The sequence below is a fragment of the Hydrogenophaga sp. genome (assembly GCF_011390835.1).
Classification (GTDB): Bacteria; Pseudomonadota; Gammaproteobacteria; order Burkholderiales; family Burkholderiaceae_C; genus Hydrogenophaga.
Genome location: NZ_JAABRQ010000001.1, coordinates 1 through 408,347 on the forward strand (window position 1 = coordinate 1; position 408,347 = coordinate 408,347).

Annotated in this window: 384 protein-coding genes, 3 tRNA genes, 1 other RNA gene and 1 pseudogene; 150 read left to right on the forward strand and 239 right to left on the reverse strand. The window is 64.3% G+C overall.

Annotated features, from left to right (window positions below):
* Positions 1-115: 115 nt before the first annotated feature.
* The 5 genes from GPT34_RS00005 to GPT34_RS00025 all read right to left on the reverse strand — a co-directional run bounded on the left by GPT34_RS00005 (position 116) and on the right by GPT34_RS00025 (position 4,942).
* Positions 116-562, reverse strand: a complete 447-nt coding sequence (locus tag GPT34_RS00005) for a DUF2894 domain-containing protein (RefSeq protein ID WP_291007955.1) — start codon at positions 560-562, stop codon at positions 116-118.
* The gene (locus GPT34_RS00010; RefSeq protein WP_291007958.1) at positions 559-1,284 is read right to left on the reverse strand and encodes an OmpA family protein; all 726 of its coding nucleotides are present in this window, start codon (positions 1,282-1,284) and stop codon (positions 559-561) included. The genes GPT34_RS00005 and GPT34_RS00010 overlap by 4 nt, the downstream gene beginning before the upstream one ends.
* On the reverse strand, positions 1,281-3,569 hold the full coding sequence (locus GPT34_RS00015; RefSeq protein WP_291007960.1) for a hypothetical protein: 2,289 nt from the start codon (positions 3,567-3,569) through the stop codon (positions 1,281-1,283). The genes GPT34_RS00010 and GPT34_RS00015 overlap by 4 nt, the downstream gene beginning before the upstream one ends.
* Positions 3,566-4,420 carry a DUF3348 family protein gene (locus GPT34_RS00020; protein WP_363355760.1) on the reverse strand — a complete coding sequence of 285 codons (855 nt, stop codon included), beginning with the start codon at positions 4,418-4,420 and terminating at the stop codon, positions 3,566-3,568. The genes GPT34_RS00015 and GPT34_RS00020 overlap by 4 nt, the downstream gene beginning before the upstream one ends.
* A gap of 90 nt (positions 4,421-4,510) precedes the next feature.
* Positions 4,511-4,942, reverse strand: a complete 432-nt coding sequence (locus GPT34_RS00025) for a Cd(II)/Pb(II)-responsive transcriptional regulator (RefSeq protein WP_291007963.1) — start codon at positions 4,940-4,942, stop codon at positions 4,511-4,513.
* A gap of 73 nt (positions 4,943-5,015) precedes the next feature.
* Between GPT34_RS00025 and GPT34_RS00030 the strand changes: the two genes are divergently transcribed.
* Positions 5,016-5,666: a cation transporter gene (locus GPT34_RS00030; RefSeq protein WP_291007966.1), complete on the forward strand. Its 651-nt coding sequence runs from the start codon at positions 5,016-5,018 to the stop codon at positions 5,664-5,666.
* A gap of 197 nt (positions 5,667-5,863) precedes the next feature.
* On the forward strand, positions 5,864-6,427 hold the full coding sequence (locus GPT34_RS00035) for a cytochrome b/b6 domain-containing protein (protein WP_291007969.1): 564 nt from the start codon (positions 5,864-5,866) through the stop codon (positions 6,425-6,427).
* Positions 6,428-6,461: 34 nt separating this feature from the next.
* On the opposite strand, the gene GPT34_RS00040 is transcribed toward GPT34_RS00035, so the two are convergent.
* The 4 genes from GPT34_RS00040 to gcl form a co-directional block, all read right to left on the reverse strand.
* Positions 6,462-7,775, reverse strand: coding sequence for a glycerate kinase (locus GPT34_RS00040; protein WP_291007972.1), 1,314 nt, complete (start codon positions 7,773-7,775; stop codon positions 6,462-6,464).
* Positions 7,776-7,872: 97 nt separating this feature from the next.
* Entirely contained in the window at positions 7,873-8,781 is a 909-nt protein-coding gene (glxR, locus tag GPT34_RS00045; protein WP_291007976.1) for a 2-hydroxy-3-oxopropionate reductase, read from the reverse strand.
* 27 nt (positions 8,782-8,808) lie between these two features.
* Positions 8,809-9,606, reverse strand: a complete 798-nt coding sequence (gene hyi / locus GPT34_RS00050) for a hydroxypyruvate isomerase (RefSeq protein ID WP_291007979.1) — start codon at positions 9,604-9,606, stop codon at positions 8,809-8,811.
* Between the two features lie 143 nt (positions 9,607-9,749).
* Positions 9,750-11,540: a glyoxylate carboligase gene (gene gcl / locus GPT34_RS00055; RefSeq protein WP_291007982.1), complete on the reverse strand. Its 1,791-nt coding sequence runs from the start codon at positions 11,538-11,540 to the stop codon at positions 9,750-9,752.
* A gap of 124 nt (positions 11,541-11,664) precedes the next feature.
* Here gcl and GPT34_RS00060 point away from each other — a divergent pair, with 124 nt between their 5' ends.
* Positions 11,665-12,570 (forward strand): LysR family transcriptional regulator, encoded by a 906-nt coding sequence (locus GPT34_RS00060; protein ID WP_291007985.1) that lies wholly within the window; start codon positions 11,665-11,667, stop codon positions 12,568-12,570.
* Between the two features lie 81 nt (positions 12,571-12,651).
* Complete coding sequence (locus GPT34_RS00065; protein WP_291007988.1) at positions 12,652-14,106, forward strand: 8-oxoguanine deaminase; 1,455 nt, start codon at positions 12,652-12,654, stop codon at positions 14,104-14,106.
* 18 nt (positions 14,107-14,124) lie between these two features.
* Here the strand turns inward: GPT34_RS00065 and GPT34_RS00070 are convergent, their stop codons facing one another.
* The 3 genes from GPT34_RS00070 to GPT34_RS00080 form a co-directional block, all read right to left on the reverse strand.
* Positions 14,125-14,877 carry an SDR family NAD(P)-dependent oxidoreductase gene (locus GPT34_RS00070; protein WP_291007991.1) on the reverse strand — a complete coding sequence of 251 codons (753 nt, stop codon included), beginning with the start codon at positions 14,875-14,877 and terminating at the stop codon, positions 14,125-14,127.
* 226 nt (positions 14,878-15,103) lie between these two features.
* Positions 15,104-15,454 carry a Rieske 2Fe-2S domain-containing protein gene (locus GPT34_RS00075; protein ID WP_291007993.1) on the reverse strand — a complete coding sequence of 117 codons (351 nt, stop codon included), beginning with the start codon at positions 15,452-15,454 and terminating at the stop codon, positions 15,104-15,106.
* Positions 15,455-15,511: 57 nt separating this feature from the next.
* Entirely contained in the window at positions 15,512-16,213 is a 702-nt protein-coding gene (locus GPT34_RS00080; RefSeq protein ID WP_291007996.1) for a dienelactone hydrolase family protein, read from the reverse strand.
* Between the two features lie 58 nt (positions 16,214-16,271).
* Between GPT34_RS00080 and GPT34_RS00085 the strand changes: the two genes are divergently transcribed.
* Both GPT34_RS00085 and GPT34_RS00090 read left to right on the forward strand, forming a co-directional pair.
* Positions 16,272-17,072: a hydratase gene (locus tag GPT34_RS00085; protein WP_291007999.1), complete on the forward strand. Its 801-nt coding sequence runs from the start codon at positions 16,272-16,274 to the stop codon at positions 17,070-17,072.
* A 93-nt stretch (positions 17,073-17,165) separates the two neighbouring features.
* Positions 17,166-18,857, forward strand: coding sequence for an AMP-binding protein (locus GPT34_RS00090; RefSeq protein WP_291008002.1), 1,692 nt, complete (start codon positions 17,166-17,168; stop codon positions 18,855-18,857).
* A 174-nt stretch (positions 18,858-19,031) separates the two neighbouring features.
* On the opposite strand, the gene GPT34_RS00095 is transcribed toward GPT34_RS00090, so the two are convergent.
* Together GPT34_RS00095 and GPT34_RS00100 are read right to left on the reverse strand one after the other, a co-directional pair.
* Entirely contained in the window at positions 19,032-19,337 is a 306-nt protein-coding gene (locus tag GPT34_RS00095; protein ID WP_291008005.1) for an H-NS histone family protein, read from the reverse strand.
* A 68-nt stretch (positions 19,338-19,405) separates the two neighbouring features.
* On the reverse strand, positions 19,406-20,422 hold the full coding sequence (locus tag GPT34_RS00100) for an RluA family pseudouridine synthase (protein ID WP_291008008.1): 1,017 nt from the start codon (positions 20,420-20,422) through the stop codon (positions 19,406-19,408).
* Between the two features lie 596 nt (positions 20,423-21,018).
* Here GPT34_RS00100 and GPT34_RS00105 point away from each other — a divergent pair.
* Positions 21,019-23,985 (forward strand): Rne/Rng family ribonuclease, encoded by a 2,967-nt coding sequence (locus GPT34_RS00105; protein WP_291008010.1) that lies wholly within the window; start codon positions 21,019-21,021, stop codon positions 23,983-23,985.
* 196 nt (positions 23,986-24,181) lie between these two features.
* Here the strand turns inward: GPT34_RS00105 and GPT34_RS00110 are convergent, their stop codons facing one another.
* The 4 genes from GPT34_RS00110 to hemC form a co-directional block, all read right to left on the reverse strand.
* Positions 24,182-25,465: a heme biosynthesis HemY N-terminal domain-containing protein gene (locus GPT34_RS00110; protein WP_291008982.1), complete on the reverse strand. Its 1,284-nt coding sequence runs from the start codon at positions 25,463-25,465 to the stop codon at positions 24,182-24,184.
* Positions 25,466-25,491: 26 nt separating this feature from the next.
* Complete coding sequence (locus tag GPT34_RS00115) at positions 25,492-26,616, reverse strand: uroporphyrinogen-III C-methyltransferase (protein ID WP_291008013.1); 1,125 nt, start codon at positions 26,614-26,616, stop codon at positions 25,492-25,494.
* Between the two features lie 205 nt (positions 26,617-26,821).
* The gene (locus GPT34_RS00120; RefSeq protein WP_291008016.1) at positions 26,822-27,691 is read right to left on the reverse strand and encodes a uroporphyrinogen-III synthase; all 870 of its coding nucleotides are present in this window, start codon (positions 27,689-27,691) and stop codon (positions 26,822-26,824) included.
* A 4-nt stretch (positions 27,692-27,695) separates the two neighbouring features.
* Positions 27,696-28,661, reverse strand: a complete 966-nt coding sequence (gene hemC, locus GPT34_RS00125; protein WP_291008985.1) for a hydroxymethylbilane synthase — start codon at positions 28,659-28,661, stop codon at positions 27,696-27,698.
* 121 nt (positions 28,662-28,782) lie between these two features.
* On the opposite strand from hemC, the gene GPT34_RS00130 reads away from it, so the two are divergent.
* The 7 genes from GPT34_RS00130 (at position 28,783) to GPT34_RS00160 (ending at position 37,150) form a co-directional block, all read left to right on the forward strand.
* Positions 28,783-31,713, forward strand: a complete 2,931-nt coding sequence (locus GPT34_RS00130; protein WP_291008019.1) for a phosphoenolpyruvate carboxylase — start codon at positions 28,783-28,785, stop codon at positions 31,711-31,713.
* 165 nt (positions 31,714-31,878) lie between these two features.
* The gene (locus GPT34_RS00135; protein ID WP_291008022.1) at positions 31,879-32,733 is read left to right on the forward strand and encodes a 3',5'-nucleoside bisphosphate phosphatase; all 855 of its coding nucleotides are present in this window, start codon (positions 31,879-31,881) and stop codon (positions 32,731-32,733) included.
* Positions 32,734-32,737: 4 nt separating this feature from the next.
* Positions 32,738-33,646: a DMT family transporter gene (locus GPT34_RS00140; RefSeq protein WP_291008025.1), complete on the forward strand. Its 909-nt coding sequence runs from the start codon at positions 32,738-32,740 to the stop codon at positions 33,644-33,646.
* Positions 33,647-33,674: 28 nt separating this feature from the next.
* Positions 33,675-34,310: an L-threonylcarbamoyladenylate synthase gene (locus tag GPT34_RS00145; protein WP_291008027.1), complete on the forward strand. Its 636-nt coding sequence runs from the start codon at positions 33,675-33,677 to the stop codon at positions 34,308-34,310.
* A gap of 75 nt (positions 34,311-34,385) precedes the next feature.
* Positions 34,386-35,054 (forward strand): site-2 protease family protein, encoded by a 669-nt coding sequence (locus tag GPT34_RS00150; protein WP_291008030.1) that lies wholly within the window; start codon positions 34,386-34,388, stop codon positions 35,052-35,054.
* A gap of 15 nt (positions 35,055-35,069) precedes the next feature.
* Complete coding sequence (locus tag GPT34_RS00155) at positions 35,070-36,377, forward strand: tryptophan--tRNA ligase (RefSeq protein ID WP_291008033.1); 1,308 nt, start codon at positions 35,070-35,072, stop codon at positions 36,375-36,377.
* Between the two features lie 179 nt (positions 36,378-36,556).
* Positions 36,557-37,150, forward strand: a complete 594-nt coding sequence (locus GPT34_RS00160) for a response regulator transcription factor (protein WP_291008036.1) — start codon at positions 36,557-36,559, stop codon at positions 37,148-37,150.
* Between the two features lie 19 nt (positions 37,151-37,169).
* Here GPT34_RS00160 and GPT34_RS00165 read toward each other — a convergent pair whose 3' ends face one another.
* Positions 37,170-38,600 (reverse strand): HAMP domain-containing sensor histidine kinase, encoded by a 1,431-nt coding sequence (locus GPT34_RS00165; protein WP_291008039.1) that lies wholly within the window; start codon positions 38,598-38,600, stop codon positions 37,170-37,172.
* 104 nt (positions 38,601-38,704) lie between these two features.
* On the opposite strand from GPT34_RS00165, the gene GPT34_RS00170 reads away from it, so the two are divergent.
* A tRNA-Ser gene (locus GPT34_RS00170) sits at positions 38,705-38,796 on the forward strand.
* Positions 38,797-38,855: 59 nt separating this feature from the next.
* Here GPT34_RS00170 and serS read toward each other — a convergent pair.
* Genes serS through GPT34_RS00185 form a run of 3 tightly spaced genes read right to left on the reverse strand, consistent with a single transcriptional unit; the run spans position 38,856 to position 41,634 of the window.
* On the reverse strand, positions 38,856-40,166 hold the full coding sequence (gene serS, locus GPT34_RS00175; RefSeq protein WP_291008042.1) for a serine--tRNA ligase: 1,311 nt from the start codon (positions 40,164-40,166) through the stop codon (positions 38,856-38,858).
* Between the two features lie 50 nt (positions 40,167-40,216).
* Positions 40,217-41,188 carry a 4-hydroxy-3-methylbut-2-enyl diphosphate reductase gene (ispH, locus tag GPT34_RS00180; RefSeq protein WP_291008045.1) on the reverse strand — a complete coding sequence of 324 codons (972 nt, stop codon included), beginning with the start codon at positions 41,186-41,188 and terminating at the stop codon, positions 40,217-40,219.
* Positions 41,188-41,634: an FKBP-type peptidyl-prolyl cis-trans isomerase gene (locus GPT34_RS00185; protein ID WP_291008049.1), complete on the reverse strand. Its 447-nt coding sequence runs from the start codon at positions 41,632-41,634 to the stop codon at positions 41,188-41,190. The genes ispH and GPT34_RS00185 overlap by 1 nt, the downstream gene beginning before the upstream one ends.
* Positions 41,635-41,754: 120 nt before the next feature.
* Here GPT34_RS00185 and radC point away from each other — a divergent pair.
* Positions 41,755-42,446: pseudogene (radC, locus tag GPT34_RS00190) on the forward strand (DNA repair protein RadC).
* Between the two features lie 197 nt (positions 42,447-42,643).
* Positions 42,644-43,279, forward strand: coding sequence for a Smr/MutS family protein (locus tag GPT34_RS00195; protein ID WP_291008052.1), 636 nt, complete (start codon positions 42,644-42,646; stop codon positions 43,277-43,279).
* Positions 43,280-43,281: 2 nt separating this feature from the next.
* Here the strand turns inward: GPT34_RS00195 and GPT34_RS00200 are convergent, their stop codons facing one another.
* The 10 genes from GPT34_RS00200 to GPT34_RS00245 form a co-directional block, all read right to left on the reverse strand.
* Entirely contained in the window at positions 43,282-43,695 is a 414-nt protein-coding gene (locus tag GPT34_RS00200) for a group II truncated hemoglobin (RefSeq protein WP_291008055.1), read from the reverse strand.
* A 164-nt stretch (positions 43,696-43,859) separates the two neighbouring features.
* A complete protein-coding gene (locus GPT34_RS00205; protein WP_291008058.1) occupies positions 43,860-46,391 on the reverse strand; it encodes an FtsX-like permease family protein in 2,532 nt (843 codons plus the stop codon).
* Positions 46,392-46,578: 187 nt separating this feature from the next.
* The gene (gene upp, locus GPT34_RS00210; protein ID WP_291008061.1) at positions 46,579-47,211 is read right to left on the reverse strand and encodes a uracil phosphoribosyltransferase; all 633 of its coding nucleotides are present in this window, start codon (positions 47,209-47,211) and stop codon (positions 46,579-46,581) included.
* 110 nt (positions 47,212-47,321) lie between these two features.
* On the reverse strand, positions 47,322-48,260 hold the full coding sequence (locus GPT34_RS00215) for a formate dehydrogenase accessory sulfurtransferase FdhD (RefSeq protein WP_291008064.1): 939 nt from the start codon (positions 48,258-48,260) through the stop codon (positions 47,322-47,324).
* Positions 48,261-48,409: 149 nt separating this feature from the next.
* Positions 48,410-48,712, reverse strand: a complete 303-nt coding sequence (locus GPT34_RS00220; protein ID WP_291008067.1) for a hypothetical protein — start codon at positions 48,710-48,712, stop codon at positions 48,410-48,412.
* A 36-nt stretch (positions 48,713-48,748) separates the two neighbouring features.
* Positions 48,749-49,954 carry a formate dehydrogenase subunit gamma gene (locus tag GPT34_RS00225; protein WP_291008070.1) on the reverse strand — a complete coding sequence of 402 codons (1,206 nt, stop codon included), beginning with the start codon at positions 49,952-49,954 and terminating at the stop codon, positions 48,749-48,751.
* A gap of 10 nt (positions 49,955-49,964) precedes the next feature.
* Entirely contained in the window at positions 49,965-50,222 is a 258-nt protein-coding gene (locus tag GPT34_RS00230) for a hypothetical protein (RefSeq protein ID WP_291008074.1), read from the reverse strand.
* A complete protein-coding gene (gene fdh3B / locus GPT34_RS00235; protein WP_291008077.1) occupies positions 50,219-50,821 on the reverse strand; it encodes a formate dehydrogenase FDH3 subunit beta in 603 nt (200 codons plus the stop codon). Before fdh3B ends, GPT34_RS00230 begins: the two co-directional genes overlap by 4 nt.
* 10 nt (positions 50,822-50,831) lie before the next feature.
* Positions 50,832-53,792 (reverse strand): formate dehydrogenase subunit alpha, encoded by a 2,961-nt coding sequence (locus tag GPT34_RS00240; RefSeq protein WP_291008080.1) that lies wholly within the window; start codon positions 53,790-53,792, stop codon positions 50,832-50,834.
* 19 nt (positions 53,793-53,811) lie between these two features.
* Positions 53,812-54,042, reverse strand: coding sequence for a formate dehydrogenase (locus GPT34_RS00245; protein WP_291008083.1), 231 nt, complete (start codon positions 54,040-54,042; stop codon positions 53,812-53,814).
* A 486-nt stretch (positions 54,043-54,528) separates the two neighbouring features.
* On the opposite strand from GPT34_RS00245, the gene GPT34_RS00250 reads away from it, so the two are divergent.
* Together GPT34_RS00250 and GPT34_RS00255 are read left to right on the forward strand one after the other, a co-directional pair.
* Positions 54,529-55,923 (forward strand): sigma-54 dependent transcriptional regulator, encoded by a 1,395-nt coding sequence (locus tag GPT34_RS00250; protein ID WP_291008087.1) that lies wholly within the window; start codon positions 54,529-54,531, stop codon positions 55,921-55,923.
* Positions 55,923-58,022 (forward strand): cache domain-containing protein, encoded by a 2,100-nt coding sequence (locus tag GPT34_RS00255; protein WP_291008089.1) that lies wholly within the window; start codon positions 55,923-55,925, stop codon positions 58,020-58,022. The genes GPT34_RS00250 and GPT34_RS00255 overlap by 1 nt, the downstream gene beginning before the upstream one ends.
* Before the next feature lie 37 nt (positions 58,023-58,059).
* Here the strand turns inward: GPT34_RS00255 and GPT34_RS00260 are convergent, their stop codons facing one another.
* The 6 genes from GPT34_RS00260 to apbC all read right to left on the reverse strand — a co-directional run bounded on the left by GPT34_RS00260 (position 58,060) and on the right by apbC (position 64,193).
* On the reverse strand, positions 58,060-58,677 hold the full coding sequence (locus tag GPT34_RS00260; protein WP_291008092.1) for a molecular chaperone TorD family protein: 618 nt from the start codon (positions 58,675-58,677) through the stop codon (positions 58,060-58,062).
* A 139-nt stretch (positions 58,678-58,816) separates the two neighbouring features.
* Complete coding sequence (locus tag GPT34_RS00265; protein ID WP_291008988.1) at positions 58,817-60,892, reverse strand: 4Fe-4S binding protein; 2,076 nt, start codon at positions 60,890-60,892, stop codon at positions 58,817-58,819.
* Positions 60,852-61,520: a DUF3306 domain-containing protein gene (locus GPT34_RS00270; protein ID WP_291008095.1), complete on the reverse strand. Its 669-nt coding sequence runs from the start codon at positions 61,518-61,520 to the stop codon at positions 60,852-60,854. Before GPT34_RS00270 ends, GPT34_RS00265 begins: the two co-directional genes overlap by 41 nt.
* Position 61,521: 1 nt before the next feature.
* A complete protein-coding gene (locus tag GPT34_RS00275; RefSeq protein ID WP_291008098.1) occupies positions 61,522-62,349 on the reverse strand; it encodes a gamma-glutamyl-gamma-aminobutyrate hydrolase family protein in 828 nt (275 codons plus the stop codon).
* Entirely contained in the window at positions 62,346-62,987 is a 642-nt protein-coding gene (locus GPT34_RS00280; protein WP_291008101.1) for a DUF3305 domain-containing protein, read from the reverse strand. Before GPT34_RS00280 ends, GPT34_RS00275 begins: the two co-directional genes overlap by 4 nt.
* Positions 62,988-63,101: 114 nt before the next feature.
* Entirely contained in the window at positions 63,102-64,193 is a 1,092-nt protein-coding gene (gene apbC, locus GPT34_RS00285) for an iron-sulfur cluster carrier protein ApbC (protein WP_291008103.1), read from the reverse strand.
* Positions 64,194-64,405: 212 nt separating this feature from the next.
* Here apbC and metG point away from each other — a divergent pair, with 212 nt between their 5' ends.
* Together metG and GPT34_RS00295 are read left to right on the forward strand one after the other, a co-directional pair.
* Positions 64,406-66,487: a methionine--tRNA ligase gene (gene metG, locus GPT34_RS00290; RefSeq protein ID WP_291008106.1), complete on the forward strand. Its 2,082-nt coding sequence runs from the start codon at positions 64,406-64,408 to the stop codon at positions 66,485-66,487.
* A 14-nt stretch (positions 66,488-66,501) separates the two neighbouring features.
* Positions 66,502-67,242, forward strand: a complete 741-nt coding sequence (locus tag GPT34_RS00295) for a YoaK family protein (protein ID WP_291008109.1) — start codon at positions 66,502-66,504, stop codon at positions 67,240-67,242.
* A 5-nt stretch (positions 67,243-67,247) separates the two neighbouring features.
* Here GPT34_RS00295 and bamE read toward each other — a convergent pair whose 3' ends face one another.
* Positions 67,248-67,721, reverse strand: coding sequence for an outer membrane protein assembly factor BamE (bamE, locus tag GPT34_RS00300; protein WP_291008113.1), 474 nt, complete (start codon positions 67,719-67,721; stop codon positions 67,248-67,250).
* Positions 67,722-67,871: 150 nt separating this feature from the next.
* On the opposite strand from bamE, the gene GPT34_RS00305 reads away from it, so the two are divergent.
* The 6 genes from GPT34_RS00305 to ald all read left to right on the forward strand — a co-directional run bounded on the left by GPT34_RS00305 (position 67,872) and on the right by ald (position 74,691).
* Positions 67,872-69,512, forward strand: coding sequence for a SulP family inorganic anion transporter (locus GPT34_RS00305; protein ID WP_291008116.1), 1,641 nt, complete (start codon positions 67,872-67,874; stop codon positions 69,510-69,512).
* Positions 69,513-69,524: 12 nt separating this feature from the next.
* Complete coding sequence (locus GPT34_RS00310) at positions 69,525-70,601, forward strand: hypothetical protein (RefSeq protein ID WP_291008119.1); 1,077 nt, start codon at positions 69,525-69,527, stop codon at positions 70,599-70,601.
* 111 nt (positions 70,602-70,712) lie between these two features.
* Entirely contained in the window at positions 70,713-70,925 is a 213-nt protein-coding gene (locus GPT34_RS00315) for a DUF3460 family protein (protein WP_291008122.1), read from the forward strand.
* A gap of 33 nt (positions 70,926-70,958) precedes the next feature.
* Entirely contained in the window at positions 70,959-71,810 is an 852-nt protein-coding gene (locus tag GPT34_RS00320) for a ScpA family protein (RefSeq protein WP_291008125.1), read from the forward strand.
* A gap of 72 nt (positions 71,811-71,882) precedes the next feature.
* Positions 71,883-73,487 carry an L-aspartate oxidase gene (gene nadB / locus GPT34_RS00325; RefSeq protein WP_291008128.1) on the forward strand — a complete coding sequence of 535 codons (1,605 nt, stop codon included), beginning with the start codon at positions 71,883-71,885 and terminating at the stop codon, positions 73,485-73,487.
* Between the two features lie 91 nt (positions 73,488-73,578).
* Entirely contained in the window at positions 73,579-74,691 is a 1,113-nt protein-coding gene (ald, locus tag GPT34_RS00330) for an alanine dehydrogenase (protein ID WP_291008131.1), read from the forward strand.
* 27 nt (positions 74,692-74,718) lie between these two features.
* On the opposite strand, the gene nadA is transcribed toward ald, so the two are convergent.
* Entirely contained in the window at positions 74,719-75,834 is a 1,116-nt protein-coding gene (gene nadA, locus GPT34_RS00335; protein WP_291008133.1) for a quinolinate synthase NadA, read from the reverse strand.
* A gap of 24 nt (positions 75,835-75,858) precedes the next feature.
* Entirely contained in the window at positions 75,859-76,722 is an 864-nt protein-coding gene (gene nadC / locus GPT34_RS00340; RefSeq protein ID WP_291008135.1) for a carboxylating nicotinate-nucleotide diphosphorylase, read from the reverse strand.
* A gap of 68 nt (positions 76,723-76,790) precedes the next feature.
* Here nadC and panB point away from each other — a divergent pair, with 68 nt between their 5' ends.
* Together panB and panC are read left to right on the forward strand one after the other, a co-directional pair.
* On the forward strand, positions 76,791-77,678 hold the full coding sequence (gene panB, locus GPT34_RS00345) for a 3-methyl-2-oxobutanoate hydroxymethyltransferase (protein WP_291008137.1): 888 nt from the start codon (positions 76,791-76,793) through the stop codon (positions 77,676-77,678).
* 46 nt (positions 77,679-77,724) lie between these two features.
* Positions 77,725-78,591, forward strand: a complete 867-nt coding sequence (panC, locus tag GPT34_RS00350) for a pantoate--beta-alanine ligase (RefSeq protein WP_291008139.1) — start codon at positions 77,725-77,727, stop codon at positions 78,589-78,591.
* Positions 78,592-78,719: 128 nt separating this feature from the next.
* Here panC and GPT34_RS00355 read toward each other — a convergent pair whose 3' ends face one another.
* The 4 genes from GPT34_RS00355 to GPT34_RS00370 all read right to left on the reverse strand — a co-directional run bounded on the left by GPT34_RS00355 (position 78,720) and on the right by GPT34_RS00370 (position 81,045).
* Entirely contained in the window at positions 78,720-79,730 is a 1,011-nt protein-coding gene (locus GPT34_RS00355) for an NAD(P)H-dependent glycerol-3-phosphate dehydrogenase (protein ID WP_291008141.1), read from the reverse strand.
* Positions 79,731-79,757: 27 nt separating this feature from the next.
* Positions 79,758-80,219, reverse strand: a complete 462-nt coding sequence (secB, locus tag GPT34_RS00360) for a protein-export chaperone SecB (protein WP_291008143.1) — start codon at positions 80,217-80,219, stop codon at positions 79,758-79,760.
* Between the two features lie 136 nt (positions 80,220-80,355).
* Positions 80,356-80,613 (reverse strand): glutaredoxin 3, encoded by a 258-nt coding sequence (gene grxC / locus GPT34_RS00365; RefSeq protein WP_291008145.1) that lies wholly within the window; start codon positions 80,611-80,613, stop codon positions 80,356-80,358.
* A gap of 21 nt (positions 80,614-80,634) precedes the next feature.
* Positions 80,635-81,045, reverse strand: coding sequence for a rhodanese-like domain-containing protein (locus GPT34_RS00370; protein ID WP_291008147.1), 411 nt, complete (start codon positions 81,043-81,045; stop codon positions 80,635-80,637).
* A gap of 132 nt (positions 81,046-81,177) precedes the next feature.
* Between GPT34_RS00370 and gpmA the strand changes: the two genes are divergently transcribed.
* The 3 genes from gpmA (at position 81,178) to GPT34_RS00385 (ending at position 84,362) form a co-directional block, all read left to right on the forward strand.
* Positions 81,178-81,921, forward strand: a complete 744-nt coding sequence (gene gpmA, locus GPT34_RS00375; protein WP_291008149.1) for a 2,3-diphosphoglycerate-dependent phosphoglycerate mutase — start codon at positions 81,178-81,180, stop codon at positions 81,919-81,921.
* Between the two features lie 154 nt (positions 81,922-82,075).
* Entirely contained in the window at positions 82,076-83,557 is a 1,482-nt protein-coding gene (locus GPT34_RS00380; protein WP_291008991.1) for a S41 family peptidase, read from the forward strand.
* Positions 83,558-83,588: 31 nt separating this feature from the next.
* Positions 83,589-84,362, forward strand: coding sequence for a HesA/MoeB/ThiF family protein (locus GPT34_RS00385; protein WP_291008151.1), 774 nt, complete (start codon positions 83,589-83,591; stop codon positions 84,360-84,362).
* Here the strand turns inward: GPT34_RS00385 and GPT34_RS00390 are convergent.
* The 19 genes from GPT34_RS00390 to GPT34_RS00480 form a co-directional block, all read right to left on the reverse strand.
* Positions 84,359-84,868 carry a thermonuclease family protein gene (locus tag GPT34_RS00390; RefSeq protein WP_291008153.1) on the reverse strand — a complete coding sequence of 170 codons (510 nt, stop codon included), beginning with the start codon at positions 84,866-84,868 and terminating at the stop codon, positions 84,359-84,361. The genes GPT34_RS00385 and GPT34_RS00390 overlap by 4 nt on opposite strands.
* A complete protein-coding gene (locus GPT34_RS00395) occupies positions 84,865-85,422 on the reverse strand; it encodes an N-acetyltransferase (RefSeq protein ID WP_291008155.1) in 558 nt (185 codons plus the stop codon). Before GPT34_RS00395 ends, GPT34_RS00390 begins: the two co-directional genes overlap by 4 nt.
* A gap of 181 nt (positions 85,423-85,603) precedes the next feature.
* A complete protein-coding gene (locus GPT34_RS00400; protein ID WP_291008157.1) occupies positions 85,604-86,086 on the reverse strand; it encodes a 6,7-dimethyl-8-ribityllumazine synthase in 483 nt (160 codons plus the stop codon).
* Between the two features lie 76 nt (positions 86,087-86,162).
* The gene (locus GPT34_RS00405; protein ID WP_291008159.1) at positions 86,163-87,017 is read right to left on the reverse strand and encodes a DUF429 domain-containing protein; all 855 of its coding nucleotides are present in this window, start codon (positions 87,015-87,017) and stop codon (positions 86,163-86,165) included.
* On the reverse strand, positions 87,014-87,895 hold the full coding sequence (locus GPT34_RS00410; protein ID WP_291008161.1) for an EamA family transporter: 882 nt from the start codon (positions 87,893-87,895) through the stop codon (positions 87,014-87,016). The genes GPT34_RS00405 and GPT34_RS00410 overlap by 4 nt, the downstream gene beginning before the upstream one ends.
* Before the next feature lie 74 nt (positions 87,896-87,969).
* On the reverse strand, positions 87,970-88,395 hold the full coding sequence (locus GPT34_RS00415) for a BLUF domain-containing protein (RefSeq protein ID WP_291008163.1): 426 nt from the start codon (positions 88,393-88,395) through the stop codon (positions 87,970-87,972).
* A 25-nt stretch (positions 88,396-88,420) separates the two neighbouring features.
* Positions 88,421-89,155: a GTP cyclohydrolase I gene (gene folE, locus GPT34_RS00420; protein ID WP_291008165.1), complete on the reverse strand. Its 735-nt coding sequence runs from the start codon at positions 89,153-89,155 to the stop codon at positions 88,421-88,423.
* Positions 89,156-89,224: 69 nt separating this feature from the next.
* Positions 89,225-90,496 carry a cardiolipin synthase ClsB gene (gene clsB / locus GPT34_RS00425; protein WP_291008994.1) on the reverse strand — a complete coding sequence of 424 codons (1,272 nt, stop codon included), beginning with the start codon at positions 90,494-90,496 and terminating at the stop codon, positions 89,225-89,227.
* 50 nt (positions 90,497-90,546) lie between these two features.
* The gene (locus GPT34_RS00430; protein WP_291008167.1) at positions 90,547-91,275 is read right to left on the reverse strand and encodes an endonuclease/exonuclease/phosphatase family protein; all 729 of its coding nucleotides are present in this window, start codon (positions 91,273-91,275) and stop codon (positions 90,547-90,549) included.
* Between the two features lie 35 nt (positions 91,276-91,310).
* Positions 91,311-91,802, reverse strand: coding sequence for a dihydroneopterin triphosphate diphosphatase (gene nudB / locus GPT34_RS00435; RefSeq protein ID WP_291008169.1), 492 nt, complete (start codon positions 91,800-91,802; stop codon positions 91,311-91,313).
* Positions 91,803-91,851: 49 nt separating this feature from the next.
* Positions 91,852-93,654 (reverse strand): aspartate--tRNA ligase, encoded by a 1,803-nt coding sequence (gene aspS / locus GPT34_RS00440; protein WP_291008171.1) that lies wholly within the window; start codon positions 93,652-93,654, stop codon positions 91,852-91,854.
* Positions 93,655-93,705: 51 nt separating this feature from the next.
* The gene (locus GPT34_RS00445; RefSeq protein ID WP_291008173.1) at positions 93,706-94,392 is read right to left on the reverse strand and encodes a DUF502 domain-containing protein; all 687 of its coding nucleotides are present in this window, start codon (positions 94,390-94,392) and stop codon (positions 93,706-93,708) included.
* A gap of 11 nt (positions 94,393-94,403) precedes the next feature.
* On the reverse strand, positions 94,404-94,775 hold the full coding sequence (locus GPT34_RS00450) for an FmdB family zinc ribbon protein (protein ID WP_291008175.1): 372 nt from the start codon (positions 94,773-94,775) through the stop codon (positions 94,404-94,406).
* A gap of 148 nt (positions 94,776-94,923) precedes the next feature.
* A complete protein-coding gene (ubiB, locus tag GPT34_RS00455; protein WP_291008178.1) occupies positions 94,924-96,489 on the reverse strand; it encodes a ubiquinone biosynthesis regulatory protein kinase UbiB in 1,566 nt (521 codons plus the stop codon).
* A complete protein-coding gene (locus GPT34_RS00460) occupies positions 96,486-97,109 on the reverse strand; it encodes a hypothetical protein (protein ID WP_291008181.1) in 624 nt (207 codons plus the stop codon). The genes ubiB and GPT34_RS00460 overlap by 4 nt, the downstream gene beginning before the upstream one ends.
* 68 nt (positions 97,110-97,177) lie before the next feature.
* Positions 97,178-98,140 carry a Tim44-like domain-containing protein gene (locus GPT34_RS00465; protein ID WP_291008184.1) on the reverse strand — a complete coding sequence of 321 codons (963 nt, stop codon included), beginning with the start codon at positions 98,138-98,140 and terminating at the stop codon, positions 97,178-97,180.
* A 37-nt stretch (positions 98,141-98,177) separates the two neighbouring features.
* Positions 98,178-98,909: a bifunctional demethylmenaquinone methyltransferase/2-methoxy-6-polyprenyl-1,4-benzoquinol methylase UbiE gene (gene ubiE / locus GPT34_RS00470; RefSeq protein WP_291008187.1), complete on the reverse strand. Its 732-nt coding sequence runs from the start codon at positions 98,907-98,909 to the stop codon at positions 98,178-98,180.
* Positions 98,910-98,926: 17 nt separating this feature from the next.
* A complete protein-coding gene (locus GPT34_RS00475) occupies positions 98,927-99,340 on the reverse strand; it encodes a DUF971 domain-containing protein (RefSeq protein ID WP_291008191.1) in 414 nt (137 codons plus the stop codon).
* A gap of 147 nt (positions 99,341-99,487) precedes the next feature.
* Positions 99,488-103,375, reverse strand: coding sequence for an FAD/FMN-binding oxidoreductase (locus tag GPT34_RS00480; protein ID WP_291008194.1), 3,888 nt, complete (start codon positions 103,373-103,375; stop codon positions 99,488-99,490).
* 177 nt (positions 103,376-103,552) lie between these two features.
* Between GPT34_RS00480 and ugpB the strand changes: the two genes are divergently transcribed.
* From ugpB to ugpQ, 5 genes are all read left to right on the forward strand, one after another.
* The gene (ugpB, locus tag GPT34_RS00485) at positions 103,553-104,869 is read left to right on the forward strand and encodes a sn-glycerol-3-phosphate ABC transporter substrate-binding protein UgpB (RefSeq protein WP_291008197.1); all 1,317 of its coding nucleotides are present in this window, start codon (positions 103,553-103,555) and stop codon (positions 104,867-104,869) included.
* Positions 104,870-104,963: 94 nt separating this feature from the next.
* Positions 104,964-105,845 carry a sn-glycerol-3-phosphate ABC transporter permease UgpA gene (ugpA, locus tag GPT34_RS00490; protein ID WP_291008200.1) on the forward strand — a complete coding sequence of 294 codons (882 nt, stop codon included), beginning with the start codon at positions 104,964-104,966 and terminating at the stop codon, positions 105,843-105,845.
* A gap of 2 nt (positions 105,846-105,847) precedes the next feature.
* The gene (ugpE, locus tag GPT34_RS00495) at positions 105,848-106,702 is read left to right on the forward strand and encodes a sn-glycerol-3-phosphate ABC transporter permease UgpE (protein WP_291008203.1); all 855 of its coding nucleotides are present in this window, start codon (positions 105,848-105,850) and stop codon (positions 106,700-106,702) included.
* 39 nt (positions 106,703-106,741) lie between these two features.
* Positions 106,742-107,746: a sn-glycerol-3-phosphate ABC transporter ATP-binding protein UgpC gene (ugpC, locus tag GPT34_RS00500; RefSeq protein WP_291008206.1), complete on the forward strand. Its 1,005-nt coding sequence runs from the start codon at positions 106,742-106,744 to the stop codon at positions 107,744-107,746.
* Positions 107,743-108,501 carry a glycerophosphodiester phosphodiesterase gene (gene ugpQ / locus GPT34_RS00505; RefSeq protein ID WP_291008209.1) on the forward strand — a complete coding sequence of 253 codons (759 nt, stop codon included), beginning with the start codon at positions 107,743-107,745 and terminating at the stop codon, positions 108,499-108,501. The genes ugpC and ugpQ overlap by 4 nt, the downstream gene beginning before the upstream one ends.
* A gap of 15 nt (positions 108,502-108,516) precedes the next feature.
* Here ugpQ and GPT34_RS00510 read toward each other — a convergent pair whose 3' ends face one another.
* Positions 108,517-108,786 carry a hypothetical protein gene (locus GPT34_RS00510; protein ID WP_291008212.1) on the reverse strand — a complete coding sequence of 90 codons (270 nt, stop codon included), beginning with the start codon at positions 108,784-108,786 and terminating at the stop codon, positions 108,517-108,519.
* A gap of 48 nt (positions 108,787-108,834) precedes the next feature.
* Between GPT34_RS00510 and hemA the strand changes: the two genes are divergently transcribed.
* The 5 genes from hemA to GPT34_RS00535 all read left to right on the forward strand — a co-directional run bounded on the left by hemA (position 108,835) and on the right by GPT34_RS00535 (position 113,718).
* Positions 108,835-110,106: a glutamyl-tRNA reductase gene (gene hemA, locus GPT34_RS00515; protein WP_291008214.1), complete on the forward strand. Its 1,272-nt coding sequence runs from the start codon at positions 108,835-108,837 to the stop codon at positions 110,104-110,106.
* A gap of 87 nt (positions 110,107-110,193) precedes the next feature.
* Entirely contained in the window at positions 110,194-111,282 is a 1,089-nt protein-coding gene (gene prfA / locus GPT34_RS00520) for a peptide chain release factor 1 (RefSeq protein ID WP_291008216.1), read from the forward strand.
* Positions 111,279-112,142, forward strand: coding sequence for a peptide chain release factor N(5)-glutamine methyltransferase (prmC, locus tag GPT34_RS00525; protein WP_291008218.1), 864 nt, complete (start codon positions 111,279-111,281; stop codon positions 112,140-112,142). Before prfA ends, prmC begins: the two co-directional genes overlap by 4 nt.
* A gap of 54 nt (positions 112,143-112,196) precedes the next feature.
* Positions 112,197-112,520 carry a Grx4 family monothiol glutaredoxin gene (gene grxD, locus GPT34_RS00530; RefSeq protein WP_291008221.1) on the forward strand — a complete coding sequence of 108 codons (324 nt, stop codon included), beginning with the start codon at positions 112,197-112,199 and terminating at the stop codon, positions 112,518-112,520.
* Between the two features lie 193 nt (positions 112,521-112,713).
* Positions 112,714-113,718, forward strand: coding sequence for an AAA family ATPase (locus GPT34_RS00535; protein WP_291008225.1), 1,005 nt, complete (start codon positions 112,714-112,716; stop codon positions 113,716-113,718).
* Positions 113,719-113,741: 23 nt separating this feature from the next.
* On the opposite strand, the gene GPT34_RS00540 is transcribed toward GPT34_RS00535, so the two are convergent.
* On the reverse strand, positions 113,742-114,395 hold the full coding sequence (locus GPT34_RS00540) for a lytic transglycosylase domain-containing protein (protein WP_291008228.1): 654 nt from the start codon (positions 114,393-114,395) through the stop codon (positions 113,742-113,744).
* Complete coding sequence (locus GPT34_RS00545) at positions 114,392-116,137, reverse strand: proline--tRNA ligase (protein WP_291008231.1); 1,746 nt, start codon at positions 116,135-116,137, stop codon at positions 114,392-114,394. Before GPT34_RS00545 ends, GPT34_RS00540 begins: the two co-directional genes overlap by 4 nt.
* Positions 116,138-116,321: 184 nt before the next feature.
* Here GPT34_RS00545 and GPT34_RS00550 point away from each other — a divergent pair, with 184 nt between their 5' ends.
* Positions 116,322-116,975: an RNA pyrophosphohydrolase gene (locus GPT34_RS00550; protein WP_291008234.1), complete on the forward strand. Its 654-nt coding sequence runs from the start codon at positions 116,322-116,324 to the stop codon at positions 116,973-116,975.
* Positions 116,976-116,989: 14 nt separating this feature from the next.
* On the opposite strand, the gene proB is transcribed toward GPT34_RS00550, so the two are convergent.
* The 4 genes from proB to rplU all read right to left on the reverse strand — a co-directional run bounded on the left by proB (position 116,990) and on the right by rplU (position 119,956).
* Positions 116,990-118,153 (reverse strand): glutamate 5-kinase, encoded by a 1,164-nt coding sequence (proB, locus tag GPT34_RS00555; RefSeq protein ID WP_291008237.1) that lies wholly within the window; start codon positions 118,151-118,153, stop codon positions 116,990-116,992.
* Positions 118,154-118,189: 36 nt separating this feature from the next.
* Complete coding sequence (obgE, locus tag GPT34_RS00560; protein ID WP_291008240.1) at positions 118,190-119,263, reverse strand: GTPase ObgE; 1,074 nt, start codon at positions 119,261-119,263, stop codon at positions 118,190-118,192.
* Positions 119,264-119,371: 108 nt separating this feature from the next.
* Positions 119,372-119,629, reverse strand: a complete 258-nt coding sequence (gene rpmA, locus GPT34_RS00565; protein ID WP_291008243.1) for a 50S ribosomal protein L27 — start codon at positions 119,627-119,629, stop codon at positions 119,372-119,374.
* A gap of 15 nt (positions 119,630-119,644) precedes the next feature.
* Complete coding sequence (gene rplU, locus GPT34_RS00570) at positions 119,645-119,956, reverse strand: 50S ribosomal protein L21 (RefSeq protein WP_291008246.1); 312 nt, start codon at positions 119,954-119,956, stop codon at positions 119,645-119,647.
* Positions 119,957-120,188: 232 nt separating this feature from the next.
* Between rplU and GPT34_RS00575 the strand changes: the two genes are divergently transcribed.
* From GPT34_RS00575 to GPT34_RS00610, 8 genes are all read left to right on the forward strand, one after another.
* Positions 120,189-121,169, forward strand: a complete 981-nt coding sequence (locus GPT34_RS00575) for a polyprenyl synthetase family protein (protein ID WP_291008997.1) — start codon at positions 120,189-120,191, stop codon at positions 121,167-121,169.
* Positions 121,170-121,221: 52 nt separating this feature from the next.
* Positions 121,222-121,298 (forward strand) — tRNA-Pro (locus GPT34_RS00580).
* A gap of 167 nt (positions 121,299-121,465) precedes the next feature.
* Positions 121,466-123,199 carry a type IV-A pilus assembly ATPase PilB gene (pilB, locus tag GPT34_RS00585; RefSeq protein WP_291008249.1) on the forward strand — a complete coding sequence of 578 codons (1,734 nt, stop codon included), beginning with the start codon at positions 121,466-121,468 and terminating at the stop codon, positions 123,197-123,199.
* A 31-nt stretch (positions 123,200-123,230) separates the two neighbouring features.
* Complete coding sequence (locus tag GPT34_RS00590) at positions 123,231-124,448, forward strand: type II secretion system F family protein (RefSeq protein ID WP_291008252.1); 1,218 nt, start codon at positions 123,231-123,233, stop codon at positions 124,446-124,448.
* A complete protein-coding gene (locus tag GPT34_RS00595; protein ID WP_291008254.1) occupies positions 124,448-125,305 on the forward strand; it encodes an A24 family peptidase in 858 nt (285 codons plus the stop codon). The genes GPT34_RS00590 and GPT34_RS00595 overlap by 1 nt, the downstream gene beginning before the upstream one ends.
* A gap of 26 nt (positions 125,306-125,331) precedes the next feature.
* On the forward strand, positions 125,332-125,919 hold the full coding sequence (coaE, locus tag GPT34_RS00600; protein WP_291008257.1) for a dephospho-CoA kinase: 588 nt from the start codon (positions 125,332-125,334) through the stop codon (positions 125,917-125,919).
* Between the two features lie 51 nt (positions 125,920-125,970).
* A complete protein-coding gene (gene zapD, locus GPT34_RS00605; protein WP_291008260.1) occupies positions 125,971-126,726 on the forward strand; it encodes a cell division protein ZapD in 756 nt (251 codons plus the stop codon).
* 7 nt (positions 126,727-126,733) lie between these two features.
* The gene (locus tag GPT34_RS00610; protein ID WP_291008263.1) at positions 126,734-126,940 is read left to right on the forward strand and encodes a DNA gyrase inhibitor YacG; all 207 of its coding nucleotides are present in this window, start codon (positions 126,734-126,736) and stop codon (positions 126,938-126,940) included.
* Here the strand turns inward: GPT34_RS00610 and GPT34_RS00615 are convergent.
* The 5 genes from GPT34_RS00615 to GPT34_RS00635 form a co-directional block, all read right to left on the reverse strand.
* Positions 126,937-127,386 carry an NUDIX domain-containing protein gene (locus GPT34_RS00615; RefSeq protein WP_291008265.1) on the reverse strand — a complete coding sequence of 150 codons (450 nt, stop codon included), beginning with the start codon at positions 127,384-127,386 and terminating at the stop codon, positions 126,937-126,939. The two genes, GPT34_RS00610 and GPT34_RS00615, sit on opposite strands and share 4 nt — an antisense overlap.
* Positions 127,387-128,265, reverse strand: coding sequence for an ATP-binding protein (locus tag GPT34_RS00620; protein ID WP_291008268.1), 879 nt, complete (start codon positions 128,263-128,265; stop codon positions 127,387-127,389). It lies immediately after the preceding gene.
* On the reverse strand, positions 128,262-129,509 hold the full coding sequence (argJ, locus tag GPT34_RS00625; RefSeq protein ID WP_291008271.1) for a bifunctional glutamate N-acetyltransferase/amino-acid acetyltransferase ArgJ: 1,248 nt from the start codon (positions 129,507-129,509) through the stop codon (positions 128,262-128,264). The genes GPT34_RS00620 and argJ overlap by 4 nt, the downstream gene beginning before the upstream one ends.
* Before the next feature lie 40 nt (positions 129,510-129,549).
* Positions 129,550-132,294, reverse strand: a complete 2,745-nt coding sequence (gene secA, locus GPT34_RS00630; protein ID WP_291008274.1) for a preprotein translocase subunit SecA — start codon at positions 132,292-132,294, stop codon at positions 129,550-129,552.
* Between the two features lie 181 nt (positions 132,295-132,475).
* On the reverse strand, positions 132,476-133,420 hold the full coding sequence (locus GPT34_RS00635; protein WP_291008277.1) for a M23 family metallopeptidase: 945 nt from the start codon (positions 133,418-133,420) through the stop codon (positions 132,476-132,478).
* A gap of 74 nt (positions 133,421-133,494) precedes the next feature.
* On the opposite strand from GPT34_RS00635, the gene GPT34_RS00640 reads away from it, so the two are divergent.
* Complete coding sequence (locus GPT34_RS00640; protein WP_291008281.1) at positions 133,495-133,785, forward strand: hypothetical protein; 291 nt, start codon at positions 133,495-133,497, stop codon at positions 133,783-133,785.
* A 53-nt stretch (positions 133,786-133,838) separates the two neighbouring features.
* Here GPT34_RS00640 and GPT34_RS00645 read toward each other — a convergent pair.
* The 6 genes from GPT34_RS00645 to petA all read right to left on the reverse strand — a co-directional run bounded on the left by GPT34_RS00645 (position 133,839) and on the right by petA (position 138,092).
* A tRNA-Thr gene (locus GPT34_RS00645) sits at positions 133,839-133,914 on the reverse strand.
* 17 nt (positions 133,915-133,931) lie between these two features.
* A complete protein-coding gene (locus GPT34_RS00650; RefSeq protein ID WP_291008284.1) occupies positions 133,932-134,462 on the reverse strand; it encodes a ClpXP protease specificity-enhancing factor in 531 nt (176 codons plus the stop codon).
* Between the two features lie 52 nt (positions 134,463-134,514).
* Positions 134,515-135,126, reverse strand: coding sequence for a glutathione S-transferase N-terminal domain-containing protein (locus GPT34_RS00655; protein WP_291008287.1), 612 nt, complete (start codon positions 135,124-135,126; stop codon positions 134,515-134,517).
* Between the two features lie 120 nt (positions 135,127-135,246).
* Positions 135,247-136,005, reverse strand: a complete 759-nt coding sequence (locus tag GPT34_RS00660; RefSeq protein WP_291008290.1) for a cytochrome c1 — start codon at positions 136,003-136,005, stop codon at positions 135,247-135,249.
* Between the two features lie 33 nt (positions 136,006-136,038).
* A complete protein-coding gene (locus tag GPT34_RS00665) occupies positions 136,039-137,460 on the reverse strand; it encodes a cytochrome bc complex cytochrome b subunit (protein ID WP_291008293.1) in 1,422 nt (473 codons plus the stop codon).
* 26 nt (positions 137,461-137,486) lie between these two features.
* On the reverse strand, positions 137,487-138,092 hold the full coding sequence (gene petA, locus GPT34_RS00670) for a ubiquinol-cytochrome c reductase iron-sulfur subunit (protein ID WP_291008296.1): 606 nt from the start codon (positions 138,090-138,092) through the stop codon (positions 137,487-137,489).
* 279 nt (positions 138,093-138,371) lie between these two features.
* Here petA and mscL point away from each other — a divergent pair, with 279 nt between their 5' ends.
* The gene (mscL, locus tag GPT34_RS00675) at positions 138,372-138,794 is read left to right on the forward strand and encodes a large conductance mechanosensitive channel protein MscL (protein WP_291008299.1); all 423 of its coding nucleotides are present in this window, start codon (positions 138,372-138,374) and stop codon (positions 138,792-138,794) included.
* A gap of 56 nt (positions 138,795-138,850) precedes the next feature.
* Here mscL and pdxA read toward each other — a convergent pair whose 3' ends face one another.
* The 3 genes from pdxA to GPT34_RS00690 all read right to left on the reverse strand — a co-directional run bounded on the left by pdxA (position 138,851) and on the right by GPT34_RS00690 (position 140,987).
* Positions 138,851-139,885, reverse strand: coding sequence for a 4-hydroxythreonine-4-phosphate dehydrogenase PdxA (pdxA, locus tag GPT34_RS00680; RefSeq protein WP_291009000.1), 1,035 nt, complete (start codon positions 139,883-139,885; stop codon positions 138,851-138,853).
* A 43-nt stretch (positions 139,886-139,928) separates the two neighbouring features.
* Positions 139,929-140,726, reverse strand: a complete 798-nt coding sequence (locus GPT34_RS00685) for a Nif3-like dinuclear metal center hexameric protein (RefSeq protein ID WP_291008302.1) — start codon at positions 140,724-140,726, stop codon at positions 139,929-139,931.
* A 120-nt stretch (positions 140,727-140,846) separates the two neighbouring features.
* On the reverse strand, positions 140,847-140,987 hold the full coding sequence (locus GPT34_RS00690) for a DUF3149 domain-containing protein (protein WP_291008304.1): 141 nt from the start codon (positions 140,985-140,987) through the stop codon (positions 140,847-140,849).
* 170 nt (positions 140,988-141,157) lie between these two features.
* Here GPT34_RS00690 and GPT34_RS00695 point away from each other — a divergent pair, with 170 nt between their 5' ends.
* Positions 141,158-142,312: a trypsin-like peptidase domain-containing protein gene (locus GPT34_RS00695; protein WP_291008307.1), complete on the forward strand. Its 1,155-nt coding sequence runs from the start codon at positions 141,158-141,160 to the stop codon at positions 142,310-142,312.
* A 21-nt stretch (positions 142,313-142,333) separates the two neighbouring features.
* Here GPT34_RS00695 and tatC read toward each other — a convergent pair whose 3' ends face one another.
* From tatC to hisI, 7 genes are all read right to left on the reverse strand, one after another.
* Complete coding sequence (gene tatC / locus GPT34_RS00700; protein ID WP_291008310.1) at positions 142,334-143,116, reverse strand: twin-arginine translocase subunit TatC; 783 nt, start codon at positions 143,114-143,116, stop codon at positions 142,334-142,336.
* A complete protein-coding gene (gene tatB, locus GPT34_RS00705; RefSeq protein ID WP_291008313.1) occupies positions 143,116-143,607 on the reverse strand; it encodes a Sec-independent protein translocase protein TatB in 492 nt (163 codons plus the stop codon). The genes tatC and tatB overlap by 1 nt, the downstream gene beginning before the upstream one ends.
* A gap of 88 nt (positions 143,608-143,695) precedes the next feature.
* Positions 143,696-143,950: a Sec-independent protein translocase subunit TatA gene (gene tatA, locus GPT34_RS00710; protein WP_291008315.1), complete on the reverse strand. Its 255-nt coding sequence runs from the start codon at positions 143,948-143,950 to the stop codon at positions 143,696-143,698.
* Positions 143,951-144,102: 152 nt separating this feature from the next.
* Complete coding sequence (locus GPT34_RS00715; protein ID WP_291008318.1) at positions 144,103-144,465, reverse strand: histidine triad nucleotide-binding protein; 363 nt, start codon at positions 144,463-144,465, stop codon at positions 144,103-144,105.
* A gap of 19 nt (positions 144,466-144,484) precedes the next feature.
* Positions 144,485-144,874 carry a hypothetical protein gene (locus GPT34_RS00720; protein ID WP_291008321.1) on the reverse strand — a complete coding sequence of 130 codons (390 nt, stop codon included), beginning with the start codon at positions 144,872-144,874 and terminating at the stop codon, positions 144,485-144,487.
* A gap of 26 nt (positions 144,875-144,900) precedes the next feature.
* Positions 144,901-145,278, reverse strand: a complete 378-nt coding sequence (locus GPT34_RS00725; protein ID WP_291008324.1) for a phosphoribosyl-ATP diphosphatase — start codon at positions 145,276-145,278, stop codon at positions 144,901-144,903.
* On the reverse strand, positions 145,275-145,673 hold the full coding sequence (hisI, locus tag GPT34_RS00730) for a phosphoribosyl-AMP cyclohydrolase (protein ID WP_291009003.1): 399 nt from the start codon (positions 145,671-145,673) through the stop codon (positions 145,275-145,277). The genes GPT34_RS00725 and hisI overlap by 4 nt, the downstream gene beginning before the upstream one ends.
* Positions 145,674-145,782: 109 nt before the next feature.
* Between hisI and GPT34_RS00735 the strand changes: the two genes are divergently transcribed.
* Positions 145,783-146,277: a lipopolysaccharide assembly protein LapA domain-containing protein gene (locus tag GPT34_RS00735; protein WP_291008327.1), complete on the forward strand. Its 495-nt coding sequence runs from the start codon at positions 145,783-145,785 to the stop codon at positions 146,275-146,277.
* A gap of 41 nt (positions 146,278-146,318) precedes the next feature.
* Here the strand turns inward: GPT34_RS00735 and hisF are convergent, their stop codons facing one another.
* The 30 genes from hisF to GPT34_RS00885 all read right to left on the reverse strand — a co-directional run bounded on the left by hisF (position 146,319) and on the right by GPT34_RS00885 (position 178,288).
* Complete coding sequence (gene hisF / locus GPT34_RS00740) at positions 146,319-147,098, reverse strand: imidazole glycerol phosphate synthase subunit HisF (protein ID WP_291008330.1); 780 nt, start codon at positions 147,096-147,098, stop codon at positions 146,319-146,321.
* 126 nt (positions 147,099-147,224) lie between these two features.
* A complete protein-coding gene (hisA, locus tag GPT34_RS00745) occupies positions 147,225-147,965 on the reverse strand; it encodes a 1-(5-phosphoribosyl)-5-[(5-phosphoribosylamino)methylideneamino]imidazole-4-carboxamide isomerase (RefSeq protein WP_291008333.1) in 741 nt (246 codons plus the stop codon).
* 48 nt (positions 147,966-148,013) lie between these two features.
* Positions 148,014-148,676 (reverse strand): imidazole glycerol phosphate synthase subunit HisH, encoded by a 663-nt coding sequence (hisH, locus tag GPT34_RS00750; protein ID WP_291008336.1) that lies wholly within the window; start codon positions 148,674-148,676, stop codon positions 148,014-148,016.
* Between the two features lie 13 nt (positions 148,677-148,689).
* Positions 148,690-149,304 (reverse strand): imidazoleglycerol-phosphate dehydratase HisB, encoded by a 615-nt coding sequence (gene hisB / locus GPT34_RS00755; RefSeq protein ID WP_291008338.1) that lies wholly within the window; start codon positions 149,302-149,304, stop codon positions 148,690-148,692.
* Positions 149,301-150,386, reverse strand: a complete 1,086-nt coding sequence (hisC, locus tag GPT34_RS00760) for a histidinol-phosphate transaminase (RefSeq protein ID WP_291008341.1) — start codon at positions 150,384-150,386, stop codon at positions 149,301-149,303. The genes hisB and hisC overlap by 4 nt, the downstream gene beginning before the upstream one ends.
* The gene (gene hisD, locus GPT34_RS00765) at positions 150,383-151,726 is read right to left on the reverse strand and encodes a histidinol dehydrogenase (protein ID WP_291008343.1); all 1,344 of its coding nucleotides are present in this window, start codon (positions 151,724-151,726) and stop codon (positions 150,383-150,385) included. Before hisD ends, hisC begins: the two co-directional genes overlap by 4 nt.
* A complete protein-coding gene (hisG, locus tag GPT34_RS00770; RefSeq protein ID WP_291008346.1) occupies positions 151,723-152,379 on the reverse strand; it encodes an ATP phosphoribosyltransferase in 657 nt (218 codons plus the stop codon). The genes hisD and hisG overlap by 4 nt, the downstream gene beginning before the upstream one ends.
* 13 nt (positions 152,380-152,392) lie before the next feature.
* Positions 152,393-153,673, reverse strand: coding sequence for a UDP-N-acetylglucosamine 1-carboxyvinyltransferase (murA, locus tag GPT34_RS00775; protein ID WP_291008349.1), 1,281 nt, complete (start codon positions 153,671-153,673; stop codon positions 152,393-152,395).
* Between the two features lie 135 nt (positions 153,674-153,808).
* Complete coding sequence (locus tag GPT34_RS00780; protein ID WP_291008352.1) at positions 153,809-154,045, reverse strand: BolA family protein; 237 nt, start codon at positions 154,043-154,045, stop codon at positions 153,809-153,811.
* A gap of 11 nt (positions 154,046-154,056) precedes the next feature.
* Positions 154,057-154,812 carry an ABC transporter permease gene (locus tag GPT34_RS00785; RefSeq protein WP_291008355.1) on the reverse strand — a complete coding sequence of 252 codons (756 nt, stop codon included), beginning with the start codon at positions 154,810-154,812 and terminating at the stop codon, positions 154,057-154,059.
* Positions 154,809-155,747 carry an ABC transporter ATP-binding protein gene (locus GPT34_RS00790; RefSeq protein ID WP_291008358.1) on the reverse strand — a complete coding sequence of 313 codons (939 nt, stop codon included), beginning with the start codon at positions 155,745-155,747 and terminating at the stop codon, positions 154,809-154,811. The genes GPT34_RS00785 and GPT34_RS00790 overlap by 4 nt, the downstream gene beginning before the upstream one ends.
* A 124-nt stretch (positions 155,748-155,871) precedes the next feature.
* Positions 155,872-156,156, reverse strand: a complete 285-nt coding sequence (locus GPT34_RS00795; RefSeq protein ID WP_291008361.1) for an STAS domain-containing protein — start codon at positions 156,154-156,156, stop codon at positions 155,872-155,874.
* Positions 156,157-156,166: 10 nt separating this feature from the next.
* Positions 156,167-156,796, reverse strand: a complete 630-nt coding sequence (locus tag GPT34_RS00800; RefSeq protein WP_291008364.1) for an ABC transporter substrate-binding protein — start codon at positions 156,794-156,796, stop codon at positions 156,167-156,169.
* A gap of 123 nt (positions 156,797-156,919) precedes the next feature.
* On the reverse strand, positions 156,920-157,663 hold the full coding sequence (locus GPT34_RS00805; protein WP_291008367.1) for a VacJ family lipoprotein: 744 nt from the start codon (positions 157,661-157,663) through the stop codon (positions 156,920-156,922).
* A 97-nt stretch (positions 157,664-157,760) separates the two neighbouring features.
* The gene (gene mlaD, locus GPT34_RS00810; protein ID WP_291008370.1) at positions 157,761-158,240 is read right to left on the reverse strand and encodes an outer membrane lipid asymmetry maintenance protein MlaD; all 480 of its coding nucleotides are present in this window, start codon (positions 158,238-158,240) and stop codon (positions 157,761-157,763) included.
* Positions 158,241-158,258: 18 nt separating this feature from the next.
* Entirely contained in the window at positions 158,259-159,038 is a 780-nt protein-coding gene (gene mlaE, locus GPT34_RS00815) for a lipid asymmetry maintenance ABC transporter permease subunit MlaE (protein WP_291008373.1), read from the reverse strand.
* Complete coding sequence (locus GPT34_RS00820; protein WP_291008376.1) at positions 159,035-159,850, reverse strand: ATP-binding cassette domain-containing protein; 816 nt, start codon at positions 159,848-159,850, stop codon at positions 159,035-159,037. The genes mlaE and GPT34_RS00820 overlap by 4 nt, the downstream gene beginning before the upstream one ends.
* A 259-nt stretch (positions 159,851-160,109) precedes the next feature.
* The gene (locus GPT34_RS00825; RefSeq protein ID WP_291008379.1) at positions 160,110-161,576 is read right to left on the reverse strand and encodes a glutamate synthase subunit beta; all 1,467 of its coding nucleotides are present in this window, start codon (positions 161,574-161,576) and stop codon (positions 160,110-160,112) included.
* A gap of 41 nt (positions 161,577-161,617) precedes the next feature.
* The gene (locus GPT34_RS00830; protein ID WP_291008382.1) at positions 161,618-166,348 is read right to left on the reverse strand and encodes a glutamate synthase-related protein; all 4,731 of its coding nucleotides are present in this window, start codon (positions 166,346-166,348) and stop codon (positions 161,618-161,620) included.
* 183 nt (positions 166,349-166,531) lie between these two features.
* Complete coding sequence (locus GPT34_RS00835) at positions 166,532-167,230, reverse strand: transposase (RefSeq protein ID WP_291008385.1); 699 nt, start codon at positions 167,228-167,230, stop codon at positions 166,532-166,534.
* Positions 167,231-167,916: 686 nt separating this feature from the next.
* The gene (locus tag GPT34_RS00840; protein WP_291008388.1) at positions 167,917-168,654 is read right to left on the reverse strand and encodes a sulfite exporter TauE/SafE family protein; all 738 of its coding nucleotides are present in this window, start codon (positions 168,652-168,654) and stop codon (positions 167,917-167,919) included.
* A 235-nt stretch (positions 168,655-168,889) separates the two neighbouring features.
* The gene (locus GPT34_RS00845) at positions 168,890-170,134 is read right to left on the reverse strand and encodes an MFS transporter (protein ID WP_291008391.1); all 1,245 of its coding nucleotides are present in this window, start codon (positions 170,132-170,134) and stop codon (positions 168,890-168,892) included.
* A gap of 5 nt (positions 170,135-170,139) precedes the next feature.
* Positions 170,140-171,342: a deoxyguanosinetriphosphate triphosphohydrolase gene (locus GPT34_RS00850; protein WP_291008394.1), complete on the reverse strand. Its 1,203-nt coding sequence runs from the start codon at positions 171,340-171,342 to the stop codon at positions 170,140-170,142.
* Positions 171,339-172,475 carry a 3-dehydroquinate synthase gene (aroB, locus tag GPT34_RS00855; protein WP_291008397.1) on the reverse strand — a complete coding sequence of 379 codons (1,137 nt, stop codon included), beginning with the start codon at positions 172,473-172,475 and terminating at the stop codon, positions 171,339-171,341. The genes GPT34_RS00850 and aroB overlap by 4 nt, the downstream gene beginning before the upstream one ends.
* A 165-nt stretch (positions 172,476-172,640) precedes the next feature.
* Positions 172,641-173,192: a shikimate kinase gene (locus tag GPT34_RS00860; RefSeq protein WP_291008400.1), complete on the reverse strand. Its 552-nt coding sequence runs from the start codon at positions 173,190-173,192 to the stop codon at positions 172,641-172,643.
* A gap of 39 nt (positions 173,193-173,231) precedes the next feature.
* Complete coding sequence (locus tag GPT34_RS00865; RefSeq protein ID WP_291009006.1) at positions 173,232-175,307, reverse strand: type IV pilus secretin PilQ; 2,076 nt, start codon at positions 175,305-175,307, stop codon at positions 173,232-173,234.
* A 32-nt stretch (positions 175,308-175,339) separates the two neighbouring features.
* Positions 175,340-175,894 (reverse strand): pilus assembly protein PilP, encoded by a 555-nt coding sequence (locus tag GPT34_RS00870; RefSeq protein WP_291008403.1) that lies wholly within the window; start codon positions 175,892-175,894, stop codon positions 175,340-175,342.
* Positions 175,891-176,568, reverse strand: coding sequence for a type 4a pilus biogenesis protein PilO (locus GPT34_RS00875; protein ID WP_291008406.1), 678 nt, complete (start codon positions 176,566-176,568; stop codon positions 175,891-175,893). The genes GPT34_RS00870 and GPT34_RS00875 overlap by 4 nt, the downstream gene beginning before the upstream one ends.
* Before the next feature lie 17 nt (positions 176,569-176,585).
* Entirely contained in the window at positions 176,586-177,212 is a 627-nt protein-coding gene (locus tag GPT34_RS00880; RefSeq protein WP_291008408.1) for a PilN domain-containing protein, read from the reverse strand.
* The gene (locus tag GPT34_RS00885; RefSeq protein WP_291008411.1) at positions 177,209-178,288 is read right to left on the reverse strand and encodes a pilus assembly protein PilM; all 1,080 of its coding nucleotides are present in this window, start codon (positions 178,286-178,288) and stop codon (positions 177,209-177,211) included. The genes GPT34_RS00880 and GPT34_RS00885 overlap by 4 nt, the downstream gene beginning before the upstream one ends.
* A 271-nt stretch (positions 178,289-178,559) precedes the next feature.
* On the opposite strand from GPT34_RS00885, the gene GPT34_RS00890 reads away from it, so the two are divergent.
* Positions 178,560-180,980 carry a penicillin-binding protein 1A gene (locus GPT34_RS00890; RefSeq protein WP_291008414.1) on the forward strand — a complete coding sequence of 807 codons (2,421 nt, stop codon included), beginning with the start codon at positions 178,560-178,562 and terminating at the stop codon, positions 180,978-180,980.
* Here GPT34_RS00890 and cyaY read toward each other — a convergent pair.
* On the reverse strand, positions 180,970-181,299 hold the full coding sequence (gene cyaY / locus GPT34_RS00895) for an iron donor protein CyaY (protein ID WP_291008417.1): 330 nt from the start codon (positions 181,297-181,299) through the stop codon (positions 180,970-180,972). The two genes, GPT34_RS00890 and cyaY, sit on opposite strands and share 11 nt — an antisense overlap.
* Before the next feature lie 12 nt (positions 181,300-181,311).
* Between cyaY and GPT34_RS17725 the strand changes: the two genes are divergently transcribed.
* Positions 181,312-181,536 (forward strand): lipoprotein, encoded by a 225-nt coding sequence (locus GPT34_RS17725; RefSeq protein WP_363355842.1) that lies wholly within the window; start codon positions 181,312-181,314, stop codon positions 181,534-181,536.
* A gap of 54 nt (positions 181,537-181,590) precedes the next feature.
* Positions 181,591-182,871 carry a diaminopimelate decarboxylase gene (lysA, locus tag GPT34_RS00900; protein ID WP_291008420.1) on the forward strand — a complete coding sequence of 427 codons (1,281 nt, stop codon included), beginning with the start codon at positions 181,591-181,593 and terminating at the stop codon, positions 182,869-182,871.
* Here the strand turns inward: lysA and GPT34_RS00905 are convergent.
* The 5 genes from GPT34_RS00905 to GPT34_RS00925 form a co-directional block, all read right to left on the reverse strand.
* Positions 182,841-183,458: a protein-methionine-sulfoxide reductase heme-binding subunit MsrQ gene (locus GPT34_RS00905; protein ID WP_291009009.1), complete on the reverse strand. Its 618-nt coding sequence runs from the start codon at positions 183,456-183,458 to the stop codon at positions 182,841-182,843. The two genes, lysA and GPT34_RS00905, sit on opposite strands and share 31 nt — an antisense overlap.
* Positions 183,459-183,522: 64 nt before the next feature.
* A complete protein-coding gene (gene msrP / locus GPT34_RS00910; RefSeq protein ID WP_291008423.1) occupies positions 183,523-184,527 on the reverse strand; it encodes a protein-methionine-sulfoxide reductase catalytic subunit MsrP in 1,005 nt (334 codons plus the stop codon).
* A gap of 86 nt (positions 184,528-184,613) precedes the next feature.
* Positions 184,614-185,975, reverse strand: coding sequence for a c-type cytochrome biogenesis protein CcsB (gene ccsB / locus GPT34_RS00915; RefSeq protein WP_291008426.1), 1,362 nt, complete (start codon positions 185,973-185,975; stop codon positions 184,614-184,616).
* Entirely contained in the window at positions 185,972-188,113 is a 2,142-nt protein-coding gene (locus GPT34_RS00920; RefSeq protein WP_291008429.1) for a cytochrome c biogenesis protein ResB, read from the reverse strand. Before GPT34_RS00920 ends, ccsB begins: the two co-directional genes overlap by 4 nt.
* A 182-nt stretch (positions 188,114-188,295) precedes the next feature.
* Complete coding sequence (locus GPT34_RS00925; protein WP_291008432.1) at positions 188,296-188,910, reverse strand: c-type cytochrome; 615 nt, start codon at positions 188,908-188,910, stop codon at positions 188,296-188,298.
* A gap of 111 nt (positions 188,911-189,021) precedes the next feature.
* Here GPT34_RS00925 and yihA point away from each other — a divergent pair, with 111 nt between their 5' ends.
* A complete protein-coding gene (gene yihA, locus GPT34_RS00930) occupies positions 189,022-189,774 on the forward strand; it encodes a ribosome biogenesis GTP-binding protein YihA/YsxC (protein ID WP_291008436.1) in 753 nt (250 codons plus the stop codon).
* A gap of 12 nt (positions 189,775-189,786) precedes the next feature.
* On the opposite strand, the gene GPT34_RS00935 is transcribed toward yihA, so the two are convergent.
* Together GPT34_RS00935 and GPT34_RS00940 are read right to left on the reverse strand one after the other, a co-directional pair.
* Positions 189,787-190,668, reverse strand: coding sequence for a lipid A biosynthesis acyltransferase (locus GPT34_RS00935; RefSeq protein ID WP_363355849.1), 882 nt, complete (start codon positions 190,666-190,668; stop codon positions 189,787-189,789).
* A 73-nt stretch (positions 190,669-190,741) separates the two neighbouring features.
* Entirely contained in the window at positions 190,742-191,599 is an 858-nt protein-coding gene (locus GPT34_RS00940) for a lysophospholipid acyltransferase family protein (RefSeq protein WP_291009015.1), read from the reverse strand.
* A 214-nt stretch (positions 191,600-191,813) separates the two neighbouring features.
* Here GPT34_RS00940 and metK point away from each other — a divergent pair, with 214 nt between their 5' ends.
* The 7 genes from metK to GPT34_RS00975 all read left to right on the forward strand — a co-directional run bounded on the left by metK (position 191,814) and on the right by GPT34_RS00975 (position 202,008).
* Complete coding sequence (gene metK, locus GPT34_RS00945; protein ID WP_291008439.1) at positions 191,814-192,995, forward strand: methionine adenosyltransferase; 1,182 nt, start codon at positions 191,814-191,816, stop codon at positions 192,993-192,995.
* Between the two features lie 202 nt (positions 192,996-193,197).
* A complete protein-coding gene (locus tag GPT34_RS00950) occupies positions 193,198-195,273 on the forward strand; it encodes a PAS domain S-box protein (protein ID WP_291008442.1) in 2,076 nt (691 codons plus the stop codon).
* Between the two features lie 47 nt (positions 195,274-195,320).
* The gene (locus GPT34_RS00955; RefSeq protein ID WP_291008445.1) at positions 195,321-196,121 is read left to right on the forward strand and encodes an SDR family oxidoreductase; all 801 of its coding nucleotides are present in this window, start codon (positions 195,321-195,323) and stop codon (positions 196,119-196,121) included.
* Between the two features lie 1,305 nt (positions 196,122-197,426).
* Positions 197,427-197,717 (forward strand): co-chaperone GroES, encoded by a 291-nt coding sequence (locus tag GPT34_RS00960; protein WP_291008447.1) that lies wholly within the window; start codon positions 197,427-197,429, stop codon positions 197,715-197,717.
* 121 nt (positions 197,718-197,838) lie between these two features.
* Entirely contained in the window at positions 197,839-199,488 is a 1,650-nt protein-coding gene (gene groL, locus GPT34_RS00965) for a chaperonin GroEL (RefSeq protein WP_291008450.1), read from the forward strand.
* 239 nt (positions 199,489-199,727) lie between these two features.
* Positions 199,728-201,170 (forward strand): aminotransferase class III-fold pyridoxal phosphate-dependent enzyme, encoded by a 1,443-nt coding sequence (locus GPT34_RS00970; RefSeq protein WP_291008453.1) that lies wholly within the window; start codon positions 199,728-199,730, stop codon positions 201,168-201,170.
* A 34-nt stretch (positions 201,171-201,204) separates the two neighbouring features.
* Positions 201,205-202,008 carry a nuclear transport factor 2 family protein gene (locus GPT34_RS00975; protein ID WP_291008456.1) on the forward strand — a complete coding sequence of 268 codons (804 nt, stop codon included), beginning with the start codon at positions 201,205-201,207 and terminating at the stop codon, positions 202,006-202,008.
* 161 nt (positions 202,009-202,169) lie between these two features.
* Here the strand turns inward: GPT34_RS00975 and tal are convergent, their stop codons facing one another.
* Positions 202,170-203,111, reverse strand: coding sequence for a transaldolase (gene tal / locus GPT34_RS00980; protein ID WP_291008459.1), 942 nt, complete (start codon positions 203,109-203,111; stop codon positions 202,170-202,172).
* A 67-nt stretch (positions 203,112-203,178) separates the two neighbouring features.
* Between tal and GPT34_RS00985 the strand changes: the two genes are divergently transcribed.
* The gene (locus GPT34_RS00985; protein ID WP_291008462.1) at positions 203,179-204,027 is read left to right on the forward strand and encodes an SIS domain-containing protein; all 849 of its coding nucleotides are present in this window, start codon (positions 203,179-203,181) and stop codon (positions 204,025-204,027) included.
* A gap of 20 nt (positions 204,028-204,047) precedes the next feature.
* On the opposite strand, the gene GPT34_RS00990 is transcribed toward GPT34_RS00985, so the two are convergent.
* The 9 genes from GPT34_RS00990 to GPT34_RS01030 form a co-directional block, all read right to left on the reverse strand.
* The gene (locus GPT34_RS00990) at positions 204,048-204,683 is read right to left on the reverse strand and encodes a hypothetical protein (RefSeq protein ID WP_291008465.1); all 636 of its coding nucleotides are present in this window, start codon (positions 204,681-204,683) and stop codon (positions 204,048-204,050) included.
* Positions 204,684-204,804: 121 nt separating this feature from the next.
* On the reverse strand, positions 204,805-205,836 hold the full coding sequence (locus GPT34_RS00995; protein ID WP_291008468.1) for an oligopeptide/dipeptide ABC transporter ATP-binding protein: 1,032 nt from the start codon (positions 205,834-205,836) through the stop codon (positions 204,805-204,807).
* 154 nt (positions 205,837-205,990) lie between these two features.
* Positions 205,991-206,980 carry an ABC transporter ATP-binding protein gene (locus GPT34_RS01000; RefSeq protein ID WP_291008471.1) on the reverse strand — a complete coding sequence of 330 codons (990 nt, stop codon included), beginning with the start codon at positions 206,978-206,980 and terminating at the stop codon, positions 205,991-205,993.
* Positions 206,977-207,888: an ABC transporter permease gene (locus GPT34_RS01005; protein ID WP_291008474.1), complete on the reverse strand. Its 912-nt coding sequence runs from the start codon at positions 207,886-207,888 to the stop codon at positions 206,977-206,979. The genes GPT34_RS01000 and GPT34_RS01005 overlap by 4 nt, the downstream gene beginning before the upstream one ends.
* Before the next feature lie 189 nt (positions 207,889-208,077).
* Complete coding sequence (locus GPT34_RS01010; protein WP_291008477.1) at positions 208,078-209,649, reverse strand: ABC transporter substrate-binding protein; 1,572 nt, start codon at positions 209,647-209,649, stop codon at positions 208,078-208,080.
* A 56-nt stretch (positions 209,650-209,705) separates the two neighbouring features.
* The gene (locus GPT34_RS01015) at positions 209,706-210,923 is read right to left on the reverse strand and encodes a M20 aminoacylase family protein (protein ID WP_291008480.1); all 1,218 of its coding nucleotides are present in this window, start codon (positions 210,921-210,923) and stop codon (positions 209,706-209,708) included.
* A gap of 2 nt (positions 210,924-210,925) precedes the next feature.
* Positions 210,926-211,906: an ABC transporter permease gene (locus tag GPT34_RS01020; protein ID WP_291008482.1), complete on the reverse strand. Its 981-nt coding sequence runs from the start codon at positions 211,904-211,906 to the stop codon at positions 210,926-210,928.
* A 66-nt stretch (positions 211,907-211,972) separates the two neighbouring features.
* Positions 211,973-213,544: an ABC transporter substrate-binding protein gene (locus tag GPT34_RS01025; RefSeq protein ID WP_291008485.1), complete on the reverse strand. Its 1,572-nt coding sequence runs from the start codon at positions 213,542-213,544 to the stop codon at positions 211,973-211,975.
* 133 nt (positions 213,545-213,677) lie between these two features.
* Positions 213,678-214,496, reverse strand: a complete 819-nt coding sequence (locus tag GPT34_RS01030; RefSeq protein ID WP_291008488.1) for a DUF3047 domain-containing protein — start codon at positions 214,494-214,496, stop codon at positions 213,678-213,680.
* 166 nt (positions 214,497-214,662) lie between these two features.
* Here GPT34_RS01030 and GPT34_RS01035 point away from each other — a divergent pair, with 166 nt between their 5' ends.
* A complete protein-coding gene (locus GPT34_RS01035; protein WP_291008491.1) occupies positions 214,663-215,010 on the forward strand; it encodes a helix-hairpin-helix domain-containing protein in 348 nt (115 codons plus the stop codon).
* A gap of 78 nt (positions 215,011-215,088) precedes the next feature.
* Here GPT34_RS01035 and GPT34_RS01040 read toward each other — a convergent pair whose 3' ends face one another.
* Positions 215,089-216,057 (reverse strand): porin, encoded by a 969-nt coding sequence (locus tag GPT34_RS01040; RefSeq protein WP_291008494.1) that lies wholly within the window; start codon positions 216,055-216,057, stop codon positions 215,089-215,091.
* A 265-nt stretch (positions 216,058-216,322) separates the two neighbouring features.
* Positions 216,323-217,351, reverse strand: coding sequence for a porin (locus GPT34_RS01045; RefSeq protein ID WP_291008498.1), 1,029 nt, complete (start codon positions 217,349-217,351; stop codon positions 216,323-216,325).
* Between the two features lie 283 nt (positions 217,352-217,634).
* Here GPT34_RS01045 and coq7 point away from each other — a divergent pair, with 283 nt between their 5' ends.
* A complete protein-coding gene (coq7, locus tag GPT34_RS01050; protein WP_291008501.1) occupies positions 217,635-218,273 on the forward strand; it encodes a 2-polyprenyl-3-methyl-6-methoxy-1,4-benzoquinone monooxygenase in 639 nt (212 codons plus the stop codon).
* A gap of 130 nt (positions 218,274-218,403) precedes the next feature.
* On the opposite strand, the gene GPT34_RS01055 is transcribed toward coq7, so the two are convergent.
* On the reverse strand, positions 218,404-218,853 hold the full coding sequence (locus GPT34_RS01055; protein WP_291008504.1) for an OsmC family protein: 450 nt from the start codon (positions 218,851-218,853) through the stop codon (positions 218,404-218,406).
* A gap of 235 nt (positions 218,854-219,088) precedes the next feature.
* On the opposite strand from GPT34_RS01055, the gene ilvA reads away from it, so the two are divergent.
* Positions 219,089-220,711 carry a threonine ammonia-lyase, biosynthetic gene (gene ilvA, locus GPT34_RS01060; RefSeq protein WP_291008507.1) on the forward strand — a complete coding sequence of 541 codons (1,623 nt, stop codon included), beginning with the start codon at positions 219,089-219,091 and terminating at the stop codon, positions 220,709-220,711.
* A 14-nt stretch (positions 220,712-220,725) separates the two neighbouring features.
* Entirely contained in the window at positions 220,726-221,823 is a 1,098-nt protein-coding gene (locus GPT34_RS01065; RefSeq protein ID WP_291008510.1) for a nicotinate-nucleotide--dimethylbenzimidazole phosphoribosyltransferase, read from the forward strand.
* A gap of 61 nt (positions 221,824-221,884) precedes the next feature.
* Here the strand turns inward: GPT34_RS01065 and GPT34_RS01070 are convergent, their stop codons facing one another.
* On the reverse strand, positions 221,885-222,388 hold the full coding sequence (locus GPT34_RS01070; RefSeq protein WP_291008513.1) for a general secretion pathway protein C: 504 nt from the start codon (positions 222,386-222,388) through the stop codon (positions 221,885-221,887).
* A 147-nt stretch (positions 222,389-222,535) separates the two neighbouring features.
* On the opposite strand from GPT34_RS01070, the gene gspG reads away from it, so the two are divergent.
* The 14 genes from gspG to fumC all read left to right on the forward strand — a co-directional run bounded on the left by gspG (position 222,536) and on the right by fumC (position 238,054).
* Positions 222,536-222,943: a type II secretion system major pseudopilin GspG gene (gene gspG, locus GPT34_RS01075; protein ID WP_291009018.1), complete on the forward strand. Its 408-nt coding sequence runs from the start codon at positions 222,536-222,538 to the stop codon at positions 222,941-222,943.
* 109 nt (positions 222,944-223,052) lie between these two features.
* Positions 223,053-223,502 (forward strand): prepilin-type N-terminal cleavage/methylation domain-containing protein, encoded by a 450-nt coding sequence (locus tag GPT34_RS01080; protein WP_291008516.1) that lies wholly within the window; start codon positions 223,053-223,055, stop codon positions 223,500-223,502.
* Entirely contained in the window at positions 223,499-223,903 is a 405-nt protein-coding gene (gene gspI, locus GPT34_RS01085; protein ID WP_291008519.1) for a type II secretion system minor pseudopilin GspI, read from the forward strand. The genes GPT34_RS01080 and gspI overlap by 4 nt, the downstream gene beginning before the upstream one ends.
* Positions 223,903-224,685 (forward strand): prepilin-type N-terminal cleavage/methylation domain-containing protein, encoded by a 783-nt coding sequence (locus tag GPT34_RS01090; protein ID WP_291008522.1) that lies wholly within the window; start codon positions 223,903-223,905, stop codon positions 224,683-224,685. The genes gspI and GPT34_RS01090 overlap by 1 nt, the downstream gene beginning before the upstream one ends.
* Positions 224,682-225,692 carry a type II secretion system minor pseudopilin GspK gene (gene gspK, locus GPT34_RS01095; RefSeq protein WP_291008525.1) on the forward strand — a complete coding sequence of 337 codons (1,011 nt, stop codon included), beginning with the start codon at positions 224,682-224,684 and terminating at the stop codon, positions 225,690-225,692. The genes GPT34_RS01090 and gspK overlap by 4 nt, the downstream gene beginning before the upstream one ends.
* 118 nt (positions 225,693-225,810) lie before the next feature.
* Entirely contained in the window at positions 225,811-227,112 is a 1,302-nt protein-coding gene (gspL, locus tag GPT34_RS01100; RefSeq protein WP_291008531.1) for a type II secretion system protein GspL, read from the forward strand.
* Positions 227,113-227,170: 58 nt separating this feature from the next.
* Positions 227,171-227,710, forward strand: coding sequence for a type II secretion system protein GspM (gspM, locus tag GPT34_RS01105; protein WP_291008535.1), 540 nt, complete (start codon positions 227,171-227,173; stop codon positions 227,708-227,710).
* A 26-nt stretch (positions 227,711-227,736) separates the two neighbouring features.
* Positions 227,737-228,507 (forward strand): type II secretion system protein N, encoded by a 771-nt coding sequence (gene gspN / locus GPT34_RS01110; RefSeq protein ID WP_291008539.1) that lies wholly within the window; start codon positions 227,737-227,739, stop codon positions 228,505-228,507.
* 109 nt (positions 228,508-228,616) lie between these two features.
* Positions 228,617-230,752, forward strand: coding sequence for a type II secretion system secretin GspD (gene gspD / locus GPT34_RS01115; RefSeq protein WP_291008542.1), 2,136 nt, complete (start codon positions 228,617-228,619; stop codon positions 230,750-230,752).
* Between the two features lie 22 nt (positions 230,753-230,774).
* A complete protein-coding gene (gspE, locus tag GPT34_RS01120; RefSeq protein WP_291008545.1) occupies positions 230,775-232,217 on the forward strand; it encodes a type II secretion system ATPase GspE in 1,443 nt (480 codons plus the stop codon).
* 157 nt (positions 232,218-232,374) lie between these two features.
* Entirely contained in the window at positions 232,375-233,604 is a 1,230-nt protein-coding gene (gene gspF, locus GPT34_RS01125) for a type II secretion system inner membrane protein GspF (protein WP_291008548.1), read from the forward strand.
* Between the two features lie 141 nt (positions 233,605-233,745).
* Complete coding sequence (locus GPT34_RS01130) at positions 233,746-234,642, forward strand: 5'-nucleotidase (protein WP_291008551.1); 897 nt, start codon at positions 233,746-233,748, stop codon at positions 234,640-234,642.
* 141 nt (positions 234,643-234,783) lie between these two features.
* A complete protein-coding gene (locus GPT34_RS01135) occupies positions 234,784-236,562 on the forward strand; it encodes an ABC transporter ATP-binding protein/permease (protein WP_291008554.1) in 1,779 nt (592 codons plus the stop codon).
* Positions 236,563-236,641: 79 nt separating this feature from the next.
* Positions 236,642-238,054: a class II fumarate hydratase gene (fumC, locus tag GPT34_RS01140; RefSeq protein ID WP_291008557.1), complete on the forward strand. Its 1,413-nt coding sequence runs from the start codon at positions 236,642-236,644 to the stop codon at positions 238,052-238,054.
* A gap of 73 nt (positions 238,055-238,127) precedes the next feature.
* Here fumC and queC read toward each other — a convergent pair whose 3' ends face one another.
* From queC to flgB, 16 genes are all read right to left on the reverse strand, one after another.
* Positions 238,128-238,886 (reverse strand): 7-cyano-7-deazaguanine synthase QueC, encoded by a 759-nt coding sequence (gene queC / locus GPT34_RS01145; RefSeq protein WP_291008560.1) that lies wholly within the window; start codon positions 238,884-238,886, stop codon positions 238,128-238,130.
* 42 nt (positions 238,887-238,928) lie between these two features.
* Positions 238,929-239,999 carry a DMT family transporter gene (locus tag GPT34_RS01150; RefSeq protein ID WP_291008563.1) on the reverse strand — a complete coding sequence of 357 codons (1,071 nt, stop codon included), beginning with the start codon at positions 239,997-239,999 and terminating at the stop codon, positions 238,929-238,931.
* 125 nt (positions 240,000-240,124) lie between these two features.
* Positions 240,125-240,370 (reverse strand): hypothetical protein, encoded by a 246-nt coding sequence (locus GPT34_RS01155; RefSeq protein ID WP_291008566.1) that lies wholly within the window; start codon positions 240,368-240,370, stop codon positions 240,125-240,127.
* Positions 240,371-240,605: 235 nt separating this feature from the next.
* Positions 240,606-241,829, reverse strand: coding sequence for an HDOD domain-containing protein (locus GPT34_RS01160; RefSeq protein WP_291008569.1), 1,224 nt, complete (start codon positions 241,827-241,829; stop codon positions 240,606-240,608).
* 13 nt (positions 241,830-241,842) lie between these two features.
* On the reverse strand, positions 241,843-243,066 hold the full coding sequence (gene flgL / locus GPT34_RS01165) for a flagellar hook-associated protein FlgL (RefSeq protein WP_291008572.1): 1,224 nt from the start codon (positions 243,064-243,066) through the stop codon (positions 241,843-241,845).
* An 18-nt stretch (positions 243,067-243,084) separates the two neighbouring features.
* Positions 243,085-245,001, reverse strand: a complete 1,917-nt coding sequence (gene flgK / locus GPT34_RS01170; RefSeq protein ID WP_291008574.1) for a flagellar hook-associated protein FlgK — start codon at positions 244,999-245,001, stop codon at positions 243,085-243,087.
* Position 245,002: 1 nt separating this feature from the next.
* Complete coding sequence (gene flgJ / locus GPT34_RS01175) at positions 245,003-245,893, reverse strand: flagellar assembly peptidoglycan hydrolase FlgJ (RefSeq protein WP_291008577.1); 891 nt, start codon at positions 245,891-245,893, stop codon at positions 245,003-245,005.
* Positions 245,884-246,090, reverse strand: a complete 207-nt coding sequence (locus GPT34_RS01180; protein WP_291008579.1) for a hypothetical protein — start codon at positions 246,088-246,090, stop codon at positions 245,884-245,886. Before GPT34_RS01180 ends, flgJ begins: the two co-directional genes overlap by 10 nt.
* On the reverse strand, positions 246,087-247,178 hold the full coding sequence (locus tag GPT34_RS01185) for a flagellar basal body P-ring protein FlgI (protein ID WP_291009021.1): 1,092 nt from the start codon (positions 247,176-247,178) through the stop codon (positions 246,087-246,089). Before GPT34_RS01185 ends, GPT34_RS01180 begins: the two co-directional genes overlap by 4 nt.
* A gap of 122 nt (positions 247,179-247,300) precedes the next feature.
* Complete coding sequence (locus GPT34_RS01190) at positions 247,301-247,984, reverse strand: flagellar basal body L-ring protein FlgH (RefSeq protein WP_291008582.1); 684 nt, start codon at positions 247,982-247,984, stop codon at positions 247,301-247,303.
* A gap of 137 nt (positions 247,985-248,121) precedes the next feature.
* Positions 248,122-248,904 (reverse strand): flagellar basal-body rod protein FlgG, encoded by a 783-nt coding sequence (gene flgG / locus GPT34_RS01195; RefSeq protein WP_291008585.1) that lies wholly within the window; start codon positions 248,902-248,904, stop codon positions 248,122-248,124.
* A gap of 28 nt (positions 248,905-248,932) precedes the next feature.
* Entirely contained in the window at positions 248,933-249,670 is a 738-nt protein-coding gene (flgF, locus tag GPT34_RS01200; protein ID WP_291008587.1) for a flagellar basal-body rod protein FlgF, read from the reverse strand.
* Between the two features lie 157 nt (positions 249,671-249,827).
* Positions 249,828-251,042 (reverse strand): flagellar hook protein FlgE, encoded by a 1,215-nt coding sequence (gene flgE / locus GPT34_RS01205; RefSeq protein WP_291008590.1) that lies wholly within the window; start codon positions 251,040-251,042, stop codon positions 249,828-249,830.
* 51 nt (positions 251,043-251,093) lie between these two features.
* Entirely contained in the window at positions 251,094-251,759 is a 666-nt protein-coding gene (locus tag GPT34_RS01210; protein WP_291008592.1) for a flagellar hook capping FlgD N-terminal domain-containing protein, read from the reverse strand.
* Positions 251,760-251,772: 13 nt separating this feature from the next.
* A complete protein-coding gene (gene flgC / locus GPT34_RS01215) occupies positions 251,773-252,177 on the reverse strand; it encodes a flagellar basal body rod protein FlgC (RefSeq protein ID WP_291008595.1) in 405 nt (134 codons plus the stop codon).
* 143 nt (positions 252,178-252,320) lie between these two features.
* Complete coding sequence (gene flgB / locus GPT34_RS01220; protein WP_291008597.1) at positions 252,321-252,722, reverse strand: flagellar basal body rod protein FlgB; 402 nt, start codon at positions 252,720-252,722, stop codon at positions 252,321-252,323.
* 272 nt (positions 252,723-252,994) lie between these two features.
* Here flgB and flgA point away from each other — a divergent pair, with 272 nt between their 5' ends.
* From flgA to GPT34_RS01245, 5 genes are all read left to right on the forward strand, one after another.
* Positions 252,995-253,762 (forward strand): flagellar basal body P-ring formation chaperone FlgA, encoded by a 768-nt coding sequence (gene flgA, locus GPT34_RS01225; RefSeq protein ID WP_291008600.1) that lies wholly within the window; start codon positions 252,995-252,997, stop codon positions 253,760-253,762.
* 133 nt (positions 253,763-253,895) lie between these two features.
* Positions 253,896-254,237: a flagellar biosynthesis anti-sigma factor FlgM gene (gene flgM / locus GPT34_RS01230; protein WP_291008603.1), complete on the forward strand. Its 342-nt coding sequence runs from the start codon at positions 253,896-253,898 to the stop codon at positions 254,235-254,237.
* A 25-nt stretch (positions 254,238-254,262) separates the two neighbouring features.
* On the forward strand, positions 254,263-254,634 hold the full coding sequence (locus tag GPT34_RS01235) for a hypothetical protein (RefSeq protein ID WP_291008606.1): 372 nt from the start codon (positions 254,263-254,265) through the stop codon (positions 254,632-254,634).
* A gap of 798 nt (positions 254,635-255,432) precedes the next feature.
* Entirely contained in the window at positions 255,433-255,852 is a 420-nt protein-coding gene (locus tag GPT34_RS01240; protein ID WP_291008609.1) for a hypothetical protein, read from the forward strand.
* 76 nt (positions 255,853-255,928) lie between these two features.
* Entirely contained in the window at positions 255,929-256,531 is a 603-nt protein-coding gene (locus GPT34_RS01245; RefSeq protein WP_291008612.1) for a TlpA disulfide reductase family protein, read from the forward strand.
* A 367-nt stretch (positions 256,532-256,898) separates the two neighbouring features.
* On the opposite strand, the gene GPT34_RS01250 is transcribed toward GPT34_RS01245, so the two are convergent.
* The 12 genes from GPT34_RS01250 to flhD form a co-directional block, all read right to left on the reverse strand.
* Positions 256,899-257,662, reverse strand: a protein-coding gene (locus GPT34_RS01250) for an IS5 family transposase (protein WP_291008614.1) whose coding sequence is annotated in 2 segments (ribosomal slippage) — positions 256,899-257,341 and positions 257,341-257,662 — 765 coding nt in all. Because the reading frame shifts where the segments join, the coding sequence is not laid out codon by codon here.
* Between the two features lie 149 nt (positions 257,663-257,811).
* On the reverse strand, positions 257,812-258,528 hold the full coding sequence (locus GPT34_RS01255) for an RNA polymerase sigma factor FliA (protein WP_291008617.1): 717 nt from the start codon (positions 258,526-258,528) through the stop codon (positions 257,812-257,814).
* Positions 258,529-258,533: 5 nt separating this feature from the next.
* Positions 258,534-259,304, reverse strand: a complete 771-nt coding sequence (locus tag GPT34_RS01260; RefSeq protein WP_291008620.1) for a hypothetical protein — start codon at positions 259,302-259,304, stop codon at positions 258,534-258,536.
* Positions 259,297-260,802, reverse strand: coding sequence for a flagellar biosynthesis protein FlhF (gene flhF, locus GPT34_RS01265; protein WP_291008622.1), 1,506 nt, complete (start codon positions 260,800-260,802; stop codon positions 259,297-259,299). Before flhF ends, GPT34_RS01260 begins: the two co-directional genes overlap by 8 nt.
* Positions 260,799-262,877, reverse strand: coding sequence for a flagellar biosynthesis protein FlhA (gene flhA / locus GPT34_RS01270; RefSeq protein WP_291008625.1), 2,079 nt, complete (start codon positions 262,875-262,877; stop codon positions 260,799-260,801). The genes flhF and flhA overlap by 4 nt, the downstream gene beginning before the upstream one ends.
* Positions 262,874-264,019 (reverse strand): EscU/YscU/HrcU family type III secretion system export apparatus switch protein, encoded by a 1,146-nt coding sequence (locus GPT34_RS01275; RefSeq protein WP_291008628.1) that lies wholly within the window; start codon positions 264,017-264,019, stop codon positions 262,874-262,876. The genes flhA and GPT34_RS01275 overlap by 4 nt, the downstream gene beginning before the upstream one ends.
* Positions 264,020-264,175: 156 nt before the next feature.
* A complete protein-coding gene (locus GPT34_RS01280; RefSeq protein WP_291008631.1) occupies positions 264,176-264,787 on the reverse strand; it encodes a protein phosphatase CheZ in 612 nt (203 codons plus the stop codon).
* A gap of 24 nt (positions 264,788-264,811) precedes the next feature.
* On the reverse strand, positions 264,812-265,198 hold the full coding sequence (gene cheY, locus GPT34_RS01285) for a chemotaxis response regulator CheY (RefSeq protein ID WP_291008634.1): 387 nt from the start codon (positions 265,196-265,198) through the stop codon (positions 264,812-264,814).
* Positions 265,199-265,249: 51 nt separating this feature from the next.
* Positions 265,250-266,284 (reverse strand): flagellar motor protein MotB, encoded by a 1,035-nt coding sequence (gene motB / locus GPT34_RS01290; protein ID WP_291008637.1) that lies wholly within the window; start codon positions 266,282-266,284, stop codon positions 265,250-265,252.
* A gap of 231 nt (positions 266,285-266,515) precedes the next feature.
* Positions 266,516-267,376, reverse strand: coding sequence for a flagellar motor stator protein MotA (gene motA, locus GPT34_RS01295; RefSeq protein ID WP_291008640.1), 861 nt, complete (start codon positions 267,374-267,376; stop codon positions 266,516-266,518).
* Between the two features lie 153 nt (positions 267,377-267,529).
* A complete protein-coding gene (gene flhC / locus GPT34_RS01300; protein ID WP_291008643.1) occupies positions 267,530-268,066 on the reverse strand; it encodes a flagellar transcriptional regulator FlhC in 537 nt (178 codons plus the stop codon).
* Positions 268,067-268,159: 93 nt separating this feature from the next.
* Positions 268,160-268,498, reverse strand: a complete 339-nt coding sequence (flhD, locus tag GPT34_RS01305) for a flagellar transcriptional regulator FlhD (protein WP_291008646.1) — start codon at positions 268,496-268,498, stop codon at positions 268,160-268,162.
* 732 nt (positions 268,499-269,230) lie between these two features.
* On the opposite strand from flhD, the gene GPT34_RS01310 reads away from it, so the two are divergent.
* The 4 genes from GPT34_RS01310 (at position 269,231) to GPT34_RS01325 (ending at position 272,892) form a co-directional block, all read left to right on the forward strand.
* Entirely contained in the window at positions 269,231-270,418 is a 1,188-nt protein-coding gene (locus GPT34_RS01310) for a flagellin (protein WP_291008649.1), read from the forward strand.
* 163 nt (positions 270,419-270,581) lie between these two features.
* On the forward strand, positions 270,582-271,967 hold the full coding sequence (fliD, locus tag GPT34_RS01315; protein WP_291008652.1) for a flagellar filament capping protein FliD: 1,386 nt from the start codon (positions 270,582-270,584) through the stop codon (positions 271,965-271,967).
* A 185-nt stretch (positions 271,968-272,152) separates the two neighbouring features.
* Positions 272,153-272,587, forward strand: coding sequence for a flagellar export chaperone FliS (gene fliS, locus GPT34_RS01320; protein ID WP_291008655.1), 435 nt, complete (start codon positions 272,153-272,155; stop codon positions 272,585-272,587).
* Between the two features lie 2 nt (positions 272,588-272,589).
* Positions 272,590-272,892, forward strand: a complete 303-nt coding sequence (locus GPT34_RS01325) for a flagellar protein FliT (protein ID WP_291008658.1) — start codon at positions 272,590-272,592, stop codon at positions 272,890-272,892.
* A gap of 101 nt (positions 272,893-272,993) precedes the next feature.
* Here the strand turns inward: GPT34_RS01325 and fliE are convergent, their stop codons facing one another.
* Positions 272,994-273,308 carry a flagellar hook-basal body complex protein FliE gene (gene fliE, locus GPT34_RS01330; protein WP_291008661.1) on the reverse strand — a complete coding sequence of 105 codons (315 nt, stop codon included), beginning with the start codon at positions 273,306-273,308 and terminating at the stop codon, positions 272,994-272,996.
* Between the two features lie 206 nt (positions 273,309-273,514).
* Here fliE and fliF point away from each other — a divergent pair, with 206 nt between their 5' ends.
* The 13 genes from fliF to fliR all read left to right on the forward strand — a co-directional run bounded on the left by fliF (position 273,515) and on the right by fliR (position 284,853).
* Positions 273,515-275,188 (forward strand): flagellar basal-body MS-ring/collar protein FliF, encoded by a 1,674-nt coding sequence (gene fliF / locus GPT34_RS01335; protein ID WP_291009024.1) that lies wholly within the window; start codon positions 273,515-273,517, stop codon positions 275,186-275,188.
* Positions 275,189-275,218: 30 nt separating this feature from the next.
* A complete protein-coding gene (fliG, locus tag GPT34_RS01340; protein WP_291008664.1) occupies positions 275,219-276,214 on the forward strand; it encodes a flagellar motor switch protein FliG in 996 nt (331 codons plus the stop codon).
* Positions 276,198-276,911 (forward strand): FliH/SctL family protein, encoded by a 714-nt coding sequence (locus tag GPT34_RS01345; protein WP_291008666.1) that lies wholly within the window; start codon positions 276,198-276,200, stop codon positions 276,909-276,911. The genes fliG and GPT34_RS01345 overlap by 17 nt, the downstream gene beginning before the upstream one ends.
* A gap of 25 nt (positions 276,912-276,936) precedes the next feature.
* Positions 276,937-278,373, forward strand: coding sequence for a flagellar protein export ATPase FliI (gene fliI, locus GPT34_RS01350; RefSeq protein ID WP_291009027.1), 1,437 nt, complete (start codon positions 276,937-276,939; stop codon positions 278,371-278,373).
* The gene (gene fliJ, locus GPT34_RS01355; RefSeq protein WP_291008669.1) at positions 278,373-278,843 is read left to right on the forward strand and encodes a flagellar export protein FliJ; all 471 of its coding nucleotides are present in this window, start codon (positions 278,373-278,375) and stop codon (positions 278,841-278,843) included. The genes fliI and fliJ overlap by 1 nt, the downstream gene beginning before the upstream one ends.
* Before the next feature lie 2 nt (positions 278,844-278,845).
* Positions 278,846-280,234 carry a flagellar hook-length control protein FliK gene (locus GPT34_RS01360; RefSeq protein WP_291008672.1) on the forward strand — a complete coding sequence of 463 codons (1,389 nt, stop codon included), beginning with the start codon at positions 278,846-278,848 and terminating at the stop codon, positions 280,232-280,234.
* 170 nt (positions 280,235-280,404) lie between these two features.
* Positions 280,405-280,971 (forward strand): flagellar basal body-associated FliL family protein, encoded by a 567-nt coding sequence (locus GPT34_RS01365; RefSeq protein ID WP_291008675.1) that lies wholly within the window; start codon positions 280,405-280,407, stop codon positions 280,969-280,971.
* Between the two features lie 18 nt (positions 280,972-280,989).
* A complete protein-coding gene (fliM, locus tag GPT34_RS01370; RefSeq protein WP_291008678.1) occupies positions 280,990-281,994 on the forward strand; it encodes a flagellar motor switch protein FliM in 1,005 nt (334 codons plus the stop codon).
* Positions 281,984-282,412, forward strand: a complete 429-nt coding sequence (gene fliN, locus GPT34_RS01375) for a flagellar motor switch protein FliN (protein ID WP_291008681.1) — start codon at positions 281,984-281,986, stop codon at positions 282,410-282,412. The genes fliM and fliN overlap by 11 nt, the downstream gene beginning before the upstream one ends.
* An 84-nt stretch (positions 282,413-282,496) precedes the next feature.
* Complete coding sequence (locus GPT34_RS01380) at positions 282,497-282,871, forward strand: flagellar biosynthetic protein FliO (RefSeq protein WP_291008684.1); 375 nt, start codon at positions 282,497-282,499, stop codon at positions 282,869-282,871.
* 70 nt (positions 282,872-282,941) lie between these two features.
* Entirely contained in the window at positions 282,942-283,652 is a 711-nt protein-coding gene (fliP, locus tag GPT34_RS01385) for a flagellar type III secretion system pore protein FliP (RefSeq protein ID WP_291009030.1), read from the forward strand.
* Positions 283,653-283,661: 9 nt separating this feature from the next.
* A complete protein-coding gene (fliQ, locus tag GPT34_RS01390) occupies positions 283,662-283,931 on the forward strand; it encodes a flagellar biosynthesis protein FliQ (protein WP_291008687.1) in 270 nt (89 codons plus the stop codon).
* A gap of 157 nt (positions 283,932-284,088) precedes the next feature.
* Positions 284,089-284,853 carry a flagellar biosynthetic protein FliR gene (gene fliR, locus GPT34_RS01395; protein ID WP_291008690.1) on the forward strand — a complete coding sequence of 255 codons (765 nt, stop codon included), beginning with the start codon at positions 284,089-284,091 and terminating at the stop codon, positions 284,851-284,853.
* A gap of 23 nt (positions 284,854-284,876) precedes the next feature.
* On the opposite strand, the gene GPT34_RS01400 is transcribed toward fliR, so the two are convergent.
* From GPT34_RS01400 to GPT34_RS01415, 4 genes are all read right to left on the reverse strand, one after another.
* Positions 284,877-285,314: a hypothetical protein gene (locus tag GPT34_RS01400; RefSeq protein WP_291008693.1), complete on the reverse strand. Its 438-nt coding sequence runs from the start codon at positions 285,312-285,314 to the stop codon at positions 284,877-284,879.
* 71 nt (positions 285,315-285,385) lie between these two features.
* Positions 285,386-285,667 (reverse strand): hypothetical protein, encoded by a 282-nt coding sequence (locus GPT34_RS01405; RefSeq protein WP_291008696.1) that lies wholly within the window; start codon positions 285,665-285,667, stop codon positions 285,386-285,388.
* A gap of 219 nt (positions 285,668-285,886) precedes the next feature.
* Positions 285,887-286,516 (reverse strand): response regulator transcription factor, encoded by a 630-nt coding sequence (locus tag GPT34_RS01410; protein WP_291008698.1) that lies wholly within the window; start codon positions 286,514-286,516, stop codon positions 285,887-285,889.
* The gene (locus GPT34_RS01415) at positions 286,494-287,645 is read right to left on the reverse strand and encodes a response regulator (protein ID WP_291008700.1); all 1,152 of its coding nucleotides are present in this window, start codon (positions 287,643-287,645) and stop codon (positions 286,494-286,496) included. The genes GPT34_RS01410 and GPT34_RS01415 overlap by 23 nt, the downstream gene beginning before the upstream one ends.
* Before the next feature lie 168 nt (positions 287,646-287,813).
* Here GPT34_RS01415 and GPT34_RS01420 point away from each other — a divergent pair, with 168 nt between their 5' ends.
* The 7 genes from GPT34_RS01420 to GPT34_RS01450 all read left to right on the forward strand — a co-directional run bounded on the left by GPT34_RS01420 (position 287,814) and on the right by GPT34_RS01450 (position 294,132).
* Entirely contained in the window at positions 287,814-288,248 is a 435-nt protein-coding gene (locus GPT34_RS01420) for a hypothetical protein (protein WP_291008703.1), read from the forward strand.
* Positions 288,249-288,310: 62 nt separating this feature from the next.
* Positions 288,311-288,673: a response regulator gene (locus GPT34_RS01425; protein WP_291008706.1), complete on the forward strand. Its 363-nt coding sequence runs from the start codon at positions 288,311-288,313 to the stop codon at positions 288,671-288,673.
* Between the two features lie 49 nt (positions 288,674-288,722).
* Entirely contained in the window at positions 288,723-290,870 is a 2,148-nt protein-coding gene (locus tag GPT34_RS01430) for a chemotaxis protein CheW (protein WP_291008709.1), read from the forward strand.
* A 50-nt stretch (positions 290,871-290,920) separates the two neighbouring features.
* A complete protein-coding gene (locus tag GPT34_RS01435; protein WP_291009033.1) occupies positions 290,921-291,790 on the forward strand; it encodes a CheR family methyltransferase in 870 nt (289 codons plus the stop codon).
* 61 nt (positions 291,791-291,851) lie between these two features.
* Positions 291,852-292,481 (forward strand): chemoreceptor glutamine deamidase CheD, encoded by a 630-nt coding sequence (cheD, locus tag GPT34_RS01440; RefSeq protein WP_291009035.1) that lies wholly within the window; start codon positions 291,852-291,854, stop codon positions 292,479-292,481.
* Between the two features lie 167 nt (positions 292,482-292,648).
* Positions 292,649-293,740 (forward strand): chemotaxis response regulator protein-glutamate methylesterase, encoded by a 1,092-nt coding sequence (locus GPT34_RS01445; protein WP_291008711.1) that lies wholly within the window; start codon positions 292,649-292,651, stop codon positions 293,738-293,740.
* Positions 293,740-294,132, forward strand: coding sequence for an Hpt domain-containing protein (locus tag GPT34_RS01450; RefSeq protein ID WP_291008714.1), 393 nt, complete (start codon positions 293,740-293,742; stop codon positions 294,130-294,132). Before GPT34_RS01445 ends, GPT34_RS01450 begins: the two co-directional genes overlap by 1 nt.
* 25 nt (positions 294,133-294,157) lie before the next feature.
* Here GPT34_RS01450 and GPT34_RS01455 read toward each other — a convergent pair whose 3' ends face one another.
* Positions 294,158-294,856, reverse strand: coding sequence for a response regulator (locus GPT34_RS01455; RefSeq protein ID WP_291008717.1), 699 nt, complete (start codon positions 294,854-294,856; stop codon positions 294,158-294,160).
* A 139-nt stretch (positions 294,857-294,995) separates the two neighbouring features.
* Here GPT34_RS01455 and GPT34_RS01460 point away from each other — a divergent pair, with 139 nt between their 5' ends.
* Entirely contained in the window at positions 294,996-295,196 is a 201-nt protein-coding gene (locus tag GPT34_RS01460; protein ID WP_291008720.1) for an Hpt domain-containing protein, read from the forward strand.
* Between the two features lie 107 nt (positions 295,197-295,303).
* Here the strand turns inward: GPT34_RS01460 and GPT34_RS01465 are convergent, their stop codons facing one another.
* From GPT34_RS01465 to rodA, 10 genes are all read right to left on the reverse strand, one after another.
* Entirely contained in the window at positions 295,304-295,942 is a 639-nt protein-coding gene (locus tag GPT34_RS01465; RefSeq protein WP_291008723.1) for a hypothetical protein, read from the reverse strand.
* A 165-nt stretch (positions 295,943-296,107) separates the two neighbouring features.
* A complete protein-coding gene (locus tag GPT34_RS01470; RefSeq protein WP_291008726.1) occupies positions 296,108-296,647 on the reverse strand; it encodes a VOC family protein in 540 nt (179 codons plus the stop codon).
* Between the two features lie 103 nt (positions 296,648-296,750).
* Positions 296,751-296,978, reverse strand: coding sequence for a DUF2783 domain-containing protein (locus GPT34_RS01475; protein WP_291008729.1), 228 nt, complete (start codon positions 296,976-296,978; stop codon positions 296,751-296,753).
* A gap of 14 nt (positions 296,979-296,992) precedes the next feature.
* Positions 296,993-298,714, reverse strand: coding sequence for an FAD-dependent oxidoreductase (locus tag GPT34_RS01480; protein ID WP_291009037.1), 1,722 nt, complete (start codon positions 298,712-298,714; stop codon positions 296,993-296,995).
* Positions 298,715-298,936: 222 nt separating this feature from the next.
* Positions 298,937-299,386 (reverse strand): universal stress protein, encoded by a 450-nt coding sequence (locus tag GPT34_RS01485; protein WP_291008732.1) that lies wholly within the window; start codon positions 299,384-299,386, stop codon positions 298,937-298,939.
* A gap of 15 nt (positions 299,387-299,401) precedes the next feature.
* Positions 299,402-299,833, reverse strand: a complete 432-nt coding sequence (locus GPT34_RS01490; protein WP_291008735.1) for a response regulator — start codon at positions 299,831-299,833, stop codon at positions 299,402-299,404.
* Entirely contained in the window at positions 299,830-304,374 is a 4,545-nt protein-coding gene (locus GPT34_RS01495; protein ID WP_291008738.1) for a PAS domain-containing protein, read from the reverse strand. Before GPT34_RS01495 ends, GPT34_RS01490 begins: the two co-directional genes overlap by 4 nt.
* Positions 304,371-305,477 (reverse strand): ABC transporter substrate-binding protein, encoded by a 1,107-nt coding sequence (locus GPT34_RS01500; protein WP_363355906.1) that lies wholly within the window; start codon positions 305,475-305,477, stop codon positions 304,371-304,373. The genes GPT34_RS01495 and GPT34_RS01500 overlap by 4 nt, the downstream gene beginning before the upstream one ends.
* Positions 305,478-305,628: 151 nt before the next feature.
* Positions 305,629-306,519, reverse strand: a complete 891-nt coding sequence (locus GPT34_RS01505; protein WP_291008741.1) for an NAD(P)-dependent oxidoreductase — start codon at positions 306,517-306,519, stop codon at positions 305,629-305,631.
* Positions 306,516-307,670 (reverse strand): rod shape-determining protein RodA, encoded by a 1,155-nt coding sequence (rodA, locus tag GPT34_RS01510; protein ID WP_291008744.1) that lies wholly within the window; start codon positions 307,668-307,670, stop codon positions 306,516-306,518. Before rodA ends, GPT34_RS01505 begins: the two co-directional genes overlap by 4 nt.
* Before the next feature lie 19 nt (positions 307,671-307,689).
* On the opposite strand from rodA, the gene GPT34_RS01515 reads away from it, so the two are divergent.
* The 7 genes from GPT34_RS01515 (at position 307,690) to ruvC (ending at position 314,397) form a co-directional block, all read left to right on the forward strand.
* Complete coding sequence (locus GPT34_RS01515; RefSeq protein ID WP_291008747.1) at positions 307,690-308,328, forward strand: YqiA/YcfP family alpha/beta fold hydrolase; 639 nt, start codon at positions 307,690-307,692, stop codon at positions 308,326-308,328.
* A 39-nt stretch (positions 308,329-308,367) separates the two neighbouring features.
* Positions 308,368-310,437, forward strand: coding sequence for an RNB domain-containing ribonuclease (locus GPT34_RS01520; RefSeq protein ID WP_291008751.1), 2,070 nt, complete (start codon positions 308,368-308,370; stop codon positions 310,435-310,437).
* A 22-nt stretch (positions 310,438-310,459) separates the two neighbouring features.
* On the forward strand, positions 310,460-311,326 hold the full coding sequence (locus GPT34_RS01525; protein WP_291008754.1) for a TonB family protein: 867 nt from the start codon (positions 310,460-310,462) through the stop codon (positions 311,324-311,326).
* Complete coding sequence (locus GPT34_RS01530) at positions 311,323-312,108, forward strand: transglycosylase domain-containing protein (RefSeq protein ID WP_291008757.1); 786 nt, start codon at positions 311,323-311,325, stop codon at positions 312,106-312,108. The genes GPT34_RS01525 and GPT34_RS01530 overlap by 4 nt, the downstream gene beginning before the upstream one ends.
* The gene (locus GPT34_RS01535; RefSeq protein WP_291008760.1) at positions 312,105-312,722 is read left to right on the forward strand and encodes a lysophospholipid acyltransferase family protein; all 618 of its coding nucleotides are present in this window, start codon (positions 312,105-312,107) and stop codon (positions 312,720-312,722) included. The genes GPT34_RS01530 and GPT34_RS01535 overlap by 4 nt, the downstream gene beginning before the upstream one ends.
* A 140-nt stretch (positions 312,723-312,862) precedes the next feature.
* Positions 312,863-313,852: a phosphatidate cytidylyltransferase gene (locus tag GPT34_RS01540; RefSeq protein WP_291008763.1), complete on the forward strand. Its 990-nt coding sequence runs from the start codon at positions 312,863-312,865 to the stop codon at positions 313,850-313,852.
* Positions 313,849-314,397, forward strand: coding sequence for a crossover junction endodeoxyribonuclease RuvC (gene ruvC / locus GPT34_RS01545; protein ID WP_291008766.1), 549 nt, complete (start codon positions 313,849-313,851; stop codon positions 314,395-314,397). The genes GPT34_RS01540 and ruvC overlap by 4 nt, the downstream gene beginning before the upstream one ends.
* 29 nt (positions 314,398-314,426) lie before the next feature.
* Here the strand turns inward: ruvC and GPT34_RS01550 are convergent, their stop codons facing one another.
* The 26 genes from GPT34_RS01550 to dapF form a co-directional block, all read right to left on the reverse strand.
* A complete protein-coding gene (locus GPT34_RS01550; RefSeq protein ID WP_291008769.1) occupies positions 314,427-317,231 on the reverse strand; it encodes an IPT/TIG domain-containing protein in 2,805 nt (934 codons plus the stop codon).
* 272 nt (positions 317,232-317,503) lie between these two features.
* Complete coding sequence (locus GPT34_RS01555) at positions 317,504-317,680, reverse strand: hypothetical protein (protein WP_291008772.1); 177 nt, start codon at positions 317,678-317,680, stop codon at positions 317,504-317,506.
* Between the two features lie 9 nt (positions 317,681-317,689).
* Positions 317,690-318,613, reverse strand: a complete 924-nt coding sequence (gene lpxC, locus GPT34_RS01560) for a UDP-3-O-acyl-N-acetylglucosamine deacetylase (protein ID WP_291008775.1) — start codon at positions 318,611-318,613, stop codon at positions 317,690-317,692.
* Positions 318,614-318,811: 198 nt separating this feature from the next.
* The gene (ftsZ, locus tag GPT34_RS01565) at positions 318,812-320,035 is read right to left on the reverse strand and encodes a cell division protein FtsZ (protein WP_291008778.1); all 1,224 of its coding nucleotides are present in this window, start codon (positions 320,033-320,035) and stop codon (positions 318,812-318,814) included.
* Between the two features lie 268 nt (positions 320,036-320,303).
* Positions 320,304-321,533: a cell division protein FtsA gene (ftsA, locus tag GPT34_RS01570; protein ID WP_291008781.1), complete on the reverse strand. Its 1,230-nt coding sequence runs from the start codon at positions 321,531-321,533 to the stop codon at positions 320,304-320,306.
* A gap of 13 nt (positions 321,534-321,546) precedes the next feature.
* Positions 321,547-322,341: a cell division protein FtsQ/DivIB gene (locus tag GPT34_RS01575; protein ID WP_291008784.1), complete on the reverse strand. Its 795-nt coding sequence runs from the start codon at positions 322,339-322,341 to the stop codon at positions 321,547-321,549.
* 8 nt (positions 322,342-322,349) lie between these two features.
* Positions 322,350-323,288, reverse strand: a complete 939-nt coding sequence (locus tag GPT34_RS01580; protein WP_291009044.1) for a D-alanine--D-alanine ligase — start codon at positions 323,286-323,288, stop codon at positions 322,350-322,352.
* 38 nt (positions 323,289-323,326) lie between these two features.
* On the reverse strand, positions 323,327-324,736 hold the full coding sequence (gene murC, locus GPT34_RS01585) for a UDP-N-acetylmuramate--L-alanine ligase (protein WP_291008787.1): 1,410 nt from the start codon (positions 324,734-324,736) through the stop codon (positions 323,327-323,329).
* A complete protein-coding gene (gene murG, locus GPT34_RS01590) occupies positions 324,733-325,824 on the reverse strand; it encodes an undecaprenyldiphospho-muramoylpentapeptide beta-N-acetylglucosaminyltransferase (RefSeq protein WP_291008790.1) in 1,092 nt (363 codons plus the stop codon). The genes murC and murG overlap by 4 nt, the downstream gene beginning before the upstream one ends.
* The gene (gene ftsW / locus GPT34_RS01595) at positions 325,824-327,080 is read right to left on the reverse strand and encodes a putative lipid II flippase FtsW (protein WP_291008793.1); all 1,257 of its coding nucleotides are present in this window, start codon (positions 327,078-327,080) and stop codon (positions 325,824-325,826) included. Before ftsW ends, murG begins: the two co-directional genes overlap by 1 nt.
* On the reverse strand, positions 327,077-328,891 hold the full coding sequence (gene murD, locus GPT34_RS01600) for a UDP-N-acetylmuramoyl-L-alanine--D-glutamate ligase (RefSeq protein WP_291008796.1): 1,815 nt from the start codon (positions 328,889-328,891) through the stop codon (positions 327,077-327,079). Before murD ends, ftsW begins: the two co-directional genes overlap by 4 nt.
* Entirely contained in the window at positions 328,888-330,066 is a 1,179-nt protein-coding gene (mraY, locus tag GPT34_RS01605) for a phospho-N-acetylmuramoyl-pentapeptide-transferase (RefSeq protein ID WP_291008799.1), read from the reverse strand. Before mraY ends, murD begins: the two co-directional genes overlap by 4 nt.
* Positions 330,056-331,495, reverse strand: coding sequence for a UDP-N-acetylmuramoyl-tripeptide--D-alanyl-D-alanine ligase (gene murF / locus GPT34_RS01610; RefSeq protein ID WP_291008802.1), 1,440 nt, complete (start codon positions 331,493-331,495; stop codon positions 330,056-330,058). The genes mraY and murF overlap by 11 nt, the downstream gene beginning before the upstream one ends.
* A complete protein-coding gene (locus tag GPT34_RS01615) occupies positions 331,492-333,030 on the reverse strand; it encodes a UDP-N-acetylmuramoyl-L-alanyl-D-glutamate--2,6-diaminopimelate ligase (protein WP_291008805.1) in 1,539 nt (512 codons plus the stop codon). The genes murF and GPT34_RS01615 overlap by 4 nt, the downstream gene beginning before the upstream one ends.
* Positions 333,030-334,787 (reverse strand): penicillin-binding protein 2, encoded by a 1,758-nt coding sequence (locus GPT34_RS01620; RefSeq protein WP_291008807.1) that lies wholly within the window; start codon positions 334,785-334,787, stop codon positions 333,030-333,032. Before GPT34_RS01620 ends, GPT34_RS01615 begins: the two co-directional genes overlap by 1 nt.
* Positions 334,784-335,074, reverse strand: coding sequence for a cell division protein FtsL (gene ftsL, locus GPT34_RS01625; RefSeq protein ID WP_291008810.1), 291 nt, complete (start codon positions 335,072-335,074; stop codon positions 334,784-334,786). Before ftsL ends, GPT34_RS01620 begins: the two co-directional genes overlap by 4 nt.
* Positions 335,071-336,006 (reverse strand): 16S rRNA (cytosine(1402)-N(4))-methyltransferase RsmH, encoded by a 936-nt coding sequence (rsmH, locus tag GPT34_RS01630; RefSeq protein WP_291008813.1) that lies wholly within the window; start codon positions 336,004-336,006, stop codon positions 335,071-335,073. The genes ftsL and rsmH overlap by 4 nt, the downstream gene beginning before the upstream one ends.
* A gap of 9 nt (positions 336,007-336,015) precedes the next feature.
* Positions 336,016-336,441, reverse strand: coding sequence for a division/cell wall cluster transcriptional repressor MraZ (mraZ, locus tag GPT34_RS01635; RefSeq protein ID WP_291008816.1), 426 nt, complete (start codon positions 336,439-336,441; stop codon positions 336,016-336,018).
* A 348-nt stretch (positions 336,442-336,789) separates the two neighbouring features.
* On the reverse strand, positions 336,790-338,127 hold the full coding sequence (gene hslU, locus GPT34_RS01640) for an ATP-dependent protease ATPase subunit HslU (protein ID WP_291008819.1): 1,338 nt from the start codon (positions 338,125-338,127) through the stop codon (positions 336,790-336,792).
* 92 nt (positions 338,128-338,219) lie between these two features.
* Positions 338,220-338,765 carry an ATP-dependent protease subunit HslV gene (hslV, locus tag GPT34_RS01645; protein ID WP_291008822.1) on the reverse strand — a complete coding sequence of 182 codons (546 nt, stop codon included), beginning with the start codon at positions 338,763-338,765 and terminating at the stop codon, positions 338,220-338,222.
* A 23-nt stretch (positions 338,766-338,788) separates the two neighbouring features.
* Positions 338,789-340,627 (reverse strand): STAS domain-containing protein, encoded by a 1,839-nt coding sequence (locus tag GPT34_RS01650; protein ID WP_291008825.1) that lies wholly within the window; start codon positions 340,625-340,627, stop codon positions 338,789-338,791.
* A 48-nt stretch (positions 340,628-340,675) separates the two neighbouring features.
* Positions 340,676-341,686: an RNA polymerase-binding protein DksA gene (gene dksA, locus GPT34_RS01655; RefSeq protein ID WP_291008828.1), complete on the reverse strand. Its 1,011-nt coding sequence runs from the start codon at positions 341,684-341,686 to the stop codon at positions 340,676-340,678.
* A 304-nt stretch (positions 341,687-341,990) separates the two neighbouring features.
* Positions 341,991-343,055 carry a GTP-binding protein gene (locus tag GPT34_RS01660; RefSeq protein WP_291008831.1) on the reverse strand — a complete coding sequence of 355 codons (1,065 nt, stop codon included), beginning with the start codon at positions 343,053-343,055 and terminating at the stop codon, positions 341,991-341,993.
* Positions 343,056-343,152: 97 nt separating this feature from the next.
* A complete protein-coding gene (locus tag GPT34_RS01665; protein ID WP_291009047.1) occupies positions 343,153-344,175 on the reverse strand; it encodes a tyrosine recombinase XerC in 1,023 nt (340 codons plus the stop codon).
* Positions 344,176-344,200: 25 nt separating this feature from the next.
* Positions 344,201-344,899 (reverse strand): DUF484 family protein, encoded by a 699-nt coding sequence (locus tag GPT34_RS01670; RefSeq protein WP_291008834.1) that lies wholly within the window; start codon positions 344,897-344,899, stop codon positions 344,201-344,203.
* A gap of 37 nt (positions 344,900-344,936) precedes the next feature.
* Positions 344,937-345,812, reverse strand: coding sequence for a diaminopimelate epimerase (gene dapF / locus GPT34_RS01675; RefSeq protein WP_291008837.1), 876 nt, complete (start codon positions 345,810-345,812; stop codon positions 344,937-344,939).
* A 204-nt stretch (positions 345,813-346,016) separates the two neighbouring features.
* Here dapF and ltnD point away from each other — a divergent pair, with 204 nt between their 5' ends.
* The 6 genes from ltnD to GPT34_RS01705 all read left to right on the forward strand — a co-directional run bounded on the left by ltnD (position 346,017) and on the right by GPT34_RS01705 (position 352,519).
* Entirely contained in the window at positions 346,017-346,940 is a 924-nt protein-coding gene (gene ltnD / locus GPT34_RS01680; RefSeq protein WP_291008840.1) for an L-threonate dehydrogenase, read from the forward strand.
* Positions 346,937-348,205 carry a 3-oxo-tetronate kinase gene (otnK, locus tag GPT34_RS01685; protein WP_291008843.1) on the forward strand — a complete coding sequence of 423 codons (1,269 nt, stop codon included), beginning with the start codon at positions 346,937-346,939 and terminating at the stop codon, positions 348,203-348,205. The genes ltnD and otnK overlap by 4 nt, the downstream gene beginning before the upstream one ends.
* On the forward strand, positions 348,202-348,879 hold the full coding sequence (locus GPT34_RS01690; RefSeq protein ID WP_291008845.1) for an aldolase: 678 nt from the start codon (positions 348,202-348,204) through the stop codon (positions 348,877-348,879). The genes otnK and GPT34_RS01690 overlap by 4 nt, the downstream gene beginning before the upstream one ends.
* Before the next feature lie 28 nt (positions 348,880-348,907).
* On the forward strand, positions 348,908-349,705 hold the full coding sequence (otnI, locus tag GPT34_RS01695) for a 2-oxo-tetronate isomerase (RefSeq protein WP_291008848.1): 798 nt from the start codon (positions 348,908-348,910) through the stop codon (positions 349,703-349,705).
* Positions 349,702-350,730, forward strand: a complete 1,029-nt coding sequence (gene denD, locus GPT34_RS01700; RefSeq protein WP_291008850.1) for a D-erythronate dehydrogenase — start codon at positions 349,702-349,704, stop codon at positions 350,728-350,730. The genes otnI and denD overlap by 4 nt, the downstream gene beginning before the upstream one ends.
* Before the next feature lie 85 nt (positions 350,731-350,815).
* Entirely contained in the window at positions 350,816-352,519 is a 1,704-nt protein-coding gene (locus tag GPT34_RS01705; RefSeq protein WP_291008853.1) for an MBL fold metallo-hydrolase, read from the forward strand.
* A gap of 38 nt (positions 352,520-352,557) precedes the next feature.
* Here the strand turns inward: GPT34_RS01705 and rnpB are convergent.
* Positions 352,558-352,907: RNase P RNA component class A (gene rnpB, locus GPT34_RS01710), an RNA gene on the reverse strand.
* 57 nt (positions 352,908-352,964) lie between these two features.
* Here rnpB and GPT34_RS01715 point away from each other — a divergent pair.
* Both GPT34_RS01715 and GPT34_RS01720 read left to right on the forward strand, forming a co-directional pair.
* Entirely contained in the window at positions 352,965-354,800 is a 1,836-nt protein-coding gene (locus GPT34_RS01715) for an FAD-dependent protein (protein WP_291008856.1), read from the forward strand.
* Between the two features lie 133 nt (positions 354,801-354,933).
* Positions 354,934-355,668 carry a glycine zipper 2TM domain-containing protein gene (locus GPT34_RS01720; RefSeq protein ID WP_291009050.1) on the forward strand — a complete coding sequence of 245 codons (735 nt, stop codon included), beginning with the start codon at positions 354,934-354,936 and terminating at the stop codon, positions 355,666-355,668.
* A 69-nt stretch (positions 355,669-355,737) separates the two neighbouring features.
* Here the strand turns inward: GPT34_RS01720 and htpX are convergent, their stop codons facing one another.
* From htpX to GPT34_RS01745, 5 genes are all read right to left on the reverse strand, one after another.
* Complete coding sequence (htpX, locus tag GPT34_RS01725; RefSeq protein WP_291008859.1) at positions 355,738-356,607, reverse strand: protease HtpX; 870 nt, start codon at positions 356,605-356,607, stop codon at positions 355,738-355,740.
* 178 nt (positions 356,608-356,785) lie between these two features.
* On the reverse strand, positions 356,786-357,547 hold the full coding sequence (locus GPT34_RS01730) for a DUF3025 domain-containing protein (protein ID WP_291008861.1): 762 nt from the start codon (positions 357,545-357,547) through the stop codon (positions 356,786-356,788).
* Positions 357,544-358,296: an NYN domain-containing protein gene (locus GPT34_RS01735; protein WP_291009053.1), complete on the reverse strand. Its 753-nt coding sequence runs from the start codon at positions 358,294-358,296 to the stop codon at positions 357,544-357,546. The genes GPT34_RS01730 and GPT34_RS01735 overlap by 4 nt, the downstream gene beginning before the upstream one ends.
* A 14-nt stretch (positions 358,297-358,310) precedes the next feature.
* Positions 358,311-359,357: a dihydroorotase gene (gene pyrC, locus GPT34_RS01740; RefSeq protein ID WP_291008864.1), complete on the reverse strand. Its 1,047-nt coding sequence runs from the start codon at positions 359,355-359,357 to the stop codon at positions 358,311-358,313.
* Between the two features lie 40 nt (positions 359,358-359,397).
* Entirely contained in the window at positions 359,398-360,324 is a 927-nt protein-coding gene (locus GPT34_RS01745; protein ID WP_291009056.1) for a LysR family transcriptional regulator, read from the reverse strand.
* Between the two features lie 129 nt (positions 360,325-360,453).
* Between GPT34_RS01745 and GPT34_RS01750 the strand changes: the two genes are divergently transcribed.
* Positions 360,454-360,819 carry a hypothetical protein gene (locus tag GPT34_RS01750; protein WP_291008867.1) on the forward strand — a complete coding sequence of 122 codons (366 nt, stop codon included), beginning with the start codon at positions 360,454-360,456 and terminating at the stop codon, positions 360,817-360,819.
* Positions 360,820-360,826: 7 nt separating this feature from the next.
* Here GPT34_RS01750 and GPT34_RS01755 read toward each other — a convergent pair whose 3' ends face one another.
* The gene (locus GPT34_RS01755; protein ID WP_291008870.1) at positions 360,827-362,713 is read right to left on the reverse strand and encodes an ABC transporter ATP-binding protein/permease; all 1,887 of its coding nucleotides are present in this window, start codon (positions 362,711-362,713) and stop codon (positions 360,827-360,829) included.
* 35 nt (positions 362,714-362,748) lie between these two features.
* Between GPT34_RS01755 and GPT34_RS01760 the strand changes: the two genes are divergently transcribed.
* Positions 362,749-363,183 (forward strand): acyl-CoA thioesterase, encoded by a 435-nt coding sequence (locus tag GPT34_RS01760; RefSeq protein WP_291008873.1) that lies wholly within the window; start codon positions 362,749-362,751, stop codon positions 363,181-363,183.
* Positions 363,184-363,324: 141 nt separating this feature from the next.
* On the opposite strand, the gene GPT34_RS01765 is transcribed toward GPT34_RS01760, so the two are convergent.
* From GPT34_RS01765 to GPT34_RS01780, 4 genes are all read right to left on the reverse strand, one after another.
* Complete coding sequence (locus GPT34_RS01765) at positions 363,325-363,540, reverse strand: BON domain-containing protein (protein ID WP_291008876.1); 216 nt, start codon at positions 363,538-363,540, stop codon at positions 363,325-363,327.
* Between the two features lie 199 nt (positions 363,541-363,739).
* The gene (locus GPT34_RS01770) at positions 363,740-364,534 is read right to left on the reverse strand and encodes a crotonase/enoyl-CoA hydratase family protein (protein ID WP_291008879.1); all 795 of its coding nucleotides are present in this window, start codon (positions 364,532-364,534) and stop codon (positions 363,740-363,742) included.
* A complete protein-coding gene (locus tag GPT34_RS01775; RefSeq protein WP_291008882.1) occupies positions 364,531-364,908 on the reverse strand; it encodes a hypothetical protein in 378 nt (125 codons plus the stop codon). Before GPT34_RS01775 ends, GPT34_RS01770 begins: the two co-directional genes overlap by 4 nt.
* Positions 364,905-366,320, reverse strand: a complete 1,416-nt coding sequence (locus tag GPT34_RS01780; RefSeq protein WP_291008885.1) for an acyclic terpene utilization AtuA family protein — start codon at positions 366,318-366,320, stop codon at positions 364,905-364,907. Before GPT34_RS01780 ends, GPT34_RS01775 begins: the two co-directional genes overlap by 4 nt.
* Positions 366,321-366,479: 159 nt before the next feature.
* Between GPT34_RS01780 and GPT34_RS01785 the strand changes: the two genes are divergently transcribed.
* From GPT34_RS01785 to GPT34_RS01820, 8 genes are all read left to right on the forward strand, one after another.
* On the forward strand, positions 366,480-367,355 hold the full coding sequence (locus GPT34_RS01785; protein WP_291008888.1) for a branched-chain amino acid ABC transporter permease: 876 nt from the start codon (positions 366,480-366,482) through the stop codon (positions 367,353-367,355).
* Between the two features lie 173 nt (positions 367,356-367,528).
* Entirely contained in the window at positions 367,529-368,605 is a 1,077-nt protein-coding gene (locus tag GPT34_RS01790) for a branched-chain amino acid ABC transporter permease (protein ID WP_291008891.1), read from the forward strand.
* Complete coding sequence (locus GPT34_RS01795; RefSeq protein ID WP_291008894.1) at positions 368,602-369,429, forward strand: ABC transporter ATP-binding protein; 828 nt, start codon at positions 368,602-368,604, stop codon at positions 369,427-369,429. The genes GPT34_RS01790 and GPT34_RS01795 overlap by 4 nt, the downstream gene beginning before the upstream one ends.
* Before the next feature lie 79 nt (positions 369,430-369,508).
* Positions 369,509-370,297: an ABC transporter ATP-binding protein gene (locus GPT34_RS01800; protein ID WP_291008897.1), complete on the forward strand. Its 789-nt coding sequence runs from the start codon at positions 369,509-369,511 to the stop codon at positions 370,295-370,297.
* 135 nt (positions 370,298-370,432) lie between these two features.
* Positions 370,433-372,289 (forward strand): long-chain fatty acid--CoA ligase, encoded by a 1,857-nt coding sequence (locus GPT34_RS01805; RefSeq protein WP_291008899.1) that lies wholly within the window; start codon positions 370,433-370,435, stop codon positions 372,287-372,289.
* Positions 372,290-372,333: 44 nt separating this feature from the next.
* A complete protein-coding gene (locus GPT34_RS01810; RefSeq protein ID WP_291008902.1) occupies positions 372,334-373,503 on the forward strand; it encodes an ABC transporter substrate-binding protein in 1,170 nt (389 codons plus the stop codon).
* Between the two features lie 101 nt (positions 373,504-373,604).
* The gene (locus GPT34_RS01815) at positions 373,605-373,997 is read left to right on the forward strand and encodes a DUF2784 domain-containing protein (protein ID WP_291008905.1); all 393 of its coding nucleotides are present in this window, start codon (positions 373,605-373,607) and stop codon (positions 373,995-373,997) included.
* A 327-nt stretch (positions 373,998-374,324) separates the two neighbouring features.
* Positions 374,325-374,696 (forward strand): hypothetical protein, encoded by a 372-nt coding sequence (locus GPT34_RS01820; protein WP_291008908.1) that lies wholly within the window; start codon positions 374,325-374,327, stop codon positions 374,694-374,696.
* 427 nt (positions 374,697-375,123) lie between these two features.
* Here GPT34_RS01820 and GPT34_RS01825 read toward each other — a convergent pair whose 3' ends face one another.
* The 9 genes from GPT34_RS01825 to GPT34_RS01865 form a co-directional block, all read right to left on the reverse strand.
* Positions 375,124-375,555: a signal peptide prediction gene (locus GPT34_RS01825; protein ID WP_291008911.1), complete on the reverse strand. Its 432-nt coding sequence runs from the start codon at positions 375,553-375,555 to the stop codon at positions 375,124-375,126.
* A gap of 8 nt (positions 375,556-375,563) precedes the next feature.
* A complete protein-coding gene (locus GPT34_RS01830) occupies positions 375,564-376,058 on the reverse strand; it encodes a thioesterase family protein (RefSeq protein WP_291008914.1) in 495 nt (164 codons plus the stop codon).
* Positions 376,055-377,221, reverse strand: a complete 1,167-nt coding sequence (locus tag GPT34_RS01835) for an acyl-CoA dehydrogenase family protein (protein ID WP_291008917.1) — start codon at positions 377,219-377,221, stop codon at positions 376,055-376,057. The genes GPT34_RS01830 and GPT34_RS01835 overlap by 4 nt, the downstream gene beginning before the upstream one ends.
* A gap of 9 nt (positions 377,222-377,230) precedes the next feature.
* Positions 377,231-379,258 (reverse strand): biotin carboxylase N-terminal domain-containing protein, encoded by a 2,028-nt coding sequence (locus GPT34_RS01840; RefSeq protein WP_291008920.1) that lies wholly within the window; start codon positions 379,256-379,258, stop codon positions 377,231-377,233.
* Complete coding sequence (locus tag GPT34_RS01845) at positions 379,255-380,052, reverse strand: enoyl-CoA hydratase-related protein (RefSeq protein WP_291008923.1); 798 nt, start codon at positions 380,050-380,052, stop codon at positions 379,255-379,257. The genes GPT34_RS01840 and GPT34_RS01845 overlap by 4 nt, the downstream gene beginning before the upstream one ends.
* A gap of 110 nt (positions 380,053-380,162) precedes the next feature.
* Positions 380,163-381,338, reverse strand: coding sequence for an acyl-CoA dehydrogenase family protein (locus GPT34_RS01850; protein WP_291008926.1), 1,176 nt, complete (start codon positions 381,336-381,338; stop codon positions 380,163-380,165).
* 21 nt (positions 381,339-381,359) lie between these two features.
* The gene (locus tag GPT34_RS01855) at positions 381,360-382,970 is read right to left on the reverse strand and encodes a carboxyl transferase domain-containing protein (RefSeq protein WP_291008929.1); all 1,611 of its coding nucleotides are present in this window, start codon (positions 382,968-382,970) and stop codon (positions 381,360-381,362) included.
* Entirely contained in the window at positions 382,967-383,872 is a 906-nt protein-coding gene (locus tag GPT34_RS01860; RefSeq protein WP_291008932.1) for an SDR family oxidoreductase, read from the reverse strand. The genes GPT34_RS01855 and GPT34_RS01860 overlap by 4 nt, the downstream gene beginning before the upstream one ends.
* The gene (locus tag GPT34_RS01865) at positions 383,872-384,555 is read right to left on the reverse strand and encodes a TetR/AcrR family transcriptional regulator (protein ID WP_291008935.1); all 684 of its coding nucleotides are present in this window, start codon (positions 384,553-384,555) and stop codon (positions 383,872-383,874) included. The genes GPT34_RS01860 and GPT34_RS01865 overlap by 1 nt, the downstream gene beginning before the upstream one ends.
* A 145-nt stretch (positions 384,556-384,700) precedes the next feature.
* Here GPT34_RS01865 and GPT34_RS01870 point away from each other — a divergent pair, with 145 nt between their 5' ends.
* Entirely contained in the window at positions 384,701-385,927 is a 1,227-nt protein-coding gene (locus GPT34_RS01870; protein WP_291008938.1) for a saccharopine dehydrogenase NADP-binding domain-containing protein, read from the forward strand.
* 37 nt (positions 385,928-385,964) lie between these two features.
* Here the strand turns inward: GPT34_RS01870 and GPT34_RS01875 are convergent, their stop codons facing one another.
* Positions 385,965-387,437: an RNB domain-containing ribonuclease gene (locus GPT34_RS01875; protein ID WP_363355946.1), complete on the reverse strand. Its 1,473-nt coding sequence runs from the start codon at positions 387,435-387,437 to the stop codon at positions 385,965-385,967.
* Positions 387,438-387,612: 175 nt separating this feature from the next.
* Here GPT34_RS01875 and GPT34_RS01880 point away from each other — a divergent pair, with 175 nt between their 5' ends.
* The 8 genes from GPT34_RS01880 to GPT34_RS01915 all read left to right on the forward strand — a co-directional run bounded on the left by GPT34_RS01880 (position 387,613) and on the right by GPT34_RS01915 (position 400,208).
* Complete coding sequence (locus GPT34_RS01880) at positions 387,613-388,326, forward strand: YebC/PmpR family DNA-binding transcriptional regulator (RefSeq protein WP_291008941.1); 714 nt, start codon at positions 387,613-387,615, stop codon at positions 388,324-388,326.
* A 180-nt stretch (positions 388,327-388,506) separates the two neighbouring features.
* Positions 388,507-391,251, forward strand: a complete 2,745-nt coding sequence (locus GPT34_RS01885) for a cation-transporting P-type ATPase (protein ID WP_291008944.1) — start codon at positions 388,507-388,509, stop codon at positions 391,249-391,251.
* Between the two features lie 7 nt (positions 391,252-391,258).
* Positions 391,259-392,932: a cation:proton antiporter family protein gene (locus GPT34_RS01890; protein WP_291008947.1), complete on the forward strand. Its 1,674-nt coding sequence runs from the start codon at positions 391,259-391,261 to the stop codon at positions 392,930-392,932.
* Complete coding sequence (locus tag GPT34_RS01895) at positions 392,929-393,816, forward strand: universal stress protein (RefSeq protein ID WP_291008950.1); 888 nt, start codon at positions 392,929-392,931, stop codon at positions 393,814-393,816. The genes GPT34_RS01890 and GPT34_RS01895 overlap by 4 nt, the downstream gene beginning before the upstream one ends.
* A gap of 202 nt (positions 393,817-394,018) precedes the next feature.
* Positions 394,019-395,389, forward strand: coding sequence for a DASS family sodium-coupled anion symporter (locus GPT34_RS01900; protein ID WP_291008953.1), 1,371 nt, complete (start codon positions 394,019-394,021; stop codon positions 395,387-395,389).
* A complete protein-coding gene (locus GPT34_RS01905) occupies positions 395,386-397,086 on the forward strand; it encodes a Na/Pi symporter (protein ID WP_291008956.1) in 1,701 nt (566 codons plus the stop codon). Before GPT34_RS01900 ends, GPT34_RS01905 begins: the two co-directional genes overlap by 4 nt.
* A gap of 275 nt (positions 397,087-397,361) precedes the next feature.
* Positions 397,362-397,898 carry an N-acetyltransferase gene (locus GPT34_RS01910; RefSeq protein WP_291008959.1) on the forward strand — a complete coding sequence of 179 codons (537 nt, stop codon included), beginning with the start codon at positions 397,362-397,364 and terminating at the stop codon, positions 397,896-397,898.
* A gap of 2,070 nt (positions 397,899-399,968) precedes the next feature.
* Positions 399,969-400,208, forward strand: a complete 240-nt coding sequence (locus GPT34_RS01915; protein ID WP_291008963.1) for a DUF2934 domain-containing protein — start codon at positions 399,969-399,971, stop codon at positions 400,206-400,208.
* 28 nt (positions 400,209-400,236) lie between these two features.
* On the opposite strand, the gene GPT34_RS01920 is transcribed toward GPT34_RS01915, so the two are convergent.
* From GPT34_RS01920 to GPT34_RS01930, 3 genes are read right to left on the reverse strand one after another with little or no spacing between them, the layout of a single operon-like run.
* Positions 400,237-400,653, reverse strand: coding sequence for a hypothetical protein (locus tag GPT34_RS01920; RefSeq protein ID WP_291008966.1), 417 nt, complete (start codon positions 400,651-400,653; stop codon positions 400,237-400,239).
* Positions 400,650-402,797 (reverse strand): hypothetical protein, encoded by a 2,148-nt coding sequence (locus GPT34_RS01925; RefSeq protein WP_291008969.1) that lies wholly within the window; start codon positions 402,795-402,797, stop codon positions 400,650-400,652. Before GPT34_RS01925 ends, GPT34_RS01920 begins: the two co-directional genes overlap by 4 nt.
* 5 nt (positions 402,798-402,802) lie before the next feature.
* Positions 402,803-405,769, reverse strand: a complete 2,967-nt coding sequence (locus GPT34_RS01930; protein WP_291008971.1) for a cation-transporting P-type ATPase — start codon at positions 405,767-405,769, stop codon at positions 402,803-402,805.
* A 272-nt stretch (positions 405,770-406,041) separates the two neighbouring features.
* Here GPT34_RS01930 and GPT34_RS01935 point away from each other — a divergent pair, with 272 nt between their 5' ends.
* Entirely contained in the window at positions 406,042-406,965 is a 924-nt protein-coding gene (locus GPT34_RS01935; RefSeq protein ID WP_291008974.1) for a magnesium transporter, read from the forward strand.
* Positions 406,966-407,924: 959 nt separating this feature from the next.
* Here the strand turns inward: GPT34_RS01935 and GPT34_RS01940 are convergent.
* The coding region (locus GPT34_RS01940; protein ID WP_291008977.1) for an IS5 family transposase at positions 407,925-408,347 on the reverse strand (423 nt) is incomplete at its 5' end.

Sequence of the window (408,347 nt, forward strand, 5' to 3'; positions counted from 1 at the left end):
GGCCTCATGAACACCTCATGAAGCAAGGGATCGGCAATACTGGCGTGCCCGTGGCGTTTCCACACAGCCTCGGCCGGAAGTAGCCACCTACGTGGCAGCCGCTCCTCGCAGACCCTCACGTCTTCTGGCGCATCCCCTTCGCGGCCGAAGTTAACTTGCCCTTGCCCGCCGGCACCTTGAGCTGCCCCTGCACCTGCTCCAGCCACAGCAGCGTTTGTGCATGCGCCAGGAACCGGCGCAGGTAGTGCGGCGAAAGCTCGCCCATGCGGGCGAGGGTGTCGATCATCAGGCGCTGGGGGTTGAGCGGGCCGGCGTTCGACGGCGCGCGGGCCTGGGCTTGCTGCACTTGCACCTCAGCGCCCAGGCGCTCCCAGGTCTGGCGAAAGCGCTGGGCGCTGCGCAGCTCGGGCCAGGGGCCATGGCTGAGACCAACGCCGACACCTCCGCCGGTTGCGTTCGCGCCCTCCTCAGCCGCCTCGCTGGCGGCACGTGCCGCCTGGGCGATGTGGGCGTTGAGAGTGGCCAGCGGTGAAGCGGCTGGCTGGGGCGCCTGGGGTTTCATGGCTTGTGGTTGGTGGCGGGCCCGGGCTGGCTGCTGGGGAGGGTAGCTTCGCTGGCGCCCGCATTCGCATGGGCCCGGGGCACGGGCGCCATTTCCACACGGCGGTTAAGCGCGCGGCCTTGTTCATCGGCGTTGCTGGCCACGGGCTGCTCGGCGCCGAAGGCAGCGCTGAACACGCGAGCACGCGGCATGCCCTGGTTGATCAGGGTACGGGTGACGGTGAGCGCGCGCTGCGCCGAGAGTTCCAGGTTGTCCTGGTATTTGGTGTTGCTGGACCCAATGGGTTTGTCGTCGGTGAAGCCGCTGACCATGAGCATTTCGTCGCGCTCGCCCAGGTACACCTGCAGCGGCGGTACCAGGGCTTGCAGCAGCAGCTCGCCCTCGGGGCGCAGCTGGTCGGAGTTGAAGTCAAACAATACGCTGCCGCTGATGCCGATGCGGCCGTTGTTGAGCGTGACGCGGCCGCTGGCCAGCGGAATCGCGAGCGCCTTTTCCAGCGCGATGCGGCGCGCTTCTTCTTGCTGGCGCTTGGCCACTTCGACCTGCAAGGTGTTCACCAGGTCCACCTGCGTCAGCAGCACGCCAATGAACACGAGCACAAACGCACCCACCAGGCCGGCCATGAGGTCGCCAAAGACGGCCCAGACGGGCGAGGAGACTTCGTCGCCGCCGGCGTCGTCCACGCCATCGTCAGCGTGGCGGTCGAAAAACGCGCCCATCATGCGGCGCTCGCGGTGGCTTTGGCCGACACGCGCGGACCACGCAGCTGACGCAGGTCTTCCACGATGCCTTGCTGCGCGCTGATGCTGAGGTCAATCACCTCGCGCGCCTGGGCCACGTAATAGGCCAGCTGCTCGTCGCTGCGCGCCAGCGACTGACCGATGGCGCCTTCCACGCTCTGCAGGCTGCGCACCAGCTGCTCGTGGCTGGTGGCGAGCTGCTGCGTGCCTTGCTGGAAGGCTTCGCCCAGGGCGGCCAGCTGCGCCGCGCTGGTGGCGGCCTGCTCGGCCATGGCCTCGGCGCGACCCGCCTGCGCACCCACGGTGTCGGCAAACTGCTTACCCACGCGGTCGAGCACGCCGGTGGCCGAACCCACCAGGTTTTCAATGGCGGCGCGCTGCTCGCCGGTGGTCTGCTGAACCTGCTGCAACAGCGTGCCGATCTGGCCCACAAGGTCGGCGCGCTCGGCGAGCGTGGCGTTGTCGCGCTCGGCCAGGCGGCTCATCTGTTCGCGCAGCTGGGCGATCACCTCGGCCGCGGCCTTGGGCGCTTCTGAAGCGGTGTGCATCAGCCGGGCCATGGGCGCTTCGAGTGCGGTGCCCAGCGTGGACAGCTGGGAAGCGAGCTGGGTGGACAGCGCGGTGGTCAGGCCACCTAGGCGCTGCACCGCGGCTTCGCCCCGCGCGGCCTCTTCTTCGCGCAGCGACTGCAATTGCTGGGTGAGGGCTGCAAAGGTCCGTTCCTGCTGCTCGGTCTGGGCTTGCTGGCGCGTGGCTTCGGCCTCGCGCAGGGTGGCCAGCTGCTTGGCTGCTCCGTCCTGCAGGGCGGCGAGCTGCTGCGCCACACCGGTCTGCAAGTCGGTGGCCCGTTGCGCAGCCGCCTGCTGGCGCACCGCTTCTTCGCTGCGCAGGGCGGCGAGCTCACTGCGCCAGAGGCTGGCGAGCGCGTCCATGCGCTGGCCATGCTCCTGCGTCCACGCCGATTCGGCTTGCGCGCGGGCCTGCACCAGCGCTTCGGTCTGGCCGATGAGGCGGGCCATACCGTCCAGGCTGCGGCGGGCCTGCTCGCGGCTCTGCTCGGCGATGGCGGTGGCACTTTGCTCCAGCGCCTGCAACACGGCTTGTTGCTGCGCCTGCGCCTGCGCGCCAGCCTGCTGCCATTCGCCTTGCAGCGACTGCGCGAGCGACTGCAGCGAGGCGGTCCAGGCGGCTTGCTGCTGCTGATCAGCCAGGGCGCGCTCGGCCAGTGCGCGCGTCCAGCCGCTGGCCACCGCTTGTGTGGTGTGGCCAAACTGGTCTGACAGCCCAGCCAGCTGGGTCTGCACGGCAGCGCTCACGCCTTCATGCAAGCGGGAAGACTCGGCGGCGATGCCGGCCATGGCCTGCTGCACCACGGGCTGCAGGCTTTCGGTGGCGGCGCGGGCGCTGGCGGCCAGGCTTTCGCGCAACGATCGCTCGACCGACTCGGCCAGGCCCGTGTAGGCGCTGGCAGCCTGGCTTTGAAACTCGGCCTGGCGGGCCAGCAGCTGCTCATCGAGCTGCTGGCTGCGGCGCTCCATCTGCTCGACGAGCGTTTGCAGGTGCAAGGCGGCGGCGGGCATGGCCTCGGCCTGGCGCTGCAGCGCCTCAAAGCTTTGCTGGCGCTGGTGGGCGGCGGAGAAGGGGCGCAGGGCCGTGCTGCCCAACGCATCGAGCGCGCGAATGGCCTGGCTGCGCTCGCGGCGTGCCAGCGTAGCCATGAGGCCGAGCATGGCCGAAGTGGCGACGCCGGCCACCGAGGTGCCAAACGACAGGCCCAGCCCTTTGATGGGCGCGGCCAGTGCGGAGCGGATGGCGGTGAGGTCGGCCGAGCCTTCGAGCGCAAACACCGCGCCCTTAAAGGTGACCACCATGCCGAGGAAGGTGCCCAGCATGCCGAGCATGACCAGCAGACCGATCAGGTACGGCGTGAGTGCAAGGCCGGGGAAGGCACTGCGCTCGCCCTCGATATGCTGGCGCACGGCGTGTTGCAGCGAAGCGGGCACGCGGGGCAACCAGTCGGCGAGCCGGTCCAGCGCAGGCGGCACGCTGCCCAAGGCGGCGTTGAGCCCGGTGGTGGTCTGCCCGAAGCGGCGCAGCTCCCAGACGCCGCCCAGGTAAACGGCGCCAATCAGCAGCGTCATGCCCAGCGCGAAGGCGCTGGTGCCGACAAAGCCGCTGGCCACCCAAGCCACCACACCCAGACCCACGAACAGGGCGAACCAGGACAGTGCGCGGAAGGAAGCAGAAGAGGAGGTATCGGGGGTCATGCTGGTATTGATTCGATGAGGCCAATGACCGGCTGCAGGCGCAGGTCGAGCTCGGCGAGCAGGGTTTGCTCGAATTCGTTGGCAAAGGTCTGAAGCCAGTGCAGATCGTCGGGCGCTGTGTCGGACGGGTCAGCGACCTGCTGGCGCAAGGCGACAAAACGCGCTTTCAAAAACGCTGGCAAGCTGCCCAGCAGGCGCTGCTCGCGCCCGGCCAGCAGCGGCTCCATGGCGGCGTCCAGCGCGGCCAGCTGTGCCAGCTCGGGAGTGGACTGGCCCAGCGCCTGGCGCACATGGCCGCGCAGCGCTTCCACGCTGAGCTCCATGCGGCGCTGTTGGTCGTTGAGGCGCTGGTGGAACAGCGCCCATTCGATGTCCAGTTCGTTGGGGTCGGATCGGTGCGAGGCGTCGCGCGCGGTGATGGACTGGATGAGCACCGCGCGCACGCGCTGCAGTTCCCGCTGCAGCGCGGTGTGCAGCGCCTGCTGATCCACTGGCGGCGTGGCGCGGCGGGCGGCGGCTGTGCCAGCAGCCGCCACTGAGGCCTGTGTGGTGCGCAAGGCAATGGCCTCGTTCACATTCAGCCACTGGCCCAGGCGCTCGGCCACGTCTTGGCGGGGCGCGCTCACCCCTTCGGGCAACCAGCCGGCGAGCTGGCGCACCAAAGCGGAGGAAGCGTGAGAACCCTTGAAACTGAGGAGCAAAACCAAAGCCTGGGGGCACAGCGTGCCCCCTCCATGTGTTGAAGAGGCGGTGAAAGCGATCTGGCCTGGAGTAGCCCCAAACCGGCGCCGGAACACCGCCAGGGCGCCTCGGCGATCGTCGGGCGGCGGGAGCGAGGTCTGTGAACCCACCCCCCCACCTTTCCCGAAAGCGATTGAGCGCTCCCTGAGGATTATTCACATTGGCGAACTGCCTAAAAAACAGGCATACCGCCCAACGTGTTAAGGAATCGAGCCGTGGCAGGCGCAGGCTTCGCCGTGGGCTGCGGCGACCAGTTCGTCCAGGATGCCGCAGTGCCCGCCATCGTGCTGACCATCACAGCGAGATTTCAGCTGAACCAGCTGCTTCTCCAGCGCCTGCATGCTTTTCAGCCGCGCACGCACCCGGCTCAGCTGCTCGGCCACCAGGGCGTCCACGTCCGTGGAGTCGCCGCTGGTGTCGTCCAGCACGCCGAGCAGCAGCGCCACCGAGGCCAGCGGCATGTCGAGCGCGCGGCAGTGCCGGATGAACGCCAGGCGCTCCAGATGGCTGGCGTCGTAGTCTCGGTAGCCGTTGTCCCGCTTGGGCGGCACGGGTAACAAACCCTGCTTTTCGTAGTAGCGGATGGTCTCCACCTCCACACCGGTGGCCTGAGACAGTTGTTTGATTCGCATGAACACCTCCGAAACGCGTGGTTGACACTGTAGTGGCTACAGGGTTTTAAATGAAGCCATCGAAAGGAAAACCATGTCTGCCCATTGTTGTGACCACGACACCCCCAAGCCCGACCAAGTCGCCAACCTGGGGCGCTACCGCCGCATCTTGTGGGTGGCACTGGTGGTCAACGCCGCCATGTTCGCTGTGGAAATCGTTGCCGGCGTTCAAGCCGGCTCGCTGGCCTTGCTGGCAGACGCCATCGATTTCGCGGGCGATGCGGTGAACTACGGCGTGTCGCTCGCGGTGCTCGCCTCGGCACTGGCCTGGCGCGCGCGAGCCGCCCTGCTCAAGGCGGTCAGCATGATGGGCTTTGGCGTGTTCATCCTGGGTCAGGCGGTATGGAGCCTGTGGCACGGCGAGGTGCCGGCGGCCCTCACCATGGGCGCGGTCGCCCTGCTCGCGCTGGCCGCCAACGTGGGCGTGGCCGCCCTGCTCTACGCGTTTCGCGAGGGCGACGCCAACATGCGCAGCGTGTGGCTGTGCTCGCGCAACGACGCCATTGGCAACGTCGCGGTGATGCTGGCCGCGCTGGGCGTGTTCGGCACCGGCAGCGCCTGGCCGGATCTGCTGGTGGCCAGCCTCATGGCCAGCCTGGCGCTGCACGGCGGCTGGAGCGTATGGCAGCAGGCATGGACAGAGTTGCGCACGGGAGAGTTGATGACGGAGGAACACCGCCACTGATCTCTGCGTTCGACTTGGCTGAGGTTGACCGGCGCAGCGACCCGACATCGCTCGACAGGCGGATCCAAGGGATGCCTCGTCTTTGCAGCCTTAATCTGGCGATCAGGCTGGTGCTTCACAGTCGCACGGTCTGCCAACGGCCAGTTTTGACGCGCCCTGTCGCCCAGCAGCATCTGATTGACGAAAGAATCGACGCCATGAACAACCATTCGCCGAGCCGGCACGATGCTTTCACGCAAGGTCTGCACTGGGCCACCGCCGTTTTGGTGGTGGCGGCTTTCATCTACGGACTCGGCGGCTCAGAGGCACGCGTGTACCTGCCAGCGCGCGATTTTGAGCGCAGCCTGCACGAGACGCTGGGCATGGGCGTGTTTGCCCTGACGCTGTTGCGCTTGCTATGGCGGGGCTTCGCCACCCGACCCGCCGAAGAGGCTGGGACGGAGTGGATGCGCAGGGGCGCGGGCGCCGTTCAAATCGCGTTGTATGGGCTGCTACTGGCCGTGCCAGCGACGGCGGTAGCGGGCGCCTGGCTGCAGGGGCACACGGTGCTGCTTCTGGGTGGGACGGAGATTGCGTCCCTGGTCGCGCCATCGTATGACGTGGGCAACACAGTGGCCGAGATACACACCTGGCTGGGCGACGCGATCGTGTGGATTGCAGGGGCTCACGCGGTGGCGGCGATTGCCCACCATGTCCTGCTCAAAGACGGCGTTCTGTTGTCGATCTTGCCGAGCTGGCTGCCCTTGAAGCGACGGCCTTGAGGGTCACCGAAGTTCAGCCTGTCGGCCTCAGACATCACAGCACCAGCACCGCCCGGAAGTCGTTGACGTTGGTGTGCGTGGGGCCGGTGACCACCAGATCGCCCAGCGGCTCGAAGTAGCCATAGGCATCGTTGCGAGCCAGGTGGTCGCTGACGGTGAGGCCCAGCGCCAGGGCGCGGACCAGGGTGTCGGGCGCGACCAGGGCGCCGGCGTTGTCTTCCACGCCGTCGATGCCATCGGTGTCGGCCGCCAGCGCCCACACACCCGGCTGGCCACCCAGCGCGTGGGCCAGCCCCAAACAGAACTCGCCTGCCCGCCCGCCCCGGCCCTTGGCATGGCCCTCGGCGCGCGGGCGCACCGTGACCGTGGTTTCGCCGCCGCTCAAGATCACGCACGGTTTCTCGAAGCTGCTGCGCCCTTGAGCAGTCGAACGCGCCAGCGCGGCGTGCACCTTGCCCACTTCGCGCGACTCGCCTTCGATCTCGTCGCTGAGGATGTAGGCCTTGAGACCCATCGCGCGCGCCGCATCAGCCGCGGCTTCCAGGCTTTGCTGCGGCGTGGCGATCAGATGGGTCTGGTGACCGGCCAAGCCCACTTCGCCCGGCTTGGGCGTTTCGAGTGCGCCGCTCTCCAGCTGCGCACGCACCGCGGGCGGCACGTCGATGGTGTATCGCCGCAGGATGTCCAGTGCTTCGGCACAGGTGGACGCGTCGGCCACCGTGGGACCGCTGGCGATCACGCTCACATCATCCCCCGGCACATCGCTGATGGTGAGCGTGACCACCTGCGCTGGCGCGCAAGCCGCTGCCAGTCGCCCGCCTTTGATGCGCGAGAGGTGCTTGCGCACCGTGTTCATCTCCAGGATGTTGGCGCCACTCTCCAGCAGCTGGCGGTTGATGCGCTGCTTGTCTTCCAGCGTCAGGCCCTCACACGGCAGGGTGAGCAGCGACGAGCCGCCACCCGAAATCAGGCACAGCACCAGGTCGTCTTTCGTCATTCCGTCGACCATTTCCAGAATGCGCTGCGCCGCGGCCAGCCCCGCCGCGTCGGGCACCGGGTGCGATGCCTCCACCACCTCGATGCGCTCGGCCAGTCCCTCGGGGCGCGGCGGCGTGTGGTGGTAGCGCGTGACGACCAGCCCCGAGAGCGACGCCTCGGCCGGCCACAGCGCTTCCACCGCCTGCGCCATCGCGCCACCGGCCTTGCCGGCACCGATCACCACTGTTTTTCCTTTGGGGGGTGGGGGCAGGTGGGCGGCAGTGTTGTGCAAGGGCAGCGCTCGTTGCACAGCGGTGTCGAAAAGGTGACGCAGGAAGACGCGTGGGTTGTCTAGGTATTGCTGATTCATGGCGCTGCCAGGTGGATGAGCTTTGACGATGCCGATCGGTCATTGTGGCTGGCCGGGTATCGCCCCGGCCAGCAACGACAACACAAAGACAAAGCGATCAACCGACAGGATCCGGCGCAATCACATGATTGGCCATCAACTCCAGAGAACGACACAGCGCCGAGTGATCCAGCCCCGCCATGCCATTCGCGGCACACGCCTGCATCAGCTGCGCCGCACTTGCCGTGTTGGGCAGGCTCACCCCGAGTTCCTTCGCGCCCTGCAGCGCCAGGTTCAGATCTTTCTGGTGCAGCTCGATGCGAAAGCCGGGACTGAAGGTGCGCTTGACCATGCGCTCGCCATGCACCTCCAGAATGCGGCTGGCCGCAAAGCCGCCCATCAGTGCCTCGCGCACCTTGGCCGGGTCGGCACCGGCCTTGCTGGCGAACAGCAGGGCTTCGGAGACGGCTTCGATGTTGAGCGCCACGATGATCTGGTTCGCCACCTTGGTGGTCTGGCCGTCGCCGTTGCCACCCACCAACGTGATGTTTTTGCCCATGACTTCAAACAAGGGCTTCATGCGGTCAAACGCGGCCTGCGGACCACCCACCATGATGGTGAGGCTGGCCGCCTTGGCGCCCACTTCGCCGCCGCTGACCGGCGCGTCCAGATAGTCGCAACCCAGGTCGTTGATCTGCCTGGCGAACTGCTTGGTGGCCATGGGGCTGATGGAGCTCATGTCGACCACCAGCTTGCCCTTGCTCAGACCCTTGGCAACACCCGTCTCGCCAAACAGCACCTCCTCCACATGCGGTGTGTCGGGCACCATGGTGATGATGATGTCGGCCCGCTTGGCCACTTCCATCGCGCTGGTGCAGACGGTTGCGCCCTGCTCGGCAAAGGCCTCGGGCACCTTGCTGCGTGTGCTCACAAACAGCGTGTGGCCAGCGTTGAGCAGGTTGAGGGCCATGGGTGTGCCCATGATGCCCAGGCCGATGAAGCCGACGTTGAGTCCGCTCTTGGTCATGTCAGATGTCTCCTGTGGTTTTGAAATTCAGAGTTGTTGGCCGTGTGCCCGGACCCAGCCCAGGCCGGCATCGGTGCCGCCTGGACCGGTGTCCCTGGGCTTGTATTCGCAGCCGATGTGGCCCGCGTAGCCTATCGCATCCAGGTGGTCGAACAGGAACCGGTAATGGATTTCGCCTGTGCCGGGTTCATTGCGCGAGGGGTTGTCCGCCAGCTGGATGTGGCCGATGCGCGCCAGCTGCTGCCTCAGGGTGGCCGCTAGCTCGCCTTCCATGCGCTGCGCGTGGTAGATGTCGTGCTGCAGGTAGAGATTGCTGGAGGCCACTTCGTCCATGATGGCGAGCGCCTGCGCGGTGCGGTTGACGAAGAAGCCGGGAATGTCAAAGATGTTGATCGGCTCCATCAGCAGCTGGATGCCGTTCTCGCCGAGCTGGTCGGCGGCGAACTTCAGATTGCTCACCAGGGTGTTTCGTGCGTCGGCCTCCCTCACACCAACGGGTGCGATGCCCGCCAGTGCATTCAACCGCGGCGGGTTCAACACCTTGGCGTATTCCAGTGCCCTGTGCACCCCTTCGCGAAACTCACCCACGCGGTCCGGGTGGCAAGCAATGCCGCGCTCACCCGCCGCCCAGTTGCCGGCTGGCAGGTTGTGCAGCACGAGCTGCAGGCCATGGTCTTGCAGGCGCTGCGCAATCTCCTCAGCGGCGAAGTCGTATGGAAACAAAAACTCGACCGCCTTGAAACCTGACTTGGCGGCAGCGCCGAAGCGATCCAGAAACGGCAGCTCGTTGTAGAGCATCGTGAGGTTGGCAGCGAAGCGAGGCATGTGGATATTCTTTCAGAGTGGGGTGGTGCTGGAGCGCAGACCATGGCGGAAGAGGCCGCACGAACAAGGGCACCGCCGGGCCGGCTTTGCCAGGCGGCCAGTGCCGCCCTTTGAGGGGGGGCGCGCGAAGCTCCGTGCAAGGGTCACTCCAGCAGTCCGGCGGCAATCAAACCTTCGCGGCCTTCAGGGTGCAGACACTCGATGTCTTCAAACTCGTTGATGGCGTTGATCTCAGTGCCCATGGCGATGTTGGTCACCTTCTCCAGGATCACCTCCACCACCACCGGTACGCTGAACTCGCGCGCCATGGTTTGCGCCTCGCGCAGGGCCGTCTGGATCTTGGCCGGGTCGGTCACCCGCAAGGACTTGCAACCGAGCCCCGTCACCACCGCCTGGTGATCCACACCGTAGCCCTTGAGTGTGGGATCGTCCACGTTCTGGTTGTCGAACGCGAGCTGCACGCAGTAGTCCATCTCAAAGCCGCGCTGGCTTTGGCGGATCAGGCCGAGGTAGCTGTTGTTCACCAGCACCTGCACATAGGGAATCCGGAACTGTGCACCCACGGCGAGCTCCTCCACCAAGAACTGGAAGTCGTAGTCGCCCGACAAACCCACCACCGTCTTGTTGGGTTCGGCCGCAGCCACGCCGATCGCTGCGGGAATCGTCCAGCCCAACGGCCCCGCCTGGCCGCAATTGATCCACTGACGCGGACCGAAAACGCGCAGGAACTGCGCACCCGCAATCTGGCTCAGACCGATGGTGGACACGTACACCGTGTCGCGACCGAACGCCGCATTCATCTCTTCGTACACGCGCTGCGGCTTGATCGGCACGTTGTCGTAATGCGTCTTGCGCTGCATGAGCTTCTTGCGCTCTGCGCAGCGGGCCGCCCAGGTGCCGTAGTCCTTGAGCCTGCCCGCAGCCTTGCGTTCGCGCGCGACCTGCACAAAGAGTTCTAGCGCAATCCTGGCGTCGGACACAATGCCCAGGTCCGGGTTGAACACGCGGCCGATCTGCGTCGGCTCGATGTCCACGTGCACAAACGTACGCCCCTGCGTGTAGACCTCGATCGAACCCGTGTGGCGATTCGCCCAACGGTTGCCGATACCGAGCACAAAGTCGCTCGCCAGCATGGTGGCGTTGCCATAGCGGTGGCTGGTCTGCAGGCCGACCATACCGGCCATCAGCGGGTGGTCGTCGGGGATGCTGCCCCAGGCCATGAGGGTGGGGATGACGGGCACGCCAGTGAGCTCGGCCAGCTCCACCAGCAGATCGGACGCATCGGCGTTGATGATGCCGCCACCGGCCACGATGAGCGGCTTGTTCGACGCCATCAGCATGTCCAGCGCCTTCTCCACCTGCTTGCGCGTGGCCGCGGGTTTGTAGACCGGCAGCGGCTCGTAGGTGTCGATGTCGAACTCGATCTCGGCCATCTGCACATCGATCGGCAGGTCGATCAGCACCGGGCCGGGACGGCCCGAACGCATCAGGTGAAACGCCTGCTGGAACACACGCGGCACCAGCGCCGGCTCACGCACCGTCACTGCCCACTTGGTGACCGGCTTGGCGATGCTTTCGATGTCGACCGCCTGGAAATCTTCCTTGTAGAGCCGAGCCCGCGACGCCTGACCGGTGATGCAGAGAATGGGAATGCTGTCGGCGCTGGCGGAATACAGACCGGTGATCATGTCGGTGCCGGCCGGGCCGCTGGTGCCGATGCACACGCCGATATTGCCAGCCCGAGCCCGCGTATAGCCTTCGGCCATGTGAGACGCGCCTTCGACGTGACGCGCCAGCACATGGGCGATGGTCTGGCGCTCGCGCAGCTGGGCATACAGCGGGTTGATGGCGGCGCCGGGCACACCAAAGGCCTGGGAAATGCCTTCCTTTTCCATCACCAGCACAGCGGCCATGGCGGCTTTCATCTTGGGCATGGGTTTGTCTCCTGGGGTGTAGGGCTCGCGGTGTGGAACCCAATGCCGTCATGCTATTGAAAACAACTGGTGCTGTGAATGGCATCATCTGTACTTTGATTCGATACCTGAGGTATGCAATCGCATGGACCGGTTCAAAGAGATTGAGGCCTTTGTGTTGGCCATGGAGCACGGCAGCCTGGCCGCAGCGGCGCTGCACGCTGGCATCACGCCAGTGATGATGGGCCGGCGCATCGACGCGCTGGAGAAGCGCCTGGGCTCGCAGCTCATCCACCGCTCCACCCGCCGCCTCGCGCTGACCGAAGCCGGCGCCAGCTTTCTGGATGAGTGCCGCGCGCTGCTCGCGCAATGGGCTGCGGCAGAGGCCACCGTCTCTGCGCAGCGCCACAGCGCCAGCGGCCACCTGGTGGTCTCGGCCCCGGCCGCGTTCGGTCGCTTGCACGTGGCGCCCCACGCCAGCAGCTTTCTCAAGGCCAACCCGCTGGTCAAGCTGTCGTTCAACCTGACGGACCGGGTGGTGGATCTGGTGCGCGACGGCTACGACCTGGGCCTTCGCATCGGTGGCGTGATCGATCCCAACTTCGTCGCGATCAAGCTCGCCACGAACCAGCGCGTGGTCTGTGGCACACCGGCCTACTTCCGCAAGCACGGCAAGCCCAAAACGCTGGATGATCTGAAGCAGCACAACTGCCTGGCGTTCAACCTGCAAGGCGGCCAGCAGCGGGGCTGGTATTTCCAGCAGAGCGGCAAACCGGTCACCGTCCGAGCCGACGGCAACCTCGACTGCAACGACGGCGAGCTGCTGCACCGCTGGGTGAGCGAGGGCATGGGCCTGGGCTGGCGCAGCACCTGGGAAATCCAGGCGCAGCTCCAGCGCGGTGAACTGGTGACTGTGCTCGACGAGTTCGCTCTGCCGGCCTACGACATCCTGGCGGTGTACCCGCAGCAGCGGCATTTGCCTGCCAAGGTGCGGTTTTTTATCGATCATCTGAAGAAAATCTATGCCAAACCCGGCTACTGGATGAAATAGGGCTCATCCCCGCGCCAGTTCCGCGGTGCCCTGGCCAGGGAAACCCCGGCACTCCACCCTCCACCCTGTCCGACTCAACCTATGACCACCCTGCTGATTCACAACGCGACCTGTGTCGCCACCTTCGATCACCCTGAGCCGTCACGGGGCCGGGAGCTCAAGGACGCGAACGTTTTCGTGCGCGACCACCGCATCGAATGGATCGGACCTGCTGCGGAGCTGCCGCCTGCCCTGCGCGAAGAGGCCGACGAGGTGATCGACGCGCGAGGCCATCTGGTCACGCCCGGGCTGGTGAACACCCACCACCACATGTACCAGTCGCTGACCAGGGCGATCCCTGGCACCCAGAACGCCGAGCTCTTCGGATGGCTGCAGGGGCTCTACCCGATCTGGGCCGGGCTCACGCCGGAGATGGTGCAGGTGTCTACCCAGATCGCGATGGCGGAATTGCTGCTGAGCGGCTGCACCACCAGCAGCGACCACCTGTACCTCTACCCCAACGGCGTTCGGCTGGAGGACAGCATCGAAGCCGCCCAGGCGATTGGCATGCGCTTCACCGCCACGCGCGGCAGCATGAGCGTGGGCCGGAGCGCGGGCGGCCTGCCACCCGATTCGGTGGTGGAAAACGAAGCTGGCATCCTGAAAGACAGCCAGCGCCTGATCGAGATTTGGCACGACACGACCCACGGCGCCATGCTGCAGATCGCGCTGGCACCCTGCTCGCCGTTTTCGGTCAGCCCCGAACTGATGAAGCAGAGCGCGGCGCTCGCGCGCAGCTTCAAGGGCCAGGGGGTTCGCCTGCACACGCACCTGGCCGAGAACGACCACGACATCGCTTACAGCCGCGAAAAATTCAACCAGACGCCGGCGCAGTACGCACAGGAACTGGGCTGGCTGGGCGACGACGTGTGGCACGCCCACTGCGTGAAGCTGGATGACGAAGGCATCAGCCTGTTTGCGGCCAGCCGCACCGGCGTGGCGCACTGCCCCTGCAGCAACATGCGCCTGGCCTCGGGCATCGCGCCAATCCGGCGCATGGTGAATGCGGGTGTGCCTGTGGGCCTGGGCGTGGACGGCTGCGCCAGCAACGATGCGGCGCACATGGTCAACGAAGCGCGTCAGGCGCTGCTGCTGGCGCGCGTGGGCCGTTCACTGCAGCCGCCCGAGACCCGAGGTGGCAAAACCTTCTTCGGCTGCGACCTCGGCCCGGCCGAGATGACGGTGCGCGACGCGCTGTACCTGGCCACACGCGGTGGTGCTCAGGTGCTGGGCCGGACCGACATTGGCCACCTGGCCGTGGGCATGTGTGCCGATCTGGCGCTGTTTGATCTGCGCACGCTGGGCATGGCCGGTGGCGCGGTGCACGACCCGGTGGCCAGCCTGCTGCTGTGCGCCAGCCCGCAGGCTGCCTTTACGTTGGTGAACGGCAAGATCGTGGTGCGAGAAGGGCAACTGACCACCATCGAACAGGGGCCGCTGGTGGAGCGGCACAACCGGCTGGCGCTGGCGCTGGCTGCCGCGGTCCGAACCGCCTGAACTGTCTGAACTGCAGGATCAGGACTTGCCCGCGGTGAAGCCGCCATCCACCATCAAGGTGGTACCGGTCACAAAACTCGCCTCGTCGCTCATCAGGAAAAGCGCCGCGTTGGCCACTTCCTCTGGCCGCCCCAAGCGGCCTAGCGGGTGCAGTTGAATCAGTGCATGACGTGTGGCGTCGTCTAGCAGTGACAACAAAGGCGTGTCGATGTATCCAGGGCCAATCGCGTTCACCCGCACCCCTTTGCCCGCAGCCTCGATCGCCAGCGTGCGGGTGAGGTTCACCACGCCGCCCTTCGCCGCCGAGTAGGCAGCCGTCCCGCTTTGACCCATCACGCCGAGGATGGAAGCGCAGTTGACCAGGCTGCCACTGCCCTGCTGGTACATCTGGTGCAAAGCTGCGCGCGCAACGCGGAACACACCCATCAGGTTGATGTCGATCACACGCAGAAATTCGGCATCGGGATAGGTGTCCGCCGGCGCGATGCCACCGATGCCGGCGTTGTTGAACACACCATCGAGCGAGCCCAAGGTTTTGACGGTCTCGGAGATCATGCGATCGACCTCGTCAGTGGAGGTCACATCGGCCGGTATGAAATGGCAACGGCCGCCATGGGCCTTGGCGAGTGACGCGGATACATGGGCGCCGGCCGAGCTGGACAGGTCGGTCACCACCACGTGAGCACCCTCTTGCAGGCACCGCTCAGCGGTGGACAGGCCGATGCCACTGGCGCCTCCGGTGATCAGCACATGTTGGTCTTTGAGTCGCATGGGACCTCCTAGATGAGATGAAAATTCCGACCAGCGATCAGGAAACACCATAGCATCTCCCTCTCGCGTCGCCAATCAACAGGCAGTGCCACTCAACAGAGCCTGCTGGTTCATCTTTGCGCAAACGCTGGCGACAGGCGTTGACCTTGATCAAGACGGGGGATCAGACGGCTGACCGCCAATTGGCCCCAATGAACGAGGGCCGGACGGGCTCAGCGGACAAGCATCACGCCACGCGCACCTGCACCTCACCCTTTTTGACCTGAACCGGAAAGGTCTTCAAGGCTTTCTCGCCGCGCACAAAGTTCAGCAGCTGAATGCCTGGAGGGAAGTTCGCCCAGTCGATCACTTCGCCGGTCTTGATGTCAAAGCGCGCGCGGTGCAAAGGGCATTGCACCTTGCAGCCGTCGATGATCTTGCCGCGCCCCAGCGGCGCGAAGGTGTGGGTGCATTGGGACTGGGTGGCAAAAAAACCCTCAGCCAGGTGATACACGACCACCTTGGTGTCGCCCGCGCTGTGGGCTGCCATCTTGCCCAGTGGCAGGTCATCGGCCTTGCAGACGGTGTGCCATTTCATCGAGTTCTCCTAGAGTAGGTGCAGATTCAGTCTAGCATCGCGCCCCCACTGCAGCAGCTAACGCTGCGCGCCGAGCACGCGCAGCAGCCAGGCGTTGAGGTCGGTCACCTGCGGTGGGCACACGCTGTGGGCCATCGGATAGCTGTGCCACTCCACCTCGTGCCCCAGCGCCTGCAGCAGGTCGCGTGAGGCCAGACCGCGCTCGATGGCCACTACATCGTCTTGCTCCCCATGGGCCAGGGTGATCGGGATGCCCTGGTTGGCCGCGCTGCGCTCCTGCGCCGTGGTGCTGGCCAGCGGAAGGTAGCCCGACCAGCCGACCAAACCCGCCAGCCGCTGCGGCGCTCGCAGGCCTGCCATGAGCGCCATTGCACAGCCCTGAGAGAAACCCATGAGCACCGTGCGCTCAGAAGGCACACCACGCTTGGCCTCGCGGTCCAGCAGCTGCTGGATCAGCGCCTGGCTCTCGCGCAATCCCGCCTCGTCCTCAGTACGCTCGCCTGCTGGGTCAGGCGGATAAATGTCGTACCAGGCCCGCATCTCGTAACCTCCGTTGATGCTGACCGGCCGCACTGGCGCGCTGGGAAAGACGAAGCGCACAGGGCCGATCGCACTCAGGTCGAGTTGCTGCGCAATCGGCACAAAGTCGTTGCCATCGGCACCCAGGCCGTGCAGCACGATGATGCTGGCCACGGGCGGCGTGGATGCGTCACCGCCAAGAATGCCTTCGATGATGTCCAGGGAGTCAGGTGAATTCATGCCACACAGCATAAGGGCTCAGAATGCTTGCCTGCCAGCACCACGCTCCACACACACCATGCATGCCCAAGAACTGCTTCTACACCAGGACCTCGGCCAACCCTGGCCTGCGCCCCTGAGCCGAGACCCCGGCTTCAGCCTGGACCAGGCCTATCCGCTCGCGCTGGAGGTGCGGGCACTGCGCGCGCAACGCGGCGAGCAGCCGCGCGGATTCAAAATCGGCTTCACCAACCGCACCATCTGGCCGCGCTACAACGTCTACGCGCCGATCTGGGGCACGGTGTGGGACAGTACTTTGAGCTTCGTTGAGGGTCAAGGCAAGGTTTCGTTGGCCCACACCTGCCAACCGAGACTGGAGCCGGAAATCGTCTTCGGCCTGAAAGCCAGTCCGGCATCCGACGCGACGCTGGAGGACCTGTTCGACGCGCTGGACTGGATCGCGCCCGGCTTCGAAGTGGTGCAGTGCCACCTGCCGGACTGGACATTCGAGGCGGCCGACACCGTGGCCGACAGCGGGCTGCACGCCCGGCTGCTGGTGGGCGCTCGCCACCCGGTGAGCGCGCTGGCCAACGAAGCCGCCCACCTGGACCAGTGGCTCGCACAAGGCCAGGTGACACTAAAACAGGACGGCCGGCTAGTGGACCAGGGTCAGGGCGTCAACGTGCTGGACAGTCCGCTGCAGGCCTTGCACCATTTCATCGGCGAACTGCGACGCTGTCCGGGCGCGCCCGACCTGGTCGCAGGCGACCTGGTGACCACGGGCACCTGGACAGATGCCTGGCCCATCCAAGCCGGCGAGCAATGGACCGCCGAATGGTCGATGCCCGGGTTCTCGCTGGGCTTGAACACCACCGCTTGAAGACCCTGCCGAACCCGAGCAGGAGGTTAAACCCTCTAAACACAAGGCCATCGGTTGGTTAAATTCGGCAGTTCACTTTCTCAGGAGACAACAATGAGCATCATCGCAGCTGAATTCCTCGCCCTTCAGCGCCTTTACCACTGGGAAAAGACCGAGCCCAACCGGGTTGCCCTCACCCAGCCCATGGGTGGCGGTGTGGTGCAGGACCTGACCTGGGCCCAGGTGGCTGACCAGGTGCGGCGCATGGCGGCTCACCTCAAGGCGCAAGGCTGGGAGCCGGGCTCCAAGGTCGCCATCCTGTCCAAGAACTGCTCGTGGTGGATGATGAGCGATCTGGCGATCTGGATGGCCGGCTACGTGTCAGTGCCGCTGTATCCGACCTTGGCGCCCGAGACCATCCGCCAGATTCTGACCCACAGCGAATCCAAGGCCTGTTTCATTGGCAAGCTCGACGGCTGGGACCACATGAAGCCTGGCGTGCCCGCCGACCTGCCTTGCATGAGCTACCCGCTGTCGCCACCCGACGCCATCCGCACCTATGAGGGTTGGGACACGATCTGTGCGCGCACCGAACCCCTCAAGGGCAACCCGGTCCGGGCCGAAGACGAGCTGGCCACGCTGATCTACACCTCGGGCACGACCGGCATGCCCAAGGGCGTGATGCACACTTTCGGCAGCTTCGCCTGGGCCCTGGACAAAGGCATTCAACGCATTCCCATGACAGGCAATGACCGCATGCTGTCGTACCTGCCACTGGCCCACGTGGTCGAGCGCATGCTGGTCGAACACGGCTGGCTTCGCACTGGCATGCACGTGTTCTTCGCCGAGTCGCTCGACACCTTCGCCGCCGACCTGCAGCGCTCACGCCCCACGATCTTCTTCTCGGTGCCGCGGCTGTGGGTCAAGTTCCAGCAAGGCATCCACCACAAGATGCCACCCGCCAAGCTCAACCGCTTGCTCGGCATTCCCCTGATTGGCGGCCTGGTGCGCAAGAAGGTCATGAAAGCCTTGGGCCTGGACCAGTGCAAGTTCGCTGCCGGTGGTGCCGCGCCGATGCCGGTGGCCTTGCTCGACTGGTACGACAAGCTCGGGCTGAAGATCAACGAGGGCTACGGCATGACCGAAAACCTCGCGCTCTCGCACATCACCGAACCCGGCAAGAACCAGAAGGGCACGGTAGGCCCGGTCTACAACGGCGTGGAGCACCGCATCGATCCCGACACTGGCGAAGTTCAGATGCGCAGCCCCGCGATGATGATGGGCTACTACAAGGAGCCGGAAAAGACCAAAGAGGCTTTCACCGCCGACGGCTGGCTCAAGACCGGCGACAAGGGCGCCATCGACGGCCAAGGCCTGCTGCGCATCACGGGTCGTGTGAAAGACCTGTTCAAGACCGGCAAGGGCAAGTACGTGGCCCCGGCGCCGATCGAGGACAAGTTGGTCATGCACGACTCGGTGGAAGCCTGCGTGGTGACCGGAGCCAACCTGGGCCAGCCGCTGGGCATCGTGATGCTCAATGCAGAGGCGGTGGCCACGGTGAGCGATGTCGGCGCTCGCAGTGAACTGGAAAGCTCGCTGACCGGTCACCTCAAGAGCATCAACGCCACGCTCGACCCGCACGAGCGCCTGCAGTGCGTGGTGGTGGTGACCACCGCCTGGACGGTGGACAACGACATCATCACGCCCACCTTCAAGGTCAAGCGCAACCGCATCGAAGACCTGTACGCCAAGAACTACGAGGCTTGGGAAGCCTCGGGCAAGAAGGTGGTCTGGCAGGACGGATGATTCGAGCCGCGTAATGGCTTGTCCCTGACCCAGGCCCCTGAGTTCACCAAGAGCTCGGGGGAGGTGTTCCGAGGTGCCGCCAGCTGCTGGCGTCCACCCAACAAAAAGCCCGCATCAAGCGGGCTTTTTGTTGGGTGATTTCACCCGAAGGTCGAGCCGACCCACGTGACGGGTTTAGATGCGGAAGTCTTCGATGCTCTTGCCAGAAGCCAGCACGGTGCGCACCCATTCGGGTTTGCGGCCAGGGCCACCGGCCCAGAGCTCGCCATTGGGCCCCTTGTACTTGGGCGGCGCACTGGATTTGGATTTGCCCTTTTTGCCACCCGATGCGCTGCCGCCCAGATCGGCGGTGGAGATGCCGAATTGCTTCATCTTGGCTTTGATGTCGGCGATCACGGACGCAAGTTCGTTCTTGCGTGCCTGTTCGGCCTGTGCCATCAGGGCCTGAGCCTGTGCCATGAGTTCGGAATAGCCTGCCATTGATTGTCCTTGTCTTGATTGAATATCAGTTGCTTAATTATCTGCACCCCAACGATGCGGATGCAATTCTAATCCTGAATGACAGCATCCGTCCACGATTGCAGCTCCGGTGGCAATTCAGAATGTAACTCGATGGTTTGACCTGACACCGGGTGTGTGAATTGCAATCGCCATGCATGGAGAAACATGCGTTTGTGTCCCAGTCGCGCCAATTGGCGATTGAGTTCGAAGTCGCCGTATTTCTCGTCGCCGACAATCGGATGCCCGGCATGGGCTAAGTGCACCCGGATCTGGTGCGTGCGCCCGGTCTTGATAGTTACCTCCAGCAGGGTGAAGCGGGCCGGCGCGGCCTGATTTAGCCCCGGTGGCCGACCAATCGGCTGGCGCACGCGCACCAGACTCACTGCATGCATTCCATCGGCATCCTGCCGGTCGGTCACCCGCACCCGCCGTTCCCCGTCGGGCAGCAGGTATTTGTGCAAGGGCTGATCCAGCACCTTCAGCTTGGCTGGCCAATCACCGTTGACCAGCGCGAGGTAAGTCTTGCCGGTCTCACGGGCCCGGAATTGCTCCTGAAGCGCCTTGAGCGAGCTCTTTTTTTTGGCAACCAGGAGCAGGCCACTGGTTTCACGGTCCAGCCGGTGCACCAACTCCAGCAGACGCGCTTCAGGACGCGCCCGCCTCAATTGCTCGATCACGCCAAAGCTCACCCCACTGCCGCCATGCACCGCCACGCCAGCGGGCTTGTCGATAGCCAGCAAGACTTCGTCTTCGTAAACCACAGGGAATTCGCGCGCGGGCGCTGGGTGGGCCAGCTTCTCCTCGGCCCGCTCGGACAATCGGATCGGCGGGATTCGCAGCAGGTCGCCCGCCTCGACCCGATCCTGCGCGGACACGCGGCCCTTGTTCCGCCGCACCTCGCCGGAGCGGATGATTCGGTAAATGTGCGTCTTGGGAACACCCTTGAGGTGGCGGATCAGAAAATTGTCCAGCCGCTGCCCGGCCGATTCGGCGTCAACCGTGAGGTGGCTGACCGCCGCGGGCGACGACACCGAGGGGGCTACGGGGGTGGGGGCTGAGGGCATGAAAATGAAGTCCCCGCGCTCGGCGCGGTCTGCTTATAATGCGACACACCTACCGCGCGCCGTAAGTGATTGATTTGCCTTGAGTTTAAGGCAGTCACTGCAGGCGGATCCTCTCACCATGAGGAAAAAGAGCCCGGCAGGTGCAGGTTGCCATTCGCAGCACCCGAGCCAGACGCCCGTCCCCTGATGTCTTCCCCATGGAATCCAGGCTGGGCCTCGAACCCGGTCGACGCTGTGAACGAACCCGCCCCAGTGATTGCGAACCCGAATACGGAATACCCCCATCGAGCAGCTGCCCTCCGAAGCTGCTCGAGGACAACGAGAACTTTGTGAGACACCGGCCAGCGCCCTGCTGTTGACAGCCCGCTGCCCGCCCAGCTCCGCTCCACGTCCATGCGCCCACGCCCTGACCCGGCGGTTCGAGGCTGCCTCCTGCTTGAGGCCGCACCGTCGAACGACAACCGAGCTCTCGGGTCAACGGCTCTCCGGCAATTCCTCCCTGCGTTCGCGTCTCCGGCTGGTTCACGGCAGGTTGGCGCTCCAGACCCGTCGGGGGTTGGGGCGTCCTTGTGTGTTTGAACAAAGGACAACGCATCATGAAACGCATGCTGATCAACGCCACGCAGGCTGAAGAACGCCGCCTGGCGATCGTGGACGGGCAAAAACTGCTCGACTACGAAATCGAGATTGAAGGGCGCGAACAGCGCAAGGGCAATATCTACAAGGCCGTGGTCACGCGCGTCGAGCCCTCGCTCGAAGCATGCTTCGTCGACTACGGCGAAGACCGCCACGGCTTCCTGCCCTTCAAAGAGATTTCGCGCAACTACTTCCAGGGCAACACCGCGCCTTCCCAGGCCCGCATCAACGATGTGATCAAGGAAGGCCAGGAGCTGCTGGTCCAGGTCGAGAAGGAAGAGCGCGGCAACAAAGGCGCTGCACTCACCACGTTTGTGAGCCTGGCGGGCCGCTACGTGGTGCTGATGCCCAACAACCCGCGCGGCGGTGGCGTGAGCCGCCGCATTGAGGGCGAAGACCGCCAGGAACTCAAGGCCGCGCTGGATCAGCTCGAATACCCCAACGGCATGAGCATCATCGCGCGCACCGCTGGTATCGGCCGCGATGCCGCCGAACTGCAATGGGACCTGAACTACCTGCTCAAACTGTGGAACGCCATCGATGGCGCGACCCAGGGCGGCAAAGGCGCGTATCTGATTTACCAGGAATCGAGCCTGGTGATTCGCGCCATCCGCGACTACTTCAACAGCGACATCGGTGAGATCCTGATCGACACCGACGACATCTTTGAGCAGGCGCACCAGTTCATGGCGCATGTCATGCCAGAGCACGAACACCGCGTAAAGCGCTACCGCGATGACGCGCCGCTGTTCTCCCGCTTCCAGATCGAACACCAGATCGAAACCGCCTACAGCCGCACCGTGACGCTGCCCAGCGGCGGCGCCATCGTGATCGACCAGACCGAAGCCCTGGTGGCTGTGGACGTGAACTCGGCGCGCGCCATCAAAGGCGGCGACATCGAAGAGACCGCAACCCGCACCAACCTGGAGGCCGCCGACGAAGTGGCGCGCCAGGCGCGACTGCGCGACCTGGGTGGCCTGATCGTGATCGACTTCATCGACATGGATGAGTCGAAAAATCGCCGCGAGGTGGAAAACCGCCTGCGCGATGCGCTGCGCCAGGACCGTGCACGCGTGCAGTTCGGCGCCATCAGCAAATTTGGCCTGCTGGAGATGAGCCGTCAGCGCTTGAAGCCCATGCTCAGCGAAGGCGCGTCCATCCCCTGCCCGCGCTGCGGTGGCTCGGGCCACATCCGCGACACCGAGAGCTCGGCGCTGCAGATCCTGCGTATCATCCAGGAAGAGTCGCTGAAGGACAGCACGGCCGCCGTGCTGGTGCAGGTGCCGGTCGAAGTGGCCAGCTTCCTGCTCAACGAAAAACGCACGGAGATCACCAAGATCGAGCTCAAGCAGCGCATCAACGTGCTGATGGTGCCCAACAAGTCACTCGACACACCGAACTACAAGCTCGAGCGCCTCAAGCACGACGACCCGCGCCTGGACAGCCTGGACGTGAGCTACAAGATGGCCGATGTGCCCGACGACGTGACCAGCTTCACCCGTCGCAGCCAGGAACGCACCAACAAGCAAGAGCCACTGATCAAAGGCGTGTTGCCCGACGGTCCGGCGCCGGTCGCGATGCCCAAGCCCGAGGCTCCGGTGGCCGCTGCGCCTGCGGCAGCCGCTGCACCGATGGCCCCGCGCCAGGCACCCGCGCCAGCTGAGAAGGGCTTCTTTGGATGGATCAAAGGCCTGCTGGGGGTGAGCGATGTCGCCGCGCCAGCACCCGTGGCGCAGCCAGCAGCAGCCAGCCCAAAGGCACCGGCCGAGGGCCGTGGTGGAGAGGCACGCCGCGATGGACGCGGCGGCCGCGGTGGTCGAGGTGGTTCGGAAGGTCGAAGCGAAGGCCGCGGCGGTCGACGCGGTGAGCCACGCGGTGAAGGCCGCGGCGGTGAGCGAGTAGAGGGTCGCGGGGAACCTCGTGGCGAGGGCCGCAACGGTGAGCGCCGCTCCGAAGGTCGCGCAGAGGGCCGTGTCGAGGGACGAGGTGAAGGTCGCGGGGACGGTCGGGGTGAGGGTCGGGGTGAGGGTCGCCAGGGCGGCCGACGCGACAACCGACGCGAAGCGCTTGCCACGGAAGGGCACAACGCCGGTGCTGCCCCTGCGGTGACCGACAACGCCAATGACAGCGGTGACAACCAGCGGCGCGAACGCCGCGGCCGCAACGACGGGCGCCGTCGCTCAGGTGGTGCCGAGGTGGCCGAGGGCCAGGCCCAGCCACAGCTGGACAGCACCCAGGCACAGCCCGCCGGCGATGACGCACAGACCAATCCAACGACGGACGCACCTGCCAGCGAAGAATCGGGCGAAGGCCGTGCGCCGCGCGAGCGCCGCGGCCGCGACCGCGACCGTTACGGTCGCGATCGCCGCGAGCGCGCGCCACGCGACGAGGCCGCTCCGGCCGAGCAGGCCGCTGCGTTCGAGGACACCGCCCCCCAAGGTGAGGCCACGAGCGAACAGGCACCGGCCCGCAGCAGCTACTTCACGCTGCCAGTCGAGGCGTCGGCACCCGCACCTGTGTCTGCACCGGTGGCCAACGAGCCCGTGACCGCCGCCGAAACGCCGGTTGAACCACGACCAGTGGCGCTGCGTCCGGTCGCCCAGGCCCCCGTGGCACGCCCAGCCCCTGTCGCTGCCGCGCCTGTTGCCGCACCTGCGCCCCAGGGCTTGCCCAAGGTGCAAACGTTTGCTCTGCCGGTGGACGAGATGCAGCAGGTGGCGCAGGCCAGCGGCCTGGAATGGATCAATTCCAACGCCGCCAAGGTGGCTGAGGTGCAAGCCGCGATTGCCGCCGAGCCGCGCGCCATCCACGTGCCACGCGAAATCCCGCCATCGGTGGTGGTCGACGAAGGCCCGTTGGTGCTGGTGGAGACGCGCAAGGACTTGCGCAACACCACGCTGCCGTTCGAGAACACTCAGAACAGCTGAGCGCGGATGCGGAGCCCTCGGGCTCCTGAATGAAAAAAGCCGGCATGCTCTGCCGGCTTTTTTCATGGATGGCGTGTCGGGAGCACAGCGACCACACCAGCCGGGCATTTCCCGGCAAAAGACCACGCGCGTGGCTGACCTGGCTCCCGACTCGCATCCCCAGGCTCGCCTTGCTGGCGAATGGGGATCGGCTGCATCAGCCGATCAAAGCCGCCTTCTTCCAGTTCGCCTGGGCTTCGACTTCGTCTCCCCGTTCTTCCGCCAGATGAGCCAGGCTGCACCAGGCTCTGCGCAGCAGATCGGGTTCGCTCAGGCTGTTCGAGGCCTGCCCCAGCAGCTGGGCCGCTTTGCCCCACAGCTGGCGCTGCATGCAGGCCTGACCCGCCAGGTACTGCAGGTAGGCGTTGGAGGGCTGTTCCCGCTGGCTTTGCTCCAGCTGAGCCAAGCCCGCTGCATCCAGCACCCCCAGCCCAGGCTCCAGCGCCACCACAAACTGCTTTTGTTGCCGAGCATCGAGCTGCTTGAATCCGGCCCAGATCGGTGCCAGCCACTGGCGCACCTGGCCAGCGGCCAAGGCGCGTTCGTCCTCGGTCACCGCAGGTCCGGACACCAGCTGATTGGCACGCTGACACGCGGCCAGCGCTACCTCGGGCATGTGGCGCTCGTCCGCATCCAGTCGACGCCAGATGGCGTCCAGCTGCGACAAATCATGGGCCTGGCGCAGGCTGTCGAGTGCCAGACCGCGCACGATGCTGGCCGAGGCCTGCGTTGAAAACGCCCCGTGCTTGGCCAGCAGGCGCGCGGTCTCCAGCGCTTCGGCGGTGGCGCCGCCCAGACGCGCGATGCGTAGCTTCAGGCGCAGGGCCTGGATACGACGAGCAGCGCCTTGCGGGAGTTCGGCCAGCCGGCTGCGGGCCGTCTCGGCGTCTTGATCATCCACCGCCCAGCGCACCGCCCGCAACAAGGCGCCTGCATGGGCTTCGGGTGCGCTCTTGGCGAGTTTGGGATGAAGCGCCGACAACAAATGATCGTCGCGCGTTTCGCGGTTTTGCAGTGAGTGCGCACTCTCGGCCACCAGCAGGTGTGACAGGAGCTGCAGCTGGTGGCGACGCGACCACTGGGCCGACGGCAAGCCATTGAGGCTCTCCAGAGCAGAACGGCCAGCCGCCTGCGCTCTCACGAAACGCCCGGCGAGCTGGTGCGACAAGGCATCCAGCAGCGCGCCCACAGCCGCCCGTTCCACCTGCTGTGCGCGCCAGCGTTGCGCTTGCCGCGGCAATTCCCGCAGCAGGCTCAGGCCTTGCAAGGCCAGGTACACCAGCACAAATGCCGCCACCACGCAGAAGGCGACGAAGTTGAGCGACAGATCAAACCGGTAAGGCGACCAGAACAGCGTCACCGTGGCCTGGTTGTTGCCGACCAGCAAAGCCAGCGCCACCGCCATTGCGGCCAAGGCCAGCAGCCAGAACACGCCCCGCATTGCGCCGGCCTGGCGGCGGCGATCCATCAGCGGCCTCCCGCAGCCGTGGCCAAGGCTGCCAGGCTCTCGTCAGGTCGCGGCAGCTCCACGATCAGCAATTCTTCACGCAACTTGGCGAGCTGGGCCTGTGCTGCGGCTACCGTCGGCGCCTGGGTGTCGAAGTAGCGCGTGAGCGCTGCGTCGACCGCCGTCAGGTCAGCCTGAGCCGATGCAGCCTGCCGCGCCAGCAGGCCCAGACGCGCGTTGAGCAACTTGAGTTTGAGGTTTTCTCGCAGGAAAAACGCCTGTTCGGTGGCCAGCAGGGCGGCCTCGGGCTGGTCGATGCGGCTCACCCGCACCAAGTCGCGAGTGGCCCTGACCACATCGGTCCAGGCCTGATCCCACACGCGGCGCCAGTTCGCGAGCCAGCCCGTGGTGGTCGCGGGGGCCAGCTCGGCAGCGGGCACGGGATCGGTCAACGCGGTGGGAGACTCGCTCGCAGCTGGCGAGACTTCAGCGGCCAGCGTCGGCGTGCCCGCGGTTTCGGGCACGGCATTGCTGGTAGCCGAGACGGTCACCGTCGCAGAGGCGGCGGTGGCCACGCTGGCTTGCAGACTTGGGCCCACCTGGTTCGCGACCGGCCAATCGTCCACCTGGCGGGCCAGTTCGTCCAGTCGCAGCACCACCGACGGCACATCGGCCACGGCGACGCCTTTGACCCGATCGATGTCGCGGGCGATGGCTCGCTGCACCGGGTTCAGGCGCGGCTGGGCAGAGCGCCCGATGCGCTGATCGGCCGCCTGCAGGGCCGACAGCAGGGGCGCCACGCTGCCGGTGAGCTGGGCCTGCTGCTGCGCCAGGCGCAGGGCAGACTCGATGTCTTGCACCAGGTTGTCGTCGCGCGAGCGCGACAAGGTGAGCATCAGCTCTTCCAGCTGGCTGCGCTGCAGGCTCACTTCGGACAGCCGCACCTCGGCCACCGTCAGGCGGGCTTGCAGCTCTTTGGTCAAGGCCTCGGCCTGGACGCTGATCTGGCGCGCCTGATCGGCCAGCGACACGCTTTCCTGACTGCGACGGGCCAGCTCGCGCTGGGTGGCGTCCAACCTCTGCCACAGCAGCCCCCCCACCACCAGCGCCAGCGCAGCGATAACCAGCGCCAGGCCTGCCAGCACGCCAGGCCAGCGTGCACGCGCTCGGCGACCAGCCGGCTGTGAAGCGGACGGACCTCGTGCTGGTGCTGGTGCTGGTGCTGGTGCTGGTGCTGGTGCTGGTGCTGGTGCTGGTGCTGGTGCTGGTGCTGGCGTGCCCTGCGTCGGCGCGGCTGCTGACGGTACCTCAGACGGACCGTCCTGGGGATGGGGAAGGGTGGGTTGGTTTTCACTCATGGCGCGACCCCGATTCTAGGCTGCGCAGCACATCCGCCAGCGCAGGCCGACTCTCGGTCACGGTACCGAAACCCGCGGCACGCGCCGCCTCGGCAATGCGGGGGTGCGTGGCGAGCGCGGCGGCACCTGCCCACACGGCGGAACTCATCAACTGCAGCAGGTGGTTCACCGCCTCAGAACTGCTGAACAACCAGAGGTGTCCAGGTGCAGCGGCCGCCTGCGCAGTGGCGTATTCGGCCGTCGACCACACCGGCGCACGGCGCTCATAAGCCACACAGGTCTGCACCACCGCACCCGCCGCTTCGCAGCGCCGGATCAGCCAGTCGCGACCCGTACCCGCCACCGCCGCCTCGGGCGGCGCGTCATCCTGGCCAGCCGAGTGGCCACGAACGATCAGCACCCGGGCACCGGGCACAAGTTGAGGGGCAATCACCGGCCAGAGGTGCTCGGAATCAAACTGCGGCGAATCGGGGCGCGGCGAGTCGATGCGATCGTCACCCACCCCCAGCGCATGCAAGGCCTCCGTCAGCGCCCGCGCCGTGCCGGGGCCAGGCGCCCAGAACCGCGTGCGCCACTCACCGCCCGGAGGCCTTGCCACGCCAGCAGCAAAAAAGTGTTGGACCGCCGCCGCGCTGACAAACATCACCGCGTCGGTCTGCCAGCAGGCGCAGCGCTGCTGGTCCAGCCAGGCCAGGGCCTGTGGGTCGGTGGGTTCGCCGATCTCGATCAGGGGCAAGACGGTCACTGACCAACCTTGAGCCTGCAAGGCCTGCGCCCAGTTGTGCGCCTCCCGTGCAGGCCGGGTGATAACCACGCGGCTCACCCGGACGGAGTCGGGACGCGACAGGGCGCCCGCCGCCAAGGCTTCAGGCCTCCGCAGCAGGCGGATGCGCGCCGGCGGCGCGCAAAGCGTCCGCCACGCGCTGCCCCAGCACCTCCGCCTGCGCCAGGGTTTGCACCGACCCGCGCTCGCTGACCCTCACCACCGGCTGATGACCCTCGGGATCGCCCCATGCAGCGTCCAGCTGCAAAGCGCCATCAGCAGCCCAGTGCGCGTAGGCCGCCAGCGGCATGGAGCAGCTGCCGCCCATGGCACGCGACACGGTGCGCTCGGCGGCGACCCGCTGCCAGGTGGGCATGTGCACCAGCGGCGCCAAGGCCTGCACCAGATCAGCGCGGTCTGCGCGCACCTCGATGCCCAGCGCACCCTGACCCGCAGCGGGCAAGGATTCGGCTGGCTCGAAACTGTGGCGGATGCGGCTGTCCAGCCCCAAGCGCTTCAGGCCGGCCGCGGCGAGCACGATGGCGTGGTACTGACCTTCGTCGAGCTTGCGCAGCCGCGTGTCCAGGTTGCCTCGCAGCGGCTCGATGCGCACATCCTGGCGGCCCAGCGCGTCCAGCGCCTCGCGCAGCAGCACCAGCCGGCGCAGGCTGGAGGTGCCCACGATCGCATTCGGGGGCAGCTCAGCCAGTGACGCACAGACCGGCGACACCCAGGCGTCGCGCGGGTCTTCGCGCTCCATCACGCAAGCCAGGACAAAGCCCTCGGGCAGGTCCATCGGCACGTCCTTGAGCGAATGCACCGCGACGTCGGCGCGACCCTCTTCGAGCGCCACTTCCAGCTCTTTCACGAACAAGCCCTTGCCGCCGACCTTGGACAGGCTCCGGTCTAGGATCTGGTCGCCTTTGGTCGTCATGCCGAGCAGGGACACGCGGTGGCCCATGCCGGTGAGCAGCGTCTGCACATACTCGGCCTGCCAGAGCGCGAGACGGCTTTCGCGGGTGGCGATGGTGATGGACAGCGCATCCAGGGGCTTTGAAAACGACACGATGGAGAACCCAAAAAATGACCCGGACGGCGCGGGCAGTTTCGTACCGGGTTGGTAACGGGACAAATGTTTTTGGATGCTAGCATGGCCCTTCCCCTCCCTCAGTACTCCCGAGCGCCGCCGCATGAGCCGACCCACTGCACGACCTTCCGCCGCCGTCCGCCGTGGCCGCGCCGCACACCCAGCTCAGGAAAACGACAAAGACCAGCCGCTGATCGATGACATCCGGCTGCTTGGCCGCATCCTCGGCGATGTGATCCGCGAACAAGAGGGCGCACCCGCTTTCGAGCTGATCGAGCGTATCCGCCAGCTCTCGGTCGCGTTTCGGCGTCACGACGATCAAGACGCCGACCGCGCGCTGAAAAAGCTGCTCAAAGGCCTGAGCGGGGACCAGACGGTGAGCGTGATCCGCGCCTTCACCTACTTCAGCCACCTGGCCAACCTGGCCGAAGACCGCCACCACATCCGCCGCCGCAACGTGCACGAACGTGCCGGCGACCTCCAGGAAGGCAGTCTGGCGCTGGCGCTGCAGCGGCTCAAGGCCGCCGGCATCACGCCCGCCACCGTGCTGGGCATGTTGGAGCACAGCCACATCTCACCCGTACTCACCGCCCACCCTACCGAGGTGCAGCGCAAGAGCATCCTGGACGCCGAGCGCGCCATCGCCCGCTTGCTCACCGAACGCGACAACCGCCTGCCGCGCGAGCTAGCGGACATTGAGGAACAGATCCGTGCCCGTGTCACCCAACTCTGGCAGACGCGCCTGCTGCGCTTCACCAAGCTCACTGTGGCCGACGAAATCGAAAACGCGCTGAGCTACTACGAAGCCACCTTCCTGACGCAGATTCCGCGCCTCTACCAGGACCTGGAAACCGGCCTCGGCACGGCGGATCAAGGCGTGCCCGATATCCCGCCGTTCCTGCGCATGGGCCAGTGGATTGGGGGTGACCGCGACGGCAACCCGTTCGTGACTGTCGACACCCTGCAACTGGCCCTTCACAGCCAAGCCGAGATGGCGCTGCGCCACCACCTCACGCAGGTGCACCTGATGGGCAGCGAGCTGTCGATGTCGGCCATCCTCACCCCAGTCAGCCCCGCCATGCAGGTGCTGGCCGAACGTTCCCCCGACACCAATGCGCACCGCCAGGACGAGCCTTACCGCCGCGCCCTGACCGGCATCTACGCGCGCCTCGCCGCCACGCTCACCGAGCTCACCGGCAAGGAAGCCGCGCGCCACGCGGTGGCGCCACAAGACCCCTACCTGAGCGCGGCCGACTTTCTGGCCGACCTGCGCACCATCGAAGCATCGTTGATGACCAACCACGGCGTGGCCCTGGCCCGTGCACGGCTGCGCCCGCTGATCCGTGCGGTGCAGGTGTTTGGCTTCCACCTCGCCACCATCGACCTGCGCCAAAGCTCGGACAAACACGAAGCCGTGGTAGCGGAATTGCTGAGCGCGGCGCGCATCGCCCCCGATTATTCCGGGCTGGACGAGGCGTCCAAGTGCGCTTTGCTGGTGCAACAGCTCAACGATGCGCGCCCCATGCGCGTGCTGGGTATCGAGTATTCGGAACACGCCCGCAGCGAGCTGGCCATCTTCGAAGCCGCACGCCAGGGCCGTAAGCGCTTCGGCGCGCAGGCCATCCGGCACTGCATCATCAGCCACACCGAAACCGTGAGCGACCTGCTCGAGGTGCTGGTGCTGCAGAAGGAGACCGGGCTGATGCGGGGTCTGCTGTCAGAGGACGCAACTTGCGACCTGATCGTGGTGCCGCTGTTTGAAACCATCGAAGACCTGCGCAATGCGGCGCCCATCATGCGCGACTACTACGCACTGCCGGGCGTGCGCGCCATGGTGCTGCGCGGCCAGCCCGGGGGCTACCACGAGCAAGACATCATGCTCGGCTACTCCGACAGCAACAAGGACGGCGGCATCTTCACCAGCAACTGGGAGCTGTACCGCGCTGAGCTCGCGCTGGTCGACCTGTTCAACACACTGAACCAGGAAGAAGACCGCCCGTTGCAACACGCAGTGGCCACCAAGACCCGCGCCGGCAAGGCCGCTGCGGTTTTGCCTGGTGTCGGCGCGCAGCGTATCCAGCTGCGCATGTTCCACGGGCGCGGCGGCACGGTGGGGCGCGGTGGTGGCCCGAGCTACCAGGCCATCCTGGCGCAGCCACCGGGCACGGTGCGCGGCCAGATCCGCCTGACCGAACAAGGCGAGGTGATCGGCTCCAAGTACGCCAACCCCGAAATTGGGCGTCGCAACCTGGAAACCCTGATCGCGGCCACGCTGGAGGCGACGCTGCTGCCCAGCACACGCAACGCGCCCAACGCCTTCCTGCAAGCGGCCGCCGAGCTCTCCAGCCTGAGCATGGCGGCCTACCGCGCCCTGGTTTACGACACCCCGAGGTTTGCTGAGTACTTCTTTTCTGCTACGCCGATCCGCGAGATCGCAGAGCTAAACATCGGCTCACGCCCGGCCTCGCGCAAGGCCACGCAGAAAATCGAAGACTTGCGTGCCATCCCCTGGGGCTTCAGCTGGGGGCAGTGCCGCCTCACGCTGCCGGGCTGGTACGGATTCGGGACCGCGGTGCAGACCTTCTTGCAGGTGAACGGAGCCCAAGGTGTGCCAGCCCAGACCGCCTTGCTGAAGAAGATGGTCAAACAATGGCCGTTCTTCAGCACCCTGCTCTCCAACATGGACATGGTGCTGGCCAAGAGCGATCTGGCACTGGCCTCGCGCTACGCTGAACTGGTGGACGACAAGCGGCTGCGCAAGCAGGTGTTCAACGCCATCGAGGCCGAGTGGCACCGCACGGTGCGCGCGCTGTCGCTCATCACCGGCGAAGAGCAGCGGCTGGTGAACAACTCGGCACTGCAGCGCTCCATCACGCACCGATTCCCCTACATCGATCCGCTGCACCATGTCCAGGTCGAGCTGATCCGACGCTACCGTGCCGGCGCCCAGGACCCGGAGCGCGATGGCAAGGTCCGACGCGGCATCCACATTTCGATCAACGGGATTGCAGCGGGGCTGCGGAACACTGGATGAGCCCGGAACCGGCTGACCCGCGCGCCGCAGCGCGCACCTCTTTCAGGGAGCAGCACCTGCGGCCTTGCAAGCCAGTTCCGCGGTGTTCTGAGCAGCGCCCCTGCTCACATCGTGCTTCTTTGGTCGTTTGAGCGCCAAAGCACGGCGCTCCGTAAAATGAAGCGGATGACCCACTTGATCAACGCCGACTTGCACTGCCACTCCACCGTATCCGACGGCACGCTGGAACCTGAGGCGCTGGCGCTGCGCGCCAAGGCCAATGGTGTGGACTTGTGGGCGCTCACCGATCACGACGAACTGGGTGGGCAAGCGCGTGCGATGCAGGCCGCCCACGAGGCCGGCATCGACTACTTGACAGGCGTCGAAGTGTCGGTCACTTTTTTGCACGTGACCGTGCACATCGTCGGCCTGGGCATAGACCCCACCAACAAGGACTTGCTCGAAGGCCTGCGCGCCACCAGGGGCGGTCGCGAGGAGCGCGCCCGGGAGATGGCGGCGGGATTGGCCAAGGTGGGCATCGAGGGGGTGTTTGAAGGCGCACTGAAATACGTGGGCAACCCCGAGTTGATCTCCCGCTCCCATTTCGCGCGCTACCTCGTGGAAGCCGGCGTGTGCAGCGACATCAGCGCCGTGTTCCGCAAGTACCTGACCGAAGGCAAACCGGGCTTCGTACCCCACCGCTGGGCCGCGCTCGGTGACGCAGTGCGCTGGATCACCCAGGCCGGCGGTATGGCGGTGATCGCCCATCCGGCGCGCTACGATTTCACACCGACTCAGGAATACGCGCTGTTCACCGAATTCAAGGCCCACGGCGGCCAGGGCGTCGAAGTGCTGACGGGCGCCCACAGCCCGGCCGATGCGCTGAAGTACGCCGGCATGTGCGAGGAATTCGGCTTGCTGGCTTCCCGGGGCAGCGACTTCCACAGCCCTGGAGAAAGCCGTATCGACCTGGGCCAGCTGCCCGATCTGCCGGGCAATCTGACGCCGGTCTGGGAACTCCTGCAAAACCGCATCCATTGAAGCCATGACCCACGACCGTGCCCTCGCGGCACCTGGTGCATTGGCTGGCATTGCTTTCCTGGTAAGTGCCGTGGCCTGCTTTGCAGTGCTCGACACCACGGTGAAATACGTCGGCGCCACGGTTTCGGTGGTGGTGTCGGTCTGGTTCCGCTACGCATTCCAGGCGGTGGCAATGGCTGCGGTCATGCTCCCCCGCAACGGCTGGGCTCTGCCGCGCACCGAACACCCCCGCTTTCAGCTGCTGCGTGGCCTACTGCTGACCGGCATCAGCGCGCTGGCCTTCCTCAGCCTGCAGTACATGCCGGTGGGCGCGTTCACCGCGATCATCATGACGGCGCCCCTGCTGGTCACGCTGCTCGCTGCGGTATGGCTCAAGGAGCGGGTCAGCGCCTTGCGCTGGTTACTGGTGGCTGGAGGCTTCGCTGGCACGCTGCTGATCGTGCGACCCGGTGGTGCGATCGTGGGCTGGGCCAGTCTGCTACCGCTCACCCTGGTGCTGATGTACGCCTGGTTCCAGATCCTCACCAGCCAGATGGCGCGCACCGAAAACCCGCTGACCATGCACTTCTACACCGGCTGGGTCGGCGCGGTGCTGTCCTCGCTGGTACTGCCGCTGTTTTGGACCATGCTGCCCGACGCGAAGCCCCTGGCGCTGTTGATTCTGATCGGGCTCATGGGCACGGTCGGTCACTTTCTGCTGATCCTCGCGTTCGCGCGCACACCAGCCTCTACCCTCACACCGTTTCTCTACAGCCAGGTCGGGTTCGCCATGTTGGGCGGCTGGCTGGTGTTTGGCCACATCCCGGGCGCCTGGGAGCTGGGTGGCATCGCGATGATCGTGCTGTGTGGCGCCACCGCCAGCTGGATCACCGCTCGCGAGAAGCGCCTGCCGGTGGAGGTGCCGGAGCCATGAGGCGTCTGCGTCTGCGAAAATTGGCTCCATGTCCCAGTTCTTCGAAGTCCATCCCGACAACCCGCAGCCCCGGCTGCTCAAGCAGGCCGTGGCCCTGCTCGCGCGTGGCGGCGTGCTGGCTGTGCCGACCGACTCCAGCTACGCCCTAGTCTGCCACCTCGACGACAAGGCCGCGGCCGACCAGCTGCGCCGCATCCGGCAGGTGGACGACAAGCACCACCTCACCCTGCTCTGTCGCGACCTGAGCGAGCTCGCCAGCTACGCCAGGGTGGACAACCGCCAGTACCGGTTGCTCAAGCTGGCTACACCGGGGCCTTACACCTTCATCCTCGAAGCCAGCAAAGAGGTGCCTAGGCGGGTGAGTCACCCCTCGCGCAAGACCATCGGACTGCGCGTGCCAGACCACAACGCCTTGCTCGCGTTGCTCGATCTGCACAACGGCGCGCTGCTGGCCACTACGCTGATTGCACCCGGCGAGACCGAGCCGCTCAACGACGCGCACGCCATCCGAGACCGGTTTGAACACGAGCTGGCCGGCGTGGTGGACGCTGGCGCCTGCGCACTGGAGGCCACCACTGTGGTCGACCTCACACCCATGAGCGCAGGTGGCGAGCCCGAAGTGGTGCGGGTGGGCCGTGGCCCCCTGGCACCCCTAGGGCTCTGAGCCGGGCCATCGCGCGCCGGGTCCAGGGCGTCGGGGCCCATGGGAGACAATAGCGGTTTGCCATTTGGTCTCCCCATGGATTTCGCCCAGATCATTCAAAGCATTGCGGTGAATGCCATTCCGCTGCTGTTTGCCATCACCTTGCACGAAGCGGCGCACGGCTACGCCGCACGTCGCTTCGGTGACAACACGGCCTACCTCATGGGCCGGATCACGATGAACCCCCTCAAGCACATCGACCCAGTGGGCACGATAGGCATGCCGATCCTGCTGTATTTCGCCACGGCTGGTGCCTTTTTGTTCGGCTATGCCAAGCCTGTGCCGGTGAATTTCGGCCGTTTGCGCAACCCCAAGCGCGACATGATCTGGGTGGCGCTGGCTGGCCCCGGCTCCAACCTGGTGCAAGCGGTGTTGTGGGCCGTGCTCGGCTATTTGCTGGCGGGCGTTGGCGTTGAAGAAAAGTTCTTTTTCCTGGTGGTCGAAGCGGGCATCAAGTGGAACCTGATCTTGCTCATCTTCAATCTGCTGCCCCTGCCGCCTCTGGACGGTGGCCGCATCCTGGTGGGCTTGTTGCCTCCGGGGCCATCGCTGGCGGTCGCGAAAATCGAGCCTTACGGCTTCTTTGTGCTGCTCGCACTGGTGTTCACCGGCCTGGTCCAGAGCTACTGGTTGCAACCGCTGTACGTGCTATTCAGTCAAATCATCGCATTGCTGCTGACCCCCTTGCGCATGCTCGTTCTTTGAGCCCACTGTCTGCTCATGAAAACTCAACGCGTCCTCACCGGCATCACCACCTCGGGCACCCCCCACCTGGGCAACTACGTGGGTGCCATCCGGCCCACGGTGCGCGCCAGCCGGCTGGCCGAGGTTGAGAGCTTTTATTTCCTGGCCGATTACCACGCCCTCATCAAGGTCGGCGACCCGGCCCGCGTGCAGCGCTCCACGCTGGAAATTGCCGCCACCTGGCTGGCCTGCGGCCTCGACCCCGAAAAGGTCACCTTCTACCGCCAGTCGGACATCCCCGAAATCCCCGAACTCACCTGGCTGCTCACCTGTGTGACCGGCAAGGGCATGCTCAATCGGGCACACGCCTACAAGGCCTCGGTGGACAAGAACACCGCCGCCGGGGAAGACCCGGACGCGGGCGTGACCGCTGGCCTGTTCATGTACCCGGTGCTGATGGCCGCTGACATCCTGATGTTCAACGCCCACACGGTTCCCGTGGGGCGTGACCAGGTGCAGCACATCGAGATGGCCCGCGACATCGCGGCCAGCTACAACCACCTTTACGGCGCTCATTTCACACTGCCCGAAGCGGCCATCGAGGACAACGTGGCCCTGTTGCCAGGGCTGGATGGCCGCAAGATGAGCAAGAGCTACGACAACACCATTCCGCTGTTTGTCCCCCGGGATCAGCTCAGAAAGCTCATCATGGGCATCCTGACCGACTCGAAAGCACCTGGTGAGCCCAAAGCGGTGGCCGGTTCGGCGGTATACCAGCTGTTTCAGGCCTTTGCCAGCCCCAAGGAAAGCGACGAGTTTGCCCAGGCGTTTGCCCAAGGCATCGCCTGGGGCGACGCCAAACAGCGGCTGTTTGAACGCCTAGACCAGGAAATTTCGCCCCTGCGCACGGTCTACGAAGAACTGATCCAGGACCCGGCACGCATCGAGCAGACGCTGCAGCAGGGTGCCGCCAAGGCGCGCGCCATCGCCACCCCGTTCACCGCACGCCTGCGCCAGGCCGTGGGGTTGCGGTCGCTGGACTCTGGTCAGACCCCCGTGGTCGCGACCAAGCCCGGCAAAGTGGCGCTGCCAAGCTTCAAACAGTACCGGGAAGCGGATCAGCGCTTTTATTTCAAGCTGGTCGATGCCCAGGGACAATTGCTGCTGCAAAGCGCGGGCTTCGACTCACCCAAGGCCGCGGCGCAATCGATGGCACGCATCCGCCAGGAGGGCCTGGCCTGTCTGGGCGAGTTGTCGGCTGAACTGAGCTTTCAGGCGGCGCCCGAGGCCCTGGAGGGCGCGCTGTCGCAGCTGCTCGCAACCGACTCCAAATCTCCTGAATGAGTTCGCCTGAGTCGATGCACGGTACCGGTGCGCAGGAACGAACGAGCGCAGGCAGGCATCCGATCAGCACACCATCGCTAGAACTGGGGTATTCATCGGCTGCTTTGGCCTATCGCCAAATGCTACCTTTGCCGATATGCTCTATCCTGAGATAACAATTCCTAATACGTCGGGTTTCCATGAGTATTTTTGTCATTGATGACCATCCGCTGATGCGGGAAGCCGTCGTCATGCTGTTGCGCCGCCTGCGCACCTCTACCCAGGTTGTCGAGCTGGAGCGGCTGGCCTCGGTGAGCAAGGCCATCGCCGAGCATGGTGACCCCGAGCTGGTGTGCCTCGATCTCAAGCTGCCAGACACCAACGGCGTCTCGGGTGTACGCGAAGTGCGCCAGATGCTGCCCGACACCTCGCTCATCGTGCTGTCCGCATCGCCTGCCTCTGACTACGAAGACCTCGCGCGCGAAGCCGGAGCCGATGCCTACGTGGAAAAGTCCGCTGGCGCTGCGCAGATCGCCAAGGTCTTGCGCGAGTTCCTGACCGAAGAGGTCGAAGATGAAAACGCGCCCACCGTGCCCGACAAGCTCTCCAAGCGCCAGAAGCAGTTACTGGTGATGCTGGACCGTGGGCTGTCCAACCGGGACATCGCGGAGCAACTGCAGATCAGCGAACACACGGTGAAGGTGCACCTGTGGCGCCTGTTCCGCCGCCTCAATGTCAAGAGCCGTTCGCAAGCCAGCCACTTGGCGCGCACGGCCGGTCTGCTGGACCTCTGAGTTCGCGCCTACTGCCGGCTTAGCCAGCGACCCGCACCAGGGTGGCCTCGGGCGCCTCGTCGGTCTGGGTCTGGGTGAAAGCCGGTAGCATCACCCGGAACACACTGCCTCGTCCCTCGACCGAGTTCAGCGCCAGCTGATAGCCCATCAGCATCGACAGCTTGGAGACGATGGTCAGGCCCAGGCCCAGACTGTCCTCGGTGCCGTGGTGCTGTGAGACCCGGAAGAACTCCTGGAAAATGGCCTGCTGGTGTTCTCGCGCAATGCCCACGCCCGTGTCCCAGACCTCAAACATCAGCATGTCTTCGCGGTATCGCAGGGCGAGCAGCACGCCACCCGCCTGGGTGTGGCGCAAAGCGTTGGACACGAGGTTGCCCAGCATGCGCCGCAGCACCACCGGATCGGCCCAGATCGTGGTGGGCCGGGTGTGGGTGCGCAGCTTCAGCGCCTTGGAGCGGGCCACCGGCTCAAACTGCATCGCCACATCGGCAAAAAGCTGCTGCACGTCCACATGCTGCAGTCGCACCTTGTAGTTGCCGGCGTCGATGCGGGTGAGGTCGAACAGCGAATCGAAGAGCTCGTTGATGGCGCGAGTGGACTGCAAGATGCGCGGGGCAATGTCCCTCGCCATCTCTGGCTCGCTGGAAAGCCAGTCGGCGTACAGACTGAGCGCGTGCACCGGCTGGCGCAGGTCGTGGGCGGCTGATGCCAGAAACCGGTTCTTGGTGGCCACGGCGCGAAGGGCCGCCCGGGTCTGCTGGGTCAAAGAGTCGATCAGCTCCTGATTGGAGAACTGCAGCTCGAAGCTGGCCCGGTGAACCTGGTGCAGGCGTTCGCCGGCGGTGCGCAGCAGCCACCAGAAAATCAGCATCAGCAAAACGATCACTGCCACGAGCTGGCGATTGGTTTCCTGCACCACACCCAGCAGATCGGGCAGCACCAGGCCAGCCAGCGCAGCGCCAATCAGTGTGTTGGTGTATTGCCGCAGCAGCGGCAGATAGGGCGCAAAAGACGTCAGCGAGATCATGCCGTGGCCGAGGATGACCAAACCAACGATGAACTGCGTCTGCACGCTGGCCTGCTGGAAGGTGATGGCGACCGACAGGCCCCACAACAGACCCACCGCGCCCCAGGTCCATCCATAGCGATCGACGAACGTCATTCGCATCGGGCCTTCCACGCTGTCGTAGCGCAGCCGGTACTGCCCGATCATGCGAAAGCGATAGATCAGCACCGCGCCCAGCGTGCCCGCCCACACCGCCAGCACGGAGGGGTGCACTTCGCCCAGCATCAGGTACACCATGATGGGCAAGGCACCGCTGGCCGCCAGCAGCGCCGGCATGGCGCCGTCCATGACCACGCCGATCAGTTGAGAGTTGACCCACTCCTCGCGCACCTCGGGTGAGGCCGGCAGGTGCTGATGGGTGGCCGGCTGGGTATCAACAAGCATGGACGGTGGGGTGGCGCACGGTGATCCATTGTCGCACCGCACCGCTGCGGGACGGTCGCCGGAAAAGCAGGGCTCCGCACTGCTAGAATCTCTAGCTTCGACGCGGAGAGGTGGCAGAGTGGTCGAATGCACCGGATTCGAAATCCGGCGTACAGTTTAGACTGTACCGAGGGTTCGAATCCCTCCTTCTCCGCCAAAAGCGACCCATGAAAAGCCCGGCATCCCCGGGCTTTTTGCTTTCCGAGCCCGACGCTTCTAGCCGCTCAGCCGCTCCAGCCCACCCAGATAGGGCCGCAGCACCTCGGGCACCTGCACGCTGCCATCGGCCTGCTGGAAGTTCTCCAGCACGGCCACAAGTGCCCGGCCCACAGCCAGGCCGGAGCCGTTGAGCGTGTGCACCAGTTCGTTCTTGCCCTGGGCGTTCTTGAAGCGCGCCTGCAGCCGGCGCGCCTGGAACGCTTCGCAGTTCGAGATGGAGCTGATCTCGCGGTAGGTACCCTGCGCCGGCACCCAGACTTCGAGGTCGTAGGTCTTGCTGGCGCCAAAACCCATGTCGCCGGTGCACAGGCTCATGACCCGGTACGGCAGGCCCAGTTTCTGCAGGATGGCCTCGGCGTGGCCGGTCATGGCTTCCAGCGCGTCGTAGCTCCGCTCGGGATGCACGATCTGAACCATCTCGACCTTGTCGAACTGGTGCTGGCGGATCATGCCGCGCGTGTCGCGGCCCGCGCTGCCGGCCTCGGAGCGGAAACAGGGGGTGTGAGCCGTGAGGCAGATCGGCAGATCGGTCTCCGCCAGCACGGTGTCGCGCACCACATTGGTCAGTGTGACTTCACTGGTGGGAATCAGGTACAGCTGCTGGCTGTCCTCACCGCCCTCCTGTCCGCCCTTGTTGACGGCAAAGAGATCGGCCTCGAACTTCGGCAACTGCCCGGTGCCTCGCAGCGTCTCCGCATTGACGATGTATGGCGTGTAGCACTCGGTGTAGCCGTGCTCCTGCGTCTGCACGTCGAGCATGAACTGGGCCAGTGCCCGATGCAGCCGCGCGATGGGGCCACGCATGAAGGTGAAGCGGGCTCCGGCGAGCTTGGCGCCGGTCTCGAAGTCCAACCCCAGAGCGGCGCCAATGTCCACATGGTCGCGCACCGGAAAGTTGAACACCCGGGGTGTGCCCCAGCGCCGAGCTTCCACGTTGCCGTGTTCGTCGCTGCCCAACGGCACGCTGTCGTGCGGCAGGTTGGGCACCGCCAGCAACAGGGCCTGCAGCTCGGACTGGATCAGATCCAGCCGCTGGGCTGAGCGCTCCAGCTCGCTCTTGAGCTCACCCACCTGCGCCATGGCCGCATCGGCCTCGGCGTGCTGGCCCTTGCCCTTGAGCATGCCGATCTGCTTGGACAGGCTGTTGCGCTGGCTTTGCAGCTCCTCGGTGCGGGTCTGCAGCGTCTTGCGCTCGGTCTCCAGCCCCTGGTAGGCCACCACGTCGAGATAGGGCTGGGGCGACTTGCGCGTCTGGAGGCGCGCGACCACGGCGTCGAGGTCTTTTCGGAGATGAACGAGATCTAGCATACGACGATTGTAGTTTTGCGCCGCTGGTCATCCGGGGGCGCCTGTTCCGTTCAGCGCAGGTGATCGAGCGGCTCAGAGTCTTCGCCAGCGATCTTCAGTCCCTTGGGCAAGGGGAACTTGATGGTCTCGGTGAGGCCGTCCATGGTGCGCACGGAGATGGCGCCCAAGGCCTTGATGCGGTCGACCACCTGGCGCACCAGGATTTCTGGCGCCGAAGCACCCGCTGTCAGGCCCACGCGCGCCTTGCCTTCGAACCACTGTGCCTTCAGCTCATCTGCGCTGTCCACCAGATAGCTTTCTGTCCCCAGCTTCCAGGCCACTTCCCGCAGACGGTTGCTGTTGGAACTGGTCGGGCTGCCCACGACGATGACCACATCCACCTGCGGGCTGAGCAGCTTGACCGCATCCTGCCGGTTCTGGGTGGCGTAGCAGATGTCCTGCTGTTTGGGTTCGCGCACCAGCGGGAAACGCGCTTTCACGGCCGTGAGAATTTCCGCGGCGTCGTCCACCGACAGCGTGGTCTGCGTCACCACTGCGAGCCTGGACTCCTGGGCGGGCGCGACCGTGGCCACGTCGGCCACGTCTTCCACCAGATGGATGCCACTGTCGAGCTGGCCCATGGTGCCCTCCACCTCTGGGTGACCCTTGTGGCCAATCATGATGAATTCGTAGCCTTCGCGGTGCAGCTTGGCCACCTCGACATGCACTTTGGTCACGAGCGGGCAGGTGGCGTCAAAGATGGTGAAGCCGCGCCTGCGTGCTTCGTCCTGCACCGCCTTGCTCACGCCGTGGGCGGAAAACACCAGCGTGGCGCCCGGAGGCACGTCGCTCAGGTCTTCGATGAAGATCGCACCCTTGTCCTTCAGGTCGTTGACCACGTAGGTGTTGTGCACGATTTCATGCCGCACATAAATCGGCCGGCCAAACTTGGCCAGGGCGCGCTCGACGATTTCGATCGCACGGTCCACCCCGGCGCAAAAGCCCCGAGGCTCGGCCAACACGATTTCCTGAGCCTGACTCATCACAACACCCCGATCAACTGAACTTCAAAGTGCACCGGTTGACCGGCCAGTGGGTGGTTGAAGTCAAACAACACCGCACCGTCTTCGCGAACCTGCACCGCCGCACCCGCATAACTGCCCAGACCATCGGGCGTGGGGAACTGCACCACGTCACCCACAGAAAATTTTTCGTGAGGGTCACCCAGCTCGCTCAGCAGCTTGCGCGCCACCCATTGGATCATCTCTGGCTGGCGCTCGCCAAACGCCTCGCCCGCGGCCAGCTCGATCACCGAGCGCGTGCCTTCCTCAAGGCCCAGCAAACGCTGCTCGATGGCGGGAGAGAGCTCCCCGGTGCCCAGACTGAGCGTGGCGGGCTGGCCGCCGAAGGTATCGATGATGACCTGACCCTGGGGGCCCGACATGCGGTAGTGCAGCGTGAGGAAAGAGCCTTCTTGGACCTGGGACATGGACAGATTGGGGAGGTTGGAGGGGTGAATGAAAGCCAATGTGCCTGATCATCTCGCGAGGCGCTCAGGCGCGCCAAACCGCCTATTGTAAAAAGCGGCACCTCACCGGGAGCACACGCCATGGATGGCCTTGTCACGACCGGGCTGAAACGCCTGCCGCAAGACGCACGCCCGCGCGAAAAACTGCTGGCACGAGGCCCCGCGGCGCTCAGCGACGCCGAGTTGCTGGCCTTGCTGCTGCGGACCGGACTGCCGGGCAAACACGTGTCCAGCTCGCGCAGGAGCTGCTGGATCGTTTTGGTGGCTTGGCAGGCCTGCTGCACGCCAGCACCGACGCGCTCAAGGCCATCAAGGGCCTGGAGCCAGCCAAGCGTGCCGAGGTGGCAGCAGTGCTGGAGCTCGCGAGGCGAGCGCTCGCGCAGGAACTGCGACAGCAGGCACTGCTCGACAGCCCGAAAGCAGTGCGCGACTACCTGCAGCTGCAGCTGGGCGCCCGCCAGCACGAGGTGTTTGCGGTGATGTCTCTGGATGGCCAGAACACGCTGCTCGCGCTCGAGGAGCTGTTTCGCGGCACGCTGACGCAGACCAGCGTGTACCCGTGCGAGGTGGTGCTGCGCGCCCTGCACCACCATGCTGCCGCCGTGGTGCTGGCCCACAACCACCCCAGCGGCACCGCCCAGCCTTCACGCGCCGACGAGGCATTGACCCAGTCGCTCAAGGCCGCATTGGCGCTGGTGGATGTGCGTGTGCTGGACCACTTCATCGTGACTCGGAATCAGGCGACCTCCATGGCCGAACTGGGCATGATCTAGATTGAGACTCCCCCTGAGCAGCTTCCCACCTGAGGGTGCCCCCAACTGCGACCCGGCGGAGTCGGTTCCACAGTGCGCGCGGGGCTTGAGGCACGCGTGCCGGGCAATGTTCAATTTCTGACGAACAAGTCAAGAGCGACTTTCTCGGGCAAGGCCATGGATACGCAGTGATCGCGCCTGCGACACAATGAACCACCATGAAACTGCGTTCGCTGTCAGAACTCAAGCCGCTGCAGCAGGCCATCGCCCGGCGGGCGGCGGCCGAGCTGGCGGCGCTGGAGGCTGAACGGTTGCAGCGAGAGCGGCAGGACCGAGAACAGCGACTGTTCGAGCTGGCAGTAGGCCCAGTGCTGCCGCTGCGCGCGACGCATCGCGTTCAGCACAGGCGGTTGCCCGCGTTGCCTGAGCCCCGTCAGCGCCAGCGCGACGAGGCCAATGTCATGCGCGAAGCGCTGTCGGACGAGTTCGATGTCGAGACCTTGCTCCACACCGACGATCTGCTGAGCTACCGCGTGCCCAGGCTGGGGCCGGACGTGGTGCGCAAGCTGCGCGAAGGCCGCTGGAGCATCCAGCGCCAGATCGACCTGCATGGCCTTCGCACCGACGAAGCCCGCGAGGCCCTCGGCCGCTTCATCCGCGAAGCGCACCAGAGCGGGTTGCGCTGCGTGCGCGTGGTGCACGGCAAAGGCCTGGGTTCACCGGGGCGCGTTCCCGTGCTCAAAAGCCGTGTGCACCGCTGGCTGGTGCAAAAACACGAGGTGATGGCGTTTGTGCAGGCACGGCCTGCCGATGGCGGCGCGGGTGCGCTGGTGGTGTTGCTGCGCCCGAGCTAGGGTCAGTGCGCACCTGGCTGGTTGCGCATCCAGTCGGCGGTCTGGAAAAAGCTCTGGTTCAGACGCTCGCGCAATGCCGGGGCCAGCCCGGTCTCTTGCATCGCTTGGTCCATGCAAGCCAGCCACTGATCCCGTTCTTGAACCCCAATCGCAAACGGCATGTGGCGTGCGCGCAGGCGCGGGTGGCCAAAGCGCTCGGTGTAGTGCTGGGGTCCACCCAGCCAGCCACAGAGGAACCAGTGCAGCTTGTCTCGTGCCTCGACAAGCGTGTTGCCGTGCGCGGCGCGCAGCTCGGCGTAGCCAGGCTCAATGTCCATCAGGTCGTAGAAGCGGTCCACCAGCGCGCGCACCGCCGCTTCACCACCGGCCCATTCAAACGGGGTCTGGGGAACGGGATGGGCGGTGTTCTCGGTCATGTCAGGTCGGCGGTGTCTTGGTTCAGGGATCCCACGGAACCGGCTTCGCCGGGCCGCAGGGGTGGCAAGAGGGGGAGTTCCCCAAGGGCGCCGCCGATCTGGATTTGCCAGTCGGCCAGTGCCGCCCCCTTGAGGGGGTGGCGCCGAAGGCGACGCGGGGGTGGTCAGGATGTGGCTCTGCGCAGTGTCTCCACCACCGGAGTTCGCAATACGCTGCGAAGGCCCCACCATCCAGCGGCGAGCGCCAGCAAAGCGCCAGCGGCGCTGCCCGCCAGCGGCACCAGGGGCGAAGCGGTCCAGGCAAATTCAAACGCATAGCGCGCCAGCGCCCAGCCCACGGCCACCGCCACTACCGAGGCCAGAAAGCCCGCCAGCAGCCCCACCCCAAGCAGCTCGATGCGCTGCACCTGGCGCAGCAGCCCAGAACTCGCCCCCACCGCGCGCAGGATGGCGAATTCGCGTTCGCGCTCTCCGCGCGTGGCGGTGATCGCCGCCAGCAGCACCACCAAGCCAGCCGCCAGCGTGAAGGCGAACAGGAATTCGATTGCGCTGATCACCTGGCCCAGCACCCGCTGCACCTGAGCGATGGTCTGGCTCATGTCGACGTTGGTGATATTGGGAAACGCGCGCACCAGGCTGTTGTCGAACTGCACATTGCCTTCGGGCGCTCTGAACGCGCTGATGTAACTCACTGGCACGTTGGGCAGCTCGGCCACCGGAAAGACCACGAAGAAGTTGACCCGCATCGAGCCCCAGTCCACCTTGCGCAAGCTCGTGATACGGCCTTCGGTGACTTGTCCAGCGATGTCGAATCCCAGGCGGTCACCGAGCTTCAGCCCCAGTTCTTCGGCCAGCCCTTCTTCCACGCTCAGCGCATCGGCTTCGTTCTCCGTCCAGCTGCCAGCGATCACCGGGTTGTGGGGCGGCAGCGTTGCAGTGTTGGACAGGTTGAATTCACGGTCGACCAGGCGTTGGGCGCGGTCGCTGGTGAAGTCGTCGGGCACCACCGTTTTGCCATTGATGCTCACCAGCCGGCCCCTGATCATAGGGAACCAGTCGAAGCGGTCCACACCCGAGTCGCGCAGTTGCTGCTGGAACGCATCACCCTGCTCGGGCTGCACGTTGATCACGAACCGGTTGGGCGCATCGGGTGGCGTGGCGTTGCGCCAGCTCGCAATGAGATCGGTGCGCAGCAGCACCAGCAGCACCAGCGCCATCAAGCCCACCGCCAGCGCGCTGATCTGGACCACCGCATAGGCCGGGCGAGCGCTGAGCTGGCGCGTGGCCATGATAAGCGCGCGCGGTGCGGTGGTTTCATTCACACTCGCGCGCAGCAGGCGCACCGCTGCGTAGCTGACCGCCGCAAACAGCAGCACCGCCGCCGCAAAGCCACCGACCGCGATCGCGCCCAGCAGCAAGTCTCGGCTGGCCGCCAGCAACAGCGCACCAAAACCGGCCACGCCCAGGCCCAGCACAGCCAAGGTGGCAGGCTTGAGCTGGCCCACGTCGCGCCGTATCACACGCAACGGAGGTACCTGGGCCAGTTGCAACACCGGCGGCAGGCCAAAGGCGAGCATCAGGGTCAGGCCCATGCCCAGGCCCAGCGCCACTGGTGCCAGACTGGGCGCAGGCAGACTGGCCTCCACCAGGCCGGCGAGCAGGACCACAAAGGCGTGATGCACTGCATAGCCCAGCGCCACGCCGAGCGCACTGGCAAACAAGCCGACCAGCGCAAACTCCAGCGTGTAGGCACGTGCCATCGACGCTTGCGACAAACCGAGAACGCGGAGCATCGCGCAGTCGTCCAGATGCCGCTGGGCGAAGCCTCGCGCCGCAATCGCAACCGCCACCGCGCACAAAAGCGCCGCCAGTAAAGCCACCAGATTCAGAAACTTTTCCGCCCGCGCCAGGGTTTGCTGCATCTCGGGCCGACCGCCCTGCAGCGATTCCAGCCGCATGCCGCGTACGCCAGGCTGTTCGATCTGCGCCTCAGCCCAGCGGGTGAACTCCGCCACCGGACCATCGTCCCCTGCCACGGCCAGCCGGTAGTTGAGCCGGCTCGCGGGCTGCACGAGGCCAGTGGCTGGCAGGTCGGCGGCGTTGATCATCACCCGCGGCGCAAAGCTCATGAAGCCAGCACCCCGGTCGGGCTCGACCACGATGACGCGGCTGAGTGTGAACGCAGCGTCGCCCAGCAACACCGGCTGCCCCACCTTCAGATCCAGCGCCACCAGCAAGGCCGCGTCGACCCAGGCCGTGCCCGGCGCGGGAATCTCGCGAGTCGCAATATCGACACCCTCAGGCGCCTCTGCCACGCGCACGCTGCCGCGCAGCGGATAGCCCTCACCTACCGACTTCAAGGCCACCAGGCGAGCTGCGCCACCCAGGTCGTCCGGTGCCCGCCCCATGGTGGGGAACCCCAGTGTTTGCGCAGTTTGCAAGCCCAGCGACTTGGCTTGGGCTTCAAACGCGGGCGGCGGCAGGTTGTCGCTGCTGAGCACCGCATCGCCGCCGATCAGCGCCCGCGCGTCGCGCGCCAGCCCGTTTTGTAGCCGGTCAGCAAAAAAGCCCACAGCCGTCAATGCCGCCACCGCCAGCGTCACCGCCAGCACCAGCAGCCTTAACTCACCCGCCCGCCAGTCGCGCCAGAGCGAGCGCCAGCCCAGTTGCCAAAAAGAAGGGGGTCGGTGTTCCATGGCGTGACCTTATCGCATCCGCCCCAGCCACGCCGGAAGCGGCCTTTTCAGCGCCAACTCAGGACAAGAGAGCCGCGACGACCCAAACGCCACGCAGGAAAGGGAATTCACACTCGAACGCAGCAAATCCGGCTCCGGTGGTCGGTCAGTTGCCCCTTGAGAGTCGGAGCGAACGACGGGGGTGGACCTACTTCGTCCCGAAAATCCGGTCCCCGGCATCGCCCAGGCCGGGCACGATGTAACCGTGTTCGTTCAGGCCCCGGTCGATGACAGGGGTGTAGATCGGCACATCCGGGTGGTGATCGTGGAAGGTGCGGATGCCCTCAGGGCAGGACACGAGGCAGACGAATCGGATCGAGCGGGGCCCGGTGGCCTTCAGCCGCGTCACTGCGGCCACCGCCGAATTGCCGGTGGCCAGCATGGGATCGAGCACGATCACGTCGCGCTCGCCCATGTCTTGTGGCATCTTGAAGTAGTACTCAACCGCCTTAAGCGTGGCTGGGTCGCGGTAGAGACCGATGTGACCCACTCGCGCGGCCGGTAATACCTGCAACATGCCATCCAGAAACCCGTTGCCGGCGCGCAGGATGGAAGCCAGCACCACCTTCTTGCCATCGATGATGCGCGAGGTCATGGTCTCCAGCGGAGTCTCGATCTGAATCTCCTGCATCGGCATGTCGCGTGTGAGCTCGTAAGCCAGCAGGATGCTGATCTCGTGCGCCAGCTCGCGAAAACTCTTGGTGCTGGTGTCCTTGCGGCGCATCAGCGTGAGCTTGTGCTGGACCAGGGGGTGGTTGATGACGTGAACGTCTCGGCTCATGAGGGGAGTCTCTGGTGAGGCTGCGCCGACTCGCGGCGATCACCCGCGGCGGTGAGCGGGCACCGGCTGTGGGCATGAACCACCCAAGTGTAGGACCGGCAGGTCCGGTTTCAGACGTCGCTGGAGATCCGTTCGCCTGCCACAAGGACCGAAGGCTCGGCGGGCATCGCATCCATGATCAGGCGCTGTGCATTCGCGTAGCAGAGGAAACGCTTGTTGGTGGCCCGCCCGATGGCGCACAAACCCACCTGCTGCGCCACATCCAGCCCCATCTGGGTGATGCCGCTGCGCGACACCACCACCGCCACACCCATCTGGGCCGACTTGATCACCATCTCGCTGGTCAGGCGACCTGTGGTGTAAAAGACCTTCTGCCCTCGCACGGCGCCCTCATCATCCTGTGAAGAGAGCTGGTTCAGGGCCATCCAGCCGGCAATGGTGTCCACCGCGTTGTGGCGCCCCACGTCCTCGACAAACAGCTGCAGCGAATCGTCCAGAAACAGCGCGCAAGCGTGCACCGAGCCCGCCGACTTGTAGGTGCTTTCCTTCAGGCGGATGGCATTGACGATGCCATAGAGCTGCGACTGGCGAAGCACCACGTCGTCAGGCAGGCGAATGCTGTCGATCTCGTCCATCAGATTGCCAAAGACGCTGCCCTGGCCGCAGCCTGTGGTGACCACCCGTTTGGCCGTGCGCTCTTCGATGCGGTCGATACCGTGGCGCGTTTTCACCGAAGCGGCGTTCACTTCCCAGTCGACCGTGATCGACTCGATCTCGTCTACAGAGCCCACGAGCCGCTGGTTGAGCAAGTACCCCAGCACCAGCCATTCCGGGTGGGCGCCAAGGGTCATCAAGGTCACCAGCTCCCGCTTGTCCACATACACCGTGAGATCGCGCTCGGCCGGGATGGACACGGTGCTGTGCTGCCCAAACTCGTTGACCACCGCCACCGCCTGGGTCAACGGCGCTCGGACCTGGGTCAAGGACGGCAGACGCACGCTGGTTGCGGCATCGGTCGGCTCAAGGGATGGGGTGGCAGTGGTGGACATGTCGTGGGAGAACAGCGCTGGTCGATCAGTATGAGGTCAGCTGCAAAAAGCCCGCTGGCATGAGGGCCACAAGGGCATAGCCAGTTTGGCAAGAAAAAAGGCCCGAAGGCCTATTTTCTGTGCACCGAAGCGATCGTCTGGCCGATGCTTCAGGACTTGGGCGCAGCCGGTGCCGCCGTTGGCCACACGAAGGGGCCCGGGTCATCGCAAGGTGCCGTGGCCACAGCGGGCTTGACGGTCTTGCCCGCGGTGGAAGCGTTCTTGAAATAGACGCTGGCGACCTTATCCTGCCACTGACAGAGCTTGTAGGCACCTACCTTGTTGCCGTGGGCGGCCTTGGCTTTGGTCTCAGCCGCTTTTGCCTTGGCAGCATCGTCCATGACCGGTGCAGGCAGCTTGGCCTGGACCGACACGGAGAACAACAAGGCGGACGCAAAAAGCAGGTGTTTCATGACAATGTTCCTGGGCTGTTTATTGAACCAAAGCGATCAGGCTTTGGCGGGCTCGCCGGTGGGGCCTTCCTGGCCTGGTGTGCGATGGGCAGGGATCTTGCCAGCCTTGATGTCGTCGTACCAGAGCTCGTGGTGCTCCTTGGCCCATGTCTCGTCAACATAGCCGGTCTTCATTGCCTTGTAAGCACCTTGCATGCCCACCGTACCCATGTAGATGTGGCCGATGAACATCGCCATCATCAAGACCGAGGCAACGGCATGGACCATGTTTGCAACTTGCATGTTGCCGCGGGTGTACTCAAAAACCGGTGCCAGATGGTTGAGGAAAAGGCCTGAGCCCACCACCACAAGTCCCAGCACGAAAACGCCGCCCCAGAACAGCACCTTTTCGCCTGCGTTGAAGCGGTGCGAGGGCACCTCTTGGTCGCCTAGCAGGCCACCGCCTTTGAGCAACCACGTGAGGTCGCCTTTGGATGGCAGGTTGTCGCGCACGAAGGTGAGGATCACGACCACCAGTGACACGGCAAACAGTGGTCCGGCAAAATTGTGCGCATTCTTCAGCGCGTAGGTCAACCAACCGAACAGGGTGCTGCCCATCACTGGCAGCAGGAAAAACTTGCCGAAGGCCATGACGATGCCGGAGACCGCCAGCACCACAAAAGCGATAGCATTCACCCAGTGCGCTGCGCGCTCTACGTAAGTGAAACGCTCAATCAGGCGACCGGTTTCCTGCCCATGAAGCGGAATCGTGCCTTTGCGCAGGTAAAACAGGCCAACCGCCACAAGGGCTATGACGATCAGCGAACCGCCATAAGGAATGATCCAGTTGTTGCGCACTTGGCGCCATGCCTCACCGGCGGTGGTGTAGCGCGATCCTGGGTACTGCACAAAACCCTGGATCATGTTGCCTGCTTCAAGATACGGGAGGCTGGTGACCCCCGTCACGCCCTTGCCCACATCCCGCCACATCGGCGCGTTGTTGCCGGGCTGGACCTGGCCTCGCTCGCCATTGGTTTGGTTGGCGTAGTTGGGGTCGGTGTCCGCACCCGGAGCGATCTCGAAAATGTTGGCGCTCTGGATGCCACCCGTCTGCGCCGCTGGCTTTGATGCCGCAGCGGCTGGTGGTGGATCGTCCTGAGCGGGTTCGACCTTGAGCGCCTGGGCCTGAGCCCAGCCGACACTCAGTCCCAGCAACGCAGCCGCTGCCAGTGAGCGCCAGCGGGTATTCGGTTGGAATGGCATGGGTGAAGCCTCAGGGTTGCTGCGCGCCGATGCGCTGGTAATCGTTCTGGCCATACTGGGCACGCGACTTGAGTTGCTGTTCCCAGCTACCCTTGTCGCCCGCCGTCCAGCCGCCCTGCGCATACTGACTCTGGCCCACGCCGGTGTAGGGAGCGCCGTCGCTCTTGATGGCTTGGCCAGTGGCATTTTCCTGAGCTTGTTGGCCACAGGCTGTGAGACCGAGCAACCCGGCAAAAGCTAGGGCGATGAGTGAAAAACGTCGCATCATGATTTCTGTCCTTGAGCCGTGCCGTAGGCGGTACCCCAGCCCCACACTTCGGCACCTTTGCCGCGCGTGACGACCCTGTTGCGGAAGATGTCGGCGACCACGTCACCGTCGCCGGCCAGAAGCGCCTTGGTCGAGCACATCTCGGCGCAGGCCGGCAACTTGCCTTCGGCCAGACGGTTGCGACCGTATTTGTCGAACTCATCCTGGCTGCCATGTGCCTCGGGGCCACCGGCGCAGAAGGTGCACTTGTCCATCTTCCCACGCACCCCGAAGGTTCCAGCGGAGGGGAACTGCGGCGCGCCAAACGGGCACGCGTATGAGCAGTAGCCACAACCAATGCAGACGTCTTTGTCATGCAGCACCACACCTTCGTCGGTGCGGTAGAAGCAGTTGACCGGGCAGACTGCCATGCAGGGTGCATCGCTGCAGTGCATACAGGCCACCGAGATCGACTTTTCGCCGGGCACACCGTCATTGAGGGTGACCACGCGGCGGCGGTTCACTCCCCATGGCACCTCGTGCTCGTTCTTGCAGGCAGTAACGCAGCCGTTGCACTCAATGCAGCGCTCGGCGTCGCAGATAAATTTCATTCGTGCCATCGTGGTCTCCTCAAGCTTTTTCGACGTTGCAAACGGTGGACTTGGTCTCTTGCATCATGGTCACGATGTCGTAACCATAGGTAGTGGCGGTGTTGACCGCCTCACCGCGAACCACAGGCATCGCGCCATCCGGGTAGTAGGGCTTCATGTCAACGCCCTGCCAGTGACCCGAGAAGTGGAACGGCAGGAACACCGTATCGGCGCTGACGCGCTCGGTCACAAGGGCCTGCACGTTGATGCGCGCGCCGGTCGGGCTGGTCACCCAGACACGTTCACCGTTGCGGATACCGCGCGCCGAAGCCGTGGCCGGGTTGAGCTCGACAAACATCTCCTGCTGCAGTTCGGCCAGCCAAGGATTGGAGCGCGTCTCTTCGCCACCACCCTCGTACTCGACCAGACGACCAGAGGTCATGATCAGCGGGAATTTCTCGTGCACCTTGTCGTCGATGTTTTTCTGCTGCAGCGACTTGTACAGGATGGGCAGACGCCAGCGTGTCTTCTGGTCGTCGTGGCTGGGGTACTTGGCCACGAGGTCCGGGCGGATTCCGTAGAGCGCCTCGCGGTGCTGAGGAATCGCATCGGGGAAGTTCCAGACCACGGCGCGCGCCTTGGCGTTACCAAACGGATGGCAGCCGTGAGCCATGCAGACACGCTGGATGCCGCCAGAGAGGTCGGTCTTCCAGTTCTTGCCGTCGGCTGCCGTCTTCTCGGCGTCGGTCAGGTCATCCCACCAGCCCAGCTTCTTGAGCAAGACGTGGTCGAACTCGGGATAGCCGGTGGTGATTTCAGCACCCAGCGAGTGCGAACCGTCCTCTGCCAGCAGGCTCACACCATCGCGCTCAACGCCGAAGTTGGCGCGGAAGTTGCCGCCACCCTCCATAACGTGCTTGGAGGTGTCGTACAGGTTGGGCGAACCTGGGTGCTTGATGGCAGCGGTACCGAAACAGGGCCACGGCAGACCGAAATAGTCACCGCTCATGTCGTAGCCGGTCTCCTTGTCAACCACCGTGCCCTTGCACTTGAGCGATTTCACGTCGAACGCACCCATGTTGCGCATGTGAGCCTTCAGACGCTCGGGAGTCTGGCCTGTGTAGCCAATGGTCCAGACCGAAGCGTTGATCTCACGCAGGATGTCCTCGACCACGGGCTCGTCCATACCCTTGACCTGTTTCATCTTGAAGTTCTTGGACAGCTCAGCACCAAAGCCGAGCTTTTCGGCGAACTGGTGCATGATCATGTGATCGCTGCGGCTCTCCCACAGCGGCTCAATGACCTGTTCGCGCCACTGGATCGAGCGGTTGGACGCGGTGCACGAACCGCTGGTCTCGAACTGGGTGGCCGCTGGCAGCAGGTACACCGCGCGGTTCGGGTTCAGGTCTTCCGGTTTGCCGGGCATGGCCGCCATCGACGCGGTGGCCGACGGGTACGGATCGACCACCACCAGCAGGTCCAGCTTGTCCATCGCGCGCTTCATCTCCAGACCGCGAGTCTGCGAGTTGGGCGCGTGGCCCCAGAAGAACACACCGCGCAAGTTAGCGTCCTGGTCGATCAGCTCGTTGTTCTCCAGCACACCGTCGATCCAGCGAGACACCGTGATGCCGGGCTTGGTCATCATGCCTTCGGCGTACTGGGATTTGATCCAGTCGAATTCGACACCCCACACTTTGGCGTAGTGCTTCCAGGAACCCTCGGCCAGGCCGTAGTAGCCGGGCAACGAATCGGGGTTGGGACCTACGTCGGTGGCGCCCTGCACGTTGTCGTGACCGCGGAAGATATTGGTGCCGCCGCCGCTCTTGCCGATATTGCCCAGGGCCAGTTGCAAGATGCAGGATGCGCGCACCATCGCGTTGCCAATGGTGTGCTGCGTCTGGCCCATGCACCAGACAATGGTGCCGGGCGAGTTGTCCTTGAGCATCTTGGCGACCTTCAGCACCTGTGCCTCAGGCACGCCGCAGGCCTCTTCCACCTTGTCCGGCGTCCACTTGGCCATGACGTCGGCCTTGACCGCCTCCATGCCGTAGACCCGGTCATTGATGTACTGCTTGTCCTCCCAGCCGTTCTTGAAGATGTGGTGCAACACACCAAAGAGGAACGGAATGTCCGAGCCCGAGCGGATGCGAACAAACTCGTCGGCCTTGGCCGCGGTGCGGGTGAAGCGCGGATCAACCACGATCATCTTGCAGCCGATTTCCTTGGCATGCAGCATGTGCAGCATGGACACAGGGTGGGCTTCAGCGGCGTTCGAGCCAATGTACAGGGCAACCTTGCTGTTCTGCATGTCGTTGTACGAGTTGGTCATCGCGCCGTAGCCCCAGGTGTTGGCGACACCGGCCACCGTGGTGGAGTGACAAATGCGCGCTTGGTGGTCACAGTTGTTCGTACCCCAGAAGCTCACGAATTTGCGCAGCAGGTAGGCCTGCTCGTTGTTGTGCTTGGAAGAGCCAACAAAGTAAACCGAGTCGGGGCCGCTGGCCGTGCGCAGCTCTTTCATCTTCGCGCTGATCTCTTCCAGCGCAGTGTCCCAGCTGATGCGCTGGTACTTGCCGTTGACCAGCTTCATCGGATAGCGCAGGCGGTACTCGCCGTGGCCGTGCTCGCGCAGGGCTGCACCCTTCGCGCAATGTGCACCGAGGTTGATGGGCGAATCGAACACCGGTTCCTGCCGGGTCCAGACGCCGTTTTCAACGATGGCATCGGTCGCGCAGCCCACCGAGCAGTGCGAACACACGGTGCGCTTGACCTCAATCTTGCCGGTGCCGTCAGCGGACTTCGCGCCGGCAGCGTCGGCCTTCTTCACCAGCGCGAGCTGCGAGGCAGCCAGTCCGACACCAACGCCCAGACCGGAGCGGCGCAGGAAGCCACGACGGTCCATGGTGGGCAGGGCGGCCGAGAGGCCGCGCTGAAGGCTGTGCACGAGCGAGGTGTGCGAGCGGGCGCCGTGGGCACCGGGGGATTTTTTGGTCAGCATCATGTCGAATCTCCTCTGCGGCTCAGATCATCGTGGTCTTGTAATACTGCTTGACGTGTTCGGTCAGGCTGTAGCCGCCGCCACGCTCGGGGGCGGGCTTGCTTGCCACGCTCGGTGCTGCTCTGTCCACCGCCTTGGGCAACACGGTGGCGACTGCCGCCAGCGCTCCCACGGTAGACGCTCCGGCAAACAGAGTGCGACGGTTAAGTTTGGGGGGGGTTTGGCGTGGCGCAGGGGTCTTAGGCTGGCTCATGCAGGTCTCCTGGTTGAACACAACCCCGGCGATGCGATCACAACGCTTGCGGGGTTTTTGCATATGCGAATCTAGCCTGCCGTCTGTCCCCGCGCAAGCCAGACAAACCCCCTGTGCGGAGCTGATGCGTGCTTCCAACGCGATAGCACCCGATGCTGCAGCGCACCACCGGCCGGCACGATGTGCATTGCAGCGAATTCCGTGCCATAAGCACCGGCTTATGCCCTTGCCTCCTGCTGCCACATGATGTGCGTCAACGGTGAAGGAGTGTCACTGTGGGGTCGATGCGTTAAGCATCGAGGCAACGCCGGCTGATCAATCGAGTGCACAGACGACGCGCGCCCACACCGTCAGCCTGTCGCTGCGTGTTGCGACAATTTGTCGCATCAAGGAGCCCGATTGAGCAGCGAAATAAACCTTGTCGCCGGCACACCCACCGGCAATACCCAAGTGATTTGATCGACTTCATCCGTAGAATCCGGCCCGGTGGAACACCTCAACATCCCCGCATCGCCCGAAAAATCGCTGGAAGGCTGGCCCGACTGGTCGATCCTCATCGTCGACGACGAGCAGGGCATGCTCAATTTTCTGGTCAAGACCCTGGCGCCGCGCTGCCATTTCGTCATGAGCGCGTCGAGCGCTGAAGAAGGCATGGACTGGCTGCGGGGACATCATGTGGACTTGGTGATCCTGGATATTTCATTGCCCGGCAAGAGCGGCGTCGCCTGGCTCAAGGAACTGCGCGAGCAAGGCTTCACCGGCGAGGTGATCCTGATCACCGCCTTCGCCGATCTGGAGACCGCCATCGAAGCGCTTCGCGCCGGCGCGTCGGACTTTGTGCTCAAACCGTTTCGCGTGCCGCAGATCCTCAACTCGGTGAAACACTGTCACGAGCGCTCGCGCCTGCGGCGCGAAAACTTCGTGCTGCGGCGGGCCCTCACTTCGCCTCGCGCTGGCGGCCCCAGCCTGGTCGGCAGCTCCGAGCCTATGAACGCGTTGCGAGAGTCCATCGCACGTGTGGCGCCCATGCCGAGCACCGTGCTTCTGCAGGGCGAGTCCGGCACCGGCAAAGAACTGGTGGCCCGCGAACTGCATGCCCAGAGCCCGCGCGCGGCCCACCCCTTTGTGCCCGTGAACTGCGCGGCGGTCTCGCCAGATCTGATCGAAAGCGAGCTCTTCGGTCATGCACGCGGCGCCTTCACCGGCGCGACTCGGGCGCGAGAAGGCCTGTTCCACTATGCACAGGGCGGCACCCTCTTTCTGGATGAGGTGGCCGAGCTGCCAGTGGCCATCCAGGCCACGCTGCTGCGCGCGATCGAAGACCTGAAAATCCGGCCGGTGGGCAGCGAACAGCTGATGTCGGTGAACCTGCGCGTCATCGCTGCCACCAACCGCCGTCTGAGCGACGCAGTCGCAGCGGGGCGCTTCCGGCAAGACCTTTTCTTCCGCCTGCAAGTGGTGGACCTGACGCTGCCACCACTGCGCAGTCACAAGACCGATATCCCCGCGCTGGTGGCCCATTTCATGGACCAGCTCGCGCCGGCGCTGGGCGTGCCGCCACTGCAGATCACCGACACCGAGATGGTCTTTCTTCAGCAGTACCACTGGCCGGGCAATGTGCGCGAGCTGCGCAACCTGATCGAGCGCTCGCTGATCCTGGGCAGCCTCAACGTCTCGGCGCTCTACCCCGGCGAATCGCCGCGCCCCGCCGACGCGGGTGCACCCACCGACCTTCACACGCTGGAGAAGCGGCACATCCTGTCGGTGCTGGAATCGGTGCAGGGCGACAAGACGCAGGCCGCGCAGCTGCTGGGCGTCTCGCGCCGCACGCTGGAGCGACGCGTACTGGAATGGGGCCTGCCGCCCGGCAGCGGCCGCTGATGGCCCGGCATACCGCGCGTTGGCTCACCGGCTCGGTACGCAACAAGCTGCTGGCGATCGCGCTGCTGCCGTTGCTGGTGGTGTTTCCGCTCATGCTGCTGGCGCTGGCACTGTGGGGCAATGCGGCCTACGACCGCCTGCTGATCACCAAGGTGCGCAGCGACCTCGCGGTGGCCCGCGGCTACTTCGATCAGGTGCTAACCGAAGTCGGCTCGGGCACGCAAGGCGTGGCGGATTCGCGCGCCCTGTTCGATGCCTGGCAGGCGCTGCACAACGCACCCGGCTCGGCCAAGGCCGCACCCACCAGCGCCTTGGCACAGCAGCTGAGCGCCGCGCGCGCGCGGCTGGGGCTGGACCTGCTGGTGCTGTACGACGCGCAAGGTCACGCCATCGCTCGCGACCAGATCGACGCAACGACCGATCTGCCGCCCATGCCCACCGCCCTAGCGCTGGCATCGCAAGGCACGCGTGCACGGCCTCAGGCGCGTTTACTGCTGCTCGGGCCGGAGGCGCTGGCCGCGCTGGCGCCGCAGCTGCGGCCCCGCGTGATGGTGCCGCTGGTGCCGACCCGCAACGCCGCGCCCACCGACCGCAGCGCCGAAGACCGGGCCATGGTGGCGCTCACCAGTGTGCCGGTGCGAGACGGCGCTGGCCAAACGGTGGCCATGGTGGTCGGCGGGCTGCTGCTCAACCAGAACCTCGATTTCATCGACCACATCAACCGCATCGTCTACCCCGACGGCTCGCTGCCTTTTGGCAGTCAGGGCACGGCAACGCTGTTTCTCGACGACGTGCGCATCACCACCAACGTGCGCCTGTTCCAGGACCAGCGCGCCATCGGCACACGTGTCTCTCAGACGGTGCGCGACCGGGTGCTGGGCCAGGGCCAGACCTGGCTGGCGCGCGCTTTTGTGGTGAACGACTGGTACGTCTCGGCCTACGAGCCGCTGCTCGACGCCGCTGGCCAGCGCATCGGCATGCTTTACGTGGGTTTTCTGGAGCAACCGTTTCGCCTGGTGCGCTATGCCCTGCTCGCGGTCACCGGCCTGATCTTCCTGCTGGCCATGGCAGTGTCAGCCTGGTTCTCGCTGCGCTGGGCGCGCAGCATTTTCCGGCCGGTGGAGCAGATGAACCGCACCATGCAGCGGGTGGAAGACGGTGAGGCTCATGCCCGCGTCGGCGGTTTGCCGGTGCACGACGAACTGGGTGCGCTGGCGGGTCACCTGGACCAGCTGCTCGACGTGATCGACGACAAGACCCGTGCCCTGCAACGCTGGGGCGACGAGCTCGATCTCAAGGTAGCCGAGAGAACCCAAGCGCTGGAGGCCAGCAACGCGTCGCTGCAGCTAGCTCAACAGCAACTGGTCAAGAGCGAAAAGCTGGCGGCCATCGGCCAGCTCACCGCCAGCATCGCCCACGAGGTCAACAACCCGATAGCGGTGATGCAGGGCAACCTGGATCTGATGCGCGAGACCCTGGGCGCGCAGGGCGTGACGGTGCGCGACGAGTTGCGCCTGATGGACGAGCAGATCGAGCGCATGCGCCTCATCGTCACCCAGTTGCTGCAGTACGCGCGCCCCACCGAATATGCGGGCTATACCGAAGCGCTGGATGTCAACCAGCTGGTCGACGACTGCCTGGTGCTGGTGCAGCACCTGCTCGCCAAGACCGGCATCGAGGTGCAGCGCGACCTGCGCGCCATACACACGGCCGGCGTCAACCGACAGGAGCTGCAGCAGATCGTGATCAACCTGCTGATCAACGCCATCCAGGCCATGCCAGAGGGCGGCGTGTTGCGGCTGAGCACACATGACCTGCCGGACGGCGTGGCGCTCACGGTGCAGGACTCTGGCCCCGGTCTTTCCCCCGCGGTGATGGAGCGGCTGTTCCGCCCGTTCTTCACCACCAAGAACGACGGCAACGGCCTGGGACTGTGGATCAGCGTGGGGCTGGTTGAGCGCTATGGCGGCAGCCTGGCGGCCAGCAACCGCAGCGATGGTTTGACTGGCGCGATCTTCACGCTCAACCTGCTCAGCGAACCTCAGGCACCGGCTGCGGCCAGCACCCAGGACGGGCACCCGGGTCCGCAGTCAGGCTAGGGCCTGTTCACACCATTTTTCTATGCGGAAACAGGTCCTAGGCCAGCAGGTCGAAGCCCTGGGTCTCCACGCTCACAAAGGCCCGGGTGAAGCCAGCCAAGGCGGCGTAGAAGCGCGCTTTGGGATGGGCGGCGATGGCATCGGTCATGTCGTTCACCCACGGCTGCACATGCGTGGTGAAAAATTTCTGTTGCTGCGACAGATTGGAAACCGACACATCGTCACCGGCGATCAGGAAGCGCATCACCTCGCACAGATACGCGATGTGGTCCTCGGTTTCGGGCATGCGCTCGTCGCGCGCCAGCCCCAGTGCCGCGAGATCGCCGCGCAGCTGGGCAAGCGGCTTTTCGTTCAGAAACCCGCTCAGGAAGTGCGAACCAAACAGGTAGAGCTCGGGCTTGCCCACGCCACCGAACAAATCGTCGTACTCATTCACCACCGATGCATCGTCCTGTACACGGGCCGCAGCGACCAGCTCGCGCCAGGGCTCTTCCAGAAAACCACCGGCCGCCGGTGCTTCGGTCACCGCCACGCGCAACTGCGCCATCAGCTCGGCAGATGGCGGGGCGTAGTACAGGGCAGCCAGCAGGCCATAGACCTCGGCGCGTGCGGTCTCTTCGTCGAGCGCGGAGGAGACAGGGATCGGATCGTTCATCGGTTTTTCCGTTTTCGGTTGAAGCATCACCACACAGCCACGCAGGCCAAGGTGCTATGCAGAACACGCCGTGGAACCGGCTTCGCCGGGCCAAAGGCGTGGTCCCCCTGCGGCAAAAATGCGCAGCGGCGCAGGGGTTTCACAAGTCTGTGATCTTGGGCTGGTTCGGGTTGGAATAGATATCGACCACGCGGCAGTCGCCACACATCTTCAGCCGCTCCAGCGCCTCGCCCTGGAACATCGCGTGGCCCGAGAGCTTGGCCAGCATGACCTCGACACCCTTGAGCGTGCCGAACGGTTTGCGGCAACGGATGCACTCGTAGGGTTGGGCTTCGTTGAGCACGCGCGGCTGCTTGCGCTGGTCGGCCAGCCACAGGCGGGGTTGCAGCTTGATGGCATCTTCCGGGCAGGTGGTGACGCACAGACCGCATTGCACGCAGTTCTTTTCGATGAAGCGCAGCTGCGGTCGATCGGGGTTGTCCTGCAGCGCGCTGGCCGGGCACGCGCTGACGCAGCTCAGACACAGGGTGCAAGTATCGCGGTTCACCTCAATCGTGCCCAGCGGGGAAGCCGCCGGCAACGCAATCGCCTCAGGGCGCGGTGTGAAGCGCACGCTGTCTTGCAGCAGGTGATCGAGCGCCAGCTCCAGCGTGGCGCGCTTTTCGGCCTGCACGGCAAAGCTGGCGCGCCGTGCCACGCCTTGGGCGGGCGGCGCAGCCAGGGTCGCGTCCAGGGCCGGCAGCTCGCGCGCATCGCGCACCTCGATCACGCGGAAATGTTCGCCGCTGTAACCCAGCCCGCTGACGATGGCCTGGGCCACCGCCATCTGCTCGCGCACCGCATCGCGGTACTGCGGCGCTTCTTCGCCCGTCATCAGCACCCAGACCTGCGACGCACCGTAGGCAAACGCGGTCAGCCAGAGATCCACGCCCACCGAGGCGGTGTGCCACAACGGCAGCGGGATCACCCGCGCCGGCACGCCGCGCACCGCTTTGTCGAGCACGGCCATGCGGCCCAGGTCGTTCACCAGATCCGACCCTGCTTCCTGGCTGTGCAGCAGCAGCGCCGCATCCTGGCCACCAGCCTTCTGGTAGGTGGCCAGCAGGGTGCGCAGCTTCACGCCTTGTTCGCTGGCACGCGGGTAGGCATAAGTGAGTGCGCCGGTGGGGCAGACGGTGGTGCAGGCGCCGCAGCCGACGCACAGATTGGGGTTGACGACGATCTGGTTCTTCTTGAGGTCGCTGGTGATGGCCGACGCAGAACAGATGTCGACGCAGGCGTTGCAGCCCACCTGCTCGTTGCGGCCATGGGCGCAGATCTTCTGCTTGTAGTTGAAGAAGCGCGGCTTCTCGAATTCGCCCACCAGGTCGCGCAGCTTGATCAGAGCGCCGAGCGCCGGCGCACTGTCGAGCCCGGCGGGCAGATGGAAATAGCCCTGGGGCACCGCGTGCTGGCTGAAGGCGGGGGTTTCCCGCAGGTCGAGCACGAGATCAAAACTGTCTTCGTGGGACTGGGGATCGCGACCAAACTGGATCGCGCCCACCGCCTCGCACGCGGTGACACAGGCGCGGTGCGAGCGGCAGCGGTTCATGTCGATCTGGTAGTCCAGACCAATGGCGCCTTCCGGGCAGGCGGCCACGCAGGCGTTGCAGCGCGTGCAGAGATCAAGGTCGATCGGGTTGCTGGTGCTGCGCACCAGGGTGAATGCGCCCAGCCAGCCACGCAGACTGGTGACCTCGCCGGCCAGCACCGGGTAGCGCCGTGCCTGCGAGCCCGAGCCGCCGGTGGCCAGCAGCGTCACATCCAGCACGTCGCTTACCTGGGCGGCTGCGCGCTCGGCAGCCTCCAGCGGGCCGATGATGAGCAGACGCCCGGCGCTCTCGTAGCCCACCGTGCCAACCGGCTCGGCGTCGGGCAGCCGCGCCAGCGCCAGCAGCGCCGCCATCTTGGGCGTAGCCTTGGCCGCATCGCGACTCCAGCCCCCGGTCTCGCGGATGTTGACAAAACGGATCGGGCGCACGTCCAGCGACACCGCGCCTTCGGTCTCGCCTGCCAGTTCGGTGAAAAGCCGGCTTTCCTGGGTGCAGGCGACCACCAGATCGTCGGGGTTGCGCGCGGCCTTCTGAAAGGCGGGCGCGTCGCGCCGGCACAGCGTGGTGTGCAGCGTCAGGTCTTCATCCAGTGCTTCGCCCAGCGCCTTCGCGTTCAGGGGCATGGTCTGGTTGCAATTGCAGATCAACGTGGTCATTGGGTGGGGTCTGTGGTGATTCGCTCGCGGCGGCGACGGTGTCAGCTGGCGGCTCCGTCGATTCGGCGGTGGGGGAAAGTTCGCGTGTCTCGGGCGTTGCGGCCACTTGCGCCGCGTCTGACGCAGGCGAAGCAATGGCAGGCGCTACCTTCACTTCGTTCGGATCGTCGACCAACTTGAGGAACTGGGCACCCACCATCTTGGCCATCATGGCGGCCGACAGCGGGCTGGGCTGGGAATAATCGTCAATGTAGATGTCCAGGCCATCCATCACGTTGTAGTGGGGGTCGGTAAACAGCTTTCTCACCGCGGCGTTACGCACCTCGGGCGACACGCTGCGTCCCACGAAGCGCTTGAAGTCGGACTGTGGTGTGAGCTCGGCCACGTCTTCCAGCGTGGGTGGCGGGGGAGCTGGCTGCTCAGCCTCCGCAGGCGACTCGACGGGCACCGCGGCCTGCACGCCTGAAGGAGCGACAGGCGGTGCCACGCGCGGGACCGGCGGCGCCGGCTCGGCAGGCAGCGGATCGCCGCTGCGCACCTGCACCTTGCGCCGCGACCAGCGGCTGAAAAAGTTGTCGTCGTCTTCGATCACCATATCAGTGGGATGTCGTGTGAGCCGGCATTGTCTTGGTGCGGTGGCGATCGGCTCGGCCGCGGGCCGCTTGCAGGAAGGCGCTCATCATCGGGCCGCTGTCAAGCAGGCCCTGCGTTTCTTCGCCTGGAGTGAGGTGGAACTCCGGGTGCCATTGCACGCCGAGCACGAATGACGGGCCTCGGTGGCGGATGGCCTCCACGATCCCATCCACCGGCGAGCGCGCCTCCACGTCCAGACCGTCACCCAGCCGGTCCACACACTGATGATGGATGCTGGTGACCTGGTGCGGGCGATCATCGCCATACAGCTGCGCCAGCGACGACCCGGCAACAAACTGCACCTCGTGCATCAGGCGGTCGTATCGCTGGGTGTCCTGGTGCACCAGGGCACCAGCGCGCATGCTGGGGATGTCCTGCACCAGCGTGCCGCCGAAGCACACATTGATGAGCTGTGCGCCCCGACAGATGCCGAGTACGGGCTTGCCAGCTTCGATGAAGGCGCGCAGCAAGGCCAGTTCGTACCGGTCGCGAATGGCGTCGCCAGCCCAGGCCGGGTCGGCCAACGTGCCGCCGTAGCTTTCGGGACAGATATCGATACCGCCCTGCAGCACCAGGCCATCGAGCAGGTCCACGATGTCGGAGACCGGCGCGCGGTTCACAGACAGCGGACTTTCTTCGTCGATGAAGGGCACCATAAGCGCGATCGCCCGGTGCGCCATGATCCAGTGCGCCATCGAGCTCTCCAGAAACTGCAGCCGCTTTTGCGGCAGACCCAGACCCGGGGGTGGGTCGTGCAACAGGCGTGCGCTGATGCCGATGCGCAGCGTCATGCACCGCTCCCGGGCGGGCGAGGCCCATGCACCTTCTCGGTGGAAATGCGAACCGGCTGGCCAAAGCGATCTGTCAGCGGTTTGAAACTGTCGGGCCGCTTTCGGCGTTTGGGCTCGGCCTGGTAATGCTCGGCCACAAAACCGCGCAGCCAGTCCACCACGGGAGCCGGCGCGGCTACCTGATCGACCCGCTCCTGGGCATCGAGCCAGCGGCCTGCATCGTGGTAGCTCAGCGTGACGACCTGGGGTACGGCCACCGGCTCACCATCGATCAGGCGGGCTTCGTCGAGGCGCCAGAAGACCCAGAAACACGGCTTGGGGCTGGAGAGATTGAGGAAGTAGCCTTCGGCGTCATCGCGAAACAGCGTGACGCGCCGCCCGGGGTACAGCCAGTACGACGCACCGGCCACCGCCGCAGTGCCTTCCAGCGGCGACACCTCACGCGTCTCGGCAGGTGGCGCCTCGGCGTCGGCGCCCGACCAAGCGGGCTCGCCGGTCAGCAGCACATCGCTCAGCACCCAGCGCCAGGGTTGCCAGCGCGCCATCGGACCGACCACGGGCTCACGCCGCATGACCACATCGACGTCCAGTACGGGTCGTCCGGATCGCAACGTAGAAGGGGAGGGATCAATATCCATGTAAACACTCACTGTACGCCAAGCACTCACGGCGCAAAGTCCGTATCAGCCCTAAGCCAGCACAGCGCGTGAGGTGATGCCGGCTACCTGAGACCTGAGACGATCTCTAAGCCCTCAGGTGTCCTTGGACACCTTGATGCTGGGGAACTTGCTGGAGAAGTCCTTGGACTTGGCTGCGATCTTGATCGCGAGCTGGCGCGCCACTGTCTTGTAGATGCCGGCGATTTCGCCATCGGGATCGGCCACCACGCTGGGCATGCCGCTGTCGGCCTGGACACGGATGCTCATGTTCAGCGGCAGGGCGCCCAGGTAGTCCATGCCGTACTCGGCAGCCATGTTCTTGCCGCCATCGGCGCCGAAGATGTGCTCGGTGTGGCCACACTTCTCGCACACGTGCACCGCCATGTTTTCGACGATGCCCAGGATGGGCACGCCCACCTTCTCGAACATCTTGATGCCCTTGCGCGCGTCGAGCAGGGCGATGTCCTGCGGCGTGGTCACGATCACCGCGCCGGTCAGCGGCACGCGCTGCGACAGGGTGAGCTGGATGTCGCCAGTGCCGGGGGGCATATCGACAATCAGGTAGTCGAGGTCTTTCCAGTTGGTCTGGCGCAGCAGCTGCTCCAGTGCCTGGGTGGCCATGGGGCCGCGCCAGATCATGGCTTCGTCGCGGTCGATCAGGAAGCCGATCGAGATCACCTGCACCCCGTAGTTCTCCAGCGGCTCCATGCTCTGGCCGTCGCTGCTTTCGGGCCGGCCCTCCAAGCCCATCATCATGGGCTGACTGGGGCCATATATGTCGGCGTCCAGGATGCCGACCTTGGCGCCTTCGGCGGCCAGCGCCAGCGCGAGGTTGACGGCGGTGGTGCTCTTTCCCACGCCGCCCTTGCCCGAGGCCACGGCGACGATGTTTTTCACCTGCGGCAGCAACTGCACGCCGCGCTGCACCGCATGCGCGGCGATCTTCACCACCAGGTTGGTCGAGACGTTGTCCACGCCCGGCACCGCCTTGGCAGCTGAGATCAGGGCCCGGCGCAGCGCCGGGATCTGGCTCTTGGCGGGGTAGCCCAGCTCGACGTCGAAAGCCACATCGCCCTCGGTGATTTGCAGGTTCTTGACCGCCTTAGTGCTCACGAAGTCGCGGCCGGTGTTGGGGTCGGTTACGGCCTGCAGGGCGTTCAGCAGCGCTTGTTGGTCTACGGCCATAGGGGCTTGTCTCCTGTGCGGAAAATCGGGATCGGTGGCGGGGTGCCGCGGTAGGGCAACCGAGAAGTCTACCCGCCCGCCCGCCGCCTCGCATAAACCCGGCCGGCATGTGGGCATGGGGGCCGCCACGGGGCCGTCCGCGCTCCGGTCAAGGGGCGGTGCGCTGGCCCGCGCCCTAAAATGAACGGTTCCCCCGCACGAGAGCCACCCCCATGAGTCAGCCGCGACGCCTGTTCGTCACCACCGCCCTGCCCTACGCCAACGGCCATTTCCACATCGGCCACATCATGGAATACATCCAGGCTGACATCTGGGTGCGGTTCCAGCGCATGCAGGGGCACCAGGTGCACTTCGTCTGCGCAGACGACGCCCATGGCGCGCCGATCATGATCGCAGCCGACAAGGCGGGCAAGACGCCGCAGCAATTCGTGGCCGACATCGCGGCCGGGCGCAAGCCCTACCTGGACGGTTTTCACATTGCCTTCGACAACTGGCACAGCACCGACGCGCCCGAGAACCACGACCTGGCGCAAGACATCTACCGCGCGCTCAAGGCCAACGACCTGATCGAGACCCGCAGTATCGAACAGTTTTTCGACCCCGAGAAGAACATGTTCCTGCCCGACCGCTTCATCAAGGGGGAGTGCCCGAACTGCCACGCCAAGGACCAGTACGGCGACAACTGCGAGGTCTGCGGCAAGGTCTACAGCCCCACCGATCTGATCAACCCCTACTCGGCCCTCTCGGGCGCCAAGCCGATCCTGCGGACTTCGGAGCACTTTTTCTTCAAGCTGTCCGACCCGCGCTGCCTGGCCTTCCTGGACCAGTGGACGCAAAGCGGCGCGGTGCAGCCCGAGGTACTCAACAAGATTGCGGAGTGGATCGAGCCGGGCCCGGACGGCAAGCCCAAGATGGGCGACTGGGACATCAGCCGCGACGCGCCTTACTTCGGCATCGAGATCCCTGACGCGCCGGGGAAGTATTTCTATGTGTGGCTGGACGCGCCCATTGGCTATCTGGCTTCGCTGAAAAACTATTTCGACAAGGGCGGCGCCAAGGCAGCCTGTGGCGAAACGCGGTCCTACGAGGAATTCATGGCCGATCCGGCCACCGAGCAGTACCACTTCATCGGCAAGGACATCATCACCTTCCACACCCTGTTCTGGCCTGCCACGCTGCACTTCAGCGGGCGCAAGGTGCCCAACGCCGTGTTCGTACACGGCTTTCTCACCATCAACAACGGCGAGAAGATGAGCAAGAGCCGGGGCACCGGGCTGGACCCGCTGAAGTACCTGAGCCTGGGCATGAACCCCGAGTGGCTGCGCTACTACCTCGCGGCCAAGCTCACGGCGAAGAACGAAGACGTGGATTTCAACGCCGAAGACTTCATGTTGCGCGTCAACGCCGATCTGGTGGGCAAGTACATCAACATCGCTTCGCGCGCAGCGGGCTTCATCGCCAAGCGGTTTGGTGGCCAGCTCGGCGCCGTTTCGGCCGACGGTGATGCCTTGCTCGACCATCTGCAAAGCGCCGCGCCGCAGATCGCCGAGCTGTACGCCGAGCGCGAATACGCCAAGGCGCTGCGCGAGGTGATGGCCCTGGCCGACCGGGTGAACGCCTACGTGGACCAAAACAAGCCCTGGGAGCTTGCCAAGCAGGCCGGCATGGACGGCCGGCTGCAAGACGTGTGCAGTGCCTGCATTGAAGCGTTCCGCCTGCTCTCGCTCTACCTGAAGCCGGTGCTACCAGCGCTGGCCTCACAGGTTGAGGCCTTCTTGAAGGTGGAGCCGCTGAGCTTCGCCGACGCGGGTCGCTTACTGGGCGCGGGGCACAGCATTGGCGCATATCAGCACCTCATACAGCGCGTCGACGTGAAGCAGCTCGACGCACTGTTCGAGCCTCCACCGGCAGCCGACGAGCCCAAGGCCTTGCCCGGTGGCGAAGCCATCGCCGAGACCATCAGCATCGACGACTTCGCCAAGATCGACCTACGCATCGCGCAGATCGTCAACTGCGAAGCAGTCGAGGGTTCGACCAAGTTGCTGCGCCTCACGCTGGACGTGGGTGAAGGCCAGACGCGCAATGTGTTCAGTGGCATCGCCAGCGCCTACCAGCCGCAAGATCTGGTCGGCAAGCTCACGGTGATGGTGGCCAACCTCGCGCCGCGCAAGATGAAGTTTGGACTGAGCGAAGGCATGGTGCTCGCCGCCAGCCATGGCGACGAGAAGGCCGAGCCTGGCATCTACATCCTCAACCCCTGGCCAGGCGCCCAACCGGGCATGCGGGTGCGCTGAGGCCTGCGCGCCCGATGTTCGCACCCATCCGTGGCTTCACTGGCCTCCGGCGCACGCCTCAGACCGACCTGAAGCTCGGCTCGGTGCTCGCCTTCGTGGCTGGTGCGATCAACGCGGGGGGGTTCCTGGCGGTGGGGCAGTACACCTCGCACATGACCGGCATCGTGTCGACCGTGGCAGACCACCTGGTGCTCGGTCAGTTTGTGCTGGCTTTTTCCGGTCTGGTGGCGCTGCTGGCATTTTTGCTGGGCGCCATGTGCACCGCCTGGCTGGTGAACTGGGGCATGCGACTGCAGCTGCTCAGCGCCTACGGCCTGCCACTCGTGGTGGAAGCGGCGCTGCTGCTGGTGTTTGGCCTGTTCGGTGCCGCGATCGGCCTGGTGCACGCGGTGTTCCTGCCGCTGACCGTGCTGCTGTTGTGCTTCATCATGGGCCTGCAAAACGCGGTCATCACCAAAATTTCGCATGCACGCATCCGCACCACGCACGTCACCGGTCTGGTCACCGATCTGGGCATCGAGCTGGGAAAACTGCTGTATGTGAACCGCAACGCTGGCATGCAGCCGGTGCGCGCAAACCGGCAACGCCTGAGGGTCCACCTGCAGCTCATCGGCTGCTTTCTTGGTGGCGGCGTGATGGGTGCGCTGGGCTTCAAGTACCTGGGCTACCTGAGCACCGTGCCGCTGGCGGCCCTGTTGCTACTGCTGGTGCTGCGCCCCCTGCTGGACGACTGGCAGCGCCTGCGGCGAGCCTGAATCACTCAGTTGGGCTGCAGGTCAGGGTCGATCACCGACCCGGTCGACAGCACCTTGAAGTCGCGGTCGAACACCACCGTGAAGATTCTGGAGTCGCTGGTGTTCGGACCATCGAGGTAGCGCCAGTCGTAATGCGTTTCGCGCTTGAGCTCATACGGCGTGATCTTCATCGGCTTGCCCAGCATCTGGCGCACCGCCTCCATCGGCATACCGACCTCGATGCGCGCGAAGTTCTCGGGCCTGAGCACCTGGCGCAACGCCGCCATCTTGCCGTCGGCACCGATGGTGATCATGTAGTTGACGTGGCCAGCGGGCTGGCGGTTGTACTCATAGATCTGCGCGCCGTCCGGTCCGTCCCATATCGCCTCGGGTGTGCCGAATCTCTCACGCACATCGGCCTCGGTGGACACACCCTCCTCCAACTCGCTGATGGCCTGCGGATCGCAGGCCGCCAGCGTGAAGGCGGCCAGCAGAGCCATGGCCCATCGAAGAAGGGCGGGTGGGCACGGGGAATTGAGAGCGGTCATGGCGTTGGAGGATGGACCCGGGAAACTCAGTGTAAACCCCGACTCCGCGAGTACCGGCGCGTCAGCCAACGCGAGCGTTGCCATCGGTAACATCGCAGCACCATGCTCCAGCTACCTGCCCTGGCCTCCTTCCGCCCACGCCTGATGCACGACCTGAAAGGGTACGACCGTGATCGGCTGTTCAAGGATGTGGGTGCCGGCGCCACCGTGGGTATCGTGGCGCTGCCGCTGGCCATGGCGTTTGCGATTGCCAGCGGACTCAAGCCCGAAGCCGGCCTGTGGACGGCGATCATCGCCGGCTTCATCATCTCGGCACTGGGCGGCACCTCGGTGCAGATCGGCGGCCCGGCTGGCGCCTTCATCGTCATCGTCTACGGCATCGTCGAGCGCTACGGCGTGGCCAACCTGCTGATCTCCACCGCCAGCGCCGGGGTGCTGCTGTTCCTGCTCGGCCTGTTCCGCCTGGGCACGCTGGTGCGTTATGTGCCAGTGAGTGTGGTGATCGGCTTCACCAACGGCATCGCGGTGCTGATCGCGCTGTCGCAGGTACGCGACCTGCTGGGACTGGAGATCGCCAAGATGCCAGCCGATTTCTTCGCGCAGATTGGCACCCTCGCCGGCCACCTCCAGAGCTTCAATCCCTATGCCTTGGGGCTCGGGGTGGTGTGCATCGTGGGCCTGTTCGCCTGGCCCCGCCTGTGGGCGGTGGACTCCCAGTTTCGCCGACAGCTGGACCAGATCCAGACTGTGAGTGCGCTCAGAGCCACCTCTCGGCTACCCGCCCCCGTGGTGGCGCTGATCACGCTGTCGCTGCTGGCCTGGAGCCTGCAGATGCCGGTGGAAACCATCGGCACCCGCTTCGGTGGCATTCCGCAGAACCTGCCAGCGTTCGCGCTGCCCGAATTCTCCTGGGAAACGGCCAAGCTGCTGGTCACGCCCACCCTCACCATCGCCCTGCTCGGCGCCATCGAATCCCTGCTCTGCGCGCGGGTGGCCGACCAGCTCAGCGACACGCCCAAGCACGACCCCAACCAGGAACTGATGGCCCAGGGCATTGCCAATGCGGTGGTGCCCTTTTTTGGTGGCATGCCTGCTACCGGCACCATCGCCCGCACCGTGACCAACATCCGCGCCGGTGCCACCTCGCCCGTGGCCGGCATGGTGCACGCGGCTTCCCTGGCAGTGGTGGTGCTGCTGGCCGCGCCGCTGGCCCAGCACATCCCGCTGGCGGTGCTCGCGGGGGTGCTCATGTTCGTGGCCTGGAACATGGGAGAGTGGCGCGAGTTCAACCGCATGAGGCAGTTCAGCAACCACTACCGGCTGATGATGGTCGCGACCTTTCTGGTCACCATCGTGTTCGACCTCACGGTGGCAGTGGAACTCGGGCTGGTGATGGCGGTGGTGTTGTTCGTTCGGCGCCAGAGTGAAATCTTCCGCGCCGACGTCGTCGCCGAGGCCGATCAACAGATCACCTTCCAGCTCTATGGCTCGCTGTTCTTCGGTGCAGTGGCCAAGATCGACCCCATCGTGTCGCAGGTCGAGCAGGCGAGCGGGCCGGTGAACGTGGTGCTCGACGCCACCCGCCTGATTTCGCTAGATACCAGTGGCCTCGACGCGCTGGAGAGTCTTCACAAAGCGATCACGAAACGCGGGGGTCGCCTCGAATTTGTGGGCCTGAACGAGCAGCCGCGCTCGCTAATGGAGCGTTCCGGTTTTGCCGAGCGCCTGCGCGAACCCGCCTGATCGAGCTACCTCATGCCCCACAGCCCTGCGCCACTGAACAGCCCGATCAACGAACGCATCGACTGGCTGTTTGACCTCGCTCGGCGCCACGCCCTGGAGTACGCCAGCCCCGAGGCCTGGCTGGCTCGCCAGCACCACCTGGCCCGCCACCCCACCGCCATCCTGGTGATGAAGTGCATGGATGGCCGCATCAACATCCCGATCGCGACCCAGACGCCCAAGGGCATCATCCAGCCTTTTCGCAACCTGGGCGGCATTTTCAACCTGGGCTGGCCGCACCTGGGCGAGACATTGACCGCCGCCATGGAGAAGATCGTGCGCAGCGGGCGCCAGGCGCTGGTGATGACCACCTACCACTACTCCCGCGGCGACGAGCGGCGTGGCTGCGCCGGCTTCCACTTCCGCACCGATGATGCACGGGCCCACACCTTCGAAATCCGGCGCGAAATCGCCACCGTGTTCGGCGCCGGCCACGGCACGGTGTATCCGCTGGTGTGCGGCTTCGAGACCGACGAAGAAGCCCTGGTCGTGCACGGCCAGCAGGGCCGCAGCCTGAACATGGCCGACCTGAGCGAAGCCGATGTGGCCGGCCTGCCGGCGCGGCTGCTGGACCTGCTGCCCGACATGCCGACCCAGATCCGCGCCGACCTGCTGCCGCTGCTGCTGGGCAACCTGCGCCACATCGCCGCCCTGCGACAGACCGAGCGCGCGCTGGACATCGAGCACCGCGAATGGATGCTGTGCGTGGGCCGCGGGTTCGACTGGCTGCACCTGCCCAACCTGGCGCTGATCATCGGCCCCTACAGCCCGGACCTGGCCGACCCCATCCGCCAGGCGGCGCGCATCATCCGCTCCAACATGCAGGCCGGGCGCATTCCCGACGACGGTTTCCTGCTTCTGTCATCGGTGCCATATGAAGACATTGGCGTGGACCGGGCCAGGGCCACGCTGAAATCCAACTTCCTGGCCGATTTTGCCGCCGAGGTGCTGCAGCGAGAGTTTGCCGACCTGGCGCCGCTGATGCAGGTGCGCAAGACGGTGCTCAACTGGCACAGCCGCACTGTGGAGCCACTGGCCCCGCCGGCTTGAGGCGCGTCCAGACGATTCCTGGAGGTGGGGCCAAGGCGCCGGGGACCCCAGGCGCGCGCTTCACCCACCCGCCTCGCTAAAATGGGGGTCTTTCCCCCAGCCGATTGCACCATGTCCATCTTCGCCCGCCCCCACTACACCTCCGACGCGACCGACTTCATCGCGAAGCTCAAGGCCGACAAGCCCACGCTGGAGCAGGAGCAGCGCCAGGGCCGCGCCCTGCTGTGGGACAAGCAGATCGACCGCAACTTCCAGGCTGGCGCCCAGTCGGCCCAAGTGGCCCAGAAGCCCTACGTCTACCAGACCGGCACCCAGCCGAGCTGATCACCCTCCACGGGTGTGCAGGCGATCTGAACCATGAGCAACGACGCCACCACGCTGGAGCAGGCGCCCGACGGCCTCGATGCGATGCTGCCCGGGGTGGTCGATCAGGTGGCGCTGGCGCGGCTATACGGGGAGCCGCTGTTCGCGATGCCGCGCGACCTGTACATCCCCCCCGATGCTCTGCAGGTGTTTCTGGAAGCCTTCGAAGGCCCGCTGGACCTGCTGCTCTACCTGATCCGCAAGCAGAACTTCAACATCCTCGACATCCCGATGGCGGCGGTGACGCGGCAGTACCTGAGCTATGTCGACGAGATCCGCGCCAGCAACCTGGAACTGGCCGCCGAGTACCTGCTCATGGCCGCGATGCTGATCGAGATCAAATCGCGCATGCTGCTGCCGCCCAAGAAAACGGCCGAAGGCGAAGAAGCCGAAGACCCGCGCGCCGAGCTGGTGCGCCGCCTGCTGGAATACGAGCAGATGAAGCTAGCAGCCCACCGTCTGGGCGACCTGCCGCAGTACGGCCGCGATTTCCTGCGCGCTCAGGTCTATGTGGAGCAGGCGCTGGCACCCCGCTTTCCAGACGTCCACGCGGTGGACCTGCAAAGCGCCTGGCGCGACATCCTCAAGCGGGCCAAGCTGGTGCAGCACCACAAGATCAGCCGAGAACAGTTGTCGGTGCGTGAACACATGAGCATCGTGCTGCGCAAGCTGCAGGGTCGCCGCTTCGTGGAGTTCGGCGAGCTGTTCGACCCGTCGCGGGGCTCGCAGGTGCTGGTGGTGACCTTCATCGCCATGCTGGAGCTGGCGAAAGAAACGCTGATCGAGCTGACCCAGGCCGAGGCATTTGCGCCGATCTACGTGCGCCTGGCCTACACCCCCAACTGAAGCCCTGCGCTGGCAGACACCCCGCGGATGTGATGTCATGCGGGTAAGCCGCTTCACCACTTTCTTGCCGACATGACCGCCATCCATTCGTTCGACGTCCTCATCATTGGCAGCGGCCTGGCCGGACTCACCGCGGCCCTCAAGCTCGCGCCCACCCACCGCGTGGCGGTGGTCACCAAACGCGGTATCTCCGACGGATCGAGCAACTGGGCGCAGGGCGGCATTGCAGCCGTGCTGGCCGAAGGCGACAGCTATGCCTCGCATGTGGATGACACGCTGGTGGCCGGCGCTGGCCTGTGTGACCTCGAAGCCACCCGGTTCACGGTGGAAAACGCCCCGGCAGCCATCGCCTGGCTGCAGGAGCTGGGCGTACCTTTCTCTCAGGAAAACGGCGCGCTGCACCTCACACGCGAAGGCGGCCACAGCCACCGCCGCATCGTGCACGCCACCGACGCCACGGGCGCTGCGGTGCAAAAGACTTTGAGCGAGCGCGCCCGGGCCACGCCCAACATCCACTTTTTCGAAAACCACATGCTGGTGGACCTGATCACCGATGCCAAGCTCTCTGGCCAGCAGACCGCCCACGGTGCCGGACACTGCCACGGCGCCTACGTCCTCGATGTGGACCAGGACGTGATCGAGACCTTCCAGGCGCCACACACCATCCTCGCCACGGGCGGCGCAGGCAAGGTATACCTCTACACCACCAACCCCGACACCGCCACCGGCGACGGCATTGCCGCCGCCTGGCGCGCTGGCTGCCGGGTGGGCAACATGGAGTTCATCCAGTTCCATCCCACCTGCCTGTATCACCCGCACGCCAAGAGCTTTCTCATCACCGAAGCGGTGCGCGGCGAAGGTGGACAATTGAAACTGCCGGCTCGGCTGGACAGTCACCGCTTCATGCCCGACCACGATGCGCGCGCCGAGCTGGCACCGCGCGACGTGGTGGCCCGCGCCATTGACTTCGAAATGAAGAAACACGGTCTGGACTGCGTGTACCTCGACATCTCGCACCAGCCGGCCGAGTTCATTCAAGAGCACTTCCCCAACATCCTGGCGCGCTGCGCCGAACTCGGCATCGACATCACGAAAGAGCCGATCCCGGTGGTACCCGCCGCCCACTACACCTGCGGCGGCGTGGTGACCGATCTGGCCGGCCGCACCGATCTGGCAGGCCTGTACGCCGTGGGTGAGACCACCTGCACCGGCCTGCACGGCGCCAACCGGCTCGCCAGCAACTCGCTGGTGGAATGCATGGTATTTGCGCAGGCCGCTGTGAAGGCGATTGCCGAAGCACCGGTGGACACGGCGCCCGCGCTGCCGCTGTGGGACGACAGCCGCGTGACCGACGCCGACGAGATGGTGGTGATATCGCACAACTGGGACGAGCTACGCCGCTTTATGTGGGACTACGTGGGTATCGTGCGCACCGACAAGCGCCTGGAACGCGCAGCCCACCGCATCACGCTGCTGCAGCGGGAGATCCAGGAGTTCTACGCCCAGTTCCACGTGACACGCGACCTGCTGGAGCTCCGCAATCTGGTGCAGGTGGCCGATCTGATCGTGATGTCGGCCATGATGCGCCACGAGAGCCGGGGCCTGCATTTCAGCCGCGATCATCCCGGCCTGCTGCCCGAAGCCAAACCGACCATTCTGGTTCCCCCAGCGCGCTGAATACGCGCCGGGCCAGCGTTCACACCGCGACCGGTTGACCTTTGGCGAACCGCCATGCCATGCTGAGGGCATCACGACTCAGGAGTGCAGCATGCGCATTGGCGTACCCCGGGAAATCAAGAGCCATGAATACCGCGTCGGTCTGACACCGGCCAGTGTGCAAGAGCTGGTGGCGCACGGCCACGAAGTGCTGGTGCAGTCCGGCGCTGGCGAGGGCGCCGCTCAGGACGATGCGGCCTACCAGGCAGTCGGCGCCACGCTGCTGCCCGATGCCGCGGCGGTCTTTGCGCAGGCCGATCTGATCGTCAAGGTCAAGGAACCCCAGCCGCCGGAAATCACCCTGCTGCGCGCCGGCCAGGTGCTGTTCACCTTTCTGCATCTGGCGCCCGACGCGGCACTCACCGGCGGACTTCTGCGTGCCGGCGTGGTGGGCATCGCCTACGAAACCGTCACTGGCCCGGGTGGTAGCCTCCCGCTGCTGGCGCCTATGAGCGAGGTGGCGGGCCGTATGTCGGTTCAAGTGGGTGCACATCTGCTGGAGAAATCGCAGGGCGGCATGGGTCTGCTGCTCGGTGGCGTGCCCGGTGTGGCGCCGGCCCATGTGGTGGTATTGGGCGCCGGTACCGTCGGCGCCAGCGCTATCCGCATCGCGGTCGGCATGGGTGCCCGGGTCACGGTGCTTGACCGCAACCTCGACCGACTGCGTGCGCTCGACGCGCTGTACGGCAACCGCCTCGTCACGCTCTGCGCAACGAAATACCAGATCGAGTCGGCGGTGCTCAGCGCCGACCTGGTGATCGGCGCTGTGCTGGTGCCGGGTGCGTCAGCGCCGAGGCTGGTGCCGCGCGAACTGGTGTCGCGCATGAGGACTGCAGCGGCGGTGGTGGACGTGGCGATCGACCAGGGTGGCTGCTTCGAAACCTCGCGCCCAACGACACACGAACAGCCCACCTTTGTGGTCGACGGCGTTGTCCACTACGGCGTCACCAACATGCCCGGCAATGTGCCGCGAAGCTCAAGCTTCGCCCTGAACAACGCAACCCTTCCCTATGTGGTGTCGCTGGCGGACAAAGGATGGCAGCAGGCGATGCGCGACGACCCTGGCCTGCGCAATGGCCTGAATGTGGCGGCGGGCCAGGTGTGCCACGAAGCGGTCGCCCGGGCCCACGGCCTGCCGTTCGTGGCGGTCGACTCCGTATTGTGAGCACGCGGACCGAGCCGGTTCCCGGGCTCAGGCCGCGCCGATGTTAGGCACCAGGGCACCTGCGTCCTGCCCCCCGCGCTGCGCGGCGGTGAAGGCCAGCATGCGGTCGATGGGCAAGCGGGCGCGCTCGATCAGGGCCGCGTCAACCTCGATGCGGTTGAGGCCTTTTTCCAGTACCTGGGCCACGCCGGCCAGGCCGTTCATCGCCATCCAGGGACAGTGCGCGCAGCTCTTGCAGGTGGCGCTGTTGCCCGCGGTAGGGGCTTCGATGAACCGCTTGCCGGGGTTCTGCTGGCGCAGCATGTGCATCATGCCGTTGTCGGTGGCGACGATGAACTCGGGTGCGTCCATCTCGCGCGCGGCTTTCAGGATGGCCGAGGTGGAGCCCACCGCGTCGGCCAGCGCGATCACATCGGCCGGGCTCTCCGGGTGCACCAGCACCTTGGCCTGAGGGTGTTCTTTCTTCAGCGCCTCGAGCTCGAAGGCCTTGAACTCGTCGTGCACGATGCAGGAGCCAGTCCACATCAGCATGTCGGCGCCAGTTTCACGCTGGATGTAGCCACCCAGGTGCTTGTCGGGTGCCCACAGAATCTTGTGGCCCTTGTCTTTCAGCGTGCGCACGATGTCGAGAGCGCAGCTGCTCGTCACCAGCCAATCCGAGCGAGCCTTGACCGCCGCGCTGGTGTTAGCGTAAACCACCACGGTGCGGTCGGGGTTTGCATCGCAAAAGGCGCTGAACGCTTCGATGGGGCAGCCCAAGTCCAGCGAGCAGTTGGCGTCCAGATCGGGCATGAGCACCGTCTTCTCCGGGCTCAGGATTTTGGCCGTCTCGCCCATGAAGCGCACGCCTGAGACCACCAGCGTCTGCGCGGCGTGGTCTCGGCCAAAGCGCGCCATTTCCAGCGAGTCGCTGACGATGCCACCGGTCTCGATTGCCAGGTCCTGCAGGTCGGGGTGCACGTAGTAGTGCGACACCATCACCGCATTGCGTTCCTTGAGCAGTTGGCGGATGCGCTCCTTGAGCTCGGCGCGTTGTTTGGGCCCCGGCTCCACCGGCACACGCGCCCAGGCGTGTTTCGTGGGGCAGGCGGGCTGCTCGTATTCGACGTCAATGACGGCGCTGTCGGTGGTGGCGATGTTCATGCTCAGGGGCCTTTCAGCGGTCTATCAGAACGCGTCGAATCTCATCGAAAAGTCGATCGCCTTCACGTCTTTGGTGAGGGCACCAATTGAAATGCGGTCGACCCCGGTGTCTGCCAGGGCGCGTACCGTCTCCAGGCTCACTCCACCAGAAATCTCGAGCACGGCGCGACCGGCGTTGCGGCGCACCGCTTCCTGCAGCGTGTGGATGTCCATGTTGTCCAGCAGGACCATCGTCGCGCCGCTGGCCAGCGCTTCGTCGAGCTGTACCAGGGTCTCCACTTCAATTTCGACGAAGCGCGCCTGAGGCGCGGTTTCAGCGACGCGCCGCAGCACGGCAGGCACACCACCGGCCGCGGCAATATGGTTTTCCTTGATCAGCACCGCGTCATACAAGCCGATGCGGTGGTTCACCCCGCCGCCGGTCTTGACCGCGTGTTTCTGCGCCAGCCGCAGGCCAGGCAATGTCTTGCGCGTGTCCACGATCTGCGCTCGCGTGCCGGTCACTGCGGCCACGAAAGTGGCGGTCTTGGTGGCTACCGCCGACAGCAGCTGCAGAAAATTGAGCGCGGTGCGCTCGGCGGTCAGCAGCGCCTGGGCGTTGCCTTCGATTTCCAGCACCACCTGCTCGGCCTCGCAGCGCTGGCCCTCCAGCACGTGCCAGGTCAGCTTCGCCTGGGCATCGCAGGCCGCCAACGCGGCCTCGACCCAGGGCACGCCACAGATCACTGCAGACTCACGCGCCACGATGCGGGCTTTGGCGCGGCGGGTGGGAGCGACCAGCGCGGCGGTGAGGTCACCCGCGCCCACATCTTCCGCCAGTGCGCGCGCCACATCGGCCTGCGCCAGTTCAGCAAGATCGGCTGCGGAGAATTCCGAGAGGTGTTTCATGGAGAGCAAGCATAGCGCTATCGAATATAGTGCCCTGCATCAGAAGTCCATGCCCGAGGAGACGTGACATGAACCCAGCATCGCCCACCCCACCCACCGGCACGCCCTACGGCACCCTGCCCTCGGCCTCACCGCTGCCGCAGCGAAAACCCGTGAGCATGCCGCGGCTGCAGGAGATGCGCGAGCGCGGCGAAAAGATCACCATGCTCACCGCCTACGACGCCACGTTCGCGGCAGTGGCAGACGCCGCGGGCGTCGAGTGCATCCTGGTCGGCGATTCGCTGGGCATGGTGTGCCAGGGACTCTCCAGTACCGTGGGCGTCTCCTTGGATACCATGCGTTACCACACCGCCAGTGTGGCGCGGGGCCTGCAGCGCGTGCAAGGCACCGCGTGGCTCATCGGTGACCTGCCCTTTGGCAGTTACCACGAAAGCAAAGAACAAGCCCTGCGCAGTGCCAGCGAGCTCATGCAGGCGGGCGCCCACATGGTCAAGCTGGAAGGAGGTGGCTGGACCACCGAGACGGTGCGCTTCCTGGTCGAACGCGGCATCCCGGTCTGCGCCCACCTCGGCCTCACGCCACAGACAGTGCACGCACTGGGCGGCTACCGCGTCCAGGGACGCGGTGATGCCGCTGCACTTCAGCTGCGCCGCCAGGCGATCGAACTGCAGGACGCTGGCGCCTCCATGCTGGTGCTGGAGATGGTGCCTGCTGTGCTGTCGGCCGAGATCACCATCGAGCTCAAGACCTGCCACACCATCGGCATCGGCGCTGGTCGGGGCACGGCTGGCCAGGTGCTGGTGATGCACGACATGCTGGGCATCAATCTGGGCAAGAACCCCAAGTTTGTGCGCAACTTCATGGAAGGAGCCGCCAGCGTGCGCGAAGCCATGGCCGCCTATGTGGCCGCTGTGAAGGATGGCAGCTTTCCGGATGACGGCCTGCATGCCTGGTAGCGGGCCCTCCCCCCCGCCGCGCCCCTTGACAAGACACCTCTAGCCTATGCAACTCGTCCACACCATTGAAGACCTGCGCACAGCGCTGCGCCCCTTCAATTCCCCGGCCTTTGTACCGACCATGGGCAATCTGCACGACGGGCACCTGAACCTGGTGCGCAGCGCCAAGCCGCTGGGCGATGTGGTGGTGTCCAGCATCTTCGTGAACCGCTTACAGTTCGCGCCCAATGAGGACTTCGACTCCTACCCGCGCACCCTGAAGGCCGATTGCGAGCGGCTGGAGCAGGCCGGTTGCGACGTGGTGTTTGCGCCGCTGGAGAAGGAGCTGTACCCGGTGCCGCAGCAGTTCAAGGTTCACCCGCCCGGGGAACTGGCCGACATCCTGGAAGGTCACTTCCGACCAGGCTTTTTCATTGGCGTAAGCACGGTGGTGATGAAGCTTTTTCAGTGCGTGTTCTCCGAGGCCAAGGGCCCGCGCTACGCCCTGTTCGGCAAGAAGGACTACCAGCAGCAGATGGTGATCAAGCGCATGGTGCAGCAGTACGCCATGCCCATCACGGTGATCGCCGGTGAGACCCAGCGAGCATCCGATGGCCTGGCTCTGAGCTCGCGCAATGGCTACCTAAACGAGCGTGAGCGAGCCGAAGCCATTCAACTCTCGCTGGCGCTGCGCACGCTGGCCCGCGAGGCACTGGCCACTGCCGAGGCCATGCCCCAGCAACTGCCCGCCTTGGAATCCCGCGCCATGCATGCCCTGGCCGCGCGCGGCTGGCAGCCCGACTACCTGACGGTGCGTCGACGCTCCGATCTGCTGACACCCAGAACCCGCGACGCAACCACGCCGGGGTCGCTGGTGGTGCTGGGTGCGGCTCGCCTGGGCAGCACGCGGCTGATCGACAATTTCGAAGTGTAGAGAACGCCCCCGCCGCGCTGCGCGCGCGCCCCTCAACGGGGCAATGACTGTGGCATGGCAAAGCCAGTTCCTCGGCATTTCTGGTATGGGGCATTACACGCCGGAGAGCGGTGTGGCGACTACCTCAATCAGCTGTGTTCGTCTTTGGCGTCTCGCCCCATCAAGGCGGCCACAGCCTGTGCCGGCAACATCTGGCCTTCCAGGAGCGCCACCACGCCTTCGCTGATCGGCATATCCACACCAAGCGCCTTGGCGCGTTGCACGACGGTGCGGGCGCTGTAGACACCTTCGGCCACATGGCCGAGCGAATCCACTGCCTGCTGCAGGGTCATGCCGCTGGCCAGCAGCTGCCCCACCTTGCGGTTGCGGGACAGGTCGCCGGTGGCGGTGAGCACCAGATCGCCCAGGCCCGAGAGCCCCATGAAGGTTTCGGCCTTGGCGCCTAGCGCCAGGCCTAGGCGCGTCATTTCGGCCAGGCCACGGGTGACCAGGGCGGCTCGGGCATTGAGGCCCAGGTTCAGGCCATCGCACAGGCCGGTGGCGATGGCCAGCACGTTTTTCACCGCGCCGCCCACCTCCACGCCCACGATGTCATCGTTGGCGTACACGCGAAGCGACGGGCTGTGAAAAGCCGCCACCAGCGCTTCGCGCACGTGGGCATGTTCACTGGCCGCGACCAGCGCTGTGGGCTGAGCGAGGGCCACCTCTTGCGCAAAACTGGGGCCACTGAGCACGCCGGAAGACATCGCAGGCGCCACCTGGGCGCGAATTTCATGGCCCAGCAGACCTGGCACCTGCGCATCGAGAGACGCTTCAAAACCCTTGCACAGCCAGGCGACGGGCATGCGCAGGCCGCTCAAAGTGGTCAGCAGACCGCGCAAAGCGGCCATCGGCGCGGCGATGACCACCAGATCGGCGTCGGTCAGCCACGCAGCGCCTGCATGCAGCGGACCATGAACCAGCTGCAAAGGCTCAGGCAGTGCCACACCGGGCAGATAGCGGCCGTTCTCGCGCGCGGCCTGCATCTGGGCGATCTGCTGGGGGTCACGGGCCCACAAGGTGACCCGATGCCCACACTTGGCGGCGCTGATCGCCAGTGCGGTACCCCAGGCGCCAGCGCCCAGCATGGCGATGTTCATGACGCCTTTCGCCAGCAACCTGCGTGTTTACTGGGTGACGATGCGTGGCTTGTCGTCGTCGGCTTGCGCCTGCGCCTGCTGCTGCTCGTACATGGCCTGGAAATTGATCTCGGCCAGGTGTACCGGCGGGAAGCCGCCTCGCTGGATGATGTCGGCCACGTTGCCGCGCAGGTAAGGGTAGACGATCTGCGGGCACGCGATGCCCATGATCGGGCCCATCTGGTCTTCGGGCAGGTTGCGGATCTCGAAGATGCCGGCCTGTTTGGCTTCCACCAGGAACACCGTCTTGTCCTTGATCTTGGTCTGGACCGTGGCGGTCACGCATATCTCGTACACGCCTTCGGCCACGGGATTGGCTTCCACGCCCAACTGGATGTCAACCGAAGGCTGCTCCTGCTCAAGCAGGATGGCCGGCGAATTCGGCTGCTCCAGCGAAGCCTCCTTGAGGTAGATGCGCTGGATCTGGAAGGTGGGGTCTTGATCGGCCATGAAGTGCTTTCGTTGGATCGTGAAAAGAAACGCTTGCGGGCGCAGGCGCCGCAGAGCGAGCAATATGTCAAATTATCTCAGGCGGCCCTTGAAGGGCCTGCTGGCGCCAGCGCCAGTGCGTCGCCGCCGGCTGGGCTCAGGGCTGCAGCAATGGCGTGAGGCCGCCGCGGCCGTCCAGCGCGTGCAAATCGTCGCACCCGCCAATGTGGGCGTCGTCGATGAAAATCTGCGGCACGCTGGTGCGACCGGTAATCTGGGTCATTTTGGCCCGCAGAGCCGGCTCGCCGTCCACCACGATCTCTTCGAGGTTGGTGACGCCGCGTTGCAGCAGCAGCGCCTTGGCGCGGCTGCAGAAAGGGCAGTAATTGCTCGTGTACATCTTCACAGCGGCCATGGGTATCGTCTCCAGTTCGTTTCAGGCTTTGTCGACCGGCAGGCTGGCCGAGCGCCAGGCTCCCATGCCGCCCGAGAGCGATCGCACGTTCTCGTATCCAAGCTTCTTGGCCACAGCGAGCGCCCGCTTGGAGCGCATGCCCGAGGCACACACCAGCACCACGGGGGTCGCCTTGTTCTTCACCACACCGGTCAGCTTGGCTTCGAGCTGCTCCAGGGGCACGTTTTTCGCGCCCACCACGTGGCCAGCGGCGAATTCGTCAGCGCCGCAGACATCCACGACAACCGCCTTGTCGCGGTTCATCAGCTGCACCACTTCATTGGGGTTGAGGCTGTCGGCACCACCGCCGGAAGACAGCACGGGCCATAGCAGCATGCCGCCAGAGGTCAGCGCCACGGACAGCAGCACCCAGTTTTCAATCACAAAGCTCACGGAGACACCTTTTTTGAGTCAAGCCCGTGATTTTAGAATGTATGGCTGACCTGCGCTGAATACCGGTCCCCTCAGCACGGTGCAAGCCTCTTTCTCGCCTCTTTGTCTCACCCCAGCCCCAACCCCTCTGCCATGCACAAACTTGTCCTGATTCGCCACGGCGAGTCCACCTGGAACCTGGAAAACCGATTCACCGGCTGGACCGATGTTGACCTGACCCCCACCGGCGTCTCGCAGGCCATCTCGGCCGGCAAGCTGCTGCGCGACGAGGGCTGGGACTTCGATATCACCTACACCAGCGTACTCAAGCGCGCCATCCACACGCTGTGGCACACGCTGGACCAGATGGACCGCACCTGGCTGCCAGTGGTCAAGACCTGGCGGCTGAATGAGCGTCACTACGGTGCCCTGCAGGGCCTGAACAAAGGCGACATGGCCAAGCAGTACGGCGACGAGCAGGTGCTGGTCTGGCGACGCAGCTACGACACGCCTCCGCCAGCGCTGGAAGCCAGCGACCCGCGCAGCGAACGCAGCGATCGGCGCTATGCCGGGCTGCCACTCGACGCGGTGCCGCTCACCGAATGCCTCAAGGACACGGTGGCGCGCGTCATGCCGTTTTGGAACGAGGCCCTGGCGCCGGCCATCCACAGCGGCCAGCGCGTGCTGGTGTCGGCCCACGGCAATTCGATCCGGGCCATGGTCAAGTACCTGGACAACATCTCAGAGCAGGACATCGTGGGCTTGAACATCCCGAATGGCATTCCGCTGGTGTACGAGCTCGATGCCGATCTGAAGCCGCTGAAACGCTACTACCTGGGCGATGCCGAGGCAGCCGCCAAGGCAGCGGCAGCGGTCGCCGCACAAGGCAAGAGCTGATTGGTAGCCGGTGGCCGCTGTATCCACTGTGTGAGCCGCTAGGGTACTTGCGGAACCGAATGCCGTCGCGATGCTCCAAGGTGTATATTGACTCGCCAGCGGGGCGTTTGAGTCCTGCTGGCTTTTTTGTTGGGGTATCGCGATGGGTAAAGAAGTGGGTCGTAAATTGAAGATTGCGGGCTGGTTGGCCGTGGGTGCCGTGGCCGGTGCCTTGACCACAGTGCAGTTCCAGGCCGTGGCGCGCGGCACTCTGGCCCCGTTGCCGCTGGAAGAGCTGCAACAACTCGCAGCCGTCTTCGGCATGGTCAAGACCGACTATGTGGAGCCGGTAGACGAGAAAAAACTCATTTCCGAGGCCATTTCGGGCATGGTCGCCAGCCTCGACCCGCATTCCCAGTACTTCGATAAGAAAGATTTCAAAGCCTTTCGTGAGGGCACCAGCGGCCGCTTTGTGGGTGTGGGCATCGAAATCAGCATGGAAGACGGCCTGGTGAAGGTGGTGTCCCCGATTGAAGATTCGCCAGCGTTCCGGGCTGGCCTGAAGTCGGGCGACCTGATCACCAAGATCGACGACACCATGGTCAAGGGCCTGACCATCAACGACGCGGTCAAGCTCATGCGCGGCGAGCCACGCACCAAGGTGCTGCTCACCATTTTCCGCAAGGACGAAAACCGCAGCTTCCCGGTGACCATCACCCGTGAGGAGATCAAGACCCAGAGCGTGAAGTCTCGGGTGGTTGAGCCGGGCTATGCATGGGTGCGCGTGTCGCAGTTCCAGGAACGCACCATCGAAGATTTTTCGCGCAAGGTCGAAGAAATCTACAAAACCAACCCCAACCTCAAAGGCATGGTGCTGGACCTGCGCAACGATCCGGGCGGCCTGCTGGACGCTGCGGTGGCGCTCTCCGCTGCTTTCCTGCCAGAGGGCACCACGGTGGTCTCCACCAACGGCCAGCTGGAAGACAGCAAGTTCGTCTACAAGGCCATTCCGCAGCACTACCTGCGCCGCGGCGGCAGCGACCCTATCAAGCGCCTGACTGACGCCACCAACGGCGCCCTGCGCAAAGTCCCGCTGGTGGTACTGGTCAACGAAGGCTCGGCCTCGGCCAGCGAGATCGTGGCCGGCGCCCTGCAGGACCACAAGCGCGCCACCATCATGGGTAGCCAGACCTTTGGCAAGGGCTCGGTACAGACGGTGCGCCCGCTGGGACCCGACACCGGCCTGAAGCTCACCACGGCGCGTTACTACACGCCTTCGGGCAACTCGATCCAGGCCAAGGGCATCGTGCCCGAGGTGATGGTCGACGAAACGCTGGAGGGCAACGTATTTGCCGCGCTGCGCACCCGTGAAGCTGACCTGCAAAAGCACCTCGAAGGTACGGACGAGGCCAAACGCAACGGCGTGCCCATGACCGACGCGCAGCGCGCCGCCGAGCAGCAACGCGACTTGGACCGCGAAGAGGCCCGCAAGCGGCTGGAAGAAGAAGCTCGCAAGAACCCGGGCCAACGGTTGGTCCCCGAGTTCGGCAGCGAAAAAGACTTCCAGCTCCAGCAGGCGCTGAACCACCTCAAAGGCAAGCCTGTGCTGGTGAGCAAGACCCTGACCGCGCGCACCGAAGAAAAGAAAGAACAGTGACCCTCGCCTGGCCCAGCGCCAGGCCTCTGCTGTGAACGACGCCCAGCTGCTGCGCTATTCGCGCCACATTCTGCTCAACGAGCTCGGCATCGAAGGCCAGGAAAGGTTGCTCGCCGCACATGCGCTGGTGATCGGCGCGGGCGGGCTGGGTTCACCGGTCTGCCTCTACCTGGGTAGCGCGGGCGTCGGCCGTATCACGGTGGTGGACCACGACGTGGTCGACGAGACCAACCTGCAGCGCCAGATCGCCCACACGCTGGCCCGAGTCGGCACGCCCAAGGCCGAATCGGTAGCGGAGGCGATCGCCGCCATCAACCCCGACCCGCAGGTCACGCCCATCGTGATCCGCGCCGATGCCGCCCTGCTCGACACCCTGGTGGCCCAGGCTGACGTGGTGCTCGACTGCACCGACAACTTCACCACCCGACACGAGATCAACCGTGCCTGCGTCGCGCACAGCAAACCCCTGGTGTCTGGCGCGGCGATCCGCATGGACGGCCAGCTCAGCGTGTTCGATCTGCGCACCCCCGGCAATCCCTGCTACGCCTGCGTGTTCCCGGAAGACTCGGGCGTGGAGGAAACCCGCTGCGCCACGATGGGTGTGTTCGCGCCGCTGGTTGGCATCGTGGGCACCATGCAGGCGGCCGAGGCGCTCAAGCTGCTCAGTGGCATTGGCTCACGTCTCACCGGACAGTTGCTGATGATCGATGGCCGCGACATGGCTTTCAACGCGATCCAGCTACCAGTCAACCCGCAGTGCCCGGTTTGCGGACACGTCCACCCGCCGACCCAGGCGCCTGGCTAAGGGAACACGCAGGGGCCGCGGCGCTGCCGGAACCTGCGCGGCAGCTCGGCCTGGGGGTCGGCGAACAGCCCAAGACCAGCCACACGGGCCCGCGCTTCCTCGCGCTGATAGGGGCCCACGCTTTTGCGCCAGCGGTACGACCAGGCATGACCAATGCCGACCAGCCAGCCACCGACGTCTTCGCCCTGGTGCTGAAGCCGCGCCAGACCGCGGCCACAGTCGTCGATGGCGCGCTCGCTCACCCGGACCACCTGCCGCAACACGCGCTGCGCCAGCGCATCGCGCGCCGCTTCGCCACCCGTCTGGCAGATCTCGGGCGCATCCAACCCGTCCAACCTCAGCTTGCGGTAGCGCCCCTCGGGCAGCGGCTGTACCCACACCGTGTCGCCGTCGAACACGCGGGTGACCCGGGCTTCGTAGGCCCGCTCGGCCGCCAGCAATGGCATCGCTAGCGCGACGAGCATCCCCGCGGCGATCAGCCGCCGGACCGTGCTTGCGCGGCTCAAGGAAACGTCCAGTCGGTCGGTTCGAGCAGGTCGAACGCGGGATGCAGGGTGACCTCGCCCATCGGAACGATGGGGGCGAACGGCCGCACCAGAAAGCAGCCTGCCGGCGCACCGTGCAGGGTGAGCGCGGGCGTCGAGCGAAAACCGAACCGACCGTAATAAGCGGGCTCACCCAGGACCACGCAGCCCGCCGCCCCCAGCTGCCGCATGGCGCGCAAACCCTGCGAAACCAACGTACTGCCCACCCCCACCCCCTGCCATGCGGGCACGACCGATAAGGGCCCCAGACCGTACCAGCTCGGCGCATCGCCGCTGATGGCCACCGGGGAAAATGTGATCTGGCCCACCAGGCTTCCGGGAGAGGCAGGGGCGCCCGCCCGCGCCACCAGCGACAGGGTGAGCGCACCGGCATCCCGCAATCGGCGGATGATCTCGCCCTCGGTCTGGCGGCTGTGGGGTTGCTGCTCGAACGCAGCGTGCGTCAGGGCATCCACCGCCGTCACATCGGCCGGGGTTTCGGCATGCAGGAAAAACGCCGGGCGTTGGGCCGTCACAACCGCCCCGCAGCGCATAACGCACGATCGCAGGCGGTCGATCGGTCGCATCGACCGCCCGACACCAGAAGCAAACGGATCACCATGGCGCTGATTTTGACCCGGTTTTTCGCTACCAGCGCCGCCCAGCAGCCACAGGGACAGACTGGCCGTTGTGCGCAGTGCACACCCGCCGCATGGGTCAGGCCAGAACGCGAAGCCCTGCAACCGTCTTGAGACAGGCCTCGGCCGCCTCCGAGCCCTTCACCGCAAAGTGGCGCAGGAAGTACTTGCGGTGCTCCACATGCTCGTGGAAATGGTGCGGCGTGAGCACCGCACAGATCACCGGCACCCCAGTGTCGAGCTGCACGTCCATCAAGGCGCGCACCACAGTGGTGGAAATGATGTCGTGGCGGTAGATGCCATCGTCGGCCACCAGTGCGCTGCCGACAATGGCCGCGTACCGGCCCGAGCGCGCCAGTCGCTGGGCGTGCAGCGGGATCTCGAAAGCGCCTGCCACATCAAACACGTCGATGCGATCCGCGGCCACCCCAGCCCCTGCCATGGCTTCAAAAAATGCGTCGCGCGCCTGATGCACGATGTCGGCATGCCAGGAGGCCTCGACAAACGCAAATCGCAGATCGGCGGGCAGCGTGGGGTCGATGGGGTTCGGGGTCGGACTCATGGAGGCTCCAGCAATCGGGCGTTGACGTTGTTGGGAATTGTGGCAGCGGTGCCGGGCACCGCTTGTCACCAGGCCATCAGGCGGTGACGATCCAGCCTTCCAGGGGGTCGAAGGCAGGCAGACCCCATTGCGGATGGCCGCCGGCGCGCTGGCTCAGCGCCCAAGCCGCCTGAAGCAGGCACAGGACGGCGTCGAGCGCGTCGCCCCGTGGATCGTCGGCCAGGGCATCGCGCTGGGCATGGCTGAGTTTCAGGCGCAGCCCTGCGGCTTGCAGCAGCGGCACCAGCCCATTCTCCAGCGCGTTTACCAGGGTCTTGCGGGCAATCAGGCGATCAGCCGTCTGCTTGGCCTTGTCGTCGCTCTTGTATGAGGTGTTGCCGAGCACGCTGCGCGCCAGCAAGCCGGGGTAGGCCTCCAGCGCCACGCGCTGTGGGTCGCCCAGACACAACCCTGGCAAACTCACGCCCGCGTCCACCAGCCGAGGCACGCCGGCATGCAGCATGTAGGCCACCGGCGGATTGACCCACTTCATGCTCGGGCTGGAGCCAGCCGGGCCATCGGTGGCGCGATGCGCAAACTTGCCGCCCGCGGGTCGAGCGTCGCAAAAGCCGGAAAACGCGGCGCGGATCTGCTCGCGGCTCAGACTGGCGTAATGCCGCAGACAGGGCAGCCACTCGGTGGGCCAGCCCAATGCGGTGACCAGCTCTCGCGGCAAACCAAACGGCAGATCGAAGCCGCCCACCCAGGGCGAGACATCGGGTCGCGCCAGGTGCTCGGCCCAGGCGTCCAGGCTGTCAAAAGACAACACGTTTTCCAGCAACACGCGGCCACGATCGATGCGTCCGACCGCCAGCGTGATGGGCTTGCGGCGGGTGGGCGCGCTGGTGAAATCACAGCCCAGCAGCACGGTGTGCTCAGCGTTGTCGCTCATCCCAGCCCCAGCGCCACGACGCCGCCGGCAATGCACGCAGCACCGAGCACCCGCAAACCGCGGTCACCCTCGCCCAGCAAGTGGCCACCAATCAGCGCGGCGAACAACATGGAGACCTCACGCGCTGGCGCCACATGCGACAGCGGTGCCTCTTTCATCGCATACAGCACCAGCACGTAGGCCACGGGACTGAACAGCGCCACGGCCAGCGCCGGCCGCCATTGATGGCGCCAGAGTGCCCAGGCGGCAGGGCGGTCGCGCATGGCATTGGGCGCGAGCAAGGCCACCCGAACGAAGTTGCCCATGTAATCCACCAGAATGGGTGACATCAGCAGCCACTTCACCGCGTAGCCGTCCACCACGGTGTAGGCCGCGATGAACGCACCAGTGAGCAGCCCATAGGCCACCCCGGTGTGCACCCGCTGCCGCGCCACCGGATCGCGCGCTGCACGCAGCAGGCGCGGGCCACCCGCGATCAGGAAAACACCGCTGACCACGCCGGCAATGCCGGCCGCTGCCAGGGCAGACACCTGCTCGCCCAGGAACACGATGGCCACCATCGACGACAGCAGCGGGCCGAAACCCCGCGCCAGCGGATAGACCACGGTCAGATCGGACTTGCGGTAGCCGCGCAGCAGCACCACAAAATAAACCACGTGCAGCAAGCCACTGGCCAGCACAAAACCCCATTCTGTCAGGCCCCAGCGGGGCACCTCGGCACGCCCCAGCCACCAGCCCAGCGGCGCCCAGATGAGCATGGCGAGTACCGAGATGAAAAACGCAAAGCGCGCATCGCCACCAGCCTGCTTGGCCACGATGTTCCAGCCAGCATGAATCAGGCCGGCGAGCACGATCAAGGCGAAGGCGGTGGGTGACATGAAGACGGAAACAAAAAACCGCAGCCCTCATCAGAGAGGCTGCGGTCTGCAGTGCGGCGAGGAGCAAAAGCCGATCAGGCTCGTCCGATGATGCTGGCGGTGGCCATCAGCTCTTCGAGCAGGGCCAGCGACACGCGGCCCGACACGCTGTACGGATCAAACTCCGGCTTCTCCGAGTACTTCAGCACGATCGAGGTGTTGAGTTTGGACAGGTTGACTTGGCCCATGGTCCAGCCCCCGAACCGGCGCTCGGCGATCTCTTCGTAATGCAGCAACACCACGTCGGTGTGACGCTCGTCGGCTGCGATGTGGTTGTACAAGGCGTTCACCGCGGTGCGGCCGCCTTCGATGGCCTGCAGGAACACACCCCCGCCGTAGCACAGCACCCCTGTGATGCCGTTGCCCAGGTTGTGCGAGCGGGATGAATCTAGGATGGATTCGATGACTTGGGCGCTGTCTTTGCTGACGGCGCGACTGACATAGAGCAGACGGACAAGCATGGGTGACTCGGGTTGGTGATCGGATTCAGTTCTTGCGAGGAATCAGCGAGAGGAATTCACGCCGCAGGTTGGGGTCCTTGAGGAACACGCCGCGCATGACCGAATTGATCATCTTGCTGTCCATGTCCTTCACGCCGCGCCAGGCCATGCAGTAGTGGCTGGCCTCCATCACGATGGCCAGGCCATCGGGCTGGGTCTTTTCCTGGATCAGGTCCGCCAGCTGCACCACGGCCTCTTCCTGAATCTGCGGCCGGCCCATGATCCATTCGGCCAGGCGAGCGTACTTCGAGAGTCCGATCACATTGGTGTGCTCATTGGGCATGACGCCAATCCAGATCTTGCCGATGACCGGGCAGAAATGGTGGCTGCAGGCACTGCGCACCGTGATCGGGCCGACGATGAGCAGCTCGTTCAGGTGCTCGGCGTTGGGGAACTCCGTCACCGCCGGGCCCTTGACGTAACGGCCGTTGAACACCTCGCGGATGTACATCTTGGCGACCCGGCGCGCGGTATCGCCGGTGTTGTGGTCGTTTTCCAGGTCTATTACCAGGCTGTCAAGCACGCCCTGCATCTTCCCCGTGACCTCATCCAGCAGCAGGTCGAGTTCGCCGGGACGGATGAATTCCGCGATGTTGTCATTGGAATGGAAGCGCTGGCGAGATGCCTTGATGCGCTCGCGGATCTTGACCGAAACGGGCACGCCCACGTCGTCATCCGGGGAGGTCTCAGGTGTCATGGCGGGTTCGTTCTTCATGAGCATGGCGCATGCTAACACCGGGCTGCAGCGCCCTGAATACCGGGCCACGCACAGGGGTCTTGAGCGCGATCGCTAGTACCGGTACCCGGTCAGGAACAGCGTGGTGCGCATCACCGCAAAGGCCAGGCGATCCAGCGCGCGCTGCTGCCAGGGGCGGCGGCGCAACTGCTCGATCTCGATCTGGTTGGATCCATGCTGCAAGATGGCATCCAGACAATCGTGCAGCAGCGAGGCAAAGCGCCGGTCGGTCGTGCTCACGTTGGCCTCGCGCGCCAAAAGCAGCGACAGCGGATCGAGGTTGGTCGACCCGACCGTGGCCCAGCGCCGGTCCACCACCGCCACCTTGGCATGCAGGGCGCTCGGCCCGTATTCGTGGATCTCGATGCCGGCGTCCAGCAGTGTCTGGTACACCGGCCGCGCGGCGCGGTACTGCATGAAGTGTTCGTACTTGCCCTGCAACAGCAGGCGCACGCGCACGCCACGCTGTGCCGCCAGCGTCAGCGCGCGGCGCAGTTTGCGTCCAGGGACGAAATAGGCGTTGGCGATCACGATGTCCTGGCGCGACGCGCCGATGGCCTTCAGGTATGCGCGCTCAATGTCGTGACGGTGGCTGACGTTGTCGCGCAACTGCAGCTCGGCCCGCGCATCGTCCACACCCAGTGGGCCATCGGTGAAGGCGTCCTCGGCGCCACCTTCGGCGTCCGCGTTGACCCGGCCCAGGCCGGTGCGCGCTTCCAGCTTGCCAAGCAGGCGCGAGAAGTCCCCTACCGGACTGGTCTCACGCAAGGCCTCCCAGGCAGCCCGAAACTCACGCTGGCGTGCCTTGCGCACCGCCTGCAGGCGCCACCAGAGCTGCTCCATGGTCTCAGTCATGTCGGCCACCAGCGGCCCGGCCACGCGCAGCGAAAAATCAAGCCGCGGCGCACTGAGCCGGCCCAACGCCACATCGTCCTGGTCATCGATGATGTTGATGCCGCCGCAAAATCCCACCGTGCCGTCGATCACACACAGCTTTCGGTGCAGCCGGCGCCAGCGGCTGGGGATCAGCAGACCGAGACGCCCGAGCGGTGCATAGACCCGCCAGCGCACCCCGGCGGCGGCAAATCGCCGCTGCCACTCCACCGGTATGTGGGGTGTACCCACGCCATCCACCACCAGCCGCACACGCACGCCGCGCTGTGCCGCCCGCTCCAGCGCCTGCGCCACGCTCAGCGCCGAGCCAGCGAACTCAAAAATGTAGGTCTCCAGATGTACCACCGAGCGCGCCGCGTCCATCGCCTCGACCAGCGCCGGGAAAAATGCCGCACCATTCTCAAGCAGCAACAGCTGGTGGCCGCTGCGCAGCTGGCCCCGCCGGACGCGAGGCGTGTCCTCGGGCTGAGGTCGGGTGGGCACTACAGCTCGAGCTCCGCAATCAGGGGCAGGTGGTCCGACATGCGTGTCCAGGCCTTGCCATGCGGCACATGGGCCATGACCGGGCGCAGGCCCCGCACGTAGATGCGGTCCAGGTGGAGCAGCGGCAGGCGCGAGGGGTAGGTGGGCAGGCGCAGACTGTCGAAGGTGCGCAGGTCCAGATCGGCCATGGGCTTGTGCAGCTTCGCACCCCAGTCGTTGAAGTCGCCGGCCACGATCAGCGGCGCGGTCTCGGGCAACTCGCGCCGGATGTATTCACCCAGCCGCTGCACCTGGCGCTCGCGGCTGGCGTGGATCAGGCCAAAGTGCACCACCACCACGTGCACATCCAGGCCTTCGACCAACAGCTGCGCATGCAGCAGGCCACGCTGCTCGAAGCGGTGGTCCGACACATCGGAGTGTTTGCTGTCGAGCACTGGCCAGCGCGAGAGCAAGGCGTTGCCGTGCTCGCCGTGGCGGGTGATGGCGTTGGTGCGGTACACCGCCTCGTAGCCATCCGGCGTGAGGTAGTTGGCCTGATCCAGATCGGGCCAGCGGGTGAACTGCTTTTCCAGCTTGCGGTGGTGGCGCCGCACCTCTTGCAGGCAGATGATGTCGGCGTCGAACTGCTCCACCGCGTGCACCAGGTTGTGGATCTCCAGCCGCCGCGACGGGCCCATGCCCTGTACGCCCTTGTGGATGTTGTAGGTGGCGACACGCAGAATGCTCATGGGCAAATCATGCCACCAACGGGGCGGCCTTCCCTTCAATGCCCTGCGGTACCGTCAAGGGAGCGGGAGGCCAGCGCGCCCAGCCTGGGCAGCCAGGCGATCGCCTCGGCGTTGGACGGTGAAAAACAGCGATCTGCCGCCTGCGCCCAAGGCAGCCAAATCTGGCTGCGGTGTTCACGCGCGCTCAAACGCACCGGCATGGCGCGCGGAATGCACAGGCCAAACACATGTTCGGTGTTGTGGGTGATGCCAGGACCATAACGAGGCAACCACTGCGGGTAGATCTCGTAGACGTTCTCCAGGCCCCAGTCGCTCAGCACATGACCATAGCCACGAGCGTCCAGCCCGGTTTCTTCGCTCACCTCACGCACCGCCGTCTCCACAAACGACTCGTGCTCCGCGTCTTTGGATCCAGTCACCGACTGCCAGAAGCCAGGCGCATCGGCACGTTCAATCAGCAACACGTCGAGGGCTGGGGTGTGGATCACCACCAGCACAGACTGAGGAATTTTGAACGAAGTGGTCATGAAAAAAGGGCGCTGAACCAGCGCCCTTTTATTCTGCCGCAAGCGCCAATCAGGCTGGCTTGACCAGGTCCGCATTGCGCAGCCGGATGTGCAGCTCGCGCAGCTGCTTTTCGTCCACCAGGCTGGGTGCCTGGGTCAGCAGACACTGGGCGCGCTGGGTCTTGGGGAAGGCGATCACGTCGCGGATCGACTCGGCGCCGGCCATGAGCGTCACGATGCGGTCCAGACCAAAGGCCAGGCCACCGTGGGGCGGCGCGCCGTACTGCAGCGCATCCAGCAGGAAGCCGAACTTGACCTGAGCCTCTTCTGGCGTGATCTTGAGGGCGTCGAAGACCTTTTGCTGAACGGCAGCGGTGTGGATACGCACCGAGCCGCCACCGATTTCCCAGCCGTTCAACACCATGTCGTAGCCCTTGGCGATGCATTTCTCGGGAGCGGTGACCATCCAGTCTTCGTGGCCATCCTTGGGCGCGGTGAAGGGGTGGTGCACGGCGGTCCAGCGGTCGGCTTCTTCGTCGTGTTCAAACATGGGGAAGTCCACCACCCACATCGGTGCCCAGCGGTCTTCGAACAGGCCGTTTTTCTTACCCAGCGGGCTGTGGCCGATCTTCAGGCGCAGCGCGCCGATGGCGTCGTTCACCACCTTGGCCTTGTCGGCACCGAAGAAGATGATGTCGCCGTCCTGGGCTGCCGTGCGCTGCAGGATCTCCGCGATGGCGACATCGTGGATGTTCTTCACGATGGGCGACTGCAAGCCATCGCGGCCCTTGGCCACTTCGTTGACCTTGATCCAGGCCAGGCCCTTGGCACCGTAGATCTTGACGAACTCGGTGTAAGCGTCGATCTCACTGCGTGGCATTTCGGCACCGCCGCGCACACACAGGGCCACCACACGGCCACCCTTCATCTGAGCCGGTGCGCTGAACACCTTGAAGTCCACGTCACCCATGACGTTGGTGAGCTCGGTCAACTCCATCTTCACGCGCAGATCGGGCTTGTCGGAACCAAAGCGGTGCATGGCTTCGGCGTAGGGCATCACCGGGAAGTCGCCCAGGTCGACACCCAGGGTGTTTTGGAACACCGTTTTGATCATGCCCTGGAACATATCCCGGATTTCTTCTTCGCCGAGGAAAGAGGTCTCGATATCGATCTGGGTGAACTCGGGCTGGCGATCTGCGCGCAGGTCTTCGTCGCGGAAGCACTTGGTGATCTGGTAGTAGCGATCAAAGCCGGCCACCATGAGCAGCTGCTTGAACAGCTGGGGTGACTGCGGCAAAGCGAAAAAATGGCCATCGTGCACGCGGCTGGGCACCAGATAGTCGCGAGCGCCCTCGGGCGTGCTCTTGGTGAGCATCGGAGTTTCGATGTCGATGAAACCGTTGGCGTCCAGAAATTTGCGTACTTCCATGGCCACGCGGTAGCGCAGCATGAGATTGTTCTGCATGTAGGGGCGGCGCAGGTCGAGCACGCGGTGGGTCAGGCGCGTGGTCTCGGAGAGGTTCTCGTCATCGAGCTGAAACGGCGGCGTGACCGAAGCGTTGAGCACCTTGAGTTCGTGGCAAAGCACCTCGATCTGGCCACTTTTGAGCTTGTCGTTGGTGGTGCCAGCCGGGCGGGAGCGCACCAGGCCAGTAACCTGCACACAGTACTCATTGCGTACGTCTTCGGCGGTGGCGAACATCTCGGCGCGATCGGGGTCACAGACCACCTGCACGTACCCTTCGCGGTCGCGCAGGTCGACGAAAATCACGCCGCCGTGGTCGCGGCGGCGGTTCACCCAGCCGCACAGGGAAACGGTTTCGCCCAGATGGGCTTCGGTCACAAGACCGCAGTAGGTGGAGCGCATGGCCATGTCAATTCTTCTTTCAACGGTTTCGCAGCCGTAGGGCTGCGCAGGAATACTTCAGTTTGGCGAGTCCGCAGCTGGCTGCCGGGCTAGCACCGTTTCGACGGCCGCGTTGCGCGGGCCACCGGGCACGATCACGCCCATGGAAATGATGTAGGTGAGTGCTTCGTCCACGCTCATCTTCAGCTCCACACAATGGGTCTTGCGAACCATTACGAAATAGCCACCCGTGGGGTTGGGTGTGGTGGGCACAAACACGCTGTAGAACTCATCGTCCTCGCGGGCAAAGGTGCTGGTGGACTGCAAGCGCTGCAGCACTTCGCCGCCCGGCGAGCCGGTGAGGAAGGCGATGGTCCACATGCCATCGTGTGGCCACTGCACCAGCAGCGCCTTGCGAAAGGCATTGCCTTTCTCCGAAAACAGCGTGTCCGACACCTGCTTGACGCCGGAATAGATCGAGCGAACCACCGGGATGCGGTGCAGCAGCGCGTGCCACCAGTGAACCAGCCGGTTGCCGATGATGTTGGATGCCAGCGCCCCGATGGAGAGCACGACGAGAAACGCAAACGCCACGCCCAGGCCAGGAATGTGCACGCCGAACAGCTGGTCCGGCTGCCAGCGCACCGGCAGGATGTTCAGGGTCTGGTCCAGCGTGGACACCACCCAATCGAGTACCCAGAGGGTGATGATGAGCGGCACCAGCACCAGCAGGCCGGACAGCAACCATTTGCGCACAGACACCATGGGAAGGAGGCTCAGTCTGCTTTGCGAGGGCTGGGCGCGGACGATACGGCGGCCGGCGCCGGCGCCGGCGCCGACGCAGCGGGCGCGGGTGCAACCGCCGGCGCGGCGGTCGGCGCCGGTGCGGCGGGAGCAGCATCACCCGATTTCGGGGCTGTATCGCCGCTGGCCTTGGCGTTGGCGGGCGCCGAGGCCGCGGTCTGGCCGTTGCGGAAATCGGTCACGTACCAGCCCGAGCCTTTGAGCTGGAAGCCGGCGGCGGTGAGCTGCTTCTGGAAATGGGCCTCGCCGCATGCGGGGCACACGGTCAAAGGCGCATCGGACACTTTCTGCAAAGCATCTTTGGCATGACCGCAGGACGTGCACTTGTAGGCGTAGATCGGCATGGTGAAACCCGTGGAGGAATGAGGAGGCTCGGCGCTTGGGCACAGCCGGCCCGCAGGCTCCCGGAGGGAGCGAAACCCGCCATTATAAATTGGGGGTGCCGCCAGCGGTTGCCGATCGGGCCCCTTGGCGCCAATCGGCAGCGGCGCCCTACCAGAGGCGAAGGCGCATGAACACCTGCATCAGCATCAGGCCGAGCAAAAACCCCACTCCGCCCCAGATCACCGCCTGCAGCAGGCGGTTGGTGCGTCGTTGCTCGGCCAGCAGGCTATCGAGCTCGCGCCGCAGCTCATGCGGCTTGTGCTGCAGGAAGTCGTGCAGCAGGCGAGGCAACGCTGGCAGCAGTTTGGCGTATTGCGGCGCCTCGGACTTGAGCTGCTGCAGTAGCTTCTGGGGTCCGACCTGCTCCAGCATCCATTTCTCCAAAAATGGCTTGGCAGTGTTCCAGAGGTCGAGATCGGGATCCAGCTCGCGGCCCAAGCCTTCGATGTTGAGCAGGGTTTTCTGCAGCAGTACCAGCTGAGGCTGGATTTCCACCTGGAAGCGGCGCGAGGTCTGGAACAGGCGCATCAGCACCATGCCGAGCGAAATTTCCTTGAGTGGGCGGTCGAAATAAGGCTCGCAGACGGCGCGAATGGCGCCTTCCAACTCATCGATGCGGGTCTCGGCCGGCACCCAGCCGCTCTCCACGTGCAGCTCGGCCACGCGTTTGTAGTCGCGCCGAAAAAAGGCTGTGAAGTTCTGCGCCAGGTACTCTTTGTCGAACTCAGTGAGCGTGCCCACAATGCCGAAGTCCAGCGAGATGTAGCGCCCGAACGTGGCCGGATCCACGCTGACCTGGATGTTGCCCGGGTGCATGTCGGCATGGAAGAAGCCGTCGCGAAACACCTGGGTGAAAAAAATCGTCACTCCGTCGCGCGCCAACCTCGGGATGTCCACACCACGTCGGCGCAGCTCGGCCACCTTGTTGATCGGCAGCCCGTGCATGCGCTCCATCACCATCACCTCGGTGTGGCAGTAGTCCCAGAACATCTCGGGAATGAGCACCAAGTCCAGCCCCGCCATGTTGCGGCGCAGCTGGGCGGCGTTGGACGCCTCGCGCAGCAGGTCCAGCTCTTCGTGCAGGTACTTGTCGAACTCGCCGACCACCTCGCGCGGCTTCAAGCGTTTGCCATCAGCCGACAGCTTTTCCACCCAGCCAGCCATCATGCGCATCAGGCTCAGGTCTTTCTCGATCGCCGGCAGCATGTTGGGCCGCAGCACCTTGACCGCCACCTCGCGACCGCGATGGCGACCCGTCCTGAGGGTGGCGAAATGCACCTGCGCGATCGAGGCACTGGCCACCGGCACCTGGTCGAACTGGGTGAACACGGCATCCAGCGGTTTGCCAAACGCCCGCTCGATGGTGGCCACTGCCACCTCGCTCGGGAACGGCGGCACGCGGTCTTGCAGCAGCGCCAGCTCGTCGGCGATATCGGGTGGCAGCAGGTCGCGCCGGGTGGAGAGCACCTGGCCAAACTTGACGAAAATCGGGCCCAGTCGCTCCAGCGCCTGGCGCAGGCGCACGCCGCGCGGCGCATCCAACTTTCGACCGAAGCGAACAATGCGGGTGAGCCGGCGCAGCCACGGATGCTGGAAGCTGGAGAGCACCAGCTCGTCCAGCCCGTAACGCAACACCACCCAGATGATGAAGGCGCCGCGGTAGAAACGCGTCATGCCGGGTTTCCGCCGCCAGCGCCTGGGTCAGGCGCCTGACCCGGTGCCTCAGTCGGCTGGGCAAACGGTGGCTTGGGCACCCGGTCCACGAAGCGGCGCACCGCCTGCGTGGCACTGCGGGCAAACTGGCCGATGCGGTGGGCGGTGGCGTCACCGACCACGCGCGAGAGGTCTTCCTCCACATCCCACCGCACGTTGTCGACCAGCCAGGCCACCTCGGACGCCAGCTGCACGTCACCCTTCACATCCACCTCGGGTTTGTCACCCAGCAGCGCCGTTTGAGCCAGCGCCAGGGGCGAGGTCTGGGTCAGTGTCATGGTCAGCTCGGGGGTGGGCACGCCCACCGGGCGCTCCAGCAGACCGGCCGCGGTAGCGGCCAGCGTGAGGTGAAAATCGCCCCATTGCACGCGCACCGGCTTGCCCTGCTGGCGCCTGAGGCGCTCCTGTGCCTGCGGTTCCTGCATCAGCACGTGGTTGAGCAGGATGACAAGGCGGTTTTGCAGCTCATCGACCACCCAGCCGGGTGGCTGCAGTTTGCTCAGCAGCGACTGCAGAAAGTCGCGTGGTGAACGAGGGTCGGCGTTGGCGCCGGATGAGGACTCGGGGGCATCGGTGTTCATGACCGTCGATTTTGACGGATAAACCGTCGGCCTCGCGGCCCGCAGGGCATGGGTCCCCGCAGATTCGCCTATTGCAGGGCCTGAACGCCCGCCACCAGCCAGCCGCCCGGCCCTGACCGAGGCCGGGTGATGCTCCAGACCTCGCGAAACGGGTTGGGACCCGAGGACACATCCTCGCGGATCAAGCCGGAGAACTCCACGCTGGCCATGTAGCCTTCGGGGAACTCCTCGATGCCCAGCAGCCGGGCTTCGAGCATGACCACGTCGGTGCGGTTCACCGAGCCGCCCTGCGCCTGTTCGCGCTCGGCCAGCTGCACCTTGATCTGGTCCAGCATGCCGTCGGTCATCATGGCGCGCAAGGCGGGAATGTCGGACCGGTCCCAGGCTTCCTGAAGGCTCACGAAATTGGCCTTGGAGGCCTTGAGAAAGCCCGCGCTGTCGAAGCCTTCGGGCACCCCCCAGGACGGGTCGTCGCTCACGGTGGAGTCGAAGCCGGCGCTCGCGTCTGCGGCCCCGTCTTGGTGCTCCCATGGCCGGGCAGAGGCATCGTTGCCGACGTTCTTGGCGTTATAGCCGCGCGGCGTGGCTGGATCGAACTGCGAACTGCCAGCCGCACCGCCAGCCGCTTGGTAGGCCAAGCCGGGCGGCGCAGTCGCAGCGCGGCGGCGCCAGAACAGGCCCAGCGCCGCCAGCACCACCACCGCCACCAAGGCCAGCAGCAACAACTGACCAAATATCTCTCCGAAACCCAACGCCGTCGCCAGCCAGGCCAGGCCCAGGCCTGCCGCCAGTCCACCCAGCAGGCCACCCCCGGTTCGCGGTGGGGCTGCCGCCGGCGCAGACGAGGTGGAACGCTGGACCGACTGGGCCACCCCCGGCGCTGCGGGTGCGGCCGCCACGCGCTGGATCCCAACCGGCGAGACCTGGCCGACCGACAGCCCGTTGCCGAGTGGCATGGCCCAGGAAGCTTGCGCGCCCAGGCTCAGCGCGCAGGCCAGCACCATGGACCCCATCAGCTTGCTGCTCGTCACCACGTCATGCCTTCCTTCGTCTGTGCACCCGGCCCGCTCAGCACTTGATGCCCATGTGAAGCGCCACCACCCCGCCGCTGAGGTTGTGAACATCCACATGTCCAAAACCGGCGACCTTCATCATCTGGCGCAGGGTCTCCTGGTCGGGATGCATGCGAATCGATTCAGCCAGGTAGCGGTAGCTCTCGGCATCACCGGCGACCCACTGCCCCAGGCGCGGCAGGATGTTGAACGAGTACCAGTCGTAGGCTTTGGTCAGCGGCTGGGCCACGTGTGAGAACTCAAGCACCAGCAGCTTGCCGCCCGGCTTGAGCACGCGGCACATCTCGGCCAGTGCCAACTCTTTGTGGGTCATGTTGCGCAGGCCAAAGGCCACGCAGACAAAGTGGAAGCTGTCGCTGGCAAACGGCAGTTTTTCAGCGTCGCAGACGCTGGTGGGCAGGACCACACCCAGATCAAGCAGGCGATTACGCCCTTCGCGAAGCATGGCCTCGTTGATGTCGGTATGCACCACGCGGCCCGTCGGGCCGACCTTGCGGGCAAAGGCCAGGGCCAGGTCGCCCGTGCCACCGGCGATGTCGAGCACCTGATCGCCCGGCTGGGGGTTGGCCACCGTGAGGGTGTAGCGCTTCCAGACGCGGTGCAGGCCCACCGACATCAGGTCGTTCATGACGTCGTATTTGGGCGCCACCGAATCAAACACGCTGCGCACGCGCTTCGCCTTTTCGCGTTCGTCTACTGTCTTGAATCCGAAGTGTGTCGAGCCCATACCGCCGATGTTAGGCGCTAGTGGCTACCGCAGGACGATCCCGCCTTCTCCGGCATGGACGCATCGCGCTCCATGCCCGCTGCAAGCAGGCGGGCGTTGTAATCAGCCCACAATTCGGTCTGCTGGCTGCCCAGGAAATACAGGTAGTCCCAGGAAAAGATGCCGCTGCTGTGACCGTCGCTGAAGGTCGGCTGCACCGCGTAGTTGCCCACTGGCTCCAGCGCCACAATGCCGACCTCGCGCTTGCCCGTCTGCAGCACCTCCTGACCCGGGCCATGGCCCTGCACCTCGGCCGAAGGCGAATACACCCGCATCAGTTCGAACGGCAGGCGAAACGTCTGGCCGTCAGAAAAACCGATTTCCAGCACACGCGACTGGCTGTGCAGGGTGATGTCTTGCGGGGTGGGGGTGGTTTTGTTCAAGCCTGCCATTTTGAGTTTGCTCAGAGAAAAACTGTCGAAGGAACTGCTTGCGGTCAGCAAGAAAGCGCGCCGCCAGCAGACACCGTCAAGCCGACTTGCCGGACGGCTGGTGTCGCCCCCTCGAGGGGGTGACGCTGCAGGCGGCGCGGAGGTGCTTCAAACCAGCACGCGTTCAATACCGCCCTGGTTGGCCAGCGCCACGTACTCAGGCAACCAATCTTTGCCCAGAATCTGGTTGGCCATTTCCACCACGATGTAGTCGGCTTCGAGCAGGCCGTTGTTCAGGTCGTCGCCATAGCGGGTCAAGCCCTGCAGGCAGCTGGGGCAGGAGGTCAGGATCTTGATGTTGTCCTGTTGACCCACCGCGCCCGAGGCGCGCAACGCGGCTTCGCCCTTCTGGATTTCTTCTTCCTTTCGAAAGCGCACCTGAGTCGAAATATCGGGCCGGGTCACGCCCAGGGTGCCGGACTCGCCGCAGCAACGCTCGGACTTCATCACCTGATCGCCCACCAGGGCCTTCACCGTCTTCATTGAGTCCCCCAGCTTCATGGGGTTGTGACAAGGTTCGTGGTACAGATAGCCAGGCTGGCCCGCGGGCAGGGTGATGCCTTTTTCCAGCAGGTATTCGTGGATGTCGATGATGCGGCAGCCAGGGAAAATCTGGTCGAATTCGTAACCCTGCAGCTGGTCGTAACAAGTGCCGCAACTCACCACCACCGTCTTGATGTCGAGGTAGTTCAGCGTGTTGGCCACGCGGTGAAACAGCACCCGGTTGTCGGTGATGATTTTTTCCGCCTTGTCGAACTGCCCCGAGCCGCGCTGCGGGTAGCCGCAGCACAGGTAGCCTGGCGGCAGCACCGTCTGCACGCCTGCGTGCCAGAGCATGGCCTGGGTGGCCAAGCCGACCTGGCTGAACAGACGCTCAGAGCCACAACCCGGGAAATAGAACACCGCCTCGGTCTCGGCCGTGGTGGCCACCGGGTTGCGGATGATGGGCACGTAGTCCTTGTCTTCTATGTCCAGCAAGGCGCGCGCGGTTTTCTTGGGCAGTCCTCCCGGCATCTTCTTGTTGATGAAGTGGATCACCTGCTCTTTGATCGGCGCTGAGCCGAGCGTGGCCGGGGGGGCGTCGGTCTGCTTGCGCGCCAAGCGTTGCAGCAGCTTGTTGGCAATGCGTTGAGCCTTGAAGCCGATGTCGACCATGCCGCTGCGCATGAGCTTGATGGTCTGTGGGTTGGTCGCGTTGAGGAAAAACATGGCCGCGGCGTTGCCCGGTCGGAAGCTCTTCTGCCCCATCTTGCGCAACAGGTTGCGCATGTTCATGGTCACATCGCCGAAGTCGATATTCACCGGGCAAGGGCTCAGGCACTTGTGGCAGACCGTGCAGTGGTCGGCCACATCCTCGAACTCCTCCCAATGTTTGATGCTGACACCGCGGCGCGTCTGCTCTTCGTACAGAAACGCCTCGACTAGCAGCGAGGTGGCCAGGATTTTGTTGCGCGGGCTGTATAGCAGGTTGGCGCGCGGCACATGGGTGGCGCACACCGGCTTGCATTTGCCACAGCGCAGGCAGTCTTTCACGCTGTCGGCGATGGCGCCGATGTCACTCTGCTGCATGATGAGCGACTCGTGGCCCATCAGGCCAAAGCTGGGCGTGTAGGCATGAGACAGGTCGGCAGCGCGCACGTCTGCATCACCCTGCCCAGCTTTCGGTGCCCGCAACAGCTTGCCTTTGTTGAAACGACCCTCCGGATCCACCTTGGCCTTGTAGTCCGCAAACGGCTGCAGCTCGGCGTCGGTCAGGAACTCCAGCTTGGTGATGCCAATGCCATGTTCGCCCGAGATCACGCCGTCCAGGCTGCGCGCCAACACCATGATGCGGGCCACGGCTTCGTGCGCCGTCTGCAGCATCTCGTAATCGTCGCTGTTGACCGGCAGGTTGGTGTGCACGTTGCCGTCGCCCGCGTGCATGTGCAGTGCCGCCCAGACACGCCCCTTGAGCACCCGCTGGTGAATCGCCTGGCACTCGACCAGCAGCGGCGCAAAAGCACCTCCGTTGAAGATTTGCTGCAAGGGCGCGCGAAGCTGCAACTTCCAGCTGGCACGCAAGGTGTGGTCCTGCAGTTGCGGAAACAGCGTCTCGATGTCGCGCAGCCACAGGGCCCATTGGGCCTTGACCTCGCGCACCACGGCCAGCGCCTGCTGCACCCGGTCCCCCAGCAGCTCGGCGCTGGGGATGTCGCTGGCGTCATCTGTCTTGCCTAGCGGCAGGTTGCCGCGGGTCAGAAATTCTTCCAGCGCGACGCACAGCTTCAGTTTGTTGCGCAGCGAGAGCTCGATGTTGATGCGCTCGATGCCCTCGGTGTACTCGCCCATACGCGGCAACGGGATGACCACGTCTTCGTTGATCTTGAAGGCGTTGGTGTGCTTGCTGATGGCGGCGGTACGTTTGCGGTCGAGCCAGAATTTTTTTCGCGCTTCCGGGCTGATGGCGGTAAAGCCCTCACCGCTTCGCGAATTGGCGATGCGAATCACCTCGCTGGTGGCGCGTGCCACCGCGTCGGCATCGTCGCCCACGATATCCCCCACCAGCACCATTTTGGGCAGGCCGCCATTGCCCTTTTTGCTCTTGGTGGTGTAGCCCACCGCCTTCAAATAGCGGTCGTCAAGGTGTTCCAGGCCAGCAAGCAGCACCCCAGAGCGCTTTTGCTCAGCGAACATGAAGTCCTTGATTTCGACAATGCTGGGCACGCCGTCCTTCGGATTGCCGAAGAACTCCAGGCAAACGGTGCGCACATGCGCCGGCATGCGATGAACCACCCAGCGTGCGCTTGTGATCAGGCCGTCGCAGCCTTCTTTCTGAATGCCCGGCAGGCCGCTCAGGAACTTGTCGGTCACGTCCTTGCCCAAGCCTTCCTTGCGGAAGCTCTTGCCCGGGATCGCGAGCTGCTCGGTGCGTACCACCGTTTTGCCATCGGCCTCAAACGTCTTGAGCTCGAAGGTGGCGACCTCAGCGTCGTGGATCTTGCCCAGGTTGTGGTCCAGCCGCGTGACTTCCAGCCACTGCGCCTGCGGCGTCACCATGCGCCAGCTCACCAGGTTGTCCAGCGCCGTGCCCCAGAGCACGGCCTTCTTGCCGCCCGCATTCATCGCGATGTTGCCGCCGATGCAAGAGGCTTCTGCGCTGGTCGGGTCGACCGCAAACACATGGCCGGCGCGCTCGGCCGCATCGGCCACACGCTGGGTGACGACACCCGCTTCGGTCCAGACGGTGGGCAGCTTCTGGTCGTGGCCAGGCACCTGGACCCACTCCACTTCGGTCATGGCTTCGAGCTTTTCGGTGTTGATCACCGCGCTTTTCCAGGTCAGCGGAATGGCGCCGCCCGTGTAGCCGGTGCCGCCACCGCGCGGAATGATGGTCAAATCCAGCTCAACACAACCCTGCACCAGGCCCGCCATCTCGACCTCGGTGTCGGGCGTGAGCACCACAAACGGGTATTCCACGCGCCAGTCAGTCGCGTCGGTCACGTGCGACACGCGCGAGAGGCCGTCGAACTTGATGTTGTCTTTGGCGGTCAGACGCTTGAGCAGCTTCTGGGCCCGCTGGCGCAGGGCCGCCATCTGGTCGAAGGAGCGGGCGAAGGCATCCACCGACTGACTGGCCGCAGCCAGCAGCTCGACCACGAGCGCATCGCGCTCGGCGTCATCTTGCGGCGTGCGCCGCTTCTGCACCTCGCCCAGGCGGTGGTGCAAGGCATCGACCAGGGCACTGCGTCGCTTGGGGTTGTCGAGCAGGTCGTCTTGCAGGTAGGGGTTGCGTTGCACCACCCAGACATCGCCCAACACCTCGTACAGCATGCGTGCCGAGCGCCCGGTGCGCCGCTCACCCCGCAACACCTCCAGCAGCGACCACGCCCGCTCGCCCAACAAGCGCAGCACAATTTCACGATCTGAAAACGACGTGTAGTTGTAGGGGATTTCGCGCAGGCGCGGCGTGTCGGTGGTGGCGGTTTCGAGCAGCAAAAGCGGCGTGGGAGCGTTCATGGGGACAGCCTAGGGCATCAGAAGATGCTGAGCCTGAGGATGGTACCGCAGCGCACCATACACACACCCTGCTCATGGAAACCCCTGTTGTCATCTTTTCGAAACGCCCGTGCAATGCAACCGTCACATGACAAGCCTAAGCTTTCGACTCGTTCACACCCCAAGGAGACTTCATCCATGATCCCGCGCATCCATCCCGCCGCCGCCGCCCTGGCGCTGGCCGCCCTGGCCAGCAGCCCCGTTCACGCACAGACCGAAGTGCAGTGGTGGCACTCCATGGGTGGTGCCCTGGGCGAGTGGGTCAATGATCTGGCCAAGGAATTCAACGCCAGTCAGACACAGTACAAGGTCGTGCCTACCTTCAAAGGCAGCTACGACGAGTCCATGACCGCCGCCATCGCCGCCTTCCGTTCCGGCAATGCGCCTCACGTGCTGCAGGTGTTCGAAGTCGGCACCGCCACGATGATGGCCAGCAAGGGCGCGATCGTGCCCGTGGGCAAGGTCATGGCCGACGCCGGCGAAAAATTCGACCCCGCGGCCTATGTGCCTGCGGTGGCCGGTTACTACACCGCGCCCAGCGGTCAGATGTTGAGCATGCCGTTCAACAGCTCCACGCCGGTGTTCCACTACAGCAAAGACGCCTTCAAGGCCGCGGGCATGGACCCCGAGAAGCCACCGACCACCTGGCCTGAAGTGGCGCTGGCCGCCGGCAAGCTCAAGGCGGCCGGCCACAAGTGCCCCTTCACCACCAGCTGGATCAGCTGGACGCAGCTGGAGAGTTTCTCGGCCTGGCACAACACCGAGTTCGCCACCAAGGGCAACGGCATGCGCGGCATGGACGCACGCCTGAACTTCAACTCCCCCCTGCATGTGCGGCACATCGAAAACCTGGCCAACATGGCCAAGACTGGTTTGTTCGTCTACAAAGGCCGCGGCAATGCGGCAGATGCGACCTTCGTCTCGGGCGAGTGCGCCATGATCACTGGGTCATCAGGCCTGTACGGCAACGTCAAGCGCAACGCCAAGTTTGCCGCTGGCACCTCCACCCTGCCCTACTACCCCGATGTGCCCGGCGCGCCGCAAAACACCGTGATTGGTGGCGCCAGCCTATGGGTGATGTCGGGCAAAAAAGCCGACGAGTACAAGGGGGTGGCCAAGTTCTTCAGCTACCTCGGCCGGCCCGATGTGGCGGCAGCCAGTCACCAGCGCACCGGCTACCTGCCGGTCACCCTGGCCTCGTTCAAGATGACCGATGACAGCGGCTACTACAAGAAAAACCCGGGCACCGATGTGGCCGTGAATCAGATGATCCGCAAGACCACCGACAAGTCGCGCGGCATCCGACTGGGCAACTTCGTGCAGATCCGCACCATCATCGACGAGGAGCTCGAAGGCGTGTGGTCGGGCAAAAAGGCCCCAAAAGAAGCGCTCGACACCGCGGTGAAGCGAGGCAATGACCAGCTGGAACGCTTCGAGAAAGCCAACAAGCGCTGATATCGTATGAGCGAATCACCCGCCCCGGGCTAGCTAGTGCCCGGGGCGGGTTTTTCGTTGCTGCTGCCCATTCATTTCCGTTTCTAGAGCTTTCATGGAAAAACGCGTTCGCTTCCAATCGGCCTGGCTGCCCTGGCTTCTGATCGCGCCTCAAATGGTGATCGTGCTGGTGTTCTTTTTCTGGCCGGCAGGCCAGGCGATCTACCAGAGCCTGCTGACCCAGGATCCGTTCGGCCTGTCAACCCAGTTCGTGGGAATGGAGAACTTTGAGCGTCTGTGGAATGACGGCAGCTACCTTGCCTCGTTCAAGACCACGGCAGTGTTCTCGGTGCTGGTGGCGGTGATCGGTCTGGCCATCGCCCTGCTGTTGGCAGTGATGGCGGATCGCGTACTCAAGGGCGCGTCGGTTTACAAGACCTTGCTGATTTGGCCGTATGCCGTAGCGCCAGTTGTAGCTGGCGTGCTGTGGCTGTTCATGTTCGCCTCGCCGATGGGGGTAGTCGCCTACTACCTGCGTTCCGTCGGTATCGAATGGAACCACCTGCTGGACTCCAACCACGCCATGACGCTGATCGTGGCAGCGGCAGTCTGGAAGCAAATTTCGTACAACTTCCTGTTTTTCCTCGCCGGCCTGCAATCCATCCCCAAGTCGCTGATCGAGGCAGCTGCCATTGATGGCGCCAGTCCCTGGCACCGGTTCTGGACCATCGTCTTTCCGCTGCTCTCGCCCACCACGTTTTTCCTGCTGGTGATCAACATCGTCTACGCCTTCTTTGACACCTTCGGTATCGTGGACGCGACCACGCAGGGCGGCCCTGGCAAAGACACCGCCATCCTGGTCTACAAGGTGTATTACGACGGCTTCAAGGCACTGGACATGGGCGGCTCGGCCGCGCAGTCGGTGGTGCTCATGGTGGTGGTGATCACGCTCACGGTGATCCAGTTCCGCTTTGTCGAAAAGAAAGTGAACTACTGACCATGATCGAAAAACGCCCGGGCCTCACGGTCCTGTCCCATGTGGTCTTGCTGCTAGGTGTGCTCATCGTCGGCTTTCCGCTCTACATCACCCTGGTGGGCTCCACCCAGACGGCCGAGCAGATTGCACAATCGTTTCCGATGACGCTGCTGCCCGGTACCAACGCCTTGGAGACCTACCGCACCGCGCTGTTCGGTGGCTTCACCAGCGCCGGTAGCACGATTCCGGCGGCGGCACCCATGATGTGGGTCAGCCTGGTGAGCGCGCTGATCATCACCGTGGGCAAGATAGCCATCTCGCTGCTGTCCGCATTTGCCATCGTGTATTTCCGCTTTCCGATGCGCAACCTGGTGTTCTGGATGATCTTCGTCACCCTGATGCTGCCGGTGGAAGTCCGTATCGGCCCCACCTACGAGGTGGTAGCGAACCTGGGCATGCTCAACACCTATGCCGGCCTGACTGTGCCGCTCATTGCCAGCGCAACCGCTACCTTTTTGTTCCGGCAATTTTTCCTGACCGTGCCCGACGAGTTGGTGGAGGCCGCACGCATGGATGGCGCCGGACCGATGCGCTTCTTCAAAGACGTGCTTCTGCCGCTGTCGCGCACCTCGATCGCCGCGCTGTTCGTGATCCAGTTCATCTATGGCTGGAATCAATACCTGTGGCCGCTGCTGGTGACCACCGACGAATCCATGTATCCGGTGGTCATGGGCATCAAGCGGCTGATTTCCGGTGAGTCGTACACAGAGTGGAATGTGGTGATGGCCACCGCCATACTCGCCATGCTACCGCCTGCCCTGGTGGTGATGCTGATGCAGCGCTGGTTTGTCAAGGGCCTGGTGGACACTGAAAAGTAAGCGCCGACCTGCCCGATTTCCCCGATCAAAAGAAGCACCATGTCCTCCATTTCTCTCCGCAACATCGTCAAGCGCTACCGCACTGGTAAAACTGAACTGCAAGTCATCCACGGCGTCAACGCCGAGATCGCCCAGGGCGAATTCATCGTTATCGTCGGTCCCTCTGGCTGCGGCAAGTCCACCCTGCTGCGCATGGTCGCCGGGCTGGAAGACATCAGCGGTGGCGAGATCGCCATCGGTCCGCGCGTGGTCAACACATTGGAGCCAGCAGAGCGCGACATCGCGATGGTGTTTCAGAACTACGCTCTGTATCCGCACATGAGCGTGTTCGACAACATGGCCTATGGCCTGAAGATCAAGAAGATGCCTGTCGACGAGATCCGCCAGCGGGTAGACAAGGCAGCGGCCATCTTGGAGCTGGGTCATTTGCTGCAGCGCAAGCCACGAGAGCTCTCGGGTGGCCAGCGACAGCGCGTCGCCATGGGCCGCGCCATCGTCCGCCAGCCGCAGGTATTCCTGTTCGACGAGCCATTGTCCAACCTCGACGCCAAACTGCGCGCGCAGACCCGGCTGGAGATCCAGAAGCTACACCGCGAGCTGGGCATCACCTCGATGTTTGTCACCCACGACCAAGTGGAAGCCATGACGCTGGCGCAGCGCATGATCGTGATGAACGCCGGCAAGATGGAGCAGTTTGGTACCCCTGAAGAGGTCTACTCCCGCCCGGCCACCACCTTCGTCGCCAGCTTCATGGGCTCGCCACCAATGAACCTGATGAAAAACGCACCAGGTGGCAAGCCAGGCAGCATCCTCGGCATTCGCCCCGAACACCTGGACATCGGTGACACCGGATGGGCGCTGCAAGTGGAAACGGTGGAGCTGCTAGGCGCCGAGCGCCTGGTGCACGCCCGGCTGGGCGACGAAGGTCTCATCATCCGAACCAACGAAGACCAGCCCGCGCCTGCCGTGGGCAGCACCATCCGCGCCCAACCCCGAGAAGACCGGATGCACTGGTTTAGCGCGGACACCGGACAGCGGCAATGAGCAACGCGTTCAACGACCGTTGGAATTACCCGCGGTGGATCGCGCACCGCGGCGCTGGCAAGCTCGCGCCGGAAAATACCCTGGCTGCTTTTCGCCTTGGCGCCTCATATGGATACCGCATGTTCGAGTGCGACGCAAAGCTGAGCGCTGACGGCGTGCTCTTCTTGCTGCACGACGACACGCTGGAGCGCACCAGCAACGGCCAAGGCATCGCCGGCGAACAGCCGTGGGCCGTGATCAGCCAGCTCGATGCCGGCAGCTGGCATTCAAGAGCGTGGGCGGGCGAGCCGCTGCCCACGCTGGCTAACATGATCGGCTTTTGCGAGGCCAATGCCTACTTGATCAATATCGAAATCAAACCCACGCCGGGCCTGGAACATACCACCGGCCTCGCGGTCGCTCGCGAAGCGCGCCGCCTCTGGCCAGCAAACGCGGCGGGAGCTGCGCCGCTGCTCACCTCGTTCCAGCCCGAATCCCTGGCTGGAGCCCGCGAAGGTGCCGACGACTTGCCGCGCGGACTGCTGCTCGACAGCTTGTGGACGGGTTGGCTGGAAGCTGCAGTGTCGCTGGGTTGCTGCGCCATCGTCTGCCACCACCGGTTGTTGGACGCCACCACCGTGGCAGCCGTCCAAGGCGCGGGCCTGCGAACCCTGTCCTACACCGTCAACGATGAAGCTACCGCGCAGCGGCTACTGACCCTGGGGGTTGACGGCATCATCACCGACGCTGTAGACCGTTTCGCGCCGGGCGCGTGACCTTGACCGGGGAGCTCAGCGACCTCGCAGGCGCCAAGCCAGCGTGCCCTGCACGAACACCAGGCCAGCGTAAGTGGCCATCTTGCCGTCGCGGCCGAAATACACCAGTCCAGCCAGCAAGACCGCTACACCCGCAACAAACAGCCAAGCCAGCTCACGCCCGGGCCTACCGCCCGATTTGCGCTGCCCCCGTCGCAGCAGCAGGGCCAGCCAGAGCAACACCGCCACCCCCATCGCAGGCGCCAGAAACCCGGCGAGGTGAAGCAGCGGGTCGAAAAATGTCATATTGCAGTGCAAGGTACGGACGTAACCGCACAATTTTATAATCTAGCTATGTCTGTCTGGGCACTCGGTATCAACCATCAAACGGCTCCGCTCGATCTGCGGGGCCGTTTTGCGTTTGCGCTCGACCAGATCCAGCCGACTTTGAACGGTTACCGCCAGAGCCTGCCGCGCCAGCCCGAGGCCACGCTGCTGTCCACCTGCAACCGCACCGAGCTCTACGCCGCCGGTGACCAAGCGGCGGTGGAGCCCACGCTGGACTGGTTGGCCCAGACCGGTGGCGTGAGTACCCACGTGCTGCGTGACCACGCCTACATCCTGCGCGAGAACGATGCCGCGCGCCACGCTTTCCGGGTCGCCAGTGGGCTGGACAGCATGGTGCTGGGCGAGGCGCAAATCCTCGGTCAGATGAAGGATGCGGTGCGCGCCGCCGAAGAAGCCGGCGCCCTGGGCACAACTCTGCACCAGCTGTTCCAGCGCTCTTTCGCGGTGGCCAAGCAAGTGCGCAGCTCCACCGAAATCGGGGCTCACTCCATCAGCATGACGGCCGCCGCAGTACGCCTGGCAACGCAGCTGTTCGAAGACATCAAGGACATCCGGGTGCTGTTCGTCGGCGCCGGCGACATGATCGAGCTGGCGGCCACGCACTTCGCGGCCAAGACGCCCAAGAGCATGTCGATTGCCAACCGCACGCTGGAGCGTGGCGAAAAGCTGGCCGGACGTTTCGGCGCCGAAGTCATGCGCCTTGCCGAAATCCCCGATCGCCTGCACGAGTTTGACGCTGTGATCAGCTGCACTGCCAGCACCCTGCCCATCATCGGCCTGGGTGCAGTCGAGCGAGCGCTGAAGAAGCGCCGCCACCGCCCGATGTTCATGGTCGATCTCGCGGTGCCGCGCGACATCGAGGCCGAGGTCAAGGCACTGGACGACGTCTACCTTTACACCGTCGACGACCTGGCCAGCGTGGTGCAAACCGGCAAGGACAACCGGCAAGCCGCCGTAGCCCAGGCCGAGGTCATCATCGACGCGGGCGTGCTCAGCTTCATGCACTGGCTGCAGCAGCGCGACCCCGCCACCGGCATGGTGCCGCTGATCCAGCAAATCCACGCCCAGGCCGACGAGTGGCGCAGCGCCGAACTGGTGCGAGCCCGCAAACTGCTCGCCAAGGGCGAACCGGTTGAAGCGGTGCTCGAAGCCCTGTCCAAGGGACTGACACAAAAAATGCTACACGGCACCCTCGCCGAGCTGCGGTCTACCGACGCCGATAGCCGCGCCGCCACGGCGCACACCGTCTCCCGCCTGTTTCTGCGCGACAAGTCCTAGCGACTGTCGACCAACCAGCAGGCGCGCGCCCGGTTGGCGCGCGGGTCTGCCGTTCCGCCGATCGCTCCCATCTCACTTCCCCACCGCATGAAACCGTTTGTCCGTGACACCCTGCTGCGCCAGCGCGCCCGCCTGCACGAGCTGGACGCCTTGCTCGCGGCGCCCGACGTGGTTGACGACTTGCAGCGTTTTCGCAACCTGAGCCGCGAACACGCCGAGGCCGGCGCGGTGGTCGAGGTGTTCAACCGCTTTCTGCAGCGCGAAGCCGACCGCGCTGCGGCCCAAGACATGCTGCAAGACCCGGAAATGGCCGAGATGGCGCAGGAAGAGCTGGACAGCGCCGACACCGAGCTGGCCGCGCTGGACACCGAGCTGCAGCATCTGCTTCTGCCCAAAGACCCGGAAGACGAGCGCAATGCCTTCGTGGAAATCCGCGCCGGCACTGGCGGCGACGAGTCGGCCCTGTTTGCCGGCGACCTGGCCCGCATGATCACGCGCTACGCCGAGAGCCAGCGCTGGGTGGTAGAGGTGGTGAGTGAGTCGCCAGGAGAGCTGGGCGGCTACAAGGAGCTTGTGCTGCGCATCGTAGGCGCGGGCGCCTATGGCAAACTGCGGTTCGAATCGGGTGGGCACCGCGTGCAACGCGTGCCGGCTACCGAAACCCAAGGCCGTATCCACACCAGCGCTGCCACCGTGGCCGTGATGCCCGAGCCGGACGAAACCGAGGCGGTCAAGCTCAACCCGAGCGAACTGCGCATCGACACCTACCGCGCCAGCGGGGCCGGCGGGCAACACATCAACAAGACCGACTCGGCGGTGCGTGTCACCCACTTGCCCACCGGAATCACCGCTGAGTGTCAGGATGGCCGCAGCCAGCACAGCAACAAGGCCAAGGCCTTGCAGGTGCTCACTGCGCGCCTGCAGGAAAAAGACCGCAGCGAGCGCGCCGCCAAGGAGGCCGCCACCCGCAAGGACCTGATCGGCAGCGGCGACCGCAGCGACCGCATCCGCACCTACAACTTCCCGCAGGGCCGCCTGACCGACCACCGGATCAACCTCACCCTGTACAAGCTGCTGCAGGTGATGGAGGGCGATCTGGGCGATGTGATCCACGCGCTGCAGGTAGCCCGGGGCGCCGAGCTGATGGCCGAGCTCGAACACCGCCACGCGCCATGAAGGCCGCGCCTGCTACCACGCTGAGCGACGCCCTGCGCAACGCCCAGACCCAGGGTGTGGCGAGGCTGGACGCGCAAATGCTGTTGCTGAAGGCGCTGTCGTACGACCCGCATGACCGCGCCTGGCTGCTGGCCCACGACGGCGACCTTTTGCCGCCAGAGGTTGCCTCGCGCTTCAGCACCGCGGTGCAAGAGCGCCTGAGCGGCATGCCGATGGCTTACCTCACCGGCGAGCAGGCGTTTTTTGGTCTAACGCTGCGGGTGGACCGGCGGGTGCTGGTGCCCCGGCCCGACACCGAAACCCTGGTCGAGTGGGCACTGACGCTCTTGGCCGATTGGCCAGCCCCAGTCCCAGCCCCAGCGCAGGTGCTGGACCTGGGCACGGGTAGTGGGGCTGTGGCGCTGGCACTGAAATCTCAACAACCGACGCTCCATGTCTGCGCCACTGACGTGAGCGAGAACGCACTGGCGGTCGCGCGAGCCAACGCCCAGCGTCTCCGACTCACCATCGATTTCGCTACAGGCAGCTGGCTGGACGCCGTGCCCGGCCAGCACTTCCACCTCATCGTCAGTAACCCACCGTACATCGCCGAAGGCGACGCCCACCTGGCGGCGCTGACTCACGAGCCCCTGGGCGCGCTCACGGCAGGCGCGGATGGGCTGGACGACATCCGGTCGTTGATCATCGGCGCTCCCGCGGCCCTGCACCCCGGCGGCTGGCTGTTGCTGGAACACGGCTACGACCAGGCCAACCGGGTCAATGCCCTCTTGATCGAACGGGGCTTCGAAGCGGTCACCAGCCGCACCGACCTTGCGGGCATTGCGCGCTGCACTGGCGGGCGCTGGCCGGGCCAGCGATAATTGACCAATCTTGCGGGTCATTTCCGCTTCAACGCCCTTGAGAAAGCCTGAACCATGAGCGACGCCCACACCCAGATCGACCAGCTGGTCAAATCCAACGACATCGTGCTCTTCATGAAGGGCAACGCGAGTTTCCCCATGTGCGGCTTCTCCGGCCGCGCGATCCAGATTCTGAAGGCCTGTGGCGTTGACCCCAAGAGCGTCAAGACGGTGAACGTGCTGGAAGACGACGTCGTGCGCCAGGGCATAAAGGACTACAGCAAGTGGCCCACCATTCCCCAGCTGTATGTCAAAGGCGAATTTGTCGGCGGCTCCGACATCATGATGGAGATGTACGAGTCGGGCGAACTGCAGCAGGTCATCAACGGGCAGACCTGAACCAACCTGCCTGCTCAATTAGCCGCCTGCGGGCGGCTTTTTTGCGTCTGATCGCTGGATCCGGTCGCGCTTTTTTTCACGCCAGCGGCGATTGCCTCAAATGGCGAGCTTTGATCGGTCTTTTTCTGCCTTGAGATCAGGCATGGCCTGTGCTTGAATGAAGTTGTTGATGAACCCCCCTCAGGAGAACCGCATGAGCTCACACAGCCTGGTCGCTTCACCCTCTCTGGGACTGCCCATCGCCCAGATGCGCAGCGTGTTCAGCGCCGACGATGTCGAGCGCAAGCTGGCCAGGCTGCAATCCAGCGGCAACGAGCGCGAGCATGAGGTGTTGCGCAACACATGGCAACGGATGCTGGAACGGGGACCCGAGCGCTTCGCGGTCAAGCCCTCGGGTGTGCCCGACATGGCACCACTGTACGATTTGCTGCCCAATTTTGGTGAGGTGCTAGACGACGTGAAGCGCCACGTGGCGCTCAGCCAGGACAGCCGCGACAGCCTCGAAGTCACGCCCATCCTGCTGCTGGGGCCGCCGGGCGTCGGCAAAACGCATTTCGCGCGCCAGATTGCCGACCTGCTGGGCACCAGCATGAGCCTGGTGTCAATGAGTTCCATGACCGCTGGCTGGCTGCTCTCTGGCTCGTCTTCCCAGTGGAAAGGATCCAAACCGGGCAAGGTGTTCGAAGCCCTGGTAGACGGCCAGTACGCCAACCCCGTCATCGTGATTGACGAGATCGACAAGGCCGCAGCTGAGGCGCAATACGACCCTCTGGGCTCACTCTACAGCTTATTGGAACACGACACCGCACAAAGCTTCGTAGACGAATTCGCCGAAGTGCCGATCGACGCCAGCCAGGTCATCTGGGTCACAACGGCCAACGACGAGCGCGCGATTCCGGATCCGATCCGCAACCGCATGAACGTGTTCGAGATCGCGCCGCCGTCGCCCGATGCAGCGCGAAAGATCGCGGCCCACCTGTACCGTGGCATTCGCGGTGAGCACGACTGGGGACAGCGCTTCGAGCCCGAACCCGCCAACGATGTGCTGGACCTGCTGGCCACGCAGGCGCCGCGTGAAATGCGCCGGGCTCTGGTCACCGCCTTCGGCAATGCCAGGCTGGATAACCGCTACCGCATCGAGCCCGACGACTTGCCGCGCAACGGGCCGGGTAAGACCCGCATCGGTTTCCTTCAGTGACAGCGCTCTAATCAGGTCCCGGGTCAAGCGTCGGCATGAGCCCAGTTCTTCGCTGCGCGGTAGACCGCGTTGGGGTAAGTGTCGCGCCCCCGACTGCCGTTGTATCGCCCGAGCGCCATGAAAGTATCGCCGCGCTCGCGGTCCAAGTAGTGCCGCAGGATCACGCAGCCATATCGCAGGTTGATCCGCATCTTGAAGAGCTTGCCCGCATCGCCGTCGCCGATCACTCGGGTCCAGAACGGCATGATCTGCATGTAGCCGCGCGCGCCCACACTTGAGATGGCGAATCTGCGGAACGCACTCTCCACCTGGATCAGACCCATGACCAGGGTGGTATCCAGTCCGGCGCGCTTGGACTCGTACCATACGGTCGTCAAGAACTCTGTACGCTCCTGAAAATTCGATTTGCGCCTTCTCAATCGATCGCTCATCGCAGTTTTCCAGCGTAAGTGCGCCAGCATGTCTTTAGTCTCTCTAAACACTGGCTCTGGAGGTTCATCGCTAGCAATTGCTGCTCTGAGAGCTAACCGAACAGAGTCGGCGAGCGGCTCTTCCAACTGTCCGCCCGCGATTACTGAGCTTGGCCACGCCAGCAGCGACCACGCACCCGCCCCGGTCGCCGCCAGGCAGGCACGGCGGCTCAGCAGCCCCTCGGGGAACAGCGCTGCCGTGGTCATGCGGCGAGACGGCCTTTCACGAAGGCCAGCGCCTCGACCAGCGCGACCTTGGTCGCTGCCGCATCTCGCCGATGCTGGTACTCCACCTGCCCATCCTTCAACCCCTTGTCGCCAATCGTCACGCGGTGCGGTATGCCAATGAGCTCCCAGTCGGCGAACATGGCGCCAGGCCGTTCGCCGCGGTCGTCGAGCAGCACGTCGACACCAGCGGCCAGCAGTTGTTCGTACAGCTGTTCGGCCGCGGTCTTCACGTCGGCGCTGCGGTCCATGCCGATCGGGCAGATCACCACGGTGAACGGCGCGATCGCATCGGGCCAGATGATGCCGCGCTCATCGTGGTTTTGTTCGATCGCGGCGGCAGGCAGGCGGGTGATGCCGATGCCGTAGCAGCCCATCTCGAATGGCGCGGGTTTGCCGTCCTCGGCCAGGAACGTGGCGTTCATCGCCCGGCTGTATTTGGTGCCGAGGTAGAACACATGGCCCACCTCAATGCCGCGCTCGATGGCGAGCGGGCCCTTGCCATCGGGCGAGGCGTCGCCTTCCACCACATTGCGGATGTCAGCCACCAGATCGGGCTCGGGCAAGTCACGACCCCAGTTCACGCCGGTGAAGTGGAAGTCGACCTCGTTGGCCCCGCAGATCCAGTCGGCCATTGCCGCCACCTCGCGGTCAGCCACCAGCTTCACCGGTCGCTTCATGCCAATGGGGCCGAGGTAACCTGGCTTGCTGCCAAAGTGCGCTTCGATCTCGGGTACGGTGGCGAAACGGAAGCTCGCATCCAAACCGGGCACCTTGCTGACCTTGACTTCATTCATGTCGTGATCACCGCGCAGCAGCAGCAGCCAGACCTGGCTCCTCACAACTTCGCCCGCTTCGTTCAGCTCGTCGGTGGCCAGCACCAGCGACTTCACCGTGGTGGCCAGCGGCACCCCCAGCAGCTCGGCCACATCGGCGCAGGTGCTCTTACCCGGCGTAGGTGTCTTGACCATGAGGTTGGCCGGTGCGGGTCGGCTTCCCGAAGGGGCCAGCGCTTCGGCCTTCTCTATGTTGGCCGCGTAGTCGCTGTCCGGGCAGTAGACGATGGCGTCTTCGCCGGTGGCCGCGATCACCTGGAACTCTTCGCTCAGGTCGCCGCCAATGGCGCCGCTGTCCGCGGCCACGGCGCGGTAGCGCAGACCAAAGCGGTCAAAGATGCGGCGATACGCCGCGGCCATCACCTGGTAGCTGGCTTTGGCGGCGGCCTCATCACGGTCGAAGCTGTAGGCATCCTTCATGATGAACTCACGTCCACGCATCAATCCGAAGCGAGGCCGGCGCTCATCGCGAAATTTGGTCTGGATCTGGTAAAAATTCTTCGGCAATTGCTTGTAGCTGCGCAGTTCCTGGCGCGCGATGTCGGTCACGACCTCTTCGCTGGTGGGCTGAACGATGAAGTCGCGCCCGTGCCGGTCCTGGATGCGCAGCAGCTCCGGGCCCATCTTGTCGAAGCGACCGGTTTCCTGCCAGTATTCCGCCGGTTGCACCACGGGCATGGTGAGCTCCACCGCACCTGAACGGTTCATTTCCTCGCGTACGATGCGCTCCACCTTCTGGATCACCCGAAGGCCCATGGGCATGTAGGTGTAGATGCCTGCGCCCAACTTCTTGATCATGCCGGCGCGTGTCATAAGCCGGTGGCTGACCACCTCGGCGTCGGCGGGGGCTTCCTTGAGGGTAGAGATGAAGAACTGAGAGGCTTTCATGAAGGCGCGGGGCGGTCAGCCCGATCAAAGGGTGGTGAAAACGGGCGGGGGTGGACCGCGCCAAGCCAGGGTGGCGCCGCCAATCGGTGTTTACCCGGCGTTGGTCCCGATCCGGGTGGGCAAAACCTCGCAATCTGTCATGCTCGATGCATAATCCAGACAGTTCAAAAATTTGAGGTTGATTATGCTTGACAGGGAAGGCTTCAGGCCCAATGTCGGCATCATTCTGCTCAACCAGCGAAACCAGGTGTTCTGGGGTAAGCGCATTCGCTCCCATTCCTGGCAGTTTCCGCAAGGTGGTATCGACCGAGGCGAAACGCCCGAGCAGGCGATGTACCGAGAGCTGCACGAGGAAGTGGGTCTCATGCCCGAACACGTGAACATCGTGGCCCGTACGAGGGACTGGTTGCGCTATGAAGTGCCCGACCGCTACATCCGACGCGACGCACGTGGACACTACAAGGGTCAGAAGCAGATCTGGTACCTGTTGCGCTTGGTTGCGCAAGACTGGAACCTGAATCTGCGCGCCTCCACCCATCCCGAGTTCGATGCTTGGCGCTGGCACGACTACTGGGTGCCGCTGGACGTAGTGGTGGAGTTCAAACGTGGCGTGTACGAACTCGCGCTGACCGAGCTGGCCCGCTACCTTCCGCGCAACGATCACCGCAACCGCTACCTGCGCGGCAACACCCGCACGCGTGCCTGGGACGATGGTGAAATGCCTTCGCATGTTGGCCAGCACCAGATGGAGTTGCCGCCCGGCGCCACCTTCGACCCGCATCCCCAAGGATCCCCACCGTTCGCCGAGCCCCAGACGAGCTTCAACAAGTTGGCGTGAAGGGTCCGGGCGGGTCACCCGCGCGTTAGCACCAGGTTGTCGCGGTGAATCATCTCAGGCTCGGCCATGTAACCCAGCAGCCGCTCGAAATCGGCTGAGGACTTGCGACACAACATGCGCGCCTCGGAACTGGCGTAGTTGGCCAACCCTCGAGCCACTTCCTTGCCGGCCGAACTGCGCACCGCGATCACATCCCCACGGGAAAAATCGCCTTCGACCGCGGTCATGCCGATCGGCAGCAGGCTCTTGCCCTCGCCCACGATCTTGCCGATGGCGCCGTCGTCGACCACCACCGCGCCACGCAACTGCAGGTGATCAGCCATCCAGCGCTTGCGGGCCTGGCTTTTGGGTGTGTTGGCCAGCAGGCTGGTGCCAATGGCTTCGCCTTCACACAGTCGCTGCAACACCCGCGGTTCACGCCCCCAGGCAATGACCGTTGACGCGCCCGAACCCGCCGCGCGTTTGGCCGCGAGAATCTTGGTGAGCATACCGCCGCGGCCAATGCTTGACCCCACGCCACCCGCCATCGTTTCAAGTTGAGGGTCGCCGGCCCGCGCCTGGTGCACGAATTCGGCGGCAGGATCATGGCGCGGGTCAGCGGTGTACAGCCCCTTCTGGTCAGTCAGGATGACCAGCACATCGGCCTCGACCAAGTTGGCCACTAGCGCACCCAGGGTGTCGTTGTCGCCAAACTTGATCTCGTCGTTGACCACGGTGTCGTTTTCGTTGATGACCGGCACCACGCGGAGGTGAAGCAGGGTCATCAGCGTCGAGCGAGCGTTGAGGTAGCGCTCGCGGTCGGCCAAGTCGGCGTGGGTGAGCAGCACCTGGGCACTGCCGACGCCACAAGCGCGCAGCTTGCTCTCGTACATCTGCACCAGGCCCATTTGCCCCACCGCGGCGGCGGCCTGCAACTCGTTGATCTCTTTGGGCCGCACCGCCCACCCCAGGCGCTTCATGCCTTCGGCCACCGCGCCGCTGCTCACCATGATCAGCTCGCGCCCTTGCTTGACGAGCGCGGCCAACTCCTCGCTCCACTGACCAATGGCTTGTTCATCCAGGCCCCGACCTTCGTTGGTGACCAAACTGGAGCCCACTTTGACCACAATGCGCTTGGCGCTCTTCAAGACGCTGTGGTGGCCTGAAGGGGCCGCGGAACCGGTCAACATGTCGCTCATGCGGGGACGATCACAAAAGGTGAGAACGGCGATGAATCAGAGGCCGCGGGGGTCGGCGTCGAAGCGCGGGTCAATTTCTGTCTCGGGCTGGGTCGAGCGAAACTCCTTGGCCAGGAATTCATAAACCGATTGCACCAGTCGCTCACAGCCTTCCCGGGTAAGCGCGGAGATCTCGAATACCGGCCCTTTGAAGCGCAGCCGCTTGACGATGTCTTTGACGCGCGCTTCGCGCTCATCCAGCGGCACCATGTCCAACTTGTTGAGCACCAGCCAGCGGGGTTTGTCGTACAAGGCCTGATCAAACTTCTTAAGCTCAGCCACGATGGCCTTTGCCTGCGCCACCGGGTCGACATCCGCGTCGAACGGCGCGGCGTCCACCATGTGCAACAACACGCGGGTTCGCTGCAAATGCCGCAGGAACTGATGCCCGAGGCCTGCGCCCTCCGAAGCGCCCTCGATCAGCCCCGGCACATCGGCCACCACAAAACTCTTTTCCGGCGCCACCCGCACGACACCCAGATTGGGGTGCAGCGTGGTGAACGGGTAGTCTGCAATTTTGGGGCGCGCATTCGACACCGCCGCAATCAGGGTGGACTTTCCTGCATTCGGCATGCCCAGCAGGCCTACATCGGCCAGCACCTTGAGCTCCAGCTTGAGCGTATGGCGTTCGCCAGCCCAGCCAGGCGTCTTCTGTCTAGGCGAGCGGTTGGTCGAACTCTTGTAGTGCATGTTGCCGAAGCCACCGTCGCCACCCTTAGCGAGCGTGATCTGCTCACCAGGCACCAGCAGTTCGTGCAGCACCTCGCCCGTCTCTGCATCGGCAATGATGGTGCCTACCGGCATTTTGAGCACGATGTCGTCGCCCTTGACGCCGAACATGTCCGAGCCTTTGCCGTGCTCACCGCGGTGCGCTTCAAAGCGACGTGTGAAGCGGAAGTCCACCAAGGTGTTGAGGCTGGCATCGGCCACCGCCAACACGTGGCCTCCGCGCCCGCCGTCGCCGCCATCTGGGCCTCCAAATTCTTTGTACTTTTCGTGCCGGAACGAGGCGCAGCCGTTCCCGCCGTCGCCCGCGGCGACGTCGATGGTGGCTTCGTCCACAAATTTCATGTCATTGCTTCCGGGAAATACCCATACGAAAAAGGCCCGCTTGCGCGGGCCCTCAGCTGCATCCTGCCCTCACCGGGCAAAGCCCGGCGCGCGACAGCACCGCGTCGCTCAGACGGGAGTGATGCTCACCACGTGGCGATTCAGCGCGCCCTTGACGGCGAAGCTCACGTGACCGTCTGCCGTGGCAAACAGGGTGTGATCTTTCCCCAGGCCGACGTTGCTGCCGGGGTGAAACTTGGTGCCACGCTGACGCACGATGATGGCGCCCGCGCTCACGAGTTCACCACCAAAGGCCTTCACGCCGAGCATCTTGGGCTTGGAATCGCGCCCGTTTCGCGTAGAGCCGCCGCCTTTTTTCTGTGCCATTTTCTCTTACTCCTCTCAGCCTGCGATCGACGCAATCTGCAGTTCGGTGAAATTCTGCCGGTGACCCTGGCGCTTCTGGTAGTGCTTGCGACGGCGCATCTTGAAGATGTGCACCTTGTCGTGCCTGCCATGGGCCAACACCGTGACCGTGACCGTTGCGCCGGAAACCAAGGGAGTGCCAACCTTGAGCTCGCTGCCGTTGCCGACAGCCAGAACCTGGTCAATCACGATCTCTTGGCCCACATCCGCAGCAATCTGTTCTACTTTAATTTTTTCGCCAGCAGCAACACGATACTGTTTGCCACCGGTTTTTATGACCGCGTACATATGAACCTCTTGAAAATATCCACGAATGGATGTTCGACGGACGAAGTTCCGCCGAACCTGCGATTTTAGCACGCAAGAGTTTTGTTCTCAAGTACGTAGGCGCACAGGGCACGCAGGCACGAAAACATGGCGCTCAGTGACCGCCCTGTCGATCGGCACCTGCCCTCTTCCTATAATTCCTGTTTACAGGCTGGCGATCCCCGGCCTCTTCTCCCGACGGACCCCCATCTTGATCCCCCTTCCCTCCCAGGCGTCTCATCCGCTGGACCTGATCGCCCAGGACATGCAGCGGGTGGACCAGGTGATCCACGAGCGATTGACCACCGATGTGCCGCTGGTCCGGGATGTCGCGCAGTACATCATCCGGGCTGGCGGCAAGCGCCTGAGGCCTGCCTTGCTGCTACTGATGAGCGGCGCTATCGGCTCAATGCACCCTCACCGCCACACCCTGGCGGCTGTGATCGAGTTCATTCACACAGCCACCCTGCTGCACGACGACGTGGTGGACGAGTCCACGCTGCGCCGTGGCCGGCCGACCGCTAACGAGCAGTTTGGCAACGCAGCCAGTGTGCTGGTGGGCGACTTCCTGTACTCGCGGGCGTTTCAGATGATGGTTGATGTGAACCAGATGCGGGTGATGCAGGTGCTCTCTGACGCCACCAACGTGATCGCCGAAGGCGAAGTTTTGCAGTTGATGAACATGCATGACGCCACGGTGAACGAGGCGACCTACCTTCGGGTGATCCGGTCGAAAACCGCCAAGCTATTTGAAGCCAGCGCCCGTCTTGCCCCCATCCTGGCCGGCGCGGATGCGGCGACCGAAGCACTGTGCGCCACCTACGGCCAGGCGGTGGGTACCGCATTTCAGGTCATTGACGACGTGCTGGACTACGAAGGCAGTCCTGAGGACTTGGGCAAGAACCTCGGCGATGACCTGCGCGAGGGCAAGGTCACCCTGCCCATCATCTGCGCGCTTCAACGCGCCACGCCCGCTGAACAGATTTTGATCCGGGCAGCCATCGAGCAAGGCGATCTGACCCATTTGCCTGAAATTCTGCGCGTCATCTCCGACTCGGGCGCACTCGAAGCAGCACGGGCCAGCGCCATGGCCGAAGCCCAGCGCGCCGTGGATGCCGCCCGGGCCTTGCCGGCCAATGCGCACAGCAACGCCTTGCTACAATTGGCTGCTGACTTGCTGGAGCGCCGCTCCTAGGGTCTGAACGACACCAGCTCGCCTTGGTCCGACAGGCAAATGGTGCTGTTTTCGGGGTGTAGCTTAGCCAGGTAGAGCGCTACGTTCGGGACGTAGAGGCCGGAGGTTCGAATCCTCTCACCCCGACCATACCTCCCGATTTGCTAGAGCTGAGCGTCCAGCGCGCGATTTGCGTGCTTTTGGTCCCGCTTTTCGAGACCTTCTCGCAACGCCAAGAGCGCGACAATCCGCAAATTCAACACAAGTCGCCTCAATTGTGACGGCCAAGTCGTTGATTTACGGTAGATTACGAGCTTATGGCGTCCGTCGATACAGTGATTCAGGATAGTGCTTCCATGGCCTTGCCAGGCTTGGGCCGCGCCTTGGTGTCCGCTGGCAAGCTGGGCCAGAAAGCAGCTGAGGACTTGTACAAAAAGGCCCAGGTCGGCCGAACAAGCTTCATCGCTGAGCTGACCAGTTCGGGCGCTGTGTCGGCCTATGACATGGCGCACACCATGGCAGCCGCCTACGCCGCCCCCCTGCTGGACCTGGACGCGATCGACGTCGAGCGGCTGCCCAAGGGCTTACTCGATAGCAAGATCTGCTCGGACTACCGCATCGTGGTTCTGAGCAAGCGAAATAACCGCTTGATGGTGGCCACCGCCGATCCGGCGGACCAGCAGGCTGCAGAAAAAATCAAGTTCGCCACCCAGATGGGCGTGGACTGGGTGATCACCGAGTTCGACAAGCTCAACAAGCTGGTTGACCTCCAGAACACCAGCGCCAACGAGACGATGGACAACATCATCGGCGGCGACTTCGAGTTTGACGAACTGGCCACTGAAGCGATCACCACCGATGCGCCGGACAAGTCCTCGGAAGTTGACGACGCGCCAGTGGTCAAGTTCCTGCACAAGATGCTGATTGACGCCTTCAACATGCGCGCGTCCGACCTGCATTTTGAGCCGTACGAACACACCTACCGCGTGCGCTTTCGCATCGATGGCGAGCTGCGCGAAATCGCTTCACCACCGATCGCCATCAAGGACAAGCTGGCCTCGCGCATCAAAGTGATCTCGCGCATGGACATCTCGGAGAAGCGCATCCCCCAGGACGGGCGCATGAAGCTCAAGGTGGGGCCTGACCGGGTGATCGATTTCCGGGTCAGCTCGTTACCCACATTGTTTGGCGAAAAGATCGTGATCCGGATCCTGGATCCGAGCAGTGCCAAGGTGGGCATCGATGCGCTCGGCTATGAGCCGGAGGAAAAAGAGCGCTTGCTGGAGGCCATTTCCCGGCCCTATGGCATGGTGCTGGTCACCGGCCCGACAGGCTCGGGCAAGACGGTGTCGCTCTACACCTGCCTCAACATCCTGAACAAGCCAGGCATCAACATCTCCACCGCCGAAGACCCGTCGGAGATCAATTTGCCTGGCGTGAACCAGGTTAACGTGAACGAAAAGGCGGGTTTGACCTTTGCCGCGGCGCTCAAGGCTTTCTTGCGCCAGGATCCGGACATCATCATGGTGGGTGAGATTCGCGACCTGGAGACGGCCGATATCTCGATCAAGGCGGCGCAAACGGGACACATGGTGCTGTCAACCCTGCACACGAACGACGCCCCGACCACGCTGACCCGCATGATGAATATGGGTGTTCCCACGTTCAACATTGCCTCCAGTGTCATCCTGATCACCGCTCAGCGGCTGGCCCGTCGACTTTGTGCGACTTGCAAGTCACCATTAGATGTGCCGCGAAAAGCGCTGCTGGATGCTGGCTACAAGGCCGAGGACCTGGATGGCAGCTGGACGCCCTACAAGCCGGTCGGCTGCTCTGCATGCAACAACGGCTACAAGGGCCGCGTCGGCATTTACCAGGTCATGCCGATCTCAGAGGAGATCCAGCGCATCATCTTGCGGGGTGGCAGCGCGCTCGATATTGCCCAGCAGGCCAGCGCCGAAGGGGTGAGGAGCTTGCGCGAGTCGGGCCTGATCAAGGTACGGCAGGGCATGACGTCATTGGAAGAGGTGCTCAGCGTCACCAACGAGTGACCTGAAGCAAAGTTACGAATTCGGGGAAACCATGGCCACTGCAGCATCCAAAAGCGTCAAGGACTTTGTCTTCGAGTGGGAAGGCAAGGACCGCAGCGGCAAACAGGTCAGGGGAGAGACTCGGGCGGTAGGCGAGAACCAGGTGCTGGCGGCCCTGCGCCGCCAGGGCATCATCCCGGGCAAGGTGAAGAAGCGCCGCATGTCTTCGGGCAAGCGAATCAAGCCGAAAGACATTGCCATCTTCACACGCCAGCTCGCAACCATGATGAAGGCAGGCGTGCCCCTGCTTCAGGCGTTCGACATCGTGGGCCGCGGCAACCCAAATCCCAGCGTGTCCAAATTGCTCAACGACATCCGGGCAGACGTTGAAACCGGCACCTCACTCAGTGCGGCTTTTCGCAAAAATCCGCTGTACTTCGATAGCCTGTACTGCAACCTGGTCGAGGCAGGTGAGGCTGCCGGTATCTTGGAAGAGTTGTTGGACCGGCTGGCGGTCTACATGGAAAAAACCGAGGCGATCAAGTCCAAGATCAAGTCGGCCTTGATGTATCCCATATCGGTGATCATCGTCGCCTTCGTGGTGGTGGCCGTGATCATGATTTTTGTGATCCCCTCTTTCAAGGAAGTGTTCACCTCCTTCGGTGCCGATCTGCCAGGGCCCACGCTGTTCGTGATCGCCATGAGCGAGTTCTTTACCGAGTACTGGTATCTGATCTTCGGCGGCATCGGTGGTGGCCTGTACTTTTTTCTGCAGGCCTGGAGGCGCAACGAAAAGGTGCAGCGCTTCATGGACAGGTTGATGCTCAAGATGCCGATTTTCGGTACCTTGGTGGAGAAGTCGGTGATCGCCCGCTGGACGCGCACCTTGGCTACCATGTTTGCGGCAGGTGTGCCTTTGGTGGAAGCGCTGGACTCTGTGGGGGGTGCTTCCGGTAACTCGGTCTATGCGATTGCCACCGAAAAGATTCAGCAGGAAGTGTCCACTGGCACCAGCCTGACCAATGCGATGACCAACGCCAATATTTTCCCGTCGATGGTGCTGCAGATGTGCGCCATCGGCGAAGAATCGGGCTCCATCGATCACATGCTGGGCAAAGCTGCGGATTTCTACGAAGCCGAGGTCGATGACATGGTGGCTGGCATCTCGAGCCTGATGGAGCCCATCATCATCGTTATCCTGGGCACCATCATCGGTGGCATCGTGGTCTCGATGTACCTGCCTATCTTCAAACTGGGTCAGGTCGTCTGATGCCCTCACCTGAGGTGGTGGACGCAGCGTTGCTGGGTCTGCTGGGACTACTGGTGGGCAGTTTTCTCAATGTCGTGATTCACCGGCTACCCAAGATGATGGAGCAACGCTGGGCTGCCGAATGTGCCGAGTTCAGCCGTGCTGGCGATGCCCCTGCGCCGGAGGTACCCGCTGAGCGCTTCAACCTGCTGGTGCCGCGTTCTCGTTGCCCCCACTGCGGCCACCAGATTCGATGGTTCGAAAACATCCCTGCAATCAGCTATGCAGTACTCCGCGGGCGTTGCCACGGTTGTGCCGCGCCCATCAGCCTGCGATACCCAGCGGTGGAACTGATCTGCGCCGCGCTGTTTGCCTGGTGCGGATGGCACTGGGGACTGGACTGGGAGGCGCTGATTTGGAGCGGATTCGCCGCCGCCCTGCTGACGCTGGCCTGCATCGACTGGGACACCACCCTGCTACCAGATGACATCACGCTGCCCCTGCTCTGGGCCGGCTTGTGCGCAGCTGGCCTCGGGCTGATCGATACGCTGCTCACCAGCTCGCTTTGGGGTGCTGTGGCCGGCTACCTCTCGCTCTGGCTCGTGTACTGGGCCTTCAAGCTGGTGACCGGCAAGGAAGGCATGGGCTATGGTGACTTCAAACTGTTTGCGGCCCTGGGCGCTTGGCTGGGTTGGCAGGCCCTGATTCCGGTGATCCTCATGGCATCGGTCATCGGGGCCGTGGTCGGTATTGCCATCAAGGTTTTCGGCAGTCTGCGCGAGGGTGGCTACGTGCCTTTCGGCCCGTTCCTGGCCTTGGCAGGCCTTACCGCCATGGTTTTTGGCGCCTCCTCGATCCTGGCGGTCATCGGCCTGTGAGTCCCTCGCCGGCCCGCTGTCACAAGATGCGGCTCGGTCTCACCGGCGGCATCGGCAGCGGCAAGAGTACCGTCGCCCGCATGCTGCAGGATCTGGGCACTGCCCTCATTGATGCCGACGCCATCGCGCGCGCCTGCACTGAACCCGGCGGCACGGGCCTTGCGGCGATTGCACAGCGCTTCGGGCCGGATGCCCTGGCGCCTGACGGCGCCCTGGACCGCGAACGCATGCGCTCGCGCATCTTCGAGCAACCCGAACTCAGACAGGCGCTGGAGTCCATCGTGCATCCGCTGGTGGCCGAGGAGATTCGCCGGCAGGCTGCCGCTGCGGTTGCTCCCTGCATCGTGTTCGACATCCCGCTGCTCGTCGAATCGCCCCGATGGCGGATTCAACTCGACCGAGTGGTGGTGGTCGACTGCCTGCCTGCCACCCAAATCGCCCGCGTGCAGACCCGCAGCGGCTGGGCCATCGAGACGGTCGAAGCGGCTATGCGCAGCCAGTGCTCACGCGAGCGACGGCTGGCCGCGGCCGACGCATTCATCTTCAACGATGGCGTGAGCCTGGATCAGCTGCAACGGCTCGTGACCCAGATGGCGCGCAGGTTCGGGCTATGATGAAAGTCTTGCCTGTTGCTTTGTCCCCCTACCGTTAGTCCACGCCGCCCTGTGATCCTTTACGAATACCCGTTCAACGAGCGCATACGCACCTACCTCCGACTCGAGCAGTTGTTTCGACGGCTGGGTGAACTGGTTCCGCGTAACCATCCGCTCGATCACCACTACGCTATCCAGACTATCTTTGAGATCATGGACGTAGCCTCACGCGCCGACATGAAGTCCGACGTGCTCAAGGACATCGACCGCCAGAAGGCCCAGCTCAACAGCTACCGCGGCAACCCAGCCATTTCCGAGCAGGCTCTGGACGAGATCATTGCCCAGCTGGACGACTGCTTCTCGCAGCTCAACCAGCTCAACGGCAAGACCGGTCAGTCGCTGACCGAAAACGACTGGCTCATGAGCATCCGCAGCCGCATTGGCATTCCGGGCGGCACCTGCGAATTCGATCTCCCGGCGTACTTCGACTGGCAGCACCACCAGGTCGAACAGCGTCAAGCCGATCTGGAGCGCTGGATTGCCCCTTTGTCACCGCTGGCCGAGTCCATCGTGCTCCTGCTCAAGATGCTGCGCGACTCCGGATCGCCGCAAAAAGTGGTGGCACCCGCCGGCCAGTACCAGCAGAACCTGCCGCAGGGCCGTACGTTTCAGTTGCTGCGCCTGCGCATCGATCCGCAGGCCGGCTGGATCCCCGAGATCAGTGGCAACCGCCTGATGATGTCAGTGCGCCTGATGCGCCACGGCGAAGACGACCGCCTGCATCCAGCACAGGAAGACGCCGCGTTTGAGCTGACGCTCTGCGCCTGAGGTCTGCGTGCCTGACCAGAAGCCTGGCTCTGTACCTGCAAGGACGGTTCGTTGCCCGGCCTGCGGCGGCCCCAGCCGTTACGCACCCGACAACCCCTACCGGCCGTTCTGCGGCGAACGATGCAAGCAGCACGATCTGGGTGCCTGGGCTAGCGAACGCTTTGCCTTGCCCGAGCAGACGCCCGACACCGATCCGGAACTCGAGCGGACTTAAACCGCTTCTTCAGCGAGCCAGGCCAGCACGGGCACAGTCCCCGGCAATACCGGTTCACATTGCACCGGCAGACACTCCCAGCGGAAGGCCTGCCCCTCCCGCATCTGCAGCTCGCCCTGCCAGTCCAGAACTTTGCAAAAATGCAGGCGCACCAGCGCATGTGGATAGTCCACCAGCTCGTCGCGCCAAGGGTGAACAGGTCCGATGGTCACACCGATTTCTTCCTGCAGCTCCCGGCGCAAGGCCTGCTCCACATTTTCGCCAGCCTCCAACTTGCCGCCGGGGAACTCCCAGTAGCCCGCGTAGACCTTGCCAGGCGGGCGAGAGGTCAGCAGAAACGAGCCATCTCTGGCGATCAACACACCGACGGCCACATCGACCACCGGGCGGTCTTGCGGGGACTGCCGCGCTTGGTCGGCATCGACCACCAGCACTGGGCTGTTCATTCAAGCGCGGATGGCGTGGGTGCCCGCGTAGTCGCGTGCAAACTGATAAGCCACACGCCCGCTGCGTGAGCCGCGCTCCAGCGCCCACACCAGCGCCTGCGGTCTTGCGCGCTCGATGTCAGCGGCTGGCATCGCGAACGACTCCAGCCACTTCGCCACGATCGCCAGGTACTCGTCCTGGCTGAAGGGGTAAAAGCTGACCCACAAGCCGAAGCGCTCGGACAGCGAAATTTTCTCCTCCACCACCTCACCAGGATGCACCTCGCCATCGGCGGTGTGGGTATAGCTGAGGTTTTCCTTCATGTACTCGGGCAGCAAGTGGCGCCGGTTGCTGGTAGCACAAATCAGCACGTTGTGCCCGGCGGCCGAAACCGATCCATCGAGCACCGACTTCAGCGCCTTGTAGCCCGATTCACCGTCTTCGAAACTCAAGTCGTCACAAAAGACTATGAAACGCTCGGGCCGATCAGCCACCACATCGACGATGTCAGGCAGGTCCACCAAGTCGGCCTTGTCGACCTCGATCAGCCGCAGACCAAGGGCGCTGTACTCGTGCAGGCAGGCCTTGATCAAAGACGATTTGCCAGTGCCTCGCGCGCCGGTCAGCAGCACGTTGTTGGCCGGCAGGCCTTGCACAAATTGCTGCGTGTTGCGCTGAATCTTTTCCTTCTGGCCATCGATTTCCTGCAGGTCGATGAGCCGCATTGGCGCCACATGGCGCACCGGCTCCAGCACGCCGTGACCGCTGCTGCGCTTGCGGTAGCGAAACGCCACCGAGGCCGACCAGTCGGGCGCACCCAGCGCCTGAGGCAGCACGGCTTCAATGCGATCGATCAGTTGCTCAGCACGAGCCAGCAATCGCTCCAGCGCAGCACTCATGATCGGTAGTCTGCGTTGATGGTCACGTAATCGTGGCTGAAATCGCAGGTCCAAACGGTCTCGACCGCCTTGCCGCGGCCCAGGCCGATGCACACCAGGATCTCGGCTTGCTTCATCACGCGTTGGCCGTCTTCTTCGCGGTAGTCAGGGTGACGTCCACCGCGGGTGACCACATGCACATCGCCCAGGTGCAAGTCAATCCCGTTCACATCCAGATCGGTGATGCCGGCGTAGCCGACCGCCGCCAGAATGCGCCCCAGGTTCGGATCGCTGGCGAAGAAGGCCGTTTTGACCAGCGGCGACTGCGCCACTGCATAAGCCGCCAACAGACACTCGGCGCTGTCACGCCCGCCTTCCACACGAACGGTGATGAACTTGGTGGCGCCCTCACCGTCACGCACGATGGCATGCGCCAGCCGCTGGGCCACCGGCGCCAGCGCATTCAGCAAGGCCCGTCCCACAGCGCTGTCGAGATCAGTCACAGTCGGATGGCCAGCGCGGCCTGTGGCAATGACCACGAAGCAGTCGTTGGTGCTGGTGTCACCATCGACCGTCACGCGGTTGAACGACACATCGGCCAGGCGGCGCGCAAGTGTGCTCATCAGTTCAGGTGCGACGCAGGCGTCGGTCGCCAGAAAGCCGAGCATGGTGGCCATGTTGGGCCGAATCATGCCAGCGCCTTTGGCGATGCCCGTGGCGTGCACGGTGCGCCCGCCAATCTCGAACGAATGGCTCACCGCTTTGGGCACCGTGTCGGTCGTCATGATGCCGGTGGCGGCATCCAGCCAGCGTTCACCTGTGGCCATCGGGCCTTGTGCAGCCGAGGTCACTGCCGCGGGCAAGCCGGCAATCAGCCGGTCCACCGGCAGGGGCTCCATGATCACGCCGGTGGAGAACGGCAACACCTGCTCATGAGCCAGATTCAGGGCGCGGGCCAAGGCGCTGCAAGTCTTCTGCGCATCCGCCAGTCCTGGCTCACCGGTACCGGCGTTAGCGTTGCCGGTGTTGATGACCAGAGCCCGGATGCCCAGCTTCGAGGTCAGGTGCTGGCGGCAGACTTGCACCGGCGCGGCGGCGTAGCGATTCTGCGTAAACACGGCGCCGACCGCACTGCCCTCGTCGAGTAGAAAAACCGTGAGATCCTTGCGATTGGCTTTTCGAATGCCAGCTTCAGTCACACCGATGCGAACACCGGCGATGGCATGCAGATCGGAGGCCTGGGGCATCGGTAACGATACGGGCATGTTGAACTTCCGGAAAAATTGGCCCGACTCGGGGCTTAACTCAATCGAGCTTGCCGTGGCAGTGCTTGTATTTCTTGCCACTGCCACAAGGACAGGGGTCGTTGCGGCCGACTCGCGGCACTTCGACCACCGCGGCACCACCCTCGCGCACCAACTCTGCGTCGCCGGTCTCATTGGGTGCGGAGTAGGTCACGTTAGCGATTTTCTCCGCCCGGTCCTCCAGCTGCTGAGCGGCCTCGCTCACCTGCTCGGGAGACTGCACGCGCACATTCATCAGAATGCGCGTCACGTCGTTTTTGACGCTGTCGAGCAACTGACCAAACAGCACAAAGGCTTCGCGCTTGTACTCCTGCTTGGGCTGCTTCTGCGCATAGCCGCGAAGGTGAATACCCTGGCGCAGGTAATCGAGCGCAGACAGGTGCTCACGCCACTGGCCGTCGATGGTCTGCAACAGCACGACGCGCTCGAAGTTAGTAAAGTTGTCTTCGCCCACTTGGGCGACCTTCGCATCGAAGACCACCTTGGCCGCTGCGATCACGCGCTCGGCGATCTCTTCGGCGTCGATGGACTCGGCATCGGACACCCAGGAGGCCACCGGCACGTCGACCGCCCACTCTTCGCGCAGCACCTTTTCAAGCCCAGGCAGATCCCATTGCTCTTCCACACTGCCCTCTGGCACAAACTGGTGCACAAGGTCTAAAAAGCAGCCTTCGCGCAGCGCATCGATCTGCGCCCGCAGGCTTTGCGCGTCCAGAATGTCGTTGCGCTGCTGGTAGATCACCTTGCGCTGATCGTTCGACACATCGTCGTACTCCAGCAGCTGTTTGCGCACATCAAAATTGCGGGCCTCCACCTTGCGCTGGGCACTTTCGATGCTGCGCGTGACGATGCCTGCCTCGATGGCCTCGCCCTCGGGCATCTTCAGCCGCTCCATGATGGCGCGCACTTTGTCGCCCGCGAAGATGCGCATCAGCGAGTCGTCCAGGCTCAGATAAAAGCGAGAGGAGCCAGGGTCACCCTGGCGCCCTGAGCGACCTCGCAGCTGGTTGTCGATGCGCCGACTTTCGTGGCGCTCGGTCGCGATGATGCGCAGGCCACCCAGGGCCTTGACCTTGTCGTGATCCTGCTGCCACTGGTGGCGCAACTCATCGGCGCGCCGGGCACGGGTGACGTCGTCGATCGACACGTCACTCTCAATCGCAGCCAGCATCTTTTCCAGGTTGCCACCCAGTACGATGTCGGTGCCGCGACCCGCCATGTTGGTCGCGATGGTGATGGCTCCAGGTCGGCCAGCCTGCACGATGATGTCGGCCTCGCGCGCATGCTGCTTCGCGTTGAGCACCTCATGCGGCAACTTCTCGGCTGTCAGTAGCTCGGCAATGATTTCGGAGTTTTCGATCGACGAGGTACCCACCAGCACGGGTTGACCGCGCTCCTGGCATTCTCGGATGTCCTCGATGGCCGCGGCGTATTTTTCTTTGGTGGTCTTGTAGACGCGATCGAGCTGGTCGGTGCGCTTGCTCGGTCGGTTGGGCGGGATCACCACCGTCTGCAGACCGTAGATTTCCTGGAACTCGTAGGCCTCGGTATCGGCCGTGCCGGTCATGCCCGAGAGCTTCTTATAAAGGCGGAAGTAGTTCTGGAACGTGATGGAAGCCAGCGTCTGGTTCTCGGGCTGGATCGCCACACCTTCCTTGGCTTCGACGGCCTGATGCAGGCCATCGCTCCAGCGGCGACCCGTCATCAGGCGCCCGGTAAATTCGTCAACGATCACGATCTCGCCACCCTGATTCACATAGTGCTGGTCTCGATGGTAGAGGTGGTGCGCCTTGAGCGAGGTCACGAGGTGGTGCATCAGCGCGATATTGGCCGGGTCGTAGAGCGACGCGCCTTCGGGCAGCAGCCCTGCCTGTGCAAGCAGCGCCTCCGCCTTTTCATGGCCTTGTTCGGTCATGTGAATGGTGTGCGCCTTCTCGTCCACCGTGAAATCGCCTGCTTTGATCACGCCCTCGCCAGTGCGCGGGTCAGCCTCGCCTTCCTGCCGCACCAGATTGGGAATCAAGGCCTTGATCGCCATGTAGACCTGTGTCTGGTCTTCGGCCTGCCCGCTGATGATGAGCGGCGTGCGCGCTTCATCGATCAGGATCGAGTCGACTTCGTCGACGATGGCGAAGTTCAGTCCGCGCTGCACCCGGTCGCCTGCCTCGTAAACCATGTTGTCGCGCAGGTAGTCGAAGCCGTATTCGTTGTTGGTGCCGTAGGTGATGTCGGCTTGGTAAGCAGCTTGTTTTTCCTCGCGGGGGGCCTGTGGCAGGTTGATGCCGACAGTGAGACCCAAAAAGTTGTAAAGCCGGCCCATCCACTGCGCGTCTCGGCTGGCAAGGTAGTCGTTGACTGTCACCACATGCACACCCTGACCCGTCAGCGCATTAAGGTAGACCGGCAGCGTCGCTGTGAGCGTCTTGCCCTCGCCAGTGCGCATTTCGGCCACTTTGCCGTTGTGCAACGCCAGACCACCTACGAGCTGCACGTCGAAGTGGCGCATTTTCATCACGCGCTTGCTGCCTTCGCGCACCACCGCAAAAGCTTCTGGCAGCAAAGCATCGAGCGTCTCGCCGTCGGCGATGCGGCGTTTGAATGCCTCAGTCTGCCCTCTCAGCTCGTCATCGCTGAGCATCTCAAACTTGGCTTCAAGGGAATTGATGCGCTCGACGGTCTTGCGGTAGGTTTTGAGCAAACGATCGTTGCTGCTACCGAAAATCTTGGTGAGTATGTTTGTGGCCATGCGGTCGGGCCTGAGCCGGGCGCAACAAGCGTCGGACAGACAGATAAGGTGGAGTGCGCCAGCGCACGAAACAAACCCGCTAGCAGGCGGTCAGCCGGCACGTGCGGACGTTTGCTCAGCACTCAAGAGCAAAGCCGACATTTTACCCGCCGGGCAACGTCCAAATTCGAGCCGCGTCAGCTCAGCGCTTGCGAGTGACCGCGGCGGCCGTCAGCGCTTCGCCCGCGGCGAGGAAAGGTCGCGGATCTTGCGGCACGCCGGAGACCAACACCTCGAAGTGCAGGTGGGGGCCGGTGGATCTCCCAGTAGAGCCAACTTTGGCGATTTTCTGCCCCCGCTTGACAATGTCGCCGGTCTTGACCAGCACCTCCGACGCATGGGCATACCGGGTGATTAGGTCGTTGCCGTGGTCGACTTCGACCAGGTTGCCATAGGCATGGTGGTACTCCTGAATGACCACGACGCCCCCTGCAGCGGCCAAGATAGGGGTCCCGGTATCGGCCGGAAAGTCCAGCCCGGTGTGCAGAGCCGAGCGGCCGGTGATGGGATCGATGCGAAAGCCGAATGGCGAGCCGATGCGCCCTCCCTGCACCGGCTCCTCAGTGGGCACCAGGCTGCTGCGGATTTTTTGGTCAAACAGGCGTGACTCTACGGCGGTTAGCCAGTCCACGCGGGAGTGGGTGCTCAGGTCCAGTGCATCCATCTCACCCTGCAGTTCAGCCATGCTGAGGGTTCGGTCCCCCACCAGCACACCGCCAGATCCGGGCGCCTCGGGAGCCTTCATCTGCTCTGGCTTCAAACCGGCGAGGCCACCGACCCGCTCTCCGAGCGAATCGATCTGCATCATGCGCGCCTGCATCTCACCCAGTTTGCGCGCCATGGCATCCAGGTTCTCCCGCATGTAGAGCTCTTTGGAGTCCACATCCCCCTGAGTGACAATGCGCGCCACCGAGCTGAAGCCAGGCCAGCCCTGTCGCACACCTTCGAGAAACACCCAGTGGTAGGTCGCCACCGAGCCGAACATCAGCAACACCGAGCCCAACAAGCCGGCGCCGATCAGCTTCCACCCGTTGAGGTGCAGCGCCTGGCTTCGTGCGAGCCAAGCATCCGTGATAATAATGTGCACGATTGACCTTTCCTGTTGGCCCGGCTTGTCGGCCGAGCACTGCATTCATGAGCACAGCATCCCGCCCACCCCTCATGCTCAGCCTGGAGCAGGCGGTGGATGCGGCGCCGTCGCTGGCTGCCTTGCAGCAGCGCATTCGAGATTCCCAGCGCTATCTGGATCTGGTCAAGCATCTGCTACCGGTTTCAATGCGCCCACACGTCCACGCGGGCCCGGTACATGACACCGAATGGTGCCTGCTGGTGGCCAGCGCAGCAGCGTCGACCAAGCTGCGGCAGCTTGTTCCCAGCTTGCAGCAGGTTTTGACCCAAAACGGAGCGCAGGTTAGCTCAATTCGGATCAAAGTCCAAGCCAAAGGGCGATGAGCGGACGCCTCAGGAGATGCCCGGAAACAGGCCAAATGCTCATCAAAAGCCCTTGGTGCCGCTTATCTGACTCGAACAGATGACCTATCGCTTACAAGGCGATTGCTCTACCAACTGAGCTAAAGCGGCGCGCTTCGACCCAAATTTTACTTGACCCGCCTCAGCTGAGGCCGACGACCACCGCGCGGCGGCCCCCCTGGGGGCGGTGGCTCATCGGGGTTGTGGGGCGGAGCCTCGGATGTGGGGTCGTTGGGTACTGCGTGCAGGCCACCGCGCTCGGGGGCCTCGGTGGATGAGGCGTCAGGAGCTGTAGGCGCCGCATCGACGACAGGTGCTGTCGCGCCGGTCGCAGCGGGCGCCGGGAACGCCATGCCCTGACCATTCTCACGAGCGTAGATCGCGATCACATGATCGATCGGGACCACGATGTCGCGCGACACCCCACCAAAACGGGCCTTGAATTCGATGAAGTCGTTGCCCAAGCGCAGCGAGGTGGTGGCATCGAAACTCACGTTGAGCACGATTTCACCGTTCTTGACGAACTCCATTGGCACCTGTACCGAGCTGTCCACCTGCACGGCGATGTAGGGCGAAAAGCCGTTATCCGAACACCACTCGTGCAGAGCCCTCACCAGATAAGGGCGGGTGGAGGGAGCGTCTTGCATCGCTGGGGTCATGGTCGAACAAGCTCTGAACACGAGGCCCAGCATTCGGTGCCGGGCCGGGACCTCACTTGCGCATCACCTTTTCCGAGGGTGTGAGCGCTTCGATGTAGGCCGGACGAGAGAAGATGCGCTCGGCGTACTTGAGCAGAGGAGCTGCGTTCTTGCTGAGCTCAATGCCGTAGAAGTCCAGGCGCCAGAGCAAGGGGGCGATCGCCACGTCCAGCATGGAGAAGTTGTCGCCCAGCATGAACTTGTTCTTCAGGAACACCGGGGCGAGCTGGGTCAGGCGGTCGCGGATGTGCGAACGGGCCTTCTCCAACGCCTTCTCATTGCCCTTGGCGCTCCGCGCCTCCAGCAGCGAGACGTGGGCAAACAGCTCTTTTTCGAAATTGAGCAGAAACAGCCGCACGCGAGCCCGATCCACCGGGTCACCGGGCATCAGCTGCGGATGCGGGAAACGCTCGTCGATGTACTCGTTGATGATGTTGGACTCATACAGGATCAGATCGCGCTCAACCAGGATCGGCACCTGGCCGTAGGGATTCATCACGCTGATGTCCTCGGGCTTGTTGTAGAGGTCCACATCGCGGATTTCAAAATCCATGCCTTTTTCAAACAGCACGAAGCGGCAGCGATGCGAATATGGGCAGGTGGTACCCGAGTACAAAACCATCATGAAAGGGTCTCCTTGAATGCAAAAACAGTGGATGACTGTCACACCGGGTCGGTGCTGCCATCCACTGTGGAATCGACGGCCGTTAGCCGGGGGCCATGTTCCCCGGCCGACGCCAGTCGGTTACTTGATGTCTTTCCAGAACGCAGCGTTCAGGCGCCAGGCGACCAAGGTGAACGCGGCCAGAAAGAGCATGACCCAGACGCCAAGGCGCACCCGACTGTTCTGCGCAGGCTCGCTCATCCACTGCATGAAGGCGACAAGATCGCCCACGTTCTGGTCGTACTGGGCAGGTGTCATGGTACCCGGCTTCACTTGCTCCCAGCCCCGCAAAACCTCAACCTCGTGCCCATGGCTCTCCACCTTGTTGTACAGCGGGCGCTGCTCGCCCTGCAGTTCCCACAGCGGGTTGGGCATGGCCGTCAGCGGGAAGGCCTTGTTGTTCCAGCCAGTGGGGGTGGTCGCATCGCGGTAGTAGGTGCGCAGGAAGGTGTAGAGGTAGTCAGGTCCCGAATGGCTGCCAATGGCGGCGCGGGAACGCGCCACCAGGGTCAGGTCAGGTGGGTTCTTGCCGAAGTAGGCCTTGGCGTCGGTCGGGCTCATGGCCACCTTCATCGTGTCGCCAATCTTGTCGGTGGTGAAGGTGAGGTTCTCGGCGATCTGCTTGTCGGTCAGGCCGATGTCGCGCAGGCGGTTGAAGCGCATGAACGACGCCGAGTGGCAATTCAGACAGTAATTCACGAACAGCTTGGCACCGTTTTGCAGCGCCGACATGTCGTTCGTGCGCTGCGGCGCCTTGTCCATGGGAATGCTGGCGCCCGCTGCCCAGGCCGTGCCCGACAGGCCAAAGGCCAGCGCGAGGCCCAAAATCATTTTTTTCATTGCGATGACTCTCTCGGATTGGCTCTGGCGCGCTCAGTGCGGCTGGAAGGTGACGCGGGTGGGCACAGTCTTGAATTCGCCCAGACGGCTCCACCACGGCATCAACAGGAAGAACCCGAAATAGAACAGGGTACCGACCTGCGAAACCCGCTCGCCAATCGGCGACGGCGGCAGCACGCCCAGGTAGCCCAGGATCAGGAAGTTGATAACAAACAGCGCATAAAGCCATTTGTTCCAGCTCGGGCGGTAGCGGATCGACTTCACCGGGCTGTTGTCAAGCCAAGGCAGGAAGAACAGGATGACCACACCACCACCCATGGCCACCACACCCCAGAATTTGGGATCGATGCTCAGCATCATGGCCACCAGCGCCAGCGCACCGCCCACCACCGCGCCCTTCATCAAGGCACTCAGCTGGGTTTTGATCACGCCCAGGAACGCGGCCAATACCACGCAGGCAATCAGCGCATACATCATCTCGCCAGTGACCGCACGCAGAATCGAATAGAACGGCGTGAAGTACCAGACCGGTGCGATGTGCAGCGGCGTGACCAGCGGATCGGCCGGGATGAAGTTGTTGTATTCGAGGAAGAAACCGCCGAACTCGGGCGCAAAGAACACGATCGCCGAGAACACCATCAGGAACACAGAAACCCCGAGGATGTCGTGCACGCTGTAATAGGGGTGAAACGGGATGCCGTCAAGCGGAATGCCCTTGTCGTCCTTGAGCGCCTTGATTTCCACGCCATCGGGGTTGTTGGAGCCCACTTCGTGCAGGGCGATGATGTGGGCCACCACCAGACCCAGCAGCACCAGCGGCACGGCTATCACATGGAAGCTGAAAAAGCGGTTGAGCGTTGCATCACCCACCACGAAGTCGCCTCGGATCAGCAGAGCCAGATCCGGGCCCACGAAGGGAATCGCTGAAAACAGGTTCACGATCACCTGCGCACCCCAATAAGACATCTGGCCCCACGGCAACAGATATCCCATAAAGGCTTCGGCCATCAACACCAGGAAAATGGCGCAACCAAAGACCCAGACCAGCTCACGCGGCTTGCGGTAGGACCCGTAGATCAGGCCCCGGAACATATGCAGGTAGACCACCACGAAGAACGCGGAAGCACCGGTGGAGTGCATGTAACGGATCAACCAGCCCCAGGGCACATCGCGCATGATGTACTCGACAGACGCAAACGCCACCGGCACGCCAGCAGCGTTGAGGTTGGCGTCAGGCTTGTAGTGCATGACCAGGAAAATGCCGGTCACAATCTGGATCACCAGCACCAGAAGGGCCAACGAACCGAAAAAATACCAGAAGTTGAAGTTCTTGGGGGCGTAGTACTCAGCCAGGTGTTCGTTGTAGAGCTTGGAGAGCGGGAACCGATTGTCGATCCAGTTCAGCGCTTTCTCTGCCACGGGCGCGTCGGGCGAAACTTCTTTGAATTGAGCCATGGGAGGGATGCCTCGGGTCGGAATGATCAGGCCTTGTCTTCGCCCACCAGCAAGGTGGTGTCAGACAGGTACACATGTGGGGGCACTTCAAGGTTGTCAGGCGCCGGCTTGTTCTTAAAAACGCGGCCTGCCAGATCAAACGTGGAGCCGTGACAGGCGCAAAGGAAACCACCTGGCCAGTCATCTGGCAACGACGGCTGGGCACCGGGGGTGAACTTGTCGCCAGGAGAGCAGCCCAGATGGGTGCAAATACCCACAGCCACCAACACGTCGGGCTTGATCGAACGGTGTGTGTTCTTGGCGTATGCGGGCGTCGGATAGGCGGTGCGGTCGGACTTAGGGTCGGCAAGTTCCGCGTCGTGCTTGGGCAACTCGGCCAGTTGCTCGGGCGTGCGGCGCATGATCCACACAGGCTTGCCGCGCCATTCCACCACGCGTTTTTCACCGGGCTGCAGGGTTGAAATATCCACCTCAACCGCAGCACCTGCGGCCTTGGCCTTTTCGGAGGGCTGGAAACTGCTCACGAACGGCACGGCCACCGCAGCGGCGCCGACGCCGCCCATGGCGGCAGAGGTGATCAGCCAGGTGCGACGGCTGCTGTCGACCTTGCTATCGACGGTTGCTTCACTCATGGGGGAACTTTCAGAAACGGATCATTACTTGGGGCAACCCTGAATTCTACCGGAGGGTGCAAGGCTCACATGCGCTTGACGGAGCAATCGACTGGGCTTTTGGGATATGCGAGCGCGCTCACGACAACCCGCGGGCAAAGCCGCACCTTCACCACCGCGTGTCAGGCTCCTGTAATACTTTAGAACCGTGTGACAATCCTCGCCAGCGCTTAGGTGCGCCGAATCTGCCCGCCACCATCCAGCGCCGACTGTCCATCCCAAAACACCCGGAGGCCTCCCATGGGAATGATGCAAGAGTTCAAGGAATTTGCCGTCAAAGGCAATGTGATCGACCTGGCGGTCGGTGTGATCATCGGTGGCGCCTTTGGCAAGATCGTGGGCTCCCTCGTCGAGGATGTCATCATGCCCATCGCTGGAGCCATCTTCGGTAGCCTGGATTTCTCTAGCCTGTACGTGACCCTGGGGAGCGTGCCCGAGGGCACGGCGCCCACGCTCGCTGCGCTGAAGGAAGCAGGTGTGCCTACACTAGCGTATGGCAACTTCATCACCGTGGCCATCAATTTCATCATACTGGCCTTCATCATCTTCATGATGGTCAAACAGGTGAACCGGCTCAAGCGCGAGACCCCACCCGCCGCGCCCGCCGCGCCACCGGAAGACGTGGTACTGCTGCGCGAGATTCGCGACAGCCTGCGCAAGTAAGCCACGCGGCCATCGGGCGAGGCAACCGCTGCACCGTCACCGGGCAGCGGCTTTTTTCATTGTGCCGTGCTGAGGCTCCGGTCCGCCATCTGGATCGCGGCATCGATCGCGGCAAGCAGGCTTTCCTCGCCCGCCCGCCCAGTCCCGGCTAGATCGAAGGCCGTGCCGTGGTCGGGGCTGGTGCGGATCAGCGGCAATCCCAGTGTGGTGTTCACGCCGTGCTCCAGGCCCAGCAGCTTGACCGGGATCAGGCCCTGGTCGTGGTACATCGCCACCACCACGTCAAACGCGCCCTGCCGCGCCCGCATAAACACCGTGTCGGGGGCGTGCGGGCCGCTGGCCATCAGCCCCTCGGCCTGCGCCAGCGCGACAGCCGGTGCAATGGCATCGATTTCTTCATATCCAAATAACCCGCCCTCCCCCGCATGGGGATTGAGGCCAGCCACAGCAATGCGGGCCTGAGGCAGGCCGCAGCGCTCGAAATGCCGTGCGGTGATGCGGATGGTTTCCAGCACGCGCTCGGTGGTGACAGCCTCGATTGCATCGCGCAGGGCCACATGGATGCTCACCAGCACCGTGTGCAGCCTCGGTGCGCTGAGCATCATGCGCACCGGCATGTGGGCGACCGGCAAGCCCTGAAACTCGGCGGCCAGCGCTTGCAGCATTTCGGTATGCCCCGGATGAGGCACACCAGCTGCAGCCAGGGATTCCTTGTGAATGGGCGCGGTCACCAGGGCGGCAGCCTGCCCGGACAAAACCGCGCGGGCGCCCAATTGAATGCAGTCGGCCGCCGCCTGCCCGGCCAGCGCGCTTACCTGGCCCAGTGGCGCTGGCTCCAGCATGGTGCTGCACGGCACCACAGTCACCCTGCCAGGCAGGGCGTTGGCCAGCGCCTGCGCCAAGCCGCCCCCGGCGATGGGGACGAGCAACGACGGATCCAGCCCGACCCAACCCGCCGCACGCCTCAGGGTTGCCAGATCGCCCACCACCACCAGGCGCTTCAGCAACTCCGGACGGGTTTGCAAAGCCCGCAGCACGATCTCGGGACCAATGCCTGCTGGATCCCCCATGGTCACGACCAGCGGGAGCATGTCCTGCGCTGGCGGTGCTCGTGTGATCTCGAACACCTTCACCTCAAGCCGGGTTGGGGATGTCGATAAACTGGTGCTCTAGGCCCAGCCGGCCCGCCACCAGAGTCCCCACGGCCGGTGCGCCATAACGCTCCGACGCATGGTGGCCGCAGGCGATATAGGCCACGCCGCTCTCGCGGGCGTAGTGGGCCTGGGGCTCCGAGATTTCGCCTGTGATGAACACGTCGGCCCCGGCGGCGATGGCGGCCTCAAAGTAGCTCTGTGCGCCCCCGGTGCAAAGGGCAATGCGCTGCACCGACCGGCCTGGCTCGGCCACCAGGGTGACGTTCCGACCCAGCGCTGCTTGCACCCGGTCGGCCAGCGCCTGGGCGGTAGATGCGGTACGGTGCCCAAGAAAACCCAGTAACTGGTCGCCAAACCGTCCTTGGTCGGGCGGTAGCAAATCAATATCGAGTACCCGGGCCAGCTGGGCGTTGTTGCCCAGCGTCGGGTGCGCATCCAGCGGCAGGTGGTAAGCAAACAAGTTGATCTCATGCGAAAGCAGGCGCGAGAGGCGCTGCTTCATCCAGCCGGTCACCCTTCCATCCTGGCCGCGCCAGAAGAGGCCGTGGTGCACCAGAATGGCGTCGGCACCGGCGTCGATGGCCGCGTCGATCAACGCCAAGCTGGCGGTGACCCCGGTTACGAGCTTGCGGACCTCAGGTCGTCCTTCCACCTGCAGACCATTGGGCCCGTAGTCCTTGAAGCCTGCGGGCTGCAGCAGGTCATCCAGCGCGCCCAATACGGCTTCACGCGAAACTTTGGGCGCGGTCGAAAGAGGCGAGATGGTGGGAGACGTCATGGCGGCGGCGTGAACTAATCCAGTTCCGCACACTGCGAAACTCAGCAACCTGCCATTCTGACAGCGAGCACAACCAGAAGCGGCGGGTCATCAGACCCATATCCACCGCGTTTCAGCAACTCAGCCCTGATTGCGCTGCGACTCGTCCATCTTGCGGGTGAAGAAGCGGTAGAACCACACTACCATGCCCAGCATGAATGCGATCACGCCGATGCTGAACAAACCGTAATCGGTCGAGAAGAGATCCACAACGGCTTTCATGGCCTACTCCATTGTTGTCGTCTGTTTGCGAGACTCTCATTGGACCGCAACCAAGGCTTGAGTGCCTTGACATGCATCAAGCGCCTTGAACCCCCGCCTACCGCGACCATATGCAGGACAATGGGGATTTGGCATAGCGTCAGCCCTGCCCGACACGACATCAAACGATCATGAAACGACTCTGGCTGGTATTTGCGCAAACCGTGACTGTGCTGCTTGCGGCTTTTTTTGTGGTCGCTACGCTCAAGCCCGAGTGGCTCAACCGCAAGCCGGTGGTGGCTTCGGTGGTACCGGTGCTGGAATCCAACGGACCTGCCATTCCGTTCACTGGCAATGGCCTGCAAAGCTTCAGCGCGGCCGCCAGGCTGGCTTCGCCCGCGGTGGTCAGCATCAACACCAGCAAGGCGGCGGTCAACAACCCGGCCGCGGCAGACCCCTGGTTCCGGTTCTTTTTTGGCGAGCAAGGTCCATCGCAGCAGCAGGCCGGTCTGGGCTCGGGCGTGATCGTGAGCCCGGCGGGCTACATCCTGACCAACAACCACGTGATTGAAGAGGCCGACGAGATTGAGGTGATCCTCAACGACGGCCGCAAAGGCGTGGCCAAGGTGATCGGCACCGATCCGGAAACTGACCTGGCCATCTTGAAGGTGGAGTTGGGTGACCTGCCGGTGATCACCCTGGGCGATTCGGACAGCCTGGCGATTGGAGACCTGGTGCTGGCCATCGGCAACCCGTTTGGCGTCGGGCAGACCGTCACCAGCGGCATCGTGAGTGCGCTCGGCCGCACCCAGCTGGGTATCAACACGTTTGAGAACTTCATCCAGACCGACGCCGCTATCAACCCCGGCAACTCGGGTGGTGCCCTGGTGGACATCCAGGGCCGGCTGATGGGCATCAACACCGCGATCTACTCGCGCTCGGGCGGCTCCATGGGCATCGGTTTTGCCATCCCCACCTCCACCGCGCGCAGCGTGCTGGAAGCCATCGTGCGCGACGGCCAGGTCACCCGCGGCTGGATCGGGGTGGAGCCGCAAGACCTCACACCGGAACTGGCCGAGAGTTTTGGCATTGCCAACGGTCAGGGCGTGATCATCACAGGGGTGTTGCAGAACGGGCCAGCCGCCCAGGCCGGCATCCGTCCGGGCGACGTGATTACGCAGGTGGCGGGGCGCCAGGTGGCCAATGTGGCCCAGTTGCTTACCGCGGTAGCGGCCCTGAAACCCGGTGAGGCAGCCAGCCTGGCCATCACGCGCCGTGATGGCAACACGGTGCTGGACGTGATCCCGGGTCGGCGCACCCTACCGAATCAGACTCAAGCCCGCTGAACCACGCCGGGGCTATTTGGGCTACTCGTCGGTATCAGCCGGGGGTGCGGCGGTGTTTTTCACGAACCACTGCGCGCCCCAGATGCCCACTTCATAGAGCAGGCACATCGGCACGGCTAGCGCAAGCTGCGAAATAACGTCGGGCGGCGTGACGATGGCAGCAATCACAAACGCGACCACAATGAAGTAGCCTCGGAATTCCTTCAGCTGCTTGACCGACACCATGTTCATTTTCACCAGCAGTACCACCACAATGGGCACCTGAAACGCTAGGCCAAAGGCCAGATAGAGCGACAGAATAGCTTCCACGTACGAGGCGATGTCGGGCGTCGCCGCCACGCTGGCCGGGGTGAACTTCTGGATGAAGCCAAACATCTTGTCCAGCACGAAGAACTGCACAAAGGCTATGCCCACATAAGCTAGCAGGCTGCCCAGCGTGATCAGAGGGATAGCGAACTTTTTTTCGTGGCTATAGAGGCCTGGCGCCACAAAGGCCCAGACCTGGTACATCCACCAAGGCAGCGAAAGCAACAACGCCGCCATGGCCAGCACCTTGATGGGTACAAAAAAGGGCGAAAATACGCCCACTGCGATCAGCTTGGCGTCCGGTGGCATGTGGGCCCGGATCGGCACAGCGATAAGGTCGATCAAACCACTCGGGCCTGGCCAGAAAGCCAGGGCAGCCATGCAGATGGCCAGACCGATGACGCCATATAGAAGCCGGTCGCGCAGCTCCATCAGGTGCTGCACAAAAGGCTGCTCGCTACCGGCGAGTTCGTCGGTCGATTCTTTGGGGTCGGACATCAGCGAGGGGCGGAAGAGGAACGGGGCCGGAAGCGCGCCACCCGGGCCGCTCCCGATTGGGTACGGGTGCGCACGCCGGCACGCGCCTTGAACCACTGAGGCATGGCCTTTTGCTTGATGCGCCAGTTTTTCTTGGGATGCTTGTAGACCGGGTGGGCGTCGCTGCCGATGCTGTTCATCGCGTCGGCGCCGTATTCGTTGCCTTCCAGGCCCGCAGTAGCCTCGGACCACGATTTCTCGAAATCGTTGGCGCTGCTCTGCATTGAACCTTGCACATCGCGTGCGGCAGACTCCACCGAGTCCTTCATTTTCTTGAGCTCTTCGAGCTCCATCGAGCGGTTGACCTCGGCCTTCACATCCGACACGTAACGCTGCGCCTTGCCCAGCAAAGCGCCCACGGTGCGCGCCACCCGCGGCAGCTTTTCGGGACCGATGACGATGAGCGCCACCGCCCCAATGAGGGCGAGCTTGGAGATGCCCAGATCAATCATGTGTCGGCCATTCGAAAATCAGACAGTACAGGGCTGAGCAACGGGCCATACCCGAAGCGCGGGAGGGCCCCGGAGACCGGCTCGCTGGTCAACTCTTCTGTTTGGCCTCGACGTCGATGGTGTTCTTGTCGACGCCATTTTCATGCGCCACCTTTGCAGAGGCGCTGGGTGCAGGAGTTTCCGCACCCGATTCAGCCGACTGCCCGCCTTCTTTGATACCGTCTTTGAAACCCTTGACTGCACCGCCCAGGTCCGAGCCGATGTTCTTGAGCTTCTTGGTGCCAAAGACCATCACCACAATCAGCAGCACGATGAGCCAGTGCCAAATCGAAAAAGAACCCATGATTTACTCCAGAGGTAGGTAAGAAGCGCTTGGCGCCTTGCATTCGATTCTAAGCCCGGAGCGGAGTTCACCGTCTCGGGCAAGGTCGGCAAAAACCCGCACCGATCAAAGGTTGGGTCCGAGCGAGGCCCACAGATGCAGTCGATGCGGCCTCAGCCGCGTTGCCAGGGCCTCGGACCACCCATGATGTGCACGTGCAGGTGGTGCACTTCCTGCCCGCCTTCCATGCCGGTGTTGCACACCATGCGGAAGCCACCCTCAGGATACGGATTGCAGCCCGCCTCAGCGGCCAGTTGAGGCACCAGCACCATCATGCGCCCCATAAGACCTGCATCTTGCGGGGTGAGCTGCGCCATCGACGCGATGTGGCGTTTGGGCACAAGGAGAAAGTGGACCGGCGCCCATGGGTGGATGTCGTGAAAGGCGAACAGTTCGTCGTCTTCGTACACTTTCTGCGACGGGATCTGGCCCGCGATGATCTTGCAGAAAAGGCAGTTGGGATCGTGATCGCTCATGTTTCTCATGCGGGAGAGGTCAGGTCGGCAGCGACTGGCTGGCGTTCATGCGCACCATGCCTTTGACGATGCGGTAAAGGAACCAGATAGAGATGATGGCCCAGGCGATCGCGCCGGGCAGATAGAGCAGGAAGTACAACGGCACCGTCACCACATAAAAGAAGCCGGCCCACAACACCGTGCGGATGCGCCAGGAAAAATGGCTGGCCTGCCAGGTCCCCTCGGCATCGGACTTTTTCACCAGATCAATGATCAAGGCCACCACGAGCAGGCCCGCACCGACCTGAGCGCCCGGGATCACCGCAGCCACCGCCACGATCAGGTGCAGCAAGTAGCTGATCCAGCCCACCGTCTTGAGCGACTGGGCCTTTTCGCTGTCTATCGAGGGCACGTCAATAATGTCGTTCATGGTGTTTTCCTGTTGTTCGCTTGGGCTCATGCGCCCGATTCACGCTCCACGGCCTTGCGCAAGGCCTTCTCTTCGAGTCCGCTCAGACCTTCGCGCCGCACCAGTTCGGCCACCACATCAGCGGGCTCCTTGCCGTAATGAGCCAGCGCGATCATGCAGTGGAACCAGAGATCGGCCACTTCGTTGACCAGCTTTTGGGCATCCCCATCTCGGTCACAATCCTTGGCGGCCATGACCACTTCGGTGGCCTCTTCACCGATCTTCTTGAGAAACGCGTCCGGTCCCTTGTGCAACAAGCGAGCCACGTAACTCTTTTCCGGATCTCCGCCGCGCGCTGGCTTGCGGCTTTCGATCACCTCGGCAAGGCGGGCAAGATCATCTTGGGAGAGGGGCGACGCTGTCATTTGTAGATCGATTCTGGGTCTTTGAGCACCGGCTCCACAGCACGCCACTGCCCATTGTCATGTTGTTGGTAGAAGCAGCTGTGGCGACCGGTGTGGCAGGCGATACCGGGCTCATGTCCCTGCTGGGTGACCTTGAGCAAGACCACATCGTTGTCGCAATCCAGGCGGATTTCGTGCACCGTCTGCACGTGGCCAGACTCTTCACCCTTGAACCAAAGCTTACCGCGCGAGCGGCTGAAATAGACCGCACGACCGAGCTCGGCAGTTTTGCCCAGCGCCTCGCGGTTCATCCAGGCGAACATGAGCACGTCGCCGCTGGACGCCTCCTGCGCGATCACGGGTACCAAGCCCTGCGCATCCCACTTCACCGCGTCAAGCCAATTCATATCGGGAATCTAACATGGCCTTTGATCGTGCCGGGGAGCGGGTTGGAAACGCGGTTAGCATCGCATCATCGTCGGCCAGCTTTCTTCGAGCCAGAGCCACATGCACCGAGGAGAAAACATGAGTCTGCGCACCCTGCTGCTGGTTGCCCTGATCTTGCTGATCGCGGGCTTTGTCGCACTCAACTTCGAGGCCATCGTGCAACCCACCAGCCTCAACCTGGGTTTCTCGGAAATCCAGGCGCCGCTGGGCCTGGTGATGCTGGGCATGGTGGTGGCGGTGCTGGTGGTGTTTTTGTTGGCCCTGGTGTATTTCCAGACCAGCCACCTCATGGAGGTGCGCCGCATCACCCGCGAAGCCAGCGAGCAACGCCAGCTGGCCGACAAGGCCGAGGCATCGCGCTTCACCGAGTTGCGTGAATTCCTGCGCACCGAGATGCAGGCCACCGCCACGCGTGACGCCGAGCAGTCGAATCAGCTGATGCAGAAAATAGATGCGGTGCGCGCGGGTCTGGCCGAGACCATCGAACTCACCGGCAACGGGCTGGGCGCCAGCTTGGGCGAACTGGAAGACCGTTTCGTGCGCCAGTTCCCCCCTTCCTCCGACCGAAGCTGATGCGCTGAGGGGCGGTGTAGCGCCCTTCCCCTCGGATAGTTTCAGCGTCGTACTGGAATGCCGCGCTCGGCCATGCGCTGCTTGGCTTGAGCCACGGTGTACTCACCGTAATGAAAGATGCTGGCGGCCAGCACAGCATCTGCCCTGCCCAGCTGCACCCCATCGGCTAGGTGGTCGAGATTACCCACGCCACCCGAGGCGATCACCGGCACGCTCACCGCATCGGCTACGGTGCGGGTGAGCTCCAGATCAAAACCGGCCTTGGTGCCGTCGCGATCCATGCTGGTGAGCAGGATTTCGCCAGCCCCGTGCTCAGCCATCTGCCGGGCCCAGGCCACCGCGTCCAGGCCCGTGTTCTGGCGGCCGCCATGGCTGTAGACGTCCCAGCCTTCACCACGGTCCAGCATGTCGTTGCCGAAGCGGCGCTTGGCGTCGATGGCAACCACGATGCATTGCGAACCATACTTATCGGACACTTCACGGATGACACCCGGGTTGGCGATCGCTGCCGAGTTGAAACTGGTCTTGTCGGCACCCGCGTTGAGCAGGCGTCGCACATCCTCCACCGTGCGCACCCCGCCGCCCACCGTGAGCGGGATGAACACCTGGGAAGCAACCGCTTCAATGATGTGCAGGATGAGGTCGCGCCCGTCGCTGGTAGCGGTGATGTCGAGGAAAGTCAGCTCGTCGGCGCCCTGCTCGTTGTAGCGCGCCGCGATCTCTACAGGGTCACCCGCGTCACGCAGCTCAACAAAGTTGACGCCCTTCACGACACGGCCACCGGTCACGTCGAGGCAGGGGATGATGCGTTTGGCGAGCACAGAAAAATGTCCTAATCGAGCGGTTGCGAGGCGTGAGAGGCATCAAACCAGGTCAGCAAGGATCTGGCTCTACCAGTCCGCGGCTGAACGTCCTTTTGGGGAGTGACACCGCAGGGGGAAGCTCATTCATCCGTTGAGTTCGTCGGCCAACTGCTGGGCGGCTTCGAAATCGAGGTCGCCGCTATAGATGGAGCGGCCGCAGATCACGCCCTCGACCCCCTCCTCTTCCACCTCACAGAGGCGGCGGATGTCGTCCAGGTTCGACAGGCCGCCTGAGGCGATCACAGGGATGGTCAATGCCTGGGCCAGCTTCACCGTGGCCTCAATGTTGATGCCGCTGAGCATGCCATCGCGGCCGATGTCGGTGTAGATGATGCCTTCGACGCCGTAGTCTTCAAATTTTTTGCCCAGGTCGATCACCTCGTGACCAGTCAACTTGCTCCAGCCATCGGTAGCGACCTTGCCGTCCTTGGCGTCCAAGCCGACGATGATGTGGCCGCCAAAGGCGGTGCAGGCGTCTTGAAGGAAGCCCGGGTTCTTCACCGCCGCGGTGCCGATGATCACGTAGCGCAGGCCGGCGTCCAGGTAACGCTCGATGGTGTCCATGTCGCGGATGCCGCCGCCGAGCTGCACATCCACCTCAGCACCGATTTCCTTCAGGATGGCGCGAATCGCCTGCTCATTCTTGGGCTTGCCAGCAAAGGCGCCATTGAGGTCCACCAGGTGCACCCGGCGCGCACCCTTGTCGACCCAGCTGCGCGCCATGGCGGCCGGGTCTTCACCGAACACGGTGGATTGGTCCATGTCGCCCTGTTTGAGGCGCACGCACTGGCCGTCTTTGAGATCGATGGCAGGGATCAGCAGCATGATGGTGTGGTGGTTGAACGGAAGGCGTACAAAACGAGCCTGGTGGGCTCAGGGGTTCCAGGTCAGAAAGTTGCGGTACAGCGCCAGGCCCTGGTCGGCGCTTTTTTCGGGATGGAACTGGGTGGCGAAAATGTTATCGCGTGCCACGGCCGCTGCAAAGCGCCCACCATAGTCTGCTTCGCCCACGTTGTGCTGGGCGCTGACGGGCTGGGCGTAGTAGCTGTGCACGAAATAAAAATAGGCGCCGTCATCAATGCCATCCCACAGCGCGTGCGCAGGGCCTCGGCCGAGGTCGTGGAACACCTGGTTCCAGCCCATTTGCGGCACCTTGAACCGGCTGCCATCGGCCTGCAGCCGCCCTTGCAGGCGAAACTGCCGCACCTCGCCCGGGATTAGGCCCAGGCCGGGGGTGTCGCCCTCCTCGCTGTGATCAAGCAGCATCTGCATGCCGACGCAGACCCCAAACAGAGGCTTGTTGGCGGTGGCGTGCAAGACCGCGTCCAGCAAGCCGGACGTCGCCAGGCCACGGGTACAGTCCGCCATGTGGCCTTGGCCAGGCAGCACGATGCGCTCCGCATCCAGCACTGCCCGGGGGTCGGATGTGACGGTCACCTCCAGCCCGCTGCCGGCCGCGACATGGGCCACAGCCTGCGACACTGAGCGCAAATTGCCGCTGCCGTAATCAACTACTGCCACTGTCTTGCGTGTCATGAGACGGCAGGGTTTACAACGAACCTTTGGTGGAGGGGATCATCTGGCCCATGCGCGGGTCCCGCTCCAGCGCCATGCGCAGCGCACGGGCGAAGGCCTTGAACACCGTTTCAGCCTGGTGGTGGGCGTTTTCACCGTGCAGGTTGTCGATGTGAAGGGTGACGCTGGCATGGTTCACAAAACCCTGGAAAAACTCGAAGGCGAGCTGGGTGTCAAAACCACCGACCATGCCGCTCTTGAATGGCACGCGCATGTGCAGCCCTGGACGGCCCGAAAAATCGATCACCACGCGCGACAGCGCTTCGTCCAGCGGCACGTAGGCGTGACCATAGCGGCGGATGCCTTTTTTGTCGCCCACCGCCTGGGCAAAGGCCTGGCCAAGCGTGATGCCCACATCTTCCACCGTGTGGTGGCCGTCAATGTGCAGGTCGCCTTGGGCCTGGATGTCCAGATCGATCAGCCCGTGGCGTGCGATCTGGTCGAGCATATGGTCAAAAAAACCGATGCCCGTGGACAGCTTGGCCGTGCCGGTACCGTCGAGGTTGACGCGCACACGGATCTGCGTCTCGCTGGTGTCGCGCTGGACGTCGGCGATGCGGTCGGTGGCGGCGGGGGTGGGGGTGGTCATAAACAGTCTGGCAAGGCGCTGATGAGCGAGGCGTTTTCGGCTGGGGTACCGACCGTCAGACGCAGACACTGGCCCAGCAATGGGTGCATTTTAGAAACATTCTTCACCAGCAAGCCACGCGCCTTCAGACCATCGAAGCAGCGTTGCGCATCGGGCACACGCGCCAGCACCATGTTGGCGTCGCTGGGGAACGGCGTCACACCGGGCATGGCCGCCAGCGCGTTGATCAGGACTTCGCGCTGCTCGCAAATCTGGCGCGCCTGAGCGGCGAAAACCTCAGCATGCTCCAGCGCAAACAGGGCGCACTCGGCATTGAGCACGCTCACGTTGTAGGGCGGTCGCAGCTTGTCCACCTCGTCCACCAGCGCCTTGGGGCCGAGCAGGTAGCCCAGGCGCACGCCAGCGAGGCCCAACTTGGACAGTGTGCGCATCAGCAACACGTTGGCATTTGCCCCTGGCTGGGAGCGCATCTCGGTCAGCCAGCTGCGGCTGGAAAACGGCTGGTAGGCCTCATCCATCACCACCAGACCGCCGAAGGTCGCGACCTCTGCAATCAGGCTGCGGATCACCGCGGCATCCCACAGGTTGGCGGTGGGGTTGTTCGGGTAGGCCAGGTAAGTGATGGCTGGCTGGTGCTGCCGGAGTGCCTCCACCATGGCGGACTCATCCAGCTCGAAGTCGGCGGTGAGGGGCACACCGTGAAAGGCCAGCCCCTGCAGCTGCGCACTCATGGCATACATCACGAAGCCGGGTAGCGGCGCCAGGATGGAGGCGCCCGGGGTGTCGCAGGCCATGGCGAGCAGCGAGATCAGCTCATCGGACCCGTTGCCCACCATCAGGGCATGACCTGGCGGCAGGTCCACATAGGCACACAGGGCGCGCCTCAGATCGTCCACGCGGGCGCCGGGGTAGCGGTTGATGGCCACCGCCCCCAGCCGCTCGCCCAATTGCTTTTGGAGCTCGGCTGGCAGGGAGAACGGGTTTTCCATCGCATCGAGCTTGACCATGCCCGCCGCATCCTGGACAGCGTAGGCGTGCATGGACTGGACGTCCTGACGGATGAAGCGCAAGTGGCTTGTCATGTGGCCTTTCGCATCGGAGGTACGTCCGTCAGCCGCAATTCGGCTGCCCGCGCGTGCGCCTGCAGGCCTTCGCCGTAGGCCAGTTCGGCGGCGATGACGCCCAGCGCCTGCGCGCCCGCAGCGCTGACCTCGATCAGGCTGCTGCGCTTCTGGAAGTCGTACACACCCAGAGGCGACGAAAACCGCGCTGTGCCGCTGGTGGGCAGCACGTGGTTGGGACCAGCGCAGTAGTCGCCCAGGCTTTCGCTGGTGTACGCGCCGAGGAAGATCGCGCCCGCGTGCTTGAGCAATGGCTCCCAGCGGTGCGGGTCGGTGCTGGACACCTCCAGGTGCTCGGGCGCGATACGGTTGCTGATGGCGCAGGCCTCTTCCATGCTGCGGGTGTGGATCAGCGCGCCGCGGTCGCTCAGACTTTTGGCGATGATGGCTGCTCGCGGCATGGTCGGCAGCAGGCGGTCAATCTCGGCCTGCACCAAGTCGATATAGGCCGCATCGGGGCACAGCAGAATGCTTTGCGCCAATTCATCGTGCTCGGCCTGGCTGAACAGGTCCATGGCAATCCACTCGGCGGGCGTGCTACCGTCGGCCAGCACCAGGATTTCGCTCGGTCCGGCGATCATGTCGATGCCCACGGTGCCGAACACGCGCTTCTTGGCACTGGCCACGTAGGCGTTGCCCGGGCCTGTGATCTTGTCCACCTTGGGCACGGTCGCGGTACCGTAGGCCAGCGCCGCCACGGCTTGCGCGCCACCGATGGTGAAGGCGCGGGTAACACCGGCCACATAAGCGGCCGCCAGCACCAGGGCGTTTTTCTCGCCGCGCGGCGTCGGTACGACCATGACGATTTCGGCTACGCCCGCCACATGCGCCGGAATGGCGTTCATCAAAACGCTCGACGGGTAGGCCGCCTTGCCACCCGGCACGTAAATGCCCACACGGTCCAGCGGCGTGACCTTCTGGCCCAGCAAGGTGCCGTCGTCGTCACGGTAGCTCCAGCTTTCGCCGCTGGCCTTCTTCTGGGCCACGTGGTACTGGCGCACGCGGTGTGCAGCGGCCTCCAGGGCGGCTCGCTGGGCCGTGGGCAGGCGGTCGAATGCAATCTTGAGCTCGGCCTGGGTCAGCTCCAGCTCGTGCACGCTGGAACGCTCCAGACCGTCAAAGCGCGCGGTGTATTCCAGGACCGCCGCATCGCCGCGCAGTTGCACATCGGCCAGGATATCGGCCACGCGATGCTCGATCGCGCCGTCGGTTTCGGCGGACCAGTGCAGGCGGGCGGCGAACCGGGTTTCAAAATCGGCGTCGGCCGTGGACAGGCGGACGGGTTGGGCAGCAAGGCTCATGGTGTCGGATCGGCGGTCTTGGCGATGGCCTGGGCGAAAGCGTCGATGATGGGGCGGATGCTGGCCTGCTTGAGCTTGAGCGCGGCCTGGTTGACCACAAGCCGCGAGCTGATGTCCATGATGTGCTCGACCTCGACCAGCTGGTTGGCCTGCAGGGTCTTGCCAGTGGACACCAGGTCGACAATGGCATCGGCCAAGCCGGTGAGCGGCGCGAGCTCCATGCTGCCGTAGAGCTTGATCAGGTCCACGTGCACACCTTTGCCCGCGAAAAACTCGCGCGCTATTGCTGTGTATTTGGTGGCCACGCGCAGGCGAGAACCCTGACGCACAGCAGAGGCGTAGTCAAAGTGCGCCGGCACAGCCACGCTCATGCGGCATTGGGCGATCTTCAGGTCCAGCGGCTGATACAGGCCCTGGCCGCCATGCTCGATCAGCGTGTCCTTGCCGGTCACCCCCAGGTCGGCGCCGCCGTACTCCACATAGGTCGGCACGTCCGAGGCGCGCACCAGCACCACGCGCACATCGGCATGGCTGGTCGGCAGGATAAGCTTGCGAGAGGTTTCTGGGTCTTCGAGCACCTGAATGCCGGCGGCGGCCAGCAGCGGCAGCGTCTCGTCGAAGATGCGGCCTTTGGAAAGAGCGAGGGTGATCATTGGCGTCTGTGCTTCACTTGAAACGGACAATATCCGCACCGATGCCACGCAGCTTTTCTTCCATCTGGTCGTAGCCCCGATCCAGGTGGTAGATGCGGTCGACCACGGTCTGTCCCTCGGCCACCAGCCCAGCGATCACCAAGCTGGCCGAGGCGCGCAGGTCGGTGGCCATGACGGTGGCGCCCGAGAGCCGCTCGATACCCTCGACCACGGCCACCTTGCCATCGGTCTGGATGCGTGCGCCCAGGCGCACCAGCTCGTTGACGTGCATGAAGCGGTTTTCGAAGATCGTCTCGGTCACCTTGGCTGTGCCCTCGGCGATGCAATTGAGCGCCATAAACTGCGCCTGCATGTCCGTGGGAAAGCCTGGGTACTCGGTGGTGCGGAAGCTTTGTGCCTTGAGCCGGCCGGTCGACCGGATGCGGATGAAAACGCCCGCCGCCTCCTCGCCCGCTTCGATCTCGGCCCCTGCTTCCAGCAATTTGTCGATGACCGCGTCCATGTGGTGTGCGCGCGCGTGGCGCAGCACCACATCGCCGCCAGTGGCTGCCACCGCGCAGAGGAAGGTGCCGGCCTCAATGCGGTCGGCCACCACCTGGTGGGTGCAGCCGTGCAACCGCTCCACGCCCTGGATATGGATGCGACTGGTGCCGTGGCCTTCGATCTTGGCGCCCATGGCGATGAGCATCTCGCACAGGTCGGGAATCTCCGGCTCCTGAGCGGCGTTCTCCAGCAGCGTTTCGCCCTCCGCCAGCGCGGCCGCCATGAGGAAGTTCTCGGTACCGGTCACGGTCACCATGTCGGTGGCAATGCGCGCGCCATGCAACCGGCTGCGCCCCTGCGGCAGGCGCGCCACCATGTAGCCATGTTCGACCACGATCTCGGCGCCCATGGCCTGCAAGCCCTTGATGTGCTGGTCCACCGGACGGGAACCAATCGCGCATCCGCCAGGCAGCGACACCTTGGCATGGCCAAAACGCGCCAGCAGCGGACCCAGCGCCAGCACCGAGGCGCGCATGGTCTTGACCAGCTCGTAAGGCGCCTCGGGCTGGATCGGGTCGGCCGCGTGGAATGACATGCCGCCGCGATCGCCATGGGTCTCGGTCTTCACACCCATGTTGTCGAGCAGCCGGCGCATGGTGGCCACATCGTGCAGGCGAGGCATATTGAGCAGACGTACCGGCTCATCGGTCAGCAGCGCTGCGCACATTTCAGGCAGCGCCGCGTTCTTGGCGCCCGAAATCGTGACTTCGCCTTTGAGGGCACGGCCACCGGTGATTCGCAATTTGTCCATAAAGCTCTTGTGTTGAAGTGTCCTGTTCAGCAGCCGGCGCGCGGTGTCTCTAAGCAGCGCCCACCGCAGAACCGGCTTGGCCGGGCTGCAGGTGGGGTCCCCCGTGGGGGGAAGGCGCGCAGCGGCGCAGGGGGGTCATCGTGCTTTCCATTCGGCAGGCGTGTGCGTCTTCATCGACAAGGCGTGCACCTCGTCGTTCTGGATGCGCGCACCCAGCGTGTCGTAGACCCGTTTGTGGCGCGCAATCAGGCGCAGGCCTTCGAAGGCCGATGAAACGATCACGGCCGACCAGTGGCGGCCATCACCCGACACCTCGATGTGCTCGCAGGGCAGTCCGGCGGTGATCAGTTGTTGCAATTGTTCAGCTGTCATGTTGAATGGTGTCAGTGACGGATCTTGTAACCGATGCGCAGCAGGTGCAGCGCCAGCGCGCTCACCCCCAGCAAAGCCCCTCCCACCAGCAACAGGCTAAGCCAGGGAGAGGTGTCGCTGACGCCAAAAAAGCCATAGCGGAAGCCATCGATCATGTAGAAAAACGGGTTGAGGTGACTCACCTGTCGCCAGAATTCGGGCAGGGAATGGATGGAGTAGAACACGCCCGAAAGAAAGGTCATGGGCATGATGATGAAGTTCTGGAAAACCGCCATCTGGTCAAACTTCTCGGCCCACAGACCAGCGATCAGGCCGAGTGCGCCCAGCAGCGCAGCACCCAGGATGGCGAACGCCAGCACCCACAGCGGCGCGACCAGAGAGGGCTGGGCAAACCACCACGTGGCCAGCAGCACCCCAGCACCCACCGCCAAGCCTCGCACCACCGATGAGCCCACGTAGGCAAAAAACCAGGCGCGGTGGGACAGAGGCGTGAGCATGAGAAACACGAGATTGCCCATGACCTTGCTTTGCACCATCGAGCTGCTGCTGTTGGCAAACGCGTTCTGCAACACGCTCATCATCACCAGGCCAGGCAGAAGAAACGCCGTGTAGCTGACCGAGTCGTACACCTGCACCCGGTCTTCCATCACGTGGCCAAAGATCACGAGGTAAAGGATGGCGGTGATGACGGGGGCGGCCACCGTCTGAAAACCAACCTTCCAGAAGCGCAGGATTTCCTTGTAGAACAGGGCTTGCCAGCCTCTCATGGCAGCACCTCGGCAGACTTGGCCGGGCGCGGGGTGGCGCTGGTGAGGTCGAGGAACACATCTTCCAGGTCGGCCTTGCGGATCTCGATGTCCTCGGGCGCCACGCCCGCCTCACGCAAGCGCGCGAGGGTGTGCTCGACCGCCAGCGCATCGATGGCCGGCAGCTGCACCACGCGGCCGGTCACACGGGCCTGCGCAGCCAGATCGGCGGGTAAGGTCGCGTCGGTCTTGAAGCGCAGCACGTTGGACGCGGCGCGCGCAAGCAGTGCCGAGGTTTTCTCCAGCGCCACGACCCTGCCCTGCTTGAGCATCGCAATGCGCCCGCACAGCGCCTCAGCCTCTTCCAGATAGTGGGTGGTCAGCAGCACCGTGCTGCCCAGGCGCTTGTTGAGATCGGAGATGAAGTGCCACAGCGTCTGGCGCAGCTCCACATCCACGCCGGCAGTGGGTTCATCAAGCACGATGACAGGCGGCTTGTGCACCAGCGCCTGCGCAATCAGCACGCGGCGCTTCATGCCGCCCGAGAGCTGGCGCATGTTGGCGCCCGCTTTGTCGGCCAGTCCGAGGCCGTCGAGCAGCTCATTGATCCAGGCGTCGTTGTGACGGATGCCGAAGTAGCCCGACTGAAAACGCAGCGCCTCGCGCACATTGAAGAAGGGGTCGAACACCAGTTCCTGCGGCACCACGCCGAGCTGACGGCGTGCAGCCTGGTAGTCGGACTGCACATCGTGGCCGTGTACCCGGACTTGGCCGCTGGTGGCGCGGGACAGACCGGCGAGGATGCTGATCAGCGTGGTCTTGCCCGCGCCATTGGGCCCGAGCAGGCCAAAGAACTCGCCAGGCTCAATGTCGAACGACACATCCTGCAACGCGTGCAGGTCGCCGCGGGGAGACGAGTAGATCTTGGAGACGTGCTGAAAAGAAACGGCGGGCATGGCGGCGGGGAGAGACCCCAGGGATGGCGGCGGCGCACGGGACATCCGCGCCCCTCAGGCCAGCCTTCCATTTTAAGCGCCATGCCCGTCAGGTGCTGAGCCGCGCTGGAATTACCGACGGCGCTCAGGTCGGCAGCAGCTCGCTCACACCGTAGAGTGCCATCAGGTCGCTCAGTCGCTGAGGCGGGTTGCTCAAGGCCAGGGAGCGGCCCTGCTGCTGGAGTTCGCGGCGCAATTCCAGCAGCACCGCCACCGCCGAGCTGTCCAGGACCTGCAGGCCTTGGGCGTCGAGTGTCACCGCCGGCCCGGCCTGCTGAGCCAGGCTTTGCCGAAGCTGCAGCAGCGCCTGAGCTGCGCCTTGCATGGTCAGCTGCTCAGGCAGGGTAAAGCGGGTGGAGTCAGCGACCATGGTGATCGGCTCAACTCGCCTTGGCGCTGCTGTTGCTCTTGTTGCGCTGGCTAAGGGTTTCGATCAGCCCGTCCAAACCTTTGGAGCTTATCTCCTGCGCGAACTGGGTGCGGTAGGTCTCGACCAGCCAGATACCCAACACATTCAGGTCGTAGATCTTCCAGCCGTCTGGCGTCTTCTCCAGGCGGTAGTCGAGCTGGATCGGCTCACCTCGGCCACGCACCTCGGAGCGCACCACCACCTCGGTGTCTTCAGCACGGGCCCGGAAGGGCTTGAAGCTCACCGTCTGGTCCTTGACCTCGCCCAGCGCGCCAGAGTAGGTGCGCACGAGCAGGGTTTTGAACTCATCCTGGAGCTGCTTTTGCTGGGCCGGCGTGGCCTGGCGCCAGTAGCGGCCAACAGCCGATGAGGTCATGCGCGAAAAATTCACGTTGGGCATGATCTTGCCGTCCACCAGCGTCACGATGCGGTTGATGTCGCCGGCCTGGATGGCGGGGTCTGCCTTCACGGCGGCCATGACATCGCCCGAAATGCGTTTGATCAGCGCGTCCGGTGCTTCTTCAGCCGCCTGGGCCACCCAAGGTGCCAGGCTCAGGGCAGACAGCGCCAGTGCGCCCAGCCAGTTGCGTCGATTGAACACTTGATTGCCTTTCCGGACCTCGTGGGTCCTGTCGCTGCGTATGACCCGCAGCTTAACGTTTTGGAGGGCCCCCACCGAGCCCGGTTCCCATCTTCACCGGAACTTCACGTGAACACCCGGTGTTCAATTGCTGGATTCTGTATCTTGCGTGCCATAGCGCACGCCGATGCCCAGCTCTCGGATCGAGTCGATCTGGTTCTGGCGGCGCTGTAGGTAGATGTCTCGCGTGAAGCTGTATTTGTCCAGCGCGGCGCCTTCCAGCATGGAGGTGGCCCGCAGCAGGTTGGCCCGCGTCTCCACCGCGCGCAAGGCGGTCAGGCTGTTGCGGGTTGCCACGTCGCTCACATTGTTCACCAGATCACCGCGGGTTTCGATGCCGAACCCCGCCGCATCGCGGATCGAAGAGGGCCCAAAGATCGGCAGCACCAGGTAAGCACCAGGTGGCACGCCCCAGCGGCCCAATGTCTGGCCGAAATCGAGTTGGGTGCGGTCGATGCCCATTTCCGATGCGATATCGAGCAGACCGCCCAAACCCAACAGGGTGTTCACACCAAAACGCAGGAAATTTTCGGTGGCCTCGCGCGGGCGCAGCTGCAGCGTGGCGTTGGCACCTGACCAGACATCGCGAAGGTTGCCGAAAAAATTGCTCACACCGGTGCGCACCAAGTCGGGCGTCACGTCGCGGTACACCGTGGCCACGGGTTTGAGCACCGCGCCGTCCACGACATCGTTGAACTCCGAGACGCCGCGGTTGAATGGCTCCAACGGGTCGCGCGGGCTGGCGTTGGGCCCGGAGGCACAGCCGGCCAGGACCGCACCAAGGAGCACCGCACTACCCCTTTTGCAGATCAAAGACCAAATCGACATGAACACTCCCGGAAATGGTGGCGTCGCCATTCTGACTGCGTTACGCACCCACTGCCCGTGCGGCTGGCAGTAGACCCCTCAAGCGAGGGGTAGACGCTCACTGCGCGGCGCCCGATCCGCTATCGGCAGCGCGGTTGAAGAGGAACTGGCCGATCAGGTTTTCCAGCACGACAGCCGATTGCGTCTGAGTGATCACGTCACCGGCGGCCAGGTTCTGCTCGGAGCCGCCCGGCACTAGGCCGATGTACTGGTCGCCAAGCAGACCGGCGGTCAGAATCTTGGCCGAAGAATCCTTGGGAAAGGCCACGTCGGCGCTGAGCTCCATGCTGACCACGCCTTGGAACGTGGTGCGATCGAGCGAGATGCCAGTGATGCGGCCCACGTTGACCCCGGCCGAGCGCACCGGCGCGCGAGCCTTGAGGCCGCCGATGTTGTCAAACCGAGCCTGTACCGAGTAGGTCTGCCCGGTGCCGGTGAAGCTGGTGAGGTTGGCGGCCTTGAGGGCCAGGAACAGCAGGGCCAGCGCGCCCATCGCGACAAACAGACCAACCAGAATTTCTATGCTTTTTTTGTTCATGTGCACTCCTACGGAGAATCAGGGGGTCGAAAACATCAGGGCAGTCAGGATGAAGTCCATGGCCAGCACGCCCAGCGACGCCGTCACCACGGTGCGCGTGGTGGCGTAGGCCACACCCTCGGGCGTGGCCTCGGTTTCATATCCCTGGTACAGCGCCACCGCGGTGCAAATGACGCCGAACACCATGCTCTTGACCACACCATTGCCCACGTCGCGCCACACATCCACGCCGCTTTGCTGGATGGACCAGAAATTGCCGGCATCGATGCCGATCAGCAGCACCGCCACCACGTAAGCACCCAGGATGCCGATGGCCGAAAACAGCGCAGCCAGAATCGGCATGGAAATGATGCCCGCGAGAAAACGCGGGGCCAGCACGCGGGCACGGGGGTCGATAGCCATGAGTTCCATCGCCGCGATCTGTTCGCCCGCTTTCATGAGGCCGATTTCGGCCGTGAGCGAGGTACCGGCACGACCGGCAAACAGCAAGGCCGCGACCACCGGGCCCAGTTCACGCACCAGGGCTAGGTTGACGATGAGACCCAGCGACTCGGCCGCACCATAGGTAGTGAGCGCGTAGTACATCTGAAGCGCCAAAACAAAGCCCACCGACAGGCCCGAGGCGAGAATAATCACCAGCGAGCGGTTGCCGATGGCGTGAATCTGCTGCACCACCAGACCGAAGCGGCGCAACGACGCCGGCACAGCCTGCAGCAATTCCAGGAAAAAGATCGCGCCATGGCCCCAGCGCTCCAGCAGATTCAAGGCGATCTGGCCCAGTCGTTGCAGCGCGTTCATGCCGAGGGCCTCACACCAAAGTCTTCGGCCACCGGGGGCGCGGGGTAGTGGAACTTGATCGGTCCGTCGGGTTCTCCGCGCACAAACTGCCGCACCTCGGCGTCGGTGCTGTCCATGAGTTCCTTCGGCGTGCCCTGGGCCACGATCCGGCCACCGGTGGCCATGAGCACCACCCAGTCGCTGATGGCCATGCACTGGGGCACGTCGTGCGAAATCAGCAAGGCGGTGGCGCCGGTAACGTCGGTCAGCGTGCGGATCAGCTTGCCGGCCACGCCCATGGACACCAGATCCAGGCCAGCAAATGGCTCGTCGTACATGATGAGTTCGGGGTCCAGCGCAATCGCGCGCGCCAGCGCGATGCGTCGCGCCATGCCGCCCGACACTTCGCTGATGCGCAGCCCGGCGGCGCCGCGCAAACCCACCGCGTTGAGCTTCATCAACACGATATCGCGGATCAGCACCTCGGGCAGATCGGTCATCTCGCGCAGCGGGAAAGCGACGTTATCGAACGCCGACAAGTCGGTGAACAGGGCACCGAACTGGAACAGCATGCCGAGACGGCGGCGTAGGCGGAACAACTGTGCTTTGTCGCGTGTGTCGACCACCTCACCGTCGAACACCACGCGCCCGCTGTTGGCCGCGTGCACGCCGCCGATGAGGCGCAAGAGCGTGGTCTTGCCACAACCAGAACCGCCCAGCACGGCCGTGATCTTGCCGCGCGCGAACTTCAGCGAGATGTCGTTGAGGATGGTGCGACGGCTGTCATAGCCGAAGGTCACACGATCGATTTCGATGAAAGGGGCGTCGCTCATGGGGCCAGAAAAAACTTTTGGCATTGTCGCATGAGGGTAAATCCTAGGTGGTCAGCGGATACTCGCGCACAGGACAGTGCCGAGCCAAGCTCGGCTCGGCGATCAAGCGACCTCTCCTATCTAGGGCGAGCACCGCAGGGCCATGGTGAGACGGCTTGGGCGCGAGGCGCGAACCCTGGAGGCGGTGGAACCGGCTCCGCCGGGCCACTCGTATCGCCCCCTCGGGGGGTCGCGCGCAGCGCGGCGGGAGGGGGCCGATCTACCGCGGCAGGTCGGAGAAGCCCATGAGAAACTCGTCCACCGAGCGAGCAGCCTGGCGGCCTTCTCGGATCGCCCACACAACCAGGCTCTGGCCGCGGCGCATGTCGCCTGCGGCGAACACTTTGGGCAGGCTGGTCGCATAGCCACCGCTGAACTCTGTGGTGGCCTTCGCGTTGCCGCGAGCGTCTTTGTCGACGCCAAAACTGTCGAGCACGCTCGACACCGGGTTCACGAAGCCCATGGCCAACAACACAAGGTCAGCCTGGTAGGTCTTCTCGGTGCCCGGGATTTCGACCAGCTTGCCGTCCTTGAACTCAACGTGCACCGTCTGCAGGCCCGTGACCTGGCCCTTTTCACCCAGAAACGCCTTGGTCGAAATCGCGAACTCGCGCACGCACCCTTCTTCGTGGCTGGAACTGGTGCGCAGCTTGAGCGGCCAGTAGGGCCACACCAGCGGCTTGTTCTCCTCTTCGGGCGGCTGCGGCATCACTTCAAACTGCGTCACGCTGGCCGCGCCGTGGCGGTTGCTCGTGCCCACGCAGTCGCTGCCGGTGTCGCCGCCACCGATAACGATCACGTGCTTACCTGTGGCCATGATCTGGCCTTTGAGCTTGTCGCCTGCATTGACCTTGTTCTGCTGGGGCAGAAACTCCATGGCGAAATGGATGCCTTTGAGTTCACGGCCGGGCACCGGCAAGTCGCGGCTTTGCTCCGAGCCACCGGTGAGTACCACGGCGTCGAAATCCTTCTGCAGCTCGGCAGGCGAAATCGATGACTTGGCCCAGTTGGTGACCTTGCTGTCCTTGGGCCAATCGCCTACCACGACGCCGGTGCGGAATACCACACCTTCAGCCTCCATCTGCGCCACGCGGCGGTCGATATGGCTCTTCTCCATCTTGAAATCGGGGATGCCGTAGCGAAGCAGGCCGCCCACGCGGTCGTTCTTCTCGAACACCGTCACATCGTGGCCCACTCGGGCTAGCTGCTGGGCGGCTGCCATGCCGGCCGGGCCGGAGCCGACCACGGCCACCTTCTTGCCGGTCTTGTGCTGGGGCGGCTGGGGCTTGACCCATCCTTCAGCCCAGGCACGGTCGATGATGGCGTGCTCAATGCTTTTGATGCCGACCGCGTCGTCGTTCACGTTGAGCGTGCAGGCGGCCTCGCAAGGCGCGGGACAGATGCGCCCGGTGAACTCGGGGAAATTGTTGGTGCTGTGCAGCACCGTGATGGCGTTGTGCCAGTCGCCCTGGAAGACCAGGTCGTTGAAGTCGGGAATGATGTTGTTGACCGGGCAACCGCTGTTGCAGAACGGTGTGCCGCAGTCCATGCAGCGCGCTGCCTGAACCTTGGCCTGCCCATCATCGAGACCGATCACGAATTCCTTGTAGTTTTTCAATCGCTCGGGCACAGGCTTGTAGCCTTCTTCCAGACGCTCGTATTCCATGAAGCCGGTGACTTTTCCCATGATGCTTGCCTTGTTCGTGTGTGGTTGCAGACCGTCGGTGCTTACTTGCCAGTGGCCAAGGCCTGCTTGGCCGAGCCTTTGGCTTTGTGGGTCGCCTCAGCCGCCGACTTGCGGGCATGGATTTCGCCCAGCGCGCGCCGGTATTCGTTCGGGAACACCTTCACGAACTTGCTGCGCGCTTCACTCCAGTTGTCCAGCAGTTCGCGGGCACGGCGGCTGCCGGTCCAGCGGTTGTGGTCTTCGAGCAACTTGCGCAACTGCGCTTCATCGTTCTGACCTCGGTGCCAGATGGCGGGCTCCATAGTGGCGGTCTGCTCGGTGGCGGTCAGCACCTTGTCCAGGCTCACCATCGCGGTGTTGCAACGCTGGGCGAACTGGCCGTCTTCGTCGTAGACATAGGCCACGCCACCGCTCATGCCGGCGGCAAAGTTGCGCCCGGTCTTGCCCAGCACGGCCACGGTGCCGCCCGTCATGTACTCGCAACCATGGTCGCCCGTACCCTCCACCACTGCGGTGGCACCCGAAAGTCGCACCGCGAATCGCTCACCCGCCACACCATTGAAGAAGGCTTCGCCGGTGGTGGCGCCGTACATCACGGTGTTACCCACGATGATGTTCTTGACGGGGTCGCCGCGGAAATCCACGCTGGGGCGCACGACCACACGGCCGCCCGAAAGGCCTTTTCCGGTGTAGTCGTTGGCGTCGCCGATCAGGTAGAGCGTGATGCCATTGGTGAGGAAAGCGCCGAATGACTGCCCGCCCGTGCCTTCCAACTGGATGTGGATGGTGTCGTCGGGCAACCCTTCAGGGTGCACTTGCGTGACTGCGCCCGACAGCATGGCGCCCACCGAGCGGTTGACGTTGCGCGCCACTTCCATGAATTTGACCTTCTCGCCCTTGTCGATAGCGGCACGCGATTTGGCAATGAGCTTCTGATCCAGGGCCTTTTCCAGGCCGTGCTCCTGCCCTTCGGTGTGCAGGCGTGGCACATCGGCCGGCACATCGGGCATGGCGAGCAAGCGGGTGAAGTCCAGGCCACGGGCTTTCCAGTGATCCAGGCCCTGCTTCATGTCGAGCAAGTCGGCGCGGCCGATCAGATCGTCAAACTTGCGAATACCCAGCTGCGCCATGATCTGGCGAGCCTCCTCGGCGATGAAGAAGAAATAGTTCACCACGTGCTCGGGCTTGCCCGAGAACTTCTTGCGCAGGACCGGGTCCTGCGTGGCCACGCCCACCGGGCAGGTGTTGAGGTGGCATTTGCGCATCATGATGCAGCCTTCGACCACCAGCGGTGCGGTGGCGAAGCCGAACTCGTCTGCACCAAGCAGGCCGCCAATGACCACGTCGCGCCCGGTCTTCATCTGGCCGTCGGCCTGCACGCGTATGCGGCTGCGCAGGCGGTTGAGCACCAGGGTCTGCTGGGTTTCGGCCAGCCCGATTTCCCAGGGGCTGCCGGCGTGCTTGATGGACGACCAGGGCGAAGCGCCCGTGCCACCGTCGTGTCCGGCGATCACCAGGTGGTCGGCCTTGCACTTGGCCACACCGGTGGCGATGGTGCCGACACCGATTTCCGACACCAGCTTGACGCTGATCGAGCTGTGGGGTGCCACGTTTTTCAGATCGTGAATCAGCTGCGCCAGGTCTTCGATGGAGTAGATATCGTGGTGTGGCGGCGGGCTGATGAGGCCCACGCCGGGCACGCTGTGGCGCAGCTTGCCGATGTAGTCCGACACCTTTCCGCCGGGCAGCTGGCCGCCCTCACCGGGCTTGGCGCCCTGGGCCATCTTGATCTGGATCTGGTCGGCGCTGTTGAGGTACTCGGCGGTGACACCGAAACGGCCCGAAGCCACCTGCTTGATCTTCGAGCGCATCGAGTCGCCATCCTGCAGCGTGTAGTCGACTTCGAACACGTCCTTGCCCAGCAGGTCAGACATGGTCTGGCCCTGCTTGATCGGGATGCCCTTGAGTTCGTTGCGGTAGCGCAGCGCGTCTTCACCGCCTTCGCCCGTGTTGCTCTTGCCGCCAATGCGGTTCATCGCCACTGCCAGGGTAGCGTGAGCCTCCGTGGAAATCGAGCCCAGTGACATGGCGCCGGTGGCGAAGCGCTTGACGATCTCGCTGGCCGGTTCCACTTCGTCGAGCGCAATGGCCTTGGCCGGATCCAGCTTGAATTCGAACAGGCCGCGCAGCGTCATGTGGCGGCGGCTCTGGTCGTTGATGATCTCGGCGTATTCCTTGTAGGTGTTCCAGTTGTTGGCGCGCGTGCTGTGCTGAAGCTTGGCGATGGCATCAGGCGTCCACATGTGCTCCTCGCCACGCACGCGCCAAGCGTATTCACCGCCGGCGTCGAGCAAGGTGGCGAGCACCGGGTCCTCGCCAAATGCGGCCTTGTGCATGCGGATGGCTTCTTCGGCGATTTCAAACACGCCAATGCCTTCGACCCGGCTGGAGGTGCCGGTGAAGTACTTCTTGATGGTGTCGCTGCTCAGGCCAATCGCCTCGAAGAGCTGGGCACCGCAGTAGCTCATGTAGGTGCTGACACCCATCTTGGACATGATCTTCGACAGGCCTTTGCCAATCGCCTTCACATAGTTGGCAATGGCCTTTTCGGGACTGAGATCGCCGGGCAAGTCCTTGTGCAGGGTTGCCAGCGCTTCCATGGCCAGGTAGGGATGAACGGCTTCGGCGCCGTAGCCCGCGAGAACAGCAAAGTGGTGCACTTCGCGCGCGGTGCCGGTTTCCACCACCAGACCGGCGGTGGTGCGCAGGCCTTCGCGCACCAGATGCTGGTGGATGGCCGAGAGGGCCAGCAGCGCGGGGATGGCGATTTGCGTGGCGCTGACAGCACGATCGCTGACGATCAGGATGTTCTTGCCACCCTTGATCGCGTCCACCGCCGAAGCACACAATGAAGCCAGTTTGGCCTCTACCCCTTCATGGCCCCAGGCCGCGGGGTAGGTGATGTCGAGCACGTGGCTGCGGAACTTGCCTTGGGTGAAGGCGTCGATGTTGCGCAGCTTGGCCATGTCGGCGAAGTCAAGCACCGGCTGGCTGACCTCCAGCCGCATGGGCGGGTTGATCTGGTTGATGTCCAGCAGGTTGGGCTTGGGACCGATGAACGACACCAACGACATCACGATGGCCTCGCGTATCGGGTCGATGGGCGGATTAGTCACCTGCGCAAACAACTGTTTGAAGTAGTTGTAGAGGGGTTTGTTTTTGCTGGAGAGCACGGCCAGCGGGCTGTCGTTGCCCATGGAGCCAATCGCCTCTTCACCCGCGCGGGCCATCGGCGCGAGCAGGAATTTCACGTCTTCCTGGGTGGTACCAAAGGCCTGCTGGCGGTCGAGGAGCGAGACATCACTGGGCAGTGGCTCGGCGGTGGCGGGGCCTTCCACGTCATCGAGCTTGATGCGAAGGTTTTCGATCCACTGCTTGTAGGGCTTGGTGTTAGCGAGGTTTGACTTGAGCTCCTCGTCGTCGATCATGCGGCCCTGCTCTAGATCGATCAGGAACATCTTGCCGGGCTGCAGGCGCCACTTGCGCACGATCTTGTTTTCCGGCACCGGCAACACACCGGATTCGGAGCCCATGATCACGAAGTCATCGTCGGTGATGCAGTAGCGCGAGGGGCGCAGGCCGTTACGGTCCAGCGTGGCGCCAATCTGGCGTCCGTCGGTGAACACAATGGAGGCCGGGCCGTCCCAGGGCTCCATCATGGCGGCGTGGTACTCGTAAAAGGCCTTGCGGCGCGGGTCCATGCTGGTGTGCTGTTCCCAAGGTTCAGGAATCATCATCATGACAGCCTGCGCCAGTGGGTAGCCGGCCATGGTCATGAGTTCGAGCACGTTGTCAAACGTGGCGGTGTCGGACTGGCTGGGAAAGCTAATGGGGTAGAGCTTCTTCAGGTCGTCGCCCAGCACCGGCGAGCTCATCACCCCTTCACGCGCCTTCATCCAGTTGTAGTTGCCCTTGACGGTGTTGATCTCGCCGTTGTGCGCTACGTAGCGGTAGGGGTGGGCCAGCGGCCACTCGGGGAAGGTGTTGGTGGAGAAACGCTGGTGCACCAGACCCAGGGCCGAGACGCAGCGCGGGTCTCGAAGGTCATTGAAATAGGTGCCCACCTGGTCGGCCAGCAACAGGCCCTTATAGACCACGGTGCGGCTGCTCATGCTCACCACGTAATACTCTTTGCTGTGCGTGAGCTTCAGGCGCTGGATGTTGCCGCTACAGGTCTTGCGAATCACATACAACTTGCGCTCCAGCGCGTCCTGCACGATCACGTCCGTCCCGCGGCCAATGAACACTTGGCGCATCACCGGCTCTTTCGCCCGCACCGTGGGCGACATGGGCATGTCGCGATTGACTGGCACATCGCGCCAGCCCAGCAGCACCTGGCCTTCAGCAGCAATGGCGCGCTCCATTTCCTGCTCGCAGGCCATGCGCGAAGCGTGCTCCTTGGGCAAAAACAACATGCCCACGCCGTATTCGCCGGGCGGCGGCAGCGTGATGCCCTGGGACGCGAACTCTTCGCGGTAAAGGGCGTCAGGCAACTGGATCAGCAGACCAGCACCGTCGCCCATGAGCTTGTCGGCACCCACCGCACCCCGATGGTCCAGATTTTCCAGAATCTTGAGGGCCTGGCCCACGATGGCATGACTTTTCTCGCCCCGGATGTGTGCCACAAAGCCCACGCCACAGGCGTCATGCTCATGTGCCGGGTCGTACAGACCGTGTTGCTGGAGGTATTGCTGCTCGGCTGCCGTGGTCATGGCGCATCCTTCTGGGTTGGGTGTGTGTCGCAAAAAATTTGCAAGCAGGGGAGGATAGTGCAACGCAACAAAAATGCCAACCTCAATAATTGGGGTCAGATTCCAATTACTTTGGGATCACAGCATGAAGCATTTAATTGGGGACATATTAAAGGTTCGGCGTTGCCCGGGGGGGGGCGAGGCTCAGGCTTCGCGCGGCACCGAGAACGGGCGCCCCGCCTTCAAGCGTGTCGCACGGCGCTCGGTGCGGCGCTGAAGATCAGCCAGAAAGTCAGCACTTCCTAACGCCCAGCCCTTGAGCGTGGCGTCGGTCAAGGCCTGCTGGTCGGCAGCGCTCAGGCCGCCCTGCACCAGTTCTGCATAGGCCGCCTCGCGGGCAAACGGCGTGTTGCCCAGCACCCAGAACAAGGGGTGCGGCGTGATGAGTTTGTCGTGCTGCAAGCCAATGTTGTGCCCGTGGCTGGACCACGGGTAGTCCCGCGCCTGCGCCACCAGGCCAGCGCGCACCGGGTTGAGGTCGATGTAGGCCATGCAGGCCAGCAGGTAGCGGTCGGGTTCGATCAGTGTGGAACGGTAGCGCCCCTCCCACAGCGTGCCGCTGCGACCATGCGCGTCGTTGAAATGGCGCACATAGCGCCGCCCCACCGCCTGCATCATCTGCGGCAAGCTGCTGTCGGTCCCCGGTGTGACCAACAGATGAAAGTGGTTGCTCATGAGCACATAGGCATGCACTGCCACCTGGAACTTCTCTGCGTACTCGGCCCAGAGCGCGAGCAGTGCGTGCCGGTCTGCATCGCTGGCGAAAATGGCCTGGCGGTTATTGCCCCGCTGAATCACATGGTGCGGGTAACCCGGAATGATGAGGCGGGGAAGACGGGCCATGGGTGGATGGGTGTTTGGCGTTCAGGGTAGTCAGCACATGATAATTGGAATCTGACCCTTATTTTCTCTAAATACTTCCGGTGCATGAACCACCTTATCAATCACCATTCTGCAAAACTTTTGCAAAAAGCGCCCATCCAATTAGAGTGAATACGCAAACCACAAAAATCCAATAGATTGCCTTTTCAAACCGAGACATCCGATCCCAAGTCTCTTTATTTGGCCCTCCGGGTGCTACCATATTTTGATGACCTTTAAGAATGTAATAGATTATGGCAGATTGATATCGAATTCCGACCGCCCCATCCTTAACTTCAAATAAACAGAAACCAGAATAAACACTATCGAAAATGAACTCACCCCAGCCAAAAAGCAATCTTGCATCATTATGCTAGCCAAAGGCCTTGGAGCAAAAGGGAAAAGTAGAGCAGAGATAACCAAGAGCGCCAAAGAAAGCACATGTGTACGCTGGTTGTGAATCGCGATACCGAGATGACTCAACGAACCGGCAATACCGCCAATAATATTGATGTACCCGTGCTAATTTTGCGCCATCGCTGACACTCTTTGGTTGACGAGTCGGGCAAATCTGACAGTCGATTCATTGTCGATCGAGGCTATTGGTGGGACTATTGAGCACGAAACTTTGAACTGGGTTCTGACGCCACTCATGCGTACTGGCCCTGTCAGCCCGTAGCCATCAGTACCAAACCCAAAACCGCAAACGATGCCAGAAAAAGGCGTTTGAACAGGGCTTCAGACAACCTTTTCTGAATCAGGGTGCCCAGCACCAGGCCCAAGGCCACCGGCACACACGCAGCCAGTGATGCCTGGCTCAGCGCCATGGTGGTCTTGCCCATCAACCAGAGCGAGCCCAGCATGCCAACGGCAGACAGCAAATAGAGCATGCCCATGGCACCGAGCAAGTCTGCCTTGGACAGTCCGACAGCGCGCAAATACATCACGCCCGGTACCGAAAAACAGCCTGTCATTCCTGTGAGCACCGCGTTCAGCGAGCCGGCCACGAACGCGACGGTCGGGTTCTGCGCCCAGGGGAAAACCCGGTCTTTGCCCCACAGTGTCCACACGCTGTAAATCAAGATGATGAGGCCCAACAAGCGCTGGTAAGGCATTGCAGGCACATAGACAATGGCAGCTACACCCAGTGGGATCAACCACACCGCCGCCAACATGAATACCCAGAGCCGGCGGGCGATGCGACGCCAATCACCATTGACCCACATCTGCCACACGTTGGTCGCGATGGTCGGAAGGGCAATGAGCAGCATAGCCGTTGGGATGTCCACCACCAGTGCACCCAAGCCAATGCCAATGGTCGGCAGCCCGAACCCGACGGTACCTTTGACCAGCCCCCCCAGCAGGAAAATCAGCGCAAGCAGCATCAAGCTGTGGGTGGTCAACATGTTTCAGGGCACTCCGCACGGGATGGCGGCAGTATGCATGAGAGTCTGCACAGACGCCTGTCTCGCATCCCAAATCAAAATTATTGGGGCGCTAGAGGGTACTGGCTGCCCTGGGCCATGGAGCCCTCACCCTGGGGCCATACGCGAGCAAGGGGAGAGGCTGCGTGTGGGTACGCCCCGGTATGAACCTTCTGGCCGAACTCAGGGCAATATCGCACCAGTGGCTTCGCAACCCTCAGACAGCAGGCGACTTCCCAGGCCTTCCATGCCCCGCCCACACCCGCTGCAATTGAAGGGCCACCCCCACCCCCAACAACGAACACGCGCCCGTGGCCATCCAAGTCCAGTGCCAGCCGCCCACCTGCACCGCCAGCCAGGCCACGGTTGGTGGGCCCACGAACTGGCCCAGGGCGGAGAGTTGCTGCATCCAGCCCACGGTTGTGGAGACGGTGTCGGCATCGGGCGCGAGGTGCACGGCGACGCCAAACAGGGTGCCAGGAATGAGGCCGCCGACGGCAGAGAACACCAGCACGGCCAAGTATTGCAACCACAACGGACCCACGTCGCCGAAGGCCATTGCCGCACCCAGCGCCATGCTGATGTAGGCCGCCTGCAGCACCCGGCCCGGTCGGGCACCACTGGCTAGCAGGCGGCCGGCAGCCACATTGCCCAGCATGTTGACGCCGGCGGCCAGTGCGGTGAGCGCACCCAGGACAGCCCCGCTGTATCCCGCCTGGTGGTAAAGCGTAGGCAGGAAACCGATCACCGCCAGCCACTGGCCAGAGTAGAGAAAAAACGCCAAGCCAACCAACCAGGGACCTGGTGAATGCAGCGTGCGCTGCAGTCGCGGGCCAAGCGCGGCCACACCACCCGACGCAGCCAGCGCCGCAGGCGGCGACACCCGCCAGCTGAACACCGCGCAAGCCAGCAAGGCCAGCGCGCTCAGGATCAGCCAGGTGCCACGCCATCCGACACCACCGATAAGCGCCGCGCCGAGCAAGAGCGCCAGCGCGGTACCGAGCGGCATGTAGGCGCCCCACCAGCCCAGCGCGCGCGCCAAGGTGGGCGCGTGCATCACGCGTTGGCGCAGCAGTCCAGGGGCGGGCAGCACCGCCAGCAAGAAGCCCAGACCCTCAACCACCCGCGAGGCCAGCAACCAGCCTACGCCGGGCGCCAGCGCACCCAGCGCGCTGCCCGCCGCCAGCAGCAACAGGCCCACCTGCATGACGCGCCGCGGCCCGACCCGATCGGCCAGCAGGCCGACGAACAGGCCCAGCGTCATACCCGCGAGTTGAACCAGCGAGAGCAAAAAACCGGCCTGAATCAGGCTCAGGTCCAGCGCGATCTGGAGCACTGGGATGGCCACCGGCAGCTTGCCGATGTGCAGCGCGGCGGTGACGCCCACGCCAAACACCAGCCAGGCCAGGCGCTGCGCTGAGCGTGCTGACGCGTCCGGTGGAGCCTGAAGCTCGGCAGCCAAGGGTTTCAGGGAAACAGCACGCGACCGAACAAACGCTCATGCTCGCGGATGGCGAACCGGTCGGTCATGCCGGCGATGTAGTCGGCCACGGCACGCGCGCGTTGTCGCGGCGAGGCGTGGGGCAACACGTGGGAATCGGGCATCTCCTCAGGCGCGTCGAGATAACGCGTGAACAGATCGCTCACCACGCGGCGTGCGCGGTCCGTGGTTTCCATGACCTGCGGATGCCGGTACAAGTTGCGCAAGAGGAAGGACTTGAGTACCTGGCTCTCGGCGCGCATGGCAGGCGAAAACGCCACCAGCGGCGGCGCTCGGCGTACCGCGTCGGCGTCGGGGAGGTTGAGCACATCGATGGCCGCTTGGGTGGTGCGGATCACGTCGTAGACCTGCTCGCTGAGCATCAGGCGGATGGACTCAAACAGCAGGCGGCGACCTTCCAGCTTTGGGTGATCGGTTAGGGCCTGCGCGCGGAAACGCTCGAACAGCGGCACCTCGGCGAGCTGCTCCAGAGACAACAGGCCGGAGCGCACACCGTCGTCTATGTCGTGCGCGTTGTAGGCAATCTCGTCAGCCAGGTTGCAGAGCTGGGCTTCGATAGATGGCGAGCCGCCGTTCAGAAAACGAGCGGCCACGCCACCCGGCTCTTGCACCTCCAGGCGCTGCGCGTTGGCGCGCGAGCAGTGTTTGAGAATGCCTTCCCGGGTTTCAAAGCAGAGGTTGAGTCCATCGAAGCTGGGGTAGCGCTCTTCTAGCTGATCGACTACGCGCAGGCTTTGCAGGTTGTGTTCAAACCCCCAGCCGAGTGCATCACCGTCTGAATCGGGGTCGGCCAGCGCTTGCAGGCTGGCGTGCAGGGCGTCTTGGCCCGCGTGACCGAAGGGTGTGTGGCCCAGATCGTGCGCCAGCGCGATGGCCTCCACCAGGTCTTCGTTGAGCCGCAGTGAGCGCGCGATGCTGCGAGCGAGCTGAGCCACTTCCAGCGAGTGGGTGAGGCGGGTGCGAAACAAATCGCCCTCATGATTCAGGAACACCTGGGTCTTGTAGACCAAGCGACGAAACGCGGTGGAATGGATGACGCGATCGCGATCGCGCTGATACGCTGTTCGCGTGGGCGCCTCGGGCTGAGGGAAACGACGGCCGCGGCTGCGGGCGGAGTCGCTGGCGTAAGGGGCGAGGCCTGTCAAGCCGGCCTCACTTGCAGCGCTCATGCCGGGATGCAGCTGGCGTCGATCACCTTCGCCACCAAAGCGTCGGGCGCGCTGCGCACCGTGGCCAGACCCGGCCCGTCGATCAGCACAAACTTGATCTCGCCGGCCTCGGCCTTTTTGTCCACGCGCATCAACGACAAGTAGCGGTTGGAGTTGTCAGCCGCATCAAGCACCGGCGCCACCACCGGCAAACCCGCGCGGCGCACCAGCGACGTCAACCGCTCGACAAAAGCCGCGTCGACCAGTCCCAGGGCCTCTGACAGGCGCGCGGCCATGACCAGACCGCAACCCACTGCTTCGCCATGCAGCCACTGGCCGTAGCCCAGGCCAGCCTCGATGGCATGACCGAAGGTGTGGCCAAAATTGAGGATGGCGCGCAAGCCGGACTCCCGTTCGTCCTGGCCCACCACCCAGGCCTTGATCTCGCAGCTTCGGCGCACCGCGTAGGCCATCGCATGGGACTCTTGCATGAGCAGTTCGTCCAGATGCGATTCGATCCACTCGAAGAACGCCATGTCAGCGATGGGGCCGTACTTGATCACCTCGGCCAAACCGGCGCTCAGTTCACGCGCTGGCAAGGTCTTGAGCGTATCCAGATCGCAGATGACGCGCAGCGGCTGATAAAAGGCGCCGATCATGTTCTTGCCCAGCGGGTGGTTGATGGCTGTTTTGCCACCCACGGAAGAATCCACCTGAGCCAGCAATGTGGTCGGCACCTGCACAAACGGCACGCCGCGCATGTAGCTAGAGGCTGCAAATCCAGTCATGTCGCCGACGACACCGCCACCGAGCGCGAACAGCACCGTCTTGCGGTCACAGGCGTGAGAGAGCAGCTCGTCAAAAATCCGGTTGAGAGTCTCCCAGGTCTTGAAGCTCTCTCCATCGGGCAGTTCGACCGTGTGCACCCGTTCGTACCGGCCAGCCAGCGCGGCTTGCAGACGCTGCGCATACAGCGGAGCGACGGTGGTGTTGGTCACGATCAGCGCGGTGGCAGCCCTCGGCAGGCCGGCGTAGCTGGTGTTGGCATCCAGCAGACCGGTTCCAATCAGGATGGGATAGCTGCGGTCGGCCAAATCGATGTCGACCTGTTGCGGACCGGTGGTCGCTCCGGCGGGAATGGATTGAGGCGTCATCCCTCCGAGTTTAGGGCAGGCCCATGCGACAGGCACTGCTGCGGCGCGTGGTACTGCTCCGTGACCCGCACGCAAGGCAACTCCTGGCCAGACGTAGCAAGCAGATGGCCCGATCCAGGCAACATGAATTCGGCGGCACGCCGGGCTCAAAGCCCAAGCGTGAAATCAGGTTTTCGGCGTTACCGCCGGCTGAGAGGGAGCAACAAGCCCGGCCATTTCGAGCTGCATCAAGATCATGTTGACCAAGGTCGCCACCGAAGGCCGCCCCGTTTCGATCACGAAGTGCGCGGTTTCGCGATACAAAGGATCGCGCTCTTCGTACAGATCGCGCAGCCGTTGCAAGGGGTCCTCTACCTGCAGCAGCGGACGCTTTCGGTCGTGGCGCAACCGGCGGAACAACTCTTCTGGAGTGGATCGAAGATAGACCACCTGCCCCCGTTCGCGCAGGCGCTGCCGGTTCATGGGGCGCAAAACCGAGCCACCACCCGTTGAGATGACTGCAGGCTCTCCCCGGCTGATTTCATCCAGCACACTGGACTCGATCTCGCGAAAGCGCTCTTCTCCCGCGTGTTCGAAATACTCACGGATTGAGCAGCCTAGTCTCTGCTCGATCACATGATCCGAGTCCAGGAAGGGCAGCTGCAAACGCCGCGATAGCTGCCTTCCAACGGTGGATTTGCCGGAACCCGGCAGACCCACGAGAACCAGTCTCTTCACGAAGGAACTATTCCGCCGCGACCGACCTGGTCAACAAGTTCAACGCGACACACCGCGATCCGAAATCACACGGGGTGTGAGGAAGATCAGCAGCTCTGAGCGGTTGGTTGTGCGATTCCTGTTCTTGAACAGGTTGCCGACATATGGAAGATCGCCCAATACAGGCACCTTGGATGTATCTTCCGACTCCAGCAACTCAAAGATGCCGCCGATGACCACAGTGCCGCCATTTTCAACCAGCACTTGGGTTTGAACCCGTTTGGTGTTGATAGCGATACCTTGCGCAGTGGTTTCGCCACGGCTATCTTTGGTGACATCCACGTCCAGAATGATGTTGCCTTCTGGCGTGATCTGCGGAGTCACTTCCAGCTTCAAATTGGCCTTGCGGAAGGCAACCGCAGTGGCGCCACTCGAAGTCGCGGTCTGGTAAGGAAACTCTGTACCTTGCTCGATCAGCGCCTTGACTTGGTCAGCCGTCACCACCCGTGGGCTGGAAACGATCTTTCCACGCCCGTCTGCTTCCAGCGCAGAGATCTCCAAATTCAGGAAACGGCTCGTATTCAGAGAGTCAAACAATGACACCGCGAACGTGGCTGGTGAAAAACCGCCAGCTCCGCTTGAGGGAAGGTTCACGAAGGTGCCGTTGCCCACACCGGGAGCCGTAGCGCTGTAGCTACTGCCAAAACCCACTTGGTTGCGACCGCCGCCGAGCGCTCCGAGGTTGCTGCCGCCAAGACGCACGCCGAGTGATTTACCGAAGCGATCATCAGCCTCAACTATGCGCGCTTCTATCAGCACCTGACGGATGGGGATATCCAACTTTGCGATCAGGTCTTGCACCTGCTCAAGTTTGGACGGAATGTCGGTCACGAAAAGCTGGTTGGTGCGGGGCTCGGAGATCACGCTGCCGCGACTCGACAGGATACGCGCATTGGCTCCACCGGAACCCGATCCAGTAGAACCCGACGTCAACTGTGTCGCGATATCTGCCGCCTTGGCGTAGTTCATCTGGAAGCCTTGTGTCCTCACAGATTCCAGGTTTTCAATAGATACCCTGGATTCCAGCTCCTGCTTCTCACGCGCCGAAATTTCATCTTTCGGTGCGATCCAGAGCACGTTTCCGCTCTTACGGACACCCAAGCCTTTGGCCTGCAAAATGATATCCAGCGCCTGATCCCAAGGAACGTCCTTCAGCCGAAGAGTGACAGCACCGGTGACCGAGTCGGAGGTCACCACGTTGAAATTGGTGAAGTCGGCGATCACCTGAAGCAACGAGCGCACTTCGATATTTTGGAAGTTCAACGAGAGCTTCTCACCGGTGAAGCCCACCCCTTGAGACAGCTTGTTGGGGTCGATCACGCGCTCACGAACCTCCAGCACAAACTGGTTGTCACTTTGATAGGCGGAGTGCTCCCAATTGCCTTTGGGTGTGACCAACATGCGCACCCGGTCTCCACTTTGGGAAGTCTCAATGGTTTGCACGGGTGTGCCGAAATCGGTGACGTCCAGACGACGGCGCAAGCCTTCTGGCAGCGAAGTCTTGAGGAAATCAACCACCAAGCTCTGGCCCTGCTGCCGGATATCGACGCCCACTTGATTGTTCGCAAGCTCCACCACAACACGGCCGGTATTGCCGGAGCCCATGCGGAAATCGATGTCACGGAGCGCAGCCACGTCACGGTTGCGGCTTTCAGCAAACGCGGGCGGTGTCGACTGGGTCTGTGCGACTGCTTCGGTACGATCCAGCACCACGATCAGGGCCTTGCCCTCGGTTCTTGCCTGGTAAGACGCCGCCTGCTTGAGGTTGATCACCACGCGGGTTCGGTCTCCCGCTTGCACCACATTGGCCGAACGGAGATTGCCTTGATTGATCTCGACGGCGCTTCGTCCGACGTTATTCACGACGCCAGGGAAGTCGAGCGCGATGCGAGCTGGCGACTGGATGGTGAACCCGGTGGGCACAGCAAGCAGAGGTTCAGATGTCTCGATGCGAATAACTTCCACGCCACCCTGCAAACCACCGGTCACGGACTGGATTGCATTTTGGGCCTGAGCCCACACTGACGACAAAAGCAGTCCGGATAAGAGCAAAGATTGCCCAATGATGCGCAGCATGGAATCCGAGCCCTTGGCCTTTTTATGTTTGATCATTTCGAAGCGTCCTCTTGTAGCTGCAGCGCAGCCGGCCTTTCGGTCCATTCCCCCGATGGGTCTTGCACGATTTCTCGCAAGGTGATGTCGGTCTCGGTGATCCGGTTCACCCGACCATAGTTTTGTCCAAGGTAGCTCCCAGTACGCACCTGATACAGCAGGCGGTCTACCTTGACCAAAGCCACTAACTGACCGTCCCGCGTCAAGCTGCCTACCATGCGCATGATGTCCAGCGGGTAAGCTTCAAGCGGTTGCTTGCGCCGGTTGAGTTCGGGCTCCAGCAGGGCCGAGTTGATGACCGTCGCAGCCAGACTGCCACGCATGACGCTGGCAAGTTTTTCACTGCTGAATGGCTCGGTGATTCGCTCGCTCAGGTAGGCCTGGGGTTCAAACTTGCTGGGCTCAGGGATGGCTGTGATTTGTGGCCTGATGCCATTACGCTCTTCCTGCATCCATTGCTGCAATTCGTCTTCTCCGGACGCCGTGCAGCCAGCGATTGTTGCCAATCCCGTCAAAACCAACCCGAGGGCAAAACTTTGGCGCTGCATCATGGCTTGGCTCCAGCCGGTTTCGCTTTCTGCTGCGCCGCCACCTCGTCCAGATCTAGGTAACGGAAGGTCTTAGCTGTTCCATCCATGGTGAGCACGCCTTCGCGTCCTTGCACTGGCGTCAAGGAAAGGTTGTTCAAGGTGACGATGCGGGACAGGTTGGCGATATCGGCCGCGAACAGTCCCATGTCGTGATAGGTCCCGGTGACCTTGATCGCGATGGGAAGCTCCGCGTAGTACTCTTTGACCAATACTTGACCTGGCCGGAACAGCTCGAACTGGAGACTGCGTCCCAGGCCTGCCTGGTTGATGTCGGAGAGCAGTGCATCCATTTCGGCCTTGCTGGGCAGCTGCTTTTCAAGTTGAGCCACGTACTGCTTGACCTGCTCCAGCTGTTTCTTGAGGGCGTCCAAGTTCACGGCCTGCACCAGCTTCTTGCGGTAGTCATCGCGCAGCTGCACTTCCTTGGCCTTTTCGGCGATCAGCTCTTCGTCGGACGACTTGAGCCAGGTAAACCACAAAGCAGCAATCACTGCCGCACACACCGCGAGGTAAAGCAGGTTGCGCGGCAAGGTAGGCCACTGAGACGGATCATTGGGATCCAAGCCTGAAAACTGGCTCTGGAGTTTGGCCTGGATTTGCTTGAAGTCCAGGTTGACGGCGGGCATGGTGGCCATGGTGGGTCAGTACCTTGTCAGACTTTGCCGGGCACAGCCGCGGGGGCGACCGTTGCGGTACCGCCAGCGCCGGAGGCTGCTGCCGTCGGCCGCGTGAGAGTGGCACGGATGGTGAAATTCGATACCCGCCGCTGTTCACGGTTGGATATCGACACGCTGGAAGAGACGATCTCGACGAGTTCAGGCCGTGTCAGCCAGGGGCTGTTGTTGGCCAGGTTGCGCAGCAGTTCGGACACTCGCTCCTGGGATTGCGCGGTCCCGGTCAACAACACACTCTGGTTTTCTTGCTTCATGGTGCGCAGGTAGATGCCGTCGGGCAATTGCTTCACCAATTCATCCAACATGTGGACGGGCAGATTTCGGTCTCCCTGCAAGTCTTCGACCGCCGTCTGGCGGGCGCGTAGCGAGGCGATTTCAGCTTGCAAGGACTTGATATCCTTTATCTCGTTTTCCAGTTTGGTGATTTCTGCCTGCAGAAAACTGTTACGTCCCTGCTGGGAAGAAATCTGCCCTTGGTACCAGGTGAATACCGCGCCGCAGACAATGCCGCCGAGCAGCGCAGAAAGGCCCAATTGGGTGAAAAATTGCTCTTTTTGCTTCTTGCGCGCTGCCTCTCGGTGCGGCAGTAGGTTGATCAAAATCATTGGTGAAACCTCCGCAGCGCCAAGCCCGTCGACGTGAGATACGACGGCGCTTCGCGCGCAATCTTTCTCGCGTGAACGGTCGACGCCATCTCCATCGCGTCGAACGGGTTGATCACCATGCAGGCAAATGAAGTCTGCTGCGTCACCGAGTCGGTCAGACCGGGCAATGCTGCGCTGCCACCGGCCAGCAGAATGTGGTCAACCTTGTTGTAAGGCGTGCTGGTGAAGAAAAACTGCAGCGCCCTACCCACCTCCTGCGACATGGATTCAATAAACGGGTCCAGCACCGCGGTCTTGTAGTCGTCTGGCAGGTCGCCCGAGCGCTTCTTGGCTTCGGCTTCGTCGGCCGAAAAACCGTACTGCCGCACGATGAGCTGGGTAAGCTGGGCGCCACCAAAAGCCTGGTCCCGCTCATAGAGAACCTCGTCGTTGCGCATCACCTGCAGGCTGGTAGTGAGTGCACCCACTTCGAAGAGCGCCACCAACGAATCAAGGCCTTGGTTGGGCAAGGTTTCGATCACGCGGCCAGCTGCCATGCGCGATGCATAGGATTCGACATCCATCACCACGGGCTTGAGACCGGCCGCTTCGGCCAAACCTTGCCGGTCAGACACTTTTTCCTTGCGCGAGGCGGCAATCAACACTTCCACATCGCCCACCGAGTTCGCGCTGGGCCCGATGACACAGAAGTCCAGACTCACTTCGTCCAGCGAAAAAGGGATGTACTGGTTGGCTTCGGACTCCACCTGGGCTTCGAGCTCTTTGTCTGACAGACCGCCAGGCAAGATGATCTTCTTGGTGATCACCGCCGAGGTAGGCAGTGCCATCGCCACGTTCTTGGTCTTACTGCCACTTTTGCGCACCACGCGGCGCACAGCTTCGGCCACCTCATCGAACTTTTCGATGTTGCCGTCGGTGATCCAGCCCCGCTCCAGCGGCTCGATCGCGCAGCGCTGCAAGACGAGATCGCCCGAGCTGTTGCGGCCCAGCTCAACCAGCTTAACGCTGGACGAACTGACATCTATGCCCAACAACGGTGCCGCTTCGCGGCTGAATAAGGACCCCAATGAGATCAAGGCAAGCCCCAGAAAATGATGGCGCCAGCGGGCACCAAACTTAAGAAATCACTTGAATGCTAGCAGTAAGCCCCTTGTGCCGCAAAGATTTTTTGCCTTTGCGACATCTCGAAACGTTGTCAAAAGCATACGCAGTTATTTCAGTTTGCAACGCATTCAACGACCCGTCTCGACAAGAAATCCACAACTCTTGCAGATAAGCAAGCGACCACTGGCATCCGCGCAACAGCGGCACTTTTTATAATCTACGTTCTGCCCGACGATAGCCCGCATGCCTAAACACAACGAACGAAAGACCGACACTCCCGCGAACACAGTATCTTCGGGCCGTTCCGTAGTGGTGTGGGTGGGTCGCCTTGCGGTCGGCCTGGTCGGACTGGCGGTGGCTGGAGTGTCAGGCATCCTTATCGCCGTGGGCATTGCGCTGGCGGTCGCTTACCCCAACCTGCCCGACGTGGCCGACCTCGCCGACTATCGGCCCAAGCTCCCCCTGCGAGTCCTCACGGCCGACGGCCAACTCATGGGTGAATTTGGCGAAGAACGCCGCAACCTGCTAACGATCAGGGAAATTCCCGATGTCATGAAAAATGCCGTTCTCGCTATTGAGGATGCGCGATTTTTCGAGCACAGCGGGGTGGACTACCGGGGCATGATGCGTGCCGCCCTGGCCAATCTGGGTCGGGCCAAAAGCCAGGGCGCCTCAACCATCACCATGCAGGTAGCTCGCAACGTGTACCTCTCGGCGGAGAAGAGCTACACCCGCAAGATCTACGAGGTGCTGCTGACATTTAAGCTGGAACACTTGCTGACCAAGGAGCAGATCCTGGAGATCTACATGAACCAGATCTTTCTGGGGCAGCGAGCCTACGGCTTCTCCACCGCATCACAGACTTATTTCGGCAAACCGCTCAAGGACGTGAGCGTTGCTGAGGCGGCGATGCTGGCCGGTTTGCCCAAAGCACCATCGGCCTACAACCCGATCAGCAACCCAAAGCGGGCTCGCATTCGCCAGCTGCACATCATCGACCGCATGGTGGAAAACGGCTTCATCACGGAGGCTGAAGCCGAGCAGGCGCGTGCGGAAGAGCTCAAGCTGCGCCCTGCAGGCCTGCAAGTCCGGGTGCACGCTGAGTTTGCCGCCGAGATGGTGCGCCAAGCCATCGTGGCGCAGTACGGCGATGAGGCCTACACCCGGGGCCTGATCGTCACAACTAGCCTGCGCTCGGACGACCAGCAGGTCGCCTATCGCGCCCTGCGCGACGGCGTCCTGGACTACGAGCGTCGCCAGTTCTACCGGGGACCAGAGTTGTTTGTGACCCTGCCCGCCGAACCCGCGGCCAGGGATGAGGCCATCGACGACGCTCTCAACGAGCGACCCGACAACGATGATCTGATGTCGGCGGTGGTGCTAGAGGCCAGCGCGCGCAAGGTGGTGGCCGTGCGCCAGGATGGGGTGCCGTTTGAAATCACGGGTGAGGGCCTTCGTGCAGTGCAATCGGGACTCTCCGACAAGGCTGGGCCCAACGTGAAAATTCGACCCGGTGCGGTGGTGCGCGTGATCAAGGTGGGCGACAAAGACTGGCGCATCACTCAACTGCCCGAAGTCGAGGCTGCTTTCGTGGCCATGGACCCCAAATCGGGTGCGGTACGCGCATTGGTGGGCGGCTTCGATTTCCAGAAAAACAAATTCAACCACGTCACGCAGGCCTGGCGCCAGCCCGGCTCGAGTTTCAAGCCTTTCATTTACTCGGCAGCCCTGGAAAAGGGCTTGTCTCCGATGACCGTGGTCAACGATGCTCCGCTGTTCTACACCGCAGTTGAGACCGGCGGTAAGCCCTGGGAACCGAAGAACTACGATGGCAAGTTTGATGGTCCGATGTCGGTGCGCCGCGCCCTGGCCAAGTCCAAAAACATGGTGTCCATACGGGTTTTGCAGCTGGTCGGTACCCAGAGTGCACAGGAGTGGGTGACGCGGTTTGGCTTTGACGCTGCGCGCCACCCGCCTTACTTGACCATGGCCCTGGGCGCGGGTTCGGTCACGCCAATGCAGATGGCAGCCGGCTATGCCGTGTTCGCCAACGGCGGCTACCGGATCCAACCCACGCTGATCACGCAGGTCACTGATAACAAGGGGCGGGTCCTCTATGCGGGCGAACCGAGCGGGCCCAGCGAAGACCAGCGCGTCATCGAGCCCCGCAATGCCTTCATCATGAACAGCCTCCTGCAGGAGATCACGCGCTCCGGCACGGCGGCTCGCGCGCAAGCATCGCTCAAACGTCCCGACCTGTACGGCAAAACCGGCACTACCAACGATTCGGTCGACGCCTGGTTTGTGGGTTATCAGCCCACGCTTGTCGCTGCGGCCTGGGTGGGCTACGACACGCCTCGCAACTTGGGCAGCCGGGAGACCGGTGGAGGGCTCAGCCTGCCGATCTGGATCGACTACATGAAGCAGGCTCTAGACGGTGTGCCAGTCATGCAGTACAACCCGCCGGCGGGGGTGATCAACGTGGGCGGCGAGTGGTACTACGAAGAGTACGGTCCTGGCAGAGGTGTGCGGGGTCTGGGGCTCAACGACCCCTGGCCGGGCATGCCTGACGGCGGCATGCCGGCTACCGAAGGCGAGCAACTGCCGCCTGTGCCCATTCCCTCGGATGTGCGCCGCGGCATCCTCGACCTGTTCAGGAACTGAACCGCAGCGCCAGGCCGGACTGTTCGCTGGCGCTTTGGGTCAGCTGCTCAAAAAACTCCCCCTGGCCTTTGGTGTCCATCCAGTGCTGCCCGTCAAAGCGGTAGTGGAACCCACCCGCGCGCGCCGCCATCCAGACTTCCTGCAAGGGCTTTTGCAAGTTGATGATGATCTGACTGCCGCTGGCAAAGCTGAGGGTCACCATGCCGCCTGTGCGCTGGTTGTCGATATCCGCGTCGGTGGCGTCGTTGATGCGATCGCAGCCCAGCTCCACCGCACGCAGCAGCCGTTCGGCATGGTCGAGGTACTCTAGGTCGGTCATTACAATCCGTGAATGAATAGGCGATGTGCTTCACAAATTTTAGGCGCTGCCCCTCCCTCGGTCGGATCGTTGTTGCGCGCCGCCCTGCTGGTGACCGGGTTGCTGCTCGTCGCCTGCGGCCAGAAAGGCCCCTTGTTCCTGCCGCCTAGCTCGACCGCAAAGACAGCCACGCCCGCACCACCACCCGCCTCCGCCGAGGCTGCAGATGCCACCCTTCCTGTCAAATCCACCCGCTGAACCAGCTGCATCTCGGCCTGTCCTGTCGGGTCTGCCGCCGCCCTGTCATCGCTCATGAACATCGCGTCCGTCCACCCGCTACCTCCTCACATCCACTACCTGAATGGGCACCTTTGCATGGAGGAGTGTTCGCTGGAGGCGCTGGCACGCGAGCACGGCACGCCCCTGTTTGTGTACAGCCAGGCCGCGATGCTGAACGCCCTGGGCAGCTACCAGCGTTCACTCGCCGGGCGCGAACACCTGATTTGCTATGCGATGAAGGCGAACTCCACTCTTGGCATCCTGCAGACGTTGGTGCGTGCCGGCTGCGGGCTGGACATCGTGTCTGGGGGGGAGCTGGAGCGAGCGCTGGCCGCTGGCGTCGCCCCTGAACGCATCATTTTCTCCGGTGTTGGCAAGACCCGCCATGAGATGCGCCGGGCGCTGGCGGTGGGCATCGGCTGCTTCAACGTGGAAAGCCGGGCCGAGCTCGACGTGCTGGACTCCGTGGCGCAGGAGGCAGACACACGCGCGCCGGTCAGTATCCGCGTGAACCCCAATGTGGACGCCAAGACCCACCCCTACATATCCACGGGTCTCAAGGGCAACAAGTTCGGCATCGCCCACGAGGACGTGGTGGCCACCTACCGGCACGCGGCGCAATGCCGCGGCTTGCGGGTGGTCGGTATCGACTGCCACATCGGCTCGCAGATCACGCAGACCGGCCCGTATCTCGACGCCATGGACCGCATCCTCGATTTGGTGCAGGCGATCGAGTCCGCGGGCGTGCCGATCGCCCACATTGACTTTGGCGGTGGGCTAGGCATCGACTACAACGGGGACACGCCACCAGCGGCCGACCAGCTTTGGCAGGCTTTGCTGGACAAGCTGGAAACACGCGGTTTTGGCGATCGCAAGATCCTGCTCGAACCCGGACGCTCGCTGGTGGGCAACGCCGGTGTCTGCGTGACCGAAGTGCTGTACCTAAAGCCGGGTGAACAGAAGAATTTCTTGATCGTGGACGCGGCCATGAATGACCTGCCCCGCCCGGCCATGTACGAAGCGTTTCACCGCATTGTGCCGGTTGCGCCGCGCCAAGACGCGCCCGCGACATGGGACGTGGTCGGGCCAGTCTGTGAAAGCGGTGATTGGCTGGGTCGGGATCGGACGCTGGCCGTGCAAGCAGGCGACCTGCTGGCTGTTCTCTCGGCTGGCGCCTACTGCATGAGCATGGCGAGCAACTACAACACACGCGGCCGCGCAGCCGAGTTGCTGGTCCAGGGCGAACAGGTGACCGTGATCCGTCAGCGCGAAACAGCGGCCGATCAGCTTCGACTGGAAAGCCTGCTGCCCTGAAGCCAGCGCCAGGCGCGCCAGGCCAGCAAGCTCCCCAGAATGGCAGCATAGACCGCGACCTCGGCGTAATCGTTCTTGCCGCTGCGCATCCAGAGGAAGTGCAGCACAGCCAACCCGGCGATGACATAGACCACGCGGTGAATGAGCTGCCAGCGTTTGGCACCGATGGTCCGAATGGCGGCGTTGAATGAGGTGCTGGCCATCACCAGGAGCAGAACCCAGGCCAGCATACCCACAAAGATGAACGGGCGCTTGATCACATCGTCCACCACCGCAGCAAACACGAGCCCCTGGTCAAACCAGGCGTAGGCCAGCAGGTGCAGACAGGCGTATAAAAACACAAACAGCCCCAGCATGCGCCGCCAGCGTGCCAGCACGCTCAGGCCCGTGGTCACCCGCAGTGGGGTTACCGCCAGCACCACCACCAGAAACCGCAAGGTCCAGTCGCCCAGCGAACGGATCAGCGCCTCGGCCGGGTTAGCGCCGAGCTGGTCGTTCACCGCGGCCCACAGCAACCAGGCGGCGGGCAGCAGGCACAACAGAAATAGCGCTGGCTTGACCGCTGCATGACCCAGCCAGCGGTTCAGCAAGGCTCGGGGCGAGGAAACGATGACCTGACCCGGAGCGGTTGGCGAAGTGCCCTGCGCCACGTCAGAAGAACTTGCTCAAGTCCATGCCAGCGTAGAGCTGGCCGACCTGCGGTTCGTAACCATTGAACATCAAGGTCTTGCGGCGCTTGGCCAGCAAACCACCCTCTTCACCGATGCGCCGCTCGGTCGCCTGGCTCCAGCGAGGATGCGCAACGCCCGGATTGACGTTGGAGTAAAAGCCGTACTCTTGGGGTGCTGCCACGTTCCAGGCGGTGCGCGGCTCCTTGTCGGTAAATCGGATCTTGACCAGCGACTTGCCGCTCTTGAAGCCATATTTCCACGGCACCACCAGCCGCAGGGGAGCGCCGTTTTGATTCGGCAGCACCTCGCCGTACATACCGAACGCAAGCAGCGTCAGCGGGTGCAGGGCCTCGTCCAGGCGCAGCCCTTCCACATAAGGCCAGTCGAGCACATTGGACCGCAGCCCCGGCATGGACTTGGGATCAGCCAAGGTCACGAGCTCCACGTATTTCGCGCTGCCCAGCGGCTGCACCTGTTTAATCAGCGCCGCCAGCGAGTATCCAACCCAGGGGATCACCATCGACCAGCCCTCCACGCAACGCAGCCGGTAAATGCGCTCTTCCATGGCGCTCAGCTTGAGTAGTGCGTCGATATCGAAGCTGCGTGGCTTGCTCACTAGGCCTTCGACGGCCACCGTCCATGGGCGCGTCGGCAATGACTTGGCATTCACCGCGGGCTCGGCCTTGTCGGTTCCGAACTCGTAGAAGTTGTTGTAAGCTGACGCGTGCTCGTAGCGCGTCAGGGCCTCTGGCGTCGCGGCGCCCGCCACGCTGGATCGTGCGCCGCTCAAGGCCGCGAGCTTGCCCGGGCGAGCGGTCGCTGGCTGAGCCAATGCATCGCCACCGGCCCATGCGGCCAGCGAGGCCCCGCCTGCGCCCAAGGCCAAGCGCTGCATCCATTCGCGCCGACTCTGGTAAGCGGCTTGCGATGTGATGTCGCTAGACGTGGGATGGGTGAAGCCGCTGGCGGCGGTGCGAACAATCATGGGGCACTCCTTTATGACCGGTGGGTCGTCAGAACCGCCCCTTTCTTACAAAGTTCCGATGTCAGCAGCCCGCGCAGGGCCGCTGATCACAACTCACCGTAGCTGTGCAGCCCGGAGAGGAACATGTTCACACCGAGGAAGGCAAACGTCGTGATAGCCAGACCCACCAGCGCCCACCAAGCTGCGACGGTACCCCGCAGGCCCTTCATCAGGCGCATGTGCAGCCAGGCTGCGTAGTTCAGCCAGACGATCAAGGCCCAGGTCTCCTTAGGGTCCCAGCTCCAGTAGCCGCCCCAGGCATCGGCCGCCCACAAGGCACCCAGCACGGTGGCGATGGTGAAGAAGGCAAAGCCCACCGCGATCGCCTTGTACATCACGTCGTCCAGCACCTCGAAGCTAGGCAGGCGTTCGGCGATGCGGCGCCGACCGAACATGATGGAGCCCACGATCAGCAACGAGACGCCAAAGTAGACAAACCAGTAACTGCCGCCCCTTTCGGCTGCCGCCTGGCGGAACACGATGGGCTCCAGACACAACACCAGACCCAGGATCCACAAAGGCGCGAGCTTGTACCAACGGGTCTCGGTGGCACTCTGTTTGATCAGGTAGGCAAAGGCCAACATCGCCGCGATGGCGAAGGTGCCGTAACCCACGAAGTTGGCTGGCACATGAATCTTCATCCACCAGCTCTGCAGCGCGGGCACCAGTGGCTGAATCGCATGGGCTTCGCGGACCACGGTGTACCAAAGCAGGAAACCCACTGCAGCGCTCACCACCAGCATGCTAAAAGCGCCCATGGAACGGGTCTTGTACTGGTCTTCGTAATACAGGTAAAACGCCGTGGTCATCCAGCAAAACAGCACAAACACTTCATAGAGGTTGCTGACCGGGATGTGGCCGATATCGGGTCCGATTTGATGGCTCTCGTACCAGCGCACCATGGTGCCCACCAAGGCCAGCGTCACCGCCACCCAGGCCAGCCGGGATCCCAGTGCCTCAAAGGCATCGCCCGCCCGGGTCAGCATTCCCGCCCAGTAAAACGCCGTACTCATGAAGAAGAGCACGCTCATCCACAGAATCGCCGACTGGCTGGAGATGAAGTACTTCAGCATGAACACCTGATCGGCGCGCGCCAGATCGGCGCCGCCCGCCGGAGTCTGGTAGAGCCAGATCGCCAGCAGCGAAAGGGCCGCCACCACCACTGACAGCAGGCGCAGCGGGCGCCAGAACCAGCCCAGCCAGATCAGGCTAGGCACCGTTCCGACCAAAATGGCTTCTTCGTAAAAGTCCATCGAGCCGCCGTACTGCACAAACGCCCAAGCGGCGCCCGCGATCACCAGGCCGGCAAACAACCAGTCCCACACGTCGCGGCGGGCGAAGTAGCCCGGACTGCGCTCAGAACCATTGTTCTTGAGCTTGATGGTTTGGGTGGCGGTGGCTGTGTTCATGCTTGTACCTTCAGCAGTTGTCGCTTCAATGTCTCGAATTCCTCGTCGGCTTCCATCGTCTTTCGGTTGGACGACAGCGCCATGCTGGCCTGAGAGCTTCCTTCACCCGCAGGCGCCAGCCAGACCCAGACGCGGCGCTCGCGCACGTAGAGCATCGCAAAAACGCCCACGATCAGCAAGAGGCAGCCCAGATATACGATGTTCTGGCCTGGCGCGCGCGCCACCTGAAACACGCTGGCCTGCACATGCTCGAAGTCCTTGAGCTGGAAGGTCATGGGAGCAGGGTAATAGAAGGCGTCGCTGAGGCTGAGCACGGCATTGGTCATGAACGTCTGCGTCACCTCATCGCGCGGCAAGGGCGCCAGGCCAGCACGCTCGCGGCTGATCTGCATCAGCTCAAACAGGCTGCCGTTCAAGATGCGCACCAGTACATCGCTGGCCCGCTCGCGTTCCGCGGCCGGCACATTCGCCTCCAGAAACGCAGAGACGGCGGGCAGTCCGCCCTTGGCCGTCTGCGGCGGCAGGTCGGCATTGCCCAGGATGTCAATACGCTCAGCGCCCGCAAACAAGGCCATAGCCCGCGCGGCTGAGCCTTGCAGCGCATCCGCCAGCTCCACACGCCCACCCTCCACCGCCGACAACGCATACCGTTGCACCGCCAGCTCGCGCATGGCGGGATCGTCCAGTGCGGCCCTCAGGCGCACAAAGTCCTGCAGGCTGTCCTCGCGATCGGCCGGCACGCGCAGGTACCGGATGGGCTCGGCTGGCGTCTCGCGCAGGCCCAGCAGATAGACGCGTGCGCCGTCGATTTCCACCGGTAGCATGTAGTTGTGGTACTCGACCGCCTGACCCGCTCCGTCGCGCAACTTGTAAGTGATGCTGGGGCCGACGTTTCGCAACACTTTCTCGGTCACGGTCTTGTGGCCCGAGCCCAGGCGGCTCTCGATGGCGGTGCGCAAATCGACCTTGCGCACATCGGTGCCCGAGCCCAGGTCGGTGCCGGAGAAGTTCTCGACGTTGATCACCCGCAGGCCGGTGAATTCCAGCGTGAGCTGCTCGTCGCCGTTGCTCAGTGGCGCTGAGCTGCCGATGGTGCCGGTGACCTCAAAGGGTTTGGTCGGGCTGTTGAGCGGCAGGGCCTGCAAGGTGACCTTGGAGCCACCGTCGTCGAAGCTGGACTGGTAGATGTTGATCCCGCGGTGGCTGGCGGGGTGGTTCACCTCGACTCGCGCCTCTTTCGCCTCGCCGGTCTCGTGATCGTGAATCACGATATCACTGGCGAACAGCTTGGGCATGCCGGTTTCGTAGTACTCGACGACGAATTTCTTCAGCTCAACCGAAAACGGCAGGTCTTGTAGCAACACGCCTTCGGGCTGCGCCAGGATGGCCGTGCCCGCGGTGGTGCCCTCGGTCACCAGCAGATTGCCGCGGAAGGTAGGGTTGCTGGGGGAAAGCCGGTGCTGCGCCGGCACATCGGCAATCAGCCCCCCCCCGGTGAACGGCGTCTTGCCGTTGAACCAGGTCTGTCCACGCACCATGAGGTCACCATCAAGAAGTCCGCCGATACAGACCAGCACGATGGCGCTGTGCGCAGCGAGGTAACCGATCTTGTTGGCCGTGCCCTTCTTGGCGGCCACCATCCAGCCGGTACCACCCGCGGATGGCCTGGACTGCAGCTTGACCTTCCAGCCCGCACCCAGCAGGGTCTGGCCGATGCGGTTCGCAGCGCCTTCTGCTGTCTCGTTAAGCGCCTGTTCTGCCCGGTTGGGAAAGGCCTTGAGGCTTTGCTCGCGGACGTTTTCCTTGAAGGTCTTGAAGTCAGCAAAAATCTTGGGCGTGTTGCGGGCAATGCACAGGCTGGTGCTGGTGACCAGGAACGCCAGAATCAGCAAAAACCACCAGGCGCTGTAGACCGAGTAGAGGTGGGCGCTGGCGAACACATCGGCCCAGAACGGGCCAAACTGGTTCACGTAGTTGTTGAACGGCTCGTGCTGCTTGATCACGGTGCCAATGACCGAAGCGATGCAGATCACCGTCAGCAGCGAAATCGCAAACCGCATGGACGACAGCAGTTCGACCAACGCGCTGAGCGCGCGCGAGCCGATGTTGACTTGCATGCCTTGGGTGGAAACGGTCATGAATGCGAAAAGCTGATGGGCTGCAATGAAAAAGGGCGATCCCGGAGACTCCAGAACTCGCCCTGTTGGGATGGGAAATCGAGCCGGTGGTTCAACCTGATCGAACCGATCCCGATTTTGCCCATGAATATTGCCGGTGGCTTATATCCCCCCGATTGGTGCGGGGCTATGGCCTGCCGCCGTCAGCGCAGGCCTGCAATGTAGTCCGACACTGCGGCAATTTCCTTGTCGTTCATCTTGGCGGCCACGCCGGTCATGGCCGCGTTGTTGGCGCGCGCGCCGCTGCGGAAGGCCTTGAGCTGGGTAGCGGTGTATTCTGCGTGTTGGCCCGACAGGCGCGGGTACTGGGCGGGCAGCCCAGCACCGTTGGGGCTGTGACAGGAGGCGCAAGCGGCGATCTGGCGGTCGGCGATGCCTCCGCGATAGATGCGCTCGCCCAAGCGCACGCTGTCTTTTTCCTGAGCGAACCCGGGTGCCCCCTTCTGGCTGGCAAGCCAGTAGGCGATATTGGTCATGTCTTCATCGGACAGGGCTGAGGCAAAACCCTTCATGATGGCATTGTCGCGCTTGCCGGATTTGTATTCCTGCAATTGCTTGACCAAGTACTCCGGGTGCTGCTGCGCCAGCTTCGGATTGACCGGGGTATTGGAGTTGCCATCTGCCGCGTGGCAGGCAATACACACACCGCCGAACAGAGCCGACCCCTTGACCAGGTCGGGCTTGATCGTCTGCGCGTAAGCACTAAAAGACAGGGCTGCAGCGGCAGCGGCGCAAAGAAGCGAGGCGGACAATTTCATGACGGGCTGGCTTGGGTCGTGGCGGAATCGGATTGCACAAAAAAGCGGCACTCTTCGCCGCAGACAAACAATTTTACAATGGCAGGCCCGGCTTTCCCGGGATAACCCACTATGACGCAAACCTCTGCCTCCACCCGCCCTGCCGGACCTGCCCGGAAGTCGCCCCGAGGGGGAGCCGCGGCAAAGCCCCTTGTAATAAGCCCTGAGGCCAAGATTGCGCACGGCTGGCTGCACACCGCTCGCTTTCTCACCACGGCGCCCCAGTTGGAGCACTTGCCGGCACTGGACCTGCCGGAAATCGCATTCGTCGGCCGGTCCAACGCAGGCAAGTCAACCTGCATCAACACGCTCACGCAGCAAAAACGGCTGGCTTTTGCCTCCAAGACGCCCGGCCGCACCCAGAGCATCAACCTGTTTTCGCTCGGTAAGCAAGGTGTGACCGACGCCGTGCTGGCCGACCTGCCGGGTTATGGCTACGCCGCTGTGCCGCGAGAAGCCAAGCTGCGCTGGCAGCGGGTGATGGGCAACTACCTGATCACCCGAAAGAACCTGAAAGCGGTGGTGCTGCTGTGCGATCCGCGCCTGGGCCTGACAGAGCTCGACGAAATCTTGCTGGAAGTCATCCGCCCTCGGGTGGAGCAGGGAATGAAGTTTCTGATCCTGCTCACCAAGGCCGACAAGCTCACCCGTACCGAAGCCAACAAGGCCTTGTCGATCGCGCGGCTGCAATGCGGTGGTGGAGAGGCGCGCCTGTTTTCGGCACTCAAGAAGCAGGGGCTGGATGAGGTGGCCACGCTGCTGTGGGACTGGGCACACCAAGATGGTGTGACGTCCGGAGACGCTGAGCCGCCAGCGCTGGACTGACACCCACCAGGTTCAGTCCGTGCCGTACACCCCGGGCTCGCCAGGCGGGCGGGTCTTGAAACGCTTGTGCACCCAGTAGTACTGCTCGGGCATGGTGGCGATGAAGGCCTCGAGCCGGCGGTTCATCTCGGCCGTGTCGGTGGTAGCGTCGCGCGTCGGGTAGTCGACCCAGGGGGGCATGACCATGACCTCGTAGCCTGAAGGGGTGAGGCGGGTGACGATCGGCACCACCTGGGCACCAGCCAGCCGGGCGAAGCGGGATAGCGAGGTGATCGTGGCGGCCGGCACACCGAAAAAAGGCACAAACACCGAATCTCGCGCGCCATAGTCCATGTCGGGCAGCAGGTACAAGGGCTCGCCAGCCCGCAAGGCCGCCACCAGCGGCTTGAGCCCCTGGCGCATGGCCACGATGTGCGGATTGCCAAAGCGCTGACGACCTTGGGCCATCCAGCGGTCCACATCAGGGTTGAGTTGAGCGGCATAAATCCCGCAACAACGGCGGTCAAGGTGGGCCGTTAGTCCGGTCCAGCCGGCATCCATGCCTACAAAATGCGGTGCAAACAGCACTGTCGGAGCGGTGCCGGCCAGGGCAGCGAGCTTTCCGGTCAGGTGGACGCGACGGCGGACCAACTCAGGACGCGCCTCCCAGAGCCAGCTGCGGTCCATCCAGGCTTGCGCAAAAAGCACAAAATGCCGCCGCACCGCGCGGCGGGTATCGCGCTCGCTGGACGCCGGGAAACACAGGGCCCAGTTGGTGCGCGCTATGCGCCGCCGCCTGGCGGCCACCAGGTGCAAGCACTGCCCCAGCAACCAGCCAAGTCCGCGCACCCAGGGCAGCGGAAGGTTCGCCAGCGCGCGCATGAGGCCCAGCACCAGCCGGTTGCTCCAGCGCACAGGGACATCCGGGGAAAAAGAATCAGGCGTCAAATCCGGCAAGTGCTTGGAGCGTTGTTTGGGCTCGAGACCGTCATGGACCCGGCGGCGCGGCCTCAGCCCCTTTGGGTGTCTTGTAACGGTCGTAAGACCAGAGGTACTGCCGCGGGCATTCTCTCACCAGGCGCTCCATAGCCGCGTTGATCTGGCGCGCGGCCAGGGCCGGATCGGTGGCCAGTGGCGCTTCATGCGCCGCGTCGAACGCGCGCACATGGACCAGGTAGCCACGGCCCCAGCTCAGGCGCTCACCCCAGATCAGCACCAGCTGCGCGCCAGCGGTCTGCGCCAACCGGGCTGACAGCGTCATCGTGTACGCATCCCGGCCAAAGAACGGGGCCCACACGCCTTGGCCTTGTGGTGGCACCTGGTCGGGCAGCAAGCCCACCGCCTGTCCTGTCTTCAAGGCTTTGATCAGCTGTTTTACACCTGCCAGCGTGGTGGGCGCGGTGTGCAGCCCAGGCCGGTTGCGCGCTGTGGTCATGAGCTCGCTCAGCCAGGCTTGGCGCGCTGGCCTGTAAAGCACAGTCACTGGCTGCGCAGCGCCGAAACGCTGGGCATAAGCCTGGGCAGTAATCTCAAAGCATCCCAGGTGCGGTGTCAGAAACAACACGCCTGCGCCATGCGCCTGAGCAGCCTCGATGCACGCTGCACCCTCCCAGCCGACCCTCACCGGGCGACCGAGCCACAAGCGCGGCAACTCAGCCACCAGCTTGCCGGATTCACCCACCGAAGACAGCGCCACGCGGCGCGAAAAGCCCGCCTGCTGTGCATGGGCAAACAGTCGGCGCCGGTAGCGCGGCGACAGCAAGAAGCTGGACCAGCCGAGCCACCAGCCCAGACCATGCAAAACCGGCAGAGGCAGGTGACTCAAAGCGACAAACAGACTGCGCAGCACGGTGTCCTAAATTAATCCATCGGGAAGGGGAACAAGACAGGTCAGCCAGCGGCGTCACCCGGCCATGGGCAAGGGTCGAAGAGATTGCTCTAAAATAGGACCATCGCCGAGTTACTGAACTAATTGCGGGGCGATTCATAAATTCCGCTAAAGCGTTCGCCGAACTCCGACAGGCCGGCAACGCCGATCAACCTAACTGGAGTTTATCTACATGGCGAACGACTTTCTCTTCACGTCCGAATCTGTCTCCGAAGGCCACCCCGACAAGGTGGCTGACCAAATCTCGGATGCAATCCTTGACGCAATCTTCAAGCAAGACCCTCTAAGCCGCGTGGCCGCCGAGACGCTGACCAACACCGGCCTCGTCGTGCTCGCGGGCGAAATCACCACCAACGCCCAGGTCGACTACATCCAGGTTGCGCGCGACACGATCCAACGCATCGGCTACGACAACACCGAGTACGGCATCGACTACAAGGGCTGTGCGGTCATGGTCTGCTACGACAAGCAGAGCAACGATATCGCCCAGGGCGTGGACCATGCGTCAGACGACCACCTCAACACCGGTGCTGGCGACCAGGGCCTGATGTTTGGCTACGCCTGCGACGAGACGCCAGAGTTGATGCCCGCACCGATCTACTACGCCCACCGCCTGGTGGAGCGCCAGGCCCAGCTGCGCAAAGATGGCCGCCTTCCGTTTCTGCGTCCCGACGCCAAAAGCCAAGTGACGATGCGCTATGTGGACGGCAAGCCACACAGTATCGACACCGTGGTGCTATCCACCCAACACAGCCCCGATCAGAGCGAAACGTCCCACAAGATGAAGGCGTCCTTCATAGAGGCGGTGATCGAAGAAATCATCAAGCCGGTGCTGCCCAACGAGTGGCTGAAAGACACCAAGTACCTGATCAACCCCACCGGCCGTTTCGTCGTCGGTGGACCGCAGGGTGACTGCGGCCTGACCGGGCGCAAGATCATTGTCGACACCTACGGCGGCGCCTGCCCACACGGCGGCGGCGCGTTCAGCGGCAAGGACCCGAGCAAGGTCGACCGCAGCGCGGCCTATGCCGCCCGCTACGTAGCCAAAAACGTGGTGGCCGCTGGCCTGGCGCGACAGTGCCAGGTGCAGGTGGCCTACGCCATCGGCGTCGCCCGCCCGATGAACATCACGGTTTACACCGAAGGCACCGGTGTCATCTCTGACGAAAAAATCGCCGCGCTGGTTAACGAGCACTTCGACCTGCGCCCCAAGGGCATCGTCCAGATGCTGGATCTGCTGCGTCCGATCTACGAAAAGACCGCCGCCTACGGCCACTTCGGCCGCGAAGAACCGGAGTTCACCTGGGAACGAACAGACAAGGCAGCGGCCCTGAGGGCGGCTGCGGGCCTGTAAAGCCTCGGGACCAAAGTAGCCCCTGTAGTTCAAAGGCAGTCACTTTGCCCAAGCCCCTGGCGCTCGCCAGGGGCTTTTTTTCTGCCCGTGACATTCAGCGGGGCAACAAAGGGCAAGAAACCCTGAATTTTCTGGTCAGGCTTCCGATATGGCTTGTACGGACTTGGTCCGCAGACCCCCTCACGATCTGGAGCCCTGAACCATGCAAACCTCTGACTGCCCGGACCAGACCACCTCTGCCGTCGCCGACACCACGCTCTCGGCCGACGCGCGCATCAAGGAACTGGAGCAGGCCCTTGCCCGCGCCCAGTCGCTGTACGAGCAGGCGCCCTGCGGCTATCTGTCGATCGACGCCGATCTGCGAGTGGTCAACATCAACCAGACCCTGATGGGCTGGCTCGGTTTTTCCAAGGTTGACCTCTCGGGTCAGCCGCAGGTTCTCAGCTTCGTCGATCCCGAGTGGCACCCCGCCATCCGCACGCGCATGGCCGAGCTCAGCGAACAAGGGGAGAGCACGGCCCTGGAGCTGACCATTCGCCGGCGCGACGGCTCTCCCCTGCACGCCCTGTTTAGTTCGACGCCGGTTTGGGACGAGTCTGGCAACTTTCTCTACTGCAACACCATGGTGCAGGACATTGGCGCCCGGCGCGCCGTCGAACGACAGCTGGCCGCTCACGACGGCTTCCTGCAGACAATCACCGACCGCATCCCCGCTCGGCTCGCCTACTACGACAAGGACCTGATCTGCCGATTCTCCAATTCAGCCCATGCCAACCGATATGGAAAGCTGGCGTCCGAAATGGTCGGGTCGCACTTGTGCGACGTGGTTCGCCCTGAACTCTTGCCAGAGATCATGCCGCGGGTGGCGGGCGCGCTCAACGGCGAATGGCAGACGTTTGACGCCGAGCGAGAAGCTTCTGATGGGGCACGAGCCCACTACCAGATTCATTACATACCGGATTTCCAGAACGGTGTGGTGGAAGGCATATTCATCGAGCTGCACGACATCACCGACCGCAAGCGCACCGAAGATTTTGTGCTGGAGGCCAACCGCGATCTGGAAGAGCGAGTGCGTGAACGCAGCGCCGAGCTGTTCCAGAGCGAGCAGCGCTACCGCCTGATGGTCGACGCGATCCAGGACTACTGCATCTACTTCGTCGACGCCGACGGTATTGTTTCCGACTGGACCGAAAGTGCCCAACGCCTGCACGGCCACCGGCGCTCGCAGATGCTGGGCAAACCGTACACCCAGCTTCTGGCCGCCGGCAACGGCGGCGAGGACGAGGTCGACGCGGCCCAGGTGATGCGCCTGGCCCAGGCCCATGGTCAGTGGGAAACGCGCGGCTGGCGGCTTCGCGACGATGGCTCGCGCTTCTGGGCCCACACGGTGCTGACCGCGCTGCGCAACGAAGCTGGCGAGCTGCAGGGCCTGTCGGCCATCACCCGCGACATGACGGCAGCCAAGAGCCTGGAAGACGTGATGAACGACCTCAACCGCGAGCTGGAAAAGCGCGTGGCCGAACGCACGCAGCAGCTGGTGGCCGCCAACAAGGACCTCGATGTGTTTTCGCACATGGTGTCGCACGACCTGCGCGCGCCGCTGCGCCACATCGCCAGCTTCGTCAGCCTGCTGATTGAACACATGGGCGAAACCACCGACAAGCTGGCGATGCAGTACCTCAGCAGCATCGCCAAGTCGAGCAAGCGCATGAGCCACATGATCGAAGGCCTGCTCGAATACGCGCGCCTCGGCCGGGTGGCAGTGGAAGCGCAGCCCGTGCCCCTGGCGCCGCTGCTTGAGAGCGTCATGGCACACCTCAAGCAGGAAAACCCCGAGCGCTCAATCGAGTGGGTGATCGAAGAAGACCTGCCCGTGGTGCGTGGTGACGCAATGCTGCTGGCCCAGGCCTGGAGCAACCTGCTGGGCAATTCGGTGAAGTACACCCGCCCGCGTGAACAGGCGCGCATCGAGGTTGGCTGGAAAGTCAACCCGGTGGGCGGGCGCACCTTCTATGTGCGCGACAACGGCGTCGGCTTCGACTTGGCCAAGGCGCACAACCTGTTCGTGATGTTTCAGCGGCAGCACCACTCGATGGACTTCGAAGGCACCGGCACCGGCCTGGCACTGGCGCAGCGCATCATCGAACGCCACAACGGCCGAATCTGGGCCGAGACATCGCTCGACGAAGGCTGCACCTTCTTCTTCACCCTGCCTTTCGAGGGCCTGGAACCCGAGCTGGACTTCCCCCGCTCCGCCATGGCAGAGCTCTCACTCTGAGGTCAGTCAGCCTGAGGGGCTACGGGGTCTCGCGGACATAATCGTGCGTGGCTCCCGCTTCCTCCCCTTTCTCTTCTCAGCTTTTTTCGCTGGTGGGTCAGACCATCCTGGTCACCGGAGCCAGCCGCGGGCTGGGCTTGGCCATGGCCTGCGGCCTTGCTGCGCACGGAGCAAAGGTGTGGGTCAATGGCCGCGATCAACCCACGCTGATGGGTGCGGTGAGCCAGGTGAACGTCGCAGGCCTTGCCGCTGGCGGCAGTGGCCACGCGCTGCCGTTTGACGTTAGCGACGAAGCCGCTTCTAAAGCGGCGCTCACCCAGCTGCTGTCCACTGACGGTCGGCTCGACGTGTTGATCAACAACGTTGGCCAGCGCCGCCGACAGCCCATTGCCGAATTACCCGCACAAGCTTTGCGCGAGATGCTCGAAACCAACCTCGTTTCCGCCTGGCAGCTCAGCCGCGAAGCCGCCGTCACCATGCGTGCTCAAGGCAGCGGTCGCATTATCAACATCTCCTCTATCGCTGGCCCTATCGCCCGAGCCGGTGACGCCGCCTACACCACGGCCAAGGGCGGACTGGAGGCCATGACCCGTTCGCTGGCCGCCGAACTCGGTCCGCACGGCATCACCGTCAACGCCATTGCCCCAGGCTATTTCGCTACCGAGGCGAATGCCACCATGGTGCAAGACCCGCAGACGCAGACCTGGTTGCACCAGCGCAGCTCCCTGGGCCGCTGGGGCCAACCCGAAGAGATTGCCGGCGCTGCTGTCTTCCTGGCTAGTCCGGCGGGCAGCTACGTCACCGGGCAGGTGATCGTGGTCGACGGCGGCTACCTAGCGCATTTCTGAGGTGGATCTGCGCCCAAGAGGCAATGGATTTTCCAGCGTGGGAGGCAACATACCAACTTTGCCCTCGACCTTCGAGCATCGGTAGCTTGCAAGCAATGCACCTCGGTCGACGAAGAGCCTGGGCACCTTCTGCGCGGACTTCGCACTATTTCTTATTCCACGACACCCCCTTGCTAGCACTAATTCTTATACCGGGATCCGAGACAAACAAGCGACATCGGCAAACCGCTCTATTCCTTATACCAAGACCAATACCTGATCGGTATATTTACCCAGTCACGAAAAAAGACCATGAACAGTCCAGCAGACCTTCAGGCAGCCCCGATCAAAGAATCCACGGAAATGGGATACATGAAATCGGTCATGCCGCCCACAGATACTCCCAGGCTAAAAGAAACACCGACTGGGAATATCCTGTAATTGTCAAGATGAAAGAGGTCGTGCAATATCTGATTCACAGAGAAGATCTGACGCGGGAAACCCTACTCGTGCCCAGATCCGCACTCCTGTGGTTCATCAAGTCGGACAAGGTCGCTAAGGAGCAAGCCTCACTCCAGGCAACAGTCATGCTCGAAAGCCTGCTGGCACCAATTCCAAGCTGAGAGGGGCCAAATCCATCTCCGAAGAAGACATGGGCAAGCTCCTTGATGAGCTTTACACCCGCGCCGACAAGCCATCTGGTGCCTCCGCAGCATAGTCTGGATCAGTGTTGGCCTGGCCTCTGGCGCCCGCCCGATAGCGTGGCTCGACGCGGAATGGTCCGATGCCTAGCGGACCGTGCTACGGATCAAAACGCCACGATCAAAGTCCTGTCGTCAGTCTTCACCAGCCTCAGGACATTGGTCTTGAACCAGCCAGTTTTACATGCGGGCCGAAGCCTTTGGACCTCCAATGCCTTCGACTTCGAAACGGACAAAGGCAAACAGCCAACAGGCAACCTGTTTCAGGAGATGGCTACCACGACCGCCGAGATTGAAACTATTTGTAACTGTCCGGCTGCGGTCCCTACTCACGCGATGAGGCTAGACCGATGCGCCACTGGCCACGGAGCTGGGCTCCACCCTTAGGCGGACAGGGCACAGTTGAATGTTGAGTGGCGCATAGTTGAAAGTCGAGTGGCGTTCCGCAGCAGCAGCAAAAAACGCCTCTCGCTCTTGAAAAGCCGCCATCCTGCCCTTATCATTAGCACTCGCTGGAGATGAGTGCTAACACCCCGCTCCAAGTCGATCAACGGTCTCGGCCACCCCATGTGGGTGCGGCGAACCGATGTGAGTCCATACCAACCGTTCTATCTCAGGAGATGCAATGAACCTTCGTCCTCTCGCCGATCGCGTGATCGTCAAGCGCATTGACAGCGAAACCAAAACCGCCTCGGGCATCGTTATCCCCGACGCGGCCGCCGAAAAGCCCGACCAGGGTGAAATCATGGCCGTTGGTCCCGGCAAGAAAAACGACAAAGGCGAACTCGCCGCCATGAACGTCAAGGTCGGTGACCGCGTTCTGTTCGGCAAGTACAGCGGCCAGACCGTCAAGGTCGACGGCAATGAACTGCTGGTCATGAAAGAAGACGACCTGTTCGCAGTCGTTGAAAAGTAAATCGCTCCGCGATTTGCTTTCGTCGCAGGCTCACTTCGCACAGCGAAGCTAAGGGGCGCAGCCCCGGCCGAAGACAGAAGTCATTCTCACCACCCCATTTACTGAATCCGGAGAAATCAACATGGCAGCAAAAGACGTCATTTTCGGCGGCGAAGCCCGCGCACGCATGGTCGAGGGTGTGAACATCCTGGCCAACGCGGTCAAAGTTACCCTGGGCCCCAAGGGCCGCAATGTGGTGCTGGAGCGCTCCTTCGGCGCCCCCACCGTGACCAAGGACGGTGTGTCCGTGGCCAAGGAAATCGAGCTGAAAGACAAGCTCCAGAACATGGGCGCCCAGATGGTCAAGGAAGTCGCTTCCAAGACCTCTGACATCGCTGGCGACGGCACCACCACCGCCACCGTGCTGGCCCAGGCCATCGTTCGCGAAGGCATGAAGTACGTGGCCGCCGGCATGAACCCGATGGACCTCAAGCGCGGCATCGACAAGGCTGTGACGGCACTGGTTGAGGAGCTGAAGAAGGCCTCCAAGGCCACCACCACCAGCAAGGAAATTGCCCAGGTGGGCTCCATCTCCGCCAACTCGGACGAGACCATCGGCAAGATCATTGCGGATGCCATGGACAAGGTCGGCAAAGAAGGCGTGATTACCGTGGAAGACGGCAAGTCGCTGGAGTCCGAGCTCGACGTGGTCGAGGGCATGCAGTTCGACCGTGGCTACCTCAGCCCCTACTTCATCAACAACCCCGAGAAGCAGGCCGCCCTGCTGGACAACCCTTTCGTGCTGCTGTACGACAAGAAAGTGTCCAACATTCGTGACCTGCTGCCCGTGCTGGAGCAAGTCGCCAAGGCTGGCCGTCCGCTGCTGATCATTGCCGAAGACGTCGAAGGCGAAGCCCTGGCGACGCTGGTGGTCAACACCATTCGCGGCATCCTGAAAGTTGTGGCTGTGAAGGCCCCTGGCTTTGGCGACCGCCGCAAGGCCATGCTGGAAGACATCGCCATCCTGACCGGTGGCAAGGTCATCGCCGAAGAAGTCGGCCTGACGCTGGAAAAAGTGACCCTGGCTGACCTGGGCTCTGCCAAGAGCATCGAAGTGGGCAAGGAAAACACCACCATTATCGACGGCGCCGGCGCCTCGGCTGACATCGAAGCCCGCGTGAAGCAGGTTCGTGTTCAGATCGAAGAAGCCACCAGCGACTACGACCGCGAGAAGCTGCAAGAGCGCGTGGCCAAGCTGGCTGGCGGCGTGGCCGTGATCAAGGTCGGCGCTGCCACCGAAGTCGAGATGAAGGAGAAGAAAGCCCGCGTCGAAGACGCCCTGCACGCCACCCGCGCGGCAGTGGAAGAAGGCATCGTGGCCGGTGGTGGTGTGGCGCTGCTGCGCGCACGCCAGGCGGCTGGCAAGGTCAAGGGCGACAACCCCGACCAGGACGCCGGCATCAAGCTGGTGATGAAAGCGGTCGAAGCGCCCCTGCGCGAGATCGTGGCCAACGCCGGTGGCGAGCCATCGGTGGTGGTCAACGCCATCCTGGCCGGCAAGGGCAACCACGGCTTCAACGCTGCCAACGACACCTACGGTGACATGATCGAAATGGGTATCCTGGACCCAACGAAAGTGACCCGCACCGCGCTGCAAAACGCTGCATCGGTCTCCAGCCTGATGCTGACGACCGAGTGCATGGTGGCCGAGTCGGCCAAAGACGAAGCACCTGCTGGCGGCATGGGCGGCGGCATGGGTGGCATGGGCGACATGGGCGGTATGGGCATGTAAGTGCCACTTGCCTGAGGGCGCAAGGCGGTGTTGCAGCCGCTTGCCGTGGCGAGGCCACTGTCAGCGCGACTGCGCCTTGCCCTGCACCCTCATGCCGCGTCGGAATGCATTCTTGCTTTCTGGCAAGCTTCCAACAAGAAGCCCCGCGAGTTACCTCGCGGGGCTTTTTCGCTTTTTCGCGGGACCGCAGGCAATCGCTCACTGGCTCGGCGTACCTGTTTGTGGACACAATCCAGACCATGACGCTGCAAACACACCGCGAATGGACGCACGCCCCCGCCGACCTGGAACTGCCCGAGGTCAACACCCCTTTGCCTGGGCCATGCAGCCAGGCCCTGTTCAGCAGGCACAACCGCAACGCCACTGGCAGCAACGCAGACCATGAGGTCTATCCCCTGGCGCAGGCCGCGCGGCGCGGCCACCTGGTCGTGGACGCAGACGGCAACACCTTCGCCGACCATCTTTCGGCCTGGGGGGCCTCGCCCTTCGGACCGACGCCTCCCGCCGTCAAGTCCGCAATGGATGATGCCTGGGCCCGCCACGGCATGCAGATCAGCGGCTGGATGCCCAACACCGCCGCCTACGCACTGGTGGAAAAACTCGCGGCCATCGCGCCGGGTCGGCTCAACCGAGTGGAATATTCGGTCTCGGGCACGCTGGCGGTCGAGGGAGCTGTCAAATTCATGCGCGAGGCGCGCGGCCGCCCGCTGATCATCACTTTCGGCGGCCAGTACCACGGCGAATCGACCTACATGAGCGCCGGCGCATCGAGCGATCTGTCCAACGTGTCGTCGGGCCGCACGCAATACGTGGCTGGACTAGTCATGGTGCCCTACCCCAATCGTTTCCGCTCCCCCTTCCGCAAAGGGCCCGGACCTTACGACGACACCGAGGTCCTGGACTACCTTGACTACCTGCTGGTACAGCAGATCCACCCGGACCAGGTGGCCGGCGTGCTGATCGAGCCGGTGCTGGGTGAAGGGGGTATCCACGCGCCCTCCCAGGCATTCTGGGACCGCCTCGGCGACATGTGCCGGCGCTGGGGCTGGCTCTTGTGTCTGGACGAGGTGCAGACCTGCATGGGCCGCACCGGCGAGATGTTTGCGATGCAGCGCTGGCAGGGTATCGACCCCGACCTGCTGCTGCTTGGCAAGGCCTTCGCGGCGGGTGGGCAACCGATTGCAGCGATTCTGGGCACCGACGCCGTGATGCAGGACACCGACCTGCATTTGGGCAGCACCTACGGTTTCGTACCTGCCGCCTGCGCCGGCGCTCTGGCGGGCATCGAACTCATCGAGGCGGGGGGCGTGCTGGAAAATGCCCGTCGACTGGAGAGCATTTTTCTGCAGGAGATGCGACCACTGATCGGACGTATCGAGCAGGTGGGCGATGTGCGCGCGGTGGGCGCCATGGCTGCCATCGAATTCGTGCGCAACAAGCAGACCCACGAACCTGCGCCCGCCTTCCAGTTCGCCGTGCACCAGGCCGCGTTGCGCCGGGGCGTGCTGGGTATTTCGCAGCGCGGCAAATGGCACCATCGCCTGCAGCCGGCGCTGACCATGCCTGAATCCGTGTTCCGCGCCAGCTGCCGGCATCTGCACGAGGCCGTGGCGGAAGTGGCTGAACGGCCTCCGGTCGAGGCGGAGTCGGTACAGCTGGCCGCTGCGCAGGCCAGCCGGTAAGCGTTCAGGCCTTGTCCCGGTCCAACATCACGCCATGCCTCCCGACCAGGATGCCCTGCACACGGTGAACGCCCACAACGACGCCTGGCGCCGGGGCGATGTTGACCAGGTTCTGGCCTTGTACCACCCCGACATGGTCTTCTACGACCACGCCGCCAGCACCCGCCACGAAGGACCTGCGCTGCGCGAGCACGTGCGCTCGGTCATTCAGCGCTCGTCGCTCCACACGCTGGTGTACCTAGACAGGCCACGTGTGGAAGGCGACACCGTGTTCCTGCGCTACCGCGAAACCGTGCGCGCACCCGAAGGCGACGAGTGGCTCAGCCTCTCGGCCTGCGACTGTGTGCGGGTGAGCGACGGGCAAATCGTTGAAATCCACGAATACGCCGTCCTGCAGCACACATCGGCTGGCCGCCAGAACAACCCGCACCGACACGAAGCCAGCCGGATCGGCCTGTCACCGCGAGCGATGGGCTTTCTGCTGCGGGATCTGCAGACTTACTTTGACCAGGGGCAAGCCTTCCTCCAGCCGGGCCTGTCCCTGAACCAAGTGGCCAGCGACACCGGCTACACCCGCAATCAGATTTCCTACGCATTGAACCACGCACTGGACCAGACCTTCTACCGCTATCTTGGGCGTGCCCGTGTTCAACACGCGCTCAGAAACCCGCAGCTGTTCCGGCAGCAGTCGATCGCAGATCTGGCACTGGCGCTCGGCTTTCGTTCGGTGACCGGCCTTTACCGAAGCTTCCGCGACGCTACCGGCCTCACGCCCCGGCAATGGCAGGAAGGGGCGCCGGAGGCAACCACTCCAGACCGGGAACGGGACAGCCAATAGCCCAGGGAGCACCATGAGCGTCTGAGGCGGTGAGCTGCTTTGGCTTGCGCCTTGACCAGGCGCATCACGCTGCGTCGGACTGCATCCATTCGCTTTATCGAGCCCCAAAGAAAAAGCCCCGAGAGGCAACTCACAGGGCTTTTCTTCGCGCCGTTTTGCGACTACTTCATCATGGCTTCGAGCTTGTAGGTGTCGGCCACGAACGCACGAATGCCCTCGGCCAGCTTCTCGGTGGCCATGGCGTCCTCGTTCATGGCAAAACGGAAACTAGCCTCGTTCAGGGAGACGAATGGGATGTCCATGGCCTGGGCGGCTCCGGCGTCCAGCGCCTTGGGCAGGGGCGCTTCGCTGGTCGCCAGTTGCGCAAGCAGCTCGGGGCTGATGGTCAGCAGATCGCAGCCGGCGAGTGCAGTGATCTGGCCCGCATTGCGGAAGCTCGCTCCCATGACCTCGGTGGCGATACCGTGCTTCTTGTAGAAGTTGTAGATCGCGCGTACCGACTTCACTCCGGGGTCGTTGGCCCCGGCCATGGCTTCTTCGTCCCAGGCGGCGCCGGCACTTTTCTTGAACCAGTCGTAGATGCGACCCACAAACGGCGAGATCAGCTGCACCTTGGCCTGGCCGCAGGCCACCGCCTGGGCAAAGGAGAACAGCAGGGTGAGGTTGGTGTGGATGCCGTCGCGCTCCAGGCGTTCGGCCGCCTGGATACCTTCCCAGGTGGAGGCGATCTTGATCAGCACGCGGTCCACATGCACCCCCTCACCCTGGTAGAGGTCGATGATTCGCCTCGCCCGGGTGACGGTAGCCTCGGTATCGAAACTCAGCCGGGCATCGACCTCGGTTGAGACCCGACCGGGAATGATCTTGAGGATCTCTCCGCCGAAGCGCACCAGCAGCCTGTTCATAGTCTCGTCCAGACCCTGGGCCCCGTAACGCGTCACCGCCTCGTGCAGCAGGTGCGCGTATTCGGGCTTTTGCACCGCCTTAAGGATGAGCGAAGGATTGGTGGTTGCGTCCTTCGGCGTGAAGGCGGCCATCTGGTGGAAGTCGCCGGTATCGGCCACGACCGTGGTCAGTTGTTTGAGTGCTTCAAGCTGGTTCATCGCTCGATTATCGACGCCTCGGGTTTCACCGAATCGCGCAAGTTTTGTAACCAAGTTACCATTTGGCATGCTCGACCGAATTAAAGCCTCCCTCCCTTCACTGGCACCCGCCGAACAGCGGGTGGGCAAACTGGTGTTGCTCGACCCGCGCACCTTTGCCAGCCTGCCGGTGACTGAGCTCGCGCTGCGCGCGCACGTGAGCAAGCCCACCGTGGTGCGGTTTTGCCGCAGCATGGGCTATGACGGCCTGTCGGACTTCAAGCTCAAGCTGGCCGGCACAGTAAGCGAAGGCGTACCCTTCATCCACCGCAGCGTAGACGCCGACGACAAGGTGGGTGACGTGCTGGTGAAGGTGATCGACAACACAGTGGCGGCTTTCCTGAAATACCGCAACGACGCGTCGGCGCACGCGGTGGAAAAGGCGGTTGATGCTCTGTACGCCACCTACAAGAACCGCGGCCGCATCGAGTTTTACGGCGCTGGCAACTCGGGCATCGTGGCTCAAGACGCACAGCACAAATTCTTCCGCCTGGGCATCAACGCCATCGCCTACAGCGACGGTCACATGCAGGTGATGGGCGCTTCGCTACTGAGCCCGGGTGACTGCCTGGTCATCGTGTCCAACTCCGGGCGCACCCGCGATCTCATGGACGCGGCTGACATCGCCCGCAAACACGGCGCCACGGTGATCGTGATCACCACCAGCGGCTCGCCGCTGGCCCTCTCCGGCCACATCCACCTGGCCGCTGACCACCCGGAAGGCTACGACCGCTACAGCCCCATGACCTCGCGCCTGATGCACCTGATGGTTATCGACGTGGTGGCCACCTGCCTGGCGCTGCGCATCGGCGGCACGAAACTGCAGCCGCTGCTGAAAGAAATGAAGAACAACCTGCGGAGCAAGCGGTACGCATAAGCTTTTGTTTCTTTCCCGTATCAGGGCGCGGGCTTGAAAGACTTGAGCTCAGTCACCCTGTCGTTCCGGAGTCGTCCGTTTCGGTAATCCTTGTACTCGGTTTTGACGATGCGACTGATCGCTGGTGCGTACCACTGCACCTGGGTCATGCGGAAAGAGCCTTGCCAGCTGACCCCAGTGAGCCAGCCACCCGATTCAATCTTGAAGGTTTCAAACTCACCGGCAGGTGTCATCAGCTTTTCAGCAGCCACCACTTTGAAGTCGATTTCGCCTTTTGAGCGGTCACCCTTTAAGGTGGTGGCCTCGTAAACGCCTTGCCAGGTACTGCCGACAGTCAGCGGAAACTTGAGATTCGGATATGGCGGATCGTATCGGGTGCCACTGGACCCCGACTGAACCGAATGCCACTCCAGAGTGGCGATTCCATCCATTTCCGCTGGCGTCCGGTCTGGGCGTACGGTCTTGAACTTGATCAGGGCGTCGTCAACCGCAGTGATCGTCAAGATTTGCTCCGAAATTCGATTGCTGGCCTTGTCGTTAACCGTGAACACCGCGACCTCTCCAGCCTTGACTACGGGCATGCTTACGCCATCGGCCTGCGCCAACACACTGGTAGAAACCCACGCCGCAACCAAACACAACAAAGTCTTGAACATGAAGCTCTCCTGCAGATGTGCATGCACGGCACTAGCCCACTGCGGACCAAGGAAACCGTTCATACAACGCCGGGCAGATTAATGTGCGCCAGACGCCTTGACACTGGGGGAAACACTCAACTCAAATCCTGTCTTCTTGTACGGCATGACACGCCACGCGAACACCGCCAATGCTTTGCAGCACCGGGCGCTCCTTGCGGCAGCGGTCGTTGGCATGGGGACAGCGCGGGTTGAAGGCGCAGCCGGCGGGTGGGTTGAGCGGGTTCGGCACTTCGCCACTCACGGGCGTGCGCGCCCGACCCGTGTCGTGCATCTTGGGAATGGCATCGAGCAGCATTCGCGTGTAAGGGTGCCTCGGGCTGTCGAACAGCGAGTGTTTAGGCGCCAGTTCCACCAGCCGCCCAAGGTACATCACTCCCACCTGGTCGCTCACGTGGCGCACCACGGCCAGGTTGTGGCTGATGAACAAATAGGTCAGACCGCGCTCGCGCTGCAGGTCTTTCATGATGTTGAGTACTTGCGCCTGAACGCTAACGTCGAGCGCGGAGGTGGGCTCATCACACACCAGAAACTCCGGCTGAGTGGCCAGCGCGCGCGCAATCGATATGCGCTGGCGCTGCCCGCCCGAAAACTGGTGCGGGTACTTCACCCGGTCTTGCGGCGATAGGCCGACCGAGCGCAGCAAATCATCCACCCGCGCATGCAGCGCCTCGGGATCGGTTTCGATGGCGTGCTCACGCAGCGGCTCGGCGATGATGTCCTCCACAATCCAGCGGGGATTCAAGCTGGCATAGGGATCCTGGAAAATCATCTGGATGCGCCGGCGCAGGTGCCTGCCCTGCGGCGTCTTGAAGGCCGCGTGGGCATCCTGCCCGTAAAATTCAAAGCCTCCGCGCGTGGGCTCGTACAACCCCACCAACAAGCGCGCGACCGTGCTCTTGCCACAGCCCGATTCACCCACCAGCGCCAGCGTTTCACCGCGCGCAATGTCGAACGAGACACCATCAACCGCGCGCAGCAGCAGCCGCGGCTGGCGCTCCAGCACGCGGTTGAGCCACGGGGCAGACACGTCGAAAGTCTTGGCCAAATCGGTGGCGCGCACCAGAGGTGCAGCCTCGGTCACGAGAGGCTCGCTGACTTGAGGTTCAACCATGGCTGTCTCAGCAGGAGGCTCCTCCTGAGCAGGTTCGGGGGAGGGACCTTGGCTGCGCCGAGCGTGAAGCGCCATGGCTTTTTCGATGGACTTCATCGGGTTCCTTCGCCCTGCGGGCAGCGGCGTGAGCCCCTTAGGTACAGCACTGCGGCGCTCATGCCTTCACCTCCGGCGTGACCACAGCCTCTTGAGCATGCAGCCAGCAGGCGGCTCGCGTGGCGCCCGCACCGAGCAGATCAGGCCTATCCCGATGACACCGGTCAAACACACGATCGCAGCGTGGGTTGTAGGCGCACCCCGTGGGGATGGCGTTCAGCCGCGGCATGGCTCCGTCGATCTGGTGTAAGCGCTCGCGGTCAACACTCATGTCGGGAATGCACGCCATGAGGCCGGCGGTGTAGGGGTGAGCCGGGTGGTTGATCACCTCGTGCACCGGACCCACTTCGGCGATACGCCCGGCGTACATGACCGCCACGCGGTCGCAGGTTTCGGCGATCACGCCCATGTCGTGCGTGATCAGCATCACGGCGGCACCGCGATCCTTGCAGATGGTCTTGAGCAGGGTGATGATCTGCGCCTGGATCGATACATCCAGCGCGGTGGTCGGCTCGTCGGCCACGATGAGCTGCGGCTCGGCAGCCAGGGCCAGCGCGATCACCACCCGCTGGCGCATGCCGCCAGAGAACTGGTGCGGATAGTGGTCGATGCGCTGCTCGGCCGCCGGAATGCCGGTGTCCCTGAGCAGCTGGATGGCACGCTGGCGTGCTTCCATATGGTTCACCGGCAGGTGGGTGGTGATGGTTTCGATCAGCTGGCGTCCGACTGAATACAGCGGGTTGAGCGAGGTCAGCGGATCCTGAAAAATGGCGCCGATCTTGCGGCCGCGTATCTTGCGCATCTCCTCGTAAGGCAGGTTGTCGATGCGCTCGCCGTGCAGCAGGATCTGACCCGAGGCCACACGGCCGGGTGGCTCCAGCAGACCGATGATGGACGCACCGGTGAGCGACTTGCCAGCCCCCGATTCGCCGACCACGCCCAGGATTTCACCCGGCGCGATGGCAAACGAAATGTCGTCCAGCGCACGCAGCGTGCCACGCCGGTGTGGGAACTCGACGACGAGGTTGTTGACTTCAAGCAGGTTCATTGCAGTCTTGGATTCAGTGCGTCGCGCAGCCAGTCGCCCAGCAGGTTGACCGACAGCGCGATCAGCACCAGCATCAGGCCGGGGAAGATGGTGATCCACCACTCGCCGGAGAACAGGTAGTCATTGCCCACGCGGATCAACGTGCCCAGCGAGGGCGAGGTGGGTGGCGCGCCAACCCCCAGGAACGACAGCGTGGCCTCGGTGATGATGGCGGTGGCCACCTGGATGGTCGCCAGCACCAGCACCGGACCCATCACATTGGGCAGCACATGGCCACGCATGATGCGCAGCGGCGCCACACCGGTCACGCGCGCAGCCTGTACATATTCTTTGTTGCGCTCCACCAGCGTGGAGCCGCGCACGGTGCGTGCGTACTGCACCCAGCCGGTAAGCGAAATCGAGATGATCAGAACGCCAAACGCCAGCGTGTCGTGTGCGTTCGGAAACAGAGCTCGGCCCACACCCGCGATCAGCAGTGCGACCAGGATGGCCGGGAACGACAGCATCACGTCGCACAGCCGCATCAGCACCGCGTCGATCCAGCCGCCGAGGAAGCCGGCCAGCAAACCCAGGCCCACACCCACGATTACAGAGAGCACCACCGAGGCGAAACCCACGGCCAGCGAGATGCGCGCGCCGTACATCAGCGCCGACAGAATGTCGCGCCCCTGGTCGTCGGTACCCAACAGAAAGCTGGAGCTGCCACCGGCGCTCCAGGCGGGCGGCAGCCGGGCGTTGGAGAGCTCCAGCGTGGCCAGGTCAAACGGGTTGTGCGGCGCCACCCACGGCGCAAACACCGCACAGAAAACGCACACGAAAGCGATCAGCGCCGCGACGATGGCGGTGGGAGAGCTGCGAAAACTGTGTCCAATATCGCCATCGAACCAGCGGTGAAGAGCGGAGATCAAGAGATGACTTTCGATTCAGGCAAGCCGTGTGGCAAGAAGACCGGCAGAAAGGTTCACGAGAGCCAGCACGGAGCTGACTGCACCGCGGGCCGCGAGCACCGCCCCATCTCAGAATGCCGTGGAACCGGCTCCGCCGGTCCACAGTCGCTGCCCTCTGGGGGGTGACGCCGCGGGTGGCTCGGGAGGAGCCTACTTCACAGCCATGAAGCGGAACGGCATCACGTTGTCGGCCATTTGCACCAGCTCCACATTGTTGGCCACGCCCCATGCCAGCGCCTGCTGGTGCAGCGGCAGATGGCCGATGTCATCCGCATGCAGGGTGAACGCCTCCTTGATGAGGGCGTTGCGCTTGACCTTGTCGGTTTCCGACTGGATTTTCAGCGTGAGCTCATCCACCTTGGGGTTGCAGTAAGCGCCCAGGTTGAACTGGCCAGCGCCCTTGTCGTCCACGCAACGCATCAAGGCATTGAGCGGGTTGTGGGAGTCATAGGTGCTCGGGGTCCAGCCCAGCAGATAGAAGCTGGTGTCGCGCTTCAGGATCTTGGGGAAGTAGGTGCCCTTGGTCTCGGCTTGCAGGTTGATCTTCACACCCACACGCGCCAGATTCGCCGCCACGGCCTGACAGATGTTGCTGTCGTTGACATACCGGTCGTTCGGGCAGTTCATGCTGACCTCAAAACCGTTGGGGTAGCCCGCGTCGGCCAGTAGCTTCTTGGCCGCATCCGGGTCGTACGGCAGGCGCTTGTCCATGGCCTCGTCAAATCCGTTGATACCAGGGCCCACCATCAAGCCAGTCGGCCGCGACGCACCGCGCATCACCGTTCTCTGAATGCCATTGATATCGATCGCCTGGTAGAAAGCCTGACGCACACGCTTGTCTTTGAACGGGTTCTTGCCTTTGACATTGGAGTACAGCAACTCGTCGCGCTTCTGGTCCATGCCCAGGAAGATGGTGCGCAGCTCAGGGCCTTGCAGAACGCGCGCCTTGCCGCTGGCGGTGATGCGCGCAACGTCCTGCAGTGGCACCGGCTCGATCACGTCCACCTGGCCCGACAGCAGCGCGGCCACGCGGGTGGCATCGTTGCCAATTGGCGTGTACTCGACGTTGATCACGTTGCCTTCGATCTTGCCCCAGTAGGCGCCATTGCGCACAAAGGTGGTCTTGACGCTGGGCTGGCGTTCGCGTAGCCGGAAAGGCCCGGTGCCGTTGGCTTTGAAGGATGCGGTGTTTTCAACGCCCTTGCGGCGGTCGACCGGCTTGGTCGCGCTGTTTTTCTCCGACCAATCCTTGCTCATGATGTAGAAGAAGGAGAACACGTCGGGCAGGATGGGAAACGGCGCCTTGGTCTCAAATTCCACCGTGTGGCTGTCGACCTTGCGCACTTCCTTGATGTCGTTGGTGTAGCTGCGCATGTCGGAGCCCTCACCCGAGCCGCGCGCGAAGCTGAACACCACGTCGTCGGCGGTAAAGGGCGTGCCATCGTGAAATTTCACGCCCTTGCGCAGCTCAAAACGCCACACGGTGGGCGACACCTGCTTCCAGGCCGTGGCCAGCGCGGGTGTCAGCGCCAGGTTCTTGTCACGCCCCACCAGCGGCTCGTACACGTTGCCGGTCACGCTGAGCTGCGTAGTCTCGTTCAGCGAATGAGGGTCCATAGACAAGGCATCGCCCTGGTTGCCGATGCGCACGGTCTGGGCCAGCGCCGCGCCTGAGAAGGTGGCGAGCACCAGTGAGGTGGTCAATGCATGTTGAAGTTTCATGGTTCGCTCCTGATTGAAATAGGTGTTGTTCGAATGAGGTTGGCCAGTGGACCAGCCTAGGGAGAATTGTGCAAAGGCATGCCATGCTCGATCAGGCTGGCGTGGAGCGCAGCGCCGAGGGGCAGCACATCGTCGTTGAAATCGTAGCGCGTGTTGTGCAGGAAGCAGCTGCCTTCGCCGCCCTGGCCCAGACGCAGGTAGGCGCCAGGCTTGACCTGCAGCATGAAAGAGAAGTCTTCGGCTCCCATGCTCGGGTCCATCTGGCGGTCCACATGCTCATGGCCGACCAGCCTCTGCGCCACATCGCCGGCGAAACGCGCCTCGGGGGGCGTGTTGATGGTGGCAGGGTAGATGCGTTCGTAGTGCACGTGTGCCGAAGCGCCCAGGCCCAGCGCCACGCCCGAACACACTTCGTTCAGCCGCTTTTCCACCAGATCCTGTACCTCAGGGCTGAAGCTGCGCACGGTGCCCACCAGCGTGGCCTTGCCCGGCACGACGCTGAACGCACCCATGTCACCCGCCTGCATGGCACACAGGCTGATCACCGCGCTGTCGATGGCACGCACATTGCGCGAGACGATACTTTGCACCGCGGTGATGATGTGTGCCGACACCAGCACCGGGTCCACCGCCAGGTAGGGATGGGCGCCGTGCCCGCCCTTGCCGCTGATTTCGATGGTGATGCGGTCGGCGGCAGCCATCATGGCCCCGGGGTTCACGCCCACGGTGCCCGGCTTCATCTGCGGCCAGTTGTGCATGCCGTACACCGACTTCACCGGGAAGCGCTCAAACAGCCCGTCCTCGATCATGGCCTTGGCGCCAGCGAAACCTTCTTCGCCCGGCTGGAAGATCAGCACGGCCGTGCCGTCGAACTGTCGCGTCTCGGCCAGGTAGCGTGCAGCGCCCACCAACATGGCCGTGTGGCCATCATGACCGCAGCCGTGCATCATGCCCTGCCGGGTCGACTTCCAGGCGAAGTCGTTGGTTTCGGTGATCGGCAGCGCGTCCATGTCGGCCCGCAGGCCCATCATCTGGCCGCTGCCGCGTTGCTGCCCGTGAATCAGGGCGACCACACCGGTCTTGCCGATGCCGGTGTGGATTTCGTCCACCCCGCAGACCTTGAGCGCCTCCACCACGCGCTGAACGGTGTAGTGCTCCTCGAACCCAATCTCCGGGTGCGCGTGCAGATCCCGGCGCAACGCGGTGAGCTCGGGGTGAAACGCCGCGATGTGCGAGAACGCGCGACCGTGGGCCTTGATGCAGGGGGCGAGCATGTTCAATGCCCTCCTGCCTTTTCGACGCGCAACCGCGGGTCGACGGCGAAATACAGCAGGTCCACGATCAGGTTGATGATCACGAAAATCAGCGCGATCAGACACAGGTAGGCGGCCATCACAGGGATGTCCGCAAACGTGACCGCCTGGATGAACAGCAGCCCCATTCCCGGCCACTGGAACACGGTCTCGGTAATGATGGCAAAGGCGATCAGTCCCCCGAGCTGCAGGCCTGTGATCGTCATCACCGGCACCAGCGTGTTCTTGAGCGCGTGCCCGAAGTGCACGGCGCGATTGGTCAGGCCCCGGGCGCGGGCGAACTTGATGTAGTCGGTGCGCAGCACCTCCAACATCTCGGCGCGCACCAGACGCATGATGAGCGTGAGCTGGAAAATAGCCAAGGTGATCGCTGGCAACGTGATGTGAAGCCAGCCTTTGGGTGTGAGCAGCCCGGTGGTCCACCAGCCGACCTGCACCACATCACCGCGACCAAAACTCGGGAACCAGCCCAGCTGCACGGCGAACACCAGGATCAGCAGAATGCCGATCAGAAAGGTCGGCAGCGACACACCCAGCAACGAGATCGTCATGAACAGCTGGCTCACGAAGGTGCCGCGCTTGAGGGCAGCGTACACCCCCATCGGAATGCCGACCACCAGCGCCAGCACGCCGGCCACCAGTGCCAGCTCCAGCGTGGCCGGCAGGCGCTCGCCGATCAGGCGAGACACCTTGGCGCCTTGACGCAGGCTGATGCCGAACTCGCCCTGCACCGCGTTGGCGAGAAAGTGCCAGAACTGCACCACAAAGGGCTGGTCCAGTCCCAGACCGGCGCGCAGCTCTCGCACTTGCTCGGGCGTCGCGTCCTGCCCAAGCAGGAACACGACCGGGTCGCCAACATACTGAAACAGCATGAACGCGATCAGCGCCACGCTGACCATGACGACAACGGCCTGGGCCAGCCGGCGAAGAATGAAAGCAAACATCGTTTATGGCAAGAAAAGGGGGCCTGCCCACACGGTGAGCGGCCCCCCTGGGGTACTGGCTCGGAATCAGTTTACCTTGATGAGGCGCCAGTCCAGCCGGTTGTCCGCGCGGTGCACCACATCGATGTTTTTCTTCATCGCCCAGGGGATCACCTGGTTGTGCAGCGGGATGTGGGCCACATCCTGGTTTTGTAGCATCAGCGCCTTGTTGAGCAGCTCGGTGCGCAGCTTGAGGTCGGTCTCCTTCTTGGCGCGCTCGATCAGGCCGTCCATCTGCGGGTTGCTGTAGCGGCCCACGTTGTAGTTGCCGTCACCCTGGGCACCGACGGTGCGCACCAGCGACTGCAGCGAGTACATCGCATCGAAGGTCGGCACGCCCCAGCCCAGCATGTAGATGCTAGCTTCATAGCGCTGGATCATGGGAAAGTAGGTCACCAGCGGCAGCGTGCGCAGCTTGGCTTTGACACCGATCCGGGCCCACATGGCGGTGACCGCCTGGCAGATGGCCTCATCGTTGATATAGCGGTTGTTCGGGCACGCAAAGTCGACCTCAAAACCGTTGGGATAGCCGGCATCCGCTAGCAGCTTCTGAGCTGCCGCCACGTCAAACGCGAAGCGCTTATGCACCGCCTCGTTCCAGCCGTTGACTTGCGGCGCCACCAGCGCGCCGGTGGGCTGACCCAGGCCACGCAAGGTCACGCGGGCGATGGTGTTGATGTCGATCGCCTGGTACAGCGCCTTGCGCACACGCTGGTCCTTGAGCGGGTTCTTGCCCTTGATATCGCTGCCGGGCAGTTCGTTACGGAACTGGTCCATGCCGAAGAAAATGGTGCGGTTCTCAATTCCGTCCACCACCTTCAGGTCTGGCGATGAACGCACACGGCCCAGGTCTTGAGGGCTGGGGTCGAGCACAAAATCCACCTCGCCCGACAGCAGTGCCGCCATGCGGGTGGACACGTTCTTCACCGGGGTGTAGATCACTTCGGTCACGTTGCCTTCGGCCTTACCCCACCAGGCGGGGTTGCGGCTGAGCACCAGCTTCTGGTCAGGCTGCCACTCCTTGAGCATGAACGGCCCGGTGCCCATCGCATTGCGGTGGGCAAAGTTTTCGTCCTGGGTCTTGATGTCTTTGGGCGCGGTGGAGTTGTTCTTTTCTGCCCAGGCCTTGTTCATCATGCGCAGCTCGGTGAGCTGGTTGAGCAGCACCGGGTTGGGGTCTTTGGTAAAGATGTCGATGGTGTTGGCGTCCACCTTCACCACCCGATCGATGCCAGCGGTGTAGACCGCGAAGTTCGATGTCTTGGTCATGGCGCGCTCGATGGAGAACACCGCGTCATCGGCAGAGAAAGTGCTGCCGTCATGGAACTTCACGCCGGTGCGCAGCGTCAGGCGCAACTGGGTCGGGCTCACCTGTTTCCAGGCCGTGGCCAACACCGGCTCAGCCTTGAAGGTGCGGCTGTTGTAGTACACCAGCGACTCATAAACCGACGCATGCACACCGTTGGACAAAGCGTTGTTCTGCGAATGAATGTCCCAAGTCGGGATGTCGCTTGCGCTCGTCCACTTGAAGGTCTTGGCTTGCACGCCTGCAGTACTCACAGACAGGGCCGCACTCAAAATCGCGACAGCGTATTTCATTGACTCACACCTCAGATAAATGACAGATGCGGGACTATGCAATAACTGTTCCTGTTCCAGCACGGGGCTAACCCGGATGTCCTGCCTTTGACTGAGGTATTGTCAAAGGCACCCCATGCAGCGCAAGCAGCACTCATTGCTCGCCGGAGGCGGGCTTCAGGTGCAACGCGCCATACCAAGCCTGCAAAGCGCTTTCGGTGTTGTCGGTGTCGGTCATGAGTGCGATGGCCAGCAGCGGACCCGGCTCTTCGCCAAAGGCGCGCACAAAATCGGCGCGCACATCACGCCGGTAATCCAACCATTGGCCGAGCTGAGCTGGGCCTGAAGCCACGACCAGCTTGCGGATGCGGTCGGTGCGCGGGTTGTGGACCACCGTCTCCAGGGGCTCGTTCGCGCTCCAGACGTAGGACAGTGTGGCGAACGGCAGGTCTTCGCCTGTGATCAGGCGGCTGAGTTCGGACAGGCGATGCGCGCGGGGTGAGAGCCGCGCGCGATCGCCACCAAAGGCCAGCACCACCCGCACCGGCGAATCTTCCGCCTGCGCATCACGAAGGTCGGCGCCAGCGGGCAAGGCGTCAACCTTCCAGGAAAACGACAGCGCCCCAACCGCCGCAGACGGCTGGGAAAACCGCTGCCGAAGAATGCTCACCGACTTGTTGGCGCGCACCTGAAGCGCATCGCGCCCAATCACCTGCGTAGGCACGAAAGGCTCCTGTCTCTTGCCCGGCAGCGCAAACACCTCCCAGCCCGGCACGGGCTCAGGCGTGCTCAGCAAACGGTTGGCAAACGGCTGCAAGTCTGCCTCTGGCGAGCGTTGCGCTGTGGCGCCGCCGCCCAGATTTGCACAAGCCGCAAGCGCGACACAAACCAATGGCAGCAAGGCCCAGCGCACACGCGTCGCGGCCGCCTGGCGCCACGACAAGAGAACGATGGCCCATCGCATCAAGAACATCCCAGCGTGAGTAGACGCACCCCGGATTTTCACCTTTTTGAGGGAAGCGAGAGCCTCGATTGTGCCCCTACATTTCGTCTCGCTGGCGCCCCTGTCCAGCGCCTGGCCTCAGGTCTGCACCGACGGCTGGTCCAACGTCAACCCAATCAACCGCAAGGAGAACTCCATGAAAGTCATCAAACGTTTGTTCGCTGCTGTGCTGGCCCTGGCCACCACCGTCGTATTGGCCGCCGTCGACGTCAACAACGCCAGCGTCGCGGATCTGGACAGCATCAAGGGCATCGGTCCCGGCACCTCAGCCAAGATCCTCGGCGCCCGCAAGAGCGCCAAGTTCAAGGATTGGGGCGACTTCATCGAACGCGTGCCCGGCATAGGTGACAAGCGGGCTGCCCAGCTTTCTGCGGAGGGGCTGACGGTGTACGGCAACGCGTTCAAACCCACAGCCAAGCCTTTGGCAAAGAAAAAATCGAGCGTGAAGACGGCGGAGCAGAAACCCGCTTCAACCTCCAAGTGATCGAAAAAGACCGAACATGAAAAAAGCCACCCGGCACGCCGGGTGGCTTTTGGATGATCAGTTTCCTTAGGGGAAGGATCAGAAGGTGTGGCGGATACCAACCGCCATCAGGCTGTTTTCGTCGGTTTTCGCACCAGCGGCGTTTTCGGTCTTGTCTTGGGTGTAGCCCACGTACGCGTTGGTTCGCTTGGACAGAGCGTAGTTCAACGCAATGCCGAAGCCGGAACGCTCGTTGTCGCCGGCGGCAGCGTTGTCGGTGGACGCTGAGTAGCCGCCCGACAGGGTCATGGCCGAAGACAGCGGCACATCAAGGCCAAGGTGGTAGTCGGTGGACTTGCTGGCACCCACTTTGTACTGACCCAGGCCGCCCAACAGCTTGACCACGCCGAAGTCGTACGAACCATTGAAAGCCGTCAGCTTCTCGTCGGTAGCGCCGTTCTGGAGCTGGTAAGCGAAGTTGGCGGTGATGGGGCCGGCGCCGTAGCCGATGCTGAAGTCGACGATGTCCTCTTTGACAGCGTTGTCTTCGTCCAGGGAGTACGACACAGCGCCGCTGAACGCGCCGAAGGAGTTGGCGTACTTGATGGTGTTGCCAGGGTTGCCTTCGTAGTTGGCATTGACCTGGAGAATGTTGCCAGCGAAGAAGGCCGAATCAAAAGCGTAGTCGTTGTTGAACAACACGTCGTCCATGGCAGTCCACACCTTGCCGATGGTCACGGTACCGAAGCCACCGCTCAGACCGAGGTAAGCTTGACGGTTGAAGTTGAAACCGCCGCCGGTAGAAGAACCCACACCGGTGTCAGCAGCGAAATTGCCTTCCAGCTTGAAGATCGCGTTCAGACCGCCACCCAGGTCTTCAGAGCCCTGAAAACCAACACGGCTGCTGCTGAAGCCGCCGGAGCCGACTTTGGTCACCGAATCGGCATTCAAGCCGGTCTCTTGGGAGCCAACCCAAACGTCAACAATACCGTATAGGGTCACGGAGGACTGAGCGGAGGCAGCGCCAGTAGCGGCCAGCACGGCCAGAGCAATCAGAGACTTTTTCATGAGTTTTTCCTAGGTTGAAAGGCTTGACAGCCCGGGGTGAGATAGAAAATTAACGAAATTGATGTTATCGCGAGGCGTGACCCAAGTTAAGGGATAACCCGCAAAAATGCTGCGAAAGGACTCGATGTGTCGGTTTTTTGAAACAGGGTCTTTTGTCGCAAGGCGGCGTTGACGCGCGAAACCTCAACATAAAAAAAGCCCGCCGTGAATCCACGGCGGGCCTTGGGGGTTCCTAAGACGCCTGGCCTACAGCCAGGTTGTCAGATCAGAACGAGTGGCGGATGCCCACACCGTAACCGGTCGAGTTGCCACCGGCAGTGACGGTACCAAGGGTGCCGGTGCCGCTGAGGCCGTTGACGCTGAAGGTGCTCGCGCCATCGTTGGCCACACGAGAGAACACACCGTACACAACCGTGCGCTTGGACAGCGGGTAGTCGTAGCCGATGGTGACGTGGGTGGCGCCGTTGGCCGTGTTGTCGAAGTCAGACTTCAAGTAAGAAGCCTTGACCGTGCCCGGGCCCACAGGCGCGGTGACACCCAGAGCGTACTGGTTGCTCTTCAGAGCGCCAAACTTGCCGTTGACGTAGAACAGCCAGAGCTTGGCCATGCCGAAGTCATAGGTCGCGCCGAGGTTGGTTCGCTTGTAGCTCTCGGTTTGGATGCTCGAGCCTTCGGAAGCGGTCGCCAGGGATGCGCTCAGCGGGCCTGCGTTGTAAACGACTCGAACGCCTGCGTACTCATTAGGCGTGTTGGATGCAGAGCTTTCTTTCGCCGACACCATCACCTGGGCTTGGAAGCCACCGAAGTTGGGCGTGAAATAGCTCACGGCATTGTCTGCACGCACGGTGGTGGTGGAACCGCTGCCCAGCGTGGTGAAGGTGTTCACCGAGTTGCCCAGGCCGTTGGTGCCGAACACGGTGTAGGCAGAGTGGTTGTAGAAGGTCGGGGTGTAATCACGGCCCAGGCGAATCTCACCGAAGCCACCGCTCAGGCCCAGGGTCGCCTTACGATTGAAAGCGAAACCGCCGCCGCCGCCAGCGCCCACGCCGGTGTCAGCCAAGAATCCACCTTCCAGCCAGAACGAGGCCTTCATGCCGCCGCCCAGGTCTTCCACGCCACGGAAACCGAGGCGGTTGGAGGCCTGGCCTTCGTTGGACACGGAGGTCGTGCGCACGTCGCCTTGGTCGATGCTGGTGATGCCGAGGTCGACAATACCGAACATGGTCACGCTGGACTGTGCGAAAGCTGCGCTGGTGGCTGCCACGGCAGCCAGAGCAATCAGGGTCTTTTTCATTGAGAGTATCTCCAAGGTTGAAAAAAGGGCCGTGGGTCTGAGCCCCCGAGCCAACCTCCTGTGTTGGAAGTTGTTTCAATTGCACCAGAAGGGACCCTGGGACGCAAAGCTTTCGAGGTAAACGCGCCCATTTTGTGGCACTAGGACAACATCGCACCGTATTGGTGCGAAACCATGGTGACAGGCATTGCCCGGCGTCAAGGCAGCTACCACCAGACTGATCCAGAATCAAGCACGCTTCAACTGCTCTCATGCTGCCCTCCCCCGGACTCAGGAAAACGATATGGACGCTCTCATCAACGCCGCCGATTCCGCCTTGCGCGCCCTGTTCGTGGCGCCTCGCGCCTCGCGACCTTGCCCGACCGTGCCGGAGGACAGCAACACGACGCTGAGCGAACCGGACAGGGCGCTGTCCGGGGCTTTGATGAGGGTGAACCACGTGGGCGAAGTGTGCGCCCAGGCGCTTTATGCATCACAGGCGCTGGCTGCGCGCCGCGCCGGTGCGCAACACAACGAATCCCTGGCTCGACAGCTCGAAGCCGCGGGCCGGGAGGAAACCGACCACCTGGCCTGGACGCAGACGCGGCTGGGCGAGCTGGGTGCTCGACCATCGTGGTTGAACCCCGTCTGGTATGCCGGCGCATTCGGTCTTGGCCTGCTGGCCGGTCGGCTGGGTACCGGCGTGAGCCTGGGCTTTGTGGTGGAGACGGAGCGCCAGGTGGAGGCCCACCTGGCCAGCCACATGGACCGGCTGCCCGCCAACGACCACGCCTCTCGCGCCATCGTGGCGCAGATGAAGGATGACGAAGCGCGCCACGCCCGCGAAGCGCAGCACGCTGGGGCGGTGGAGCTGCCCTTGCCCGTCAAGGGCCTGATGAGCATGGCGGCCAAGGTGATGACGACGGTGGCGCACCGGATCTAGAACAGCGGCCCTAGGCGCTGAGAAAAACGGGCTTCCCCGGCGCTTCAGGGGTCGTCCCTCTTTAAAGCGAACCAGCTGCTGGCCTGTTAGCCGTACGCTCGCTGCAGCGCGAGCCTTTCCCTGAAAGCCTTCAGGCCTCGGTCAACTCGAAGCTCGTGGTTATGACTGCGGTCTTGGCCAGCATGATGCTGGCCGAACAGTACTTCTCGTGGCTCATGGCAATGGCGCGTTCCACGGCGGCGGCTGGCATGCTGCGACCGGTCACGGTGAAATGCATGTGGATCTGGGTAAAAACCTTGGGGTCGGTCTCGGCGCGCTCGGTGGTGAGCTTGACGCTGCAGCCACGCACGTCGTGGCGACCGCGCTTGAGAATGAGCACCACGTCGTAGGCGGTGCAGCCACCGGTGCCGGCCAGCACAGTTTCCATCGGTCGTGCGGCCAGGTTGGACCCGCCGTTTTCTGGTTTGGCCGCGTCGGGCGCGCCGTCCATGGCGAGCACATGGCCGCTGCCGGTCTCGGCCACAAACCCCATGTGTGAGCGGGTGCCAGCGGCGCCGGTCCAGGTGACGGTGCATTCCATGGTGGGTCCAGGTGTGAAAAATCAGACGAAGCTGGGGGCAGCTCTCTAAACGCTAGCAAAAACGCCACAACACATGTTGCGTTGCAGCATCCGGCCGCTATACTGACATCATTGTATTTTGACGGTTGTCTCCTCTACCCTCCTCGGGTGGATTTCAAGCCCGGATTGGTTCTGCCTTTCCGGGCTTTTTTTCGCCGCAGGCAGGCTGGCTATGATGACCGCGAAGGAATTCCTCATGCCGCCCCGCTCTGCCAACGCCACCTCAACGCCGCGCCCCGCCCGCAAGCGGGCGACTCCGCCGATTCCGGCCGCACTCGGGCCGGCCGACTACCTCAAGAAGATCTTGACCGCACGGGTTTACGACGTGGCGCAGGAAACCGCGCTGGAGCCGGCTCGCAACCTCAGCCGGCGCCTGCACAACCGGGTCTTGCTCAAACGCGAAGACCAGCAACCGGTGCACAGCTTCAAACTGCGCGGGGCCTACAACAAGATGGCGCAACTGAGCGCCGAACAACTGGCCAAGGGCGTGATCTGCGCTTCAGCAGGCAACCATGCGCAGGGGGTTGCTCTGGGGGGGCACAAGCTGGGCACGCGCGCCGTGATCGTGATGCCCACCACCACTCCGCAAGTGAAGATCGATGCGGTGCGTGCCCTGGGTGGCGAGGTGATCTTGCACGGAGAAAGCTACTCGGACGCCCATGGGCACGCGCTGACCCTGCAGAAGCAGCAAGGGCTGACTTTTGTGCATCCGTTCGACGACCCGGATGTGATCGCTGGCCAGGGCACCATCGCCATGGAAATCCTGCGTCAGGTGCAGGGCCTGGGGTCGGATCACCTGGATGCCGTGTTCGTGGCCATTGGCGGGGGTGGACTCATTTCGGGCGTGGCCAACTACATCAAGGCAGTGCGGCCCGAAATCAAGGTCATTGGCGTGCAGATGAGCGACTCGGACGCGATGATCCGCTCGGTGCGCGCGGGTGAGCGCATCACGCTGCCCGATGTGGGTCTGTTTTCAGACGGCACGGCGGTCAAGCTGGTGGGAGAAGAAACCTTCCGCATCGCCAGCGGGCTGGTGGACGAGTTCATGACGGTGGACACCGACGCGGTGTGCGCGGCGATCAAGGATGTGTTCGTGGACACACGCAGCATCGTCGAGCCCGCTGGCGCGCTGGCGGTGGCGGCGATCAAGCAGTATGTGGCGCAACACAAGACCAAAGGCCAGACCTACGCCGCCATCCTTTGTGGCGCCAACATGAATTTCGACCGCCTGCGCTTCGTCGCCGAACGCGCCGAAGTGGGTGAGGAGCGCGAAGCGCTGTTTGCCGTGACGATTCCTGAGGAGCGCGGCAGCTTCCGGCGTTTTTGCGAGCTGATTGGCGACCTCCCCGGTGGGCCTCGCAACGTGACCGAATTCAACTACCGCATCCACGACGGCAGCAAGGCCCACGTGTTTGTCGGCCTGGCCACCCAGGGCAAGGGCGAGTCCACCAAGATCGCGGCCAACCTGAACAAACAGGGTTTCAAGACGCTGGACCTGACACACGACGAACTGGCCAAAGAGCACATCCGCCACATGGTGGGCGGCCACTCGCCGCTGGCGCACGACGAGCGCCTGCTGCGTTTTGTGTTCCCGGAGCGCCCGGGCGCACTGCTCAAGTTCCTGAGCCTGATGCGCCCGGGCTGGAACATCAGCCTGTTCCACTATCGCAACCAGGGTGCCGACTACGGACGCATTCTGGTTGGCCTGCAGGTGCCGCCCAAAGATAACAAGGCGTTCGTCCGCTTTCTGGATACGCTCGGCTACCCGTATGTCGAAGAAACCCTGAATCCGGTGTACCGTCTATTTCTCCAAAGCTGAGCAGGCCACAACCCATGCTGATCCAGCATCATTCGGCCGAAGCCGACACCCCGACGGACGTCGAGGCACCCGCGCCCAAGCTGCCCGCGATTGCAGCCACAGCCGACGCGTTGCTGGACGCGGCCATGCTCAAGCGTATCCAGCCCGAAGCCTTCTCGCCGCACGCGCTGGGTCGGCTGGAAGATTTGGTGCTGCAGCTGGCCCGGGTGCAGAGCGCAGGCCATTTGCCGCTGGACCTGCTGGTGTTCGACTCGCCTCAGGTTCTGGTGTTTGCCGCCGATCACGGTATTTCTGATGAAGGCGTGTCCGCGGTGCCGCAGCAGGCCACCCGCGAGCGGGTGCAGCAGATCCTGCAGGGACGCGCACCGATCAACACCTTGGCTGAAACCATGGGCTTTGATCTCACGGTGGTGGACGCGGGCGTGGCCAGCCATGTGGTGGAGGCCGGCGCCGCGGCCCCCTCGGTGCCCCTGCTGGTGCGCAAGATCGGCTACGGCACGCGCAACATGGTGCTCGGCCCCGCCATGTCCCTGGCCCAGGCGATATCTGCCTTGCAGGCCGGGATGGACGTGGTGCGCCACCTGCCGGGCAATGTACTGGCGCTGGGCGATGTGGGCGTGGGCAACACATCGTGTGCCGCGTTGCTGTTGTCGCGCCTGTGCGGTGTGCCGCTGGCAGACGCCTGCGGCAGAGACCACCCCATCCCGGGCGGACTCGACAACACCCAGTTGCAGAACAAGCTGGAAAAGCTGTCCGCCGCCGCCAGCCGCCACCGCAAGGCGGTCAAGCCGCTGGACGCATTGGCCGCACTCGGCGGCTTCGAGATCGCCATGATGGCCGGGGCCATGCTGCAGGCAGCGAGCGAGCGTCGGGTGGTGCTGGTGGACGGGTTTGTGGCGGGTGCGGCTGCCCTGGTGGCGCGCGGCCTGTGCCCGCCTGTGGCCGACTACCTCGTGTTTACTCATCGGACCATTGACCCCGGTCACCGGCTCATGCTCATCCACCTGCAGGTGCAACCGTTGATGGACATGGAGCTGCGCGTGGGGCAAGGCGTGGGTGCCCTCGTGGCCTGGCCGATACTGCAGACGGCGCAAGCGCTGCTGGAACACTGAGTCTTCGCCACCCTGCTGAGGCCCAGCCGCGCGCTTGCGCCGGAAGCCCGATCCCTCAAGGTTATTGCTCTGGCAGGGCTGGCATCGCCAACGTGACCGAGGCAGGACCATCCACCGAAGGTCCAAGCCTCACTTCCTTGGCGGTCACGGCTTGCAGGAAAATTCCCGCTTCGACCTCAGCACCGACCCGGAATGGTCGAGATGGCTGGGCATCCACAACGATCAGCGCCGCACCCCGGTCGGTGCCCACCGCCACCACACCTTGCAGCGCATAGCGGCTGGCCGCGACCACGGGCGCATTGGCCCGAGGCATGGCGGCCGGCAATGCCCCCAGCGCCCGAGCCACTTGCGCGGTCTCCACCACGGGAGGTCCACTGCTGGCAGCGGGCACGGGCGTCACCGGCGAGCGACCCCAGGCCTGCAGCACCCAATAACCGGCACTCAGTCCAGCCGCCAGCCACAACAGCCCGGCGGCCACCGCCGGCCAGGGCTTGCGCCCGGGCGCATGCGTGGCTACGCCTTCACCGGGGTAGGCGGAGTGCGCGAAGGAAGGCACCTTGTTCATCGCCGCATTATGATGGACCGAAGCGACTGTGAGGCGGGCCACCACCGCACGTTCGTCGCCATTTGCAACCCCTTGTCAGCGGGAGTCCTTGCGTTGAACCACTCACCCCTTCCTGCCCAGCCGTCTCGCCGCGCCTTCGTTCGCGCGCTGCAACGCGGCTTCACCCTGATCGAACTGATGGTCGTGCTCGTCATCATCGGCGTGCTCGCGGCCTTGATCGTGCCCAATGTGCTGGACCGCGCCGACGATGCGCGGGTGACCGCGGCCAAGACCGACGTCAACAACCTGATGCAGGCGCTCAAGCTGTACCGGCTGGACAACCAGCGCTACCCCACCGGCGAGCAAGGGCTCAACGCACTGATCGCCAAACCGGCGGCAAGTCCGGTGCCGCCCAACTGGCGCCCGTACCTGGAGAAGCTGCCGGCCGACCCGTGGAGCCGCCCCTACCAGTACCTGAACCCCGGCGTGCACGGCGAGGTGGATGTGCTATCACTCGGCGCCGACGGTCAGCCCGGTGGTGAAGGCAAGGACGCGGACGTGGGCAGCTGGCAGTGACTTTCTGCCCTCCCGCGCGCCGCTTGGGGAGCCACTTCGATTGGCGGAGTACGCCGATGGGCTGCGGCGCTGCGTGCACAGGCGGCCGATAGCGCGCTGATCTGATGTGATGTGGACGCGCGCACGCGGCTTCACCCTGCTGGAACTGCTGGTGGTGCTGGCCATTGTGGCGCTGGCCACGGCGGGCGCCACACTGGCCTTGCGAGACAGCAGCACCACCCGGCTCGAACGCGAAGCCTTGCGGCTCTCGGCCATGCTCGAATCCGCCCGAGCTCAGTCACGCACCAGCGGCATCCCGGTGGTGTGGCGCGCCCTGCCACAGGGTTTTGAATTCCTAGGCTTGAGACCCCGGGAAGAAGATCCGGACTCGCTGGCCGGTCCTCGCGACTGGCTGGACCCGCAAACTCAGGCACATATCGTTCGCCCGGCCAATGCCCAGACCCTGGTGCTCGGACCTGAGCCGCTGATCGCCTCGCAGCGCCTGACCCTGTTGCTGGGTGAACGCCAGCTCACTCTGGCCACCGATGGCCTGGCGCCCTTTGCGGTGGTGCCACCATGAGCGCTGCCGGGCCTATGCGACGCCACTCGCCCCGGCGCCCAAACCGGGGGTTCACGCTGATCGAGGTGCTGGTCGCACTGGCGGTGGTGGCCATCACGCTGTCTGCCGGTCTGCAGGCCACCGGCGCCCTCACCCGGGCGGCGACGCGGCAGACCGATCAGTGGCTGGCTCAGCTGTGCGCCGAGAACGAACTCACCCGCCTGCGGCTGGCCCGCCAGCTGCCGGGCGTGGGCGACAGCACCGTGGCCTGCGAACAGGCGGGACGCAGCTTGCAGGTCGGTCTGTCGGTGCTGCCCACACCCAACCCCAACTTCCGGCGCATTGACGCGACCGTGCGGGGGCAGGTGGACGGCAACGAAGTACGACTGCTCACCTTGTCCACCGTGTTGGGGCGGTATTGATGGTGCCCCCACGCTTCCCCGTTGCTCGGGTCAGCCATTCGCGCGCAACAGGCTTCACGCTGATCGAGCTGCTGGTCGCGATCACGATCATGTCGATGCTGGCCTTGCTCAGCTGGCGCTCGCTCGATGGCATGACGCGCACACAGGCACAGACCCAGCAGCGGGCCGATGATCTGTTGCGTTTTCAGGCGGCGCTGGGCCAGTGGACCGCCGATCTGGACGCCATCGTCGACACGCGCGAGGTCACGCCGCTGGTCTTTGACGGCCGGCTGCTGCGCCTGACCCGGCGAGACCCAGCCGAAGCGGGGCTGGAAAGCGCGGGTGTGCGGGTGGTGGCGTGGACACGTCGTGCCGGAGCCTTGCCCCCCTCTGGCGATGCCACACCCCCTCCAAGCGCACTGGACGGCTCGGGCCAGTGGGTGCGCTGGCAGTCGCCGCCACTCTTGCGGCGCGACGAGCTGGCGCGCGCCTGGCAGCGCGCTGCCGACTGGAGCCGCGAAGCCTTGCCCATCGGCGGTGAGTCTCCTGGCTCGGACAGCGCCATCGCGCTGATCGGCCTGGAAAACTGGCAACTTTTTTATCACCGGGGCGACACCTGGGGCAACCCTTTGTCGTCCGTCGGCACCTCGGCCGAAGGCGGCACCGGAAGCGTGGTGGGTGGCGACGAGGGCGCGGTGCCGAACGGGGTGCGGGTGGTGCTCAGCATGCCCGGCGGGCCGACCCTGGGCGGCGATGTGGTGCGCGACTGGGTGCGCCCGACGCTGCAGGCGGGCCGGCCGTGAGCGCGCGCAGACCCTGGCCAAGTCCGTCGCACGGCCGCGTGCGTGCGCAGCAGCGAGGCGCCGCCCTGCTGCTAGCCATGCTGGTAGTGACGCTGGTGGCCACGCTGGCTTCGGCCGCGCTTTGGCAGCAGTGGCGCGCCACCGAAATCGAGTCGGCCGAGCGACAGCGGGCGCAGGCCGGCTGGATCCTCACTGGCGCACTCGACTGGGCTCGACTCATCCTGCGCGAAGACGCGCGCGGCAACCGCAACAGCGGCAACGCCGATCACCTGGGCGAGCCCTGGGCCACGCCGCTGGAGGAGGCCCGGTTGTCCAGCTTTCTCGCCGCCGACAAGGACAACAACACCGACAACACCATGGACGCCTTTCTCTCCGGCGAGGTGATCGACCTGCAATCGCGCATCAACTTCATGAATGTCGTGCGCCTGAGCGGCCAGGGAGCACAGGCCAAGGCCGAAGTGTCAGAGCCCGACCGCGACGCCATGGTCAATCTCTACCAGGAGCTGGGCCTGCCTGCGAGCGAGCTGACCGCCGCCATCAACGAGCTGGTCAACACCACCAACCTCGCCTTGACCGATCCGCTGCCGTCGGCCACCGCACTCACGCCGGTCAAGTTCGCCCAGCTGGGGTGGCTGGGCATCGGAGCGGCCAGCCTCGCAGCCCTGGAACCCCACCTGACCGTCCTGCCGGTGCGCACCACGCTCAACCTCAACACCGCCAGCCCTGAGGCGCTGGTGTCCGCCATTCCCGGCCTGGACATGGCGCAGGCGCAGCGGCTGGTGGCCGAGCGCGAGCGCAATCCATTCAAGACCCTGGCCGAGCCGGCACAGTTGCTCAACAACAGCGGCCTGCAACTGTCGGATTTGCACCACGGCACGCGCAGCCAGTTTTTCGAAGTGCGCGGACGCCTGCGGCTGGATAACACGGTGATCGAAGAGCGCTCTCTGGTCGAGAGGCAAGACCTCAACGTGAGCGTGCGATGGCGCGAGCGGCTGGCCGCGCGCTGAGCCCGGTGCGTGCAACCCGGCGGCTGGCCATGACCACCTGAACAACCGTTTTTGCCCACGGCGCGGCCAGCTCTCTAGAATGTCCTTTTGCGCCTTGCGCCTGAACCCTCATTCCACCTTGCTCGTCCTCACGCCCTCCGACTTCTCGATCGCGCCTGCCACCGGTTCCACCGCGCAGGTCGACTGGGCTACCTCGACCACCGGCCAGTCGGTACTCGACTACGGCCAGAGCGCGGCCTCCCTGTTGCCGCGCGACGACGATGTGGTTCTGGTGCTGCCACCCCGTGCCGTGTCCTGGCATCGGCTGGCCCTGCCCAAGGTCAGCAGCGCCCGGCTGCGCGCGGTGCTCGACGGTCTGCTGGAAGACCGGCTCCTGACCGACACCATCGAAATGCACTTCGCGCTGGAGCCCGGTGGACGCTCTGGGCAGACGGTTTGGGTGGCGGCCTGTGAGCGCGTGTGGCTGCGCAGCTGGTTGCAAGCGCTTGAGACCGCAGGCCGCCCGGTCTCGCGCATCGTGCCCTCGATCTGGCCGCTGGCCCCGCTCGACGGACCCGCCTCACCCGGCAAAGACCTGACACCCGCGCCCACCCTGCACTGGGCGCATGACGAAGGCAACCAGGTCTGGCTGTCGAGTGCCAGCCCGCTGGGCGTGCGCTCCACGCCCTTGCCCGACGGCGGCAACAGCGCATTTGGCGACTCTGCCTTCAGCGGCCTGTCGACCACCGCCGGCAGTGTCTCCAACGAGCTGCTCAATTCCGACCCCGATACCACCCGCTTGCTGGCCGACCCAGCCGTGGCATCGCGCGCCGAGCGCGCCTTCAACCAGCGTTTTGAGCTCGTGCCACGGCCTTCCTGGCTGTTGCAGTGCGCGCAGTCCGACTGGAACCTGGCGCAGTTCGACCTTAGCCTGTCGGCTGGCGCCCGGCGCGGTCAGCGGCTGCGACAGACTTTTCGCCGGCTGCGCAGCGCCCCCGCCTGGAAGCCGGCGCGCTGGGGTTTCGGTGCGCTGGTGGCGGTGCAGCTGCTGGGCTTGAACGTAGCTGCGTGGTCTGAGCGCAACAGCCTGAGTACCAAGCAACAAGCCGTGACCCAGACTTTGAAACAAACGTTTCCCAACGTGACGCTGGTTCTGGATGCGCCCGCGCAGATGCAGCGCGAGCTCTCACGCTTGCAGCAGGCCAGCGGCCAGCTCGCCGCTGGCGATATGGAAACCATGCTCGGCGCAGTAGCCCAGGTTCTCCCGGGTGACGGCTTGGCCGCCACTGCCATCGCCTACACGCCAGGCGAAGCCCGCCTCGGCCGCTGGCCGGGCGGCGAAGACAGCCTGCGCACGGTGCAGGACGCGCTGGAGCGCAATGGCTGGCGGGTGCGCAGCGATGGAGCCGAGCTCACCTTGCAGCCTGGGAGTCGGCCATGAACGCCGCCGGGCCGCTCCCAAGGCGTTCACACTGCAGCCGTCAGGGCGGAGGTCCGGCATGAGCGGGATCAAAAAGAAACCCATGCCCGCCTTGTCGGGCGTTCTGGCCCCCATGCGGCAGGCGCTGGCAGGCATGCAGCCGCGCGAGCGCCGCGCGGTCACGCTGGCGGTGTGGGTAGTAGGCCTGGGGCTGCTGTGGTGGCTGGCCATTGCGCCAGCCCTGACCACCCTGCGCCAGGCGCCGGAGCGCCATGCCAGCCTAGATGCCCAGCTCGGCCAGATGCGCGGCATGGCGGCCACTGCTCAGGCCTTGCGCGCCCAGACCACGGCGCAACCACCGGCGCGCGATGACGTCTTGCGCGCGCTGGAGCAGGCCTCGGCGGCGCTGGGCGCCACAGCCCAGCTGGCGGTGCAGGGTGAACGCGCCACGCTCACGCTCAACAACACTGCGCCTGAAGCCTTGGCCCAATGGCTGACGCAGGTCCGCATCAACGCCCGCCTGGTGCCGGTGGAAGCCAAGCTGAACCGGCCCGGTAATCCCCCCGGCTGGACCGGCACCCTGGTGGTCGGTGGCCCGGGTCTGGCGGCCGGGCAGTGACGGTGGCTGGACCCTGGGCCCGTCGCATGGCCTGGCTGGGTGCTGGCCTCGGCCTGCTGGTGGCCTTGCTCGTTTTTGCACCAGCGCGCTGGCTGGCCGATGGCATCGGCTCGGCCACCAACGGCCAGCTGCAATTGGTCAATGCCCGCGGCACGGTGTGGCAAGGCCGGGCCGACGTGCTGTTCACCGGCGGCGAAGGCAGCCGCACCCTGACCGGCCTGCCCCAGGGCGTGGCGTGGCAGCTGCGGCCCACCCTTGCCGGGACCATGCCCGCCATGAAAGTGGCGCTGAGCGCACCTTGCTGCACACCTGCCCCGCTCGACTTCACCGTGGTGCCTCGCTGGGGCGGGATGGCGCTCACGCTGGCCTCGTTCACCAGCCGCTGGCCAGCTGAGCTGCTAAGCGGTCTGGGCACACCATGGAATACCTTGCGCATGGAAGGCCAGCTGGCCCTGCAAAGCCCTGGCCTCACGCTGCGCGTGGATCGCGGCCGGGCCAACCTGCAAGGCGTGCTGACGGTGGACGCGCTCGACATCGCTTCGCGCCTGTCGACGCTGCGCCCCCTGGGCAGCTACCGCATGGAACTGCGCGCCGCGCCCGATGGTCACACCGCCACCCTGAACCTCAACACGCTCAGCGGCGACCTGCTGCTGCAGGGATCGGGTCAATGGGTGGGTGGGCGACTGCGGTTCCGCGGCGAGGCAGAAGCCGCACCCGGCCGCGAGGTGGCACTGACCAACCTGCTCAACATCATGGGCAAACGCCAAGGCACGCGCTCGGTATTTAGCATCGGTTGACCGCCATTTCCGTCGATCACCCTCCCCCGCGACCTGCCAACATGCCCTCACGAATGAAAAGACCCGCCCGCCGCGCTTCGCGATAGGATCGGCAGTGACAGGAAACCCTATGAAATCGACCCCACATCTCAGCGCGCCTTCCGGCCCGGGTTCCGGACGGCGGGGCCTGTTTGCTTTGACCGCACTGGGCCTGTGCCTGGCGCTGACTACCGTCGTGCCCCTGCACGCGCAGAGCCGCGCCAGCGAGCCGGTGGTGCTCAACTTCGTCGGCGCCGAAATCGAGGCGGTGGCCCGCACCATGGCCAACATCACCGGGCGCAACGTAGTGGTGGACCCGCGCGTCAAAGGACTGATCAACCTGTCGACTGAACGACCGGTCTCGCCGGCTGCCGCGCTCAACCAGTTCGCCGCCGTGCTGCGCCTGCAGGGGTTTTCGCTGGTCGACACCGGCGGTCTGTACAAGATCGTGCCCGAGGCCGACGCCAAGCTGCAAGGCAACGTGGTCAATGCCGGCCCGGCCTCGCGGCTGCCGGCTTCCAACACCGTGGTGACGCAGATCTTTCGTCTGAACCACGAATCGGCCAACAACCTGGTGCCAGTGCTGCGACCGCTGATCGGCCCCAACAACACCATCAATGTGAATCCCGGCAACAACTCGCTGGTGATCACCGACTACTCCGACAACCTGCAGCGAATCGGCCGCATCATCAGCGCGCTGGACGTCTCCGGCGCCACCGATGTGGACATCATTCCGCTGCAGCACGCGCTGGCGATCGATCTCGTGCCCTTGGTTTCGCGCCTGATCGAAGGTAGCAGCGGTGGCGCCGCGGCGCCCGGCCAGGCCGACACCTCCTTCAGGACCACACTGGTGGCCGAGCCGCGCAGCAACAGCCTGATCCTGCGAGCAGCCAACCCGGCGCGGGTTGCCCTGGTGCGCTCCATCGTGACCCGGCTCGACCAGCCCAGCTCACAGGTCGCCAGCGGCAATATCTATGTGGTTTATCTGAAAAATGCCAACGCGGTGGCCCTGGCCACCACGCTGCGCGCAGCATTGGCGGGCGAAGCAAGCGGCGCGGCTTCGTCCAGCGGTGGTGGCGCCCGTCCGGTCACCATCGCCGCAGGCGCCAACCCTGCAACCTCGCCGGTCGCGGCCAGCGCTTCACCTTCCACCGGCGGCCAGATCCAGGCCGACCCGGCGACCAACGCACTCATCATCACCGCCCCCGAGCCGCAATACCGGCAGTTGCGCGCCGTGATCGACCAACTCGACTCGCGCCGGGCGCAGGTCTATGTGGAAAGCCTGATCGCTGAAGTGAATGCCGACAAGGCGGCCGAGTTCGGCATCCAGTGGCAAGGACCACTCGGCAACTCGGGCAACAGCCTGATCGGCCTGCTGGGCACCAACTTCGGCTCCGGCGGCAACAACATCTTCAACCTCGCCGCCGCCTCACCGGGTACCGTGGCACCTGGTGCGGGCCTGAATCTGGGCGTGGCGGCGCAGAAAAATGGGGTGTACTTCCTCGGTTTCCTGGCGCGCTTTCTGCAATCGACGGGCGAGGGCAATGTGCTCTCGACGCCCAATCTGCTCACGTTGGACAACGAGGAAGCCAAGATCGTGATCGGACAGAACGTGCCCTTCGTGACCGGCCAGTTCACCAACACCGGCAGCAACGAAGGCTCGGTCAACCCGTTCCAGACCATCGAACGCAAGGACGTCGGCATCACGCTGCGGGTCAAGCCGCAGATCAGCGAAAACGGCACCATCAAGATGACGATCTTCCAGGAGGTCAGCAGCGTGCAGGCCTCGTCGGTCAACTCCAGTACCGGACTCATCACCAACAAGCGCACCATTGAATCGACCGTGCTGGTGGATGATGGTGCCATTGTTGTGCTCGGCGGTCTGCTGCAGGACGAGTATTCGGGCAATGAAGACAAGGTGCCTGGTCTGGGCGATGTGCCCTTGTTCGGCAACCTCTTCAAGAGCCAGAGCCGCAGCCGCAAGAAGACCAATCTGATGGTCTTCCTGCGTCCGGTGGTGATGCGCGACGGTCGGGAAACCAGCAACTTGGCGCTCGACCGCTATGAGCTCATGCGTGCCATCCAGAAAGACAACCAGCCCAAGCCGAGCAGCGTGCTGGGAGTGAACGAGGCACCAGTCATGCCACCCGAACGCGCACCAGGCGCCTTGCTGCCCCCGCTGGGCGCACCGCTCACCGCCCCGCCGATGCCCGCCCCGGGTCAGTGAACCTCATCCGCGATACCGTCTCATGAAGTACCCGCTGCCCTACGGTTTTGCGCGTGAGCACCTGTGGCTGCTAGAGGACGAGGGTGACAGCCTGACCCTGCTCGGTAGCAGCACACCCGCGGCCGATGGCACTCAGCAGGCCCGGCGCCTCTCGGCGCTGTCAGAAATCCTGCGCCGTCACGAAGTGCGCCACATGGTCTGGGAGCCTGGTGAGTCGGTGACCCAGCGCATCAGCGCTGCCTACGCGCAGGGCGAGTCGAGCGCGGCGGCGGTGGTCAGCGAGGTGCAGAGCGATGTGGACCTGAGCCGCATGATGCAGGACCTGCCAGCAATCGAAGACCTGCTGGAAGCGGCCGATGACGCGCCCATCATCCGCATGCTCAACGCCTTGCTCACGCAGGCCGCGCGCGACGGCGCCAGCGACATCCACATCGAACCCTATGAGCGGCACTCCAGCGTGCGCTTTCGGGTCGACGGCACGCTGCGCGAGGTGGTGCAACCCAACCGCGCCCTGCACGCCGCCCTGATCTCGCGCCTGAAGATCATGGCCGAGCTCGACATCTCCGAAAAACGCCTGCCGCAGGACGGCCGCATCAGCCTGCGCATTGGCACGCGGGCGGTGGATGTGCGCGTGTCCACCTTGCCCAGCGCGCACGGCGAACGCGCCGTGCTACGCCTGCTCGACAAGAGCGAGAGCAAGCTCACGCTTGAGGCCGTGGGTATGCAGGGCGATGTGCTCAAGCGCTTCAAGCGGCTGATCGAACAACCCCACGGCATCATCCTGGTGACCGGTCCGACCGGCTCGGGCAAGACCACCACGCTGTACTCGGCGCTGCAAAAGCTCGACGCCAGCTCGCTCAACATCATGACGGTGGAAGACCCGATCGAGTACGAGCTGCCGGGCGTGGGCCAGACACAGGTCAACGCCAAGATCGATCTGGACTTTGCCAAGGCCTTGCGTGCCATCCTGCGGCAAGACCCCGACGTGATCATGATTGGCGAGATCCGCGATTTTGAAACCGCCCAGATCGCCATCCAGGCCAGTCTGACCGGCCACCTCGTGCTGGCCACGCTGCACACCAACGACGCGCCTAGCGCCGTCACCCGCCTGACTGACATGGGCATCGAGCCGTTTCTGCTCAGCTCCTCGCTGCTCGGCGTGCTGGCACAGCGGCTGGTTCGCAAGCTGTGTGTGCACTGCCGCCAACAGGACGACAAGGGCCGCTGGCAGCCGTTGGGCTGCAGCCACTGCAACCAGACCGGCTACAAGGGCCGCACCGGCGTCTACGAGCTCATGGTGGCCGACGACAAGGTGCGCTCGCTGATCCACAACCGCGCCGCCGAAAGCCAGCTGTTCGTGGCCGCCGAGGCCGCCGGCTTGCGCTCGATGCGCGAAGATGGTCAGCGCCTGATTGATTCGGGTGTGACCTCGATGGCCGAGGTGATGTCGGTCACGCGGGACTGATGATCTCACCGCGCCGCACCTGCGGTGCGTCACCCCCCAAGGGGGCGATGCCTGCGGCCTGGCAAAGCCAGTTCCCCGGCATCCTGGGCGCTCGATTTGCGCCATGCCTTGTGCCCTGAACCAGTAGTCCAACCACGTTTCCCGAACTCATAGCTTCATGCCCGCCTACACCTTTGAAGCCCTGGATGCGCAGGGTGCGACCCAGAAGGGGCTGATCGATGCCGACACGGCGCGCGCCGCGCGCGGCATGTTGCGCTCGCGCTCGCTGGTACCGATCGTGGTGGAGCCGGCCACCGGCAGCGGCTCGTCGGCGGCGGGGAGCGGTCTCAACACCACTCTGTGGGGCGGTCACGTGTTCAACACCACCACGCTGGCGGTGTGGACGCGCCAGCTCGCGGGCCTGGTGTCTGCTGGCTTGCCGCTGGAGCGTGCGCTATCTGCCCTGACCGAAGAGGCCGAAGAAGACAAGCAGCGCAACCTGATGGCTTCGTTGCGCTCCGAGGTCAACGGCGGCTCGCCCTTTGCGCGCGCGCTGTCGCAGCACCCCAAAGAGTTTTCGCCCATCTACACCGGTGTCATCGCCGCTGGTGAACAGAGCGGCCAGCTCGGCACCGTGCTCGAGCGGCTGGCCGACGACCTGGAAACCCGCGAGGCGCTCAAGAACAAGCTGATTGCCGCCTCACTCTACCCTGCCATCGTGACGCTGGTGGCCATCGTCATCGTGGTGTTTCTGGTGTCGTATGTGGTGCCGCAGGTGGCGGGCGTGTTTGCCGGCAGCAAGCGCGCACTGCCGTTTCTGACCGTGGCCATGCTGGCCTTGAGCGACTTCGTGCGCAGCTACGGCTGGTTCATGCTGGCGCTCACCGTGCTCGGCGGCGTGGGGCTGGTGATGGCGCGGCGGGTCGAGACCTTGCGGCTGACCATGGACGCGGCCTGGCTGCAGCTGCCGCTGGTGGGCAAGCTGGCGCGCGGCTACAACGCAGCGCGATTCGCTGGAACGCTGGCCATGCTGGCGGGTGCCGGCGTGCCCATCCTGCGCGCCCTGCAGACCGCAGCCGAAACCCTGAACAACCAGGCCATGCGGGCCGACGCACTGGATGCGCTGGTGCTGGTGCGCGAAGGTGCGCCGCTTGCTTCCGCGCTGGCCAGCAAGAAGCGCTTTCCGCCGCTGGTGAGCATGTTCGCCCGCCTGGGCGAGCAGACTGGCAAGCTGCCGGCCATGCTGGCACGTGCGGCGGAGCAGCTGAGCGCCGAAGTGACGCGCCGCGCCATGCACCTGGCCACCATCCTGGAGCCGCTGCTGATCGTCGGCATGGGCCTGGTGGTGATGTTGATCGTGCTTGCGGTGCTGATGCCGATCATTCAGCTGAATCAACTGGTCACTTGATCCGCCCCCGCGCCGCGCTTTCAGCGCCTCACCCCCTCAAGGGGGCGAGGCCTGCGGCCTGGCAAAGCCATGTCCGCGGCATCCTGAGGTCGACTTCCCCTCTTGGTCTCCGCTTGTTGTTCTCGGTATAGAGTTCGCGCCATGCCAGCCACACTTGATGGGCAACTTGTTGTTGCCATTTCTTCCCGCGCCCTGTTCGATTTCGAAGAGGAGAACCGGGTGTTTGAAACCGGAGATGACCGCGCCTACATGAAGCTGCAGCTGGACCGCCTGGACCAGCCGGCCAAGCCAGGGGTGGCCTTTTCTCTGGTGCAGAAGTTGCTCGCGTTCAATGACACTCAGGCGCAGCGAGTCGAGGTGGTGATCCTCTCGCGCAACGACCCGGTCTCGGGCATGCGGGTGTTCCGCTCGGCGCAGCACTACGGCTTGCCGATCCAGCGCGGCAGCTTCACGCGCGGGCAGCCGCCGTGGCGCTACCTGCGGCCGTTACGTGCCAACCTGTTTCTCTCCACCCACCTGGCCGACGTGCGCGCGGCGCTAGACGCAGCCGTTCCCGCCGCGCAGGTCTACCCCTTGTCTGTGCACGCCAGCGACGCCCACCCGCACGAAGTGCGCATTGCTTTCGACGGCGATGCGGTGCTGTTTTCCGACGAAGCCGAGCAGGTGTTCCAGGCGCAAGGCCTGTCGGCGTTTCAGGCCCACGAAGCCAGTAAAGCGGCGCTACCGCTGGCCGGAGGTCCCTTCAAGCCGCTGCTCGAAGCACTGCACCGGCTGCAGGCCGAAGGTACTTCGCAGATGCGCATCCGAACTGCGCTGGTGACGGCGCGCAGCGCACCCGCCCACGAGCGCGCGATCCGTACCCTGATGAACTGGAACATCGAAGTGGACGAGGCCATGTTCCTCGGCGGTCTGCCCAAGGGCGAATTCCTGCGTGAATTTGAACCTGACTTCTTCTTTGACGATCAGACCGGCCACATCGAACACGCCGCGCTGCATGTGCCCTCTGGGCATGTGGCCAGTGGTATTTCGAACCATTAATACCTGCCGCCGGCTGCGCCGTCACACCCCAGGGGCGATGTCCGCAGCCTGGCAAAGCCAGTTCCTCGGCATCCTGGGTTGGACGGCCCTTCTGACTGCCAAATTGCCACGACGCGAACCTTCTAGAAGACAGCTCCTGCCATGACCCCATCGATGTCCAAATTCCAGAGCTTCAAGGTTTTCTCAACCAAGGTCTGGCGGCTGGCCGCGCCCTACTTCATGACATCGGATCAGAAGTGGCAGGCGCGCGGTCTGTTGCTGGCCATCGTGCTGCTCAACCTGGGCGCGGTCTACATGCTGGTACAGATCAACGAGTGGAACCGGTTTTTCTACGACGCGCTGCAGAACAAAGACCAGCCCGCCTTCTGGCACCAGCTGGGTCGCTTCACCTACCTGGCGTTCGGCTTCATCATCATTGCTGTCTACCGCTTCTACCTCACCCAGCTGCTGCAAATGCGCTGGCGCGGCTGGATGACCGGGCAGTACATGGACCGCTGGCTGGCCAACAAGGCCTTCTACCAGCTGGAGATTTCGCGCTTCGCCAAAGGCAGCGATGCGCCGCCGGACAACCCTGACCAGCGCATCGCCGAAGACATGAACCTCTTCACCAGCTACACGGTGAGCCTGTCCATGGGGCTGCTCAACGCCGTGGTCACGCTGGTGAGCTTTGTCGGCATCCTGTGGGTGCTCTCAGGCAGTTTTGGCTTCAGCTTCAACGGCAGCGACTACACCATCCCCGGCTTTATGGTCTGGATGGCGGTGGTGTATTGCGTGGTCGGCAGCGTGCTCACCCACTACATCGGCCGTCCGCTGATCGGCCTGAATTTCCGTCAACAGCGCTTCGAGGCCGACTACCGGCACCACCTGATCCGCGTGCGCGAATACAGCGAGTCGATCGCCCTGGACCGCGGCGAGCCGGTGGAGCGCCAGCGCCTGGGCGGGCGTTTCGGTCAGGTACTGGCCAACTACCTCGACCTGATCCGCGCGCAGAAGCGGCTGACCTGGTTCACCGTGGGCTTTGGCCAGGCGGCTGTGGTGTTCCCTTTCATCGTGGCCGCGCCGCGCTTTTTCAGCGGCGCCATCCAGCTCGGCGAGCTGATGCAAATTTCTTCTGCCTTCGGCAGGGTACAGGACTCGCTCTCGTGGTTCGTCGACAACTACGACAGCCTGGCCGCCTGGCGCGCCACCACCGACCGCATCACCAGTTTCGAAGAAAGTTTTGCCGCCTTGCACAGCGCCGAGATGGCCCGCGAGCGCAACACGGCGAATGACGACCAGATTATGGTGGACAGCCTGGATCTGGCCTTGCCCGGTGGTGTTGCGCTACTGGGTGCCTCAAGCCTTTCGCTGAAGGCCGGCGATTCGCTGCTGCTCAAAGGGCCATCGGGCAGCGGCAAGTCCACGCTGTTCCGGGCGCTGGCCGGCATCTGGCCATGGGCCAAAGGGCGGCTGCAGCTGCCGGCCGACTTCGATGCGCGGGTGATGTTCCTGCCGCAGCGGCCCTACTTCCCCAACGACAGCCTGCGCACCGCGCTGGCCTATCCCGAACCAGCCGACCGCTATCCCGATGCCGCCCTGCAGCAGGCGCTGCGCGCTGCGCTGCTGCCCGATCTGGCGGACCGGCTCGACGAGAAGGACAGTTGGGGCCAAAAGCTATCGGGTGGTGAACAGCAGCGCCTGGCGATCGCGCGCGCCTTCCTGAAACAACCGCGCTGGCTTTTTGTGGACGAAGCCACCAGCGCGCTTGACGAGCAAGCCGAGGCCGAGCTGTACGGGCGCTTGGGTGCCATGGTGAAAGCGTCTGATGGCGCCATGGTGTCGATCGCCCACCGCTCCACCGTGGCCGGGTTTCACGACCGACAGTGGGCGCTGGAGCTTGACGCCAGCGGAAGCCACCGCTGGCGGATCGCGCCGGGCTGACCTGGCTGGGATGACAGCGGGTACGTGAAGTCGCAGAATGGTTTGTACCCGGACTGCGACCCGCCCGCCAGGAATCCCCATGACCCATGTGCCCCACACCACCCCGCCCACCACCCGCACCGAACACGACAGCTTTGGCGCCATCGCCGTGCCGGCCGATCGGCTTTGGGGCGCACAGACCCAGCGCTCGCTGCAGCACTTCGACATCTCCGGCGAACGCATGCCGCTTGAGCTGATACAGGCGCTGGCGCAGGTGAAGCGAGCGGCGGCGGTGGTGAACCAGCGGCTCGGCCTGCTGGACCATGCCAAGGCGCGCGCCATCCTGGCCGCAGCCGACGAGGTGATCGCCGGCCAGCACGCGGAGGAATTTCCGCTGGTGGTCTGGCAGACCGGCTCGGGCACCCAGACCCACATGAACCTCAACGAGGTGCTGGCCAACCGCGCCAGCGAGCTGCTGGGCGGCGCGCGTGGCGAGCAGCGCCTGGTGCACCCGAACGACGAGGTGAACCGCAGCCAGTCGAGCAACGACGTCTTCCCCACCGCCATGCACCTGGCAGCGGTGGCAGCCATCAGCCAACAGCTGTTGCCGGTGCTGGGCGCACTGCGCAACACGCTGGCCGCCAAGGCCCGTGACTTCGCAGGCATCATGAAGATCGGGCGCACCCATTTGCAGGACGCCACGCCGCTCACACTGGGCCAGGAGTTCTCCGGCTATGCGGCGCAACTCACGCACGGGGAGGCGCACCTGCGCGCGGCGCTGCCCCACCTGTGCGAGCTCGCGCTGGGCGGGACCGCAGTAGGCACCGGCCTGAACGCACCAGCGGGCTTTGCCGAACAAGCCGCGGCCGAGTTGGCAAAGCGCACCGGTCTGCCGCTGGTTAGCGCGCCCAACAAGTTCGAGGCGCTGGCCAGTTGCGACGCGCTGGTGCACGCCCACGGCGCGCTCAAGACCCTGGCTGTGAGCCTGATGAAAATCGCCAACGACGTGCGCTGGCTCGCGAGTGGCCCGCGCAGCGGCCTGGGTGAACTGAGCATCCCTGGCAACGAGCCAGGCTCGTCCATCATGCCGGGCAAGGTGAATCCGACGCAGTGCGAGGCGTTGACCATGCTATGCGCGCAGGTGATGGGCAACGATGTGGCCATCGGTATCGGTGGCGCCTCGGGCAACTTCGAGCTCAACGTATTCCGGCCGCTGGTGGCACACAATTTTCTGCAAAGTGTGCGCCTGCTGGCCGACGGCATGCGCAGCTTCGACCACCACTGCGCGCAGGGGATTGAGCCGAACCGTTCGCGCATCCAGGCGCTGCTGGACCAGTCGCTGATGCTGGTGACAGCGCTGAATCCGCACATCGGCTATGACAAAGCCGCCGAGATTGCCGAGCGCGCACATGCTCAAGGCCTCAACCTGCGCGAGGCGGCGATCGCCTCGGGCCATGTGACGGCCGAGCAGTTTGACCGCTGGGTGGTGCCGGCCAAGATGGTGGGGCGTTGATGGCAGGTCGCCTTCACATCGACTTGCCTGCTCGGCAATCAGCGCATGGTTCGGCCTTGCGACGAGTCCCAGGTCAAGGCAGGCCGGTATGCGTGCGTGATGCCGCAAACCCGACCCAGCCCTTGGCCCGCAGCTCGCAGGCAGGGCAGACACCGCAGCCATAACCCCAGGCGTGGCGGTGTGTGCGGTCGCCGAGGTAGCAGGTGTGGGTGTGCTCGACGATCAGGTCCACCAGCTGCGGGCCCCCCTGCGCGACGCCCGAGGCTTCGCCGATGTCGTGGGCCAGCTGCCAGGTGGCGGTCTTGTCGATCCACATCAGCGGTGTGTCAATGAGAAAACGGTGGTCCATGCCCAGCGAGAGCGCGACCTGCAGCGCCTTCATGGTGTCGTCGCGGCAATCGGGGTAGCCAGAAAAATCAGTCTCGCAGACGCCGGTGACGATCACGTCGATGCCGCGCCGGTAGGCCAACGCGGCGGCAAAGGTGAGAAACAGCAGGTTGCGCCCGGGCACGAAGGTGTTGGGCAGGCCGCTGGCTTCCATGTGAAACGCAGTCTCTCGGGTGAGCGAGGTGTCGCTGACCTGGCCAAGCACACCGAGGTCGAGCAAATGGTCTTCGCCAAGTCGCGCGCCCCAGGTCGGGAAGCGTTCGCGCAACTCGTTCAGCACCTGGATGCGAGCTTGCAACTCCACGTGGTGTCGCTGGCCGTAGTCGAAGCCCAGCGTTTCTACACGCGGGTAGCGTGCAAGCGCCTGGGCCAGGCAGGTGGTGGAATCCTGGCCGCCAGAAAATAGCACCAGGGCGCTGGTGTGACGGGGTGTTGAATGGGTCATGTCAAGGGTACTTTTTTACGAGAGACGGTGAAGGTTGCGGGCTCAGTGGCGGTGCAGGTGGTGCGCGTCGGGCACATGGGGATGGCTGTGTCGAATCGGCTCGTGCCGATGCCAATGGCTGTGCGCGCCGGTGGGTAATGAATCATGCGGATGATCGTGATGACCATCGTCATCGGTGCTGCCGTGCACGTGCGCATGCTCGTGGACCAAGGCAGTGTGCCCATGTTCGTGGTCGTGCGATTCACTGACATGCAGCCACACGCCACACACCATGAGCACACCCGCCACCAACACCATAAGAGAAAGCGAGCGGTTGCCAAGCGCAAAGGCGCCGAGCAAACCTGCAAAGGGCGCAAAGGCGTACACCGAGCCGGTGCGCGAAGCGCCAAAAGCGCGCTGGGCCAGCACATACAGCCGCAGGCTCAACCCATAACCCGTGGCACCCACTGCCATCAGCGCCAGCGCAGCGCCCCAGGGCGGCAGCCCCTCGCCGGCGAGTGCCGCCAGGATCAGCGTGGCCGTCACCCCCAGGACCGATTTGACTCCAACCACCTGCCCGGGGTCGCGGTCGGCCACGCCGCGGGACAGCGCGTTGTCCACCCCCCAGGCTGCGGTGGCCAGCAGCACCGCCAGCAGACCCAGGGTGGCACCCTGCCCGGCCGTGCCCTGGTCCAACACCAGGGTGGCGCCACCCGCCAGCAGCAACAGCATGGCCAGCATCACGCGCTTGTCCATGGACTCGCCGTACCAGACCCAGGCCAGCAGTGCGGTGAACACCGCCTCCAGGGTGAGCATGAGCGATGCGCTGGCGCCGCTGGTGCGCTGCAAGCCCCAAGCCAAGGCCACAGGGCCCAGTACCGCACCCATGGCCGCCATGCCCACGAGGCGGGGCAGATCGCGTCGCCCGAGTGCCGCCTCCTGGCTGGCGGGCTTCATAGTCAGGACCGCGACGACCGCCGCGCCCAGGTACAGCAGCGCAGCGGTGGAAAATGGGCCGATGGCCACGCCGAATCGCTGGACCAAAGGCGTGCTCAAACCAAACAGAACGGCTGAAGCCAGCGCCAGTCCCGCGCCCCGCGCGGCAGGCACTTTCGAATGCAACACGGAACTCATGGACAGGCTTTCCCAACTGACGCAGCGAGCGAGACAACCGCTCGCTGCGCCGTTTCAAGTGTGGATCATGCCTTCAATGCCAAGGCATGACCATGGTGTTCGGCGATCTGCCGCACGGCGGGATGTCAGCGGTGGATTCGCAAATACTCGCCGCCGGTCTGCACCAGCAGCGTGACCGCCGAATCGCCTCGGTTGCGCCAGAACCAGCCGTGTTGGCCGTCGAAGGCTGCCACCAGCTCACCGTCGTCCAAGGCCACGCCCCGGCCCTTTTCGCAGCTGATCGAACGACCCAGCGCATCGCCATGGCTGTCGAAGTCGACCGCCCCGCCCTGCACCACCCAGGCGAACAGCGCCTTGGCGCCATTATTCATGCTGAGCTTGATCTCGATGCCCTCACCGGGCTGCAGAGTGATCCGCGTTTCATCTCGCCAAGGACCTTTCGGCGTTTCGGGCGCTGGGGCTGTCGAAGGCGAAGCGGCTGGCGCTGCCGGCCCGTTGGATGCCGGCGTCGGCCGCCGCCTGAGCGTCCAGTTTGGCGCGCGCAGTGTACAGACGGCGCTGTGAGGCGCGCCTGCACACCAAACCAAAAGCCGCGCAGCAGCGCGTTCAGGTGGGTGCCAGGGCGTGCGCGTGGTCGCGGCTGCTGGCGAGCATGCGCAACAGGCTGCGGTTGGCGTGTTCCAGGTTCATCTCGTGGCGCTCGCAGACCGCGGGCAGCTGGTGCAGGGTGTCCGGATCGCCCTGCACCCGCGCCACATCGAGCAACGGGTGGTAAGGACCGGTCCCGCGCAGCAAGGCGTCGAACAGGCGCTCGGAGAGGGGCAGCTTGTTGATCAGCGTGCCCAGCGGCTGGTACAACAGGCGGTCGAGCTGGGCAAAAAGCGCGGTAGTGTAGACCTCGCCGCGCAGATCGGGCGCCGAGCCTGGGTCGAGCAGATGCTGCGCCAGCCGTGCGCGCATGACCATGGCGTAGCGCACCGGGTGCAGGTCCACATCACGCTCGCTCCCGACCTGCTGTTCCTGTAACCAGCGAGCGAGCGCGCCAAATCCCATCATCATCAGCGAATGGCGCAGCGATTCGATTTCTCGCCGGCCGCCCGAGGCAGCGGAGTTCACTTTCGTGAGCAGGCGGTAAACCAGCACCGGGTCCTGGCGCACCAGTCGCTCAAGGCGATCGAGCGAACAATCCTGATCCATGGCTGCCAGCATTTGCGCGATCACACGCGCCGAGCTGTTCATTGGCTGCTGGCGGTGTGCGTGCAGCACATCGACGTCGGGCCAGCCGAGCAGGCCCCAGGCCCCAGCGCCGTCAAGACAGACGCCCGCCAGCTGGCGATCGGCGATGCCGGCAAAGATCTGCCCCGGAGGCAACCCGCCCGGACGATCCGGATCACCGGCGTGGCGCAGGGCTTGCAGCACATCTTCAGGACCGAGTGTGAGCAGGCTGCGCACGTCCAGCGGAGTGATCACCTCACCGCGCAGGTCGGAGAGATCGGCCTGGCGCAGCAACTGATGGCCAGCCCGCACGGCAGCGCTGAGCTGAACCAGGTGCTCGGGCACTTCGAAAAAGGCGCCTGGCAATTCCAGCCAGGTGTTGCGCGCTGGCGCGCATTGAAGTGCCTGCAGGATCAGCTCGGTATGGTCGGACGAGAGGATGAGCGTCGGTGCTGCCGCCGGCCAGTCGTTCCCTACGACGCGCAACAGGTGCTCGGCATCGACCGAGTCGGGCTGCACCACCTGCACCCGCAGGCGCACCGCTGCCAGCTGGCGAGCCCGATTCCACACCGGTTGGTAACCGAGCGCAATGCTGTCGAGAACAGTGTGACTCATGGGGCGAGGACGTTCAGTTCACGAACTGAAAGAGCGACAGGCGCTGCACCTGGGCATAGGACTTGAGTGCCGCTTCCAGGCCCACCTGCTGATTCTGGAAATCCGAGATGCCCTGGATGAGGTCCAGGTCCTCCAACTGGGACTTCTCGGTCTCATACGCCACCGACCGGGTATCGAGCATGCTCTCGAGCGAGTCGGCGCGGTTCAGCCATTCCCCTGCACGGCCTCGAGCGAGCAGCACCCGGTCGTGCCCGGCGTCGAGCTCGGTGAGGGTGCGCGCGAGCGCCTGGGTGCGGCGCGCGTCGCTGTTGCTGCCGGCATACCTCAGCGCGTCCACCGTGTCTTGCATCACCTTGAAAATGTCGGTAGGTCCAGTGGCTGGACGCAGCTCGATGCGATCGCCATCAGCCGCTGGGTTGAACATGTCGAAGGACAAGCCATCAAATTCGATGGTGGCCCCGGGTTGGTACGGCAAGTTGGTCTGACCCGGCACCGGCAAGCCGGTGTCCAGGTTGGTCACGCTGTACTGCATGACGCCGCCCACATCGGCGAAGGTGATGTCGTAACGCTGGCCGGTCAGTGCCGATGGGTTGGTCACCTGGCCCATGCCTGTGCGCACAGCGCCGGCGTTGGTGTCTGGCAGTGACAGGGTAAAGCTGCCGTTGCCTTGAGGAATGCGCATCCAGATCGCATCACCGTCGAGCGACTGGGGCAGCGAAGTATCGCCCGCTGCCTGCTGGCCGCGCTGACCTTCAAACTGAACAGCTGCGCCGGTGGCACCGTACAGATCCACAAACGGCTTGCTGGAGCCGCCGAGGCCCCCGTAGAGCGTGCGACCCGCGTTGTCGGTGCGGTTGGCCACGGCAACCATCTGCTCGCGCAGACCAACGAGCTGGCGCGCGATATCTTCGCGCTCGCTAGGACCGAAAGTACCATTGCCGGCGGAGACAATGAGGTCGCGCGCGCGCTGAATCAAATCACCCGACTCCCCCAGGCCGCTCTCGGCCTGTGACAGACTGGCGCGTGAAGACTCCAGCGCACGCAGGTCACCCTGGACCCGAGAGAGCCGGTTTTGCGCGGCCTCAGCCAGGGTGGCGGCCACCGGATCGTCGCTGCCTCGCAGCACGCGCTTGCCGGTGGACAGACGTTCTTGCTGAGCGGCCAGTTCCGCCTGGCGGCGCGCCAGATTGCTCACGGTGGTGTCAAAGCTGTTGGCGGTAGAGACTCGCATGGTCATGGCGTATCTTTCAAAGCGTCATCGGCCGACGGTCTGCAGCAGGGTGTCAAACGTACTCTGTGCGACCTGCAGCATCTTGGCCGCCGCCTGATAGGACTGCTGGTACTGCAGCAGCCGCGCAGCCTCTTCGTCGAGATTCACGCCGGCCACACCGGCGCGTGCGCTTTCGGTGCTGGTGGCCACTTGCGCGGTGAAATCAGCTGCAAACCTGGCCGACTGCACCTTGGTGCCGAGAGAAGAGAAAAGGCTGGTGTAGCCGTCGGCCAGGGGCACGCCTTCAAAGGTGGGCTGCTCGCGCAGGGCTAGCACGGCACCGGCGTTGCCTCCATTCTGGTTGGTGGAGCCCGGGGGAGCAGCGGCCACGGTGAAGCTGTCGCCCGCGACCGGGCTCCCGCGCAGCGTCAGGCTCCAGCCGTTGAAGCTGATCGCTTGACCGGGTGCGAAGTTGTAGCTGGCGGGTGGACCAGGGTTGTCCGGTGCTGGATTGCCTGGACCCAGACCGGTGGCGGTGAAGCCACCGCTGGCGAGGAAGGTCAGCGTGACCGGACTGGTGAGGCTGGCCGAGTTGCTCACCGCCGACAGCTGCTCCACGCTCAGCCCGCTGCTGTTGGCCGCAGCGGGCGTGACCAGCACCGGGCTGGCTGCAGCTAGGCGGTCAGGTGAGGCAAGCGACATGCTGAGGTTGCGTGCGGCATTGGCGTAGGGACGCAGCACAAAGCGGTCGCCGGCTGCGGCGGCACCCGTGGGCAGATCGAAGCTCAGCCCGTCCATGGTAGCCGGCGCGCCGGCAAAGGATGCGCTCTGACCATCGCTCAGGCGGATGATGTCGATACCGGTACCAGTCACCCGCAGCTCGTAGTCGGAAGCCCGCAGCGAGGTCGGGTCGCTGACGGTGGCGCTGGCGGTGGCGCTACCGGTGTTGGTCGGCGCGGGCAGGCCCGCCGCAGCGGCTGGAGCAACGAAGAAGTCGGCACCCGCCGTGCCGGTGAGGTCCACCCCCAGCCGGTGCTGTTCGTTCATTTCACTGGCCAGCGCGAGCGCCATGCGGCCGAGCTGGTTTTGCACATCGGTCAGGTCCTGATGCAGAAAATTCATCAGGCCCGCCAATTCACCACCACCGAGCACCGCATCGTCTATCGGAGTGGTGACGCCGCCCTGCACAAACGACAGCCCTTTCCTGGAAGGGTCGGCGGCGTCCGAAGTCAACGCCAGCTTGTTCGCGGTTTGCCCCAGCACCAAGGGCTGACTGCCCGCCACGAACACGCTGACGGTGCCATCACTATTTGGGATGGTGGAGGTCTGGATGTACTGGTTGAGCTGGCTGATGAGGTTATCGCGCTGGTCAAACAGGTCGTTGGGCGTGTGGGTACTGCCCTGCGTTTCGATGATGCGCTGGTTCACCGAGGCCAGGTCTTGGGCAAGTCGGTTGACGGCGTTCACGCTGCCACCTGCCTGCAACTCGGCGCTCTGCTTTTGCTGATCGAGCTGGCTGGCAGTGTTGCGAAAGCGGGCGGCCAACTCCTCACCCCTTGCGATCACCACCACCCGCGCGGTGAGGTTGTTGGGCGCTGAGGCCACATCGGACCAGGCGTTGAGCATGCTGTTCATCGAAGCGCCCAAGCCCGATTCACCAGTAGGAAAAGCGTCTTCCAGTTGCTTGAGCTTGGTCAGCCGCAAATTGTCGGCAGAGGCCACCGATTTAGCCAGGCTGGCCTCGCGCGTGAGATAGGCGTCGTGCGAGCGGGTGACCGTGGTGATCTCCACACCTTTGCCGAAAAAGCCGTTGCCAAATTCCTGGTAACCCGAGGACTGCAGGATCACGTTCTGGCGTGAATAGCCCTCGGTGTTGACATTGGCAATGTTGTTGCCAATGACTTGTAGCGCAGACAGGTTAGTGGTGAGCGCGCGGCTGGCGATGCTGAGAGCGGCGGTCATGTCAGACGTCTCCCGAACCGTTAACCGGCACGCCGCGTTGCAGGCTGAGCGTGGCGTTGATCGCGCGGCTGAGCTTGGCAGCGTATTGCGGATCGGTGGCGTAGCCAGCACGCTGCAAGCCACTGGCGAAGCCCTGTGCCGAATGGAGCTGTTCCATCACCGGCTCGTAGCGCGGGCTCTGGCTGATCAGTTGGGCATAGTCTCGGAACGAATCAGCGTAGGAGTCGTAGGCGCGAAAGCGGGCGGTGACTTTGCGCGGTTCGCCATCGACATATTCGGTGGTGGTGATCTCGGCCACTTTCCCTTTCCAGCCACCGGTGGCCTTGATGCCGAACAGGTTGTGGGCATTGGACCCGTCGGCATGACGGATCTCGCTGCGGCCCCAGCCGGTCTCATGCCCCGCCTGGCCAATCATGAAGCTCGCCGGAATGCCTGATTCTCGCGCCACGGCAGCCGCCGCTTCGCTGTGCTGGGCCACAAAGTTGGCCTGACGCGGCCCGGCGCTTGCGCGGCTGACCGTGCTGGCACCGCCCAAGGCGGGCAGCGGCGAATTACTCTTGCTGGGGTCCCCAGAGACGATCTGTTGTCCGAGCTGGCGCTGAATCGCCTCTGACAGTCCGCCAGGCAGACCCGAGAGCTGCACCGCAAACTGCTGGTCGAGCAAATCGGTACCCAGATCGCTGCCCTCACCGTCCATCAGCCCCGATTTCTGTGTCGCCTCGCGCATGCTCTTGATGAGCTCGCGCATGAACAGCGACTCGAACTGCTTGGCCGCCTCCTGCAGTGCCGCCTTGTCGTCCTTGCCCGACCCCGCGCTGTAGCGCAAGGCATTGAGCGCACTCGGATCGGCCGCCAGGCCCTGGATGGACAGGGGTGAGCTGTTCACGACCACCTCCAGGCCAGCATTTCCTGCCGCCGGCTGGCCATGGCCTCGACGCGCAACATGCCGGTGGTGCTGGCCAGATGGCGGCGAGGAGACACCCGGCGCGAAATGACCCGTCCGAGAACACCTCGGGACTGGCTTTGCCAGACCGCAGGTGTTGCCCCTCCGAAGGCGGGCGACGCGAAACGGCGCAGGGGGGCGTTCATATCACCTCCAGCTCCGCATTGAGCGCGCCCGAAGCCTTGATCGCCTGCAGAATGGCCAGCAGGTCTTGCGGTGTGGCGCCCAGCGCATTGAGCACGCGCACCACATCGGCCAGCTGGGCCGCGGCAGGGACCTCGATCAGCGAACCGGTGTCCTGGCTGATCTGGATGTTGGCCTTTTCACTGACCACGGTCTGGCCGCCAGTGGACAGCGGGTTAGGCTGGCTGATCACCGGCGTGGAGCTGATGCTGACCGACAGGTTGCCGTGAGACACGGCGCATGCCGCCAGCGTCACCGCCTGGTTCATCACGATGGAGCCGGTTCGCGAGTTGATGATGACCTTGGCCACGGGGATGGGTGCGTCCAGCCGGACCTCTTCCACCGCAGCCAGAAAACCCACGCGGGCGTTCGGGTCGGCCGGCGCACGAAGCCGGATCACGCGCCCGTCCAACGCATTGGCGGTGCCGCTGCCCAGCTTCTTGTTGATGGCGTCCGTCACGCGCAGGGCGGTCTGAAAATCGCTGCTGTCCAGCCCGAGATCGATGGTTTCACCGAGCGCAAACGGCGTGGCCACCGCACGCTCGATCTGGGCACCGCCCGGAATGCGACCGGCACTCAGGTGGTTGATCTGCACCTTGCTGCCGCCAGCCGACGCGCCTGCTCCGCCCACCAGCAGGTTGCCCTGGGCCAGCGCGTAGATCTGGCCGTCCGCGCCCTTGAGAGGTGTGGTGATCAGGGTGCCGCCACGCAGCGATTTCGAATTGCCGATGGAGGACACGGTCACATCCATCATCTGGCCAGGCTGTGCAAACGCGGGCAGTTGGCCTGTGACCATGACCGCCGCCACGTTCTTGATCTGCAGGTTGGCGCCCGGCGGCAGGGAGAGACCGAGCTGCTGCAACTGGTTCTGAAGGCTCTGTGCGGTGTAGGGCATCTGCGTGGTCTGGTCGCCGGTGCCGTCCAGTCCCACCACCAGGCCGTAGCCGGTCAGCTGGTTGGTGCGGACGCCTTGCACCGAAGCGATTTCCTTGACCCGGATGCCTTGCGCGGCGGCGGGATCGATGGCCCACAGTGGCAGGCCCATCAGCATCAGCGCAAACGCCAGCATACGGCGCTGCCAGGAAGAGGCTGCTGCGTTCGCCGGCAGTGGGCGGTTGGGCAAGGCCATCATCGGCACAAAATGGGATTTCATGAGCCCTATTTTGGGCAGGCTCAGAAAGGGATAACGCTCAAAAAGAACCGTGCAAGCCAGCCAATTGAAAGCGCTTCTCCCTGCGCACCACGCCCACGTGACTCGATTCGCGCATTGGCTACCTGGGTGGAAGGCACCATGTTGCCGGGCTGGATCTGGCGCGGATCGACCGTGCCGGAGAAGCGCAGCACGTCCACGTTCTGGTTCACACCGATCTGTTTCTCGCCCGCCACCACCAGGTGGCCGTTGGGCAGGACCTCGAGCACGGTGGCGGTGATGGAGCCGGAGAAGGTGTTGGCACTTTCGGTGCCCCCCGTACCGGCAAAGCTGTTGGATGACTGGGCTCCGGTCTGAAACTTGTCCAGCAACGGCGCTTTGAGGAAAGGCAGAGCTGACACGCTGGCCGACAACTCACCCGAACGGTCAATCGAAGCGGAGGACTTCTGGCTCGCGTTGATTCGCTCGGTGATCTGGATGGTGAGGCTGTCACCCGGCATCCGGGCCCGCGGATCTTCAAACGCGGGCCGGTAGCTAACGGCTTGAAAAATGCCCCCCGTGGGTACAGCTGCAACCGCCGGCGCAGCCGCATAACGCACCGCCGTCACTGGTACCACATCGACCTCGGGCGTGTTCTGAAGCGTGGCGCAACCGGTCAACGCAAGCAGTGCGAGTGGAGCAAGGCGAAACGAAAAAACGGGATTCATGAATTTCCTTTCGAAGCCACCGTCCAACGTCCTACGAAGCAGACACTCCAAACCCAGAACGCTGCAGAACTGGCTTCGCCATGCTGCAGGTGCTGCGCCCGCAAGGGATTCGTGCACAGCGTGGCTGGGTCGGGTCATCACAGCTGCGCCAGGCGCTGCAGCATCTGGTCACTGGTCTGGATGGCCTTGGAGTTCATCTCATACGCACGCTGGGTCTGAATCATGGTGACCAGCTCCTGCACCACGTTGACGTTGGAGGTCTCCACAAAGCCCTGCATCACCGTGCCCATGCCGGCGCTGCCAGGTGCGCCGTTGACCGGGTTGCCTGATGCCAGGCTCTCGGTGTAGAGGTTCTGGCCTCGTGGCTCCAGGCCAGCCGGGTTGATGAAGTTGGCCAGTTCGATGTTGCCGACCACGGCGGGCTGCGCGCTACCAGGCATCTTGACCGAGACCACACCGTCGCTGGAGACGGTGATGCTTTGCGCCTCGGCCGGGATGGTGATGCCTGCGGTGAGCGGGAAGCCGCTGGAGGTGACCATGCGGCCCTGGGCGTCGAGCTGCAGGCTGCCGTCGCGGGTGTAGCCAACCGTTCCGTCGGGCATAGAGACCTGCAGAAAGCCATTGCCGCTGATGGCCAGATCGAGGTTGTTGCCCGACTGCTGCAGGCTGCCCTGGGCAAACGAGCGCGAAGTCGCAACGGTGCGCACACCCAGGCCGATTTGCAGGCCGGTGGGCAGCTCGCTCTGCTCCGAGCTGTTGGCGCCGACCTGACGCAGGTTCTGGTACATCAAGTCTTCGAACACCGCGTTGGCGCGCTTGAAACCGTTGGTGGAGGTGTTGGCCAGGTTGTTGGCGATCACGTCCAGCTGGGTTTGCTGTGCCTGCATGCCGGTCTTGGAAATCCAGAGCGAATTGATCATGGGGTGTTCCTAGGAGAGAAGGGGTGAATCAGCCGTTGAGGCTGAGCAGCTGGGCTGCGGTCTTGTCGTTGGTTTCGCCGTTCTGCAGCATGCGCATCTGCACCTCGAACTGGCGGGCGACGGCGATCATGCCGACCATGGCCTCGATCGGGTTCACGTTGCTGCCTTCGAGGGCGCCACTTTGCAGCCGCGCGTTGGCATCGGCCGGCAGCGGGTCGCCGAGCGGACCGCGGAAAAGACCGTCCTCGCCGCGCTGCAAGCGGTTTTCCTGGTCTGGTGTGACCAGCTTGAGCCGCCCCAGTGCCTGAGGCGCCTGGCCGCTCACCCGCGCGGTCACCGTGCCATCTTCACCCACGTCGATCTGGGCATTGGCCGGTGCCACGATGGGTCCACCGTCGCCCAGCATAGGCAGGCCCAGCGGGTTGACCACGGTGCCGTTGGCGTCGACCTCCAGCGCGCCCGCCCGCGTGTAGGCCTCGGTGCCGTCCAGGCCAAGCACCGCAAAGTAGCTGCTCCCACGCGCGGCCACATCAAGGTTTCGCCCAGTGTTGGTGATTGACCCCGGCGCATCCGAATGACCCGCAGTGGCCTCGAGCGCGAACACCCGGGTACTGGACCCGTCGCCGCGCACCGGCACCGCGCGAAAGGTCGCGAGCTCGGCGCGAAAGCCTGGCGTGGATGCATTGGCCAGGTTGTTGGCCAGCAACTGCTGCCGGTACTGCGCCGCGTTGGCGCCGGTCATGGCGGTGTAGATCAGGCGGTCCATGGGATGTACTCCAGGGGATTGGCGAGCGAGGTGTCTATTCCGGGACGCAGCGAACGCGCGGCTTGGGTCCGAGGGCATCGCGGTACCGGTTCGGCCGGGCCGCCAATGCCGACCCTTTAATTAGGTCGCACGCAGCACGGCAGATGTGGGACATCCATCACCTCATGTTCAACAGCGTGCTCAGCACCTGATCTTGGGTCTTGATGGTTTGCGCGTTGGCCTGGTAGGAGCGCTGGGCGGTCATCATGCTCACCAGTTCGAAGGTGATGTCCACGTTGGAGTCCTCCACCGCACCGGAGCGCAGAAAGCCCAGCTTGCCTTCGCCCGGCCCGCCACGCACCGGATCACCCGACTCGAACGTCATGGACCAAGCGCCGCCGCCCATGGGGGCCAGGCCTTGCGAATTGCGGAAATCCACCAGGGAAATCTGGCCGGCTGCGCGTGATTCGCCGTTGGAGTATCGGGCGGTGACCACGCCGGTATCTTCGATCTTCAGGCTGGTTAGCTCGCCCGGCCGATAGCCATCCTGGCTCAGGTTGGTGACCGCAAAGTTGCTGCCGAACTGCGTCACGTTGCTGAAGTTGAGGGTGGCGGGGAAGGTCAGGGTCGGATCGTTGGGCGAGGTGAGCGTGATGGGTGGTACCACCGTCGCCGGGTCCAGAGAGCCATCCTGCAGGAAGCTGATGGTGAAGGGCGTGGAGAGCGCCGGGTCGGCGCCGTTGACGCTGGTGTACACGTTCCACTGGTTGTTCGCGGCTTTTTCGAAAGCCAGCGCCACCGGAATCTCAAGTCCCTGCGGATCGAAGGCGATCAGCGAGGTGCCGTAGGTGGTGATGGGGGTGGGCGGGGTGGCAGTGGCCGCGACGGCCGCACGCGCATCCAGGTTGAACTCTGCGCTGATTTCAGCGGTCTGCTGGGCCGGGATGGCGCCACCCGTGGGCAGCGAGAGCGGCGTGGACTCGAAACTCAGACGGTTGCCGTCAGGGTCGGTGGGGTAGCCCATGAGCTGGCGGCCCTGGTTGGTCACGATGTCGCCATTCCGATCCAGCTTGAACTGACCGGCGCGCGAATAGGAAAGCGAGCCATCGGGGTTGGTCAGCTCAAAGAAGCCGTTGCCGTTGATCGCGACATCGAGACCATTGCCCGTGATGGTGATGTTGCCCTGGGTGAACGACTGGGTGACGGCCGCCACCGACACGCCCAGGCCAGTGGTGCTGCTGCCCGAGGCGTTGATGGAGTTGGCATAGATTTCGGCGAACTCTGCTCGCGAAGCCTTCATGCCCACGGTGTTGGCGTTGGCGATGTTGTTGCCGATGACGTCCAGGTTGCGACTGGCGCTGTTCAAACCTGAGAGACCTTGCTGGAATGCCATGGTGGTGTCCTTGAAAGAAAATGGAGGAGTAACGCGGCTTCAGGCCACGCCTTACATGAATGCCTTGATCTGGTCGTAGCCCAGCGTGCGGCCATCCTGCAGCTGCAGCGTCATGGCACCCGCGGAAAAACCCACCGAGGCCACGGGTGTGCGGGTCAAGGGCGTGGCGGTCACTGCCTGTCCGCCCTGGGTCGCGCGCACCGAAAAGCCGCCCACTCGGGCAGGGTCGAGACCGGCGCTGTCCCAGGAGAAAGGGTGCTGGCCAGCCGGCAGCGCCCCCAGGTTCACGCTGTCCAGCAGGGTGCCATTGGTACCCATCACGTCCACCATGACCTGATCTGCCGGGCCGCTCAGCGCCAGGGCGCCTCGGCCCTGTTCGCCATCGAAGCTCAGCGTGTTGCCCTCCAGAAGGGCCTGGCGCCCGATCAGCGAGGTGCCTTGCAGGCTTTGCAGTGAGCCAAACTGATCGGCCATGCCCTTGAGCGTGGCATTGAGCTGCTGAATGCCGCTGACCGTGTTGATCTGCGCCATCTGCGTGGTCATTTGCGCGTTGTCCATCGGATTGAGCGGATCCTGGCTGTTGATCTGCGCCACCAGCAGGGTGAGAAAACGGTCCTGCGCCGCTTGCGGGTCGGTGTTGCTGTCGGCCTTGTTCGTGCCAGTGGTGCTTCCCACGGCAGAGCCAAGGCTGTTGAGATCGAGTGCGGAGGTGTACATGATTCAGCCCGGGTTACTGCCCCATCTGGAGCGTTTTCATCAGCAGAGTCTTGGCCGTGTTCATGACCTCGACGTTGTTCTGGTAGGAGCGCGAGGCCGACATCATGTTGACCATCTCCTCCACCGGATTCACGTTGGAATGGGTCACATAGCCATCAGCATCAGCGCTGGGGTGGCCGGGGTTGTGCACTCGGCGACCCGGCGTCTCGTTCTCAGTGATGTTCTGTACCTTCACCCCGGCATTGCCAGCACCTCCCATGGGCACGGTCTGGAACACCACCTGGCGCGCCTTGTAGCTCTGCCCGTCAGGCCCGGCCACCGCATCGGCATTGGCCAGGTTGCTGGCCACCACGTTGAGGCGCTGAGACTGCGAGCTGATCGCACTGCCCGACACACCAAAAATGGAAAACATGGACATGAGAAGGTCCTTTCAAAGCAGGCAAACAGGGTGGAGCGAGATGGCTACACCCAGGAGTGCCGTTGAACTGGCTTGGCCAAGCCACAGGTATGGCCCCCCTCCCAGGGGGGTGACGTCGAAGACGGCGCAAGCGGTGTTCATCCCTACTGCCCCGTGATCGCACTGAGCATGGTCTTCACATGCCCGTTGATGAAGCGCAGCGTGGACTCGTAGCGAATGCTGTTGTCCACGAAATTGGCCCGCTCGCGGTCCAGATCGACCGAGTTGCCGTCCTGACTGGGCTGCGTCTGTACGGTGTAGGCGAGGTCGGCGGTGCTGCCGCCCACACTGCCCAGGCGCATGTGACCGGCATCGGTCATGCTGGGCACCGAGACGCCTGCGCCGCCGGTGGCCTTTTGCAGCGCCTTGCCGAAGTCAAAGTCTCGCGCCACATAGCCGGGGGTATCGGTGTTGGCAATGTTGCTGGCCAATACCTGCTGGCGCTGCGAGCGCAACAGCAGCGACTGGCTGTGAAAGTCCAGGCGGGCGGTCAACTGTTCCAGCATGGTCACCTCGGCAAGTGGTTGGGCTGCGACGAATCGGGGCGGTGAATCAGCGGGCGGGATCGCAGCCGTTTTCACCGGGCTGGAGGCAAGTATGGAAAAACTTGAGGCCTGACAATGAAGAGAACAAACACCCCAAAGCCTCCTTATTCCGCCCTTAGTTCAGCCTTCCCTCGCCCTACATTGAGAGCCTGCCGGTATGGCCTTTGACCCGTTCGCGGTGTATCGGCCTACCTCCTCCAGGGTCAAGCCCTGGCAAGATCAGGAGAAGCCTCATGCGTTGGATGTCCACGATTTCACTGCACGCGCCCAGCATCGACTGGCGGCTGTGGCTGTGCCTTGGCCTGGTGGGCGGCACTCTGATGGCGAGCCCGGCAAGGGCCAATGAGCCGGGCGCTGAAGGCAGCGCGCAGCTCGAACGCGTGGCGCGTGACTTTCTTCAGCCTTCGGTCGAGGCGACCATGGGCCAGAGCGCCGAGTCGCCACTGCGCGCCGAAGTCGTGGTGGGTTCGCTGGACCAGCGCCTGCGCCTGGCGCCTTGCAGCCAGGTCGAGCCACACCTCCCGGGCAACACCCGCCTGTGGGGGCGCGCCCGCATCGGTCTGCGTTGCGTCGAGGGCACCACGCGCTGGAATGTATACCTGCCGGTCACGGTCAAGGCCTGGGGCCCAGCCTGGGTGCTCAAGCGGCCTGTCAACGCTGGCGAGGTGCTGACTCAAGAAGACGCCGAGCAGGCCGAAGTGGACTGGGCAGAGCATCCGGCATCGATCCTGGCCAACCAGGCGCTGTGGGTCGGTCAGCAGGCGGCTTACACCTTGCTGCCTGGTCAGGCGCTGCGCCAGAACATGGTGCGCCCGGTGCAGGCGTTTGCCGCTGGCTCTCAGGTGCGTGTGACCCAGAGCGGGACCGGATTCCAGGTGGTGGTCAGCGGCAAGGCACTGTCCTCCGGCATGGTCGGCCAAACTACGCGGGTGCGCCTGGACAATGGACGGGTGGTGACCGGCTTGGTGCGCGATGGCCAGACGGTGGAGCTGTCGCTGTGAGACCCGACACCGCCTTCGGCCCTCACAAGGGCCGCGTTTCTGTGACGCAGTCGGCAAAAAAAGCCTCAAGTCCCCCGGCTTTTAATCCGATAGTCTCCTCACAAGGCCCCAATGGCGGGGTTTGGAGAGTGAAATGAAAATCGATTCATCACCGGATTCCTACATTGGATCCGTGGCGGGTGGCCCGCAGAAAGCGGCGGCCACACCTCCGGCGAGTGCTGACCAGGCCAACGCTGCAGCTGGCGCAGGCGCAACCGCTCCTGCCAAGGCGCAGCCCGGCGTGACCGTGACCCTGTCATCGGCCACTCAGGCAGCCTCCACCGGCAGCGCTGCGGGCGGTGAGGTGTTCAACAGCGAAAAGGTCGAGGCCATGAAGCTGGCAATCTCCAACGGCACCTTCCAGGTCAACCCCGAAGCGATCGCCGACAAGATGTTGTCCAACGCAGCCGAAATGCTGACCAGTTCGCGCGGCTAACCCCCTTTTTTGAGCCAGAGCACCCATGAGCGAAGCACCACTCAGCGCGGTCCAAACCTGGATTGATGCTCTGCAGTCCCGACTGGACGGACTGGAATACGCCTTGCTTCAAGGCGATGCCAACGCGGTGCAACTCGCTAGCGCCGAGGTGCAGGTCGCCCTGCAAGATGCACCTAAAACGCGCGAATGGTCGCAGCCTGGCAGCTCCGTGCTGACCGATTTCAAACAGGCGGCACACCGCTTTGGTCAGCTTCGGCACGCTGTGCTGCGCGCCCACGCTCAGAGCCAGCGCGCGGTGCACAGCCTGCTGCCCCAGCAGGCCCCGGCCACCTATGGCCGCGCCATGGGTCAGACCGCCTCCACCGGCGGTGCAGGTCGGGCCTACCTGTCGGCCTGAAAAACGCGCGAGAGCGCTGCGCCGCTGTGCAGGCGCGCAAATACGAGCAAGGCCTCAGGCCTTAGCAGCTTGGATGGCAAGGGCTGAGGGCAGCCCACACCCCATTTCTCAACCCGCCTCCAGCACGCGCAAGGGATGTGCGTACGGCCTCGAAGTACCGAGCGCCCAATTCATGAAGTCAGCTGCCCCAACCCTTGTGCAGTTGCTCTGGAGATTCCAGACCCGGGGCATCGTCAACGCCCGAGCAACAGACATTCCGAAACCCGTGTTCGCGATCAGGTGGCTGCCAGCGGCCTGTTCACGTCGGTCAGCGACCTACCCGTAGCGGGCGGCGCGTTGATTTAGGTGTTTGTCAACAACGCCCCTCTTTTTGATGACGCAGCCAGCAAAAGATTCGTTGAGGGACTGACCTTTGGCACTGCGGGTAAGAAAGGGGGTGACGGCCACGCGTGCACGTTGCGCTACACACCCCGGCGAAGCGGTGCCACGATCCTGTAGCGCACAGGCGAACACATGATCTGCAGCAGCATCGGCGCTGGCTCTCCACCGCCTGGTGCACATACACTGACGAGCGTCGAAGAAGCAGTCACCTTGATGCTTCGCCAGTTCAGCAGCCGCGCTCAATGACCTTTCCCAGAACGCCGCATTCTCATAAGCCCTCTGCTTATTCGGTCAGTCGCGCTCGCCACTGCCGTCGCCATCACGGGTTGTGCCAACGTCACGCTTGGCGCCACCAGAGCCACTCCCTCCGCCGTCGAGAAGCTGCGTACGGCCAACATTGCGCCTGCGCAGGCGGATTTGTTCAAGCTGGCCTCCGGGAAACATCCCGCCATGGGTTCCACGCTCAGCAGCCTGCGAGGCAAATCGTTGAGCCCGGCCAAGGGAACTTGGTCGCAACGGCTTAAAGACACCTTGGTGGTTGAGCTGACCACTGCGGGCTCGTTCGACCCGGCATCTCGCCACGTCATCGAAAGTGAGCTCACCGACAGCAAAGACGACGCTGCGATCAGGACCTGTACAGGTCGGGTCGCCGCCCGCCCAACCGTCAAGCGCTTCGGTAAGCTGGTCTATGACAAAGAGCTGGCCGCCAATGCGGGCTGGGAGTCCTCGTTCATGGGCGCCGTGGCAATGCCAGCCGCCATCAACCGGTGCGGCGCGTTGTACAAAGCCTTGGTGGGAAGCTGGTCGACGACCCTGAGTTTCGACGCGCTCTCGTGAAGCAGGCCCTGGCCAGCGCTCGGTGCAGACCCGGTCGGCTGTGGTCACTCGGCACGATGAGGGAGGATCCTTGGTCATGCCTGATGCGTTCCCCCTGCTCCGCAGCCGCCTGCTGACTGGTCTTTGCCTGACCCTCGTGTGCGCTGGTGTGGCCGCTTCGCCGGGGGCGGGCGAGCCAGTACCCGAAGGCCGTACGTTGCCCGACATGCTCATGAACGGGCTGAATGGGCCCGACCGGTCGCTCGCAAGCTACAGCGGGCGCAAGCTGATCATCAACATCTGGGCCAGCTGGTGCACGCCCTGCCGTGCCGAGGCCGCTTCGCTGGAGCGCTTTGCCTGGAGTGAAGCGGGATCGCGCTACGCGGTGATCGGCATTTCCACCGATGACGACCGTCGAGCGGCCGAGCGCTGGCTGAAGCAGTCGAACGCCACGCTGAACCACTACCTCGATCGCGCAGTGGTGCTTGAAAACATGCTGGGGGCCAGCCGCATCCCGCTTACCGTGCTGGTCGACGAACACGGCCGCGTGATCACCCGGGTGCGCGGCGCGCAGGCATGGGACGCCCCCGAGATGCTTCAGCTGATCGAGAAGGCCTTTGCGCAAGGCACACGACCGAGGCCACGCAAGGTGCAGGACGCGCTGCCCGTTCCACAGAAGGCGATGAGCGCGCCTCGGTGAGCAACGAAGGCGGGCGACCGCAACGGGTGGGCAGTAGGTCGCCGTCGACGTTCCCGATGTGGACGTCCAGGCTTTCGCTCAGCGTCTTTTGGTATCAGGTCATAGGCACTTCATTGTGTCGGCTTTCGCATCACGCATCTGCAGGCTGGTCTCAAACCCGCCAGCGCAGACCTCGCGGTCGCCTTTAGCTTGCACCTGGGCGTGGCACAAGCGAATGAGGTCAGCGGCGCAGCTGAAAACCCCATCATCGGAGACCTGTGACATGCGCGATCCTGTTGGCCACCAAGCAGGACCGCTTGGACGCGATCACGGTCCGCGGCCTGCGGTATAACCGTGAACGGTGCTACCCGAATCCAGCTAGGGCCTGTTAACACAATCGAAGACCATCGGCGACGAGCACGAAGCTGATGAAGCCCAGGAACATCAGGTCGAGTTTCTCGAACCGCGAGAAGATGCGGCGATAGCCCTTGAGTCGACGGAACAAGCGCTCGACCTCGTTGCGACGCTTGTACATCTCGCGGTCGTATTCCCAAGGCTCAATCCGCGTCTTCATTGGCGGAACTACCGGAATGAAACCAAGATCGAGTGCAAGTTGCCGTGTCTCGTTGCCTTCGTAGGCACGGTCCATCAACAAATGCACCGGCCTGCTGGGCGGCCCAAGACTGCTGAGCAGGCGGCGGCCTTCAGGCGCGTCGTGCGCTTGTCCAGGCGATAGGCAGAACGTCACGGCCGTTCGAGCATCCGCGGCAACCATATGAATCTTGGTGTTCCATCCACCGCGGGACTTGCCGATGGACTGTGGGCCGTTGTTTTTAGTGCCCCCGTGCCGTCGGGATGGACCTTGATGCTGGTGGAGTCCAGCGAGACCGCTTCGATCTTGATACGCACGACCTGTGCACGCTGCAACTCCTCGAACATGCGATCAAGAACGCCGGCTTTGGTCCAGCGGTTCATACGCGTGTAAATCGTGTGCCAGTTGCCGAAGCGTTTGGGCAGTCCGCGCCACTTGCAGCCATGCTCGGCCACATAGAGGATCGCATTGACCACCTGCAGGTTGCTCAGGCTGACGTTGCCACGTTGCCTGGGCAGGCAGTGCTCAATGGTGGCGAATTGTGCGGGTGTGATCTCCATGCCCGAGATTATCCAAAGCAATCACCATGATTGCTATTAGTGTTAACACGCCCTAGTAAAAGCGGCTGGAGAAAGGCGGCTATGGCCAGTGAGACCATGCTCATCAAGGGTCAGTCTGCCAAGCGCGGCTGGCGGTGTGGGAGCCCAGCTCAGTGCTCGCGCAACCGGGTGCGCAGGCGGGCGATGGACTGACTGTGCAGCTGGCAGATGCGCGACTCTGTCACGCCTAGCACCGCCGCAATCTCTTTCAGATTCATGTCGTGTTCGTAATACATGCTCATGATCTGCTGTTCGCGCTCGGGCAGCAGCTTGATGGCGGCCACCAGTGCGGTGCGCATGCGATGGTCTTGCAGCACGGCTGAAGGCTCGGCATCGCTCTCACCCAGGTTGCGATCGAGAAATCCGTCATCGTCGTCACCGTGACCACTGATGTCTTCCAGGTAGACCAGCTGGGTACCGCGCACCTTGGCCAGCAGATGCTGGTAGTCGGCCAGCTCCAGACCCAGCTCCTTGGCAATCTCGGACTCCTTGGGTGCGCGGTGCAGCTTTTGCTGCAGGCTGTGCACCGCTTTTTCAATGTCTTTCTGGCTCTTGCGCGAGCCGCGCGACATCCAGTCGCCTTCGCGAAGCTCGTCGATCATGGCGCCCCGGATGCGCTGACTGGCGAAGGTTTCGAACTGCACGCCCTGTGAGGGCTCGAAACGCGAGATGGCTTCGGTGAGCCCGATCATGCCGACCTGGATCAGGTCGTCGACTTCGACGCTGGGCGGCAGCTTGGCGATCATGTGGTGGGCCAGCCGGCGCACCAGCGGGGTGTATTGGCGCAACTGGTCGTCCCGGTTCAAGGTGCCTTTGGCGGTGTACATGGTCATCAGTTCCAAAGCGAAGGGGCGATCGGGTTGGGGCGGGGCCAGGCACTGGCCGGCCGGCTGGCGGGTGGCGTGAGGGCACAGACCTGCGCGCGCTGGCCCCAGGTATCCACGGTCCAGACGTCCAGGGTCAGGCCCAGGTGGCGCTGGGCACAGGCAGTCACCGAATGCACCGCTGACGGCGGCGTGGCCTCCGGGCCATCGGCAAGCGGTGCCAGCACCGGCTGCACGCCGCTCTGGTGCAGCTGTTTGACAGCGCTGTAGGCGTCGAGCGTGGCCTGCGACTGATCGATCACAGGCACCATCACCCGGGCACCCAGACCAGCAAAAAGGTTGGCGTGCACCGCAGCCGAGGCCAGCACGAGCACGCACACCCCGGGTGCAAAAGGCGCGGCCAGGCGAGAGAGGGCTACCCCAGCACCGGCCAGACGCGCGGTTTGCATCAGTGCCTGCAGACCAAGCGCGCTGGGCATCACCAGCCATTCCTGTCCGTAGGGTGCCTGCTCCAGACCGGTGATATCGGGGTTTTGCAGCACTTGCAGCAAGCCAAGATGGGCACCCGGTGAAGGCTGTCGGCTGGGCTGCTCGTTGGCACTGCCATCCGCAATCACCACCATCTGCCCCAGCGCCGTGAGGTGGGCTGCCAGGGTGCAAAGCAGTTCATAGGTCTGGGCGGGCTGGCTCAGGCTGGCCACCGGAATCACGCGCACGTCAGGTGCGGGCAGCTGACGCGCCCGAAGACCGGCAGCTTGGTCGTGACCGAACTCAAACATGCGCCGACCCCAGTTCGATGCCGCGGGTGGAGGCCTGCGAGAAGTAGAAACCCATGTCAGCCGACAGGGGGTCGTAGGCGGATTTGCCGTCGGTGCCCATGGACATGCGCACCAGCACGCTGGCGTCACCGTGCTGCCAGTCTTCTGGTACGCGCTGACCATTGGCCACGCCCCGCAGCGGCACCTGGTGCCGGATCAGCGCGTCCAGCGCCGGGCCAAGCTTGACCGCTTCGTCCACCTTGGAGAGCACCACGCCGTGCAGCGAGGCGGTCTTGAAGGCGGCGAACACGTCGTCGAGCGTGTCGCCATGGGCACCCGCGTTGACCACCAGCACCTTCTTGACCTTGGGCACATCCAACACATCCAGCATGTCCTGGATGCGCTGATCCCGCTGACCCAGGCCAGCGGTGTCGATGATGACCATGCGCTTGCTGGCCAGCAGGTTGAGCAAGTCCTTGAGCGCAGCGCGATCCTGGGCCTGATGGGCTACCACACCGAGCATGCGACCATAGGCGCGCAGCTGTTCGTAGCCCGAAACACGGTAGCTGTCGAGTGTGATCAGACCCACGCTGCTGGCGCCGAACTTCTGCACGCACTGGGCGGCCAGCTTGGCAGCGGTGGTGGTCTTTCCCACGCCGGTGGCACCAATCAGCGCCACCACCCCGCCCTCCTCACACAGGCCAGCGCCGGGCGCAGCCACCTTGAGGTTGCGGGTGATCACATCGCTGAGCCAGCGCATGGCTTCCGAGGCGTTGCTCTCGGCAGGAATGCGCTCCAGCACGGCGCGCGACATCGACGGGGAGTAGCCCGCGCGAATCATCTTGAGCATGAGCTGCGACTGGATCGGGTTCTGTTTCGACGAGCCCAGCCAGGCCAGGGTGTTGAAGCGTTCTTCGATCATTTCCTTGAGCGCGGACAGCTCTACCGCCACCTGACTGTCACCGCTGCTGCGATCGTGCGCTGGCGGCATGGAGTCTTCCCAGCTTGGCTGGACCACCGGACGGGTTCGGATCGGCGCCGGCATGGGCGACACCATCCGCGCAGCAGGCGCATTGACGCGCTGCACGGGCACCTGAATGGGCTCGGCGCGGGCCGCTGCTCGGCGCGGTGCTGATGGCGCCTCGGGCTCGGTCAGCTCCGGCTGCTCCGTGGGGCCAGCGTCCTGGGCCGCCTGGCCGCGGCGCTTGCGAAGCATGCGCTCACGCACGTACTCCTGAAACGACAGCGTGCTCATGGCCAGGGCCTCCGTATCGGCCTCGACCGAGGTCGTCTCAGGCTCTGCAGCCGGCGCACGGCGGGTGCGGATCGGCTCGGGAGCTCGGGTGGCCGGCTGGGGGGTGGTGGCCAGGTTGGCCAGGCTTTCCTCGGCCGCCGCCATGACTTCAAAGCCATTGCCGGTCGATCGTGTCGAAAGGATGACCGCGCTCTCGCCAAAGGCGTTGCGCGCCTTGGCCATGGCTTCGCGGGAAGTGGGAGCGGTGAAGCGCTGGATGTTCATGATGCGAGTTCTCCAAGGATCGGGCCGATGCGGATAAGGTGGGTGTCAGGAATCTCGCTGTGCGCGAGCACCTGCAGTCGCGGCGCTCCGCGGCGCAGCAGGCGCGCCATGGCGTTGCGGATGGCGTCCGGCACCAGCAGGCAGGCAGGGACACCCTTTTCTTCCTGGCTGTTGGCGATGTCGGTGGCAGACTTGCTCAGCATCTCGGCCACGCCGGGGTCGAGCGCGCCATTGCCATTGCCGCTGAGGGCCTGCATCAGCAGGCGCTCCAGGCCGGGTTCAATGGCGATCACCTCGAGCTCTTTGACCGGGCCGTATATCTGCTGCACGATGGCCGGCGCCAGCGCCATGCGGACTCGACGGGCCAGCTCGACCGGCTCGGTGGTGGCGGTGGCGTGCTCGGCAATGGCTTCGATGATGGTGCGGATGTCGCGCACGTGCACCGACTCTTCCAGCAGCAGCTGCAGCACTTTCTGGAACGCGGCGATAGAGATCATCTTGGGCACGACTTCTTCGATCAGCTTGGGGGCCAGGCGGGTCACGTGTTCGACCAGATCCTGGGTCTCCGTCCGGCTCAGCAACCTGGCTGCCTGGACTTGCATCAAGTGTGAAAGATGGGTCGCCAGCACGGTCTCGGAATCAACCACCGTGAAACCGGCCATTTGCGCGTTTTCCCGCTGCTTGTCCTCGATCCAGAATGCCGGCAGCCCAAACGCGGGGTCGGTGGTGGGGGTGCCGATCAGGGGTGTGCCGATGCCGCTGGGGTTGATGGCCAGGTGCATGCCGGGGAAAACCTCGCCTTCGCCCACCACCACGCCGCGCAGCGTGATGCGGTAGCCGCTGGGGCGCAGCTCCAGGTTGTCGCGCACATGCACCGCCGGCGGCAGGAAGCCCACCTCCTGCGCGAACTTCTTGCGAACACCCTTGATGCGGGTGAGCAGGTCACCCTGACGCTCTTTGTCCACCATGGCGATCAGGCGGTAGCCCAGCTCCAAACCCAGCAAATCGACGGGCTGCAGGTCGTCCCAGCTGGCCTCGCCATCGTTGACCGGCGCCGGCGCCTCAGGCTCCGCCACCGGCCGGTTCTCCTGGCTCATGCGCCACCAGGCCAGCGCACCGATGATGGCGGCAAACACCAGGAACACCGCATGCGGCATACCCGGCACCACACCCAGCAGGAACAGCACCGCAGCCGTGATGCCCAACACCCGGCTGGAGAGAAACATCTGCTCCATCACCTGGCCACCCAGGTCAGCGTCTTTGCCGACCCGCGAGACCACCATGGCGGCAGCCACCGAGATCAGCAGACCCGGAATCTGGGCCACCAGCGCATCACCCACCGCGAGCAGGATGTAGCTGTCGGCCGCCTCACCGGCCGACAGGCCGTGCTGCATCATGCCAATGGAGAAGCCGCCAATGATGTTGATGATGAGGATGAGGATGCCGGCGATGGCGTCACCGCGCACGAATTTCGAGGCGCCGTCCATGGAGCCAAAGAATTCGGCCTCTTCACCCACTTCAGCGCGCCGGCGCTTGGCCTCTTTCTCGTCGATCAGACCGGCATTGAGGTCTGCGTCGATGGCCATCTGCTTGCCCGGCATGGCGTCCAGGGTGAAGCGCGCCGAGACCTCAGCAATGCGCTCTGAGCCCTTGGTGATCACCACAAAGTTGATCACCACCAGGATGGCAAACACGATGAAGCCCACCGCGAAGTTGCCGCCGATGAGGAAACTGCCAAAGGCTTCGATCACCGCGCCGGCGGCCCCCGGGCCGGTGTGGCCTTCGAGCAGCACCACCCGGGTGGAGGCCACGTTGAGCGAGAGCCGCAGCAAGGTGGTGAGCAGGAGCACGGTGGGAAACACCGAGAAGTCCAGCGGACGACGCATGTAGGCCGCCACCAGCATCACCACCAGCGCGAGCGCGATGTTCAGGGTGAAGAAGGTATCGAGCATCCAGGGTGCCAGCGGCAGCACCATCATGGAGATCACGGTCACCATCAGCATGGGCGCGGCCAGGCCGCTGGTCCAGGCAGCGTTGCGCTGCATCCATTGCTGCAGAGGCATCAGAGCGTTCATGGGGCGGACTTTCCAAAGTGCGGATCAAGCTCAGGCGGCACCTCAGGCACTGGCATCACGCCGGGCGCGACACCCTGGCCCTTGAGCGCGGCCTTGAGCTGGTAAACATAGGCCAGCACTTGCGCCACGGCGGTGTACAGGGCGGCAGGAATCTCGCTGTCGATTTCAGCGTGGGCGTAGAGCGCACGCGCAAGCATGGGCGACTGCAGCACCGGTACATCGCTGGCCTTGGCCACATCGCGAATGCGCAGCGCCATCAGGTCGGCGCCCTTGGCAATCACTCGCGGTGCATTCATGGTGGCGTCGTCGTAGCGGATGGCCACCGCGTAGTGGGTGGGGTTCATCACCACCAGATCGGCGCGCGGCACAGCATTGACGCTGTTGCGCTGGGCCAGTTCGCGCTGGCGGGCTCGCCGCTTGCTCTTGATGAAGGGGTCTCCCTCGGCCTCTTTGTGTTCGCGCTTGACCTCTTCAAGTGACATCTTCAGCTGGCTGGCATGCAGATACTTCTGCAAAGGCACGTCGATCACCGCAAAAAGCAAGACCACCACCAGCAGCAGGGTGGCGCCGCTGGTGATCCAGCCGCCGAGCTGACCGAGCGCGCCTTCCAGCGGCATCATGAGCAGCGTGCTGAAGGGGGCCACATGCGCGCCCAGGAACTGCCAGGCCACGACGCCGATCACCGCTGTGATGAAGGCGAGTTTGGCGGTGTCCGTCAGCTGCTTCTTGGAGAACAGCCGGCCAATGCCCGCCAAAGGGCTGAGGCGGGTGATGTCAGGCGTGATTGGCTTGGCGCTCAGGGCGTAGCCTCCCGAGGCCACGATGGCACCCAGCGCGATCGCCAGCACGAGCAAGCCCAGTGGCAGCACCAGCAGCAGGCCGCGCACCGACCCGTCAGACAGACGCTCCAGCATCTGCTGCGGTTTCAGGAGGGTAGTGCTGTCAAACAGCAGCTGCGCGCGCAGCGCCGTGCGCAAGGTTTCGAAACCCGTCGGCAGCAGGGCGACCAGGGCGAACGATCCGCCACCCAGCACCGCCAGGTTGGACAGGTCCTTGGAATGCGGCACCTGTCCATCGCTGCGCGCCTTCTTCAGGCGCTGCGCTGTGGCGGGTAGGTTTTTGTCCTGACTGGAGGATTCCATGGCACGGGCTCATCGGTGGGATGAGCCAGATTGTGGAAGTCAGGTCGGAAAACTAAAGGGCAATAAGCCGTGGCGGAACCGCGCTTTTCAGGGGCTCTGAAACGACCCAGCTGTCAAGGGTCCCCGTCGGCACGTCGCCGCGAGGATCAGAACCGCTCAGAAACCCAGGCTGGCCAGCAGATCGTCCACCTGTGCCTGGTTCGTTACCACGTCGGTGCGGCCCTCGGGGGCGACAACCGGACCCTGGAGGCTCAGGACATGATCTTGTCCTGGCTTGCCCTGCGGCGCCGATTCCAGCAGCAGCGCCAACAGCTGCTCTTCGATTGTGGCGGCCAGCCCCACCACGCGAGCGATCACCTGGCCTGTGAGGTCATGAAAGTCTTGCGCCATCATGATTTCCGTCAGCCGCTCATCATTGCGCCCGCTGGCCGCCAGGATGGCCTGCGCGCCTTCGAGCAGCTCCGGCATGGCCTTGGCCAGACCGGGCACCCGGGCGATGGTGTCGTGCAGCATGCGCGCCTGCCCGGTGATCGTCTCCTGGTCGGTCTTCGCTGCATCCACGTGGTTGAGCACCTTGTCGGCTGCTTCTCCCGTCAGCCGGGCAATGTACTGCAGCCGGCTGCGGGCATCAGGCAGCTCCTCGACAGCGCCCTGCAGTTTGGGGGTGTAGCCCAGCTCGTTGAGGGCCGTGTGAAGCTGGCGAGTGATGCCGCCGAGCTTGTTGAAGATCTCTGAACTTGGTGGGCTGGGTGGGGTTTGATCGCTCATGGCCAAAGGCTCCATTTGTGAGGCTCAGATGCCCAGCTTCTTGAAAATGTTGGCCATCTTTTCTTCCAGCGTCGCCTTGGTGAACGGCTTGACGATGTAGCCAGCGGCACCGCCTTGCGCCGCCATCACGATGTCCTCCTTGCGCGCTTCAGCCGTGACCATGAGCACGGGCAGGTGCTTGAGCTTCTCGTCCTTCTTGATCTCGGTCAGCAACTCGAAGCCGTTCATGTTGGGCATGTTGATGTCGCTGACGACGAAGTTGAAATTGCCGTTGCGCAGTTTGGTCAGGGCAATGGCACCATCCTCGGCCTCATCGGCATCGGCGTGCCCGATTTCCTTGAGCAGGTTGCGCACGATGCGCCGCATGGTTGAAAAGTCGTCAACGATCAGAAATTTCATTGGCGTGGACATGAAGGCCTCCGGAGAGCGGGGATGAAAAAGAATGGAAAAAAGGCGGATGAACTAACGCGATGGCTCTTGCGTAGATGTCGGCACATTGCTGGAGATCTGTAGCCTGGGCAGCTCGACGGTGCCGGTGCGGACGTCGACGGAAACGGGGCCTGATTCCGCCCCAACCGCAGGCGTACCGGGTGCCCCCAGGGCGGTTTCGCTGTTGGCGGTTTCAGAGGCGTTTCGCGGTCGCATGCGCTCTTCGGCCTCGCGCGTGAGGACCACAATGCTGATTCGGCGGTTGGCGGGGTCTTGAGGTCGGTCGGGGAAGAGCAGCTGGCTCGACGAAAGGCCCTCCACGCGCAGCAGCTTGCCGTCTGGCAATCCCCCTGACACCAGGTCGCGTCTTGAGGCGTTGGCACGGTCTGCCGAAAGCTCCCAGTTGCTGTAGCCGCGGTAACCGCTGCCATAGGGTGTAGCATCGGTATGCCCGGCAAGCGAAATTCGGTTTTCCACATCGGCCAGCGCGCCACCGATGGCGCGTAGGATGTCCCGCATATAGGGTTTCACCAGCGCGCTGCCGGTGTCGAACATGGGCCGGTTCTGCTCATCCACGATCTGGATGTGCAGACCGTCAGGTGTTCGCTCCAGCTTGATCTGCGTGGTGAACTCGGACAGGCTGGGATTGCTCTTGATTGCATCCTTGATCTTGTCCTGCATGGCGTCCAGCCGCATGCGGTCCTGGCGCGACAGCTCCGCTTTCACCATCTGCGCGCCCATGAGCTTGGCGGCGCGCTCGGCATCACCACCGTCAACCTGGCCGGCCGACTTGCTCAGATCGCGCCCGCCTCCGGGCAGGATGCTGTCGCTGTTGCCGGTGCCGTTCCCGCCCATGAGCGAGACCTTGACGGGGGCGGAGAAATAGTCCGCAATCCCTTTGCGATCGCCTTCGGAGGTGGAGCCCAGTAGCCACATCAGCAGGAAGAACGCCATCATGGCCGTCACAAAGTCGGCGTAGGCAATCTTCCAGGCGCCGCCATGAGCCGAATGCCCACCCTTCTTGACGCGCTTGATGATGATGGGTTGAAGATGCTTGCCGTCAGCCATGATCGCCCTCCCTCCGCGCCGCCTGCGGTGTCACCCGTCCCGGGAAGCGGCGCCATTCGGCCCGGCGAAGCTGATTTAGCTGCACCACTGGTGCGCAGGCGCTCTTGCCTTGCGTGCGAGATTTCACGCCACGGGCTGACCGTCGCGGCTTGGTGGGTAACTTGGCTGCAGGCCGGTGACCACCTTGCCCGCAATGGGCCAGCGACGCGAGCCAGCTTAGACATGGCATCGTCATTTCTTGCCTTTCACGTGGCCTTCAAGCTCGACGAAGCTGGGGCGCACGGTCGACAGCAATACCTTGCGGCCGAATTCGATCGCGGTGGACGGGGCGTATCCCTGCATGGAGGCCAGCAGCGTGGTCTTGATGCACTGGTACTCCTTGCTGTTTTCTTCCACTTTTTGCTCCAGCAGGCCAGCCAGCGGCTCGGCAAACGCATAGGCCAGAAAAATACCCAGAAAGGTGCCCACCAGGGCAGAGCCAATCATGGCGCCCAGCACCGCCGGTGGCGAGCCGACCGAGCCCATGGTCTTGATCACCCCCAGCACCGCCGCCACGATGCCGAAGGCCGGCAGGCCGCCGGCCACTCGCTGAAGCGCGGCGACCGGTGCGTGGGCTTCCTGGTGATGGGTTTCGATTTCGGCGTCCATCAGCGACTCGATCTCGTGCGCGTTCAGGTTGCCCGAGACCATCATGCGCAGGTAGTCGGTGATGAACTCGGTCACATGGTGATCGGCCGCGATGGTGGGGTATTTCTTGAACAAGGGGGACTGGCCGGGGTTCTCAACGTCCTGCTCGATCGCCATCAGGCCTTCCTTGCGCGCTTTCTGAAGGATGTCGAACTGCAGGGCCAGTAGCTCGAGGTACCGCGCCTTGGTGTACTTGCTGCCTTTGAAGCAGCTTCCCACACCCCCCAGCGTCGCCTTGATCACGGTCATCTGGTTGTTGACCAGAAAAGCTCCCAGGGTGGCGCCACCGATCATGCCCATCTCCCAGGGCAGCGCCTTGAGAATGGGCCCCATGTTGCCGCCGTGCGCAATGAACACGCCAAAGACGCATACCAAAGCGACGCCCCAACCGATGATGACAAACATACTGGCAACCCTTAAGCACTGATGGGCCACGCCATGCCGGCGCGGCTTTTGATCTGATGTTTTCTATCGGTCAACTCTAGGTGCGATTGAAGGCACCCATGAACGCGAAAAGAGCCCGCATCGGGGCTCTTTTCGTGGGTTGCGGAACGGTGTTCAGTGCAGCCGCAGTCCACCGCCGCTGCCCTTGCCGGCTCGTGCCGGTGGCGCGCACAGGCCGCAGGTGAAGTGGCGCGCGTTCTCGTAGGGTTCGGTCACGAAGTGGCCGCCGCAGCATGAGCATTTGGTCAGGGTCAGCATGCCGTTGTCGACAAACTTTACCAGGCGCCAGGCGCGGGTCACGGAGAGCAGAGGCTCGATCTGGCTGGCGGACATCTGGTCGTTGTAGAGGCGAAATGCCTTGATCACCGTATCGATCTCTTCCAGCTCGCTGGTCTTCGAGAGGTACTCGTGGATGTTCAGAAACAGCGAGGCGTGGATATTGGGCTGCCAGGTCAGGAACCAGTCGGTGGAGAACGGCAGTTGGCCCTTCGACGGCGACTTGCCAGCCACTTCCTTGTACAGACGCAGCAAGCGCTCATAAGACAAGCTGGTCTCGTACTCCAGCACCTGAAGGCGAGCGCCCAGGTTGATCAGGGAGATGGCGCGCTCGATGTCGCGCGACTCGTTCAGGATGCTTTTTGCGGTGGCCATGGTCTGAATCCGGTGAAGGTGGTGGGCGTGATGCGGTCCGGGCAGCGCCCTGGAATCGGGAACTTTCCGGGCCGCTCACGGCGGCAGGCTGGATCAGTGGGTGGTGGTCATCGACTCGGCAAACTTGCCGGCCATCAGGATGCTGGCATGCAGCTGCGTGGTGGTCGAGTTGTCGACCTTCTTCACGTTGTGGCTGGTGAGCAGGCTCCAGACCAGGTCATCGTCTACCCGGAAACGGCAGAGCAGCATGTTGCTCGAAGCGATCTTGAGCAACTGGGCCGTGGACAGCATGCCCAGCAGATCAGCAGCCTCTTCTGAAAGACCCAGGCGGAACAGGGCTTCTGCGCGGTCCTTGCGAATCAGGTTCTGAGCCAGCATGAGGTAGGTCAGGTTGGCTTCGCGGATTTCAGCCAAGAGTTGTTCGTTGTCCATGGTGTGCTCCTTCAGTTGAGGTCGGCGCGGTGAGCGGTGTGCTTACGTTTGCTGACCTGTTGTGAGCAATTGTGTCGAGGCCAGCAGAAACTTGAATCGGCGAATGCCTGTTTGAGTTGTCATCCCCAGCCGCCGGCCGTGTCAGGCTTTCGCCTACAACCAAGGTTCACATTTCCGAGCCACCCGTGTGGGGCAGGAAAGAGCCTTGCACAGTGCCTCTTCAGGGCAGCGGGTGCAGACCGATAAGTGTTGGCGACAGCGCCACGCAAACACCAGCGCCCTGTGTAGCAGAACGTCGGGATGCAGAGTCACTGTTGAAACATTTTTCAAATGGATGCCCGGAGGTCTCATGGTCAAGTTGCCATGCCAACGAGGCAACAAGTCCCACGCGGCGACGCACGAAGGCATTCAGAGAAACAGTGAGCGCACCGAAGCACGCACAAGTGCAAGCATCTGCAGAAGCTGAAAAATGCACTTGACAAAGCTGGCTTATTTCTTCATCGAGTTACAAGAAGCCGCTAAAGAATGAGGCCGGTCCACCGAAATTAGTCTCAACGAACTTCTAAAAAGGTTCGTCGTCCGGCAAGCAGACAGCGGCGAGATGGCAGGTGGTCCACAGGGACCGAGCCGTCTGGCAGCCAGAAGCTCCGGTCATGGCGGCCAGCCCCCTGGCTGGCGTTGAGATTGGCAGCAATGCCGGATTACTTTTTGTCCATTTTTTAGGAGTTAGTTATGACAACCATCAACACCAACATCCAGTCGATGAATGCGCAGCGCAACCTCTCTGCTTCGCAAAGCTCGCTGTCCACCTCCATGCAGCGCCTGTCCTCCGGCCTGCGCGTCAACAGCGCCAAGGACGACGCCGCCGGCCTCGCCATTTCCGAGCGCATGAATGCCCAGGTCAAGGGCCTGAACGTGGCGGCCCGCAATGCCAACGATGGCATCTCGCTGGCGCAGACCGCTGAAGGCTCGCTGGGCAAAGTGGGCGACATGCTGCAGCGCATGCGCGAACTGGCTGTTCAGTCGGCCAACGCAACCAACAGCGATTCGGACCGCACGGCTCTGCAAGCTGAAGTTGGCCAGCTCAAGAGCGAGATCCAGCGCGTGGCCGACACCACCAGCTTCAACGGCAAGAAACTGCTCAACGGCAGCTTCACCAACCAGTCGTTCCAGGTCGGCGCCAACGCTGGCGAGCGAATCGATGTTGCATCGATTGCCAACGCTCAGTTGACCCAATTGGGCGACGTGGCGCAAGGTACCGCAAGCACCGCTGGCGCGGCCGCTGCGGCTACCGGCTTTGCATCAGCCACCGCCGCCGATGCCATCACGATCACGGGCCGGGGTGGCGTGGCCGTGAACATCGGGATCATTCCCGCTGCCTCCAGCGCTGAGAACCGGGTCAGTCAAGTGGTGTCCGCCATCAATGCCAAATCCGCCGAGACTGGTGTAAGCGCCAGCTACAGCAGCACCACCGACGCCATTACCTACACCTCTACGGCAGAGGGCACCACCTGGGACGGCAGCTTCTCGATCGGCGGTACCGACGATGGAAGCACCACCGGCGTAGTTGCCACCACGGCAACGGCCTCGACCTCGACCACCACGGGTGCACTGGACACGTTGGATATTTCGACGGCTGGTGGCGCCACAGCAGCAATGTCCCAGATCGACAGCGCGCTGGACACCATCAACAGCTCGCGCGCCACGCTCGGTGCCTTGCAGAGCCGCTTTGAAAGCGCTGTGGCCAACATCCAGATCCAGAGTGAGAACATCTCCGCCGCCCGTGGCCGAATCGTGGACGCCGACTTCGCCAAGGAAACCGCCAACCTGTCGCGCGCCCAGATCCTGCAACAGGCCGGTACCGCCATGGTGGCCCAGGCCAACCAGCTGCCCCAGGGCGTGCTGAGCCTGCTGCGTTAATCCACGCAGCGTCGCTCAACCGCAAGCGCCTCGCCCACCCGGGTGAGGCCGCTCCAGGCGGCGGCGGTGGCACACAGCCACCCCGCCGCTTCGGGCTTTGCGAGATGCACAGACCACATGCCTCTTGCGTGTGGTGCGTCCATCTCGGGAAGGAAAACCGCCCATGTCCACCATCTCGTCCCCCGGCCTGGCCAGCGGCATCGACATCAAGAGCATCGTCTCCCAGCTGGTCGCTCTGGACCGCGCGCCGCTGCAGCCGCTGCAGAGAACCGCCAGCTCGCTGCAGAGTCAGCTCTCGGTCTACGGGAGCCTCAAGTCCATGGTGTCCACCCTAGGTGATGCCGCTGCCAAGCTCTCCACCGACAGCGGCTGGAGCGGCGTAAAGGCCTCTTCTTCCAACGCCACCGCAGTCAGCGCCACCGCAGCGGCCGGCGCCAGCGCCACCAGCCTATCGATCGAAGTCCAGCAACTGGCCAAGGCGCAGTCAGCGGCATCGCCAATGCCCCCATTTGCACTTGGTGCCGCGCTCGGTGGCGGAACGCTGACCTTCCAAGTGGGCACCGGCGACCCGGTGGAGGTGGTGATTGCCGACGGCGATGACAGCCTGAGCGCCATTGCCCGCCAGATCAACGAGGCCAAGGCCGGCGTCTCAGCCACCGTCTTGCGCGATGCCAGCGGCGAGCGGCTGCTGATGCGCGCCACCAACACAGGCGAGTCCAACACCTTCACCATCGGGGTGACGGGCGGCAGCCCGGGCGGACTGGAGCGCCTGGCCTTTGGTGCAGGCGCCACGGGCGGCATGGTGGAAACTCAGGCGGGTGCAAACGCGCTCGCCACCGTCAACAACGTGGCAATCTCCTCGGCCAGCAACACGCTGGACGACACCATCCCCGGTCTCAAGCTCACCTTGGCGCAGGTGACAACCGCACCGGTGGAAGTCGAAGTGCGCGCTGACCAGGATGCGATGAAGAAGAACGTGCAGGCCTTTGTGGACGCCTACAACGCGCTCAACAACATGCTGACCGAGACCACCAAATACAACCCCGACACCAAGGTTGCGGGCTCGCTTCAGGGAGACAGCACCGCCCGGGGACTGCAGAATGCGCTGCGCGGCATGATGCGCTCGGTAACCGCCAGCAGTCCGTTTTCGCGCCTGATCGATGTGGGCATCGAGGCCCAGCAAGGCGGCAAGCTGGAGATCAAGGCCGACAAGCTCGATGCTGCCCTCGGCAACCTGGACGGGCTGCGCGCCCTCTTCACCTCTACCAGCACCGACCCGACCGCCCAAGGCTTCGGCTTGAAGATCAAGGCCTTTGCCGACGGCCTGGTGAGCGCCACGGGCACTCTGAGCACCAAGACCGAGTCGCTGCAGGGCGCCATCAAGCGCAACACCACCGAACAGGAAAAGGTGAACGACCGCGCCGCGCGAGCCGAAACGCGCTACCTCGCCCAGTACAACGCGATGGACGCCGCCGTGGGCCGCCTGAGCGGGCTCAATGCGTTCGTGAGTCAGCAGATCACGCTGTGGAATCAGACCAAGAGCAATTGAAGGTAGATCAAGCCAGAGGTCCGGTCGATCGCAGTCCTCTGCGCGACCGGATTTTTTCCGCTTGTCTGAGCCAGTGGCAACCGGAGAAAAAGATGAGCGATTCACCTCTGTTTGATGAGCTGATGGCTACAGTACCGACGCTCGGTGCCGATACAAAAAGCTATCAGACCTTAGGAAATCACGCCATGTTTACCTCTGTCAACCACCGCGCCGCCGCTGCCTACAAGCGAGTTGCCGCCGATACCGGCGTGCAGACCGCCAACCCTCACCAGTTGGTGAGCATGCTGTTCGATGCGCTGATCCAGTCGCTCAACCAGGCCAGGGGCGCGATGGGCGCAGGTCACATCGAAGCCAAGGGAGGCGCCATCGGCAAGTCGGTGCGCATCCTCGAAGAAGGTTTGAAGGCGGGCTTGAACATGAGCCAAGGTGGCGAACTGGCGCAAAACCTGCGAGGCGTGTACGACTACTGCATCGTGCGTCTGACCCAGGCCAACCTGCGCAACGATGCCGAAGCGCTGGCCGAGGTGATCAGCCTGATCGAGCCGGTGGCCGATTCGTGGAAAGGCATCAAGGGGAATGATGCCGCTGCTTCGCCTGCCACCGCAGGCGCCGGAGCCTGATCATGGAGAACACTTTGCTGGACTACTACAAGGCCATCGAGAGCGCGAGCCAGAAGATGCTGGAGGCCGCGCTGACCGAAAACTGGGATCAGGTGGTGCGTATGGAAAGCACCTGCGCCGTGCTCATCGAGCAGCTGCGCAGCAAGGCACGCAGCCGAAAGCTGACGGCCGACGAGCGGGTGGAGAAGGTGCGCATCATGCAGCGGATCTTGCGCACCGACGCTGAGATCCGCGTACTGGCCGAACCCTGGCTGAACGACATCGACGTGCTGCTGCGCAACAGCTCACCCGCGTCGATGCACTAAATGATCCACACACGGCGATCCCGAACGAGAACAGGGTCGGAGTGCGGGGCTGTTCCCGGGGCGGCACGGAACTGGCTCTGCCAGGCCGCCAGCGCGGGGGATCACACGGACATGTTCATGATGTCGGTGTAGGCCTGAACCATGCGGTTGCGCACATGCAGGGTGGCCTGAAAACCGATCTGGGCTTTCTGCATGGCGAGCATGGTTTCTTCCAGGCTCACATTGGGATTGCCGAGCTGCACCTGGGTTTGCAGGCGAGAGGCCTCATTCTGAGACTCGCTCACCGATTTCAAGGCGGTCTTGAAGTTGCCCGCAAAGCCGCCAGCGACGCCTTCGGCAGCACCGGGACGCTTGCTGGCGGTCGCGCCCAGGCCGCTGAGCGCCTGGCTGTTCAGGGGAGAAATTCGCAGATCCATGGCCGAGACCTTCCTCGAAAGGGAATGAGGTCTCCATGCTAGGCATCTGGCGCACCTGGCACGGCGGGATTAAGCGGCCAAAGCATGGCCTTTTCTGCCTTATGCGGGCAAGGTCAGGCCCGAATAATCGCTCTGAACCGGGCAATTTTTGTCCGCCAGCAACCGCTCCACCTGCACGCTGACCCATGACCTCCACCGTCGTTGAAATGCCGCTTCAGCCCATCCCGCAGAATGCCCTGGGGGCTGGGCTGTCGAGGCTGGACGCGAGCCAGAAGCTCAAACTGGGCCTGGGCGTGCTGGGCTTGCTGGCCATTGCGCTGTCACTATTCTTCATGAGTCGTCAACCCGACTGGCGACTGCTCTACACGAACCTCAGCGACAAGGACGGCGGCGCGGTGGTGGCCCAGCTTGCGCAGATGAACGTCCCGTACAAATACAGCGAGGGCGGTCAGGCCATCATGGTGCCAGCCGACAAGGTCCACGACACCCGCCTGCGCCTGGCTTCCCAGGGTCTGCCCAAGGGCTCGGTCACCGGCTTCGAGCTGATGGAAAACAACCGCTTCGGCATGACCCAGTTCCAGGAGCGGCTGAGCTTCCAGCGTGGCCTGGAAGGTGAGCTCACGCGCTCCATCCAGTCGCTCTCTTCGGTGCAGGCGGCGCGTGTTCACCTCGCCCTGCCGAACCAGAACGGCTTTTTTCGTGAACAGCAAAAGCCGTCGGCCTCGGTGTTGCTCACCTTGTACCCCGGCCGCACGCTGGACAAGGGCCAGGTGGCCGGCATCGTGCATCTGGTGGCCTCCAGCGTCCCCGAGATGAACCCCAAAGCGGTGAGCGTGGTCGACGACGCCGGCGCGCTGCTGTCCGCATCGCCCGATGGCCAGGCCCAGGGTGCTGATACGCAAAAGCTGCAGTACACCCAGCAAATCGAACAGACCTACACCCGGCGCATCCTCGACATGCTTGAGCCGCTGGTGGGCGTGGGCAACGTCAAGGCTCAGGTCAACGCCGATGTGGACTTCTCGCTGGTCGAGTCCACCTCCGAGGAACACAAGCCCAACCAGACGCCGGCGTCCGGCGCGGTGCGCAGCCAGCAAGTGGTGGAAGATGGCACGGGACCGCAGAACCAGCCCGCTGGCGTGCCTGGCGCCACCACCAACCAGCCGCCCGCCACCGGCACCGCCCCCATCAACGGAGCGGCTGCCCCGCTGGGCGTGGCGGCCAACGGCAGCACCGCTGGCAGCTCGCGCCGGGAGTCGGTGGTGAACTACGAGGTCGACAAAACCGTCAAGGTGGTGCGCGAGGCCAGCGGCACCATCAGGCGACTGAGCGCGGCTGTGGTCATCAACCACCGCAGCAGCACCGACCGCGCCGGCAAGACCATCACCCAGCCCATCCCCCCTGAGCAGCTGGAGCAGATGACGGCCCTGGTGCGCGAAACCATGGGCTTCAGCCAGGCGCGCGGTGACTCGGTGAATGTGGTCAATGCGGTGTTCAACGTATCCCCGGAGATGCAGCAGGACCCCGTGGCCTGGTGGATGCAGTCAGAGAACCAGGCGCTGGCGCGCAGCCTGGCCTGGCCGCTGGCCATGCTGGGCCTGGGCCTGCTGGTGCTCATGGGTCTGGTTCGACCCGGCCTCAAACTGATGAAGTCACCGCCTCCCGGCCTGCCTGCGCCAGCCAGGTCGCAGCTCAGCACCGTGCTCGACGAACAGCCTGAGCGCGCCGGCCTGCCTGCGCCTGCCAGCGCGGGCGCCCCAGGTACCGAGGTGATGGGACCCGAAACGCTGCGCCTGGAAGACGCGAAGCGACTGGCCAAGGAAAACCCGATGGCGGTGGCCAACATCGTGAAGAGCTGGGTCAACGGCGAAGTGCCGGCCTGACGCCCCCCGGACCTGCAAAGAGAACACCCCATGGAAGACACCGGTATTCAGGACGCAGCGATCTTCTTGATGTCGCTCGGCGAAGAAGAGGCCGCCGAGGTGTTCAAGCACCTGTCGCCCAAGGAAGTGCAGCGGCTGGGCGAGACGATCGCGAGAACCCGGTCGGTATCGCGCGAGCGGGTCGACGGTGTGATCGAAAAGTTCACCCAGGAGGCCGCCTCGCAAAGCCTGCTGGTCTCGGACACCGACAACTACGTGCGCGCTGTGCTCAAGCGCGCACTCGGTGAAGACAAGGCAGGCTTGCTGATCGACCGCATCCTGCAGGGCGGCGATGTCACCGGCATCGAAAGCCTGAAGTGGATGGACCCGCTCTCCGTGGCCGAGCTGCTGCGCAACGAGCACCCACAGATCATGGCCGCCATTCTGGTGCACCTGGACTTTGAGCAGGTCGCGGGCGTGCTCAAGAACCTCCCAGCGCGCATGCGCAACGAGGTGATGCTGCGCGTGGCCACGCTGGAGGGCATCCAGCCCACCGCGCTGAAAGACCTCAACGAGGTACTGTTCAAGGTGCTGGCGGGTGGCGACAAGGTGCGCAAGGCCTCGCTGGGCGGCGTGAAGACCGCCGCCGAGATCATCAACATGATGGGCACGCAGATCGAGACCACGGTGATCGACGCGATTCGCGAGCACGATGCCGACCTGGCCCAGAAGATCATGGACAAGATGTTCACCTTCGAAGACCTCACCAAGCTGGACAACCCGGCGGTACAGATGGTGCTCAAGGAGGTCTCGTCGGATGCGCTGGTGATCGCACTCAAGGGCGCCACCACCGAGCTGCGCGAGCTCATCCTGTCCAACATGTCGTCGCGCGCAGCCGAGAGCTTGCGCGAAGACCTGGAATCGCGTGGGCCGGTCCGCCTCTCGGAAGTGGAAGCTCAGCAGAAGGAAATCCTGAAGATCGTTCGTCGCCTGTCCGACGAAGGCCAGATCGTCCTGGGCGGAGGCGGCGATGACGGATTCGTCTAAAACACCTCAGAAAACCAGCAGTCACTCGCGCTTCATTCCGCGCGAGGAGATCGACGCGGTGGCCCAGTGGACCTTTTCGTCCATGGACACCAACTTCGGCGCGTTGATCGGGCCGGAAGAAACCGCCAGCACGGCCATCGACGATGACACCGTCCAGGCTGCTCGCGAGCAGGCCTACACCGAGGGCTATGCCCAGGGCCGGGAGGCTGGCATTCGCGAGGTGCAGGAGACCATGCAGGCTGAACTGCAGAAGGTCGCTGACGAATACGCCGTTCGCATGGGCGGGCTGATTCACAGTCTGTCTGATCAGTTGCTGGCCAGCGAACAGAAGATGTCGCGCCAGCTGCTCGAACTCGCTTGCGACCTGGCGCGCCAGGTGGTGCGCCAGGAACTTCAGGTGAACACCCGCCAGCTGCGCACGGTGATCGGCGAAGCGCTGGAGATGATCGTCGACGACGGGCTGCCCACCACCATCCGCATGCACCCGCAGGACCTGGCCTTGCTCAAGGACGCGCTGCTCGAAACGCTGGGCGAGAACGCCCCGGATTTCGTGGCCGATACCGCCATCACCCCTGGCGGCTGCCTGGTGCAATCGCCCACCATGGCGGTCGACGCCACGGTGGAGAAGCGCTGGGCGCGGGCGGTGGGCAACCTGGGCCTGAGCGTGTCGTGGACCACGGAGAACGTCGATGGCTGAAGATGTCAACCGCTGGACCCGCTTCATGGCCGACGCCTGTGCTTGCGCCGATGCACCCAACCCGCTTGAAGTACGCGGCACACTGACCCGCCTGGCTGGTCTGGTGCTGGAGGCCGTGGGTCTGCGGGTACCGGTCGGCTCGCAGTGCTTGATTGCCAACGGTGCCAAGCCGCCGGTGCTGGCCGAAGTGGTCGGCTTTTCCAACGATCGTGCCTTCCTCATGCCGGCGGGCGACACCCACGGTCTGTCCAGCGGCGCCACCGTCACGCCGCTGGCGCCTTACCGGACCGTGCCGCGCATTGGCCAGGAGAATCGACCGCCCTCGCCCAACGACCGCGGTGTGCTGCGTTTGCCGCTTGGCGGCGGTCTGCTGGGCCGGGTTGTGGATCCCCATGGTCAGCCGATGGACCACATGGGACCGATCACGCACGTGGATGTCGAGGCGCTGGATCGCGCCCCGCTCAACGCCATGGACCGCGACCCGGTTCGCGAGCCGCTGGACACCGGCGTGCGCGCCATCAACGCGCTGCTGACAGTGGGTCGCGGCCAGCGAATCGGCCTGTTTGCCGGCTCGGGCGTGGGCAAGAGCGTGTTGCTGGGCATGATGGCGCGCTACACGCAGGCCGATGTGATCGTGGTCGGTCTGATCGGCGAGCGAGGCCGCGAGGTGAAGGAATTCATCGAAGACATCCTGGGCGAGGAAGGACGCAAACGCTCGGTGGTGGTGGCCGCGCCAGCCGATGCGCCACCGCTGGTGCGCATGCAGGGTGCCTCCTACGCCACCGCTATTGCCGAGCGGTTTCGCGACGATGGCTTGCACGTGCTGCTGCTCATGGATTCGCTCACCCGCTACGCCATGGCGCAGCGGGAAATCGCGCTGGCCATCGGCGAGCCCCCCGCCACCAAGGGGTATCCACCGTCGTGCTTCGCCAAGCTGCCGCAACTGGTCGAGCGCAGCGGCAACGGGCTCAACGGTGTCGGCTCAATCACCGCCTTCTACACCGTGCTGTCCGAAGGCGACGACCAGCAGGACCCCATTGCAGATGCCGCGCGCGCCATTCTCGACGGCCACATCGTGCTCTCGCGTGCGCTGGCCGAGTCCGGTCACTTTCCGGCCATCGATGTCGAAGCCTCGGCATCGCGCGTCATGCACAACGTGGCGAATGCGCAGCACCTGGAGTTGGCTCGGCGCTTTCGCAACCTCTACTCGCGCTACATGAAGAGCCGTGACCTCATTCAGCTCGGCGCCTACGTGGCCGGCAGCGACCCCGAGACCGACCGAGCCATCCTGCTGTACCCCGACCTGCAGCGCTTTCTGATCCAGGACATGCGGGAGTCTGCCAGCCTGCCCGACAGCCTGGCCCTGCTGGGAAAGGCCTTGCAAGACGGACCCCACACCCGACAGGCCAGCCAGCGCACCGCATCACCTCACCACACACCGCAACCTGAAGGCACTTCCTGATGACCGCCATCCAGACCCTGAACAAAGTGGTTGAACTCGCCAGCAAGCGGCGCGACGAAGCCGTCGCCCACCAGGCTCAGCTGCATCGCGAAATGCAGCTGGCGCAGGACCAGCTGCAGCAGCTCCAGTCTTACGCTGATGAAGCGCAGCAACGCTGGGCCACCCGCTGCAGCACCGGCGTGGACGGCAACATGATGCAGCACCACCGCCAGTTCATGAACAAGATCGAGCATGCGGTGGATTTCCAGCGCAGCGTGATCGCGCAGAGGCAGGCGCAGATCGACCAGGCCGTGAAGCAGGTCCAGGCAGCCGAGCGTGACGTGGCTGGTCTGCGCAAATACACCGACGGCAAATTGCAGGCCCTGCTGCTGCAAGCCCAGCGCCAGGAACAGAAACAGACCGACGAGCTGGCCTTGGCCATTCACCTGCGCCAGAGCCGGACGATGTCCTCCATGACCAAGGGTATGTGACCATGCAAACAACGAACTCCACCGCGGCGGCCAATCCAGCCAGCCCGGCCAGCGCCAACCAGGCCACAGGCAGCACGCGCAAGGCCGGCGCAGTAGCCGGTGGGGCCGACGTGTTTGCCGGGCTGCTGGCGCTGGTGGCGGACACCCATGCGCCGACCGAGCAGCCCTCCGGGCCTGCCAGCGATGCCGATGCAGCTGCTGAAGGTCAGACCGATCCGATCGATGCACCACCGGACAACCTCCTGGCCAGCTTGCTGGGTGTCACCCTCGCGAGCGGCCTGGCCTCGGGCGTGCAGGGACAGGGCCGCGCGGCGTCAAGCGGGGCCGCCGCGACCGGCAGCCCCGCCGTGGGAGAACCCGGGCTACACGACGCGCTCAGCCCACTGGCCTCGGCCAAGGCCACGACCCTGCCTGGTGAAGGGCCGACGGCACCGGGCTCGGGCATCGACATCCAGCGCCTGGGCATGGTGGCGGTGGATCCTTCGGAAGCCTTGACGCTAGGCGCCAACCTGGCCAACGCGCGCCCTGCGTTCGCAGCACCGCCCCTACTCGGCGTCGGCCGAAAGACAGCCGCCTCGGTGACCGACCGCTTTGGCACAGACCACCGGGCAACCAATCACCGAAGCAGCCAGCTGACCATCGGCGGGGGTGCGGCCAGCGCCACCGCCCTGTCCACCGCGGCCACCAGCATCGACACCGCGCGGCTGCAGCCCTGGTCGCTACAAACCAGCCGAAGCACCTGGGCCATGGGCAACCGCGCGATGCTGCCCCTGGCCGCGCAGATCGAAGTGCCTGGCCTGACCACCGACAGCAGCGAAACCGGCGGCGGCAGCCGCGACGGCAACCGGGGCCTGGCCGCGATGCTGGCCGGCTCAGCGCCCACCAGCGATTCCACGGCCTTCGGACCAGGTGAGTCGGGCTGGACCGATTCCGCTGCTGACAGCGCCACTTCGCCGACAGAAGCGGGACCGACCGACCCGTTGGCCCCCGAGCCTGAAACGGCCGGCCATGTTGACGCCCATGCACTGCGCCACGCGACGCTGCGGGTCGACGACGGGCAGGAAGGCAGCATCGAGATTCAGCTCGCCATGAAAGGGCAAGAGGTATCGGTGGGCTTCCTCACCGACAACGCCGAAGCCCGCCAGAGCCTGCAACACAGCGCAGCACCTGTTCTGAGCGACTTGCTGCAACGCAGCGGCATGCAGCTTGGAGGCGTTTCGGTGGGTGGACAGGCCATGTCCTCCGATGCCGAGCAGCCGCGCCAGCGAAGCGAGGGGCGTCCTGGCGTGGCGAAAGTGGGCACCACCGCCGCTGGCGGATCCGACGCGCTCACGGCTGGCTCGCGCAGACCGAGCGTCGATGGCAGCAGCCGCCTGGACGTGTTCGCCTGAGCGACGCATCCAGCGGGCCTGATACCCGTCGCTGAACCGATCTGGAGAAAGCCCGGTTTTTCGGGCCCTTATCGGTGGAACGAGCGCACCGTGGCTCTTCAATAATTCTCCTGAAGCAAGCCCGCTTGCACGCCTTTCCCGACACCCGGGACTGAATTCTGGAGAACCTCATGTCCGCCGCAGCCCAAGCCACCGCAGACTCGCCAGCCAAGCCCAAGAGCAAGAAGCTGCTCTTCATCATCATTGGGGTGGTGGTGCTGGCGCTGCTCGGCGCCGGTGGCGCCCTGTTTGTGCTGAAGAAAAACACGGCCAACGAAGACGGCGAGGAGGACAGCCACGTGGTCGAGTCCAAGCATGCCACGCCGAAAACGCCACCCGTGTTCGTGCCGCTGGAGAACATGGTGGTGAACCTGGCCGATGCAGGCGGCAACCGGTTTGTGCAGGTCGGTATCACCTTGCAGGTGCAGGACAGCAAGACCAGTGACGACATGAAGACTTACATGCCCAGCATCCGCAGCGACGTCCTGCTGCTGATCTCCCAGCGCACGGCAGAAGACATCCTGAGTTTCAGCGGCAAGGAAAAGCTCGCTGGCGACATCGTCGCCACCATTTCCGGGGTCATGGGCTACGAGCTCGCTGAGCCCGAGATTGAAGACGACTCGGGCAAGAAAAAGCGCCGCCGCGCACCACCCAATCCGCTGCAGGGTGTGTTGTTCTCCAGCTTCATCGTCCAGTAACCCCACAGGCAGCACAGCATGTCAGAAGCTTTTCTGTCCCAGGACGAGGTCGATGCCCTCCTGGAAGGCGTCACTGGCGAGAGCCAGAAGCTCGAAAAAGAGGTCGCCTCAACCGACGGCATCCGCTCATACAACCTGTCCAACCAGGAACGCATTGTGCGTGGGCGCATGCCCACCATGGAGATCGTCAACGAACGCTTTTCCCGCAACCTGCGCCTCGGCCTGTTCAACTTCATCCGGCGCAGCCCCGAGGTGTCGGTGGGGGCGGTCCAGGTGCAGAAGTACAGCGCCTTCCTGCGCGATCTGGTAGTGCCGACCAACTTCAACATCATGGCCGTTCGCCCTTTGCGGGGCAATGGGCTAGTGGTGTGTGAACCGACGCTGCTGTTCGGTGTGATCGACAGCCTATACGGCGGCAATGGCAAGTTTCACACCCGCATCGAAGGACGCGATTTCTCCCCCACCGAGCACCGCGTGATCATGCGGCTGGTGGAGGTGGTTGCCGAGGAATACAAGAAAGCCTGGATGGGTGTGTACCCACTGGAGCTGTCGTACCAGCGCTCGGAAATGCAGCCGCAGTTTGCCACCATCGCCACCCCCAGCGAAATCGTGGTGTCCACCAGCTTCACGCTGGAGATCGGCGATATCACGGGCTCGATGCACATCTGCATCCCCTACGCCACGCTGGAGCCGATCCGCGACGTCCTGTATTCGACGGTACAGGGCGACGCCATGGAGGTTGACCGGCGCTGGGTGCGACTGCTCAGCCACGAGATCCAGGCAGCCGAAATCACGCTGGTGGCAGAGCTCGCCAAAACCCAGGCCACGGTGGAAGAGCTGCTGGCCATGCAGGTGGGCGACTTCATCGAGCTGGACCGCGCGCCCAGCGTGCAGGCCAAAGTGGAGAGTGTGCCGCTTTTCGATTGCCAGTACGGCACACACAAGGGCAAGTACGCCCTGCGCATCGAGCGAAAGTTGCGCGGAGCAGATCTGACATGGCTGGGAGATTCCTATGGCAACTGATACACCAAACCAAGACGCTGTCGCCGACGACTGGGCCCAGGCCCTGGAGGAACAGGCGAGCGCGGAAAGCGCAAACAACGCTGAAGATAGCGCACCCGAGTTCGATCGGGTCAACACCCCGGTCACGCCCAACAGCGGCGCGCCCAACGCGATGCAGGACATCCAGATGGTGCTGGACATTCCCGTCCAGCTCTCGGTGGAGCTGGGTCGCACCAAAGTGCCCATCAAATACATCCTGCAGCTGGCCCAGGGCTCCGTGGTCGAGCTCGATGCGCTGGCCGGCGAGCCGATGGACGTGCTGATCAACGGCTACCTGATCGCCCAGGGCGAGGTGGTGGTGGTCAACGAGAAGTTCGGCATCCGCCTCACCGACATCGTGACGCCGTCGGAGCGCATGCGGCGCATCAGCAGGGGCTGAACTCCCTGCGGCCGGCAGCGCATGGCCCTCGGCAGCGCCTCTGGCGTTCGACGACTCCCTGATTCCTTCGAAAGACCCTTGTCCATGTTGCAAAACGCTTTGCCCGCTGTGGTGCTGCTGACCGTGATGGTCGGCATCGCCTGGTTGCTGCAGCGCTACCGGCGCCATCTGCCCGGTGCAGCCAGCCAGCGTGGCCCCGGTCTGCAGGTGATGAACAGCCTTTCGCTGGGACCGCAGCAACGCGTGGTCACGGTGCAGGTGGGTGAGGGCGAGAGCGGCCTGTGCCTGGTACTGGGTGTGGCGCCCGGTGGCGTCACCCATCTGCACACCCAGTCATTGCCTGCCAGTGCGCCGTCAGACAACGCACCCGGCGCTCCAGTCCCGACCAGCGGTGGTTTTGCTGCACGCCTGGCTCTGCTGGTCACTCCCTCCACCCAAGGCACCCATGCACCGCGTTGATGTTGTTCGCCAGCGCCGCGTCATCACGCTGGCTCTCGGCCTGTTGCTGAGCGCGTGGGGTGGCGCTGCGATGGCGCAATCAGGACCGCCAGCCTTACCAGGTGCGGGCGCATCGTTGCCGCTGGTGATTGGCCAGGGAGCGGGGGGCAACAGCTACTCGGTACCGATTCAGACGCTGCTGTTCTTCACAGCCCTGTCCTTTCTGCCGGCAGTGCTGCTACTCATGACGGGTTTTACCCGCATCGTGATCGTGCTCTCGCTGATGCGTCAGGCGCTTGGCACGCAGTCAGCCCCTCCGAACCAGGTGATCGTGGGCCTGTCGCTGTTTCTCACTCTGTTTGTCATGGGGCCGACGCTGGACAAGGTCTACCAGGAAGCCTACGCACCCTACACCGCCAACCAGATCAGCTTTGAGGAAGCCCTTGACCGAGGCCAGGCTCCGATGCGGGCCTTCATGCTCAAGCAGACACGCCAATCCGACTTCGAGCTGTTCGCCCGCCTGGCCAACCTGCCCAACGACGTCACCGCAGAGACAGCGCCGTTTCGCGTCATCGTACCGGCGTTTGTGACCAGCGAGCTCAAGACTGCATTCCAGATTGGCTTCATGATCTTCATCCCCTTTCTGGTGATCGACATGGTGGTGGCCAGCGTGCTCATGTCGCTGGGCATGATGATGCTTTCACCGGTACTGGTGGCGCTTCCGTTCAAGCTGATGCTGTTTGTGCTCGCCGACGGCTGGAACATTTTGCTGGGCTCGCTGGCGGCCAGTTTTGCGCAATAAGGAGAGACGATGGATGCCCAAGCTGCCCTGACTTTCGGTCAGAACGCTCTATACATGCTGCTCATGGTGGCCGCGCCAGTGCTGGCCACGGTGCTGGGCGTGGGCCTGCTGGTGAGCCTGTTTCAGGCCATCACGCAGATCCACGAGGCTACGCTGTCGTTCGTACCCAAGCTGATCGCAGCCATTGCGGTATTTGCCATTGCCGGGCCGTGGATGCTGACCACCATGGTCGAGTTCATCCGCAGCACCATCCTGGCCATCCCCAGCTTCGCGGCTTAGATGAGAACCCCTGAGCCGCCCCCGGCGTCCTCACCACGGGGAGCAACGCTGGCCGACTGGCAGCGCCGGATCAGCGACATTCCGGGTTCGTGCGAGCTGCGGACCGCTCGCTTCGCTTCGGACACGCTGGCGTGAATTCGACCGTTCGCCGCTGAACATGCCGACCTTCACCGAAGCGGACATCATGGCGCTGGTTTCGCCCGTGTTCTGGCCTTTTCTGCGCATCCTGGCGGTTTTTTCCAGTGCCCCGATCTTTTCTTCCCGTTCGGTGCCTGTGCGCACCCGCGTGGCGCTAGCTTTCCTGATCGCGGTCTGTGCGCAGGCCGGGCTGAGCGAGCAGCCGATGATCGCGCTCACCGATCCGCGCGCTTTCTCTGTGGTGCTGCAGCAGGTTGTGATCGGGGTAGCGATCGGGCTGGCGGTTCGCATCGTCTTCGCCTCGGTTGAACTTGCCGGTGAGGTGATCGGCCTGCAGATGGGCCTGAACTTCGCGGGTTTTTTCGATCCATCGACCAATTCGCAGTCAAGCACAGTCGGCCGATTTTTCGGCAACATGACCATGCTGCTGTTCGTCATTTTGGGTGGCCACCTCATGCTGCTGCAGGCGGTGATCGCCAGCTTCAACACTTTTCCACTGGACGGCAGCGCGTTCGAGTCCATCAACCGGCTGCGCCTGCATGAACTGGGCGCGGTGGTCTTTCGCTACGGCTTGTGGATTGCCTTGCCCATGATCGGCATGCTGCTGTTCATCAACATCGTGCTGGGCTTTGTCTCGCGCATTGCGCCGCAGATGAACGCCTTTGCCATTGGCTTCCCGCTCACGCTCAGCGCTGGCCTGATTGGCATCGCAGCCACCTTGCCGATGCTGGATGCACCGGTGGTCTCGCTGCTTCGACTCGCCACCAGCCTGTTCACGGGCTGAGGTCGCGGGCCGAATCGGTCGCTTCAGCGCCAGCGCAGATCGCGCAGCTTCCAATCGTCGCCCTCACGCCACCACACCAGCTCCAGCGCATAAGGCTCAGCGCGCTCAGGCACCAACCCCTGGGCGCCTGTCACCAACACCTGCGTGACCGTTCGACCAACGCGCCCGGCACTACCCTCATCGATGCGGCTTTGGCGACTCACCGTGATGACCCGCACCTGCTCGAAGCGCAGAAAAACCAGCGCCATGGTCTTGCGCGCCCACTCGACATCGAGTTCATCCTGCGCGCGAAAGCGCGAGTCCAGCATGCCCAAGACGTCGCTGGCGTCCTTGGCTTCAAAGGCATCTTGCAATCGCTGGGCTGCCGCTTCCAGCGAAGCCTGGGGATCGTCACGTTTGCCGCAGCCCAGCAACGCCAGCGGGACGGCAAGAAGCCACACTCGACGCTGCCACAGCGTCATGGCATCAGCCCCATTTCCAACTGCCCCTGCCTGCCTTGCGGCTCGCTTCGGTGTCCTTGAGAGTCTGTGCATCACTTGAATAGTAAACACCGGTGAGCGGTCGAGCAGGCAGCGAGGTAGGTGATTTTGGCTGGAGCACCGCCCATGGATGCCGCGGCCTGGGACGCGCCTTGGCAGATCTCCACGAACTCGTCCTGCGGCATACCCCCATCTTGCATGCAGTCCTTGATCACGACCCTTTCGCTCATCAGGAGGAAGCTGCCCTCCAGCAAAAAAGCCTTGTCGCCAGCGTGGACCAGGAACGAGGAACTCAGAACCATGGCGGACACCGCCAGTTGAAGCACTTTGAACATGAACACCGCTGAAGATGAATTCACGAAATCTAGCGCAACCCAGCCACCCAAGCTCGTCCATCGCCCCTCAATCGAGGGATTGCAGCATCGACTGGGCAGGGGCAACACTCAAGAGCTTTGAGCTTTCAACCGAAGGCTTCGCCGTCGCTACTTCGCCTTACCTCTGTGTCTTGCGCTGTCCAGTCGATCCCGTCAATCCAGCGGTCACGCAGAGTTCGCTCACACCAGGTTGTTGCGGATCGCGTACACCGTGAGCTCGGCGTTATTGGCCAGGTGCAGCTTGTCCAGCACGCGCGCCCGGTACACACTCACGGTCTTGGGGCTGAGCATGAGCTCCTCGGCGATGTCCGAGAGCTTCTTGCCCGATGCGATCTTCTGCAGGGTCTGCATTTCGCGCTCGGACAGGCTGGCGTGCAGCTCTTCGTTTTCGGGCGCGCTCAGGTTGTCGACCAGCATCTGGGCGACCTCGGGCGTGACGTATTTGCGTCCCTGTTGCACCGTGCGGATCGCTTCGATCATCTCGGCGGGGTCACCGGCCTTGTTGAGGTAGCCACGGGCACCTGCCCGCAAACAGCGAATGGCGTATTGGTCTTCAGGGTACATGGACACCACCAGCGCTTTCACTGAAGAGCCCTCCTCCCTCAGCGCCGCCAGCACCTCCAGGCCCCCGCGCCCAGGCATGTTCAGGTCGAGCACCAGCACATCGCAGGGCGTTTTTCTCAGCTGCTCGCGCAGCTCGGGATAGCTGCCCGCCTCACCCACCACCTGGATGTCCACCGCCTCCGAGATGGTGTCGCGGATGCCGCGGCGCACCACCGCGTGGTCGTCACACAAAACCACCTTGATCATGCTGTTGTTCCTCATTCACGTCGCCGTCCGCCGGGTGGCTCACGGTGTTCAGCGGTACCGACAGGATCACCGAGGTGCCCCGCGGTGAGCTGCTGATGTCGAGCCAGCCGTCGACCTTGGCGGCTCGTTCCCTGAGTCCGAGCAGCCCAAAGGACTTGGCCTTGCGCAAGGCCTGGGCACTCAAGCCCTGCCCATTGTCGTTGACCTCCAGGGTCAGCACGCCTTCTCGGTCGCTCAGATCGATGTCGACCGCGGTGGCCTGGGCATGCTTGGACACGTTGGTAAGCGCTTCCTGAGCGGTGCGGTAGGCCACCAGCTGCAGTTCGCGCGAGACCTCGATCACCTCGGACGAGCGACGCACCAGGACGCGCGTACCGGTGCGTCGCTCGAAGCTGGTCGCCAGCCACTGCACCGCTGCCACCAACCCCTGGTCGAGGATGGGTGGACGCAGGTTGAGCATGATGCGCTGGCTCGCGCCCAGCGCATGCTGCAGCATTTCCATCGCTGAAGTGATGTGGCGCTGCATGGCGTCATCCTTGGCATGGCGACCGACCCAGGCCAGATCCAGCTTGACGGCGGCAAGGGCACCGCCAATGTCGTCGTGGATTTCCCGCGCGATGTCGGCCCTCTCCTGCTCGATACCGGTCTGCAGGTGCTCGGCCAACTCGGCCAGACGCTGGCGCGACTCGGCCAGCTCGGCATCGGCCAGCACTTTGGCGCGGCGCGTCTCACTGACCTCGAGTGCACGCTCGATCACATGCGCCAGGCGGTGCATGTTGTCCTTGAGCAGGTAGTCGCTCACACCTCGGTGCATGGCATCGACTGCAGCGGCTTCACCGATGGCACCCGACAGCACCACAAACGGCAGGTCGGGCCGCAGCTCTCGCGCAAACTCCCAGGCATCCAGCCCGGTGAAGCCCGGCAGATGGTAATCGGCCAGCACGACATCGAAAGCGCTGGAGCCTAGCTGGACTTCAAAATCTTCCATCGTGTCCACCAGCGTCAGCTCGCATGCCAGCTGGCTGCGCTGCAGCGCGAACTTGACCAGCGCATGGTCCACCCGCGAATCCTCCAGGTGCAGGATGCGCACCACCGGCTTGGGAGATTTGATGTCGGTCGGTGAGGACATAGGGGATCGGGCAAGTCGTTCAGGAGCCTGTTCAGTGGGAGTGGGCTAGTGAAGGAATTAGGGCTGCATTTACCCGGTTATCAGCCGATATCGATGAGGTCAGAGACCGAAAATTGTACTGCCCGGCCTCGATCCAAGCGCATCACCCTACTCAAATTGAACGGATCCATGAGCACGACACATGCACCCCCAACGGTTAATTTGCCGGTGAGCCTGATCGCCGATGTGCAAGACGCGCTGATGATGGCCATGACGGACCTAAAACGCCTTGAAGGTCTGCTGGATCACGCGACCGACAACTTGATGGATCGATTCGGCACGGCCAATCGAGCGCTGGGCGAACTGCCCAATACCCAGCACGAGGCCATCGCCACGATGCGGGAGAGTCTGCATCAGGCGGTCACCGAACTGCAGTTCCACGACATGTCCACCCAGCTCATCGTGCACACCGGCAAGGTGCTGGAGGGCTGCGCCTGGAAGCTGGCGGAAGAAACGATGGAACCCGAAGAGGGCGAGATCCCGCTGGCCTACGAACCCATTCCCGAGCGCCCCAGCCCGGTCACGCAGAGCGAGATGGACGCTGGCGCCATCGAGCTGTTCTGACCCTCAGCGACTCAAGCCCCCCCACCACCTGCCGATACCTCACCGAACCACGGAGTTCTCCCATGCTATCCATTCTTGCCGTAGACGATTCGGCCTCCATGCGAAAAATGGTCGCATTCACCCTCACCGGTGCTGGCTTTCACGTGGTGGAGGCGGTGGACGGTCAGGACGCCTTCGAGAAGGCACAGCACCACGCCATTGACCTCGTCCTGACCGACCAGAACATGCCACGACTCGACGGCTTGGGCCTGACGCGCAAGTTGCGAGACCACCCCAAATTCAAAACCACGCCGATCCTGATCCTGACCACCGAGTCCAGCGACCAGATGAAGCATGCCGGGCGCAGCGCTGGTGCCACTGGCTGGCTGGTCAAGCCGTTTGACCCTTCTCGGCTGATCGAGATCATCCACAAGGTCATTCGCTGAAGCCTTCAGCGAAGCGCTCCACCACCAATACATAGACGAGGAGTCACCCATGGGTGAAATGACCAACGAAAGCCAGGGCTCGGATGGCAACTTTGACCTGACGCAGTTCTATCAAATCTTCTTTGAGGAAGCGGGCGAAAACCTCGACCAGATGGAGCAGATGTTGCTGCAGCTGGACCTTGAGCAGGCCGACGACGAGGAGCTCAACGCGATCTTCCGCTGTGCACACTCCATCAAAGGTGGCGCAGCGACCTTTGGCTTTGGCGATGTGGCCGAGCTCACACACCAGATGGAATCGCTGCTGGACAAGCTGCGCCGCCACGAACTGCAGCCAACGGCTGCCATGGTCGACGTCCTGCTTGAATCCTCCGACGCCTTGCGGCTGCTGCTGGCAAAGCACCAAGGAAAGCAGGTCGAGGCGCCTCCCACCGCTGACCTCGTGAGCCGCATCAGCTCGCTGGCGCAGGGTGGCCCGGTGCCGCCCGGTGCCGCCGCGCCTCAATCGACCACGGTCGCTCCCGCCGCGCCAGAGCCCACCTCGATCTCGGTCGCACCAGCCGCCCCCTTGGCCCCGGGCTTGCGCCTGCTGGAGCTGCACATTGGCCCGCTGGAACACCCGACCCAGGCCGACGGCATTGCCGAGCTGTTTCGCGACATCCCCGGCCTGGGCGATATCGAGACCCTACCCTGCGACCAGGCAGACAAGCGTGTGTACTGCGTCAAGACCTCCGCCAGCGACACCGACCTGCTGGACCTGTTCACTTTCCACGTGAGCAAGGAGCAGATCAACATCGTTGACATGGTGGCTCCTCCTGCAGCGGTGGCGGCGCCACAGGCATCAGCCTCAGTGGCCAACGCCGACCAGGGCGCCGACTTCGGTTTCTTTGCCGATGCCCCAGGCGCCCCGTCAGCCCCCAGCCTGCCGGCCAGCAGCAGCAGCAGCAGCAGCAAGGATGCAGCCGTCGCGCCCGGCCCGGTTGGCGCGAAAGCGACGCCGCGAGCCGAAGCGCGGGCGCCCAGCGCAAGCAACATGGAGTCCAGTACCCTGCGCGTATCGGTCAGCAAAGTGGATCAGCTGATCAACCTGGTGGGCGAACTCGTCATCACCCAGGCCATGCTGGCGCAGAAGAGCCAGGAGCTCGACAGCGCCGCCAACCAACCTCTGCTGGCCGGACTGGCCGATCTGGACCGCAACACGCGCGATCTGCAGGAAGCGGTGATGTCGATCCGCATGATTCCGATGTCGGTGGTGTTCAACCGCTTCCCGCGCATGCTTCGCGACCTCGCCAGCAAGCTGGGCAAAAAGGTCGAGCTCATCACCCACGGCGAGTCCACAGAACTCGACAAAGGCCTGATCGAGAAGATCACCGATCCACTGACCCATCTGATCCGTAACAGCTGCGATCACGGCATCGAGATGCCGGACGAGCGCCGGGCGAAAGGCAAGGCTGAGCACGGCACCATCACCCTGTCAGCCTCGCACCAGGGCGGTTCGATCCTGATTGAGGTACGCGACGATGGCAAAGGCCTGTCGCGCCCCAAGCTGCTGGCCAAGGCGCGAGAAAAAGGTATCGACGCGCCTGACAGCATGACCGATAGCGAAGTCTGGAGCCTGATCTTCGCACCCGGCTTCTCCACCGCCGAACAGGTAACCGACGTGTCGGGCCGCGGCGTCGGCATGGACGTGGTGAAGAAAAACATCGCATCGCTGGGTGGCACGGTCGAGATCGACTCGGCCGAGGGCTACGGCATGCGCGTCTCGGTTCGCCTGCCGCTCACACTGGCCATCATGGATGGCATGACGGTTCGGGTGAGCGATGAGGTCTATATCCTGCCACTGGCCTCGGTGATCGAATCGTTTCAGATCAAGCCAAGCGACATCAACACCGTGGCCCAGGGCACCCAGCTGGTCAAGGTGCGCGACGAGTACATGCCGGTGATCGAACTGGAACGAGTGTTCCAGGTACCCCGTTTCGAGTTCAACGCCAGCAGCCCCATCATGGTGGTGGTTGAAGCCGAGGGTACCCGCGCAGCGCTGATGGTGGACGAACTGATCGGCCAGCAGCAGGTGGTGATCAAGAACATGGAGTCCAACTACCGAAAGGTACCCAACATCTCGGGTGCCACCATCCTGGGTGACGGAAAGGTCGCCCTGATTCTTGACACCTCCGGTCTGGTCCGCCGCTCAAGGCACTGACCATGATCACTCCCACCGCGCTTAGCGCGAGCCTCCCACGGGCGTCTTCCCTGCGGCAAGGCAAGTCCGCGGGAGCGGCCTTTAAGCCAGCTTTTCGCTCAGAAGAATCCGCGGGGGAGAGCCGCGAGTTCGTCTGGAGCAACGCCGACTTCGACCGCATCAAGCGACTGATCTACCAGAAGGCCGGCATCAGCCTGCACGAAGGCAAACACGCCATGGTCTACAGCCGCGTCTCGCGCCGCTTGCGCGAAACCGGCCACACCAGCTTCAGCAGCTACCTGGACTGGCTGGAGCAGCACGATGGCAACGAGTGGCAGAGCTTCATCAACGTGCTCACCACCAACCTCACCGCCTTTTTCCGCGAGCAGCACCATTTCGAGGTACTGGCCGATTTGCTGCGCGCAGAACGCTCGCGGCCCTGGCGCATCTGGTGTTCGGCTGCCTCCACCGGCGAAGAGCCGTATTCGATCGCCATGACGGCCCAAGAGGCGCTGGGTGCCTCCGGCTCGTTTGACCTGGTCAACAGCGACATCGACACCCAGGTGCTGGCCACAGCCGAACGTGGCGTCTACAAGGCCGACGGCGTAAAGGGCCTGAGCCAGGAACGCATCCAGCGCTTCTTCATGCGAGGCAAAGTTACCAACGCCGGGCTGATGCGCGTCAAGCCCGAGCTGCGCAAGTCCATGAGTTTCCAGACCGTCAACCTGATCCAGGAACTCCCGTTTCGCGAACCATTCGACGTCGTGTTCTGCCGCAATGTGATGATCTATTTCGACGCGCCCACTCAGCGCCAGGTACTGGAGCGCATCCACCGAGTCATGAAGCCCGGTGGCAAGCTGTTTGTCGGGCACGCCGAGAACTTCAGTGACGCGCGCCAGCTATTTGTGCTGCGCGGGAAGACGGTGTACGAACGTGTTTGACACCAGCCAGGCCGCCCAGCCACCCCGCTCCAGCCGCCCCGCGACCAGCCCAACGAGCCGGCTGGGTGTTCCAGCGGGCTCACGCGTCGATCTGCTCAAGCAACAAAAACCCAAGCCGGGCGAGGCGTCATTTTTCTATCACGACCACCATTTCCGAGTCGATACCGTCAAGGTGCTGCCGGGAGAGTACTACGTGACCCGAGACGACATGATGGTCATGACCGTGCTCGGCTCTTGCATCGCGGCCTGCATCTGGGACCCGCTGGCGCGGGTCGGCGGCATGAACCATTTCATGCTCCCCGAGGGCGGCGGTGACACCTCCGGGCGTTACGGATCCTATGCGATGGAGTTGCTGATCAACGAGATGATCAAGCTCGGCGCTCGGCGCGAGGCGATGCAGGCCAAGGTCTTTGGCGGCGGCCAGGTGATGCACAGCTTCACCACCATGAACGTGGGCGAGCGCAACACCGAGTTCGTGCTTGACTACCTGCATACCGAACGCATCGCCATCGTCTCCAAGGACGTACTCGACATCCATCCACGCAAGGTCTGCTACTTCCCTGCCACTGGCAAGGCCATGGTCAAGCGCCTGGCGCACTCACACCCAGAGACCTTGGCCACCCAGGAGCGCAAGGGCCTTGCCTCGGTGGTGGTCAAAGCAACGGTGGGAGGGTCGGTGGACCTTTTCTGAACACCACCGCCGCGCTGCGCTCGACCCCCTCAAGGGGGCAACATCTGCGGCCCGGCGAAGCCGGCTCCGCGGTGTTCTGGGTCAAGGCATCGCGCGCCGCACACGTTTCGGTGCATTGAGGCGACATCTCGGGGAACCGACAGGAAACCATGGTTTAGGGGATCAACGTGACAAGAAAAACTTCGGTGGTGGTGGTGGACGACTCGGCGCTGGTGCGCAGCCTGCTGAGCGAAATCATCAACCGACAGCGCGACATGGTATGCGTGGGTGCAGCGAGCGACCCTCTGGTAGCGCGCGAAATGATCCGTGAGCTCAATCCGGACGTGATTACGCTCGACGTGGAAATGCCGCGCATGGACGGCCTGGAATTCCTATCACGCCTGATGCGCCTGCGGCCGATGCCGGTGGTGATGGTCTCGACCCTAACCGAGCAGGGCGCCGAGGTCACCTTGCGCGCGCTGGAGCTCGGCGCGGTGGACTTCGTGGCCAAGCCGCGCATCGGAGTGACCAGCGGCCTGAACGAGCTCGCTGGCGACATCGTGGAGAAGATTCGCATCGCCGCCAGCGCGAAGGTGGGCCGCCATGTGAGCGGCTCGCCGAGCAGCACTTCCGCCGCACCGCCCGAGGCACCTGTGATCAGCGCGCCCCTGCCCCGCCTGTCGACCGAAAAAGTGATCTGCATCGGCGCCTCCACCGGCGGCACCGAAGCGATCCGCGAGGTGCTCACGCCCATGCCGGCCGACGCCCCCGCCATCGTCATCACGCAACACATGCCGCCCGGCTTCACCACCAGCTTCGCAGCCCGCCTCAATTCGCTCTGCCGCATCCGCGTCGCCGAGGCCCGCCATGGCGAGCGCATTTTGCCGGGCCACGCCTACCTGGCGCCCGGCGGGCACCACCTGCGCATCGACCGCAGCGGCTCCAACTACGTCGCCGTTGTCGAAGACACCGAGCCAGTGAACCGGCACCGGCCCTCGGTCGAGGTGCTGTTTCGTTCGGCCGCGCGCGTGCTTGGACCCAACGCCCTGGGCGTGATGCTCACCGGCATGGGTGCCGACGGCGCCCAGGCCATGCGCGAGATGAAGGACGCCGGCAGCTACAACTACGTGCAGGACGAAGCCAGCTGCGTGGTCTTCGGCATGCCCCGCATGGCCATCCAGCACGGCGCCGCGCACGAAGTGCTCCCCCTTTCACAAATCGCATCAGCGGTACTCAACCGCCTGGCCAGCGCGCCCGCTGGCGTGCGCCACCGCATTTGATGATGTCGACCGCTGAACGCTGGCCGGCATTACGCGGCATGGACATGGCAGCAGCCCGGGCGTGCTGCGGCGACAGCCTGGGACTCTTCAATAGGTTGCTGCTCTTGCTGCAGAAGCATTACGGCGACTGGACCTCGGTCTGGCTCGCGGCGGCCAGCGCCAACGACCCCGCCCTCCACTCGGACCTGTGCGCCAGCCTGCACAAGCTGCGCGGAAGCGCCAGCACCATGGGCGCCAACCAGCTGGCCATGTTGGCCACCCAGTTCGAGCAGTCGCTGAAGGAGGGCGAGGTCCGCCCTCTCGAGGCAGTTGAACGCGTGGGCGAGGCCCTCGACCAATTGCTGCTCGAGGTGGGTGAGTGGCAAGCCTCGGAGCAAGCGAGCGGCGCCTGAGCGCCCAACAACCCGGCGACCGGGGCTAGGCTTTCTGCAAGGCTGCGTCCAGTGCAAGTGTTATCTGCAGTTCGACCTCGCGCAGGGACGACAGGCACTCTGCATCCAGCGAGGCTGTCTGTGCTGGGTCGAACATCAACAGACTGGCGCAGTGTTTTAAGCCCAGCAAGCTGCAGCTCGCCTGCATGCGCTGGATCTCGGGCAGGTGCGATTCTGCTTCCCCGTCCTTCTCCAGCAGATCCGCACAAGTGGAAACATCGGTTTGCAACTTGCGCATCAGCTGGGTCACCTCGGATTTGCCGATGGACAGGCGACGCGCTACCTGAGAAACAGGCTCCAGGAGGCTGGCCCGGCTCTCCCGAAGAACCTTCTCCAGCGTCCGGCTAGTCGTCGCGATTGAGAAAGGTTTGACGATGAACCCTACTGCCCCCGCCTGAATGGCCCCAGTCACCGACTGCCGGTCCGCCGCCGAGGAAATCATCACGAAGGGTGTGGATTTGAGTCGGCGATCACTTTTCACGCGCTGCAACAAACCGGCGCCATCCAGGTTCGGCATGACCAGATCGCAGCAGCACAGCGATGGGCGCAGCCCGTTTTGAAGCAGCATCCAGGCTTCTTCACCATCAGACGCCTCAACGATCTCGTCAACACCCGGCAAGCGGCGAACCAGCGATGCCAAGGGATATCGCGAAATTTCGTCGTCATCCACGATGAGGATCTTCATGTTCCGTCTGCCTGTGTGAAGGGAATCCGCAATGGGTCTACACCGCTGCGGGTTCAAGTTTGGTTCGGCCAAACCTGCATTGTGCTGCAAGGCTTGCCACCCTTAGAAGCCTCAAAGCCGCCGTCTTGAGTCCAATGGGGTGACCCTGTACCCGATTCAGTACAACGCCCACAAGCTCAAGGGCGGGGCGATGCTGCTGGGCTTTCGTGCCATCGTGAAGACGGCGGAGCTGATTGAGCAACTGGCCACCGACCACGCAGGTCCGCCCTTGCCAACCGGTCTGGACATGGAGGCCACACAGCTCGCCTTGCGACAATTCGAGTCGGCGAGCGCGGTCTGAGCTGAACGCCCGCACACCAGCGGCGATGTCCGAAAAAAGTCCCCGAATGCGTCACCGCGTTCGGGGATTTTTTCCTGGACCAGTGTACTTGCACGCCAGGGCTGGCTTCAGACCCGGCGGCTGATGAGGGCGCCAGGCTCCAGCGGTGCCAGGCTGCTGTTGCCCCGCTCGTCGTAGGCCACGGGCACACGGCCTTCATTCATCGCCGCGGGCACCGCGCGCTCCTGCGGCTGCACCGGCCACGGAAGTGAGAGCTGTTCCGCTGGCTGCGAGCGCACGGGCGAACGCTCCACCGGGCCTCCCGCCTCACCGCTGATCGGCACGGCTTCGTCTCGACCCAGCACCCGGTCGACCACCGCCGCACTCGCTTTCCAGACATTGGTCAGCACGGACTGCCTCTGCTCGCGGCGCGCTTCTTCTGCGGCCTGCTCTGCCCTTTCCTGTTCAGCGCGTTGCGCGCCATCGGCTTGCGTCGAGCGCTCCGCCTGGGATGGACTGCGCGTGCCCTCAGCCAAGCCAGCTTCACCCTGAGCCGGCCTGCGCGGCAGGATCGGCGCCGATTCGGACTCGGGTCGACGACGGCCCTGGAGAGCGGCCTGCGCCTCGGGGTCGGCGCCAGCGCCTGACTGGCCATTTCGGCCGCTTTCCTCCAAGGGGCGGATGGCGGCCACGGCCGCAACGGCCAAAGGTGCTTGAGCAGCCGGCGGCATCCAGACCGCCGGCAGCTGGGTGGAAACGTTGATCATGCAAAACCCCTTTTTCACCGGCCCTGGACCAACACAATCCAGGACTTCCCCAGGGTTTTCGGCTGCTTAAACCCGAACTTGAGGGGTTTTTCGCCGCTTGTTCAAGCCTTAGCTCCGCCTGATGCCGCCTTGGCCACGCATCAGGGCCTCGTTGCCAGCCCCTCGCTACGCCGTGAATTCGCGTTCGTGCATCCAGGCGGCGTGCTTGGGCGCGCGCTTGGTCTTGGACCATTCTTCGAGCATGTCCCACTTCACTTCGTCAAGCTTCTTCATCATCTCGGGCGTCGCGGTGTTGGCGGCAAGCTCCAGGCGGTGACCGTTGGGATCGAAGAAATAGATGCTCTTGAAGATGGTGTGGTCGGTGATGCCGATCACCGGGATGCCTGCGGCCTCCAGCCGCGCCTTGGCAGTCTCCAGCACCTCAACCGACTCGACCTCCAGCGCGATATGTTGCACCCACTCCGGCGTGTTGGGGTCGCGCCCCATCTCGGGTGAGTTCGGCAGCTCGAAGAACGCGAGCACGTTGCCACCGCCCGCGTCCATAAACAAATGCATGTAGGGGTCGGGTGCGTGGGTAGACGGCACATGGTCTTCGGCGATCGCCAGCACGAAGTCCATGTCGAGGTGCTTGCGGTACCACTCGACGGTTTCCTTGGCGTCGTGGCAGCGGTAGGCGACGTGGTGAATCTTGCGGATGTTGAGCATAGGAAGTCTCCTGAAGGAAAGAGATGGGGCGCTGATCAGCACCCGCCAGGGAACCCGCTTCGCCGCGCCACGGGTGCGCTCACCCTTGGGAAAGCAAAAGGGCTCATACGAAGTTTTCTCGCGCGATCGCCAAGGCTTCTTTCAGGGTGGCGATGTCGCCCACCTGGTTGGCCAGCAGCAGGATCAGCTTGGCGTTGAGCAGCTGGCTTTGTTCGTCGCTGAGGTCTCGGTGGGTGTCAATCAGCGCTTCGTAAAAATCGTCGCCGGGGGTGAAGTCGCGGAAATAGCGCTGGCCGGGCTCGGCGAGATTGGGTTGAAGTTGCAAAGGCATGGGGTGCTCCGGGTTCAGGCGGTGACGGCTTCGCTGGCCGGGTGACTGGCGGCCCTGGGAGGCATATCCTGACCGGTCGCTCGGCGCAACGCCGCCTGCAGGCGGTTGGCATCGAAGGCCCTCCAACGCGCAGCCACGTGCTGGTCGGGTCGAATCAGGTAGGCGCTGCTGGGGCGGGCGTCGAGCCGCTGCGCGATGAGACCATCGCGGTCTTGCAGCGTGACCATGTCGGCAGGAGCCTCGCCCGCGTGCGCCAGGACCCAGATCACCTGCACCGGAATGGCCTGCGCGGCCAGCGCAGCGCTCTGCTCACGCAGCGTGGCAAGCGCACCGCCAATAGCTTCGACCCGATCCGCAAAAGCGAGCAGCACAAAGCGGTTGCCCAGCTGGTCGAGCAGCCAGGCGTCTTGCCCAGCCACGCGCACCGGCGCGTCGTCCAGTGGTGCGCCCGGCACCATGTCGCCCGCGAAGGCATCGGAATCGGGCGTATTGAGCGCAGAGTGAACCAGGAACGATGGCATGCTCAGGCGCCCGGAATTCACCAGCTTGCGCGCGAACGGTTGGCTTCGCGCCAGCTCCAGTGCGGCGTTGCGAAACAACTTGCTGACCGCGCTCTTGGGCGTGATGAAGTCGGTGGAGCGGGTGGAGTTGCGCAGATTTTCGTCAGCCGCATAGACACGGTCGGTGTCATAGCTGTCGAGCAGCGCGGCTGGCGCCAGGCCTTTGATAACCAGGGCGAGTTTCCACACCAGGTCGTCGGTGTCCTGGAAGCCAGAGTTGGCACCGCGGGCGCCAAACGGCGACACCTGGTGCGCTGCGTCTCCGGCAAACAGCAGATGGCCGTGGCGGAACTGCGTCATGCGCCGGCACTGGAAGGTGTAGATGCTGGCCCACTCCAGCTCAAATTCTCGCTCGTCACCCAACATCGCCTTCACACGCGGCAGGATGTTTTCGGGCTTCTTCTCTTCCTCCGGATCAGCATCCCAGCCAAGCTGGAAGTCAATGCGCCAGACGTTGTCACTCTGTTTGTGCAGCAGCACCGACTGGTTGGGGTGGAATGGCGGATCGAACCAGAACCAGCGCTCGGCCGGAAACTCGGCCTTCATGACCACGTCGGCGATCAGAAAGCGGTCTTTGAACACATGGCCTTCGATGTCCAGCCCGAGCTGGCGGCGCACATTCGAGCGCGCGCCGTCGGCCACGATCAGCCAGTCGGCCTCGATGTCGAACGCACCATCGGGCGTCTCCAGGCTGACGCGGGCACCGTCGTCGAGCGGCGCCACGCTCGCGACCTTGTATTTCCAGCGCAGGTCCACGCCGAGTTCATCGGCGCGCCGCACCAGTGCCTCTTCCAGGTGGTACTGCTGCAGATTGATCATGCCGGGACGCTTGTGACCGGCATCGGGCACGAGATTGAAGCGGTAGACCTCCTCCTCACGCAGAAAGGTGCGGCCCACGTTCCAGCTCACACCCTTGTTCACCACCTCATCGCCGACCCCCAGGCGGTCCAGGATCTCCAGCGCGCGCTTGGCATAGCAGACGGCGCGCGAGCCGAAGGACACGCTGTCGTCCTCGTCGAACACGATCACCTCCAGGCCTTGCAGCCGCGCGTCGATCGCGGCCGCCAGCCCCACGGGGCCGGCGCCAATGACCACCAGCGGGTGGCGCTGCGGCGCGTCGGCCATGAGGTCGTGAGGTGCTCGGTAGGGAAAGGTCGGGTACTGGTAGGTGGCCATACGGGCTGGGCTCCAAAGCGGCGTATCGAGCCGCGGCAGTGGCTGCGGCAGCAGGCTCACACTGTAGCTCAATATTCTGCATGAGTAAACTCGTTTCTCTAAACGTAATTTTTAAGCAGAGCGAAAGTACGCCGAATTGAGCCAGCCCGACAGGCCGGAGCCGCCCGTACCGACGAAAAAAAGCCAGGCCGCGGCTGCGCGGCCTGGCCGGCGCGGGGTCACTCAGTCGCGAGTGGGCGACTCGGGGGGAGCTTTCACCAGGGTGACCGGCACGGGCGAAATCTGCACCATTTCCTGCGACACCGAGCCCATGACCGCCGCGCGCAAGCCACCGCCGCGCGCCGACATGATCACGGCGTCGCAGCCCTGGCGCTCGATGGCCTCGACCAGCATGTGCGCCGGATCGCCGGTGCTCACGTCCTGCACCACCTGCTGGCCCGCGGCCTGCAAGCGCTGAACGGCCGAGCGCATCAGGTCATGGCCCGCTTCATCGTTCACTTTTTGCAGCACACCGGGATCGTGAGCAACCACCATTTCGTACAGGTTGGCGGTCTCCTGCACATTGGCCACCACAAAGCGGGCCTTGAGGCCGGCGCCCACCAGTTGCAGGGCATGGTGCACGGCCAGCAAAGATTGCTCCGAGCCGTCGACGGGGATGAGAATTTTCAGCATGGGTCTCCTGGATCTTCAGAGGGGGCGTTCGTTGAGCACGCACCAGTAGAGTTCGATCTGCTCGGCCACCTCGATGAACTTGTTGAAGTTCACCGGTTTTTCGATGTACGAGTTCACCCCCAGATCGTACGCCGCCTTGAGGTCGCGGTCTTCCCGCGACGAAGTCAGCACCACCACCGGTATGCGGCGGAAGCGTTCATGCTCCTTGAGCTGCCGCAATACCTCCAGGCCATTGACCTTGGGCAGGTTGATATCCAGCAGGATCACCGCCGGCAGGGCCTCGCCACCTTCCCACCTCGGAAAATAAGCCAGCGCCTCCTCGCCGTCGCGCGCGATCAGGATCTCGTTGGCAAACTGCTTTTTCCGGAACGCGCGCAACGTCAGGTCCAGATCCATGGGGTTGTCTTCGACCAGCAGGATCGGGGCGATGGAGATTGAGCTGCTCATGCGGGGAACTCCAAATAAAAGGTGGCACCGGCCCCGGGTGTGCTGTCGGCCCAGACGCGCCCGCCCATGCGCTGCACAGCCTTGGCCACCAGCGCCAGACCGACGCCGGTACCCGGAAAATCTTCGGACCGGTGCAGGCGCTGGAAGATGCCGAAGATGCGGTCGTGGTACTTCATGTCGAAACCGACGCCGTTGTCACGCACCCAGAGAATACGCCGACCAGGCTCACTGCGGCTGCCGATCTCGATGGCTGGCCCTGCGCTCTCCTGACTGAACTTAAGTGCATTGCCGATCAGGTTGCGAAGGACCACCGACATACCCTCGCGGTCAAGCGGCAGTATCAGCTCTTCCATCTTCAGATCCACCTGGGTACCCTGCTTCTGGATGTCAGCGTGGTAACCGTCCAGGATCGTCCTGACCAGAGGCTGCAGCGCGACCTCCTCGGCAGCCATGTCACGGCGCTCCATGCGCGAGTATTCGAGCAGGTCGCTGATCAGTTCCCCCATCTGCCGAACGCCATGCCGGATCCGCAGGATGAACTCGCGTCCTTCCTCGTCCAGTCTGGCTCCGTACTCGTCCACCAGCAGCTGGCTGTAGCCGTCAATGCCGCGCAACGGCGCCTTGAGATCGTGCGACACGGTGTAGGAGAAGGCTTCGAGCTCGCGGTTGGCCACGCTGAGTTGCTCGGTGCGCTCAGCGACGCGGCGTTCCAGCTCTTCGTTGATGTGGCGCAGCCGTTCGTCGGCCTCCATCGCCTCGGTGATGTCCAGCAGAACGCCGATGTAGCGAGGACCCTTGCCCTCGGCTTCGCGCGGCATGCGCTGCACCGTGCGCCGCATCCATCGCACAGGTCCGTAAGCTGGATGCGTGCGGAACACCACCGTGGGCACCTCCTCGCCCCGAACCAGCCGGTCGATGGCTGCGCGCACCGGTTTCACATCGTCCGGATGGATGCGCTCGCAGTAGGCATCGATGCTGGGAGGCACCTCCGACCAGGGCATTCCCATGTTGCGGAACATCTGGGGGGACCAGCGAAGATGCCCCGTGTCGCTGTCGAAGGCCCAGCTGCCCAGATGCGATACCGTCTCGGCTTTCTCCAGCATGTCCTTGAGGTCCAGCAGGATCTGCGACGCCTGCTTGCGCTCGGTGATGTCCAGCGACGAACCTATCAGGCGCAGGGGCACTTCGCCTGGGACACTGACACGCCGCCCCTGGACCAGAACCCATCCGGTGGATCCGTCCTTGCGCCGCACCGGATGCTCGATTTCGTAACTGTCGGCCAGACCTTCGATGACCGGCCGCATCGCGGCGACCACCTCCATGCGAGCATCCTCGGGGACAGTGCTCATCCATCGGTCAAGGTTTTCGCCCAGTTCCTCGGGCTCGTAGCCCAGCAGTTGGGCGAGGTTGGCATCAGAAAAGGCCTTGCCCTCCAGCGGCCACATCTCCCAGGCTGCCGAACGCCCGATCTGGGCCGCGAGCATGTAACGCCCCTCGCTGTGGCGCAACGCCGCCTCAGCCTCCTTGCGCTCCGTCACATCCATGGTTGTGCCGAACATGCGGACCGGACCATCCTGCTCGTCAAAGCTGACACGCCCGCGCTGCTCCAGATGGCGGACAATGGTGCCCTGCACCACTCGGTGCTCGACGTGGTAGTCACGATCGCCCGCTGGCGACATGGCCAGCTGCATGGCGCCCTGCACCCGCTCGCGGTCTTCCGGATGAACCGCCTGCATAAAATGCTCCAGCGTCGGCTCCACGGCATCGGGCTCATAGCCGAGCAGGCGGTATTCCTCGGCCGACCAGATGGCTTCGCCACTTTGCAGGTCCAGGGTCCAGTTGCCCAGGTGGGCCACCTCCTGCGCTTCGGCCAGCAAGGCCTCCTTGTCCTGCAAAGCCGCTTCGGCCCGCTTGAGCTCGGAGATGTCGCGCATGATGGTCGACAGGTAGACGAGGTTGCCCTGCTCATCCCTGTGGCTCAGGATGACCTGAGACACCGGGACTGCCTCACCGGCTCGGTTCAGGACCGCCGTCTCGCCACTCCAGACGCCCCGCTCGATGGCCGCGGGCAGTCCGTCACGAAGGATCCTGTCCGACGCCCACTGGGGGTGCAGCCGGGATGCGGCAACGGCTATCGATGAGCCAGGCTCCAAATCCAGCATGGCATAACCCGCATGGTTGAAATACAGGATGTTGCCCTGCGGGTCGGCCATGCTCACGATGTCGGTGGTCGTCTCCAGAATGGAAACCAGGCGGTCGCGCTCCAGATGCGCCTCGGTCAGCTCGGTCACATCCTGCACCGTGCCCACGGTCCGCACCGGGCGCCCGTCCTGCCGTTCGGTCTCGCCCCGCACCCTCAGGTACCTGAGCCGTTCCCCTGACAGGCAGATGCGGTAGTCCACCTCATACCGGCCGCCTTTTTCGACAGACGCCGCGTACAGCGCCCGCACCCGTTCCCGATCTTGCGGATGAACCGTGGCCAGGAAGGTTTCGAAGGACGGCCTGAAGTGCACCGGATCGAGCTCGTGGATCCGGTACACCTCTTCCGACCAGACCGTGAGCCCCGTGTCGATCTCGAAAGCCCAGCTGCCCATGTGGCCGATGCGCTGGGCTTCACGCAACCGAGCCTCGCTTTCGCGCAGGCGGGCATCCCGTCGCTTGCGCTCCGAGATGTCGCGCACCACTCCGATGATGGCATGGCGGCCATCGGCCATCTGGAGGCGGTTGAGGCTGACCTCCGCATCGAACACGAAGCCATCGCGTCGCTGGTGCAGCCACTCGAACTGCTGTGGCTGGCCCGCCAACGCGGCGCCGATACGCTCGCGGGCGGCCACCTCACTGGGTGTGCCATCGGCCTGTACCGGTGCGGAAAACTCGTCCGGGGAACACCCCAGAAAAGTGGACCGGTCCGGGTAACCGAACAGCCTCAGCGCCGCCGGGTTGCAGTCCTCGATCCGGCCATCGACCGTCAGCAGCAAGGCGTCGCTGGCGTTGTCAGCCATGGCGCCCAGCTGGCGCAACTCGGCCTCTACCCGCAGGCGGTCGGTCACATCTTGAATGGTCGTAAACAGCTGGCTGACATGACCCTCGCTGTCGCGCACGGCGCGCACGTCGAGCTCAACGTGCACGATGCCGCCATCCTTGCGAATCAAGCGCTTCTGCAACTGGTAGCCCGCGCGCCGGCCCGCCATCAGCTCGTCAAACAGCTGCACGTTGCGCTCCAGATCCCCCGGCAGCGTCATCTGTTCCCAGGTCATCCGCAGCAGCTCCTCGCGGGAGTAGCCGAGGATCTCGCACAAACGATCGTTCACCCGCAGCCAGCGCTTGTCCGAAGGCGAGGAAATGGCCATGCCCAGGAATGGCAGTTCGTAGAACATGTGCAGCAGCTCGGCCTGTTCGCGCTGGGTCTGCTGTGCCTCTTTCTGCAGCGTGATGTCGAGCAGGATGCCGCTGATGCCGGTCACCTCGCCTGTCGGGCCACGCGTCAGTGCAGTCCGGTCGTCCACCCAGACCCAGCGTCCGTCCCTGCATCGCAGGCGGTATTCCTGCCGGTAGTTGTCCGGTCCGCGCTCGAAATGAAGGGCAATGTCGTCATTGATGCGCTGCACGTCGTCAGGATGGATCAGGTCGTTGTAGCTGAGCTGGCCGTCGATCAGGTCACCCGGCGTGTAGCCCCACTGGTCCACGGCATCGCTGACAAAGCAGACCGGCCAGCCAGGTGCGTTGCGCCATTCGATCACGACCAGCGGCGACCGTCGGACGACATCGTTCAGGTGCCTGATCTCGATCTGTTCCGTCTGCAGGCGCTCGGCCATGCGATCGGCGGCAGCACCGATCCGGGCCAGTTCGTCGCGGCCTTGCAGGCCGGAGCGCGCTGCCAGGTCGCCAGATCCCATGCGGTGCAAGCTGACCGCAAGCTCGCCTGCTCGGCGAAACCAGATCAGGTGCAGCAGCGCCGCGAGCACGGCAGCCACCCCCAGGATCACCACACCTTCGCGCAGCAGTTCCTGCCGCGCCGCATGCACCTGCTCGGCCAGCACCTGGGACAGGTCCACACTGACCAGCAGACGCGAGCCGTCCTGCACGAGCAAAGTCCCCAGCAGTCGGGACTGGTCTGGCAGATGACGCGTCTGGATGCCGGCAGCGGGCAGGTGCTCTCCCTGCCATGACCACAGTTGCGCTGGCCACGCACCCTGCACGTCAGCCAGCGCGCGGTCGATGTCCAGACGGGAAAGCGAGGCCACGACCCGTCCCCCCGGCTGGATGAGATAGGCATGATCCATTCCGCGGAACAGCCCGAGACCCGTCACCAGCCGGCGCACCAGCAGCAGGTTGCCCGCTCCGGTCTGCACATCCAGCCGGGTCTGCTCCAGGCTCAGGCGCTCGCGCAGGAGCCGCTCTTCGACCTGGATGCGCTGGTCCAGCTGACCCTGGATCTGCACGGCGTAGTTGACACCGGATGCCAGAAGCGCCAGCAGGACCAGCACCAAGGGCACGAGCCAGCGGACGGGCATCTGGACCAACAAGTGCAGCAGCTTCATGGCGTGTTCTGTGCCCGCAGCGCCCGGGCAGCCGGCCCGGCATCATGGAGACGGTCCCAGTCGGGGGTTCTGTGCAGCAGCTGCATCGCCTGCAGAGCGGCCGCCAGGCGCTCGCCCTCGACCCTCAGGGGTGCTGGCGATCCCGAGAGATGTGCCAGGGAGTCGGCGGGTGAAAAGAATCTCAGCCCGGAGAGGGTCTGCAGATAGTCGCTGCTGGACAGGCCGACCGAAGGGGCCAGCTTCGCTGCCGCCCCGGCGCCGTCGGATTCCAGCGAGGCCAGGCCGTCGTTCCAGGCGCGGAGCAGCGCCTCGACATCGGCGGGCCGGCTGGCGAGCACCTCGGCCCGCACCACCAGCACATCCAGGATCTCGCCCGCCATCTGACCGCTGTCGAAGACCGGCACGAACCCGGCCGAGCGCAGCTGAGCGGCCGGGGGATCGTAGCTGACAGCAGCAGCAATACGGCCGGCCTGCAGGGCGGCCAGTTGGTGTGAAGTCTCTATGGGCAACACAGTCACATCGGCCAGCGTCATGCCCGCGGAATCCAGCATGCGCCGCAGCATCAGCTGACCGACGCTGGACGGCTCGACGGCAATCCGGCGGCCGCGCAGATCCTGGGGGGACGAGAGTTGGGGGGACGCCATCACCACGTCGGCCCCGGCCGAAGTGTCCAGCACGGCCACAATGCGCAGGTCCATGCCCTCTTCGGCCAGCTGCAGGGTCTGGTCCAGCGTCATGGCCACGGCATCGAGCAGGCCATTGCGGAAATGCCGCAACTTTTCGGCATTGGTGGACAGCTCCACCACCTTGACCCGCGCGGGGTTGGTCTGGCCCTGCTCGCGCGCCAGCACCAGGGGGTCGTAACCGATCCAGGGATTCAACCCCACCATCAGCGGAGGGAGGGGGGGTGGTTGACAGCCTGCCAGTGCCGTCAGGCTCGCCATTGCAAGCAGCAGCCAGCGCAGACGAGCTTCAAACCGGCGCAAGCAGCAGCCTGCCGCGAGCCAGCACGCCTGAAGCCCGGACAGTGATGCGTCGGGCAACGGTCTGGCGCCCCCGGCATTGCGTGACATGAATGCGATGTCCCCGATCATGTGTGACATTCTGTCACCAAGACAATGCCTACCCTGAACGATTGACGAAATGCTCCGGCGCTGCCGAGAATCTTGCCACGGTGGTCAGGGGCATGTCGTTACCGGCCAACAACGAAAGCGGCAGCCGGCCAGGGATGGGCCGACCGTGCCGCAGGGAGGTCTACAGACCCTGAAGCCAGGGCAGCAGGGCCGCATCGTCCAGATCGCCCTTGCCAGCCGCATGCACCTGGGCGAAGACGCGCGCCGCAGCACCTCCCAGCGGACCGGAAAACCCGGCCGCCGCGGCAGCTTCGACCGCCAGGCGGGTGTCCTTTTCCAGCAGGGTGACGTGGGCTCGCGGCGCGAAGTCCCCGGCCAGCGCGCGGTGCATGCGGTCAGAGCCGATCCAGCTCTGCCCGCTAGACTGCTCGATCACATCCAGCGTGGTGGCCAGATCGAGCCCCAGCCGCTCGGCCAAGGCCAGCGCTTCGGCCACCCCCACAAGGTTGATGCCGGCGAGCAGGTTGTTGACCAATTTGGTGCGTGCGCCGTCACCCGGTCGATCGCCGATCTGAAACACCTTGCCCGACAGGGCAGCCAGAAGCCTCTGGTGCCGTGCCAGAACGGCCTTGGGGCTGGCCACCATCAGGCTCATGCTGCCATCCCGGGCCCGCACCGGGCCGCCCGACATGGGCGCGTCGATACACGCTACGTCCCGCTGCGCCAGCTCGGCTGCCAGCGTCTCGGTCTCCTGCGGAGCGATGGTCGGACACAGCATGACCGCGTGACCGGGCAACAGGTCTGCTGCCGCCCCCTGGGGGCCAAAGAGCACGTCACGCGTCTGCACCGAATCGACCACGCAGACAATCAACACGCCGCCTTCATGCAGCGCACGCGCGGCTGCCCCGGGTGTGTCGGCCAGCCGGGCACCCACAGCCGCCGCCTGCTGCCGACGGGCCGGGTCGATGTCGCACACCACCACTGTCCAGCCCTGCGAGCACAGGCGGGCCACCATGGCGCCCCCCATGTTGCCCGCCCCGACCATCGCAACGCTGCAGGAAGCCTGGCTCATGACTGCATGAGCCGCTTGGACTTGGCAATCGACATCAGCATGCCTAGCCCCACCCCAAGCGTAATCATGGCAGTACCGCCATAGCTCACGAACGGCAGGGGCACACCCACCACCGGAAGAATGCCGCTCACCATGCCCATGTTGACGAAGGCATAGACAAACACGTTAAGCGTGAGCGCGCCGGCCAACAGGCGAGCAAAAAGCGTAGGGGCATCCAGGGCGATCACCAGGCCACGCATCACCAGGAAGATGAATGCCAGCATCAGGCCCAGGGTGCCCACCAGACCAAACTCTTCCGAAAAGGCCGCGTAGATGAAGTCGGTGGTGCGCTCAGGAATGAACTCCAGATGCGTCTGCGTGCCCTGCATGAAGCCCTTGCCCCAGATGCCGCCCGAGCCGATTGCGATCATGCCCTGGATGATGTGAAAACCCTTGCCCAGCGGGTCTTTGGAGGGATCAAGCAGGGTGCACACGCGCTGGCGCTGGTACTCGCGCAGCACGTGCCAGTCCACATCGGGCGCGCACCAACTCGGCTCCATGATGATCAGCGTGATAATGCCGAGCACGCCGATCAGCACCGGCGGCACAATGATCTTCCAGCTCAACCCAGCAAAAAAAATCACAAACAGGCCCGACGCAACCACCAGCAGGGTGGTGCCTAGATCGGGCTGTTTGAGGATCAGCGCGGCGGGCACGGCCAGCAGCAGCAGCGCCACCGCAAAATCAAGCGAACCGAGCTGCCCCTCGCGGCGCTGGAACCACCAGGCCAGCATCAGCGGCATGGCGATCTTCATGAGTTCGCTGGGCTGGATCACCAAGCCCACATTGAGCCAGCGCTGAGATCCCTTTTTTTCGATTCCAAACAGAAAGACCGCGATCAGCAGCGCGACACCCACGGTGTACGTGGGCACAGCCAGCGACATCAGCCGCTGCGGCGGCACCTGCGCCACGATGAACATCACACCGGCGGCCAGCAGCATGTTGCGCCCATGGCTGGAGAAGCGGGTGCCGTGGTCAAAGCCCACCGAGTACATGGTGATGAGGCCGATGCCCGCTAGCAGCAGCACGGCGATGAACAGCGGCAGGTCAAAACCCTGAAAGATCGGGGCAACGCGCTGAAGCAGCGTGGGTTTGTCAAAAACGACGGCCATGCGCAATTATCCTTCGCCCATGTCCACCCCATCGTCCCAGCGCCCTTCGTCCCCCACCACCCACCTGCTGTATCTGCATGGTTTCCGGTCTTCGCCCCAGTCGATGAAGGCGCAGAAGGTCGCGGCTCGGGTGGCGGCGCTACACCCGGGGGTGACCTGGTGGTGTCCTCAGCTGCCGCCTTCGCCGGCAGAGGCCATCGTCCGGCTAGAGCAGGGCGTCAGGGACTGGCCACGGGAGCGGATGACTGTCGTGGGCTCTTCGCTGGGCGGCTTTTATGCTCGCTGGCTGTCGCTGCGCCGAGGTTGCCGCGCCGCCCTGCTCAACCCGGCGGTGCTTCCTGCCCGCGACCTGGTCAAGTACATCGGCGAGCAGACCAGCTGGCACGACCCCAGCGACACCTTTCACTTTCGCCCCGAGTTCGTCGACCAGCTGCGCTCGCTGGAAGCCGATATCGCTCGCGAATCCGCCAGGCAACCTGCCGCGGCGGCCTCCTTGTTCGCCATCGTGGCCCAGGGCGACGAGGTGCTGGACTGGCGGGAAATGCAGGCTTTCTGCCAGGGCGGCGCACTGCGGCTGCTGCCCGGGAGCGATCACGCCATCAGCGACTTCGACGAGCACATCGACGCCTTGTTCGATTTCCTTTCGCTGGCCGGCTGATTTCAGGGCCGTCATGGGGCGCATGGGACAATCCAGTCTATGCACATTCTGTTTGACGATGCCGGGAAATTGCTGACCGGCCGCCTCATGTCCGAAGCCGAGAGCTCCCTTCAGGTCGAGCTGGATTCGGGCAAGCGGGTGAAGGTGAAGTCCGCCAACGCCTTGCTGCGTTTTGAGAAGCCGGCCCCGGCCGAGCTGATGCCGGCTGCCACCGCGCTGGCCGACACGCTGGAGCTGGAGCTGGCTTACGAGTTCGCGCCCGAAGACGAATTTGGTTTTGCCGACCTGGCGCGTGAGTACTTCAGCGATCACGCCACCACCACCGAACAGGTCGCTGCCCTGCTCTGCCTGCAAGGTGCACCGCATTACTTCCGCCGCGCTGGCAAGGGCCGATACAAGAAGGCGCCGCCCGAGATCCTGGCGCAGGCGCTGGCGGCAATCGAGAAGAAGCAGCAGGTGCAGGCTCAGATCGAGGCCTGGGCGACCGAGCTGGCGGCCGGCGTGTGCCCAGCGCCGGTGCGCGAGCAGCTGTACAAGATTCTCTTCAAGCCCGACAAAAACGCACCCGAGTACAAGGCGGTGGTCGAGGCCGCGCGCAGCAGCCATGTCGCGCCACTGGCCCTGCTGGAGAAGTCGGGTGCCATCAGCAGCGCCTACCAGTTCCACTGGCAGCGCTTCTTGTTCGACCAGTTTCCCAAGGGCACGGGCTTCCCGCCGCTGCAGGCGCCCGCCATTGCCGACGAGCTGCCGCTGGCGAGCGCTCAGGCGTTTTCCATCGACGACTCCCACACCACCGAGATCGACGACGCCCTCTCCGTGCAAGGCCTGGGCAGCGGCACGATCACCCTGGGCATCCACATCGCGGCACCGGGTCTGGCGATCCAGCCCAACAGCGAAGTCGATGGCGTGGCGCGCCACCGCCTGTCCACCGTCTACATGCCGGGGCACAAGGTCACCATGCTGCCCGACGCCGTGGTGCAGGCCTACACCCTGGTGGCCGGGCGCGACTGTCCGGCAGTCTCGCTCTACGTCACGCTCGACGAAGCCACGCTGGACATCACCGAGACCCGCACCCTGCTCGAGCGGGTGCCGATCGCGCTCAACCTGCGTCATGACCAGCTGGATGCGGTGATCACCGACGCCTGGCTGACCGGCACCGCACCGCTGGAATCCGCCACACCCGACATTGCCGCCCTGCAGCCGCAGCTGGCCTTTCTGTGGCGCCTGGCGCGGCACCTCAAGGCCCAGCGCGAAGTGGTTCGCGGCAAGCCAGAGTCCTTCAACCGGCCCGACTACAGCTTCAAGCTGGTGGGCGTGGCAGGCGACGAGCCCGATGGCAGCGAAACCGTGGTGATCAGCACGCGCCAGCGCGGCGCCCCGCTCGACCTGATGGTGGCCGAGGCCATGATCCTGGCCAACAGCACCTGGGGCCAGTGGCTGGCGGCGTGCGGCGTGCCCGGCATCTACCGAAGCCAGGCGAGTCTGGCGCCCGGCATCAAGGTGCGCATGGGCACCAAGGCACAGCCGCACGCGGGCATCGGTGTGCCAGCCTACGCCTGGAGCACCTCGCCGCTGCGCCGCTATGTGGATCTGGTCAACCAGTGGCAGATCATTGCCTGCGCGCGCCACGGCAACACCGCGGCGCTGGCCGCGCCGTTCAAGCCCAAAGACGCCAACCTGTTTGCCGTTATCAGCGCGTTTGACGCCGCCTACACCGCCTACAACGGCTTCCAGAACGGCATGGAGCGCTACTGGACGCTCAAGCACCTGCAGCAAGCCCAGATCGGCGAGCTTACCGCCACCTTGTTCAAGGACAACCTGGTGCGCGCCGACACGCTGCCGCTGGTGTTGCCGGTGATGGGCGCCGAAGGCCTGCCGCGCGGTGCGCATGTGCGAGTGCGCCTGGGTGCCATCGACGAGATCACGCTGGACATCTCGGGCACTGTGATCGAGCGGCTCGACCAGCCGGTGGACGACACGACCGAGGACGACAGCGGCGAGGACGACGACACGCTGGCCAGCCCGCTGGCGCTGGCGATCAACCTCGACGAATCGGCAGACGACACGGCACAGACCGGCGCAACGTCGCCGGCCCCGGCGGGCGGCTGAACCAGCAGGGATAATCGGCGCCGTGAAGTCCGTCCTTGCTTACCTGAAGGCCCTGAGCACCCTGCAGCTCGCGCTGGGCATTTCGGTGGCGCTGCACGCCGCCCTGCTCACGGTGCGCTTTGTGAACCCGGAGGGCTTCAATCGGGTGTTCCAGGACACGCCGCTGGAGGTGATCCTGGTCAATGCCAAGAGCGACGAGCGCCCCGACAAGGCGATGGCCATCGCCCAGGCTTCGCTCGCCGGCGGCGGCGAGGCAGACAAAGGCCGCGCCACCTCGCCGCTGCCTCCCACACCCAATGCCCGCCTGGGTGACACCGCAGACGAAGACGAGCGCCAGATCGAGGCCCTCAAGCAGCAACAGAACCAGATCCTGGCCCAGGTGCGCAAACAGCTGGCCACGATGCCGCCACCCGACCTGGAGGCGGTCAACCCCAGCCCCCAGCTTGTGGAGCGAGAGGCGCGCCGCAAAGCCCTGGTGAAGATCCTGGCCGAGATCGAGAAGCGCATCAACGAAGAAAACGCCAGGCCCAAGAAGCGCTACATCAGCCCGGCCACGCGCGAAGCCGTCTACGCCATCTATTACGACGACCTGCGCCGCCGCATCGAGGACCGCGGAACCACCAACTTCCCCGAGGCTGCCGGGCGCAAACTGTACGGCGAGCTGACCATGATCATCACCGTCAATTTCACCGGCGATGTGCTGCACACCGAGGTCGTGCAATCCTCTGGCCAGGCGGTGCTCGACCGCCGTGCCCAGGCCATCGTGCGCAGTCTTAATTTTGACCGATTCAGTGATGCCATGCGCCGCCAGGCCGATCAGATCGTCGTGGTTGCGCGCTTTCGCTTCACGCGCGACGCCACGCTGCAAACCCAGATGACCGGCCAATGAGAGCCTTTGGCCGCTGGCTGCTCTGGATGCTGCTGGCTGGCATCGCGCTTCAGCTGTTTTTTCTTCTGCGAATCGCGCTGATGACGGTGGTCGATCCGCAGAGCACCGCTTTCATGCGCTCGGAGGCTTGGCGTGTGGCGCACCAAAGCCTGACCAGCGAGAAAAATTGGCGCTGGTCGGCCCGCTGGGTGGACCATGACCAGATCAGCCCACAGCTCAAGCGTGCGGTGATGGCCTCTGAAGATGCCGGCTTCGCCGAGCACGGTGGCGTCGACTGGGACGCGCTGCAATCGGCCTGGCAAAAAAACGAGCGCCGTCAGGAACAGGCCGAAAAGCGCGCCGAGCAGATCGAGCGCCGGCTGGCCAAGAAGCCCGATGCGGCCGAGGCCGCGCTCAAATCCATCCGGCCACCCAAGATCATTGGCGGCTCGACCATCACCCAGCAGTTGGCTAAAAACCTGCTGCTCTCGGGCGAGCGCAGCCTGTTGCGCAAAGGACAGGAACTGGTGCTCACACTCATGCTGGAAGCCCTGCTGTCCAAACAGCGCATCCTGGAGATCTACCTCAACAGCGTGGAATGGGGCGAGGGCGTTTTTGGTGCCGAGGCCGCAGCCCAGCGCTACTTCAACAAGCCGGCTGCGAAACTGAACGCCTACGAGGCGGCGCGGCTGGCGGTGATGCTGCCGAGCCCGAAGTTTTTCGAGACCCGCCAGGGCTCGGCCTATCTGGCCCGGCGCACCAGCACCATCGTGGCACGCATGGGCATTGTTCAGCTGCCATGAACCTGCGCGCCAAGGCCATGAGTCTGTTCTTGCTCGGGCTGGTGCGCTTGCTCACCGGCGCGCAGGCGCGCTGGTACGGTTGTCCGCCCAAGGCCGAGCAGCGCATTTATTTCGCCAACCACCAGAGCCACGCCGATCTGGTGCTGATCTGGGCGGCGCTGCCCAAAGAGCTGCGCAGCATTACCCGACCGATCGCGGCGCGCGACTACTGGACCGCCTCCAAACTCAAGCGCTTCATCACCACCGAGGTGTTCAACGCGGTCTACGTGGAGCGCGAGCGCAAAGGTGAAGAAGACCCGCTGCAACCCCTGGTCGATGCCCTGGAAAGCGGCGACTCGCTGATCCTGTTTCCCGAAGGCACTCGAGGCTTCGCCGAAGACCCACAGCCGTTCAAGTCGGGTCTGTACAACCTGGCCCAGCGCTTTTCGGAGGTGGTCCTGATCCCGGCCTGGATTCACAACGTTCAACGGGTGATCCCCAAGGGTGAGGTGGTTCCGGTGCCGGTGCTGTGCTCGGTCACCTTCGGTGAGCCGATCCAGCTGGGCGCGGACGAACCCCGTGCGGCGTTTCTGGTTCGCGCGCGGGAAGCCGTGATGGCATTGCGGGACGTCTGAGATGAGCTACCCCCAAGCTCCACCGCTTCGCGGGTCGCTGCCCCCAAGGGGGTTGGGCCTGCCTTGGGAGCGGCCCAGCGGCTGGCCCGTGGTCCTCACGCTCCAACGCTACGCGGTGGGTCGTGCCCGGTGAGTACTTGATGAGATCCTTCTTGCGCAGCCTCACGCCGGAACAGCAAGTTGGCCTGCTGTTCGTGGGTCTGTTTGGTCTGCTGGCGATTGCCACCGTGGTGGGCGTGCTGCTGTCTTTGCGCGAGCAACGGACATCGGCCACCGAGCCCAGCCCGCGCGCGCAGCAGCTGCAGGACTACCAGTCCCTGCTGAGCAGCTCCTGGCTGATGGCGCTGGTGTTCTGGGTCGGATGGGCGGCGGGCGATGGCGTGGCTATCGTGCTGTTCGGCCTGATTTCATTCCTGATCCTGCGCGAGTTCATCAGCCTGTCGCCCACACGACGGGGGGACCACCGCAGCCTGGTGCTCGCGTTTTTCATAGTGCTGCCGCTGCAGTACGCGCTGGTGTGGACCGAACACTTCGACCTCTTCACGGTGTTCATCCCGGTCTATGTGTTCCTGGCGGTGCCCGCCGTGAGCGCGCTGGGCAACGACCCGGAGCGGTTTCTGGAGCGCAACGCCAAGTTGCAGTGGGGCATCATGGTCTGCGTGTACGGCATGAGCCACGTCCCCGCCCTGCTTATGCTTGACTTCCCAGGTTTCGACGGCAAGACCGCCTTTCTGGTGTTTTTCCTGGTGCTGGTGGTGCAGACCTGCATGCTGGTGCAGCACCTGACCTCGCGCCGCTTGCAGCGCCCGGTGGCCCCGGCGGTGAGCGACGGCTTTCACTGGCGCAGCTGGGCCTACGGCCTGCTGGCTGGTGGGCTGCTGGGCGTGCTCATGTCGGGCATCACGCCATTCAAGCCACTGCCCGCGCTGGGCATGGCGCTGGTTGCCTGCGCCGCCGGTACGCTGGGCCACCTGGTGATGAAAGCCATCAAGCGCGATCGTGGCGTGACCCACTGGGGCTCGGCCGGCCGGTCGGTCACGGGCGCCAGCGGCCTGCTCGACCGCGTCGACGCCCTGTGCTTCGCTGCACCGGTGTTTTTCCACTCGGTGCGCTGGACCTTCGACCTATGAGAATTCTGGGCATCGACCCCGGTCTGCAGTGCACCGGCTTTGGTGTCATCGACACTGAAGGCGCCGACATGCACTACGTGGCCAGCGGCACCATCCAGACCAGTCCGAAAAACGGTGCTCTGCTGCCCGCTCGCCTGCGCATCCTGTTCGACGGCATCAACGAGGTGGTGGCGCGCTACCAGCCAGGCGTTGCCGCCTGCGAGATCGTGTTCGTCAACGTAAACCCCCAGGCCACACTCCTGCTCGGCCAGGCTCGCGGGGCCTGCCTGACCGCCCTGGTGTCCAACGACCTGTCGGTGGCCGAATACACTGCCCTGCAGCTGAAGAAGGCGGTGGTGGGCCACGGCAAGGCCGCCAAGCCGCAGGTGCAGGAAATGGTGAAACGCTTGCTTCGCCTGCCCGGCCTGCCAGGTCAGGACGCTGCCGATGCTCTGGGTCTGTGCATCACCCACGCGCAGGTGAGTCGCACGGTGGCGGCAATCAACCGGGTGTCGTCGCTGCAGGCACGCACACACTCGGCCTACAAGAACGGACGCAACTACTGAGCCCGGGACAGGTGCCTCAGCCCTGAGCTTCAGCGCGGCAGCGTCAGCGTCTGCACGTTCAAGCCATCGGACAGACCGATCTCAAACACACCACCGGCTGGCAGATGAGCGGTGCCCAACTGAGCCTGACCACCTCGAGCCTGCAGCGCGAGCACGCTGCGCTGGCTGTTGGGCAACACATGCTCGATGGTGGCCAGTGGATAGAGCGAAGCGTTCCAGGTGAACAAGGTGCTGGCACCCGTCACGCTCCGGTTGGCCCAGGGCATGTTGTCGCGCGGACTGGCGCTAGCCGCGCGGGCCTTGGGCAACGTGGCGTTGCGCTCGCCAATGGCGCGACCACCGCTCAGCACCGCGATCTTGGCGATGCGGCCGGGATCGGGTAGCACCCCGGTGAAGTGCTGCGCGGGCGGATCGGCATGGTCCACTTCGGTGGCGATCACCCCTACACGAACCGTGCGCCCATCGGTGGTGGTGACCTCGACCTCGTGGGTAGTTTCCTCCACCGCAGGCACCTGCCCTCGACTGGGCAGAACCTTGTCAATGCGCGCGCTGTTGCCTTCGATGCTGCCACTGATCATCAGCAGCGAGATCTCTGCGGCCGCGCTCTCGAACAAGCCGATGTTGCCCGCGCCGCGCTGCGCTTCGAGGAATCCCTGCACAAAGCTGTAGTTGTAGTCAGAGAACCAGCTGCCACTGCAGTAACCCATGACATCGGCCTGGGTCGAGCCCGCTCCCGGCGCCACGATGGTGCGCGTGTTGCTGTCGAACAGGGGCACAGGCGGCATGGCGCCATTGGCGTAAGGATAGGCCGCATCGGGCGAGGCGGTGTTGCCACAAGCGGTGTGCCGACGCGAGAAATTGTGGCCCAACTCGTGCACCATGGTTCGGCTCCAGCTGTTGCGTGAGGCATCCCAGCCCAGGCTGGACAGGTTGGGTGATCGCGAGGTCTGGGAATTGACGTAGCCGATGCCCGCGATGCCTGCGTTCACCATAGGCCGCACCAAGCCGTAATACAGGGCATTTGGTGCTTCGCGGCGGCGCAGTTGATCCAGCTCAAACAGTGCGTTGCTCCACTCATCATTGGTGTCCACACCGTCGGTCACGCTGGTGAGCGTGTACGGCGCTCGGAAGTTCACGGTGATCTCGTTGCGCGCCAGCGGCAAGGTGCGCGCCAGTTCATTGAGCACCTGAGCCTGGCTGGGCAGCGTGGGCTGGTTGGAGCCAGACACCAGCGGCACGATCACCACCGTCAGGCGCGTCGCCGAGCCCACCACAGGCGTGGCCTCCTGGCTGGTCTGGGCACCGAGTGCATTGCTTGGGTCGACTTCCACTCGCACACGCAAACCGGGGTCAACCCAGGCAGTCGGCAACTGCACCCGGAACGTATGCGTCAGGCTATAGCGCTGGCTGTCGGAGGGTGTCTGGCCAGTGGGTACTTGCGGCAGGGTCGCTGGGCCCGTCATGTCCAGGGTGCCAAGGGTGGTGGTGCCATTCAAGCCGCGCAAGCGCACCGACGGCGCAAGCCGTCCGGCGGTTGGGGCGTTCACATAGGCCCTCACCCAGGTCTCCTGACCCGGGTTTAGGCGCTGGTAGTTCGCATTGGCGGCTTGCGACTGCACTTGGGCGAACTCAATGCCCGAGATCTGCACCGGATTCACACAACCCGAGCCAACGACCAGGTTGCCCGCCGCCACGCCTGGCTGCGAACTGGACGTCAGGGCAATCGCGGCGCAGGCCACGCCAGCGGGCGCAGGGAAGACGATCTGGATGGCACTGCGGCCGCTGATGTTCACCGGATTACCTCCGACCAGAACCCCGCTCACCTCGGTCAGACCGCGACCGGTGAGCGTCACCGGATTGCCTGCAGCGCTCACCGTGAACACGGCAGCGCTGTCCACTTCGATGCGGGGAATGACCGTGAATTCAGCGCTCGAACGCAGGGATTCGCCGACACCATACTGCAGCGTGATCGCTCCGGTGGCCGCGCCGACTGGCACCGTCACGGTGAGCGCCGATGCGCTGCGCGCTGTGATCGTGGCGGCGGTACTGGTGCCACTGAACAGCACTGTGCTAACGCGATCCAGGCCCTGACCGCTGAGGAACACCTGCCCACCCACCAGGGCCGCGCTGGGCGAAAAACCGGCGATGACCACAGGGGTCAATACCGTGATCGCCTGTGGCAGCACCTGGGCCACATCGTTGACATCCACCACGGTGAGGTTGCCCGACGACGCTCCCACCGGCACCGCCACCCGCAGGCTAGTGGCATTCGCCACACCCACAGGCGGCAAGGTCACGCCACCCAGAGTCACCCGCCGGATGCGGTCAAGCTGAGTGCCGCTCAGGGTGAGCTCTCCGCCCGTGACCACCGACGTCGGCACAACCCTGCTCACGGTAACTACCTGAAGGATGGTCAACGGCGTGCCCGATTGCGCAGCGCCGCTGGCACCAGAGACCTCGATGGCCCCGCTCAACGCTCCGCTGGGCACCAACACGTCGATGCGGGTGGCCGAGCGCACTGTGATGCTCGGTGCGTTGACGCCCCCCAGGCGCACGCTGGTCACCCGATCGAGGTTCGTGCCGGTTATGACCACCTGGCTGCCCGCAGCCACGGACGCCGGCGCAAAGCCGGTGATCGTCGGCACCGTGGCGGGCGCCGCTGGCAAACCTAGCGCCGGCCCCGGCTGGCCGACCTCGGGTGTCAGGTTGATGGCGCTCTCACCACCCCCACCACAGGCCACGAGCACCACCAGGGCACTGGCCGCCACCAAAGCTTGCATCAGTCGCTTGCCGCCTTCAGCGCAGGCGGGCTCCCAAGTCAAAAACAGGTTCACGGCGAAAGGCTCCCCAGGCAACACAGCATTTGGTGCCCGAACGGCACCGCGGCCCGCGACGAAAGCCAACGGGTTTGGCGCATTGTCAGGGGGTCCGGGCGGCCAGCCATCAACCAACCGGCGAAACCGCGGGACGGCCAGACATGCGGCATTTCGGGTCGACAGGCGGTGAGGCATGGCACATGGCCAGCGCGGCCAAGACACCCGCGCGTTGGGTAAACGAGCTGGACGTGCTCTGCGCGCCCAGGCCGTGCAGCGTGAGCTTCAGGCGCCTAAAGCAATCGCTCCAGGATCAGCACACCAAAAAATCCTAGCGCGGCGATCACCGTCCATTTGAGGATCATCAACCCCCAGCGCTTGTAATGCGGCTTGCTGGTGCCGATGTACAGCGCGAAGCACACACCGGCTGCGAGCAGCAGGAAAAATATGGCGAAACGAAAGAGCAACATGCGATGTGTTTACCAGGCGGGCGCGAGCTGGGTAAATCCCTGCGGCGCTTGCTCGTCCTGATCGAAAGTCACTACCTCATAGGCATCGGGCTGGGCCAGCAAAGCGCGAAGCAGCAGGTTGTTCATGGCGTGGCCGCTGCGAAACGCGCTGTAAGCCGCGAGCAGCGGCTTGCCCACAATGTAGAGATCGCCCATCGCATCAAGGATCTTGTGTTTCACGAACTCGTCCTGATAGCGCAGGCCGTCGGCGTTGAGCACCTTCACGTCGTCCATCACGATGGCGTTGTCCAGCCCGCCGCCCATGGCCAGGCCATGGGAACGCATCATCTCCACGTCCTTGGTGAAACCGAAGGTGCGGGCACGCGCGATTTCCCGCGCATAGGTGCCACTGCCAAAATCGAACTCCACCCGCTGGCCGGTAGCGTTGACCGCCGGGTGATCGAACTCGATCTCGAACGCCAGCTTGTAGCCATGGAACGGGTCAAGCCGCGCCCACTTCAGGCTGGCCCCCTCACCGTCGCGCACCTCGACCGACTGGATCACCCGGATGAAGCGCTTCGGCGCTTTCTGCATCACGATCCCGGCGCTCTGGAGCAGATAGACAAATGACGCTGACGAACCGTCGAGGATAGGCACCTCTTCGGCGGTGATGTCCACCATCAGGTTATCCAGGCCCAGCCCGGCGCAGGCACTCATCAGATGTTCGATGGTGTGAACCTTCACGCCGCCATTGGAGATCGTCGAAGCTAGGCGGGTGTCGGTCACCGATTCGGCGCTGACCGCGATCTCCACCGGCTCCGGCAGATCAACCCGCCGGAACACGATGCCCGTGTCCGGCGCCGCAGGCCGCAGCGTCAATTCCACGCGCTGACCGCTGTGCAGGCCGACGCCCACCGCCTTGGTCAGGGATTTGAGAGTGCGCTGAGCGAGCATTCGTTAATTTTAGTTTTGCAGGCGCTATTGCGCTGACAAAGAAAACTATCCTGGCAATTGCCCGCGCGCTCCGCCAACGCGATTGGTTGGGCAAAAATCGTCGCAAGCGCTCCGAGGTGGCGCTGAAGCGCGGAGCCGCACACACGTACGGCGAGCACTGCAGGCGTCAGATCGGAGGGCGCGACAGCTTTGCGTCGATCAATCGGCTTGTTTGCGAAGGAAAGCCGGGATCTCAAAATCGTCCATCCCGCCCGACGACAGCGCATCCACTTTGGCTGCGGCCTGGGTGCGATTGGTGCGCCACACGCTGGGGGTGGACATCGCGTTGTAGTCAGGCTGCGCAGAACCCGCAGTACCACCTGGACCTGCCACCACCGAGCTGAGGGTGGGCGGCGCATTGAACGGCACGTTATCGGTGCCGGTGCGCAGCACCTGCAATGGAGGCGCCGTGCGGCGCGCACCCTGGCGCGACAGGCCGGTGGCCACCACCGTGACGCGCATCTCGTCGACCAGGCTGTCGTCGTAGGCGGCGCCATAGATCACATGCGCTTCGGGCGAGGCGTAGGCGCGAATGGTGTTCATCGCCAGCTTGGACTCCGACAGCTTGAGCGAGCCCTTGGCTGCGGTCACCAGCACCAGCACGCCCTTGGCGCCGGAGAGGTCGATACCTTCGAGCAGCGGGCAGGCCACCGCCTGCTCGGCCGCGATGCGCGCGCGATCCGGGCCAGCGGCAACGGCCGTGCCCATCATGGCCTTGCCGGGTTCTCCCATGACAGTGCGCACATCTTCGAAGTCGACGTTGACGTTACCGTATTCGTTGATGATTTCCGCGATGCCGCCGACAGCGTTCTTAAGCACGTCGTTGGCATGGGCGAACGCCTCGTCCTGCGTCACGTCGTCGCCCAGCACTTCCAGCAGCTTCTCATTGAGCACCACGATCAGCGAGTCGACGTTGGCCTCTAGCTCGGCCAGGCCGTTGTCGGCGTTGGTCATGCGGCGGCCGCCTTCCCAGTCGAACGGCTTGGTAACCACTCCAACGGTGAGAATGCCCATTTCCTTGGCCACGCGAGCGATCACGGGTGCGGCGCCGGTGCCGGTGCCACCGCCCATGCCGGCGGTGATGAACAGCATGTGCGCACCGTCGATGGCCGCGCGGATGTCATCGATCGCCTGCTCGGCCGCGTCTCGACCCTTCTCGGGCTTGCTGCCAGCGCCCAGGCCGGTAGCGCCGAGCTGGATGGTCTTGTGTGCAGAGCTGCGAGCCAGGGCCTGTGCATCGGTGTTGGCACAAATGAATTCGACGCCCTGCACGGTGCGCGAAATCATGTGGTCCACCGCGTTGCCACCACCGCCGCCCACACCGATCACCTTGATCTGGGTGCCCAGGTTGAACTCTTCCACTTCAATCATTTCGATGCCCATTTTTTCTCTCCTGTTGTGCCCGCTGCCGCGAGGCGTTGATTCGTCAAAAACCAGAACTCAAATCCAAAACATATTTGCTGTGTCTGCCTCAGCCAGGCGGTCCGGTGTGCTCCGAGCATCGCCATCGTCGTCGTCGATGCAGGGGTCGAAGCGGCGAACCAAAACGCGTGCCTGGATCTAGTCCAGAGGCACCGAGGAACTGGCTTTGCCAGCCCACAGGTACCGCCACCTGCAGGGCGTGACGCGAAGCGGCGCGGGGGTACTTCATTTAGAACGTACCCACAAACCAGTTCTTCACCCGATCCAATGCGCCATGCATGGACCCCGCCTTCTGTGCCACCTTGTGCCCGCGCACCCGCGCCAGCCGCGCTTCTTCGAGCAGGCCCATGACGGTGGCCGCACGGGTCTGCGCCACCATGTCCGAGAGCGCGCTGGCGTAGCTCGGCATGCCACGGCGCACTGGCTTCAGGAAGATGTCTTCTCCAAGTTCGACCATGCCGTGCATAACCGCACTGCCGCCAGTGAGCACGATGCCCGAGGACAGCACCTCTTCATGGCCCGAGTCCCGCACCACTTGCTGAACCAGCGCAAAGATTTCCTCCACGCGGGGCTCGATCACGCCGGCGAGCGCCTGGCGGCTGAGCATGCGCGGTGCGCGGTCGCCCAGACCAGGCACCTCGACCTGGGTGTCCGGGTCGGCCAGCAGCTGCTTGGCGCAACCGCTCTCCACCTTGATGTCTTCAGCGTCCTTGGTCGGGGTGCGCAGCGCCATGGCGATATCGCTGGTGATGAGGTCGCCGGCGATCGGAATCACTGCGGTGTGGCGGATCGCACCGCCGGCGAAGATAGCCACATCGGTGGTGCCAGCTCCAATGTCCACCAGCGCCACGCCCAGCTCTTTTTCGTCCTCGGTCAGCACCGCCTGGCTGGACGCCAGCGGATTGAGCATAAGCTGATCCACTTCCAGGCCACAGCGGCGTACGCATTTGATGATGTTTTCCGCCGCACTCTGCGCGCCGGTCACGATATGGATCTTGGCCTCTAGGCGGATGCCGCTCATGCCGATGGGTTCGCGCACCTCCTGGCCATCGATCACGAACTCTTGTGGCTCGACCAGCAGCAGGCGTTGGTCGGTTGATATGTTGATCGCTTTGGCGGTCTCGATCACGCGCGCCACATCGGCAGCCGTCACTTCGCGGTCCTTGATCGCCACCATGCCGCTGGAGTTGATACCGCGAATGTGGCTGCCAGTGATACCGGTGTAAACACGGGCAATTCGGCAGTCGGCCATCAGCTCCGCTTCCTTGAGCGCCGCCTGGATGCTTTGCACGGTGGCGTCGATGTTGACCACCACGCCGCGCTTGAGTCCATGACTGGCCGACACGCCCAGACCGGCGAGCTTGAGCTGGCCACTGGGCAGCACCTCGGCTACCACCACCATGATCTTGGCGGTGCCGATGTCGAGTCCGACGACGAGGTCCTTGTATTCCTTGGCCATGATGATCCGTGGGTTATCTCGTGTTGGGTTGGGGCTTGGCGTCGCTGTCGGAGACCGTGGTCACGCCGTGTACGCGCAGCGCGTAACCGTTGGGGTATCGCAAATCAACCGACTCCAGCGCGCCGGGGTAGCGCTGGGTGAGCTGGCTGAGGGTGGCGGTGAAGCGCCGCACCCGGGCCTGCAAATCTTCCGGCGAGCCGCGGCCGAGCTCCACCTTGGCGCCGCTGTCCAGCGTGGCGCGCCAGCTGCCGCGCTCATTGAGCTCTAGGCGGTCAAGCCCCAGGTCAAGTCGCGCCAGGTCGGTGAGCAAGGCCTGATACAGCGCCCATACTGTGGCCGACTGGTCGCGCGGTCCTGCGAGCTCGGGCAGGCCGTCAAGGTCTTCTGGGTTCGCCTCAAACACCTCGCCAGCATCGTTGACGAGCTGGCCGGAGCCAGACTCGCCCCACCAGGCCACCGCCTGGTGCTCCTGCAGCGTGACGCGCAGGCGGTTAGGAAACTCGCGCTGCACCACCGCCTGCCGTACCCAGGGTACGGTTTCAAACAGGCGACGCACCTGTTGCAGGTCCACCGTGAGAAAACTACCGGACAGGCTGGTCTTCATCTGGGTGGCGAGCTGAGCACGAAACGTCACCGCGTTCTGATGCACCACATCGCCGTGCACCGAGATACCCTTGACCGACCACACCGGGTGGCGCACTGCCCACAGGCTGAATGCGCCGAGGCACATGAACGCGAACAGCGCAGCCAGCGCGCGCGTGGCGGCGGTCATGAGCTTGACGTCCAGGGGCAGATCGGCGGCTGGCATGGTCGGTCTCAGGTGCTTGCGGGAGCCGGGTTGTCCAGCGCAGCGCTGGCCAGCAGGGTCAGACACAGGTCTTCGTATGACAGGCCGGCAGCGCGCGCCGACATGGGCACGAGCGAATGGCTGGTCATGCCGGGCGAGGTGTTGATCTCCAGCAGGTAGGGCGTGCGCGTCGTGGCATCGATCATCACGTCGGCGCGCGACCAGCCACGGCCGTCCAGCGTGCGGTAGGCCTGCAGAACAAGCGCCTGGATGCGCGCCTCTTCGCCTGCCGGTAGGCCGCAGGGCACGAGGTACTGCGTATCGTCGGTGAAGTACTTGTTCTGGTAGTCGTAGTTGCCATCGGGCGCCACGATCCGGATCACCGGCAGCGCTTGCGCCGCCTCACCAGTGCCCAGAACTGGGCAGGTCACCTCGTCGCCAGCGATGAACTGTTCACACATCACCATCGGGTCTTGCTGCGCCGCCAGCGTGTAGGCGGCCTCGCACTGATCTCGGCTTAGCACCTTGGTGAGGCCAATGGTCGAGCCCTCGCGCACCGGCTTGACGATCATGGGTGTGCCCAGCGCATCGAACGCGGCGCGGGTTTCCTCGACGCTGTGCACCTGCTGCCAAGCCGGTGTCGACAAGCCCTCGGCGATCCAGATGCGCTTGGTCATGAGCTTGTCCATCGCCACCGCCGAGGCCATCACGCCCGGACCGGTGTAAGGGATGCCCATGAGCTCGAGTGCGCCTTGCACCGTGCCGTCTTCGCCATAGCGCCCGTGCAGCGCAATGAAGCAGCGGCCAAAGCCTTCCCGCTTCAGCTCACCCAGTTCGCGCTCGGCGGGGTCGAAAGCGTGCGCATCGACGCCTTTGGCCTTCAGCGCGGCCAGCACGCCCTGGCCCGACATCAGCGAGACCTCGCGCTCGGCCGAGCGGCCACCCAGCAGCACCGCCACCTTGCCCATTGATCGTGCATCGATGTGGGTCAATGGAGCTCCCTTGTTCATGCCTTGACCTCACCGGCCAGTTCGATAACCTGCGCGGCCACCATACCGATGGAGCCCGCGCCCATGCAGAGCACTACGTCGCCTTCGCGCGCGTTGTCCAGAATCGCCTGCGGCATCGCGGTGACGTCGTCCACAAACACCGGCTCCACCTTGCCGGCCACCCGCAGCGCGCGCGTCAGCGACCTGCCGTCAGCCGCGACGATGGGCGCTTCACCAGCCGCGTACACCTCGGCCAGCAGCACCGCGTCGGCCAGGCCGATCACCTTCACAAAATCCTCGAAACAGTCTCGGGTACGGCTGTAGCGGTGCGGCTGGAAGGCCAACACCAGGCGCCGGCCGGGGAAGGCGCCCCGCGCCGCCGCCAGCGTGGCCGCCATCTCCACCGGGTGGTGACCATAGTCATCCACCACCGTGCACTGGCCACCGCTGGCCAGCGCGGCATCGCCATAGCGCTGGAAGCGCCGGCCCACACCCTTGAACTCGGCCAGTGCTCGGACCACGGCGGCATCGGGCACGCCCAGCTCCACTGCCACACCAATGGCGGCAAGGGCGTTGAGCACGTTGTGATCGCCAGGCAGGTTGAGCAGCACATCCAGATCGGGCAGCGACACGCCGTTGCGCCGCTGCACGGTGAAGCGCATCTGCCCCGCCTCGGGCTTCACGTTAACCGCGCGTACCTGAGCGTCTTCGGAGAAGCCGTAGCTGGTGATGGGTCGGGCGATCTGCGGCAGGATCTCGCGAATCGAGGCATCGTCAACACAGACCACCGCCGCGCCGTAGAACGGCATGCGGTGCAGGAACTCGACAAACGCAGCCTTGAGACGACCGAAGTCGTGACCGTAGGTGTCCATGTGGTCGGCGTCGATGTTGGTCACGACCGAGAGCACGGGTAGCAGATTGAGAAAGGAGGCATCGGATTCGTCGGCCTCGACTACGATGTACTCACCGGAACCCAGCTGGGCGTTGGCGCCCGCGCTGTTGAGACGGCCACCGATCACAAAGGTCGGGTCCAGGTCGGCCGCAGCGAGCACGCTGGCGACCAGGCTGGTGGTTGTGGTCTTGCCGTGGGTGCCCGCAATCGCCACGCCCTTTTTCATGCGCATCAACTCAGCCAGCATCACCGCTCGCGGCACCACCGGCACCAATTTGGCGTGGGCGGCGACCACTTCGGGATTGTCGGCTTTCACAGCGGTGGAGGTAACGATGGCATCGGCGCCGTCGATGTGGCGCGCGTCGTGGCCGGTGAACACCTCAGCGCCCATCGCAACCAGTCGGCGCGTGGCGCCGCTCTCGGCCAGGTCGCTGCCCGAAATGCGGAAGCCCTGGTTGAGCAACACCTCGGCAATGCCGCTCATTCCCGCGCCGCCGATGCCGACAAAATGGATATGGCGAATGGCATGTTTCATGCCGTTTTCACTTTCGAAAGTTGTTCGCAGGCAGCGACAACCGCTGCCACCGCACCTGTCTTTTGCATCTGCTTGGCCTTGGTGGCCATCGCCTGCAGCTGGTCACGTTGCACCGTGCGTAACGTGCGCGCCAGCGCTTCGGGTGTGAGCTCGGGCTGGGGTACCAGCCAGGCTGCGTCGTGGTCGGCGAGGAAACGGGCGTTTGTGGTCTGGTGGTCGTCCACGGCGAACGGGAATGGCACGAACAGGGCAGCGGCGCCGACGGCAGCGATCTCGGTCACGGTGCTGGCACCCGCCCTGCAGATGATGAGATCGGCATCGGCGAAGGCTTGCGCCGTATCTTCGATGAACGGGGTCAGTTCGGCTTGCACGCCAGCGGCGGCGTAGCCTGCGCGCAGCGCGTCGATCTGCTTGTCACCGCTCTGGTGAATCACCGTCGGGCGCTCGCCTTCGGGCAACAGCGCAAGGGCCTGCGGCACGGTCTCGTTGAGCGCCTTGGCACCCAGGCTGCCACCCACCACAAGGAGGCGCATCGGCCCACGCCGCTCAGCGAAACGCTGTTCGGGGCCGGGCTGGTTCAGGAAACCTTCGCGCAAGGGGTTGCCGACCCACTGCGCCTTTTTCATGACGTGGGGGAAGGCGGTGAACACCCTGTCGGCAATGCTGGCCAGGATCTTGTTGGCCATGCCAGCGACTGAGTTCTGCTCGTGCAGGACCAGCGGCTTACCCAGCAGCGTGCCCATCATGCCGCCCGGGAAGGTGATGTAACCACCCAGACCCACCAGCACGTCGGGCTGCACCCGGCGCACTACTTGCAGGGCTTGCCAGAAGGCGCGCTGCAACCGCAACGGCAGCAAAAATAGGGTCTTGAGGCCTTTGCCGCGCACGCCACCGAAGTCGATGGCTTCCAGGGTGAAGCCTCGCGGCGGTACCAGCCGGCTTTCCATGCTGTCGGGTGCACCCAACCAGTGCACTCGCCAGCCGCGCTCACGCAGTGCCTCGGCCACAGCGAGGCCCGGGAAGATGTGGCCACCGGTGCCGCCAGCCATCACGAGGGCGCAGGGTGCGTGGGAGGTCGTTTGCGCCATCACTTGCGCCCTCCCCGCATCATCTGGCGGTTTTCATAATCAATCCGCAGCACGATGGCCAGGGCCACAAGGTTGATCAGGATCGCCGAGCCGCCGTAGCTCATCAGGGGCAAGGTCAGGCCCTTGGTCGGCAGAGCTCCCAGGTTGACGCCGATGTTGATGAAGGACTGAAAACCCATCCAGACTCCGATGCCTTGTGCAACCAATCCGGAGAACACCTGATCCAGGGCGATGGCCTGGCGCCCGATATCCATGATGCGGCGCGTGAGCCAGAGAAACAGACCAATCAGCAGCAACACACCCATCAGGCCGAACTCTTCGCCAATGACCGCGAGCAGGAAGTCGGTGTGAGCCTCTGGCAGCCAGTGCAGCTTTTCCACGCTACCGCCCAGGCCGACGCCAAAGATTTCTCCACGCCCGAAGGCAATCAGCGAGTGGGAGAGCTGGTAGCCCTTGCCTAGCGCGTGCTCCACGCTCCAGGGATCGAGGTAAGCAAAGACCCGCGCCCGGCGGAACTCGCTCGTCATGACCATGAGGGCAAAGGCGCCGATGACCACTAGCGCCATCAGAAAGAACATGCGTGCGTTCACGCCGCCCAGGAAAAGGATACCCATTGCGATGACCACGATCACCATGAATGCGCCCATATCGGGCTGGGCCAGCAGCAGCATGCCAACCACGCCCACCGCAATCGCCATGGGCATCACCGCGCGGAAGAAGCGCTCCTTGACCTCCATCTTGCGCACCATGTAATCAGCTGCGTAGAGCAGCACCGCGAGCTTGGCCAGCTCGGACGGCTGGAAGTTCATCACGCCCAGCGGAATCCAGCGCCGCGCGCCATTCACCGCCTTACCCAGTTGCGGAATCAGTACCAGGGCCAGTAACACGAGGGCCAGTGCAAACAACCAGGGGGCGAGCTTTTCCCAGGCGCGCATAGGGAACTGGAATGCCGCCACCGCAGCCACCAGCCCGATAGACATGAAGAACGCGTGGCGAGTGACGAAATGGGTGGGGGCGTAATTGCCGAACCGGGGGTTGTCAGGCAGCGCGATCGAGGCCGAATACACCATCACCAAACCCCAGGCTAGCAAGGTCACGACGACCCAAAGCAAAGGCTGGTCAAACCCCATTTCACGCACTGCCGGGCCGCGCGTGCCGCCATAGCTGCGGCTGGAGAGGCGCACCGGCAGCCCGTCGCCGCCGCCAGTCAGGGCAGCCCGAAGACGGGCCCAGGTTGTCTGAATCGTCGCGTTCATGCCGCGCCCTCCAGCACCACACCGCGCTCATCGGCGAGTTTTTGCACCGTCTCGACGAACACCCTTGCGCGGTGCGGATAGTTGTCGAACATGTCGAAGCTGGCGCAGGCGGGCGACATCAGCACGGCATCGCCCGGTTGTGCCTGTTGCTGGGCCAGACGAACCGCTTCGGGAAGGGTCTGCGCATCCAGCACCGGCACCTGTTCCAGCGAATCGGCCACTGCCTTGCGGATGAGGTTGGCATCGCGGCCGATCAGCACCACGGCGCGAGCATGGCGCGCCAGCGGCTCAGCCAACGGCTGGAAGTTCTGCCCCTTGCCATCACCGCCGAGGATGACCACCAGCCGACGCTCGGAGCCAAGCCCATTCACCGCCGCCAGCGTGGCGCCGACGTTGGTGCCCTTGCTGTCGTTGAAGTACTCGACGCCTTCGATGATGCCCACCGGCTCGACGCGGTTGGGCTCACCGCGGTATTCGCGAAGACCATGCAGCATGGCGCCCAAGGCTGCGCCGGAGCTGGTGGCCAGCGCCAGCGCTGCCAGGGCGTTAGCGGCATTGTGGCGGCCGCGGATGCGCAGCGCGTCGACCGGCATCAGGCGCTGGAAGTAGATGTCTTCGGTATCGTTCGCTGCGCGACCCGGCTTGCGCGTTTCGTCCAGCGCCAACGCGCGCACCAGCCAGTCCATCCCGCCGACTGACTCGATTCCCCAGTCCCCCACACGCTGCGGCGCGTCAAGGCCGAAGCTGGCCCAGGGCCGCGATGGCTGCTGACGGTTGCGTCCGCTCACCTTGACGGTGACCTGACCAGGCTGCATGGCCATCACGCGCTCATCATCACGGTTGAGCAGCATCAGCGCCTGCTCGCCGAACACCGCGGCCTTGGCCTGTGCATAGGCATCCAGGCTGCCATGCCAGTCGAGATGGTCCTCGCTGAGGTTAAGCAAGGTAGCGGCGGTGGGCACGCTGTCCCAAGCGCCGCCCGCCGCACCGTCGAGCTGGAAACTGGAAACTTCGAGAACCCAGACCGCGGGGAGGTGAGGCGGCAGCGCAGGCCCTGCGGGTGGCGGCACCAGCATGGGCTGCTCACCGTGGTCGCCTTTCTCGTCATCGGTGTCAAGGTCCGCCTCACCGGCTTCACCCGTCTGCGTTTCGTCTTTTAGCGTCTGCGCTTCTTCCGCGCTGACGACAGGCATGGCGGCAACCGGCTCGCTCACCGATGCATCCATTAAGGCGGAGACGGGATCCGGCGCCTGTTCTGCTTCGGTGCGCGCGGCGGCTTGCTCCGCTTCAATTTCAGCATCCAGCACCTGCGCCAACACGTCGAGCAAGGCGGGTCCGATGTTGCCGGCCACGGCGGTGTGCACGCCAGCGCGTTGCAGCAACAAGCCGGTGAGCGCGGTCACGGTGGTCTTGCCGTTGGTGCCAGTGATGGCCAGAACCTGGGGGAGGTAAGGCAGGCGCTCGCGCTGCGCCAGGTCGCGCAGGGCTTGCGCAAACAGGTCCAGCTCACCAACCCAGGCGGCGCCATTCGCCTGCGCCCAGTCGCGCAGTGGCGCCAGGGGCTGGGGCGGCAGACCCGGGCTGCGGGCGATCAGGGTCCACGCTGCTTCAGCAAGCAAGGCCTCGTCCAGCGGCCCTGAGCGGAATCGCACATCGGGGCATTCGGCGCGCAGGGCGGCCAACTGGGGCGGCGTGACGCGCGTGTCAGCCACGGTGACCTGCGCACCGCAGCGCACACACCATCGCGCCATAGCCAGGCCGGTGACACCCAGGCCCAGAATGAGAACGGTTTGGTTCTTCAGCTCGTTCATCGCAGCTTCAGGGTCGACAGGCCGACCAGACACAACAACATGGTGATGATCCAGAAGCGCACCACCACCTGCGTTTCTTTCCAGCCCTTTTTCTCGAAGTGGTGGTGCAGAGGTGCCATCTGGAACAGTCGGCGACCCTGGCCAAAGCGGCGCTTCGTGTACTTGAAGTAGGCCACCTGCGCCATCACAGAGAGCGCTTCGACCACGAAGATGCCACCCATGATGGCGAGCACGATTTCCTGCCGCACGATGACCGCGATGGTGCCTAGAGCGCCACCCAGTGCCAGCGCACCAACGTCCCCCATGAACACCTGGGCTGGGTGCGTGTTGAACCACAGGAAGGCCAGACCCGCACCGGCCATGGCGGAGCAGAAGATCAGTAGCTCACCCGCGCCCGGGATGTGCGGCACCAGCAGATAACGCGCGAACACCGCATTGCCCGTGACATAGGCGAACACGCCCAGGGCCGACCCGACCATCACCACCGGCATGATGGCCAGCCCGTCGAGGCCATCGGTGAGGTTGACCGCGTTGCTGGAGCCGACGATGACCAGATAGGTCATGACCACAAAACCGAATACGCCCAGCGGGTAGCTGATCTCCTTGAAGAACGGCACCATGAGACCAGCCTGCGGCGGCAGGTCCACGGTGAAGCCCGAGGTGACCCATTCGAAAAACAGCTGCAGCACGCGCAGGTTGTTGGTCTCGGACACGCTGAAGACCAGGTAGAAGGCGGCGACCAAGCCAATCACCGACTGCCAGAAATATTTCTCGCGTGAGCGCATACCCTCAGGATCTTTGTGAACAACCTTACGCCAGTCGTCTACCCAGCCGATGGCGCCAAAACCCAGCGTCACCAGCAGCACGATCCAGACGAAGCGGTTGGACAGGTCGAACCACAGCAGCGTGGACAAAGCGATCGAAAACAGAATCAGCACCCCCCCCATGGTCGGCGTGCCGCTCTTGCTGAGGTGGGTCTGCATCGCGTAGTCGCGAATCGGCTGGCCGATCTTGAGCGCAGCCAGCCGGCGTATGAAATACGGCCCGGCCACCAGACCCAGGATCAGCGCCGTCATCGCCGCCATCACCGCGCGGAACGTCAGGTACTGGAATACCCGCAGGAATCCAAACTCCGGCCCGAGCGATTGCAGCCAAAGAGTGAAGCTAAGCAGCATGCGACGCGTCCTTCCGTTCTTCTGGCGAACTTGGACCCAACGCCTGCAGCGCCTGCACCACCCGCTCCATGCGCATGAACCGCGAGCCCTTGACCAGCACGCTGCGTGGCGCGGCATCACCCGTTGCGGCCACTTGGCGGGCTACGTGCGCGCTCAAGGCGTCTACGTCGCTCCAGTGCTCGGGGGCCACCTCGCTGGCGGCCTTCAGCACGGCGCAGGCCTGGCCCATCCAGTCGCCTGCGCAGTGCACAGCGTCGATGCCGCGCGCACGGGCGTGGCGCAATACCTCTAGATGGAACGCCAGCCCTTGCTCGCCGACTTCGCCCATGTCGCCCACGGCCAGCAGGCGCGGCGCCGGCAGCTCGGCCAGCACGTCGATGGCCGCGATCACCGAGTCCGGGTTCGCGTTGTAGCTGTCGTCGATCAGGGTCAGGCGGCGATCGGTCAGCGTCACGGCTAGCGCGCGCGAGCGCCCGCCGACGGACTCGAAGGCATTCAAACCCTGGGCGATGGCGGCCAGCGGCACGCCGCCGGCCAGCGCGCAGGCTGCAGCGGCCATGGCGTTGCGCAGGTTGTGGCGCCCGGCCACCTGCAGGCGGCAGTGCGATTCGCCCTGCGGCGTGGCGAACCGCACTGCCCAGGCATCGCCCTGCCACTCGGCGCTGAGCACATGCACGGCAGCCGAGGTATCGCGGTCGCTGAAGTCGATCACCCGGCGCGGGCCGGCGAGCTCGCGCCAGACCGGCGTGTGGTCGTCGTCGCTGGGGAACACGGCCACACCATCAGCAGCCAGGGTCTCGATCACGGCGCCGTTCTCCCGCGCCACCGCTTTCACCGACAACATGAACTCCTGGTGTTCGCGCTGGGCGTTGTTGACCAGGGCCACGGTGGGCTGGGCCATGGCCGCCAGGGTGGCGATCTCGCCCGGGTGGTTCATGCCTAGCTCAACCACGGAAAGCCGATGCGATGAGGTAAGGGTCAGCAGTGTGAGCGGCACACCGATGTCGTTGTTGAAGTTGCCGCGGGTGGCATGCGCTGCATCGCCTACAGCGGCTCGCAGGATGGACGCGATCATCTGGGTGACCGTGGTCTTGCCGTTGCTGCCGGTCACGGCGATCAGCGGCAGGGTGAACTGCGCTCGCCAGCGCTGCGCGAGCTGACCGAGCGCCAGGCGCGTGTCGGGCACCTCAACACCCGGCAGGTCCGCTGCAGCCAGGCCGTTATGTGCGATGGCGGCGACCGCGCCTTGCGCCTGAGCTTTCGGCAGGAAATCGTGGGCGTCGAAGCGCTCGCCCTGTAGGGCCACGAACAAGTCACCCGGCCTCAGGCTGCGGGTGTCGGTATGCACGCGGGTGATGGCGAGCTCGCCAGGTGACCCCACCGCTCGAGCACCCGGCAATTCAATGAGTATTTGAGCCAGGGTCATCATGCGTCCGCTCCTTGCGGCTGTGCACGGCGGGCCAGCGCCGCAGCGGCTTTATCGCTGTCGGAGAAAGGGCGCTTGCTGCCCTGGATCTCTTGATAGTCTTCGTGGCCCTTGCCCGCGATCAACACCACGTCACCCGGCAATGCACGCTGGATCGCGATCGCTATCGCTTGGGCTCGGTCGACCTCGACCAGCGCCCGATCGGCCTGGGCGAGGCCCGCCTGCATCTGCTGCAGGATAAGCATCGGATCTTCGCTGCGCGGGTTATCGCTGGTGAGCACCACCTGAGCGGCATCCCGCTCGGCCACAGCGGCTATGAGGGGCCGCTTGCCGGCATCTCGGTCACCACCACAACCGATCACCACCCACAGCGAACCGCCGCGCTGACGCGCCAGTGGCTGCAGCGCCTGCAGCGCTTTTTCCAGCGCGTCTGGCGTGTGGGCGTAATCCACCAGCACCAGCGGCAGCTCGGCGCCAGCCGGCACCTGTTCCATGCGGCCCGGCACCGGCGTGAGCTGGCCGCAAGCGTGCACCGCATCGGCCAGCGGCCAGCCTAGTGCGCGCGCGGCACCCAGCACACACAGCAGGTTCGACAGGTTGTATCGCCCCACCAGCGGCAGGCTCAGCGGATGCGACGCCACCACCACGCCCGCGGTATCGCGCTCGACCACTGTCATACGCATGCCCTGGCGGGTGACCGCCACGCCGGCCGCGCTCAGGCGGGGTACCGCCGCGGCGCCTTCAAAACCCACCGTCCAGACGTCGATGCCGCGTGCGCGCACCCGCTGAACGAGCTCTTCGCCCTTGGCATCGTCGAGGTTGATCACCGCCGAGCTAAGACCCGGCCAATCGAACAGCATGGCCTTGGCTGCCCAGTAGGCGTCCATGCTCCCGTGGAAATCCAGGTGATCCTGGGTGAAGTTGGTGAACACGGCTACGCGCAGGCGGGTGGCATTCAGCCGCGCTTCGACCAAACCGATCGACGAAGCTTCAATGGCGCAGGCGCTCACGCCTCCGTCGACCATCTGGCGCAGGTTGGCCTGCAGTGTGACCGGGTCGGGTGTGGTCAGGCCGGCGGGAACCAGCGGAGCAGCCGGTGCGCGTGCGGTGGGCGGCTGACCCATACCAAGCGTGCCCACCACGGCGCATGGTCGCCCGAGGGCTGAGAGCAGTTGCGCGGTCCACCAGGCGCAAGAGGTTTTGCCGTTGGTGCCGGTGACGGCCACCATCTCCAGCGCGGCACTGGGCTCGCCAAAAAAGGCGCTGGCGATCGGACCGGCAAGGGCCTTGAGGCCAGGCACCACGAGCACACGTTCGTCGGCTATCCCAAACACGTCCAGGCCTTCGCGCTCCACCAGCGCCGCAGCGGCGCCCGCTGCCAGCGCGCCGGCCACAAAGCGCCTCCCATCGGTCGCGGCGCCGGGCCAGGCCACAAAGCCGTCACCCGACTGCAAGCGGCGACTGTCGCTCTGCAGCGTGCCTTGCACGCGTTCCTGGAGCCAGGCGGCGATGGCGGTGGGTTGGTCCAACGTTCGCATCAGAACGATTCCTCGACCAGCTCGGTGACGATCTGCGGTTTGACATTCATATCGGGCTGCACGCCCAGAATGCGCAAGGTCTGCTGTACCGTTTCGCTGAACACCGGTGCCGCCACGAGACCGCCGTAATACACGCCGTTGGTAGGCTCGTCGACCATCACCGCGACGATGATGCGCGGCTGGTCTACCGGTGCCAGGCCCACGAAAAAGCTACGGTATTTCTTGTCGGCGTAGCCCTTGCCTTCCTGCTTGCGCGCGGTTCCGGTCTTGCCCCCCACCGAATAGCCCATAGTCTGAGCCTGCGGTGCGGTGCCGCCAGAGGCGGTCGCCATCTCCAGCATCTTGCGTACCGCGCGCGCGTTCTGCGCGCTGAACACATGCACGCCGGTGGCGGGTGTGTCGGTCTTGAGCATGCTGACCGGAATCAACTCGCCGTCTCGCGCGAAGACGGTGTAGGCCTGCGCCAGCTGGAACAGCGAGGCTGACAGGCCGTAGCCGTAGCTCATAGTCGCCTGTTCGATCGGGCGCCACGACTTGTAGGGCCGCAGGCGCCCGCTCACCGAGCCCGGGAACGGCAACTGCGGCTTCTGCCCGAAGCCAGCCTGGGCATAGGTCTCCCACATTTCGCGCGGCTGCATCTGCATCGCCAGCTTGACCGTGCCGACGTTGCTTGACTTCTGGATCACCTCGTTGACGGTGAGCACGCCGTGCGGGTGCGAGTCGGAAATGGTGGAGCCTCCGATCTGGATGCGCCCGGGCGCGGTCTGGATCGGCGTGGTCGGCTTGACCATGCCTTTTTCCAGCGCCAGCGCGGCGATGAAGGGCTTCATGGTTGAGCCGGGCTCAAAACTGTCCGTGAGCGCGCGGTTGCGCAGCTGCTCGCCGCTCAGGTTGCGGCGGCGGTTGGGGTCAAAACTCGGGTAGTTAGCCAGTGCCAGCACCTCACCCGTGACGGCGTCGAGCACCACCACGCTGCCGGCGCGTGCCTTGTGGGTCCGGACCGCCTCCCTCAGTTTCTGGTAGGCAAAGTACTGCACTTTGCTGTCGATGGAGAGCTGAAGATCGGGACCGTCCACGGGCGGGATCACATCGCGCACGTCTTCCACCACCCGGCCCAGCCGGTCCTTGATCACACGCCGAGAGCCGTTCTTGCCCGAGAGCTGTTTGTTGAACGCGAGCTCCACGCCTTCCTGGCCGCGGTCCTCCACATTGGTGAAGCCCACCACATGGGCTGCGGCTTCGCCTTCAGGGTACTCGCGCTTGTACTCGCGGCGCTGATAGATGCCCTTGATGTCGAGCGCGGCAATCTGCTTGGCCACCGGCTCGTCGACCTGGCGCTTGATCCAGACAAAAGTCTTGTCTTCGTTGGCCATACGCTTCTTCAGGTCGGCCAGCGGCATCTCCAGCAACTTGGCCAGCTCGCGCATCTTGGGGTGCGCCTTGTCCACGTCCTCGGGAATCGCCCAGATGCTCTGGGCGACCACGCTGGAGGCCAGGATCAGACCGTTGCGATCCAGCACGCGACCGCGGTTGGCCGGCAGTTCCAGCGTGCGGGCGAAGCGCACCTCTCCCTGGCGCTGGAAAAAGTCGTTGCCGAACACCTGGACATACGCCGCGCGGGCACCCAGTCCTGCGAAGACAATCGCCAGCGATGCCACGATGAACTTGCTGCGCCACATGGGCGTCTTGCTCGCCAGCAAGGGGCTCGCGCTGTAGTTGATGCTGCGGCTGCCGCCGCGGTCGTTGCGGCGGCTCATGGGCGCTGCTCCGGAGCGGTGGCGGCAGGCAGCGTCACGTACTGCGTGATGCCCGGGGTGACCGGGCGCATTTGCAGCTGGCGCGTGGCGAGCTGCTGCACCCGGGCCGACGCAGCCTGACCGCGTTTTTGCACCACCAGCTGCTCATGCTCGGCGTCGAACTTGCGCGCTTGCGCATGCCCTTTGTCCAGCGCCGCATACAGTCGACGCGATTCGTACTGCGTGTGCACCAGGTAGAACGCACTGACCATCACCGCAGCCAGCAACATGAGGTTGAGTCGAATCATGATCCGACCCCCACATCAACTTCCGTACGCGTGGCTACTCGCATCACGGCGCTACGGGCGCGCGGATTGACCTGAACCTCTGCGTCGCCTGGCATGATGCGAAAGACTTCAGCCAGCGGCATGGGCGCGGGTTCGGCGAACGGCACGCGGCGGTCAACTACGGTGCGGGACTGGCGCGCCATGAACTGCTTGACCATGCGGTCTTCCAGCGAGTGAAAACTGATCACCACCAAACGTCCCTGGGCTCGCAGCACGGACAAGCTCGCGTTCAGCGCTTGTTGCAGCTCTTCAAGCTCGGCGTTGATGAAAATCCGAAGAGCCTGAAATGTGCGCGTTGCAGGGTCCTTGCCCGGCTCGCGGGTTTTGACCGCGCCAGCCACGACTTCGGCCAGCTCACGGGTGGTTCGAAGAGGGCCCCGTTCCTGTCGGCGACGATCAATCGCCTTTGCAACCGATTGAGCAAACCGTTCTTCGCCATAGTCACGTATGACCTCCGTGAGGGTAGGGACGTCGGCCGTTTCCAGCCACTGAGCCACGCTCTGGCCGCGCGTGGTGTCCATGCGCATATCCAGAGGACCATCGTGACGAAACGAAAAACCCCGCTCGGGGTTGTCGATCTGCGGTGAGCTCACCCCCAGATCCATCAAAACCCCATCGACACTGGCCGATCCCAGATCGCCCAGATGAGCAAAGCCCTCGTGGCGGATGGCAATGCGCTGATCGCTGGCAGCCCATTCTTGGGCGGCAGCAATGGCCTGCGGGTCCTTGTCGATGACAGTCAGGCGCCCCTGAGGTGAGAGCCGCTGCAGGATGGCGCGCGCATGCCCACCGCGGCCGAAGGTCGCATCGACATAGTGTCCGTCGGGGTTGATGGCGAGGGCTTGCACAGCTTCGTTCAACAGGACGGTCTGGTGGCTCCATGGGTCTTGCACCGCGGGCCTTCAGAATGAGAGGCGCTTGAGCGCCTCCGGCATGTCGCCCTTCATTGCCTCAGCCTCCTGGGCGGCGTAGGTCTCTGCGTCCCACAGCTCGAAAAAGCTGCCCATGCCTAGCAGCACGGATTCCTTCGATATCCCGGTTTTGGCGCGCAATTCGGGCGAGATCAGCACCCGCCCCGCAGCATCCATCTCCACATTCATGGCATTGCCGAGGAAATAGCGGCGGTGCCAGATCGCATCCATGGGCAGACTGGCAATCTGGTCGCTGAACGACTTCCACTCGGTGCGACGGAATATCATCAGACACCCGTGTGGGTGGCGCGTGATGGTGAGCTGGTTCTGGTCCTCTATCAGGGCGTCACGGTACCGGGTCGGCACAGACAGCCGCCCCTTGGCATCGAGATTGAGAGAAGAAATACCCTGAAACACCTAGATCAGTCCTGAAAAAACACTTTTCACCACTTAATTGCACTTTTTCCCACTGTAGCAGCAAAATTCTGCAGTGCAAGCGCGTGGCTACATATTTTTTCAATGAAATCAACCACTTAGAGCGGTTTTGAGAGGCTCTTTCGGTATGAAATCTTTAGTAAAAGCAAGCACTTACAGCGCCCAGTGCATGTGATGCTTCAAACCCAGGCGCTGCAGAAGCCTGTGCAAAATCTCACGGGAAGTCCGCTGCGCCCGGCCGACGACACAGGCGCACAAATCGCCTCTGCCGATTTCGGCAAGCGCCGATGCCCCGGCGACGGGCTCACCGCACCGCGATCGAGTCGCAGTTCAGAGGATGTAGCGGGAAAGGTCCTCGCTGCGGCTGAGCTCGGCCAGCCTGCCATCGACATAGGCGGCGTCGATGGTCAGGGTTTTGCCCTGCCAGGTGGTCGCACCAAAGCTCACCTCGTCGAGCAGGTGCTCCATCACCGTGGCCAGCCGACGAGCGCCGATGTTTTCGGTGCGCTCGTTGACATCGCAGGCGATCTGGGCGAGCCGCAGAATGCCCTCGGACTGGAACTGCAGCGTCACGCCCTCGGTGGCGAGCAAGGCCTGGTACTGACGCACCAGCGAGGCGTGCGTCTGGGTGAGGATGGCTTCGAAGTCGCTCACCGATAGCGACTGCAATTGCACCCGGATCGGGAAGCGCCCCTGCAGCTCGGGGATAAGGTCGCTGGGTTTGCTGAGGTGAAACGCACCACTGGCGATAAACAAAATGTGATCGGTCTTCACCGGACCGTATTTGGTGGTCACAGTCGTGCCCTCCACCAGCGGCAGCAGATCGCGCTGCACGCCCTGGCGCGACACCTCAGCGCTGCCCGACTCGTTGCGCGAAGCCACCTTGTCGATCTCGTCGATGAAGACAATGCCATTCTGCTCGGTATTTTGCAGCGCGCGCTGCTTGATGTCCTCTTCGTTAACCAGTTTGCCCGCTTCTTCGTCGATCAGCAGCGGCATAGCCTCTTCGATCTTCAGGCGCCGGGTACGCCGCTTATCCTGACCCATCTGACTGAACATGCCGCGCAGCTGCTCGGCCATGTCTTCCATACCCGCCGGACCCATGATGTCCACGGTGGGACGGGGCTCGGCCAGCTCGATCTCGATCTCGCGATCCGCCAGCTGGCCTTCGCGCAGCTTTTTCCGAAAGGTCTGGCGCGCCGTGCTCTCGCTGCTGGCGACCACATCACCGGCGCCCGGTGCTGCGTGCCTGGGTGGTGGAATCAGCACGTCCAGAATACGGTCTTCGGCGGCATCTTCAGCCCGCGCGCGTTGCTCGCGCACAGCGGCATCGCGCGTCTGCTTGATAGCGATCTCGACCAGGTCGCGGATGATGGCGTCCACATCCTTGCCCACATAGCCGACCTCGGTGTACTTGGTCGCCTCGACCTTGATAAAAGGTGCGTCGGCCAGCGCCGCCAGGCGGCGCGCAATCTCGGTCTTGCCCACGCCGGTAGGACCGATCATAAGGATGTTCTTGGGCGTGATTTCGGGCCTCAGCTGAGCATCCACCTGCTGGCGGCGCCAACGGTTGCGCAGGGCGATGGCCACCGCACGCTTGGCACCCTGCTGGCCGATGATAAAGCGGTCGAGTTCGGAAACGATTTCCTGGGGCGTCATGGAAGACATGGGGCAAAAACCTTGATCAAGAATCACCGATGTCGCGGCTGCCGTCTTTCGACCTTGCGGGCGGGGCGATCGGTGTCACGCGCCGCGCGCGCTCACAGCACCTCGACCGTGTGGTGCATGTTGGTGTAGATGCAGAGCTCGCCGGCGATGGCCAGCGACTTGCGAACGATGTCTTCGGCACTCAGATCGGTGTGGTCGAGCAGCCCTTTGGCGGCGGCCTGGGCATAGGCACCGCCCGAGCCGATGGCGACGATGCCGTGCTCGGGCTCCAGCACGTCGCCATTGCCGGTGATGATGAGCGACGCACTGCGGTCGGCCACCGCCAACATCGCTTCCAGGCGACGCAACACGCGGTCGGTGCGCCAGTCTTTGGTGAGCTCAATGGCGGCGCGCACCAGGTGCCCTTGGTGCTTTTCCAGCTTCGCCTCGAAACGTTCAAACAAGGTGAAGGCGTCGGCCGTCGCGCCGGCAAAACCCGCCAACACCTGATCGTGGTGCAACCGGCGCACCTTGCGCGCCGTACCCTTGACCACGATGTTGCCCAGCGTGACCTGGCCATCTCCACCGATGGCCACCTGCACGCCCTCTGTCGTGTTGCGCCGGACGCAAAGGATGGTGGTGCCGTGAAGCGATTCCATGTAGAGGCCGCCCGTGACCGGGCTCAGTCGTTGCGCTGAACCACGCGCGCGTATTCGGTGATACCGATGACGTGGAAAAAGGCGGCTATGAGGCGGTGAGCATCCACAAACTGCACGTTGCGGCCCTGGGCGTGGTGACCCGAGACCCAGTTCAGCAAGGTGCCTGCAGCGGAAAAGTCGACCCGGATCAGGTTGCGGCAGGAAATGATCATCACGTCCGCGCCCTCCAGCCGCTTTTCCAGCGCCTCCAGGATGGGCTGGGGATCACCCCGGATTTCGCCAGACAGCTCCACCAGGCCGAGCTGATTGAGCTCCGAAGACTGGCTGTCCGGCCCCACCGAGTCGCCGGGGTAATGCGAGGGCACAGACTCCATGACCGGCTCGCTGAGCACCGACTGCCCGCTCTCGGCTGACGCCGCAGCCGAAATGTTCTGGAAGTGGCAGCGAGGCCTCTCCCAACCCGGCGGCGAAACCTCGTAGGTGACGCAGAAGTCCAGTGCAGTGAGCTCGAACTCATCGGCGCGGTTCATCACGCGCAGCGCCGCCATGCGCAGCTCCCACCAGAGCTGCTCGATGTCGCGGCGGCCGGATGGCGTCGAGTTCTTGAGCACGTCGCGCAGGGTATTGGCACCCAGGCAACGCAGTTCCACGTCCTGATCGCCCCAGAGCGTGAACATGCCGAGCAGTGCTCGCGCGGCCTTGACGTCGATCGACTCTAGCGGCGACCAGTCAAGCACCCAGGGCTGCGGCGCGCGCATCAGCACAGTCTGCAAGGTGCCCACGGCGTGTGCGTCCACGTCCGGCTCACACACCCACACCGCCCTGCTGGAGCCGCTGGTCGGTCGGTAAGTCTTACCGGTGATCTGCCCGATCATTTCAGGCATGTCGTACCACTGCGGGGCCGAGCGGCTGAAGCGGTTCACAAACTCGACCGCACGGCCTTCGAAAGAGGCAAGCTGCCCGGTCGCCCGATACAGGTCGAACAGCGCCAGCCAGTCCTCTTCCTGCTCGATGCGGGTGCCCCCCTCGCCCACGGCCTCCAGAAGGCCTTGCTCGGCACCAGCATCGTCGCCATTGGCAAACCGGATTGCGGCCTCTTCGACTTCGGGGTCCTGGGCCACTTCCTGCACATCAAGCGCGAAAAAGTGGGAGGGCGAAAAGGAGGAGCTGGGCCCGCTGGGTGTGCCCTGGGACGACTGAGACATGGCCATCAGACCGGTGCGATTGGTCGCCGAAGCAGAGTGAGCTGACAGGCGATCAGCGGCGGCGCTTTCCTTGGCCATCGCCGCGCGACGCGGCTCAGGCGAGGGCGCGTCATCGACACCCATAGCGGCGGCCTCGTGCCCCGACACCAGCGGCGAGCCTTCGGTTTCACCGTACTGCTTGACACGCGCACGGGACTTTTCTTCGTCCAACCCATCCCGCTCACGGGAATCCAGCTTTTTCTCCAGCGGCGTGCCACCCGTGCTGTGCTGGCTGGAGCCGGTAACCAACGAGTCCGGGCCCTTGGTCTTCCACCATTGCATGGACATCTGGGCTTCGATCTCGTCGATTTTCTTGAGCGTCATGGCCCGGTCGTCCGGCTTGGACGGCAGGCTGCTCTGGAAGAACGAAGGACGGATACCCTGTCCCCCTTCACCGCTGGCTTCACGGCTGCGGATCTTGCGCAGCATGTCGAACTCGCGCTTTCGCACAAAGTCGTTGCGCCGCTTGCGCTCGATCATTTCCTTGAGCGCGGCCTTGCTGTACTCGCTTTCCCGGTCTGCCGTGCGAGTGTCCAGATCCGCCCAGCTGGTGGTCGGGTGGCGAACAAATTTCGCCACCTTGGACAGAAAGCCGCCGTTCGATTCGTCCTTGGACATGCCGCGAGGTTACCGGAACTGTTTGGGGTGCAAAGCAGTAAATGCGGGTTAGTCGCCGAACATCTTCTGCTTGAGTTCGCGGCGCTGCTGGGCTTCCAGCGACAGACTCGCGGTGGGGCGCGCCATCAGACGACCTACGCCAATGGGCTCACCGGTTTCTTCGCAATATCCATAGTCGCCTGAATCGATGCGGGCGATGGCCTGCTCGATCTTTTTGAGCAGTTTGCGCTCACGATCGCGGGTTCGCAGCTCCAGTGCATGCTCTTCTTCGATGGTGGCGCGATCAGCCGGATCGGGCACAACCACCGTGTCTTCACGCAGGTGCTCGGTGGTTTCGCCCGCGTTGGCCAGCATGTCGGCGCGCAGCTGGCTGAGCTTGCGGCGGAAGTAGGCCAGCTGCAGATCGCCCATGTATTCGCTGTCAGGCATTGCCTGGATATCTTCGTCTGTAAGTTGCTCAGCCGACAGGGACTTCCAATTGTTGGCGCGCTTGGGATCCTTGCGGATGGCGGAGGGGACGGGAGGCGTCATGACAACACGTTCATTCATGGTGGAAAAAGTCGCTTTAGCGGCGTCGGGCGCGTGGGTAGGCACCACCTCAGCCTGCGTCATCTGCTCCATCATGACCTTTTTGGCAGCACGTTTGCCCAGAGGCCTCGGCGTGGGCTGCACCACCGGCAGGGTGATGGGTTTCTTGGGTGGGGCCACGGTCAACGGCTTGCCGAACACGGGTGCGGTCGTCTTGGCTGCGGGTTTAGCCGCGGCACTGGGCTTCACGACCGCCTTCGGCGCGGGCTTGGTAGCGGCTTTGGTCACGGGCTTGGCTGCGGGTTTGGTGGCCTTCACTGGTGCAGCTTTCGCCACTGGCTTAGGCGATTTGACAGGCACCGCCTTCTTGGCGGATGTGGCGGGCTTGGTGGGTTTGGCCACGGGCTTGCTAACGGATTTCGCCGCTGGCTTGGACTTCGCGGCGGGTTTGGCGGGGGCTGACGCTCGCCCCTTGGCCCCCGTCCCAGCGGATTTGGCTGCTTGGGTGGTCTTCTTGGCCGGGACTTTCACAAGGGGTCTCCTCTCAGTGCCTGACGATGCGGAATGCGGAACGGTCGGCTCGCTGCGGGTGTTGGTCCCCGCTGGGTCACCGGTGACCGGCAAACCCATGGTTATACCCCCATTCGCATCGGTGCCTGCGGTTCGATTCGAGTTCGATCCAGGCCGCACCGAGTGCGCATGGGTGGCGCGCGATTGTAAGGACTGTGGGCGCTGAGCGGCGGACACATGGTCCGAACGGAAGCCCAACCGTTGAAGAATCGAGACAAACAGCACGTTGAGACTCCGCGGATACAACAGACGGTCTGCGGCGCCGTCAGACCAGCGACTGGTCCAGCCCCTGCACCAGGATGTCCTTGGGCAGGTCCAGGCCAATGAACACCATTTTGCTCACGCGCGGCTCACCTTCGGCCCAGGCCGGGCCCAGATCACTGCCCATGAGCTGGTGCACGCCCTGGAAAATGACCTTGCGGTCGGTGCCTTCCATGGCCAGAACACCCTTATAGCGCAACATGCGCGGTCCGTAGACTTGCACCACCGCTCCCAGGAAGTCTTCCAGCTTGGCCGGATTGAAGGGTCGCGTGGCGCGATAGACGAAACTTTTCACGTCGTCGTCATGGTGGTGGTGATGTCCCTGACCGCCGTGGTCATGGGCATGCGAAGGGTGGTCACATGACTCGCCTGGCGCGTGGTCGTGGTGCGCGTGATCGTGATCGTGATCATCCGCTTGGAGGAAGTCAGGGTCGATGTCGAGCTTGGCGTTGAGGTTGAAGCCGCGCAGGTCAAACACCTCTTTGAGCGCCACCTCGCCAAAATGCACCGGCCGCATTGGCGCGCGGGGGTTCATGTGCTTCAAGCGGTGCATCAGCGCATCCAGCTCATCAGCACCCACCAAGTCAGCCTTGCTGATGAAAATCTGGTCGGCAAAGCCGACCTGGCGCCGCGCTTCCTGCCGGTCGTTGAGTTGCTGGGCAGCGTGTTTGGCGTCGACCAAGGTCAGGATGGAGTCCAGTAGGTACTGTTCGGCGACTTCATCGTCCATGAAAAAGGTCTGCGCGACCGGGCCGGGATCGGCCAGGCCAGTGGTTTCGATCACTACCCGATCGAAGTCGAGCTCGCCCTTGCGTTTCCTGGCGGCGAGATCCTGCAGAGTGGCGCGCAAGTCGTCGCGGATGGTGCAGCAGATGCAGCCATTGCTCATCTGGATGATGTTTTCGGTGGTGTCGGCCACCAGGATCTCGTTGTCGATGTTCTCTTCGCCAAATTCGTTCTCGATCACCGCGATCTTCTGTCCATGGGCCTCGCTGAGCACCCGTTTGAGCAGCGTGGTTTTGCCCGATCCGAGGAAGCCGGTGAGGATGGTTGCGGGAATCAGGGGCATGGCAAGCGATCAAAGACAAGAAAACAGGACACAGAGGCAGGCGGGCAGTGTAGTTCACCCACCCGGCCACTGGCGGCGCGCGGGTGTTCAACCTGGCTCATCCAGGTTTGACTTTGGGTTGTTTCGGGGCCACGGTGGAGGGCTCGCCAGCCTGACCGGCCGCGGCTGGGTCCGCGGGCCGGCGGACCGACTGGGCCCTCGGGTGGGCAGCGTCGTAGACCTGGGCCAAGTGCTGGAAGTCTAGACGGGTGTAGACCTGCGTGGTACCGATGCTGGCGTGACCCAGCAGCTCTTGCACGGCGCGCAGGTCGCCGCTGGACTGCAGCACGTGGCTGGCAAAGGAGTGGCGCAGCATGTGCGGATGCACCGGCGTGCTCAGGCCAGCGAGCAGAGAGCGCCGTTTCAGACGCACCCGGATGTGCTGGGGCGTGAGCCGTTGCCCTTGTGCGCCGATGAACAGCGCGGGGTCTTCCCCTGCCCAGGCGGCACGCTGGTCCAGCCAGGCCGCCAGGGCGCTCAGGGCAGCCCGGCCGACCGGCACGCTGCGCCGCTTGCTGCCCTTGCCCAGCACATGGGCCTCACCCTCGTTGGCATCGATCCAGCCACCGGCCTGCGGACCGGCCGCCACATCCAGCCCCACCAGTTCGGCAATGCGCAGGCCGCAGCCGTACAGCAGCTCGGTGACGCAAGCATCTCGCGCGGCCAGTGCCGGCGGGTCGCCGGCCTGCACGTGGCTCGCCAGCTGAATCGATTCGTCCACCCCAAGCGCTTTGGGCAAGGGCTTGCTCGCCTTGGGTGCGCGCACATCTTGCACCGGGTTGTGGTCGATCAGAGCTTGCCGGCCCAGCCAGACATAAAAACCGCGCCAACCCGACAAGATGAGGGCAATGCCGCGTCCGCTGCGCCCGGCGCTGTGCATTTGAGCAACCCAGCGCCGGATGTGGGCGTTGTGCACCTGCCGCAGGTCCAAGCCGGCCTTTGAAGCCAGCTGGCCCAGGCGCTGCAGGTCACCGGTGTATAGGGTGACGGTGCGCTCGGCCAGCCGTTTTTCCACCCGCACATGGTCCAGGTAGCGCCGTACCAACGCAGCGTCTTCAGCGCCGATCGCCTCTTGTTCCAATTCGGTGCGGGTCCTCACCGGAGCGTCACACCGCGGCGGGCACCACTGGGCGCAGCCGCGAGAGGGCGGCGCTGGTGATTTCGCCGATGCGTTCCAGGAAATCGGTGCCCATATCGGCAGCAAAGCGCTGTCTGTCCGAGGAGGCAAGCACCAACAAGCCAAAGGCGTGCGGCGCGAAGCCAGCGCGCATCGGGACCAAGGCCAGCGAGGCGACAGATGCCGCATCCTCCAGCCACTGCGCAGCCTCCAGGCCCGGGTTGGCGCCGCAGTAGGGTAGCGTGAGCGACGAGGCAAAGGTCTGCACGTCGTCGCTGGCGCCCTGGGCGTATTCTTCGGTGGCGTATTCGGGAGCCACCCCCCATACCTTGATCGCCACCTGGGGCACTAGGAACTGCGCGGCGATCTCGCGCGCCGCCACACGCGGCAGCTCACGCGCCTCGCGGGTCAGCAGGAGTTCGCGGGTCCATCGCTGTAGGCGGTCGGCAATGGCGGTGTTCTCCTGCCCATGGCGAATCATGCCGGCGGCCTTGAGTTCCAGCGCCTTGATCTTCTCTCGCAACATCTCCGCTTGGCGCTCCTGCAGACTCACCGCGCGGTGGCTGTGCGGGCTGGTGAGCTGCACCGTCGCGAGCAGGCCAGCGTGACGCTCGAAAAAGTCAGGCGTGTTGGCCAAGTAATTGGCGATGTCGTCTTCGGTGATGGGGGGAATGGTTGGTTCGATCATGGTGTGCACACGATACAGCGGAGCGGGTCGGAGGGTTTCAGGGCAGATCGGGCACATTGACCGTGCCCTCGAACACGGTGGTGGCAGGCCCGGTCATGAACACCGGTGCGTCGTGGGCCGCGGTGAGAGCCCATTCGATGCTGAGCACACCGCCGCGCGTGTACAGGTCCACTTGCTGGTCCAGCAGGCCCAGGCGGATGCCGGCCACGACGGCCGCGCAGGCGCCCGTGCCACAGGCCAGGGTTTCGCCAGCGCCGCGCTCGTACACGCGCAACCGCGCCGTGTGGCGATCGACCACCTGCAGAAAACCTACATTCACATGCTCGGGAAAGCGGGCGTGCGACTCGATCAGCGGTCCCCAGCTTTCAACAGGCGCTTGGTCAACGTCTCCAGCCAACAACACCACATGCGGGTTGCCCATGGACAGCACAGACAACAGCACCTCGCCCACCTCGGGCAAGTCCAGTGGCCAGCGCTCGAAGTCGCCCATGGGATGGGACTCAAGGCCAGTACCATCAAACGGCACGCGCGACAGCGCAAATACTGGCGGGCCCATGTCCACTGTGACGCGACCGTCGGCATGCAACTGCAGCGACAGTTCGCCGTTCTTCACCTTCACCCGAACCGGGTTGCGATCGGTCAATCTCTGTTCGTGCACATAACGCACAAAACAGCGTGCGCCGTTACCGCAATGTTCGACCTCGCCCCCATCGGCGTTGTGGATCACGTATTCGAAGTCCAGACCCGCGCCAGGCGAGGGCCGCACGCTTAGGATCTGGTCGGCGCCGACTCCAAGATGCCGGTCGGCCAGCCAACGGTACTGGGCCGGGCTGAGGTTCAGCCGAGCACGGGTTTCGTCGAGCACCACAAAATCGTTGCCCGCGCCCTGCATCTTGGTGAACCGGATCTGCATCGGGCCGATTATCCCCTCTCGAACCGACCCGCCGGAGCCCCAGTCCCGGCGATGAAAATCGGGAAGCTCAGAGCCGTTTTCAGGGTTTACCTGCATCGACGATCTGAGACAAAGTTGTATGATGACCATACCAATCTAGCACACAAGTGTTGATTCGATGCCTCACCTTTTCACGCTTCAACCTCATTTTCCAACGCAGCCCACATGAGCACTCACACCTTTCGCACACTCGGCGTCATCGGCCTTGGCTCCATGGGCATGGGGGCTGCCTGCTCGGCCGTGCGCCAGGGCACGTCCACCTGGGGCTTCGACCCTCGTCCGGAGGCGCTCGCCGCCTTCAGTGAAGCCGGCGGCCACCCCGCAGGCAGCGTGGCCGAATTGGCTGCGAAATGTGATGTGGTGCTGGTGCTGGTGGTCAACGCGGCCCAGACCGAACAGGTGCTGTTCAGCGACCAGGGGCTGACCAACCACCTCAAGCCCGGCAGCGTGGTGATCACCTCGGCCACGGTCGACCCAGCGCTGCCGCCTGTGTGGGAACAGCGGCTGGAAGAAAAGGGCCTGTGGCTGATCGACGGCCCGGTCTCGGGTGGCGCGAAAAAGGCGGCAGCCGGCCAGATGACGGTGATGGCCTCGGGCAAGCCCGAGGCGTTCACCGCTGCAGACAGCCTGCTCGACACCTTCGCTGGCAAGGTGTACCGCCTGGGCAACCAGGCCGGCATCGGCTCCACCGTGAAGATGGTCAACCAGCACCTGGCGGGCGTGCACATCGCCACCGCCTGCGAGGCCATGGCGCTGGGCATCAAGGCCGGGGCCGACCCGCGCCAGCTGTACGACGTGATCACGAACGCCGCCGGCAACAGCTGGATGTTCGAGAACCGCGTACCACACATCCTGGACGGCGACTACACGCCGCTGTCGGCGGTGAACATCTTCGTGAAAGACTTGGGCATCGTGCTCGACTCGGCACGCGCGCTGAAATTCCCGCTGCCGCTGGCCGCCGCTGCCCACCAGCTCTACCTGTCTACCGCCGCCATGGGCCTGGGGGCCGAAGACGATTCTGCCGTGGTCAAGTACTATGCCGCCCTTGCCGGGCTGGAATTGCCCGCGCCCAAGGGAAAGCTCCCATGATCCTCGGCGTCATCGCAGACGACTTCACCGGCGCCACCGACGTGGCCAGCATGCTGGTGCGCGCCGGCATGCCCACGGTGCAGGTGCTGGGCGTACCTGAGGGTGGATTGCCGGCGGCCGACGCGGTGGTGATCGCGCTGAAGACGCGCACCATCCCCTCGCATGAGGCCGTTGCACAAAGCCTGCAGGCGCTTGCTGCGCTGAGAGCCGCGGGCGCACGGCAGATCTACTTCAAATACTGCTCGACCTTCGACTCCACCGCCGAAGGCAACATCGGCCCGGTGACCGACGCGCTGATGCAGGCCCTGGGCACCGACTTCACCATCGCCTGTCCCGCCTTCCCCGAAAACGGCCGTACCGTGTTCCGCGGCCACCTGTTTGTGGGCGACCAGCTGCTCAGCGACTCGGGCATGAAGCACCACCCGCTGACGCCCATGACAGACGCGAACCTGGTTCGCGTGTTGCAGGCGCAGACCGCACAAAAGGTCGACCTGCTTCGCGTGGACGCGCTGCGCAGCGACGCAGCCACCCGGATTGGCCAACTGCGAGCCGACGGCGTGCGCATCGCGGTAGCCGACGCGATCGACAACAGCGACCTGCTGGCCCTGGGCGAGGTATGCGCCGAGCTGCCGCTGATCACCGCCGGCTCAGGCGTGGCCCTCGGCTTGCCACCGGCCTACCAGCGCCGCGGCTGGTGGGCACCAAGCGACAACGCGGCCAGCCTGTCTGCCGTGCAAGGGCCAGCCGCCGTGCTGTCGGGCTCCTGCTCGCAAGCCACCAACGCCCAGGTGACACGCTGGATCGCCGACGGCCGCACCGCCACTGCGCTCGACCCGCTGGCCTTGCACCGGGGCGAACAAAGCGCGGAAACGCTGCTGGCGCAGGTTCTTCCGCTGCTGCCTCAAGGCCCGGTGCTGCTGTACGCGACCGCTGAACCCGAACGCGTTAAAGCGGTGCAGGCCGAGCTGGGTGTGGAGGCCGCCGGCGCGCTGGTGGAAAACACGCTGGCTGCGCTGGCGCGGGGTCTGGTTGAGGCGGGCGCGCGCCGCCTGGTGGTGGCGGGCGGCGAAACCTCCGGAGCCGTGGTGCAGGCGCTGGGTGTACCGCAGCTGCACATCGGCGCGCCGATCTGCCCCGGTGTGCCCTGGACCGAAGCCGCCCTGCCCGGCTCGGGCGAACCGATGTGGCTGGCGCTCAAATCGGGCAACTTTGGTGGCGTGGATTTTTTTGCCGACGCGCTTCGTGACGCTGGGGTCACGCTGTGACAACGACCTGGCCGAGTGAACAAAACGCGCTGCGCGCCGAGATCGTGCGCGTGGGCGCCTCGCTGTTCCAGCGCGGCTATGTGCACTCGAGCGCGGGCAACATCAGCGCGCGGCTCACCAATGAGCAAGGCGGCGGCTTTCTCATCACCCCGACCGACGCCTGCCTGGGTTTTCTCGACCCGTCACAGCTCGCATGGGTGGACGACAGCGGCACCCAGCGCAGCGGCGAGCGCGCCAGCAAGACCCTGGCGCTGCACCGGCGCATCTATGACAGCGCGCCCGAAGCGCACTGTGTGCTGCACACCCACGCCACCCACCTGGTCGCGCTCACGCTGCACGGCGTCTGGCAAACCGACGATATCCTGCCGCCGCTCACGCCCTACCAGGTGATGAAGGTCGGCCATGTACCGCTGATCGCGTACCGGCGCCCGGGCGACCCGGCGGTGGCCGACGCTGTGGCGGCCCGGATCGCCGCCGCCCGGCGGCCGCTGCGCGCGGTGATGCTGGAGCGCCTGGGTCCCACCGTCTGGCACAGCAGTCCCGCCACCGCGATGGCCCTGCTGGAAGAGCTCGAAGAAACCGCCCGCCTGTGGTTGCTGGGCGGCCGCACGCTGACGCCCCTCAGCGACGCGCAAATCGAAGAGCTGCGCGCGCAGTTCAATGCCCCCTGGTAAGTCTGCCAACCCACCTATTTAGATCCCCATGCCTCGCTTTGCCGCCAACCTGTCCATGATGTACACCGAGGTTCCGTTCCTCGACCGGTTCGCGGCCGCCGCCGCCGACGGGTTTGACGCCGTGGAGTACCTGTTCCCCTATGACTTTCAGCCAGCCGAGATCGACGCCCGGCTGCAAGAGCACGGCCTCACGCAAGCCTTGTTCAACCTGCCGCCCGGCGACTGGACCGCCGGGGAGCGCGGTATGGCCTGCCACCCAGGTCGCGAAGCCGAATTCGCCGCCAGCGTCGCAAAGGCCCTGACCTACGCCCAGGCCACAGGTTGCCGACGATTGCACGCCATGGCTGGACTCAAGCCTGCAGGCGCGAGCGAGGCGCAGCTCCGCGCCACCTATGTGGCCAACTTGAGCGCGGCAGCCGATCGCCTCGCGCCCCACGGCATCACGCTCTTGATCGAGCCCATCAACACGCGCGACATGCCGGGCTACCACCTCAACTGGCAACAACAGGCCCACGATGTGCTGGCCGAGGTGGGTGCGCCCAACCTGAAGGTGCAAATGGACTTTTACCACTGTCAGATCATGGAGGGTGATCTCAGCATGCGTCTAAAGAAGCACTTCGGCGGAGTGGGTCACATCCAGATCGCCGGCGTGCCCGACCGTCATGAACCGGATGGCGGTGAAGTGAACCACGAACACCTGTTCACCCAGCTCGACACGCTGGGCTACCCGGGTTGGGTCGGCTGCGAGTACCGGCCCAAGGCAGGCACCAGCGAGGGCCTGGGCTGGCTGCGCCGCCACCGAGCTGCTAGACAAGCGGCCGCATGAACATCCTCATCACCGGCGGCGCCGGCTTCCTGGGCCGCGGTCTGGCCCACGCCCTGTTGCAGCGCAGCCAGCTCGCCGGCAGCACCCTCGCCACCCTGGCACTCGCCGACCTGGTCTCCCCCACCGACCCCGCGCTCACGCGAGACCCGCGCGTGCGCGTGTTCACCGGCGACCTGCTGGCCAGCGTGCCGGCGCTCATGACCGCCGGCCCCTGGGACGCGGTGTTCCACCTCGCTTCGGCTGTCTCGGGTGAGTGCGAGGCCAACTTCGACCTCGGCCTGCACGCCAACCTCGACAGCACGCGCGCCTTGCTCGACGCCTGCCGCGCACAGACCGTCGCAGGCCACGCGCCGGCGCTGTTTTTCTTCTCCAGCTCGGTTGCCGTCTATGGCAGTGATGCCGCCGTGAAGCTTCCCGCCGTCGTGCGCGACGACACCTTGCCCACGCCACAGTCCAGTTACGGCATCCACAAATTCGTGTGCGAGCAGCTGGTCGCCGACTACACGCGAAAAGGTTTCATCGATGGTCGAGCCGCGCGGCTCATGACGGTCTCTGTGCGTCCGGGGCGATCCAACGGCGCGGCCTCCGGCTTCCTCTCGGGCATGTTCCGCGAGCCGCTCGCAGGCCAGCCCAGCAACTGCCCTGTGGGCCTCGACACCGAGGTCGCCCTGGCCTCGCCAGCGAACACGCTGGCTGGCATCCTGGCGGTGGCCGAAGCCAGCCGCGAAGCCATCGGCGGCCGCACCGCCATCAACCTGCCCGCGCTCACGGTGAGTGTGCGGGCCATGCTGCAGGCGCTGGAAGATCTGGCCGGGCCAGAAGTCGTGGCGCTGATCCGTCACGAGCCCGACGCCACCGTGGCCCGCATCGTCGCGGCCTGGCCGGCCCGTTTCGAGAGCCCGCGGGCGAACGCGCTGGGCCTGCGCGCTGATCCCGATTTCGCCAGCGTGCTGCGACAGTACGTGGCGCACCACCCCGATGCCGTGACCCACCCGGTCGCGCTGGGCCGCCTGGCACAGCGCTGAGCGCGGTGAGGATGGGCTCCCAGAAGCCCACAGTACCCGCCCTCAGGCGACCGCTCCAACCGCAAGCCTGCCGCACAATGCGGCCATGGCACGCTCCTCCCAACTACTCCGCACCCCCCGCAACCCGGCTCCGCTGCGCCCAGCCGCCACCGTCCTGCTGCTGCGCGACGGCGCTCAAGGCATCGAGGTCCTGATGACGCGCCGCTCCATGACGGCCAGCTTCGCACCGGGCGCCTATGTATTTCCCGGTGGCGGCATCGACGCCGCCGATGCCTTGTGCCACGCCCAGGCCACGCGTCGCGCCACCCAGAGCGACCTGCACCTGACACAGGCGATCGCTGCCATTCGCGAAAGCTTCGAGGAACTGGGCGTGTTGCTGGCTCGCAGCGCGAACGGTTCCCATGCGGGCGCTGATGACATCGCCGCACTGGACCGGCAAGCGCCATTCGCCGCGCAGTGTGCGGCGCGAGGTCTAACGCTGGACGCAGCGGAGGTGTTCGTGCTGGCCCACTGGATCACCGATCGCGACCTGCCTCGCCGCTTTGACGTGCCGTTTCTGGTGGCCCGCATGCCCGACGGTCAGGAGCCAGTGGCAGACGAGTCCGAGCAGTTTGAACCGGTCTGGGTGCGTCCGGCCGATGCACTGGAACGTCATGCCGCCGGCAAGTTCTTCATCATCTTCCCGACCATCCGCACGCTGGAGCGCCTCAAAAGCCACGACTGCGTCGAGTCGGTGTTGGGCGCCTGTGCGGTCAACGATGAGCCGCTGTTCACAAGCTGCCCGCGAGCCGGCTTGCTGGGCGGCGCTGAGTCGCGCCACATGGAGCACGAAGCGCCGTTTGGTGAGCTGGCCCTGGTTTGCCCCGATGGCCAGATCACCCACGCACTGGACTGGCAGACCGAGCTACCCGTGCCGCTGTTGAAGAACGTGATGCGCCTGACCGCACCCAACCCTGGCTACATGACGGGGCCCGGCACCAACAGCTATCTGGTCGGCGACCCGAACACGGGCCACATCGCCATCGACCCCGGTCCTGACTTGCCCGAGCATCTGGAGCGGCTTTGGCGCGCCGCCGGTGGCGACCTGCGCGCCATCGTCTGCACCCACTCACACCCGGACCACTCTCCCGGCGCCGCCCGCCTGCAGGCCTTGTGCAGCGCCGGTGGGAAAACCCCGCCACCCATCCTGGGCCTGCCGAGCGCCCCGACCTCGCGCGAAAACAGCCGCTTCACTCCCGATCGAGCGCTGGCCGACGGCGAGCGCCTGACGCTGCAGAACGCGAGCGGCGAAACCGTGCATACACTGCGCGTGGCGCACACGCCGGGCCACGCGGCCAACCACCTGTGCCTGTTGCTGGAGGAAGACGGGCTGCTGTTCAGCGGCGACCACATCCTGAACGGCAGCACCACCGTGATCGATCCGCCTGACGGGAATATGGGCGCCTACCTTGATTCACTCGACCTGCTCGACCAACATTGCGAACAGATCGGGGTCGACTTCATCCTGCCCGCCCACGGCTATGTGCTCGGCGATTTGAAGCGCATGGCGGACAATCCGAGCGCGCCCGAACATGGTGGTGCCCGCGCAGCCATCGCCCACCTGAAAGCCCACCGGCTTGCCCGCGAAGCCAAGGTCGCCCGCGCCATGCAGGCACAGCCACAAGGCACGATGGACGACTGGGTGAAGCTCGCCTACGACGACGTACCTGAACGCCTGTGGCCAGTGGCCAAGCGCTCGCTACTCGCGCATGTGGAGCGCATCCAGAGCCTGGGCGGGTTCAACCTGTAGTGAGGACTTGCCACCTGGAGGTGGCAAGCCAAAAAATAGTGTGAAGCGCGCCGATACGCCGGATTTTGTGCATCCCGGTTGCCCGGGACGTGACCGTCATTCCTCTGGGCCGCTGGTCACCCAGACGGCTCAATGCTACCTACCCGCCAGCTCCGCGGAACCACATCAACGCTGGCCTATTTGGTATTGCTGCGCGTAGAGATTGCCCGTTTCACCCGCACTGAAGCGGCTCGTCTCTGTTGCTCTGATCCTCACCTTAGGGCCCTTTGAGCGAACTCGCCGGGCTTGTCGGTGGAGAGGTATTACCTCCTACGCTGTCCTGTGCAGTCCGGACGTTCCTCCAGTGCCGTCTTTCGACGCTTGCACCAGCGACGGCCTAGCGCGCTCCACCCCGGTATTATCGACGCACCCTCTTGCTTGATCACCACAAGCCACCGAGAAGCCCATGATCCGTGTCTCCGAACTCAAGCTGCCGCTGGCCGCGATCGCCACCGAACACCGCCGCGCAGCCGACGCGCCCGCTGAAACCGAGCGCGACCGCAAGCCGCCGCCTCACCCGGTCGAGGCCCTGACCCGACTCGCCGCGCAGGCCCTCGGCGTGGACCCCGCCGCCATTGGCTCGTTACAGGTGTTCAAACGCAGCTTCGACGCCCGCAAGGCCGAGCTGCTCGCGGTCTATATCGTGGACCTGACCCTGGCAGATGCCGCGCAGGAGGCTGCGCTGCTGGTCCAGTTTCAGAACCACCCTCACATCCAGGCCACGCCCGACATGGCCTGGCAACCGCCGGGGCATGCACCTGATCATTGGCCAACGGCCGAAGCCGACCGCCCGGTGGTCGTGGGGCTGGGTCCTTGTGGCCTGTTTGCTGCGCTGGCGCTGGCGCAAATGGGTTTCAAGCCCATCGTCATTGAGCGCGGCAAGCCGGTGCGCGAGCGCACCCAGGACACCTGGCGTCTGTGGCGGCATCAGAAACTCGATCCGCAAAGCAATGTGCAGTACGGCGAAGGCGGCGCCGGCCTGTTTTCCGATGGCAAGCTCTACAGCCAGATCAAGGACCCACGCCACCTCGGTCGCCAAGTGATGCGCGAGTTCGTGGCGGCCGGCGCACCACCCGAAATCCTCTACATGGCGCACCCGCACATCGGCACCTTCAAGCTGGTGAAGGTGGTCGAGGCCATGCGCGAGAAAATCATCGCACTTGGCGGAGAGATCCGGTTCCGGCAACAGGTGGTCGGCATCACGCTAACGCCCGATGCCGACGGCTCGCAGCAAATCACCACCCTGCAGGTGCAGAACTTGGTGACTGGGGCGACCACCGAACTGGGCACGCGCCGCGCCGTGTTGGCGCTGGGTCACAGCGCACGCGATGCGTTTGCCATGCTGTTTGACGCTGGCGTGTTTATGGAAGCCAAGCCGTTTTCGGTCGGCTTTCGCATCGAGCACCCCCAAGGCGTGATCGACCAGGCGCGCTGGGGTCGCCATGCCGGTCACCCGCTGCTGGGCGCGGCCGACTACAAGCTGGTGCACCACGCGCAGAACGGGCGCACGGTCTACAGCTTTTGCATGTGCCCGGGCGGCACCGTGGTGGCGGCCACTTCTGAGCCGGGGCGCGTGGTCACCAACGGCATGAGCCAGTATTCGCGCAACGAGCGCAACGCCAACGCTGGCATCGTGGTCGGCATCGAGCCGGCCGATTTCCCGCAACAGTTCCCGGCCGACACACCGCACTGGGTCGCGGCCTTCGGCGAGACCGACGGCGCGCGATACGCCGCGCAGGCCCAGGCCATGGCGGCCCAGAGGCAGACCCATCCGCTAGCTGGCATCGTGCTGCAGCGCCAGCTCGAAGCGCGGGCGTTTCAAGCCGGCGGTGGCAATTTTGATGCGCCAGGCCAGCTGGTGGGCGACTTTGTCGCTGGCCAGCCGTCGACCGCTCTGGCCGGGGTGGAGCCCTCGTACCAGCCCGGTGTGAAGCTGGGCGACCTGGCCGCGGTGTTGCCCGGTTACGCCATCGAGGCTATGCGCGAAGCGCTGCCGGTGTTCGGCCGCAAGATCAAGGGCTACGACATGGCGGGCGCGGTGCTCACCGGCGTGGAAACCCGCACCTCGGCACCGCTGCGCATCACCCGCGGCGCCGACTTCCAGAGCCTGAACACCCGTGGCCTGTACCCGGCGGGCGAAGGCGCAGGCTACGCCGGCGGCATCCTCTCGGCGGGTGTGGACGGCCTCAAGGTCGCCGAAGCCGTGGCGCGCGAGCTGCTCGGCCAGACCGCAGCCGCCTGATACCGACCATCGGGTCGACGCCCAACTTTACACAGGCGCCACATTCGCTTGACATGGGCTGCGCACACTACAAGCTCCTCATCGGCTGGAGTGATTCATGAAACCTGTCAACAAGCCTGTGCTGCTGCCCCTGATGGCAGGCCTGCTGGCGCTTGGCGGCGCTGGCGCTGCGCAAGCGCAGGAAGCGCAAGGCCGTGTGCTCAGCAGCACGCCTGTGGTGCAGCAAGTGGCTGTACCGCGTCAGGTCTGCCAGAACGAACAGGTCAGCGTGCAAGGCCGCAAATCGGGCGCTGGTGCCTTGATGGGCGGTATCGCAGGCGGCGCCATCGGCAACGCGGTGGGCAACGGCGGTGGTCGAGCCGCAGCGACTGTGATCGGCGTGCTCGGTGGTGCCATTCTGGGGGACCGCATTGAAGGCGGTAGCCCGTCGTACACCGAGACTGTGCGCAACTGCGGCACGCAGACCCTCTACGAAAACCGCACCGTGGCCTACGACGTGGTGTACGAATACGCTGGACAGCAATACAACGTGCAGATGCCAAAGGATCCGGGCCGCTTTGTGCGTCTGAGCGTGACCCCGGTCGATGCCCTGCCGCCACCCGCGCCCCGCTATGCGCCCCAGGCGCGTGCGGAGTACCAGGTGCCATATGAAGACGACCGTGCCCCGGTGACCCGGGTGGTCATTGGCACCCATTACATCCCGACCTACCCGGTGGCGCCACGGGTGGTGTGGGTGAACGGCTACCGCCCCGGCCAGTGGTACGCCGGCCAGCCCCGCCACTGGCGCGAGGACAACCGGCGCGAGCGTCAGCATCGGCGCGAGGAGCGCCGCGACAACGACGACCACCGCAAGTGGCAGCGCCACTGACCGCCGGTGGTATCCACCCACGAAAAAGCGACCCAAAGGTCGCTTTTTCTTTGAGTCAGCTCAAGTCGATCAGAGCTTTTGCAGCGCGGCGATACGCTCTTCCATCGGCGGGTGGGTGGAGAACAGCTTGCCCAGACCGCCGGCAATACCCAGGGCCTGCATGGTCTTCGGCAATTCGCCCGGCGTGAGCCCGCCCAGACGAGCCAGCGCGTTGATCATGGGCTGCTTGCGGCCCATGAGGTTGGCTGCACCGGCATCGGCCCGGAACTCGCGCTGGCGGCTGAACCAGGCCACGATGATGGCGGCCAGGAAACCCAGCACGATGTCCATCACGATGGTGGTGACCCAGTACCCGATGCCCGGACCCGAATTGCTGTCGCTGCCACGGCGCAGGAAGCTGTCGACCGCATAGCCGATCACGCGGCTGAGGAACACCACAAAGGTATTCATCACGCCCTGAATCAGGGTCATGGTCACCATGTCACCGTTGGCCACGTGGGCCACTTCGTGGCCGATCACCGCCTCGACCTCTTCCTTGGTCATGCTTTGCAGCAGGCCGGTGGAGACTGCTACCAGGGCCGAGTTTTTGAACGCCCCTGTCGCGAAAGCATTGGGTGCGCCCTCGAAAATGGCGACGTCGGGCATACCGATGCCCGCCTTGTCGGCGAACTTCTGCACCGTCTGCACGATCCAGGCCTCGTCAGCATTCTGGGGCTGGTTGATGATGCGCGCGCCGGTGCTGAACTTGGCCATCGTCTTGCTCATCAGCAAGGAAATGATGGCGCCGCCAAAACCGATGACGAGCGAAAACCCGGCCAATGCCGTCATGTTCAACCCGTTGGCGGTGAGAAAGCGGTCCACCCCCAGGATGCGGGTGGTGACCAGCAAGACCGCCATCACGGCGAAGTTGGTCAAAACAAACAACAGGATGCGTTTCATGTGTGCTCCATCGGTGCAATTGGCCGGAACCCGGCGCGCTGCTTGCGACCCGTCAGGCGACTCAAGGTTCCCCGCTCGAGGGATTCACTGCCGTTTCCGGATCTGCAAGTTGCGCGGATGATACCGAGAAACCGTTATGGGGACTCCGCCTGCGGTTTCAAGCCAAGACCCTTGGGTTTCAGGGGGTTGCGGCTGGCCTCGGCGGCCGGAACACCGAGGAGTCGTCGTAGAACGCGGGATCTTCATTGGGTGCCCACCAGCCCGGCACGCCCAGCACTGGCAGCGGGGTAAACGGCTTGCCCGCCAGCTCGCTCGCTTCCAGCCGGCTGGCCAGCCAGGTGTCCCACTGGGCCAGCTCGTGGCTCAGCGCCAGCGGCACCGGCACCGCATACACATGGGCGGTGATCGACTTGTAGGGTGTGACCAGCTTTTCCAGCAAGGCGTGGCCCACCAGCACCAGCCGCGCCTGACTCCAAAGCGGGCGCAGCTCGATGAACAACTTGGGCCAGTCGCGCTGGGTGAGCGCATCCCAGAGCGCATCCGGCGCCTGCAGCAGCGCGGCGTTTTCGTCGAACAGCGTCAGCGCATCGCGAACAGCCCCCCGCACCTGGCCGACGCCCACCTGTGCGATCTGCGCGGCCTGCAGCTGGTTGAGACGGCGCTTGGCGGCGGGGAAGCGGTGCCAGCACAGGCCGTTGAAAAAGTCGTGCAGGTTGTCGCGCGTGGGCACCTGGCCGGTGTCGAAGATGTGCTGCTCGTAAGCCACGCCTTCAGGCAGGTCGGACTGAGGCACGAAGCGAACCGGCGCGCGCCCTAGTGCATTGAGCACGGCAACGAAAGAGGCTTCTCGGGAGAAGATGGGCGCCAGTGCGCTGCCGATTTCCGCCAACGGATCAAACCAGGGCGAATCCCAGGCCACCTCGCAGCGCGACGCGCTCATCCAGGTCGTGCGCCCTTGGCCTGCCGCTTGTCCCTCACCGACACGTGAGATGTGCCTTCGTTGGCGAAATCAAACAGCTGGGAGGCCACCAGCAGCTTGCTCAATGTCGAGTACCCATAGTTACGCGAGTCGAACGACGCTTGGTTGCCGATTTGCTGCCCGACCGCATCCACGCGCGCCCAACCTCCCTCGTCGGCGGCCGCCTGGACCGCGTTTCGCAGCAGACCTACCAGCCTGGCGTCCTGTTTGAGCTGCGCTGTCGGCACGCGAAGCGGCGCTGCAGGCGAAGCATCAGGGGTCTCGGATGCAGCGTCCCCGCCCAGCTTGTCCAAGTAAAGGAAGCGCGAGCAAGCATTGACAAACGGCTCTGGTGTCTTCTGGGCACCAAACCCATACACCGCAGCGCCTTTGGCGCGCAAATGCATGACCAAGGGCGTGAAATCGGCATCCGATGAGACGATACCGAATGCATCGGGCTGATCGGTGTACAGGAGCTCCAGGGCATCGATCACCATGGCCATGTCGCTGGCGTTCTTGCCTTTCGAGTAATCAAACTGCTGCATCGGGCGGATGGCATGCTCATGCAACTTTTCCTCCCAGCCCTTCAACTCGGCCTTCTTCCAGTTCCCATAAGCGCGTCGGACATTGGTCACGCCAAATGTCGACAGCTCGGTCAGGATCACGTCGATTTTGGAGGCGGGCGAATTGTCGGCGTCAATAAGCAGGGCAATATGGGGCTCTGCCCGCAGTGCCTCGCGCGGCTTCACGCCAGCCTCCAGGGCAGCGCTTCACCCGAGCGCAGCGGTTTGAGCTGGGCTTCGCCGAAGGCAAAACTCTCGGGCGGTGTCCAGCGCTCGCGCCGCAGGGTGACGGTGCCGGCATTGCGCGGCAGGCCGTAGAAGTCAGCGCCAAAGAAACTGGCAAAGCCTTCCAGCTTGTCCAGCGCGCCAGCGGCATCGAATACCTCGGCGTACATCTCCAACGCGGCGTGGGCGGTGTAGCAACCGGCGCAGCCGGTGGCGTGTTCCTTCAGATGCGCCGGATGCGGCGCGCTGTCGGTGCCCAGGAAAAACTTCGGGCTGCCGCCGGTGGCCGCCGCCACCAGGGCCTGGCGGTGGGTTTCTCGCTTCAACACCGGCAGGCAGTAGTAGTGCGGCCGGATGCCACCGGTGAAGAGGGCGTTGCGGTTGTACAGCAGGTGGTGGGCGGTGATAGTGGCCGCCAGGAAACGGTCACCCCCGGACACGTACTGCGCCGCCTCGCGGGTGGTGATGTGCTCCATCACGATCTTGAGCTCCGGGAAGTCCTTGCGCAGCGGCTGGAGCTGCTGCTCGATGAACACGGCCTCGCGGTCGAACAGGTCAATATCGGGACTGGTGACTTCGCCGTGCACCAGCAGCAACACACCTGCGCGCTGCATGGCCTCCAGCGTCTTGTAGGTCTTGCGGATGTCGGTCACGCCAGCGTCGCTGTTGGTGGTGGCGCCGGCGGGGTAGAGCTTCACGGCGACCACGCCGGCGTCCTTGGCGCGGGCGATTTCTTCGGCTGGCAGGTTGTCGGTGAGGTAGAGCGTCATCAGCGGCTCGAAGTCCATCCCCGCAGGCACTGCGGCACGGATACGGTCGCGGTAGGCCATTGCCTGCGCCGCGGTGGTGACCGGTGGCTTGAGGTTGGGCATGATGATCGCGCGGCCAAACTGCGCGGCTGTGTGCGGCACCACGGTCTGCAAGGCCTCTCCGTCGCGCACATGCAAGTGCCAGTCGTCGGGACGGATGATGGTGATCGAGGCAGGGGTGGCGGCAGCGTTCATGCCCAGATTGTCTCAAATGAGCCGGCAGGCTCGCGCAAGGTCAGCGTGCTGGCTTGCTTTCGACGTGTTGCTGCAAATCGAGCCAGAATTTTTCCAGCGCACGCTTGGCGCGCCGCGCCGTCGGTCGCTCGCGGTAGATGCGGATGTCCATGTCGGTCTCCAGTCCGGCCCCGGCCGACACCAGCTTCTTGGCGCGAACATCCTTGCGCACCGCGGTGCCGGGCAGAAAGGCGATGCCGTGGCCTTCCAGCGCCATCGCCTTCAGGCCCTCGGCCATGTCGGTCTCGTAAATGCGGTCCAGGTGCACCGGAATCACACTCTGCTTGACCAGCTGTTCAACCGCCCGCCCCAGGTAGGCGCCGGGTGCATAGGCCAAGTAGGGCACCGGGTGCCCGGGCTGCCCGGGCAAGGCATACAGGGGTGCGCCCTGCGGATTGGGCTTCACATAGGGCGCCAGCGACTCCCGGCCCAGATGCAGCATCTCATATCGGTCCGCGTCCAACTGAATCGGCTGACCGGCGTGGTGGTAGGCAATCAGCAGATCGCAGCTGCCTTCGACCAGGCGCATCACCGCGTCGTGCACATTGAGCGCGATCAGTCTTGTCTTGACCGGACCGCAGACCTCGCGCAGCCCCGACAGCCAGGCCGGGAAAAAGGTGAACGCGAGCGAATGCGGCACGGCGAACTCGATCACGTCCTGCGCCGCCGCAGTGTGGGCACGCAGCGTGGCACGGGTGATCTGCAAGGCCTGCAGCATTTCCAGCGCCTGCTCGTACAGGGTCTGGCCTGCGGGCGTCAAGCGCGTGGGGTAAGACGATCGGTCCACCAAATCGGTGCCCGCCCAGGCTTCCAGCGACTGGATGCGGCGCGAAAACGCGGGCTGGGTGACGTGACGCAGCTGCGCCGAGCGGCTGAAACTCCGCGTCTCAGCCAGGCTCACAAAGTCTTCCAGCCACTTGGTCTCCATGGCTGCACTGTACGCCATTCGATTGGACTTCTTGGCCGACTCACGACACGACCCGGCGGACTCGCCAAGGTCAAAAATCGGGTCCAGAATGCTCTTGGCCAGCTGGCCTTCACCACTCAAGGAGACAAGATGTTCAAACCCGATACCTGCTGCACACTGGTGCCCTACTTCGAGATACGGGAAGGCCAGTTGGACGCGTTCAAGGCGCTGGGGCCCAAGTTCGTCGCCAGGACCCAGACCGAGGCAGGCTGTCTGCACTACGCGTTCTCATTCAACGGCAACACCGCACACTGCCGGGAAGGCTATGAAGACGCGCAAGCGGTGCTGGCCCATCTGGACAACGTGGGGGCGCTGTTGGGCGAAGCCCTCAAAATCGCCAAGATCGTGCGCCTTGAAGTCCATGGGCCAGCGGCAGAACTTGACAAGCTGCGCACGCCCCTGGCGTCGCTTGAACCGCAGTACTTTGCGCTAGAGCCTGGCATTCGCCGAGTCTGAACCGGATTCAGTCGGACGCCGACTGCTGCAAAGCCCACATCTCCGCATAGACCCCGCCGCGCGACACCAGCTCCGAGTGCCGCCCACGTTCGACGATCTCGCCATTGACCAACACCAGGATTTCGTGCGCGTCCACCACGGTGGAGAGGCGGTGCGCAATCACCAGCGAGGTCTTGTTGCGCGCCGCGCTCTTCAGCTCGGCCTGAATCGCGCGTTCGTTGGCTGAGTCCAGTGCCGAGGTGGCTTCATCGAAGATCACGATCGGCGGGTTTTTCAGCAACGTGCGCGCGATGGCCACGCGCTGCTTCTCGCCGCCCGAGAGCTTGAGTCCACGCTCACCCACCGGGGTGGCATAGCCCTTGGGCAGGCGCTCGATGAAGCTGTGGATGTGGGCGGCCTGGGCAGCCGCCACGGCGGCATCGTGCCCGGCATCGGGACGGCCATAGAGGATGTTGTATTCGATGGTGTCGTTGAACAGCACCGTGTCCTGCGGCACGATGCCGATCGCCTGCCGCACGCTGGCCTGCGTGACATGGCGGATGTCCTGACCGGCGATGGTGATGCGCCCGGTGCCGTGAGGGCCACCCGCTTCGCCCGCCTGCTCATGGTTGCTCACGTCATAAAAGCGGTACAGCAGCCGAGCCAGCGTCGATTTGCCCGAGCCAGAAGGCCCGACCACGGCCACCGTCTTGCCCGCCGGAATCTCGAAGCTCACGCCGTGCAGGATCTCGCGCGCGGGCTCGTAGGCGAAGTGCACATTCTCGAAGCGCACGGGGGGCGGCCCGTCCAGCGCCAGATCGCTGGCGCCAGGCTGGTCGGCGATTTCGCGCTCTTTTTCCAGCAGCACGAACATCTTGTCCAGGTCGGTCAGGCTTTGCTTGATCTCGCGGTACAGCACGCCGAGGAAGCCCAGCGGAATGTAGAGCTGGATCATGAAGGCATTGATCATGACCAGGTCGCCCAGCGTGAGCTCTCCGGCCACCACGCCCTGGGTGGCGCGCCAGAGCATCAACACCAGGGCGGTGGCGATCACCAGCTGTTGCCCGGCATTGAGCATGGATAGCGTGGTCTGACTCTTGATGCGCGCGCGGCGCAGCTTTTCCAGCGCCTCGTCGTAGCGCCTCGCCTCGAAGGTCTCGTTGTTGAAGTACTTGACGGTCTCGTAGTTCAGCAACGAGTCGACGGCGCGGGTCTGGCTCACCGACTCCAGCTCGTTCATCTCGCGGCGGAAACGGGTGCGCCACTCGGTCACGATCACCGTGAAGGTGACGTAGAGCACCAGCGCCACCAGCGTGATCCAGACATAGCCCATGTCGAACTGCGTGCCCAGCAGCGCCAGCACCATGGTGACTTCGATCAGAGTGGGAACGATGCTGTAAAGGGAATACGAGATGAGTGACTGCACGCCACGCGTGCCGCGCTCGATGTCGCGCGTCATGCCACCAGTCTGTCGGTCGAGGTGAAAACGCAGACTCAACGCGTGCAGGTGGCCAAACACCTCCAGCGCGATGCTGCGGGTGGCGCCCTCGGTGGCCTTGGCGAACACCAGCTCGCGCAGCTCGGTGAAGATGGCGGTGGACAGGCGCAGGCCGCCGTAGGCCAGCAAAAGGCCCAGCGGCACCACCAGCAAGGCTTCCACACTGCCAGGCTTGATGGTCATCGCATCGACCAGCTGCTTGAGCAGCAGCGGCACACTCACGTTGGCCATCTTGGCCGCGACCATGAAACTCAGCGCGATCACCACGCGCCATTTGTATTGCCACAGGTAGGGAAGCAGGCGCCGCAGCGTGGCCCAGTCGGATCCACGGGCAGTGGCCGCCTGGCCGTTGGGCGAGGTGGCAGAAGCTGTGGCGTGGGGTAGGGAGGTGGCGGAAGAGGAGGAAGACGGGCGCATGCAGGACAATCGCAGTTTGCATCGAGATTGTGCCCATGTCCGTCGAATCAAGCTCCCCCTCCCAAAGTACCCTGCCCGTCGACCGGGAGCTGGTGCTCAAGGTCATTCCCATGCCCGCCGACTGCAACGCCAACGGCGACATCTTCGGTGGCTGGGTCATGGCACAGGTCGATCTCGCGGGCTCGGTACTCCCAGCGCGCTACGTGCAGGGGCGCATGGCAACGGTCGCGGTGAACCAGTTCGTGTTCAAGCACCCGGTGCGCGTGGGCGACATCCTGAGCTTCTTCGCGCACATCGAGCGCATCGGCAACACGTCGATCACGGTGCAGGTGGAGGTGTACGCCGAACGCTTCCGCGCCCAAGGTCAGTACGTCAAGGTCACCGAGGCCAGCCTGACCTACGTGGCGATCGACGACTCGGGCAAACCCCGCCCAGTGCCCAAAGGCAACCCGGTGGCGACCGGTCCATGAGTGGCCGCTGATCCGGGGTCAACACCGCGGTCGGCGCTCTGCCCCGCGTCAATTGAGGTCCCAAAGCAACAGAGCGCACCCTCCTGAAAGAAGGCGCGCTGTGGCAGCTTGGCGACGAGGGGGTGTCAGCCCCGCACAGGATCATCGCAGCAAGATGTCGTTCTTGACCTTCTGAACACCGATGACTTCGCTGGCCAGTTGCGCCGCGCGGCTGCGCTCGGCGCCGGTTTTCACGAAGCCGCTGACCACAGGCTCCTTGAGCAAGGCGGCCTTCACCTGGGTGGTGATGGCGGATTCGTCCACGTGCTCGCCCTTGCCTTCGCGGGTGGGCGTGGCGCCGCAGACCGCCAGTGCCATTACGGCGAGGCCGGAGAAAAAGAGTCGGATCAGGAGGGATCGGGTCAGGGTGTCTCCTTGCACAAGGGGTGAAGGCCCGGAATGCGCCCGGCGACCGGTCGATGTACCGACCCGATCTGGCTCAAACCTTGCAGACACCCACTCACGCTTGGCCCGGACCCGCCGCCGCCGCCAGAGGAGCGCGCAGCGTGCTCGGGATTCAGAAGCGCCCGTGGCGCCCCTGCCCGGCCGCGAACCGCACAGCGCCTTCGAGAGCATCGGAGATCCGCAACTTACCGCGCTGCCACTCCTGTTGCAGCGCATCGCCCAACGGCAAATCCCATTGGGCGTGCGCGCTTTCGCGGTCGGCGAGCATGGTGGCCTGTGGAAAGCCGGCGAGCTGCCGGGCCAGTGCCACGGCCGCTTCTCGGCCCTGGCCGGTGGGTACCACTCGGTTGGCCAGGCCCATCTGCAGCGCCTCGGCCGCCTCGACCTTGCGTCCGGTCAGGATGAGGTCCATCGCGTGGCCCATGCCGATCAGGCGCGGCAACCGCACCGTGCCGCCGTCGATCAGCGGCACACCAAAGCGCCGGCAGTAGATGCCGAAGTAGGCATCGGCCTCCATCACGCGCAGGTCGCACCAGAGGGCCAGCTCCATGCCGCCGGCCACCGCAGCGCCACTCACGGCGGCGATCACCGGTTTGCTCAAACGCAGGCGCGACGGACCCATGGGCCCCAGGGCACGGCTATCGTCGGTTTCGAAGTCCAGCCCCCTCAGAGCCTGGTCATTGCCCGATACCGCCAGGCGGGCGCCGTGCTGCAAATCCCACCCGGCACAGAAATGCCCGTGGGCGCCGTGGAACACCGCGACCCGCGCCTCTGCATCGTCCTCAAAGGCCAGAAAGGCGGCATACAGCGCCAACGCGGTTTCTCGATCGACCGCGTTGCGAACGGCCGGCCGCGCCAGCGTCACCACGTGGATGCCATCCAGACGCTCGACGGTGACTGCATTCATTCGGGCCACCAGCCCACGCGCGGGCCGCTCAAGGCGTGGTCCAGCTCAGTCTTCGTCACCTCGATCTCCATCCTCAGCAGCGCTCCGGCCATGGCCTTGCCCAGGTTGTCCAGCCGCAGGTTGCGCGCGCCACCGCCTTGCAGCGCGCCCTTGAGCACGAGCTTGATCGCGAGGATATTGGGCAAGGCCCAGAGCTCGACCTCACCCGCCAGCCAGGGAGCGAAGTGCGCCTGCACGCGCGCAGCGGTGACTTCGCGTTGCATGAGCCGGTAACCCTCGGCGTTCCAGGCAAACAGGCCGAAGTCCACCCAGTCGGCCTTGTCGCCGCTGCGGGCGTGGGCCAGGCGGGCGAGAGGAATGCGAAGGGCGCTCATGCTGGTGTCGGCGCCACGCCGTCCATCATGTCCACCTGGACACTGCTCTCCACCGCCGAGCACGGAACGAGCGTGGGCCAGATGCCGAGCAGCTCGCTGGTGTTGTGCAAGCCGTTGAAACCGCAGGTGTAGGCAGGGCCACTGAGCGCGAGCCAGGGAAACAGGCGGCCAAAGCCGTCCGCCGCGGCTTTCACCGGCGTGCGCAAGACCATGCGCGTCCAGACTTCGTTCAGGTCGTTGAGTGCGGCGACTTCGGGCAAGGGTGCCAGCGCGCCGTGCGCCGAATTCAGACCCGGGTACTCCACGAACAGCTCGTCGTGCGGGATGTGTTTGTCGCGCAGCATCGTGCGCACCGTGGCCTGTGCGGCCTGCGCCTTGTCCCAGGCGTCGGGCCAGGAAAAACCCCAGGTGACTTCCGCCTTGAAGCCGTCCCGAAACCCGGCCACCACCTTGAGCTGCTCACCTGGTGGCTGGCCGCGCGCCCCGGTGAGGCGCACGCGATCGTGGCCCTCGTCGTGCAAGGTGATGGAGCCCATGTCGAGCACCACATCGGGCGAGTGGTAAGCGTACGGGTTGTGCACCTCGTAAAGCAGTTGCTGGCGAACGGTGTCGAAGTTGACCCGCCCACCTGTAGCCGGCGCCTTGGTGATCAGCGCCGTACCGTCCTGGTAGACCTCGGCAATCGGGTAGCCGATGTGTGCCAGATCGGGAATGCGCTGCCAGTCCCCCTGACTGCCGAAATTGCCACCACTGCCCTGACCGGAGCACTCCAGCAGATGGCCAACAGTGAGACCTTGCGCCAGGCGGTCGAGGTCAATGGGCGTTCGCGCTCCCGCGAGCGTCCAGCCCAGGCTGTGCACGATCGGGCCAAGGAACAGGGCGGCATCAGCCACCCGACCGGTGATCACGATGTCGGCCCCGGCATCCAGCGCACGCACGATGGGTTCGGCGCCCAGGTAGGCATTGGCGAACACCAGCTGCTCCCGCACACCCGCCACCGGCTCGCCGGTGAACAGGTGGGCAAAGTCAGTAGCGGGCGCATCGGCTTGCAGCAACTGCGGCAACACGTCGTCGCCGCGCACCACCGCCACCCGGGCGCGCCAACCCTTGGTCATGAAGGCCGCGAGCAAAGCCTGCGCCGCACCAGCCGGGTTGAGTCCACCCGCGTTACAGACGAAGCGCACGCCCCGCTCGCGCATCAGCGGCCACAGCCGCAGCAGCATGGGCACCAGATCGCGCGCATACCCCAGGCCGGGATCGCGCTGCCGATCCTTTTGCAGGATGGCCAGCGTGAGTTCGGCCAGGTGATCGCTGGCGATGAACTGCACGCCACCGCGCTCGATGCTGGCCGCAACCGGCTCCCAGTTGTCACCGTAAAAGCCCAGGCCAGCGCCAATGCGTACCGATTGCATGTCTGGGACTATCGTTGGCACCTGCGCGACTCGCGATCGGGACAACCCCTAGCGCCAGTCTCATACAAGACAGCTATAAATTCAGGGGGTTACTAGCGCTACACGGTCTACAGCAGGAACGGCAGGCGCCACAAAGACAAAACGACAGGAGACACCCGCGTGCAATTGCTGCAACTGCTCATCGACGGCATCTCCCAAGGCTGCATCTACGGACTCATCGCCCTGGGCTTCGTGCTGATCTACAAGGCCACCGAAACGGTGAGTTTCGCCCAGGGCGATCTGATGATGGTCGGCGCTTTCGGCGGCCTGACCCTGATGACCTTCATGGGCCTTCCTTACTGGATTGCGGTGCCTGCCACCATCATCGGCATGGCCTTGTTTGGCGTGGGCGTAGAGCGGGTGGTGGTCCGTCCCATCCTGGGCCAGCCCGCGTTCTCCATCGTCATGCTCACCATCGGTGTGGGCTTTGTGCTGCGCGGCGTGATCACCATGATCCCCGACGTCGGAACCGACACCCACACACTGCCCGTGCCCTATGCCGGCGGCGTGCTGCGCTTCGGTGGTCTGGTGATCTCGGCCGAGCAGACGGTGGTGATCGCGTCCACCGCACTCCTCTGCGCGGCCCTCTACGCCATGTTTCGCTACAGCAAGCTAGGCATCGCGATGCAGGCGGCTTCGCAGAACCAGCTCGCCGCGTACTACATGGGCATCCCGGTGCAGCGGATCAACGGCCTCGTTTGGGGTCTGGCGGCGGCGGTGGCGGCCATCGCTGGCCTGCTGCTCGCACCCATCACCTTCGTGCACGCCAATATGGGTTTCATCGGTCTCAAGGCCTTTCCGGCCGCGGTGGTCGGCGGCTTCGGCAGCCTGCCCGGCGCCACCGTCGGCGGCCTGGTGATCGGTATCGTCGAGTCGGTGGCGGGCTTCTATTTGCCCGAAGGCTTCAAGGACATTGCACCCTATATCGTGGTGCTTCTCATGTTGGTGCTCAAGCCAAACGGCCTGTTTGGCGAAAAACTCCGGAAGAAAGTATGACCAGCTCGGCCCACCCCCGCGCCGCGCTTGCAGCGCGTCACCCCCTCAAGGGGGCGCCACTGGCGGCCCGGCAAAGCCGGTTCTGCGGTGGCCCGGGAATCAAACCCGCCCTCCGGACAACATGCCGGCAAAACCAGCTGCGCTGCAGCTTCTGACAAAAAGCATCGAACCACATGCGGTTTATTTTCAAGACTGACTACAACCAGGACATCAAGCTGGCCAAACACGGCGGCCATGTGTTCTGGTACGGGCTGCTGGTGCTGGGCCTGCTGGCCGCGCCCTGGCTGATCCAGGAATACTGGCTGGCGCAACTCACCTTTGTGCTGATTTACGCCATCGTCGGTCTGGGCCTGATGCTACTCGCCGGCTTCACCGGGCTGTTTTCGCTGGGGCATGCGGCCTTTCTCGGCGTGGGCGCCTACACCCAGGCCATCATGGTCAATGCCGGCATCCCGTTTCCGATTGCCATCGCTTGTGCGGGTCTGCTGTCGGCGGCGGTGGGCATGGTGGTCGGCCTGCCGGCCTTACGCGTCAAGGGCATTTACCTCGGCATGGCAACACTGGCGTTCGGCTTCATCGTCGAAGAAGGCATGGCGCGATGGGAGTCGGTGACCGGCGGCAACGCCGGCCTGATGGTGAACTACCCCGCCATGTTCGGCTGGACACTGGACACCACCAACGAGTTCTATTTTCTGTGTCTGGTGATCGCCATCGGCGCCACACTGGGCATCGCCAATCTGATGCGCTCCAGCACCGGGCGCGCGTTTGTGGCGATCCGCGACTCGGAGATTTCGGCGCAGAGCATGGGCATTCACCTGGCTTGGTACAAGACCCTGAGCTTCGCCATCTCCGCGGCGCTGGCCGGTATCGGCGGCGCCTTGTACGCGCACAAGATCCAGTTCCTCTCGCCCGAACAGTTCAGCATCATCCAGTCCATCGACCTGCTGCTGATGGTGGTGATCGGCGGGCTGGGCTCCATCCACGGCGCGTTCCTGGGCGCCATCTTCCTGATCGTGATGCCGCAGCTGATCGCCATTGGGAAAGACTTCTTGCCGACGGCCATCGGTCAGGCCGCTGGTCTGCAAGGCACGGTGTACGGCCTCATGCTGATCGCCTTCGTGCTGTTTGAGCCAATGGGCTTGTATGGCCGCTGGCTCAAGATCCGCACCTATTTCCAGCTGTTTCCGTTCTACCGCAAGGGTATGTTCAAGCGGCAAAAGAGCTTCCAGAAGTCGGACCGACTGAAATGACCCAGGACATTCTTCTTTCAGCAAAAAACATCAGCGTGCGCTTCGGCGGCGTGCTGGCGGTGAACAACGTGAGCTTCGATGTGAAGCGCGGCGAGGTGTTCACGCTGATCGGCCCCAACGGCGCCGGCAAGACCACGGTGTTCAACCTGATCAGTCGCATCTACACGCCAACCACGGGCAGCATCGACTTTGCTGGGCCGCAGGGCATGCTGCGACTCACCGAGCAACCGCCCCACCTGATCGCGGGACTGGGCATTGCGCGCACCTTCCAGAACATCGAGCTCTTTGAACACGCCACCGTGCTGCAAAACCTGCTGATCGGGCGCCACACCCACCGCCGCACCGGCCTGTGGAGTGAGATCTTCTTCAGCGCAAAGACCCGCGCCGCGGAGATCGAGGCGCGGGAAAAGGTGGAGCATGTGATCGAGCTGCTCGACCTGCAGCACCACCGCGAATCGATGGTAGCCGGCCTGCCCTACGGCGTGCGCAAGGTGGTGGAGCTGGCGCGCGCGCTGTGCACCGAGCCCCAGCTGCTGCTGCTGGACGAGCCGTCTTCTGGTTTGAACGTGGAGGAAACCGACGACATGGCGTTCTGGATCACCGACATCAAGAACGAACTTGGCATCACGGTGCTCATGGTTGAGCACGACATGAGCCTGGTGTCCAAGGTTTCCGACCGGGTGCTGGCCATGAGCATGGGCGAGGAGCTGGCCACCGGGTCACCGTCAGAAGTGCAGTCACATCCGGGCGTGATCGAAGCCTATCTCGGCTCGGTGGACGATGTGTCCAATCTGCGCCGCGAAAACCACAAGGTGGTGGCATGAGAAACGCAGGGCCGTCCCAAGTTTTGAACGCCCCCTTGGGGGACTGCGCATTAGGCGCGGCCAACAGCGTGGGGGCATCATGAGCGTGGCCACCACCGACGAGCCGGTGCTCAAGCTGCTCAACGTCGAGAGCGCCTACGGTCCCATCAAGGCCATACGAGGCGTGAGCCTGCAGGTGCGCCGCGGCGAGATCGCCACGGTGCTGGGCTCCAACGGCGCGGGCAAGACCACCATCCTCAAGACCATCAGTGGCATCATCGATCCGCGCAAAGGGTCGATCGATTTCAAGGGTGAGAACATCACCGCCAAGGATCCCGCCTTCATCGTGCAGCAAGGCCTGTCGCACGTGCCCGAAGGGCGCGAGGTGTTTCCGCTTCTCTCGGTGCGAGACAACCTCCTGATGGGCGCCTACACGCGCAAGGACCGCGATGGCGTGGGGCGTGACATGGAAGCGGTTTATGACTACTTCCCGATCCTGCGCGAGCGAGCCGCGCAGGACGCCGGTCTGCTCTCCGGGGGCCAGCAGCAGATGTTGTCGATCAGCCGTGCGCTGATGGCCAAACCCGACCTGATCCTGCTGGATGAGCCCAGCCTGGGTTTGTCGCCCAAGCTGACCAAGGAAATTTTCGAGATCGTGGTGCGCATCAACCGCGAACGCGGCACCACCATCCTGCTGGTCGAGCAGAACGCCAACATGGCGCTGAACGCTTCTGACTATGGCTATGTGCTGGAGAACGGCCGCATCGTCATGGAAGACACCTGCGCCCACCTGCGCGAGAAGGACGACATCAAGGAGTTCTACCTCGGCATGAAGGAAGAAGGCGTGCGCGCCGACCGGCGCTGGAAAAAGAAGAAGAACTGGAGGTAGATGTGACTCCCCCCCCAGCACTTCGCGCTACCCCCCAGGGGGCGGCACTTGCGGCCCGGCAAAGCCGGCTCCGCGGTGCCTTGGACCGCGTCTCTTCAAGAGAAACACATTTGGCTTCGGCGTTGGACATCTAGCATGAGCACTCTCTGGGATCTTTCCGGCATCCAGCCCAAAACAGAGATCGTCCTGCCTGGCGAGACCATTCCTGCCTTGTTCTGGAATGGCGTGAAAGCGCGCGGACCGCAGGTGTGGATGCGGCAGAAGGACTACGGCATCTGGCGCACCTGGAGCTGGGACCAGACGGGTGACGCCGTGCGGGAAATCGCCAACGGCTTGATCGCCCTCGGATTCGCCGAGCGCGAAACCGCTTCCATCCTCTCCAACACCACCATCGAATGGGTGCTGTGCGACCTGGCGGTGCTCAGCGCCAACGGTGTCTCCAATGGCATCTATCCCACCGACGCAGCGGAACAGGTGCAATACCTGTGCGAAGACTCGGGCACCACCGTGCTGTTTGTCGAAGACGACGAACAGCTGGACAAGGCGCTGACTGTGCGCGATCAGCTGCCGAAGCTGCGCAAGATCATTGTGGGCAACATGGAAGGCCTGCGCGACCTCGATGACCCGCAGGTGATGAGCCTGGACGCGCTGCGCGAGCTCGGCCGCGAGCATGCGCGCACCCACCCGCAGGCGCTGGAGGCGCGCATCGCAGCGAGCCGACCGGAGGATCTGGCAATTCTCGTTTACACCTCTGGGACCACCGGCCGACCTAAGGGCGCGATGCACAGCCACCAAGGGCTGGTCTACACGGTGCGCGGCTACAACACGCTGATTGCCCGCGACGAAAATGATGAGTGCATGTGTTTCCTACCTTTGTGTCACATCGCTGAGCGCATGGGCGGCGAGTATTTTTCACTCTACACCGGCGCCAAACTCAACTTCGTGGAGAACCCAGAGACCGTGCCCGAGAACGTGCGCGAAATCGCACCCACCGTGTTCACCGCAGTGCCGCGCGTGTGGGAGAAGTTCTATTCGGGGGTGATGATCACGCTCAAGGAAGCAGGTGCGCTGCAGCAGGCGGCCTATGCCTGGTCCATCGGGATTGGGCAGCGCGTGGCCGATCTGGTGATGGCCCAGCAACCGGTGCCGGGCTCGCTCAAGTTGCAGTTTCACGTGGCGCGGCTGCTGGTGCTCAACAACGTGCGCAAGCTGATCGGCATCCACCGTGCGCGCTTTCTCGTCACCGGCGCAGCGCCGATTTCGCCAGACCTGGTTCGCTGGTACCTGGCGCTGGGAGTGCCCATGCTGGAAGTCTGGGGCATGACAGAAACCTGTGGCGCCTCCACGGGCGTGCCGGTTGAACGCATCAAACCGGGCTCCATTGGCCCGGCCGCGCAATACAACGAAGTGCGGCTGGACCCGGTGACCAGTGAAATCCAGGTGCGCGGCAAAAACGTGTTCATGGGCTACCTGAACCTGCCGGAAAAAACCGCCGAGACCATCAGTGCCGATGGCTGGCTGCACACGGGCGATGTGGGCGTGGTCGATGAGGAAGGGTTTTTCCGCATCACCGACCGCATGAAAGACATCATCATCACCGCAGGCGGCAAGAACATCACACCCAGCGAGCTGGAGAACGAACTCAAGTTCTCGCCCTACGTGACCGACGCGGTCGTGATCGGCGACAAGCGCCCCTACCTCACCGTGATCATCATGATTGACCAGGAAAACGTGGAGAAATACGCGCAAGACAACGACGTGCCCTTCTCCAACTACGCCAGCCTGACCCGCGCGCCCGAGGTGCAGGAGCTGATCCAGAGCGAGATCGAGCGGGCCAACAAGAAGTTTGCGCGGGTCGAACAGATCAAGAAGTTCTTTCTGCTCGACACCCAGCTCTCGGCCGAAGACGAAGAACTCACCCCCACCATGAAACTCAAACGCCAGCTGGTGCAAAAGAAATACGCCGAACAGATTGACGCCATGTACCGCTGAGTACAGCGCACCTTTTCCCTTCACAACCACAGGAGACACAGTCCATGAAATTCCCATTGAGCCTGATCGGCGCTGCCCTGGCGCTCACCACCGGCGCAGCCCTTGCCCAATCCCAGGGCGTGACCAAGGACGAGATCGTGCTGGGCTCGATCCAGGACCTGTCCGGCCCCATCGCGGGCTTTGGCAAGCAGATCCGTCTGGGCATGATGCTGCGGGTGGACGAGGCCAACGAGCAGGGCGGCGTCAACGGCCGCAAGATCAAGCTGATCGTGGAAGACTCCAAGTACGACCCGCGCAATGCCGTGCTGGCCGCGCAGAAGCTGGTCAACCAGGACAAGATCTTCGCCATGATTGCCCACCTCGGTACTGCCACCAACATGGCCGCCATGCCAGTGCAGTTCCAGAAGAACGTGATCAACTTCTTCCCGGTGACGGCCGCGCGCCAGATGTACGAGCCGTTTCACAAACTCAAGTACGCCTATGCTGCCACCTACTACGATCAGATGAAGATCGCCGCACCCAGGCTGGTGAAGGAAAAGGGTGCCAAGAAGGTGTGTGCCATGTACCAGGACGACGAGTTCGGCCTGGAGGTGCTGCGCGGTGCCGAGGACGGGCTGAAGGCGGCGGGCATCGAAATGGCCGAGAAGACCTCCTACAAGCGCGGCGCCACCGACTTCTCCTCGCAGATGCAAAAGCTTGCGTCCGAGAAGTGCGATTTTGTCGTGCTCGGGACCATCATCCGCGAAACTATTGGCGGCATCGCCACCGCCAAGCGCCTCGGGTTTAACCCCACCTTCCTTGGTTCGAGCGCGGCCTACACCGACCTGATCCACAAGCTGGGCGGCCCGGCCATGGATGGCCTGTACGCAACCATGACGGTTGAGAACCCCTACACCGACTCGGCCACGCAGCCGATCCGGTTCTGGGCCAACAAGTACCAGACCAAGTTCAACGAAGACCCCACGGTGTTCTCGGTCTACGGCTACAACGCCATTGACGCTTTCCTGACAGCGGCCAGCAAAGCTGGCAAGAACCTGACGACGGACAGCTTCATCAAGGTCATGGACACCATGAAGTACCCACCCGACATCTTCGGCAGCTCTGAGATGACTTTCAGCCCGACCAAACGCTTGGGCAGTGATTCAGTTCGCATGTCGCAACTGCAGAACACGCGTTGGAAAGTCGTATCGGAGTACATGCACATCGGCAAGTAAAGGGCGGCCTGCTTCTGCGGGCCTGTCACTCAAGCCGCCTCGCCCTGTGCGACGGCGGCTTTTTCTTTGACCCGGGCCACCACCTGCGCCAACATGCGTCCATGAACGCCGCCACCGCCGCTTTCCTGGCCGACGCCCTGCTCACCTTGCATGTGGGCGTGGTGCTGTTCGTGGTCGGCTTGCTGCCGCTGATTCTGATCGGTGGTGCCCTGGGCTGGCGCTGGGTGCGCCATGTTGGCCTGCGCCTCACCCACCTGGCCCTGATGGTCTTCATCGCCGCCCAGACCTGGCTCGGTCAGCTGTGCCCTCTGACCCTGTGGGAACAAGACCTTCGCCGCCTCGCGGGCGAGACGGCTTACCGCGAAAGCTTCATCGAACACTGGCTCTCGCGCCTGCTGTATTGGGAGGCACCGTGGTGGGTGTTCGTGGCGGCGTACACGGGGTTTGCGGTGCTGGTGGGGACGGCCTGGTGGTGGGTTAGGCCCAGGCGATGAACAAGGCGGAGGCTAGCGAATACTGCTTTCGGCCAACAGCAGCTGGTACGCAAGAGGAAAAGCAGTCGCTCAAGATATGAATTCAGCCGCAGGCCATCGGATGGAATTAGGGGTTGGCATCTGGACGTGTAGGGCCCCCAAGAAGAAGAAATCTCATCCACCTGGTGGATGCGCAAAAGCTGGTGGAGTGAGAGAATCCGAGCCGGTTTTCCAGCCCGACGGATCGGAGGCGGGTCTTGGTCGCCTCACCCGACTCGTTTGACTGAAGAAAACAGACGCGCACTCATTGCTCTGGAGTGCATTCATGTCACCACTGTAGGAGATGCAATGTTCAAGCACCTGTTGACCAGCGCCGTAGTCCTCATGTTGTCTCTTGGAGCATTTGCACAGGAATTTCCTGCTGCAGCAAGCACACCAAAGAAAGGCGAGATCCAGGCACACCTAGCAGACAAAGTTTTCGCCGTGGCACTTGCAAACGGGCAGACTTGGCGGTTGGACTTCAAAAAGAATGGCTATTTCTTTATTGATACGAGTACAGGGTTCAATGGGAAAGGCGAATGGAACTCTGAGGATGGCAAGCTGTGCTCAAAATTGACGGGTAGAGACAGAGACTTCTCCTGCGCCGATGCGCGCATGCATGAAGGCGTCATACACATTCGCCGGGCTGACGGGGAGATCATCCGTTACGTCTCCAAGTGACGCTGTACTGAGGCAAAGCTCAAGGGTAGCCCCCCCAGTTGCCCCAGTCCACGAAAGTAGAACGGTTACGCAGCCATGGCCAGATGCCGCTCTGGGCCGAAAGCACCATGTCATCTTCGGCAAGAGCAGTCGTTTCAATGACCTAGGCTGACCGGCCTCGGTCGAGCAACCGGTCTAGGTGGCCGAGCGGTCGCTTGAGGTCTAGTTCTGCGAATGTCCGGTTGAGGTACTGGCGGACGTGCGTGCGATAGACGATTGCATCGAAAACTGGAAGATCAGCCATTCTCGGCAGCATGGCGCGCAGTCGAGATCACCGCACGGTCCCGGCCTTGTCCCCTGGCTTCCCAAAACGTTTCTCCGTCGAGGGACTGACAGACCGCACTGCGGAAAACGCAAGAAAGGCGCTTAGGGCGTCGAAACCGGCCAATCAACGCCCATCAGCCCGCCGCGCCTCGACCTCGAATGGGTTGTCCCAGTAGGCATCGCGGCCACACAGCCACTGCCAGAGGCTGGAGCCGAGGTAGGCGGGCAAGAATAAGGGGCCCCAGCGCTCGTACTGCGCCACGTGCACCCGCTCGTGGACCCGCCACTGGTCCAGCGATGCTTGATCGACCGCCAGGACTACATGCCCCAGCGTGATGGCGCCAAACGGAAGCCGCCATGGACTCAGGCGCGTGGGTTGGGCGGACGCTTTCAGCGCAAGCTCCAGCACACCGTCGACCTGCCGCGGGCGAGCTCCACCCAGCCACCAGATCGAACCCAGCACCAGACCCAGCAAGGTGTTGGGCGACGCCCAGGCCAGTCGCAGTGCCCGCACCAGGCGGGGCGTGCTTGCCGGCGAAGCCGGTGTGCGAGCCATCGCCGCGCTCAGGAAACGATGTAAGCGCCCGAGCCGGTGGACAGCAGCTTGCCGTCCGCGGCCAGGAACTCCATGCGGGTGGAGGCCACGCGCGAGCCCAGGCGCATGACCTCGGCGCGCAGTTCGAAGTGGTCGCTGATGGCGGGGCGCAGGTAGTCGATGCGCAAGTCGATGGTGCCGAGTTTGCCGAAGCGATGCAGGCGCTGCTGGGGGGGTTCGTTCATGTGGCGCGCGCCGATCGCTGCCATGCAGGCCAGGCCACCCATGGCGTCCAGGCAGGCGCTGATGACGCCGCCGTGGATGCGGTTGTGGCTGTAGTGACCAACCAGCTCGGGCTTCATGTTGATGCGGGCCGTCACCTTGTCGGGCGTGATAGCGGTGATCTTCAGGCCCAGCACCTGGTTGAACACGATCTTTTCTTCAAACAGCTGTTTGAGCGCGTCGACAAACTCGGTCTCGAATGCGTCGGGGTTGGATGGTGTGGTCGCGATGGTTGGGGTCATAGGTTCCATTGTCGTGCGGCAAGTTCTTTCATGATTTCTTCAGCGCCGCCACCAATCATCATGACCTTCACCTCGCGGTACACGCGCTCGCTCACGGTGCCGCGCATGAAGCCCATGCCGCCCAGCATCTGTACCGCCGCGTCGGCGCAAAACTGCATGGTCTGGGTGGCGTAGTTTTTCAGCAGGCAGACGTTGGCGACCCAGTCCGGGCTGGTGTCACCGGCGTCCACGCGCGCACCCAACGCGTCCACCCAGGCCTGGGTGGACTGGATGCGCATCTGCATGTCCATGAGCTTGTGGCGGACCACCTGGCGTTCGATCAATAGCGCACCGAAGGTCTGGCGCTGCCGCACCCAGTCCAGCGCCTCGTCATAGCAGGCCTGTGCGAAGCCCAGGGCGATCGCGCTCATGGCCAGGCGCTCGCCATTGAAGTTGGCCATGATCATGCGAAAACCCGCGCCCTCCTCGCCCAGTCGCAGACTAACCGGCACCCTCACGTTGTCAAACCGCAGGTGGGCCGTGTCGGAGCACAGCCAGCCCATCTTGTCGAGCCGGGTGCGCGAGATGCCCGGCGTGTCGCAGGGCACGAGCAGCAAAGAGATACCCGTTGCGCCCTTGCTTTGTTCACCGGTTCTCACCGCGAGCGTGAGCCAATCGCAGCGCATGCCGGAGGTGATGAACACCTTTTCACCATTCACCACGTAATGGTCGCCATCGAGTCGGGCGGTGGTGCGCAGGCTGGCCACATCCGATCCGCCACCAGGCTCGGTGATGCCCAGCGCCGCAATCGCTTCACCGCGCAGCACAGCCGGCACCACCCGGGCCTGCAGCTCGGCGGTGCCATGCGCCATCAGCGGCGGCAAGCCGATGTTGTGCGAAAACAGGCTGGCCATGAAGCCGCCGCTGCCTCCCACGCGCGACAGCGTCTGCATCACCGCGTTGCGCACCGACCAGGGCGCCGGCGTGCCGCCCAGCGCTTCCGGGTAGCCCAGGCCCAGCAGGCCCAGGTCCGCCGCCTGGCGGTAGATGTCCCGCGGGAACTCGCCAGCGGCCTCCCAGGCGGGCACTTGGGGTGCCACCACCTCGCGTGCAAAACGCTCCACCATCGCCAGCAGCGCGCGCTGGTCTTCGGCGGTGAATGCAGGTGTGTCGGTTGGGGTCATGGAGCGGCCTCAGTGGTCGAGTCGCAGCAGCAATTGCCCGGGCGCCACCTGCGCGCCTGCGACCACCAACACCTCGGCCACCACGCCATCGCGCGGCGCGGCCAGGGTGTGCTCCAGCTTCATGGATTCGATCACCAGCAGCGGTTCGCCACGCGCCACCTGCTGACCAGCGGCTGCGTGCACCGCGAGCAGCTTGCCGTTGAACGGCGCGCGCAGCTCCCGGTGGGCATGCTCTGCACCACCCGCGACGGCAGGCGCGTGGCTCAGGTCCGTCAGCCACACCTCCCGCTCCGCAAGCTGCACGTGCCAGCGCCGATCGTCCGCCAGCACCGCATGGGTCCAGACGTCCACGCCATCCAGCGTGACGCGCCGGCCCGACGCGCCGCCGGCCTGAACCGTGGCCAGATGCACCGATCCGTCTTCCGCGGTGAGCCGCACCTGGCCTGCACCGAGCTCCAGCACCGACCCCACCGTGATCTCGCCATCGGCCCAGGCCAGGCGCAGCGAGCGCGGATACGGGCAAGGCAATGCAGGTGCTGGGTTTGCGTGGTCAAAACACACAGCCAGCGCAGCAGCCGCGCGCAAGGCTGGATCGCGCAGCGCCAGGCCTTCGCGCAGCTCGTCACCGTGTTGGGCGAGAAAGTCGATGCGCGCGTGGCCGGCGCGAAAAACCGGGTGTTGCAGGCAGGCCGCGAGCAAGGCGCGGTTGGTTTGCAGCCCAAGCACGCGGGTGTCGCGCAAGCCCTGCAGCAGGCGGTCAATCGCCGCTTCCCGTGTGGCAGCGTGGGCAATCAGCTTGCCCAGCATGGCGTCGTAATGCGGCGTGACCAACGCGCCCGAGGCCAGTGCGTGATCAAAACGCAGGCCGTAGCTCTCGGCCGGTGCATGCAGCTGACGCACCTCACCGGTGTGCGGCGTGAAATGATCGTCTTCGGCGCACAGGCGTACCTCGATGGCGTGACCATGGAACTGCACCTGCTCTTGCGCCCATGACAGCGGTTCGCCCCGCGCCACGCGCAGCTGCCACTCGACCAGATCCAGCCCGGTCAACATTTCAGTGACAGGATGCTCGACCTGAAGGCGCGTGTTCATCTCCATCAAATAAAAGCTCGCCCCCACGCTCCGCCGCTCTGCGGGTCGCTGCCCCCCGAGGGGGTGCGTTTCGCCTTGGGGCGGCCCGGCGGCGAAACCTGGCCCTTCCTCGTCAAGCAGAAACTCCACCGTCCCTGCCCCCACGTAGCCCGCGGCCTGCGCCAGCGCCACGGCGCAGCGGCCCAGCTCGGCGCGCAGCTCGGGCGACACCGCCGGGCTGGGCGACTCTTCGATGATCTTCTGATGCCGCCGCTGCACCGAGCAGTCCCGCTCGCCCAGGTGGATGCAATGGCCATGGGCGTCGGCAAACACCTGCACCTCCACATGGCGCGGGCGCAGCAGCGCGCGCTCCAGCAGCAGTTCGCCACAGCCAAAACCCGAAAGGGCTTCCGACCGCGCGCTCTTGAGCGCAGGCAGCAACTGCGTCCACTCGGTCACCAGCCGCATGCCGCGACCACCGCCACCCGCCACTGCCTTCACCATCAGCGGCAGGCCGATGCGCTGCGCCTCGGCTTGCAGGCGGTCATCGTCTTGCGCCTCACCGTGGTAACCCGGCAGACAGGGCACGCCGTGCGCCAGCGCCAATTGCTTGGCGGCGGCCTTGCTGCCCAGCGCCCGGATGGCCGAGGCCGGCGGACCGACCCAGATCAGGCCAGCTTCCGTGACCGCCTGAGCGAAGTCGGCACTCTCGCTCAGGAAGCCGTAGCCCGGGTGCACCGCGTCCGCTCCGCTCACGCGCGCCGCGTGGAGCAGCTTGTCGATGCGCAGATAGGTGTCTGCTGAGGCGTTGCCTTGCAGCGCCACCGCTGATCCGGCTTCCCGCACGTGCAAGGCATCCAGGTCCACATCCGAGTACACCGCCACCGTGTCGATGCCCATGGCGTGGGCGGTTCGGATCACGCGGCGGGCGATCTCCGAGCGGTTCGCGATCAGCAGCTTCTTCATGGCTTGCCGTCATCCACCCAGGGCGCGGGTTTCTTCCTGGCAAACGCGGCCAGGCCATCCTTGGCCTCGGGGCTGCGCAAGGCGGCGGCAAAAGCGATGGCGGCTTCGTCGCGCAGATCAGGTGCGCGGTCTCGCAGGCGCTGCAAAAGGTGCTTGGTGCTGGCCACCGCACCGGGCGCGGCGCGGCGCAGACGTTGCAAGCGGTCTTCCAGCGCGGAGGCCAGATCGCCGTCGGTCAGCTCGTCCACCAGACCCAAGACCAGCGCCGCCTCGGCCTTGAAACTCAGGCCTTGCAGCAGACACTGCCTCGCCACCCGGTCGCCCAGCCGCGCCGACACAAAGGGCGCGATCTGCGCTGGCGGCAGGCCCAGGGTGACCTCGGGCGTGCCGAACACCGAACGCTCGGTGGCGATCACATGGTCGGCACAGCACACCAGCCCAAAACCGCCCCCCATCGCCGCGCCGTCCACAGCGCACACCAGCAACTGGGGCAGCTCACACAGCGTGTGCAGCACATCGCCAAACGCCCGGTTGGCCGCCACCAGCGGATCGCTCTCGCCCGGGGCCAGGGGCTGGCCGATGGCGCTGGAAAAATGGCCCAGACTGCCCCCCGCACAAAACGCACCGCTCGCGCCGGTGAGCACGATCAGGCGCAGCGACTCGTCTTGCTTGGCGCGCAGGCAGGCTTCAAACAGCGCCACCACCATCGCATCGCTCAAGGCGTTGCGCGTGGCCGGATCGCTGAGCGTCCAGCGCTCGGTGTCGCCGGTTCGTTCGATCAAAAGTTCAGCCATGTCTTCTTCCCTTTCAGCGTTAGGTAACCGGCGCGCGGCGTCTTTTTCAGCGGTCGCCGCCGATCCGGCTCCGCCGGTCGCAGGCGACGTCCCCCTGGGAGGAAGGCGCGTCAGCGGCGCAGGTGGGTCTTCTGTATGCCCATCGTCTTCGCCAAAATGCCCAGCATCACCTCGTCAGCCCCACCGCCGATGGAAGCCAGGCGCCCATCCCGAAACATGCGCGAGACCTTGTTTTCCCAGGTGAAGCCCATGCCACCCCAGAACTGCAGGCAAGTGTCTGGCACCAGGCGGTTGAGTCGGCCGGCCTTGAGCTTGGCCATGGTGGCCCACTCGGTCACATCTTCGCCCGCCACGTAGTGCTCACAGGCCTGGTAGGTGAGCGCGCGCAGCGTCTCCACCTCGGTCTTCATCTCGGCCAACTTGAACTGCACCCACTGCTGGTCGGCCAACGTCGCGCCAAAGAGCTTGCGCTCTTGCGCCCACTCCACCGTCCACTGGATGCAGTTGGAGAGGCTCTGGATACAGCTGGCCGCAGCCCACAGCCGCTCTTCCTGGAACTGCTGCATCTGGTAGATGAAGCCTGCGCCTTCCTGCCCAATGCGGTAGCGCTGCGGCACCCGAACCTCGTCGAAATAGATTAGCCCGGTATCGCTGCTGTTCATACCAATCTTGCGGATCTTCTGGCCCACTTCGATGCCCTTGAGCAGCTGGCCGTTTTCGCGCATCGGCACCATGACCAGGCTTTTGTTTTTGTGCGCCGGGCCTTCGCTGGTGTTGACCAGCATGCACATCCAGTCGGCCTGCAGGCTGTTGGTGATCCACATCTTCTGGCCCGAGATCACATAGTCATCGCCGTCCTTGCGCGCCACGCTCTTGATGCCCGAGACATCGCTGCCGGCGCTGGGCTCGGAGACCCCGATGCAGCCCACCATGTCGCCCGCGATGGCTGGCGCCAGGAACTGCTCACACAGCTCAGGGCTGCCGAAGCGCGCGAGTGCAGGCGAACACATGTCGGTCTGCACACCGATGGCCATGGGGATGCCACCACAGTGGATATGACCCAGCGCCTCGGCCATGGCCACGCTGTAGGAATAGTCCAGCCCCGCGCCGCCATAGGCCTCGGGCTTGGTCAGACCGAGCAGGCCGAGCTGGCCCATCTGCTTGAACACTTCGTGCGCCGGGAAGATTTCGGCCGCCTCCCATTCATCCACATGGGGATTGATCTGCTCGTCGATGAAGCGCTTGAGCGTGTTCTGGATTTCGCGGTGTTCGTGCGTGAATTGCATCTGGATCTCCAATGAAGGGTGCTACATGCGGGCGACCGAAAACTGCATCGACCTCGGTTGCCGCGCAGCGGCCTCAGCGCAGGTGTCGAGGCACAGGCTGAGCACCGCGCGGGTGTCGCGCGGATCGATCACGCCGTCGTCCAGCACCAGACCGCTGGTAAAAAAGGCGTCGGACTGGTCGTCAAATACTTTCACGATCTGGTCAAACTGCGCCTGCCTCTGCTCTGGATCGGGCGTGATGCCTCTGCGCTTCATGCCCGCCTCGGCCACGATCTGCATGGTTCGCGCGGCCTGTTCGCCGCCCATCACCGCGGTCTTGGCGTTGGGCCAGCTGAACAGGAAGCGCGGCGCGTAACCGCGCCCACACATGCCGTAGTTGCCTGCGCCAAACGAGGCACCGCACTGGATGGTGATCTGCGGCACATTGGCGCTGGTCACGGCCTGGATCATCTTGCTGCCGTGCTTGATCATGCCGGCCTGCTCGCTGTCCTTGCCGACCATGTAGCCGGTGGTGTTCTGCAGGTAGATCAACGGATGCCCCAGCTGGCACATACACTGAATGAAGTGCGTGGCCTTGTTGGCGCCGGCCACATCGATCGGGCCGTTGTTGCTGACAATGCCCACCGCGTGGCCGCCGATGCGCGCCTGCACACACAGCGTGGCTGCGCCATACAGCGGCTTGAATTCGAGCAGCTCTGAAGCATCGACCAGGCGCGCCACGATTTCTCGCATGTCCACCGGCTCGCGGTGGTGGGGTGGCATGAGAGCCAGCAGATCGTCGGCAGGCAGCGCTGGCGATGGCGCGGCGGCGCGCGCGGGCAGTGCCCAACCGGTGCGTTGAACCACCTCGCGCGCGATGCCCAGCGCCTGCCGGTCGTCTTCGGCGAGGTACTCGCCCAGGCCCGAGACGCTGGTGTGCATCTCGGCACCACCCAGTTCCTCTTCGGTGGCCACCTCGCCCGTGGCCGCCATCAGCAGCGGCGGGCCAGCGAGGAAAGCGCGGGACCGGCTGCGCACCATGATGACCACGTCGGAAAGCCCCGGCATGTAGGCACCGCCCGCCGTGCCCGAGCCGTGTTGCACTGTGATCACCGGCAGGCCGGCGGCCGACAGGCGCGCCAGGTTCCGGAACAGCGAGCCGCCGAGCACAAAACCCTCCACCCGGTATTTGGTGAGGTTGGCGCCCGCACTTTCCACCAGGTGCACGAACGGCAGCTTGTTTTCCAGCGCCATCTCCTGCACCCGCAAAATCTTCTCCAGCCCGCGAGGCTGGATGGCGCCGGCCTCGATGCCCGAATCGCTGGCCACCACCATGCAACGCACACCGGCGACAAAACCAATGCCCGCCAGGATGCCGCCACCGGGCACCGAGCGCTCAGGGTCTTTCGTGTCCTGCAAATACCCCGCCAGCGAACACAACAGCAAAAACGGCGCGCCGGGATCGAGCAACAGGCCGATGCGCTCGCGCGGCAGCAACTGGCCGCGCTTGTCGAACACCGGCCTGGATCGGGCCGAGGCCTGGGCGGCGCGGTCTTCCAGCGCGCGCAGCTGGGCAATGCGCGCCAGCATGGCTGCGCGGCGCTCCTCCGCCACCGCACTCTGGGCGTTGAACGCAGATTCGAACCGGCTCATGAAAACACCTTGGGCGTGACCGCGCGATGGAAGCCGTCAAACGGTTTCACCGCGTCGCGCGCCTGGGCCTCCGCGCTCGCCGGCACCTGGCCCCAGCCCATGCGCACCTGGGGCCGCGCGCCGTCCACCCGCAGCACCGAGCCGCTGATAAAGCTGGCCGCGGGCGAGAGCAGGAACACGATGGCGGCCGATGTTTCGGCCTCGTTGCCGAAGCGCCCGGCCGGCACGGTGTCGCGCATCGCGCGCAACTGGGGGCCGGCTTCAGCGGGGTAGTGGTCCATGCCGCTGGACGCGATGTAGCCCGGCGCCACCGCGTTCACCCGCACGCCACTTTTGGCCCACTCCAGCGCGGCAGTTTCGGTGAAGCTCACCATGCCGGCACGGGCAGCGCCGCTGTGGCCCATGCCTGGCATGGAACCCCACATGTCGGCCACGATGTTGACCACCACACCGCCTCGCGCCTGCATGGTTTGCAGGTAACACTCGCGCGCCACCAGGAAGCCGCCGGTGAGGTTGGTGTCGATCACCGCCTGCCAGCCTTTGGCGCTGATCTTTTCCAGCGGCGTCATGAACTGGCCGCCAGCGTTGTTCACCAGGCCGTCGATGCGGCCGTGCGCGGCCAGCACCGCCGCCACCATGGCACGCACCGTGTCTTCCTGGCGGATTTCGCACACCTGCACACTCGCGCGCCCACCATCCGCTTCGATTTCGGCCAGGGTGGTCTGCAGTTTGTCGGGGTTGCGCCCCACGAGCACCACGGTTGCGCCCAGGCTGGCGAGCTCGTGCGCCGTGCAGCGCCCGATGCCCGAGCCGCCGCCGGTGATGACAATCACCCGGCCCGCAAACAGGTCAGCAGCGAACACCGATCGGTAGCGCGCCGCGGGCAACAGAGCATCGTTCATCAGGCCGCCTTCAGAAACAGTTGCAGGGCTGTGTGGGTGAGGTCATCGAGCGTGGCGCGGCGCCGCCGCTTGCCCGCGCCCGGCGGCTGGTACCACTGCACAGTCCAGTTCAGCGCGCCAAACACCATCAGGCGCACCAGCGCCGGATCGCCTGCGAGCTGGCCGTCGGCGTGCAGCGCGGTCAACACCGGTACCCACGCGGCTTCGTACGCATCTTTGAGTGCGGTGATGGCCACCGCCTGGTCTGCATCCAGCCGGCGCCACTCGTACAGCATGACGGGAATGAAATCGCTGTCGGGGCCGAGCAGCACCTCGAAGTGGTTGCGGACCAGCGCGGCCAGCCGTTCGCGCGGCGAGGCGCCTTCGGGCAGGGCCGCCAGCGCGGTGTTCTGGCGCTGAATGGCGCTGCGCATGCCTTCCTGCATCACCGCGGCCAGCAGCGCCTGTTTGTTCTCGAAGTGGTAGAAAGGCGAGCCCGATCGCATGCCAGCGGCGCTGGCGATGTCGCGCGTGCTGCTGGCGTCAAAGCCGCGCTGGCGAAACAGTCGGGCGGCGGCGTCCAGCACCTCGCGCCGGCGATTGCCATCGTCGCGCTCTTCGGCGGTCTTGCGCGGTCGGCCGCGCGGTCGCGGTCGCACCAAGGCCGCGGGGGGCATTTCGTCAACAGGGCTGGCGCTGGTCATGTAGCGGGACGATAGCAGGCCGGTCTATTTTCAGCAAGCAGTTGCTTGGCAAAAATCAAACGACGCTGTCCCGCGCCCGACAACGCGAACGGTTTTCAGGGGCACGCGCCTACCGGGAACCCGGCGCCTGTGCGACCATGAAACGATGAACCAGAAACCCCACGACCTGATTGTTTTCGGCGCCACCGGCTTTACCGGCCGTCTCGTTGCCGAGTACCTGCACACCACCTACGGCGTTGGCCAGGAGGTGAAATGGGCCATGGCCGGGCGCAGCCTGGACAAGCTTCGGCGGGTGCGCGACGAGCTCGGCATCAGCGAAGACCTGCCCCTGCTGGTGGCCGACGCCAGCGACACCGCGGCGCTGAAAAAACTGGTCGCCCAGACCCGGGTGGTCATCACCACGGTAGGGCCGTACCAGCTGCACGGCAACGAACTGGTCGCGGCCTGCGCCGAAGCCGGCACCGACTACGTGGACCTGTGCGGCGAGCCAGGGTGGATGGCAGAAAAGATCCCGCAGCTGCAAAAGCCCGCAGCTGCCAGCGGCGCGCGCATCGTCTTCTCGTGCGGCTTTGATTCGATCCCGTTTGACCTCGGCGTGGTCTTCCTGCAGCACGAGTCGATGCAGCGCCTGGGCGATCCGCTGGTGCGGGTGCATGGCCGGGTCAAGACCATGAAAGGCACGTTTTCCGGCGGCACCGCCGCCAGCCTGCTGGCCACCATGGAGGCCGTCGGTCGCGACCGCTCGCTCATCAAGACCCTGGGCAACCCCTACGCGCTCGTGCCTGGCTTCAAAGGCCCGCGCCAGCCCAACGATGGCGTGGCCGAATACGACGAGCTGGCCAAGGCCTGGACGGCACCGTTTGTGATGGCGCCGATCAACACCAAAAACGTGCACCGCACCCACGCCCTGCGCGGTCACCCCTGGGGCACCGATTTCATCTACAGCGAGCGCATGCTCACCGGCAAGGGCAGCAAGGGCGAGCAGCGGGCCAAAAAGATGGCGCGCAACACCAAAATTCAAAACGTGTTGCTCGCCATTGGTCCGACCCGGGCGCTGATTCGCCGCTTTGCTCTGCCCAAACCAGGCGAAGGCCCGAACAAGCATCAGCGCGAGACCGGGCACTACGAAGTGCTGTTTGTGGGCCAGACCGCGGGCGGCCAAACGCTGAGCGCCACGGTCAAGGGCGACCGCGACCCCGGCTATGGCTCCACCTGCAAGCTGATCGCCGAGAGCGCGCTGTGCTTGGCGAATGAGGTGGACCTCCAGATGACGCCTGGCGGCGTTTGGACCCCGGGCGCGGCCATGGGGCTCACACTTCAGCGGCGCCTGCAGGCCAAGGCGGGTCTGACGTTCGCGCTGCTGAGTGATTGATCGATCCCTTCTTGCCACTGAGCGTGAGGCATCGCGCTCAATGCTCGAGCGCGAAGTCGATGAAGCCGCGCTCCACTGAGGTCGAGATCAGCCGCACGCGCACCGACTTGCCCACCTTGAGCGCCGGCAAATCACCGTTCAACCGGCCCTCGACCGGTGGCTCGAAGATGCGTACCCATACCCCGCGGTCGCTGACACCCGTGACCAGGCCATCGAACCGCTGTCCGATGCGCGAGTGCAGCAGCAGGGCCGCTTCCGACTTGCGCATCTGACGCTCTACCTTTTGCGCAGCATCCTCCTGCTCGGTGCAATGGGCAGCGAGATCCACCAGCTCAACCTGCGAATAAGGCGAACGCCCCCCCGCGAGCGAAGCCTTGACCAGACGCTGTGTGATCAGATCCGGGAAACGGCGATTGGGTGCGGTCGAATGCATGTAGTCTTGCACCGCCAGACCGAAGTGACCAATGGGTGCGTCGCCAGAGCGTTCCACCACGTACTCACCAGAACCCATAAGCTTCACGATCACCAGCGACAGGTCAGGAAAGCGCAAAGGATCCTCGCGGTGCTGCCGCGCCAGAAAGGCCTCCAGCGCCTTGCCATCGGGCTGGCCGGGCAGCTTCACCCCATAGCCGTGCGCCACATCGACAATGCGCTGCCAGCGTTCGGGCGACCGCACCACGCGACTCAGCGCCATCCCGCCATGCGCGGACAGGTAACGTGCGGTGCAGCCGTTGGTGGCGATCATGAACTCTTCGATCAGCTGCCGCGCCCGGTTCTGAGGCTGCTGGCGGATGTCGGTGATGCGCTCGCCGTCAAACTGTGCCCGCGGCTGGAAAGACTCGAACTCCAGCGAACCTTCGGCGCGCCGCAGCACCCGCAGCTTCTGCGCCAAACCGTCCTGGGCGCGCAGCTGCATGTCCAACCCATGAACCTGTCGTGCGGGCTGAGGCAGTTCGCGATCGCCTTCGATCCAGGCCGACACTGCGTCATAGGCCAGCTGCGCCTTGTTGCGCACCGCAGCGCGGTAAATGGCGGATTCGATCAGGAGCCCATCGTCCGTGAACACCATTTCGGTGACGATGGCAAGCCGGTCCTCGTCAGGATTGAGTGAGGTCAGCCCGGTGGACAACTGCTCGGGCAGCATGGGGAAGATGCGCGCCGAGGTGTAGACGGAGGTGGTATTGAACTGGGCGTGCTGATCAATGGGTGTGCCCTTCTTGACCAGTGCATCCACATCGGCCACGGCCACCCAGACCCGCAAGCCGCCCTTGGGCAGGGATTCGCTCAGCGAGAGCTGGTCCAGATCGCGCGAATCGTCGTTGTCAATCGAGAACCAGTCACGAGACCGGAGATCGCGAACGTCGCTGCCCTGGTCCGTCGCCGGCGCTTTTAGGCCGGCCAGCTGCTCCTGCACGGCACTGGAAAACTCGGGTTCCAGCCCGCGGCTGAACATGGCCAACCCTGCCAGCGTAGCCAGGGTGGTGCGGTGGTGGTTCAGCGCTTGATTCACATGGGGCTCCTGATGGGTCATTTGGCCATTCTGCGCGTGAAGCGCACGGTCGTCACCCAGCGACACCCCGCTTCCCAGAGAGACCGAAGCGCGCCGGGAGGCACACCACGTCCACTAAACTGGGCTCCCGATATCTCCGGTGCCGTCGCTCCGGATCGCCAACGAAAGCATCTGCATGGGCGCACAGTGGAAAGCCAAGCACAAAGACCTCGCCGCCAACGCCAAAGGGCGCTTGTTTGGCAAGCTGGCCAAAGACATCATGATCGCGGCGCGCCACGGCGCCGACCCGGCTGCCAACGCGCGGCTGCGCCTGGTGATGGAGCAGGCGCGCAAGGTGTCGATGCCCAAGGACACGCTGGACCGCGCCATCAAAAAGGGCGCGGGCCTGACCGGCGAGACGGTGCAGTTTGACGCCGTGATGTACGAGGGTTTTGCGCCGCACCGCGTGCCGGTGATGGTGGAGTGTCTGACCGACAACGTGAACCGTGCCGCCTCCGACATGCGTGTGCTGTTCCGCAAGGGGCAGCAAGGCGCTCCGGGCTCGGTGGCCTGGGATTTTGACCACGTGGGTCACATCGAGGCCGAGCCCAGCGCGCCGGGGGCCGACCCGGAGGTGGCCGCCATTGAAGCCGGTGCACAAGACCTGGAGCCCGGAGACGACGAAGGCAGCACCCGCTTCATCACCGACCCGGCCGACCTCGATCTGGTCAGCCGAGCCCTGCCCGAACACGGCTTCACCGTGCTCGCAACCCAGCTCGCCTACCGCCCCAAAAATCCGGTGGACCCAGCCAGCCTCACGGCCGAGCAGCTCGAAGAGGTCGAGGCCTTTCTGGCTGCGCTCGATGCCAACGAAGACGTGCAGCACGTGTACGCCGGTCTGGCTGGGTAGGTCACTGCGCAGCTTCAAACGCTGATTCATCGCGTCAGCGCATTGCAGGCATCAGACTCCACCCGACAAGCCCCGCGATCAGCGCAGCGGGCTGAACGTTGATGCACGTCAGTGTCATTCGATGCCAGGCCGATACAGTGAAAAGGAGAGATCAACCCCCTTACTACTGAAGTGTGAATCGTGCGTTCAACCCCGGACAAACCACCACTTGGCCCCTGGCACGCGCTGGCTGCCGAGGCGGCGCTGGAGTTGGCGCGCACATCGGCAGGCGGGCTGACCCAGGCTGAGGCCGACGCTCGCCTCCAGACCCACGGTCCAAACCGGTTGGCAGATGTTGAGCCGCCAAGCTTGTTGGCCCGGCTGCTGCGCCAGTTCAACAACCTGCTGCTGTACGTGCTGATGGTCGCGGCCCTGGTCATGGCGCTGATGGGTCACTGGATCGACACGGTGGTCATCATGGCCGTGGTCGTCCTCAACGCGGTGATCGGCTTCGTCCAGGAGGGAAAAGCCGAAAAGGCCCTGCAGGCGATCCGCCACCTGCTGTCGCCGCACGCAGTGGTGCTGCGCGACGGGCACCAGCGCGAGGTCGACGCTGCTGATTTGGTGCCTGGCGACGTTGTGCTGCTGGCCTCCGGAGATAGCCTGCCGGCCGATGTGCGCCTGCTGCTGGCGCGCAACCTGCGCATCGACGAGTCGGCGCTGACTGGCGAGTCGGTGCCGGTTGAAAAGCGGGTCGAGGCGGTGGTCGCCGATGCCCCGATCGGCGACCGGTTGTGCCTGGGCTATGCCGGCACCCTGGTCACACAGGGCCAGGCGCGCGCGGTGGTGGTGGCCACCGGTGCGTCCACCGAGATTGGCCGTATCGGCAAGATGATCGAGTCGGTCGAAGCCGGAACGACGCCGCTCCTGCGCAAAATGGAGGCGTTCAGCCGCACGCTGACGCTGGTCATCCTGGTCGCGGCGGCGGCGCTGTTTCTCTTCGGCCTGCTGGTGCGCGGCATGGGGGCCGCCGAGGTGTTCATGACGGCTGTCGGTCTGGCGGTATCGGCGATTCCCGAGGGCTTGCCGGCGATCATGACGATCACGCTGGCGATCGGCGTGCAGCGCATGGCCACGCGCCATGCGGTGATCCGCCGTCTGCCGGCGGTCGAAACGCTGGGCTCGGTGACGGTGATCTGCTCGGACAAAACCGGTACCCTGACACGCAACGAGATGACGGTGCAGGAAGTTGTGTGCGCTGGCGCCGTGATGGCGGTCGAGGGCGCCGGCTATGCGCCTGAGGGCGCGTTGCGCATCGACGGCGAGGTGGTGGCGACCGAGGCGCTCAAGGTACGCCTGCCGGCTCTGCACGCGCTGGCCGAGGTGGCGGCGCTGTGCAACGACGCTGCGCTGCATGAGCGTGCCGGCCAGTGGCAACTCGCCGGCGACCCGACCGAAGGCGCGCTGCTGTCACTCGCAGGGAAGGCTGGACTCAACCCGACCGAGATGCAGGTCGAGCGGCCAAGGCTGGACCTAATCCCGTTCGAGTCCGAACACCGCTTCATGGCGACGCTGCATTCCGAAGGTGGTGATGGCGGCACACGCGGCGAGGCGCGCGTCGTCCTCGTCAAGGGCGCACCTGAACGCGTGCTGGCGATGTGCGCCAACCAGCTCGGTGCTGACGGCACCATCGAACGGCTGGACGACGAGCACTGGCACGCCGAGGTCGAGGCGCAAGCGCGAGCCGGACGTCGCGTGCTGGCGCTGGCCCGCCGCGCCCTGCCCGCAGGCACCGAGGACCTCGACCACGCAGACGTTGCTGCCGGGCTCACGCTGCTCGGCCTGGTCGGCATCATCGACCCGCCGCGCCAAGAGGCGATCGAGGCGGTGGCACAGTGCTGCACGGCGGGCATCCGGGTCGTGATGATCACCGGCGACCACGGCGTGACCGCCAGCGCCATTGCCGGGCAGCTCGGCCTCGGCGAAGGCCTACAGGCCATCACAGGGCCTGAGCTCGAGGCTGCCAACGACGCCCAGCTGCGCGAGCTGGTGCGCAACACGCGGGTATTCGCGCGCGCCAGCCCGGAGCACAAGCTGCGCCTAGTCCGCGCCATGCAGGCCAACGGCGAGGTGGTCGCGATGACCGGCGACGGGGTCAACGACGCGCCGGCGCTCAAGCAGGCGGACGTCGGCATCGCCATGGGGCGCAAAGGTACCGAGGCGGCCAAGCAGGCCGGCTCGATCGTGCTGGGGGACGACAACTTCGCGTCGATCGCGCACGCGGTGGAGGAAGGGCGCACGGTCTACGACAACTTGAAGAAGACCGTCACCTTCCTGTTGCCGATCAACGGTGGTGAGTCGCTGTCGCTGCTGCTGGCGGTGCTGATCGGCGTCGCGCTGCCGATCGCACCAGCGCAGATCCTGTGGGTCAACATGGTCAGCTCGATCGCGCTGGCGCTGGTGCTCGCGTTCGAGCCGACCGAGGCCGACGTCATGCGGCGCCCGCCGCGCCGGCCCGACGAGCCGATGCTGTCGCGCTTCGTGTTGTGGCGCGTCGGCTTCGTCTCGACGCTGTTCCTGGCCGGCATCTTCGGCATGTACGAATGGGCGCTGTGGCACGGGGCATCGGTGGAGACGGCGCGCACAGTCGCAGTCAACACGCTGGTGGCCATGGAGGTTTTCTACCTGTTCAGCGTGCGATACCTCAAGGCACCGTCTTTCACGCTGCAGGGGGTCAAGGGCACGCCGAGGGTGCTGCTGGCCGTGGCGGCGGTGTTCGCGCTTCAACTGGTGTTCACCTACACGCCCTTCATGCAGGGTCTGTTCGCCACCACCGCGCTTCCGCTGCGCACCGGTATTGCGATCGTCGGCGTCGGGCTGACGGTGCTGGTCGTGCTCGAGCTCGAAAAGTTGCTGCTGCGCCGACTGGGCGTGGTCACCGGATGACGCGCCGATGATCGCGCAGGACACGTTCAGCGAGATCGCGATGCTGCTGCTGATCTGCGCCCTGATTGGCGCTGTATTCGTGCGCCTGCGCCAGCCGGTGCTGATCGCCTACATCGCCGTGGGTGTGGTGGTGGGTCCGGCGGTGCTGGGCCTAGTCACGGCACACGACCAGATCGACCTGCTGGCGCAGGTGGGCGTGGCGGTGTTGCTGTTTGCCGTGGGCCTGAAGCTGGACCTGAACCACATCCGCCACATCGGCCCGGTGGCGCTGGCAACCGGGCTGGGTCAGCTGACGTTCACCATCGTGATCGGTTTCGGCATCGTCATGGCGCTGGGCCGCGACTGGGTGGAGGCGTTGTACGTCGCCGTGGCGCTCACCTTCTCCAGCACCATCATCATCGTCAAGTTGCTGTCGGACAAACGCGAACTCGACAGCCTGCACGGGCGCATTGCGGTGGGCTTCCTGATCGTGCAGGATCTGGCGGTGGTGGTCGCCATGATGACCATGAGTGCCCTGCGCGGCACCGGCGGCGCCGACGGCAGCGAGGCAACGCTGCTCGACGTGGCGCTGTCGCTGTCGTGGCGCCTGGCGCTGGCGGCGGTGGCAATGTACGTGCTGATGCGCTGGGTGCTGTCGGTGGTGGTGGCCTCGATGGCGCGCTCGCAGGAGCTGCTGCTGGTGTTTGCCATCGCCTGGGGCGTGGCGCTGGCGGCCCTGGGCGACTGGGCCGGATTCAGCAAGGAAGCGGGCGCGTTTCTGGCGGGCTTCTCACTGGCGTCCACGCCGTTCCGGGAAGCCATGAACGCGCGCCTGACCGGTATCCGCGACTTCCTGCTGCTGTTCTTCTTCATCGACCTCGGGGCCCAACTCGACTTCTCCACCCTGGGCGCCGAAGTCGGCCCGGCGCTGCTGCTGTCGCTGTTTGTGCTAATCGGCAACCCGCTGATCGTGATGGCCATCATGGGCACCATGGGCTACCGCAAGCGAACCGGTTTCATGGCCGGGCTCACGGTGGCGCAGATCAGCGAGTTCTCCATCGTGTTCATGGCCATGGGCATCACGCTTGGCCATGTGGGACCGCAGGCGCTGGGCCTGACAACCCTCGTCGGGGTGATCACCATCACGCTGTCCACCTACATGATCCTTTACTCCCAGCCGCTCTACGAACGCCTGGCACCCTGGCTGGAATGGTTCGAGCGCCAGCACCCCTTTCGCGAGCTGGCGGCAGAGCAGGCGCCGGCAGAGCAGGCCCCGGCCGAGGTGATTGTGTTCGGGTTGGGGCGCTACGGCAGCCGGCTGCTGCAGCAACTGCGCAGCGCCGGTGTGCAGGCCATCGGGGTGGACTTCGACCCCGAGGCGGTGCGTGCGCTGCAGGCTCAGCGTCTGCCTGTGCAGTTCGGCGATGGCGAGGACCCCGACTTCCTGGAATCGCTGTCCCTGACCAGGCTGCGCTGGGTGGTCACGACCTTTCCGCAATGGGAGTCGAACCGGGCGCTGCTTCACGCGCTGAAAATGGCGCGCTTCGAGGGTGAGGTGGTGGCCGCGGTGCGCGACGCCGTCCACGGGCGCGCCCTGCGCGAGGCCGGTGTGCGCCAGATCCTCAACCCGTTCGACGATGCCGCCGACTTCGCCGCTGAACACCTCGCGAAAACCATCCGCACCAAGGAGCAAACGCCATGACCGCCTGGGGACCGATCCTTGCCACCACCGATTTTTCTGGCCCGGCGCGGCACGCTGTGGATCGCGCAGCCCACCTGGCGCACGAAACCGGCAGCACGCTGAGCGTGATGCACGTGACGCCCGGAGAGGTCTTGGCCGAACTGCGCCGCTGGCTCGGTACAGGCCATTCTTCCGAGAGCCAGTTGGCTCAAGCCAATCGCCAGCAATTGCAGCAGCTGGTGGACGCCGTCGGCACTGCGCGATGCATCGTTGCGAAGCCGGTACAAACCAATGGCTCGGTGCTGGAGGAAATCCGCCGCGAAGGCGATGCGCTCGACGCAGCCTTGCTGGTGGTGGGCGCGCGGGGCGCTGGCTTCATGCGCCGGCTGGTGCTGGGCTCCACCTCGGAGCGCCTGCTGCGTCGCACCACCCGCCCCGTGCTGGTGGTGCGCCAGACGCCGCACGAGCCCTACCGGCGGGTGCTGGTCGCGCTGGACTTTTCGCCCTGGTCGGCGCAGGCGGTAGCGGTCGCCCAGCACGTGGCACCACAAGCCCACTGTGTGCTGTTCACCGCCTACGAGGTGCCGTTCGGGGACAAGCTGCGCTACGCCGGCGTGGACGAAGCCACCATCGAGCACTATCGGGTGCAGGCGCGCGCCGACGCCACACAGCGCGTGAACGCTCTCGCTGCCCAGGCTGGCCTGTTGCCGGGCAGGTGGGAGGCCTGTGTGGTCGAAGGGGAGGCCTCGCAGCGCATCGTCGAGCAGGAACAGGAACGCGATTGCGACCTGGTGGTGCTGGGCAAACACGGCCGTTCCGCCACGGAGGATCTGCTGCTCGGCAGCGTGACCAAACACGTGCTGGCCGAGGGCAGCGTCGACGTGCTGGTGTCCACAGCGAGATGAAGAAACACCCCCGCCGCGCTGCGCGCGACCCCCTCAAGGGGGCTGAGGACCGCGGCTCCAAGCCTGCCTGCGCAGGCTTGGACGGGACGAAGAGGCTGCGACTCTGGCGCAGTCGCGGCCTGCAAGGTGCACTGGCCGTCCGGCATAGCCGGCCCGGCGGTGCTTCTGGGTTGGCGCACTGCGCTCCGGTGGAGACCTGCCCATGCCGCTGAGCGCACCCGGTCCCCTGCTGCGCGCACTGGCGTGCGTGGCACTTGCCGCCGGGGTCCACGAGATGGCGCCCGGGACCAACGCCTTGCGGGCTGGGCTGGCTTTGTTCACGCTGATCGGCGGGCTGTGGATGACCCAGGCCCTGCATCTGAGCGTGACCGCCCTGCTGGTGCCGCTGCTGGCGACCGGCGCCGGGTTGATGGATCTGCGCACCGCCCTGAGCGCGTTCGCGCACCCGATCATTTCCCTGTTTCTCGGCGGTTTTGCGCTGGCCGCGGCCTTGCAGCAGCACGGCCTGGACCGCGCCTTGGCCCAGGCCGTGCTGCGCCTGGCCGACGGACGACGGGCGCTGGCGGTGGCGCTGCTGTTCGGCCTTACCGCCCTGCTGTCCATGTGGATCAGCAACACCGCCACCGCGGCCATGGTGCTGCCGATGGCGCTGGGCCTGCTGAGCAGCCCTGGCCCGGCGGGTGACGGCGGTGACACCGGTCCCCGCGAACGGGTGTTCGTGTTGCTGGGTGTGGCCTACAGCGCCAGCATCGGCGGCATCGGCACACTGGTGGGCAGTCCGCCCAACGCCATCGCGGCGGCCCAGGCCGGGATCGGCTTTGCCGAATGGATGGGGTTCGGCATCCCGCTGGTGATGCTCCTGTTGCCGGTGATGGTGGCCGTGCTGTACGGGGTGCTGCGGCCCCGCCTGGGTGGACGCATCGCGCTGACGGCTTCGGCACCGTTTCAGTGGACGCCAGCGCGGCGCCTCACGCTGCTGATCTTCGCGCTCACCGCCGCAGGCTGGATCGGCGCCGCGCCGCTGGGCCGCGCACTGGGCATCACCGCCGACATGGACAGCTGGGTGGCATTGGCCGCCGTCGCTGCCCTGGTGGCCAGCCGCACACTGAGCTGGGAGGCCATCGAGCATCAGACGCACTGGGGCGTGTTGCTGTTGTTCGGCGGCGGCCTGGCGCTGAGCCAGGGCATGCAGGTCAGCGGCGCCAGCGGCTTTCTCGCCACCGCGCTGGTGGACGCCTTGCAGGACGCCTCCACGTTCTGGCTGGTGCTCGGCGTGGTGGCGTTTGTCGTCTTCCTCACCGAACTGGTGAGCAACACCGCCAGCGCCGCCCTGCTGATTCCGATCTTTCTCGGCGTGGCCCAGTCACTGGGTCTGCCGAGCGCGCCACTGGCCGTGGCCATTGCGGTGTCGGCCTCGTGCGCCTTCATGCTGCCGGTGGCCACGCCACCCAACGCCATCGTGTACGCCACCGACCAGGTGCCGCAGGCCACCATGATGCGCTGCGGCTTCGTGCTCAACCTGGTCTGCATCGCTGCCATCACCCTGGCCGCCACCGTCTGGATGTCGCAATGAACCTCTGGACCTCGCTGGGCTTGCTGGCCGGTGGTCTGGGCCTGTTCCTGATCGGCATGGGCATGATGACCGACGGGCTCAAACTGGTGGCAGGTCCAGCCCTGCACAACATCCTGACCAAGGCCACGCGCACGCGATGGCACGCACTGGGTACGGGTGTCCTGGTCACGGCCATGGTGCAGTCGTCCACCGCGGTCGGCATCGCCGCCATCGGTTTCGTCAACGCCGGGCTGCTGGGGCTGGCACCGGCGGTGTGGGTGGTGTTCGGGGCGAATGTCGGCACCTCGATGACCGGCTGGATCGTGGCCCTGGTGGGCCTGAAGTTCAAGGTGGAGTTGCTGGCGCTGCCGCTGGTGGGACTGGGCGCGGTGATGCACCTGACCGGCGAACACCAGCGGCGTGGCGCCATGGGCACCGCCCTGGCGGGCTTTGGTCTTCTGTTCATGGGCATCGGCCTGCTCCAGCAGGCATTTGTGGGTCTGGCCGCCGAGATCAGCCTGCCGCAGGGCACGGACGCGCTGTCGGTGCTGGCCCAGCTGGGCATTGGTCTGCTGATGACGGTGCTGATGCAGTCGTCCAGCGCGGCCCTGACCATCACCCTCACGGCGGCCCAGAGCGGTCTGATCGGGCCACAAGGCGCCGCTGCGGTGGTGATCGGCGCCAACATCGGCAGCGCCGTGACCACCGCCCTGGCCGGCATCGGCGCCACACCCAACGCCCGTCGCACAGCCGCTGCGCACGCGGTGTTCAACCTGCTCACCGGCGCGGTGGCGCTGCTGCTGCTGCCCTGGCTCATCGGCGCCCTGACCAGCGCGGGCGAGGCGCTGAGCCTGCCGCCCGATCCAGCCACCAAGCTGGCGCTGTTCCACACCACCTTCAACATCCTGGGCGTGCTGCTCATGTGGCCACTGGCCGACCGTCTCACGCGCTGGCTGCAGCAGTGCTTCCGGGCGCGCGAGGAAGACGAGGCCAGGCCCCGCTTCCTGGACGACAACGTGCTGGCTGTGCCCACGCTGGCGCTGGACGCACTGACGCAGGAAGTCACGCGCTTCGGCCAGCTGTGTGTGCGCCAGGCGGGTGCGGTGCTGGAGGGCAGCTCGCCCGCCGACCTGGGCAAGGCACAGATCGTCATCAAGCAGCTGGATGCGGCAGTGGAGACCTTCGTCGAGCGCATCGGCCGCTCGGCGCTGTCGGGCCTGGCTGCCGAACGCCTGGCCGAGCTCTTGCGTGTGCAGCGGTACTACGCCACCTGCGCCGAACTGGCACTGGCAGCGGCGCCGCTGGCACCCTATGCCATCACCGACCCTCAGCCGCTGCAAGCCCACCAGCGCCTGGTGTCTGCTGCGCGGCAGTTGCTGGCCGCACACGAGCAGCCGCCAACGCCCGGAGCGCCGCCAGTGGCGCTGGATCCGGCAGCGATGGAAGAGGCCTACCAGCAGCTCAAGGCTTCAGTGCTGGCCGCTGCCGCGGCGGGACACCTGCCCATGGTGGAGATGGAGGCCGCGCTCGAACGGTACAGCGCGCTGCGCCGGGCTTTGCAGCGCCCTGGATATTCTCCTTTGTTGGATGGTCCCTCTGCTGCATCCCGGGTGATCGCAGGAGTTCCCTGGTCGAGAAGACAACCTGTCCCTATCGGTTTCGCTTGGCAGGCCATCCAGCGCAGCGAAAGTCAGCTCAATCGCGCCACCTCGTATTGAGGCTGGCGGCCAGGAGCAACAGTTCGCTCGACCGCGGGCAATATCGGGTGAAGGCTGATCTGGGTCACTCGCGGCCGTAGCCTGAACGACAGCAGCCTTCATCACCGGTGATTGGAACGGCTGCGCTCCACATGACTGCTGGACCTCCGAGACCGGGTGCCCGACGGTCTGCGCGATGAGATTGCCATGCCACAAGCCGGGCGCGGACAATTTGGCTACGAGATGTTAGTGATGCGACGGCCTTGTGCCCGTCTGGCGCCATAGAGGATCGAAACATGGACTTTTCTTCGAATTTGAGGCCGCACTCCGAGACCATCGCAGCGATGTTCAAGGCGACCTTCACGGCCTCGGAAGGGGCTGAGGAAGGGACCCTGATCGGGGATCTCGCCCGCCGCTTGATGGCCGAGACGCCGCCCGACGCGTTGCGCGTCTTCACCGCGTGGGACGGCGGCGCGCTGGTCGGCGCGATCCTGTTCACACGCCTTGTCTTCGACGACCCCCGCACGGCCTTCATGCTTGCGCCTGTGGCCGTGGCAACGGATCGCCAGGGCGAGGGCATTGGGCAGGCGCTGATCACCCACGGCCTGGACCTGCTGCGCAGCGAGGGCGTCGACATAGCGGTGACCTATGGCGACCCTGCCTTCTACAGACGCGTCGGCTTCGTGCCTGTGGCCGAGGGCACCATCCCCGCACCTCACAGCTTGCAGCATCCCGAGGGCTGGCTGGGCCAGTCGCTACAGGAGGCCCCCCTGACGCCGCTCAAAGCCCCCGCGTCCTGCGTCGCCGGCTTCGACGATCCAAGGCTCTGGTGATGGTTCGCGTCTACAGAGATGAGAGGCCAATGCCGTGAGTGCCTTTGTACCCTCTGCGCTTGTCGCTGATCGTCTGGTCGTTCTTGGCCAACACATTCGGACAGTGCGAACATGCAAAAACATTTCGCTCGCTGACTTGGAGACTAGGACGGGGTTAGCCGCAGTGCACTCAAGCCCATCGAGCTCGGTCGCTCGAGTACCCCAGTAGGAGCTTATTTCACGGTTCTTTGGGCGCTGGGCTTAGGGCAGACCCTGGACGAGACTTTGAGCCGGTACGCTCAACCCTCAGACCGCATCGGATTTGATCGGCCGAGCGCGGAAGATGCGCAGGATTGATTGGGGTACGAGGGCCGTTGCGATCTCCACGGGTGGCTGATTTCGATGCAGGTCACGAGGGCGCGCTGACCGCTGAAGTTAAGGCTGGTTGCTGTCACTCAGTTTCGACGGCTGAGGCGAAAGGCGGCACCGCAACCGGTCTTTCACCGGTCAGGATCTCAAACGACCGCTCGACCACCTGGACCGGTCGTTCGGCAGGGGCGACAGGTGCAAAGCGCGGGAATGGCCGCTCACGTTGCGAACGAACTCACGCTCTCGACCCTAAGCGGGCATCAGGTCAGAGCTACCGGAAAGCGGACACCGCTGTGCTTGTGTCAAGCTATTCGGGTAATGTGAGTGCTATCGCCAAAGCATCGGCAACTCCAACTCCAACTCCAACTCCAACTCCAACTCCAGACATCGACCAGCAGCAGTCCTGCAGACACTGGCTTCGGAGTCGGCCCAAAGAACTCCCTTCCATCGAGACCTGGCAAATCGGGTCAGATGCGGTGGCGCGCCCACCCAAAGGAATCACTCACGCCATTCTGGACACACCGGCGGGACTGTCGGGCAAAGCCCTGGAAAGAGTCGTCAAGGTGTCGTCCCGGATCATTGTTCCTGTGCAGGCGTCGCCGTTTGACCTGTGGGCTACCAAACAATTCTTGCAGTATCTGGCGGAGGTCAAGGCAATTACGAGGGGTAAGGCTAATGTTGCCCTTGTCGGCATGCGAGTGGATCCGCGCACCTTGGGTGCGACCCAACTGCGTGAGTTCTTGGCTTGTCAAGGATTTCATACCGTGACGATGATTCGCCCCGCTCAACTGTATTCAAGAGTTGCAGCACGAGGGTCAACAATTTTCGACGTGCCATCCATTTCGGCTCGCGAAAGGGAGGATTGGTTGCCGCTGCTGGAATGGGTTGACGCAGCATAGCCAGTCAAAAAGCGCAAACTGCGCCCAGAGCGCCCAAAATCAGGCTTGGAGTGACTGATACCGTAAGTTCATCGATTGAGCTCGACCGACCGCACTGCAGGACCGGACATTCAGCTTGTTGGACCGATAGACCGCAACGGGTCGCTATGGAAAGCAATGCATAGCGACCCAAGCCGATCATCCGTCAAGCCAAGATTGACTGCCGTGAGCCAGGCGTCGGCGGGTGCAGCCAAGTCAGAGATATGGGCGCCGCAAGCCGCTGCATGAACGCCAGCGGACATCACCAGGCGCGTGATGACGTCTTGAGGTTCAACATCACCTGACTGGCGGATGATGTAGCGGCCCAGTTGATCGAGCCGCATGCGGTCGTGTGCCCCAGCGATATGGCCGGCTTGTCTCACGTGACGTGCAGAATGGAGACTGCCTATGAAGTCCACCTCCGCCAAGGGCACCCATGCCGCCGAGCCGGGGCTGGCGACCGTGGAGCACCAGGAGAGCGAAGGTCGTGCCAAGATCGTAGAGCACATTTACAACCTCGCCACTGTGACAGCCGCACGTCGGAACCGCCTGGCGTGCAGCCCCTCCACGGCACTGCCACAGCAGGACATCATCGACGCATGTACATGTCGGTCAAGGAAACTTCGAAGAGCGCACTTGGTCTTGCTCGCGCGCCCCTATGGGAGCGGGGGGCGTCAGCAACTGGTGTCTATGACACTGTTTTCAGATTGAGCTCGATCAATGAACGCTCACGAACAGTTGCTGCGTCACAGCTTTGAAATATGCGGGGAATACCTTGGTAAGCCCATTGCCAGGAGACATCATCATGACCCCATCCGTATCCAAGCAAGCCAGCACTGAAGCGAACGCCGTCCTGCCGCCGACCGAGGCAGACCCTTCAACGGTAAGTGGGGCATTGATTGACCCGGCGCATCGTTACCTCATGATCGCAGAAGCAGCTTTCTTCATCGCCGAGGCGCGCGGCTTCACACCCAGCCAAGAATTTGATGACTGGATAGCTGCCGAGCGCGAGATCGACCAACGGCTTACGAACTCCGACCACTGAGCCAGACTGAGCTCGGCTGCGCCCCCCTTCAGGTCGGGTCGGTGGCTTGTCCAGTGTCGACCTGTGCCGACGACTTTCGCGGTGCGCGTGGCTTGCGCGTAGTCGGTGCGCTCTTTCGCGCCGCCTTGCGTGGCGCTGCGGCCGCGGCGCTGGCGGGTGCGGCAGGCGACGCCTTGGCTGCGGCGCGCTCAAATTCGGCGGCATCGACCTCGGCCAGCGCGTCCTCCCGCGCCTCGGCCCACAGGTCGCCAACATGCTCTCGCGCCTGGGCGACCGTCAGCGTCGCGCGTTCCAGGCTGCGGGCCAGGCGTCGCGCCGTCCTGCGCAGCACCTCGGGGTCGCGTGCCACGGCGACTCCGGCAGCAAAGCCCAATAGCGCGGTGGCGGCAACGCCCATGACGCCGAGTGCGAGAAGGCCCGGGCGGGCCACGTCTTCGATCTTCATGCAGGTTCACTCCTTGAGTTTCGGGATAAGGCGCTTCGACGCCGTCGTGGGGTTTGAGCAGTCTGCCGCATGGCGGCGGAGGTGTCGACCTGTGTCGCTTCGAGGGACTCGATCCGCAAGCTGTCCAGCAGCAGCAGCAACGCGAACCCGTGGTGCAGCAGCGACGTGCCGATCGGCGGCAGCCAGCGCAGAGCCGCCGCCGTCATCAGCACCGCATTCGCGGCCGTCGCGGAGCGCTGCTGCAGGCGCAGCTGCCGATGCACTCGCTGCGCCAGGCCGCGCGCGGACACCAGGCTGGCCAATGGGTCACCGAGCAGCACGCCGTGCGAACCGGTATCGGCATCGGCCGGTGTCAGGCTCAGGCTGCCGGGTGGCACCAGATCGCGCAGCACGGTGTGCACCATCACCAACGCCGAGCCGTCGCGCACCGCGTCGGCCAGCCAGTCGCCACGCACGCCGGCATCGTCGGTGACGCATTCCGTCGCGAGGGCGCTCCAGGTCTCCGGGTGCGGCGCCAAGCCATGCCCGCCGTCGGCTTCCTCGAAGACCGCGATGCGTTCGAAGCCCAGCGTGGCCAGTTCGCCCAGACGTTCGAGTGCCCAGGGACGCAAGGCGCTGGCCAGCACCACCCGCGCCACCACCCGGCCGGCGGCCACCACCGCCAGTTCGCGAAGCAGCGGCCCGGCGGCAGACGCCAGCGGCCCGGCGTCGAGCGCGAGGCCCCAGACCTGCCGCAGGCGCTGCCGGCTGGCCAGATGCACCTCGTGTTCGCCGACGCGCAGCACCGCGCCGTGGCAAACCCACAGTCGCACCACGCGGTCGGAGAAGCTCGTGCGGTCCAGCACTTCGATCGGCGTATCGGCCAGAGCGGCCACCCAGCCACGAACCCGCTCGGCATCGCCGCCGGATTCGGTCTGCACGGACTGGATGGTCCAGCGCCCGCAGGACAGCACGCCGGTGTCCTGCAGCACCAGCGTGCGCGCTGCGGCCAGGCGCTCGATGGCCTCCAGCCCGGCAGTCAACAGGCCGTGGCGCGCCAGCGCGTAGAGCGCGGCTTCGCGCGCCAGCGGCAAGGCCAGGTCCAGCCCCTGCTGCGGGTCGGCCTGCAGCATCGCAGCTGCACGAGCAGCGTCGCCGGTCAGGCCGAACACCAGCGCCGATGCAGTCAACGGCAACGACAGCAACCGCTCGATGCCCGGCGCCAGCCGGCCCGCCGGATCGCGCGCACCGACGGCATGTCGCACCTGGGCACGCAGCCGCTCCAGCCGCGATCCCGCCGCATCGGCCTCGGCACGCAGCTCGAGCGTGCCTTCATGCAGGCGCTCGCCGGCGGCCACGTGGTCTCCCGGGCCCACCGGGTGCGGAGTGCTGCGCCGCGCCGCCGGCAAAAGCATGGCCGAGCCGTGGAGCACGCAGCCGTCCACGGGCACCACGTCGCCCGGGTACAGGCGCACCCGGTCGCCCGCGCGCAGCGAGCGCATCGGCCACGCCGTCCCGTCCCCATGTTCTTCGGGATCGCGCAACACCTGGTACTCCGCGGCCGCTGTGGGCAGCAGATGGCCCAGCAGGTCGTCGGCCTGACGCACCAGGCGCCCGGACAAGCGCTCGGCCAGCAGCCGCAGCAGCACCGAGGTTGAGACAACCAGCGGCTGGCCGCTGATGGCCAGCGATGCCAGCGACGCGGCGTCGAGCAGCACGGCCGCCGGGTCGTGGCGCAGCCGGCCGGCCTGTGTCAGTACGCGCGCCGCCACCGTGCCGAGCGCCGCGCCGGAGCGCCAGTCCTTCGGCAGCACCGGCACCGCCAAGGCCAGAACGGCCGGGGCCCACGCCGCCACCTCGGCGGTCGGCCCGCGCCGCCGCGCCACAGTCCGCTTCGGCCTGGTTGCGGGCTCGGGCGCAGCAGCCCGGCGGCGGGTCGGTCCGGGCGCACCATGCAGGCCCGCGAGCACGGCGGCTCGGGTTTCGGTGGTGCCGTCGTATTGCACGACGACACAGCGCAGCAGGGCACTGACGCGCACCGACGCCACGCCGCTCAGCATCACTAGGCTGGCTCCGAGCTGGTCCAACTCGACGCCAAGAGCCACGCCCAGCCGCAGCCGGTGCGCGGTTTCGTGCAGAATCTGGCCGCCTGCCGTTCCAGTCACGCTGCTCATGGGCCGCGCTCCTTCAGCAGTTCTCGTGTCAGCAGCGGCAGCACCGCCGTGGCCGCGACCACGAACGCGTCGACCGGGCCGATGGGCGCGGTGCGCAGGATGCGCCGCGCGAACGGCAGCAGCACGGTTCCGGCCTGCGCGGCCAGCGACCAGCCAACCGCACGGCCGAGTATCGGGTTCGGAAGCAGGCCCCCGCTGCGCAGCGGGCGTGACGAGCGCATTGCCAGCGCGTAGAGCAGCTGCGACGAGGTCAGCGTCATGAAGGCCATTGTGCGCGCCTGCGGTCCAGCCCCATAGCGGGCGAGCCCGTAGCCGAAGCTCGCAAGCGAGGCCAGCGTCATCGCGCCGGCGTCGGTAGCCACGGCGCCCCACTCGCTGCGGTCGAGCAGACCGCCGCGCAGAGACACCGGCGGCCGCTGCAGGATGCCCGGCTCGACCGGCTCCAGGCCCAGCGCGATGGCCGGCCAGATGTCAGTGGCGATGTTGGTCCACAAGAGGGCCAGCGGGTCGAACGGTTCGGGCAGACCCGCGGCCACGGCCACCGTCGTGGCCGCCAACTCGCTGAGATTGGTGGCCACCAGGTAGCGCACGGACTTCTTGATGTTGACGAAGGCCGTGCGCCCTTGCTCGATCGCCTGCAGCATCGCCGCCGGATGGTCGTCGCGCAGCACGAGGTCGGACATCGCATGCGCGAAGTCGGTGCCGGTGACCCCCATCGCGACGCCGACGTCCGCGATCTTCAGCGCCGGCCCGTCGTTGATGCCGTCGCCCGTCATCGCAACCACGTGACCGCGCTGCTGCAGCGCCCGAACGATCTCCAGCTTCATCGCCGGGCTGGTGCGAGCGAAGCCGCTGGCCTGCTCGGCGACGTCGCCGATTTGCTCTGCCGACTCGGGCAGCTGTGCAGCGTCGACCATGCCCTGGCCTCTATCCAGGCCGATGCGCGCGGCCACCGACTGGGCGGTTCCGATCTGGTCGCCGGTGATCATCAACGGACGGATACCGGCCGCCCGGAAGCGCGCCACCATCTGCGGCAGATCAGGGCGCAACGGATCGGCCAAGCCCACCAGGCCGAGCCAGCACAGCCCGGCGGTCTCGCCGAAATGATGGTCGGGGTGTTCGCGGAAGGCCAGCGCCAGCACCCGGTCGCCGCGCGTGGCCATCTCGTCGTTGCACTTTAGCAGCCGGCGCCGCAGCGCTGGCGTCAGCGCCTGCGTTCGTTGGCCATCGAACCAGGTGTCGCAGCGTGCCATCACCTCGTCGGGACGGCCCTTGACGGCGACCAGCAGGCCGCGCGCGGCCGACTCGTGCAGCGTCACCATGTAAGGGTGGTGCTCCGACCGGTGACGCACGCTCAGCGGCGGATGGGCGCGGCGCATCCGTTCGGCATCCACACCTCGCGCGACGGCGAACTCGAGCAGCGCGATCTCGGTTGACGAGCCCTGCCAAGGAGCCGACGATCCACCGTTCGCTCGCTCGACGCTGTTGCACAGTATCGCCACGCGCAGCCAGGCCTCGTGCAGGACCGGCGGCGGCTGATTCTCCTCGAGAACGATCATCCGGTGACCCACCGTGAGCGAGGATACGGTCATCCGGTTCTGCGTCAACGTGCCGGTCTTGTCGAAGCAGACGGTGTCGACCGCGCCGAGGTTCTCGATGGCGTCGAGGCGGCGGGCGTAGACCTGGCGCTCTTGCAGCGAGCGCACGCCTGCGGCGAGCAGGCTGGTGGCCACGGTAGGCAGGCCCTCGGGGATCGCCGCGACGCCCAGCGAGACGGCTGTGCGCAACAGCGGCAGCAAGGGTCGGCCACGCAGCGCACCGATGGCAAAGACGCCGACGCACAGGGTGGCGGCCCCGATCGCGAGCCGCTTGCCGAGCGTGTCGAGCTCTTGCTGCAACTGCGTGCGAGGCGCCTCGGCGTCCTGTGCAAGCTGCCGGATGCGCCCGAGCGCCGCGTGTTTGGCCGTGGCGACCACTACCGCGAGGCCGGCGCCCCCCGACACCACAGTCCCCATGAAAACCATGTTACGGCGTTCGCCGAGCGGGGTGTCCGCGGTCAATGCACTTGCGGGCTCCTTGCGCACCGGCAGGCTCTCGCCGGTGAGCGCCGCCTCGTTGGTGGCCAGGCGGTGCGCCTGGACGACACGGGCGTCGGCCGCGACCGGCTCGCCCGGTTTGAGCACCAGAAGGTCGCCAACGACGACCGCCCGTGCGTCGATGGAGAGCGCGACGCCATCGCGCAGCACCGTCGTCAGGCGCGGGCCGAGCTTGCGCAGGCTGGACACCGTCTCCTCGGCGCGGCGCTCGGTGACGAAGCCCAGCGTCGCATTTGCGGCCAGCACGGCACCGATGGCCCCCGCATCGACGTAAGCGCGCGTGCCCAGCGCCAGCGCGGCCGAGCCGCCCAGCAGCGCCACCGGAACCGACTTGAACTGGCTGAGCAGGATCTCCGAGGTGCTTCGGCCGGTGACGTCCAGAATCTCGTTGGGTCCGTCCCGGGACAGTCGCGCACCGGCCTCGACGGTCGATAGGCCGTGATCGATGTCGATTGCCGTGGATCCTCCGAGGTCGGACAGCAGGCGTTCGATTGGTATGGCGTGGGCGATGTGCGCCGCACTGCCGACGCCCTTGGCGTCGCCGGGACGGCGCAGTTGCGGTGCCCGAGCCCGCACCGGCTGTGTCGCCGGGGCTGGGGCGGCAGGCGCGGTCACGGGTGGACGCGTGGAATGCGTGGAGTGCGTTCCGACGACGACCGACACCCAATCGATCCAGAACGCCTCGTCGCGCCCGGGTGTCAATCGGACACGGACAGAGCCGGTCTCGACCCGGATGTCGACCGAGTCTCCGGCGGCGGATGCCAGCCGACCTGCCAGTGCTGCGTTGCGCAGCAGACCACGCACACGAAGCGATGCCCAGCGCTCGTTCCGGAACGTGACGACGGCATGGTGGGCGGCGAAGGGCACAGAGGGCACAGGGGGCACAGGGGGCACAGGGGGCACAGGGGGCACAGGGGGCACAGGGGGCAATCTATATCCAAACTCGCTGTTCAGCGTGACAACCATATGACGAAAAGCGAATCGCTACGACTTGTAGCCAGAGACTCCGGGAAACCGCAAAATCCGAGGCTGACGCGTTGCCCGCGCCATCACAGGCGGATTCCTTCCTTTCACAAGCCCAGATGCGCAAACCTCACCAGCCGACGCAAGAGACCTCGATAGACCACGTCGGCGACCAGATGGTGCTGGCGCAACCTGGCGAGACGGCAGTGGTTGTTCGCACCCGAATCCGCTCGCTTCATCGCCCGAACTGGGACCTGCTGTGCGTCGTCGACAACCAAGGGCGCCTGCTCGGCACGCTGACTGCCACGGAACTGCTGTCGCTGCCGGATGAAGCCCAGGTCGGCGCGGCCGCCCTGCGACGTGTCGGCCCACGAATTCCAACCGGCACTGACCAAGAGGTCATGGCCTCGACGGCGCTTCGCCATGGCGCCGCCGCCGTGCCGGTGGTCGATCCGGCCGGCCGGCCGGTGGGCGTGGTTGGCTCCACGGAGCTTATGGCCATCCTGCGACGCGAACATGTTGAAGACCTGCACCGCCTGGCCGGCATCTCGCGCGAGACCGACCACGCGCGCCAGGCCATCGAGGAACCACCTCTGCGACGCATGCGTCACCGTCTGCCCTGGCTGATCGTCGGGCTGGGCGGCAGCATGGTCGCCACCTTCATCGTCGCGCGTTTCGAGTCGGCGCTGGCGGCCAAGCCGGCACTGGCATTCTTTGTGCCGGGCCTGGTGTATCTGGCCGACGCCATCGGGACCCAGAGCGAAGCGATTGCCGTGCGTGGGCTGTCGCTCAGCCATGTCGGCATGGCCAAGCTGATCGGCCGCGAACTGCGCACCGGGTTGCTGATCGGCCTGGTGCTCGCACTGCTGGCCTTTCCGATGGTGTGGCTGGCGTTTGGCGAGCTGCGGCTGGCTGCGGCGGTAACGATCGCGCTGGCAGGGGCCAGCACACTGGCATCGTTGCTGGGGATTCTGCTGCCCTGGCTGCTGGCCAGGCTCGGCTCGGATCCGGCCTACGGCAGCGGCCCGCTGGCGACGATCGTACAGGATGTCCTGAGCCTGCTGATCTACTTCGCGGCCGTGTCAATGATCGTGCTCTGAGTTCAGGTGCGGATTCGCGCGCTTGTGTCCTCGGCAGTTTGGAACAGACCTTCGGCCTGCGCCAATTGGCGCGTGGAGCTCGTCGTGAACGACTCTCCTGACCGACTGCAGCGACCCCAAAGCCATAGCCTGCAAGTTGATGCGGCTCGCCGTGTTTGATTCCGGCGCCGCGATTTCGCTTGCGCGTGACCGCAGTCACACCGGGCAGCCTTTTCGACGCACTTGCGGCAGGTTGCCGCGTCCGTTTGCTGGTCTAGGCGCACCAGACTACTTCGGTTGTCCGAGAGTGCAAGGTGCTGGACTGAGAGCGCGAAACTGGTGCGGTTTGCCTGTGCGTGCAGCTCGACGCAGGCGTGACGGGCGTGTAGCGTCCCACTGAGTCAGCTGCCGATATGGCCAATACGCTGCAAATCGTCGCCCAGTCGCGAACTCCCAGATCACCGCACGGCGCGATGGCACCGTGCATCTGGCGATGTCGCCACTGGAGACTGCGCCACAGTTGGGTGCATGGTTTCGAAGCACGACCAGGCTGGTCAGTGTTGAGTGGCCGGTGACGGAAATGCAGCGGTCGTTCGACCTTTGCATCCTTGAACGACAGGTGACCGCGGCTGCCGACATTCCGGCGTGCAATGTCACCGGCAGCAACCAGCCTGCGGCCTTTCGTGCAAACAAGCTCACTGACCGTTGCGTTTTGGAAGCTGCCGTCCGAGGCACCTGTCAGCAGTACCATGGACCCAACCCGCAGAAGGAAAGCCCCGGCTTCCGGGTTCTACCGTCTGACGGCAGTTGAGGAGAATGAGAGCCGCAGTAGAAAGCGTTACGGGAGCTCCCCGTGAGACATGAAGATTTTCCCCTCATCAGCCCCACGGTGGGCTACCGTCCACATTTCGTCGAGCATCCGGAAAGGCAGCCAGCCCCTACAGTCCGGTCGGGGTGACACCATTAAGGACTAGGGCCTGTTAACACAATCGAAGACCATCGGCGACGAGCACGAAGCTGATGAAGCCCAGGAACATCAGGTCGAGTTTCTCGAACCGCGAGAAGATGCGGCGATAGCCCTTGAGTCGACGGAACAAGCGCTCGACCTCGTTGCGACGCTTGTACATCTCGCGGTCGTATTCCCAAGGCTCAATGCGCGTCTTCATTGGTGGCACCACCGGAACGAAACCCAGATCCAGTGCCAGCTGCCGCGTCTCGTTGCCTTCGTAGGCACGGTCCATCAACAAATGCACCGGCCTGCTGGTCGGCCCAAGACTGCTGAGCAGGCGGCGGCCTTCAGGCGCGTCGTGCGCTTGTCCAGGCGATAGGCAGAACGTCACGGCCGTTCGAGCATCCGCGGCAACCATATGAATCTTGGTGTTCCATCCACCGCGGGACTTGCC

Coding starts and splice junctions, on each gene's coding strand:
- GPT34_RS00005 (WP_291007955.1), bottom strand. CDS start 562: ATGAAACCCCAGGCGCCCCAGCCAGCCGCTTCACCGCTGGCCACTCTC.
- GPT34_RS00010 (WP_291007958.1), bottom strand. CDS start 1,284: ATGATGGGCGCGTTTTTCGACCGCCACGCTGACGATGGCGTGGACGAC.
- GPT34_RS00015 (WP_291007960.1), bottom strand. CDS start 3,569: ATGACCCCCGATACCTCCTCTTCTGCTTCCTTCCGCGCACTGTCCTGG.
- GPT34_RS00025 (WP_291007963.1), bottom strand. CDS start 4,942: ATGCGAATCAAACAACTGTCTCAGGCCACCGGTGTGGAGGTGGAGACC.
- GPT34_RS00030 (WP_291007966.1), top strand. CDS start 5,016: ATGTCTGCCCATTGTTGTGACCACGACACCCCCAAGCCCGACCAAGTC.
- GPT34_RS00035 (WP_291007969.1), top strand. CDS start 5,864: ATGAACAACCATTCGCCGAGCCGGCACGATGCTTTCACGCAAGGTCTG.
- GPT34_RS00040 (WP_291007972.1), bottom strand. CDS start 7,775: ATGAATCAGCAATACCTAGACAACCCACGCGTCTTCCTGCGTCACCTT.
- glxR (WP_291007976.1), bottom strand. CDS start 8,781: ATGACCAAGAGCGGACTCAACGTCGGCTTCATCGGCCTGGGCATCATG.
- hyi (WP_291007979.1), bottom strand. CDS start 9,606: ATGCCTCGCTTCGCTGCCAACCTCACGATGCTCTACAACGAGCTGCCG.
- gcl (WP_291007982.1), bottom strand. CDS start 11,540: ATGCCCAAGATGAAAGCCGCCATGGCCGCTGTGCTGGTGATGGAAAAG.
- GPT34_RS00060 (WP_291007985.1), top strand. CDS start 11,665: ATGGACCGGTTCAAAGAGATTGAGGCCTTTGTGTTGGCCATGGAGCAC.
- GPT34_RS00065 (WP_291007988.1), top strand. CDS start 12,652: ATGACCACCCTGCTGATTCACAACGCGACCTGTGTCGCCACCTTCGAT.
- GPT34_RS00070 (WP_291007991.1), bottom strand. CDS start 14,877: ATGCGACTCAAAGACCAACATGTGCTGATCACCGGAGGCGCCAGTGGC.
- GPT34_RS00075 (WP_291007993.1), bottom strand. CDS start 15,454: ATGAAATGGCACACCGTCTGCAAGGCCGATGACCTGCCACTGGGCAAG.
- GPT34_RS00080 (WP_291007996.1), bottom strand. CDS start 16,213: ATGAATTCACCTGACTCCCTGGACATCATCGAAGGCATTCTTGGCGGT.
- GPT34_RS00085 (WP_291007999.1), top strand. CDS start 16,272: ATGCATGCCCAAGAACTGCTTCTACACCAGGACCTCGGCCAACCCTGG.
- GPT34_RS00090 (WP_291008002.1), top strand. CDS start 17,166: ATGAGCATCATCGCAGCTGAATTCCTCGCCCTTCAGCGCCTTTACCAC.
- GPT34_RS00095 (WP_291008005.1), bottom strand. CDS start 19,337: ATGGCAGGCTATTCCGAACTCATGGCACAGGCTCAGGCCCTGATGGCA.
- GPT34_RS00100 (WP_291008008.1), bottom strand. CDS start 20,422: ATGCCCTCAGCCCCCACCCCCGTAGCCCCCTCGGTGTCGTCGCCCGCG.
- GPT34_RS00105 (WP_291008010.1), top strand. CDS start 21,019: ATGAAACGCATGCTGATCAACGCCACGCAGGCTGAAGAACGCCGCCTG.
- GPT34_RS00110 (WP_291008982.1), bottom strand. CDS start 25,465: ATGCGGGGCGTGTTCTGGCTGCTGGCCTTGGCCGCAATGGCGGTGGCG.
- GPT34_RS00130 (WP_291008019.1), top strand. CDS start 28,783: ATGAGCCGACCCACTGCACGACCTTCCGCCGCCGTCCGCCGTGGCCGC.
- GPT34_RS00135 (WP_291008022.1), top strand. CDS start 31,879: ATGACCCACTTGATCAACGCCGACTTGCACTGCCACTCCACCGTATCC.
- GPT34_RS00140 (WP_291008025.1), top strand. CDS start 32,738: ATGACCCACGACCGTGCCCTCGCGGCACCTGGTGCATTGGCTGGCATT.
- GPT34_RS00145 (WP_291008027.1), top strand. CDS start 33,675: ATGTCCCAGTTCTTCGAAGTCCATCCCGACAACCCGCAGCCCCGGCTG.
- GPT34_RS00150 (WP_291008030.1), top strand. CDS start 34,386: ATGGATTTCGCCCAGATCATTCAAAGCATTGCGGTGAATGCCATTCCG.
- GPT34_RS00155 (WP_291008033.1), top strand. CDS start 35,070: ATGAAAACTCAACGCGTCCTCACCGGCATCACCACCTCGGGCACCCCC.
- GPT34_RS00160 (WP_291008036.1), top strand. CDS start 36,557: ATGAGTATTTTTGTCATTGATGACCATCCGCTGATGCGGGAAGCCGTC.
- GPT34_RS00165 (WP_291008039.1), bottom strand. CDS start 38,600: ATGCTTGTTGATACCCAGCCGGCCACCCATCAGCACCTGCCGGCCTCA.
- serS (WP_291008042.1), bottom strand. CDS start 40,166: ATGCTAGATCTCGTTCATCTCCGAAAAGACCTCGACGCCGTGGTCGCG.
- ispH (WP_291008045.1), bottom strand. CDS start 41,188: ATGAGTCAGGCTCAGGAAATCGTGTTGGCCGAGCCTCGGGGCTTTTGC.
- GPT34_RS00185 (WP_291008049.1), bottom strand. CDS start 41,634: ATGTCCCAGGTCCAAGAAGGCTCTTTCCTCACGCTGCACTACCGCATG.
- GPT34_RS00195 (WP_291008052.1), top strand. CDS start 42,644: ATGAAACTGCGTTCGCTGTCAGAACTCAAGCCGCTGCAGCAGGCCATC.
- GPT34_RS00200 (WP_291008055.1), bottom strand. CDS start 43,695: ATGACCGAGAACACCGCCCATCCCGTTCCCCAGACCCCGTTTGAATGG.
- GPT34_RS00205 (WP_291008058.1), bottom strand. CDS start 46,391: ATGGAACACCGACCCCCTTCTTTTTGGCAACTGGGCTGGCGCTCGCTC.
- upp (WP_291008061.1), bottom strand. CDS start 47,211: ATGAGCCGAGACGTTCACGTCATCAACCACCCCCTGGTCCAGCACAAG.
- GPT34_RS00215 (WP_291008064.1), bottom strand. CDS start 48,260: ATGTCCACCACTGCCACCCCATCCCTTGAGCCGACCGATGCCGCAACC.
- GPT34_RS00220 (WP_291008067.1), bottom strand. CDS start 48,712: ATGAAACACCTGCTTTTTGCGTCCGCCTTGTTGTTCTCCGTGTCGGTC.
- GPT34_RS00225 (WP_291008070.1), bottom strand. CDS start 49,954: ATGCCATTCCAACCGAATACCCGCTGGCGCTCACTGGCAGCGGCTGCG.
- GPT34_RS00230 (WP_291008074.1), bottom strand. CDS start 50,222: ATGATGCGACGTTTTTCACTCATCGCCCTAGCTTTTGCCGGGTTGCTC.
- fdh3B (WP_291008077.1), bottom strand. CDS start 50,821: ATGGCACGAATGAAATTTATCTGCGACGCCGAGCGCTGCATTGAGTGC.
- GPT34_RS00240 (WP_291008080.1), bottom strand. CDS start 53,792: ATGATGCTGACCAAAAAATCCCCCGGTGCCCACGGCGCCCGCTCGCAC.
- GPT34_RS00245 (WP_291008083.1), bottom strand. CDS start 54,042: ATGAGCCAGCCTAAGACCCCTGCGCCACGCCAAACCCCCCCCAAACTT.
- GPT34_RS00255 (WP_291008089.1), top strand. CDS start 55,923: ATGGCCCGGCATACCGCGCGTTGGCTCACCGGCTCGGTACGCAACAAG.
- GPT34_RS00260 (WP_291008092.1), bottom strand. CDS start 58,677: ATGAACGATCCGATCCCTGTCTCCTCCGCGCTCGACGAAGAGACCGCA.
- GPT34_RS00265 (WP_291008988.1), bottom strand. CDS start 60,892: ATGCCCCTGAACGCGAAGGCGCTGGGCGAAGCACTGGATGAAGACCTG.
- GPT34_RS00270 (WP_291008095.1), bottom strand. CDS start 61,520: ATGGTGATCGAAGACGACGACAACTTTTTCAGCCGCTGGTCGCGGCGC.
- GPT34_RS00275 (WP_291008098.1), bottom strand. CDS start 62,349: ATGACGCTGCGCATCGGCATCAGCGCACGCCTGTTGCACGACCCACCC.
- GPT34_RS00280 (WP_291008101.1), bottom strand. CDS start 62,987: ATGGATATTGATCCCTCCCCTTCTACGTTGCGATCCGGACGACCCGTA.
- apbC (WP_291008103.1), bottom strand. CDS start 64,193: ATGGCCGTAGACCAACAAGCGCTGCTGAACGCCCTGCAGGCCGTAACC.
- metG (WP_291008106.1), top strand. CDS start 64,406: ATGAGTCAGCCGCGACGCCTGTTCGTCACCACCGCCCTGCCCTACGCC.
- GPT34_RS00295 (WP_291008109.1), top strand. CDS start 66,502: ATGTTCGCACCCATCCGTGGCTTCACTGGCCTCCGGCGCACGCCTCAG.
- bamE (WP_291008113.1), bottom strand. CDS start 67,721: ATGGCTCTGCTGGCCGCCTTCACGCTGGCGGCCTGCGATCCGCAGGCC.
- GPT34_RS00305 (WP_291008116.1), top strand. CDS start 67,872: ATGCTCCAGCTACCTGCCCTGGCCTCCTTCCGCCCACGCCTGATGCAC.
- GPT34_RS00310 (WP_291008119.1), top strand. CDS start 69,525: ATGCCCCACAGCCCTGCGCCACTGAACAGCCCGATCAACGAACGCATC.
- GPT34_RS00315 (WP_291008122.1), top strand. CDS start 70,713: ATGTCCATCTTCGCCCGCCCCCACTACACCTCCGACGCGACCGACTTC.
- GPT34_RS00320 (WP_291008125.1), top strand. CDS start 70,959: ATGAGCAACGACGCCACCACGCTGGAGCAGGCGCCCGACGGCCTCGAT.
- nadB (WP_291008128.1), top strand. CDS start 71,883: ATGACCGCCATCCATTCGTTCGACGTCCTCATCATTGGCAGCGGCCTG.
- ald (WP_291008131.1), top strand. CDS start 73,579: ATGCGCATTGGCGTACCCCGGGAAATCAAGAGCCATGAATACCGCGTC.
- nadA (WP_291008133.1), bottom strand. CDS start 75,834: ATGAACATCGCCACCACCGACAGCGCCGTCATTGACGTCGAATACGAG.
- nadC (WP_291008135.1), bottom strand. CDS start 76,722: ATGAAACACCTCTCGGAATTCTCCGCAGCCGATCTTGCTGAACTGGCG.
- panB (WP_291008137.1), top strand. CDS start 76,791: ATGAACCCAGCATCGCCCACCCCACCCACCGGCACGCCCTACGGCACC.
- panC (WP_291008139.1), top strand. CDS start 77,725: ATGCAACTCGTCCACACCATTGAAGACCTGCGCACAGCGCTGCGCCCC.
- GPT34_RS00355 (WP_291008141.1), bottom strand. CDS start 79,730: ATGAACATCGCCATGCTGGGCGCTGGCGCCTGGGGTACCGCACTGGCG.
- secB (WP_291008143.1), bottom strand. CDS start 80,219: ATGGCCGATCAAGACCCCACCTTCCAGATCCAGCGCATCTACCTCAAG.
- grxC (WP_291008145.1), bottom strand. CDS start 80,613: ATGGCCGCTGTGAAGATGTACACGAGCAATTACTGCCCTTTCTGCAGC.
- gpmA (WP_291008149.1), top strand. CDS start 81,178: ATGCACAAACTTGTCCTGATTCGCCACGGCGAGTCCACCTGGAACCTG.
- GPT34_RS00400 (WP_291008157.1), bottom strand. CDS start 86,086: ATGAGTCCGACCCCGAACCCCATCGACCCCACGCTGCCCGCCGATCTG.
- GPT34_RS00405 (WP_291008159.1), bottom strand. CDS start 87,017: ATGAGCGACAACGCTGAGCACACCGTGCTGCTGGGCTGTGATTTCACC.
- GPT34_RS00410 (WP_291008161.1), bottom strand. CDS start 87,895: ATGTCACCCACCGCCTTCGCCTTGATCGTGCTCGCCGGCCTGATTCAT.
- GPT34_RS00415 (WP_291008163.1), bottom strand. CDS start 88,395: ATGCTTGTCCGTCTGCTCTATGTCAGTCGCGCCGTCAGCAAAGACAGC.
- folE (WP_291008165.1), bottom strand. CDS start 89,155: ATGCTCATGAAGAACGAACCCGCCATGACACCTGAGACCTCCCCGGAT.
- GPT34_RS00430 (WP_291008167.1), bottom strand. CDS start 91,275: ATGAGCATTCTGCGTGTCGCCACCTACAACATCCACAAGGGCGTACAG.
- nudB (WP_291008169.1), bottom strand. CDS start 91,802: ATGACCACTTCGTTCAAAATTCCTCAGTCTGTGCTGGTGGTGATCCAC.
- aspS (WP_291008171.1), bottom strand. CDS start 93,654: ATGGCCATGCGCTCCACCTACTGCGGTCTTGTGACCGAAGCCCATCTG.
- GPT34_RS00445 (WP_291008173.1), bottom strand. CDS start 94,392: ATGGTGTCTGTGCGCAAATGGTTGCTGTCCGGCCTGCTGGTGCTGGTG.
- GPT34_RS00450 (WP_291008175.1), bottom strand. CDS start 94,775: ATGCCGATCTACGCCTACAAGTGCACGTCCTGCGGTCATGCCAAAGAT.
- ubiB (WP_291008178.1), bottom strand. CDS start 96,489: ATGACGCGTTTCTACCGCGGCGCCTTCATCATCTGGGTGGTGTTGCGT.
- GPT34_RS00460 (WP_291008181.1), bottom strand. CDS start 97,109: ATGAACACCGATGCCCCCGAGTCCTCATCCGGCGCCAACGCCGACCCT.
- ubiE (WP_291008187.1), bottom strand. CDS start 98,909: ATGGGCTCGACACACTTCGGATTCAAGACAGTAGACGAACGCGAAAAG.
- GPT34_RS00475 (WP_291008191.1), bottom strand. CDS start 99,340: ATGGCAGGCTTGAACAAAACCACCCCCACCCCGCAAGACATCACCCTG.
- GPT34_RS00480 (WP_291008194.1), bottom strand. CDS start 103,375: ATGAACGCTCCCACGCCGCTTTTGCTGCTCGAAACCGCCACCACCGAC.
- ugpB (WP_291008197.1), top strand. CDS start 103,553: ATGATCCCGCGCATCCATCCCGCCGCCGCCGCCCTGGCGCTGGCCGCC.
- ugpA (WP_291008200.1), top strand. CDS start 104,964: ATGGAAAAACGCGTTCGCTTCCAATCGGCCTGGCTGCCCTGGCTTCTG.
- ugpE (WP_291008203.1), top strand. CDS start 105,848: ATGATCGAAAAACGCCCGGGCCTCACGGTCCTGTCCCATGTGGTCTTG.
- ugpC (WP_291008206.1), top strand. CDS start 106,742: ATGTCCTCCATTTCTCTCCGCAACATCGTCAAGCGCTACCGCACTGGT.
- ugpQ (WP_291008209.1), top strand. CDS start 107,743: ATGAGCAACGCGTTCAACGACCGTTGGAATTACCCGCGGTGGATCGCG.
- GPT34_RS00510 (WP_291008212.1), bottom strand. CDS start 108,786: ATGACATTTTTCGACCCGCTGCTTCACCTCGCCGGGTTTCTGGCGCCT.
- hemA (WP_291008214.1), top strand. CDS start 108,835: ATGTCTGTCTGGGCACTCGGTATCAACCATCAAACGGCTCCGCTCGAT.
- prfA (WP_291008216.1), top strand. CDS start 110,194: ATGAAACCGTTTGTCCGTGACACCCTGCTGCGCCAGCGCGCCCGCCTG.
- prmC (WP_291008218.1), top strand. CDS start 111,279: ATGAAGGCCGCGCCTGCTACCACGCTGAGCGACGCCCTGCGCAACGCC.
- grxD (WP_291008221.1), top strand. CDS start 112,197: ATGAGCGACGCCCACACCCAGATCGACCAGCTGGTCAAATCCAACGAC.
- GPT34_RS00535 (WP_291008225.1), top strand. CDS start 112,714: ATGAGCTCACACAGCCTGGTCGCTTCACCCTCTCTGGGACTGCCCATC.
- GPT34_RS00540 (WP_291008228.1), bottom strand. CDS start 114,395: ATGACCACGGCAGCGCTGTTCCCCGAGGGGCTGCTGAGCCGCCGTGCC.
- GPT34_RS00545 (WP_291008231.1), bottom strand. CDS start 116,137: ATGAAAGCCTCTCAGTTCTTCATCTCTACCCTCAAGGAAGCCCCCGCC.
- GPT34_RS00550 (WP_291008234.1), top strand. CDS start 116,322: ATGCTTGACAGGGAAGGCTTCAGGCCCAATGTCGGCATCATTCTGCTC.
- proB (WP_291008237.1), bottom strand. CDS start 118,153: ATGAGCGACATGTTGACCGGTTCCGCGGCCCCTTCAGGCCACCACAGC.
- obgE (WP_291008240.1), bottom strand. CDS start 119,263: ATGAAATTTGTGGACGAAGCCACCATCGACGTCGCCGCGGGCGACGGC.
- rpmA (WP_291008243.1), bottom strand. CDS start 119,629: ATGGCACAGAAAAAAGGCGGCGGCTCTACGCGAAACGGGCGCGATTCC.
- rplU (WP_291008246.1), bottom strand. CDS start 119,956: ATGTACGCGGTCATAAAAACCGGTGGCAAACAGTATCGTGTTGCTGCT.
- pilB (WP_291008249.1), top strand. CDS start 121,466: ATGGCGTCCGTCGATACAGTGATTCAGGATAGTGCTTCCATGGCCTTG.
- GPT34_RS00590 (WP_291008252.1), top strand. CDS start 123,231: ATGGCCACTGCAGCATCCAAAAGCGTCAAGGACTTTGTCTTCGAGTGG.
- GPT34_RS00595 (WP_291008254.1), top strand. CDS start 124,448: ATGCCCTCACCTGAGGTGGTGGACGCAGCGTTGCTGGGTCTGCTGGGA.
- coaE (WP_291008257.1), top strand. CDS start 125,332: ATGCGGCTCGGTCTCACCGGCGGCATCGGCAGCGGCAAGAGTACCGTC.
- GPT34_RS00615 (WP_291008265.1), bottom strand. CDS start 127,386: ATGAACAGCCCAGTGCTGGTGGTCGATGCCGACCAAGCGCGGCAGTCC.
- GPT34_RS00620 (WP_291008268.1), bottom strand. CDS start 128,265: ATGAGTGCTGCGCTGGAGCGATTGCTGGCTCGTGCTGAGCAACTGATC.
- argJ (WP_291008271.1), bottom strand. CDS start 129,509: ATGCCCGTATCGTTACCGATGCCCCAGGCCTCCGATCTGCATGCCATC.
- secA (WP_291008274.1), bottom strand. CDS start 132,294: ATGGCCACAAACATACTCACCAAGATTTTCGGTAGCAGCAACGATCGT.
- GPT34_RS00640 (WP_291008281.1), top strand. CDS start 133,495: ATGCTCAGCCTGGAGCAGGCGGTGGATGCGGCGCCGTCGCTGGCTGCC.
- GPT34_RS00650 (WP_291008284.1), bottom strand. CDS start 134,462: ATGACCCCAGCGATGCAAGACGCTCCCTCCACCCGCCCTTATCTGGTG.
- GPT34_RS00655 (WP_291008287.1), bottom strand. CDS start 135,126: ATGATGGTTTTGTACTCGGGTACCACCTGCCCATATTCGCATCGCTGC.
- GPT34_RS00660 (WP_291008290.1), bottom strand. CDS start 136,005: ATGAAAAAAATGATTTTGGGCCTCGCGCTGGCCTTTGGCCTGTCGGGC.
- GPT34_RS00665 (WP_291008293.1), bottom strand. CDS start 137,460: ATGGCTCAATTCAAAGAAGTTTCGCCCGACGCGCCCGTGGCAGAGAAA.
- petA (WP_291008296.1), bottom strand. CDS start 138,092: ATGAGTGAAGCAACCGTCGATAGCAAGGTCGACAGCAGCCGTCGCACC.
- mscL (WP_291008299.1), top strand. CDS start 138,372: ATGGGAATGATGCAAGAGTTCAAGGAATTTGCCGTCAAAGGCAATGTG.
- pdxA (WP_291009000.1), bottom strand. CDS start 139,885: ATGCTCCCGCTGGTCGTGACCATGGGGGATCCAGCAGGCATTGGTCCC.
- GPT34_RS00685 (WP_291008302.1), bottom strand. CDS start 140,726: ATGACGTCTCCCACCATCTCGCCTCTTTCGACCGCGCCCAAAGTTTCG.
- GPT34_RS00690 (WP_291008304.1), bottom strand. CDS start 140,987: ATGAAAGCCGTTGTGGATCTCTTCTCGACCGATTACGGTTTGTTCAGC.
- GPT34_RS00695 (WP_291008307.1), top strand. CDS start 141,158: ATGAAACGACTCTGGCTGGTATTTGCGCAAACCGTGACTGTGCTGCTT.
- tatC (WP_291008310.1), bottom strand. CDS start 143,116: ATGTCCGACCCCAAAGAATCGACCGACGAACTCGCCGGTAGCGAGCAG.
- tatB (WP_291008313.1), bottom strand. CDS start 143,607: ATGATTGATCTGGGCATCTCCAAGCTCGCCCTCATTGGGGCGGTGGCG.
- tatA (WP_291008315.1), bottom strand. CDS start 143,950: ATGGGTTCTTTTTCGATTTGGCACTGGCTCATCGTGCTGCTGATTGTG.
- GPT34_RS00715 (WP_291008318.1), bottom strand. CDS start 144,465: ATGAGCGATCACGATCCCAACTGCCTTTTCTGCAAGATCATCGCGGGC.
- GPT34_RS00720 (WP_291008321.1), bottom strand. CDS start 144,874: ATGAACGACATTATTGACGTGCCCTCGATAGACAGCGAAAAGGCCCAG.
- GPT34_RS00725 (WP_291008324.1), bottom strand. CDS start 145,278: ATGACAGCGTCGCCCCTCTCCCAAGATGATCTTGCCCGCCTTGCCGAG.
- GPT34_RS00735 (WP_291008327.1), top strand. CDS start 145,783: ATGAGTCTGCGCACCCTGCTGCTGGTTGCCCTGATCTTGCTGATCGCG.
- hisA (WP_291008333.1), bottom strand. CDS start 147,965: ATGCTGCTGATCCCTGCCATCGATCTCAAAGACGGCCAGTGCGTGCGC.
- hisH (WP_291008336.1), bottom strand. CDS start 148,676: ATGACACGCAAGACAGTGGCAGTAGTTGATTACGGCAGCGGCAATTTG.
- hisB (WP_291008338.1), bottom strand. CDS start 149,304: ATGACCACCCCCACCCCCGCCGCCACCGACCGCATCGCCGACGTCCAG.
- hisC (WP_291008341.1), bottom strand. CDS start 150,386: ATGACAAGCCACTTGCGCTTCATCCGTCAGGACGTCCAGTCCATGCAC.
- hisD (WP_291008343.1), bottom strand. CDS start 151,726: ATGAGCCTTGCTGCCCAACCCGTCCGCCTGTCCACGGCCGACGCCGAT.
- hisG (WP_291008346.1), bottom strand. CDS start 152,379: ATGATCACCCTCGCTCTTTCCAAAGGCCGCATCTTCGACGAGACGCTG.
- murA (WP_291008349.1), bottom strand. CDS start 153,673: ATGGACAAATTGCGAATCACCGGTGGCCGTGCCCTCAAAGGCGAAGTC.
- GPT34_RS00780 (WP_291008352.1), bottom strand. CDS start 154,045: ATGACAGCTGAACAATTGCAACAACTGATCACCGCCGGACTGCCCTGC.
- GPT34_RS00785 (WP_291008355.1), bottom strand. CDS start 154,812: ATGAGAGGCTGGCAAGCCCTGTTCTACAAGGAAATCCTGCGCTTCTGG.
- GPT34_RS00790 (WP_291008358.1), bottom strand. CDS start 155,747: ATGCCCGCCGTTTCTTTTCAGCACGTCTCCAAGATCTACTCGTCTCCC.
- GPT34_RS00795 (WP_291008361.1), bottom strand. CDS start 156,156: ATGGTCGCTGACTCCACCCGCTTTACCCTGCCTGAGCAGCTGACCATG.
- GPT34_RS00805 (WP_291008367.1), bottom strand. CDS start 157,663: ATGTCGATTTGGTCTTTGATCTGCAAAAGGGGTAGTGCGGTGCTCCTT.
- mlaD (WP_291008370.1), bottom strand. CDS start 158,240: ATGAACAAAAAAAGCATAGAAATTCTGGTTGGTCTGTTTGTCGCGATG.
- mlaE (WP_291008373.1), bottom strand. CDS start 159,038: ATGAACGCGCTGCAACGACTGGGCCAGATCGCCTTGAATCTGCTGGAG.
- GPT34_RS00820 (WP_291008376.1), bottom strand. CDS start 159,850: ATGAGCGACGCCCCTTTCATCGAAATCGATCGTGTGACCTTCGGCTAT.
- GPT34_RS00825 (WP_291008379.1), bottom strand. CDS start 161,576: ATGGGAAAAGTCACCGGCTTCATGGAATACGAGCGTCTGGAAGAAGGC.
- GPT34_RS00830 (WP_291008382.1), bottom strand. CDS start 166,348: ATGACCACGGCAGCCGAGCAGCAATACCTCCAGCAACACGGTCTGTAC.
- GPT34_RS00835 (WP_291008385.1), bottom strand. CDS start 167,230: ATGGCCCGTCTTCCCCGCCTCATCATTCCGGGTTACCCGCACCATGTG.
- GPT34_RS00840 (WP_291008388.1), bottom strand. CDS start 168,654: ATGTTGACCACCCACAGCTTGATGCTGCTTGCGCTGATTTTCCTGCTG.
- GPT34_RS00850 (WP_291008394.1), bottom strand. CDS start 171,342: ATGAGCGCTGCAAGTGAGGCCGGCTTGACAGGCCTCGCCCCTTACGCC.
- aroB (WP_291008397.1), bottom strand. CDS start 172,475: ATGACGCCTCAATCCATTCCCGCCGGAGCGACCACCGGTCCGCAACAG.
- GPT34_RS00865 (WP_291009006.1), bottom strand. CDS start 175,307: ATGCTGCGCATCATTGGGCAATCTTTGCTCTTATCCGGACTGCTTTTG.
- GPT34_RS00870 (WP_291008403.1), bottom strand. CDS start 175,894: ATGATGCAGCGCCAAAGTTTTGCCCTCGGGTTGGTTTTGACGGGATTG.
- GPT34_RS00875 (WP_291008406.1), bottom strand. CDS start 176,568: ATGGCCACCATGCCCGCCGTCAACCTGGACTTCAAGCAAATCCAGGCC.
- GPT34_RS00880 (WP_291008408.1), bottom strand. CDS start 177,212: ATGATTTTGATCAACCTACTGCCGCACCGAGAGGCAGCGCGCAAGAAG.
- GPT34_RS00890 (WP_291008414.1), top strand. CDS start 178,560: ATGCCTAAACACAACGAACGAAAGACCGACACTCCCGCGAACACAGTA.
- cyaY (WP_291008417.1), bottom strand. CDS start 181,299: ATGACCGACCTAGAGTACCTCGACCATGCCGAACGGCTGCTGCGTGCG.
- GPT34_RS17725 (WP_363355842.1), top strand. CDS start 181,312: ATGAATAGGCGATGTGCTTCACAAATTTTAGGCGCTGCCCCTCCCTCG.
- lysA (WP_291008420.1), top strand. CDS start 181,591: ATGAACATCGCGTCCGTCCACCCGCTACCTCCTCACATCCACTACCTG.
- msrP (WP_291008423.1), bottom strand. CDS start 184,527: ATGATTGTTCGCACCGCCGCCAGCGGCTTCACCCATCCCACGTCTAGC.
- ccsB (WP_291008426.1), bottom strand. CDS start 185,975: ATGAACACAGCCACCGCCACCCAAACCATCAAGCTCAAGAACAATGGT.
- GPT34_RS00920 (WP_291008429.1), bottom strand. CDS start 188,113: ATGACCGTTTCCACCCAAGGCATGCAAGTCAACATCGGCTCGCGCGCG.
- GPT34_RS00925 (WP_291008432.1), bottom strand. CDS start 188,910: ATGAAATTGTCCGCCTCGCTTCTTTGCGCCGCTGCCGCTGCAGCCCTG.
- yihA (WP_291008436.1), top strand. CDS start 189,022: ATGACGCAAACCTCTGCCTCCACCCGCCCTGCCGGACCTGCCCGGAAG.
- metK (WP_291008439.1), top strand. CDS start 191,814: ATGGCGAACGACTTTCTCTTCACGTCCGAATCTGTCTCCGAAGGCCAC.
- GPT34_RS00950 (WP_291008442.1), top strand. CDS start 193,198: ATGCAAACCTCTGACTGCCCGGACCAGACCACCTCTGCCGTCGCCGAC.
- GPT34_RS00960 (WP_291008447.1), top strand. CDS start 197,427: ATGAACCTTCGTCCTCTCGCCGATCGCGTGATCGTCAAGCGCATTGAC.
- groL (WP_291008450.1), top strand. CDS start 197,839: ATGGCAGCAAAAGACGTCATTTTCGGCGGCGAAGCCCGCGCACGCATG.
- GPT34_RS00970 (WP_291008453.1), top strand. CDS start 199,728: ATGACGCTGCAAACACACCGCGAATGGACGCACGCCCCCGCCGACCTG.
- GPT34_RS00975 (WP_291008456.1), top strand. CDS start 201,205: ATGCCTCCCGACCAGGATGCCCTGCACACGGTGAACGCCCACAACGAC.
- tal (WP_291008459.1), bottom strand. CDS start 203,111: ATGAACCAGCTTGAAGCACTCAAACAACTGACCACGGTCGTGGCCGAT.
- GPT34_RS00985 (WP_291008462.1), top strand. CDS start 203,179: ATGCTCGACCGAATTAAAGCCTCCCTCCCTTCACTGGCACCCGCCGAA.
- GPT34_RS00990 (WP_291008465.1), bottom strand. CDS start 204,683: ATGTTCAAGACTTTGTTGTGTTTGGTTGCGGCGTGGGTTTCTACCAGT.
- GPT34_RS00995 (WP_291008468.1), bottom strand. CDS start 205,836: ATGGTTGAACCTCAAGTCAGCGAGCCTCTCGTGACCGAGGCTGCACCT.
- GPT34_RS01000 (WP_291008471.1), bottom strand. CDS start 206,980: ATGAACCTGCTTGAAGTCAACAACCTCGTCGTCGAGTTCCCACACCGG.
- GPT34_RS01010 (WP_291008477.1), bottom strand. CDS start 209,649: ATGAAACTTCAACATGCATTGACCACCTCACTGGTGCTCGCCACCTTC.
- GPT34_RS01015 (WP_291008480.1), bottom strand. CDS start 210,923: ATGCTCGCCCCCTGCATCAAGGCCCACGGTCGCGCGTTCTCGCACATC.
- GPT34_RS01020 (WP_291008482.1), bottom strand. CDS start 211,906: ATGTTTGCTTTCATTCTTCGCCGGCTGGCCCAGGCCGTTGTCGTCATG.
- GPT34_RS01025 (WP_291008485.1), bottom strand. CDS start 213,544: ATGAAATACGCTGTCGCGATTTTGAGTGCGGCCCTGTCTGTGAGTACT.
- GPT34_RS01030 (WP_291008488.1), bottom strand. CDS start 214,496: ATGTTCTTGATGCGATGGGCCATCGTTCTCTTGTCGTGGCGCCAGGCG.
- GPT34_RS01035 (WP_291008491.1), top strand. CDS start 214,663: ATGAAAGTCATCAAACGTTTGTTCGCTGCTGTGCTGGCCCTGGCCACC.
- GPT34_RS01040 (WP_291008494.1), bottom strand. CDS start 216,057: ATGAAAAAGTCTCTGATTGCTCTGGCCGTGCTGGCCGCTACTGGCGCT.
- GPT34_RS01045 (WP_291008498.1), bottom strand. CDS start 217,351: ATGAAAAAGACCCTGATTGCTCTGGCTGCCGTGGCAGCCACCAGCGCA.
- coq7 (WP_291008501.1), top strand. CDS start 217,635: ATGGACGCTCTCATCAACGCCGCCGATTCCGCCTTGCGCGCCCTGTTC.
- GPT34_RS01055 (WP_291008504.1), bottom strand. CDS start 218,853: ATGGAATGCACCGTCACCTGGACCGGCGCCGCTGGCACCCGCTCACAC.
- ilvA (WP_291008507.1), top strand. CDS start 219,089: ATGCCGCCCCGCTCTGCCAACGCCACCTCAACGCCGCGCCCCGCCCGC.
- GPT34_RS01065 (WP_291008510.1), top strand. CDS start 220,726: ATGCTGATCCAGCATCATTCGGCCGAAGCCGACACCCCGACGGACGTC.
- GPT34_RS01070 (WP_291008513.1), bottom strand. CDS start 222,388: ATGAACAAGGTGCCTTCCTTCGCGCACTCCGCCTACCCCGGTGAAGGC.
- GPT34_RS01080 (WP_291008516.1), top strand. CDS start 223,053: ATGTGGACGCGCGCACGCGGCTTCACCCTGCTGGAACTGCTGGTGGTG.
- gspI (WP_291008519.1), top strand. CDS start 223,499: ATGAGCGCTGCCGGGCCTATGCGACGCCACTCGCCCCGGCGCCCAAAC.
- GPT34_RS01090 (WP_291008522.1), top strand. CDS start 223,903: ATGGTGCCCCCACGCTTCCCCGTTGCTCGGGTCAGCCATTCGCGCGCA.
- gspM (WP_291008535.1), top strand. CDS start 227,171: ATGAGCGGGATCAAAAAGAAACCCATGCCCGCCTTGTCGGGCGTTCTG.
- gspN (WP_291008539.1), top strand. CDS start 227,737: ATGGCCTGGCTGGGTGCTGGCCTCGGCCTGCTGGTGGCCTTGCTCGTT.
- gspD (WP_291008542.1), top strand. CDS start 228,617: ATGAAATCGACCCCACATCTCAGCGCGCCTTCCGGCCCGGGTTCCGGA.
- gspE (WP_291008545.1), top strand. CDS start 230,775: ATGAAGTACCCGCTGCCCTACGGTTTTGCGCGTGAGCACCTGTGGCTG.
- gspF (WP_291008548.1), top strand. CDS start 232,375: ATGCCCGCCTACACCTTTGAAGCCCTGGATGCGCAGGGTGCGACCCAG.
- GPT34_RS01130 (WP_291008551.1), top strand. CDS start 233,746: ATGCCAGCCACACTTGATGGGCAACTTGTTGTTGCCATTTCTTCCCGC.
- GPT34_RS01135 (WP_291008554.1), top strand. CDS start 234,784: ATGACCCCATCGATGTCCAAATTCCAGAGCTTCAAGGTTTTCTCAACC.
- fumC (WP_291008557.1), top strand. CDS start 236,642: ATGACCCATGTGCCCCACACCACCCCGCCCACCACCCGCACCGAACAC.
- queC (WP_291008560.1), bottom strand. CDS start 238,886: ATGACCCATTCAACACCCCGTCACACCAGCGCCCTGGTGCTATTTTCT.
- GPT34_RS01150 (WP_291008563.1), bottom strand. CDS start 239,999: ATGAGTTCCGTGTTGCATTCGAAAGTGCCTGCCGCGCGGGGCGCGGGA.
- GPT34_RS01155 (WP_291008566.1), bottom strand. CDS start 240,370: ATGAATAATGGCGCCAAGGCGCTGTTCGCCTGGGTGGTGCAGGGCGGG.
- GPT34_RS01160 (WP_291008569.1), bottom strand. CDS start 241,829: ATGAGTCACACTGTTCTCGACAGCATTGCGCTCGGTTACCAACCGGTG.
- flgL (WP_291008572.1), bottom strand. CDS start 243,066: ATGACCATGCGAGTCTCTACCGCCAACAGCTTTGACACCACCGTGAGC.
- flgK (WP_291008574.1), bottom strand. CDS start 245,001: ATGACCGCCGCTCTCAGCATCGCCAGCCGCGCGCTCACCACTAACCTG.
- GPT34_RS01180 (WP_291008579.1), bottom strand. CDS start 246,090: ATGAACGCCCCCCTGCGCCGTTTCGCGTCGCCCGCCTTCGGAGGGGCA.
- GPT34_RS01185 (WP_291009021.1), bottom strand. CDS start 247,178: ATGCTGATGGGCCTGCCACTGTGGGCCATCGATCCCGCCGCCGCGCAA.
- GPT34_RS01190 (WP_291008582.1), bottom strand. CDS start 247,984: ATGAATCCCGTTTTTTCGTTTCGCCTTGCTCCACTCGCACTGCTTGCG.
- flgG (WP_291008585.1), bottom strand. CDS start 248,904: ATGATCAATTCGCTCTGGATTTCCAAGACCGGCATGCAGGCACAGCAA.
- flgF (WP_291008587.1), bottom strand. CDS start 249,670: ATGGACCGCCTGATCTACACCGCCATGACCGGCGCCAACGCGGCGCAG.
- flgE (WP_291008590.1), bottom strand. CDS start 251,042: ATGGCATTCCAGCAAGGTCTCTCAGGTTTGAACAGCGCCAGTCGCAAC.
- GPT34_RS01210 (WP_291008592.1), bottom strand. CDS start 251,759: ATGTACACCTCCGCACTCGATCTCAACAGCCTTGGCTCTGCCGTGGGA.
- flgC (WP_291008595.1), bottom strand. CDS start 252,177: ATGTCCATGTTTTCCATTTTTGGTGTGTCGGGCAGTGCGATCAGCTCG.
- flgB (WP_291008597.1), bottom strand. CDS start 252,722: ATGCTGGAACAGTTGACCGCCCGCCTGGACTTTCACAGCCAGTCGCTG.
- flgA (WP_291008600.1), top strand. CDS start 252,995: ATGCGTTGGATGTCCACGATTTCACTGCACGCGCCCAGCATCGACTGG.
- flgM (WP_291008603.1), top strand. CDS start 253,896: ATGAAAATCGATTCATCACCGGATTCCTACATTGGATCCGTGGCGGGT.
- GPT34_RS01235 (WP_291008606.1), top strand. CDS start 254,263: ATGAGCGAAGCACCACTCAGCGCGGTCCAAACCTGGATTGATGCTCTG.
- GPT34_RS01245 (WP_291008612.1), top strand. CDS start 255,929: ATGCCTGATGCGTTCCCCCTGCTCCGCAGCCGCCTGCTGACTGGTCTT.
- GPT34_RS01255 (WP_291008617.1), bottom strand. CDS start 258,528: ATGTACACCGCCAAAGGCACCTTGAACCGGGACGACCAGTTGCGCCAA.
- GPT34_RS01260 (WP_291008620.1), bottom strand. CDS start 259,304: ATGTTTGAGTTCGGTCACGACCAAGCTGCCGGTCTTCGGGCGCGTCAG.
- flhF (WP_291008622.1), bottom strand. CDS start 260,802: ATGAACATCCAGCGCTTCACCGCTCCCACTTCCCGCGAAGCCATGGCC.
- flhA (WP_291008625.1), bottom strand. CDS start 262,877: ATGAACGCTCTGATGCCTCTGCAGCAATGGATGCAGCGCAACGCTGCC.
- GPT34_RS01275 (WP_291008628.1), bottom strand. CDS start 264,019: ATGGAATCCTCCAGTCAGGACAAAAACCTACCCGCCACAGCGCAGCGC.
- GPT34_RS01280 (WP_291008631.1), bottom strand. CDS start 264,787: ATGAGCGATCAAACCCCACCCAGCCCACCAAGTTCAGAGATCTTCAAC.
- cheY (WP_291008634.1), bottom strand. CDS start 265,198: ATGTCCACGCCAATGAAATTTCTGATCGTTGACGACTTTTCAACCATG.
- motB (WP_291008637.1), bottom strand. CDS start 266,284: ATGGCTGACGGCAAGCATCTTCAACCCATCATCATCAAGCGCGTCAAG.
- motA (WP_291008640.1), bottom strand. CDS start 267,376: ATGTTTGTCATCATCGGTTGGGGCGTCGCTTTGGTATGCGTCTTTGGC.
- flhC (WP_291008643.1), bottom strand. CDS start 268,066: ATGGCCACCGCAAAAAGCATCCTGAACGAGTCGCGCGACATCGAGCGC.
- flhD (WP_291008646.1), bottom strand. CDS start 268,498: ATGGACAACGAACAACTCTTGGCTGAAATCCGCGAAGCCAACCTGACC.
- GPT34_RS01310 (WP_291008649.1), top strand. CDS start 269,231: ATGACAACCATCAACACCAACATCCAGTCGATGAATGCGCAGCGCAAC.
- fliD (WP_291008652.1), top strand. CDS start 270,582: ATGTCCACCATCTCGTCCCCCGGCCTGGCCAGCGGCATCGACATCAAG.
- fliS (WP_291008655.1), top strand. CDS start 272,153: ATGTTTACCTCTGTCAACCACCGCGCCGCCGCTGCCTACAAGCGAGTT.
- GPT34_RS01325 (WP_291008658.1), top strand. CDS start 272,590: ATGGAGAACACTTTGCTGGACTACTACAAGGCCATCGAGAGCGCGAGC.
- fliE (WP_291008661.1), bottom strand. CDS start 273,308: ATGGATCTGCGAATTTCTCCCCTGAACAGCCAGGCGCTCAGCGGCCTG.
- fliF (WP_291009024.1), top strand. CDS start 273,515: ATGCCGCTTCAGCCCATCCCGCAGAATGCCCTGGGGGCTGGGCTGTCG.
- fliG (WP_291008664.1), top strand. CDS start 275,219: ATGGAAGACACCGGTATTCAGGACGCAGCGATCTTCTTGATGTCGCTC.
- GPT34_RS01345 (WP_291008666.1), top strand. CDS start 276,198: ATGACGGATTCGTCTAAAACACCTCAGAAAACCAGCAGTCACTCGCGC.
- fliI (WP_291009027.1), top strand. CDS start 276,937: ATGGCCGACGCCTGTGCTTGCGCCGATGCACCCAACCCGCTTGAAGTA.
- fliJ (WP_291008669.1), top strand. CDS start 278,373: ATGACCGCCATCCAGACCCTGAACAAAGTGGTTGAACTCGCCAGCAAG.
- GPT34_RS01360 (WP_291008672.1), top strand. CDS start 278,846: ATGCAAACAACGAACTCCACCGCGGCGGCCAATCCAGCCAGCCCGGCC.
- GPT34_RS01365 (WP_291008675.1), top strand. CDS start 280,405: ATGTCCGCCGCAGCCCAAGCCACCGCAGACTCGCCAGCCAAGCCCAAG.
- fliM (WP_291008678.1), top strand. CDS start 280,990: ATGTCAGAAGCTTTTCTGTCCCAGGACGAGGTCGATGCCCTCCTGGAA.
- fliN (WP_291008681.1), top strand. CDS start 281,984: ATGGCAACTGATACACCAAACCAAGACGCTGTCGCCGACGACTGGGCC.
- GPT34_RS01380 (WP_291008684.1), top strand. CDS start 282,497: ATGTTGCAAAACGCTTTGCCCGCTGTGGTGCTGCTGACCGTGATGGTC.
- fliP (WP_291009030.1), top strand. CDS start 282,942: ATGGCGCAATCAGGACCGCCAGCCTTACCAGGTGCGGGCGCATCGTTG.
- fliQ (WP_291008687.1), top strand. CDS start 283,662: ATGGATGCCCAAGCTGCCCTGACTTTCGGTCAGAACGCTCTATACATG.
- fliR (WP_291008690.1), top strand. CDS start 284,089: ATGCCGACCTTCACCGAAGCGGACATCATGGCGCTGGTTTCGCCCGTG.
- GPT34_RS01400 (WP_291008693.1), bottom strand. CDS start 285,314: ATGACGCTGTGGCAGCGTCGAGTGTGGCTTCTTGCCGTCCCGCTGGCG.
- GPT34_RS01405 (WP_291008696.1), bottom strand. CDS start 285,667: ATGTTCAAAGTGCTTCAACTGGCGGTGTCCGCCATGGTTCTGAGTTCC.
- GPT34_RS01410 (WP_291008698.1), bottom strand. CDS start 286,516: ATGATCAAGGTGGTTTTGTGTGACGACCACGCGGTGGTGCGCCGCGGC.
- GPT34_RS01415 (WP_291008700.1), bottom strand. CDS start 287,645: ATGTCCTCACCGACCGACATCAAATCTCCCAAGCCGGTGGTGCGCATC.
- GPT34_RS01420 (WP_291008703.1), top strand. CDS start 287,814: ATGAGCACGACACATGCACCCCCAACGGTTAATTTGCCGGTGAGCCTG.
- GPT34_RS01425 (WP_291008706.1), top strand. CDS start 288,311: ATGCTATCCATTCTTGCCGTAGACGATTCGGCCTCCATGCGAAAAATG.
- GPT34_RS01430 (WP_291008709.1), top strand. CDS start 288,723: ATGGGTGAAATGACCAACGAAAGCCAGGGCTCGGATGGCAACTTTGAC.
- GPT34_RS01450 (WP_291008714.1), top strand. CDS start 293,740: ATGATGTCGACCGCTGAACGCTGGCCGGCATTACGCGGCATGGACATG.
- GPT34_RS01455 (WP_291008717.1), bottom strand. CDS start 294,856: ATGAAGATCCTCATCGTGGATGACGACGAAATTTCGCGATATCCCTTG.
- GPT34_RS01465 (WP_291008723.1), bottom strand. CDS start 295,942: ATGATCAACGTTTCCACCCAGCTGCCGGCGGTCTGGATGCCGCCGGCT.
- GPT34_RS01470 (WP_291008726.1), bottom strand. CDS start 296,647: ATGCTCAACATCCGCAAGATTCACCACGTCGCCTACCGCTGCCACGAC.
- GPT34_RS01475 (WP_291008729.1), bottom strand. CDS start 296,978: ATGCCTTTGCAACTTCAACCCAATCTCGCCGAGCCCGGCCAGCGCTAT.
- GPT34_RS01480 (WP_291009037.1), bottom strand. CDS start 298,714: ATGGCCACCTACCAGTACCCGACCTTTCCCTACCGAGCACCTCACGAC.
- GPT34_RS01485 (WP_291008732.1), bottom strand. CDS start 299,386: ATGCTGAAAATTCTCATCCCCGTCGACGGCTCGGAGCAATCTTTGCTG.
- GPT34_RS01490 (WP_291008735.1), bottom strand. CDS start 299,833: ATGAGCAGCTCAATCTCCATCGCCCCGATCCTGCTGGTCGAAGACAAC.
- GPT34_RS01495 (WP_291008738.1), bottom strand. CDS start 304,374: ATGAAGCTGCTGCACTTGTTGGTCCAGATGCCCGTCCGCTGGCTCGTG.
- GPT34_RS01500 (WP_363355906.1), bottom strand. CDS start 305,477: ATGTCACACATGATCGGGGACATCGCATTCATGTCACGCAATGCCGGG.
- GPT34_RS01505 (WP_291008741.1), bottom strand. CDS start 306,519: ATGAGCCAGGCTTCCTGCAGCGTTGCGATGGTCGGGGCGGGCAACATG.
- rodA (WP_291008744.1), bottom strand. CDS start 307,670: ATGGCCGTCGTTTTTGACAAACCCACGCTGCTTCAGCGCGTTGCCCCG.
- GPT34_RS01515 (WP_291008747.1), top strand. CDS start 307,690: ATGTCCACCCCATCGTCCCAGCGCCCTTCGTCCCCCACCACCCACCTG.
- GPT34_RS01520 (WP_291008751.1), top strand. CDS start 308,368: ATGCACATTCTGTTTGACGATGCCGGGAAATTGCTGACCGGCCGCCTC.
- GPT34_RS01530 (WP_291008757.1), top strand. CDS start 311,323: ATGAGAGCCTTTGGCCGCTGGCTGCTCTGGATGCTGCTGGCTGGCATC.
- GPT34_RS01535 (WP_291008760.1), top strand. CDS start 312,105: ATGAACCTGCGCGCCAAGGCCATGAGTCTGTTCTTGCTCGGGCTGGTG.
- GPT34_RS01540 (WP_291008763.1), top strand. CDS start 312,863: ATGAGATCCTTCTTGCGCAGCCTCACGCCGGAACAGCAAGTTGGCCTG.
- ruvC (WP_291008766.1), top strand. CDS start 313,849: ATGAGAATTCTGGGCATCGACCCCGGTCTGCAGTGCACCGGCTTTGGT.
- GPT34_RS01555 (WP_291008772.1), bottom strand. CDS start 317,680: ATGTTGCTCTTTCGTTTCGCCATATTTTTCCTGCTGCTCGCAGCCGGT.
- lpxC (WP_291008775.1), bottom strand. CDS start 318,613: ATGCTCGCTCAGCGCACTCTCAAATCCCTGACCAAGGCGGTGGGCGTC.
- ftsZ (WP_291008778.1), bottom strand. CDS start 320,035: ATGGGCATCGAAATGATTGAAGTGGAAGAGTTCAACCTGGGCACCCAG.
- ftsA (WP_291008781.1), bottom strand. CDS start 321,533: ATGGCCAAGGAATACAAGGACCTCGTCGTCGGACTCGACATCGGCACC.
- GPT34_RS01575 (WP_291008784.1), bottom strand. CDS start 322,341: ATGCCAGCCGCCGATCTGCCCCTGGACGTCAAGCTCATGACCGCCGCC.
- GPT34_RS01580 (WP_291009044.1), bottom strand. CDS start 323,288: ATGGGCAAGGTGGCGGTGCTGCTGGGTGGCCGCTCGGCCGAGCGCGAG.
- murC (WP_291008787.1), bottom strand. CDS start 324,736: ATGAAACATGCCATTCGCCATATCCATTTTGTCGGCATCGGCGGCGCG.
- murG (WP_291008790.1), bottom strand. CDS start 325,824: ATGGCGCAAACGACCTCCCACGCACCCTGCGCCCTCGTGATGGCTGGC.
- ftsW (WP_291008793.1), bottom strand. CDS start 327,080: ATGAACGCGACGATTCAGACAACCTGGGCCCGTCTTCGGGCTGCCCTG.
- murD (WP_291008796.1), bottom strand. CDS start 328,891: ATGAACGAGCTGAAGAACCAAACCGTTCTCATTCTGGGCCTGGGTGTC.
- mraY (WP_291008799.1), bottom strand. CDS start 330,066: ATGCTGCTTAGCTTCACTCTTTGGCTGCAATCGCTCGGGCCGGAGTTT.
- murF (WP_291008802.1), bottom strand. CDS start 331,495: ATGATGACCCTGGCTCAAATACTCATTGAATTGCCGGGTGCTCGAGCG.
- GPT34_RS01615 (WP_291008805.1), bottom strand. CDS start 333,030: ATGCGAACGTTGGACCAACCCACCGCCATCGCCGCCTGGCTCCAGGAA.
- GPT34_RS01620 (WP_291008807.1), bottom strand. CDS start 334,787: ATGAGCCGCCGCAACGACCGCGGCGGCAGCCGCAGCATCAACTACAGC.
- ftsL (WP_291008810.1), bottom strand. CDS start 335,074: ATGATTCGACTCAACCTCATGTTGCTGGCTGCGGTGATGGTCAGTGCG.
- hslU (WP_291008819.1), bottom strand. CDS start 338,127: ATGTCTTCCATGACGCCCCAGGAAATCGTTTCCGAACTCGACCGCTTT.
- hslV (WP_291008822.1), bottom strand. CDS start 338,765: ATGGAATCGCTTCACGGCACCACCATCCTTTGCGTCCGGCGCAACACG.
- GPT34_RS01650 (WP_291008825.1), bottom strand. CDS start 340,627: ATGTCCAAGGACGAATCGAACGGCGGCTTTCTGTCCAAGGTGGCGAAA.
- GPT34_RS01660 (WP_291008831.1), bottom strand. CDS start 343,055: ATGCCCCTGATTCCCGCAACCATCCTCACCGGCTTCCTCGGATCGGGC.
- GPT34_RS01670 (WP_291008834.1), bottom strand. CDS start 344,899: ATGATCGAACCAACCATTCCCCCCATCACCGAAGACGACATCGCCAAT.
- dapF (WP_291008837.1), bottom strand. CDS start 345,812: ATGCAGATCCGGTTCACCAAGATGCAGGGCGCGGGCAACGATTTTGTG.
- ltnD (WP_291008840.1), top strand. CDS start 346,017: ATGAGCACTCACACCTTTCGCACACTCGGCGTCATCGGCCTTGGCTCC.
- otnK (WP_291008843.1), top strand. CDS start 346,937: ATGATCCTCGGCGTCATCGCAGACGACTTCACCGGCGCCACCGACGTG.
- otnI (WP_291008848.1), top strand. CDS start 348,908: ATGCCTCGCTTTGCCGCCAACCTGTCCATGATGTACACCGAGGTTCCG.
- denD (WP_291008850.1), top strand. CDS start 349,702: ATGAACATCCTCATCACCGGCGGCGCCGGCTTCCTGGGCCGCGGTCTG.
- GPT34_RS01705 (WP_291008853.1), top strand. CDS start 350,816: ATGGCACGCTCCTCCCAACTACTCCGCACCCCCCGCAACCCGGCTCCG.
- GPT34_RS01715 (WP_291008856.1), top strand. CDS start 352,965: ATGATCCGTGTCTCCGAACTCAAGCTGCCGCTGGCCGCGATCGCCACC.
- GPT34_RS01720 (WP_291009050.1), top strand. CDS start 354,934: ATGGCAGGCCTGCTGGCGCTTGGCGGCGCTGGCGCTGCGCAAGCGCAG.
- htpX (WP_291008859.1), bottom strand. CDS start 356,607: ATGAAACGCATCCTGTTGTTTGTTTTGACCAACTTCGCCGTGATGGCG.
- GPT34_RS01730 (WP_291008861.1), bottom strand. CDS start 357,547: ATGAGCGCGTCGCGCTGCGAGGTGGCCTGGGATTCGCCCTGGTTTGAT.
- pyrC (WP_291008864.1), bottom strand. CDS start 359,357: ATGAACGCTGCCGCCACCCCTGCCTCGATCACCATCATCCGTCCCGAC.
- GPT34_RS01745 (WP_291009056.1), bottom strand. CDS start 360,324: ATGGAGACCAAGTGGCTGGAAGACTTTGTGAGCCTGGCTGAGACGCGG.
- GPT34_RS01750 (WP_291008867.1), top strand. CDS start 360,454: ATGTTCAAACCCGATACCTGCTGCACACTGGTGCCCTACTTCGAGATA.
- GPT34_RS01755 (WP_291008870.1), bottom strand. CDS start 362,713: ATGCGCCCGTCTTCCTCCTCTTCCGCCACCTCCCTACCCCACGCCACA.
- GPT34_RS01760 (WP_291008873.1), top strand. CDS start 362,749: ATGTCCGTCGAATCAAGCTCCCCCTCCCAAAGTACCCTGCCCGTCGAC.
- GPT34_RS01765 (WP_291008876.1), bottom strand. CDS start 363,540: ATGGCACTGGCGGTCTGCGGCGCCACGCCCACCCGCGAAGGCAAGGGC.
- GPT34_RS01770 (WP_291008879.1), bottom strand. CDS start 364,534: ATGAATGCAGTCACCGTCGAGCGTCTGGATGGCATCCACGTGGTGACG.
- GPT34_RS01775 (WP_291008882.1), bottom strand. CDS start 364,908: ATGAGCGCCCTTCGCATTCCTCTCGCCCGCCTGGCCCACGCCCGCAGC.
- GPT34_RS01780 (WP_291008885.1), bottom strand. CDS start 366,320: ATGCAATCGGTACGCATTGGCGCTGGCCTGGGCTTTTACGGTGACAAC.
- GPT34_RS01790 (WP_291008891.1), top strand. CDS start 367,529: ATGCGGTTTATTTTCAAGACTGACTACAACCAGGACATCAAGCTGGCC.
- GPT34_RS01795 (WP_291008894.1), top strand. CDS start 368,602: ATGACCCAGGACATTCTTCTTTCAGCAAAAAACATCAGCGTGCGCTTC.
- GPT34_RS01800 (WP_291008897.1), top strand. CDS start 369,509: ATGAGCGTGGCCACCACCGACGAGCCGGTGCTCAAGCTGCTCAACGTC.
- GPT34_RS01805 (WP_291008899.1), top strand. CDS start 370,433: ATGAGCACTCTCTGGGATCTTTCCGGCATCCAGCCCAAAACAGAGATC.
- GPT34_RS01810 (WP_291008902.1), top strand. CDS start 372,334: ATGAAATTCCCATTGAGCCTGATCGGCGCTGCCCTGGCGCTCACCACC.
- GPT34_RS01815 (WP_291008905.1), top strand. CDS start 373,605: ATGAACGCCGCCACCGCCGCTTTCCTGGCCGACGCCCTGCTCACCTTG.
- GPT34_RS01820 (WP_291008908.1), top strand. CDS start 374,325: ATGTTCAAGCACCTGTTGACCAGCGCCGTAGTCCTCATGTTGTCTCTT.
- GPT34_RS01825 (WP_291008911.1), bottom strand. CDS start 375,555: ATGGCTCGCACACCGGCTTCGCCGGCAAGCACGCCCCGCCTGGTGCGG.
- GPT34_RS01830 (WP_291008914.1), bottom strand. CDS start 376,058: ATGACCCCAACCATCGCGACCACACCATCCAACCCCGACGCATTCGAG.
- GPT34_RS01835 (WP_291008917.1), bottom strand. CDS start 377,221: ATGACCCCAACCGACACACCTGCATTCACCGCCGAAGACCAGCGCGCG.
- GPT34_RS01840 (WP_291008920.1), bottom strand. CDS start 379,258: ATGAAGAAGCTGCTGATCGCGAACCGCTCGGAGATCGCCCGCCGCGTG.
- GPT34_RS01845 (WP_291008923.1), bottom strand. CDS start 380,052: ATGGCTGAACTTTTGATCGAACGAACCGGCGACACCGAGCGCTGGACG.
- GPT34_RS01850 (WP_291008926.1), bottom strand. CDS start 381,338: ATGCAATTCACGCACGAACACCGCGAAATCCAGAACACGCTCAAGCGC.
- GPT34_RS01855 (WP_291008929.1), bottom strand. CDS start 382,970: ATGAGCCGGTTCGAATCTGCGTTCAACGCCCAGAGTGCGGTGGCGGAG.
- GPT34_RS01860 (WP_291008932.1), bottom strand. CDS start 383,872: ATGAACGATGCTCTGTTGCCCGCGGCGCGCTACCGATCGGTGTTCGCT.
- GPT34_RS01865 (WP_291008935.1), bottom strand. CDS start 384,555: ATGACCAGCGCCAGCCCTGTTGACGAAATGCCCCCCGCGGCCTTGGTG.
- GPT34_RS01870 (WP_291008938.1), top strand. CDS start 384,701: ATGAACCAGAAACCCCACGACCTGATTGTTTTCGGCGCCACCGGCTTT.
- GPT34_RS01880 (WP_291008941.1), top strand. CDS start 387,613: ATGGGCGCACAGTGGAAAGCCAAGCACAAAGACCTCGCCGCCAACGCC.
- GPT34_RS01890 (WP_291008947.1), top strand. CDS start 391,259: ATGATCGCGCAGGACACGTTCAGCGAGATCGCGATGCTGCTGCTGATC.
- GPT34_RS01895 (WP_291008950.1), top strand. CDS start 392,929: ATGACCGCCTGGGGACCGATCCTTGCCACCACCGATTTTTCTGGCCCG.
- GPT34_RS01900 (WP_291008953.1), top strand. CDS start 394,019: ATGCCGCTGAGCGCACCCGGTCCCCTGCTGCGCGCACTGGCGTGCGTG.
- GPT34_RS01905 (WP_291008956.1), top strand. CDS start 395,386: ATGAACCTCTGGACCTCGCTGGGCTTGCTGGCCGGTGGTCTGGGCCTG.
- GPT34_RS01910 (WP_291008959.1), top strand. CDS start 397,362: ATGGACTTTTCTTCGAATTTGAGGCCGCACTCCGAGACCATCGCAGCG.
- GPT34_RS01915 (WP_291008963.1), top strand. CDS start 399,969: ATGACCCCATCCGTATCCAAGCAAGCCAGCACTGAAGCGAACGCCGTC.
- GPT34_RS01920 (WP_291008966.1), bottom strand. CDS start 400,653: ATGAAGATCGAAGACGTGGCCCGCCCGGGCCTTCTCGCACTCGGCGTC.
- GPT34_RS01935 (WP_291008974.1), top strand. CDS start 406,042: ATGGTGCTGGCGCAACCTGGCGAGACGGCAGTGGTTGTTCGCACCCGA.